The sequence below is a fragment of the Agromyces archimandritae genome, from assembly GCF_018024495.1.
GTDB lineage: Bacteria > Actinomycetota > Actinomycetes > Actinomycetales > Microbacteriaceae > Agromyces > Agromyces archimandritae.
In genome coordinates this window covers 1-455,348 of record NZ_CP071696.1, presented here as the reverse complement: position 1 = coordinate 455,348, position 455,348 = coordinate 1, and the positions used below count along the sequence as shown (strand labels likewise).

Annotated in this window: 424 protein-coding genes, 5 tRNA genes, 3 rRNA genes, 1 other RNA gene and 11 pseudogenes (1 of these 444 running past the window's edge); 288 read left to right on the top strand and 156 right to left on the bottom strand. The window is 70.9% G+C overall.

All coding sequences use genetic code 11. The features are described from left to right. The 4 genes from G127AT_RS02210 to G127AT_RS02195 form a co-directional block, all read left to right on the top strand. Nucleotides 1-603 carry the end of a PrsW family intramembrane metalloprotease gene (locus G127AT_RS02210; RefSeq protein WP_244857691.1) on the top strand. 609 nt of this gene lie to the left of the window's left edge, so the window shows 603 of its 1,212 coding nt (coding positions 610-1,212); its start codon lies beyond the left edge, outside the window; the stop codon is at nt 601-603. Nucleotides 604-796: 193 nt separating this feature from the next. Beyond that, nucleotides 797-1,168 carry an FKBP-type peptidyl-prolyl cis-trans isomerase gene (locus G127AT_RS02205; protein ID WP_210899343.1) on the top strand — a complete coding sequence of 124 codons (372 nt, stop codon included), beginning with the start codon at nt 797-799 and terminating at the stop codon, nt 1,166-1,168. Nucleotides 1,169-1,390: 222 nt separating this feature from the next. After that, complete coding sequence (locus G127AT_RS02200) at nt 1,391-2,137, top strand: lysoplasmalogenase (RefSeq protein WP_210899341.1); 747 nt, start codon at nt 1,391-1,393, stop codon at nt 2,135-2,137. Between the two features lie 71 nt (nt 2,138-2,208). After that, nucleotides 2,209-3,054 (top strand): CPBP family intramembrane glutamic endopeptidase, encoded by an 846-nt coding sequence (locus tag G127AT_RS02195; protein ID WP_244857690.1) that lies wholly within the window; start codon nt 2,209-2,211, stop codon nt 3,052-3,054. A 24-nt stretch (nt 3,055-3,078) separates the two neighbouring features. On the opposite strand, the gene G127AT_RS02190 is transcribed toward G127AT_RS02195, so the two are convergent. After that, the gene (locus G127AT_RS02190) at nt 3,079-3,450 is read right to left on the bottom strand and encodes a DUF488 domain-containing protein (RefSeq protein WP_210899339.1); all 372 of its coding nucleotides are present in this window, start codon (nt 3,448-3,450) and stop codon (nt 3,079-3,081) included. Between the two features lie 81 nt (nt 3,451-3,531). Then, complete coding sequence (locus G127AT_RS02185; protein WP_244857689.1) at nt 3,532-3,882, bottom strand: type 2 periplasmic-binding domain-containing protein; 351 nt, start codon at nt 3,880-3,882, stop codon at nt 3,532-3,534. A gap of 9 nt (nt 3,883-3,891) precedes the next feature. Here G127AT_RS02185 and G127AT_RS02180 point away from each other — a divergent pair, with 9 nt between their 5' ends. The 3 genes from G127AT_RS02180 (at nt 3,892) to rpsO (ending at nt 5,790) form a co-directional block, all read left to right on the top strand. Then, nucleotides 3,892-5,052 (top strand): M4 family metallopeptidase, encoded by a 1,161-nt coding sequence (locus G127AT_RS02180; protein ID WP_210899335.1) that lies wholly within the window; start codon nt 3,892-3,894, stop codon nt 5,050-5,052. Next, nucleotides 5,049-5,357 (top strand): protealysin inhibitor emfourin, encoded by a 309-nt coding sequence (locus tag G127AT_RS02175; protein WP_210899333.1) that lies wholly within the window; start codon nt 5,049-5,051, stop codon nt 5,355-5,357. Before G127AT_RS02180 ends, G127AT_RS02175 begins: the two co-directional genes overlap by 4 nt. 163 nt (nt 5,358-5,520) lie before the next feature. Further along, nucleotides 5,521-5,790, top strand: a complete 270-nt coding sequence (rpsO, locus tag G127AT_RS02170) for a 30S ribosomal protein S15 (protein WP_210899331.1) — start codon at nt 5,521-5,523, stop codon at nt 5,788-5,790. Between the two features lie 126 nt (nt 5,791-5,916). Here rpsO and G127AT_RS02165 read toward each other — a convergent pair whose 3' ends face one another. Next, nucleotides 5,917-7,626: an LPXTG cell wall anchor domain-containing protein gene (locus G127AT_RS02165; RefSeq protein ID WP_210899329.1), complete on the bottom strand. Its 1,710-nt coding sequence runs from the start codon at nt 7,624-7,626 to the stop codon at nt 5,917-5,919. A gap of 252 nt (nt 7,627-7,878) precedes the next feature. Between G127AT_RS02165 and G127AT_RS02160 the strand changes: the two genes are divergently transcribed. The 3 genes from G127AT_RS02160 (at nt 7,879) to G127AT_RS02150 (ending at nt 10,088) form a co-directional block, all read left to right on the top strand. Then, nucleotides 7,879-8,883, top strand: a complete 1,005-nt coding sequence (locus tag G127AT_RS02160; RefSeq protein WP_210899327.1) for an EamA family transporter — start codon at nt 7,879-7,881, stop codon at nt 8,881-8,883. Between the two features lie 28 nt (nt 8,884-8,911). After that, entirely contained in the window at nt 8,912-9,373 is a 462-nt protein-coding gene (locus G127AT_RS02155; RefSeq protein WP_210899325.1) for a hypothetical protein, read from the top strand. Nucleotides 9,374-9,446: 73 nt separating this feature from the next. Then, nucleotides 9,447-10,088 carry a hypothetical protein gene (locus G127AT_RS02150; RefSeq protein WP_210899323.1) on the top strand — a complete coding sequence of 214 codons (642 nt, stop codon included), beginning with the start codon at nt 9,447-9,449 and terminating at the stop codon, nt 10,086-10,088. A gap of 14 nt (nt 10,089-10,102) precedes the next feature. On the opposite strand, the gene G127AT_RS02145 is transcribed toward G127AT_RS02150, so the two are convergent. Beyond that, nucleotides 10,103-10,504 (bottom strand): thioredoxin family protein, encoded by a 402-nt coding sequence (locus tag G127AT_RS02145; RefSeq protein WP_210899321.1) that lies wholly within the window; start codon nt 10,502-10,504, stop codon nt 10,103-10,105. Between the two features lie 39 nt (nt 10,505-10,543). Between G127AT_RS02145 and G127AT_RS02140 the strand changes: the two genes are divergently transcribed. Continuing rightward, entirely contained in the window at nt 10,544-11,512 is a 969-nt protein-coding gene (locus tag G127AT_RS02140; protein WP_244857688.1) for an alpha/beta fold hydrolase, read from the top strand. A gap of 19 nt (nt 11,513-11,531) precedes the next feature. Here the strand turns inward: G127AT_RS02140 and G127AT_RS02135 are convergent, their stop codons facing one another. Further along, nucleotides 11,532-12,863, bottom strand: a complete 1,332-nt coding sequence (locus G127AT_RS02135) for an MFS transporter (RefSeq protein ID WP_210899319.1) — start codon at nt 12,861-12,863, stop codon at nt 11,532-11,534. An 80-nt stretch (nt 12,864-12,943) separates the two neighbouring features. On the opposite strand from G127AT_RS02135, the gene G127AT_RS02130 reads away from it, so the two are divergent. After that, entirely contained in the window at nt 12,944-13,525 is a 582-nt protein-coding gene (locus tag G127AT_RS02130; RefSeq protein WP_210899317.1) for a winged helix-turn-helix domain-containing protein, read from the top strand. Nucleotides 13,526-13,532: 7 nt separating this feature from the next. Here G127AT_RS02130 and G127AT_RS02125 read toward each other — a convergent pair whose 3' ends face one another. Further along, entirely contained in the window at nt 13,533-14,351 is an 819-nt protein-coding gene (locus tag G127AT_RS02125; protein WP_210899315.1) for a glycosyltransferase family 2 protein, read from the bottom strand. Nucleotides 14,352-14,502: 151 nt separating this feature from the next. On the opposite strand from G127AT_RS02125, the gene G127AT_RS02120 reads away from it, so the two are divergent. The 3 genes from G127AT_RS02120 to G127AT_RS02110 all read left to right on the top strand — a co-directional run bounded on the left by G127AT_RS02120 (nt 14,503) and on the right by G127AT_RS02110 (nt 17,367). Continuing rightward, nucleotides 14,503-15,426: an NADP-dependent oxidoreductase gene (locus tag G127AT_RS02120; RefSeq protein WP_210899313.1), complete on the top strand. Its 924-nt coding sequence runs from the start codon at nt 14,503-14,505 to the stop codon at nt 15,424-15,426. Nucleotides 15,427-15,535: 109 nt separating this feature from the next. After that, nucleotides 15,536-16,762: an LLM class flavin-dependent oxidoreductase gene (locus G127AT_RS02115; RefSeq protein ID WP_210899311.1), complete on the top strand. Its 1,227-nt coding sequence runs from the start codon at nt 15,536-15,538 to the stop codon at nt 16,760-16,762. Continuing rightward, entirely contained in the window at nt 16,759-17,367 is a 609-nt protein-coding gene (locus tag G127AT_RS02110) for an FMN reductase (protein WP_210899309.1), read from the top strand. The genes G127AT_RS02115 and G127AT_RS02110 overlap by 4 nt, the downstream gene beginning before the upstream one ends. 87 nt (nt 17,368-17,454) lie before the next feature. Here G127AT_RS02110 and G127AT_RS02105 read toward each other — a convergent pair whose 3' ends face one another. From G127AT_RS02105 to G127AT_RS02090, 4 genes are all read right to left on the bottom strand, one after another. Continuing rightward, a complete protein-coding gene (locus tag G127AT_RS02105; RefSeq protein ID WP_210899307.1) occupies nt 17,455-17,853 on the bottom strand; it encodes a DUF779 domain-containing protein in 399 nt (132 codons plus the stop codon). 11 nt (nt 17,854-17,864) lie between these two features. Next, the gene (exaC, locus tag G127AT_RS02100; protein ID WP_210899298.1) at nt 17,865-19,439 is read right to left on the bottom strand and encodes an acetaldehyde dehydrogenase ExaC; all 1,575 of its coding nucleotides are present in this window, start codon (nt 19,437-19,439) and stop codon (nt 17,865-17,867) included. A 51-nt stretch (nt 19,440-19,490) separates the two neighbouring features. Next, nucleotides 19,491-20,840: a GAF domain-containing protein gene (locus G127AT_RS02095; protein WP_210899296.1), complete on the bottom strand. Its 1,350-nt coding sequence runs from the start codon at nt 20,838-20,840 to the stop codon at nt 19,491-19,493. Between the two features lie 65 nt (nt 20,841-20,905). Beyond that, nucleotides 20,906-21,097, bottom strand: a complete 192-nt coding sequence (locus G127AT_RS02090; RefSeq protein ID WP_210899294.1) for a DUF5302 domain-containing protein — start codon at nt 21,095-21,097, stop codon at nt 20,906-20,908. Nucleotides 21,098-21,440: 343 nt separating this feature from the next. Between G127AT_RS02090 and G127AT_RS02085 the strand changes: the two genes are divergently transcribed. Further along, the gene (locus G127AT_RS02085; RefSeq protein WP_210899292.1) at nt 21,441-23,723 is read left to right on the top strand and encodes a polyribonucleotide nucleotidyltransferase; all 2,283 of its coding nucleotides are present in this window, start codon (nt 21,441-21,443) and stop codon (nt 23,721-23,723) included. A gap of 311 nt (nt 23,724-24,034) precedes the next feature. On the opposite strand, the gene G127AT_RS02080 is transcribed toward G127AT_RS02085, so the two are convergent. Continuing rightward, entirely contained in the window at nt 24,035-24,226 is a 192-nt protein-coding gene (locus G127AT_RS02080) for a hypothetical protein (RefSeq protein WP_210899290.1), read from the bottom strand. Here G127AT_RS02080 and G127AT_RS02075 point away from each other — a divergent pair, their 5' ends adjacent. Continuing rightward, nucleotides 24,227-24,610 (top strand): TetR-like C-terminal domain-containing protein, encoded by a 384-nt coding sequence (locus G127AT_RS02075; RefSeq protein WP_210899288.1) that lies wholly within the window; start codon nt 24,227-24,229, stop codon nt 24,608-24,610. On the opposite strand, the gene G127AT_RS02070 is transcribed toward G127AT_RS02075, so the two are convergent. Further along, on the bottom strand, nt 24,565-25,038 hold the full coding sequence (locus G127AT_RS02070; RefSeq protein WP_210899287.1) for an Lrp/AsnC family transcriptional regulator: 474 nt from the start codon (nt 25,036-25,038) through the stop codon (nt 24,565-24,567). The two genes, G127AT_RS02075 and G127AT_RS02070, sit on opposite strands and share 46 nt — an antisense overlap. A 170-nt stretch (nt 25,039-25,208) precedes the next feature. Between G127AT_RS02070 and pdhA (G127AT_RS02065) the strand changes: the two genes are divergently transcribed. The 4 genes from pdhA (G127AT_RS02065) to G127AT_RS02050 are packed head-to-tail and all read left to right on the top strand — an operon-like array spanning nt 25,209 to nt 29,184. Continuing rightward, nucleotides 25,209-26,360 carry a pyruvate dehydrogenase (acetyl-transferring) E1 component subunit alpha gene (pdhA, locus tag G127AT_RS02065; protein WP_210899285.1) on the top strand — a complete coding sequence of 384 codons (1,152 nt, stop codon included), beginning with the start codon at nt 25,209-25,211 and terminating at the stop codon, nt 26,358-26,360. Next, entirely contained in the window at nt 26,357-27,376 is a 1,020-nt protein-coding gene (locus G127AT_RS02060) for an alpha-ketoacid dehydrogenase subunit beta (protein ID WP_210899283.1), read from the top strand. Before pdhA (G127AT_RS02065) ends, G127AT_RS02060 begins: the two co-directional genes overlap by 4 nt. Beyond that, nucleotides 27,373-28,833, top strand: a complete 1,461-nt coding sequence (locus G127AT_RS02055) for a dihydrolipoamide acetyltransferase family protein (protein WP_210899281.1) — start codon at nt 27,373-27,375, stop codon at nt 28,831-28,833. The genes G127AT_RS02060 and G127AT_RS02055 overlap by 4 nt, the downstream gene beginning before the upstream one ends. 45 nt (nt 28,834-28,878) lie before the next feature. After that, nucleotides 28,879-29,184, top strand: a complete 306-nt coding sequence (locus G127AT_RS02050) for a 4a-hydroxytetrahydrobiopterin dehydratase (protein WP_210899279.1) — start codon at nt 28,879-28,881, stop codon at nt 29,182-29,184. A gap of 21 nt (nt 29,185-29,205) precedes the next feature. Here G127AT_RS02050 and G127AT_RS02045 read toward each other — a convergent pair whose 3' ends face one another. Continuing rightward, nucleotides 29,206-29,796: a TetR/AcrR family transcriptional regulator gene (locus G127AT_RS02045; protein WP_210899277.1), complete on the bottom strand. Its 591-nt coding sequence runs from the start codon at nt 29,794-29,796 to the stop codon at nt 29,206-29,208. Between the two features lie 140 nt (nt 29,797-29,936). On the opposite strand from G127AT_RS02045, the gene G127AT_RS02040 reads away from it, so the two are divergent. The 8 genes and pseudogenes from G127AT_RS02040 (at nt 29,937) to G127AT_RS02005 (ending at nt 39,508) form a co-directional block, all read left to right on the top strand. Continuing rightward, a complete protein-coding gene (locus G127AT_RS02040) occupies nt 29,937-31,535 on the top strand; it encodes a carboxyl transferase domain-containing protein (RefSeq protein ID WP_210899275.1) in 1,599 nt (532 codons plus the stop codon). A gap of 5 nt (nt 31,536-31,540) precedes the next feature. Beyond that, nucleotides 31,541-33,538 (top strand): ATP-binding protein, encoded by a 1,998-nt coding sequence (locus G127AT_RS02035; RefSeq protein WP_210899273.1) that lies wholly within the window; start codon nt 31,541-31,543, stop codon nt 33,536-33,538. Nucleotides 33,539-33,548: 10 nt separating this feature from the next. Then, complete coding sequence (locus G127AT_RS02030; protein WP_210899271.1) at nt 33,549-34,754, top strand: acyl-CoA dehydrogenase family protein; 1,206 nt, start codon at nt 33,549-33,551, stop codon at nt 34,752-34,754. 20 nt (nt 34,755-34,774) lie between these two features. Continuing rightward, a complete protein-coding gene (locus tag G127AT_RS02025) occupies nt 34,775-35,287 on the top strand; it encodes a MaoC family dehydratase (RefSeq protein ID WP_210901736.1) in 513 nt (170 codons plus the stop codon). Further along, nucleotides 35,284-36,102: an HpcH/HpaI aldolase/citrate lyase family protein gene (locus G127AT_RS02020; protein ID WP_210899269.1), complete on the top strand. Its 819-nt coding sequence runs from the start codon at nt 35,284-35,286 to the stop codon at nt 36,100-36,102. The genes G127AT_RS02025 and G127AT_RS02020 overlap by 4 nt, the downstream gene beginning before the upstream one ends. A 276-nt stretch (nt 36,103-36,378) precedes the next feature. Next, on the top strand, nt 36,379-37,353 hold the full coding sequence (locus tag G127AT_RS02015; protein WP_210899267.1) for an aldo/keto reductase: 975 nt from the start codon (nt 36,379-36,381) through the stop codon (nt 37,351-37,353). Nucleotides 37,354-37,460: 107 nt separating this feature from the next. Continuing rightward, a pseudogene (locus G127AT_RS02010) lies at nt 37,461-38,810 on the top strand (M16 family metallopeptidase); the annotation flags it as partial. A 95-nt stretch (nt 38,811-38,905) separates the two neighbouring features. Further along, entirely contained in the window at nt 38,906-39,508 is a 603-nt protein-coding gene (locus G127AT_RS02005) for a histidine phosphatase family protein (RefSeq protein ID WP_210899265.1), read from the top strand. 58 nt (nt 39,509-39,566) lie between these two features. Here G127AT_RS02005 and G127AT_RS02000 read toward each other — a convergent pair whose 3' ends face one another. Beyond that, nucleotides 39,567-40,094 carry a GNAT family N-acetyltransferase gene (locus tag G127AT_RS02000; RefSeq protein ID WP_244857687.1) on the bottom strand — a complete coding sequence of 176 codons (528 nt, stop codon included), beginning with the start codon at nt 40,092-40,094 and terminating at the stop codon, nt 39,567-39,569. Between the two features lie 73 nt (nt 40,095-40,167). Here G127AT_RS02000 and G127AT_RS01995 point away from each other — a divergent pair, with 73 nt between their 5' ends. Next, entirely contained in the window at nt 40,168-40,926 is a 759-nt protein-coding gene (locus G127AT_RS01995) for a 4-hydroxy-tetrahydrodipicolinate reductase (protein WP_210899263.1), read from the top strand. Next, a complete protein-coding gene (locus G127AT_RS01990) occupies nt 40,923-41,375 on the top strand; it encodes a hypothetical protein (RefSeq protein ID WP_210899261.1) in 453 nt (150 codons plus the stop codon). Before G127AT_RS01995 ends, G127AT_RS01990 begins: the two co-directional genes overlap by 4 nt. Here the strand turns inward: G127AT_RS01990 and G127AT_RS01985 are convergent. The 6 genes from G127AT_RS01985 to G127AT_RS01960 all read right to left on the bottom strand — a co-directional run bounded on the left by G127AT_RS01985 (nt 41,338) and on the right by G127AT_RS01960 (nt 45,164). Further along, on the bottom strand, nt 41,338-42,255 hold the full coding sequence (locus tag G127AT_RS01985; protein WP_210899259.1) for a TIGR01777 family oxidoreductase: 918 nt from the start codon (nt 42,253-42,255) through the stop codon (nt 41,338-41,340). The two genes, G127AT_RS01990 and G127AT_RS01985, sit on opposite strands and share 38 nt — an antisense overlap. Nucleotide 42,256: 1 nt before the next feature. Next, nucleotides 42,257-42,682, bottom strand: a complete 426-nt coding sequence (locus tag G127AT_RS01980; RefSeq protein ID WP_210899257.1) for an OsmC family peroxiredoxin — start codon at nt 42,680-42,682, stop codon at nt 42,257-42,259. Between the two features lie 102 nt (nt 42,683-42,784). Beyond that, complete coding sequence (locus tag G127AT_RS01975) at nt 42,785-43,237, bottom strand: DUF4395 domain-containing protein (RefSeq protein WP_210899255.1); 453 nt, start codon at nt 43,235-43,237, stop codon at nt 42,785-42,787. Continuing rightward, nucleotides 43,230-43,676, bottom strand: coding sequence for a TlpA family protein disulfide reductase (locus G127AT_RS01970; RefSeq protein ID WP_210899254.1), 447 nt, complete (start codon nt 43,674-43,676; stop codon nt 43,230-43,232). The genes G127AT_RS01975 and G127AT_RS01970 overlap by 8 nt, the downstream gene beginning before the upstream one ends. A 76-nt stretch (nt 43,677-43,752) precedes the next feature. After that, the gene (locus G127AT_RS01965) at nt 43,753-44,358 is read right to left on the bottom strand and encodes a dihydrofolate reductase (RefSeq protein WP_210899252.1); all 606 of its coding nucleotides are present in this window, start codon (nt 44,356-44,358) and stop codon (nt 43,753-43,755) included. Then, entirely contained in the window at nt 44,355-45,164 is an 810-nt protein-coding gene (locus G127AT_RS01960) for a thymidylate synthase (RefSeq protein ID WP_244857686.1), read from the bottom strand. Before G127AT_RS01960 ends, G127AT_RS01965 begins: the two co-directional genes overlap by 4 nt. Before the next feature lie 119 nt (nt 45,165-45,283). On the opposite strand from G127AT_RS01960, the gene dapA reads away from it, so the two are divergent. From dapA to dapF, 15 genes are all read left to right on the top strand, one after another. Further along, the gene (gene dapA, locus G127AT_RS01955) at nt 45,284-46,258 is read left to right on the top strand and encodes a 4-hydroxy-tetrahydrodipicolinate synthase (RefSeq protein ID WP_210899247.1); all 975 of its coding nucleotides are present in this window, start codon (nt 45,284-45,286) and stop codon (nt 46,256-46,258) included. 98 nt (nt 46,259-46,356) lie between these two features. Continuing rightward, nucleotides 46,357-48,033, top strand: coding sequence for a ribonuclease J (locus G127AT_RS01950; protein WP_210899245.1), 1,677 nt, complete (start codon nt 46,357-46,359; stop codon nt 48,031-48,033). Between the two features lie 163 nt (nt 48,034-48,196). Further along, nucleotides 48,197-49,252: a permuted SH3 domain-containing protein gene (locus G127AT_RS01945; protein ID WP_210899243.1), complete on the top strand. Its 1,056-nt coding sequence runs from the start codon at nt 48,197-48,199 to the stop codon at nt 49,250-49,252. Further along, a complete protein-coding gene (locus G127AT_RS01940; RefSeq protein WP_210901732.1) occupies nt 49,252-50,046 on the top strand; it encodes an ABC transporter ATP-binding protein in 795 nt (264 codons plus the stop codon). The genes G127AT_RS01945 and G127AT_RS01940 overlap by 1 nt, the downstream gene beginning before the upstream one ends. Beyond that, nucleotides 50,043-51,281, top strand: coding sequence for an ABC transporter permease (locus tag G127AT_RS01935; RefSeq protein ID WP_210899241.1), 1,239 nt, complete (start codon nt 50,043-50,045; stop codon nt 51,279-51,281). The genes G127AT_RS01940 and G127AT_RS01935 overlap by 4 nt, the downstream gene beginning before the upstream one ends. A 53-nt stretch (nt 51,282-51,334) precedes the next feature. Further along, entirely contained in the window at nt 51,335-54,172 is a 2,838-nt protein-coding gene (locus G127AT_RS01930) for an FtsK/SpoIIIE family DNA translocase (protein WP_210899239.1), read from the top strand. 92 nt (nt 54,173-54,264) lie between these two features. After that, nucleotides 54,265-54,855, top strand: coding sequence for a CDP-diacylglycerol--glycerol-3-phosphate 3-phosphatidyltransferase (gene pgsA, locus G127AT_RS01925; RefSeq protein WP_210899237.1), 591 nt, complete (start codon nt 54,265-54,267; stop codon nt 54,853-54,855). Further along, complete coding sequence (locus G127AT_RS01920) at nt 54,852-55,370, top strand: CinA family protein (RefSeq protein ID WP_210899234.1); 519 nt, start codon at nt 54,852-54,854, stop codon at nt 55,368-55,370. The genes pgsA and G127AT_RS01920 overlap by 4 nt, the downstream gene beginning before the upstream one ends. 146 nt (nt 55,371-55,516) lie before the next feature. After that, nucleotides 55,517-55,825 carry a helix-turn-helix domain-containing protein gene (locus G127AT_RS01915; RefSeq protein ID WP_210899232.1) on the top strand — a complete coding sequence of 103 codons (309 nt, stop codon included), beginning with the start codon at nt 55,517-55,519 and terminating at the stop codon, nt 55,823-55,825. Between the two features lie 95 nt (nt 55,826-55,920). Further along, the gene (locus G127AT_RS01910) at nt 55,921-56,145 is read left to right on the top strand and encodes a DUF3046 domain-containing protein (RefSeq protein ID WP_210899230.1); all 225 of its coding nucleotides are present in this window, start codon (nt 55,921-55,923) and stop codon (nt 56,143-56,145) included. A gap of 291 nt (nt 56,146-56,436) precedes the next feature. Then, the gene (gene recA / locus G127AT_RS01905) at nt 56,437-57,510 is read left to right on the top strand and encodes a recombinase RecA (RefSeq protein WP_210899228.1); all 1,074 of its coding nucleotides are present in this window, start codon (nt 56,437-56,439) and stop codon (nt 57,508-57,510) included. A 3-nt stretch (nt 57,511-57,513) separates the two neighbouring features. Beyond that, nucleotides 57,514-58,251, top strand: a complete 738-nt coding sequence (locus tag G127AT_RS01900; RefSeq protein WP_210899226.1) for a regulatory protein RecX — start codon at nt 57,514-57,516, stop codon at nt 58,249-58,251. 13 nt (nt 58,252-58,264) lie between these two features. Next, nucleotides 58,265-59,890, top strand: a complete 1,626-nt coding sequence (miaB, locus tag G127AT_RS01895) for a tRNA (N6-isopentenyl adenosine(37)-C2)-methylthiotransferase MiaB (RefSeq protein WP_210899224.1) — start codon at nt 58,265-58,267, stop codon at nt 59,888-59,890. A 4-nt stretch (nt 59,891-59,894) separates the two neighbouring features. After that, a complete protein-coding gene (gene miaA / locus G127AT_RS01890) occupies nt 59,895-60,842 on the top strand; it encodes a tRNA (adenosine(37)-N6)-dimethylallyltransferase MiaA (protein ID WP_210899222.1) in 948 nt (315 codons plus the stop codon). A 10-nt stretch (nt 60,843-60,852) separates the two neighbouring features. Beyond that, on the top strand, nt 60,853-61,734 hold the full coding sequence (dapF, locus tag G127AT_RS01885; protein WP_210899219.1) for a diaminopimelate epimerase: 882 nt from the start codon (nt 60,853-60,855) through the stop codon (nt 61,732-61,734). Between the two features lie 56 nt (nt 61,735-61,790). Here dapF and G127AT_RS01880 read toward each other — a convergent pair whose 3' ends face one another. Beyond that, the gene (locus G127AT_RS01880; protein WP_210899217.1) at nt 61,791-62,390 is read right to left on the bottom strand and encodes a class I SAM-dependent methyltransferase; all 600 of its coding nucleotides are present in this window, start codon (nt 62,388-62,390) and stop codon (nt 61,791-61,793) included. 46 nt (nt 62,391-62,436) lie between these two features. Here G127AT_RS01880 and hflX point away from each other — a divergent pair, with 46 nt between their 5' ends. The 4 genes from hflX to G127AT_RS01860 all read left to right on the top strand — a co-directional run bounded on the left by hflX (nt 62,437) and on the right by G127AT_RS01860 (nt 68,406). Beyond that, nucleotides 62,437-63,972 (top strand): GTPase HflX, encoded by a 1,536-nt coding sequence (gene hflX / locus G127AT_RS01875; RefSeq protein WP_210899215.1) that lies wholly within the window; start codon nt 62,437-62,439, stop codon nt 63,970-63,972. Nucleotides 63,973-64,220: 248 nt separating this feature from the next. Then, nucleotides 64,221-65,207, top strand: coding sequence for a methylenetetrahydrofolate reductase (locus tag G127AT_RS01870; protein ID WP_210899213.1), 987 nt, complete (start codon nt 64,221-64,223; stop codon nt 65,205-65,207). Beyond that, nucleotides 65,204-67,531: a 5-methyltetrahydropteroyltriglutamate--homocysteine S-methyltransferase gene (gene metE / locus G127AT_RS01865; protein ID WP_210899211.1), complete on the top strand. Its 2,328-nt coding sequence runs from the start codon at nt 65,204-65,206 to the stop codon at nt 67,529-67,531. Before G127AT_RS01870 ends, metE begins: the two co-directional genes overlap by 4 nt. An 80-nt stretch (nt 67,532-67,611) precedes the next feature. Beyond that, nucleotides 67,612-68,406 (top strand): alpha/beta fold hydrolase, encoded by a 795-nt coding sequence (locus tag G127AT_RS01860; RefSeq protein ID WP_425305878.1) that lies wholly within the window; start codon nt 67,612-67,614, stop codon nt 68,404-68,406. 50 nt (nt 68,407-68,456) lie between these two features. Here the strand turns inward: G127AT_RS01860 and lexA are convergent, their stop codons facing one another. Next, nucleotides 68,457-69,146: a transcriptional repressor LexA gene (gene lexA, locus G127AT_RS01855; RefSeq protein WP_210901730.1), complete on the bottom strand. Its 690-nt coding sequence runs from the start codon at nt 69,144-69,146 to the stop codon at nt 68,457-68,459. 275 nt (nt 69,147-69,421) lie between these two features. Between lexA and G127AT_RS01850 the strand changes: the two genes are divergently transcribed. The 7 genes from G127AT_RS01850 to G127AT_RS01820 all read left to right on the top strand — a co-directional run bounded on the left by G127AT_RS01850 (nt 69,422) and on the right by G127AT_RS01820 (nt 78,417). Then, nucleotides 69,422-69,793 carry a LysM peptidoglycan-binding domain-containing protein gene (locus G127AT_RS01850; RefSeq protein WP_210899207.1) on the top strand — a complete coding sequence of 124 codons (372 nt, stop codon included), beginning with the start codon at nt 69,422-69,424 and terminating at the stop codon, nt 69,791-69,793. A 53-nt stretch (nt 69,794-69,846) separates the two neighbouring features. Continuing rightward, nucleotides 69,847-70,926, top strand: coding sequence for a histidinol-phosphate transaminase (locus G127AT_RS01845; protein ID WP_210899206.1), 1,080 nt, complete (start codon nt 69,847-69,849; stop codon nt 70,924-70,926). 25 nt (nt 70,927-70,951) lie between these two features. Continuing rightward, nucleotides 70,952-71,560: an imidazoleglycerol-phosphate dehydratase HisB gene (hisB, locus tag G127AT_RS01840; RefSeq protein ID WP_210899204.1), complete on the top strand. Its 609-nt coding sequence runs from the start codon at nt 70,952-70,954 to the stop codon at nt 71,558-71,560. Then, entirely contained in the window at nt 71,557-72,189 is a 633-nt protein-coding gene (gene hisH / locus G127AT_RS01835; protein ID WP_210899203.1) for an imidazole glycerol phosphate synthase subunit HisH, read from the top strand. Before hisB ends, hisH begins: the two co-directional genes overlap by 4 nt. 101 nt (nt 72,190-72,290) lie before the next feature. Continuing rightward, entirely contained in the window at nt 72,291-73,037 is a 747-nt protein-coding gene (priA, locus tag G127AT_RS01830; protein ID WP_210899202.1) for a bifunctional 1-(5-phosphoribosyl)-5-((5-phosphoribosylamino)methylideneamino)imidazole-4-carboxamide isomerase/phosphoribosylanthranilate isomerase PriA, read from the top strand. Further along, a complete protein-coding gene (locus G127AT_RS01825; RefSeq protein WP_210899200.1) occupies nt 73,021-73,809 on the top strand; it encodes an SseB family protein in 789 nt (262 codons plus the stop codon). The genes priA and G127AT_RS01825 overlap by 17 nt, the downstream gene beginning before the upstream one ends. A 42-nt stretch (nt 73,810-73,851) precedes the next feature. Then, nucleotides 73,852-78,417, top strand: a complete 4,566-nt coding sequence (locus G127AT_RS01820) for an ATP-dependent helicase (protein WP_210899199.1) — start codon at nt 73,852-73,854, stop codon at nt 78,415-78,417. 66 nt (nt 78,418-78,483) lie between these two features. Here the strand turns inward: G127AT_RS01820 and G127AT_RS01815 are convergent, their stop codons facing one another. Continuing rightward, nucleotides 78,484-78,879, bottom strand: coding sequence for a DUF1844 domain-containing protein (locus G127AT_RS01815; RefSeq protein ID WP_425305877.1), 396 nt, complete (start codon nt 78,877-78,879; stop codon nt 78,484-78,486). 261 nt (nt 78,880-79,140) lie between these two features. On the opposite strand from G127AT_RS01815, the gene infC reads away from it, so the two are divergent. The 11 genes from infC (at nt 79,141) to pheT (ending at nt 90,988) form a co-directional block, all read left to right on the top strand. Next, nucleotides 79,141-79,755, top strand: a complete 615-nt coding sequence (infC, locus tag G127AT_RS01810; RefSeq protein WP_210901726.1) for a translation initiation factor IF-3 — start codon at nt 79,141-79,143, stop codon at nt 79,753-79,755. Between the two features lie 52 nt (nt 79,756-79,807). Further along, nucleotides 79,808-80,002 carry a 50S ribosomal protein L35 gene (gene rpmI / locus G127AT_RS01805; RefSeq protein WP_210899198.1) on the top strand — a complete coding sequence of 65 codons (195 nt, stop codon included), beginning with the start codon at nt 79,808-79,810 and terminating at the stop codon, nt 80,000-80,002. A 31-nt stretch (nt 80,003-80,033) separates the two neighbouring features. Continuing rightward, nucleotides 80,034-80,420, top strand: coding sequence for a 50S ribosomal protein L20 (gene rplT, locus G127AT_RS01800; protein ID WP_210899197.1), 387 nt, complete (start codon nt 80,034-80,036; stop codon nt 80,418-80,420). Nucleotides 80,421-80,491: 71 nt separating this feature from the next. Then, nucleotides 80,492-81,292, top strand: coding sequence for a TrmH family RNA methyltransferase (locus G127AT_RS01795; protein ID WP_210899194.1), 801 nt, complete (start codon nt 80,492-80,494; stop codon nt 81,290-81,292). A 79-nt stretch (nt 81,293-81,371) separates the two neighbouring features. Continuing rightward, nucleotides 81,372-82,160, top strand: a complete 789-nt coding sequence (locus G127AT_RS01790; protein ID WP_210899191.1) for an amino acid ABC transporter ATP-binding protein — start codon at nt 81,372-81,374, stop codon at nt 82,158-82,160. A 58-nt stretch (nt 82,161-82,218) separates the two neighbouring features. Further along, on the top strand, nt 82,219-83,091 hold the full coding sequence (locus G127AT_RS01785; RefSeq protein ID WP_210899189.1) for a glutamate ABC transporter substrate-binding protein: 873 nt from the start codon (nt 82,219-82,221) through the stop codon (nt 83,089-83,091). A gap of 74 nt (nt 83,092-83,165) precedes the next feature. Next, complete coding sequence (locus tag G127AT_RS01780; protein WP_210899187.1) at nt 83,166-83,813, top strand: amino acid ABC transporter permease; 648 nt, start codon at nt 83,166-83,168, stop codon at nt 83,811-83,813. Next, nucleotides 83,810-84,757 carry an amino acid ABC transporter permease gene (locus tag G127AT_RS01775; RefSeq protein WP_210899185.1) on the top strand — a complete coding sequence of 316 codons (948 nt, stop codon included), beginning with the start codon at nt 83,810-83,812 and terminating at the stop codon, nt 84,755-84,757. Before G127AT_RS01780 ends, G127AT_RS01775 begins: the two co-directional genes overlap by 4 nt. Before the next feature lie 747 nt (nt 84,758-85,504). Further along, nucleotides 85,505-86,860, top strand: coding sequence for an ISL3 family transposase (locus G127AT_RS01770; protein ID WP_425305876.1), 1,356 nt, complete (start codon nt 85,505-85,507; stop codon nt 86,858-86,860). A 571-nt stretch (nt 86,861-87,431) separates the two neighbouring features. After that, complete coding sequence (gene pheS / locus G127AT_RS01765) at nt 87,432-88,472, top strand: phenylalanine--tRNA ligase subunit alpha (RefSeq protein ID WP_210899183.1); 1,041 nt, start codon at nt 87,432-87,434, stop codon at nt 88,470-88,472. After that, nucleotides 88,472-90,988 (top strand): phenylalanine--tRNA ligase subunit beta, encoded by a 2,517-nt coding sequence (pheT, locus tag G127AT_RS01760; protein WP_210899181.1) that lies wholly within the window; start codon nt 88,472-88,474, stop codon nt 90,986-90,988. Before pheS ends, pheT begins: the two co-directional genes overlap by 1 nt. Here pheT and G127AT_RS01755 read toward each other — a convergent pair. Next, nucleotides 90,963-91,673 (bottom strand): DedA family protein, encoded by a 711-nt coding sequence (locus G127AT_RS01755; protein ID WP_210899178.1) that lies wholly within the window; start codon nt 91,671-91,673, stop codon nt 90,963-90,965. The two genes, pheT and G127AT_RS01755, sit on opposite strands and share 26 nt — an antisense overlap. Nucleotides 91,674-91,963: 290 nt before the next feature. Here G127AT_RS01755 and argC point away from each other — a divergent pair, with 290 nt between their 5' ends. The 7 genes from argC to G127AT_RS01720 are packed head-to-tail and all read left to right on the top strand — an operon-like array spanning nt 91,964 to nt 99,255. Further along, nucleotides 91,964-93,007 carry an N-acetyl-gamma-glutamyl-phosphate reductase gene (gene argC / locus G127AT_RS01750; RefSeq protein ID WP_210899176.1) on the top strand — a complete coding sequence of 348 codons (1,044 nt, stop codon included), beginning with the start codon at nt 91,964-91,966 and terminating at the stop codon, nt 93,005-93,007. Next, nucleotides 93,004-94,155, top strand: a complete 1,152-nt coding sequence (gene argJ, locus G127AT_RS01745; RefSeq protein ID WP_210899175.1) for a bifunctional glutamate N-acetyltransferase/amino-acid acetyltransferase ArgJ — start codon at nt 93,004-93,006, stop codon at nt 94,153-94,155. Before argC ends, argJ begins: the two co-directional genes overlap by 4 nt. 7 nt (nt 94,156-94,162) lie before the next feature. Continuing rightward, nucleotides 94,163-95,083: an acetylglutamate kinase gene (gene argB / locus G127AT_RS01740; protein ID WP_210899173.1), complete on the top strand. Its 921-nt coding sequence runs from the start codon at nt 94,163-94,165 to the stop codon at nt 95,081-95,083. Nucleotides 95,084-95,112: 29 nt separating this feature from the next. After that, nucleotides 95,113-96,273 carry an acetylornithine transaminase gene (locus G127AT_RS01735; RefSeq protein ID WP_244857863.1) on the top strand — a complete coding sequence of 387 codons (1,161 nt, stop codon included), beginning with the start codon at nt 95,113-95,115 and terminating at the stop codon, nt 96,271-96,273. Further along, the gene (gene argF, locus G127AT_RS01730) at nt 96,270-97,208 is read left to right on the top strand and encodes an ornithine carbamoyltransferase (RefSeq protein WP_210899170.1); all 939 of its coding nucleotides are present in this window, start codon (nt 96,270-96,272) and stop codon (nt 97,206-97,208) included. Before G127AT_RS01735 ends, argF begins: the two co-directional genes overlap by 4 nt. Next, the gene (gene argH / locus G127AT_RS01725; RefSeq protein WP_210899168.1) at nt 97,205-98,638 is read left to right on the top strand and encodes an argininosuccinate lyase; all 1,434 of its coding nucleotides are present in this window, start codon (nt 97,205-97,207) and stop codon (nt 98,636-98,638) included. The genes argF and argH overlap by 4 nt, the downstream gene beginning before the upstream one ends. Nucleotides 98,639-98,649: 11 nt before the next feature. Continuing rightward, nucleotides 98,650-99,255, top strand: a complete 606-nt coding sequence (locus G127AT_RS01720; protein WP_210899167.1) for a DNA-3-methyladenine glycosylase — start codon at nt 98,650-98,652, stop codon at nt 99,253-99,255. 23 nt (nt 99,256-99,278) lie between these two features. Here G127AT_RS01720 and G127AT_RS15960 read toward each other — a convergent pair whose 3' ends face one another. Together G127AT_RS15960 and G127AT_RS01710 are read right to left on the bottom strand one after the other, a co-directional pair. After that, nucleotides 99,279-99,896, bottom strand: coding sequence for a hypothetical protein (locus G127AT_RS15960; RefSeq protein WP_244857684.1), 618 nt, complete (start codon nt 99,894-99,896; stop codon nt 99,279-99,281). 44 nt (nt 99,897-99,940) lie between these two features. Continuing rightward, complete coding sequence (locus tag G127AT_RS01710) at nt 99,941-100,672, bottom strand: DNA-binding protein (protein ID WP_210899165.1); 732 nt, start codon at nt 100,670-100,672, stop codon at nt 99,941-99,943. A gap of 126 nt (nt 100,673-100,798) precedes the next feature. Here G127AT_RS01710 and tyrS point away from each other — a divergent pair, with 126 nt between their 5' ends. The 32 genes from tyrS (at nt 100,799) to G127AT_RS01550 (ending at nt 135,176) form a co-directional block, all read left to right on the top strand. After that, nucleotides 100,799-102,103 carry a tyrosine--tRNA ligase gene (tyrS, locus tag G127AT_RS01705; protein ID WP_210899161.1) on the top strand — a complete coding sequence of 435 codons (1,305 nt, stop codon included), beginning with the start codon at nt 100,799-100,801 and terminating at the stop codon, nt 102,101-102,103. Between the two features lie 544 nt (nt 102,104-102,647). Beyond that, a 16S ribosomal RNA gene (locus G127AT_RS01700) occupies nt 102,648-104,174 on the top strand. Between the two features lie 451 nt (nt 104,175-104,625). Continuing rightward, nucleotides 104,626-107,731: ribosomal RNA gene (locus G127AT_RS01695) — 23S ribosomal RNA — on the top strand. A gap of 203 nt (nt 107,732-107,934) precedes the next feature. After that, nucleotides 107,935-108,051: ribosomal RNA gene (gene rrf / locus G127AT_RS01690) — 5S ribosomal RNA — on the top strand. Together the 16S, 23S and 5S rRNA genes form the textbook arrangement of a ribosomal RNA operon. Before the next feature lie 404 nt (nt 108,052-108,455). Beyond that, nucleotides 108,456-108,929 (top strand): hypothetical protein, encoded by a 474-nt coding sequence (locus G127AT_RS01685; protein WP_210899159.1) that lies wholly within the window; start codon nt 108,456-108,458, stop codon nt 108,927-108,929. After that, nucleotides 108,848-109,678: a tetratricopeptide repeat protein gene (locus G127AT_RS01680; RefSeq protein WP_210899157.1), complete on the top strand. Its 831-nt coding sequence runs from the start codon at nt 108,848-108,850 to the stop codon at nt 109,676-109,678. Before G127AT_RS01685 ends, G127AT_RS01680 begins: the two co-directional genes overlap by 82 nt. Beyond that, nucleotides 109,653-110,684 carry an HAD-IIA family hydrolase gene (locus G127AT_RS01675; RefSeq protein WP_210899152.1) on the top strand — a complete coding sequence of 344 codons (1,032 nt, stop codon included), beginning with the start codon at nt 109,653-109,655 and terminating at the stop codon, nt 110,682-110,684. The genes G127AT_RS01680 and G127AT_RS01675 overlap by 26 nt, the downstream gene beginning before the upstream one ends. 38 nt (nt 110,685-110,722) lie before the next feature. Continuing rightward, nucleotides 110,723-110,974: a hypothetical protein gene (locus G127AT_RS01670; RefSeq protein ID WP_210899150.1), complete on the top strand. Its 252-nt coding sequence runs from the start codon at nt 110,723-110,725 to the stop codon at nt 110,972-110,974. Continuing rightward, nucleotides 110,971-111,786, top strand: a complete 816-nt coding sequence (locus G127AT_RS01665) for a TlyA family RNA methyltransferase (RefSeq protein ID WP_210899148.1) — start codon at nt 110,971-110,973, stop codon at nt 111,784-111,786. Before G127AT_RS01670 ends, G127AT_RS01665 begins: the two co-directional genes overlap by 4 nt. Further along, nucleotides 111,741-112,697 (top strand): NAD kinase, encoded by a 957-nt coding sequence (locus G127AT_RS01660; protein WP_210899146.1) that lies wholly within the window; start codon nt 111,741-111,743, stop codon nt 112,695-112,697. Before G127AT_RS01665 ends, G127AT_RS01660 begins: the two co-directional genes overlap by 46 nt. After that, the gene (gene recN, locus G127AT_RS01655; RefSeq protein ID WP_210899144.1) at nt 112,690-114,384 is read left to right on the top strand and encodes a DNA repair protein RecN; all 1,695 of its coding nucleotides are present in this window, start codon (nt 112,690-112,692) and stop codon (nt 114,382-114,384) included. The genes G127AT_RS01660 and recN overlap by 8 nt, the downstream gene beginning before the upstream one ends. A 233-nt stretch (nt 114,385-114,617) precedes the next feature. Next, nucleotides 114,618-116,309 carry a CTP synthase gene (locus G127AT_RS01650; protein WP_425305875.1) on the top strand — a complete coding sequence of 564 codons (1,692 nt, stop codon included), beginning with the start codon at nt 114,618-114,620 and terminating at the stop codon, nt 116,307-116,309. Continuing rightward, nucleotides 116,302-116,940, top strand: coding sequence for an NUDIX domain-containing protein (locus G127AT_RS01645; RefSeq protein ID WP_210899142.1), 639 nt, complete (start codon nt 116,302-116,304; stop codon nt 116,938-116,940). The genes G127AT_RS01650 and G127AT_RS01645 overlap by 8 nt, the downstream gene beginning before the upstream one ends. Beyond that, nucleotides 116,937-117,836 (top strand): site-specific tyrosine recombinase XerD, encoded by a 900-nt coding sequence (gene xerD / locus G127AT_RS01640; protein WP_210899140.1) that lies wholly within the window; start codon nt 116,937-116,939, stop codon nt 117,834-117,836. The genes G127AT_RS01645 and xerD overlap by 4 nt, the downstream gene beginning before the upstream one ends. Nucleotides 117,837-117,938: 102 nt before the next feature. Continuing rightward, nucleotides 117,939-118,826 (top strand): ParA family protein, encoded by an 888-nt coding sequence (locus tag G127AT_RS01635; protein ID WP_210899138.1) that lies wholly within the window; start codon nt 117,939-117,941, stop codon nt 118,824-118,826. Then, complete coding sequence (locus G127AT_RS01630) at nt 118,810-119,664, top strand: segregation and condensation protein A (protein WP_210899137.1); 855 nt, start codon at nt 118,810-118,812, stop codon at nt 119,662-119,664. The genes G127AT_RS01635 and G127AT_RS01630 overlap by 17 nt, the downstream gene beginning before the upstream one ends. Then, nucleotides 119,654-120,358: an SMC-Scp complex subunit ScpB gene (scpB, locus tag G127AT_RS01625; RefSeq protein WP_210899135.1), complete on the top strand. Its 705-nt coding sequence runs from the start codon at nt 119,654-119,656 to the stop codon at nt 120,356-120,358. Before G127AT_RS01630 ends, scpB begins: the two co-directional genes overlap by 11 nt. Next, nucleotides 120,348-121,124, top strand: a complete 777-nt coding sequence (locus tag G127AT_RS01620; RefSeq protein ID WP_210899134.1) for a pseudouridine synthase — start codon at nt 120,348-120,350, stop codon at nt 121,122-121,124. The genes scpB and G127AT_RS01620 overlap by 11 nt, the downstream gene beginning before the upstream one ends. After that, nucleotides 121,125-122,207, top strand: a complete 1,083-nt coding sequence (locus G127AT_RS01615; RefSeq protein WP_210899132.1) for a prephenate dehydrogenase — start codon at nt 121,125-121,127, stop codon at nt 122,205-122,207. 2 nt (nt 122,208-122,209) lie between these two features. Then, nucleotides 122,210-122,920, top strand: coding sequence for a (d)CMP kinase (cmk, locus tag G127AT_RS01610; protein WP_210901719.1), 711 nt, complete (start codon nt 122,210-122,212; stop codon nt 122,918-122,920). Beyond that, nucleotides 122,917-124,422 (top strand): ribosome biogenesis GTPase Der, encoded by a 1,506-nt coding sequence (gene der / locus G127AT_RS01605; protein ID WP_210899129.1) that lies wholly within the window; start codon nt 122,917-122,919, stop codon nt 124,420-124,422. The genes cmk and der overlap by 4 nt, the downstream gene beginning before the upstream one ends. 1 nt (nt 124,423) lies before the next feature. After that, nucleotides 124,424-124,663, top strand: a complete 240-nt coding sequence (locus G127AT_RS01600) for a DUF167 domain-containing protein (protein ID WP_210899127.1) — start codon at nt 124,424-124,426, stop codon at nt 124,661-124,663. A 25-nt stretch (nt 124,664-124,688) separates the two neighbouring features. Continuing rightward, nucleotides 124,689-125,579, top strand: coding sequence for a non-homologous end-joining DNA ligase (gene ligD / locus G127AT_RS01595; RefSeq protein ID WP_210899126.1), 891 nt, complete (start codon nt 124,689-124,691; stop codon nt 125,577-125,579). 248 nt (nt 125,580-125,827) lie between these two features. Then, nucleotides 125,828-126,859 (top strand): zinc-dependent alcohol dehydrogenase family protein, encoded by a 1,032-nt coding sequence (locus G127AT_RS01590; protein WP_210899124.1) that lies wholly within the window; start codon nt 125,828-125,830, stop codon nt 126,857-126,859. Continuing rightward, complete coding sequence (locus G127AT_RS01585; RefSeq protein WP_244857682.1) at nt 126,856-127,515, top strand: DUF2291 domain-containing protein; 660 nt, start codon at nt 126,856-126,858, stop codon at nt 127,513-127,515. Before G127AT_RS01590 ends, G127AT_RS01585 begins: the two co-directional genes overlap by 4 nt. Then, nucleotides 127,512-129,035: a sugar ABC transporter ATP-binding protein gene (locus G127AT_RS01580; protein WP_210899122.1), complete on the top strand. Its 1,524-nt coding sequence runs from the start codon at nt 127,512-127,514 to the stop codon at nt 129,033-129,035. Before G127AT_RS01585 ends, G127AT_RS01580 begins: the two co-directional genes overlap by 4 nt. A 22-nt stretch (nt 129,036-129,057) precedes the next feature. Beyond that, nucleotides 129,058-130,194 carry an ABC transporter permease gene (locus tag G127AT_RS01575; RefSeq protein WP_210899119.1) on the top strand — a complete coding sequence of 379 codons (1,137 nt, stop codon included), beginning with the start codon at nt 129,058-129,060 and terminating at the stop codon, nt 130,192-130,194. A gap of 50 nt (nt 130,195-130,244) precedes the next feature. Then, entirely contained in the window at nt 130,245-131,228 is a 984-nt protein-coding gene (locus G127AT_RS01570) for a D-ribose ABC transporter substrate-binding protein (protein WP_244857681.1), read from the top strand. Nucleotides 131,229-131,295: 67 nt separating this feature from the next. Then, the gene (locus G127AT_RS01565; RefSeq protein WP_210899117.1) at nt 131,296-133,068 is read left to right on the top strand and encodes a dihydroxyacetone kinase family protein; all 1,773 of its coding nucleotides are present in this window, start codon (nt 131,296-131,298) and stop codon (nt 133,066-133,068) included. After that, nucleotides 133,065-133,538, top strand: a complete 474-nt coding sequence (locus tag G127AT_RS01560; protein ID WP_210899115.1) for a ribose-5-phosphate isomerase — start codon at nt 133,065-133,067, stop codon at nt 133,536-133,538. Before G127AT_RS01565 ends, G127AT_RS01560 begins: the two co-directional genes overlap by 4 nt. Continuing rightward, nucleotides 133,531-134,325: a triose-phosphate isomerase family protein gene (locus G127AT_RS01555; RefSeq protein WP_210899113.1), complete on the top strand. Its 795-nt coding sequence runs from the start codon at nt 133,531-133,533 to the stop codon at nt 134,323-134,325. Before G127AT_RS01560 ends, G127AT_RS01555 begins: the two co-directional genes overlap by 8 nt. Before the next feature lie 17 nt (nt 134,326-134,342). Beyond that, nucleotides 134,343-135,176, top strand: a complete 834-nt coding sequence (locus G127AT_RS01550) for a DeoR/GlpR family DNA-binding transcription regulator (RefSeq protein ID WP_210899111.1) — start codon at nt 134,343-134,345, stop codon at nt 135,174-135,176. On the opposite strand, the gene G127AT_RS01545 is transcribed toward G127AT_RS01550, so the two are convergent. The 3 genes from G127AT_RS01545 to G127AT_RS01535 form a co-directional block, all read right to left on the bottom strand. Continuing rightward, nucleotides 135,173-135,778, bottom strand: a complete 606-nt coding sequence (locus tag G127AT_RS01545) for a GNAT family N-acetyltransferase (protein WP_210899110.1) — start codon at nt 135,776-135,778, stop codon at nt 135,173-135,175. The genes G127AT_RS01550 and G127AT_RS01545 overlap by 4 nt on opposite strands. 61 nt (nt 135,779-135,839) lie before the next feature. Next, a complete protein-coding gene (locus tag G127AT_RS01540) occupies nt 135,840-137,228 on the bottom strand; it encodes an MFS transporter (RefSeq protein WP_210901713.1) in 1,389 nt (462 codons plus the stop codon). Between the two features lie 107 nt (nt 137,229-137,335). Beyond that, nucleotides 137,336-139,090, bottom strand: a complete 1,755-nt coding sequence (locus G127AT_RS01535; protein ID WP_210899108.1) for a pyruvate dehydrogenase — start codon at nt 139,088-139,090, stop codon at nt 137,336-137,338. Between the two features lie 148 nt (nt 139,091-139,238). Here G127AT_RS01535 and G127AT_RS01530 point away from each other — a divergent pair. After that, nucleotides 139,239-139,315, top strand: a tRNA-Pro gene (locus tag G127AT_RS01530). 125 nt (nt 139,316-139,440) lie between these two features. Here the strand turns inward: G127AT_RS01530 and G127AT_RS01525 are convergent. After that, nucleotides 139,441-140,232 carry an oxidoreductase gene (locus tag G127AT_RS01525; protein ID WP_210899106.1) on the bottom strand — a complete coding sequence of 264 codons (792 nt, stop codon included), beginning with the start codon at nt 140,230-140,232 and terminating at the stop codon, nt 139,441-139,443. Here G127AT_RS01525 and G127AT_RS01520 point away from each other — a divergent pair. From G127AT_RS01520 to G127AT_RS01500, 5 genes are all read left to right on the top strand, one after another. Next, nucleotides 140,231-140,440, top strand: coding sequence for a winged helix-turn-helix transcriptional regulator (locus G127AT_RS01520; protein ID WP_244857680.1), 210 nt, complete (start codon nt 140,231-140,233; stop codon nt 140,438-140,440). The two genes, G127AT_RS01525 and G127AT_RS01520, sit on opposite strands and share 2 nt — an antisense overlap. 337 nt (nt 140,441-140,777) lie before the next feature. Continuing rightward, nucleotides 140,778-142,208 (top strand): DUF3375 domain-containing protein, encoded by a 1,431-nt coding sequence (locus G127AT_RS01515; protein WP_210899104.1) that lies wholly within the window; start codon nt 140,778-140,780, stop codon nt 142,206-142,208. Beyond that, entirely contained in the window at nt 142,205-142,822 is a 618-nt protein-coding gene (locus tag G127AT_RS01510) for a DUF4194 domain-containing protein (RefSeq protein WP_210899102.1), read from the top strand. The genes G127AT_RS01515 and G127AT_RS01510 overlap by 4 nt, the downstream gene beginning before the upstream one ends. Further along, nucleotides 142,815-146,189: an ATP-binding protein gene (locus G127AT_RS01505; protein WP_210899101.1), complete on the top strand. Its 3,375-nt coding sequence runs from the start codon at nt 142,815-142,817 to the stop codon at nt 146,187-146,189. Before G127AT_RS01510 ends, G127AT_RS01505 begins: the two co-directional genes overlap by 8 nt. Then, nucleotides 146,186-147,343: a Wadjet anti-phage system protein JetD domain-containing protein gene (locus G127AT_RS01500; RefSeq protein ID WP_210899099.1), complete on the top strand. Its 1,158-nt coding sequence runs from the start codon at nt 146,186-146,188 to the stop codon at nt 147,341-147,343. Before G127AT_RS01505 ends, G127AT_RS01500 begins: the two co-directional genes overlap by 4 nt. Here the strand turns inward: G127AT_RS01500 and G127AT_RS01495 are convergent. From G127AT_RS01495 to G127AT_RS01480, 4 genes are all read right to left on the bottom strand, one after another. Continuing rightward, nucleotides 147,297-148,004 carry a DUF6226 family protein gene (locus tag G127AT_RS01495; protein ID WP_210899097.1) on the bottom strand — a complete coding sequence of 236 codons (708 nt, stop codon included), beginning with the start codon at nt 148,002-148,004 and terminating at the stop codon, nt 147,297-147,299. The two genes, G127AT_RS01500 and G127AT_RS01495, sit on opposite strands and share 47 nt — an antisense overlap. Nucleotides 148,005-148,160: 156 nt before the next feature. Then, nucleotides 148,161-148,955, bottom strand: coding sequence for an ABC transporter permease (locus G127AT_RS01490; RefSeq protein WP_210899095.1), 795 nt, complete (start codon nt 148,953-148,955; stop codon nt 148,161-148,163). Continuing rightward, on the bottom strand, nt 148,952-149,668 hold the full coding sequence (locus G127AT_RS01485; protein ID WP_210899093.1) for an ABC transporter ATP-binding protein: 717 nt from the start codon (nt 149,666-149,668) through the stop codon (nt 148,952-148,954). The genes G127AT_RS01490 and G127AT_RS01485 overlap by 4 nt, the downstream gene beginning before the upstream one ends. Continuing rightward, nucleotides 149,665-150,024, bottom strand: coding sequence for a hypothetical protein (locus G127AT_RS01480; protein WP_210899091.1), 360 nt, complete (start codon nt 150,022-150,024; stop codon nt 149,665-149,667). The genes G127AT_RS01485 and G127AT_RS01480 overlap by 4 nt, the downstream gene beginning before the upstream one ends. A 73-nt stretch (nt 150,025-150,097) precedes the next feature. Here G127AT_RS01480 and G127AT_RS01475 point away from each other — a divergent pair, with 73 nt between their 5' ends. After that, entirely contained in the window at nt 150,098-150,655 is a 558-nt protein-coding gene (locus G127AT_RS01475; protein ID WP_210899089.1) for a helix-turn-helix domain-containing protein, read from the top strand. Here G127AT_RS01475 and G127AT_RS01470 read toward each other — a convergent pair. The 4 genes from G127AT_RS01470 to chvE all read right to left on the bottom strand — a co-directional run bounded on the left by G127AT_RS01470 (nt 150,623) and on the right by chvE (nt 155,783). Continuing rightward, nucleotides 150,623-151,834 (bottom strand): ROK family protein, encoded by a 1,212-nt coding sequence (locus G127AT_RS01470; protein ID WP_210899087.1) that lies wholly within the window; start codon nt 151,832-151,834, stop codon nt 150,623-150,625. The genes G127AT_RS01475 and G127AT_RS01470 overlap by 33 nt on opposite strands. A 7-nt stretch (nt 151,835-151,841) precedes the next feature. Continuing rightward, nucleotides 151,842-153,059 (bottom strand): multiple monosaccharide ABC transporter permease, encoded by a 1,218-nt coding sequence (mmsB, locus tag G127AT_RS01465; protein WP_210899085.1) that lies wholly within the window; start codon nt 153,057-153,059, stop codon nt 151,842-151,844. Nucleotides 153,060-153,065: 6 nt separating this feature from the next. After that, the gene (gene mmsA, locus G127AT_RS01460) at nt 153,066-154,595 is read right to left on the bottom strand and encodes a multiple monosaccharide ABC transporter ATP-binding protein (protein WP_210899083.1); all 1,530 of its coding nucleotides are present in this window, start codon (nt 154,593-154,595) and stop codon (nt 153,066-153,068) included. A 78-nt stretch (nt 154,596-154,673) separates the two neighbouring features. Continuing rightward, nucleotides 154,674-155,783 (bottom strand): multiple monosaccharide ABC transporter substrate-binding protein, encoded by a 1,110-nt coding sequence (gene chvE / locus G127AT_RS01455; protein WP_210899081.1) that lies wholly within the window; start codon nt 155,781-155,783, stop codon nt 154,674-154,676. 279 nt (nt 155,784-156,062) lie between these two features. Between chvE and G127AT_RS01450 the strand changes: the two genes are divergently transcribed. The 4 genes from G127AT_RS01450 (at nt 156,063) to G127AT_RS01435 (ending at nt 161,043) form a co-directional block, all read left to right on the top strand. Further along, on the top strand, nt 156,063-156,911 hold the full coding sequence (locus G127AT_RS01450) for an ABC transporter ATP-binding protein (RefSeq protein ID WP_244857679.1): 849 nt from the start codon (nt 156,063-156,065) through the stop codon (nt 156,909-156,911). A 51-nt stretch (nt 156,912-156,962) separates the two neighbouring features. Continuing rightward, nucleotides 156,963-157,994 carry an ABC transporter substrate-binding protein gene (locus G127AT_RS01445; protein WP_210899077.1) on the top strand — a complete coding sequence of 344 codons (1,032 nt, stop codon included), beginning with the start codon at nt 156,963-156,965 and terminating at the stop codon, nt 157,992-157,994. Between the two features lie 13 nt (nt 157,995-158,007). Next, a complete protein-coding gene (locus G127AT_RS01440; RefSeq protein ID WP_342344051.1) occupies nt 158,008-160,059 on the top strand; it encodes an iron ABC transporter permease in 2,052 nt (683 codons plus the stop codon). Nucleotides 160,060-160,188: 129 nt separating this feature from the next. Then, nucleotides 160,189-161,043 (top strand): ABC transporter ATP-binding protein, encoded by an 855-nt coding sequence (locus G127AT_RS01435; protein WP_210899075.1) that lies wholly within the window; start codon nt 160,189-160,191, stop codon nt 161,041-161,043. A gap of 307 nt (nt 161,044-161,350) precedes the next feature. Here G127AT_RS01435 and G127AT_RS01430 read toward each other — a convergent pair whose 3' ends face one another. The 5 genes from G127AT_RS01430 to fepB all read right to left on the bottom strand — a co-directional run bounded on the left by G127AT_RS01430 (nt 161,351) and on the right by fepB (nt 166,633). Further along, the gene (locus G127AT_RS01430) at nt 161,351-162,457 is read right to left on the bottom strand and encodes an LLM class flavin-dependent oxidoreductase (RefSeq protein WP_210899073.1); all 1,107 of its coding nucleotides are present in this window, start codon (nt 162,455-162,457) and stop codon (nt 161,351-161,353) included. Further along, on the bottom strand, nt 162,454-163,371 hold the full coding sequence (locus G127AT_RS01425; RefSeq protein WP_210899071.1) for an ABC transporter ATP-binding protein: 918 nt from the start codon (nt 163,369-163,371) through the stop codon (nt 162,454-162,456). Before G127AT_RS01425 ends, G127AT_RS01430 begins: the two co-directional genes overlap by 4 nt. Nucleotides 163,372-163,433: 62 nt before the next feature. Then, entirely contained in the window at nt 163,434-164,543 is a 1,110-nt protein-coding gene (locus G127AT_RS01420) for a FecCD family ABC transporter permease (protein ID WP_210899069.1), read from the bottom strand. After that, nucleotides 164,540-165,628: a FecCD family ABC transporter permease gene (locus G127AT_RS01415; RefSeq protein WP_210899067.1), complete on the bottom strand. Its 1,089-nt coding sequence runs from the start codon at nt 165,626-165,628 to the stop codon at nt 164,540-164,542. The genes G127AT_RS01420 and G127AT_RS01415 overlap by 4 nt, the downstream gene beginning before the upstream one ends. A gap of 3 nt (nt 165,629-165,631) precedes the next feature. Continuing rightward, nucleotides 165,632-166,633 carry a Fe2+-enterobactin ABC transporter substrate-binding protein gene (gene fepB / locus G127AT_RS01410; protein WP_210899065.1) on the bottom strand — a complete coding sequence of 334 codons (1,002 nt, stop codon included), beginning with the start codon at nt 166,631-166,633 and terminating at the stop codon, nt 165,632-165,634. A gap of 281 nt (nt 166,634-166,914) precedes the next feature. Between fepB and G127AT_RS01405 the strand changes: the two genes are divergently transcribed. Next, nucleotides 166,915-168,405 (top strand): APC family permease, encoded by a 1,491-nt coding sequence (locus G127AT_RS01405; RefSeq protein ID WP_425305874.1) that lies wholly within the window; start codon nt 166,915-166,917, stop codon nt 168,403-168,405. Nucleotides 168,406-168,423: 18 nt separating this feature from the next. On the opposite strand, the gene G127AT_RS01400 is transcribed toward G127AT_RS01405, so the two are convergent. From G127AT_RS01400 to G127AT_RS01380, 5 genes are all read right to left on the bottom strand, one after another. Next, nucleotides 168,424-168,921, bottom strand: coding sequence for a flavin reductase family protein (locus tag G127AT_RS01400; RefSeq protein ID WP_210901705.1), 498 nt, complete (start codon nt 168,919-168,921; stop codon nt 168,424-168,426). 29 nt (nt 168,922-168,950) lie between these two features. Continuing rightward, complete coding sequence (gene fdxA / locus G127AT_RS01395; RefSeq protein ID WP_210899063.1) at nt 168,951-169,277, bottom strand: ferredoxin; 327 nt, start codon at nt 169,275-169,277, stop codon at nt 168,951-168,953. A gap of 93 nt (nt 169,278-169,370) precedes the next feature. Further along, nucleotides 169,371-170,033, bottom strand: coding sequence for a M23 family metallopeptidase (locus G127AT_RS01390; RefSeq protein ID WP_210899061.1), 663 nt, complete (start codon nt 170,031-170,033; stop codon nt 169,371-169,373). 28 nt (nt 170,034-170,061) lie between these two features. Then, the gene (locus G127AT_RS01385; RefSeq protein ID WP_210899059.1) at nt 170,062-170,478 is read right to left on the bottom strand and encodes a globin family protein; all 417 of its coding nucleotides are present in this window, start codon (nt 170,476-170,478) and stop codon (nt 170,062-170,064) included. 70 nt (nt 170,479-170,548) lie between these two features. Next, nucleotides 170,549-171,202, bottom strand: coding sequence for a DedA family protein (locus tag G127AT_RS01380; protein WP_210899057.1), 654 nt, complete (start codon nt 171,200-171,202; stop codon nt 170,549-170,551). Nucleotides 171,203-171,434: 232 nt separating this feature from the next. On the opposite strand from G127AT_RS01380, the gene G127AT_RS01375 reads away from it, so the two are divergent. Together G127AT_RS01375 and G127AT_RS01370 are read left to right on the top strand one after the other, a co-directional pair. Further along, the gene (locus G127AT_RS01375; RefSeq protein ID WP_244857678.1) at nt 171,435-172,367 is read left to right on the top strand and encodes an aggregation-promoting factor C-terminal-like domain-containing protein; all 933 of its coding nucleotides are present in this window, start codon (nt 171,435-171,437) and stop codon (nt 172,365-172,367) included. Between the two features lie 121 nt (nt 172,368-172,488). Continuing rightward, a pseudogene (locus tag G127AT_RS01370) lies at nt 172,489-173,500 on the top strand (ATP-dependent DNA ligase); the annotation flags it as partial. 18 nt (nt 173,501-173,518) lie between these two features. Here the strand turns inward: G127AT_RS01370 and G127AT_RS01365 are convergent. After that, nucleotides 173,519-173,986 carry a VOC family protein gene (locus G127AT_RS01365; RefSeq protein ID WP_210899055.1) on the bottom strand — a complete coding sequence of 156 codons (468 nt, stop codon included), beginning with the start codon at nt 173,984-173,986 and terminating at the stop codon, nt 173,519-173,521. Nucleotides 173,987-174,143: 157 nt separating this feature from the next. On the opposite strand from G127AT_RS01365, the gene G127AT_RS01360 reads away from it, so the two are divergent. Then, on the top strand, nt 174,144-176,780 hold the full coding sequence (locus G127AT_RS01360) for an ATP-dependent Clp protease ATP-binding subunit (protein WP_280527585.1): 2,637 nt from the start codon (nt 174,144-174,146) through the stop codon (nt 176,778-176,780). A 111-nt stretch (nt 176,781-176,891) separates the two neighbouring features. Further along, nucleotides 176,892-177,932, top strand: coding sequence for a YihY/virulence factor BrkB family protein (locus tag G127AT_RS01355; protein ID WP_210899053.1), 1,041 nt, complete (start codon nt 176,892-176,894; stop codon nt 177,930-177,932). A 3-nt stretch (nt 177,933-177,935) separates the two neighbouring features. On the opposite strand, the gene G127AT_RS01350 is transcribed toward G127AT_RS01355, so the two are convergent. Both G127AT_RS01350 and G127AT_RS01345 read right to left on the bottom strand, forming a co-directional pair. Continuing rightward, nucleotides 177,936-178,091 (bottom strand): hypothetical protein, encoded by a 156-nt coding sequence (locus tag G127AT_RS01350; RefSeq protein ID WP_210899051.1) that lies wholly within the window; start codon nt 178,089-178,091, stop codon nt 177,936-177,938. 54 nt (nt 178,092-178,145) lie between these two features. Beyond that, complete coding sequence (locus G127AT_RS01345; protein ID WP_210901699.1) at nt 178,146-178,757, bottom strand: GTP pyrophosphokinase; 612 nt, start codon at nt 178,755-178,757, stop codon at nt 178,146-178,148. Between the two features lie 247 nt (nt 178,758-179,004). Between G127AT_RS01345 and G127AT_RS01340 the strand changes: the two genes are divergently transcribed. Both G127AT_RS01340 and G127AT_RS01335 read left to right on the top strand, forming a co-directional pair. Further along, nucleotides 179,005-179,943: a DNA-methyltransferase gene (locus tag G127AT_RS01340; RefSeq protein WP_244857677.1), complete on the top strand. Its 939-nt coding sequence runs from the start codon at nt 179,005-179,007 to the stop codon at nt 179,941-179,943. A gap of 198 nt (nt 179,944-180,141) precedes the next feature. Next, nucleotides 180,142-180,981 (top strand): aggregation-promoting factor C-terminal-like domain-containing protein, encoded by an 840-nt coding sequence (locus tag G127AT_RS01335; RefSeq protein ID WP_244857676.1) that lies wholly within the window; start codon nt 180,142-180,144, stop codon nt 180,979-180,981. A gap of 37 nt (nt 180,982-181,018) precedes the next feature. Here the strand turns inward: G127AT_RS01335 and G127AT_RS01330 are convergent, their stop codons facing one another. From G127AT_RS01330 to G127AT_RS01320, 3 genes are read right to left on the bottom strand one after another with little or no spacing between them, the layout of a single operon-like run. Beyond that, nucleotides 181,019-181,693: an NAD(P)H-hydrate epimerase gene (locus tag G127AT_RS01330; RefSeq protein WP_210899047.1), complete on the bottom strand. Its 675-nt coding sequence runs from the start codon at nt 181,691-181,693 to the stop codon at nt 181,019-181,021. Beyond that, nucleotides 181,693-181,986 carry a GNAT family N-acetyltransferase gene (locus G127AT_RS01325; protein WP_210899045.1) on the bottom strand — a complete coding sequence of 98 codons (294 nt, stop codon included), beginning with the start codon at nt 181,984-181,986 and terminating at the stop codon, nt 181,693-181,695. The genes G127AT_RS01330 and G127AT_RS01325 overlap by 1 nt, the downstream gene beginning before the upstream one ends. 9 nt (nt 181,987-181,995) lie before the next feature. Beyond that, nucleotides 181,996-182,367 carry an RNA-binding S4 domain-containing protein gene (locus G127AT_RS01320; RefSeq protein ID WP_210899043.1) on the bottom strand — a complete coding sequence of 124 codons (372 nt, stop codon included), beginning with the start codon at nt 182,365-182,367 and terminating at the stop codon, nt 181,996-181,998. 54 nt (nt 182,368-182,421) lie between these two features. On the opposite strand from G127AT_RS01320, the gene G127AT_RS01315 reads away from it, so the two are divergent. Then, nucleotides 182,422-182,886 (top strand): NUDIX domain-containing protein, encoded by a 465-nt coding sequence (locus G127AT_RS01315; RefSeq protein ID WP_342344050.1) that lies wholly within the window; start codon nt 182,422-182,424, stop codon nt 182,884-182,886. Here G127AT_RS01315 and G127AT_RS01310 read toward each other — a convergent pair. Then, nucleotides 182,873-183,700 carry a DUF1295 domain-containing protein gene (locus tag G127AT_RS01310; RefSeq protein WP_210899039.1) on the bottom strand — a complete coding sequence of 276 codons (828 nt, stop codon included), beginning with the start codon at nt 183,698-183,700 and terminating at the stop codon, nt 182,873-182,875. The genes G127AT_RS01315 and G127AT_RS01310 overlap by 14 nt on opposite strands. A 34-nt stretch (nt 183,701-183,734) precedes the next feature. Between G127AT_RS01310 and G127AT_RS01305 the strand changes: the two genes are divergently transcribed. From G127AT_RS01305 to G127AT_RS01290, 4 genes are all read left to right on the top strand, one after another. Next, the gene (locus G127AT_RS01305; protein WP_342344049.1) at nt 183,735-184,352 is read left to right on the top strand and encodes a CDP-alcohol phosphatidyltransferase family protein; all 618 of its coding nucleotides are present in this window, start codon (nt 183,735-183,737) and stop codon (nt 184,350-184,352) included. Nucleotides 184,353-184,474: 122 nt separating this feature from the next. Continuing rightward, on the top strand, nt 184,475-184,888 hold the full coding sequence (locus G127AT_RS01300; RefSeq protein WP_210901692.1) for an FHA domain-containing protein: 414 nt from the start codon (nt 184,475-184,477) through the stop codon (nt 184,886-184,888). Then, nucleotides 184,888-185,565: a transcriptional regulator FtsR gene (ftsR, locus tag G127AT_RS01295; protein ID WP_210899037.1), complete on the top strand. Its 678-nt coding sequence runs from the start codon at nt 184,888-184,890 to the stop codon at nt 185,563-185,565. The genes G127AT_RS01300 and ftsR overlap by 1 nt, the downstream gene beginning before the upstream one ends. A gap of 100 nt (nt 185,566-185,665) precedes the next feature. Continuing rightward, nucleotides 185,666-186,220, top strand: a complete 555-nt coding sequence (locus G127AT_RS01290; protein ID WP_210899035.1) for a MerR family transcriptional regulator — start codon at nt 185,666-185,668, stop codon at nt 186,218-186,220. A 28-nt stretch (nt 186,221-186,248) separates the two neighbouring features. Here G127AT_RS01290 and G127AT_RS01285 read toward each other — a convergent pair whose 3' ends face one another. Continuing rightward, entirely contained in the window at nt 186,249-187,079 is an 831-nt protein-coding gene (locus G127AT_RS01285) for a ParA family protein (RefSeq protein ID WP_210899033.1), read from the bottom strand. Between the two features lie 76 nt (nt 187,080-187,155). Here G127AT_RS01285 and G127AT_RS01280 point away from each other — a divergent pair, with 76 nt between their 5' ends. From G127AT_RS01280 to def (G127AT_RS01270), 3 genes are read left to right on the top strand one after another with little or no spacing between them, the layout of a single operon-like run. Continuing rightward, on the top strand, nt 187,156-190,560 hold the full coding sequence (locus G127AT_RS01280; protein WP_210899032.1) for a pyruvate carboxylase: 3,405 nt from the start codon (nt 187,156-187,158) through the stop codon (nt 190,558-190,560). Nucleotides 190,561-190,596: 36 nt separating this feature from the next. Next, nucleotides 190,597-191,952, top strand: a complete 1,356-nt coding sequence (locus tag G127AT_RS01275; RefSeq protein ID WP_342344048.1) for a MinD/ParA family ATP-binding protein — start codon at nt 190,597-190,599, stop codon at nt 191,950-191,952. 12 nt (nt 191,953-191,964) lie between these two features. Further along, a complete protein-coding gene (gene def / locus G127AT_RS01270; RefSeq protein ID WP_210899030.1) occupies nt 191,965-192,456 on the top strand; it encodes a peptide deformylase in 492 nt (163 codons plus the stop codon). Between the two features lie 26 nt (nt 192,457-192,482). On the opposite strand, the gene G127AT_RS01265 is transcribed toward def (G127AT_RS01270), so the two are convergent. Further along, nucleotides 192,483-194,315 carry an AMP-dependent synthetase/ligase gene (locus G127AT_RS01265; RefSeq protein WP_210899028.1) on the bottom strand — a complete coding sequence of 611 codons (1,833 nt, stop codon included), beginning with the start codon at nt 194,313-194,315 and terminating at the stop codon, nt 192,483-192,485. Nucleotides 194,316-194,461: 146 nt separating this feature from the next. Between G127AT_RS01265 and G127AT_RS01260 the strand changes: the two genes are divergently transcribed. The 3 genes from G127AT_RS01260 (at nt 194,462) to G127AT_RS01250 (ending at nt 197,607) form a co-directional block, all read left to right on the top strand. Beyond that, a complete protein-coding gene (locus G127AT_RS01260) occupies nt 194,462-195,415 on the top strand; it encodes an ROK family glucokinase (RefSeq protein WP_210901688.1) in 954 nt (317 codons plus the stop codon). Between the two features lie 70 nt (nt 195,416-195,485). Then, nucleotides 195,486-196,160 carry a lysophospholipid acyltransferase family protein gene (locus tag G127AT_RS01255; RefSeq protein ID WP_210901686.1) on the top strand — a complete coding sequence of 225 codons (675 nt, stop codon included), beginning with the start codon at nt 195,486-195,488 and terminating at the stop codon, nt 196,158-196,160. Nucleotides 196,161-196,281: 121 nt separating this feature from the next. Then, complete coding sequence (locus G127AT_RS01250; protein WP_425305893.1) at nt 196,282-197,607, top strand: class II 3-deoxy-7-phosphoheptulonate synthase; 1,326 nt, start codon at nt 196,282-196,284, stop codon at nt 197,605-197,607. 36 nt (nt 197,608-197,643) lie between these two features. Here G127AT_RS01250 and pknB read toward each other — a convergent pair whose 3' ends face one another. Continuing rightward, on the bottom strand, nt 197,644-199,560 hold the full coding sequence (pknB, locus tag G127AT_RS01245; RefSeq protein ID WP_210899024.1) for a Stk1 family PASTA domain-containing Ser/Thr kinase: 1,917 nt from the start codon (nt 199,558-199,560) through the stop codon (nt 197,644-197,646). A gap of 80 nt (nt 199,561-199,640) precedes the next feature. Next, a complete protein-coding gene (locus G127AT_RS01240) occupies nt 199,641-200,864 on the bottom strand; it encodes a muramidase family protein (RefSeq protein WP_210899022.1) in 1,224 nt (407 codons plus the stop codon). A 146-nt stretch (nt 200,865-201,010) separates the two neighbouring features. Between G127AT_RS01240 and G127AT_RS01235 the strand changes: the two genes are divergently transcribed. Beyond that, nucleotides 201,011-201,352 (top strand): Rv2175c family DNA-binding protein, encoded by a 342-nt coding sequence (locus G127AT_RS01235; protein WP_244857675.1) that lies wholly within the window; start codon nt 201,011-201,013, stop codon nt 201,350-201,352. A gap of 11 nt (nt 201,353-201,363) precedes the next feature. Here the strand turns inward: G127AT_RS01235 and G127AT_RS01230 are convergent, their stop codons facing one another. Further along, nucleotides 201,364-202,467, bottom strand: a complete 1,104-nt coding sequence (locus tag G127AT_RS01230) for a polyprenyl synthetase family protein (protein ID WP_210899020.1) — start codon at nt 202,465-202,467, stop codon at nt 201,364-201,366. A 73-nt stretch (nt 202,468-202,540) separates the two neighbouring features. Here G127AT_RS01230 and G127AT_RS01225 point away from each other — a divergent pair, with 73 nt between their 5' ends. The 24 genes and pseudogenes from G127AT_RS01225 to G127AT_RS01110 all read left to right on the top strand — a co-directional run bounded on the left by G127AT_RS01225 (nt 202,541) and on the right by G127AT_RS01110 (nt 229,352). Next, on the top strand, nt 202,541-202,921 hold the full coding sequence (locus G127AT_RS01225) for a DUF3040 domain-containing protein (RefSeq protein WP_210899018.1): 381 nt from the start codon (nt 202,541-202,543) through the stop codon (nt 202,919-202,921). A 337-nt stretch (nt 202,922-203,258) separates the two neighbouring features. Next, nucleotides 203,259-203,690: a division/cell wall cluster transcriptional repressor MraZ gene (mraZ, locus tag G127AT_RS01220; RefSeq protein ID WP_210899016.1), complete on the top strand. Its 432-nt coding sequence runs from the start codon at nt 203,259-203,261 to the stop codon at nt 203,688-203,690. A gap of 96 nt (nt 203,691-203,786) precedes the next feature. Further along, on the top strand, nt 203,787-204,740 hold the full coding sequence (rsmH, locus tag G127AT_RS01215; RefSeq protein WP_210899013.1) for a 16S rRNA (cytosine(1402)-N(4))-methyltransferase RsmH: 954 nt from the start codon (nt 203,787-203,789) through the stop codon (nt 204,738-204,740). Next, entirely contained in the window at nt 204,737-205,372 is a 636-nt protein-coding gene (gene ftsL, locus G127AT_RS01210; RefSeq protein WP_210899011.1) for a cell division protein FtsL, read from the top strand. The genes rsmH and ftsL overlap by 4 nt, the downstream gene beginning before the upstream one ends. 33 nt (nt 205,373-205,405) lie before the next feature. After that, nucleotides 205,406-207,217 carry a peptidoglycan D,D-transpeptidase FtsI family protein gene (locus G127AT_RS01205; RefSeq protein ID WP_210899009.1) on the top strand — a complete coding sequence of 604 codons (1,812 nt, stop codon included), beginning with the start codon at nt 205,406-205,408 and terminating at the stop codon, nt 207,215-207,217. A gap of 13 nt (nt 207,218-207,230) precedes the next feature. Then, nucleotides 207,231-208,799 (top strand): Mur ligase family protein, encoded by a 1,569-nt coding sequence (locus G127AT_RS01200; protein WP_210899007.1) that lies wholly within the window; start codon nt 207,231-207,233, stop codon nt 208,797-208,799. Continuing rightward, nucleotides 208,796-210,208, top strand: coding sequence for a UDP-N-acetylmuramoyl-tripeptide--D-alanyl-D-alanine ligase (locus G127AT_RS01195; RefSeq protein ID WP_210899005.1), 1,413 nt, complete (start codon nt 208,796-208,798; stop codon nt 210,206-210,208). Before G127AT_RS01200 ends, G127AT_RS01195 begins: the two co-directional genes overlap by 4 nt. After that, a complete protein-coding gene (mraY, locus tag G127AT_RS01190) occupies nt 210,205-211,299 on the top strand; it encodes a phospho-N-acetylmuramoyl-pentapeptide-transferase (protein WP_210899003.1) in 1,095 nt (364 codons plus the stop codon). The genes G127AT_RS01195 and mraY overlap by 4 nt, the downstream gene beginning before the upstream one ends. Then, entirely contained in the window at nt 211,296-212,810 is a 1,515-nt protein-coding gene (gene murD / locus G127AT_RS01185) for a UDP-N-acetylmuramoyl-L-alanine--D-glutamate ligase (RefSeq protein ID WP_244857674.1), read from the top strand. The genes mraY and murD overlap by 4 nt, the downstream gene beginning before the upstream one ends. Next, nucleotides 212,770-213,978, top strand: a complete 1,209-nt coding sequence (locus tag G127AT_RS01180) for a peptidoglycan glycosyltransferase FtsW (protein WP_210898999.1) — start codon at nt 212,770-212,772, stop codon at nt 213,976-213,978. The genes murD and G127AT_RS01180 overlap by 41 nt, the downstream gene beginning before the upstream one ends. Next, a complete protein-coding gene (locus tag G127AT_RS01175) occupies nt 213,975-215,072 on the top strand; it encodes a UDP-N-acetylglucosamine--N-acetylmuramyl-(pentapeptide) pyrophosphoryl-undecaprenol N-acetylglucosamine transferase (protein WP_210898996.1) in 1,098 nt (365 codons plus the stop codon). Before G127AT_RS01180 ends, G127AT_RS01175 begins: the two co-directional genes overlap by 4 nt. Before the next feature lie 72 nt (nt 215,073-215,144). After that, nucleotides 215,145-216,584, top strand: coding sequence for a UDP-N-acetylmuramate--L-alanine ligase (murC, locus tag G127AT_RS01170; protein ID WP_210898994.1), 1,440 nt, complete (start codon nt 215,145-215,147; stop codon nt 216,582-216,584). Continuing rightward, on the top strand, nt 216,581-217,672 hold the full coding sequence (locus G127AT_RS01165) for a cell division protein FtsQ/DivIB (RefSeq protein WP_244857673.1): 1,092 nt from the start codon (nt 216,581-216,583) through the stop codon (nt 217,670-217,672). The genes murC and G127AT_RS01165 overlap by 4 nt, the downstream gene beginning before the upstream one ends. Before the next feature lie 172 nt (nt 217,673-217,844). Then, entirely contained in the window at nt 217,845-219,077 is a 1,233-nt protein-coding gene (gene ftsZ, locus G127AT_RS01160; protein WP_210898992.1) for a cell division protein FtsZ, read from the top strand. After that, nucleotides 219,074-219,754 carry a YggS family pyridoxal phosphate-dependent enzyme gene (locus G127AT_RS01155; protein ID WP_210898990.1) on the top strand — a complete coding sequence of 227 codons (681 nt, stop codon included), beginning with the start codon at nt 219,074-219,076 and terminating at the stop codon, nt 219,752-219,754. Before ftsZ ends, G127AT_RS01155 begins: the two co-directional genes overlap by 4 nt. Before the next feature lie 33 nt (nt 219,755-219,787). Next, entirely contained in the window at nt 219,788-220,249 is a 462-nt protein-coding gene (locus G127AT_RS01150; protein WP_210898988.1) for a cell division protein SepF, read from the top strand. A 6-nt stretch (nt 220,250-220,255) separates the two neighbouring features. Beyond that, on the top strand, nt 220,256-220,567 hold the full coding sequence (locus tag G127AT_RS01145) for a YggT family protein (protein WP_210898986.1): 312 nt from the start codon (nt 220,256-220,258) through the stop codon (nt 220,565-220,567). Nucleotides 220,568-220,688: 121 nt separating this feature from the next. Next, complete coding sequence (locus G127AT_RS01140; RefSeq protein ID WP_210898984.1) at nt 220,689-221,357, top strand: DivIVA domain-containing protein; 669 nt, start codon at nt 220,689-220,691, stop codon at nt 221,355-221,357. Beyond that, nucleotides 221,347-221,943, top strand: coding sequence for a signal peptidase II (gene lspA / locus G127AT_RS01135; RefSeq protein ID WP_244857672.1), 597 nt, complete (start codon nt 221,347-221,349; stop codon nt 221,941-221,943). The genes G127AT_RS01140 and lspA overlap by 11 nt, the downstream gene beginning before the upstream one ends. Nucleotides 221,944-221,947: 4 nt before the next feature. Beyond that, nucleotides 221,948-222,868 carry an RluA family pseudouridine synthase gene (locus G127AT_RS01130; protein ID WP_210898982.1) on the top strand — a complete coding sequence of 307 codons (921 nt, stop codon included), beginning with the start codon at nt 221,948-221,950 and terminating at the stop codon, nt 222,866-222,868. A 104-nt stretch (nt 222,869-222,972) separates the two neighbouring features. Further along, a complete protein-coding gene (gene dnaE, locus G127AT_RS01125) occupies nt 222,973-226,440 on the top strand; it encodes a DNA polymerase III subunit alpha (protein WP_244857849.1) in 3,468 nt (1,155 codons plus the stop codon). Nucleotides 226,441-226,496: 56 nt separating this feature from the next. Further along, nucleotides 226,497-227,825 (top strand): histidinol dehydrogenase, encoded by a 1,329-nt coding sequence (hisD, locus tag G127AT_RS01120; RefSeq protein WP_210898978.1) that lies wholly within the window; start codon nt 226,497-226,499, stop codon nt 227,823-227,825. Between the two features lie 20 nt (nt 227,826-227,845). Then, nucleotides 227,846-228,319 carry a transcriptional regulator NrdR gene (gene nrdR / locus G127AT_RS01115; protein ID WP_210898976.1) on the top strand — a complete coding sequence of 158 codons (474 nt, stop codon included), beginning with the start codon at nt 227,846-227,848 and terminating at the stop codon, nt 228,317-228,319. Beyond that, nucleotides 228,316-229,352 (top strand): annotated as a pseudogene (locus tag G127AT_RS01110) (quinone-dependent dihydroorotate dehydrogenase). The gene nrdR and the pseudogene G127AT_RS01110 overlap by 4 nt, the downstream one beginning before the upstream one ends. Before the next feature lie 67 nt (nt 229,353-229,419). Here the strand turns inward: G127AT_RS01110 and G127AT_RS01105 are convergent. Then, nucleotides 229,420-230,481: an App1 family protein phosphatidate phosphatase gene (locus tag G127AT_RS01105; RefSeq protein ID WP_210898973.1), complete on the bottom strand. Its 1,062-nt coding sequence runs from the start codon at nt 230,479-230,481 to the stop codon at nt 229,420-229,422. Nucleotides 230,482-230,686: 205 nt separating this feature from the next. Between G127AT_RS01105 and G127AT_RS01100 the strand changes: the two genes are divergently transcribed. The 5 genes from G127AT_RS01100 (at nt 230,687) to G127AT_RS01080 (ending at nt 234,794) form a co-directional block, all read left to right on the top strand. Then, the gene (locus G127AT_RS01100) at nt 230,687-231,343 is read left to right on the top strand and encodes a TetR/AcrR family transcriptional regulator (protein WP_210898971.1); all 657 of its coding nucleotides are present in this window, start codon (nt 230,687-230,689) and stop codon (nt 231,341-231,343) included. A 310-nt stretch (nt 231,344-231,653) separates the two neighbouring features. Beyond that, nucleotides 231,654-232,466 (top strand): ABC transporter ATP-binding protein, encoded by an 813-nt coding sequence (locus G127AT_RS01095; RefSeq protein ID WP_210898969.1) that lies wholly within the window; start codon nt 231,654-231,656, stop codon nt 232,464-232,466. After that, nucleotides 232,463-233,152, top strand: coding sequence for an ABC transporter permease (locus tag G127AT_RS01090; protein WP_210898967.1), 690 nt, complete (start codon nt 232,463-232,465; stop codon nt 233,150-233,152). The genes G127AT_RS01095 and G127AT_RS01090 overlap by 4 nt, the downstream gene beginning before the upstream one ends. Continuing rightward, nucleotides 233,149-233,883, top strand: coding sequence for an ABC transporter permease (locus G127AT_RS01085; protein WP_210898964.1), 735 nt, complete (start codon nt 233,149-233,151; stop codon nt 233,881-233,883). The genes G127AT_RS01090 and G127AT_RS01085 overlap by 4 nt, the downstream gene beginning before the upstream one ends. After that, on the top strand, nt 233,880-234,794 hold the full coding sequence (locus G127AT_RS01080) for an ABC transporter substrate-binding protein (RefSeq protein ID WP_210898962.1): 915 nt from the start codon (nt 233,880-233,882) through the stop codon (nt 234,792-234,794). Before G127AT_RS01085 ends, G127AT_RS01080 begins: the two co-directional genes overlap by 4 nt. A gap of 245 nt (nt 234,795-235,039) precedes the next feature. Here the strand turns inward: G127AT_RS01080 and G127AT_RS01075 are convergent, their stop codons facing one another. Genes G127AT_RS01075 through G127AT_RS01065 form a run of 3 tightly spaced genes read right to left on the bottom strand, consistent with a single transcriptional unit; the run spans nt 235,040 to nt 237,081 of the window. Further along, the gene (locus G127AT_RS01075; RefSeq protein WP_210898961.1) at nt 235,040-235,720 is read right to left on the bottom strand and encodes a DedA family protein; all 681 of its coding nucleotides are present in this window, start codon (nt 235,718-235,720) and stop codon (nt 235,040-235,042) included. A 58-nt stretch (nt 235,721-235,778) separates the two neighbouring features. After that, nucleotides 235,779-236,708 carry a M56 family metallopeptidase gene (locus G127AT_RS01070; protein ID WP_210898958.1) on the bottom strand — a complete coding sequence of 310 codons (930 nt, stop codon included), beginning with the start codon at nt 236,706-236,708 and terminating at the stop codon, nt 235,779-235,781. 1 nt (nt 236,709) lies between these two features. After that, nucleotides 236,710-237,081: a BlaI/MecI/CopY family transcriptional regulator gene (locus G127AT_RS01065; RefSeq protein ID WP_210898956.1), complete on the bottom strand. Its 372-nt coding sequence runs from the start codon at nt 237,079-237,081 to the stop codon at nt 236,710-236,712. A 76-nt stretch (nt 237,082-237,157) separates the two neighbouring features. On the opposite strand from G127AT_RS01065, the gene G127AT_RS01060 reads away from it, so the two are divergent. The 9 genes from G127AT_RS01060 to holA all read left to right on the top strand — a co-directional run bounded on the left by G127AT_RS01060 (nt 237,158) and on the right by holA (nt 251,528). Further along, a complete protein-coding gene (locus G127AT_RS01060) occupies nt 237,158-238,570 on the top strand; it encodes a cytochrome ubiquinol oxidase subunit I (protein WP_210898955.1) in 1,413 nt (470 codons plus the stop codon). A gap of 12 nt (nt 238,571-238,582) precedes the next feature. Further along, entirely contained in the window at nt 238,583-239,617 is a 1,035-nt protein-coding gene (cydB, locus tag G127AT_RS01055; protein WP_210898954.1) for a cytochrome d ubiquinol oxidase subunit II, read from the top strand. A 1-nt stretch (nt 239,618) separates the two neighbouring features. Continuing rightward, on the top strand, nt 239,619-241,295 hold the full coding sequence (cydD, locus tag G127AT_RS01050; protein WP_210898950.1) for a thiol reductant ABC exporter subunit CydD: 1,677 nt from the start codon (nt 239,619-239,621) through the stop codon (nt 241,293-241,295). Next, complete coding sequence (cydC, locus tag G127AT_RS01045; protein ID WP_210898949.1) at nt 241,288-242,976, top strand: thiol reductant ABC exporter subunit CydC; 1,689 nt, start codon at nt 241,288-241,290, stop codon at nt 242,974-242,976. The genes cydD and cydC overlap by 8 nt, the downstream gene beginning before the upstream one ends. Nucleotides 242,977-243,014: 38 nt before the next feature. Next, nucleotides 243,015-244,418, top strand: a complete 1,404-nt coding sequence (locus G127AT_RS01040; protein WP_244857671.1) for an anthranilate synthase component I family protein — start codon at nt 243,015-243,017, stop codon at nt 244,416-244,418. Between the two features lie 159 nt (nt 244,419-244,577). Beyond that, nucleotides 244,578-247,163 carry a leucine--tRNA ligase gene (gene leuS, locus G127AT_RS01035; protein ID WP_210898944.1) on the top strand — a complete coding sequence of 862 codons (2,586 nt, stop codon included), beginning with the start codon at nt 244,578-244,580 and terminating at the stop codon, nt 247,161-247,163. Nucleotides 247,164-247,255: 92 nt separating this feature from the next. After that, nucleotides 247,256-247,951 carry a ComEA family DNA-binding protein gene (locus G127AT_RS01030; protein ID WP_210898943.1) on the top strand — a complete coding sequence of 232 codons (696 nt, stop codon included), beginning with the start codon at nt 247,256-247,258 and terminating at the stop codon, nt 247,949-247,951. Further along, complete coding sequence (locus G127AT_RS01025) at nt 247,948-250,593, top strand: ComEC/Rec2 family competence protein (RefSeq protein ID WP_210898942.1); 2,646 nt, start codon at nt 247,948-247,950, stop codon at nt 250,591-250,593. Before G127AT_RS01030 ends, G127AT_RS01025 begins: the two co-directional genes overlap by 4 nt. Then, a complete protein-coding gene (gene holA, locus G127AT_RS01020; RefSeq protein ID WP_244857847.1) occupies nt 250,542-251,528 on the top strand; it encodes a DNA polymerase III subunit delta in 987 nt (328 codons plus the stop codon). The genes G127AT_RS01025 and holA overlap by 52 nt, the downstream gene beginning before the upstream one ends. A gap of 106 nt (nt 251,529-251,634) precedes the next feature. Here the strand turns inward: holA and rpsT are convergent, their stop codons facing one another. From rpsT to G127AT_RS01000, 4 genes are all read right to left on the bottom strand, one after another. Then, complete coding sequence (gene rpsT / locus G127AT_RS01015; RefSeq protein WP_210898941.1) at nt 251,635-251,895, bottom strand: 30S ribosomal protein S20; 261 nt, start codon at nt 251,893-251,895, stop codon at nt 251,635-251,637. 142 nt (nt 251,896-252,037) lie between these two features. Continuing rightward, nucleotides 252,038-252,775, bottom strand: a complete 738-nt coding sequence (locus G127AT_RS01010; protein WP_244857669.1) for an alpha/beta fold hydrolase — start codon at nt 252,773-252,775, stop codon at nt 252,038-252,040. Between the two features lie 3 nt (nt 252,776-252,778). Beyond that, nucleotides 252,779-253,396 carry a response regulator gene (locus tag G127AT_RS01005; protein ID WP_210898938.1) on the bottom strand — a complete coding sequence of 206 codons (618 nt, stop codon included), beginning with the start codon at nt 253,394-253,396 and terminating at the stop codon, nt 252,779-252,781. After that, on the bottom strand, nt 253,393-254,625 hold the full coding sequence (locus G127AT_RS01000; protein ID WP_210898937.1) for a sensor histidine kinase: 1,233 nt from the start codon (nt 254,623-254,625) through the stop codon (nt 253,393-253,395). The genes G127AT_RS01005 and G127AT_RS01000 overlap by 4 nt, the downstream gene beginning before the upstream one ends. A 90-nt stretch (nt 254,626-254,715) precedes the next feature. On the opposite strand from G127AT_RS01000, the gene lepA reads away from it, so the two are divergent. Genes lepA through hemW form a run of 3 tightly spaced genes read left to right on the top strand, consistent with a single transcriptional unit; the run spans nt 254,716 to nt 258,460 of the window. After that, a complete protein-coding gene (gene lepA / locus G127AT_RS00995; protein WP_210898934.1) occupies nt 254,716-256,572 on the top strand; it encodes a translation elongation factor 4 in 1,857 nt (618 codons plus the stop codon). A gap of 14 nt (nt 256,573-256,586) precedes the next feature. Then, on the top strand, nt 256,587-257,231 hold the full coding sequence (locus tag G127AT_RS00990; protein ID WP_210898931.1) for a DUF1990 domain-containing protein: 645 nt from the start codon (nt 256,587-256,589) through the stop codon (nt 257,229-257,231). Between the two features lie 2 nt (nt 257,232-257,233). Continuing rightward, nucleotides 257,234-258,460, top strand: coding sequence for a radical SAM family heme chaperone HemW (hemW, locus tag G127AT_RS00985; RefSeq protein ID WP_210898929.1), 1,227 nt, complete (start codon nt 257,234-257,236; stop codon nt 258,458-258,460). 70 nt (nt 258,461-258,530) lie between these two features. Here the strand turns inward: hemW and G127AT_RS00980 are convergent, their stop codons facing one another. Both G127AT_RS00980 and G127AT_RS00975 read right to left on the bottom strand, forming a co-directional pair. Continuing rightward, the gene (locus G127AT_RS00980; protein ID WP_210898927.1) at nt 258,531-258,935 is read right to left on the bottom strand and encodes a DUF4870 domain-containing protein; all 405 of its coding nucleotides are present in this window, start codon (nt 258,933-258,935) and stop codon (nt 258,531-258,533) included. A 93-nt stretch (nt 258,936-259,028) separates the two neighbouring features. Continuing rightward, nucleotides 259,029-259,412 (bottom strand): DUF4870 domain-containing protein, encoded by a 384-nt coding sequence (locus tag G127AT_RS00975; protein WP_210898926.1) that lies wholly within the window; start codon nt 259,410-259,412, stop codon nt 259,029-259,031. A gap of 134 nt (nt 259,413-259,546) precedes the next feature. Here G127AT_RS00975 and hrcA point away from each other — a divergent pair, with 134 nt between their 5' ends. The 14 genes and pseudogenes from hrcA (at nt 259,547) to leuA (ending at nt 275,517) form a co-directional block, all read left to right on the top strand. Then, complete coding sequence (gene hrcA / locus G127AT_RS00970) at nt 259,547-260,590, top strand: heat-inducible transcriptional repressor HrcA (RefSeq protein WP_210898924.1); 1,044 nt, start codon at nt 259,547-259,549, stop codon at nt 260,588-260,590. A 53-nt stretch (nt 260,591-260,643) separates the two neighbouring features. Then, nucleotides 260,644-261,743, top strand: a pseudogene (gene dnaJ / locus G127AT_RS00965) (molecular chaperone DnaJ). An 11-nt stretch (nt 261,744-261,754) separates the two neighbouring features. After that, on the top strand, nt 261,755-262,486 hold the full coding sequence (locus tag G127AT_RS00960) for a 16S rRNA (uracil(1498)-N(3))-methyltransferase (RefSeq protein WP_210898922.1): 732 nt from the start codon (nt 261,755-261,757) through the stop codon (nt 262,484-262,486). A gap of 29 nt (nt 262,487-262,515) precedes the next feature. Further along, entirely contained in the window at nt 262,516-262,866 is a 351-nt protein-coding gene (locus G127AT_RS00955) for an HIT domain-containing protein (RefSeq protein WP_210898920.1), read from the top strand. A 43-nt stretch (nt 262,867-262,909) separates the two neighbouring features. Continuing rightward, the gene (locus G127AT_RS00950) at nt 262,910-263,929 is read left to right on the top strand and encodes a PhoH family protein (RefSeq protein WP_244857845.1); all 1,020 of its coding nucleotides are present in this window, start codon (nt 262,910-262,912) and stop codon (nt 263,927-263,929) included. After that, nucleotides 263,926-264,387: an rRNA maturation RNase YbeY gene (gene ybeY, locus G127AT_RS00945; RefSeq protein WP_210898917.1), complete on the top strand. Its 462-nt coding sequence runs from the start codon at nt 263,926-263,928 to the stop codon at nt 264,385-264,387. The genes G127AT_RS00950 and ybeY overlap by 4 nt, the downstream gene beginning before the upstream one ends. After that, a complete protein-coding gene (locus G127AT_RS00940; RefSeq protein WP_210898916.1) occupies nt 264,387-265,733 on the top strand; it encodes a hemolysin family protein in 1,347 nt (448 codons plus the stop codon). Before ybeY ends, G127AT_RS00940 begins: the two co-directional genes overlap by 1 nt. Continuing rightward, on the top strand, nt 265,726-266,643 hold the full coding sequence (gene era / locus G127AT_RS00935; RefSeq protein WP_210898910.1) for a GTPase Era: 918 nt from the start codon (nt 265,726-265,728) through the stop codon (nt 266,641-266,643). The genes G127AT_RS00940 and era overlap by 8 nt, the downstream gene beginning before the upstream one ends. Before the next feature lie 106 nt (nt 266,644-266,749). Further along, nucleotides 266,750-267,958, top strand: a complete 1,209-nt coding sequence (locus G127AT_RS00930) for a sensor histidine kinase (RefSeq protein ID WP_244857668.1) — start codon at nt 266,750-266,752, stop codon at nt 267,956-267,958. Further along, nucleotides 267,955-268,620 (top strand): response regulator, encoded by a 666-nt coding sequence (locus tag G127AT_RS00925; protein ID WP_210898908.1) that lies wholly within the window; start codon nt 267,955-267,957, stop codon nt 268,618-268,620. Before G127AT_RS00930 ends, G127AT_RS00925 begins: the two co-directional genes overlap by 4 nt. Before the next feature lie 82 nt (nt 268,621-268,702). Next, a complete protein-coding gene (locus tag G127AT_RS00920) occupies nt 268,703-269,464 on the top strand; it encodes an ABC transporter ATP-binding protein (protein ID WP_210898906.1) in 762 nt (253 codons plus the stop codon). Continuing rightward, nucleotides 269,461-270,858, top strand: a complete 1,398-nt coding sequence (locus tag G127AT_RS00915; protein ID WP_244857667.1) for an ABC transporter permease — start codon at nt 269,461-269,463, stop codon at nt 270,856-270,858. Before G127AT_RS00920 ends, G127AT_RS00915 begins: the two co-directional genes overlap by 4 nt. Before the next feature lie 76 nt (nt 270,859-270,934). Beyond that, the gene (gene pepN / locus G127AT_RS00910; protein ID WP_210898903.1) at nt 270,935-273,559 is read left to right on the top strand and encodes an aminopeptidase N; all 2,625 of its coding nucleotides are present in this window, start codon (nt 270,935-270,937) and stop codon (nt 273,557-273,559) included. Between the two features lie 182 nt (nt 273,560-273,741). After that, the gene (gene leuA / locus G127AT_RS00905; protein WP_210898901.1) at nt 273,742-275,517 is read left to right on the top strand and encodes a 2-isopropylmalate synthase; all 1,776 of its coding nucleotides are present in this window, start codon (nt 273,742-273,744) and stop codon (nt 275,515-275,517) included. Between the two features lie 24 nt (nt 275,518-275,541). On the opposite strand, the gene G127AT_RS00900 is transcribed toward leuA, so the two are convergent. Further along, complete coding sequence (locus G127AT_RS00900) at nt 275,542-276,243, bottom strand: trimeric intracellular cation channel family protein (protein WP_210898898.1); 702 nt, start codon at nt 276,241-276,243, stop codon at nt 275,542-275,544. 32 nt (nt 276,244-276,275) lie between these two features. On the opposite strand from G127AT_RS00900, the gene recO reads away from it, so the two are divergent. Next, on the top strand, nt 276,276-277,010 hold the full coding sequence (gene recO / locus G127AT_RS00895; protein WP_210898896.1) for a DNA repair protein RecO: 735 nt from the start codon (nt 276,276-276,278) through the stop codon (nt 277,008-277,010). After that, nucleotides 277,007-277,804 (top strand): isoprenyl transferase, encoded by a 798-nt coding sequence (locus G127AT_RS00890; protein ID WP_210898893.1) that lies wholly within the window; start codon nt 277,007-277,009, stop codon nt 277,802-277,804. Before recO ends, G127AT_RS00890 begins: the two co-directional genes overlap by 4 nt. Before the next feature lie 279 nt (nt 277,805-278,083). Here the strand turns inward: G127AT_RS00890 and G127AT_RS00885 are convergent, their stop codons facing one another. After that, nucleotides 278,084-278,287 (bottom strand): hypothetical protein, encoded by a 204-nt coding sequence (locus G127AT_RS00885; RefSeq protein ID WP_210898891.1) that lies wholly within the window; start codon nt 278,285-278,287, stop codon nt 278,084-278,086. Between the two features lie 339 nt (nt 278,288-278,626). Here G127AT_RS00885 and G127AT_RS00880 point away from each other — a divergent pair, with 339 nt between their 5' ends. The 3 genes from G127AT_RS00880 (at nt 278,627) to G127AT_RS00870 (ending at nt 279,834) form a co-directional block, all read left to right on the top strand. Continuing rightward, nucleotides 278,627-278,926, top strand: coding sequence for a hypothetical protein (locus G127AT_RS00880; RefSeq protein ID WP_210898890.1), 300 nt, complete (start codon nt 278,627-278,629; stop codon nt 278,924-278,926). 78 nt (nt 278,927-279,004) lie between these two features. Continuing rightward, nucleotides 279,005-279,670 (top strand): DsbA family oxidoreductase, encoded by a 666-nt coding sequence (locus tag G127AT_RS00875; protein ID WP_210898888.1) that lies wholly within the window; start codon nt 279,005-279,007, stop codon nt 279,668-279,670. Continuing rightward, on the top strand, nt 279,667-279,834 hold the full coding sequence (locus tag G127AT_RS00870; RefSeq protein WP_210898886.1) for a hypothetical protein: 168 nt from the start codon (nt 279,667-279,669) through the stop codon (nt 279,832-279,834). The genes G127AT_RS00875 and G127AT_RS00870 overlap by 4 nt, the downstream gene beginning before the upstream one ends. On the opposite strand, the gene G127AT_RS00865 is transcribed toward G127AT_RS00870, so the two are convergent. Beyond that, nucleotides 279,818-280,300, bottom strand: coding sequence for an aminoacyl-tRNA deacylase (locus G127AT_RS00865; protein ID WP_210898884.1), 483 nt, complete (start codon nt 280,298-280,300; stop codon nt 279,818-279,820). The two genes, G127AT_RS00870 and G127AT_RS00865, sit on opposite strands and share 17 nt — an antisense overlap. Before the next feature lie 88 nt (nt 280,301-280,388). Between G127AT_RS00865 and dusB the strand changes: the two genes are divergently transcribed. From dusB to G127AT_RS00815, 10 genes are all read left to right on the top strand, one after another. Continuing rightward, nucleotides 280,389-281,534, top strand: coding sequence for a tRNA dihydrouridine synthase DusB (gene dusB / locus G127AT_RS00860; RefSeq protein WP_210898882.1), 1,146 nt, complete (start codon nt 280,389-280,391; stop codon nt 281,532-281,534). Continuing rightward, nucleotides 281,524-282,783 (top strand): deoxyguanosinetriphosphate triphosphohydrolase, encoded by a 1,260-nt coding sequence (locus tag G127AT_RS00855; protein ID WP_210898880.1) that lies wholly within the window; start codon nt 281,524-281,526, stop codon nt 282,781-282,783. Before dusB ends, G127AT_RS00855 begins: the two co-directional genes overlap by 11 nt. A gap of 100 nt (nt 282,784-282,883) precedes the next feature. Continuing rightward, complete coding sequence (dnaG, locus tag G127AT_RS00850) at nt 282,884-284,740, top strand: DNA primase (RefSeq protein WP_210898878.1); 1,857 nt, start codon at nt 282,884-282,886, stop codon at nt 284,738-284,740. A 172-nt stretch (nt 284,741-284,912) separates the two neighbouring features. Then, a complete protein-coding gene (locus G127AT_RS00845) occupies nt 284,913-286,547 on the top strand; it encodes an ABC transporter substrate-binding protein (RefSeq protein ID WP_210898876.1) in 1,635 nt (544 codons plus the stop codon). Nucleotides 286,548-286,641: 94 nt separating this feature from the next. Next, nucleotides 286,642-287,736 carry an ABC transporter permease gene (locus G127AT_RS00840; RefSeq protein WP_210898874.1) on the top strand — a complete coding sequence of 365 codons (1,095 nt, stop codon included), beginning with the start codon at nt 286,642-286,644 and terminating at the stop codon, nt 287,734-287,736. 1 nt (nt 287,737) lies between these two features. Beyond that, the gene (locus tag G127AT_RS00835) at nt 287,738-288,805 is read left to right on the top strand and encodes an ABC transporter permease (protein ID WP_210898872.1); all 1,068 of its coding nucleotides are present in this window, start codon (nt 287,738-287,740) and stop codon (nt 288,803-288,805) included. Next, the gene (locus G127AT_RS00830) at nt 288,802-290,490 is read left to right on the top strand and encodes an ABC transporter ATP-binding protein (protein WP_210898870.1); all 1,689 of its coding nucleotides are present in this window, start codon (nt 288,802-288,804) and stop codon (nt 290,488-290,490) included. The genes G127AT_RS00835 and G127AT_RS00830 overlap by 4 nt, the downstream gene beginning before the upstream one ends. A gap of 1 nt (nt 290,491) precedes the next feature. Continuing rightward, nucleotides 290,492-291,352, top strand: coding sequence for an ATP-binding cassette domain-containing protein (locus G127AT_RS00825; RefSeq protein WP_210898868.1), 861 nt, complete (start codon nt 290,492-290,494; stop codon nt 291,350-291,352). After that, nucleotides 291,349-292,362: a D-isomer specific 2-hydroxyacid dehydrogenase family protein gene (locus G127AT_RS00820; RefSeq protein WP_210898866.1), complete on the top strand. Its 1,014-nt coding sequence runs from the start codon at nt 291,349-291,351 to the stop codon at nt 292,360-292,362. The genes G127AT_RS00825 and G127AT_RS00820 overlap by 4 nt, the downstream gene beginning before the upstream one ends. A 109-nt stretch (nt 292,363-292,471) precedes the next feature. Beyond that, nucleotides 292,472-292,544, top strand: a tRNA-Asn gene (locus G127AT_RS00815). 121 nt (nt 292,545-292,665) lie between these two features. Here G127AT_RS00815 and G127AT_RS00810 read toward each other — a convergent pair. After that, nucleotides 292,666-293,517, bottom strand: a complete 852-nt coding sequence (locus tag G127AT_RS00810) for a siderophore-interacting protein (RefSeq protein WP_210898864.1) — start codon at nt 293,515-293,517, stop codon at nt 292,666-292,668. 146 nt (nt 293,518-293,663) lie between these two features. After that, nucleotides 293,664-294,230: a peptide deformylase gene (def, locus tag G127AT_RS00805; RefSeq protein WP_210898862.1), complete on the bottom strand. Its 567-nt coding sequence runs from the start codon at nt 294,228-294,230 to the stop codon at nt 293,664-293,666. Nucleotides 294,231-294,270: 40 nt separating this feature from the next. Between def (G127AT_RS00805) and G127AT_RS00800 the strand changes: the two genes are divergently transcribed. From G127AT_RS00800 to G127AT_RS00770, 7 genes and pseudogenes are all read left to right on the top strand, one after another. Next, nucleotides 294,271-295,188, top strand: coding sequence for a DMT family transporter (locus G127AT_RS00800; protein WP_244857665.1), 918 nt, complete (start codon nt 294,271-294,273; stop codon nt 295,186-295,188). Nucleotides 295,189-295,381: 193 nt separating this feature from the next. After that, nucleotides 295,382-296,629, top strand: coding sequence for a glycosyltransferase (locus G127AT_RS00795; RefSeq protein WP_244857664.1), 1,248 nt, complete (start codon nt 295,382-295,384; stop codon nt 296,627-296,629). Nucleotides 296,630-296,636: 7 nt separating this feature from the next. Beyond that, nucleotides 296,637-296,710: transfer RNA gene (locus G127AT_RS00790), tRNA-Ile, on the top strand. A gap of 52 nt (nt 296,711-296,762) precedes the next feature. After that, nucleotides 296,763-297,113, top strand: a complete 351-nt coding sequence (locus tag G127AT_RS15955) for a helix-turn-helix domain-containing protein (RefSeq protein WP_244857663.1) — start codon at nt 296,763-296,765, stop codon at nt 297,111-297,113. Between the two features lie 317 nt (nt 297,114-297,430). Next, on the top strand, nt 297,431-298,285 hold the full coding sequence (locus G127AT_RS00780; RefSeq protein ID WP_210898856.1) for a Hachiman antiphage defense system protein HamA: 855 nt from the start codon (nt 297,431-297,433) through the stop codon (nt 298,283-298,285). Next, on the top strand, nt 298,275-300,737 hold the full coding sequence (locus tag G127AT_RS00775; protein WP_210898854.1) for a DEAD/DEAH box helicase: 2,463 nt from the start codon (nt 298,275-298,277) through the stop codon (nt 300,735-300,737). The genes G127AT_RS00780 and G127AT_RS00775 overlap by 11 nt, the downstream gene beginning before the upstream one ends. A 178-nt stretch (nt 300,738-300,915) precedes the next feature. Beyond that, a pseudogene (locus G127AT_RS00770) lies at nt 300,916-301,832 on the top strand (IS3 family transposase); the annotation flags it as partial. A 17-nt stretch (nt 301,833-301,849) separates the two neighbouring features. Here G127AT_RS00770 and G127AT_RS00765 read toward each other — a convergent pair. Next, on the bottom strand, nt 301,850-303,169 hold the full coding sequence (locus G127AT_RS00765; protein WP_425305851.1) for an ISL3 family transposase: 1,320 nt from the start codon (nt 303,167-303,169) through the stop codon (nt 301,850-301,852). 141 nt (nt 303,170-303,310) lie between these two features. On the opposite strand from G127AT_RS00765, the pseudogene G127AT_RS00760 reads away from it, so the two are divergent. The 3 genes and pseudogenes from G127AT_RS00760 to G127AT_RS00750 all read left to right on the top strand — a co-directional run. Beyond that, nucleotides 303,311-303,559: pseudogene (locus tag G127AT_RS00760) on the top strand (integrase core domain-containing protein); the annotation flags it as partial. Nucleotides 303,560-303,825: 266 nt separating this feature from the next. Beyond that, nucleotides 303,826-305,190: an MFS transporter gene (locus G127AT_RS00755; protein WP_210898852.1), complete on the top strand. Its 1,365-nt coding sequence runs from the start codon at nt 303,826-303,828 to the stop codon at nt 305,188-305,190. Continuing rightward, nucleotides 305,190-305,366, top strand: coding sequence for a hypothetical protein (locus G127AT_RS00750; protein WP_210898850.1), 177 nt, complete (start codon nt 305,190-305,192; stop codon nt 305,364-305,366). Before G127AT_RS00755 ends, G127AT_RS00750 begins: the two co-directional genes overlap by 1 nt. Before the next feature lie 45 nt (nt 305,367-305,411). Here G127AT_RS00750 and G127AT_RS00745 read toward each other — a convergent pair whose 3' ends face one another. Further along, the gene (locus G127AT_RS00745) at nt 305,412-306,170 is read right to left on the bottom strand and encodes a hypothetical protein (RefSeq protein WP_210898848.1); all 759 of its coding nucleotides are present in this window, start codon (nt 306,168-306,170) and stop codon (nt 305,412-305,414) included. A gap of 157 nt (nt 306,171-306,327) precedes the next feature. On the opposite strand from G127AT_RS00745, the gene G127AT_RS00740 reads away from it, so the two are divergent. Further along, nucleotides 306,328-308,019 (top strand): bifunctional 3'-5' exonuclease/DNA polymerase, encoded by a 1,692-nt coding sequence (locus G127AT_RS00740; protein ID WP_210901668.1) that lies wholly within the window; start codon nt 306,328-306,330, stop codon nt 308,017-308,019. Here G127AT_RS00740 and G127AT_RS00735 read toward each other — a convergent pair. After that, entirely contained in the window at nt 308,007-308,621 is a 615-nt protein-coding gene (locus tag G127AT_RS00735) for a PadR family transcriptional regulator (RefSeq protein ID WP_210898846.1), read from the bottom strand. The genes G127AT_RS00740 and G127AT_RS00735 overlap by 13 nt on opposite strands. 173 nt (nt 308,622-308,794) lie before the next feature. On the opposite strand from G127AT_RS00735, the gene G127AT_RS00730 reads away from it, so the two are divergent. Further along, complete coding sequence (locus G127AT_RS00730) at nt 308,795-309,316, top strand: DUF3145 domain-containing protein (protein WP_244857662.1); 522 nt, start codon at nt 308,795-308,797, stop codon at nt 309,314-309,316. A 28-nt stretch (nt 309,317-309,344) separates the two neighbouring features. On the opposite strand, the gene G127AT_RS00725 is transcribed toward G127AT_RS00730, so the two are convergent. From G127AT_RS00725 to aceE, 6 genes are all read right to left on the bottom strand, one after another. Further along, entirely contained in the window at nt 309,345-310,580 is a 1,236-nt protein-coding gene (locus G127AT_RS00725) for a beta-ketoacyl-[acyl-carrier-protein] synthase family protein (RefSeq protein WP_210898844.1), read from the bottom strand. A 67-nt stretch (nt 310,581-310,647) separates the two neighbouring features. After that, the gene (locus G127AT_RS00720; RefSeq protein WP_210898841.1) at nt 310,648-310,896 is read right to left on the bottom strand and encodes an acyl carrier protein; all 249 of its coding nucleotides are present in this window, start codon (nt 310,894-310,896) and stop codon (nt 310,648-310,650) included. 74 nt (nt 310,897-310,970) lie between these two features. Beyond that, nucleotides 310,971-311,978 (bottom strand): beta-ketoacyl-ACP synthase III, encoded by a 1,008-nt coding sequence (locus G127AT_RS00715; protein WP_210898839.1) that lies wholly within the window; start codon nt 311,976-311,978, stop codon nt 310,971-310,973. A gap of 17 nt (nt 311,979-311,995) precedes the next feature. After that, nucleotides 311,996-312,916, bottom strand: coding sequence for an ACP S-malonyltransferase (locus tag G127AT_RS00710; protein ID WP_210898837.1), 921 nt, complete (start codon nt 312,914-312,916; stop codon nt 311,996-311,998). 83 nt (nt 312,917-312,999) lie between these two features. Beyond that, a complete protein-coding gene (locus G127AT_RS00705) occupies nt 313,000-314,211 on the bottom strand; it encodes a PucR family transcriptional regulator (protein ID WP_244857661.1) in 1,212 nt (403 codons plus the stop codon). Nucleotides 314,212-314,217: 6 nt separating this feature from the next. After that, nucleotides 314,218-316,944, bottom strand: a complete 2,727-nt coding sequence (aceE, locus tag G127AT_RS00700) for a pyruvate dehydrogenase (acetyl-transferring), homodimeric type (RefSeq protein ID WP_210898835.1) — start codon at nt 316,942-316,944, stop codon at nt 314,218-314,220. A gap of 194 nt (nt 316,945-317,138) precedes the next feature. On the opposite strand from aceE, the gene G127AT_RS00695 reads away from it, so the two are divergent. After that, complete coding sequence (locus tag G127AT_RS00695) at nt 317,139-317,594, top strand: peroxiredoxin (RefSeq protein ID WP_210898832.1); 456 nt, start codon at nt 317,139-317,141, stop codon at nt 317,592-317,594. A gap of 55 nt (nt 317,595-317,649) precedes the next feature. Here G127AT_RS00695 and G127AT_RS00690 read toward each other — a convergent pair whose 3' ends face one another. Beyond that, nucleotides 317,650-318,354, bottom strand: a complete 705-nt coding sequence (locus tag G127AT_RS00690) for a hypothetical protein (protein ID WP_210898830.1) — start codon at nt 318,352-318,354, stop codon at nt 317,650-317,652. A 76-nt stretch (nt 318,355-318,430) separates the two neighbouring features. On the opposite strand from G127AT_RS00690, the gene G127AT_RS00685 reads away from it, so the two are divergent. The 4 genes from G127AT_RS00685 to rnpB all read left to right on the top strand — a co-directional run bounded on the left by G127AT_RS00685 (nt 318,431) and on the right by rnpB (nt 320,536). Then, nucleotides 318,431-318,503, top strand: a tRNA-Val gene (locus G127AT_RS00685). Between the two features lie 64 nt (nt 318,504-318,567). Continuing rightward, a complete protein-coding gene (locus G127AT_RS00680; RefSeq protein WP_210901662.1) occupies nt 318,568-319,362 on the top strand; it encodes a Nif3-like dinuclear metal center hexameric protein in 795 nt (264 codons plus the stop codon). 52 nt (nt 319,363-319,414) lie between these two features. Continuing rightward, a complete protein-coding gene (locus G127AT_RS00675; protein WP_210898828.1) occupies nt 319,415-320,152 on the top strand; it encodes a zinc ribbon domain-containing protein in 738 nt (245 codons plus the stop codon). Nucleotides 320,153-320,165: 13 nt separating this feature from the next. Further along, nucleotides 320,166-320,536: RNase P RNA component class A (gene rnpB, locus G127AT_RS00670), an RNA gene on the top strand. 39 nt (nt 320,537-320,575) lie between these two features. Here rnpB and ppgK read toward each other — a convergent pair. Together ppgK and map are read right to left on the bottom strand one after the other, a co-directional pair. Next, nucleotides 320,576-321,331, bottom strand: a complete 756-nt coding sequence (ppgK, locus tag G127AT_RS00665) for a polyphosphate--glucose phosphotransferase (RefSeq protein ID WP_210898826.1) — start codon at nt 321,329-321,331, stop codon at nt 320,576-320,578. 30 nt (nt 321,332-321,361) lie between these two features. Then, a complete protein-coding gene (gene map, locus G127AT_RS00660) occupies nt 321,362-322,228 on the bottom strand; it encodes a type I methionyl aminopeptidase (RefSeq protein WP_210898824.1) in 867 nt (288 codons plus the stop codon). Nucleotides 322,229-322,239: 11 nt separating this feature from the next. On the opposite strand from map, the gene G127AT_RS00655 reads away from it, so the two are divergent. Beyond that, nucleotides 322,240-322,425, top strand: a complete 186-nt coding sequence (locus G127AT_RS00655) for an SPOR domain-containing protein (protein WP_210898822.1) — start codon at nt 322,240-322,242, stop codon at nt 322,423-322,425. A gap of 23 nt (nt 322,426-322,448) precedes the next feature. Here the strand turns inward: G127AT_RS00655 and panB are convergent, their stop codons facing one another. Continuing rightward, entirely contained in the window at nt 322,449-323,285 is an 837-nt protein-coding gene (gene panB / locus G127AT_RS00650) for a 3-methyl-2-oxobutanoate hydroxymethyltransferase (protein ID WP_210898820.1), read from the bottom strand. 67 nt (nt 323,286-323,352) lie between these two features. Here panB and G127AT_RS00645 point away from each other — a divergent pair, with 67 nt between their 5' ends. Both G127AT_RS00645 and G127AT_RS00640 read left to right on the top strand, forming a co-directional pair. Further along, a complete protein-coding gene (locus G127AT_RS00645; RefSeq protein ID WP_210898818.1) occupies nt 323,353-324,690 on the top strand; it encodes a glutamine synthetase family protein in 1,338 nt (445 codons plus the stop codon). A 3-nt stretch (nt 324,691-324,693) separates the two neighbouring features. Further along, on the top strand, nt 324,694-327,699 hold the full coding sequence (locus tag G127AT_RS00640) for a bifunctional [glutamine synthetase] adenylyltransferase/[glutamine synthetase]-adenylyl-L-tyrosine phosphorylase (protein ID WP_210898816.1): 3,006 nt from the start codon (nt 324,694-324,696) through the stop codon (nt 327,697-327,699). Nucleotides 327,700-327,787: 88 nt separating this feature from the next. Here the strand turns inward: G127AT_RS00640 and glnA are convergent, their stop codons facing one another. Continuing rightward, nucleotides 327,788-329,212, bottom strand: a complete 1,425-nt coding sequence (glnA, locus tag G127AT_RS00635) for a type I glutamate--ammonia ligase (protein WP_210898814.1) — start codon at nt 329,210-329,212, stop codon at nt 327,788-327,790. 137 nt (nt 329,213-329,349) lie between these two features. On the opposite strand from glnA, the gene G127AT_RS00630 reads away from it, so the two are divergent. Beyond that, a complete protein-coding gene (locus G127AT_RS00630) occupies nt 329,350-329,784 on the top strand; it encodes an RDD family protein (protein ID WP_210898812.1) in 435 nt (144 codons plus the stop codon). A 55-nt stretch (nt 329,785-329,839) separates the two neighbouring features. Here the strand turns inward: G127AT_RS00630 and G127AT_RS00625 are convergent, their stop codons facing one another. Beyond that, nucleotides 329,840-330,550, bottom strand: coding sequence for a DUF4191 domain-containing protein (locus G127AT_RS00625; RefSeq protein ID WP_210898810.1), 711 nt, complete (start codon nt 330,548-330,550; stop codon nt 329,840-329,842). Nucleotides 330,551-330,688: 138 nt separating this feature from the next. Between G127AT_RS00625 and G127AT_RS00620 the strand changes: the two genes are divergently transcribed. After that, the gene (locus tag G127AT_RS00620; RefSeq protein ID WP_210898808.1) at nt 330,689-332,203 is read left to right on the top strand and encodes a hypothetical protein; all 1,515 of its coding nucleotides are present in this window, start codon (nt 330,689-330,691) and stop codon (nt 332,201-332,203) included. Nucleotides 332,204-332,275: 72 nt separating this feature from the next. Here G127AT_RS00620 and G127AT_RS00615 read toward each other — a convergent pair whose 3' ends face one another. The 3 genes from G127AT_RS00615 to G127AT_RS00605 all read right to left on the bottom strand — a co-directional run bounded on the left by G127AT_RS00615 (nt 332,276) and on the right by G127AT_RS00605 (nt 336,701). Continuing rightward, on the bottom strand, nt 332,276-333,703 hold the full coding sequence (locus tag G127AT_RS00615) for a 2-oxo acid dehydrogenase subunit E2 (protein ID WP_210898806.1): 1,428 nt from the start codon (nt 333,701-333,703) through the stop codon (nt 332,276-332,278). Nucleotides 333,704-333,758: 55 nt separating this feature from the next. Then, nucleotides 333,759-335,132, bottom strand: a complete 1,374-nt coding sequence (gene lpdA / locus G127AT_RS00610) for a dihydrolipoyl dehydrogenase (RefSeq protein WP_210898804.1) — start codon at nt 335,130-335,132, stop codon at nt 333,759-333,761. 96 nt (nt 335,133-335,228) lie between these two features. Further along, the gene (locus G127AT_RS00605) at nt 335,229-336,701 is read right to left on the bottom strand and encodes a leucyl aminopeptidase (RefSeq protein ID WP_210898802.1); all 1,473 of its coding nucleotides are present in this window, start codon (nt 336,699-336,701) and stop codon (nt 335,229-335,231) included. Nucleotides 336,702-336,799: 98 nt separating this feature from the next. On the opposite strand from G127AT_RS00605, the gene G127AT_RS00600 reads away from it, so the two are divergent. The 4 genes from G127AT_RS00600 (at nt 336,800) to G127AT_RS00585 (ending at nt 341,275) form a co-directional block, all read left to right on the top strand. Then, a complete protein-coding gene (locus G127AT_RS00600; protein ID WP_210898800.1) occupies nt 336,800-337,723 on the top strand; it encodes a proteasome assembly chaperone family protein in 924 nt (307 codons plus the stop codon). A 249-nt stretch (nt 337,724-337,972) separates the two neighbouring features. Next, complete coding sequence (locus G127AT_RS00595) at nt 337,973-339,286, top strand: RNA polymerase sigma factor (RefSeq protein WP_210898798.1); 1,314 nt, start codon at nt 337,973-337,975, stop codon at nt 339,284-339,286. A gap of 7 nt (nt 339,287-339,293) precedes the next feature. Further along, nucleotides 339,294-340,550 (top strand): Mur ligase family protein, encoded by a 1,257-nt coding sequence (locus tag G127AT_RS00590; protein ID WP_210898796.1) that lies wholly within the window; start codon nt 339,294-339,296, stop codon nt 340,548-340,550. Next, complete coding sequence (locus G127AT_RS00585) at nt 340,547-341,275, top strand: type 1 glutamine amidotransferase (protein WP_210898794.1); 729 nt, start codon at nt 340,547-340,549, stop codon at nt 341,273-341,275. Before G127AT_RS00590 ends, G127AT_RS00585 begins: the two co-directional genes overlap by 4 nt. 52 nt (nt 341,276-341,327) lie before the next feature. On the opposite strand, the gene G127AT_RS00580 is transcribed toward G127AT_RS00585, so the two are convergent. Beyond that, the gene (locus tag G127AT_RS00580) at nt 341,328-341,564 is read right to left on the bottom strand and encodes a DUF7455 domain-containing protein (RefSeq protein ID WP_210898792.1); all 237 of its coding nucleotides are present in this window, start codon (nt 341,562-341,564) and stop codon (nt 341,328-341,330) included. A gap of 138 nt (nt 341,565-341,702) precedes the next feature. Here G127AT_RS00580 and G127AT_RS00575 point away from each other — a divergent pair, with 138 nt between their 5' ends. After that, a complete protein-coding gene (locus G127AT_RS00575) occupies nt 341,703-343,781 on the top strand; it encodes a DNA gyrase/topoisomerase IV subunit B (protein WP_210898790.1) in 2,079 nt (692 codons plus the stop codon). A gap of 36 nt (nt 343,782-343,817) precedes the next feature. Here G127AT_RS00575 and G127AT_RS00570 read toward each other — a convergent pair whose 3' ends face one another. Beyond that, nucleotides 343,818-346,289 carry a DNA gyrase/topoisomerase IV subunit A gene (locus G127AT_RS00570; RefSeq protein WP_210898789.1) on the bottom strand — a complete coding sequence of 824 codons (2,472 nt, stop codon included), beginning with the start codon at nt 346,287-346,289 and terminating at the stop codon, nt 343,818-343,820. A gap of 84 nt (nt 346,290-346,373) precedes the next feature. On the opposite strand from G127AT_RS00570, the gene G127AT_RS00565 reads away from it, so the two are divergent. Next, nucleotides 346,374-347,522, top strand: coding sequence for an alkaline phosphatase family protein (locus G127AT_RS00565; protein WP_244857646.1), 1,149 nt, complete (start codon nt 346,374-346,376; stop codon nt 347,520-347,522). A 27-nt stretch (nt 347,523-347,549) separates the two neighbouring features. Here G127AT_RS00565 and G127AT_RS00560 read toward each other — a convergent pair whose 3' ends face one another. Then, nucleotides 347,550-348,134 (bottom strand): DUF3043 domain-containing protein, encoded by a 585-nt coding sequence (locus G127AT_RS00560; protein ID WP_210898786.1) that lies wholly within the window; start codon nt 348,132-348,134, stop codon nt 347,550-347,552. A gap of 39 nt (nt 348,135-348,173) precedes the next feature. Between G127AT_RS00560 and G127AT_RS00555 the strand changes: the two genes are divergently transcribed. The 5 genes from G127AT_RS00555 (at nt 348,174) to ctaF (ending at nt 353,301) form a co-directional block, all read left to right on the top strand. Continuing rightward, nucleotides 348,174-349,583 (top strand): dipeptidase, encoded by a 1,410-nt coding sequence (locus tag G127AT_RS00555; protein WP_210898784.1) that lies wholly within the window; start codon nt 348,174-348,176, stop codon nt 349,581-349,583. A 112-nt stretch (nt 349,584-349,695) separates the two neighbouring features. After that, a complete protein-coding gene (gene erpA / locus G127AT_RS00550) occupies nt 349,696-350,046 on the top strand; it encodes an iron-sulfur cluster insertion protein ErpA (protein WP_210898782.1) in 351 nt (116 codons plus the stop codon). Nucleotides 350,047-350,242: 196 nt separating this feature from the next. Continuing rightward, nucleotides 350,243-351,145, top strand: a complete 903-nt coding sequence (ctaC, locus tag G127AT_RS00545) for an aa3-type cytochrome oxidase subunit II (RefSeq protein ID WP_210898781.1) — start codon at nt 350,243-350,245, stop codon at nt 351,143-351,145. After that, nucleotides 351,142-352,875: an aa3-type cytochrome oxidase subunit I gene (gene ctaD, locus G127AT_RS00540; RefSeq protein ID WP_210898779.1), complete on the top strand. Its 1,734-nt coding sequence runs from the start codon at nt 351,142-351,144 to the stop codon at nt 352,873-352,875. Before ctaC ends, ctaD begins: the two co-directional genes overlap by 4 nt. Nucleotides 352,876-352,878: 3 nt before the next feature. Next, nucleotides 352,879-353,301, top strand: coding sequence for an aa3-type cytochrome oxidase subunit IV (ctaF, locus tag G127AT_RS00535; protein ID WP_210898777.1), 423 nt, complete (start codon nt 352,879-352,881; stop codon nt 353,299-353,301). 57 nt (nt 353,302-353,358) lie between these two features. Here the strand turns inward: ctaF and G127AT_RS00530 are convergent, their stop codons facing one another. From G127AT_RS00530 to ctaE, 6 genes and pseudogenes are all read right to left on the bottom strand, one after another. After that, a complete protein-coding gene (locus G127AT_RS00530; RefSeq protein WP_210898775.1) occupies nt 353,359-354,060 on the bottom strand; it encodes a class I SAM-dependent methyltransferase in 702 nt (233 codons plus the stop codon). 48 nt (nt 354,061-354,108) lie between these two features. After that, nucleotides 354,109-354,210, bottom strand: a pseudogene (locus G127AT_RS16350) (putative RNA methyltransferase); the annotation flags it as partial. Nucleotides 354,211-354,260: 50 nt separating this feature from the next. Continuing rightward, nucleotides 354,261-355,865, bottom strand: a complete 1,605-nt coding sequence (gene qcrB / locus G127AT_RS00525; RefSeq protein WP_210898773.1) for a cytochrome bc1 complex cytochrome b subunit — start codon at nt 355,863-355,865, stop codon at nt 354,261-354,263. Then, nucleotides 355,862-356,941 (bottom strand): cytochrome bc1 complex Rieske iron-sulfur subunit, encoded by a 1,080-nt coding sequence (gene qcrA / locus G127AT_RS00520; protein WP_210898771.1) that lies wholly within the window; start codon nt 356,939-356,941, stop codon nt 355,862-355,864. The genes qcrB and qcrA overlap by 4 nt, the downstream gene beginning before the upstream one ends. 41 nt (nt 356,942-356,982) lie before the next feature. Then, nucleotides 356,983-357,774, bottom strand: a complete 792-nt coding sequence (gene qcrC / locus G127AT_RS00515; protein WP_210898769.1) for a cytochrome bc1 complex diheme cytochrome c subunit — start codon at nt 357,772-357,774, stop codon at nt 356,983-356,985. Nucleotides 357,775-357,819: 45 nt separating this feature from the next. Continuing rightward, nucleotides 357,820-358,458 (bottom strand): aa3-type cytochrome oxidase subunit III, encoded by a 639-nt coding sequence (ctaE, locus tag G127AT_RS00510; RefSeq protein ID WP_210898768.1) that lies wholly within the window; start codon nt 358,456-358,458, stop codon nt 357,820-357,822. A 130-nt stretch (nt 358,459-358,588) separates the two neighbouring features. Here ctaE and trpD point away from each other — a divergent pair, with 130 nt between their 5' ends. Beyond that, complete coding sequence (gene trpD, locus G127AT_RS00505; protein WP_210898766.1) at nt 358,589-359,641, top strand: anthranilate phosphoribosyltransferase; 1,053 nt, start codon at nt 358,589-358,591, stop codon at nt 359,639-359,641. 133 nt (nt 359,642-359,774) lie between these two features. Here trpD and glpK read toward each other — a convergent pair whose 3' ends face one another. Beyond that, nucleotides 359,775-361,289, bottom strand: coding sequence for a glycerol kinase GlpK (glpK, locus tag G127AT_RS00500; RefSeq protein ID WP_210898764.1), 1,515 nt, complete (start codon nt 361,287-361,289; stop codon nt 359,775-359,777). Nucleotides 361,290-361,399: 110 nt separating this feature from the next. Then, on the bottom strand, nt 361,400-362,158 hold the full coding sequence (locus G127AT_RS00495) for an MIP/aquaporin family protein (RefSeq protein ID WP_425305873.1): 759 nt from the start codon (nt 362,156-362,158) through the stop codon (nt 361,400-361,402). A 234-nt stretch (nt 362,159-362,392) separates the two neighbouring features. On the opposite strand from G127AT_RS00495, the gene dhaK reads away from it, so the two are divergent. The 7 genes from dhaK to G127AT_RS00465 all read left to right on the top strand — a co-directional run bounded on the left by dhaK (nt 362,393) and on the right by G127AT_RS00465 (nt 366,763). Then, nucleotides 362,393-363,394: a dihydroxyacetone kinase subunit DhaK gene (gene dhaK, locus G127AT_RS00490; protein ID WP_210898760.1), complete on the top strand. Its 1,002-nt coding sequence runs from the start codon at nt 362,393-362,395 to the stop codon at nt 363,392-363,394. A gap of 12 nt (nt 363,395-363,406) precedes the next feature. Then, nucleotides 363,407-364,054, top strand: a complete 648-nt coding sequence (dhaL, locus tag G127AT_RS00485; protein WP_210898757.1) for a dihydroxyacetone kinase subunit DhaL — start codon at nt 363,407-363,409, stop codon at nt 364,052-364,054. Continuing rightward, nucleotides 364,051-364,584 carry a dihydroxyacetone kinase phosphoryl donor subunit DhaM gene (dhaM, locus tag G127AT_RS15950; protein ID WP_244857644.1) on the top strand — a complete coding sequence of 178 codons (534 nt, stop codon included), beginning with the start codon at nt 364,051-364,053 and terminating at the stop codon, nt 364,582-364,584. The genes dhaL and dhaM overlap by 4 nt, the downstream gene beginning before the upstream one ends. Next, a complete protein-coding gene (locus G127AT_RS15945) occupies nt 364,572-364,811 on the top strand; it encodes an HPr family phosphocarrier protein (RefSeq protein WP_244857643.1) in 240 nt (79 codons plus the stop codon). Before dhaM ends, G127AT_RS15945 begins: the two co-directional genes overlap by 13 nt. 54 nt (nt 364,812-364,865) lie before the next feature. After that, complete coding sequence (locus G127AT_RS00475) at nt 364,866-365,195, top strand: hypothetical protein (protein WP_210898755.1); 330 nt, start codon at nt 364,866-364,868, stop codon at nt 365,193-365,195. A 157-nt stretch (nt 365,196-365,352) separates the two neighbouring features. Continuing rightward, nucleotides 365,353-366,426, top strand: a complete 1,074-nt coding sequence (locus G127AT_RS00470; protein WP_210898752.1) for a YeeE/YedE family protein — start codon at nt 365,353-365,355, stop codon at nt 366,424-366,426. Between the two features lie 109 nt (nt 366,427-366,535). Continuing rightward, nucleotides 366,536-366,763, top strand: a complete 228-nt coding sequence (locus tag G127AT_RS00465; protein WP_210898750.1) for a sulfurtransferase TusA family protein — start codon at nt 366,536-366,538, stop codon at nt 366,761-366,763. Here G127AT_RS00465 and G127AT_RS00460 read toward each other — a convergent pair whose 3' ends face one another. Further along, nucleotides 366,764-367,018: a hypothetical protein gene (locus G127AT_RS00460; RefSeq protein WP_210898748.1), complete on the bottom strand. Its 255-nt coding sequence runs from the start codon at nt 367,016-367,018 to the stop codon at nt 366,764-366,766. It abuts the gene before it with no gap. Nucleotides 367,019-367,167: 149 nt separating this feature from the next. On the opposite strand from G127AT_RS00460, the gene G127AT_RS00455 reads away from it, so the two are divergent. Together G127AT_RS00455 and G127AT_RS00450 are read left to right on the top strand one after the other, a co-directional pair. Further along, nucleotides 367,168-367,608: an NUDIX hydrolase gene (locus G127AT_RS00455; protein ID WP_210898747.1), complete on the top strand. Its 441-nt coding sequence runs from the start codon at nt 367,168-367,170 to the stop codon at nt 367,606-367,608. Nucleotides 367,609-367,659: 51 nt separating this feature from the next. Beyond that, nucleotides 367,660-368,271 (top strand): GrpB family protein, encoded by a 612-nt coding sequence (locus tag G127AT_RS00450; RefSeq protein WP_210898745.1) that lies wholly within the window; start codon nt 367,660-367,662, stop codon nt 368,269-368,271. A gap of 30 nt (nt 368,272-368,301) precedes the next feature. Here the strand turns inward: G127AT_RS00450 and G127AT_RS00445 are convergent, their stop codons facing one another. Genes G127AT_RS00445 through G127AT_RS00435 form a run of 3 tightly spaced genes read right to left on the bottom strand, consistent with a single transcriptional unit; the run spans nt 368,302 to nt 371,012 of the window. Then, nucleotides 368,302-369,807, bottom strand: a complete 1,506-nt coding sequence (locus G127AT_RS00445; protein WP_210898743.1) for a DUF222 domain-containing protein — start codon at nt 369,805-369,807, stop codon at nt 368,302-368,304. 53 nt (nt 369,808-369,860) lie between these two features. Further along, nucleotides 369,861-370,253 (bottom strand): VOC family protein, encoded by a 393-nt coding sequence (locus tag G127AT_RS00440; protein ID WP_210898735.1) that lies wholly within the window; start codon nt 370,251-370,253, stop codon nt 369,861-369,863. A gap of 33 nt (nt 370,254-370,286) precedes the next feature. Further along, complete coding sequence (locus G127AT_RS00435) at nt 370,287-371,012, bottom strand: alpha/beta fold hydrolase (protein ID WP_210898731.1); 726 nt, start codon at nt 371,010-371,012, stop codon at nt 370,287-370,289. A gap of 411 nt (nt 371,013-371,423) precedes the next feature. Here G127AT_RS00435 and G127AT_RS00430 point away from each other — a divergent pair, with 411 nt between their 5' ends. After that, a complete protein-coding gene (locus tag G127AT_RS00430; protein ID WP_210898730.1) occupies nt 371,424-371,600 on the top strand; it encodes a hypothetical protein in 177 nt (58 codons plus the stop codon). Between the two features lie 381 nt (nt 371,601-371,981). On the opposite strand, the gene G127AT_RS00425 is transcribed toward G127AT_RS00430, so the two are convergent. Together G127AT_RS00425 and G127AT_RS00420 are read right to left on the bottom strand one after the other, a co-directional pair. Beyond that, complete coding sequence (locus G127AT_RS00425; protein WP_210898728.1) at nt 371,982-373,571, bottom strand: ABC transporter permease; 1,590 nt, start codon at nt 373,569-373,571, stop codon at nt 371,982-371,984. Next, nucleotides 373,568-374,473: an ABC transporter ATP-binding protein gene (locus G127AT_RS00420; protein ID WP_210898726.1), complete on the bottom strand. Its 906-nt coding sequence runs from the start codon at nt 374,471-374,473 to the stop codon at nt 373,568-373,570. The genes G127AT_RS00425 and G127AT_RS00420 overlap by 4 nt, the downstream gene beginning before the upstream one ends. 95 nt (nt 374,474-374,568) lie before the next feature. Here G127AT_RS00420 and G127AT_RS00415 point away from each other — a divergent pair, with 95 nt between their 5' ends. Next, nucleotides 374,569-375,042, top strand: a complete 474-nt coding sequence (locus tag G127AT_RS00415; protein WP_244857642.1) for an NUDIX domain-containing protein — start codon at nt 374,569-374,571, stop codon at nt 375,040-375,042. Nucleotides 375,043-375,354: 312 nt separating this feature from the next. Here G127AT_RS00415 and G127AT_RS00410 read toward each other — a convergent pair whose 3' ends face one another. The 6 genes from G127AT_RS00410 to G127AT_RS00385 form a co-directional block, all read right to left on the bottom strand. Further along, on the bottom strand, nt 375,355-375,843 hold the full coding sequence (locus G127AT_RS00410; protein ID WP_210898725.1) for an NUDIX domain-containing protein: 489 nt from the start codon (nt 375,841-375,843) through the stop codon (nt 375,355-375,357). 154 nt (nt 375,844-375,997) lie between these two features. After that, complete coding sequence (locus G127AT_RS00405; protein ID WP_244857641.1) at nt 375,998-376,432, bottom strand: GNAT family N-acetyltransferase; 435 nt, start codon at nt 376,430-376,432, stop codon at nt 375,998-376,000. A 66-nt stretch (nt 376,433-376,498) separates the two neighbouring features. Next, nucleotides 376,499-378,853, bottom strand: coding sequence for an ATP-binding cassette domain-containing protein (locus G127AT_RS00400; protein WP_210898723.1), 2,355 nt, complete (start codon nt 378,851-378,853; stop codon nt 376,499-376,501). 88 nt (nt 378,854-378,941) lie between these two features. Next, nucleotides 378,942-379,352 carry a VOC family protein gene (locus tag G127AT_RS00395; RefSeq protein ID WP_210898721.1) on the bottom strand — a complete coding sequence of 137 codons (411 nt, stop codon included), beginning with the start codon at nt 379,350-379,352 and terminating at the stop codon, nt 378,942-378,944. Nucleotides 379,353-379,362: 10 nt separating this feature from the next. Beyond that, nucleotides 379,363-379,806, bottom strand: coding sequence for a helix-turn-helix transcriptional regulator (locus G127AT_RS00390; RefSeq protein WP_244857640.1), 444 nt, complete (start codon nt 379,804-379,806; stop codon nt 379,363-379,365). A gap of 59 nt (nt 379,807-379,865) precedes the next feature. Further along, nucleotides 379,866-380,216 carry a YnfA family protein gene (locus G127AT_RS00385; protein ID WP_210898717.1) on the bottom strand — a complete coding sequence of 117 codons (351 nt, stop codon included), beginning with the start codon at nt 380,214-380,216 and terminating at the stop codon, nt 379,866-379,868. A 169-nt stretch (nt 380,217-380,385) separates the two neighbouring features. Between G127AT_RS00385 and G127AT_RS00380 the strand changes: the two genes are divergently transcribed. Next, a complete protein-coding gene (locus G127AT_RS00380) occupies nt 380,386-380,988 on the top strand; it encodes an HdeD family acid-resistance protein (RefSeq protein ID WP_210898715.1) in 603 nt (200 codons plus the stop codon). Between the two features lie 78 nt (nt 380,989-381,066). On the opposite strand, the gene G127AT_RS00375 is transcribed toward G127AT_RS00380, so the two are convergent. Further along, nucleotides 381,067-381,831 carry an SDR family oxidoreductase gene (locus G127AT_RS00375; RefSeq protein ID WP_210898713.1) on the bottom strand — a complete coding sequence of 255 codons (765 nt, stop codon included), beginning with the start codon at nt 381,829-381,831 and terminating at the stop codon, nt 381,067-381,069. A gap of 116 nt (nt 381,832-381,947) precedes the next feature. On the opposite strand from G127AT_RS00375, the gene G127AT_RS00370 reads away from it, so the two are divergent. The 4 genes from G127AT_RS00370 to G127AT_RS00355 all read left to right on the top strand — a co-directional run bounded on the left by G127AT_RS00370 (nt 381,948) and on the right by G127AT_RS00355 (nt 384,668). After that, nucleotides 381,948-382,418, top strand: a complete 471-nt coding sequence (locus G127AT_RS00370; protein ID WP_244857639.1) for an NfeD family protein — start codon at nt 381,948-381,950, stop codon at nt 382,416-382,418. Beyond that, on the top strand, nt 382,415-383,383 hold the full coding sequence (locus G127AT_RS00365; RefSeq protein ID WP_210898710.1) for an SPFH domain-containing protein: 969 nt from the start codon (nt 382,415-382,417) through the stop codon (nt 383,381-383,383). The genes G127AT_RS00370 and G127AT_RS00365 overlap by 4 nt, the downstream gene beginning before the upstream one ends. A 10-nt stretch (nt 383,384-383,393) precedes the next feature. Beyond that, a complete protein-coding gene (locus tag G127AT_RS00360) occupies nt 383,394-384,143 on the top strand; it encodes a glycerophosphodiester phosphodiesterase family protein (RefSeq protein ID WP_244857638.1) in 750 nt (249 codons plus the stop codon). Between the two features lie 129 nt (nt 384,144-384,272). Next, the gene (locus G127AT_RS00355) at nt 384,273-384,668 is read left to right on the top strand and encodes an RNA polymerase-binding protein RbpA (protein WP_210898706.1); all 396 of its coding nucleotides are present in this window, start codon (nt 384,273-384,275) and stop codon (nt 384,666-384,668) included. A gap of 94 nt (nt 384,669-384,762) precedes the next feature. Here the strand turns inward: G127AT_RS00355 and lnt are convergent, their stop codons facing one another. The 9 genes from lnt to G127AT_RS00310 all read right to left on the bottom strand — a co-directional run bounded on the left by lnt (nt 384,763) and on the right by G127AT_RS00310 (nt 394,796). Continuing rightward, nucleotides 384,763-386,397 (bottom strand): apolipoprotein N-acyltransferase, encoded by a 1,635-nt coding sequence (lnt, locus tag G127AT_RS00350; protein ID WP_210898704.1) that lies wholly within the window; start codon nt 386,395-386,397, stop codon nt 384,763-384,765. A 71-nt stretch (nt 386,398-386,468) separates the two neighbouring features. Then, a complete protein-coding gene (locus G127AT_RS00345; protein WP_210898702.1) occupies nt 386,469-388,898 on the bottom strand; it encodes a DEAD/DEAH box helicase in 2,430 nt (809 codons plus the stop codon). Between the two features lie 46 nt (nt 388,899-388,944). After that, nucleotides 388,945-389,712 carry a twin-arginine translocase subunit TatC gene (gene tatC, locus G127AT_RS00340; RefSeq protein ID WP_210901652.1) on the bottom strand — a complete coding sequence of 256 codons (768 nt, stop codon included), beginning with the start codon at nt 389,710-389,712 and terminating at the stop codon, nt 388,945-388,947. A gap of 49 nt (nt 389,713-389,761) precedes the next feature. Then, nucleotides 389,762-390,034: a twin-arginine translocase TatA/TatE family subunit gene (gene tatA / locus G127AT_RS00335; protein ID WP_210898700.1), complete on the bottom strand. Its 273-nt coding sequence runs from the start codon at nt 390,032-390,034 to the stop codon at nt 389,762-389,764. A gap of 36 nt (nt 390,035-390,070) precedes the next feature. Then, nucleotides 390,071-391,066, bottom strand: a complete 996-nt coding sequence (locus G127AT_RS00330) for a helix-turn-helix transcriptional regulator (protein WP_210898698.1) — start codon at nt 391,064-391,066, stop codon at nt 390,071-390,073. Then, a complete protein-coding gene (locus tag G127AT_RS00325) occupies nt 391,063-392,079 on the bottom strand; it encodes a helix-turn-helix transcriptional regulator (RefSeq protein WP_210898696.1) in 1,017 nt (338 codons plus the stop codon). Before G127AT_RS00325 ends, G127AT_RS00330 begins: the two co-directional genes overlap by 4 nt. Before the next feature lie 60 nt (nt 392,080-392,139). Next, nucleotides 392,140-393,063, bottom strand: a complete 924-nt coding sequence (locus G127AT_RS00320) for an FKBP-type peptidyl-prolyl cis-trans isomerase (protein ID WP_210898694.1) — start codon at nt 393,061-393,063, stop codon at nt 392,140-392,142. 48 nt (nt 393,064-393,111) lie between these two features. Continuing rightward, nucleotides 393,112-394,122 (bottom strand): tRNA (adenine-N1)-methyltransferase, encoded by a 1,011-nt coding sequence (locus tag G127AT_RS00315; protein ID WP_210898692.1) that lies wholly within the window; start codon nt 394,120-394,122, stop codon nt 393,112-393,114. Beyond that, nucleotides 394,119-394,796, bottom strand: coding sequence for an HAD family hydrolase (locus tag G127AT_RS00310; protein WP_244857637.1), 678 nt, complete (start codon nt 394,794-394,796; stop codon nt 394,119-394,121). The genes G127AT_RS00315 and G127AT_RS00310 overlap by 4 nt, the downstream gene beginning before the upstream one ends. A 52-nt stretch (nt 394,797-394,848) precedes the next feature. Here G127AT_RS00310 and G127AT_RS00305 point away from each other — a divergent pair, with 52 nt between their 5' ends. Further along, a complete protein-coding gene (locus G127AT_RS00305; RefSeq protein ID WP_210898690.1) occupies nt 394,849-395,793 on the top strand; it encodes a PAC2 family protein in 945 nt (314 codons plus the stop codon). Nucleotides 395,794-395,856: 63 nt separating this feature from the next. Here the strand turns inward: G127AT_RS00305 and G127AT_RS00300 are convergent, their stop codons facing one another. Beyond that, nucleotides 395,857-396,675 (bottom strand): undecaprenyl-diphosphate phosphatase, encoded by an 819-nt coding sequence (locus tag G127AT_RS00300; RefSeq protein ID WP_210898688.1) that lies wholly within the window; start codon nt 396,673-396,675, stop codon nt 395,857-395,859. A gap of 54 nt (nt 396,676-396,729) precedes the next feature. Beyond that, nucleotides 396,730-398,043, bottom strand: coding sequence for a M20/M25/M40 family metallo-hydrolase (locus G127AT_RS00295; protein ID WP_425305872.1), 1,314 nt, complete (start codon nt 398,041-398,043; stop codon nt 396,730-396,732). 129 nt (nt 398,044-398,172) lie between these two features. Here G127AT_RS00295 and G127AT_RS00290 point away from each other — a divergent pair. Continuing rightward, nucleotides 398,173-398,258, top strand: a tRNA-Leu gene (locus G127AT_RS00290). 49 nt (nt 398,259-398,307) lie between these two features. Here G127AT_RS00290 and G127AT_RS00285 read toward each other — a convergent pair. Beyond that, nucleotides 398,308-400,404 carry a BCCT family transporter gene (locus G127AT_RS00285; RefSeq protein ID WP_210898684.1) on the bottom strand — a complete coding sequence of 699 codons (2,097 nt, stop codon included), beginning with the start codon at nt 400,402-400,404 and terminating at the stop codon, nt 398,308-398,310. A gap of 206 nt (nt 400,405-400,610) precedes the next feature. Between G127AT_RS00285 and G127AT_RS00280 the strand changes: the two genes are divergently transcribed. Next, a complete protein-coding gene (locus G127AT_RS00280) occupies nt 400,611-401,867 on the top strand; it encodes a Fic family protein (RefSeq protein WP_210898682.1) in 1,257 nt (418 codons plus the stop codon). Here G127AT_RS00280 and G127AT_RS00275 read toward each other — a convergent pair. Further along, entirely contained in the window at nt 401,833-402,273 is a 441-nt protein-coding gene (locus G127AT_RS00275) for a hypothetical protein (protein WP_210898680.1), read from the bottom strand. The genes G127AT_RS00280 and G127AT_RS00275 overlap by 35 nt on opposite strands. 18 nt (nt 402,274-402,291) lie before the next feature. After that, entirely contained in the window at nt 402,292-403,272 is a 981-nt protein-coding gene (locus G127AT_RS00270; RefSeq protein WP_210898678.1) for a matrixin family metalloprotease, read from the bottom strand. A 207-nt stretch (nt 403,273-403,479) separates the two neighbouring features. Between G127AT_RS00270 and G127AT_RS00265 the strand changes: the two genes are divergently transcribed. The 4 genes from G127AT_RS00265 (at nt 403,480) to G127AT_RS00250 (ending at nt 410,273) form a co-directional block, all read left to right on the top strand. After that, nucleotides 403,480-404,310, top strand: coding sequence for a hypothetical protein (locus G127AT_RS00265; RefSeq protein ID WP_210898676.1), 831 nt, complete (start codon nt 403,480-403,482; stop codon nt 404,308-404,310). Next, on the top strand, nt 404,307-405,890 hold the full coding sequence (locus G127AT_RS00260) for a DNA polymerase Y family protein (RefSeq protein ID WP_210898674.1): 1,584 nt from the start codon (nt 404,307-404,309) through the stop codon (nt 405,888-405,890). The genes G127AT_RS00265 and G127AT_RS00260 overlap by 4 nt, the downstream gene beginning before the upstream one ends. 16 nt (nt 405,891-405,906) lie before the next feature. Continuing rightward, the gene (locus G127AT_RS00255; RefSeq protein WP_210898672.1) at nt 405,907-409,314 is read left to right on the top strand and encodes an error-prone DNA polymerase; all 3,408 of its coding nucleotides are present in this window, start codon (nt 405,907-405,909) and stop codon (nt 409,312-409,314) included. A gap of 110 nt (nt 409,315-409,424) precedes the next feature. Continuing rightward, entirely contained in the window at nt 409,425-410,273 is an 849-nt protein-coding gene (locus G127AT_RS00250) for a DUF3097 domain-containing protein (RefSeq protein WP_210898670.1), read from the top strand. Between the two features lie 37 nt (nt 410,274-410,310). On the opposite strand, the gene G127AT_RS00245 is transcribed toward G127AT_RS00250, so the two are convergent. The 3 genes from G127AT_RS00245 to G127AT_RS00235 form a co-directional block, all read right to left on the bottom strand. Then, nucleotides 410,311-410,970 (bottom strand): hypothetical protein, encoded by a 660-nt coding sequence (locus tag G127AT_RS00245; RefSeq protein ID WP_210898668.1) that lies wholly within the window; start codon nt 410,968-410,970, stop codon nt 410,311-410,313. A gap of 53 nt (nt 410,971-411,023) precedes the next feature. Continuing rightward, the gene (locus G127AT_RS00240; RefSeq protein ID WP_210898666.1) at nt 411,024-412,166 is read right to left on the bottom strand and encodes a VIT1/CCC1 transporter family protein; all 1,143 of its coding nucleotides are present in this window, start codon (nt 412,164-412,166) and stop codon (nt 411,024-411,026) included. Between the two features lie 135 nt (nt 412,167-412,301). After that, the gene (locus G127AT_RS00235) at nt 412,302-412,778 is read right to left on the bottom strand and encodes an Lrp/AsnC family transcriptional regulator (protein ID WP_210898664.1); all 477 of its coding nucleotides are present in this window, start codon (nt 412,776-412,778) and stop codon (nt 412,302-412,304) included. 109 nt (nt 412,779-412,887) lie between these two features. Between G127AT_RS00235 and G127AT_RS00230 the strand changes: the two genes are divergently transcribed. Continuing rightward, nucleotides 412,888-414,099, top strand: a complete 1,212-nt coding sequence (locus G127AT_RS00230; protein WP_210898662.1) for a trans-sulfuration enzyme family protein — start codon at nt 412,888-412,890, stop codon at nt 414,097-414,099. Here G127AT_RS00230 and G127AT_RS00225 read toward each other — a convergent pair. Continuing rightward, nucleotides 414,083-415,447: an MFS transporter gene (locus G127AT_RS00225; RefSeq protein ID WP_342344046.1), complete on the bottom strand. Its 1,365-nt coding sequence runs from the start codon at nt 415,445-415,447 to the stop codon at nt 414,083-414,085. The two genes, G127AT_RS00230 and G127AT_RS00225, sit on opposite strands and share 17 nt — an antisense overlap. 93 nt (nt 415,448-415,540) lie before the next feature. Beyond that, the gene (locus G127AT_RS00220) at nt 415,541-417,340 is read right to left on the bottom strand and encodes a DEAD/DEAH box helicase (protein WP_210898658.1); all 1,800 of its coding nucleotides are present in this window, start codon (nt 417,338-417,340) and stop codon (nt 415,541-415,543) included. Between the two features lie 90 nt (nt 417,341-417,430). Here G127AT_RS00220 and G127AT_RS00215 point away from each other — a divergent pair, with 90 nt between their 5' ends. Continuing rightward, entirely contained in the window at nt 417,431-418,240 is an 810-nt protein-coding gene (locus G127AT_RS00215) for an SGNH/GDSL hydrolase family protein (RefSeq protein WP_210898656.1), read from the top strand. Here G127AT_RS00215 and G127AT_RS00210 read toward each other — a convergent pair. Both G127AT_RS00210 and G127AT_RS00205 read right to left on the bottom strand, forming a co-directional pair. After that, nucleotides 418,212-419,459 (bottom strand): D-alanyl-D-alanine carboxypeptidase family protein, encoded by a 1,248-nt coding sequence (locus tag G127AT_RS00210; RefSeq protein ID WP_210898654.1) that lies wholly within the window; start codon nt 419,457-419,459, stop codon nt 418,212-418,214. The two genes, G127AT_RS00215 and G127AT_RS00210, sit on opposite strands and share 29 nt — an antisense overlap. Next, nucleotides 419,456-420,265, bottom strand: a complete 810-nt coding sequence (locus tag G127AT_RS00205) for a TrmH family RNA methyltransferase (RefSeq protein ID WP_210898652.1) — start codon at nt 420,263-420,265, stop codon at nt 419,456-419,458. Before G127AT_RS00205 ends, G127AT_RS00210 begins: the two co-directional genes overlap by 4 nt. An 89-nt stretch (nt 420,266-420,354) precedes the next feature. Between G127AT_RS00205 and G127AT_RS00200 the strand changes: the two genes are divergently transcribed. After that, complete coding sequence (locus G127AT_RS00200) at nt 420,355-421,185, top strand: Sir2 family NAD-dependent protein deacetylase (RefSeq protein WP_210898650.1); 831 nt, start codon at nt 420,355-420,357, stop codon at nt 421,183-421,185. Nucleotides 421,186-421,221: 36 nt separating this feature from the next. Here G127AT_RS00200 and G127AT_RS00195 read toward each other — a convergent pair whose 3' ends face one another. Both G127AT_RS00195 and G127AT_RS00190 read right to left on the bottom strand, forming a co-directional pair. Then, entirely contained in the window at nt 421,222-422,337 is a 1,116-nt protein-coding gene (locus tag G127AT_RS00195; RefSeq protein ID WP_210898648.1) for a glycosyltransferase family 4 protein, read from the bottom strand. After that, nucleotides 422,334-423,227, bottom strand: coding sequence for an alpha/beta fold hydrolase (locus G127AT_RS00190; RefSeq protein ID WP_210898646.1), 894 nt, complete (start codon nt 423,225-423,227; stop codon nt 422,334-422,336). The genes G127AT_RS00195 and G127AT_RS00190 overlap by 4 nt, the downstream gene beginning before the upstream one ends. A gap of 128 nt (nt 423,228-423,355) precedes the next feature. Here G127AT_RS00190 and G127AT_RS00185 point away from each other — a divergent pair, with 128 nt between their 5' ends. Next, entirely contained in the window at nt 423,356-424,057 is a 702-nt protein-coding gene (locus G127AT_RS00185; protein WP_210898644.1) for an exonuclease domain-containing protein, read from the top strand. Nucleotides 424,058-424,140: 83 nt separating this feature from the next. Here G127AT_RS00185 and G127AT_RS00180 read toward each other — a convergent pair whose 3' ends face one another. Both G127AT_RS00180 and G127AT_RS00175 read right to left on the bottom strand, forming a co-directional pair. Then, nucleotides 424,141-424,389: a type B 50S ribosomal protein L31 gene (locus G127AT_RS00180; RefSeq protein WP_210898642.1), complete on the bottom strand. Its 249-nt coding sequence runs from the start codon at nt 424,387-424,389 to the stop codon at nt 424,141-424,143. Nucleotides 424,390-424,527: 138 nt separating this feature from the next. Beyond that, nucleotides 424,528-425,319, bottom strand: coding sequence for an ABC transporter ATP-binding protein (locus tag G127AT_RS00175; protein ID WP_210898640.1), 792 nt, complete (start codon nt 425,317-425,319; stop codon nt 424,528-424,530). A gap of 67 nt (nt 425,320-425,386) precedes the next feature. Here G127AT_RS00175 and serB point away from each other — a divergent pair, with 67 nt between their 5' ends. Then, nucleotides 425,387-426,016: a phosphoserine phosphatase SerB gene (gene serB, locus G127AT_RS00170; RefSeq protein WP_210898638.1), complete on the top strand. Its 630-nt coding sequence runs from the start codon at nt 425,387-425,389 to the stop codon at nt 426,014-426,016. 19 nt (nt 426,017-426,035) lie between these two features. Here serB and G127AT_RS00165 read toward each other — a convergent pair whose 3' ends face one another. Next, nucleotides 426,036-426,746, bottom strand: a complete 711-nt coding sequence (locus tag G127AT_RS00165) for a beta-ketoacyl-ACP reductase (RefSeq protein ID WP_210898636.1) — start codon at nt 426,744-426,746, stop codon at nt 426,036-426,038. Nucleotides 426,747-426,886: 140 nt separating this feature from the next. On the opposite strand from G127AT_RS00165, the gene G127AT_RS00160 reads away from it, so the two are divergent. Genes G127AT_RS00160 through G127AT_RS00150 form a run of 3 tightly spaced genes read left to right on the top strand, consistent with a single transcriptional unit; the run spans nt 426,887 to nt 428,363 of the window. Next, nucleotides 426,887-427,231, top strand: coding sequence for a DUF3099 domain-containing protein (locus G127AT_RS00160; protein WP_210898634.1), 345 nt, complete (start codon nt 426,887-426,889; stop codon nt 427,229-427,231). Next, complete coding sequence (locus G127AT_RS00155) at nt 427,231-427,455, top strand: hypothetical protein (protein WP_210898632.1); 225 nt, start codon at nt 427,231-427,233, stop codon at nt 427,453-427,455. Before G127AT_RS00160 ends, G127AT_RS00155 begins: the two co-directional genes overlap by 1 nt. Beyond that, nucleotides 427,452-428,363, top strand: a complete 912-nt coding sequence (locus tag G127AT_RS00150; RefSeq protein ID WP_210898613.1) for an SURF1 family cytochrome oxidase biogenesis protein — start codon at nt 427,452-427,454, stop codon at nt 428,361-428,363. The genes G127AT_RS00155 and G127AT_RS00150 overlap by 4 nt, the downstream gene beginning before the upstream one ends. On the opposite strand, the gene G127AT_RS00145 is transcribed toward G127AT_RS00150, so the two are convergent. Beyond that, nucleotides 428,360-429,958 carry an ABC-F family ATP-binding cassette domain-containing protein gene (locus G127AT_RS00145; RefSeq protein ID WP_210898611.1) on the bottom strand — a complete coding sequence of 533 codons (1,599 nt, stop codon included), beginning with the start codon at nt 429,956-429,958 and terminating at the stop codon, nt 428,360-428,362. The two genes, G127AT_RS00150 and G127AT_RS00145, sit on opposite strands and share 4 nt — an antisense overlap. A 158-nt stretch (nt 429,959-430,116) precedes the next feature. Between G127AT_RS00145 and G127AT_RS00140 the strand changes: the two genes are divergently transcribed. Continuing rightward, entirely contained in the window at nt 430,117-431,193 is a 1,077-nt protein-coding gene (locus tag G127AT_RS00140) for a winged helix DNA-binding domain-containing protein (RefSeq protein ID WP_210898609.1), read from the top strand. Between the two features lie 74 nt (nt 431,194-431,267). Here G127AT_RS00140 and G127AT_RS00135 read toward each other — a convergent pair whose 3' ends face one another. Beyond that, nucleotides 431,268-431,831 carry a YceI family protein gene (locus tag G127AT_RS00135; protein ID WP_210898607.1) on the bottom strand — a complete coding sequence of 188 codons (564 nt, stop codon included), beginning with the start codon at nt 431,829-431,831 and terminating at the stop codon, nt 431,268-431,270. A gap of 110 nt (nt 431,832-431,941) precedes the next feature. Further along, nucleotides 431,942-433,096, bottom strand: coding sequence for a glycoside hydrolase family 3 N-terminal domain-containing protein (locus G127AT_RS00130; protein WP_210898605.1), 1,155 nt, complete (start codon nt 433,094-433,096; stop codon nt 431,942-431,944). Between the two features lie 74 nt (nt 433,097-433,170). Between G127AT_RS00130 and G127AT_RS00125 the strand changes: the two genes are divergently transcribed. The 5 genes from G127AT_RS00125 (at nt 433,171) to G127AT_RS00105 (ending at nt 438,560) form a co-directional block, all read left to right on the top strand. Continuing rightward, nucleotides 433,171-434,316 carry an aggregation-promoting factor C-terminal-like domain-containing protein gene (locus G127AT_RS00125; RefSeq protein ID WP_210898603.1) on the top strand — a complete coding sequence of 382 codons (1,146 nt, stop codon included), beginning with the start codon at nt 433,171-433,173 and terminating at the stop codon, nt 434,314-434,316. A 61-nt stretch (nt 434,317-434,377) separates the two neighbouring features. Beyond that, nucleotides 434,378-434,875: an Lrp/AsnC family transcriptional regulator gene (locus tag G127AT_RS00120; protein WP_210898601.1), complete on the top strand. Its 498-nt coding sequence runs from the start codon at nt 434,378-434,380 to the stop codon at nt 434,873-434,875. Between the two features lie 108 nt (nt 434,876-434,983). Beyond that, nucleotides 434,984-436,105 carry a pyruvate dehydrogenase (acetyl-transferring) E1 component subunit alpha gene (gene pdhA, locus G127AT_RS00115; RefSeq protein ID WP_210898599.1) on the top strand — a complete coding sequence of 374 codons (1,122 nt, stop codon included), beginning with the start codon at nt 434,984-434,986 and terminating at the stop codon, nt 436,103-436,105. Then, entirely contained in the window at nt 436,102-437,166 is a 1,065-nt protein-coding gene (locus G127AT_RS00110) for an alpha-ketoacid dehydrogenase subunit beta (protein WP_210898597.1), read from the top strand. Before pdhA (G127AT_RS00115) ends, G127AT_RS00110 begins: the two co-directional genes overlap by 4 nt. Further along, nucleotides 437,163-438,560: a dihydrolipoamide acetyltransferase family protein gene (locus G127AT_RS00105; RefSeq protein ID WP_210898595.1), complete on the top strand. Its 1,398-nt coding sequence runs from the start codon at nt 437,163-437,165 to the stop codon at nt 438,558-438,560. Before G127AT_RS00110 ends, G127AT_RS00105 begins: the two co-directional genes overlap by 4 nt. Nucleotides 438,561-438,695: 135 nt before the next feature. On the opposite strand, the gene G127AT_RS00100 is transcribed toward G127AT_RS00105, so the two are convergent. Both G127AT_RS00100 and G127AT_RS00095 read right to left on the bottom strand, forming a co-directional pair. Further along, on the bottom strand, nt 438,696-439,190 hold the full coding sequence (locus tag G127AT_RS00100) for a hypothetical protein (protein WP_210898593.1): 495 nt from the start codon (nt 439,188-439,190) through the stop codon (nt 438,696-438,698). 138 nt (nt 439,191-439,328) lie between these two features. Next, on the bottom strand, nt 439,329-440,303 hold the full coding sequence (locus G127AT_RS00095) for a D-2-hydroxyacid dehydrogenase family protein (RefSeq protein ID WP_210898591.1): 975 nt from the start codon (nt 440,301-440,303) through the stop codon (nt 439,329-439,331). A gap of 167 nt (nt 440,304-440,470) precedes the next feature. On the opposite strand from G127AT_RS00095, the gene G127AT_RS00090 reads away from it, so the two are divergent. The 4 genes from G127AT_RS00090 (at nt 440,471) to G127AT_RS00075 (ending at nt 443,156) form a co-directional block, all read left to right on the top strand. Further along, entirely contained in the window at nt 440,471-441,265 is a 795-nt protein-coding gene (locus G127AT_RS00090; RefSeq protein ID WP_210898589.1) for a metal-dependent hydrolase, read from the top strand. 124 nt (nt 441,266-441,389) lie between these two features. Continuing rightward, complete coding sequence (locus G127AT_RS00085) at nt 441,390-442,304, top strand: NAD-dependent epimerase/dehydratase family protein (RefSeq protein ID WP_210898587.1); 915 nt, start codon at nt 441,390-441,392, stop codon at nt 442,302-442,304. A gap of 49 nt (nt 442,305-442,353) precedes the next feature. Next, nucleotides 442,354-442,578 (top strand): hypervirulence associated TUDOR domain-containing protein, encoded by a 225-nt coding sequence (locus G127AT_RS00080; protein WP_210898585.1) that lies wholly within the window; start codon nt 442,354-442,356, stop codon nt 442,576-442,578. After that, nucleotides 442,575-443,156 carry a DUF488 domain-containing protein gene (locus G127AT_RS00075; protein WP_210898583.1) on the top strand — a complete coding sequence of 194 codons (582 nt, stop codon included), beginning with the start codon at nt 442,575-442,577 and terminating at the stop codon, nt 443,154-443,156. The genes G127AT_RS00080 and G127AT_RS00075 overlap by 4 nt, the downstream gene beginning before the upstream one ends. A gap of 10 nt (nt 443,157-443,166) precedes the next feature. Here G127AT_RS00075 and G127AT_RS00070 read toward each other — a convergent pair whose 3' ends face one another. Then, nucleotides 443,167-443,901 carry a hypothetical protein gene (locus tag G127AT_RS00070; protein ID WP_210898581.1) on the bottom strand — a complete coding sequence of 245 codons (735 nt, stop codon included), beginning with the start codon at nt 443,899-443,901 and terminating at the stop codon, nt 443,167-443,169. Then, nucleotides 443,898-444,278, bottom strand: a complete 381-nt coding sequence (locus G127AT_RS00065) for a PadR family transcriptional regulator (protein WP_425305871.1) — start codon at nt 444,276-444,278, stop codon at nt 443,898-443,900. The genes G127AT_RS00070 and G127AT_RS00065 overlap by 4 nt, the downstream gene beginning before the upstream one ends. Before the next feature lie 45 nt (nt 444,279-444,323). Here G127AT_RS00065 and G127AT_RS00060 point away from each other — a divergent pair, with 45 nt between their 5' ends. Beyond that, nucleotides 444,324-444,788, top strand: a complete 465-nt coding sequence (locus tag G127AT_RS00060; protein ID WP_210898579.1) for an SRPBCC domain-containing protein — start codon at nt 444,324-444,326, stop codon at nt 444,786-444,788. 6 nt (nt 444,789-444,794) lie between these two features. Here the strand turns inward: G127AT_RS00060 and G127AT_RS00055 are convergent, their stop codons facing one another. Continuing rightward, entirely contained in the window at nt 444,795-445,127 is a 333-nt protein-coding gene (locus G127AT_RS00055) for a VOC family protein (protein ID WP_210898577.1), read from the bottom strand. Nucleotides 445,128-445,176: 49 nt separating this feature from the next. On the opposite strand from G127AT_RS00055, the gene G127AT_RS00050 reads away from it, so the two are divergent. Next, nucleotides 445,177-445,950: a helix-turn-helix transcriptional regulator gene (locus G127AT_RS00050; RefSeq protein WP_210898575.1), complete on the top strand. Its 774-nt coding sequence runs from the start codon at nt 445,177-445,179 to the stop codon at nt 445,948-445,950. 116 nt (nt 445,951-446,066) lie between these two features. On the opposite strand, the pseudogene istB reads toward G127AT_RS00050, so the two are convergent. From istB to G127AT_RS00035, 4 genes and pseudogenes are all read right to left on the bottom strand, one after another. After that, nucleotides 446,067-446,884 (bottom strand): annotated as a pseudogene (gene istB, locus G127AT_RS00045) (IS21-like element helper ATPase IstB). Continuing rightward, nucleotides 446,881-447,576: a Mu transposase domain-containing protein gene (locus tag G127AT_RS15940; protein WP_244857634.1), complete on the bottom strand. Its 696-nt coding sequence runs from the start codon at nt 447,574-447,576 to the stop codon at nt 446,881-446,883. The pseudogene istB and the gene G127AT_RS15940 overlap by 4 nt, the downstream one beginning before the upstream one ends. Beyond that, entirely contained in the window at nt 447,512-448,189 is a 678-nt protein-coding gene (locus tag G127AT_RS15935; protein WP_244857633.1) for a hypothetical protein, read from the bottom strand. The genes G127AT_RS15940 and G127AT_RS15935 overlap by 65 nt, the downstream gene beginning before the upstream one ends. A 259-nt stretch (nt 448,190-448,448) precedes the next feature. Beyond that, nucleotides 448,449-449,626, bottom strand: a protein-coding gene (locus tag G127AT_RS00035) for an IS3 family transposase (protein WP_425305853.1) whose coding sequence is annotated in 2 segments (ribosomal slippage) — nt 448,449-449,368 and nt 449,368-449,626 — 1,179 coding nt in all. Because the reading frame shifts where the segments join, the coding sequence is not laid out codon by codon here. Between the two features lie 453 nt (nt 449,627-450,079). Here G127AT_RS00035 and G127AT_RS00030 point away from each other — a divergent pair. The 4 genes and pseudogenes from G127AT_RS00030 to G127AT_RS00015 all read left to right on the top strand — a co-directional run. Then, nucleotides 450,080-450,937: pseudogene (locus G127AT_RS00030) on the top strand (transposase); the annotation flags it as partial. Nucleotides 450,938-451,183: 246 nt separating this feature from the next. Next, entirely contained in the window at nt 451,184-451,981 is a 798-nt protein-coding gene (locus tag G127AT_RS00025) for a transposase (protein WP_210898573.1), read from the top strand. Between the two features lie 28 nt (nt 451,982-452,009). Beyond that, entirely contained in the window at nt 452,010-453,329 is a 1,320-nt protein-coding gene (locus G127AT_RS00020; protein ID WP_425305851.1) for an ISL3 family transposase, read from the top strand. A 25-nt stretch (nt 453,330-453,354) separates the two neighbouring features. Then, nucleotides 453,355-453,870: pseudogene (locus G127AT_RS00015) on the top strand (ISL3 family transposase); the annotation flags it as partial. A 45-nt stretch (nt 453,871-453,915) separates the two neighbouring features. On the opposite strand, the pseudogene G127AT_RS16345 reads toward G127AT_RS00015, so the two are convergent. Next, nucleotides 453,916-455,234: pseudogene (locus G127AT_RS16345) on the bottom strand (ISL3 family transposase). Nucleotides 455,235-455,348: the final 114 nt, after the last annotated feature.

Genomic DNA, 455,348 nt, shown 5'->3' with positions numbered 1-455,348 from the left:
AACATCGTCTACTTCGCCGTCGCGATCGCCGAAGGCGCCAACGGCGACCTCGGCTACACCTTCGTCGTCCGCGGCATCTTCTCGCCCTTCGCGCACGTCATGTTCACCGCAGCGACCGGTCTCGGCCTCGGCATCGCCGTCCGGCGCGACGCCGGCCTCGTCTGGCGGTTCCTGCTCGGACTCGGCATCGCCATAGCCCTGCACGCCCTCTGGAACGGAGCGCTGTTCCTCGTCGACGACGTCGTCTTCTACTACTTCACCGTGCAGCTGCCGCTGTTCGTCTTCGCGATCGTGCTCACCGTGCTGATTCGCAGGCAGGAGATCGAGCTGACCCGCGAGCGCCTCGAGGAGTATGCGGATGCCGGATGGTTCGCCGATTCCGAGGTCGTCATGCTCGCCACCCCGCAGGGTCGGCGCCGCGCCAGGGAGTGGGCAAAACGCGCCGGCAAACAGCGGGCCATGCGCGGATTCATCGCCGACGCGACGCATCTCGCCTTCACGAGGCAGCGCCTCGTGAGCGGCCGGCCGCGGCCCGGCGACCTCGCCGACGAGCGTGCGCTGCTGTCGTCGGTGACCCGATCGCGAGAGAAGCTCATGCAGTAGGTGCGGGCGGGATACGCGCCCGTCGACGTAGGCGGCTCACCGGGGCCGGGCATGAAGAAACTCGCCGTTCGCGGTGTGGCACTGCCGACAGCTCTCCGATACGGCGAGTTTCATGGATTCCAGGATCCGTCGCCCGCGGCCCCCGCACAAGGGCCGGGTGGACGCGCGTCCCGTCGTCCGCTTGGATGGAGGGATGAGCGAAGCGAACAGCAAGCCGGAGATCGAGGCCCCCGAGGGCCCGGCCCCGACCGATCTCGTCATCGAGGACCTCATCGTCGGCGACGGCCCCGAGGCCACGCCCGGTTCGACCGTCGACGTGCACTATCTCGGCGTCGAATACGACAGCGGCGAGGAGTTCGACTCCTCGTGGAGCCGCGGCCAGTCCATCAACTTCCCCCTGCAGGCGCTCATCGCCGGCTGGCAGGAGGGCATCCCGGGCATGAAGGTCGGCGGCCGGCGCAAGCTCACCGTGCCGCCCCAGAAGGCCTACGGCCCCGCCGGCGGCGGCCACCAGCTCTCCGGCAAGACCCTCATCTTCGTGATCGACCTGCTCGGCGTCAGCTGAGCCCGGCCGATCGGCGGGCGCCCCGGGCCTTCGGGCTCGGGGCGTTCGCGCATCCGTGCCCGGTGCGCGCGAGGCGTCCGAGCCGGGGTGCGGATGCCGGGCGGCCGCCCGATCGGGCCTTCGTCGCGCATGCGGGGGCTACCGCGCCGGCGCACCGCTCGCTACGCTGACGACAGCGCGCCGCCCGACGCGCGCCCCACCCCGAACCGGAGGCACGCCGTCGTGACCGCTGCCACCCGGGCCGCCGCCCGGCCCGACCGCGACCCCGCGAGCACCGCCGCCGGTGCCTTCGCGGCATTCGCCCCCTACCTCGTGATCTCCGCCGTGCACCTGGCGCTGCTCGCCGCCGAACTCGGCACGGCCGCCCGCATCTCGAAGCTCCTGCTGATGCCGGCGCTCGCGCTCGCCGTGCTCCTCTACCTGCGCGGACGGCGCGGCGGCACCGGTCCCGCCCCGCTCCTGCTCATCGCGGGCATCGCGTTCTCGTGGGGCGGGGATGCGCCCCTCAGCGTTCCGGGGGAGGGCTGGTTCCTCGTCGGGCTCGGCAGCTTCCTCATCGCCCACCTCTGCTACCTGGCGCTGTTCGCCCGCGGCGGCCTCGGTGTCCGCCGCCCGCGCGTCTGGGCGCTCGTCTACCCGCTCTGGCTCGTCGCGCTCATGGCGATCATGTGGCCGAACCTCGGCGGCCTCGTCGTGCCCGTGCTGGCCTACGGCATCGTGCTGTGCGCGATGGCGGCCGTCGGCAGCGGCCTGAACGCATCCATCGCCTGGGGCGGGGCGTTCTTCGTCGCCTCCGATTCGCTGCTGGCGATCGGCCGGTTCGTGCCCGCCTACGAGTTCGGCCTGCACGACGAGGCGGTCATGGCGACGTACCTCGTCGCGCAGGGCCTCATCGCCTGGGGTGCGGTGCGCATCATGACGCGAGCGGATGCCGTGGCCGCACCCGCGCCGCAGGCCGCGGCCGGATAGCGCGCGCCCGCGGCATCCGCACCCGGCACCGTCCCTCGCGCACCGTGAGGCGGCGCCGCTAGCCTGGCATCGTGCCCGCGACGACCCCCGCCCCGAGCCCCGCATCCACCCGCCGCACCGTGCTCGCGCTCGGCCCGGCGCTCCTCGTCTGCGGCGCGGCCGTGGCCCTGTTCGGGCTGCTGCAGCCGATCCCCGGGTATGCGATGCTCGCCGCCGGGGTGCTGCTCGCGTGGCTCGCCGAGCGCGCCGGCGCCTCCCGCGGGCTCGCGCGCGACCTCGCGCTCATCGCCGTCGGGCAGCTCATCATCTCGACGATCTCGCTCGAGGCCGATATCGGCGTCGGCAACATGCTGCTCATGGGCGGCGTGCTCGCGGCTGCCGTCGCCGTGCCGTATCTCGTGTCTCGTTTCGCGTTCGGGCAGACGACGATCCGCTTCCCGTGGCGGGGCTCCCGCTGGACGCCGCTGCAGTGGGCGTACCTCGTGCTCGTCGCCCTGGCGGGCTGGCTCATCCTGCCGTTCTATTTCATCACCTCGGGCGTCTACGAGAACTGGCCGACGGTCGTCGAATGGCACGAGATCGCCCGGCTCTTCGTCGGCGTGAACGCCGTCGGCATCTGGGACGAGCTGTTCTTCGTCTGCACGGTGTTCGCCCTCCTCCGGCGCCACTTCCCGACGTGGCTGGCGAACCTGCTGCAGGCGATCGTGTTCGTCTCGTTCCTGTGGGAGCTCGGCTACCAGTCGTGGGGGCCGCTGCTGACGATCCCGTTCGCCCTGCTGCAGGGCTACACGTTCCGGCTCACGAAGTCGCTCGGCTACGTGATCACCGTGCACCTGCTGTTCGATCTCGTGGTGTTCCTCGTGATCGTGTACGCGCACACGGGCGTGCCGGCGGTCTTCCTCGTGCCGCCGGCGTGACGGGCCCGGCGCCGGGCCCGGCCGCTACTCGGGGCGCCCGACGTCCGCGCCGTGGTCGGCGAGCCAGTCGAGCAGCACGACGGCCTGATTGTGGTGCTCGTCCTTCGCGCCGTACAGCAGCGTCACCGTGTCGTGCTCGCCGCCGAGGGCGAGCAGCTCCTTCGCGGCGGGGTTCGCGTCGAGCTCGGCCCGGTAGCGTTCGGCGAACGCATCCATCTTCGCCGGATCGTGGCCGAACCATTCGCGCAGCTCCCGCGACGGCGCCACATCCTTGTCCCATTCGGCGAGGTCGGCGCGGCTCTTGCTGACCCCGCGGGGCCACATCCGGTCGACGAGCACGCGGAACCCGTCGCCGGGGCCTTCCGGCTCGTACACGCGTTTCATGACGTAGACCATAGGGCCAGTCTGCCCCCGGCGGGCCGGGGAGTCGAGGGTGGATGCCGGTTCGGCGCGAGCCCGGCATCCACACCCGGCAGCTCAGCCCAGCCACTCCTCGATCACGGCGTCGAGGGTGCCGTTGTTGCGCTCCATCGTGAGCCACTGGTCGACGTACTCGCGGAACGCGGTGTCGTCGCGCGGCAGCATCATCGCCTTCTCGGTGCGGTTGAAGGGCTCGTCGGGGTGCACGGCGCCGAGCTCCGGATGCTGCTTGGCCGCCCAGCGGGTTTCGGTCGCATCCGTCGTCATGACGTCGGCGCGGCCGGCGACGATCTCGTCGAAGATCGTCGTGTTGTCGGGCCAGACGATGTGCTCGCCCTCCGGGTAGTGCTCCTCGGCGAAGACCTGGTTCGTGCCGCCCTCGGGCATGGTGTCGGTGGTGCGTGCCATCATCGCCGCATGACCCCGAACAGCGCGCTCCCGCATCCGCCCACCGCCGCCGGCCGCCGCGGCATCGTGCCGCCGTACCTGCTCGCCCGTCTCGCCGAGCTCGACGATCCGCGCTTCGAGCGCGCGAGCCTCGCCGCCAGGCGCTCGCTCGACGTGGGCCACGGGCACCTCGCGATGCCGCCGGCCCCGCCGTCGGTTCGCGCGACGACGGAACGGCCCGGCCCCGACCGGCGCGTGTCGGATGCGGGCGGATCGACCGCGCTGCCGGGCCGCCTCGTCCGCGCCGAGGGCGGAGCGGCGACGGGGGATCCGGCCGCCGACGAGGCCTACGACGGGCTCGGCGCGACGTATGCGCTGCTGTTGGAAGCCTTCGGGCGGCGCTCGATCGACGGCGCCGGCATGCCGCTGGAGGCGACCGTGCACTACGGGCACGAGTACGACAACGCGTTCTGGGACGGCGAACGGATGGTCTTCGGCGACGGCGACGGGGAGGTCTTCGGCCGCTTCACGGCATCCCTCGCCGTCATCGGCCACGAGCTCGCGCACGGCGTCACCGCCCACACCACGCCCCTCGTCTACGAGGGGCAGCCGGGGGCTCTGAACGAGCACGTCTCCGATGTGGTCGGCGCGCTCGTCGAGCAGCACGCGGCCGGCCATACCGCCCAGGAGGCGAGCTGGCTCATCGGCGAGGGCCTCTTCACCGCCGAGGTCGAGGGGCGCGCCCTGCGATCCATGCTGGGGCCCGGCACCGCCTACGACGACGATGTGCTCGGCCGCGACCCGCAGCCGGCGCACATGCGCGACTACATCGACACGGTCGACGACCACGGCGGCGTTCACCTGAACTCGGGGATCCCGAACCGGGCCTTCGCCCTCGCCGCCCGGGCGATCGGCGGCTTCGCGTGGGAGCACGCGGGGCGGGTCTGGCTCGACGTCATGACCGGCGGCTCGATCGGCGCGACGGCGACGTTCGCCGAGTTCGCGGCGGCGACGACGGATGCCGCCGCGCGCCGTTTCGGCGAGGGCTCCGCCGAGCACGGGGCCGTCGCGGACGGCTGGGCCGCGGTGGGTGTGGGCGTCGCGGGTGCGGATGCCGCTGATATGGATGCGGATGCCGCTGGCCCGGGTGCCGCGGTCGCCGCGGGTGCGGGCGGTAGCATCGCCACATGAGGCTCATCGTCACGAGGATGGGCGGCATCGCCGGGCTCCGCACGCAGTGGGACGTCGACGTCGACGCCCAGCCCGACTCCGCCGATTGGGAGATCCTCATCGACACCGTGCCGTGGGACGAAGTGCCGCCCGCGCCGCCCGAGCCGGACCGCTACGCGTACCGCATCCGCTGCGAACCGCACGAGGTCACCCTGCAGGAGCGGCAGGTGCGCGGCCCATGGCGCACCCTCGTCGATCGCGCGCAGGAGACGGGGGAGCGCCGCCGGCTGCCGCCGGCCGGGCCCGGGGCCCGGCGGCCGGAGTGAGCGCGCCGCGGCATCCGCACCCGAGATCGTCGCTCGCGCCGTCGGAGGAGGCGTCGCCCGCGCTCTGGTAGACTCATTCGGTTGCCGTCCAACGGCCGCGCATCAAGAGAGCCCAGGCATCCGGCCCCGGGCAGCGCGCAACGAACAGAAAGGGGATCCCTCTATGGCACTGGATGCAGAGACCAAGAAGGCGATCATCGAAGAGTACGCGACCCACCCCGGTGACACCGGATCCCCCGAGGTCCAGATCGCGATCCTCACCAAGCGGATCAAGGACCTCACCGAGCACCTGAAGGAGCACAAGCACGACCACCACTCGCGTCGTGGCCTGCTCCTCCTCGTCGGCCAGCGTCGGCGTCTCCTCGGCTACCTGTCCGAGGTCGACATCGCCCGCTACCGTGCGCTCATCGAGCGTCTCGGGCTGCGTCGCTGATCGGCTCTCGCTGACACCGCGAACTTCTTGCGGACGGGCCGTCGCCTTCGGGCGGCGGCCCGTTCTGCGTCTCCGCACGGAGTGACGTGCACCGGCCGCGCCCCTGCGCGGCCGGTGCACCCGGGCTCAGGCGCGCTCGCGGCGGCGGCGCGTGACGAACGCCCCGAGGCCGCCGAGCAGCAGCAGTGCCGCGGCCAGGCCGAGCGGCCACGCGGCATCCACACCCGTCGAGGCGAGGCCGGGACCGGGCGTCGGATCCGGCGTCGGGCCGGGGCCGGGCGTGGGGCCCGGGGTGGGGGTCGGGGTGGGAGTCGGCCCGGGCTCTTCGGCGAAGGCGAGGAACGGGTCGGCGTCCTCGACGGGCCAGGGCGGACCGACGAGCGGGGCGATCGCGTTCCGATCGGCGAGGGCGCCCTGCCGGAGGCCGGGTGGGATCGCCTCGGCCGTGGCGCTGACGAGTTCGTGATGCCTGTCGTCGGCGCCGAGCGTCAGCTCCGCCGTGCAGAACACGGAGGCGCCCGGGTCGATGAGTTCGGCCCACGGCCCGGACTCGGCGAAGTCGTACGCCTCCGGTCCGCCGATGGGGCTGAGATCGCATATCCAGCCTTCGGTGAGCGGCACGCCCGAGACGGTCTCGCCGACCACGTTCAGCCAGGTGAGGGTGCTCGGCCCGCTGTTCGTGATGACCGCACGCACCCGGTTCATCGACCCCGGCACGTACTCGGCGGCGTGCGCCTCGTCGTTCGCATCCTGGAACAGGTCCGACATCGGCTTCAGCGGCGTCACCCAGTCCGGTGCCGAGCCGACCCCGGGGTCGGCTTTGCGGCCGTCGTACGCGATCACCTGCAGTCCGCCTGAGAAGGCATGGTACGAGGCGGTGCCGGTCGTGGCCGCCTCGCCGGTGTCGGCGATCACGGCATCCACTCGCGCCCGGTCTGCATGCGTGCCGGCCGCCGCGTCCGCCCAGAGGGCGACGTCGGCGGTGCAGGTGATCGTCGTTTCGGGCAGCCAGAGCGCCGTGGGGTCTGTGCCCATGGATGCCGGCCATGTGGCTTCCCAGCCGGTGTCGGTGAAGGTCGCTTCGACCTCGTCGCCGTTCGGGAAGGCGCAGACGGTCGCGGTCGCGGCCACCCCCTCCAGAAGCCTGTCGCGGACGACGACCGAGGCGAGCGCCTCACTGCTCGTGTTCGTCGACTCGACGACGATGCGCCGCGACTCGCCGGGCGCCCACATCTCCGACTCTTCGAGAGTCGGGGCCTCATTGACGATCTCCGTGCCCTCGGGGCCGCCGGTATCGCCCTTCCGGATCTCGCCGATCTTGCGGGCGAGGTGGTTCTCGACCTCCACGTCGACGCCGTTCTCGCCGACCACGGCCACGATGGACGGGCCGTCGCTCACATGCACGCCGTCGACGAACCAGCTCGTGCCGAGCCACTCGTATCCGTCCGGCAGGCCGGTGACGCTCGTCTCGGTGAGGGTCACCTCCTGGCCGACGTTCAGACCGGCGAGCCAACCCTCGGCACTGCCCGCGCTGAGGCTGAAGTGGCCCTCGACGGTCTCCCCGAGGGGGTCGGTCCACGTGAAATCGATCTGCGCCGCCCAGTCGTCGCCGGCTGCAGCGGGCATGCGCTTCACGATGTCGAGTTGGCCGGGGCTTGCCAGGTTCTCCATTCCGGGTCCGTCCGTCTCGCTCTCCGCGAGATCCGGTTCCGCGCCATCGCTCCCCGTCTCGTCGGCAGCGACCGCGGCGGGCGGCGCATCCATCGCATTCACCGCGAGCAGGCCGACGCCGAGCAGCGCGGCGACCGGCCAGGCGATGATCTCGCGCCATCGCATGCGCGTTTCCGGTGGGGCCGTCCGCTTCATCTCGATCCCCCAGATCGTGGATGTGCTGCTCGGTATGCGTTCCCCCGACGTTGCGGCGGAGCACAGGCGTCCTTCGGAGGCTATCGGAGAACGTACACGGGACGGAAGGACGACGCACGGTCCGGCGCGCCCGCCCGCCGGTTTGCACCGGAGGGCCCGCCCGGAATACGGTCGCCCTGAACGCTCGGGCACGCGCACCGGCGCGATCCCGAACGGAGCACCATGCCGGCATCCACGCCCCGCCTCGCCGAGCCCGCGAACCGCGCACCGCGCAGCGGCCCGGGCATCGGCGGCGGCCTCGCCCTGGCCCTGCTGTCGGCGTTCGCGTTCGGGGCGGGCGGCGCGATCGTCAAACCCCTGCTCGAGGCCGGCTGGTCGCCCGGCGCCGCCGTGTTCGCCCGGGTCCTCACGGCGGCGATCGTGCTCGCCGTGCCGACCCTCCTCGTCCTCCGCTTCGACCTGCGGCCCGTGCTGCGAGCGTGGCGGATCGTGCTCGCCTACGGGCTCGTGAGCGTGGCGATCACGCAGTTCGCGTTCTACGCGGCGATCGAACGCATCCCGGTGAGCATCGGGCTGCTCGTCGAATACCTCGCCCCGGTCGTGCTCGTCGCCTGGGCGTGGGCCAGGACGCGGCGGATGCCGCAGTTCGTCGTCCTCGCCGGCGCCGTAGTCGCCGTGGCTGGCCTCGTGCTCGTGATCGGCCCGGGCGGCGGCGCCCTCGACCCGATCGGGCTCGCGCTCGCCGGGGTCGCGACCCTCGGCCTCGCCGTCTACTTCGTCATCGGGGAGCGGGCGGACGCCGGGCTGCCGCCGCTCGCGCTCGCCGGCTCCGGCTTCGTCGTCGGCGCCGCGGCCCTCGGGCTCATGGGGGCGAGCCGCCTGCTGCCGTTCCGTGCGGAGTTCGTCGACGTCGACTTCCTCGGCCTCGAGGTTCCGTGGTGGATGCCGGTGCTCGCCGTCGGTATCCTCTCGACGGCCTTCGCTTACTCGACGGGCATCGCCGCAATCCGCCGGCTCGGCACCCGGCTCGCGTCCTTCGTGGGGCTCTCCGAGGTCGTCTTCGCGGCGGTCGTCTCGTGGTGGCTGCTCGGCGAGGCGCTCGGCCTGGCGCAGCTGGCCGGCGGCGCCTTGATCGTCGCCGGCATCGTGCTCGTCCGGCTCGAACGCCCCCGGCCCGCCGTCGGGGCCGGCCCGGCCTCCGATGCGGTGCCGGCGCCCGGCCCGTGACGCCCCGGGCGAGGGGGAGAATGGACGCATGCGCGCCGTGCTCGCCCTCCGGGTCATCGTCCCCTCCGTCTGGCTCGGCGCTCTCGTGGCGCTCTCTTTCGTGGAGACGCCGCTGAAGTTCCTCGGGCCGGGCATCACGGTGCCCCTCGGGCTCGGGATCGGGCGCCTCGTCTTCAATGCCCTCGGCGTCATCGGCGCGGTCGCGCTCATCGCGACGACGCTGCTCGCGCTGCCGCGGCCGCGGGTCGGGCGGGCCGGCGGCATCCTCATCGGGGCGCTCTGGGTCGTGCTGGCGGCCGAGCAGTTCCTCGTCCGGCCGCCGCTGAACGCGCGCAGCGATATCGTCATCGCCGGCGGCGACCCTGGCGAGTCGATGCTGCACTACGTGTACATCGTCTGCGACGTCGCGATCCTCGGCCTGCTCATCGCCCTCATCGTGGTCGCTGCGCGTCGCGTGCTGCCCCGCACGGTGCCTGCCGACGCCTCGTGATACGGGCCGCGCTGGCGGGCGGTGCGCAGGCCTCCTGAGCGGATGCCGCAGGGCGCCCGATTACGCTTGACGGGTGCCGAACGACGCATCCACACCCCGACGCCGCTCGCTGCTCGCCTGGGAGCCGACGCCGTTCGCGGTCGCCGCAGCGGCCGTGGTCGCCGTGTCCGCGGTGCCGCCGACCCTGGCGCCGTGGTGGCTGTTCTGGCCGGTGTTCGCGGTCGCGGCCCTGGCGCTGGTCTGGCTCGTCGTGGCCGTCGTCATGCTGGGGCGACGTGCGAATCCCGATCGCTGGGGGGATCTGTCGAGCCTCGAGGGTTTGCGTCTCGTGCCGGCCGAGCCGCCGGCGCGAACGGTGCGCACGACCGCGCCGGTGGATGACGCGCACCGGCACCAGGCCGCGATCGAGCTCGCGGTCATCCACGGCGGGCATGCGCAGCGCGCGGTGCTCGTGCCGGGCGCCCGGCGCTGGCTCGGGCGCCGCTATCGCACCGGGGTGCAGTTGACGGGCGGCGGCATGCCGCGGCACGCCGGGTTCCTGCAGCCGGCGGCGGATGCTCGGTGGCGCGGACTGCTGGGCGCTCTCGCGCACGAGGGCGCCTACGCGGAGGTGCCGGCGACGGTGACGGGGCAGGCGCGGCCGTACCGGGTCGAGCTCGACCTCGGCGGCCTGTCGATGCTCGAGGCCGCGCGCGGCGACGCCGTTCGCGGGTGACGGCGGCCGGGCCGTCAGTCCTCGGTGACCTCGGAGGACTCGACGGCGTCGGCGGTCTCCTGCTCGGCGGCCATCTGCCGGCGCACCTCGTCCATGTCGAGGCCCTTGACCTGCTCGATGAGGTCGTCGAGCACGGGGCGCGGCAGGGCGCCGGCCTGCGCGAACACGCCGATGCCGTCCTTGAACGCCATGATCGTCGGGATCGAGGTGATGTTCATCGCGGCGGCCAGTTGCTGCTGGTCCTCGGTGTCGACCTTGGCGAAGACCGCATCGGGGTTGGCTTCGCTCGCGGCCTCGTAGTTCGGGGCGAACTGCACGCAGGGGCCGCACCACGACGCCCAGAAGTCGACGAATACGGTTCCGCCCTCGAGGATCGTCTGCTCGAAGTTCTCAAGGGTGAGTGCCACGGTTGCCATCCCTCCACCCTAGACACCCCGATTGGGTATCGTCGGAGCATGGTCGATTTCCGGGGGAGACGGCGGCCGCCGCGGGGGCGTGCGGCGCCGGATGCGGCGGCTGCGCATCCGACCCCGGCCCCCGACGAGGCCAGGGCGCTCGACGAGGCGATCGGCGATATCGATTGGCACGTGTTCGCACCGGGCACCGAGCGGACGACGGTGGATGCCCCGAGCGGCCCCCTTGCGCATGTCGCGGCCGGCCCGGCCGACGGGCCGCGGGTGCTCCTCATCCCGGGCGCGACGGGCTCGAAAGAGGATTTCGTGCTCATGATGCCGGTGTTCGTGGCCGCCGGGTACCGGGTGGAGTCGTACGATCTCGCCGGCCAGTACGAGTCGGACGGCGCCGGGCCCGAGCACCTCGTGCCGCCGCGCGAGCGCTACGACGAGCAGCTGTTCCTCGACGATCTCTTCGCGGTGCTGGGGCGCGGATCCGCACCGGCTCATGTCCTCGGCTACAGCTTCGCCGGCACTCTCGCGCAGCTGGCGATGGTGAGCCGGCCGGAGTTGTTCGCGAGCCTCACGCTGCTGAGCGCGCCGCCGGAGCCGGGCCAGGCGTTCCACGGGGTGAAGATCATCGGCCCGGTGTCGGATCTTGCGCCCGCCAAGGTCGGTGCGGGCCTCATGATCTGGGGCATCCGCCGCAACTTCAACCGGGTTCGGCCGGGGCGCATCGCCTTCGTGCGGGAGCGGTTCGCGCGCACGCGGCGGGCGAGCGTCGACGACATCATCGGCTTGATGATGGAGACGCCCGATCTCCGCGAGGCGGTGCGGGCCGTGCCCGTGCCGAAGCTCGTCGCCGTCGGCGAGCACGATCTGTGGCCGATCGAGTCGCATGCCGCGTTCGCGACGGCGATCGGCGCCGATCTCGCGGTGTACCCGACCGGCCACAGCCCCTGCGAGACGACGCCGCACCAGCTGACGCGCGACATGCTCGCGCTCTTCGTGCGCAGCGGCTACACCGCGTAGGCCCCGTCGGGGCGGCCGGTCAGTCGCGCGCGAAGCGCTGCGCGTGCGCCGCCCAGCCGGCCTCGGCGGGCAGCGAGCGCAGGCTCCGGCTCGCGAGTGCGATGGTGACGGCGACGAGGCAGATCGCGGCGCCGATCAGCAGGGTGGATGGGCGGCCGAGCGCCCCGAGGCCGACGCCGGCCACGAGCGGACCGAGCGGCATCGCGCCCATGGCGAGCACCGAGGAGGCGCTGTTCACCCGGCCGAGCAGCCGCGAGGGCACGGCGACCATCGTGTAGCCGCTGAGTGCGGCGTTCACGGCCGGGACGAGCAGGGCGGCGAGGCCGAGCACTACGGTGATCGCGAGCGGATGCTCGGCGAACGGCATGACGACGAAACCGAGCGTCGCGGTCGTCAGCCCGGTGCAGACGATGGCGCCGGCGCGGATGCGGGTGACGATGGCGGGCGCGACGAGCGCGCCGACGAGCATGAAGGCGCTGATGCCGGCGGAGACCCAGCCGATGACGGCGGGGGAGCGGCCGTCCTGCTGCAGGGCGTAGACGACGGTCGTCATGCCGATGCCGAACCCGAGGTTCACGATCGTGGCGATGAACATGGCTCCGCGGAGGTCTTCGCGGGCGAACAGCCAGGCGAGGCCTTCGCGGATCTCGCGGAGGGCCGAGCGCCCGCCGGTGGATGCCGGTCGCGCGGCGCCGGGGGCAGGGCTCGGGGCATCCGCTGCGGGCACGGGTGCGGATGCCGCCCCTCGCCGAGCCCGCAGCAGCGCCCACGAGGTGGCGCCGGCGACGAGCTGGCAGGCGGTCATGGCCGCGCCGATCAGCCAGCCGCCGGCGGCGAGCAGCACGCCGCCGAGCGGTCCGCCGACCAGGTCCAGCATGGCGTCGCGGGCCTGGTTGGCGGCCTGGGCGCGGCCCATCGCCTCGTCGGGCACGAGTTCTTTGACGGCGGCTTCGTCGGCGGGCCCGAAGATGCCGGCCCGGGCCGAGATGAGCGCGGAGACGATCATCAGCATGCCGAAGGTCAGGCCGTCGGCGGCGGCGAGGAGCATGAAGGCGGCGGCGAGCACGAGCCCGGCGAGGGCGCCGAGCAGCATGAGGACGAGGCGGCGGTGCCGGTCGGCGAGCAGCCCGCCGGTGAGGGTCGTGACGAGGCGGACGATGAGGCCGACGGCGCCGATGACGCCGGCCTGGGCGGGGTCGTCCGTGACGAAGAGGGCGAGGAGGGGCACGGCGAAGGAGGCGAGCGCGTTCGAGAGCCCGGTGGCGGTGTCGCTCGCGAGCCAGGTGAGGTAGGCGGTGTTGCGGCTGAGGCGGTGGATGCCGGGGGCCTCGGCCGGCGCGGGGGTCGTCATGGGCATGAGCTTAGATAGACAGCGAAAGTTGCGCAAGAATAATTATGCAACTTGTGCTGCGGGATCCGTACACTGGGCGCATGGCTGAGAAGCAGGAGCGCATGGAAGCCCCGGTCGCGTCGATCGCGGTGCTGAAGGCGATCGCGAACCCCGTGCGGCAGCGGATCTCCCGCGTGCTCTCCCGGCGCGGATTCGCGCGTGCCGCCGACCTCGCCGACGAACTCGAGCTGCCGGCGAATCAGATCAGCTTCCATCTGCGCGTGCTCGCCGACGCCGGCCTCATCGTCGAAGCCCCCGAGCTCGCCCGCGACCGCCGCGACCGCGTGTGGCGCGAGAATCCTCAGCCCATCCAGCTCGGCAACCCCGAGAACCCCGTCGCCGACGTGCACCTCGGCAACGTCGTGCTGCAGGCGATGGCCGAAGAGGTCACCGACACCCTCGGCCGAGCCGTCGTCTGGGGCGCCGACTATACGAGCGGCCGCACGACCGAGATCCACGGCGTACTGAACTCCTACACCCTGCATCTCGCCGAGGAGGAATTCGAGGAGCTCATGAGGGACCTCACCGAGGTCGCCCACAAGTGGCAGGAACGGAACACCGTCCCCGGCCCCGGCGTGCATACCTGGCAGCTCCACCTCATCGCCGCCGACAACGAGGCCTGAGCGACCGCTACGCCCCGGCCGGCTCTCCGGGCTCCGCTGCGGCCTCCGGGCCGTCGCCCACGGCATCCATCGCGGCACGCCGCTCGGCCCGCCACGCGCGCTGCGCGGCGATATGCGCCCGCCGCCGCTCGAGCGGCGCCCAGCCGCGGAACTCGATCGCCAGGGTGTGGAAGGCGATCCGCACCCGCCGCCCGAGGCCCGACCACGTGTCGAACGGCCGCGCGGAGACCGACACGACGAGCGCCGGGTCGCGCACGACCCGCATTCCCGGCTGCATCCACCACGACAGGTCGAGGTCGTCGTGCACGTCGCCGCGATCGCGGAACGTCCGCTCCCGCACGGCCCGCCACGCGTCGGCGCGGATCGCATAGTTCGAGCCGAAGATCGGCGGATGCCCGAGCAGCCACCCGATCACGAGGAAGTAGCCGCCGATGTACACGTTCCGGGCGATCCACCGCACCGCCGCCGTCCCGCCGTAGAACGATGCCCCGCCCGAGATCGCGTCGGGCCGGTCGGGCGCGGTCATCCGCCGCTCCACCTCGGCGAGCCAGCCGGGTGCCGGAACCGAATCCGCATCCAGGCGGGCGAGGATCTCGCCCGTCGCCGCATCGAGACCCGCGGCCGTCGCCGGCCACACCCCGCGCAGCGGTTCGTCCACGATCCGCGCCCCGAACGCGCGACCCACCTCGGCCGTGTCGTCGCTCGACCCGTTGTCGACGACGACGATCTCATCGGCGGGGCGGGTCTGCCTGGCCAGCGCAGCGAGGCAGTTCTCGAGGAACCTGGCGTCGTTCAGACTCGGAACGACGACGCTGATGGTGGTCATCGTCGTGAGTCTAGCGAGCGGCCCGCGTCCGGCGGCAGCGCGGCCCGTCCGCCGCGTGTCGGGAGGCGGGCGCCTGGCGCGCCCGCCCGCGGTCCCGGTAGCGTCGCCATGGGCGCCGATTCGCGGCCGTCCGGCGGTCGAGGGGAGCGATATGCGTGCGGTGCGGATCGAGCGGCTGGGCAGCGTGGCGGATCTCGTGGTGCGCGAGCTGCCGCGGCCCGAGCCCGGGCCCGGCGAGGTGCGGGTGCGGGTGCTCGCGGCCGGCCTGAATCCGGTCGACTGGAAGATCGTCGAGCGGCCGGGTTCGCTCGAGCACTACGGCCCGGGCCTTGCGCTGCCGCTCGGCAACGGCAACGACCTCGCCGGCATCGTGGATGCGGTCGGCCCGGGCGCCGAGCGCTGGCAGCCGGGTGACGAAGTGTTCGGCGGGCGGCGCTTCCACGCGCAGGCGGATTTCGCGATCGTGCCGGCCGACCGTCTGCTGTCGAAGCCGGCGGGGCTGACGTTCGAGCAGGCCGGGTCCCTCGACATCGCCGGCCGTACGGCGGTCGCCACGATGCGGGCGGTGCGGCCGCGGGCAGGCGAGACGGTGTTCGTCAGCGCGGCGGCCGGCGGCGTCGGGATGCTCTCGGCGCAGCTCGCCAGGCGCGCCGGGGCCAGGGTGATCGGCTCGGCGGGCGAGGCGAACGACGAGGCCCTGCGAGAGCTCGGCATCGAGCCCGTGCGATACGGGCCGGGCCTGGCCGATCGCGTCCGCGCGCTCGCGCCGTCGGGGGTGGATGCCGTGATCGACACCCACGGCCGCGAGACGATGGAGGCCGCCATCGAGCTCGGCGTCGATCCGGATCGCATCGACACGATCGCCGACAAGGCCTTCGCGGAGAAGATCGGGGCGCACGGGGCGGGCGGCGAGACGATCGGCGCGCTCGAGATCGCCGAGCTGGCCGAACTCATCGCGGCCGGCGAGGTGCGGCTCGAGATCGACGCCGTGTACCCGATCGAGCGGGTCGTCGAGGCGTACGCGCATCTGAAGGCTGGGCATCTGCGCGGCAAGGTCGTGCTCGTCACCGAATAACGGTCTCGCCTGCGCGCGGCGGATGCGGAATAGTTGAGCAGGGGCGGCCGTTGCTCACGACTGTATGCAAACGTATTGAGTTGCATCGGCCGAAGCCAGGAGGGCAATCATGCAGTTCGGACTCTTCTCCGTCAGCGACATCACGCGCGACCCGACCACCGGCGAGACGCCGAGCGAGCATCAGCGCATCACCGACACCATCACGATCGCGAAGCACGCCGAAGACGTCGGCCTCGACGTCTTCGCCCTCGGCGAGCACCACAACCCGCCCTTCTTCTCGTCCTCGCCGCCGACGACCCTCGCCTACATCGCCGCGCAGACCGAACGCCTCGTGCTCTCGACGGCGACCACGCTCATCACCACGAACGACCCGGTGAAGATCGCCGAGGACTTCGCGATGCTCCAGCACGTCTCGAACGGGCGGGTGGATGTCATGCTCGGCCGCGGCAACACGGGCCCCGTCTACCCGTGGTTCGGCAAGGACATCCGCCAGGGCCTGCCGCTCGCGATCGAGAACTACAACCTCCTGCACCGCCTCTGGCGCGAAGACGTCGTCGACTGGGAGGGGCGCTTCCGCACCCCGCTGCAGGGCTTCACCTCCACCCCGAGGCCGCTCGACGACGTGCCGCCGTTCGTGTGGCACGGATCCATCCGCACCCCTGAGATCGCTGAACAGGCCGCCTACTACGGCGATGGATTCTTCGCGAACCACATTTTCTGGCCCGCCTCGCACACGCAGCGCATGGTCGCCCTCTACCGGCAGCGCTTCGAGCACTACGGGCACGGCAGCGCCGCCCAGGCGATCGTCGGCCTCGGCGGGCAGGTGTTCATGGGTCGCACCTCGCAGGAGGCGAAGGCGGCCTTCCGCCCCTACTTCGACCAGGCGCCCGTCTACGGCAACGGCCCCACGATGGAGGACTTCACCGAGCAGACCCCGCTCACCGTCGGCAGCCCGCAGGAGGTCATCGACCGCGCCCTCGGGTTCCGCGAGTACGTCGGCGACTACCAGCGCCAGCTCTTCCTCATGGATCACGCCGGCCTGCCGCTGAAGACCGTGCTCGAGCAGCTCGACTTCCTCGGCGAGATCCTGCCGGCGCTGCGGGCCGGCTTCGAGGAGGGCCGCCCGGCCGAGGTGCCGGATGCCCCGACGCACGCCTCGCTCGTCCGCGCCAAGTACGGCGACGCCGCCCCGCGCCAGCCGCGCCCGAACCCGAACCGCGGCGACAACGTCACCGGCGGCTCGCCGTATCAGGACTCGGCACCGGCGTCCGGCTCCGCGTTCGGCCGCGCTGCGGAACGCCCCGCCGAAGGCCCCGCCGGCGAGGACGAGCGATGACGCCCAAGCGGATCGTCGTCGTCACCGCCGGGCTCAGCACGCCGAGCTCGACCCGCACGCTCGCCGACCGGCTGAGCCGCGACGTGTCGGCCGTGCTCGACGAGCGCGGAGTGGATGCCGAGCTCGCCGTGTTCGAGCTGCGCGACCTCGCCCACGACATCGCCAACCACCTGCTGCAGGGATTCGCCCCGCCGAAGCTCGAAGCGCTCCTCGACCGCCTCGACACGGCGGACGGACTCATCGCCGTCACCCCGATCTTCACGACGAGCTACGCGGGGCTCTTCAAGTCGTTCATCGACGTCGTCGACCCCGAGGCCCTCGACGGCCTGCCGGTGCTGCTCGGCGCGACCGGCGGCACGCCCAGGCACTCGCTCGCGATCGACTACGCCATGCGCCCCCTGTTCACCTACCTGCACGCCGTGCCCGTGCCGACGGGCGTCTACGCGGCGACCTCGGACTGGGGCGGCGACGGCGACGGGGTGCGCTCGCTCTCGGAGCGGATCCGGCGCGGCGCCGAGGAGTTCGCCGAACTCGTGGCCCGCACCGACCGCTCCGGGCGCGTCCGCGACCCCTTCGCCCTCGGCAGCCCCTTCGGCGACGCCTGAGCGCTTCCGGGGGTCGTATCCCGCCACGAAACCGCGGATTCCGCCGGAAACCTGGCGGGAAACGACCCCCGGAAGCAGGAGCGCCCCTCAGCGGGGGAGCAGGCCGAAGGCCTCCAGCTCGGTCTCGTCCAGCATCCGCGAGCGGATGAGGAACCGTTTGCCCTCCGGCGCCTCGACCGAGAAGCCCGAGCCGCGGCCGTCGACGACGTCGATCGTGAGATGCGTGTACTTCCAGTACTCGAACTGGAACGCCGACATGTACACCTCGATCGGGTCGAGGCCGTCGACGGCGAGCGCGCCGAGGTGCACATCCCCGGCGCCCGTGCGGAACATCCCGACGGGGTAGCACATCGGAGATGAGCCGTCGCAGCATCCGCCGGACTGGTGGAACATGAGCGGCCCGTGGGTCGCGGTGAGGCGGCGGAGGAGGCTTGCCGCCTCCGCCGTCACCGCGACCCGCGAGGCGCCGGGAGCCCCGGCATCCATCGCGGGGCCGATCAGAAGAAGCCCATGGGGCCGTCGGCGTACGACACCAGGAGGTTCTTCGTCTGCTGATAGTGGTCGAGCATCATCTTGTGGTTCTCGCGCCCGATGCCCGACTGCTTGTACCCGCCGAACGCGGCGTGCGCCGGGTACTGGTGGTAGGTGTTCGACCACACTCGGCCGGCCTCGATCGCGCGGCCCGCCCGGTAGAGCTGCGTGCCGTTGCGGCTCCAGACGCCCGCACCGAGGCCGTAGAGGGTGTCGTTGGCGATCGAGATCGCGTCGTCGTAGGTGTCGAAGGAGGTCAGCGCGAGCACCGGTCCGAAGATCTCCTCCTGGAAGATGCGCATCGAGTTCGCCCCCTCGAACACCGTCGGCTGCACGTAGTAGCCGCCGGCGAGGTCGCCGCCCAGGTCGGCGCGCTCGCCGCCCGTGAGCAGCTTCGCGCCCTCCGCCTTGCCGATCTCGAAGTAGCTGAGGATCTTCTCCAGCTGGTCGTTCGAGGCCTGCGCGCCGATCATCGTCGACACGTCGAGGGGGTCGCCCTGCTTGATCTGCGCGACCCGGTCGAGGCCGTCGGCGACGAAGCCGTCGTAGATCGAACGCTGCACGAGCGCCCGCGACGGGCAGGTGCACACCTCGCCCTGGTTCAGGGCGAAGAAGGTGAAGCCCTCGAGCGCCTTGTCGTAGAAGGAGTCCTTCTCGGCCGCGACGTCCTCGAAGAACACGTTCGGGCTCTTGCCGCCGAGCTCCAGCGTCACGGGGATCAGCCGTTCGCTCGCGTACTGCATGATGAGCCGGCCGGTCGTCGTCTCGCCGGTGAAGGCGATCTTGCGGATCCTCGGGTGCGAGGCGAGCGGCGCGCCGGCCTCGAAGCCGAAGCCGTTGACGACGTTCACGACGCCGGCCGGCAGCAGGTCGGCGATGAGGTCGAGCAGCACGTGGATGGATGCCGGCGTCTGCTCCGCCGGCTTCAGCACGACGCAGTTGCCGGCCGCGAGCGCGGGAGCGAGCTTCCACACGGCCATGAGGATGGGGAAGTTCCACGGGATGATCTGCCCGACGACGCCGAGCGGCTCGTGGAAGTGGTAGGCGACGGTGTCGTGGTCGAGCTCGGCCGCCCCGCCCTCCTGCGCGCGGATCGCGCCCGCGAAATAGCGGAAGTGGTCGATGGCGAGCGGGATGTCGGCGGCGAGCGTCTCGCGCACCGGCTTGCCGTTCTCCCACGTCTCGGCGACGGCGAGGGCCTCGAGGTTCGCCTCCATGCGGTCGGCGATCCGGTTCAGGATGACGGCGCGTTCGGCGACGCTCGTCTTGCCCCAGGTGTCGAAGGCGGCCCAGGCGGCTTCGACTGCGCGGTCGACGTCGGCGGCGGTGCCGCGGGCGATCTCGCAGAAGGGGCGGCCGGTGACGGGCGTGATGTCCTCGAAGTACTCTCCCGAGGCGGGCGGTTCGTACCGCCCGCCGATGAAGTGGTCGTAGCGGCTGCGGTAGGCGACGACCGAGCCGTCCTCGCCCGGTCGGGCGTACACGGTCGGCGCGGGCGTCGGCTCCTCGACGGCGGAACCGGGGTCGGCGGTGAGGGTCATGGAAGGCTCCTTCGGCTTCGCGGTGCGCACGGGCTGTGCGCGGCGCCGACGCTACCGGGCCGAAGGTTGCATCCGGTTGCGGGTGGATGCCGCAGGGCGCTGCATCGCGAGCTCGGCGTCGAGGCGTTCGAGCCGGGCGACGGCGGCGGCGCGCTTGGGGGAGCGGGGCGGCAGCGCGTGGAGGGCCGCCCGCCAGATCTCGGCGTCGCCGGCGCCGCGTTCGGTCTCGCCCCAGGCGAGGAGGAGTTCGGCCGACCCCGATTCGAGCAGCGCTTCGCGGAGCCGGCCGACGACGTCCTCGCGGAGCTCTTCGACGCCGGGGGCGGTGGATGCAGGCAGGGGGCCGCCCCCGTAGGCTTCGATCGCCGCTCGGTGGGCCCCGCGCCGCTGCAGTTCGACGACGCCGGCGAGGTCGAGTTCGAGGGGCGCGGCGAGCCGGTACGGCCGGGTGAGCGGCCCGAGATCGGCGGCGACGGCGGCGAGGACGCGCCGTAGCCGCACCATCTCGGCGCGGAGGGTCGGGGCCGAGCCGTCGTCGCCGTAGGCGAGCCGGGCGAGGCGTTCGGCGCCGAGGCCGGCGCGGTGCCAGGCGAGCAGTGCGAGCAGTTCGCTGTGACGGGCGCTCAGCACCGCGTCGCCGCCGGGGCCGCTGAGGCGCGCACGGTCGCGGCCGAGCACGGCGAGGCGGGCCGGCGCGGCGGGTGCCGCAGCGGATGCCGCAGTGGATGCCGGTGCGGTGCCGGCGCCCGCGGCGCGGCGAGGCCGGTGGGGCGCGGATCCGCGTTCCCGCAGGCGGCCGATGAGCAGCTCGCGCTCGACGGCGGCGACGGTCGCCTCGAGGAGGGTGAGCACGTGCGGGGCGACGACCTCGTCGCCGCCGGTGACGTCGAGCACGCCGATGAGTTCGCGCGACTCGGGGTCGTGCACGGGCACGGCCGTGCAGCTCCACGCCTTGACGGGGCGGGCGAAGTGCTCCTCGGCGTGGATCTGGATGCCGTGGCCGAGCGCGAGGGCCGTGCCCGGGGCCGCGGTGCCGACGTCGTGCTCGGTCCAGCCGGCACCCGGCACGAACATCATCGCCTCGGCGCGGGCACGCAGCACCGGGTCGCCCTCGACCCAGAGCAGTCGGCCGCGGGCGTCGCCGACGGCGACGAGCACGCCCGATCCGGCCTCGGCGTCCTGCACGAGGAGGCGCCGGATGACCGGCAGGGCCGGCGCGATCGCATGCGTCCGCCTGGCGTCGGCGAGTTCCGGGCCGTCGAGCAGCAGCGGGGCGACGACCGTGTCGGGGTCGAGGCGTTCGGCCGCGGCGCGGTGCCAGGAGGCTTCGACGAGCTCGCGCGTCCCGCCCCGCCCCGGCAGTGCCAGCCAGTCCGCGCGCATCGCCGCTCCGATCTGCATCGATCCGAATTGCGCGCCATGCTACCGGCCGCCGGGCGGCCGGTCGAGGGTCGGTGCGGCGGGGTTCAGCCGCTCTTGCGGCGGAACTCGCGGCGGTGGTCGGCCCGGCCGTGGGCGCCCTGCGCGCCGGAGGTGCCGTCGAGGTGCGACTCGCCCTCGCGCTTCTTCGCGGCGGACTTCTTGCGGTCGAGCGCCTCGCGGAACTTCTGCTTGAGCTCTTCGGGGGTCTCGTCCTGGTGGCCGTCGTCGGTGCTCATGATGCCGAGTGTACCGGGGACGGGGGGCGGCCGCGGCGGTGCGCCGGGGCATCCGCACCCGACGCGGGCCGGCCCTTCCTCGGCCGAATCGGGCCCGACTGCTACGATTGATGCGGTTGCCGTACGGCATCCGCACATGAAAGCACCGGGCCCTCGGGCCCGTTCGGAGCAGGCCGGCAGTGAGCTGGTCTCCTGTGGTGGCTTACCGATCGCACGCGAACGGTGAACTTCTACTGGTGGCCAGCGTGAGCGAATCGACTGACGCGCCGAATCTGCCTGTTCCCTGCTCCTCGAAGAGTCGCGCCCGCACGGGGTGCGACGTTAAACAAAGGAGAGAGACCTCTTGGAAGGTCCTGAGATCACGTTCGCCGAAACCGTCATCGACAACGGTCGCTTCGGCACCCGCACCATCCGCTTCGAAACCGGTCGCCTCGCCCAGCAGGCGCAGGGTTCCGCCGTCGCCTACATCGACGAGGAGACCATGCTGCTGTCGGCGACGAGCGTGTCGAAGCAGCCGAAGGAGCACTTCGACTTCTTCCCGCTCACCATCGACGTCGAGGAGCGGATGTACGCCGCCGGGCGCATCCCCGGCTCGTTCTTCCGCCGCGAGGGCCGCCCCTCGACCGACGCCATCCTCACCTGCCGCCTCATCGACCGGCCGCTGCGCCCCTCCTTCGTCGAGGGCCTCCGCAACGAGGTCCAGGTCGTCGTGACGGTGCTCGCGATCGAGCCCGACGAGCTGTACGACGTGCTCGCCATCAACGCGGCGTCCATGTCGACGCAGCTGTCGGGTCTGCCGTTCTCGGGCCCCATCGGCGGTGTGCGCGTCGCGCTCATCGACGGCCAGTGGGTCGCATTCCCGAAGCACACGCAGCTCGAGGACGCCGTGTTCAGCATGGTCGTCGCCGGCCGTGTCGTCACCGAGGCCGACGGCTCCGAAGACGTCGCGATCATGATGATCGAGGCCGAGGCCACCGACAACGCCTGGGGCCTCATCCAGGCCGGCGCCGTCAAGCCCGACGAGGCGGTCATCGCCCAGGGCATCGAGGCGTCCAAGCCCTTCATCAAGCAGCTCGTCGAGGCCCAGCAGAAGGTCGCGGCCACCGCGGCCAAGCCGACCGCCGACTACCCGACGTTCCCGCCGTACCAGCCGGCGACGCTCGAGCTCGTCAGCTCCCTCGCCAAGGAGGAGCTGAAGTCGGTCTACCAGATCGCCGAGAAGGTCGCCCGCCAGAACGCGGACGACGAGCTGAAGGCCCGCGTCAAGGGCACCGTCGCCGAGAAGGTCGAGGCCGGGGAACTGCCCGCGTCCGCCAACGACGAGGTCTCGGCCGCCTACAAGTCGGTCACGAAGGACGTCGTGCGCACCCGCGTGCTGCAGGAGGGCGTCCGCATCGACGGCCGCGGCCTCACCGACATCCGCCCGCTCGACGCCGAGGTCCAGGTCGTGCCGCGCGTGCACGGTTCGGCGATCTTCCAGCGCGGCGAGACGCAGATCCTCGGGGTCACGACGCTCAACATGCTGAAGATGGAGCAGCAGATCGACTCGCTGTCGCCCGTCACCAAGAAGCGCTACATGCACAACTACAACTTCCCGCCCTACTCGACCGGTGAGACCGGCCGTGTGGGGTCGCCGAAGCGTCGCGAGATCGGGCACGGCGCGCTCGCCGAGCGCGCGCTCGTGCCGGTGCTGCCCTCGCGCGACGAGTTCCCGTACGCGATCCGCCAGGTCTCCGAGGCCCTCGGCTCGAACGGCTCGACCTCGATGGGTTCGGTCTGCGCCTCGACGCTGTCGCTCCTGAACGCGGGCGTGCCGCTGCGCGCCCCCGTCGCGGGCATCGCGATGGGCCTCATCTCCGACACCGTCGACGGCGAGGCCCGCTACGCGGCCCTCACCGACATCCTCGGCGCCGAAGACGCCCTCGGCGACATGGACTTCAAGGTCGCCGGCACCAGCGAGTTCGTCACCGCGATCCAGCTCGACACGAAGCTCGACGGCATCCCCGCCTCGGTGCTCGCCGGCGCGCTGACGCAGGCGAAGGACGCCCGCACGACGATCCTCGCCGTGCTGAACGCCGCGATCGACGGCCCCGACGAGATGGCGCCGACCGCGCCGCGCGTCATCAGCGTGCAGATCCCGGTCGACAAGATCGGCGAGCTCATCGGCCCCAAGGGCAAGACGATCAACGGCATCCAGGACGAGACCGGCGCCGACATCTCCATCGAGGAGGACGGCACCGTCTACATCGGCGCGACCGACGGCCCCTCGGCCGAGGCCGCCCGCGCCCAGGTCAACGCGATCGCCAACCCCACCAACCCCGAGGTCGGCGAGCAGTTCCTCGGCACCGTCGTGAAGATCGCCGCCTTCGGCGCCTTCGTCTCGCTGCTGCCCGGCAAGGACGGCCTGCTGCACATCTCCGAGGTGCGCAAGCTCGCCGGCGGCAAGCGCGTCGAGAACGTCGAGGACGTGCTGAGCGTGGGTCAGAAGATCCTCGTCGAGATCACGAAGACCGACGACCGCGGCAAGCTCTCGCTCGCCCCGGTCATCGCCGAGGATGCCGACACCGACGGCCGCGACGCGGCCAACCCCGGCCCGGAAGAGCCGGCCGAAGGCGCCGACGCGTAACGCGCGAGCCTCGCATGCGGATGCCCCGCCCGACTCGATTCGGGCGGGGCATTCTGCTCTGGTCTCGATACGGCGCTGCGCGCCTACTCGACCGACGGGGAGTGCCGGTGCCGCCGCTGCCGGTTGAGTAGGCGCCTCGGCGCCGTATCGAAACCCCATGCGATGCCGCCGGTTGAGTAGGCGCCTCGGCGCCGTATCGAAACCCCATGCGATGCCGCCGGTTGAGTAGGCGCCTCGGCGCCGTATCGAAACCCCATGCGATGCCGCCGGTTGAGTAGGCGCCTCGGCGCCGTATCGAAACCCCGTGCGTTTCAGGCCCGGGCGGCGGCCTGTTCGACCGTGCGCACGGCCTCGGCGACCCCGCCGGACCAGGCGGGTCCGTGGCCGGGGATCACCCATGTCGCCTCGATGCCGTCGAGGCGACGGAGGGCCTCGAGCGCGGCCTCGGGGTCGTCGGTGAACGGTGCCGGCTGCGGCCCGCAGACGCGCTCACCACGCGCCATGTGCTCACCGGTGAGACCGTCGTCCGCATCGCCCGCGAGACCCGGGCCTTCGCCAGCGAACGACCGGCGTCCTTCGCCCTCGTGTTCGCGCCCGGCGTCGAGGTCGAGATCGACCCGGAGGCGCTCGGCGCGGCAAGCGCAGGCCTCATCGCCTTGACCGGGCGCCTGGCCGGGCCGGAGCATGCGCTCCAGGCGGCGCGCACCGTCACCGCCTGGGCGACCGGCTTCATCGGCATGGAGCGCACCGACGCGTTCCGACTCGGAAGCGGGGGGTCCGAAGGCCTCGACGAGGCGTTCGAGTACGGCATCCGAACCATCGTCGGCGCCCTGGGCGCACCTCACTCGGCGGCCGGCGCAGCCTCGAGCAGAGGCCGCAGCCGATAGGGGATGAGCTCGCCCATCGCGAGCGAGGTCTCGGTGCGCTCCACACCGTCGATCTGCAGGATCTCGGCGTCGATGCGGAAGAGCTCGTGGGCATCGCGGCAGACCACCCGCACGAGCACGTCGACCGCGCCCGAGAGGCCGTGGGCCTGGACGACCTCGGGAATCGCGCGCAGCTTCACGGCGACGTCGTTCAGGCGCTTCTGCCTGACATGCACGGCGATGAACGCCTCGAGCGGGTAGCCGAGCGCCGCCGGATCGATCGCGCGTTCGAAGGAGAGGAAGACGCCGGCGCCCTCGAGTTTCGCCATGCGCGCCTGCACGGTGTTGCGCGAGAGGCCGAGGCGGTCGGCGAGCGCGACGACGGTCGCCCGCGGATGCTCGGCGAGGGCGGCGAGAAGTGCACGATCCACGGCGTCGAAGCGGCTCATGTTCGGGACGATAGCACGGTCATACGCGTCGAAGCTGAGCAACATGCTCAAGCAATCGGCGAATGCTTGAGCTGTGTGCCCCGACGTCATACGCTCGCGGGAGAGCCCGGCAGAGCCGCCGGGTGCGCTGACGCCCACGAGGCCGAGGCGCCGCAGACGGAAGGATCGACATGACCCACGCCGACCGAGACGCCACCGGGCTCCTCGCCGAGCCCGATGCCGCCCGGCTCCTGGACGAGACCGGGCACCGCGTCGCCGACGCCGACCTCGACCCCTGGATCGCCGACGTCGACGAGGCCCTGCTCCGCAGCCTCTACGCCGACATGCTCCGGGCACGGCGCGTGGATGCCGAGGCGACGACCCTGCAGCGGCAGGGCGAACTGGGCCTTTGGCCCCCGCTGGCCGGTCAGGAGGCCGCACAGGTGGGTTCGGCCCATGCGCTCGGCGAACGCGACTTCGTCTTCTCCAGCTACCGCGAGCATGCGGTCGCCCTGCATCGCGGGGTCGGGCCCGCCGAACTGCTGACGATGTGGCGCGGCTCGGCCCCGGGAGGATGGAACCCCTACGACCACCATCTGGCCGCACCGCAGATCATCATCGGCGCCCAGACCCTGCACGCCACCGGCTACGCGATGGGGCTTGCGTGGAACAGGAAGACGGATGCGGCGATCACCTACTTCGGCGACGGCGCGACGAGCGAGGGCGACGTCTCCGAGGCGATGATCTGGGCGGCGAGCTTCCAGGCGCCTGTCGTCTTCTTCTGCCAGAACAACGGCTGGGCGATCTCGGAGCCGGTCGGCCTGCAATCGCGTCAGCCGCTCGTCAAGCGCGCCGACGGCGCCGGGATGCCGGGCGTGCGCGTCGACGGCAACGATGTGCTGGCCGTGCTGGCCGCCACTCGGCAGGCGCTCGCGCGCGCCCGCGCGGGCGAGGGGCCGAGCTTCATCGAGGCCGTCACCTATCGCATGGGTCCGCACACCACCGCCGACGATCCGACCCGATACCGGGGTGAGGAGGATCTCGCCGCCTGGCGCGAGCGCGACCCGATCGCCAGGCTCCGCTCCTATCTGGAGGCGGGGACGGACGCCGCCGCCCGCGGTGGCCTCGACGCCTTCTTCGTCGCGAGCGAGGAGGCCGCCACGGCCTCGGCAGCCGAGCTCCGGGCGGCCGTGCAGGGCATCGCCGATCCCGAGCCGCTCGCCGTCTTCGATCATGTCTACGCCGAACCCAACACGCATCTCGACGAGCAGCGGGAGCGCTACGCCCGGTATCTGGCGATGTTCGAGGAGCCCCGCACCGAGGCGACGGGGGAGGCCCGATGACCGCGCTCACCCTCGGCAAGGCCCTCGGCGAGGGCATGCGCCGCGCCCTCGCCGCCGACGACCGCGTCGTGCTCATGGGCGAGGACATCGGCACCCTCGGCGGCGTGTTCCGCGTGACCGACGGGCTGCAGGCCGAGTTCGGCCCGAACCGCGTCGTCGACACCCCGTTGTCGGAGGCCGGCATCCTCGGCACCGCCGTGGGGCTGTCCTACGGCGGCTTCCGCCCGGTCGTGGAGATCCAGTTCGACGGGTTCATCTATCCCGCCTTCGATCAGATCGTCGCGCAGGTCGCGAAGCTGCACTACCGCACGGGCGGTGCGGTGCGCGTGCCGATCACGATCCGGGTGCCGTTCGGCGGCGGCATCGGGGCGGCCGAGCACCATTCCGAGTCGCCCGAGGCGTACTTCGCGCACACGGCGGGCCTCAGGGTGGTGTCGTGCTCGAACCCGCAGGATGCGTTCACGATGATCCAGCAGGCGATCGCCAGCGACGACCCGGTCGTCTTCTTCGAGCCGAAGCGCCGCTACCACCAGAAGGGCGAGGTCGACCTGGAGGCGAGCCTCGCCGATGCGCGTCCGCTCGGCGTGGCGCGCCGGACCCGGGCCGGGGCGGACGTGACGGTCGTCGCGTACGGCGGAATGGTGCAGCCGGCCGAGGACGCCGCGGAGGCGGCATCCGCCGAGGGCATCGGCCTCGACGTGATCGACCTGCGATCCCTCGCCCCGATCGACTATCCGACGATCACGACGTCGGTGCGGAAGACCGGCCGGCTCGTCATCGTGCACGAGGCCGGCGAGCAGGGCGGCCTCGGCGCCGAGATCGCCGCGAGCGTCACGGAGCGCTGCTTCGAGTTCCTGGAGGCCGCGCCGGTGCGAGTGACGGGCCATGACATCCCGTACCCGCCGGCGAAGCTGGAGAAGCACCATCTGCCTGATCTGGACCGCATCCTCGACGGCGTGGATCGTGTACTCGGCCGGCCGAACTCGATGAGCGGCGTGAACGGGGGCGAGGCATGAGCGTGCGCGAGTTCCCGCTTCCGGATCTCGGGGAAGGCCTGACGGAGTCCGAGATCGTCGCCTGGCGGGTCGCGGTCGGCGACCGCATCGAGCTGAACCAGGTCGTGGCCGACGTCGAGACGGCCAAGGCGGTCGTGGAGATCCCCTCGCCGTTCGCGGGGGTCGTGACGGCCCTGCACGCCGAGCCGGGTGACACGGTCGACGTCGGTTCGCCGCTGTTCTCGTGCGAGACGGGGGAGGCGGGGGTGGATGCCGCCGCGCCGGCGCCGGCGAGCTCCGCCGAGCCGGCCGGCGCCGCCGGGCCGTCGGCACGCGAGGGTTCCGGCCCGGCGCTCGTGGGGTACGGGGCTGCCGCCGAGCATGGTTCGGCCAGGCGGGCCCGGCCCGGCCTCGGGCGGGCGGCACTGCTCGAGCCTGCGGCCGAGGCCGGCCGCGCGCCCGCGGCGCCCGCCGCACCCGCCGCCGCACCCGCCGCCGCACCCGCCGCCGCACCCGCCGCACCCGCGGCACCCGGCGAGCGCCCGGCGGAGCGGCCGCGCTCCACGCCTCCGGTGCGCAAGCTGGCCCGCGACCTCGGGGTCGACCTCGAGCGGCTCGCCGGAACGGGGGAGCGGGGCCTCATCACGCGCGACGACGTCGAGGCCGCCGCGGCGGCCGGCGGTGCCGGGCCGGCATCCGCACCCGCCGCATCCGCACCCGCCCCCGCGGGCGAGGCACCCGCGGCACCCGCACTCGCACGCCCCGCCGCCGAACCGCTCGGCGAGGAGCGCATCCCGATCCGAGGCGTCCGCAAGCACACCGCGGCGGCGATGGTCGAGAGCGCCTTCACCGCCCCGCACGTCACCGAGTTCCTCACCGTCGACGTCACGCGTTCGATGCGGGCGCTCGAGCGCTTCCGCGAGGCGCCCGAGTTCGAAGGCGTCCGCGTGACGCCGCTCGCGCTCGTCGCGAAGGCGGTGTGCCTGGCCGCGCGCCGCACGCCCGAGCTCAACTCCCGCTGGGATGAGCAGGCGCAGGAGATCGTGCGCTTTGACGGGGTGAACCTCGGCATCGCGGCGGCCACCGAGCGCGGCCTCGTCGTGCCGAACGTCAAGCGCGCCGACGCGCTCGGCCTGCCCGGGCTCGCACATGCCATCGGCGAGCTCGCGGCGACGGCCCGCGCGGGCCGTTCGACACCGGCCGATCTGGCCGGCGGCACGATGACGATCACGAACATCGGCGTCTTCGGCATCGACGCGGGCACCCCGATCCTGAACCCCGGCGAGGCGGCGATCCTCGCGATGGGTGCCGTCCGCCGCACCCCGTGGGAGCACCGCGGGCGCGTCGCGCTCCGCGAGGTCATGACGCTGTCGCTGTCGTTCGACCACCGTCTCGTCGACGGCGCGCAGGGCTCGCGCTTCCTCGCCGATGTGGGGCGGATGCTCGAGGACCCGGCCGCCGCGCTCGCGATGATGTGAGCGGCGGGGGTATCGGATGCCGGCGTTCGGCGCGAGGATGGAGGCATGAGCGAGACGATGACCCCGGATGAGATCGAGCAGGCGCTCGAGGGCACGTCGTTCGACCTGCTCGGCGATGTGCTGCTCGGCTCGTACGCGACCGGAGACTTCCAGGGCGCGGTGCGCGTGCTCGATGCGGCGGCGGTCGTCGCCGAGCAGGCGAACCACCACCCGGACGTGCGGCTCGGCTACGGGCGCATCGAGTTCGAGCTGAGTTCGCACGACGTCGACACCGTCACGAGGCGCGACGTCGACCTCGCGCTCCGCATCGAGCAGGTGGCGACGGGCCTCGGGGCCACGCCCGAGAACTGATCGGCGCCGGCGGCCTCAGGCCTACGCGGTGAGGGCGGCGAGCGTCATCGGCACGAGGATGCGGCGCACCTCGGCGGCCCGGGGGTGCACGCCGCCGGCGCGGGCGGAGTGCGGGGTCGAGTTCATGAGGCCGAACGCGGCATGGGCGCGCATGCGCCGTTCCCGCTCGCCGAGTTCGGGCCGGAGGCGGCCGAGGACGTCGACCCAGCGTTCGACGTAGGCGCGCTGCACGCGCCGCACCTCGTGCCGGTCGCCGGGCTCCAGGCGTTCGAGTTCGCGGTCCTGCACGAGGATGACGTCGGCGCTGGCGACGGCGAAGTCGACGTGGAAGGCGACGAGTTCGCGGAGGGCCGCGGCCGGGTCCGCGGCGGCGGCGACGACGCGTTCGGCCCCGTCGAGGAGGGCCCGGCTGGCGTCGTCGAGGATCGCGGCGAGCACGGCGGCCTTGCCGGGGAAGTGCCGGTAGACGGCCGGGCCCGAGACGCCGGCGGCCTGGCCGAGGTCTTCGATCGTGACGCCGGCGTAGCCGCGGTCGGCGAAGAGCGCGGTCGCGGCGTCCAGGATCGCGGCCCGGCGCCCGGCCTTGGCGCGTTCGCGGTCGGTGAGGGTCACGGTGCCTCCAGTCGGTGAGTACACGCTAACCGAAGCCTGCCGCCGGCCGCACGCGGCGCGCCCCTTGCCGATTTCGGTTAATGAGCGCTAACCTCGATTCCAGTTAGCGAAGACTCACTGAATACGTCGACGGAGACGAGATGGGCACCCTCACGACCGGCACGGCCGACGGCCGTGCCGCCAACGCGGCCGCGCACGCCGAGCTCGTGCGCGAACTCCGCGAGCGCCTCGCGCGATCCGCCCGGGGCGGCAGCGACGCGGCCCGCGAGCGGCACCTCGCCCGCGGCAAGCTCCTGCCGCGCGACCGCGTCCGGCGCCTGCTCGACGAGGGCAGCCCGTTCCTGGAATGCTCGCCGCTCGCCGGCGAGGCCCTCACCGGCGACGACACCCCGGGCGCCGGCCTCATCACCGGCATCGGCCTCGTGCACGGCCGGCCCGTCATGGTCATCTGCAACGACGCGACCGTCAAAGGCGGCACCTACTACCCGATGACGGTGAAGAAGCACCTCCGGGCGCAGGAGATCGCCCACGAGAACCGGCTGCCGTGCGTCGCCCTCGTCGACTCGGGCGGCGCCTTCCTGCCCCGGCAGGACGAGGTCTTCCCCGACCGCGAGCACTTCGGACGCATCTTCTACAACCAGGCGCGGCTGTCGGCGGCCGGCATCCCGCAGCTGGCGGCCGTCATGGGCTCCTGCACGGCCGGCGGCGCCTACGTGCCGGCGATGAGCGACGAGTCGGTCATCGTCCGCGAGCAGGGCACCATCTTCCTCGGCGGCCCGCCGCTCGTGAAGGCCGCGATCGGCGAGGTCGTGACCCCCGAGGAGCTCGGCGGCGGCGAGCTGCACGCACGCGTCTCCGGCGTCGTCGACCACCTCGCCGAGGACGACGAGCACGCCCTCGAGATCCTCCGCGACATCCTCGAGACCGTGCCGCAGCCCGGCCCACGGGCCTGGGCGGTTCGCGAGCCCCGACCGCCCCGGCTCGACCCGGCGAGCGTCAGCGAGGTCGTGCCCGTCGACGTGCAGCAGCCGTACCCGGTGCGCGAGGTCATCGCCCGGCTCGTCGACGACAGCGCCTTCACCGAGTTCAAGCCCGAGTACGGCGACACCCTCGTCACGGCCTTCGCGCATCTCGAGGGCCACCCCGTCGGCATCGTCGCCAACCAGGGGGTGCTCTTCGGCGAGTCGGCCGAGAAGGGCGCGCACTTCATCGAACTGTGCGATCAGCGCGGCATCCCGCTCGTGTTCCTGCAGAACATCTCGGGCTTCATGGTCGGCCGCGACGCCGAGGCCGGCGGCATCGCCAAGCACGGCGCGAAGATGGTCACCGCGGTCGCGACGACGCGGGTGCCGAAGTTCACGGTCGTCATCGGCGGATCCTTCGGTGCCGGCAACTATTCGATGTGCGGCCGGGCGTACTCGCCGCGCTTCCTCTGGCTCTGGCCGAACGCCCGCACGAGCGTCATGGGCGGCGAACAGGCCGCGAGCGTGCTCGCGACCGTCAAACGCGACGGCATCGAAGCGAGCGGCGGGCAGTGGCCGGCCGAGGAGGAGGCCGCCTTCCGCGCCCCGATCCGCGCACAGTACGAAGAGCAGGGTTCGCCCTGGTACTCGACCGCCCGCCTCTGGGACGACGGCGTCATCGACCCGGCCGACACCCGCACCGTCCTCGGCCTCGCCCTCGAACTGGCGAGCCGAACGCCCCTGCCCGAGCCCCGCTTCGGCCTGTTCCGGATGTGAGCGAGATGTTCGAGACCGTCCTCATCGCCAACCGCGGCGAGATCGCCTGCCGCATCATCCGCACCCTGCGGCGCCTCGGCATCCGCTCGGTCGCCGTGTACTCCGACGCGGATGCCGGCGCCCCGCACGTCCGCCTCGCCGACGACGCCGTGCGCCTCGGGCCGGCCCCGGCCGCCGAGAGCTACCTGCACGTGCCCCGCATCCTCGCCGCCGCCCGCGAGACCGGCGCGCAGGCGATCCACCCCGGCTACGGCTTCCTCAGCGAGGACGCCGGCTTCGCCCGCGCCGTCCGCGAAGCAGGCCTCGTCTTCATCGGCCCGGGCGAGGAGGCCTTGCACGTCATGGGCGACAAGATCCGGGCGAAGGACCGGGTCGCCGCAGCCGGCGTGCCGACCGTGCCCGGGTTCGCCGAGCCGGCGGGCGAGCGGATGCCGGACGCCGCCCTCGCCGCCCGCGCGGCCGAATCCGGCTTCCCGCTGCTCGTGAAGCCGAGCGCCGGCGGCGGCGGCAAGGGCATGCAGACCGCCGCCTCACTCGCCGAACTGGAGCAGGCGATCCCCGCCGCCCGCCGCATCGCCCGCGCGGCCTTCGGCGACGACGCGCTGCTCTTCGAACGCCTCGTCGAGCGGCCCCGGCACATCGAGATCCAGGTGCTCGCCGACGCCCACGGCACCGTCCGCCACCTCGGCGAACGCGAGTGCACCCTGCAGCGCCGCCACCAGAAGGTCGTCGAGGAGGCCCCTTCGCCCGCCGTCGATACCGCCCTCCGCGCCCGCCTCGGCGAGGCCGCGGTCGCCGCAGCAGCGAGCGTCGGCTACCGGGGCGCCGGCACCGTCGAGTTCCTCCTCGCGCCGGGCGGCGAGTTCTTCTTCATCGAGATGAACACGCGCCTGCAGGTCGAGCACCCCGTCACCGAGGCCGTGACGGGGGTGGATCTCGTCGAGCAGCAGCTCCGCATCGCCGCCGGCGAGCCCCTCGCCGAGCTCCCCGCAGAACCGGCCGGGCACGCCGTCGAGGTGCGGCTCTACGCCGAAGACCCTGCCCGCGGCTTCCTGCCGGCGACCGGACGCATCCTCGCGCTCGACTGGCCCGAGGGGGTGCGGGTGGATGCCGGGGTCGAGGCCGGCTCGGAGGTCACCGCCGACTACGACCCCATGCTCGCCAAGCTCATCGCGCACGGCGCCGACCGCGCCGAAGCCCTCGCACGCCTCCGCGCCGCCCTCGAGACGGCCGTCGTGCTCGGCGTCACGACGAACCTCGGCTTCCTCGGCGCCCTGCTCGCCGACCCGGCCGTCGCGGCCGGCGAGCTGGACACCGGGCTCATCGACCGCCTGCCCGAGCCGGGGGAGCCCGGCTCGGGCGACGCCCGGCTCGCACCGGCGCTCGTCGCCGCCGATGCGATGCTCGAACGCGCCGCCCGGGCCGAGGCGGCCGCCGCCGACGACGTGTGGGTCCGCGCCCGCGGCTTCGCGGTCGGCGGAGCGGCCCCGCCGCCGCGACGGCGCTTCGAGGTGCGCTCGGCGGCGTTCGCCGGCGCAACCGACCACGCCGTCGCCGCGCGGGCCGTCACCGCCCGCGCCGACGACGGCAGCGCCTGGGTGCACACCGGAGGCGTCACCGCCTGGCTCGCCCCCGAGCCCCGGCGCGCCGCCCTCGACGCCCGGCTCGCCGAGCTCGGCCGCGCCGGCGCCCCCGCCTCGCCCGAACTGCGCGCGCCCATGCCCGGCACCGTCACGAGCCTCGGTGCCGCCGACGGCGAGGCGGTCGAGGCCGGCCGGACGGTGCTCGCGATCGAGGCCATGAAGATGGAGCACCGCCTCGAAGCCCCCGTCGACGGCGTGCTCGAGCTCGCCGTCGCCGTCGGCGAGCTCGTCCAGCGCGATCAGCTCGTCGCCCGCATCCGGCCCGCCGAGGCGGCCGAACCCGAAGACCGACCCGGCGGGCCCGAGCGGCCGGCCGAGCCCGGCGCCGACCCGGCGCAGCACGCATCCCACGAGGAATGAGGAGACACCGATGGACTACCAGCTGACCGCGGAGGAACGCGAACTCTACGAACGCGCGAAGGCGTTCGCCGACACCGTCGTCGCCCCCGCGTCCTACGAGTACGACACGGCCCGCCGCGTGCCGGTCGAGATCATCGCGCAGATGGGCGAGGAGGGCTTCTTCGGCCTCCCCTTCCCCGTCGAATACGGCGGCCAGGGCAAGGACTACTTCCAGCTCTGCCTCGCCGTCGAGGCCATCGGGCGCGTCGACCAGTCCCTCGGTGTCACCCTCGAGGCCGGCGTCGGCCTCGGCGTGCTGTGCCTGTACGAGTACGGCACCGAGGAGCAGCGCCGCACCTGGCTGCCCGACCTCCTCGCCGGCCGCGCCCTCGCCGGTTTCGGCCTGACCGAGGCCGAGGCGGGCTCGGACGCCGGCGCGACGAAGACGACGGCGGTGCTCGACGGCGACGAATGGGTCGTCAACGGCTCGAAGCAGTTCATCACGAACTCCGGCAGCCCGATCACGAGCATCAACACGATCGTCGCCGTCACCGGCGAAGAGGCCCGCCCCGACGGTTCCGTCCGCAAGGAGCTCTCGACGATCATCGTGCCGAACGGCACCCCCGGCTTCACGATCGGCCCCGCCTACGACAAGGTCGGCTGGAACACGAGCGACACGCATCCGCTGTTCTTCGAGGACGTGCGCGTGCCGGCATCCAATCTGCTCGGCGAACGCGGCCGCGGCTACGCGAACTTCCTGAAGGCCCTCGACGGCGGCCGGGTCGCCTTCGCGGCGCTCGCGACGGGCGCCGCGCAGGGCTGCCTCGAGCAGGCCCTCGCCCGTGCGAAGACCCGCAACGTCTTCGGCACGAACATCGGCTCCTTCCAGCACATCGCCTTCACGATCGCCCGCATGCAGGCGCGCGTGCACCAGGCGCGCCTCACCTGGCACGACGCGGCCCGCAAGATGATCGCCGGGCAGCCGTTCAAGACGGAGGCCTCGATCGCCAAGCTCGTGGCGAGCGAGGCGGCGATGGACAACGCCCGAGACGCCGCGCAGATCTGGGGCGGCTACGGCTTCCTGAACGAGAACGTCGTCGCCAGGCACTACCGCGACTCGAAGATCCTCGAGATCGGCGAGGGCACGAGCGAGGTCCAGCTCATGATCCTCACCCGCCAGCTCGGTCTCACCGAGCAGAGCGGGGGTAGCGCGACGGTGACCGGCGAGAGAGGATGACGGTGGACGAGGGGGCGCGGATGCCGGAGGAAGCCGACGGGGCGCAGAGGGTCGTGCAGCGCGGCCTCTGGTACGAGGAGATCGAGGCTGGCGCGCGCTACCTGCACCGGCCGGGGCGCACCGTCACCGAGGCCGACAACGTGCTGTTCACGACGCTCACGATGAATCAGCAGGCCCTGCACCTCGACGCGGCGTTCGCGGCGACGCAGCCCTTCGGCCGCCCCCTCGTCAACTCGATGTTCACGCTCGCGACGATCGTCGGCGCATCCGTCGGCCAGCTCACGCAGGGCACGCTCGTGGCGAACCTCGGCTTCGGGGAGGTCGCCTTCCCGAAGCCGCTGTTCCCCGGCGACACCCTGTACTCCGAGACGCTCGTGACGGGCAAACGCCTCTCCTCCTCCCGGCCGGGCCAGGGGATCGTGACCCTCGAGCACACCGGCCGCAACCAGCACGGCGAGGTCGTGGCGCGGGCGAGCCGCTCGGCGCTCATGTGGTGCCGCGAGGCGGGGGAGCGGGCGGGGGCCGGCGCATGACCCACCCCGACTTCCCCTTCGGCCCGGCGCTGCTGTTCTGCCCCGCCGACCGCCCCGAACGCTACGCGAAGGCGCTCGAGCGCGCCGACGCCGTCATCATCGACCTCGAGGACGCGGTGGATGCCGCCGCGCGCCCCGCGGCCCGCGACGCCCTCATCGCGACCCCGGTCGACCCGGCCCGCGTCATCGTGCGCGTGAACCCGGCCGGATCGCCCGACTTCGCCGCCGACCTCGCGGCCGTCGCCCGCACCCGGTACCGCACCGTCATGCTCGCCAAATGCGACGGCACCGCCGACCTCGTCGAACTCGTCGAGCTCACCGTGATCGCCCTCTGCGAAACGGCGGCCGGCGTGCTCGCCGCGCCCGCGATCGCCGAGCTGCCGAACGTCGCCGCACTCATGTGGGGCGCCGAAGACCTCGTCGCCTCGCTCGGCGGGTCCTCGAGCCGGGGGCCGGACGGCGGCTACCGCGAGGTCGCCCGACACGCCCGCTCCCGGGTGCTGCTGGCCGCGGGCGCCCACGGCATCGCCGCGATCGACGCCGTGCACCTCGCGATCGACGACGCCGACGGGCTGCGGGCCGAGTCCGAGGACGCGGCGGCCGTCGGCTTCGCGGCGACCGCCTGCATCCACCCCTCGCAGGCGGCGATCGTGCGCGAGGCCTACCGGCCGGATGCGGCCGAGCTCGACGCGGCTCGGGCCCTGCTCGCGGCGGCGGCCGAGCACGGCACCGGGGCCTTCGCCTTCGAGGGGCGCATGGTCGACGCCCCCGTCCTCCGGCACGCCGAAGCGCTCGTGCGCCGCGCCGGCCGCTGAGCGCGCCGCGGCATCCACCGCCCGACGCCGGCCCGCCCTCGACCGTGCGCACCGCCCGGCACCGGCCGACGGCACCGCCCGCGACCGCCGACCGTGTCGCGACGGTGACGATTCGGCAACGTCCGTCAACCTCCCTGGTGCAATTCCGGCGGCTCCGGCATAGGATCGGAGCAATCCTTGGGGAGGGAGGATCGCATGACGCATGCGAACTTGGATACGGCGGTGGGTGCAGCGGGGGCTGTGCGGACCGCGACCGGTCGGCACACGGCACCGTCGATGGATGCCGTGGTCGAGCACATCGAGACGAACGTCTTCTCGGGGCCCATCACGGTGCCCAAACAGACGTCGATCGGCGACACCGCGCTGCGGGTGCACCCGCTCGCGCTCGGGGCGAGCACCTTCGGGTGGACCCTCGGGCCCGACGAATCGCACGACGTGCTCGACCGCCACGCCGCGGTCGGAGGCGACTTCATCGACACGGCCGACAGCTACGCGGCAGGCCGCAGCGAGCTCATCGTCGGCAGCTGGCTCGCATCCCGCCGCGTGCGCGACCGGATGACGATCGCGACGAAGATCGGGCGCCACCCCGATCACCCGGGGCTGCGCCCGGCATCCATCCTGGAGGCCGTCGACGCGTCGCTCGCCCGGCTCCGCACCGACCGGATCGACCTGCTGTACCTGCACGGCGAAGATCCCGAGGTACCGCTCGAGGAGACCCTCGGCACCATCGGATCGCTCATGGAGGCCGGCAAGGTCCTCGCCGTGGGCGCATCGGACTTCTCGCCCGAACGCCTCGTCGAGGCGCGCGTGCTGGCCGCCAACGGCCTGCCGCGGATCTCGGCGATCGCGACCCGCTACAACCTGATGGAACGGCGCGGATACGAAGGCGCCCTCGAACTCGTCGCCCACGCCCAGGGGCTGGCCGTCGTGCCGTACTTCGGCCTGGCGAACGGGTTCCTCGGCGGACACGTGCGCCGACGCTCCGAGGTTCGCCGGGACGCGCGCGGGGTACGACTGGCCAAGCACCTCGGCCGGCGCGGCAACCGGGTCCTCGCCGCGCTCGACGAGGTCGCCTTCGCCTACGGGGCGGAGCCGGCCACGGTCGCCCTGGCATGGCTGCTCGCCAAGCCCAACGTCGTCGCCCCGGCCGTCAGCGCCGACACGCCCGAGCAGGTCGACGCGCTCGTCGCGGCCGCCCTGCTGCCGCTCAGCCGTTCCGATCTCGTGGAACTCGATCGGGCCTCGGCCTGATCGGCACCGCATCCGGCCCCGGAGCGACCGTCGCCCCCCCTCCCCGCGACGGTCGCTCCGGCATGCCGCCGGGCGCGGGCGCTGCCGGCTGCCGTAGGGTGGAACGGATGAATGGCGCCGTCGACCTTCCTCTCGGCCAGGCCGAGCTCTCGTTCCGGGCGGCAGGCGACGCACTCGTCCGCCGCAGCGTGCTGCCGAGCGGGGTGCGCGTGCTCAGCGAACGCGTGCCGGGAGCCCGCAGCGCCACGATCGGCTTCTGGGTCGCCGTCGGCTCGCGCGACGAGCGCGGCCGCGAAGACGGCCACACCTCCAGCTTCGGCTCCACCCACTTCCTCGAGCATCTGCTGTTCAAGGGCACGCCCACGCGCACGGCCCTCGACATCGCCGTCTCCTTCGACGCCGTCGGCGGCGAGCACAACGCCCTGACCGCCAAGGAGTACACCTGCTACTACGCCAAGGTGCAGGATCGCGACCTCGGCATGGCCGTCGACGTGCTCGCCGACATGTTCACCTCCTCGCTCCTGGCCCCGGAGGAGTTCGAGAGCGAGCGCGGCGTCATCCTCGAAGAGCTCTCGATGACCGGCGACGACCCCGCCGAGGTCGCCAACGAGCGCTTCTTCGAAGCCGTGCTCGGCGACCATCCGCTCGGCCGTCCCATCGGCGGCCGCCCCGAGACGATCCGCGACGCCGCCCGCGACGCCGTCCTCGCCCACTACCGCGCCAACTACCGGCCGAACGACCTCGTCGTCACCGTCGCCGGTGCGCTCGACCACGACGTCGTCGTCCGCCGGCTCTCGGCAGCCCTCGAGACCGCCGGATGGGATCTCGGCGTCGCAGCCGACCCCGTCGCCCGGCGCGACACGACACCCGCGGAGATCAGTCGCCGCACCGCCGTCGTCGCCACCGAACGATCCAACGAACAGGTCAACCTCATCCTCGGCGTCCCAGGCCTCATCGCCACCGACCCGCGCCGATCGACGATGAGCGTGCTCTCGACCATCTTCGGCTCGGGGATGTCCAGCCGCCTGTTCCAGGAGATCCGAGAGCGCCGCGGCCTCGCCTACGCCGTCTACTGCTTCGCTCCCGGCTACTCCGATGCGGGCCTGTTCGGCATGTACGCCGGCTGCGCGCCCGGCAAGGCGCAGAGCGTCGCCGAGCTCATGCTCGCAGAACTCCGCCGGCTCGCCGATCACGGGGTGACCGAGGAGGAGATCGCCCGCGCCGCAGGGCAGCTCGCCGGGGCATCCGCCCTCGCCCTCGAAGACTCCGACACCCGCATGTCGCGCCTGGGCCGCGCCGAACTCACCCTCGGCGAATTCGTCGACCTCGACGAAGCGCTGCGCCGCATCGACGAGGTGACCCCGGAGGACGTGCGGGCGCTCGCCGAAGACCTCGCATCGCGCCCCCTGTCGATCTCCGCCGTCGGAGCCGTCGACGCGGAACTGTTCTCCGGCCTCGTCGACGCCCCGGCCCGGCCCGCAACGCCCCCACCACCCCGACCCCGGTCGTCGCATAGCGACTCCGGCGGCACGCACCTCAGGAATCGAACACCGTGGCACACCACCTGTACCTCGTCCGGCATGGCGAGCAGCTCGACGCCGAGCACGGCATGCCCGACGGGCCCCTCTCACCGCGCGGCCGCCGTCAGGCCGGCCTCCTCGCCGAACGCCTCGGCGGCATCCCCTTCGACCACGCCTGGCATTCGCCGCTGCAGCGGGCGACCGAGACGGCCGCGATCATCTCCGCGAAGATGCCGGCGCTGACGCCCGAGCCCTCGCCGCTGCTCTTCGACTGCGTGCCCTCCGGCCCGTCGGAGGAGACGCCGTCGGCCTACGACCCGTTCTTCGGCTCGGTCACCGAGGCCGAGATCGAGGCCGGCCGGGCGCAGATGGAGGATGCGGTGGGGGAGTTCCTGCGGGCGCACCGCGGCGAACGCCACGATCTGCTCATCACGCACAACTTCGTCATCGCCTGGTTCGTGCGCGAGGTGCTCGGCGCCCCCGACTGGCGCTGGGTGTCGATCAATCAGGCCAACTGCGGGCTCACGGTGCTCACGCAGAAACCCGGCCGCCCGTGGAGCCTCGTCACCCACAACGACCTCGCGCACCTGCCGCCGGAGATGCGCACGGGGCTGCCCGAGCCGTACCTCATCTGAGCCTGCGGCGCCTCGGTGGTGGATGCCGGTGCGCGCCGCACCGGCATGTGCGCCGGTGTCAGAGGCGCTTGCCGTACCAGTTCGTCGCGTTCGGGTTGTCGTTGTAGGGCTCGATCGTGACGAAGCCGCTCGAACGGTACAGGCCCCCGGCCGCCTCGAGGCTCGCGTTGGTGTCGAGGACGAGTTCGCCGGCGCCGAAGGCGCGGGCACGCCGCTCGAGCTCTTCGAGCATCGCACGCCCGAGGCGCCGGCCGCGGGCCTCCGGCCGAACCCAGAGGTGCTTGACCTCGAACGTCACCGGGGCGTCGGCATCGCGCTGGATGCGGCGGACGCCGCCGCATGCGAGGGGCTCCGCCGCGGCATCCATCGCGCCGGGCCCGGCCTCGCCGGGGGCCGTCTCGGCGACGTCGTCGTCTTCGGCGACGAGGAACACGCCCGCCGGCGGGGTGAAGAAGCGCTGGTCGGGGAACGTCGTGCGATAGACGCCCTGCTCGGCGGGGAACCCCTCGGCGCGCTCGCGGAAATAGGCCTCCAGCATCCGATGGGCGGTCGGGTCGTCGACCGAGGTCTCGCGGTAGTGCAGCACCCGTCAACCCTACGACCGCCCGGAGGCCACGGAGCGCGGGTGGGGCACCGATGCGCGCGGGTAGGCTTGACGGGTGACGATCCGGGTCGCCGTGGCGGGAGCCACCGGCAAAATGGGCAGACTGGCCGAACGGCTCATCGAGGGCGCCGACGACCTCGAACCGCATGCGAGCCTCGACTCCTCGACCCCGCTCGAAGGGATGCGCGGCGCCGACGTGCTCTTCGACGTCACGAGCCCGGCCGCCAGCCCCGACATCGTCCGATACGCGGTGGATGCCGGCATCCCCGTCGTCGTCGGAACCTCCGGCTGGACGTCCGAACGCATCGCCGGCATCCGGCGGCTCGTGACCGCCGAACTCGAAGCCGGCCGCCGCGGCGCGGTGCTCTTCGTGCCGAACTTCTCCCTCGGCAGCGTGCTCGGCACGGCCTTCGCCCGCATCGCCGCACCCTTCTACGCCTCCATCGAGATCATCGAAGCCCATCACGCCGGCAAAACCGACTCGCCGTCCGGCACCGCGACCCGCACCGCCGAACTCATCGGCGACGCGCGCCGCGAGGCCGGGCCGGTCGCCGCACCCCACGCCGATCAGCGCGCACGCGGCCAGCTCGTGGCCGGCGTCCCCGTGCACAGCCTGCGCATGGACGGTCTGCTCGCCCGGCAGGACGTCGTGCTCGGCGGCGCCGGCGAAACCCTGACCCTGACCCACACCACCCTCTCCGAAGACTCCTACGCGGCCGGCATCCTCCACGCCCTGCGCACCGCCCCCACCGCCGAGGGCGTCAGCGTCGGCCTCGACGCGATCCTCGACCTGGGCCTCGGCACCGGCGCATGACCACCAAACTCGCCGCGCTCCTCATGGCGGCCCTCCTCGCCCTCTACATCGCGCTCGTCGGATGGCGGGCCGTGCAGTTCCTCGGCACCGGCGAACCCGTCGGCGTGGCCATCGGCGTCGTGCTCATCGTGCTGCCGGTGATCGCCGCCTGGGCGCTCTGGCGCGAGATCGCCTTCGGCATCCACTCGCAGCGACTGCTGCGCCGCCTCGAAGAGGAAGGCGGACTCGACGACCTCGGCCTGCCGGCCCGCGCCAGCGGCCGCGCCGATCGCGAAGCCGCCGAGGCCGCCTTCCCGCGATTCCGCGAGGCCGCCGAGGCCGAACCGGAGTCGTGGCGGGCCTGGCTGAGGCTCGGGCTCGGCTACGACGCCGCAGGCGACCGCCGCCGCGGCCGAGGGGCCGTGCGCCGGGCTATCGAGCTGGAACGGGCCGAGACGCGCGGGCGCTGACCGCGGCATCCAGCGCCTGCTCGACCGTCTCGTGCCGGAAGCGGAACCCGTCCTGCACGAGCCGCACCGGCAGGGCCTTCTGGCTGGCCAGCAGCAGTTCGCGGCCGGCCGCCCCCGCCAGGGCGTCCAGGGCTCCGTCGGGCACCGCGATCCAGTAGGGGCGGTGCAGACGCTCCGCGAGGCCGCCGAGCACCCGGTCGGCCGTCGCCGGAACCGGACCCGTCAGATTGAACGGCCCCTGTTCGGCGGAGCGCTCGAGGAGGTGCATCACGGCATCCACCTCGTCGTCGAGGGAGATCCACGGCCAATGCTGGCCGCCCGTGCCGAGGCGCGTGCCGAGCCCGGCGCGCGTGAGCCCGCGCACCCTGCCGAGCACCCCGCCGTCGCCGAGCACGACGCCCGAACGCAGCTGCACCACACGGGTCTCCTCTGGGGCGAGCTCCGCGGTCGCCTCCCACCGGTCGGCGAGATCGGCGAGGAAGCCCTCGCCCTTCTCCGAGGCCTCCGTGAGGCGTTCGCCCGGTCGGTCCCCGTAGAACCCGACCGCCGAAGCGTTCACGAACACCGCCGGCGCCCGGCGGGCTTTGCGCATCGCATCCGTCAGGGTGCGGGTGGCATCCAGCCGTGACGCGACGAGCTCCCTCGGCACCGCCGCCGTCCACGGGATGCGGGCCAGGGACGCACCGGCGAGGTTCACGACGGCATCCGCCCGGTCCATCACCGCGAAATCGATGACGCCGGCCGCCGGCGCCCACGACGACTCGTCGTCGGCCTCCGCGCGTCGCCGCACGAGTCGCACGACCTCGTGACCCTCGGCGACGAGGCGGGCCGTGAGGGCTCGGCCGATGAAGCCGGACGCACCGGCGATGAGGACCCGCACCTCAGGCCAGAACGGCTTCGATCGTGATCGGGATGCCGGCGAGGGCCTGCGAGATCGGGCACCCCGACTTCGCCTCCTCGGCGAAACGCGCGAAAGCCTCCTCGTCGAGGCCGGGAACGCGGGCGCTGACGAGCAGGTGGCTGCCGAGCACCCCGCGGCCGGCCTCGAAGGTGACCGCCGCGGTCGTCTGGATGCTCTCGGCTGTGAAGCCGGCGCCGGCGAGCGCATGCGAGAGCGCCATCGAGAAGCACGCCGAATGGGCCGCACCGAGCAGCTCCTCGGGGTTCGTCGTGTTGCGTTCGCCCTCCGCACGCGCCTTCCAGTCGACGGGGAACGCGGCCGCCTTCGAAGAGTCGAGGCTCACGGTGCCCGACCCCTCCATCAGCGTGCCGTTCCAGACCGTCGTGGATTCACTCGTCACCGACATGGCATCCTCCTCGTCGTCGCGTGCAGCCAGCCTAGGGTCTCGCGGCTGCCGGCGGGAGCCCCGGCGGACGCGCGGCGCGCCCGGCAACCCCGCCGGCGTCGCTCAGGCGCGGGCGATGACCCGTGCACGCACGAGCAGCAGGTACAGCCAGCAGCCCAGGCAGAAGTCGAAGGCCGCGTTCAGGAACGCCGCCACGAAGGCGATGGATGCCGCGATCGGCACCGCCGGGGCCACGCCGAATGCGCCCACGAGCAGCCCGACCGCCGTCACCACGAAGCCGACGCCCTGCGCGAAGGTCGGCGGGCGCGGATCCTCGAGCTCGGCCGGTGCGCCGAGGCGCGGCCGGACGAGCTTCGCGAACAGCAGCCCGTAGGGGTGGCGGCGGATGCCGGCGAAGGCGCCCCAGGCGAAGAGCGCGGCGATCACGGCGAGCATCCACCAGGCGGCGAGGCTTGCGCCGGCGAAGCCGACGACGGCGGTCGCCAGAAGCAGCACGGAGGTGATGGATGCGCCGAAGCGCGGGCCGCGCGGGTCGATGCCGGCGGGGTCAGACATGGAGGCTCCCGGTGAGGTCGTCGAGGCCGGCGCGCACGGCGCCCGGCCGTGGAACGCCGCCGATGCGGCCGCGCTGCACGCCGTCCGCATCGAGGATGAGGGTGGTCGGGGTCTGCAGCACGTTGAAACGGGTGACGAGATCGGCGCGGTTCGTCAGATCGATCTCGACATGGCGGACGCCGTCGACTTCGCCGGCGAGGGCGCCGAGACTGCGGGCGACGCCGGGGCACTGGCCGCAGAACTCCGTGGAGAACTGCACGAGGGTGGCCCGTTCGCCGAGGTCGCCGGGGCCCAGGCCGAGGAGTTCGGCGGGAGCGGTCGCGCCGGGCTGTTCGGCGGTGTCGCGGATGCGCCCCGTGCGGTGCTTCAGGACGAAGCCGATGGCGCACGTCGCCGCGAGCAGGCCGAGGCCGATGAGGGTCGCGGGCAGCCAGTCCATGATCATCAATGCTAGGCGGGCCCCGGCTGGGATTCGCCTGCGTGACCCAGGGTTACAGGGAACCCTGGGGCGGCGTTCAGCCCGCGACCGTTCGGCCTCGCGTGAAGGTGCGGAAGCGGTAGCGGATGCCGGTGCGCGAGGTGAGCCAGCCGTCGGCCGGGTCGAGCGCGATCTCGCGCCAGGAAGCGTCGAGCTCGGGAGCGCGGGTGTCGCCGGCGACCTCGAGATCGAGCTCGGTGACTTCGACGACATCGGCACGGCCGATCGCCTGCCGGTAGACCTCGCCGCCGCCGATGACCCAGACGGCGGGTGCGGATGACCCTTCGGCGGTGTCTGCGGCCCCGGGGCCCGCCGCGTCGGTGTCGGTGCCCCCGGGCTTCGCCGAGCCCGAGCCGGCGAGCGCGAGGGCCGCGTCGATGGATGCGGCGTGCTCGGCGCCGGCCGCAGACCAGGCCGGGTCGCGGGTGACGACGATGTTGCGGCGGCCGGGCAACGGCCGGAACCGCGGGGAGAGCGACTCCCAGGTCTTGCGGCCCATGACGACGGGGGCGCCGAGGGTGAGCTCTTTGAAATGCGCGAGGTCTTCGGGAACGTGCCACGGCATCCGCCCGCCGGCCCCGATGATGCGGTCGGCGGTCTGCGCCCAGATCAGCCCGATGCGCGGCCGGCCCTCGCCCGTCATACGGCGACGGCGCCGCGGATGGCCGGGTGGTGCTCGTAGCCCTCGACGGCGAAGTCCTCGTACTCGTAGTCGAAGATCGAGTCGGGGGTTCGGAGCAGCCGGAGCGTCGGCGCCGGGTAGGGCTTGCGCGTGAGCTGTTCGCGCACCTGCTCGAGGTGGTTGTCGTAGATGTGGCAGTCGCCGCCGGTCCAGACGAAGTCGCCGACCTCGAGACCGGTCTGCGCCGCGACCATATGGGTGAGCAGGGCGTAGGAGGCGATGTTGAACGGCACGCCGAGGAAGAGGTCGGCGCTGCGCTGGTAGAGCTGGCACGACAGCTTGCCGTCGGCGACGTAGAACTGGAACAGCGCGTGACAGGGCGCCAGGGCCATGTCGGGGATGTCGGCCGGGTTCCAGGCCGAGACGATGAGGCGGCGCGAGTCGGGGTCGTCGCGGATCCGCTCGACGACCTCGGCGATCTGGTCGATCGTGTCACCGCCCGGGGTCGGCCATGAGCGCCACTGCACCCCGTACACCGGGCCGAGCTCGCCGTCGGCGTCGGCCCATTCGTCCCAGATCGTGACGCCGTGCTCGCGGAGCCAGGCGACGTTCGAGGAGCCGCGGAGGAACCACAGCAGCTCGTAGGCGATCGACTTGAAGTGCACGCGCTTCGTCGTGATCAGCGGGAACCCCGCCGACAGGTCGAACCGCAGCTGCCGGCCGAACACGCTGAGCGTGCCGGTGCCGGTGCGGTCGCCCTTCGGCGTGCCGTGCTCGAGCACGTCGCGGAGCAGGTCTTCGTACGGGGTCGGGATCTCGGCTGCCACGCCCTCGATGCTATCCGCGCCCGCCGACACCGCCGCCCGGCCGCGCCCGCGCACCGCAGGCGTAGCTCCGGCGACCAGCCCGTCGCCGCCCACGCGCCGCGACCCGATAGCCTGAGAACGTGACTTCAGAGAATCCATTCGGACAGGTGCTCGTCGCGCTCGTCACGCCGATGACGGCGGACGGCGAGGTCGATTGGCCCGCGGTGGAGAAGCACATCGACGATGTCGTCTCGGCCGGCGCCGACGGCATCGTCGTCACGGGCACCACGGGGGAGACGTCCACCCTCACCGACCCCGAGAAGATCCGCCTCGTCGAGGTCGGCAAAGACGTCGCGGCGGGGCGCGCGAAGATCATCACGGGCGGCGGCTCGAACGAGACGGCGCACGCGATCGAGCTGTACCAGAAGAGCGAGCAGGCCGGCGCCGACGGCATCATGATCGTCACGCCGTACTACAACAAGCCGACGCAGGCGGGCATCCTCACCCACTTCCGGCTCGTCGCCGACGCGACCGATCTGCCCGTCATCCTCTACGACATCCCGGGCCGCACGGGCGTGCCGATCAGATACGAGACGATCCTGCGCCTGGCCAAGCACCCGAACATCCTCGCCGTCAAGGACGCCAAGGGCGACTTCAGCGAGGTCAGCCGGGTGCTGAACCAGACCGACCTCATGTACTTCTCCGGCGACGACGCGAACGTGCTGCCGCATCTGGCGATCGGGGCGACGGGCCTCGTCGGCGTGACGGCGAACATCGCGCCGGCTCCGTACCGCACGATCGTGGATGCCGTCAATCGCGGCGACCTGCATGCGGCCACCGAGGCGCATCGCCGGCTCGAGCCGCTCGTGCGGGCGACGATGACCCATGTGCCGGGCACGGTCGCGGCCAAGTACATCCTGCACGGCCTCGGCCGCATCGGCAGCCCGCGCGTGCGCCTGCCGCTGGTCGGGCCGGAGGAGTGGGAGGCCGCGCTCATCGAGGACGAGATCGATCTCGTCTCCGGCATCGACGGCGTCGACTTCTCCAACTTCCGCCCCGACCGCAATGCGGCCGCCGGCGGCGCCCTGCCGAAGGTGGCCGGCACGACGCGCTGAGCGTGCGGATGCCGTGGCGCACGGCATCCGCCCACGAGACACCGCGGGAGCCGCTGGGCCCCGCACCGAACACGACAACCGAAGAGAATGGAGGGCTCATGCCCGACGTCGTCATCGATCCGCCGCAGCTCGAGCCGGGCACGCTCCGCGTGATCCCGATCGGGGGGCTCGGCGAGGTCGGCCGGAACATGACGAGCTTCGAGATCGACGGCAAGATCCTCATCGTCGACTGCGGTGTGCTGTTCCCCGAGGAGCATCAGCCGGGCGTCGACCTGATCCTGCCCGATTTCGGCTTCCTGCGTGACCGCGTCGACGACATCGTCGGCGTCGTGCTCACGCACGGTCACGAAGACCACATCGGCGGGGTGCCGTATCTGCTCCGCCTGAAGGGCGACATCCCGATCGTGGGTTCGCAGCTGACCCTCGCGCTGACCGAGGCGAAGCTGAAGGAGCACCGTATCAAGCCGTACAGCCTGACGGTGCGGGAGGGGCAGCGCGAGCAGCTGGGGCCGTTCGAGCTCGAGTTCGTCGCGGTGAACCATTCGATCCCCGATGCGCTGGCGGTCGCGGTGAAGACCGAGGCCGGCACGGTGCTGGCCACGGGCGATTTCAAGATGGATCAGCTTCCGCTGGACGGCCGGCTGACCGACCTGCGCGAGTTCGCCCGCCTCGGCGAGGAGGGCGTGGACCTCTTCCTCGTCGATTCGACGAACGCGGATGTTCCGGGCTTCACGCCGCTGGAGCGGTCGATCGGCCCGGTGCTGGACGAGGTCATCGCCCGGGCCCCGCGCCGGGTGATCGTGGCGAGCTTCTCGAGCCATGTGCACCGGGTGCAGCAGGTGCTGGACGCCGCGTACGCGAACGGCCGCCGGGTGGCCCTGCTCGGCCGCAGCATGGTGCGCAACATGGGCATCGCCGCCGATCTCGGCTACCTGAAGGTGCCGCCGGGGGTGCTGATCGACTACAAGAAGGCCGGCGACGTTCCCGACGACGAGATCGTCTTCATGTCGACGGGGTCGCAGGGTGAGCCGATGGCGGTGCTGAGCCGCATGGCCAACCGCGAGCACGATGTCGAGGTCGGCGATGGCGACACGGTGATCCTCGCTTCGAGCCTGATCCCGGGCAACGAGAACGCCGTGTACCGCGTGATCGACGGGCTCACGAAGCTCGGCGCGAACGTGGTGCACAAGGCGAACGCGAAGGTGCACGTCTCCGGGCATGCGGCGGCCGGCGAGCTGCTGTACGTGTACAACATCCTGAAGCCGGCGAACGTGCTGCCGGTGCACGGCGAGTACCGGCACCTGGTCGCCAACGCGAAGCTCGCCCGCGACACGGGCGTGCCGGAGGCGCGCACCTTCATCGGGGCGAACGGCGCCGTCTACGACCTGAAGGACGGCGAGGTGCGCGAGGCGGGCCAGCTCGATCTCGGGTTCGTCTACGTCGACGGCGCGACGGTCGGCGAGATCACCGATGCGGATCTGAAGGACCGCCGCATCCTCGGCGAGGAGGGCTTCATCTCGGTCATCGTGGTGGTGGATGCCTCGACGGGCAAGATCATCGTGGGCCCGGAGATCCATGCGCGCGGCTTCGCCGAGGACGATTCGGTCTTCGAGGAGGTCAAGCCGAAGATCTCGGCGGCGCTGCTGGAGGCGGCGCAGAACGGCGTACGCGACCAGCACGCCCTGCAGCAGGCCGTGCGCCGCACGGTCGGCACCTGGGTGAACCGTCGTCTGCGGCGCCGCCCGATGCTCGTGCCGCTCGTCATCGAGGCGTAGGCGGGGTGCGGATGCCGGGCGCGTCATCGCCCCGGCATCCGTCGTCGTCCCCCTCAGGGCGAACCCGGAGCGCACCCTGAGAGGGGCTACCGCGGCTCCCGCCCGGGCAATAGGCTCGGCGTGCCCCGGCGACCGGACCGGGCGACGAAGGAGTGCCCGGGGCATGTGGCGCAAGTGGATCTTCCCGACCTTGAAGACGGTGCTGGCGGTGGTGATCGCGGTCGCCTTGGTGAAGCTCGCGTTCTTCCCCGACCAGCCTGCGGTCGAGGCTTCGATCACTCCGGGCGGCACGGTCTCCGAGCCCGAGTTCGTCGTGGCCGAGGGGTCGATCGTGAACGACGTCGTGCTGACGGGCACGGTGAACGCCGATGCGGCGGTCGCAGTGAAGGCCGCGGGTACGGGCGTGGTCGACGAGGTGTTCATCGCGCAGGGTTCGCAGGTCGCCGCCGGCGACAAGATCTACGACATCAAGGTGGAGGATCCGGTCGAGGAGGCCGTGGTCGCCCCGGTCCAGCCGGGCCCCGACGGGCAGCTGCCGGCGGTGCAGGCGCCGGCCGGGCCGAGCTACCATTTCGAGCCGGTGCTGGCGCCGGCCGCCGGCGTCCTGACGGCGCTGGACGTGATCCCGGGCCAGCCCGTGTCGACGGGGGAGGTGTCGGGTCAGGTGGCGCCGCCGTCGTTCAACGTGTCGGCGTCGCTCAGCCCCGAGCAGCAGTACCGGCTGACGGATCGCCCGGGCGAGGCGAACGTCGTCATCGCCGGCGGCCCGGCGCCGTTCACCTGCACGGACCTGGCGATCTCGACGCCGCTCGCCGGTCAGGGCGGCGGAGCCGGCTCGGCGGACGGCGCGGCCGAGGCGGGCGGGGGAACGACGGTGAGCTGCCGGGTGCCGGCCGAGGTGCAGGTGTTCGCCGGTCTGTCGGCGCAGGTGACGATCGCGGCCGGCCGGGCCGAGGGGGTGCTCGTGGTGCCGACGACGGCCGTCGAGGGCGGGGCGGAGTCGGGGGTGGTCTGGCTGGTGGATGCCGCGGGCGGCGAGCCCGTCGAACAGCCCGTGAAGCTCGGCATCACCGACGGCGCACAGGTCGAGGTCGTCGAGGGGCTGGCGGCCGGGGACGCGGTCCTGCAGTTCGTTCCGGGCGCCTCGGCGGTGCCGCCGGGCATGGAGGGCTGCCAGGAGATGGGCGGCGGCGCGGTCATGTGCATGAGCGCGAAGTGATGCTCGTCGAGGCGAGGGGCGTCGGCCGCACGGTCGAGTTGCCGGGCGGGGAGCCGTTGACGATCCTCTCGGACGTGGATCTGACGGTCGCCGAACACGACCTGGTCTCGATCGTTGGGCGGTCGGGGTCCGGCAAGTCGACCCTGTTGAACCTGCTGGGGCTGCTCGATGCGCCGACGCACGGAGAGCTCCGGCTCTTCGGCGAGGACACGGCCCGGCTCGGCGGGCGGGCCCGCGACCGGCTGCGGGGCAGCGCGATCGGCTTCGTGTTCCAGCAGTTCAATCTGCTGCCCGGGCGCACGGCGCTCGAGAACGTGCAGACGCCGCTGCTGTATGCCGACGGCCGGGAGTTCTGGCAGCGGGAGCGCCTCGCTCGGGAGATGCTCGAGCGCGTCGGGCTCGGCGAACGTCTCAAGACCAGGCCCGAGCGGCTCTCCGGCGGCGAGCAGCAGCGCGTGGCGATCGCCCGTGCCCTCATCCGCCGCCCGCGGCTGATCCTCGCCGACGAGCCGACGGGCGCCCTCGATCTCGAGACGGGTGCGAGCGTCATGTCGCTGATCGAAGAGGTCGCCGCCGAGACGGGGGCGGCGCTCGTCACGATCACCCACGACCCGGCGATCGCGGCTCGATCGAAGCGGCACTTCCGGCTCGAGGCGGGCCGGCTGCTGCCGGCCGAGCATGCGGCGGGGCCGGATGCGGCGGCGGGTGCGGATGCCGGGGCGCGCCCCGATCCGGCCGGTCGCCCGCTGCACGTCGGCGTCCCGGCATCGGCCGCCGAGGAGGTGGTCGTGTGAACACGCTCGCGCGCCTCGCGACCCGTCTCGTCAGCACCGTCGTCGAGGCACTGGAGGAGCTGCGCATCCACCGCGGTCGCGTGCTGCTCTCGCTCGTCGGCGTCGCCGTGGCCGTCTGCGCCCTGGCGACCGTGGTCGGCGCCGCCGCGATCGCGGAGCAGGGCGGCCGCGAGACGCAGGAACGCGCCGGCGGCCGGCCGGCGACGATCCAGTTCAGCGTCGGAACGCCGGACGGCGCGCTCGACACCGCCTCGTTCGACGCCGCATGGGCGACGGTGCTCGACCGCTACGAGGTCGACTACTCCAGCCGGAACGTCGGCGGCACGGTGCGCACCCAGTTCGCCGACGGGGTCGTCGCCGTGCCGGTGCAGGCCGTCGACGCCGACTACGGGGTCATCCACCGTCTGCAGCTGCAGGAAGGCCGCTGGTTCGTCGACCGGGACGCGGACCGCCTCGCGCCGGCGATCGTCGTGAACTCGATCTTCTGGGACCGCATGGGCCGGCCGCCGCTCGCGACGCATCCCACGGTGGAACTGGCGACCGCACCGCGCGCGACGGCCGTCGTGATCGGCGTCCAGCCGCCGCAGCAGTGGGAGGAGGAACCGTCGGCGATCATGCTCTACGACGCATATGCGGCCGTCGCACCGCCCGCCGGGCCCGCCTCCGACATGATGGGCTTCGGCACCCCGAGCTACGAGGCGTGGGTGGGCGAGGAGATCGCCGACCCGTTCATGCAGCGCGTGAGCGAGGATCTGCAGGCCGAGACGGCCGGGGGAGTCACCGTCGACGGGTACCGCACGGATTACGCGGCGTGGGGCGAGGACCCGTATCTCATGCTGAAGCTCCTCGTCGGCGGCGTCGCCGCGGTCATCCTCCTGCTCGGCGCCCTCGGCCTGCTGAACATCGCCCTGGTCACCGTCCGCACCCGCATCCGCGAGATCGGGGTGCGACGCAGTTTCGGCGCGACCGGCGGGAGGGTGTTCTTCTCGGTGCTCATGGAGAGCGTCGTCGGCACCTTCCTCGCCGGCGTCGTCGGCGTCGGGGTGTCGATCCTGCTCGTGAAGAGCCCGCTCATGGACCTGGTCCTCGGCGGCACCGTCGAGGACCTGCCGGGCTTCCCCGTCGAGGCCGCCGTGCTCGGCATCGGCTCCGCGGTCGCCGTCGGGGCCCTGGCCGGGCTGCTGCCGGCGCTCGCCGCAGTGCGGGTCAAGGTGATCGACGCGATCCGCTTCTGAACACTCCCGGCGGCCCGCGAGGCGGTGTCGGCGGCTGGCAATACCCTGGAGGAATGGCTACGGGCACCAAGTCGAGCGGTCGCGGATCGAGCACGCGGAGCACCTCGTCGCGCTCGGGTCGCGGCACCACCTCGCGCACGGCGCCGACGAAGAAGCTGCCCGCCGCGCCGCGCGGACGGACGAAGGTCGACGACCGCCCGGGGCTCGCGATGCGGGCGTGGATGGGCCTGGCCCACCTCACCGGCGGTGCGGCGCGCGCCCTGGGCCCCGAGACGCTGCAGAAAGAGGAGCGGCGCGACGGCGGCCCCTTCTTCATCGTGCTGCTCGCGGTCGCCGGCGCGGTCGTGGAGTGGTTCTTCATCAACGATCCCGTCGCCCGAACGCTCGACGCGTGGAGCTTCGGCGGCCTCTTCGGCCGGCTCGCGTTCGCGCTGCCGGTGATCATGCTGTGCTTCGCCGTGTGGCTCTTCCGTCACCCGTCGAGCGTGCACGACAACACGCGGATCGGCATCGGCCTCGGAGTGCTGCTGCTGTCGATCGCGGGTCTCTCCCACCTCTTCGGCGGGCTGCCGCAGCCGAGCGCCGGAATGGAGGTGCTCGCGCGCGCCGGCGGCATCCTCGGGTGGATGCTCGCGCAGCCCCTCGTGTTCCTCACGACCGTCTACGGCGCGAGCGCGATCCTCATCGTCCTCCTCCTGCTCTCGCTCCTCATCATCACGAAGACACCGCCGAACCGCATTCCGGCGAGGTTCCGCGAGCTCTACGAATGGCTCTTCGGCGCGACGATCGATGAAGCGGACGAGCCGAAGGCCGAGAAGCCGGCCAAAGCGAAGAAGCCCCGCAAGAGCGAGCAGCCCGAACTCGACGGCATCGACGATCCGCCGGCCGCCGAGGGCATGCTGCCGTGGTGGCGTCGCAACGCGACCAAGCGCGAGGAGGAGCCCGAGTCCGACACCGACGCCATGACGGGCCTCACCGAGGTCTTCGGCGGCGACAGCGCGGCCGGCAGCTTCGAGAGCCCCATCGAGGGGGCGGGCGGCGCGTACGGCAGCGAGGTGCAGGGCGCCCTCGACCGGGCCGAAGCCGCCGTCGGGGCCTCGACGGGCGAGGCGCCGTCGGGGGCCACGGGCCTCCGCGACGACGGCGCCGAGCTTCCGGCCTTCCTGGGCGGGCCCGGCAGCGGCCCCGAGGGTGCGGATGCCGCGGGCGAGGCCGCCGAGCCCGAACCCGACCGCCCGTACCACCTGCCGGCCGCCTCGACCCTCGCCGCAGGCGCGCCGGGGAAGGCGCGCTCCTCGGTCAACGACGAGGTCGTCAGGCAGATCACCGGGGTGCTCGACCAGTTCGGCGTCGACGCGAAGGTCACGGGTTTCTCGCGCGGCCCGACGGTCACCCAGTACGAGATCGAGCTCGGCCCGGGGGTGAAGGTGGAGCGCGTCACGGCGCTCTCGAAGAACCTCGCCTACGCCGTGGCCTCGAACGAGGTGCGGATCCTCTCGCCGATCCCGGGCAAATCCGCCATCGGCGTCGAGATCCCCAACGCCGACCGCGAGATCGTCACGCTCGGCGACGTGCTGCGCTCGAATGCGATGGTCAGCGGCAAGCATCCGATGACGATCGGCGTCGGCAAGGACGTCGGCGGCGGCTACGTCGTGGCGAACCTCGCGAAGATGCCGCACCTGCTCGTGGCCGGCTCAACCGGATCGGGCAAGTCGAGCTTCGTGAACTCGATGATCACGAGCCTGCTCATGCGGGCCAAGCCCGCCGATGTGCGCATGGTCCTCATCGACCCCAAGCGCGTCGAACTCGCCCCGTACGCCGGGGTGCCTCACCTCATCACGCCCATCATCACGAACCCCAAGAAGGCCGCCGAGGCGCTGCAGTGGGTCGTGAAGGAGATGGACATGCGCTACGACGACCTCGCATCGTTCGGCTTCCGCCACATCGACGACTTCAACAAGGCCGTCGTCAACGACGAGATCGTGCTGCCGGCCGGCTCCGAGCGCAAGCTCAAGCCCTACCCGTACCTCCTCGTCGTCGTCGACGAGCTCGCCGACCTCATGATGGTCGCCCCGCGCGACGTCGAAGACTCGATCGTGCGCATCACCCAGCTCGCGCGGGCCTCCGGCATCCACCTGGTGCTGGCCACCCAGCGGCCCTCGGTCGACGTCGTCACCGGCCTCATCAAGGCGAACGTGCCGAGCCGGCTCGCCTTCGCGGTCACGAGCGTCACCGACTCCCGTGTCATCCTCGACCAGCCGGGCGCCGACAAGCTCATCGGGCAGGGCGACGGCCTCTTCCTGCCGATGGGCGCCTCCAAGCCGATCCGCGTGCAGGGAGCCTGGGTCACCGAGGCCGAGATCGAGAAGGTCGTCAAGCACGTCACCCGGCAGGCGCGGCCCGAGTATCGCAAGGACGTCGAGGCGGTCGTCGAGAAGAAGGAGATCGACTCCGACATCGGCGACGACCTCGAGCTGCTGCTCGCGGCCGCCGAACTCGTCGTCTCCACGCAGTTCGGCTCGACCTCGATGCTGCAGCGGAAGCTCCGCGTCGGCTTCGCGAAGGCCGGGCGGCTCATGGACCTCCTGGAGTCGCGCGAGATCGTCGGCCCCTCGGAGGGCTCGAAGGCCCGCGACGTGCTCGCGACGGCGGAGCAGCTGCCGGCGGTGCTCGCAGGCCTCCGCGGCGACCCCGTGCCCGGCGGGTCTTCGTCGGCGGCGGCCACGGCATCCACCGGACCGGCACCGACTGCCGGCCCGGCACCCGTGCCGGCTTCGAGCGGCGGCGACGACCGCTACGACGATGATCCCGTGGCCCGGCAGACGGCGGGCCTGCCCGAGGTCGAGGCCGAGTCCGACGAAGACGCCTGGGGCCTGACCGGCCGCGACTGAGCGGCCCCGCCGCCGCCCGCGACGGCAGCCCGCGGCCGCCGCGGGCGGCCGGACCGCCCCGAACCGGCTCGGCCCGCCGGTATCCTGGCTGCATGACGTCCCCCGCCGCCAGGTCGGCGAACTGGAATCTGCCCAACGCGATCACCGTCGTGCGCATTCTCGCTGCGCCCGTCTTCTTCTGGCTGCTGCTGGCCGATGCCGGCTCCGACGGCCCGATGCGGTGGATCGCCGCGGCGCTGTTCGTCGTCGCGATCGCCACCGACGGCATCGACGGGCACATCGCCAGGTCCCGGGGGCTCGTGACCGATCTCGGCAAGATCCTCGACCCGATCGCCGACAAGCTGCTGACGAGCGGTGCCCTCGTCTGCCTGTCGATCCTCGGCGAACTGTGGTGGTGGGTGACGATCGTCATCGTCGTGCGCGAGGTCGGGATCACGGTATGGCGTTTCGTGGAGCTCGGCCGCGGCACCGTCGTGCCCGCCTCCTCGGGCGGCAAGCTGAAGACCGTCGTGCAGGCCGTCGCGATCTCCTTCGCCCTCACGCCCCTGTGGGTGCTCGTCGGCGACTGGGTGCTGTGGGTGAACTGGGTGCTGATGGGTGCGGCCCTCGCACTGACGGTGTGGTCCGGCATCCGCTACCTCGTCGATGCCGGCCGTCTCGCACGCGAAGGAGGGGCGCGATGACCGACGTCACCGCCGAGCTCGTCCGGGCGCTCGCCGAGCGCGGCTGGCGCGCGGCCGTCGCCGAGTCCCTGACGGGCGGTGCGCTCGCCGCCGAGATCGTGCGCATCCCGGGGGCGTCCGAGGTGTTCAGCGGCGGCATCGTCGCCTACGCGACCGAGCTGAAGCACACCCTCCTCGGCGTGGATTTCGGCCTCCTCGCCGTGCACGGCCCGGTGGATGCCGAGGTCGCCCGCCGCATGGCCGACGGCGTGCGCCGGGCCGCGGCCCTCGACGGGCTGCCCGCCGAGCTCGGGATCGCGACGACGGGGGTGGCCGGGCCCGACCCGCAGGACGGGCATCCGCCCGGCACCGTATTCGTCGGGATCGCCTCGCCGGAGGGGGTCCGCTCGGTCGCCCTCGAGCTCGCCGGCGACCGGGACGCGATTCGGCGCGAGACGGTGCGCCGGGCGATCGAAGAGGCCCGTTCGGAGCTCGGCCCGAGCGTGTCGGAGTCGTCGGTGGAGCGGGCGGAATAGTCTTCGTGAACAGCGTGTTACAGGTGGCAGGTTCACACGAAAGGCCCAGTTCGCGCCACTAGTGTCGGAGCATGGGGGACGGGATAGGATTGTCCCCCCGCTACCGGTTCGAAACGGTCGCGGCTGGCGGAGATGAGGAGGTTCCGATGGTTCTGGTTCGTCAGGAAATCGGCGATGTGCTGAGGGACTTCCGCCTGCAGAAGGGGCGCACGCTCCGTCAGGTCGCCAGCAAGGCCAGCGTCGCCCTCGGGTATCTGAGCGAGGTCGAGCGCGGCCAGAAGGAAGCGTCGTCCGAGATCCTCGCATCGGTGGCCGAAGCCCTCGATACGCCGATCTCGGTCATCATGCACGAGGTGGGCGATCGCCTGGCGGTCGTCGAGGGCCTCAGTGCCGTGCCGGACAGCTTGCCCGACGAGCTCGTGGCCGAGTTCGACGCGGACATGATGGTGCGCTAACCCCGGAGAACGTGGATCGAAGGCCGGTCGGAAGACCGGCCTTCGTCATGCGCGGCATCGTCGTGGATGATGGATGCGCGCAGAAGGAGGCGCGGATGAAGCTCAGCGAGTTCCGGCAGGCGGTCGCCGACGAGTTCGGCGAGTCGTACGGCCGGGTCGTGCTCGGCGATCTCGTGCTGCCCGGTATCGGGTGCACGGCGGACGATGCGCTGGCCGCGGGGGTGCCGGCGCGCGAGGTGTGGCTGGCCCTCTGCGAGGCCACGGAGGTGCCCGAATCGCGCCGTTACGGTGTGGGCCGGCTGGATCCGAAGCGCCGCTGATCGGCTCCGGATGCCGTGGGTCGATCGAAGAAGGGTTCGACACGCCGCGGGCCCGGCCGAACATCTGTTCGGATGCTCCGATATGCTCCTCAACAGGGAGCGGCTCCGGCCACGTCATCCACCGATTTCCGAGAACGCGTTCGGGTGTCGGTGGTTCGGCCTAGCGTCGAAGACGAAACGGAATCGCACCGCAACCGCCTTGTCGCAAGGCGCATCGGGTCGGGCCTGAACCGGCCCGGCGCGCGGAACGACAGCCTAGAGGCAGCAGCATCGAGCATGAAGGAGCCCGCAATGCCATCACCCGCAGACCGCGAGAAAGCACTCGAAACGGCACTCGCCCAGATCGACCGGCAGTTCGGCAAGGGGTCGGTGATGCGCCTCGGCAGTGAGGAACGCGCACCGGTCGACGTCATCCCCACCGGGTCCATCGCCCTGGATGTGGCCCTCGGCGTCGGCGGCCTGCCGCGCGGGCGCATCATCGAGATCTACGGCCCGGAGTCCTCGGGCAAGACCACGCTCACGCTCCACGCCATCGCGAACGTGCAGCGCGCCGGCGGCATCGCGGCGTTCATCGACGCCGAGCACGCCCTCGACCCCGAGTACGCGAAGAAGCTCGGCGTCGACATCGACTCGCTCCTCGTCTCCCAGCCCGACACCGGTGAGCAGGCGCTCGAGATCGCCGACATGCTGATCCGCTCCGGCTCGATCGACCTCGTCGTCATCGACTCGGTCGCGGCCCTGGTGCCGCGCGCCGAGATCGAGGGCGAGATGGGCGACTCCCACGTGGGCCTCCAGGCCCGACTGATGTCGCAGGCGCTCCGCAAGCTCACGGGCGGTCTGAACCAGACGAAGACGACGGCGATCTTCATCAACCAGCTGCGCGAGAAGATCGGCGTGTTCTTCGGCAGCCCCGAGACGACCGCGGGCGGCAAGGCGCTGAAGTTCTACGCCTCGGTGCGTCTCGACATCCGCCGTATCGAGACCCTGAAAGACGGCACCGAGGCGGTCGGCAACCGCACCCGGGTGAAGGTCGTGAAGAACAAGATGGCCCCGCCTTTCAAGCAGGCGGAGTTCGACATCCTCTACGGCGTCGGCATCTCGCGCGAGGGCAGCCTCATCGACTACGGGGTGGAGCAGGCGATCGTCAAGAAGTCGGGCGCCTGGTACACCTACGACGGCGACCAGCTCGGGCAGGGCAAGGAGAACGCCCGCAACTTCCTGCTGCAGAACCCCGATATCGCCGCCGACATCGAGCAGAAGATCCTCGTGAAGCTCGGCATCGGCAAGAACGGCGCGGTCGCGGCGGAACCGGTCGCGAAGGTCGACTCGATCGAGGGCAAGCTGAGCGCGCGGAAGGGCGCATAACGCATGGCGACGGAACCGGAGTGGGGCGCCGGCCGGCGGCGCGGTGAGGCGCGCACCTCGGGTCTGGCTCCGGTTTCGTACCTGCCGGGCACCGGCCCGGCGGCCGATGCCCCTGCGGAGGGCTCTCCGGCAGTCGCGTCCGGGCGTCGTCGCGGCGTGCACCCGGCCGGAAGCGCCACGAGCCGGCGTACTCCGGCGCCGGTCGCGCGGTTCTCCCCGCGCGGTGGAACCGAAGGTGACGACGAGGAGACGCCCGGCCCCGAGCGCGACGACCGGCTCGACCGGCTCGTGCTGGGCAAGCTGCGCCGGGCCTCGCTGTCCGAGTTCGAGGTGCGCGCCGTGCTCGTCGAGCACGGACTGAGCGTCGACGAGGTCGAGGAGTGGCTGGACCGGTACCGCCGGCTCGGATATCTCGACGATGCGCGCATGGCCGAGCAGATCGTGCGCATCCAGCACGAACGGCGCGGGCGGGGCAGCGGCGCGATCCTGCAGGAGCTCGCTCGGCGCGGCGTCGAGGCGTCCGCCGCACGGGCGGCCGTCGAGGAGATCGACGAGGAATCCGAGCTCGCCCATGCGACCGAGGTCGCCGTGCGGCGTGCGGGGCAGTTGCGGGGGCTCGACGCCCGTACCGCCGAGCGACGGCTCAGCGCATTCCTGCAGCGTCGCGGGTTCGGGGGAGAGGTGGTGCGCCAGGCCGTGCGCACCGCGCTCGACGGCGAGGATCCGGGCGCCGACTCGTAGACTGGTGCTCACCATGAGCACCGTGCCTCCGATCACCGCGTCCCCGATCATCGCGGGTCAGGCTGCCGCGTTCGACGCGCCCGGCCGGCCGCGCACTTACGAAGTCCGCACTTTCGGGTGCCAGATGAACGTCCACGACTCCGAGCGGCTCTCCGGTTCGCTCGAAGCGGCCGGCTACGTTCCGGCCGGCGGGGCCGAGCCGGACGTCGTCGTCATCAACACCTGCGCGGTGCGCGAGAACGCCGACAACAAGCTCTACGGAAACCTCGGCCACCTCGCCGGGGTCAAGCGCCGACACGAGGGCATGCAGATCGCCGTCGGCGGGTGCCTCGCGCAGAAGGACAAGAACGTCATCCTCGAGAAGGCGCCCTGGGTCGACGTCGTCTTCGGCACGCACAACATGGGCTCCCTGCCGAGCCTGCTGGAGCGTGCGCGGCACAATGACGAGGCGCAGCTCGAGATCCTCGACGCCCTCGAGGTCTTCCCGTCGACCCTGCCGACCAAACGAGACTCGAGCTACTCGGGCTGGGTGTCGATCTCGGTCGGCTGCAACAACACCTGCACCTTCTGCATCGTCCCGAGCCTCCGCGGCAAGGAGAAGGACCGCCGCCCGGGCGAGATCCTCGCCGAGATCCAGGCGCTCGTCGACGACGGAGCCGTCGAGGTCACCCTGCTCGGGCAGAACGTGAACTCCTACGGCGTCGAGTTCGGCGACCGCCAGGCCTTCGGCAAGCTGCTCCGCGCCGCCGGCGAGATCGAGGGCCTCGAACGCATCCGCTTCACGAGCCCGCACCCGGCCGCCTTCACCGACGACGTCATCGACGCGATGGCCGAGACGCCGAGCGTCATGCCGCAGCTGCACATGCCGCTGCAATCGGGCTCCGACCGCATCCTGAAGTCGATGCGCCGCTCCTACCGTTCGGCGAAGTTCCTCGGCATCCTCGACCGGGTGCGCGCGAAGATCCCGCACGCGGCGATCTCGACCGACATCATCGTCGGCTTCCCCGGTGAGACCGAGGAGGACTTCCAGGAGACGCTGCGCGTCGTCGAGGCGGCCCGGTTCGCGAGCGCGTTCACCTTCCAATACTCCATCCGCCCCGGCACACCGGCGGCCACGATGGACGAGCAGGTGCCGAAAGAGGTCGTGCAGGAGCGCTACGAGCGCCTCATCGCCCTGCAGGAGCGGATCTCCTGGGAGGAGAACCAGCAGCTCGTCGGTCGCGAGGTCGAGGTGCTCGTCTCCACCGGCGAGGGCAAGAAGGATGCCGAGACGCACCGCCTCTCGGGCCGCGCCGAAGACAGCCGGCTCGTGCACTTCGAGGTGCCGGAGGGCTCGCCCCTGCCGCGGCCGGGCGATGTCGTGACCGTGACCATCACGCAGGCCGCACCGTTCCATCTGCTCGCCGACCGCATCGACGACGCACCCCTGCCGATCCGGCGCACGCGCGCCGGCGACGCCTGGGACCGGGAGCAGGCCGACAGCTGCGCGACCCCCGTCGGCGCGGCCGGCGTATCCGGTGCGGCGAAGGTCTCGCTCGGGCTCCCGTCGATCCGCGTGCTGCCGTCCACGCGCGAGCCGCTCACCTCGCCCGGCGTCGGCACGATGCCGATCTACGACCCGAGCGACGGCGAACGCTGACCGCGTGATCGTCGCGATCGTCGGTGCCACGGGCACGGGAAAGTCGGCGTTCGCGCTCGACCTCGCTCGGGCGATCGCCGAGCGCGGCGGCTTCGCCGAGGTCGTCAACGCCGACGCCATGCAGCTCTACCGCGGCATGGACATCGGTACCGCCAAGCTCGCGCCCGCAGAGCGCCAGGGCATCCCGCACCATCTGCTCGACGTGCTCGAGGTCACCGACGAAGCCTCCGTCGCCCGCTACCAGGCCGAAGCGCGACGTGCGATCGACGACATCGAGGCGCGCGGCGGGGTCGCGCTCCTCACGGGCGGTTCGGGCCTGTACGTGTCCGCAGTCATCCACACCCTCGAGTTCCCCGGCACCGACCCGGGCATCCGGCGCCGGCTCGAGGCGGAGCTCGCGGCTTCCGGGCCCGGAGCTCTGCACCTGCGGCTCCGCGAGCTCGACCCCGAGACGGCTGCGAGCGTGGATGCCGCCAACGGCCGCCGCCTCGTCCGCGCGCTCGAGGTCATCGAACTCACCGGTGAACCCAAGGCGGCACGGCTGCCGGCGGTGCCCGAGGCCTGGCGGCCGCACCGTATCGTCAGGCTCGTCACGCCACGGGCCGCACTCGTCGAACGGCTCGACGAACGGGTGCTGGGGATGTGGCGCGACGGTCTGCTCGACGAGGTGCGCGGCCTCATCCCGCAGGGCATCGAACGGGGGGTCACCGCTCGCAAGGCGATCGGCTACGCGCAGGCCCTCGCCGAGCTCGACGGCCGGATGAGCCGGGCGGAGGCGATCGCCGAGACGCAGCGGCTCACCCGCGTGTACGCCAGGCGCCAGGTCAGCTGGTTCAAACGTTACGACGCCCTCGACGTCGATTCGGGCGGCACGGGTGCGGGCGACGAAGCGGGGCGTGCCGAGGCGATCGCCGGTCTCGCGGCGGAATCTGCACCCGGCACGGCGCTTTAGACTGATCCGCATGCCGCACGACCTCCAGTTCACCAAAGGCCACGGCACGGGCAATGACTTCGTGCTCTTCCACGACCCCGACGACACGCACGATGTGACGCCGGAGCAGGTGCGGCTCATCTGCGACCGCCATATGGGCGTGGGCGCCGACGGGGTCATCCGGGCCGTGCGCAGCGCCGCCGTCGCCGACGGGGCCGCCTCGCTCGAGGAGGATGCCGCGGCCGCCTGGTTCATGGACTACCGCAACGCCGACGGCTCCGTCGCCGAGATGTGCGGCAACGGCGTGCGCGTGTTCGTGCAGTACCTCCTCGACCAGGGCCTGGCCTCCCTCGGGCCGGGCGAGACCCTCGCGATCGCCACCCGTGCCGGCGTGAAGCGCGTGAGCCGTTCCGCCGACGGCTTCCAGACCGATATGGGCCGCTGGTCCCTCGCCGGCGGCGAACCGCTCGTGCGCGCGAAGCAGCTGCCGGTCGCGCGCCCCGGCCTCGGCATCGACGTCGGCAACCCGCACGTCGTCGTCGCCGTCGCCGACGACGCGGAACTCGACGCCGTCGATCTCGCCTACATCCCGGTGCTCGACCCCGAACCGGCCGATGGGGCGAACGTCGAGTTCGTCGTGCCGGCCGAGCCGCTCGCCCGCGACGGCGTGGGCCGCATCCGCATGCGCGTGCACGAGCGCGGCTCGGGCGAGACGCTCTCCTGCGGCACGGGCGCGGTCGCCGCGGCCCTCGCGGTCCGGCACTGGGCCGGCGCGGCGGCACCCGACGATTGGCGCGTGCAGGTGCCCGGCGGCGTGCTCGGCGTGCGGATGTTCGATGCCGACGACGGCGAGCACGTCATGCTCTCGGGGCCGGCCGTGCTCGTCTACGACGGCGTCCTCGCTCTCGGCTGAACGCTCGGCGCGGCGCGGCCCGGCATCCACCGCGCCCGGCATCCACTGCGGAACGGTCAGCCCGGCGCGCGGACGCGCAGCACGCGGAAGCCCTTCTCCGAGGTGACCCGCTCGACGTCCCAGCCGGCGTCCGCCAGCCAGCGGTGCAGGGAGTCGGAGCCGAGATTGCGCTGCACGACGAGCCAGGCGTCGCCGCCGTCGGCCAGGCGCGGCAGCCACTGCTCGAGCATTCCGTGCAGCACCTCCTTGCCGACGCGGATCGGCGGATTCGAGCGGATCGAGGCGAACCGCACGTCGGCGGGAACATCCTCGGGGCGGCAGGCGTTCACATTCGTGAGGCCGAGCCGTTCGGCGTTGACCCGCACCAGGTCGATGGCCCGGTCGTTCACGTCGACGGCCCAGACGCGCGATCCCGGCGCCTGGAGCGCGAGCGAGAGGGCGATCGGCCCCCACCCGCATCCGAGGTCGAGCAGGTCTCCGGCAGGCGGGGCGGGCATCGCACCGAGCAGCACCCGGGTGCCCTGGTCGACGTGATCGGGGCTGAAGATGCCGGATGCCGTCACGAGCGAGACGTCGCGGCCCGCGAGATGCACCTCGAGCGGGCGCTGCTCCGCCGGACTCGAGGGCCGCTGCGAGAAGTAGTGATCCGACGGCATACAGGCGAAGGTACACCAGACATGGGGAGGAAGTAGGCTGGACGAGATGACTGAACCCGGCATGAATTCACGCGAACACGCCGATGTGGACCGCATTCTCCGGAACGCGGAGTCGCGCTCGGCGGGTTCGTCGCTGTTCGCCTCCTCGGCCGAGGCGCTCATGGCCGACGGCTCCGACGCATCCACCGCGAACGGCGGCTACGACGGCGAACAGCTCGACCGCGAGGAGCGCCAGGCGCTGCGCCGCGTCAGCGGCCTGTCGACGGAGCTCGAAGACGTCACCGAGGTCGAATACCGGCAGCTCCGGCTCGAGAACGTCGTGCTCATCGGCGTGTACCCGCAGGGCTCCCTCGACGATGCCGAGAACTCCCTCCGCGAGCTCTCCGCGCTCGCCGAGACGGCCGGCGCACGCGTGCTCGACGGCCTCCTGCAGCGCCGCCCGCACCCCGACCCCAGCACCTACCTCGGCCGCGGCAAGGCGGAGGAGCTCGCCGCCGTCGTGGCCTCGCTCGGCGCCGACACCGTCATCGCCGACTCCGAGCTCGCCCCGAGCCAGCGGCGAGCCCTCGAGGACATCGTGAAGGTCAAGGTCATCGACCGCACCGCGGTCATCCTCGACATCTTCAGCCAGCACGCCAAGAGCCGCGAGGGCAAGGCGCAGGTCGAACTGGCCCAGCTCGAGTACCTGCTTCCCCGCCTGCGCGGCTGGGGCGAGTCGATGTCGCGTCAGGCCGGCGGCCAGGTCGGCGGCGCGGGCGCCGGCATGGGATCCCGCGGCCCCGGCGAGACGAAGATCGAACTCGACCGCCGCCGCATCCACTCGCGGATGGCGAAGCTGCGCAAGCAGATCGCCGGCATGAAACCGGCCCGCGAGGCCAAGCGCGCCAACCGCAAGCGCAACGCGGTGCCCTCGGTCGCGATCGCCGGGTACACCAACGCGGGCAAGTCGAGCCTGCTGAACCGGATCACGGGCGCAGGCGTCCTCGTCGAGAACGCCCTCTTCGCGACCCTGGATGCGACGGTGCGCCGCAACACCACCGCCGACGGCCGCGTGTACACGATCGCCGACACCGTCGGCTTCGTGCGGAACCTGCCGCATCAGCTCGTCGAGGCGTTCCGGTCGACGCTCGAAGAGGTCGCCGACTCCGACCTCGTGGTGCATGTGGTGGATGCCTCGCATCCCGACCCGGCGAGCCAGATCGCGACCGTGCGCGATGTCATCGGCGAGGTCGGCGCACGCGACATCCCCGAGCTCGTCGTCTTCAACAAGTCCGATCTCGTCTCCGCGGACGAGCGCCTCGTGCTGGCCGGTCTCGTGCCCGATGCGGTCTTCGCGAGCGCGCGCACGGGCGAGGGGGTCGCCGAGATCCTCGAACGGATCGGGCGGATGCTGCCCGACCCGACGGTCGAGGTCGAACTGCTCGTACCGTATGACCGGGGCGACGTCGTCTCGACGTTGCACGAGGCGGGCCGCGTGCTGCACCTCGAATACCTGGAGGACGGCACGCAGGTGCGGGCGATGGTTTCGCCGGAGCTGGCCGGGCAGCTCGCGGAGTTCGAGGCGGCACCGGCGGCGCGCTGAGGCGGCCCTTCGGGGCGTAGCCGGCCGCGCGCCGAGCCGTTCCGACGAGGCCCGGTCCGCGTCACGCCGAGTCACATTCCTGGAGTTCCGGTCTCGGCCGTCGTATCTTCGGAGGAGATCGTAGCGAGCGGCCCGATGCCGCCCGCGAGGAGCGACCGCCGAGCCCGGCACCCGCCCGCGACCTCCACCGGCCTGGTGTGGAGCGCGGCATGCCGTGCCTGCGCCGGGCCCGTCGCAGGAGCCAGTGCATGACCGCGTCCGCTGATCCGGGGAGCGACTGTCGGGACGTTCCCGTCTCGTTCGAACTGTATCCGCCGCGCAGCGACGCGGCGGCGATCGCCCTCGGGCGGACGATCGACCGTCTCGCCGAGGCGGATCCCGAGTTCATCTCGGTGACCTTCGGCGCCGGCGGCACTTCCCGAGAACGCTCCTTGACGGTGCTGCGGTACATGCTCGCGAACACCCGGGTCGAGCCGATGGCGCATCTGACGTGCGTCGGCTCCTCTCACGAGGATGCGAACCGGCTCGTCCGCCAGTTCCTGGATGCCGGGGTCACGAGCTTCCTCGCGCTCCGCGGCGACCCGCCGAAGGGCACCCCTGAGGACGAGGTCGTGCTCGGCGACCTCGGCAGCGCCGCCGAGCTCGTCCAGCTCATCCACCGGGTGCAGGAGGAGCGCGAGCCGTTCGGCCAGCAGCTCATCCCGGGCATGCCGGGGGCGAGCGTGATCCGCTCGCGGCCGCGGCCGGAGCGCGTCGCGGTCGCCGCCTTCCCGGGCGGGCATCCGCGCGCGCGTACGATCGGCGACGAGGTGGACTCGCTGCTCGCCAAGGAGGTCGCGGGGGCGACGCTCGCGATCACGCAGCTGTTCTGGCGCCCCGAGGAGTACCTCGGTTTCGTCGAGCGAGCCCGTGCGGGCGGGGTGAGCATCCCGATCCTGCCGGGCATCATGCCCACGACCACGCCCGCGCGTCTCAGACGGCTCGCCGAGCTGACCGGCGTCGAACCGCCGGCCGAACTGTCGATCGATCTCGAGATCGAGCCGGATGCGTCCGGGCAGTTCGAGCTCGGCGTCGCCTGGGCCGCCGATCTCGCCCGCGCCGTCGTCGCAGGCGGCGCCCCCGGCATCCACCTGTACACGTACAACCGGCACGAGGCGGTGCTCGAGGTGCTTCGGCGCATCGATCGCTTCGCCCCGGCACCAGCCACCACCGAGAGGATCAGGAACCGACGATGACCACTCCAGCTTTCCCGAAGGGCACGATCCTCGGGTACCCGCGCATCGGCCGCCGCCGCGAGCTCAAGAAGGCCGTCGAGGCATTCTGGGCGGGCTCGATCGACGAGGCCGAACTCGAGCGCCGCGCGGCAGAGCTGCGTGCCGCGACCCGAGAGCGGCTCGCCGGCCTCGGCCGGGGCGACTCGGCCATCCCCGAATCGTTCTCGTACTACGACCAGGTGCTCGATGCGGCGCTCGCCGTGGGCGCCGTGCCCGAGCGCTTCGAGGCGCCGGCCGACGGCGAGATCGACCTCGCGACGGCGTTCCGCATCGCACGCGGCGAGGGCGAGGTCGCCCCGCTCGAGATGACGAAGTGGTTCGACTCGAACTACCACTACCTCGTGCCCGAGATCGGCCCGGAGACCTCGTTCCGCGTGGCGTGCCGACGCATCGTGCGCGAGTTCGTCGAGGCGCGGGATGCCGGCTTCCTCACCCGGCCGGTGATCGTCGGCCCGGTGACCTTCCTGCTGCTGGCCAAGGCGGCGGACGGGACGCCGGAGGGCTTCACGCCGCTCGATCGCCTGGCCGATCTCGTGCCGGTGTACGCGGAGCTCCTCGCCGAGCTGGCCGCAGCCGGCGCCGAATGGGTCCAGCTCGACGAGCCCGCGCTCGTCAGCGAGTCGATCGACATCGACCGTGCACGCACCCTCCAGGCGATCGGTGCGGCCTACGACGCGCTCGGCGCCGCCGAGGACCGACCGGCGATCTTCGTCGCCGCCCCGTACGCATCCCTCGGCGATGCCCTGCCGGCGCTTGCGGCGACACCGGTCGAAGCGATCGGCCTCGACCTCGTGCGCGGCACCCTCCCGGAGGGGCTCGATCCGGCGACCGAGGCCGCGCTCGCCGCGAAGACCCTCGTCGCGGGCGTCATCGACGGACACAACATCTGGCGCGGCGACCTGGCCGCGGCCTTCGCTCAGCTGGACGCCGTCGGCCGACTCACGGGCGAGGTCGCCGTGTCGACCTCGACGTCGCTCCTGCACGTTCCGCACGACGTCGACGACGAGACCGAACTCGACGAGCGGCTGCGCTCCTGGCTCGCCTTCGCCGACCAGAAGGTCGCACAGGTCGCGACCCTGGCCCGGGGCCTCGTCGAGGGCGAGGCTGCCGTCGCCGCCGAGCTCGCCGCCGCGACGGCCTCGCTCGCCGACCGCGCGGCCGCACCGGGGGTGCGGGTGCCGGAGGTGCGCGAGCGCATCGCAGCCCTGACGCCGGCGGATGCCGCCCGCATCGACTACGCCGCGCGCGTGGCCGCACAGGCGTCGCTCGGTCTGCCCGAGCTGCCGACGACGACGATCGGCTCCTTCCCGCAGACCGCCGACATCCGTCGCGCCCGCGCCCGGCTGCTCCGCGGCGAACTCGACGAGGCCGGCTACACGGCCCTCATGCGCGAGGAGATCGAGCGCGTGATCCGCCTGCAGGAGGAGCTCGGCCTCGACGTCCTCGTGCACGGAGAGCCCGAGCGCAACGACATGGTGCAGTACTTCGCCGAGCAGCTCGACGGCTTCGCGGTGACGCAGCACGGCTGGGTGCAGTCCTACGGTTCGCGCTGCACGCGCCCGTCGATCCTGTGGGGCGACGTGTCGCGGCCCGAGCCGATGACGGTCGCCTGGTCGGGTTTCGCGCAGTCCCTCACCGACAAGCCCGTCAAGGGCATGCTGACGGGGCCGGTGACGATCCTCGCGTGGTCGTTCGTCCGCGACGACCAGCCGCTGGCCGACACGGCGAAGCAGGTCGCCCTCGCTCTCCGCGACGAGGTCGCCGACCTCCAGGCCGCCGGCATCCGCGTCATCCAGGTCGACGAGCCGGCGTTGCGCGAACTGCTGCCGCTGAAGCGTGCCGACCAGCCCGCCTACCTCGACTGGTCGGTGGATGCGTTCCGTCTCGCGACGGCCGGTGCCGGCCCCGACACGCAGGTGCACACGCACCTCTGCTACTCGGAGTTCGGCCAGGTCATCGACGCGATCCGCGCCCTGGATGCCGACGTCACGTCGATCGAGGCGGCCCGCAGCCGCATGGAAGTCGTCGACGACATCAGCGCTTCCGGCTTCGACCACGGCATCGGGCCGGGGGTGTACGACATCCATTCGCCGCGCGTGCCGAGCGTCGAGGAGGTGCGCGGCCTGCTCGAGCGTGCCGCCGGCGGTGTTCCGCGCGAGCGGCTGTGGGTGAACCCGGACTGCGGGCTGAAGACCCGCGGCTACGAGGAGACCGTCGCGAGCCTGGAGCACATCGTCGAGGCCGCCCGTCAGGTGCGGGCCGGGCTCGTCGCCGCGGCCGACTGAGGCGCGTCCCGCCTCGCCCGGGCGGATGCCGTTGTGCGTCCTCCCGGGCGTCGCCGGGCACTCGCACAGATCGGCCGCGTATGGTCGTGGGCATGCAGCTAGCGGTACATGAGACGGGGCACGGGCCTCGCACGGCGATTCTGATCCACGGCATCATGTCGGATTCGCGTGCGTGGCACCGTGTGGTCGCCGAGCTCGTGGCCAAGGACGTGCGGGTGATCGCGGTGGATCTCGCCGGCCACGGCAAGAGCGCACGTTCCGCCCGGTACTCGCCGAAGGCGTGGGCCGATGACGTCGTCGAGACCGTCGAGCCGCTGTTGACCGGGGCGCCGGACGTGGTGATGGGGCATTCGCTCGGCGGGCTCGTCGCCTCGCTCGTCGCCGATCGTCTCGCGCCGCGTGCGGCGATCTACATCGACCCCGCGTTCTCGTTCCCGAAGGGCCCGTACGGCTGGCTCATGAAGCTCGCCTTCGCGCTCATGCCGCGGCCGAAGCGCTCGGCGCTGGTCCGGATGAATCCGAAGTGGCATGCGGACGACGTCGACATCGAGCTGGCGACCCTCCGCGACTGGGATAAGCGCACGATCCTCGGCCTGGCCGATTCGCGGGCGCTCGTGCCGCCGTCGCAGCCGGCGATGCCGAGCCTGGTGGTGCTCGCCGAGAAGAGCCTGCTCATCACGAAGAAGGTCGCGGCGCAGATGCGCGCCGATGGCCTCACGGTCGCGACGGTGCCCGGCACGGGCCACACCGTCTTCCGCGATGATCACGCCGGGTTCATGGAGACGATCCGAACGTGGGTCGCTTCGCTCGCCCTGCAGCCCGAGCCGGCGCTCGCGACGGTGCCGATCCGAGCGACGGTGCCGATCCGCGACTGACGCTCGGACCGCCGGCGCCCGCGAACCGCCGGGGAGGGGGCGGGGCCGCTTCAGACCGTGCGGAGCACCGCGACGACCTTGCCGAGCACCTCGGCCTCGTCGCCCATGATCGGCTCGAACGCCGAGTTGCGCGGCAGCAACCAGGTGTGACCGTCGCGCTGGCGGAAGACCTTCACGGTCGCCTCGCCGTCGAGCATGGCGGCGACGATCTCGCCGTTCTCGGCGGTCGGCTGCTGGCGGACGACGACCCAGTCGCCGTCGCAGATGGCGGCGTCGATCATCGAGTCGCCGATGACCTTCAGCATGAACAGTTCGCCCTTGCCGACGAGCTGGCGCGGCAGGGGGAAGATCTCCTCGATCTGCTGCTCGGCGGTGATCGGCACGCCGGCGGCGATGCGGCCGACGAGCGGCACCATGGTCGCGTCGCCGACGGGGGCCGGCACGGCCGCGGGCGCGGCGCTGTCGGGCGCCGTGCGCTCCCGGCCGGGCAGTTCGATGAGCACCTCGAGCGCCCGCGGACGGTTCGGGTCGCGGCGCAGGTAGCCGGCGAGTTCGAGCTGGCCGAGCTGGTGGGTCACGCTCGAGAGCGAGGAGAGCCCGACGGCGTCGCCGATCTCGCGCATGCTCGGCGGGTAGCCGCGGGTGGCGACCGAATCCTGGATGGCGGCGAGGATGGCCTGCTGTTTGGGGGTCAGCGAGCGCCGCCGCCGTGCCTTCGCCGGCTTCTGCGCCTCGTCGATCTCGGTGGTCACGTCGCTCGCCCCTTCAGGCCTGGCGGCCGGATGTCGGTGGTATCCGCTTGCATGGATTCGGATATTCGAAACTGTATCCGTACAGGCGGCTCGCGGCAAACATTCATTCGAGCGTGTTGCCCGATTCCCCGGGGAGACACGCCGGGGAGCGGGTGCTTGATCGAAAACCGAATCGAAGATATCTTCGGTACAGAGTTTCGCATCGGGTCCTCCCGGCCGAGGGCCCGATGCGACTCGGAACCCGAAGCGGAATGGAGACGAGCATGAGCACGATGGCATTCCCGGCCACGGCATCCGCCCGCATGCCGCGGCGCCCGGATCCGGCGCCGCGCACGAGGCTCAGGCTCACCAGGCGCGGTCGAGCGGTCTTCACGGGGCTCGCGGCGGCACCGCTCGCCGCGCTCGCCTTCGTCTGGATGATCGCCTCCGGCGGTGCGATCGCCGAGGTGCCGGGCGGGGCGCCCGAGGTCCGCTACGTCACGGTCGAACCCGGTGCGTCGCTCTGGGCCATCGCCGAAACCGCAGCCCCCGATGCCGACCCCCGGGTCGTGGTCGACGAGATCGTCCGCCTGAACGGCCTCGACGACGTCGTGCTGCAGGCCGGGCAGCTCCTGGCGCTCCCGCTCGGGCTCTGAGCGGCCGCGGTGCCCGCAGCCGGCGCCGCCGAGGCGGGCCGTAACATGGGGAGGTGACCCAGCTCGACGACCTCCCGATCCGCGACGATCTTCGCGGCAAGTCCGCCTACGGGGCCCCTCAGCAGCGCGTGCCCGTCGCGCTGAACGTCAACGAGAACACGCATCCCATCCCCGAGGATGTGGCGCACGACATCGTCGCCCGCGTGGCCGCCGCCGTCATCGGCCTGAACCGTTACCCCGACCGCGAATTCACCGAACTGCGCGAGGCCCTCGCCGGCTACCTCGGGCACGGCCTGTCGGCCGAGCAGATCTGGGCGGCGAACGGCTCGAACGAGGTGCTCCAGCAGATCCTGCAGGCCTTCGGCGGCCCGGGCCGTTCCCTCCTCGGCTTCGGCCCGACGTACTCGATGTACCGCATCCTGGCCGACGGCACGGGCACCCGGTGGATCGAGGCGACCCGCGACGAGGACTACGAGCTCGGCCCCGAGACGGCGCTCGCCGCGATCCGCGAGCACGACCCGGACGTCGTCTTCCTCTGCTCGCCGAATAATCCGACCGGCACGCCCCTGTCGATCGAGACGATCACGGCCGTCGCCGACGCGGCCCGCGGCATCGTCGTCGTCGACGAGGCCTACGCCGAGTTCGCCGAGCCCGGCACACCGAGCGCCCTGACGCTGCTACCCGGGCGCCCCCGCCTGATCGTGTCGCGCACGATGAGCAAGGCCTTCGCCTTCGCCGGGGCCCGCGTCGGCTACCTCGCCGCCGATCCGGCCGTCACCGACGCGCTCCGCCTCGTGCGGCTGCCGTACCACCTGTCGGCGATCACCCAGGCCGCAGCCCTGGGGGCCCTCGCGCACGCGCCGGAGATGCTCGCGACCGTCGGTGAGATCCGGCTGCAGCGCGAACGCATCGGCGTCGAACTCGCCCGCCTCGGGTACCGCCCCTACCGTTCGGGGTCGAACTTCGTGCTCTTCGGCGGGGTCGACGACCCGCAAGCCCTGTTCCGGGCGCTTCTGGAGCGCGGGGTGCTGATCCGCGACATCGGGCTGCCGGGCACGATGCGCGTCAGCGCCGGCACCGAGGCCGAGACGACGGCCTTCCTCGAGGCGCTCGCCGCGATCGGGGGGGCGTGATGCCCGTCGCCCGTAGAATCGAGGGATGACGAGCGCACACCGCACCGCCCGAGTGGTCCGCGAGACGAGCGAGTCGAGCATCGAGCTCGAACTCGACCTCGACGGCACCGGAGTCGCCGACGTGGCCACGACGGTCCCGTTCTTCGACCACATGCTCACGGCGTTCGCGAAGCATTCGCTGACCGACCTCCGGGTGCGCGCGAGCGGCGACACCGACATCGACGTGCATCACACGGTCGAGGACACGGGCATCTGCCTGGGGCAGGCGATCCGCGAGGCGCTCGGCGACAAGCACGGCATCTCCCGCTACGGTGACGCCCTCGTCCCGCTCGACGAGGCGCTCGCACAGGCCGTCGTCGACATCTCGGGGCGGCCGTACCTCGTGCACACGGGCGAGCCCGCCGGCTTCGAGTTCCACCTCGTCGGGGGGCACTTCACGGGCTCGATGGTGCGGCACGTCTTCGAGGCGATCGCCTTCAACGCGGGCCTCACTGTGCATGTCACCGTGCTCGGCGGCCGCGACCCGCACCACATCGCCGAGGCCGAGTTCAAGGCCTTCGCGCGCGCCTTCCGGCAGGCCAAGGCGCGAGATCCGCTCGTCACCGGCATCCCGTCGACGAAGGGCAGCCTGTGACCGCGCCGAAGGTCGTCGTCCTCGACTACGGCTCGGGCAACGTCCACTCGGCGGCCAAGGCGCTCGAGGCGGCCGGCGCCTCGGTGCGGGTCACCGACGACCGCGTCGCCGCCCTCGAGGCCGACGGGCTGCTGGTGCCCGGCGTCGGCGCGTTCAGCGCGGTCGTCGAACAGCTGAACGCCGTCCGCGGCGGCGAGATCATCGACAAGCGGCTGGCTGGCGGCCGGCCCGTGCTCGGGATCTGCGTCGGCATGCAGGTGCTCTTCGCACGCGGCGTCGAGCGCGGGGCCGAGGTCGAAGGGCTCGGCGAATGGCCGGGCACGGTACGCGGGCTTCCGGCCGAGATCCTGCCGCACATCGGCTGGAACACGGTCGACGCCCCCGAGGATTCCCGGCTGTTCGCGGGCATCCGCGACGAACGCTTCTATTTCGTGCACAGCTATGCCGCGCAGGAGTGGGAGCTCGACGCCGACGGGCCGCTTGCGGCCCCGAAGCTGACCTGGGCCGACTACGGCGGCCCCTTCCTCGCCGCCGTCGAGAACGGTCCGCTCTCGGCGACGCAGTTCCATCCGGAGAAGTCGGATCGTGCCGGTATCCGCCTGCTCGGCAACTGGCTCGGCACGTTCTGACGCCGCGTTGCGACGCCGGATCGGGGATCGGGCGCGCTCGGGGGTAGGATCCTGTGACTGTGCCGGTCGTCGGATGCGACGGCCACGACCCGAGGACAGTGATGAGTGAGTTCAGCAGTTCGCCGCGACTGGTGCTGCTTCCGGCAGTCGACGTCGCAGGCGGCAAGGCCGTCCGCCTGACGAAAGGCGAGGCCGGAACCGAGACGAGCTACGGCGACCCCGTGCAGGCCGCCGAGGAGTGGGCCGATCAGGGGGCGGAGTGGATCCACCTCGTGGATCTGGACGCGGCGTTCGGCCGCGGCAGCAACACCGGAGTCCTGAAGCGGGTCATCCGCCAGGTCCGCGGGGTGAGCGTCGAGCTCTCCGGCGGCATCCGCGACGACCGTTCCCTCGAACGGGCCCTCGAGCTCGGTGCGAAGCGCATCAACCTCGGCACCGCGGCCCTCGAGAACCCGGAATGGGCGGCGTCCGTCATCGCCCAGTACGGCGAGGCGATCGCGATCGGCCTCGACGTGCGCGGCACGACGCTGGCCGCGCGCGGCTGGACGGAGGACGGCGGCGACCTCTGGGAGGTGCTCGACCGTCTCGAGGATGCCGGGGCCGCCCGCTACGTCGTCACCGACGTCGCCAAGGACGGAACGCTCCAGGGCCCGAACGTGGATCTCCTGCGGGCCGTCACCGAACGCACCGAGCGTCCCGTGGTCGCCTCCGGCGGCATCTCGAGCCTCGACGACATCGCGGCGCTGCGCGAACTCGTGCCCTCGGGTCTCGAGGGTGCGATCGTCGGCAAGGCCCTGTACGCGGGAGCGTTCACCCTCCCCGAGGCGCTGGATGTCGCATCCCAGTAACGACGGCAACACCGCCGATTCCGCCGGCCGCCCGTGGGCGGGCCGCGCGTTCGAGGCGAACCCGTTCGCCGGCGACGACGGCCGCGCTCCCGAGGCGCTGAGACTCGCGCTCGAGGGCTTCGGGGCGGGCGAGGCGGGTGCGGATGCCGTCGTCGACGCGTTCCGCGAGGCGCGCCTGCTGATCCCGCTGATGGCCGAACTCGGCGACGGGGGCACGGAGACGGGCGTCGGCGGTCTCGCGGTCGACAAGAGCCAGGAGCTGTCGATCGTCACGGTCGACGGCCCCGACGGCCGGCGCGTGCTGCCGGTGTTCGCCTCGGTGGATGCCATGGGCCGCTGGAACCGGTCGGCCCGCCCCGTCCCGGCCGACGGGGTTCGGGTCGCGCTCGCCGCGGCCGACGACGGCACCGAGCTCGTCGTGCTCGATCCGGGTTCGCCGACGGAGTTCGTGCTGAGGCGCCCGGCGGTGTGGGCCGTGGCGCAGCAGAAGCCGTGGAAGCCGGCCTGGGCGGAGCCGGCCGTGCGCGAGGGCTTCTTGCGTTCGATCGCCTCGGAGCTCGCCGTGGTCGACGTGGAGCTCGCCGCCGGCGATCCGGGCGCTCGGCTGGCGGGGCCGGAGCTCGTCGTCCGGCTCCGCCTGATCGCGGGCCTGGGCCGCGAGGAGCTCGACGCCGTCCTCGCCCGTCTCGCCAAGCGCTGGGCGGCCGATGACGCCATCGCGACCCTGGTCGATTCGCTGACCGTCAAGCTCGTCCAGGCCGCCGCCGAATAGCCGGCCCGTGTGCGTGTCGCACGCATCGGGTTGAATGGAGGCATGGGGGAGGGGTTCGAGGGATTCTCCGAGTCGACGCGGCACTGGTTCGCCTCGGCGTTCGAGGCGCCGACGCCCGTGCAGCGCGAGGCGTGGGCGGCGATCGGCCGCGGCGAACATGCGCTCGTGATCGCGCCGACGGGCTCCGGCAAGACCCTCGCGGCCTTCCTCTCGGCCATCGACCGGCTGGCGAGCGAGCACGCCGAGCAGGCCCAGCGCACCCAGGGCGCCGAGCACGCCGAGAAGAACGCCGGGAAGCCGCGACGGGGCGTCCGCGTGCTCTACCTCTCCCCGCTGAAGGCCCTCGGCGTCGACGTCGAGCGGAACCTCCGGCGTCCGCTCGAGGGCATCGCGGCGGCCGCCCGCGAGCTCGGAGCCCCGGTGCCGGAGATCTCGGTCGGCGTCCGCACGGGCGACACGGGCCCGGCCGAGCGCCGGGCGCTCGTGAGCCGGCCACCCGAGATCCTCATCACGACCCCCGAGTCGCTCTTCCTCATGCTGACCTCGCGCGCCCGCGAGACCCTCGACACGGTCGAGACCGTCATCGTCGACGAGATCCACTCGCTCGCCGGCACGAAACGCGGCGCGCATCTCGCGGTGAGCCTCGAACGCCTCGACGCACGCCTGCCCGCCCCGGCGCAGCGAATCGGCCTGTCGGCGACGGTGCGGCCGCCGGAGGAGGTCGCGCGCTTCCTCGCCGGCGATCGCCCGGTGTCGATCGTGGCGCCGCCGGCCGGCAAACGCTTCGATCTGCGCGTCGTCGTCCCGCTCGAGGATCTCGGCGACCTCGCCGCAGAGGGCGGCACGATCTGGCCGCACGTCGAGGAGGCGATCGTCGACGAGGTGCTCGCGCACCGCTCCTCGATCGTGTTCGCGAACTCCCGACGCCTCGCCGAACGGCTGACGGCGCGCTTGAACGAGATCGTCGCCGAGCGCGAGGGTGTGGATGCCGGGCCGGCATCCACCACCCCCGAGGCGGGGCCTCCATCCACCCCCGGCGTCGGGCCTCCTTCCACCCCCGGCGGCATGCCGGCGCTCCTGGCATCCACCGCGAACAGCACGAGCGGCGCCGCGCCCGTGCTCGCCCGCGCCCACCACGGTTCGGTCAGCCGGGAGGAGCGGGCCGTCATCGAGGATCAGCTGAAGCACGGGGAGCTCCGCTGCGTGGTCGCGACCTCCAGCCTCGAACTCGGCATCGACATGGGCGCCGTCGACCTCGTCGTCCAGGTCGAGGCCCCGCCGTCGGTGGCGAGCGGCCTGCAGCGCGTGGGGCGCGCCGGCCACGGCGTCGGCGAGGTGAGCCGCGGCGTGCTCTTCCCGAAGCATCGCGCGGACCTCCTGCATGCCACGGTCGTCGCCGACCGCATGATCGCCGGGGCGATCGAGGCGACCCGGGTGCCGCAGAACCCGCTCGACCTGCTCGCCCAGCACACGATCGCCGCATCGGCGATGGAAGTGCTGGACGTCGAGGAGTGGTTCGCCCTGCTCCGCCGTTCGGCGCCGTTCGCCGAGCTGCCGCGCAGCGCCTACGAGGCGACCCTCGACCTCATCGCCGGCCGCTACCCCTCCGACCGTTTCGGGGAACTGCGCCCGCGGGTCGTCTGGGACCGGGAGGCGAACACCGTCACCGGCCGGCCGGGGGCGCAACGGCTGGCGGTCACGAGCGGCGGCACGATCCCCGACCGCGGCCTGTTCGGCGTCTTCATGGCGGGGGAGGGCGCGGGCCGCCGCGTCGGCGAGCTCGACGAGGAGATGGTGTACGAGTCGCGCGTCGGCGACGTCTTCGCCCTCGGCACGACGAGCTGGCGCATCCAGGAGATCGGCTACGACCGCGTCACCGTCACCCCCGCGTTCGGGCAGCCGGGGCGGATGCCGTTCTGGAAGGGCGACGGCATCGGCCGGCCCGCGGAGCTCGGGCGGGCCATCGGCGCCTTCACGCGCGAGCTCGGCGATGCGGACCCGGCGGATGCCGAGCGGCGGCTCCGTGACGGCGGGCTCGACGCGCTCGCCGCGGCGAACCTCATCGCGCTCCTCGCCGATCAGCGGCAGGCCACCGGCGTCGTCCCCGACGACCGGACGCTCCTCGTCGAACGCTTCCCCGACGAGCTCGGCGACTGGCGGGTGGTGCTGCATTCGCCGTACGGCATGCGCGTGCACGCGCCGTGGGCGCTCGCCGTCGGCGCACGGGTGCGCGAGGAGTTCGGCCTCGATGCGAACGCGGTGGCCGCCGACGACGGCATCGTGCTGCGGATCCCCGATACGGGCGCCGAGCCGCCCGGTGCCGAGCTGTTCGCCGTCGACCCGGGCGACCTGACCGCGCGGGTCACGGCGAGCCTGGCTGATTCCTCGCTCTTCGCCTCCCGCTTCCGGGAGTGCGCGGCGCGCGCCCTGCTGCTGCCGAAGCAGAACCCGGCCCGGCGTTCGCCGCTGTGGCAGCAGCGTCGCCGCGCCTCGCAGCTGCTGGACGTCGCCCGCGACTACCCGGACTTCCCGATCATCCTGGAGGCGGCCCGCGAGTGTCTGCAGGACGTCTACGACCTTGATGCCCTGCGGGAGCTCGCCGAACGCATCGACGCCCGCGAGGTGCGGATCGTGGAGACCCGCACGGCGACGGCGAGCCCGTACGCGCAGAGCCTGCTCTTCGGCTACGTCGGCGAGTTCATGTACGAGGGCGATCAGCCCCTCGCCGAGCGGCGCGCGGCGGCCCTCGCCCTGGATACGGGGATGCTCGCCGAGCTCCTCGGCACGGTGGAGCTCCGCGAGCTCCTCGACCCCGGGGTCCTCGCCGCCGCCGAACGCGAGCTGCAGCGCCTCGCGCCGGAGCGGCACGCCCGCGGCGTCGAGGGGGTGGCCGACCTCATCCGCGAGCTCGGTCCGCTCGACGACGAGGAGCTGGCCGACCGGGTGGATGCCGGGACCGACGTCGCCGGCGCGGCCGCCGAACTGGTGGCCGCCGGCCGCGCGATCCGCGTCCGGCTCGCGGGCACGCAGCGGCTCGCCGCCGTCGAGGATGCGGGCCGGCTGTCGGCGGCCCTCGGCATCCCGGTGCCGCCCGGTGTGCCGACCGTGTTTGCGGATCCCGTCGACGACCCGCTCGGCGATCTCGTCTCCCGCTACGCGCGCACCCACGGGCCGTTCAGCGCCGCCGAGGCGGCCGCCGGCTTCGGGCTGACCGCCGGCGATATCGCGGCGACCCTGCGGCGCCTCGCCCAGCAGCACCGGCTCGCCGAGGGCGAGTTCCGCCCCGACGGAACCGGGCTCGAGTGGTGCGACGCCGAGGTGCTCGCCCGCATCCGCCGTCGCTCGCTCGCCGCCCTCCGGCGCGAGGTCGAGCCGGTGCCGCAGCGCGGCTTCGCCCGTTTCCTGCCGGGTTGGCAGCATGTCGGCGGTCGGCTCCGCGGCGTGGACGGCGTCGCCTCGGTCGTGGAGCAGCTCGAGGGGGCGCGCGTACCGGCATCCGCTCTCGAATCGCTCGTGCTGCCCGCCCGCATCGCCGACTACCGGCCGGCGATGCTCGACGAGCTGACGTCGACGGGGGAGGTGCTGTGGGCCGGCGCCGGCGAGCTCGCCGGGGACGGCTGGGTGAGCCTGCACCCGGCCGACACGGCACCGCTCACCCTCGCGGCCGCCGAGCCGATCGAACTCTCGGCGCTGGAGCAGGACGTGCTGGCCACGCTCGGCACGGGCGGCGGCTACTTCTTCCGCCAGCTCGCCGGCGCGATCGGCAGCACCGACGACGACGCCCTGACCGCGGCGTTGTGGCGGCTCGTCTGGGCTGGGCTCGTCGGCGGCGACACCCTCGCGCCCGTGCGCGCACTCCTCGAGGGCGGGGCGCATCGGTCCAGGCGCCCGCCGCCCCGGGTCCGAAGCGGGGCGCGGCGGATGCCGCGGGCCCCGCTCCCGTCGCGCGGCGGTCCACCGAACGTCGCCGGCCGCTGGTCGGCGCTGCCGCTGCCCTCCGACGACGGCCCCGCCCGGGCGCAGGCGCTCGGCGAGACGCTCCTCGAACGCTACGGGGTCGTCACCCGCGGATCCGTCGCCGCCGAGGGCGTCCCGGGCGGCTTCGCCCTCGCCTACCGCACCCTCGCCGCGTTCGAGGACGCGGGCCGCGCTCGCCGGGGCTATTTCGTCGAGGGGCTCGGTGCCGCCCAGTTCGCGACCCCGGCGGTCGTGGACCGCCTCCGCGCGCAGCCGGAGACCGGGGCCGTCGCGCTCGCGGCGACCGACCCGGCGAATCCTTTCGGCGCGGCGCTGCCGTGGCCGGCCGGCGACGGCTCGCATCGCCCGGCGCGGAAGGCCGGGGCCATCGTCGTGATCTGCGACGGAGTGCTCGCCGCCTATCTGGAGCGCGGCGGCCGCAGCCTGCTCGTGTTCGACGATGACCCCGTGGTGCTCGGCCGGGCGGCCGAGGCGCTCGCGGTGCTCGTGCGGCGCGGGGGCATGGACCGGGTGCGCGTCGAGACGGTCAACGGCGACTTCGTGATCGGCACGGCGGCCGGGGCGGCGCTGGCCCGGGCGGGGTTCCGGGAGACGCCGCGGGGGCTCGCGCTGCGCCCCGTCCCGGCGTGAGCCGGGCATCCGCACCCGGGAAGGCGGTCGACTCGGGGGATCGCCCGGCTCAGGAGGCGGGCGGCCTCAGGAGACCGGCCCGGTCCACTTCTCGCCCGGGCCCTGGCCGATGGCGTCGGGAATGGCCGAGGCCTCGCGGAAGGCGAGCTGGAGGGAGCGCAGTCCGTCGCGCAGTGACCTGGCGTGCATGTCGCTGATCTCGGGGGCCCCGGCGGTGATGAGGCCGGCGAGGGCGTTGATGAGCTTGCGCGCCTCGTCGAGGTCGATCTGGCCTTCGGGGTCGTCGGCGAGGCCGGTTTTGACTGCGGCGGCGCTCATGAGGTGCACGGCGGCGGTCGTGATGACCTCGACGGCGGCGACGTCGGCGATGTCGCGCGTCGCCTGCGCGACCGCTTCGTGCTCGTCGTGCGACTCGGGGAGGTCGTCGGGGGTGGCGTCGGGCACGGATGAACTGTTGGTCACGGATTTCCTCTGGTAGACTACTGCAGGCTCCGGGGCCTGATCCCCGGTACGAAAGTGGAGATTCTCCCACCCGCGCATACCGCTTCATCAAGGTTACCGGGTCATTGCACTCCGCTTCGCCGCGCGAACGCGGCGGGGTAGACAGGGTGCCGTATGAAGAGGCCGCCGTACCGGCGGTCCGCATGCGTGGATCTCGCTCTCGTCGTCGGGCGGCATCCGCCTCCCGACGGGCACAGCACCGTTCGAGTAGAGGAGACACGCATCAGCGATCCGCGTACCAACGACCGTATCCGCGTCCCCGAGGTCCGCCTCGTGGGCCCCGGAGGAGAACAGGTCGGCGTCGTGAAGATCGAGGTGGCCATGCGGCTCGCGCAGGAGGCAGACCTCGACCTGGTCGAAGTCGCGCCGAACTCCCGTCCGCCGGTCGTCAAGATCATGGACTACGGCAAGTACAAGTACGAGGCTGCGCAGAAGGCGAAGGAAGCCCGGCGCAACCAGGCGAACACCATCCTCAAAGAGGTGCGGTTCCGTCTCAAGATCGACAAGCACGACTACGAGACCAAGATGAAGCGCGCCGTCGGCTTCCTGAAGGCCGGCGACAAGGTCAAGGCGATGATCCTCTTCCGCGGCCGCGAGCAGTCGCGGCCCGAGATGGGCGTGCGCCTGCTGCAGCGCTTCGCGGAGGACGTGGCCGAGTACGGCACGGTCGAGCACAACCCCACGATCGACGGCCGCAACATGGTCATGGTCATCGCCCCCCTCAAGAACAAGTCCGAGGCCAAGGCCGAGGCGAATGCACAGCGTGCTGCGGCGAAGGCGCGTCCGGCGGATGCCGACGACGCCGGGTCGCAGACGGCCGCCGCCGACGAGGCGTAGGCCAGCCCATCCGTCCGCCACCCGTGGCGGCAGAAGCAAGGAGAAACACGAGATGCCGAAGCAGAAGACCCACTCCGGGTCCAAGAAGCGCTTCAAGGTGACCGGCACCGGCAAGATCAAGAAGCAGCAGGCCGGCATGCGGCACAACCTCGAGGTCAAGTCCTCGACGCGCAAGGCCCGTCTGAACCAGGACAAGGTCGTGTCGGCCCCCGACGCCAAGGTCATCAAGAAGCTGCTCGGCCGCTGAGCCGCGCGACGCGTAAGGAAGAAACAGAGCAATGGCTAGAGTCAAGCGCGCGGTCAACGCGCACAAGAAGCGTCGGGTCATCCTCGAGCGCGCCGAGGGCTACCGCGGTCAGCGGTCGCGCCTCTACCGCAAGGCGAAGGAGCAGGTCACCCACTCCCTCGTCTACTCGTACCGCGACCGCCGCCAGAAGAAGGGCGACTTCCGTCGCCTCTGGATCCAGCGCATCAACGCGGCGTCCCGTCAGAACGGCCTCACCTACAACCGCTTCATCCAGGGCCTCGGCCTCGCGGGCATCGAGGTCGACCGTCGCATCCTCGCCGAGCTCGCGGTGAACGAGCCGGCGACCTTCGCGGCCCTCGTCGAGAGCGCCAAGCAGGCGCTTCCGGCCGACACCTCGGCTCCGAAGTCCGCGGCGTAATCTCCGCACTCCGAACGGCCCGGCATCCACGCGATGCCGGGCCGTTCTGCTGCCCGCCGTAGACTGGCGGCATGCTCGAGAACCCTCGCTCACCGCGTGTGCGTGCCGTCGCGAAGCTCGCCAAGAAGCCCTCGCGCGCCGAGACGGGCCTCTTCCTGCTCGAGGGCCCGCAGGCGGTCGCCGAGGCGCTGACCTTCCGGCCCGAACTCCTCGTCGAGCTCTATGCGACGCCGACGGCGCTCGAGCGCTACACCGACATCGCGCAGACGGCCGTGGATGCGGGGGTGGATGTCGAGTACGTCACCGAGGAGGTCCTCGAGTCGATGGCCGACACCGTGACCCCGCAGGGCTTCGTCGCGGTCTGCCATCAGTTCCCGACGGCGGTCAAGGACGTCTTCGCGTCCGGCCCCCGTCTCGTGGCGATCCTCGAAGAGGTGCGCGACCCGGGCAATGCGGGCACGATCGTGCGTGCGGCGGATGCCGCGGGTGCCGACGCCGTGGTCTTCACCGGCCGTGCGGTCGATCTCTACAACCCCAAGGTCGTGCGCGCTTCGACCGGGTCGATCTTCCACCTCCCGGTCGCCGTCGGCGCGAACCTGGAGGACGTCCTCGCTCGCGCCCGCGCCGCCGGCCTCGCCGTCCTCGCCGCGGATGTGAAGGGGGAGGACCTGCTCGCCGCACGCCGCGACGGGCAGCTGGCCGCCCCGACCGCGTGGGTCTTCGGCAACGAGGCGCGCGGGCTCGCCGACGAGGATCTCGCGCTCGTCGACCGGGTGCTGACGGTGCCGATCTACGGGCACGCCGAATCGATGAACCTGGCCACGGCGGCTTCCGTCTGCCTGTACGAGAGCGCGTTCGCGCACCGCGGCTGAGGCGCGCTTCATCCCGATCCGATAACCGATTCGGCTCCCGGTTCCGGTGAGGGGCCCGGCGTCCCCTATTCTGGTGTGCATGCAGCCCACCTTCTCGGCGCCTTCCACGTCGAACATCTCCGTTCGTCGCGGTGAGCCGCTCGTCGTCATCGACCACGTCGAAAAGCACTACGGCGACCTGCACGTGCTGAACGACATCAACACCGTCGTCAACCGCGGCGAGGTCGTCGTCGTCATCGGTCCCTCCGGGTCCGGCAAGTCGACGCTGTGCCGCGCGATCAACCGGCTCGAGACCATCGACTCGGGCACGATCGCGATCGACGGCGAGGTGCTCCCCGAGGAGGGCAAGGAGCTCGCGCAGCTCCGTGCCGACGTCGGCATGGTCTTCCAGTCCTTCAACCTGTTCGCCCACAAGACGGTGCTCGAGAACGTCACGCTCGCACCGATCAAGGTCAAGGGCATGAAGAAGGCCGAGGCCGAGCGCCTTGCGATGGAGCTGCTCGACCGCGTCGGCGTCGCCAATCAGGCGCAGAAGATGCCCGCACAGCTCTCGGGCGGCCAGCAGCAGCGCGTCGCGATCGCCCGTTCGCTCGCGATGAACCCGAAGCTCATCCTCATGGACGAGCCGACCTCGGCGCTCGACCCCGAGATGATCAACGAGGTGCTGGACGTCATGGTCGGCCTCGCCGAGCAGGGCATGACCATGATCGTCGTCACCCACGAGATGGGCTTCGCCCGCAAGGCCGCCGACCGGGTGCTCTTCATGGCCGACGGCCAGATCGTCGAAGAGGCGACCCCGGCCGAGTTCTTCAGCCGCCCGAAGTCGCACCGCGCGCAGGACTTCCTCTCGAAGATCCTCGCCCACTAGACCGCGTCGCCGTCCCCCACGGCGATCGGGTATCACCTACACCAAGAGGAGAATCACTATGAAGCGCAGGAAGTACGCGCTCGCTGCGGTCGCCGCGGCGGCTGCGCTCGTGCTCGCCGGCTGTGCGAGCGACGGCGGAGACGGCGGCTCGGGCGACGGCGGCGAGAAGCCGTCCTTCGAGGCCGGTTCGACGATGGCGAAGCTGCAGGAGGCCGGCAAGATCACCGTCGGCACCAAGTTCGACCAGGCGCTCTTCGGGCTCATGGGCCCGTCGGGCACGCCGGAGGGCTTCGACGTCGAGGTCGCGAAGATCATCGCCGAGCACCTCGGTCTCGACCCCGAGGAAGACATCGAGTGGAAGGAGACGGTTTCCGCGAACCGCGAGCCCTTCATCGAGAACGGCACCGTCGACATCGTCGTCGCGACGTACACGATCAACGACGAGCGCAAGGAAGTCGTCTCGTTCGCCGGCCCGTACTACATGGCCGGTCAGTCGATCCTGACGCTCGCCGACGACGACTCGATCAAGAGCGAGGAAGACCTCGTCGGCAAGAAGGTTTGCTCGGTCACGGGCTCGACCCCGGCCGACAACCTCGAAGCCATCGGCGCCGAGCCGGTGCTCACCGACGCCTACTCGAAGTGCCTCGACCCCCTGCGTTCGGGCCAGGTCGTCGCGGTCTCGACCGACAACGTCATCCTCGCGGGCCTCGCCGCCCAAAACGAGGGAGAGTTCAAGGTCGTCGGCAAGCCCTTCACCGAGGAGCCCTACGGCATCGGCCTCGCCAAGGACGACACCGACTTCCGCAACTGGATCAACGACGTCCTCGAGGAGTCGTACGAAGACGGCAGCTATAAGGAGGCGTGGGACGCCACGGCGGGAACGGTTCTGCCCTTCGTCGAGCCGCCGGCTCCCGACCGCTACGAGAACTGATCATCCAGGCTCGACCCGGGCCGGAGTGATCCGGCCCGGGTCGAGCCTGTCCCCATCCTGAGAAGGGATTCGGCGTGGACGTCATCATCGCCAATCTGCCGCTCTACCTGCAGGGCTTCGGGCAGACGCTGTTCCTGCTCGTCGTGAGCGGCGTAGCTGCGCTCGTGCTCGGCACGGTCGTCGCGGCCATGCGTATTTCGCCCGTGGCGACGCTACGTGTGATCGGTACGGTGTACACCGAGATCGTGCGGAATACCCCGCTGACGATCGTGCTGTTCTTCTGTGCGCTCGTATTGCCGTTGCTCGGCTCGAAGCTGCCGTACATGGTTGCTGCCCTCATCGGGCTCGCGGTGTACACCTCGCCGTTCGTCGCAGAGGCGCTGCGCAGCGGCATCAACGGCGTGGCGATCGGGCAGGCCGAGGCTGCCCGCAGCCTCGGCCTCGGCTTCCGCCAGTCGGTGACGCTCGTCATCCTGCCGCAGGCCTTCCGCATGACGATCCCGCCGCTCATCAACGTCTTCATCGCGCTCACGAAGAACACCTCAGTTGCGAGCGCATTCTTCGTCGTCGAGCTATTCGCGATCGGAAGCAAACTCGCGAATAACAATGGCAGCGCAGTAATACCGATTCTGCTAGGTATCGCTTTCTTCTATCTTGTGATCACGGTGCCGCTCGGCCTGATCGCGAACCAGCTCGAGCGCAAGTGGGTGGTGCAGCGATGACCAGCGTGCTCTTCGATGCTCCCGGGCCGCGCGCCCGGGTCTTTTCCCGGGTGCTCTCAGTCATCACCGGGGCAGCGGTCATCGGCCTGCTGTTCTGGATGTTCATCACCCTGAACGCGCCCCGCGAGTCCGGCGGTATCACGCTTCCGGGGATGTTCGACGAGGCTCGGTGGGATATCTTCGCGGACCCCGAGGTTTGGAGTTTCATCGGGCAGGGCGTGATTAACACCCTGCGGGCGGCGGCAATGGCAGCCGTTCTCGCGGTCGCTCTCGGCGTGGTGTTCTCGCTCTTGCGCAGTGCAGAGTCGCGCTGGGTGCGGATCCCGACCACGGTCGTCATCGAGTTCTTCCGTGGCATGCCCGTGCTGCTCATGATGCTCTTCATCCTGCTGGTCTTTTCGACCGGGGAGTATTGGGCGGTTGTCGCAGCTCTCGCGGTTTACAACGGCGCGCTCATCGGCGAGGCTCTTCGTGCGGGCCTCGCTGCCCTTCCAAAGGGGCAGCGCGAGGCGGGGCTCAGCCTCGGCATGCGCTCGCTGCAGTCGAAGCTGCTCGTCGAATTCCCACAGGCGTTCCGGCAGATGCTGCCGATCATCGTCGCCCAGCTCGTCGTGCTCCTGAAGGACACCTCGCTCGGCTACATCGTCGGGTACCCGGAGCTGCTGCGAGCGACGCTCAACAACTTGTCGGCGTTCTACGGCAACCGGTATCAGTTCTCGTTCTGGCTCGTCACGTTCGTGATCTACCTCGCCATGAATCTGCTCCTGTCCTGGTTGGCGCGCTGGCTCGCCCGCCGCGGCCAGTCTCGGTCCGGTGCTGCCGGCGCTCCAAGCCTGAACGATCCGAACCAGATGATGATCGTCGCGCAGGCGAACGCCGCAGCCCACCAGGCCGACACCACGGGTGGCGGGAGTTACCTCCCCGGCGGCGGGACGCAGCGCTGAGGGCTCTCGAGCGCCGAGCAAACGGGTTCGGCCCAATGTCAGAGGGCGATTGTGGCTTGGCGGGGCGATGCGCATGGCTACCGGCGCCTATGTCACGTTGAGTGCGCGATTGCAGTGTCATGCTGGCTTCGGGCAATGAAGCAGTATCGGCACTGCCGGTCACGTACAGCTAGGGTGATCCGTCCGGGTGTTCGTGGAATCCACCGACACGGACCAGTTGAGTGCTTCGACCGCATCGGTCCGAATCGTCAACACGTCCAGGACTGGATCCCTGGGCATAGCCGGCTATCCGGCTATGCCCACGCCATACCGTCTGCCACGGGTCGGAGGCAGATTCGGCAGGCGGCTCCGCATGGATACAGGAAGCTGATGCCCGTCACTCTCGTCTGAGCATCCGCGAACAGTTGCCGTGGGTCCGGGACACGCTTTGAAGTGTGGCACCGCCGATTCTGAGGACCCCCTGCAGCTACGTGCCCGACCGAGAGCGACGGGTCCCGCGGCGGATAGCAGGAAGATCATGGGAAGCGGCTTTGGCTCACCGTGTTGTCGGCTACTCGCCAAGTTGGCCACATCTGGTGTCGGTGTTGATACGAATCAGGGATGCTTCATAGATTTGCGTTATCAGGCTCTGCGCAGTCTGGGTGGGGGCGGGTGAGTTTGGCGGGCGTGTTGTGGCGTGGTGAGGCGGGTCGAGGTCCGGAGGATCGGTAGCGACCAAACTGCCTGTCTGTCCGGAGACCTCGACCCGTGCCCGATGCTACCCACTGCGCTGATGCGCGCCCAGGTTCCTCTGCTGCTTACTGTGATCGTTGCGACCTGCTCGTCGGGCTCGACGGGCTCCGCGTCACCGGGGTCGAGCACCGCAGTGACGGTGTACTCGTCATCGATGTCGAGTCGCCGCCGGGGCCGGTGGGCTGCCCGGGGTGCGGGGTGGTCGCGGAATCGGCGGGACGGAAGGCACTTGTTCTGAAGGACGCCCCGATGGGCACTCGGCCGGTGCGGGTGAGGTGGCGAAAGCGCCGCTGGCGGTGTCGCCAGGACGGATGCGAGGTGCGCGCGTTCACGGAGCAGAACCCGGCTGTTGCCGCCCCGAACGCGATCTTGACGGCCCGCGCGGTGGCCTGGGCGGTGACGCAGATGCGACGTGAGAACGCGTCGGTGCGCGGTGTCGCTCGGCAGCTGCGGGTCGCGTGGGGCACCGTCTGGACGCACGTGGAAGCCGAGTTGCAGCGGCGCGAGAAAGACCCGGGCCGGTTCGATGGCGTCGAGGTGCTCGGCGTGGACGAGCACCTCTGGCACCACGTCTCCACCAAGCCCGTCGCCGAGGGCGGCCGAGGCCCGAAAGAACTGACCGGGATGGTCGATCTCACCCGCGACGCGTCCGGTCACGTCAGGGCGCGGCTGCTCGATCTGGTGCCGGGCCGGTCCTCGAAGGCATACGCCGACTGGATCAAGGAACGCACGCCGGAGTTCCGGACCGGCGTCAAGATCGCCGCTCTTGACCCGTTCGCCGGATACAAGAAGGCCCTCGACGACGAGCTCGACGATGCCACCGCTGTGCTGGATGCGTTCCACGTCGTCAAGCTCGGCACCGCTGCGGTTGACGAGGTCCGCCGCCGAGTCCAGCAGGACACCCTCGGACACCGCGGCCGCAAGGGCGACCCGCTCTACGGGATCCGCAACATCCTCCGCGCCGGAAGAGACCGACTCACCGACAAGCAAAGGAGCCGACTCGAAACCGCGTTCGCCCGACAGGAAGAGCACATCGAGGTCGAAGTCGCCTGGCACGCCGCTCAGCAACTCCGCGACGCCTACAAGCACCCAGACCTCACGGAGGGACGCAAGATCGCGCTGGCCGTTCTCGGATCATTCCCCTCGTGCCCGATCCCGGAGATCGCCCGGCTCGGGAAGACACTGAACCAGTGGCGTGACGCATTCCTCGCGTACTGGGCGACGAACCGGTCATCCAACGGTGGCACCGAAGCCGTGAACGGACTCATCGAGCTCGCCCGCCGGGTCGCCCGCGGATTCCGCAACTACGACAACTACAGACTCAGAATGCTCCTCATCGCCGGCGGCCTCGATACCCCCGCCCCCACCTAAAATCCGAAGAGCCCGTTATCAAGCAACTCAACGAAGAGGAGAACACGATGAGAACTTTCCGACGCACGATGACTGCATCTTGGGCTGCGGCGGTCGCTATCCTCGCGCTTTCTGTCGCTCCCGCCTCCGCAGAAGAGATCTCCGTCGCTCCCACCTCCGCAGTAGCTGCAGACCTCTCCGTCGGCCCGATCTCCGCGGAGCAAGAGGCTATCGCGGTCGCTGCGTCATGCTGGTCTCAGAAGGTTGATGACTACAGGGCGGAAAGCATCTGTGGCATCAACGAGTTCGGTATCGAGCACAGAGTGGTGATTCAGTGCCGCCGCTCCGACTCGGTGGTTCGTGTCGAGGGGCCTTGGGTTGGCGCTCGGACGGTATCCTCAGCCTTCTGTCTGTCAGGGTCGTTGACGAATCACCTGAGTGAATGGCATGTGCAGAATCTTCCGCAGCCCTGAGATGAGCCTCACTGTTCATGCCTATGCGCCGTGTGACTCAGCGTTGGCCATAGGCTCCATCGGCCCGGGCGCACCGGTCGTGCCGCTTACCGAAACCCACCCGGGTAGACTCGTTCTTCGTGTCCGAGCCCTCTGAAATCTCCGAATCCGCGGTCGAGGCGGCCGTCACGGCGGCCCTCGCCGCGATCGACGCCGCCGGCGACTCCGCGGCCCTCAAGCAGGTCCGCACCGAGCACACGGGCGAGAAGTCGCCCCTCGCCAGGTTGAACGGCCTGCTGCGCTCGGTGCCGAACGAGCAGAAGGCCGCGCTCGGCAAGCTCGTCGGCGGTGCACGCGGCCGGGTGAACCAGGCGTTCGCCGCCCGCGAGGCGGAGATCGTCGCCGCCGAGGCCGAGGCGCGCCTCGAAGCCGAACGGGTCGACGTCACCGAGCTCGGCACCGTGCGCCGGCCGGGCTCCCGGCATCCGCTCTCGGTCCTGCAGGAGGAGATCGCGGACATCTTCGTCGGGATGGGCTGGGAGATCGCCGACGGCCCCGAGCTCGAGCACGAGTGGATGAACTTCGATGCCCTGAACTTCGACGAGGACCATCCGGCCCGTGCGATGCAGGACACCTTCTTCGTCGACCCGCCCGAGCGTCACCTCGTGATGCGCACGCACACGAGCCCCGTGCAGGTGCGTTCGATGCTCGGCCGCGACGTGCCGATCTACATCCTCGCGCCGGGCAAGACGTACCGCACCGATGAGCTCGACGCGACGCACACGCCCGTGTTCAGCCAGTTCGAGGGCCTCGTCGTGGATAAGGGCATCACGATGGCGCATCTGCGCGGCACCCTGGAGCACGTCGCCCGCATCATGTTCGGCGAGGGCACGAAGATCCGCCTGCGCCCGAACTACTTCCCGTTCACCGAGCCGAGCGCCGAGTTCGATATCTGGCACCCCACCTTCCGCGGCGGGGCGCGCTGGATCGAGTGGGGCGGCTGCGGCATGGTCAACCCGAACGTGCTGCGTTCGGCGGGCATCGACCCCGAGGTGTACTCGGGCTTCGCGTTCGGCATGGGCTTCGAGCGGACCCTCATGTTTCGCAACGACGTCGCCGACATGCGCGACATGATCGAGGGCGATATCCGCTTCAGCGAGCAGTTCGGGATGGTGGTCTGATGCGCGCGCCGCTCAGCTGGATCGACGAGTTCACGCCCCTCGAGGGCGCCACGCCGGAGGGGGTGCACGCCGCCCTCGTCTCGGTCGGGCTCGAGGAGGAGGATCTGCACCGCTTCGAACTGTCCGGCCCGATCGTGGTCGGCCAGGTGCTCGAGTTCGTCGAGGAGCCGCAGAAGAACGGCAAGACGATCCGCTGGTGCCAGGTTCAGGTCGCGCCCGAGGGCGAGACCGCGGCCGACGGCGGGCCCGCCGTGCACGGGGTCGTGTGCGGCGCCGGCAACTTCTTCGCCGGCGACAAAGTCGTGGTGACGTTGCCGGGCGCCGTGCTGCCCGGGCCGTTCCCGATCGCCGCCCGCAAGACCTACGGGCACCTCTCCGACGGCATGATCGCCTCCGTGCGCGAGCTCGGCCTCGGCGACGAGCACGACGGCATCCTGCGCCTGGCGAGCCTCGGCCTCGACCCGGAGGTCGGCAGCGACGCGATCGCGCTCCTCGGCCTCGATGACGCCGCCGTCGAGGTGAACGTCACGCCCGACCGCGGCTACGCCTTCTCGATCCGCGGCATCGCGCGCGAGTACTCGCACGCCACCGGCCGCGCCTTCGCCGATCCCGCGGGCCGCGTCCCGGCATACGAGGCGGAGGGCTTCCGTGTCGAGATCGCCGACGAGCGCCCGATCCGGGGCAACATCGGCGCGCCCGGGTTCGTCACGCGCGTCGTCCGGGGTGTGGATGCCGCCCGTCCGACGCCGCCGTGGATGACCGCACGGCTGAAGCTCGCCGGCGTCCGTTCGATCTCGCTCCTCGTCGACATCACGAACTACGTCATGTTCGAGCTGGGGCAGCCGATCCACGGCTACGACCTCGACAAGCTCGCCGGCGGCATCACCGTGCGACGCGCGAACCCCGGCGAGACCCTCGAAACCCTCGACGGCGTCACCCGCACGCTCGACCCCGAAGACCTGCTCATCACCGACGACTCCGGCCCCATCGGCCTCGCCGGCGTCATGGGCGGCGGCCCCACCGAGCTGTCGGGCGAAACCCGCAACGTGCTCATCGAGGCGGCGACCTTCGACCCGGTGTCGATCGCGCGCACGGCGCGCCGGCACAAGCTGCCGAGCGAGGCGTCCAAGCGTTTCGAGCGCGGCGTCGACCCGCATGTCGCGATCGCCGCGGCCAACCGGGTCGCCGAGCTCATGGTCGAACTCGCCGGCGGCACGGTGGATGCCCTCGGCTCGACCCTCGTGACGGCCGCCCGGCCCGAGCCGATCCTCTTGCCCGCCGGGTTCGCCGAGCGCGTCGTCGGCATCGCCTACACGCCCGAGGAGGAGCGCAACGCCCTCGAGATGATCGGGGCGCAGGTGGCGGATGCCGCGGGCGCCCTGAGCGTGACGCCGCCGAGCTGGCGGTCCGACCTCACCGACAAGTGGACGCTCGTCGAAGAGATCGCGCGCATCGTCGGCTACGACCGCATCCCCTCCGAGTTGCCGGTCGCACCCCCGCAGCGGGGCCTGACGCGCGCGCAGCGCCTGCGTCGCGGAACCTCGAACGCGCTCGCGGCGAGCGGTTTCGTCGAGACCATCTCGTACCCGTTCTTCACCGAGGCGGTCAACGCCCGGTTCGGGTCGCCGGACGGCTCGCCGATCGGCCAGGTGAAGCTCGCCAACGCGCTCGACGCGCAGGCGGCGTGGCTGCGCACCTCCCTGCTGCCGGGGCTCATCGAGGTCGCACGCCGCAACCGTTCGCGCGGCTTCACGGACCTGGCGATCTTCGAGACCGGCCTCGTGTTCCGGCCCGAGGCCGGCCGCGAGTACGGCACGGCGACCGTGCCGCCGGCCGCCGTCCGCCCCTCCGACGAGACGATCGCCGAGCTCGAGGCGTCGATCCCGCCGCAGCCGCGCCGCATCGGCGTGCTGCTCACGGGCGAGCGGACGCCGAAGCAGCCCGGCATCGCCGCCGTTCCGGCCGGCATCGCCGACGCCCTCGAGGCCGTGCGCACCATCGGCCGTGCCGTCGGCGCCGAGATCGAGATCGTGCAAGGCGGCCACCGGGCCATGCACCCGGGCCGCACCGCGGAACTCCGGGTCGCAGACGTCCCCGTCGGCTTCGCCGGCGAGCTCCTGCCGGAACTCGCCGAGGAGGCCGACCTCCCGCGCGTCGTCGCGGTCGCCGAACTCGACCTCGATCGGGTCATCGAGCTCGCGGCCCGCACGATCGAGGCCGCCGCCTTGTCGACGTACCCTGCGGCGACGCAGGACCTGTCGATGCTCGTCGACGAGACGGTGCCGGCCGCAGACGTCGCCGAGGCCGTCCGCACGGGCGCCGGGCCCCTGCTCGAAGAGCTGCGGCTCGTCGACGTCTACCGCGGCGCCGGCATCCCCGAGGGCAAGAAGTCGGTGCTGTTCGCACTGCGCTTCCGTGCTGCCGACCGCACCCTGACCGCGGCGGAGGCGAGCGAGGCGAAGATCGCCGGTGCGACCCTCGCCGAGACGCTCACGGGCGCGACGATCCGCGACTGAGCGCCGACAGGGGGCTCGCCGCCGCGGCGGCCCCCTGGCCGGTGACTCCCTGCCCGGCTGCTCCGTGCCGCTCGGCGAGACGCCCGGCAGCGCGGCGTCGGGCGTTGCGGCCCCGGACCGCGCGTGCTGCGGCATCCACCGCCCAGCCGATGCCGGCGGCGATGACGATCGCGACGACGACGGCCACGAGCGGCTGCCCGGCGAAGAGGCGACCGACGGCGACGCCGATGAACGTCGAGTACAGGGCCCAGCTGACCCCGGCGAGGATGCTGAGCGGCAGGAAGCGCCGGTACGGGTACCGGGTCGCACCGGCCGTCGCGTTGACGGCGATCCGCCCGACCGGGATGTAGCGGGCCGTGAAGATCGCCAGCGCTCCCCGGCGGCGGAGCGAACGGGCCGCCCGGACGACCGCCCGGCGCACCCGCGGCCGCTGCATCCAGGCGAATCGTGCCCGCCCTATCCGGCGCCCGATCGCATAGGCGATGCTGTCGCCGACGATCGCACCGAGCGCCGCCGCGACGACGACGATCCACGTGCCGCCGCCGGCGATGGCCGCCACCCCGACGACGACCGATTCGCTCGGCACGGGCGGGAAGAAGGCGTCGACGAGGCAGACGGCGAAGACCACGAGGGGCACCCACGGCGAGGCCGCGAGGGAGACGAGCAGATCGGCGAGAGCGTCCATGTTCGTCACGGTAGACGGGCGGCATCCGCCGGGGCATCGGCCTGCGGTACGGTCCGGGGTCGTCCGTTCGGGGGATCCCGGTTTGCGCCGGCCCGTACCGCGGGGATACGGTCGTTGCATGTCCCCGCGCCGCCAGATCACCGATGCACGCCTCCGCCGTGCCGTGGTCCGCGTGCGCCGAGGCCTCGCGCAGCGCCGAAGCTAGGCGACCCTGCGTTCGAGCGGCCCGGGGCCGTTCCGCGGGTGTCGCCGCCTCCGTTCCTGGCAGCTTCGACCCTTAAGGTGGATCCATGACGTATTCGGTCGCGATCGCCGGTGCATCCGGCTACGCGGGCGGCGAACTCCTTCGCCTCCTGGCCGATCATCCCGAATTCGAGGTGCGCACCGTCACCGCGCACGCGAACGCGGGGCAGGCCCTCATCGCGGTGCAACCGCATCTGCGCGGCTACGCGCACCTCACCCTGCAGGAGACGACCCCCGAGATCCTCTCGGGGCACGACATCGTCTTCCTCGCCCTGCCGCACGGCGCGTCCGGCGCGATCGCCGCGGCTCTGCCGGACGACGTCCTGGTCGTCGACTGCGGCGCCGATCACCGCCTCGAGGGTGCGGATGACTGGGCGGCGTTCTACGGCGGCGACTTCCACGGCGCCTGGAGCTACGGAGTGCCCGAACTGCCCCGCGCCGACGGCCGGCAGCGGGACCGCCTCGTCGGCACGCGGCGCATCGCCGCACCCGGCTGCAACGCCTCGACGGTCTCCCTCTCGCTGGCCCCCGGTATCCGCGCCGGCGTCATCGGCGCCGGCGACCTCGTCTCCGTGCTCGCCGTCGGCCCGTCCGGCGCCGGCAAGAGCCTGAAGGCGCACCTGCTCGCCTCCGAGATCCTCGGCTCGGCGAACCCGTATGCCGTCGGCGGCACGCACCGCCACCTGCCCGAGATCGCCCAGGCGCTCCGCTGGGCCGGCGCCGAGGACCCGCGGCTGTCGTTCACCCCTGTGCTCGTGCCCATGTCGCGCGGCATCCTCGCGACCTCCAGCGCGAAACTCGCCCCCGGCGCGACGCCTGAGAGCGTCCGCGCCGCCTGGGAGGACGCGTACGCGGGGGAGACGTTCGTGCAGCTGCTGCCCGAGGGGCAGTTCCCGCGCACCGCCGACGTGCTCGGCGCCAACACGGCCCTCATGGGGCTCGCCGTCGACCTGCACGCCGGCCGCGTCGTCGTCGTCACTGCCGTCGACAACCTCGCCAAGGGCACCGCCGGCGCCGCCGTGCAGTCCGCGAACATCGCCCTCGGCCTGCCCGAGGGTCTCGGCCTTCCCGTGAACGGAGTCGCCCCGTGACCGTCACCGCACCCGCCGGGTTCGAAGCGGCCGGCGTCGCAGCCGGCATCAAGGCATCCGGCGCCGCCGACCTCGCCCTCGTCGTCAACCGCGGCCCGAAGCAGGCCGCCGCGGCCGTCTTCACGAGCAACCGCGCCAAGGCCAACCCGATCCTGTGGTCGGAGCAGGCGATCGTCGACGGCACGGTCGCCGCGGTCGTCCTGAACTCCGGGGGAGCGAACTGCTTCACCGGCCCCGCCGGCTTCCAGGTCGTCCACCGCACCGCCGAGGCCGCGGGCGCCGTGCTCGGCGTCTCCGCCGGCGACGTGCTCGTCTGCTCGACCGGTCTCATCGGCGAGCAGCTCGACGGCGACGTCCTCGAGGCCGGCGTGCGCCTGGCCGCGTCGGGGCTCGCGGCCGACGGCGGAGCGGATGCCGCCCGCGCCATCATGACGACCGACACCCGCCCCAAGACGGTCGTCGTCGACGGCGCCGGCTGGCGCATCGGCGGCATCGCCAAGGGCGCCGGGATGCTCGCGCCGGGCCTGGCGACGATGCTCGTCGTCCTCACCACCGACGCCGAACTCCCGGCCGAGGTGCTGGATGCCGCGCTCCGCCGGGCGACGCGGGTCACCTTCGACCGGCTCGACTCCGACGGCTGCATGTCGACCAACGATCAGGTCACCCTGCTGGCATCCGGCGCCAGCGGCATCCACCCGGACCACGAGGACTTCGCCGACGCCCTCACGCGCGCCTGCGCCGATCTCGCCCGTCAGCTGCAGGACGACGCCGAGGGCGCCGGCCACGCGATCGCGGTCGAGGTGCAGGGGGCCGTCAGCGAGGACGAGGCGGTCGAGGTCGGCCGCGCCGTCGCCCGCAGCACCCTGTTCAAGACCGCCGTGTTCGGCAACGACCCGAACTGGGGCCGCGTGCTGGCCGCGATCGGCACCACCCGGGCCGCATTCGACCCCTACGAGGTCGACGTCACGATGAACGGCGTCCGCATCTGCCATGCCGGCCAGCCCGACCGGCCCCGCGAAGAGGTCGACCTGACCCCTCGCGACACGCATGTGCTCATCGAGCTGCATGCGGGCGATGCGACGGCGACGATCCTCACGAACGATCTCACGCACGACTACGTGCACGAGAACAGCGCGTACTCGAGCTGAGGCGGCGATGGACGACACGATCTCCTCCGATGCGGCCGCGAAGGCGGCCGTCCTCATCGAGTCCATGCCCTGGCTGAAGCGCTTCCACGGCGAGACCATCGTCGTGAAGTTCGGCGGCAACGCGATGGTGAGCCCCGAACTGCAGCGCTCCTTCGCCGAAGACATGGTCTACCTCCGCTACGCCGGCATCAAACCGGTCGTCGTGCACGGCGGCGGCCCGCAGATCTCCGCGATGCTCGGCCGGCTCGGCATCGAGAGCGAGTTCCGCGGCGGATACCGCGTCACCACGGCCGAGACGATGGACGTCGTTCGGATGGTGCTGTCGGGTCAGGTGAGCCGCGAGCTCGTCTCCCTCATCAACGAGCACGGACCGCTCGCCTCGGCCGTCTCGGGGGAGGACGCGGGCCTGTTCACGGGCCGTCGCCGCGGTGCGCTCGTCGACGGAGCCGAGGTGGACCTCGGCCAGGTCGGCGACGTCGTGCGCGTCGATCCGAGCGCGGTGCTCGCCGAACTCGCGGCCGAACGCATCCCCGTGGTGTCCTCGATCGCGCCCGACGGCGACCGGCCCGGCCAGTCCCTGAACGTCAACGCGGACTCGGCTGCGGCGGCGCTGGCCGTCGCACTCGGCGCCGCGAAGCTCGTCATCCTCACCGATGTCGCCGGCCTCTACCGCGACTGGCCGAACCGCGAGTCGCTCGTCTCGGTCATCGACGTGCCCGAGCTCATCGAACTGCTGCCGAGCCTCGAATCGGGCATGATCCCGAAGATGACCGCCTGCCTCGAGGCCGTCGAGGGCGGCGTCGCGAAGGCGGCGATCATCGACGGCCGGGTGCCGCATTCCATCCTGCTCGAGGTCTTCACGACGCAGGGCATCGGCACCGAGGTCGTCCCCGGCCCCGGAGCCCGACTCGAGGGAGGTGCCGCGTGAGCTGGCAGGAACGCTTCGACCGCGACATCATGCACGCCCTGGCGATGCCGCTCGCCGAGCTCGAGCGCGGCCAGGGGTGTCGGGTCCGGGATGCCGAGGGGCGCTGGTACCTCGACTTCCTCGCCGGCATCGCGGTGAACTCGCTCGGGCATGCGCATCCGGTGTTCGTCGAGGCCGTGAGCACCCAGGCCGCCAGGCTCGCCCACGTGTCGAACTACTTCGCCACGGCCCCGCAGCTCGAGCTCGCCGAACGCCTCCTGCGCCTGGCGGGCGCCGGCAGCGGACGCGTGCTGTTCGGCAACTCCGGCACCGAGGCCAACGAGGCCGCGTTCAAACTCGCCCGCCTGAACGGCGGCGAGGCCAGGCCCCGCATCCTCGCCCTCGAGAACGCGTTCCACGGCCGCACGATGGGGGCGCTCGCCCTCACCGGCAAACCCGCGATGCGCACGCCCTTCGAACCCATGCCGGGCGGGGTCGAGCACATCCCCGCGACGATCGAGGCCCTCGAGGCGGCGATCGACGAGCGGGTCGCCGCGCTCTTCGTCGAACCCGTGCAGGGCGAGGCCGGCGTCGTCGACCTGCCCGCGGGCTACCTCGCCCGTGCCCGAGAGCTCACCGAGCAGCACGGCGCCCTGCTCATCGTCGACGAGATCCAGACCGGCGCCGGCCGCACCGGCGAATGGTTCGGCTTCCAGCACGCCGGCATCCGCCCCGACGCGATCACCGTCGCCAAGGGCATGGGCGGCGGCTTCCCGATCGGCGCCCTCGTCGCCTTCGGCGACGCGGCCGAGCTCTTCACCGCCGGTCAGCACGGCACGACCTACGGCGGCAATCCGCTCGCCACGGCCGTCTCGAACGCCGTCCTCGGCGAGATCGAACGCGCCGGCCTCGTCGAACATGCGGCGCGCACCGGCATCCGCCTGCGCGAGATCGTCGCCGGTCTCGACTCGCCGCTCGTGACGGGCACCAGCGGCCTCGGCCTCCTCGTCGGCGTCGGCCTCGCCGAGCCGCGCGCCGTCGAACTCATGCACGCCGCCCTCGCCGAGGGCCTCATCGTGAACGCCGCGAACCCGTCGACCATCCGCCTCGCGCCGCCGCTCATCGCAGGCGACGCCGAACTCGAGGAGTTCGCCGACCGCTTCGGCCGTGCCCTCCACCGGCTCGCATCCACCAGAACGGACACCGTATGACCCGCCACTTCCTCCGCGACGACGACCTCACCGCCGCCGAACAGGCCGAGATCCTCGACCTCGCCGTCCGCCTCAAGCAGGAGCGCTGGGCCGCCCAGCCCCTCGCCGGCCCGCAGACCGTCGCCGTCATCTTCGACAAGTCCTCCACGCGCACCCGGGTCTCCTTCGCCGTCGGCATCGCCGACCTCGGCGGCAGCCCGCTCATCATCTCCACGGCCAACAGCCAGCTCGGCGGCAAGGAGACCCCCGCCGACACGGCCCGCGTCCTCGAGCGCATGGTCTCGGCGATCGTGTGGCGCACCTACGCCCAGTCCGGTCTCGAGGAGATGGCCGCCGGCACCACGGTGCCCGTCGTCAACGCCCTCTCCGACGACTTCCACCCCTGCCAGCTGCTCGCCGACCTCCTCACGATCCGCGAGCACAAGGGCGAACTGGCCGGCCTCACCGTCGCCTTCCTCGGCGACGGCGCGAGCAACATGGCACAGTCCTATGTGCTCGCCGGGGCCCTGGCGGGCATGCACGTGCGGATCGCCTCACCCGAGGAATTCGCGCCCGACGCCGCCGTCGTCGCCGACGGGCAGGCGCTCGGCGCATCCACCGGCGGCAGCGTGACGCTCTTCACCGACGCGCAGGCGGCCGTCGCCGGCGCCGACGTCGTCGTCACCGACACCTGGGTCTCGATGGGCAAGGAGGACGAGAAGGCGCACCGCGTCGCGACGTTCGGCTCCTACCGGGTGGATGCCGCGCTCATGGCCCTCGCGGCGCCCGACGCCGTCTTCATGCACTGCCTGCCCGCCGACCGCGGCTACGAGGTCACCGCCGACGTCATCGACGGGGCGCAGTCGATCATCTGGGACGAGGCGGAGAACCGCCTGCACGCCCAGAAGGCGCTGCTCGTCTGGCTGCTCGCGCAGAACGCGGGGGCGGCGGCATGAGCGGCGGCGGCACGACCAACGAGGGCTCGCTCTGGGGAGCTCGCTTCGCCTCCGGGCCCTCGCCCGAGCTCGCGGCCCTCAGCCGCTCGACCCACTTCGACTGGCAGCTCGCCCCCTACGACCTCGACGGCTCCGCGGCGCACGCCCGGGCGCTCGCCGCGGCCGGGTACCTGAGCGATGAGGAGCTGGCCGCCATGCTCGCCGGCCTCGAACGGCTCCGCGCCGACGTCGCCGAGGGGCGCCTCGTGCCCGCCGACTCCGACGAGGACGTGCACGGCGCCCTCGAGGCGGCACTCATCGCCGCCGTCGGGCCCGAGCTCGGCGGCAAGCTCCGTGCCGGCCGCAGCCGCAACGACCAGATCGCGACTCTCGGGCGCATGTATCTCCGCGACCACGCCCGTGCGATCGGCGCGCAGCTCGTCCACCTCATCGACGCGATCGCCGCGCAGGCCGACGCGCACCGCACCGCGATCATGCCGGGGCGCACGCATCTGCAGCACGCCCAGCCCGTCCTCCTCGCCCACCACCTCCTCGCCCACGCCTGGGCGCTCTCGCGCGACCTCGACCGGCTCGCCGACTGGTGGCGGCGCACCGACGCCTCCCCGTACGGGTCGGGGGCGCTCGCCGGCTCGACGCTCGGACTCGACGCCCACCTCGTGGCCCGCGAGCTCGGCTTCGCGGCGGTCACCGAGAATTCGATCGACGGCACCGCGAGCCGCGACCAGACCGCGGAGTTCGCGTTCGTGGCGGCCCAGATCGGCGTCGACGTCTCGCGTCTGGCGGAGGAGGTCATCCTCTGGAATACGCGCGAGTTCGGTTTCGTCACCCTCGACGACGCGTACTCGACGGGGTCGTCGATCATGCCGCAGAAGAAGAACCCCGATATCGCCGAGCTCGCACGCGGCAAGTCGGGCCGGCTGATCGGCAACCTCTCCGGGCTCCTGGCGACCCTGAAGGGCCTGCCGCTGGCCTACAACCGCGATCTTCAGGAGGACAAGGAGCCCGTCTTCGACTCGGTCGAGACGCTCGAAGTGCTGCTGCCCGCCTTCACGGGCATGATCGCGACGCTGACCTTCCACACCGAGCGGATGGCCGAGCTCGCCCCGCAGGGCTTCTCGCTCGCGACCGATGTGGCCGAGTGGCTGGTGAAGCGGCGCGTGCCGTTCCGCGACGCCCACGAGATCACGGGCGCCCTCGTCCGCTATGCGGAGGAGCGGGGTCTCGGCCTCGAGGAGGTCGACGATGCGGCCCTCGCGGCGATCTCGCCGGAGCTCACCCCCGAGGTGCGCGAGGTGCTCACGGTCGAGGGCTCGGTCGCGAGCCGTCGCAGCGCCGGAGGCACCGCACCCGAGCAGGTCGAGCTGCAGTTCGGCCGCCTCGCCGAGCGCGTGCGCGCCTCGCTGGCCGGCCTGAACGGGGAGCCGGTCTGAACGACGAGCTCGTGGCACCGGGGCGCGGATTCTTCGACCGCGACCCGGTGCTGCTGGCCCCGCTCCTGCTCGGCGCGGTGCTCGTCTACGACGCCCCGGACGGCCGCGTCGCCGTCCGCCTGTCGGAGCTCGAGGCCTACCGTGGCCCGGGGGAGGACCCGGGCTCGCATACCTTCCGGGGGCCGACGCCGCGCAACATCACCATGTTCGGCGACCCGGCGCACCTGTACGCGTACTTCTCGTACGGCATGCACACCTGCCTGAACATCGTGACGCGGCCGAAGGGCACTGCGTCCGGCATCCTGATGCGCGGTGCGACGGTCGTCGAGGGCATCGAGCTCGCGCGCTCACGGCGGCCGGGCGCGAAGGACCGCGATCTGGCGCGCGGCCCGGGGCGCCTCTCGAAGGCGCTCGGGGTGCCGCTCTCGGCGAAGGGATCCGATCTGCTCGCCCCGCCCTTCGACCTCCGCGTCCCGGTGCGGCCGGTGCCGCATGCCGCCGGTCCGCGCACGGGGGTGAGCGGACCGGGCGGCGGTACGGCGTTCCCGTGGCGGTTCTGGATCCCGGGCGACCCGGGCGTCTCGCCGTACAAACGGCACGCGAACGCCGACGACTGAGGGCGGCCTCGACGCGGCTGCGGTCAGCGGATCGCGAGATGCACGACGAGCCCGGCGACGGTCGCCCAGATGAGGCTCGCGAAGGTGCCGATGATGAAGCGCTCGCGGGCTTCGGGGGCTTCGAGCTCGGTGAAGCGGCCGACGCCCTTGACGGCGATGACGAGGGCGAGGCCTTCGGGGAGGCCGGCGGCGATGCTGCCGGCGGCCGCGAAGCGTTCGAGCACGCCGATCGTGATCCCGCCGCGCAGCACTTCGCGCCGGCGGGGTTCCGCGGGCGCCCCGCCGGCGGCGTCGGCGCGGGCCTCGGCGCGGGTGGCGGGCCCCTCGACGAGGATGCCGCCGTGCAGGCCGGGAACGCTCGAGGCGCCCATCGCGAGGTCGAGCGCCGTGATCGCGGCGGGGCTGCCGCCGAAGACGGCGACGACGAGGCCGAGGAGGGCGATGAGGGTCGCACCGCCGACCGGGTCCGGCGCGGGCACGGCGGCGGCCGCGACGACGGCGATGCCGAGGGTGCCTGCGGCGAACCAGATGAGGTGCGATTTCGGCTTCAGGAAGGCGAGCACGGAGAGCACCGCCGCAGCGACGAGCGAGAGCACGAGCGCGGCCCAGACGAGGAGGGAAGCGATACCGAACTCGTACACCGTGCACCTTTCCGGGCCCGCCGGGTGCGGGCGCCACGTGCAGCCTATGGGGTGGCGCCGGCCTTCGCACCCGTCGTGGTCTCCGGATCGCCGCCGGGGGAGGCGGATGCGCCGCCCGCGGCCCGGTCGAGGGCGTCGAGGATGCGCACGAGCGCCTCGCGTGCGGCACGGTCGGTGCGCCATGCGGCTGTTGCGAGGCGCATGCTCACGGCAGAGGGGGTGATGCCGAGGGCGGCGGCGGCGTCCTTCTGGCTGATGCCGGTCTCCATGAGGTCGACGACCTCCCAGCCCTGCGCGGTGCGCCGCTCGCGCAGCACGAGGAGGACCCGGACGAGCGCTTCGGCGTCCGCCGCCGCGATGCCGGTGTCGGTGTCGGGTGCGGCGCCGTCCGCGTCCGGCTCGGCTGCGGCAGCGCCGGACGCTGGCCCCGGTTCGGCGCGGAGGGCGAACCGCCCGTCCGCGCGCTTGGCCTCGCCGACGGCTTCTCGCGCGGCGATGAACGCCCCGCCGGTCGCTTTGCGGGTGGCGTCCGGCAGCGGCGTGCGGATGCCGCCGACGCCGAGGCCCGTGCTCCATCGGCCGGTCCGGGCGAGCTCGAGCACCGCGTCGAGTGCGGCCCCGGGGTCGGCGAGGGCGAACTGCACCTCGTCGCCGGCCGTCTGATCGGCGGGGAGCAGCAGGGCGCCGGCGAAGCGGGCGTCGAGGCGTTCGACGAGGGCTCGACCGAGGTCGTCCCCGGTGCGGCTGCCGACCTGGTCGGCGGTGATGACGAACATGATCCTCCTTCAGCCGTCAAGCTGGATTCGATCTACATAAGATCCTATCCTGAAGTTCTAGAACATCAAGCGTCAAGCTGAATCGAGCCATGCAGGCCCTCGCGCGCCCGCTGCTAGCCTGAGTGCGTGTCAGAATCCGAGATCCTCAGCACGCAGCGGAACGATCCGTCGTTCGACGATGTCTGGGAAGAGCTCAACTGGCGCGGGCTCGTGCACGTCTCGACGGACGCAGCTGCGCTGAAGGAGCTCCTCGCAGGGCCCCCGGTCACCTATTACTGCGGCTTCGACCCGACGGCGCCGAGCCTGCACCTCGGCAACCTCGTCCAACTGCTGACGCTCCGGCGCATCCAGCTGGCCGGGCATCGCCCCCTCGGACTCGTCGGCGGGTCCACGGGCCTCATCGGCGACCCCCGCCCCACGGCCGAGCGCACCCTGAACACCAAGGAGACCGTCGCCGAGTGGGTCGCACGGCTGCAACGGCAGGTCTCCCGTTTCCTCTCGGACGAGGGCGAGAACGCGGTGCGCCTCGTCAACAACCTCGACTGGACGGCCGGGCTCAGCGCGATCGACTTCCTCCGCGACGTCGGCAAGCACTTCCGCGTCGGCACGATGCTGAAGAAGGATGCGGTCGCCAGCCGGCTGAACTCCGATGCCGGGATCTCGTACACCGAGTTCAGCTACCAGATCCTGCAGGGCTTCGACTACCTCGAGCTGTACCGCCAGTACGACTGCGTGCTGCAGACGGGCGGCAGCGACCAGTGGGGCAACCTCACGAGCGGCACCGACCTGATCCATCGCGTCGAGGGCGCCTCGCTCCATGCCATCGGCACCCCGCTCATCACGAACAGCGACGGCTCGAAGTTCGGCAAGAGCGAGGGCAATGCGATCTGGCTCGACGCCGAGATGTGCAGCCCGTACGCGTTCTACCAGTTCTGGCTCAACACCGACGATGCCGACGTCGTCTCGCGCCTGAAGATCTTCACCTTCCTCTCGCGCGCCGAGATCGAGGAGTACGGGCGCAAGGTCGAGAGCGAGCCCTTCCGACGGGAGGCGCAGAAGCGCCTCGCCGTCGAGGTCACCGAACTCGTGCACGGCGAGGAGGCCGCACGCGCCGTCATCGCGGCGAGCGAAGCGCTCTTCGGTCAAGGCGACCTGTCGGCCCTCGACCCCGGCACCCTGCGGCAGGCGCTGCAGGAGCTGCCGAACACGACCGCGGCGGTGGATGCCCCGCTCGCCCAGCTCCTCGTCGACACCGGGCTCGTCGTGAGCCTCTCCGAAGGCCGGCGCGCGATCAAGCAGGGCGGGGTGTCGCTCGACAACGCCCGCATCGATGACGAGTACGCGACCCTCGAAGGCCGGGTCGCCGCCGGCGGTCTCGCCGTGCTCCGGCGCGGCAAGAAGACCCTCGCGGGCATCTTCGTCGAAGGGTGATCGGGTTGCGAATCGGCAGTGGTCTGCGGCTGGGGACGACGCGGCGCGACGCGTTGCGTCGCGCCGCTCCTACGGCCGCCTTGTCGCAGGAAGCGCGTCGCGAAGCGCCGCGCTGACCTGCGACACGCCCGGGATGCAGGGCCGGTTTGCACGGCCCCAGGATCCGACGTAGAGTATCTACTCGTTGCCCCACAGGAACGGAAGAGCGAAACGCTCACCGGCCTCAAGCGGAAACATCTCCCGGATCTCGAAGCGATCTCGCTCCGATCGATCCGAAGCACTCGGACACGTCCTCTCGCAGGATGACCGGGTGAGAACGAAGCCCCACCGACATGCAACCTCTGACGAGGCTGCACCGGAAGCGTCCGTTTCTTGAGAACTCAACAGCGTGCACTATGTTCAATGCCAATTTTTTGAACCCTGACCAGCCTTTTTGGTTGGTGGGATTCCTTTGATTGATGGACAATTTGATTTTTTAGTCAGTTGTTTCTCTGTCGGAGATTGAACTCCTGGATGCCTCTTCGGGGGTGTCTGGAACCATTTTTTTTTGGAGAGTTTGATCCTGGCTCAGGACGAACGCTGGCGGCGTGCTTAACACATGCAAGTCGAACGATGATCCCGGGTGCTTGCACTTGGGGGATTAGTGGCGAACGGGTGAGTAACACGTGAGTAACCTGCCCTGGACTCTGGGATAAGCGTTGGAAACGACGTCTAATACCGGATAGGACCTTGCACCGCATGGTGCGGGGTGGAAAGTTTTTTCGGTTTGGGATGGACTCGCGGCCTATCAGCTTGTTGGTGAGGTAATGGCTCACCAAGGCGTCGACGGGTAGCCGGCCTGAGAGGGTGACCGGCCACACTGGGACTGAGACACGGCCCAGACTCCTACGGGAGGCAGCAGTGGGGAATATTGCACAATGGGCGCAAGCCTGATGCAGCAACGCCGCGTGCGGGATGACGGCCTTCGGGTTGTAAACCGCTTTTGTCAGGGAAGAAGCCGCAAGGTGACGGTACCTGGAGAAAAAGGACCGGCTAACTACGTGCCAGCAGCCGCGGTAATACGTAGGGTCCGAGCGTTGTCCGGAATTATTGGGCGTAAAGAGCTCGTAGGCGGTTTGTCGCGTCTGCTGTGAAAACGCGAGGCTCAACCTCGCGCCTGCAGTGGGTACGGGCAGACTTGAGTGGTGTAGGGGAGACTGGAATTCCTGGTGTAGCGGTGGAATGCGCAGATATCAGGAGGAACACCGATGGCGAAGGCAGGTCTCTGGGCACTTACTGACGCTGAGGAGCGAAAGCGTGGGGAGCGAACAGGATTAGATACCCTGGTAGTCCACGCCGTAAACGTTGGGCGCTAGATGTGGGGACCTTTCCACGGTTTCCGTGTCGTAGCTAACGCATTAAGCGCCCCGCCTGGGGAGTACGGCCGCAAGGCTAAAACTCAAAGGAATTGACGGGGGCCCGCACAAGCGGCGGAGCATGCGGATTAATTCGATGCAACGCGAAGAACCTTACCAAGGCTTGACATGACCGAGAACACTCTGGAAACAGGGGACTCTTTGGACACTCGGTTACAGGTGGTGCATGGTTGTCGTCAGCTCGTGTCGTGAGATGTTGGGTTAAGTCCCGCAACGAGCGCAACCCTCGTCGCATGTTGCCAGCACGTTATGGTGGGAACTCATGTGAGACTGCCGGGGTCAACTCGGAGGAAGGTGGGGATGACGTCAAATCATCATGCCCCTTATGTCTTGGGCTTCACGCATGCTACAATGGCCGGTACAAAGGGCTGCGATGTCGTAAGGCGGAGCGAATCCCAAAAAGCCGGTCTCAGTTCGGATTGAGGTCTGCAACTCGACCTCATGAAGTCGGAGTCGCTAGTAATCGCAGATCAGCAACGCTGCGGTGAATACGTTCCCGGGCCTTGTACACACCGCCCGTCAAGTCATGAAAGTCGGTAACACCCGAAGCCGGTGGCCCAACCTTTTGGAGGGAGCCGTCGAAGGTGGGATCGGTGATTAGGACTAAGTCGTAACAAGGTAGCCGTACCGGAAGGTGCGGCTGGATCACCTCCTTTCTAAGGAGCACTGGAGATCTTCGGGTCTTCCAGGAGTGCCGGGTCAGACCGAACGTGTCTGCCGGTGGCTCATGGGTGGAACATTGACATAGGCATCGTCTTCGAGGGACAGCATTTAGTACGCCGGGAACGGTTGGAACGGTGGGGTTCTGCGGGGGTGGTGCGTGCACGCTGTTGGGTCCTGAGGGACCGGACGCCGCATCTTCGGGTGTGGGTTGGTTTCTTGCAGGCCTTCGTGGTGCTGACTGGTTTGGTTGGTGGTGCGGGGGTGCTGTTCGTCTGTTGAGAACTACATAGTGGACGCGAGCATCTTAGATTGACGCCCTTTTTTGGGGTGTTGGTCACAAGATTTGTTCTTGGATGCCTGAGCCTTTCGGGGTTTGGGTGTCTGGACTAATCATTGGTCACCGCCGGCCCTTCGGGGTTGGTGGTTTCTGAAAACTCATGTGATTTTCAAGTTTCTAAGAGCAAACGGTGGATGCCTTGGCATCTGGAGCCGAAGAAGGACGTCGTAATCTGCGATAAGCCTCGGGGAGTTGATAAACGAGCTGTGATCCGAGGATTTCCGAATGGGGAAACCCCGCCAGGCCTTTCGAGTGACCTGGTGACTCCCGCCTGAATATATAGGGCGGGTAGAGGGAACGTGGGGAAGTGAAACATCTCAGTACCCACAGGAAGAGAAAACAACCGTGATTCCGTGAGTAGTGGCGAGCGAAAGCGGATGAGGCTAAACCGGTCATGTGTGATACCCGGCAGGGGTTGCATGGTCGGGGTTGTGGGACCTTTCGGGCTGTTCTGCCGGACAGCCACGGTGACGCGTCGGGTATAGACGAATCGGATTGAAAGCCGAACCGGAGTGGGTGTGAGTCCCGTAGTCGAAATGCCTGGCGGCCCGGAGAGGTATCCCAAGTAGCACGGGGCCCGAGAAATCCCGTGTGAATCTGTCAGGACCACCTGATAAGCCTAAATACTCCCAGATGACCGATAGCGGACAAGTACCGTGAGGGAAAGGTGAAAAGTACCCCGGGAGGGGAGTGAAATAGTACCTGAAACCGTTTGCTTACAAACCGTTGGAGCCTCCTTGTTGGGGTGACAGCGTGCCTTTTGAAGAATGAGCCTGCGAGTTAGTGATCTGTGGCGAGGTTAACCCGTGTGGGGGAGCCGGAGCGAAAGCGAGTCTGAATAGGGCGATTCAGTCGCAGGTCCTAGACCCGAAGCGAAGTGATCTATCCATGGCCAGGTTGAAGCGACGGTAAGACGTCGTGGAGGACCGAACCCACTTCAGTTGAAAATGGAGGGGATGAGCTGTGGATAGGGGTGAAAGGCCAATCAAACTTCGTGATAGCTGGTTCTCTCCGAAATGCATTTAGGTGCAGCGTTGCGTGTTTCTTGCCGGAGGTAGAGCTACTGGATGGCCGATGGGCCTCAACAGGTTACTGACGTCAGCCAAACTCCGAATGCCGGTAAGTGAGAGCGCAGCAGTGAGACGGTGGGGGATAAGCTTCATCGTCGAGAGGGAAACAACCCAGACCACCGACTAAGGTCCCTAAGCGCGTGCTAAGTGGGAAAGGATGTGGAGTTGCACAGACAACCAGGAGGTTGGCTTAGAAGCAGCCACCCTTGAAAGAGTGCGTAATAGCTCACTGGTCAAGTGATTCCGCGCCGACAATGTAACGGGGCTCAAGCACGCCACCGAAGTCGTGGCATTACCATTATCGATAGGCCTTCGTGGTCCAGTCGTGGTGATGGGTAGGAGAGCGTCGTGTGCCGGGTGAAGCGGCGGAGTGATCCAGCCGTGGACGGCACACGAGTGAGAATGCAGGCATGAGTAGCGAAAGACGGGTGAGAAACCCGTCCTCCGGAAGACCAAGGGTTCCAGGGTCAAGCTCATCTTCCCTGGGTAAGTCGGGACCTAAGGCGAGGCCGACAGGCGTAGTCGATGGACAACGGGTTGATATTCCCGTACCGGCGAAGAACCGCCCACATGAATCCAGCAATGCTAACCATCCGAACCATGCACCGTTCTCCTTCGGGAGGGCACCGTGTGGGGAGCGTGGGACCCGAGTCTGGTGGAGTGAGCGTATTAACAGGTGTGACGCAGGAAGGTAGCCCAGCCCGGGCGATGGTTGTCCCGGGGCAAGCGTGTAGGCCGAGTCGTAGGCAAATCCGCGACTCATACAGGCTGAGACGTGACGCGGATGAAAAGTGGGTGATCCTATGCTGCCGAGAAAAGCATCGACGCGAGGTTCTAGCCGCCCGTACCCCAAACCGACTCAGGTGGTCAGGTAGAGAATACCGAGGAGATCGAGAGAATCGTGGTTAAGGAACTCGGCAAAATGCCCCCGTAACTTCGGGAGAAGGGGGGCCGGATCGTTGTAGGCACTTGCTGCCGAAGGCGTGAAGGCCGCAGAGACCAGTGGGAAGCGACTGTTTACTAAAAACACAGGTCCGTGCGAAGTCGCAAGACGATGTATACGGACTGACGCCTGCCCGGTGCTGGAAGGTTAAGCGGAACGGTTAGCTCTTCGGAGCGAAGCTGAGAAGTTAAGCCCCAGTAAACGGCGGTGGTAACTATAACCATCCTAAGGTAGCGAAATTCCTTGTCGGGTAAGTTCCGACCTGCACGAATGGCGTAACGACTTCCCAGCTGTCTCAACCGCGAACTCGGCGAAATTGCATTACGAGTAAAGATGCTCGTTACGCGCAGCAGGACGGAAAGACCCCGTGACCTTTACTACAGCTTGGTATTGGTGTTCGGTGTGGCTTGTGTAGGATAGGTGGGAGACTGTGAAGTCGGCACGCTAGTGTCGGTGGAGTCATTGTTGAAATACCACTCTGGTCACTCTGGATATCTAACTTCGAACCGTGATCCGGTTCAGGGACAGTGCCTGGTGGGTAGTTTAACTGGGGCGGTTGCCTCCTAAAGAGTAACGGAGGCGCCCAAAGGTTCCCTCAACCTGGTTGGCAATCAGGTGGCGAGTGTAAGTGCACAAGGGAGCTTGACTGTGAGACTGACAGGTCGAGCAGGGACGAAAGTCGGGACTAGTGATCCGGCAGTGGCTTGTGGAAGCGCTGTCGCTCAACGGATAAAAGGTACCTCGGGGATAACAGGCTGATCTTGCCCAAGAGTCCATATCGACGGCATGGTTTGGCACCTCGATGTCGGCTCGTCGCATCCTGGGGCTGGAGTAGGTCCCAAGGGTTGGGCTGTTCGCCCATTAAAGCGGTACGCGAGCTGGGTTTAGAACGTCGTGAGACAGTTCGGTCCCTATCCGCTGCGCGCGTAGGAAATTTGAGAGGATCTGACCCTAGTACGAGAGGACCGGGTTGGACGAACCTCTGGTGTGCCAGTTGTTCCGCCAGGAGCACCGCTGGTTAGCTACGTTCGGGATGGATAACCGCTGAAAGCATCTAAGCGGGAAGCCGGCCTCGAGATGAGATTTCCATACCCTTCGGGGTGAGAGGCTCCCAGCCAGACGACTGGGTTGATAGGCCAGATGTGGAAGCACCGCAAGGTGTGCAGCTGACTGGTACTAATATGCCGATAACTTGATAATCATTACATTCATCAGTGTTTGCAAAAGGCTTGATGGGTGGCATTGGTTGCTCGCGTCCACTCTGTGGTTCCCGATAGACGAACAGGGAACAACACAATAGTGTTGAATACAAGAGAACAGTGAAACACTCATACCGGACCAGGTCCGGGTGGGTGTGGTAACGAAAGTTTCACCCTACACACACGTGTGGTGGTGGCAAGAGTTACGGCGGTCATAGCGTGAGGGAAACGCCCGGTCACATTCCGAACCCGGAAGCTAAGACTCACAGCGCCGATGGTACTGCAGGGGGGACCCTGTGGGAGAGTAGGACACCGCCGGACAACCATTCAGTGTCGAGGTCACCCGAAGACGGGTGGCCTCGACGCATTTAACAGCTCCGTTACGTGTCGCCCTCCAGGCCCGTGTCGTACGGTTGAGTTCGGAGGGTCCGGAGATGGCAGGAACACCGTGAGCGAACGCGACACCCCCGACGAGGCCCGACGAGGCGAGGGCAGGAATCGCGGTGACGATGCCCGGCCCCGCCGAGGGAGCGATCCCGCTCAGACGGGCGGCCGCCGTGACGACCGAGGCGGCCGGAAGGCGTACGGGGACCGCGACCGCAAGCCATATGGTGAGCGTGATCGCAAGCCCTATGGTGATCGCAGTCCCGCCGGCGATCGTGACCGCAGGCCGTACGGTGACCGGGATCGGAAGCCGTACGGCGATCGGGACCGGAAGCCCTACGGTGACCGCGACCGTGATCGCCGTCCTGCGGGCGACCGTGATCGCAAGCCGTACGGAGACCGTGATCGGAAGCCCTACGGTGATCGCGACCGTGATCGTCGTCCTACGGGCGACCGTGACCGGAAGCCGTATGGCGATCGGGACCGAAAGCCCTCTGGTGATCGAGACCGTGATCGTCGGCCTGCGGGAGACCGTGATCGCAAGCCGTACGGTGACCGCGATCGTGACCGTCGGCCCGCGGGCGACCGTGACCGGAAGCCGTATAGCGGCGACCGTGACCGCGGTGCCTCCGGGGGCCGGAGCGGGGCCGGCCAGCGCGCCGGGTATCGCGGCGGCCAGTCCGGGCGCGACGAGCGCGCACGGCGCTTCGAGCACAGCGACGCGCCTCGCGCGGTGCGGCCGCGTCACGACGACCCGGAGATCCCGGCATCCATTCAGGCGAAAGACCTCGATCGGGCCGCTCGCGCCGAACTGAAGACCCTGAGCAAGGACAATGCCGACGATGTCGCCCGGCACCTCGTGGCGGCCGCGCGCTTCCTCGAGGACGACCCCGAGCTCGCCCACCGGCATGCGCTTTCGGCCTCGCGTCGTGCCGGCCGCGTCGGCGTCGTACGCGAAACGCTCGCGATCACCGCCTACACGAACGGCGACTTCCCGCTCGCGCTCCGCGAGCTGCGGACCTACCGGAGGATCTCCGGTCGCGACGACCAGCTGCCGCTCATGGTCGACAGCGAACGCGGCATCGGCCGCCCGGACCGCGCCCTCGAACTCGGGCGTTCCGTGGACCGTGCGACGCTCCCGGCGTCCGTCCAGGTCGACCTCGCGATCGCCATGTCCGGCGCTCGTCTCGACCTGGGGCAGGCCGAGGAAGCCCTGGCAGAACTCGAGATCCCGCAGCTGGACCCCGATCGCGCGTTCTCGTACAGCCCCGCCCTCTTCTCGGCCTACGCCGAAGTGCTCGAAGAGCTCGGGCGCGATCGGGCGGCGGAGGAGTGGCGAGCCCGGGCGCTCCGCGCCGAGGCCGCGCTCGAGGCTCCCTACGCCGAGTCCGAGCTCATCACGGTCATCGAGATCGCCGAAGAGGAGCCCGAGCTCGGCGCAGAGCCCGAGGACGAGGCGGACCCGGAGCCCGAGCTCGCGAGCGAGAGCGGCGAGGAGTCCGAGGGCGCGACCGAAGCCGCAGGCGAGGGGGAGGCCGATGGCCCTCTTCCGGACGAAGACTGAGGGCGAGGCGCCCATCGCGGGCGCCGACGCGATCCTCGCCGACCTCGACGGAGTCGTCTACCGCGGTGCCGGTGCCATCCCCTTCGCGGTGGCGAGCCTGAACCGGGCCGCGGCCGCCATGCCCGTCGGCTACCTCACGAACAATGCGGCCAGAAGCGACGCCTCCGTCGCGGCCCACCTCGTCGAACTCGGGCTCCGCACCGAACCCCGCGACGTCGTGACCTCGCCGCAGGCGGCCATGCGATTGCTGCGGGCCGCCGTTCCGGAAGGAGCGACGGTGCTCGTCGTCGGCGGCGAAGGCATCGTCGTCGAGCTCGAGCGGGCCGGCTACCGGCCGACGCGATCCGCCGACGACGGCCCGGCAGCGGTCGTACAGGGCTTCGCACCCGACGTCGCCTGGACGCAACTCGCCGAAGCGTCGTTCGCCCTGCGGCCCGGATCCGAGAACGGCACCGGAATCCCGTGGATCGCGACGAACATGGACTGGACGATCCCCGTCGCCCGCGGCATCGCACCGGGCAACGGCACCCTCGTCTCGGCCGTGCACACCGCCGTCGGCCGTTTTCCGGAGGTCGCCGGCAAGCCCGAAACGCCGATCTTCGCTGAGGCCGCCGAACGGTTCGGCGCGCGTACCCCGCTCATGATCGGCGACCGCCTCGACACCGACATCCTCGGCGCGTCGCGCGCCGGCATCCGCTCGGCCGTCGTGCTCACCGGTATCGACCGCGCCAAACAGCTCCTCGCCGCCGAGGCCGGCATGCGGCCCGACTTCATCCTCGCCGACCTGCGCGGCTTGCACGAGCCGTACCCGCTCGCGCGTGCCGGACGGAACGGCGAGGTCCGCGTCGGCGACGCACGAGTCCGCCTCGAGGGATCCCGGATCGCCGTCGTGGCAGACGGGGATCCGCTCGACCGTCTGCGCGCGGCCTGCACCGTGATCTGGGAATCGGGTCGGCCGATCCACACGCTCGAGGTGCCGCCGGAACTCTACGGGAGCGGGACCTGACCACGGCGGATGTCGGTCGTGCGCGATAGCGTGGTGCGATGACCGACGCCCAACCCGCCTCGACCGAGCCCGCCCCGACCGAGCCCGCTGCGACCGACGGCGCCATGTCGACCGAAGGCACCGTGTTGTCCGAAGGCACCGCAACCGATGCCGAGGGCGAGTTCGACGCCATGACCGCGCGGGTCGCCGGGATCGAAGCGAGACCGCTCGAGGAGCGTGCCGCTGCGTACGGCGGCGTCGCCGAGGAACTACGCGCCGCCCTCGAAGGCGCGGACCCAGAGGGCTCGTGAGCGGCTCCGGCGAGCGGCTCGACAGCGCGTTGGCCGCGCGCGGGCTCGCACGCTCCCGCACGCACGCGGCACGGCTCATCGCCGACGGTGCGGTCGCCGTCGACGGGGCGATCGTGCTGAAGCCCTCCGTGCGCGTCGCCGAGGGGCAGCGGCTCGACGTGCACGCCGCCGACCACTATGTGAGCCGCGCTGCCCACAAGCTCATCGCCGCCCTCGACGCCTTCGGCGTGGACCCGGCCGGCCGGGTCGTGCTCGACGCCGGCGCATCCACCGGCGGATTCACGCAGGTGCTCCTCGAACGCGGCGCTCGCACGGTGCTCGCCGTCGACGTCGGGCACGGCCAGCTTTCCCCGGATCTCGCCGGCGCGGACGGGCTCGTGCTCGTCGAGGGCTGCAACGTGCGCGAGCTCGACGCGGCGCGCCTGGCCGAACTCACGGGAGTGGCCGAAGGCCCGACCCTCGTCGTCGCCGACCTGTCGTTCATCTCGCTGACGACCGTGCTGCCCGCCCTCCGCGCGAGCGCAGCGGACGACGCCGACTTCGTGCTCCTCGTGAAGCCGCAGTTCGAGGTCGGTCGGGGCGGCGTTCGCGAGGGGATCGTGACCGATCCCGACCTCCGCGCCGACGCCGTCGAACGCGTGCTGTGGGCCGGCTTCGACCAGGGGCTCGGCACCGCCGGCGTCATCTCCTCCCCAATGCCCGGATCGCACGGGAATCTCGAGGTTCTCGTGCATCTGGTGCCGGGCGGCGCGGCGGATCCGTCAGAATGGACGGGTCGGATCCGAGACATTTCACGAGGAGGCGCAGGGTGAACGACCGCCGGTTCCTCGTCGTCTCGCATGGCACGCGCCGTGCCGCGCTCGAGGCCACGATCGAGGTGTGCACGCAGCTGACGGCCGCCGGCGCCACCCCCGTCATCGCCGGCGAACAATGGGATGAGCTGCACGAGGTCGAACCGGAGCTGAACGGCAACGCCCGCCGGCTCGAAGAGGTCGACCCCTCCGGCATCGAGCTCGTCATCGTCCTCGGCGGGGACGGCACGATCCTCCGCGCCGCAGAGCTGATGCGCGACCACCCCTCGGTGCCGCTGTTCGGGGTGAACCTCGGCCACGTCGGTTTCCTCGCCGAGAGCGAGCGGGACGACCTCGGATACACGGTGCAGCGGGCTCTCGCGCGCGACTACCGCGTCGAAGAGCGCATGACGATCGAGGTGCGCGTCTTCCAGCACGCCGCCGTCGTCTACGAGGGCTGGGCGTTGAACGACGTCACCGTCGAGAAGGCCGAGCGGGAGCGCATGCTCGAGGTCGTCATCGAGGTCGACCGCCGGCCCCTGTCGTCGTTCGGCTGCGACGGGGTCGTCATGTCGACGCCGACCGGGTCGACCGCCTACTCCTTCTCCGCCGGCGGGCCCGTGGTGTGGCCGAGCGTCGAGGCGCTCCTGCTCGTGCCGCTCAGCGCCCACGCGCTCTTCGCCCGGCCGATCGTCGTCGGCCCCGAGTCGAGCCTCGTCGTCGAGATCGTGCCGCGCACCGAAGCAGCAGCGGTGATCTGGTGCGACGGACGGCGGGCCTTCGACCTCGAGCCGGGCGCGCGGGTCGTCGTGCGGCGCTCGCCCGTGCCGGTGCGGCTCGCGCGACTGCACGAGGCGCCGTTCACGGATCGGCTCGTCAACAAGTTCCAGCTGCCGGTGACGGGATGGAGGGGGCCGATCGCTCGTGATTGAAGAACTCGGAATCCGCGATCTCGGCGTCATCGCCGACGCCACGCTTCCGCTCGGGCCGGGGTTCACGGCCGTGACGGGCGAGACCGGCGCCGGCAAGACGATGGTCGTCACCGCGCTCGGCCTGCTGCTCGGGGAGCGGGCGGATGCCGGTGGGGTGCGATCCGGCGCCTCGCAGGCGTGGGTCGAGGGTCGGTGGATCGTGCCCGAGCATGGCGCGGTCGCCGACCGTGTCGCTGAGGCCGGCGGCCAGCTCGACGGACCCGAACTGCTGCTCGGCCGCTCGGTGTCCTCCGAAGGGCGCAGCCGGGCCGTCGTCGGCGGGCGCAGCGCCCCCGTGGGCGTGCTCGCCGAGCTCGGCGCCGAACTCGTCGTCGTGCACGGGCAGGCCGATCAGCAACGGCTGCGTTCCCAGACCGCACAGCGCGATGCCCTCGACCGCTTCGCAGGGGCCGAGCTCTCCGAGGCGCTCACCGCATACCGCGAGGTCTACGGCAGCTGGCGCGAGGAGACCGCAGAACTCGTACGCCTGCGCGATGAGCACGAACGGCGCGCGCAGGAGGCCGAGGAGCTCCGTGCGGCCCTCGAGGAGATCGAAACGGCCGATCCGCAGCCCGGCGAAGACGTCGAACTGCAGGAGCGTGCCGAACGCCTCTCGAACCTCGAAGAACTGCGGCTCGCAGCGGCCTCGGCACGCGAGCTCGTCTCGGCGGAGGAGGGTGAGGACGTGCCCGACGCCGTCGCCCTCGTCGAGGGCGCCAGACGCCACCTCGAGCGGATGGCCGCCCACGATCCGGCGCTCACACCCATCGCCGAGACGCTCGGGAACGCCGGATTCCAGCTGAACGACGCCGCTGCGGAACTCTCCAGCTACCTCGCCGGCCTCGACGCCGACGGCGCCCGCGAACTCGAACTCGTGCAGGAACGGCGTGCGGTGCTCGGCGGGCTCGTGCGGCAGCGCGGAGGCGACCTCGGTGCGGTGCTCGCGTTCCGCGAGCAGGGCGGGCTGCGGCTCCTCGAGCTCGACGGCGACGACGAGCGGATCGACGCCCTCGATGCCTCGGTGGCGGCTGCCGCCGCGGAGCTGGAGGCGCTCGGCGGGCGCGTCACCGAGCTTCGGCGCGCGGCCGCCGTCCGCCTCGCCGAGGAGGTCACCGCCGAGCTCGCCGCCCTGGCGATGCCCGACGCCCGGCTCGAGGTCGGCGTCGAAGAGCTCGCCGACTACACGGCCGACGGCCGAGACGGCGTGCAGATCCTGCTCGCCCCGCACCCCGGGGCGGCGCCGCGATCCGTCTCGAAGGGCGCGTCGGGCGGTGAACTGTCTCGCGTCATGCTCGCGATCGAGGTCGTCATCGCCGGTACCGACCCCGTGCCGACCTTCGTCTTCGACGAGGTCGACGCAGGCGTCGGCGGCGCCGCCGCGATCGAGATCGGCCGCCGGCTCGCGCGCCTGGCCGAACGATCCCAGGTCATCGTCGTCACCCACCTCGCCCAGGTGGCCGCATTCGCGACGAACCACCTGAACGTCGTGAAGGACACCGACGGGAGCGTCACCGAGTCGAGCGTTCGGCAACTCTCCGGCGGCGAGCGCGAGGCCGAGATGGCCCGGCTGCTCTCCGGACTCCCCGACTCCGAGTCCGGGCTCGCGCACGCCCGCGAGCTGCTCGGACTCGCCTCGGTCGCCGCCTGAGCACGCCGCCTGTCATGCCGCCTGCGCACGGCGCCCGAGCACGGCGCGGCGGGGCGCCGCCGGCGGGCGGCACCGCGATGCGAGGATGAGGCACGGCATCCATCGCCGGGCGGCGGCGATGCGCTCGGGCATCCGCCCGCACCGGCGGTCTTCGCCGGGAATCCGCCGAGAAGAAGGAGGGGCTGGACGGGATGACGGGGGATCCGCAGTGAAGTGGGATAGGCTGTAAGCCCGTGGTGGAAGAGCGCGGGAACACGGACAATTCGAACGACACGACCAAGCACATTTTCGTGACCGGTGGTGTCGTTTCCTCATTGGGGAAGGGCCTGACGGCGGCGAGCCTCGGCAACCTCCTCACGGCGCGGGGTCTGCGCGTCGTCATGCAAAAGCTGGACCCGTACCTGAACGTCGATCCCGGAACGATGAACCCGTTCCAGCACGGCGAGGTCTTCGTCACCGACGACGGCGCCGAGACCGACCTCGACATCGGGCACTACGAGCGGTTCCTCGACATCAATCTGAGCCAGGCGGCCAACGTCACCACGGGCCAGATCTACTCGAGCGTCATCGCCAAGGAACGCCGCGGCGAATACCTCGGCGACACGGTGCAGGTCATCCCGCACATCACCGACGAGATCAAGCGGCGCATGCGGCTGCAGGCCCATGAGGACCCGAAGCCCGACGTCATCATCACCGAGATCGGCGGCACGGTCGGCGACATCGAGTCGCAGCCCTTCCTCGAGTCGGCCCGCCAGGTGCGCCACGAGCTCGGCCGCGACAACGTGTTCTTCGTGCACGTCTCCCTCGTGCCCTACATGGGCGCGTCGGGGGAGCAGAAGACGAAGCCGACCCAGCACTCGGTCGCGACCCTGCGCTCCATCGGCATCCAGCCCGACGCGCTCGTGCTCCGCAGCGACCGGCCCGTCACCGAATCGAACAAGCGCAAGATCGCCCTCATGTGCGACGTCGACGAACGGGCCGTCGTGAACGCCGTCGACGTGCCGTCGATCTACGACATCCCGACGATGCTGCACGAGCAGGGCCTCGACTCGTACCTCATCAAGGAGCTCGGCCTCGACGCCGCACAGGTCGACTGGTCGAACTGGAGCGGGCTGCTGGACGCCGTGCACGACCCCGAGCACGAGGTCACGATCGGCCTCGTCGGCAAGTACATCGACCTGCCCGACGCCTACCTCTCGGTCACGGAGGCGCTGCGGGCCGGCGGCTTCGCGCACAACACGCGCGTGCACATCCAGTGGATCCCCTCCGACGACTGCGAGACGCCGGAGGGGGCGGCCACGCACCTCTCCTCGCTCGACGCGATCTGCGTGCCCGGCGGCTTCGGCGTGCGCGGCATCGAAGGCAAGCTCGGCGCGCTCCGCTTCGCGCGCGAGAACGGCATCCCGACCCTCGGCCTCTGCCTCGGCCTGCAGTGCATGGTCATCGAGTACTCGCGCGACGTCGCCGGCCTGCCCGGCGCCTCCTCGACCGAGTTCGACCCCGACACCGCGTTCCCCGTCATCGCGACGATGGAGGAGCAGGTCGAGATCATCGCCGGCGGCGACCTCGGCGGCACCATGCGCCTCGGCCTCTACCCGGCACGCCTCGAGCAGGGCTCGCTGGCCGCCGAACTCTACGGCTCCGAAGAGGTCTCCGAGCGCCACCGTCACCGCTACGAGGTCAACAACGCCTACCGTGAGCAGATCGCCGACGCCGGCCTCGTGTTCTCGGGCGTCTCGCCCGACCGTCAGCTCGTCGAGTACGTCGAACTGCCCCGCGAGGTGCACCCGTTCTACATCGGCACCCAGGCGCACCCCGAACTGCGCAGCCGGCCGACGGCGGCCCACCCGCTCTTCCGCGGGCTCGTGGGCGCGGCCCTCGAACGGCAGCGCACGAGCCTGCTCTTCGACGTCAACCATGACTGAACAGGCTGCGGCGCCCCTCGCCGACGAGCCCGCCGAGGTGACGATCGCCTCGAGCGAACGCGTCTTCACCGGGCGGATCTGGGACGTGCGCCGCGAGGCGTTCGACTACGGCGGCGAGACCCTCGTGCGCGAGTTCGTCGACCACACCGGCGCCGTGGCGATCCTCGCCCTCGACGACGAAGAGCGCGTCCAGCTCGTCAAGCAGTACCGGCACCCCGTCCGCATGCGCGAATGGGAGATCCCGGCCGGACTGCTCGACGTGGCCGGGGAGGATCCGCTCGCCGCCGCGAAGCGCGAGCTCGCCGAGGAGGTCGACCTCGCGGCATCCACCTGGCAGGTGCTCGCCGACTACGCGACCACTCCCGGCGGCAGCGACGAGACCATCCGCATCTACCTCGCCAGGGGGCTCAGCCCCCTGCCCGCCTTCGCGCGCGAGGGCGAAGAGGCCGACATGGAGCGCCGGTCCGTCGCCCTCGACGACTGCGTCGATGCGGTGCTCGCACGGCGCGTGCACAATCCCTCGCTCTGCCTCGGCGTGCTGGCCGCACATGCGGCGCGAAGCCGCGGCTGGGACGGCCTCGCACCCGGCGACGCGCCATGGCCGGGCCGCACGGAGCGCGGGCGGGGATGAACGACCGGGCCGCCGCCGAGTCGTACCTCAGGCATCTCGCGATCGAGCGAGGACTGGCCCGGAACACGACGGCCGCCTATCGCCGCGACCTCGAGCGCTACCTCGGCTGGCTCGACGGCTCCGGGCCGGGCTCGCTCGCGGCCGTGCGGGAGGCGGACGTCGCGGCCTTCTCACGGTGGATGTCGGGGGAGGCCGGGCTCGCGCCGAGCTCCGTCGCCCGGATCCTGTCGGCCGTGCGCGGCCTGCACCGATTCCTCGTCGAGGAGGGCGAACTCGACGATGACGCGGCTCGCGGCATCCGCCCCCCGAAACCGCCGTCGCGCCTGCCCAAGGCGATCCCGATCGAAGACGTGCAGCGCCTGCTCGCCGCCACCGACGGCGATGAGCCCGAGCGTGTGCGCGACAAGGCCCTCCTCGAACTGCTCTACGCGACCGGGGCGCGCGTCTCGGAGGCGGTCGCCCTGAACGTCGACGACCTCATCGACGGCGAGGTCGTACGACTCCTCGGCAAGGGCGGCAAGCAGCGGATCGTGCCCGTCGGCAGCTACGCCAGGCGTGCGATCGACGCCTACCTCGTGCGTGCGCGACCCGTGTTCTCGGCGCGAGGGAAAGCGACGCCCGCGCTCTTCCTCGGGGTGCGCGGTGCGCGCCTCTCGCGGCAGAGCGCCTGGTGGGTCATCCAGGACGCCGCCGAACGCGCCGGCCTCGCCGCGCACGTCTCCCCGCACACCCTGCGCCACTCCTTCGCGACGCACCTGCTCGCCGGCGGTGCCGACGTCCGCGTCGTCCAGGAGCTGCTCGGGCACGCATCCGTCGCCACGACGCAGATCTACACGATGGTCACCGTCGACACCCTGCGGGACATGTACACGGCCGCGCACCCGCGTGCCCGCTGAGCTGCGGCGGGCCGCCACGCGCCGGGGCTCCGCGCGGACGCCCGCAACACGCCCTAGAATGCTCGGAGCAACGCACCCGGCGGAATCAGGAAGAGACCTCTCGTGACCACTCCCCAGCACGACCAGGCGGACGGCACCGTCACCCTCGAGTCGGAGCTCGGGCCCACGGGCAGACCCCGGCGCGACTTCCCCGAGCCCGAGCCGCTGGCCTCGCACGGCCCCGCCCGCATCATCGCGCTCTGCAACCAGAAGGGCGGCGTCGGCAAGACGACGACGACCATCAACCTCGGCGCGACGCTCGCCGACTACGGCCGGCGCGTGCTCGCCATCGACTTCGACCCGCAGGGCGCCCTCTCGGCGGGCCTGGCCGTGCGCACCCACGACGTGCCGACGATCTACGACCTGCTGCTGTCGAACAAGATGCCCGTCGCCGACGCCATCCAGCACACCAATGTGGCCGGCCTCGACGTGATCCCGGCGAACATCGACCTGTCGGCGGCCGAGGTGCACCTGGTCAGCGAGGTCGCGCGCGAGCAGATCCTCGCCGGGGTGCTGCGCCGAGTCGCCGGCGACTACGACGTCATCCTCATCGACTGCCAGCCCTCGCTCGGCCTGCTCACCGTGAACGCGCTGACGGCCAGCCACGGCGTGCTCATCCCGCTCGAATGCGAATACTTCGCACTGCGCGGCGTCGCCCTGCTCATCGAGACGATCGACAAGGTGCGCGACCGGCTGAACCCGGCGATCAAGCTCGACGGGATCCTGGCGACCATGTTCGACTCGCGCACCCTGCACTCGCGGGAGGTGCTGGAGCGCGTCGTCGAGGCCTTCGGCGACACCGTGCTCGAGACGGTGATCTCGCGCACCGTGAAGTTCCCCGACGCCACCGTCAGCGGCACCCCGATCACCGAATTCGCCCCCGAGCACCCGGCGGCGAACGCGTACCGGCAGCTCGCCAGGGAGCTGGTCTTCCGTGGCGCCGCCGCCTGAGGCCGTCGCGACGGTCACCCCGACCGAGCCGGTGACCGAGTCGGCGGGGGAGGATCGTTCGTTCCGCGTCGCCCTCTCGAACTTCGAGGGCCCGTTCGATCTGCTGCTCTCGCTCATCACGAAACGCGAACTCGACGTCACCGAGGTCTCGCTCTCGCAGGTGACCGACGAGTTCATCGCCTACCTGCGCGGGCTCGACGATGCGGGGCCGGCCGAGCTCGACCAGGCCAGCGAGTTCCTCGTCGTCGCCGCGACGCTGCTCGACCTGAAGGTCGCAGGACTCCTGCCGCAGGGCGAGCTCGTCGACGCCGAAGACGTCGCCCTGCTCGAGGCCCGCGACCTGCTGTTCGCCAGGCTCCTGCAGTACCGCGCCTTCAAGGAGGCCTCGGGATGGTTCGCGTCGCGGCTCGAGGCGGAGGGCTCGCGGCACGCACGCAGCGTGCGACTGGAGGAACGCTTCCGCAAGCAGCCCGTCGAGCTGCGCTGGACGACGAGCCTCGCCGATTTCGCCGCCATCGCCACCCTCGCCTTCGCCCCGCGCGAGATCCCCGTCGTCGGCCTCGACCACCTGCATGCGCCGCTCGTGTCGATCCGCGAGCAGGCCGCGCACGTCGTCGCGGTGCTGCGGCGAGGCGAGACGAGCTTCCGGCAGCTGATCGCCGGCGTCGACCGGCCGGGTATCGTCGTAGCGAGGTTCCTCGCCGTGCTCGAGCTCTACCGCCACGCGGCGATCGCCTTCGAGCAGCTCGAGCCGCTCGGCGAGCTGACCCTGCGCTGGACCGCCGAGGAGTGGTCGGATGCGAAGCTGGCGACCCTGGGAGCGGACTATGACGAATGACGTGGAGGCGGTGATCGAGCTCGGCGCGGACGGCGAGGAGCCGGAGTCGCCCGAGATCTCGATCGCGACGCCGCTCGACGTGCCCGGGCAGCCGCGCCTCGACCTCGACCGCGCCCTCGAGGCGATCCTCTTCATCGCCGACGAACCGCAGTCGTACGTGAGCCTGGCCACGGCGGTCGCGCGGCCCATCGCCGAGGTGCGGGCATCCGTCGCCCGGCTCGTCCGCGACTACGACGGCCAGGGCACTTCGGGCGAGCCGCGCACCGATGCCCCGGTGGATGCCGCGGGCGCCGGCATCCGCCGCGCCTTCGAACTGCGCGAGGTCGGCGGCGGCTGGCGCTTCTACGTGCGCGGCGAGTACGACCGACTCGTCGGCGCCTTCGTGCAGTCGCAGACGCCCCCGAAGCTCTCGCAGGCGGCCCTCGAGACGCTCTCGGTGATCGCCTACAAGCAGCCCGTCTCGCGCGGGCAGGTGGCCTCGATCCGCGCCGTGAACGTCGACTCGGTGGTGCGCACCCTGCTCGGGCGCGGACTCGTCACCGAGGTCGGCACCGACGCCGAGACGGGCGCCATCCTCTACGGCACGACCGAGCAGCTGCTCGTGAACCTCGGCATCACCTCGCTCGACGAGCTGCCGCCGATCTCGCCGCTGCTCGACGACGGACAGGACGGATTCGAACTCGATGTCCGCTGAACCTGCAGCCGAGGGCGTGCGCCTGCAGAAGGTGCTCGCCGCCGCCGGCGTCGCCTCGCGCCGCGCCTCGGAGGAGCTCATCGTCGCCGGCCGCGTGCGCGTCAACGGCCGCGTCGTCACCGAACTCGGCACCCGCATCGACCCGGAGCACGATCTCGTCGACGTCGACGGCACGGCCGTGCAGCTGGATGCCGGCAAGCGCTACTACATGCTGAACAAGCCGCGCGGCGTCGTCTCGTCGATGCGCGATGAGCACGGCCGGCCCGACCTCTCGGGCTTCACCGCCGAGCTCGAGGAACGCGTCTTCAACGTCGGCCGTCTCGACGCCGAGACGAGCGGCCTGCTCGTGCTCACGAACGACGGCGAACTCGCGCATGTGCTGGCCCATCCCTCCTTCGGCGTCGAGAAGACGTACATCGCGAAGGTGCGCGGGCGGATGAGCCCGCAGGCGTTGCAGAGTCTGAAGCACGGCATCGAGCTCGAGGACGGCCCGATCGCGATCGACTCGGGCCGCATCCTGCAGCAGCGGGGTGCGGATGCCGGGCATTCGCTCGTCGAGGTCACCCTGCACTCCGGTCGCAACCGCATCGTGCGGCGGATGCTCGCCGCGGCCGGCTACCCCGTCGTCGACCTCGTGCGCCGCAGCTTCGGGCCGTTGCACCTGGGAACCCTCCGGTCGGGGGCGATGCGGGAGTTGACTAAGGTTGAACTCGGCCGTTTGCTCACGATCTCGCGTCGGGCGGGGGCCGATCGAGAGGGGAACTGAGTGGTCGAATCGCGGCTTGCGGGCCCGGTGCGCATCGTCGGCGTCGGACTGCTGGGAGCGAGCATCGGCCTCGGTCTGCGCGCGCGCGGCATCGAGGTGGTGCTCGACGACGCTTCGCCGACGAACCTCGGCATCGCCGTCGACTACGGCGCCGGCCGGGCGACCGCCGACGACGACCGCCCGGAACTCGTCGTCGTGTGCACGCCGCCGGATGTGACCGCCGATGTGGTCGCCGCCGAACTGGCCCGCTACCCCGAGGCGATCGTCACCGACGTCGCGAGCGTGAAACTGCAGATCCTGCACGAGCTCATCGAGCGCGGCGCCGACGTCACCCGCTACATCGGCTCGCACCCCATGGCCGGCCGGGAACGCGGCGGCCCCATGGCGGGGCGCGCGGATCTCTTCGCCGGGCGGCCGTGGGTCGTCGCGGCCCACGAGGCGATCACGTACCGCAAGGGCGGCATCGTCGACGACCTCATCCTCGACCTCGGCGGCATCCTCGTCGAGATGACCCCCGAACAGCACGACCGCGCCGTCGCGCTCGTCTCGCATGTGCCGCAGGTCGTCTCCTCGGTGCTCGCCAGACGGCTGACCGACGCCCCGCATGCGGCGCTGAACCTCGCCGGCCAGGGACTGCGCGATATGACGCGGGTGGCGGCGAGCGATCCGGAACTGTGGGTGCAGATCCTCGGCGCGAACGCTGCACCCGTCGCCCAGGTGCTGCGCGCCTTCCGCGAAGACCTCGACCGCTTCATCCGCGCCCTCGACGACATCGAGGCCCCCGGTGCGCGCCGCCGCATCGCCGAAGAGCTCGCCGGCGGCAACACCGGCGAGAGCCGCATCCCCGGCAAGCACGGCGTCGACCGTCGCTACACGAGCCTCATCGTCATGGTCGACGACCGGCCTGGGCAGCTCGCTCGCCTCTTCCAGGACGTCGGCGAGGCCGGCGTCAACATCGAGGACCTGCGCCTCGAGCACTCGCCCGAGGCCCAGATCGGCCTCGCCGAGATCTCCACCGTCCCCGAGGCGCAGGAACGCCTCACCGAAGAGCTGACCGCCCGCGGTTGGCGGATCGCCGGGTGAACATGACCATCGAGCTGCCATTCATCGTCGCCGTCGACGGCCCCGCCGGAAGCGGGAAGTCGAGCGTGTCGAAGGCCGCAGCCCGCCGACTCGGCTTCGCCTACCTCGACACGGGAGCCGCCTACCGCGCCCTCGCCTGGCATGCACTGGCGAGCGGGCTCGACCTGTCGGCCGACGCCCCCGAGGATGTGAGCGCCTCGATCGTGGAACTCCTGCCGAGCTTCGCCTACGAGATCGGCACCGATCCCGACGAGGTGCGGGTTCGCGTCGGCGACGAGGAGGTGACGGACGCCATCCGCGAGCCCGTCGTCTCGGCCGCCGTCAGCCGCGTCGCCCGCGTGCCCGAGGTGCGCGCCCGCCTCACCGAACTGTTCCGTTCGATCATGCTCGCGACCGAACGCCCCGGCATCATCGTCGAGGGCCGCGACATCACCACCGTCGTCGCCCCCGATGCGCCGGTGCGGATCCTGCTCACCGCGAGCGAGGAGGCGCGCATCGCCCGCCGCACCGCCGAACTCGGCGACGCGGCGGCCGGCGCCGGCGCGTCGCTCAAGCGACGCGACCGCGCCGACGGCAAGGTCGTCGATTTCATGAACGCCGCAGCGGGCGTCACCACCGTCGACTCCACCGAGCTCGACTTCGGCGAGACCGTCGACGCCGTGGTGGGCGTCATCGACGACGGCCGCGCACAGACCACGAGGAGCACCTCATGACCGACCGCGAGTTCGATCCGGCCGAAGACGACAACCTCGCCGAGCGCCTCGCCGGCGTCGACGACGAGCTCGCCGAGCAGCGGGCCGCCGTGCTCCGGCGCGGCCTCGACGACTACGAGCTCGAGGGCGACGACCTCGAGATGCTCGAGGGCGCCGGCGACGGCGAGGAGGGCGTGCGCTACGAACCGGCGCTGCCCGTCATCGCGATCGTCGGCCGGCCGAACGTCGGCAAATCGGCACTCGTCAACCGCATCCTCGGCCGCCGCGAGGCGGTCGTCGAAGACACCCCGGGCGTCACCCGCGACCGCGTTTCGTACCGCGGCGAATGGCTCGGCCGCCGCTTCACGCTCGTCGACACGGGCGGCTGGGAGCCGGACGCGAAAGGCATCGACGCTTCGGTCGCCGCGCAGGCGGAGGTCGCCATCGACCTCGCCGACGTCGTGCTGTTCGTCGTGGATGCCGTCGTGGGCGCCACGTCGACCGACGAGCACGTCGTCCGGCTGCTCCGCAAGACGAAGAAGCCCGTGTTCCTGCTCGCCAACAAGATCGACGACACCCGGCAGGAGCCTGAGGCGGCCGCGCTCTGGAACCTCGGCCTCGGCGAACCGTACCCCGTCTCCGCCCTGCACGGCCGCGGCGTCGCCGACATGCTCGACGAGGTCTTCAAAGTGCTGCCGGAGGTCTCGGCCGTCGCCAAGCAGGAGGTCGGCGGCCCCCGCCGCGTCGCGATCGTCGGACGGCCGAACGTCGGCAAGTCGAGCCTGCTGAACAAGGCCGCTCGCGAGGAGCGGGTCGTCGTCAACGAGCTCGCCGGCACCACCCGCGACCCCGTCGACGAACAGATCGAGCTCGGCGGCAAGGTGTGGCGCTTCGTCGACACCGCCGGCATCCGCCGCCGCGTGCACCTGCAGCAGGGCGCCGACTTCTACGCGTCGCTGCGCACCCAGGCCGCGCTCGAGAAAGCAGAGGTCGCCGTCGTCGTCATCGACGTCAGCCAGCCGATCTCTGAGCAGGACGTGCGCATCATCGACCTCGTGCTCGAATCGGGCCGGGCGCTCGTGATCGCCTACAACAAGTGGGACCTGCTCGACGATGATCGCCGACGGTACCTCGAACGGGAGATCGAGCAGGACCTCGCCCACGTCGCCTGGGCGCCGCGCGTGAACATCTCCGCGCGCACCGGCCGGCACCTCGAGAAGCTCGTGCCCGCCCTCGAGCTCGCCCTCGAGTCGTGGGACACCCGCATCCCGACGGGCAAGTTCAACGCCTTCCTCACGGAGCTCACCCAGGAGCATCCGCACCCCGTCCGCGGCGGCAAGCAGCCGCGCATCCTGTTCGGCACGCAGGCGGCGACCCGGCCGCCGACCTTCGTGCTGTTCACGACCGGGTTCCTCGACCCCGGGTACCGCCGATACATCCAGCGGCGCCTGCGCGAACTGTACGGCTTCGCGGGCACGCCGATCGTCGTGAACATGCGCGTGCGCGAGCGGCGGCAGCGCTGAGGTGGACTTCACCGTCCGCGTGAAGCCCGGCAGCCGGAAGGGGCCGGCCGTCGAGGAGGCACCGGACGACCCGTCCGTCGACTTCGTGGTGTTCGTGCGCGAGCGTGCCGTCGACGGCGCCGCCAACGCGGGGACGCTGCGTGCGATCGCCGCCCACTTCGGCATCGCACCGTCGAACGTGCACCTGCTGCGCGGGGCGGGTTCGCGCATCAAACGGATCCGCGTCGACGGGATCGCGTAGGGGGCCTGCGCGGTAGCGTGGAGGCATGGCCGCGAACGGGGGAGCGGGGCGCACGGGCGCCGCCGCGCGTGTGCGCATCACCAGGCCCGACAAGGCGCTCTTCGAGGACGGCTTCGCCAAACGCGACCTCGCCGACTACTACGCGGCCGTCGCGCCCGTCATCCTCCGGCAGCTCGCGAACCGGCCGGTGACCCGCATCCGCTTCCCCGACGGCGTCGGCGGCACCCGATTCTTCGAGAAGAACACCCCGCGATACGCCCCCGAATGGCTGCGGCGGTTGCCGCTGACGGCGAACCCCGGCAGCGACAAGCCCGCCAAGACCGTCGTCTACCCGTTCATCGACGACCTCGACGGCCTCATGTGGATGGCGAACCAGGCGGCGATCGAGCTGCATACGCCGCAGTGGCGCACGGGGCCGCGCGGCGGCATCCACCGCCCCGACCGGCTCGTCATCGACCTCGACCCCGGCGAAGGCGCCGGCCTCGCCGAATGCGCGGCCGCCGCGCACCTGATTCGTGCGCGCCTGGCCGAGGAGGGCTTCGAGACCACGCCGGTGACGAGCGGCGGCAAGGGTCTGCACCTGTACGCGCCGCTGCCGGGGCGGGCGACGGGCCGCAGCGTGCACGCGTTCGTCGGGCGCATCGCGCGTGAGCTGGCCGCAGCCCACCCGGGCGAGCTGGTCGCGCAGGTCGGCAAGGAGCATCGGGTGGGGCGGGTGTTCCTCGACTGGAGCCAGAACCACCCCGCGCGTTCGACCGCGACCCCGTACACGCTGCGCGGCAAGGGGGCTTCGCCGACCGCGGCGGCCCCGCGCGAGTGGGAGGAACTCGAGCCCGGCATCCGGCAGCTCGGGCCCGCCGAGGTGCTCGCTCGGCTCGGCGCCGACGGGGATCTGCTGGAGCGGGCCGGGCTCTGAGGCGGCGCCGCGACGGCTCGGGATCCGCGGTCGACGTCGACTTCTGCGAGCCGTTTGACATTCCCTGCCGCCCGAACCTATGGTGAAATCTAACGTGATCGAGTTACAAGATCACATGAATCTAACATGGGGTCTCGACCCCGACCGCGGCCGATCCGATCGCCGACATCGCAGTGGATGCCGGCGACGGCCGCGACGGGATGATGCGGGACCCGCGGGGCGACCGGCCCCGGCTGACGGGAGCGAAGATGCGCGCAGTGGTATTCGAATCGGAAGGCCGCCTGGCCCTGCAGGAGCGGCCGATGCCGGAACCGGGGTACAAGGAGATCCTGATCGAGACGGCGGCCGTCGGCATCTGCGGAACCGACACCCACGTCTTCGACGGCGAGTTCGAGGGCACCGTCTACCCGCTGGTGCCCGGCCACGAAGCAACCGGCACGATCGTCGCCCTCGGCGAGGGCGTCAACGACGGCTCCTACGACTTCGAGGTCGGCGACCACGTCGCCGTCAACCCCTCGACGACCTGCGGCGAATGCGAGTTCTGCATCAACGGCCACCAGAACCTCTGCCCGCAGTGGAACGGCCTCGGCGTCGTCGCCTCCGACGGCGCATCGCAGCAGTACTTCACGGCCCCCTCGCGGAACGTCTACAAGCTCCGCCCCGACACCGACCTCTACGAGGCCGCACTCATCGAACCCCTGGCGTGCGCCATCCGCGGCTGGGACATGCTGCCGCGCCGCATCGGCGACCACGTGCTCGTCTTCGGCGCCGGCACCATGGGCCTGCTCATGGCCCAGCTCGCCACGCGGGCCGGGGCCGTCAGCGTCACGATCGTCGACCTGAACGCCGACCGCCTGCAGACCGCCGCCGAGTGCGGCATCGAGCTGCGCTACACGAGCGCCGACGACGCCGACCGTGAGAAGTGGGACGTCGTCATCGACTGCACCGGCAACATCAACGCGATCGAAGACGCGGTCACCCGCGTCAAGCCCGCCGGCTACTTCCAGGACTTCGGGGTCGCCCCGGCCGACCGCACCGCGAAGTTCTCGCCGTTCCGCGTGTACCGCGACGAGATCACCTTCGTCGGCACCATGGCCGTGCTGAACTCCTTCGGCCGCGCCGTCGAACTCTTCGAGGCCGGCGCCATCAACGCGAAAGCCATGATCAGCCACTCCTTCACCCTCGACGACTACGCCGAGGCCCTCGAGCTGTTCCGCCGGGGCGAGGGCCGCAAGCTCCAGATCCGACCGAACGACACCGAATCCCGGGTGCTGCGGTGACGGCGACCGCCGCCCGCGCACCGCGGCGCGGGACGAGCCCCGCGGTACGGCGCGGCATCCGGATCGGTATCCTCGTGCTCGTGGTGGCCGGCGTCGTCCTCGGCACCAAGGTCGTGCCCGACGGGGATGCGCGGGCATCCGCCGGTGCGGACGCCTTCGACCCGGCGACCTTCGGCGCCGAGACCTTCCCGAAGGTGCAGGCCGCAGTCGCCGAACGCGCCGAGGACGCCGCGAGCCTCGCCGAGGCCATCGCCGCCGACCCCGACGCCGCCGCCGAGGAGTTCGCCGTCGAGAGCTCCGGCGGCCCGGTCTACAGTGTGACCTTCACCGGCGTCGTCGGCGAGGGAGCCTCCGGCATCTACGATGTCGCCGTCGATGGGCTGCCCGCCGGCCTCACCGTCCGCATGCAGACCGGGCCCGCCATCAACGGCACCGAGCTGCGCGACGCCACCGGCGACATCGCCTTCGGCCAGTTCACGAACCAGATCGAGTACCAGAACGCTGCGAGCGCCCTGAACGAAGAACTCAAGACGGCCGTGCTCGCCGGCATCGACACGGCATCCCTCACCGGGCGGACCGTCGAGGTCACCGGCGCGTTCACCCTCGTGAACCCGGATGCGTGGCTCGTCACCCCGACGGAACTCGAGCAGGGATGAGCGCCGAGCACGAGGCCCCGGTGCTCGAGGGCCGCGACATCGTGAAGGACTACGGCGGCACGCGCGCCCTGAAAGGCGTCACCTTCGCCATCCGGCCCGGCACCGTCACGACCCTGTTCGGCGAGAACGGCGCCGGCAAGTCGACGCTCATGAAGATCCTCTCCGGCGTCGAACAGCCGAGCTCGGGCGAGATCCTCCTCGACGGCGAACCCGTCGTGCTCGCCAGCACGAGCGAGGCACGCGATCGCGGGATCTCGATCATCCACCAGGAGCTGAGCCTCGCCCCCAACCTCACCGTGCGGGACAACATCTTCATGGGGCGCGAGATCGGAGGCCCGTTCGGCATCGACTACGCCGAGGAGACCCGGCAGGCCGAGGCGCTGCTCGCCGAGATGCGACTGCCGATCCCCGCCGACGCACTCGTCTCCGACCTCCGCGTCGGCCAGCAGCAGATCGTCGAGATCGCTCGCGCGCTCTCGGTCGACTCCCGCATCCTCATCATGGACGAGCCGACCTCCGCCCTCGCCGCGGTCGAGGTCGAGGTGCTCTTCGGCATCATCCGCGAGCTGCTGGCTCGCGGAGTCGCGATCGTCTACATCTCGCACCACCTCGAGGAAGCCCTCGAGATCACCGACCACGCCGTGGTGCTGCGCGACGGCACCATGACCGCCCGCGGCGAACGCGCCGACATCGACCTCGAATGGATCGTGCGGAACATGGTCGGCGACGATTTCGACCTCGGCTCGCCGCCGACCGGCTACGCGTTCGGCGAGCCGGTGCTGAGCGTCGAGGGCGTCACCGTGCTCGACCGCGAGAACCCCGAACGCGCCGTCGTCGACGGCCTCGACCTCGAGGTTCGCGCCGGGGAGATCGTCTGCATCTACGGGCTCATGGGCGCCGGCCGCACCGAACTGCTCGAGGCGATCGCCGGGCGCGAAGCCGTCGCCGGCGGAAGCATCCGGCTCGACGGCCGCTCGATCCTCGGCGACACGATCGCCGAACGCCTCGCCGCCGGCGTCGGCCTCGTGCCCGAGGACCGTCAGCAGGACGGCCTCGTGCAGACCTTCGATGTCGGCACCAACCTGACCCTCGCGAGCCTCGACGACGACCTCGAACACGGCATGGTCTCCCGCCGCCGCGAACGCGGGCGCGCCCGGGAACTCATCACCGCCGTCACCGTCAAGACGCCCGGGCCGGAGCTGCCCGTCGGCGCCCTTTCGGGCGGCAACCAGCAGAAGGTCGTCATCGGCAAGATCGTCGGCACCTCGCCGCGGGTCATGCTGCTGGACGAACCCAGCCGCGGCATCGACGTCGGTGCGAAGGCGGAGGTCTTCCGCCTGCTCGCCGCCCGTGCCCGGCAGGGCCTCGCCGTCGTCTACTCCACCTCGGAGGTCGGCGAGTGCCTGAGCATCGCCCACCGGATCATCGTGATGCGACGCGGTCGGATCTCGGCCGAGTTCACGCCCGAGGCGAGCAAGGACATGATCATGGCGGCCTCCGGCGAGGCCGTGGCGGCCTGAGCCCAGAACGGATCCGACGACAATGACGACAACGACGACGACGACGACGACCACCGTCATCGAACGCAAGAAGCGGTTCTCGGCCGCGAAACTCCTCGTCGAAGGCCGCGCCTTCCTCGCACTCATCCTCATCATCGTGGTGTTCTCGATCCTCTCCCCGAACTACCTGACGGTCGAGAACCTCCTCATCATGGCCTCGCATGTGGCCATCTACGCCATGCTCGGCATGGGGATGCTGCTGGTGATCCTGAACGGCGGCATCGACCTCTCGGTCGGCTCGACGCTCGGCTTCTCGGCGATCATCGCCGGCTTCCTGCTGCAGGGAGTGCCCATCCACCTCCTCGGGATCACGCTCGTGCCGAGCGTGCCGGTCGTCGTGCTGCTCTCGGTCGGCATCGGCGCCCTTGTCGGCCTCGTCAACGGCATCCTCGTCGCCCGGTTCAAGGTGGCGCCCTTCGTCGCGACGCTCGGGATGCTCTACGCCGTCCGCGGGCTCGCCCTGCTCATGACCGACGGGCTGACCATCAACGACCTCGCCGGCGAGGAGGCCCTCGGCAACACGGGCTTCGAATGGCTCGGCTTCAACCGCATCCTGAACATCCCGATCGGCGTCATCATCATGATCGTCGTCGCGCTCGTGCTCGGCTTCGTGCTCGGCCGCACCAAATGGGGCCGCTGGCTGTACGCCTCCGGCGGCAACGAACGGGCCGCCGAGCTTTCGGGCGTGCCCGTGAAGCGGGTCAAGGTGTGGGTCTACGTCGGCTCCGGGATCTGCGCCGCGATCGCCGGGCTCATCCTCGCCTCGACGCTGACGAGCGCAAGCCCCACCGCCGGCGACAGCTACGAACTCACCGCGATCGCCGCCGTCGTCATCGGCGGCGCGGCCCTCACCGGTGGCCGCGGCAACGTGCGCGGCACCCTGCTCGGCGCCTTCGTCATCGGCTTCCTCTCCGACGGGCTCGTGATCGTCGGCGTCTCCGCCTACTGGCAGATGGTGTTCATGGGTGCCGTGATCGTCGTCGCCGTGCTGCTGAACACCCTGCAGTACGGCCGCCGCAAGCGCCCGGCCGCACCGCCGGCGCCGCCCGCGCCGGGCGGGCCGGCATCCACCGACCCCACCCCGGTTCAGGAGGCCCCGGCGCCCGCCGAGACCCGCTGACCACATCGGCATCGAAGACCGCTGCCGAACCACGCAGAAAGGATCCAACCATGATGCGCAACAAGGCGTTCGCGACGCTCGCCGCGGCCGGCGCGCTCGTCCTCGGCCTCACCGCCTGCTCCGGTGGGAGCGCCGACGGGAGCGACGCAGGCGACGGCGAGGCCGGCGGCCTCATCACGATCATCGTCAACGACCCGTCGAACCCGTACTGGAAGACCGAGGGCGACGTTGCGGCGGCCGCCGCGAAGGACCTCGGCTACGAGACGAAGGTCGCCGCCCACAAGGGCGACGCCAACACCGAGAACACCCTCATCGACACCGCGATCTCCAGCAAGTCGAAGGCCATCATCCTCGACCCGGCCAACGCCGACGGCTCGATCGCGGCCGTCAAGAAGGCCGATGCCGCCGGCATCCCGGTGTTCCTCGTGAACGCCGAGATCAACGAGGCAGGCCTCGCGAAGGCGCAGCTCGTCTCCAACAACGCCCAGGGCGCCGCGATCGGCGCGCAGGAATGGGTCACGCAGATGGGCGAGGCCGGCAACTACGTCGAGCTCTTCGGCGCTCCGTCCGACAACAACGCGCAGACCCGCTCGAACGGCTTCACCACCGTGCTCGGCCAGTACCCCGAGCTGCAACAGGTCGGCAAGGAGGTCGCCGACTGGGATCGCACCAAGGGCCACGACAAGATGCAGTCGCTGCTGCAGGCCAACGCCGACATCGCCGGCGTCATGTCCGGCAACGACGAGATGGCCCTCGGCGCGATCGCCGCGCTCAAGGAGTCGAAGAAGCTCGACGGCGTCGTCGTCGGCGGCTTCGACGGCTCGCCCGACGCGGTCGAGGCCGTCAGATCGGGCGAGCTCGCATACACGGTGCTGCAGCCCGTCGCCGTGTTCTCGGAGGAAGCCGTCAAGCTCGCCGACGAGTTCATCCGCACCGGCACGGCGCCCGAAACCGAGAAGCAGTCCTTCGACTGCGTGCTCATCACGAAGGACAACGTCGACGGGATGACGGCGGACTTCACCTTCTCCGGCTGAGCCGGCCCGCCGCACGGGCGGGCGGGTGCCCGGCATCCGCCCGCCCGACCATCCCCCAGGAGAGATCATGAGTTACGTCATCAACGACCCGACGGACTTCGCCGAGGAGGCCGCGGCCGGCTTCGTCGCCGCGCACCGTTCGCTCGTGCGCCGGGTACCCGGCGGCGTCGCCCGGGCCGGCGCGACGCCGGCCGGCCAGGTCGCGGTCGTCATCGGCGGCGGATCGGGCCACTATCCGGCCTTCGCGGGCCTCGTCGGCCCCGGCCTCGCGCACGGCGCCGCGATGGGCGACGTCTTCGCCTCACCGAGCGCCCACCGCGTGCACGGCGTCGCACGGGCCGTCGCATCCGACGCGGGCGTACTGCTGAGCTACGGCAACTACGCCGGCGACGTGCTGAACTTCGATGCGGCGGAGGCGCAACTGCATGCCGAGGGCATCCCATGCCGCACCGTGCGTGTCACGGACGACATCTTCAGCGCCGGTCGCGAGGAGCGCGAGAAGCGCCGGGGCATCGCCGGTGATCTCACCGTGTTCCGTGCCGCGTCCTGGGCGGCGGAGGCCGGCCACGATCTCGATGGCGTCTTCGACCTCGCCTCGCACGCCAACGAACGCACCCGCTCGCTCGGCGTCGCCTTCTCAGGCTGCACCCTGCCGGGCGCTGGCGAACCGCTCTTCACCGTTCCGGCCGGGCAGATGGGCGTCGGCATGGGCATCCACGGCGAACCCGGCATCGACATCCGGCCGCGGCCGAGCGCCGACGAGCTCGGCCGCATGTTCGTCGCAGAGCTCCTCGCCGAACGGCCCGATGACGTGCCGGATGCCCGCGGTGCCCGCGTCGCGGTCGTGCTGAACGGTCTCGGCGCCGTGAAGTCGGAGGAACTGTTCGTCATCTACGGCACCGTGGCGCGCGAACTCGAGGCCGCCGGCGTCGTGATCGTCGACCCCGAGGTGGGGGAGTATGCGACGAGCTTCGAGATGGCCGGCGTCTCGCTCACCCTATTCTGGCTCGACGACGAACTCGAACGGGCCTGGTCGTCGCCCGCGTACGCGCCTGCATACCGGAAGGGGGTCGTGGATGCCGCGGCCGCCGCGGCCACCGAGGCCCTCGACGCGGACACCGCCGAGGCCCTCGACGAGGACGAGCCGCTCATCGTCGCAGCCGGAAGCGAGGCATCCATCGCCGCAGCCGGCACCGTGCGCCGCATTCTCGACGCGCTCCGCGAGACCCTCGACGCCGAAGCCGACGCCCTCGGGCGCCTCGACGCGATCGCCGGCGACGGCGACCACGGCATCGGCATGCAGCGCGGTTCGCGCGCCGCCGCGGCCGCCGCAGGGCACGGGCAGCTCGCGATCGCCGGCGCCGGCACGGTGCTCGCCCGTGCGGGCGACGCATGGGCCGACCAGGGCGGCGGCACCTCCGGTGCGCTCTGGGGCGCAGGCCTCCGTGCCGCAGGGCTGCGTATCGGCGATGCGGAGGCGCCCGACGCATCCGCCGTCGCCGCCGCCGTCGATGCCGCCCGCGCCGTCGTGCAGAGCGCCGGCAAGGCCGAGCCCGGCGACAAGACCCTCGTCGACGCGCTCGTGCCCTTCGCGGAATCGCTCCGCCGCCGCATCGACGCCGGCGAGACCCTCGCCGCCGCCTGGGACGGCGCCGCGCAGGACGCGCAGACCGCCGCCGACGCCACCGCCCTGCTCGTACCGCGCCTCGGGCGGGCACGGCCCCACGCCGCCAAGAGCGTCGGCACCCCGGACCCGGGCGCGATCTCGTTCGCGCTCGCGATGAACGCCGCAGCTCGCGTGCTCGCCGCCCGTGTGCTCGCCGACAAGGAGGAAACATGAGCCTCGCATGGAGGATCGCCGTCGGATCCGACGACGCCGGATACGCCTACAAGGAGGCCCTGAAGGCCGACCTGGAAGGCGACGACCGCGTCGTCGAGCTCATCGACGTCGGCGTCGACGCGGACGGCCACGCACCATACCCGCGCGTCGCGATCGCGGCCGCCGAACTCATCCGCGACGGCAAAGCCGACCGGGCGCTGCTCGTCTGCGGCACCGGGCTCGGGGTGGCGATCTCCGCGAACAAGGTGCCCGGCATCCGTGCCGTCACCGCGCACGACAGCTACAGCGTCGAACGCGCCGTGATGAGCAACGACGCCCAAGTGCTCACCTTCGGCCAGCGGGTCATCGGCCTCGAACTCGCACGGCGCCTGGCGGGGGAGTGGCTCGGCTACGAGTTCGACGACGGATCGGCCTCGGCGGGCAAGGTCGCGGTGCTCACGCAATACGAACAGACCGGTCGCAGTGAGTGATCTTCGCCCCACCACTGCACCGAACCGGCCGACCCTCCTCGGCGTCAGCCTGAAGCTCTATCTCGACCTCGACCGCAGCGCCGCATGGGCCAGGGGCGTCGCCGACGTCGCCCGCCGGCATCCCGCCGTCGCCGACGGCCGCGTGCGTCTCTTCGCACTGCCGTCGCTGCCGGCCCTTCCGGCGGTGCGCGAAGCCCTCGCGGGCACCCGTGTCGAACTCGGTGCGCAAGACCTCTCGATGCATGACCGGGGAGCCTACACGGGCGAGATCAGCGGTGCCGACCTCGCCGCCGCCGGCTGCCGCCTCGTGGAGGTCGGACACGTCGAACGACGCCTCGGCTTCGGCGAGGACGAGGACACGGTGCGCGCCAAGCTGCAGGCCGCCGTGCGCAACGGCCTGACCCCCGTGCTGTGCGTCGGCGAACACGAGCGGGTCTCGCCGGTGGATGCCGCCGCGGCATCCACCGCGCAACTCGCCTCCGCGCTCGACGGCCTCCGCGCCTCCGAACCGGCCGAGCTCATCGTCGCCTACGAGCCGGTATGGGCGATCGGGATGCCCGATCCGGCCCCCGCCGAACACATCGCGGAGGTCGTGGCCGCCCTGCGGCACGGACTCGACGGAGACCGCCGCTTCGCATCGGTCTCGGTACTCTATGGAGGAAGCGCGCAGCACGGTTCGCTGAGCGCCCTCGGGGGGATCGTCGACGGGCTGTTCCTCGGCCGCTTCGCGCACGATCCGGCCGAGCTTGCGCGCATCGTCGACGAAGCGACGACGCCTGGAAACTGACGAGGAAGGAACGGCGGATGGAAGTCTCGTCGAAGATCGACCCGGCGGGCACCGCCGGTTCTCGTCAGAGCCGGCAGGCGTCGCGGCAGCGGGCCATCACCGAGGCCGTGATGGCCGAGGGCGCGGTACGCATCGAGGACCTCGCCGAACGGTTCGGCATCAGCATCATGACCGTGCATCGCGACCTCGACGAGCTCGAGGGCCGCGGTCTGCTGCGCAAGAGCCGCGGGGTCGCGACGGCGCTCTCCTCTGCGCTCGTCGAGTCGAGCGACGTGTACCGTTCGAGTCGGCAGCTCGCCGAGAAGGAGGCGATCGCGCAGGCCGCGGCCGACTTCATCGAACCCGGCCAGGCGATCATCCTCGACGACTCGACGACGACCCTGCAGCTCGTACCCCATCTGCAGGCCAAGAAACCGCTGACGGTCATCACCAACACGCTCACGATCATGGCCGAGCTGCGCGCCACGAACGGCATCACCCTGCTCGGCCTCGGCGGCCAGTATTACAACTGGTGCAGCGCCTTCATGGGCCGGATCACGACGACGACGCTCGCGAAACTGCGCGCGGACGTGCTGCTGATGTCGACCTCGGCGATCTCCGACGACATCGCCTTCCACCAGACGCAGGAAACGGTGGATGTGAAACGGGCGATGTTCGAGGCGGCGGGAACCCGCATCCTGCTCGCCGACCACACGAAATTCGACAAGCGGGCGCTGCACGCCATGCTCCCCCTCGCCGACTTCGACGCCGTCGTCGTGGACGCCGGCACCAGCGCTCGGCATGTCGAACGGCTGAAGGAGGCCGGCGTGCGGGTCGTCGTCGCGCGCCGTGCCACCGCCCCGGCTCGCTAGAGCACGAGCTGCATGATCGCCCGGTCGGGTTTCGGGCGGGCGACCTCCTCGTAGCCGGCGCCGGCGAACATCGACACGCTGCCGTGGAACAGCTCCGCCGCCGAGGTCTTCGCCCGCGCGCCGGGATCGACCGCGTAGCCCTCGATCACGCGGGCGCCGCGCTCGCGGGCGTAGTCGCCGGCCGCGCGGGCGAGGGCGGCGCCGATGCCGCGGCGGCGATGCTCGCGCGGCACGACGAAGCAGCTGAGCACCCACACGCCCTCGTCGGCGAAGTCGGGGTTCGCGGTGCCCGCCTTCACGATGCGGGTACGAGCGGCGCTCGGCAGCTGCGGGCGCGGCTCGATCGCGCACCAGCCGACCGGGGTGCCGCCGTCGTAGGCGATGAGGCCCGGGCCGTGATCGCCGCCGCTCCGGATCTGGGCTTCGAGGGCGCCGCGGAGTTCGGCGACGGGCGTGGCATCCATCGCCGCACCCGTGAGCTTGAACCACTGGCACCAGCACCCCGCCGGGTCGCCGCGCGTGCCGAACACCGCCTCGACATCGGAGAACGGCACCTCCACTGCCGAGACGATGCGGAGGGCGGGGGCGTCGACGCTGCTCATGCCCACACGCTAACGCCGCCCGCCGACACGACGGCCCGCACGCGCCGGGGGGAGCCCGCGGTTACGCCGGGTCGCCGGCCGGGGCGCCCGCGGCATCCACTCGGGGATGCTCGGCGACCGGGCCCCGCGGCATCCACGCCCCCGACGCCAGCAGCAGCACGCCCGTCACGGCCGCCGCGATGAACACCGACCCGGACGCGTGGATCATCGTCGCCGGGTCGTGGTCGCCGGCGCCGGCCGCGATGACGTTGTTCGCGATCGCCCCGTAGACGGCGACGCCGATCGCCGAACCCGCCGAACGGGCGAACACGTTCGCGCCCGTCACCACGCCCCGTTCGCCCCAGCCGACCGAGGCCTGCACGGCGATGAGGCTCGGCGCGGCCACCCAGCCGAGGCCGAAACCGATGACGAACGCGATCGCCGTGACCGTCCACGGGTTCGGGAACGGCGCGCTGGCCGCGAGCGCCGCCGCCCCCGCGAGCGCGATGAGCGAGCCGATCAGCACCGTCGAACGGAAACCGATCCGCAGGTAGAGGCGGCCGGCCAGCGATGCGGAGATCGGCCAGCCGAGCGTGAGACCGGCCACCGCGAGCCCAGACAGGAGCGGCACGACCCCGATCGAGACCTCAAGATACGTCGGCACGAAACTCGTCACGCCCGTCAGCAGCGCACCGATCGCGAACGAAACCAGCGTCGTGGACGCCACCAGTCGGCGGCGGAAGATGCCGAGGTCAAGCACCGGTTCGGCCGCACGCCGCTCCACGGCCGCGAAGCCGGCGAGCGCCGCGGCGCCGATCCCGAAGCAGAGCACGCTCGGCAGCGACCACCACGCCCAGGCGTTGCCGCCTTCCAGGACGCCGAGGATGACCGCCGCGAGCCCGATCGTCAGCAGCACCGCACCCGCATAGTCGATGCGGTGCCGGCGCGGTTCGAGATGCTCGTGGTAGCGGCGGGTGAGCGCCCACGCCGCGATGAGGCACAGCGGGATGTTCACGAAGAAGATCCACCGCCAGTCCGCGAACTGCGAGAAGACGCCGCCGAGCGCAGGCCCTACGACCGAGGAGATCGCCCATACGCTCGCGATGTACCCCTGCACCTTCGCACGTTCGGCGACCGTGTAGATGTCGCCGACGATCGTCATGCTCATCGGCGCGATCGCCCCGGCCCCCAAGCCCTGCACGAGGCGGAACAGGATGAGGCTCGTCATGCTCCACGCGAACCCGCAGAGGATCGACCCGAGCAGGAACAGGCCGACGCCTGCGAGGATCACCGGCTTGCGGCCGAAGGTGTCGGCGAGCTTCGAATAGATCGGCACCGACACGGCCTGGGCGAGCAGGTAGATCGAGAACAGCCACGGGAACTGCTCGAACGCGCCGAGATCCCTGACGACCGCCGGCACCGCGGTGGCGAGGATCGTCGCATCGATCGCGATGAGCCCGGTCGCGAGCATGAGGGCGATGAGCACGGGCCCGCGCTCGGAGCGGAAACCGACGGCGGTGTTCTCAGTCACGAAGAAGACAAGCCCGGCGGGGGCTGATCCATTCCCGCCCGGGGGTCTCAGCGGCCGCGGAGATGCCGGATGTTGGATCGGGCGAGCTTCACCGCCTCGCCCGCGCCGCCCGTCAGCACGATCTTCGACATCGCCAGGGCGAACCCGGCCACCTGCCCGCCCGTGATCGCCGGCGGCAAGGAAAGCGCGTGCGGGTCGGTGACGATGTCGACGAGCGCCGGGCCGGGGGCGGCGAGGGCGGCATCCACCGCGGCCTGCAGCTTCGCCGGCTCTTCGACCCGCTCCGCATGGAAGCCGATCGCGGCCGCGATCGCCGCATAGTCGACCGGCGGCACATCGGTGCCGAAATCGGGCAGTCCGTCGACGAGCATCTCGAGCTTGACCATGCCGAGCGTCGAATTGTTGAACACCATGACCTTCACCGGCAGCTCGTACATGACCGCCGTGATGAGGTCGCCGAGCAGCATCGACAGCCCGCCGTCGCCGGCGATCGCGACGACCTGCCGGCCCGGATACGCGTACTGGGCGCCGAGGGCTTGCGGCACGGCGTTCGCCATCGACCCGTGCAGGTACGAACCGATGATGCGCCGCCGCCCGTTCGGGGTGACGTAGCGGGCCTGCCACACGTCGCCCATGCCGGTGTCGGCGGTGAACACGGCGTCGTCGGCGGCCGCGTCGTCGATCGTGCTGATCGCGAATTCCGGGTGGATCGGCGGCTCGTGCCCGACGTCGGTGTACGTGCCGACGACCGAATCGAGGAGTTTGCGGTGACGCTGCAGGGTGCGATCCAGGAACCCCTTATCGGTCTTCGCACGCGTGCGGGCTACGAGGGCCTCGACCACCGGTCGCACATCGCCGTGCACCGGAAGGGTCACGCCGGCGCGCCGTCCGAGCTTGGCCGCATCCCGGTCGACCTGCGCGATCCGCACCTTGCGGTCGTCGGGCAGGAACTGCTCGTACGGGAAGTCCGTGCCGAGCATCAGCAGCAGATCCGCGTCGTGGATGCCGGCATGCGCCGCCCCGTAGCCGAGCAGCCCCGTCATGCCGACGTCGAAGGGGTTGTCGTACTGGATCCACTCCTTGCCGCGCAGGCTGTGCCCGACCGGCGCCGACAGGTGTTCGGCGAGCGCGACGACCTCGTCGTGGGCTCCGGCGACGCCCGCCCCGGCGAAGATCGCGACCGTGCCCGCCTCGTCGATCGCCTGTGCGAGCCGGGCGAGATCCGCCTCGGCCGGCACCAGGGACGGCGTCTCGGTGCGCACGAACGGGGGAGCGGATGCCGTGGCATCCAGTTCGGCGATATCGCCCGGGATCACGACGACCGCGACGCCGGGGCCGGCCACCGCATGCCGGAGGGCCGAGTTCACGACCCGCGGCGCCTGCTCGGCCGTCGAGACGAGCTCGCAATACTCCGAGCATTCGACGAACAGCCGCTCCGGATGCGTCTCCTGGAAATAGGAGGAACCGATCTGCTTCGACGGGACGTGGCTCGCGATCGCCAGCACCGGCGCACCCGTGCGATGCGCGTCGTAGAGCCCGTTGATGAGATGCAGGTTGCCGGGGCCGCAACTGCCTGCGCACACCGCGAGCTCGCCCGTCAGCTGCGCCTCGGCGCCCGCCATGAACGCCGCAGCCTCCTCATGCCGCACGTGGACCCAGTCGATGCCGCCGGCTTTCGACCCGCCCGAGCGGCGCACGGCATCCACGATCGGATTCAGCGAGTCGCCCACGATGCCGTAGATGTGCCGCACGCCCGCGTCGATGAGCTGCTCGACGAGCTGTTCCGCGATGGTCTTGGCCACGATGCCCCCCTCGGTCCGTGTGATTCCAGTCTGGCGGGGTTCGCCGCCGCGTCAAGGGCGGGCGCGCCGCAGGCGGGGGCGAGCGTGGTCTGAGCGGGCCCCGCGAGCCGCTATGATGGTCGAGTTGCCTTCGCGAACGCGGAGGTATCGGGCTGTGGCGCAGCTTGGTAGCGCACTTGACTGGGGGTCAAGGGGTCGCAGGTTCAAATCCTGTCAGCCCGACCATGTGAAAGAGTCCCGGTGAGAAGCTATTTCTCGCCGGGCTCTTCTGTTTTGTGCGATCGGTGTGAGGCGCCCGCCGCGGACGGGCTGCGGGCGGCGTGATGTTGGCCCGCAACCCGATCAGGTGATCAGACGCCGATGCTGTCGAGGACTGCGACGTCGTGCTCCGTGAGAGAGATGGCTGCGCCGGCGATGTTCTCACGCAGGTGGGCGACTCGGGAGGTGCCGGGGATCAGGAGGATGTTGTCGGAGCGTTGCAGGAGCCACGCGAGGGCGACAGCCATCGGGGTGGCTGCCAGCCGGGTTGCCACAGCGGTGAGGGCATCGGCCTGGAGCGGCGTGAACCCGCCGAGGGGGAAGAACGGTACGTAGGCGATGCCGTCGGCGGCCAGCTCGTCGATCAGGGCGTCGTCCCAACGGTTGGCAAGGTTGTACAGGTTCTGCACGCAGACGATCGGGGCGGCCTTGCGGGCTTCGGTGACCTGCTCGGCGGTGACGTTGCTGACCCCGAGCTGCGCGATCAGTCCTTCCCGCTGCAGGTCGACGAGCGTCTCCATCGCTTCGGTGATCGAGCCGGGCTGCGGCCCGGTGGCGTCTCCCATCCGCATGTTCACCAGATCGAGGCGCTCGACTCCGAGAGATTCGAGGTTGCTGTGGACCTGCCGGCGCAGATCGTCGGGGGTGCGGGCGGTCGGCCAGCCGCCCTCGGCGTCGCGGTTCGCGCCGACCTTGGTCGCGACCTGTACCGACTCGGGATGCGGGTGCAGCGCCTCGCGAATCAGCTCGTTGGTGACCCGTGGGCCGTATGCCTCGCTGGTGTCGATGTGGGTGATGCCCCGTGAGACGGCCTCACGCAGCACCGCGATCGCACCATCCCGGTCGGCAGGGGGCCCCATGACCCAGGGGCCGGCGAGCTGCATGGACCCGTATCCGAAGCGGGTCAGGTCGCTGCAACGCGACGGGCTGATCGCCCGCACCGTCACTCCGACCGTGCCGGTCACCGTCGACTACGCGCTCACCGACCTCGGTCTCTCGCTCCATCGCACCACGCGCCAGCTCAGAGCCTGGGCGCAAGACCACATGGAGGCTGTCCAGACCCATCGCGATCGCTACGCCACGGAGGACTGACACCACGAGGCACCACGGTCGACAGAAACCATCCTCAGGTTGACATTGAGGCAGGCGAATCCGCCGCACAAGATGTCGACCGGAGAAACGTCGCTCCAGTCAGATCCCTGCTTGAGACCGGCGGCTTCACGCCGCAACTGCACCCTCGATGGGGATGAGCGAAAAAGTCCCGGCGAGAAGGTGTTTCTCGCTGGGGTGTTTTCGTTCTCCTGGGTCCCGGCGGCGCACGGATGAATGGCCGCGGTGAACCGGAGTCGGCGCGCGCGGCGTCGTGCGAGCGGTCCGCGATGCCCCGGCACTCCTGAGCGTCGGCGGAACTGCCTACGCTGGTACCCACATGGATCTTCACGAACTCGAACGGCTGCGGGAGCGGCATCCTGCTTGGCGCCTGGTGCGCATGCGGAACGCGCCGCTCGTGCTGTCCTTCCTCGGCGCCCACTTCATCGAGGCCAATCGTGGGGCGACGCCCGCGAGCGAACTCGTCGCCGAACTCGATGACGTGCTCTACGCGGTGCGCCGAAGCGAGCCCAACCGCTACCCGAGCACGCCCGGCGAGTATCTCGACGAATGGTCGGCGCCGGAACGCGGCATCCTGCGCCGGTTCTACCCGGTCGGTTCCGAAGAGGTGCACTACGATGCGACGCCGGCGTTCGAGAAGGCGTACCGGTGGGTCGAAGGACTGCAGGCGCGCGCGTTCGTCGGCACCGAGTCGCGACTGCAGACGCTCGTCGAACTGCTGCGGCAGCTCGTGCACGGTTCCGAGACCGACCCCGAAGCGCGCATCGCCGAACTCGAACGGCGCCGCGAGGCGATCGAGGCCGAACTCGCCGAGGCCCGCGTGGGCCGGTTCCCGGTGCTCGACGCGACGGCGCGTCGCGAGCGCTACCAGCAGTTCTCGGGCACGGCGCGCGAACTGCTCTCCGACTTCCGCGAGGTCGAAGACAACTTCCGGAGGCTCGATCGCTCCGCGCGGGAACGCATCGCCCGGTGGGAGGGCGGCAAGGGCGAACTGCTCGACGAACTGGTCGGCGGCCGAAGCGACATCGCCTCGTCCGACCAGGGGCGCAGCTTCCAGGCATTCAGCGATTTCCTGCGCTCGGAGGCGCGCCAGGACGAACTGGTCGACCTGCTCGCCGAGGTGCAGTCGATGGCCGACGTCGGCGCCGACCGGCGCATCGGGCGGGTGCATCACGACTGGGCCGAGGCCGCCGAGCGCACACAGGCGACGGTGCGCAGCCTCTCCGAGCAGTTCCGGCGCTTCCTCGACGAGCAGGTCTGGGTCGAGAATCGTCGGGTGCTCGACCTGGTGCGCGGCATCGAGGCATCCGCGATCGCGGTCCGTGCCGATCCGCCGCGGGGCGAGGTTATCGGCCTCGACGTCGACGAGGCGGGACTGCCGATCGCCCTGCCGTTCGAGCGGCCGCTGTACGACGCGAAGCCCGCCGTCGAGGTCGACAGCCTGATCGGGCCCGCCGATGCGCACGAACTCGAACTCGACGCGCTGCTCTCGCAGCACATCGTCGACACGGGCCGACTGGCCGAGAACATCCGGGCGATCGTGCCGCGCCGATCGAGCGTCGCGCTCGAGGCGGTGATCGAGTTCTACCCGATCGAGCAGGGCGTCGCCGAGGTGCTCGGCTACCTCTCCCTCGATCTCGACGACATCGAGGTCGGCACGGGCGAGGGCGAGTCGGTCATCGACTACCGCGACGCGGCCGGCGTCGCCCGACGAGTGAGGATGCCGAAAGTGACGGTCACCCGCCGATGAGAACCCCCGAGCAGCACGCGGTCGCCGCGGCGATCATCGTGCTCATGCGCGAGGTCGTCTACCGGGACCAGCCGTCGCACGAAACGGTGTGGGAGAGCCTGCAACGACACCGGGCCGACGTCGCCGACCACTTCGAGACGATCGGCATCGACCTCGTCGTCGACGAGACCGAGGGCTACGCGTACCTCCGCACCCGCGACGCCGTCGACGGCGAAGCGGAGCTGCCGCGCCTCATCCGGCGCCGCACCCTCACCTACAACGTCAGCCTGCTGCTCGTGCTGCTGCGCAAGCGTCTCGTCGAGTTCGAAGCCGGCGGCGGCGAGGGCAAGCTCGTGCTCGGCCGCGACCAGATCGTGGAACTGCTGCGCGTGTTCCAGGCCGACACGACCAACGAGGCGCGGCTCGTCGACCAGGTCGACGCGACGATCAAACAGGCGGCCGCACTCGGGTTCCTGCGGGAGCTCCGCGGGCAGGCCGGCGGTTGGGAGGTGCGGCGCATCCTCAAGGCGTACGTGGATGCGCAGACGCTCGCCGATTTCTCCGCCCGTCTGGCGGTTTACGCGGGCGGACCGTCCGCCGGGGCGGGCTCCGAAGCGAAGGATGCCGATGACTGACACGCTCTTCTCCGCCCTCGAGGTCGACGACGGCGCGTCACGTCGAACCGGCTACCGGCTGCGCCGCGTCGAGGTGCTCAACTGGGGCACATTCGACGGGCAGGTCTGGACGATCACTCCGGACGGCAGCACGTCGCTGCTCACGGGCGACATCGGCAGCGGCAAGTCGACGCTCGTCGACGCGATCTCGACGCTGCTGCTGCCGGCGCATCGGATCGCCTACAACAAGGCCGCCGGCGCCGACTCGAAGGAGCGTACGCTGCGCAGTTACGTCGAGGGCCACTACCGTTCCGAACGCAACGAGACGACGGGCGCATCGCGGCCGGTCGGACTGCGCGACCACCGCAGCTACTCGGTCATCCTCGGCGTGTTCGGCAACGACGGTTTCGACGAGACGGTCTCGGTCGCCCAGGTCTTTCACCAGCAGGACCGGGCCGGCCAGCCCGATCGCTTCTTCGTGACCGCCGCGCATGAGCTGACGATCGCCGGCGACTTCAGCGATTTCGGCAGCGACCTGAAGGCGCTCCGGGCGAAGCTGCGCGGCACGGGCGCCGACCTGGACACCACCTTCCCCGAGTATCAGCGCAAGATGCGGCGCCTGCTCGGCATCCGTTCCGAACAGGCGATGGAGCTCTTCCACCAGACGGTCTCGATGAAGTCGGTCGGCAACCTCAACGACTTCGTGCGCGACCACATGCTCGAACCGGCCGACGCCGCCGCCAAGATCGAGGGCGTCGTCGCCCACTTCGACGACCTGGTGGCCTCGCACGAGTCGGTACGGCGGGCCGGCCAGCAGCTCGAGCTGCTCGGCCCGCTGATCGCCGCGGCCGACCGCTTCGACGACGCAGCGGCGCGACACGGCGAGCACCTGCTCGATCGCGACAGCGTGGTGCCCTACGTGTCGGAGCGACTCGTCGACCTGCTCACGTCGGCGATCGACGAAGAGACGGCCGCACTCGACGAGCTCGACGTGCGCCGAAGCGAGTCCGTCGCGGCGCGCGAGGCACTCGTCCCCGAACGCACCCGGCTCACGCTGGCCCGAGTCGGCGTCGGCGGGGACCGCCTGCGGGAACTCGAACGCGACATCCCGCGCGCCGCCGACCTCCACGACGAGCGCGTCGAACGCCGACGGATCTTCGCGCTGCGGCTGACGGACGCAGGCCTCGCACCGGTCGAGACGGGCGAGGAGTTCCGGGAACGTCGGGCGGATGCAGCCCGCGCCGAGGACGACGCTGCGGCCGCAGCCGCTTCGCTCAAGCAGCGGCGCGACCCGCTCTTCGAGCAGCGCGCCGAGCTGCGTCGAGGCAGGAAGTCGCTCGCCGACGAACGCGACGGCCTGGAGCTTCGCCGTAACAACCTCCCCGCCGAACTCGACGCCGTGCGGCGGCGGATGACCGAGGCGCTCGGACTCGACGGCGACGACCTGCCGTTCGCCGGAGAACTGCTCGACGTGGCCGACGCGCACGCGGGGTGGCGCGGTGCGGCCGAGCGCGTACTGCGCGGCTTCGCCCTTACGATGCTCGTCGCCGATGAGCACTACGGCGCGGTCTCGCAGTGGGTCAACGACCACCGCCTGGATGCGCACCTCGTCTACCTGCGCGTGCCCGAGCGTCGCATCCGCACCATCGAGACCGACACCGGGGCCGGCCTGCGGCTGCGAGACATCCTGGAGGTCGAATCGGGCCGTTTCACGGACTACCTGCGCTCCGAGCTCGCCCGGCGCGCCGACCACCGGCTGGTCGACTCGGTCGCTGAGCTCCGCCGCGAAGACCGGGCGGTCACCCGTGAGGGGCTCGTGCGCGACCGCGACCGGCACGAGAAGGACGACCGGCGCGCCTCGACGGGGCCCCGTGCATGGGTGCTCGGGCGCGGCAGCGAAGCGAAGATCGCCGCACTCGACGCCGCGATCGCGGAGTTCGAGCACGACCTCGACCAGGTGGAAGCGGCCCTCACCGCACTCGATCAGGAGGACGATCGACTCCGGGCGCTGCAGCAGGCCCTCGCGGCGCTGGCAGCGTACTCCGCCTGGGCGGAGGTCGATTCGGCGGCCGCCGAGCAGACCCTGCACGCGCTCGAGCGAGAGCGCGACGCGCTGGTCGCCGGCTCGTCCGAACTCGCCGAGATCGATCGGCAGCTCGAGGCGCTCGAGCGCCGCGATGCCGAGCTGGGCATCGAGTTTGAGCGGATCATCGGACAGCGCAGCGCGGTCGAGGTGGGCCGTACATCGCACGAACGGCGACTCGAGCAGGAACGCGCCACCCTCGCGTTGCTCGGCGACGTCGTCCTCGCACGGGCCCGCGAGCGCGGCTCCGCCCTCGACGCCCGCACGGCCGGCGCCGCGCTGCGGACGGTGGAGGAGTGCGATGCCCTGCGGCAGCGGCTCGTCGCCGACCTCACCGCCGCCGTCGAGCAGGCGCAGAAGGAGATGAACGGCTATACGACCAGCATCCAGAGCCAGATGGGGGAGGTGCTGCGGACCTGGCCGGTCCTGCGCACCGACCTGGATGCGAGCATCCAGTCGATCGGGGCGTTCCGCGAGTTCCACGCCCGGGTGCTCCGCGACGACCTGCCCCGTTTCGAGGCGGAGTTCCGCACCCAGCTCAACACCAACGCGGTCGGCGAGCTCGCGCAGTTCTCGTCGTGGCTGCGCCGGCAGGCCGAGGAGATCCACGCCCGCGTCGATCGCATCAACGAGGCGCTCGCCGCGATCGACTACAACCCGGGCCGGATCATCGTGCTGATGGCCGAACCCACCGTCAACCAGGAGGTACGGCAGTTCCGTGCCGACCTGCGGGAGGCGACGACCGACGTGCTCGACGGGTCCGACCTCGACCTCGAGGCCAGATTCGAGCAGGTGCGAGCGATCGTCGAACGGCTCAAGGGGCGTGTAGGCCACGCCGATGCGGATCGCGCCTGGACGAAACGCGTGACCGACGTACGCGTCTGGTTCACCTTCGCCGCGAGCGAACAGGACCGGCAGACCCACGCCGAGTTCGAGCACTATACCGACTCCGACGGCAAGTCGGGCGGCCAGAAGGAGAAACTCGCCTACACGATCCTTGCGGCCTCGCTCGCCTACCAGTTCGGGCTGGAGTGGGGCGTGTCGAAGTCCCGCGACTTCCGCTTCGCGGTGATCGACGAAGCGTTCGGGCGCGGATCCGACGCCTCGACGAGGTATGCCCTCGAACTGTTCGCCAAGCTCGGGCTGCAACTGCTCGTCGTCACCCCGTTGCAGAAGGTGCACATCATCGAGCCGTACGTCGACTCGATCGGATTCGTCGACAACCCGACCGGCTCGGCCTCGCGCGTGCGTTCGCTGACGATCGAGGAGTACCGGCAGCGCCAGAGCGCGCCGGTCTCCGCATGAGCGCGAAGCGGTGGAGCACCCCGACCGACGTCGTGGCCGCGGTCCGTCGCCGCTGGAACGACGGCACGCTGCTGTGCGCCTACGCCGCCGATGCCCCGTTTCCCGAGATCGACCTGCCGCTTTCCGGCCCCACCGCCCGCACCCTCGGCGACGACGTCGAACGGGCGCGGGAGTGGGCGGCGGCCCTAGAACGGGCGGCTCGCGGCGGCCGCGCCTTCGAGCTCGTCACCGGAACCGTCGGCGGACGGGAGATCGCGCGCACCCGGTTGCCCGTTCGTGCACGCGTCGTCTCGTACGCCCAGGCGTTCGCGCTGCTCGGCACGGCTGCCGATTCGGAGCGCTACCGGTCACTCGTGGAAGAGGCGGGGGCCGGCTCCCGTGCGCAGCAGTGGGCGCTCGAGCATCCGCTGCGCGCCCTAGCCGTCGCCGACGACTGGGCGGCCATCCTCGTCGCCGTCGCACGACTCGACTCGGCCCGCGGTTCGGGGGCCTTCCTCCGCCAACTCGGCGGGCCCGGCGTGCACACGAAGCTCATCGAGTCGCGGCGCGCCGTGATCGGCGCGATCCTCGGGGTGACGACCTCGGCGAACGGGTTCCTCGACGATCTGGGGCTCGCACCCAAGCCGACGTTCGTGCGACTGCGCATCTGCGACGGCGCCTTCGGCTTCCCTGCGGGCCTCACCGACCTCTCGCTGCGCACGGGCGAGCTCGACCGGCTCGACCTCGCACCCGAACGGGCGCTCATCATCGAGAACGAGGTCACGTTCCTGAGCATGCCCGTTCCGCCGGGCGGCGTGGTGCTCTGGGGCAAGGGGTACGACGTGCACGAGCCTGCGAGCCTCGGCTGGCTGCGGCGGACGCCCGTCTCCTACTGGGGTGACCTCGACACCCACGGTTTCGCGATCCTGAACCGGGTGCGCACGCACCTGCCGCAGACGACGTCGCTCCTCATGGACCGCGGGACGCTGCTGACCCACGAGGACCGGTGGGGGCGGGAACCTGCACCCATCACTGCGGCACTCCCGACCCTGACCGACGCCGAGTCGGCACTCTACGAGGACCTTGTGACCGACCGGTTCGGTGCAGCTGTCAGGCTCGAGCAGGAACTCATCGACTGGAAGTGGGTGGATGCGGCGCTCGTGGTCGAGCAATGAAGGTGCCGGGCCCTCCACGCTGACGGCGCTGGACCGGCCACGGAACCCACCGGCCGCCTTTCGGGAGCCGCTTCTTGGCCGCGCGCAACCGTTCGCTCGGGAGGTCGTTCGCGCGACTGCGGCCGGACCGCATGCCGACGCCGGGTTCCTCGACTCGGTATTCGATCCATCGAGAGAAGCTGTCGACGTGCTCGGAGTACCCGCCGCTGACCACCATCCGTACCGTCCACTCCAGCTCTTCGGCGAGCCCCGCGACATCCTCGTCGCAGGCATCGCACGCACACACCGGGAAGGAGAAGTCGTGAAGCACGCCGGCGTGCAGGTACGTACCCGGGTATGCGGTCAGCACGAACGTCAGCGGCGCAGCGTCGGGGCAGCGCGGCATCAGCCGCACCGTCCGGGTCGCTTCCCCGGGATCGAGGCGCATGTCCGAGGCGGCTTCGACGTCGTCGAGGATGTCGACGTCGAAGGTCTCCTGCAGCCACGCGATGAGTGCCGTTGCGATCGAGTGGAGCGGCTCGAAGCGGTCGAGATTGCTGGTGCGCGAGTATGCGTCCTCCGGCGGAGACCCGCCATGCCAACGGCTGCCGTACGGAATGGGCTCGCCGTGCTCGTCGCGATAGTCGAGCTCGGGGAGGATCGGACGACGGTACCCGGTCATCGCTCGACCCGCAGGCTCTCACCGCACGAGCCATGTGACCGCGGCAGTATCGTAGGCACGCAACGAGCCTACGGCGAGGTCGGTGTCCGTGTGGTCGGGCGGTATCGGCAGGAGTTGGATCTCCCGCCCGCCGGCCGGGCGACCGCCCTGAAGCCGTCACGTGAGATCCCGCCGCAGTGGTGCGAACACGGCGACGAGCGCCGCGGCCGCCGCATACCCCACGAGGATCGCGGCGCCCAGCGCCGGCGAGGCCATCGGTGCCTGTGCCAGGGCGGTCTGGTGTGCGATCGCATCCGTGAGGAAGTCGAACCTCGTCAGCGAGGCCGTTGCCCCGCCGGGCAGGAACGGATAGAACGCATTGACCCCGGGGATCAGCATCAGGAGGTATTCCGCGAACAGGAAGTAGCCGACCACGACTCCGATCGCGACGAGCGGCGAGCGCGCCAGCGCGCCGATGCCGACGCCGAGCAGCATGTAGGCGGTCGCGGCGAGCGCGAGCTGGGCGAGTGCCGGTGCCAGATCGGCCGGGGCGACTCCCAACGGCACCCCGCGCATCCATGTTGCGACGGTCAGGGCGAGCAGGGCGGATGACGAGAGCACCGCCCCGTATACGAGTCCCAGCATGGTGTAGACGGCGAGCTTGGCGGTGAGGACTCGGCCGCGGCGCGGCACGGCCAGGAACGTCGTGCCGATCGTGCGGTGCCGGTACTCGCTCGTGATCGCGACGGTGCCGATCAGGGCGGGGACGAAGAGCAGGACGGTTCCGATGCCGAGCACGAATCCGACGCCTTCGGGGGTGTCGATGTCCGGCATCGGCGGTTGGGCGTTCTGCGGTCCGGTGAGCGCGAGGAGGAGGGTCGTTCCTCCTCCGCAGGCGAGTGCGATGAGCGTCGACCACAGCAGCACGCCGGTGGCGCGCAATCGTATGAATTCTCCGCGGATGACGTTCACGGGCGGCCTCCGTTCTGCGTCAGACGCAGGAAGGCGTCCTCGAGGGGTGCGTCATGCGTCACGAGGTCTTCGAGCCGGCCCGCCCAGACGGTGCGGCCGCGGTCGATGAGGGTGACGTCGTCGACCGTGTGCTGGACGTCGTGGAGCACATGGCTGGAGAGCAGCACCGCGCCGCCGGCGTCCGCGAACCCGCGGAGGAACGAGCGAAGCCAGGCGATGCCGCCCGGGTCGAGGCCGTTCGACGGTTCATCGAGGACGAGGATGTCGGGGTCGCCGAGCATGGCCGTGGCGAGTGCAAGGCGCTGGCGCATTCCGGTGGAGAACGTGCCGATCCGTCGATCGGCATAGGGTTCTGCTCCCACGAGCGCGAGCACGTCGTCGACTCGGGATCGTGCCGCCCCGCCGAGCGCCGCATTGGTGCACAGGTGAGCGCGTGCGGTCATGCGCGGGTGCGCCGAGGCGATGTCCAGCACGGCACCGACCCTCGTTCCGGGTGCGTAGAGACGCGCGTAGGGCCGGCCGGCGATGAGCGCCTCGCCGGCGTCCGGGCGGATCAGGCCGAGCAGCGCGCGCATCAGGGTGGATTTGCCGGCTCCGTTCGGGCCGAGGAAGCCGACGACGCGCCCGAACTCGACCCGCACGCCCACATCCTCCAGGGCGACGACCGTGCCGAAGCGCTTGGACAGGCCTCTGACCTCGATCGCCGCGCTCACGGGCGCACCTCGGATCGCAGCGTGGCCGCGATGGTTTCCGCATCGCGGGTGCTCAGCAGGATCTCGTCGAAGCCGACCATGGCCCGGTCGACGGCGATCCGCAGCAGCGGGTGCCCGCGTTCCATCGACACGAGGCGCCGCATTCCCGAGGGGTGCGTGAAGGTTCCCAGCTTGCGGTATCCGGAGACGACGAGGCCGGATCGGATGCCGAGGATCTCCGAGGTCCAGCCCGGCCCGATCGAGACCTGGCGGATCGCCGCCCTCGGGATCATGAACTCGCGCCGGCCCGTCATGAGCGCTTCCCAGCCGGGGAACTGCACGTGCACTCCCGCTCGGTCGCATGCGACGTTCGTCATCGTGCTCTCCTCGGTCGCTAGGATTGGAATCGTATTGAGAACATTATCAGTGTGAGAACAATAAGGAGTCAAGGTGTCGGACGAACCCGCGCTGGCGGATGTCGTGCTGCACCCGGTTCGGCTGCGGATCATCCAGCAGCTCGGCGGGCGCGACCGCACGACCGCGCAGCTGCGCGACGCGCTCCCGGATATCGCGCAGGCCACGCTCTATCGCCACGTCGCCGCGCTGCTGGATGCCGGCGTCGTCACCGTCGTCGATGAGCGCCGCTCCCGAGGCGGCGTCGAACGAACCCTGGCGCTGGGGGAGCGCATGGCCGCCGTCGACCAGGCCGAACTGCTCGCCATGGGCGGCGCTCAGCTCCGCACGGCCTTTCTGAACTTCCTGGGGGACATCACCGGCGACTTCGACCGATTCCTCGGCGCCGATACCGAGCAGTCGCGCGAACTGGTGGGCTTCGCCAGAACGCCGCTCTACGTGAACACCGAGGATCTCGCCGCCATCCAGGCAGGCCTCGCAGAGCTCCTCGCCCCCTACCTGACGGAACGGGCCGACGGCAGGAGGCGCGTGAACCTCGCCACGATCCTCCTTCCCGAACCGTCAGACCCGAACTCCCGCAGGGTCGGCGAGTAGTTCTCCGAAGGCGAGCTCGGCGGGGCCGACGAGCATGAGGCGCGAGCGCAGGTGGGCGCGTTCGAGCCGGATGGTGCGGCCCTCGGCGCCGAGGGGGTGCACGCGTACCGCCTCGGCGAGCCGCTCGCGGCTGACCGAGAGCAGGACGCCGAGGTAGCCGGCGAGCACGACCGTCTCGGGGCTGAACGCGTTCACGAAGTTCGTCAGCGCGGTCGAGAGCACCTCGACCTGCCGGGCGACCTCGCGCAGCACGGCCGGGTCGCGGACGACGCCGAGCTCGACGTCCAGCTCGTCCTCGTCGAGTTTGCGGCGGCCGAGGAGCGGCTCCAGCAGGTCGGGGGTGACCTCGGCTTCCAGGCATCCGCGCCGGCCGCAGAGGCAGGTGCGCCCGCGCGGGTCGATCACGGTGTGCCCGAGCTCGCCGGCATACCCCGAGGTGCCGCGGAGCATGGTGCCGTCCATGATGAGCCCCCCGCCGATGCCGCGCAGCGCCCCGCCGAGGTAGAGCAGGTTGCGGGCGCCGCGCGCGACCCCGAACCGTGATTCGGCCAGGGCGCCGATGCTGGCGTCGTTGCCGGCGACGACCGGCAGGCCCAGTTCGTCGCTCAGACGTGCTGCGACGGGATCGCGTTTCCATCCCATGGTCGGCGCCACGAGCACGGAGCCGTTGGCGTTGACGAGCCCGGGCACCGCGAGCCCGGCGCCGACGACGCGGTAGTGGCGATCCATGTCGGCGCGCATGGCATCCACCGACGAGGCGGCGATCTGCACGGCGCGGCGGGGGCCCGGCGGCTTGGCGATATCGTGCCGGCGCCTGGCGTGCACCGTGCCGCCGAGCCCCACCAGGGCGACGGTGACCGCCTGCGGTTCGATGCGGATGCCGAGGGCGGCGACCCGGTCGTCGACCTGCAGCTCGACGGTGGGGCGGCCGACGCGGCCGGTCGGGGCGCCGGCGGGCAGTTCCCGAACCAGACCGAGTTCCATGAGGTCGGCGACGAGGTTGGTGATGGTCGAGCGGTTCAGCCGCGTGGCCGTGCCCAGCTGCGCTCGCGAGTGGGTTCCCTCCGAGTGGAGCAGCGTGAGCACGGCCGAGAGATTCTGCCGCCGGATGACGTCGTTCGTCGTGCGCGCCGCCTGCGGCGTGCCGGGGCTCGCCGTGTCGAAGGCGGTCGGTGGCATGCGTTCCTCAGAGACCGCCGTTGCGGCGCTTGTTGAAGATGTCGAACGCGACCGCGAGCAGCAGCACGATGCCCTTGATCGCCATCTGCCAGGCGGCGTCGACGCTGAGGATCGACAGGCCCATGTTCAGCACGCCCATGACGAGACCGCCGATGACGGCGCCGACGACGGTGCCGATGCCGCCCTGCACCGCCGCGCCGCCGATGAAGACGGCGGCGATCGCGTCGAGTTCGTAGTTCTGGCCGGCCGAGGCGACGGCGCTGCCGGCGCGGGCGGTGCTCACCACGGCGGCCAGGCCCGCGAGCACGCCCATGTTCACGAAGACGAAGAAGTTGACCCACTTGGTCTTCACCCCGCTCATCACGGCGGCGAACATGTTGCCGCCCATGGCGTACACGTGGCGGCCGAACACGGTGCGGTTCAGCACGAAGGTGTACGCCAGCACGAGCACGGCGAGGATGATGAGCACGATCGGGGTGCCGTTGTAGCCGGCGAGGGTCCACGCCGTGGCCATGATCGCCACGACGGCGATCGCGTTCTTCAGCCAGAACGAGCCGGCGACCTCGCGGGGCAGCTCGAGGCGGCGCAGCTGGGAGCGGGTGCGCAGCTGCTGGGCGAGGAGCGCGACGCTTGCGAGCAGGCCGATCACGAGGGTCAGGGCGTCGCGGTCCACGATGTAGCCGAAGACGGCGGGCAGCCAGCCGGCGCCGATCGCGGTGAACCCGTCGGGCAGGCCGCTGATGGTGCCGCCCGTGAGCAGCACCAGGGTGAGGCCGCGGAAGAGCAGCATGCCGGCGAGGGTGACGATGAACGCGGGGATGCCGATGAAGGCGACCCAGAAGCCCTGCCAGGCGCCGACGGCGGCGCCCACGACGAGGGCGAGCACGACGGCCGCCCACCAGGGCAGGCCCCAGTCGTTCATCGAGATCGCCGCGATCGCGCCGACCATGGCGACCACGGAACCGACCGACAGGTCGATGTGGCCGGCGATGATGACCATGACCATGCCGATCGCGAGGATCAGCACGTAGGCGTTCTGCTGGATGAGGTTGTTGACGTTGCCGGGCAGGAGCAGCCGGCCGCCGGTGAGCACCTGGAACAGCACGATGATGATGACGAGGGCCGCGAGGATGCCGTACTGCCGGAAGTTGATGCGGGAGAGGAGGCTGCGCTTCTTCTTCGCCGGCGGCGGCGTGTCCACGGTCTGGGTGGATGCGGTGGTCATGGGACTTCAGCTCCTTCCGGCGGTCATGTACCGCATGAGCGTTTCCTGGGTCGCGTCTTCGCGGCTCACTTCGCGGGTGATGCGTCCCTCCGAGATGGTGTAGATGCGGTCGGAGAGCCCGATGACCTCGGGCAGCTCCGACGAGATGACGATGACGGCTTTGCCCTGGGCGGCGAGCTCGTTGATGATGCCGTAGATCTCGTACTTCGCGCCGACGTCGATGCCGCGGGTGGGTTCGTCGAGGATCAGGATGTCGGGCCCGGTGAACATCCACTTCGAGAGCACGACCTTCTGCTGGTTGCCGCCGGAGAGTTTTCCGGTGATCGCGGCGACGCTGGGGGCTTTGACGTTCATTTTGTAGCGGTACGAGTCGGCGACCTTGTACTCCCGGAACCGGTCGACGACGCCGAGCCGTGCGAGCCGGGCCAGAGCGGCGGCCGACACGTTCATCTGGATGTCGCCGATGAGGTTCAGGCCGTAGCGTTTGCGGTCTTCGGTGGCGTAGGCGATGCCGTTCCGGACCGCCGAGTCGACGGTGCGCACGTCGATCGCCTCGCCGTTCTTGTAGGCGGTGCCGGAGATGCCCGTGCCGTACATGCGGCCGAAGATGCTCATGGCGAGTTCGGTGCGCCCGGCGCCCATGAGGCCGGCGAAGCCGACGATCTCTCCGGCGCGTACCGAGAAGCTCGCGTCGTCGATGACGATTCGCTCGGTGTCGACCGGGTGGTGCACCGTCCAGTGCTCGACGCGGAACAGTTCCTCGCCGATGTCGGGTTCGCGCGGCGGGAACAGGCTGTTCAGGTCGCGCCCGACCATGGCGCGGATGATGCGGCCCTCGTCGGTGGCCGGGTCGTCGCGATCCATCGTCTCGATGGTGCGCCCGTCGCGGATGACCGTGATCCGGTCGGCGATCCGCAGCACCTCCTTGAGCTTGTGGGAGATGATGATGCTCGTGATGCCCTGCTCGCGCAGCTGCGCGATGAGGTCGAGCAGGTGGGCGGAGTCGCCGTCGTTCAGAGCCGCGGTCGGTTCGTCGAGGATCAGCAGCTTCACGTCTTTGGCGAGGGCCTTGGCGATCTCGACGAGCTGCTGCTTGCCGACGCCGAGTTCGTAGATCTTCGTCGCCGGGTTCTCGTCGAGGCCGACGCGTTTCAGGAGTTCGGCGGCGCGGCTGTTGGTGCGGTTCCAGTCGACGATGCCGCGGGTGGCGACCTCGTTGCCGAGGAAGATGTTCTCGGCGATCGACAGGTAGGGGCTGAGGGCCAGCTCCTGGTGGATGATGACGACGCCGGCCGCTTCGCTGTCGTTGATCGAACGGAAGGCGACCTCTTCGCCCTCCAGTTCGATGCTGCCCTCGAAGTCGCCTGCGGGGTAGACCCCCGAGAGCACTTTCATGAGGGTGGATTTGCCGGCGCCGTTCTCGCCGCAGATCGCGTGCACTTCGCCGGGCTGCACCGCGATCGAGACGTTCGAGAGCGCGGGGATACCGTTGAACGACTTCGAGATCCCGTTCATCCGAAGGATCGGTTCGGTCATTGCTGCCTCTTCTCGTCGCGGTCCGCGACGGTCGAGCGGCGGGCGGGCGCGATCCCGTGCCCACCCGCCGCGATCGGATCAGAGCCCGACGTCGGATGCCTTGAGGAACCCGGAGTCGATCAGCTTCTCCTGCACGGTGTCCGCGGTCACGACCTCGGGCGTCAGCAGGTAGGAGGGCACGACCTTCTTGCCGTTGTCGTAGCTCTCGGTGTCGTTGACCTCGACCTCCTCGCCGGCGGTGATCGACTGGATCATCTCGAAGACCCGCTCGCCGAGCGCACGGGTGTCCTTCCAGACGGTCATGGCCTGCAGGCCGTCGAGGATGGCCTTGACGTTGGCCTTGTCCGCGTCCTGACCGGTGATGATCGGGTACCCGTCGCCGGCGGCGTAGCCGGCCGACTTCAGCGAGGCCTCGATGCCGATGGCGAGGCTGTCGTTGGGGGAGAGGACGACGTCGACCTTCGTGCCGTCGCCGTAGAAGGAGGACAGGCGGTTGTCCATCTCGGCCTGCGACTTGTCGGAGGCCCAGCCCTGGATGCCGATGCTCGCCCAGTCGTCGTCGTTCGCCGGTGCCTTGCCGCTGGGCACGACGAGCTTGCCGCCTTCGATGTAGGGCTGGAGCACGTCCCAGGCGCCGGCGAAGAAGAACTTCGCGTTGTTGTCGTCGGGGCTGCCGGCGAAGGGCTCGAGGTTGAACGGGCCGGCGCCGTCGGCGAGACCGAGCTGCTCCTCGATGAACTGGCCTTGGAGCTGGCCGACCTCGTAGTTGTCGAAGGTGGCGTAGTAGTCGACGTTCTCGCTGCCGTTGATGAGGCGGTCGTAGGCGATGACGGTCGCGTCCTGCGCCTTGGCCTCTTCGAGGACCGGGCCGAGGGTCGAGCCGTCGATGGCGGCGATCACGAGGATCTTGGCCCCGCCGGCGATCTGGTTCTGGATCTGGCTGATCTGCTGGTCGGTCTTGTTGTCGGCGTACTGCAGGTCGACCGTGCAGCCGGCCTCCTTCAGCTCGGCCTGGAGCTGCTCGCCGTCGTTGATCCAGCGCTCGAGGCTGCGGGTGGGCATCGTGATGCCGACGTTGCAGTCGGCGCTGCCGGCTTCGCTGCCGCCGCCGCTCTTGGTGGACGAACAAGCGGCGAGGCTCAGGGCCATCGCCGTCACGGCGACGGCCGTGATGAGCTTCTTCTTCATCGTGATCTGCGTTTCCTCTCTGAATCGCAGGGACTGTGCCCGAGGGGCCCGGCGGCCGATGCCGGCGCCGGCGGTCGGGTTCGTCGTCGTCCCGGCTCCTGTGTGCGGTGCCGCCCGCAATTATGACGGCTCCGACAACATATAGCGATTCGGGATGTTTGTCTATCACTGCAACATATTCGTGATGTCCGCTCCGCGATGCCGACGGCGGCACGCGATCTGCCGCACGTGCCGGATGGTGATGGCCCAACCGTCGAATGTAGGTTAGGCTCTCCTAACGTGACCACTGCCACCGCCCTCGCCGACGAACTGCACGGCGAATCCCTCGCGCTGAGCTACGGCCGCACCCGTGTCGTCCACGAGGTCTCGCTGCACCTGCGCCCCGGCGTGGTCACCGCCCTCGTCGGGCCGAACGGCAGCGGCAAATCCACCGCGCTTCGAGCCCTCGCCCGCCTGCACCGGATCGACGCCGGAACCGTCCGCGTCGGCGGCTCCGACGCCCAGCGGGATGCGGCATCCCTCACGGCGAAGGAGTTCGCCCGCACCGTGGCGATGCTCTCGCAGTCCCGCCCGCACCCGTCGGGGCTCGAAGTCCGCGACGTCGTCGCATACGGCCGCCACCCGCACCGCGGGCGCTTCGCCGGCCTCAGCGACACGGATCGCACCGCCATCGACGACGCCCTCGAGCTCACCGGCCTCGTCGACATGGCCCACCGCGCCGTCGACGAGCTGTCGGGCGGCGAGCTGCAACGCGTGTGGCTGGCCACCGCCCTGGCCCAGAGCACGGGCATCCTGCTGCTCGACGAACCCACCAACCACCTCGACCTCCGATATCAGGTCGAAACGCTCGACCTCGTCTGCGATCTCGCCGATCGCGGCACCGCGGTCGGAGTCGTCCTGCACGACCTCGACCACGCCGCATCCATCGCCGACGAAGTCGTGCTCATGCATCACGGTCGTGTGCGCGCAGCCGGCAACCCCGCCGACGTGCTCACCACCTCGCACCTGACCGAGGTGTACGGCCTGCCGATCGACGTCGCCTCCGACCCTGACACGGGTCGCGTGCGCGTCGCCCCGCGAGGCCGGCACCACGAGCGCGCACGCCTCCGGCACGCCGCGACCGTCTGACCCCCCCATGTCGCCGGGCGAACCCGGCGACCCGAACCCTGGAGCCCCCCGATGAAGAAGCCCCTCGCCTCCCTCGCCGCCTGCGGCGCCCTCGCGCTCGCCCTCACGGCGTGCGGCACCACGCAGACCTCCTCATCCGAGTCCGCCGCCCCGGCGCCCGGGTCGCCGAGCGCCGGCTGCGCGGACGACACGACCGCGACCTCTACCGGCCCGGTCGTGCTCGAAGACGACTTCGGCCGCACCGTCGAACTCGACGAGCCGGCCGCGAAGGTCGCCGTCCTCGAATGGCAGCAGATCGAAGACGTCCTCACTCTCTGCCTCACCCCGGTGGCCGTCGCCGACGCCGACGGGTACCGCACCTGGGACACGGCCGAGGAACTCCCTGCGAGCGTGAAGGACGTCGGCACCCGGCAGGAGCCGAACCTCGACGCCCTGTTCGCAGCCGAGCCCGACCTGGTGATCGTCGAGGCGGGCACCCGCGACGACGCGATCATCGGGCAGCTGGAGGAGTACGGGGTGCCCGTGATGGCGACCATCGGCGCCGACGCCGAAGACCCCATCGCGCAGATGCTCGGCACCTTCGACCTGATCGCCCAGGCGACGGGACGCGAAGAGCGCGCCGCGGTCGTCACGGACGAATTCGAGCAGTACCTCGCCGACGCCAAGGCCGCCGTCGCCGACGCGAACCCCGAGGTGACCGAGTTCGTCTTCTTCGACGGCTGGGTCGACGGCGGGAACGTCTCGCTCCGGCCGTTCGGCCAGGGATCCCTGATCGGCGAACTCGGCGAGGAGCTCGGCCTGACCAACGCCTGGACCGGCGAGGTCGATGCCGCATACGGCCTCGGCCAGACCGACATCGAAGGCATGACCACCATCGGCGACGCGAACCTCTACTACACCGGGACGGCGGATCCCGATTCCGAGAGCTTCGTCGACGCCGCCGCGAAGAACCCCGCGTGGGCCTCGATCCCGGCCGTTTCGGAGGGGCGGATCAAGCCGTTCCCGCCCGGGATCTGGACCTTCGGCGGCCCGCGTTCCGCGGAGCAGATCATCGACGCCTACGTCGACGTCATCACGAAGTGACGCGGAGGAGTCGGTGATCGGGCAAGATGCGGTCGCGCCCCCGGCATCCACCGGCCCCGCCCGCGACGCGCGCGGCGGCACCGCCTCCGCCGTCGGCGTGCTCGGCGCCCTGCTCGTCGTGCTCGTCGCATCCGGTGCCTGGCATCTGACCCAGGGCACGAGCGGTGCGCTGCTCGCCGACCCCGAGATCCTCTTCGGCTCCCGCCTGCCCCGGCTCGCGGCCGGCGTCGCCGTCGGCATCGGGCTCGGGGTCGCCGGGCTCGTCATGCAGTCGCTCTCCCGGAACCCGCTCGCCTCGCCCGACACGCTCGGCGTGACCGCCGGATCGTACTTCGCCGTCACCGCGATCACCGCGTTCGGGGCGACCGTGCCGTTCTGGGCGTCGGGGCTCGTGGCGTTCCTCGGCGGGCTGTTCGCCGCGGCCCTCGTCCTCGGCCTGGCCGGCGGGGCGGCCTCGTCCACGACACGGCTCGTGCTCGCCGGCTCCGCACTGGCCATGGCGCTGCAGGCCGGCACATCCACCCTGCTCGTGCTGTTCGACGAGGAGACGAAGGGCCTCTTCGCCTGGGGGAGCGGCAGCCTCTCCCAGCTCGGGATCGAAAGCTTTCTGCGGGCGGCGCCGGTCGTGCTCGTCGCCGTGGTGCTCGTCATCCTCCTCGCCCGCCGCTTCGACGTCCTCGCGCTCGGCGACGACACGGCGGCCTCGCTCGGCGTGCCGATCCGCTCGACCCGCATCCTCGGCATCCTCCTGTCCGTGCTGCTCACCGCCGCCGCCGTGACCCTCGCCGGCCCGGTGGGATTCGTCGGCCTCTGCGCGCCCGTGCTCACGCGACTGCTCTCGCGCGTGGTGCCCGCGCTCGGCCGGCACGCGCTGCTGATCCCCGCATCGGGGCTCGTGGGCGCCGTCGTCGTGATCCTCTCCGATGCCGTGCTGCGTGCCGTCATCGGGCCCGAGGGGGCGCTTTCGGTGCCGACGGGCGTGGCCACGACGATCCTCGGGGCGATCGTGCTGATCGCGATGGCCAGACGCCTGCGGGACGCGGGCCCGACCCGGCGCCCGCCGACCATCCGCTTCGGGGTGCGCAGCACCCGCCGCTTCGTGATCGTGCTCGTCGCCGGGGCTGCGGCCGTCGTCGCCGTCGTGATCGTCGGCCTGCTGGTCGGCAGCACCCCGCTGCTGACCGGCGACATCCTGCTGTGGATGCGGCACGAGGCACCGCCGCTGGTGGCGTTCGCCCTCGACGAGCGCAGCCCCCGGGTGATCGCGGCCGTGCTGGCGGGCGCCGCGCTCGCCCTGGCCGGCACCGTCACCCAGGCGGTCAGCCGCAATCCGCTCGCCGAACCGGGCCTCCTCGGCATCACCGGCGGGGCCGGTCTCGGCGCGGTGCTCGTTGTCACGAGCGCGGCGGCCAGCACCTTCGGCATGGTGGTCGCCGCCATCGTCGGCGCGCTGGCCTCCTTCGTCCTCGTGTACGGTCTGGCGTGGCGCGGCGGGCTCAGCGCCGATCGCTTCATCCTGATCGGCATCGGCGTCTCGTACGGCGCCACGGCGCTGACCACGTTCGTGCTGCTGCGCTCCAACCCCTGGGACACGCCGAAGATCTACACCTGGCTGTCGGGCACGACCTACGGTCGCATCTGGGAGCAGGTCATCCCCGTGGCGATCGTGCTGCTCATCGTGCTCCCGTTCGTGATCTCGCGGCGCCGCGAACTCGACATCGTCGCCATGGACGAGGACACGCCGCGTCTCGTCGGCATCCGGCTGGAACGCACCAGGCTCGCCCTGCTCACCGGTGCGGCGCTCCTCGCGGCCCTCAGCGTCGCGGCCGTCGGCGTGATCGGGTTCGTCGGCCTGGTCGCCCCGCACGCCGCGCGAGCCCTCGTCGGGGCGAGGCATGCCCGCGTCGTTCCGGTGGCGGTGCTGCTCGGCGCAGCGCTCGTCGGCGTCGCGGATGCCGTCGGGCGGACCGTCCTCGCTCCGGCGCAGTTGCCGGCGGGCCTCGTCGTCGCCATGCTCGGCGCGCCCTACTTCGTCTGGTTGCTCTGGCGGTCGCGGGACGCGTGAGCCCGCGTCGCGGTCGCTGAGCCGCGCGAGAGAGGCGAATCCGGAACGCGGAAACGCACTACGATCGTCGCGCGGGCCGGGGCACGAACCACCCCTGCGGCACGGCCGCCGGCCGCGGAGAGGAGCGCCGTGAGCGCCGGAGAGATTCTGCGCCTGAACGCTGTCGACGTCGTGCGGAACGGGCGGGCGATACTCTCCGGCGTCGAACTCGCCGTGCATGCGGGGGAGCATTGGGCCCTCATCGGCCCGAACGGCGCCGGCAAGAGCACGATCCTCAGCCTGTGCGGCGCCGTACAGCACCCCACCCGGGGAACGGTCGCCGTGCTCGGCCACCGGCTCGGCCGCGTCGACATCCGCACCCTCCGCGAATCCATCGGGCACGTCGATCCGCGCCACGCCGTGCGTTCGGCGCTCACCGCCCGCGACGTCGTCCTCACCGGCGCGACCGGCACGAGCGAACGCATGCTCCGCTGGGAGCCGGATGCCGCGCTCATCGCCCGGGCCGACGAGCTCCTCGAACGCCTCGGGCTCGGCGCGCTCGCCGATGCCGCCTGGCCGACGATGTCGCAGGGGGAGCGCGGCCGCACGCTCATCGCCCGCGCCCTGCTCGCCGATCCGCCCCTGCTGTTGCTCGACGAACCTTCCACCGGGCTCGATGTCGCCGCCCGCGAGCAGCTTCTGGACACCGTCGACGGCCTGCACCGTGCCGAACCCGAACTCGCGAGCATCCTCGTCACGCACCACCTCGAAGAGCTGCCGGAGACGACGACGCACGCGGTGCTCGTCTCCGGCGGGCGGATCCTCGCCGCCGGGCCCGCGCAGGAGGTGCTGACGACCGAGCTGGTGAGCGGATGCTTCGCCTCCCCGATCCGCATCACGCACGAGGACGGCCGTTGGCGGGCCCGTGCAGACCGGCCGAGGCGTCCGAAGGACGCCGGCGGCGCTGGGACCGAGGCCGTCGCTTCGTCCGCTCCGCGACGATGAACCCCTGCCTGCGGGCCCCCGGATCGGTGCGTGCGTCGGCGTGCGTCACCGCGAAACCGGCCGCTTCGACCCGCGCGGCCAGGGCGCCCAGCGGCCAGAAACCGGCGGTGGCGACGGCATGGTCGAACGGTACGAGCTCGAGCCCTTCGAAGAAGCCGAGCGCGACGCTGCCGCCGGGCCGGAGGGCCCGCGCGAATTCCGCGAGCGCGGTCGAGGCGTTCGGCGAGATCGGCGCGGCCGCACCGGCCGACCGCGACGCGACCCTCGTTCGCATACGGCGAGGCTAGAGCATGCCTCGTCGCCGGTGTCAGTCAGCGGCCGGTGCGACGAGTCCGCGTGCCGCGAGCAGCGGCATCACGCGCTCGCAGACGAGACGGACCGAGGTCGTGTCGCCGGGGAAGGCGACGAAGCCGTCGATCGCGCCGGCCTCGACGCGTTCGGCGATCGAGGCCGCGGCGTCGTCGGGCGTGCCGACGACGCTCCAGTGCAGCTCGGGCGGGGCGGCGGATGCGAGTCGTTCGCGACGACGGGCCCCGTCGAACGGCGAGCGGATGCCGCGGGCGGCCTCCACGGCATCGCGGCGCGACTCGGCGAGCACGAGGCTGAGACCGGCGAGGACGCGCACGGCGCCCGCCCGGCCGGCGGCGGTGGCGAGTTCGCGGAGCCGGGACCGTTCGGCGACGGCCGCGTCCGCATCCGGGGCGGCCGTGAACACGTAGTCTGCCCGCTCGGCCGCGAAGGCGAGCCCGGCGGGAGAGGCGCCGGCCTGCAGCAGCGGCAGCCGCCCCGGCTGCACGCTCGGCGTCGGCAGCGGCCCGGCGACGCGGAAGAACTCGCCCTCGTGGTCGATCGGCCGCATCCGCTCGGGGTCGACGAAGACGCCCGCCTCGCGATCCGCGACGACGGCGTCGGCGGGGAAGGACGCCCGTAGGGCTTCGACGACGTCGACGAACTCGGCTGCGCGCCGCCATCGCCCCTCGGAGTCGGCCGTGCGCGGGGTGTGGAAGTTGCCGTCGCCGTCGAGCGAGGTCACGATGTTCCAGCCGACGCGGCCGCCGGTCAGCTGCTCGAGCGAGACGAGCCTGCGGGCGGCATCGAAGGGCTCGGCGAAGGTCGCCGACACGGTGGGCACGAAGCGGATGCGCGTCGTCGCCGCCGCGAGCGAGGCGGCCTGCACGACGGGGTCGAGGCCGAGCCGGTCGGGTGCGGTCGCCGCCCGCACCGGGTCGACGGCGAGCGCGTCGGGCCGGAAGGCGAGATCGAAACCCGCGGCGTCTGCGGCCCGGACGGCGTCGGCGACGGCGCCTCCGGCGAAGAGCTCCTCGACGCCGCTGCCGGGCCGCCGCCAGGCGTGCCCGCGCAGCCATGTCGGGGCGAGGCCGAAGGCGGTCGTGAGGGGTGCGGATGCCGTCATGCGGCGCCCCGGCCGGCATCCGCCGCGGCCGCAGCCGCGGTCCCGGAAGCGGCCCCGGCAGCGGCCCCGGCCGCCTCGTCGAGGCTCGCGATCGGGACGATGAGCGGCGTGCCCGTGACGGGGTTCTCCTGCACGAGGGCGCGCACGCCGAAGGCCCGGGCGATGAGCTCCTCGGTCATGATCTCGCGGGGTGCGCCGGCTGCGAGCACGGTGCCGTCGCGCATGACGACGAGGTGGTCGGCGTAGCGGCAGGCCTGCTCGAGGTCGTGCAGCACGAGGGCGACCGTGCGGCCCTGCTCGCGGTTCAGGCGGTGGCAGAGTTCGAGCACTTCGAGCTGGTGGGCGATGTCGAGGTAGGTGGTCGGCTCGTCGAGGAGGAGCACGGGGGTGTCCTGTGCGAGCAGGAGCGCGAGCCAGGCCCGCTGCCGCTGCCCGCCGGAGAGTTCGGCGAGGGGCCGGTCGGCCAGTTCGGCGGTCGAGGTGGCGGCGAGGGCGCGGTCGACGGCTGCGGCGTCTTCGGCCGACCATTGCTGGAGCATCCGCTGGTGGGGGTGCCGGCCGCGGGCGACGAGTTCGGCGACGGTGAGGCCGCCGGGGGCCGTCGAGCTCTGCGGCAGCAGGCCGACGCGTTTGGCGAGCTCCTTCGGCGAGAGGCGGCGCACATCCCGGTCGTCGAGCAGCACCCGGCCGGCTTTCGGGGCGAGGAGGCGGGCCATCGCCCGCAGCAGCGTGGACTTGCCGCAGGCGTTCGGGCCGACGATCGCGGTGACCTTGCCGGCCGGGAGGGCGACGCTGAGATCCGTGGCGACGGTGCGCTGTTCGTAGCGCAGTTCGAGGGACTCGGCGGTGAGGGCGAGCCCGGGCCGTGCGTGCACGGCTTGCGCGTCGGTGGATGCGGTATCGGCGGTGGGCATGGCGTCCTTTCGGGATGCGCGTGGCGCGTGGGAGGCGCGTCGGGCGCGGGCGGCGGTGCGGCTCATACCTTCGCCCGATTCCGCCCGGGCAGCAGCAGCCAGATGAGGTAGAGGCCGCCGACGATGCCCGTCATGCGCCCGATGGGCACCTGGAAGGCGACCGGCAGCAGCCGGGTCACGACGTCGGCGATCGTCAGCAGCAGGGCGCCCATCGCCGCGGACCCCCAGACGGGCACGCCCGCCGAACGGTTCAGGCGCCGGACGAGTTGCGGGGCGGCGAGGGCGACGAAGGCGATGGGGCCGACGGCGGCGGTCGCGGCGGCGGTCAGGAGCACGGCGAGGGCGACGAGGAGCAGGCGGGTGCGTTCGACGGGCACGCCGAGCTGGCTGGCGAGGTCGTCGCCGAGCTCCATGAGGTTCGCGCGGCGGATCAGCGCGGCGATCGCCGGCAGCAGCACGATGACGGCGATGAGCACGGGCACGGCGTGCTCCCAGGTGCGGGCGTCGAGGGATCCGGAACGCCACAGGTTCGCTTCGACGGCCCGTTCGAGGTCGCCCTTGACGAGGAGGAGGTCGTTCACGGCAGCCATGATCGCGCCCACGCCGATGCCGACGAGCACGAGGCGGCTGCCGCCCATGCTGCCGCCGCGGCTGGAGAGCAGCACGACGACGCCGGCGGTGGCGATGCCGCCGACGGCGGCGCCGAGGGCGACCTGCACGGCGTCGCCGTCGAAGAGGACGATCTGGGCGATGGCGCCGGTGGCGGCGCCGGTGGTGAAGCCGATGACGTCGGGGGAGCCGAGGGCGTTGCGCGAGAGCGACTGGAAGACGGCGCCGGCGACGCCGAGTGCGGCTCCGGCGGCGAGGGCGGTGACCGCTCGCGGCAGGCGGATGCCCTGGGCGACGCGCACCTGGCGGGCGTCGTCGGCGAAGCCGAGGACGGCGGCCGGCACCTCGGCGAGCGGGATGCCGAGGGTGCCGACGGCGAGGCCTGCGGCGGCGGCGAGGATCGCGGCGGCGGCGAGGGCGGCCGTCACGATCGCCGAGCGGGGGTGGACGAGGATCGCGGCGCGGCCGATGCGGACGACGATACGGCCGCCGGGGGCGCGGCGGGGCCGGGCGGCCGGGGAATCGGCGGCCGGGGATGCGGGCCGGGTACCTGCGGTGCTCATCCGAGCACCAGCTTCCGCCGGCGCACGAGGGCGATGAAGAAGGGCCCGCCGAGGATGGCGGCCATGATGCCGACGCCGACTTCGCCGGGGAGGGCGACGACTCGGCCGAGGACGTCGGCGACGAGCAGGAAGAGGGCGGCGATGAGCGCGGCGGCCGGCAGCATCCGCCGGTGGCCGGACCCGACGAGGGCGCGGGCGACGTGCGGGGCGGTGAGCCCGATGAAGGCGACGGGGCCGGCGGCGGCGGTGGCCCCGCCGGCCAGCAGCACGATGCCGAGGCCGGCGGCCGTCCACAGCAGGCCGGGGCGGACGCCGAGGGCGCGGGCGACGTCGGGCCCGAGAGCGGCGGCGTCGAGCGAGCGGGCCAGGATCACGGCGATCACGAGGCCGGCGGCCACGAGCAGCCCGGCCGGCACGAGGACGTCGAGGTCGCGGCCCTGCAGCGATCCGATCATCCAATTGCGGTAGCGGTCGAAGAGGTGTTCGTCGGCGTTGACGACGATGATGTGCATGAGGGCGCCGAGGACGACGCTGGTCGCGGCGCCGGCGAGGACGAGGCGGATGGGATCCATGCCGCGCCTCGCGCCGCCGAGCACGAGCACGGCCGCGCCGGCGACGGCCGCGCCGGCGACGGCGAAGACGAGGTAGCCGGCCGGTGCCGTGACGCCGAAGGCGGTGATGGCGATCGCGACGGCCGCCGCGGCGCCGGCGTTCACGCCGAGCAGCCCGGGTTCGGCGAGGGCGTTGCGGGTGATCGACTGCATGAGGACGCCGGCGGCGCCGAGCGCGGCGCCGACGATGAGGGCGAGGAAGGCGCGGGGCAGGCGCCGGAGGACGATGAGCAGGTGCGCGTCGTCGGTGGGGTCGAAGGCCATGATGGCCTGCCAGACGGTGGCGGGGGAGTAGAGGGTGGTACCGACGGTGGTGCTGAGCACCGCGAGGGCGATGCTGGCGGCGACGGCGAGCACGCCGACGCCGATCGCGATGGCGGCCGCCCCGGGCCGCGCGAGCGGCCGGGGCGGTGCCGGGGCGGCGGGCGGCGCATCGGGTGCGGCCGCCGCCGTCGCGATCGGCGTCGACGTCACGGCTCAGCCTTCCGAGGAGAAGGAGGCGGCGATGCCCTCGACGATCTCGGCGGCGCTGAAGCTGTCCATGCGGAACGAGTTCGCACCGAGGCCGTAGACCTGGCCGGCTGCGACCGACGGCACGTTGGCGAGGACCGGGTCGGCCGCGAAGCCCGCACGGGCGGTCTCGTCGTCGGCGCTCAGGATGAAGGTCGTCTCGCCGGCGAGCTCGGTGAGCTTCTCGTAGGGGGCGAAGACGAAGTCGGCGCGCTCCTGGGGCTGCGTGTGCCAGGCCACGTCCGGGTCCTCGATCTCGAAGCCGAGGGCGGAGAGGAGGTCGGCGTGCGCGCCGCCGATGCGCGCGATCGGGTTGTCCTGGCCCGGGCCGTTGAAGGAGACGATGTTCGCGGTGCCCGCCGGGATCTCGATGGCGTCGGCGGTCTCGGACACGAGCGCGTCGAAGTCGGCGACGGCCGCCTCGGCCTCGGCCTCGAGGCCGGTCGCTTCGCCGAGCCGGGCGGCGAGTTCCTGCCATGTCTGCCCGCCGTAGTCGACGACGATGGTCGGCGCGATGTCCTGCAGCGCTTCGAGCCGGTCGACGACGGAGTCGGCGCCGGTCGTGGAGACGACGATGAGGTCGGGGTCTTCGGCGATGACCGATTCGGGGTCGAAGCTGCCGGCGCCCCAGAGGGGTGCGACGCCGCGCTCGTCGGCGATGTCGGCCCACTGCGCGAAGAAGGCGCCGTTCGCGGCCCCGGAGCTCGCGACGACGGGGGCATCGATGGTGAGCAGGGTGCCGGTGACGGAGACGGAGGTGGAGAGGATGCGCTCGGGCTGGGCGGGGATCTCGGTCTCGGTGCCGTCGGCGTTCTCGAAGGTGCGGGGCCAGCCGGCGGATGCGGTGGTGTCGTCGTCGGCCTTCGGCTCGGCGGCGGAGGAGGAGCAGCCCGCAAGGGCGACGATGCCGGCGACGGCGAGCGCGGCGATGCCGGCCAGCCGTGTGCGGGTGAGGGATGAGGCGGTCATGGTTCCTTCCAGGACGTGGTGCCGCTGCGGCACGCTCGGCGGCCTACGCGGGGCTGCGGTGGCACGGGCGACTCGTCGCCGCCCGCCGCTTAGGTTAGCCTAACCTGCGCTGCGTCGGCGAATCGTTCGCCGGGCGACGAGGGGCGACGGGTGGGTGTGGATGCCGCGACTCCCGGCATCCACACGACGCGCCGTGCCCGCACCCGCTCGCCGGCGCACGGCGGCCGTACGCTGCCGGCACCGCCGTATGCAGAACCGCGGCGCTGTGGAGGGGGACATCCATGACACCCGAACCGGGGCGCGCCGCGCAGGGGCCCGCCGAACCGCCCGCCGACACCGGTGAGGTGCAGATCGACCCGAACCCCACCGGGTCGCCCGCGCTGCGACGGGTCATGGGGCCCCGGCTCCTGCTCCTCTTCGTCGTCGGCGACATCCTCGGCACCGGCGTCTACGCCCTCACCGGGCAGGTCGCCGGCGAGGTCGGCGGCGCCGCCTGGCTGCCGTTCCTCATCGCCTTCGCGGTCGCGATGCTCACCGCCTTCTCCTACCTCGAACTCGTCACGAAGTACCCCGAGGCCGCCGGCGCCGCCCTCTACGTGCACAAGGCCTTCGGCATCCACTTCGTGACCTTCATGGTGATGTTCGCCGTCATGTGCTCGGGCATCACCTCGGCATCCACCGCCGCCCGCGCCTTCGCCGTGAACATGGTGCGCGCCTTCAGCGGCGCCGCACCCGACCCGGCCGATCCCTTGCTGCTCGTGCTGGCGATCGTGTTCATGGTCGTGCTCATGCTGATCAACCTCCGCGGCGTCGCCGCCGGCGTGCGCACGAACGTCGTGCTCACCCTCATCGAGGTGTCCGGCCTGCTCCTGGTCATCTTCATCGCCCTGTGGGCCGTCGTCGGCGGGCAGGGCGACTGGTCGCGCGTCGTCGCCTTCGAATCGACCGACGAACGCGGGGCCTTCGTCGCCGTGACCGCGGCGACCTCGCTCGCCTTCTTCGCGATGGTCGGCTTCGAAGACGCGGTCAACATGGCCGAGGAGACCAGGCATCCCACCCGCGTGTTCCCGAAGATCATGATCACCGGCCTGTCGATCACGGGCGTCGTCTACGTCGCGATCGCCGTGCTGTCGGTCGCGATCGTGCCCGTCGGCGAACTGGCCGCCAGCGAGGCGCCGCTCGTGGTCGTCGTCGAGACCGCCGCCCCCGGCTTCCCGATCAACGAGCTCCTGCCGTGGATCTCGATGTTCGCCGTCGCCAACTCGGCCCTCATCAACATGCTCATGGCCTCTCGGCTCATCTACGGCATGGCCAAGCAGCAAGTCGTGCCGGACGTGCTCGCGCTCGTGCTGAAGCGGCGCCGCACCCCGTGGCTGGCCGTGCTCTTCACCACCGCGATCGCGATCGGCCTCATCGCCTACGTCTCGCTCGCGCAGGGCACCACCGTCGTCGCCCTGCTCGGGGGCACGACCTCGCTGCTGCTGCTCGCGGTCTTCTGCATCGTGAACCTCGCCGTCCTCGTGCTGCGGAAGAACCCCGTGAAGCACCGCCATTTCCGCACGAATCGCGTCATCGCCGTCATCGCCTCACTGGCGTGCCTGTACCTCGTGCTGCCGTTCTCGGGCCGGAACCCGGGGGAGTACCGGATCGCGCTCGTGCTGCTCGCGATCGGCGTCGTGCTCTGGATCGTGACGTGGATCGTGAACCGGCGCGTGGGCCGGGCGACCGACTTCGAGGCGCCCGAGAAGGTGCCGCCGGGCAAGATGCCCTGACGCACTTCGGCCGTGGTCTCACTCGAGGGGCACGAAGCGCCGATCGTGGTAGACGACCGCCGCGCCGGCCTCGCCCGGCAGTACCTCGAGCACCTCGGCGAGCACGAGGGACGAGGAGCCGACGGGGGTGACCGCGAGGCTCCGGCAACGGAAGGCGACACGGGCGCCCGGCAGATGCGGTTCGCCCGTCGGCAGGCGCCGCCAGCCCTGCTCGGGCGTGAAGCGTTCGGTGCCGGAGCGGGCGAAGGTCTCGGCCAGGGCGATGTGGTCGGCGCCGAGGAGGTGCACGACGAATCCCGGGGCGCGGAGGATGCCGCCGGCGCTGCCGGTGGCGCGGGTGACCGAGAACGCGAGCGCGAGCGGGTCGACGGCGACCGAGGCGACGCTGGATGCCGTGAGGCCGACCGGCCCGTCATCGCCCTCGGCGGTGATGAGCGCGATGCCGGCGGGGTGGGCGCGGAAGGCGAGTTTGAAGGCGTCGACGGCTTCGGGGGTGCCGGCCGGCGCGGCCGGCACCCGCACCCCGGATGCCGCGGCACTGCCGCTCACGAGGCGTCGCCCTGGGGCGGAAGAGCGGCGACGAGCGGGTGGTCCTTCGGCACGACCCCGAGCTTCGCGGCGCCGCCGGGCGAGCCGATCTCGTCGAAGAACTCGACGTTGGCCTTGTAGTAGTCGGCCCATTCCTCGGGCAGGTCGTCCTCGTAGGAGATCGCCTCGACCGGGCAGACCGGCTCGCATGCGCCGCAGTCGACGCATTCGTCGGGGTGGATGTAGAGCGAACGCTCGCCCTCGTAGATGCAGTCCACGGGGCATTCATCGACGCACGCACGGTCTTTGACGTCGACACAGGGAAGAGCGATGACGTAGGTCATCGGGCGGTCTCGGGGTGGAGCATGCTGCGACCCTACGACCTCAAGCCAGGTTGAGGTCAAATCCGGTCGGCGGATGCGGGCGGCGCACCCGGCTCAGACGGCCTCGACGACCTCCCGCTCGCCGGGCATCCCGCCCCGGATCACGGCGCCGCCGGCATCACGGTACCGCCGGAACGCGAACGGCACCCCGCGGGCTCTCGCCCAGTCGTCCGTGTCGCTCAGCTGCACGTGCACGTGCGGCTCGGTGCTGTTGCCCGAATTGCCGCATTCGCCGATCGCATCGCCGGCCGCGATCGTCTCCCCGATCCCGACCCGCAGCGTGCCGCGGCGCAGATGCGCGATCAGCGCGAACGGGCCGGCCGGGCCGAGCGCGACGACCACGTGGTTGCCGGCGAGCCCGGTGATGCCCTCGCGAACGCGCTCGGCCTGCGTGAGCGCGTACGGCACGAGCACGAACGGCGAACGGCGCGCCTCGTGATCGGCTTCGGCGTCGTGGGCGGCGACGACGGAGCCGGCCGCAGGGGCGAGCACCGGCATCCCGAACCCGAGGAAGCGTTCGGGCGGTTCGAGCGCGACGAGGCTGCGGACGTCGCGGGGCGCGGATCGCCCGTGTTCGTCGACGGGGACGAGGTCGACGGCGTGGCTCGTGCCGAACAGGGTCGTGCCGTGGCTCGGGATGCGCCGGGCCGGGCTGTTCTGCACGAGCATGCGGCCGCGGAGCGGGAGGTCGAAGAGGATCGGCGTCGCCTCGTCCATGCGGCCTCCCGGTCTCCGCGGGCGGGCGTCAGGCCGCCTGCGACTCCATTCCGGCCTGCATCTCCGCGGCGATGATCCCGAACGCCGTCGTCCACGCCTCGCGCACCTCGGGGGTGAAGTCGTCGCCGAGGCCCTTCTCGAGGGTGGCGAGCAGCGACGCGCCGACCGCGGCGAAGTGGGCCGGCTCGGCCCCGTAGGAGGAGTGACGGGCGCCGAGCTCGCGGACGGCCGGCACGGCCTGCTCCCAGTCGCTGAGGCCGGCGACGGCGAAACCGAGCATCTGCATGAGCTTGCGGCGCTGCTCGGTGAGGTCCTCGGAGAACAGCGGGCGCACGCCCGGGGCCCGCTCGAAGAGGTCGTCGTAGAACAGGGCCGAGGCGGTGTCGGCGATCGGGGCGACTTTCGCGAAGCTCGTCTGCACGAGGTCGATCTGCTGCTGGTCCATGGGGGCTCCTCTCATCGGCGTCCGGGGTGACGCCGCCCCCAAAGTTAGCGCTTCGCGGGGCGTGCCCGCATCATCGGCCGGTGGGTGCCGTGTCGCGTCGTTCGCGGCGGATGCGCCGCACCCGCAGCGCGATCCAGACGGCGACGGCGATGACGACGACGGCGATGACGATCTTCTGGAAGACGCCGGCGTAGTCCTCGACGATGTGCCAGTGCTCGCCGAGCTGGAAGCCGGCGACGACGAAGACGGTGTTCCAAATGGCGCTGCCGGCTGCGCTGAGCAGCAGGAAGCGCCATACCGGCATCCGCTCGAGGCCGGCCGGGATCGAGATGAGGCTGCGGAAGATGGGGATCATACGGCCGAAGAAGACGGCTTTGCCGCCGTGCTTGGCGAACCAGGCCTCGGCTCGATCGACGTCGGAGACCTGCACGAGCGGCATCCGGTCGGCGATGCGCTTCAGGCGTTCGGCGCCGAGCCAGCGGCCAAGGCCGTAGAGGGCGAGGGCGCCGACGATCGAGCCGATCGTCGTCCAGATGATGACCTCGACGAGGCCGAGGCTGCCGCGGCTGGCGGCGAACCCGGCGAGCGGGAGGATGATCTCGCTCGGCAGGGGCGGGAAGAGGTTCTCGGCGGCGATGGCGATCGCCGCGCCGGGGGCGCCGAGGGCGTCCATGAGATCGACCGCCCACTGGGCGATCCCGCCGAGGGTCTCGCTCGTTTCCATCCGACCAAGGATACGGGGCTCGCCGAGTGCCGCCTGAACGTCGCCCGTGAGCGGATGTCGGGGCTCCCGCGGGTCCCCCTTTTTGAGGACTTTGCCAGGCAGACGTGAGGATTCATGCAGAACCCGCGCGCAGACTGGGGCCTTCGTCCGCGCAGAACCCGAGTGCGGGCGCAACCCGAGAATCGTAATCGCCTCTGCGTGCGCGCACCGGTGGTTCACAACACGAACAACTATGCAGAACCCGATTGATCTCATCTCCCCCAAGAAGTCCAGTTCAGAAACCCCGCGCGCAAACGAACGCCGCCGCAAGACGGCGCGCAAGCGCAGCCTCATGATCGGGGCCGCCGTGGCCGTCGCCGCGAGCGTCGGCACCGGATTCGTCGTGCAGTCCTCCGTCGCCGCGCAGCGCGACAGCATCGCCCAGACGGCGGCGCTGACGAGCGCGACCGAGATGCGCGGCGCGGCCGAGTTCGGCGCGTACGGCAACGTGCTCGCCGCCCACGCCGAACGCGGCGCCAAGGCCGCGATCGACGCCGGCACGAAGGCGGTCGCCGCCGCGAAGGGCAAGGCCGACGCCGCGAAGCTGCAGGGCCTCGTCGACAAGCTCGGCGGGTACCAGAAGCTCGACGCACGCGACACCATCGACCTCACGGCCGACACCAAGGCCGAGACGAAGAAGGTGACGGATGCCGTCGCCGCCTTCGACAAGGCCGCCGCCGAGAAGAAGGCCGCCGAGGAGGCCGCCAAGAAGGCCGCCGAAGAGCAGGCCGCCGCCGAGCGCGCCGCCGCCGAACAGGCCGCGGCCGAAGAGGCCGCAGCCGCCGAGGAGGCCGCCGTCTCCTACCCGTCGGCTCCGACCGACCCGAGCGGCGCCCAGGCCATCGCCCAGGGCATGCTCGCCTCCTACGGCTGGGGCGACGACCAGTTCGGCTGCCTCGTCGCCCTGTGGGACAAGGAGTCCGGCTGGAACGTCAACGCCTACAACGCCTCCAGCGGTGCCACCGGCATCCCGCAGGCGCTGCCCGGCAGCAAGATGGCCTCCGCCGGCGCCGACTGGCAGACCAACCCGGCCACCCAGATCGCCTGGGGCCTCGGCTACATCGCGGACCGCTACGGTTCGCCGTGCGCGGCCTGGGACCACTCCGGCGCCACCGGCTGGTACTGACCCGGCCGAACCATCGCCGAACGCCCGGCTCCATACCCGAAGGAGTCGGGCGTTCGGCGTCCCCGGGCCCGGCACGGCCGGTGTCGGAGGCCGGTGGCAGACTGGGAACGTGCTACTGGGCCTCGCCGCCGCAGGCGGACCGGGGTCCGCGGCAGCACGCAGCCGCCTCGTCGCAGAGCTCACCGGCCGCGCCACCGCCGGCGAACAGGGCTTCCTCGCCCGCGCGATCCTCGGCGAGGTGCGCACCGGCGCCCTCGAAGGCGTCCTCCTCGACGCGCTCGCCCGCGCCGCCGACCGGCCGGGCGACCTCGTGCGACGGGCCGCGATGCTCTCCGGCGACCTCGGCGAGACCGCGGTGATCGCCCTGAGCGGCCCGCCCGCGGCCCTCGAAGAGGTCGGCCTCCTCGTCGGCCGCCCCGAGACCCTTCCAGGACACGATGTCGCGGTTCGGAGCGGATGCCGCACGCGAGGCCCGGCTCGCGCCGCGCTTCTTCGACCTCCTCCACCTCGACGGCCGCGACCTCATCGACCTGCCGCTGGCCGAACGCCTGGCAGCCCTCGAACGCCTCGCGCCCGGCCTCCGCGTGCCGGGCGAGGTCACCGCCGACCCGGCCGCAGCCGAACGCGTCTCCGAGGCGGCGCTGGCCGCCGGCCATGAGGGCGTCGTCGTCAAGGCGATCGGCTCGCCCTATGCGGCGGGCCGTCGCGGCGGCGCATGGGTGAAGGTGAAACCCGTGCACACCTTCGACCTCGTCGTGCTCGCCGCCGAGCGGGGCTACGGCCGTCGCACGGGCACCCTGTCGAACCTGCACCTCGGGGCGCGGGATCCGGCAGGCGAGTTCGGCGAGCCCGGAGGATTCGCGATGGTCGGCAAGACCTTCAAGGGCCTCACCGATGCGATGCTCGCGTGGCAGACGCAGCGGTTCGGCGAGATCGAGACGTCGCGCACGGCATCCACCGTCTTCGTCGAACCCGTCACCGTCGCAGAGATCGCCATCGACGGCGTGCAGCGCTCGACGCGATACCCGGGCGGCGTCGCCCTGCGCTTCGCGCGCGTCAAACGCTACCGCGACGACAAGCCGCCGGCGGATGCCGACACCATCGGCGCCCTGCGGGCGATGCTTCCCGGCTGACCCCGTGCCTGCCGTTCGTCAGGCGTTCTCGAGTTCGGCGATGACGATCTTCTTCTGCGCCATCATCACCTGGATCTGCGCCGGCGTCTGCAGCAGTTCGCCCATGCGCGCCGGCACGATCTGCCAGCTGACGCCGAAGCGATCCTTGCACCAGCCGCACTGCTCCGACTCGGGCACATGCGACAGCGCCGCCCAGTACCGGTCGATCTCGGCCTGATCGTCGCAGCTCACCACGAACGAGACCGCCTCGGTCATCGTGAACTCCGGTCCGCCGTCGAGGCAGACGAAATCCACCCCGTTCAGCGTGAACTCGCCGTTCAGCACCTTGCCCGACATGCCTGCGAAATGCTCGTCGAGCGATTCGTCGGGGTAGTCCTGGATCGCGGTGATGCGGGAATCGGGGAACACCCCGACGTAGTACTCCATCGCCTCGCGCGCCCGATCGTGGAACCACAGGCACGGCTGGATGGGTGAGAGCCCGGCCATGACGACCTCCTCGTCCGTTCCCTCCCACGCTAGGCGCACGGGCTCGCGCCGGTCGCGGTTGCAGGACGCACGGCCACCGGGAATACTCCGACGCCCCACGCGTTGAACTTGAGCGTACCCAACTCAAGTTTCACCAATAGACCAATAGGAGGACTTGGTGCCTGAAGACTTCACCCCCCAGGACGGCCAGAATTCGTTCGACGAGTTCCTCAGCCGATACCTCGAGGGCGAGCGGGCGCGTCAGGCGCGTTCGATCGACCTCAGCCGATTCCTGACCGCCCGCACGCAGGGCATCCTGCAGCGCGCCGGCAAATTCGCGCTCGACCGCGGCCAGACCGAACTCGACGCCCTGCACATCCTGCGCGTCATCGTCGAAGACGACAGCGTGAAACAGGCCGTCGCACGCACCGGCGCGAGCCACGAACGCATCATCACCGCCACCGAGGCCCGCCTGCCCGCAGCCGGCGACAAGGCCGACATCAATGCGGCGACGATCACCCCGAGCGCCTCCCGCGCGCTCTTCCACGCCTACCAGGTCGCCCGCTCCAGCGGCTCGACCTACATCGACCCCGAACACCTCTTCTTCGCGCTCGTCCTCGGGCAGGACGCACCCGCCGGCCAGGTCCTCGCCCGCGCCGGCGTCACCGCCGAAGCCCTCACTCAGGGCGTCCGCGAAACCGTGACCGCCGCAGGCGGCGAAGAGACCCCGGCCGAGCCCGAGGCGGCATCCGCCACCCCCATGCTCGACAAGTTCGGCACCGACCTCACCGCGCTGGCCGAAGCCGGCGAACTCGACCCCGTCATCGGCCGCGCCGACGAGATCGAGCAGACCATCGAGATCCTCAGCCGCCGCACGAAGAACAACCCCGTGCTCATCGGCGAAGCCGGCGTCGGCAAGACCGCCATCGTCGAAGGCCTCGCAAGCGCCATCATCGAACAGCACGTGCCCGAGCAGCTGCTCGGCAAACGCGTCATCGCCCTCGACCTGCCCGCCATGCTCGCCGGCACCCGCTACCGCGGCGACTTCGAAGAGCGCCTCACGAAGACCATGGACGAGATCGCCGAACACCGCGGCGAACTCATCGTCTTCATCGACGAGGTGCACACCGTCGTCGGTGCCGGCGGCGCCGGAGACGGCGGCATGGACGCCGGCAACATCCTGAAACCGCGCCTGGCCCGCGGCGAACTCCACCTCGTCGGCGCGACGACCCTGAAGGAGTACCGGCAGATCGAGAAGGATCCGGCCCTGGAACGCCGCTTCCAGCCCGTCAAGGTCGGCGAGCCCTCCATCGAAGACGCCGTCCTCATCCTCCAGGGCCTGAAGCCCGCCTACGAGGCGCACCACGGCATCCACTACACGGACGCCGCCATCCGCGCCTCCGTCGAGCTCAGCGCCCGCTACCTCACCGACCGGGTCCTGCCCGACAAGGCGATCGACCTCATCGACCAGGCCGGCGCACGCCTGCGCCTGAAGCTCGGCGCCGCCGTCGACGTCTCCGCGCTCATCGAACGCCTCGCCACCCTCGAGGCCGACAAGAACGCCGCCGTCTCGGCCGAACGCTACGAAGAGGCCTCCCGCATCCGCGACGAGATCCGCAAGGTGCAGACCAAGCTCGACGACGCGACCGCCCCCGCCGGTCGAGGAGCGACCGACGCGACCCTCTCCGCCGGTCGAGGAGCTCCGCAGGAGCGTCTCGAGACCCCCACCGCCGGCGAAGGCTCCGACACCCCGGCGGCCGTCGTCGGCGAAGCCGAGATCGCCGCCGTGATCTCGCGCGCCACCGGCATCCCGGCCAGCCGCCTCACCGAGACCGAACGCGAACGCCTCGCCGACCTCGAACAGGAACTGCACGCCCGCGTCATCGCCCAGGACGACGCCGTCACCGCCGTCGCCAAGGCGGTGCGCCGCAGCCGCACCGGCATGGGCGACGCGAACCGGCCCGTCGGCTCCTTCCTCTTCCTCGGCCCCACCGGCGTCGGCAAGACCGAAACGGCCCGGGCCCTGGCCGAACGCCTGTTCGACGACGAAGGCGCCATCATCCGCTTCGACATGTCGGAGTTCGGCGAACGCCACACCGTCTCCCGTCTCGTCGGCGCCCCTCCCGGGTACGTCGGCTACGACGAGGCCGGCCAGCTCACCGAACGCGTACGCCGCAACCCGTACTCGATCGTGCTGTTCGACGAGATCGAGAAGGCCCACCCCGACGTCTTCAACCTGCTCCTGCAGGTCCTCGACGACGGGCGCCTCACCGACGGCCAGGGCCGCACGGTCGACTTCCGCAACACCGTCGTCATCATGACCTCGAACCTCGGCAGCGAGTTCCTCGCGTCCCGCTCGGGCGCGATGGGCTTCGTCGCCGGGGCGGATGCCTCGGGCTTCGGCTCCGACGAGGTGCGCGCCCGCGTCATGGGCAAGCTCCGCGAGGCCATGCGCCCCGAGTTCCTGAACCGGATCGACGAGATCGTCCTGTTCCAGAAGCTCGGCGAAGACGAACTCGGCCGCATCGTGCATCTCATGCTCGGCGCCACCGAAGCGCGCCTGGCCGCCCGCGAGGTCGCCTTCGAGGTCACCGATGCCGCCATCGAGCTCCTGGCCGAACTCGGCTACGAGCCCGAATACGGCGCCCGACCCCTCCGCCGCGTCATCCAGCGCGAAGTCGACGACCGCATCGCCGACCTCTTCGTCGGCGGCGGCCTCGGCGACGGCGAAGGCGTGCGAGTGGATGCCGAAGACGGCCGCATCACCGTGCACCCCGTGCCCCGGGCGACCGTGACCGTCCCGCAGGCGGCCTGACCGGCACGGGCGCACGCCCGCACCACGCCGCGAACGGCCCGGCTCCCAGCGGAAGCCGGGCCGTTCGCCGTCCCCCTCCCACCGCACCGCCGCCCGGGTTAGCCTGAGCACATGGGGGAGAGGCAGCCGAACGCGCTCGCACGCGGCATCCGCACCGCGACACGCTGGCTGCTGGCCCGCAAACCCGTCCGCGCCTACCTCCTCTACCAGGAGCACCACGGCGCCATGCTCGCCGACAGCGTCGCCTACCGCGCCCTGTTCTCCGTGTTCGCCGGCGTCTTCCTCGGCTTCGCGATCGCCGGCGTCTGGCTCGCCGGCAACCCCGGCGCCATGCGTGCCCTCACCGACGCGCTCGACGCCGCCGTCCCCGGCCTCGTCGGCGGCGACGGACTCCTCGACCCCGACTCCCTCGTCCGCCCGATCAGCCTGAGCATCGCCGGCGCCATCGCCCTCGCCGGCCTCATCGGCACCGCCATCGGCGCCGTCTCCTCCCTCCGCACCGCGCTGCGCACCATCGCCGACCAGCCCGATCCGAAGGGCTTCTTCCTCTGGACGATGCTCCGCGACCTCCTCCTCGCCGTCGGGTTCGGGGCGGCGCTCGCCGTGGCCGCGCTGGTCACGGTCGCGGGCACCGCCGCGCTCGGCATCGTCTTCGACTGGCTCGGGATGTCGACGCGCAGCGGCTTGTTCGACACGGGCACGCGGGCGATCTCGATCCTCGTGACCTTCGCGATCGACACCCTCGTCGTCGCGGTCATGTTCCGCGTCCTCGCGGGGCTGCGGCCGCGGGCACGGTCGCTCTGGGCCGGCGCCCTGCTCGGCGGCCTCGGCCTGACGGTGCTGCAGGTGCTCTCGGGGCTCTTCGTCGGCGGGGCGACGAGCAATCCGCTGCTGGCCTCCTTCGCCTCGCTCGTCGCGCTGCTCATCTGGTTCGACTTCTCGTGCCAGGTGATCCTCATCGCCGGCGCCTACATCGTCACGGGCGTCGAAGAGGAGCACGACCGCGTGGCCGCCCGTTACGGGGCGTCGACGCTCGAACTGCGCCGGCTGCAGCGGGCCGAACGCCGGGCGACCTCGGCGGCCGGCGAGCTCGCGGCCGCCCGCGAGGCGTTCGACCGCGCCGAGGGGCGCGCGGGCGAACCCCGCGAGTGACCCCTACCGCTCCTCGTCGGGGATGTCGAGGTCGCTCTCATCGCCGTCGATCTCGACGATGTCGACCTCGATCTCCTCGTCGTCGGTGTCGTGGTTCTTGGATTCCTCGGCGCTCTCCGGCAGCTCGGAATCCGTGTACTCTCCGGGATGGTCCGTCATGATTCCCCCTGATGGACGGCGGCACCGCGGGCTGCGGCGCCCTGCCCTTCCACGCTACGACGCGTGCTCGGCGGGCGGAAGGGGCATCTCGGGCCGCGGGTGCAACTGCCGGTGCAGCCGCTCCATGCGGGCGTCGAGCTCCGAAGCGGTCCGCGCCGCGCTGGTGAGCTCCTCGAGCATCCCGGCGGGCACCTGACGGTCGTACTTGTAGTAGATCTTGTGCTCGAGGCTCGCCCAGAAATCCATCGCGATCGTACGGAACTGCACCTCGACGACGACGGGGTGGGTGCCGGTCGACAGGAACACGGGCACCTGGACGATCGCATGCAGGCTCTGGTAGCCGTTGGGCTTCGGATCGGCGATATAGTCCTTGACCTGCAGGACGGTGAGGTCCTCCTGTGCGGTGAGCAGCTCGAAGATCCGATACGCGTCCGAGACGAAGCTGCAGGTCACACGCACCCCGGCGATATCGGTGATGGTCTCGCCGATGGCGTCGAAGGTCGGAGTGACGCCCTTGCGCTCCATCTTCTCGAGCACGCTGTCCATGGACTTCAGCCGGCTCGAGATGTGCTCGATCGGGTTGTAGTCGTGGGCCTGGCTGAACTCCTCGCGCAGGATCGAGAGTTTCGTCGTGACCTCGTCCATGCCGAACTTGTACCGCTGCATGAAGCGTTCCGTCTCGGTGCGCAACGCGCGCACCTCGTCGAGGGCCGCGCCGTCGAGGGTCTCGAGGGCGCGTTGCGTATGCGCGGTGATGAGCGGGCGTCCCGCAGTGGATGCCGGCTGCGCGGTCTTCTGGTCGGTCACGCGGGCAGACTATCCGGGCAAGCTCGGCGCGGCCTCCGTTCCGGCCGCGTTCCGGCCGTGCGTTCGCTGCCGGCCGAACCCGGCACGGGCGATAGGCTCGAACGCTGTGACGCCCGCCCTCCGACCGACTACGCCCGATGGGCTCTGGCAGCCAGACGGCGACGACCTGGTCGTCCACGGCGACGCCCTCGAAGCGCTCCGCGGCATCCCCGACGGCGTGTTCCGCCTCGCGTACCTCGACCCCCCGTTCAACTCCGGCCGCCGGCAGACCCGACAGTCGGTGAAGGCGATCCGCTCGGCCTCCGGCGGCCGCATCGGCTTCCAGGGCCGCAGCTACGAGACCGTCAAGGGCCGAGCCCTCAGCTATGCCGACCGCTTCGAGGACTACTGGGCCTTCCTCGAACCGCGCCTGGCCGAGACCCGCCGGGTGCTCGCCGACGACGGGGCCCTGTTCCTGCACCTGGACGCCGGCGAGGTGCACTACGCGCGGGTCGCGCTCGACGCCCTCTTCGGGGCGGACGCCTTCGTGAACGAACTCGTCTGGGCCTACGACTACGGCGCGAGGTCGCGCCGGCGGTGGCCCGCGAAGCACGACAACATCCTCGTGTACGCGAAGGATCCGTCGCGGTTGCGCTTCGACGTGCGCGCGCTCGCCGGGGAGGCCGGCACGGTTCCCGGCGCGTCGCCGGCCGAACGCGAGGCCGCGGGGCTGCCGAGCGATGTGTGGTGGCACACGATCGTCTCGACGACGGGGCGGGAGAAGACGGGCTATCCGACGCAGAAGCCGGTCGGGGTGCTGCGCCGCATCGTGCAGGCGGCCAGCGAGCCGGGCGACTGGGTGCTGGATGCCTTCGCCGGCAGTGGCACGACGGCCGCGGTGGCGCAGGCGATGGATCGCCGCTTCGTGATGGTGGATTCGAACGAGGCGGCCGTCGAGGTCATGCACCGGCGGCTGGGGGCGGGGATACTGGGGGCTTCGACGGCGTTCGCGAGGCTCGTCGAGGGTGGATCCGAGGAGTTTCCTGGGAGCGCGACCACCGCGTGATTCCGGGGATCGGCGGGGGTCGGGCCGATCGGTGTCCAGCATGAACTGAGGAAGTTTTCAGGGCGGGGAGTCAGGCTGGTTGTTCGTGCCGACGTCTGGAGGCACGGATCGCCCGATCATCCCGAGCTCGCCGGCGACAGACCCGAAGTCGGTGGCGTGCCCGGAAACCCGAATCAACCCGAAGCCCAGGCGCACACTATGCAGAACGAATCCATTCGCACGCCCGAAATCCCCGATCCACCCGTTTCCCGCCGCGAACGTCGCGGCATCCGCGACCGCAAGCGCCTCCTCATCGGCGCCGCGGCGGTCGCCGCCGTCGGCGCCCTCGTCGGCACCGGTTTCACCGTCCAGGCGTCCGTCGCCACGGCCGAGTCGGTCGCGATGACCGAGTCGCTCGCCGACCTCGGCGGCCGCGACGCGAGCCAGCTCGGCGCCTACGGCGCCATCGGCGCGGCCCATGCCAAGAAGGCCGCCGCCGACACGCTGACGGTCGCGAACGACACCCTCTCCTCGGTCGACGGCAAGGTCGACGCAGGCGAGCTGAAGGCCTCCGTCGCCTCCCTCGGCGACTACAAGACGCTGCCGATCGGCGAGGTGACCGAGCTCACCGCGAAGGCCAAGGCCGCCGTCGCATCCGCTCGGGCCGGTGCCGCCGAGTTCGACCGCAAGAAGGCCGAAGAGGCCGCTGCCGCCGCGCAGGCCGCCGCCGAGGCGCAGGCCGCGCTGAACACGCCCGACGGCGCACGTGCGTACGCCGCCGAGCTCGCCGCCTCCCAATACGGCTGGGGCGCCGACCAGTTCTCCTGCCTCGACAGCCTCTGGAACAAGGAATCGGGCTGGAACTACCAGGCCGTGAACGCCTCCTCCGGTGCCTGGGGCATCCCGCAGTCGCTTCCGGGCGACAAGATGGCCACCGTCGGTGCCGACTGGCAGACGAACGCCGGCACGCAGGTCGCCTGGGGCCTCGGCTACATCCAGGCCGCCTACGGCACGCCGTGCGCCGCGTGGTCGCACTCGCAGGCCGTCGACTGGTACTGATCGACCCGCGACATCCAGACGCCCCGGCCGTCGGACGCTACCCGCGTTCGACGGCCGGCGTGTATACGGCCAGCTCGGGCGCGAGTCCGAGGTCCACGACGCGCAGCCGGCCGACGTAGTCGGAGCCGGGCTCGATGAGCAGGCCCGCTTTGGCGGCGCCGAACGTGACCGTCGTGTCGGCGCGGAGCACTTCGGGCGCGTCGACCCGGCCGTCGTCGGGGTCGATGCCGCTCGGCAGGTCGCAGGCGACGACGCGCGGGCGGGCGCCCGCTTCCAGCAGGGGGCGGATGCCGGCGACGATCTCCTTCGCGGTGCCGCGCAGGGCACCGCTCGCGCCGGTGCCGAGGATGCCGTCGACGACGACGGCGGCCGCGAGCACGGCGGCCCGCACGCCGTCGGGGTCGGGGTGCCAGGCGCGTTCGCTCGCGCCGGCTTCGAGGGCGGCCCGTCGGCCGGTCTCGTGCATCGTGGATGCCGTGGGCACGATCACGACCGGCACGCCCTCGGCGGCCAGTTCGGCGCCGGCGAACAGCGCATCGCCGCCGTTGTCGCCCGAGCCGACGAGGAGCACCACGCCGCCGGTCTGCCCGACGAGTTCCTCGCGCACCGCTTCCGCGAGCGCGGCGGCGGCCATCGCCATGAGCGGCTCGCCGCGTTCGAGGTGCGGCGCCTCGGCGGCGCGCACCTGAGCGGCGGTGTAGCCGGCGACCATCACACGGTCCGGGGGTCGAGCAGTTCGCGCCGGTCGGGGTGGCGGTCGAACCATTCGGCGACGTACCAGCAGCTGGGCACGATGCGCCGCTCGCTCGTGTTCTCCACGTCGTCGACGGCGTAGGCGACGAGCTCGCCGGCGAGGCCGCCGCCGCGGTACGGCGGGGTCGTGAAGGTGCGGGTGAAGGCGATCGCATCGCCGAGCACGCGGTAGTCGAGCACGCTCGCGAGCGCGCCGTCGACGCGCAGGGTGTACCGCTGCGCGTCCGGTTCGTGGGCGAGTTCGGTGGTCACGCCTCCAGGCTACGCCGAGCGGCCCCGCAAGTGTTCGAGCTCGCGGCGCTCGCGTTTGGTCGGCCTCCCGGCGCCGCGGTCGCGCACCGGCACGGCCGCGACGAGCTCCCGCGGCGGGCGTGCGGGGGAGCGGTCGACGACGGCTTCGGCGGCGATCTGGGCGCCGACGCGTTTGACGAGCAGGCGCTTGACCTCCAGCACCTGGTCGAACCCGTCGACGCGCACCCGCAGTTCGTCGCCGACCCGCACCGGCTGGGCGGCCTTGGCCCGTTCGCCGTTCACGCGCACGTGGCCGGCGCGGCAGGCCGCGGTCGCCGCCGACCGGGTCTTGAAGCGGCGCACGGCCCACAGCCACGCATCCACCCGAACGCTCTCGCCCATGCGCCAAGCCTAGGCGGCCGGGCGGCGGGTGCCCGCATGCGGCATGCTGGATGGATGAGCGGGCGAAGCGGCGACGGCTGGGTGTTCGGACCGGGCGGGGAACGGTACTGGGGCCGTTTCGGAGCCGCGGGCCTGCTGCTCATGGACGCCGAGCGGAGCGTGCTCATGCAGCACCGGGTCGCCTGGAGCCACTTCGGCGGCACCTGGGCGCTTCCCGGCGGCGCCCGGCACGAGGGCGAGAGCGCCGTCGAGGCAGCCGTGCGCGAGGCCGGCGAGGAGGCGGGTGTCGCCGCCGGCGCCGTCGAGGTGCGTTTCGAGCACGTCCTCGACCTCGGTTACTGGTCGTACACGACGGTCGGCGCGGTCGCCCGCGGCGAGGTGCGCGCGGCCGTCACCGACCCGGAGAGCATCGAGGTCGCCTGGGTCCCGATCGACGAGGTCGCCGCACTGCCGTTGCATCCGCGCTTCGCCGAGGCATGGCCGGGGCTCAAGGCGCGGCTGGACGTCACGGCTGCGTGATGGCCCGCCCGCGTTCCGGGAACCACGGCACCATCGCCGAGGTCGCGGCCTGATAGTCGGCGTACTCGGGGTAGCGCGAGCGCGAGATCGACTCGGTGAAGGCGGTCGACCCGATGAAGAGGACGGTCAGCAGCACCGCGCCGCCGAGGGTCCAGTGCAGCCAGACGCCCGTCGCGGTGATCGCGAAGCCGTAAAAGATCCACCATTGGGCCTGCTCGAAGAAGAAGTTGGGGTGCCGCGAGTAGCGGAACAGGCCCTTCTGCAGGAAGCGCGGGCTCGGTGTGCGGCCCGAGGCGATCTCGCGCGCCTTCCAGCGATGGAACTCCCACTGCTGCTGATCGGCGATGGTCTCCCCGGCGAGGAAGGCGAGGAAGACGAGCGCGATCACGACGTCGGCGATGCCGATGGGGGAGCGGCCGGCCTCGTACACCGTGAACGCCGGCAGGCAGATCGCCAGGATCAGCAGGTTCTGGTAGATCGAGATGAACAGCAGGTTGAACACCTCGAACTGCCAGCGCTTCATCCGACCGCGCAGGATCGCCCAGCGGTAGTCCTCGCCGCTGCGCATCCGGTAGCCGCCCTTCCGGGCGAAGTTGAAGGTCAGCCGCACCCCCCAGAGGAAGACCAGCACCGTCATGAGGTTCAGTCGCGGATCGGCCAGCCCGGCATACCCCGCGAAGATTCCGACGTAGGCGATCGGGGCGATCGACCAGATGCGATCCACCCACGAATGCTCGTTCGTGATGAGCGACAGCACCCAGGTCGCCGCGGTGATCGCGGCGCACACGAGCAGACACACGATGAGCGCACCCATGTTCCGCATTGTACGGCTCGCTAGACTCGAACGCGTGGCAGGGGCTGGCGGCGGGGCGCTCGAATCGAGGGTGTGGACGATTCCGAACGTCCTCAGCATGCTGCGGCTGGCGCTCGTCCCGGTCTTCCTGATCCTCATCGTCGCCGGCGAGTACGTGTGGGCCCTCGGCGTGCTCGTGGTCGCGAGCCTCAGCGACCTGCTCGACGGCTACCTCGCCCGTCGGCTGAACCAGGTGACGCGCCTCGGCAAGCTCCTGGATCCCGCCGCCGACCGGCTCTACATCTTCGCGGCGCTCGTCGGCCTGGCCGCGCAGGGGCTCGTGCCGTGGTGGATCGTCGTCGTGATCGTCTCGCGCGACGTCTTCCTGCTCGTGCTCGGGGTGATCCTCGCCAATCACGGCTACGGGCCGTTGCCGGTGCACATGCTCGGCAAGATCGCGACCTTCGCCCTCTTCTTCGGGCTGCCGGTCATCCTGCTCGGCCTCGCGTTCCCCGAGACCTCGGCGGCCGCCGAACCGCTCGGCTGGGCGATCACGATCTGGGGCGCCTTCCTGTACTGGTGGGCCGGGATCATCTATGCCATAGAAACTGCGCGTGTCATCCGCATTCCCCGGGTGGATCCGGGGCCCGGATCGGATACGCTGGAGAACTAGGGAGGTTTGCCGTGGCGGAATCCGACAAGATCCAACCCGACCGGCCCCGTGCATGGCCCGCGGAGCCGGACACGAGCGCGCCGGCGACGGCAGCGGTCCAGCAGGGGGGCACCGACTCCACCATGGGCTTCAGCCGGGATACGGCTTCGCAACTCGCCGTGACGGGCAACGCCGTCTCGGCCGAGGAGCAAGAGGCGATCGCGGCGCTGCCGAGCGGCTCGGCGTTGCTCATCGTGCGCCGCGGGCCGAACACGGGTGCGAGGTTCCTGCTCGACAGCGATGTGACGACCGTCGGCCGGCATCCCGACGCCGAGATCTTCCTCGACGATGTGACCGTCTCGCGAAAGCACGCCGAATTCCTTCGGCATCGCACGGCGTTCGAGGTCAAAGACCTCGGATCGTTGAACGGCACCTACTTCGACGGCGTGCGCATCGAGACCGCACTCCTCTCCGATGGCGCGGAGGTGCAGGTCGGCAAGTACCGGCTCACCTTCTACGCGTCGCGACGCGACCTGGCTCCGCTGGCGAGCGCCTAGTGCCCCAGACCGCGGCACGTGCCACCGGGCAGCTCTCGCTGCTCAGCATCGGGCAGGTGCTCGCGCGGCTGCAGCCCGAGTTCCCCGAACTCACCCCGTCGAAGCTGCGCTTCCTCGAGGAGCAGGGGCTCATCTCGCCGGCCAGATCCGAGTCGGGCTATCGAAAGTTCAGCACGGCCGATGTCGAGCGCATCACCTTCATCCTCTCGATGCAGCGCGACCACTATCTTCCGCTGAAGGTCATCCGGGCCCACCTCGATGCGCTCGACGCCGGCGACACGCCGGCGCTGCCGGGCGCGACCACGGCACCGGCGCCCCGGCGCCTCCACCGCGATCAGCTCATCGAGGAGGCCGGCGCGAGCCCGGCGCTGCTCGACGACGCGGTCGCCGCATCCGTCATCCCGGCCGGCGAGCACTACGGCGAAGAGGCGCTCGCGATGCTCCGTGCGCTCGTCGGGCTGCGTTCGGTGGGCATCGAGCCGCGACACCTGCGCGGTCTCCGGAGCGCCGCCGAACGCGAGGCGACCCTCATCCAGAACGCGATCGCACCCATGTCGCGGCGCAACGACGCCGCCGACCAGGCGCGCACCGCCGAGCGCGCCCTCGGGCTCGCCGGGCACATCGAGGTGATCCATGCGGGGCTGCTGCGCAGCGCGCTCGGGCGCCGGGCGAGGTGAACGGGCGACACGCCGTGACGATCGGCTCGATGTGTTTGGCCGTGCCCGCCCGGCTCGGTAGCGTTGAGAGGTACGACACCGGCAACACGAGGGGGACCGCATGAGCGAGCTCGATGAGCGCGATCGATCCCGGTACGACCTCGGTCTGCTCTTCACCGACGGGCTCCCGATGCACGACGAGGCCAGCGGCTATCGCGGCGCCGTCGCGGCGCGTGCCGCCGGCATCAGCTACCGGCAGCTCGACTACTGGGCCCGCACCGGCCTCGTCGAGCCCACGGTGCGCGGCGCCGCCGGCAGCGGCTCGCAGCGGCTCTACGGCTTCCGCGACATCCTCGTGCTGAAGCTCGTCAAGCGCCTGCTCGATACGGGCATCTCGCTCCAGCAGATCCGCATCGCCGTCAATCAGCTCCGCGAGGCCGGCATCGACGACCTCGCGCAGACGACGCTCATGAGCGACGGCGCGAGCGTGTACCTGTGCACCTCGGACGACGAGGTCATCGATCTCGTCGGGCGCGGCCAGGGCGTCTTCGGCATCGCCGTCGGCAAGGTGCTGCGGGAGGTCGAGTCGACGCTCGTGCAGCTCGACATCGAACCGGCGGACCCGATGGACGAGCTCGCAGCCCGTCGCGCCGCGAAGTCCCGCAAGATCTCCTGACGCGGCCGGGCCGCCCCGGCGGCCGGAATCAGCGGCGGGCGCCCTCGATCTCGGGCATGTCGGCGTAGTCGCCGAGACGGGCCGTGCGCAGCACGCGCTCGAGCAGCTGGTCGAAGTTGCGCGCCATCTCCTGCGCGCTCTCGCCGGGCCACATGTGCAGCGGCTTGGCGGCACCCTGCGCCTGCTGCAGCGAGGTGCGCTCGGGCAGCTGCGGCGAGAGCACGAGCGGGCCGAACATGTCGCGCAGCTCCTTGATGCGGAACTGGTGCTCGAGCGACTGCACGCGTGCACGGTTCACGATGATGCCGAGCGGCTGGAGGCGGGGGGAGAGACCGCGGCGGATCTCCTCGATCGCGCGCAGGGCGCGGTCGGCGGCGGCGACCGAGAACAGGCCGGGCTCGGTGACGACGGCGACCCGGTCGCTCGCCGCCCACGCCGTGCGGGTCAGGGCGTTCAGCGACGGCGCGCAGTCGATGAGGACGAGTTCGTAGTCGGCCTCGACGTTGGCCAGGGCCTCCTCGAGCTTCCAGATGTCGCGGATCGAGGGGTGCGGGCCGTCGTAGTTGATCGCCGACGGGCTGCCGATCATGACGTCGATCGTCGACTGCGGCGTCGAACGGGCCCAGCCGCTCGGGGCGATCGCCGAACGGACGATCTTCTCCTTCGGCGAGGCGAGGACGTCCGCCACGTTCAGATGGCCGCCGACCTGGATGTCCATGCCCGTCGAGACGTCGGACTGCGGGTCGAGGTCCACGACGAGCGTCCGGATGCCGCGGGCGAAGGCGGCGGATGCCAGACCGAGGGTGACCGTGGTCTTGCCGACCCCGCCCTTGAGGGAACTGACGCTCAATACGTGCACGAGTAGATACGTTACCGTTAGTGCTCTGTCCCTAGCTCCACATTCGCTGTGCGGAAAGCCGACCCGAAAGGCCTGCATGTTCACGAAGATCCTGGTCGCCAATCGCGGAGAGATCGCCATCCGGGCCTTCCGGGCGGCAAACGAGGTGGGGGCCGCGACCGTCGCCGTCTACCCCTACGAAGACCGCAACTCCCTGCATCGGCTGAAGGCCGACGAGGCGTACCAGATCGGCGAGCCCGGGCATCCCGTCCGCGCATACCTCGACATCGACGAGATCATCCGCGTCGCCGTCGAATCCGGAGCCGACGCGATCTACCCGGGCTACGGCTTCCTCTCCGAGAACCCCGAGCTCGCCCGCGCCGCCGAGGCCGCCGGAATCACCTTCATCGGCCCGAAGGCCGAAGTGCTCGAGATGGCCGGCAACAAGGTCACCGCCAAGGAGCACGCGATCGCCGCCGGCGTGCCCGTGCTGAAGTCCACGCCGCCCTCGCGCGACATCGACGAACTCCTCTCCGGCGCCGAAGCGATCGGCTTCCCGATCTTCGCGAAGGCCGTCGCCGGCGGCGGCGGCCGCGGCATGCGGCGCGTCAACACCTTCGAGGAGCTCCGTCCGGCGCTCGAAGAGGCGATGCGCGAGGCCGACAGCGCCTTCGGCGACCCGACGATGTTCCTCGAGCAGGCCGTCCTCCGCCCGCGCCACATCGAGGTGCAGGTGCTCGCCGACGCCACGGGTGAGACCGTCCACCTCTTCGAACGCGACTGCTCGGTGCAGCGCCGCCACCAGAAGGTCATCGAGATCGCTCCGGCGCCGAACCTCTCCGACGAGACCCGGCAGGCGCTCTACCGCGACGCGATCGCCTTCGCGAAGTCGATCGGCTACGTCAACGCCGGCACGGTCGAGTTCCTGCTCGACACCGCCGGCGAGCGCGCGGGCCAGCACGTCTTCATCGAGATGAACCCGCGTATCCAGGTCGAGCACACCGTCACCGAAGAGGTCACCGACGTCGACCTCGTCGTCTCGCAGATGCGCATCGCCGCCGGCGAGACCCTCGCCGAGCTCGGCCTGCGGCAGGACGCGATCCGCCTGCGCGGCGCGGCTCTGCAGTGCCGCATCACGACCGAGGACCCGACCGCCGGTTTCCGTCCCGACACGGGCAAGATCACCACCTACCGCTCGCCCGGCGGCGCCGGCATCCGCCTCGACGGCGGCACCATCAACCCCGGTGCCCAGATCAGCCCGCACTTCGACTCGATGCTCGCCAAGCTCACCTGCCGCGGGCGCGACTTCGCGGCCGCCGTCTCCCGAGCCAAGCGCGCCCTGGCCGAGTTCCGCATCCGCGGCGTCTCGACGAACATCCCGTTCCTGCAGGCGGTGCTCGACGACCCGTCGTTCGAGGCCGGCGATCTCAGCACCTCGTTCATCGAGGAGCGCCCGGGCCTCTTCCGCGGCCGCGTCTCGAAAGACCGCGGCACGAAGATCCTGAACTGGCTCGCCGACGTCACCGTCAACCAGCCGAACGGCGCCCGCCCGGCCGGGCCCGACCCCATCGAGAAGCTCCCCGAGATCGACCTGTCGGCGCCCGCGCCGGCCGGTTCCCGGCAGCGCCTGCTGGAACTCGGGCCCGTCGGCTTCGCTGCGGCGCTCCGCGAGCAGACCCCCCTGGCCGTCACCGAGACCACCTTCCGCGACGCGCACCAGTCGCTGCTGGCGACCCGCGTGCGTACGAAGGATCTGCTGGCCGTCGCGCCGTACGTGGCCCGGATGACCCCGGAGCTGCTCTCGGTCGAGGCGTGGGGCGGCGCGACCTACGACGTCGCGCTCCGCTTCCTCGGCGAAGACCCGTGGGACCGCCTCGCCGCGCTCCGCGAAGCCCTGCCGAACATCAACATCCAGATGCTGCTGCGCGGCCGCAACACCGTCGGGTACACCCCGTACCCGACCGAGGTCACCGACGCGTTCGTGCGCGAGGCGGCATCCACCGGCGTCGACGTCTTCCGCATCTTCGACGCGCTGAACGACGTCTCGCAGATGCGCCCGGCGATCGACGCCGTGCTGGAGACCGGCAACGCCGTCGCCGAGGTCGCCCTCTGCTACACGGCCGACCTCCTCGATCCCGCCGAAAAGCTCTACACGCTCGACTACTACCTGCGGCTGGCCGAGCAGATCGTCGACGCCGGCGCCCACATCATCGCGGTCAAGGACATGGCCGGGCTCCTGCGGCCGGCCGCCGCCGAGCGGCTCGTGGGCGCCCTTCGCGATCGCTTCGACCTGCCGGTGCATCTGCACACGCACGACACCGCCGGCGGGCAGCTGGCGACGCTGCTCGCCGCCAGCCGTGCGGGCGTCGACGCCGTCGACGTCGCGAGCGCGCCGATGGCCGGCACCACGAGCCAGCCCTCGGCATCCGCCCTCGTCGCAGCCCTCGCCCACACCGAGCGCGACACCGGCATCTCCCTCGAGGCCGTCAGCGACCTCGAGCCCTACTGGGAGGCGGTGCGGCACCTCTACCGCCCCTTCGAGTCCGGGCTGCCCGGCCCCACGGGCCGCGTCTACAAGCACGAGATCCCCGGCGGTCAGCTCTCCAACCTGCGCCAGCAGGCCATCGCGCTCGGCCTCGCCGACGACTTCGAGCTCATCGAGGACATGTACGCCGCCGCGAACGACATCCTCGGCCGCGTGCCGAAGGTGACCCCTTCGTCGAAGGTCGTCGGCGACCTCGCGCTGCACCTGGCCGCGGTGAAGGCCGACCCGGCCGACTTCGCCGCCAACCCCGAGCGATACGACGTGCCCGACTCGGTCATCGGCTTCCTCGCGGGCGAGCTCGGCGAGCTGCCCGGCGGATGGCCCGAGCCGTTCCGGTCGAAGGTGCTCGCCGGCAGGAACGTGCGCACCGGCGTCACCGAACTGGCCCCTGAGGAGCGTGAGGCCCTCGAAGCCGACAGCGCGACCCGACGGCACACCCTCAACACGCTGCTCTTCCCGGCGCCCACGCGGCAGTTCGAGCAGATGCGCGAGCTCTTCGGCGATCTCTCGGTGCTCGACACCGCCGACTACCTCTACGGCATGGGCGCGGCGTCCGAGCACGTCATCGAGATCGACAAGGGCGTCCGGCTCTACGCCGGACTCGAGGCGATCAGCGAGGCAGACACCAAGGGCATCCGCACCGTCATGACCGTGCTGAACGGCCAGCTGCGGCCCGTCTACGTGCGCGACCGCTCGATCGAGGTCGAGGCCAAGGCCGCCGAGAAGGCCGACGCCTCGCAGCCGGGTCACGTGCCGGCGCCGTTCTCAGGCGTGGTGACCCTGCAGCTCGAGGTCGGCGACGAGGTCCGGCCGGGCCATGCCGTCGCCTCGATCGAGGCCATGAAGATGGAGGCGGCCATCACGACGCCGGTCGGCGGGGTCATCGAACGACTCGCGATCCCGAAGACCCAGCAGGTCGAGGCGGGGGACCTCCTCGTGGTGGTCCGGCCACGCTAAGCTACATGCAATTCGCACAGGCCAGGAGGGGTGATCGTGGCTGAGAAGCAGATCGGGGAACGGCTTCGGAGGGACGCGGCTCGGGATGCCGAGGCGCCACGCGGTGAACGGACGGCGCTGCAATCGGCCTCGGCCGCAGACCGGCTGAAGCTCCGGGTTGACCTGCCGCCGGCACCCGTCCGTGAGGCGCCCGACGACGAGGTCGCCGTCGCGATCGACGACGTCGCCGTCGATCCGGGCGGCTTCGAGTCCTCCGGGCCGTCGACGACGTCCGTCGAGGTGGTCGGTCCGGCGATCGGTCGTGCCTACCGCCGCGACCCGTCGCCGTACAGCGCGTTGCTCGCCGCCGACCGCACCCAGCAGTTGCGCCGCGACCGGCTCCGCGCCGACACCGGCCAGATCGCCGTGCCCGAGCAGGCCGGCGACGAGCTGGTGCCCGCCGAGATGCCCGAGCCGAGCGAATCGCTCACGGCCGACCGCCTCATCGACGTCAACCGCACGACCCGCCGGGCGCCGCGGGGTGGACTGCAGCGTTTCGTCTACGAGGCCTCGCTCCACCTCGTGAACCTCGGCGATTCGGCGAAGGCGCGCGCGTATCAGGCGCTGAACGAGCGCATCGGCAAGCGCTTCGAGGGCGGGGCGCGCTTCGTGCCGGTGCTCACCCGCAAGGGCGGCGTCGGCAAGACGACGGTGACGGCCCTGCTCGGCATGGCCCTGGCCGATGCCCGCGACGACCGGGTGATCGCCATCGACGCCAACCCCGACCGCGGCACCCTCGCCGAGCGCGTCGAGCGCCAGACCCGCGAGACCGTGCGCGACGTCGTCGAGCGCGCGTCCTCCATCGGCGGCTACACCGACTTCTCGCGCTACGTCTCCCGTGACACGACGAGGCTGGACATCCTCGCCTCCGACACCGACCCGATGCTCTCCGAGGCCTTCGACGCCGACGACTACAACGTCGTCGCCCAGCTCGCGGCCCGCTACTACTCGCTCGTGCTCACCGACTGCGGCACCGGCATCGTCCACTCCGTGATGCGGGCGACCCTGCAACGGGCCGACTCGATCGTGATCGTCTCGGGCGGCAGCGTCGACGAGGCCCGGCTCGCCTCGGAGACCCTCACGTGGCTCGAGGCCAACGGCTACGGCGAGCTCGTCCGCAACGCGGTCGTCGCGATCAACCTCGCCACCCAGGGCACGCATCTCGTCAAGGTCGAGGAGATCGAGGCGCACTTCCAGTCCCGTGTCCGCGAGATCGTCAGGATCCCGTACGACCCGCAGCTGGCCGCCGGTTCCGTGGTGAACTGGAAGGAGCTTCGGCCCGTCACGCGCGAATCGGCGCGTGAACTGGCCGCGCTCGTCGTCGAAGGCATCCCCGCAGAGCGCGGGCACTGAGCTGGAGCTGGATTGACCGATCGCCCCATTCGCCTGTTCGGCGACCCCGTCCTGAAGTCCGTCTCGGCTCCCATCGAGCAGGTCGACGGCCGCATCCGCTCGCTCGTCGAGGACCTCGTCGACAGCGTGCGCCTTCCCGGGCGCGCGGGGGTCGCGGCCTCGCAGATCGGCGTCGCACTGCGCGCATTCAGCTACAACGTCGACGGCGAGGTCGGGTATCTCTTGAACCCCGAGATCCTCGAGCGGAGCGGCGAGCCCGTGAAGATCGACGAGGGATGCCTCTCGGTGCCGGGCCTCTGGTTTCCGACGCCTCGCTACCCGAAGGTGACCGCGCGCGGCACCGATCTCGACGGCAATGAGATCGTGATCGAGGGGGAGAGGCTCATGGCGCAGGCGCTGCAGCACGAGTGCGATCACCTCGACGGGATGCTCTACATCGACCGCCTCGACAAGCCCGAGCGACGTGAGGCGATGAAGCAGATCCGCGAGTCGGACTGGTTCTGAGCCGCGGGCCCGCCCGCACGTGAGGATCAGCGCACGACCGTGTGGCCCTCGGTCATCGGCGCGCCGGAGTACATGCCCTCGACGACCTCGGCGAAGTCTTCGAGGATGACCTTGCGCTTAATCGACAGCTTCGGCGTGAGGTGGCCTCCGTCCTCGGTGAGGTCGTGGTCGAGGATGGTGAACTTGCGGATCGACTCGGCGCGCGAGACGAGCTCGTTGGCCTGGTCGATCGCCCGCTGCACCTCGGCGAGCACGCGGGGGTGCACCGCCGCCTCGGCGACGCTCATGCCGGCGTCTTCGCCGTTGTTGCCCAGCCACGTCGGCAGCATCTCCTCGTCGAGGGTGACGAGGGCGGCGATGAAGGGCTTCTGGTCCCCGACGACGACGACCTGGCTGATGAGCGGGTTCGCGCGGATCGGGTCTTCGAGTGCGGCCGGCGAGACGTTCTTGCCGCCGGCGGTGACGATGATCTCCTTCTTGCGGCCGGTGATGGTGAGGTAGCCGTCGGCGTCGAGGGAGCCGAGGTCGCCGGTCTTGAACCAGTCGCCGTCGAAGGCGGCCGCGGTCGCCTCGGGGTTGTTCCAGTACTCCTTGAACACGTTGACGCCGCGGATCTCGATCTCGCCGTCGTCGGCCAGACGGAAGCCGATGCCCGGGAGGGCCGGGCCGACGGTGCCGATCTTCGACTTCTGCGGCAGGTTGACGCTGGCGGGGGCGGTCGTCTCGGTCAGGCCGTAGCCCTCGAGGATGTTCACGCCGAGGGCGCGGTAGAAGTGGCCGAGGCGCGTACCGAGCGGTGCGGACCCCGAGACGGCGTACTTGACGCGACCGCCCATGGCTTCGCGGAGCTGTGCGAAGACGAGGGCGTCGAAGAGCTTGAACTTGAGCTTCAGGCCGAGCGGCACACGGCCGGAGTCGAGCGCCGAGGAGTAGGCGACGGCCGTCTCGGCGGCCTTGCGGAAGATCTTGCCCTTGCCGCCGCTCTCGGCCTTCTGCTCGGCGACGTTGTAGACCTTCTCGAAGACGCGCGGCACGGCGAGGAGGAACGTCGGCTTGAACGACTGCATGGCCGGCATCAGGTTCTTCGTGTCGGGCTGGTGGCCGACGCGAACGCCGCCGTGCACGCAGAGCACCGAGATGAAGCGGGCGAAGACGTGCCCGAGGGTGATGAAGAGCAGCGTCGAGGCGCCGCCGCGGTCGAGGATGACCTCGTCGAGGGCGATCGCGGTGTTGCGCGAGAGCTCCACGAAGTTCGAGTGGGTGAGCACGCAGCCCTTGGGCCGGCCCATGGAGCCCGAGGTGTAGATGAGGGTCGCCATGTCGGAGCCGACCGCGATCTTGCGGCGGCGCTCGATCTCGGCGTCGTCGATGTCGGTGCCGCCGGCGACGATCTTGTCGAGGTCGCCGAGGTCGATCTGCCACACGTTGCGGATGCCGGGCAGTTCGGGGTGCACCTCGTCGAAACGCGCGAAGTGGTCGGCGGTCTCGAGGATGACGGCGGTGGCGCCCGAGTCGCTCATGCTCCAGCGCACCTGGGCGGGGGAGTTGGTCTCGTAGATCGGGACGAGGATCGCGCCGGCGTACCAGGCGGCGAAGTCGATGAGCGTCCACTCGTAGCGGGTGCGGCACATGAGGCCGATCTTGTCGCCGGGCTGGATGCCGGCCGCGGCGAAGCCCTTGGCGAGGGCGACGACCTGATCGCGGAACTCGCGGGCGGTGACGGGGCTCCAGCCGCCGTCGGGGGTGGGGATCGCGAAGAGCTCGGTGTCCGGAGTCGCCGCGACGCGGGCCTCCAGGAGATCTGCGGTGTTCGCATCGGGGTCGGGTTCCACGATGCGAGGGGTTTCGAATTCGATCACGGTAGCTCCTTCGGCACCGGTCCAGCGGGCGCACGCCGGCGTGCACGGCCGATGCTCGATTGGTGGTGGGGTTCATTACACTCTAGTCGTTGCTCGAGATGCCCCGGCCGCCCGGCCGGCGCCGGGCAGCCGGAGAGGACGGGCGCGTGCACGCGATCGGCATCGACATCGGCGGGACGAAGATCGCCGGCGCGGTCGTGGATGAGCTCGGCGGGATCGTGCGGCGCAACCGCCGCCCCTCGCCGGCCGGGGACGGCGAGCGCATCGTCGAGACCGTCGCCGAGATGATCGAGGAGCTCGCCGGCGACGAGCCGGTGATCGCCGCGGGCGTCGCGGCGGCCGGCTTCGTGGATTCGGCGCAGTCGACGGTGTATTACGCCCCGAACCTCGACTGGCGCAACGAACCGTTGCGGGAGCGGCTCGAGGCCAGGCTCGGCCTGCCGATCGTGGTCGACAACGACGCGAACGCGGCCGGATGGGCCGAGTTCCGGTTCGGTGCCGGCCGGCTCGTCAGCGACATGTGCATGCTCACGATCGGCACGGGCGTCGGCGGGGCGATCGTCAGCGGCGACCGGCTCTTCCGCGGCGGCTTCGGCTCGGGCGGCGAGCTCGGCCACCTCCGCCTCGTGCCGGACGGGCTGCCGTGCGGTTGCGGGCAGCGCGGTTGCATCGAGCAGTACGGATCGGGTCGTGCGCTGCTGCGCATCGCCGGCGGGATCGCCGACGAGGAGGCTGCCGGCATCGGCCGGGCGCTGGCCGCCGCGCGGGCGGAGCGGCCGCTCGACGGCGAATCGGTCGGCGCGCTCATCCAGGCGGGCGATCCGGGCGCGCTCGAGGCGCTGGGCCGCCTCGGCCGAAACCTCGGCGAGGCCTGCGCGACGCTCTCGGCCGTGCTCGATCCGCAGCGCTTCGTCTTCGGCGGCGGCGTCTCGATCGCCGGGGAGCTGCTGCTAGCCCCGATCCGCGAAGCGTTCGCCGCGCATCTGCCGGCCCGCGGCTTCCACCCCGAGCCCGACTTCGTGATCGCGGAGTTCGTGAACGACGCCGGGATCGTCGGCGCCGCCGACCTCGCGCGCGTCTGGGTCGCAGAGCGTGCATGAGCCTCGGCGTAGGGTTGGACGGGTGAGCGAGAAGAGGAGCACCGGCGGGTCCGCCGTCTTCTACTGGATCATGAAGCACATCGTGGTCGGCCCGATCGTGCTCGCCCTCTTCCGCCCGTGGGTGACGGGCCTGGAGAACATTCCGAAGTCCGGGGGAGCGATCCTCGCCTCGAACCACCTGTCGTTCATCGACTCGATCTTCCTGCCGCTCGTCGTCGACCGCCCGGTCGCCTTCCTCGCCAAGAGCGAGTACTTCACGGGCAAGGGGCTGAAGGGCTGGGCGACGCGCCTGTTCTTCCAGGCGTCCGGCCAGCTGCCGATCGACCGCTCGGGCGGCAAGGCCTCGGAGGCCTCGCTGAACACGGGGCTCCGAGTGCTCGGCGAGCAGCGTCTGCTCGGGATCTACCCCGAGGGCACCCGCAGCCCCGACGGCAAGCTCTACCGCGGGCGCACGGGCGTGGCGCGCATGGTGCTCGAATCGGGCGTGCCCGTCGTGCCGGTCGCGATGATCGGCACCGAGAAGGTCATGCCGATCGGCAAGCGGATGCCGCGCATCCGTCGCATCGGGGTCGTCGTCGGCGAGCCCGTCGACTTCTCGCGCTTCGACGGATTCGAGCAGGATCGCTTCGTGTTGCGTTCCGTGACGGACGAACTCGTCTACCGTCTCCGGGCCCTGAGCGGCCAGGAATACGTGGACGTCTATGCGAGCTCCGTGAAGGAGCAGCGCGCCTCGCTTTCGCGCTAGGCTGGAACGTCGGCGCCGCGATTCGCGGCGCCGCGTCCGTATCCGCATGCGCACCAGCGCTCGAACCTCAGGACATCCAGTGGTCATTCCGGTCGAACCCGTCGTCAACGCAGATCCCGCTGTGCTCGCCGGTCTCGACTATTGGCGCACGCTGCCGATCAAGCAGCAGCCCGCCTGGCCCGATCCCGAGCTCGCCCAGGCAGCCGCGGCAGAACTCGCGACGCTGCCGCCGCTCGTCTTCGCCGGCGAAGTGGATCGACTGCGCGAGCGCCTCGCGGAGGTCGCCGCCGGTCGCGCCTTCGCCCTGCAGGGCGGCGACTGCGCCGAGACCTTCGCCGGCGCCACCGCCGACAAGATCCGCAACCGCGTGAAGACCGTGCTGCAGATGGCCGTCGTGCTCACCTATGGCGCCTCGCTGCCCGTCGTGAAGATGGGGCGGATGGCCGGTCAGTTCGCCAAGCCCCGTTCCTCCGACACCGAGACGCGGGGCGAGGCGACCCTGCCGGCCTACCGCGGCGACATCGTCAACGGCTACGACTTCACCCCCGAGTCCCGTGCGGCCGATCCGTCGCGGCTCATCCGCGGCTACCACACGGCCGCCTCGACCCTGAACCTCATCCGCGCCTTCACCCAGGGCGGCTTCGCCGACCTCCGTCAGGTGCACGCCTGGAACAAGGGCTTCGCTCAGAACCCGGCGAACCACCGGTACGAGGCGATGGCGCGCGAGATCGACCGCGCGGTGCGCTTCATGGACGCCTGTGGCGCAGACTTCGAGGCGCTGAAGCACACCGAGTTCTACACCGCCCATGAGGGTCTGCTCATGGACTACGAGCGGCCGATGACCCGCATCGACTCGCGCACGGGCACCCCGTACGACACCTCGAGCCACTTCATCTGGATCGGCGAGCGCACCCGCGATCTCGACGGTGCGCACGTCGACTTCCTCTCGCGCGTGCGCAACCCGATCGGCGTCAAGCTCGGGCCGACGACCACGCCCGAGACGATGCTCGAACTCGTCGAGAAGCTCGACCCCGAACGCGAGCCCGGCCGGCTGACGTTCATCACGCGGATGGGCTCCGGGCGCATCCGCGAGGCGCTGCCGCCCCTGCTCGAGGCGATCAAGGCCTCCGACGCGAATCCGGTGTGGATCACCGACCCGATGCACGGCAACGGCATCACGACGCCGACCGGCTACAAGACGCGCCGTTTCGACGACGTCGTCGACGAGGTCAAGGGCTTCTTCGAGGCGCATCGGGCCGCCGGCACGCATCCCGGCGGTATCCACGTGGAGCTCACGGGCGACGACGTCACCGAGTGCCTCGGCGGCTCGGAGCACATCGATGAGGAGACGCTCGCGACGCGCTACGAGTCGCTGTGCGATCCGCGCCTGAACCACGTCCAGTCGCTCGAGCTGGCCTTCCTCGTCGCCGAGGAGCTCTCGGCCTGAGCGCCGCACGGTCGGCGGCGGCCTCGCGGGCCTCGTTCAGAGGTCGAGCGTGCCCACGAGCGTCACATCGCTGCCTTCGACGGCGGTCTGGTCGCCGCCGCCGGCCGGGTCCATCGATTTGACGTTGGCGATGCCGAGGAGGGCGTCGGGGAACTGGTAGACGGGGTTGAACCCGGCCTCGCGGAGCTCGGCGACCGCGTCCTGCATCTTCTTGCCGACGACATCGGGCAGCGGCACGAGGTTCTGGCCCTTCGAGAGGCGCAGGTCGATCGTGTCGCCGGGGCGTACGACGCCGTCGTTCTCGGGCCACCATTCGAGCACGGCGCCCGCTGCGACCTTGCCGGAGTTGTCGAAGACCTCGTCGACGACGGCGCTCTTCAGGCCGGCCTCGTCGAGGATCGCTGCGGCGGAGTCGGCGCTCTCGTTCCAGGTGTCGGGGATGGGGCCGGCCGAGACGGCGAGGGTGATCGCCCCGAGTTCGGGGTATTCGGCGCCGAGCGGCTCGCCGTTCTCGTCGAGCACGGCAATGACGTTGCCCGCTTCGACATCGTCGGTGAACCGCCGGTCGGGCTTCTCGGCGACGGCGAAGTCGGAGAGGGTGTCGCGCGCCTGTTCCTCGGTCATGCCGACGGCGTCGGGCACGGGCAGGATGCGCGCGCCGAGCGAGACGAACAGCTGCACGGTTCCGCCGCGGCGGGCCTGCTCGCCAGCGGCCGGATCGGTGCCGGACACCTGCCCTTCGGGCACCTTGGGGTCGTGGCGTTCGCCATTCTGCACGACGAATCCGGCATCTACGAGCTGCTGTTCGGCGTTCGCGGGCAGCCCCGTGACCTTCGGGACTTCTGCGAAGGCGCCCGGTCCGGCGCCGAAGTACCAGCCGGTGCCGCCGGCCAGGGCGATGAGCAGCACGACGAGCGCGAAGATCCAGGTGCCGCGGCGCGTGCGGCGTTCGGCGGTGCGGGTGAGCCGGGCGGCGTCGTCTTCGGGTTCGGCGGCCGGCGCCGCGCTGCGGGTGCCGAGCACGGCGGTCTCGGCGATGGATGCCGTGGGCGCGGCCGCCCCCTCGGGAAGCCGCTCGAGCACACGGGTCGAGCCGGCGGGCTCGCCGCCGCGGACGGAGCCTTCGATCTCGCGCAGCCGCTCGAGCAGTTGTCGGGCGTCGGCCGGGCGGTCCTCCGGGTCGCGTGCGGTGGCCCACAGCACGAGTTCGTCGAACTCGATCGGCAGCGACGGGTCTTTCGCGCTCGGCGGCGGCACCTGCTCGTTCGCGTGCTGGTAGGCGATCTGCATGGGAGCTTCGCCCACGAAGGGCTGCTCGCCGGTGAGCATCTCGTACATCATGATGCCGACGGCGTAGAGGTCGCTGCGGGCGTCGGCGACGCCGCGGGTGACGAGCTCGGGGGAGAGGTAGGCGATGGTGCCGAGCAGGGCCTGGCCGGTCGCGGTGTTGGCGGAGGCGGCCCGGGCGAGGCCGAAGTCGCCGAGCTTGATGCGGCCGTCGTCGGCGAGCAGCACGTTCTCGGGCTTCACGTCGCGGTGGACGATGCCGGACTGGTGCGCGGCGGCCAGGCCGGCGAGCACGGCGTCCATGATGTCGGTCGTCTGCTCGGGGGTGAGCTTCTGGTAGTCCTTCAGGAGTTCGCGGAGCGTGATGCCCGGCAGGTACTCCATCACGAGGTAGGCGGAGTCGGCGTCCTGCCCCTGGTCGTAGACGTTCACGACGTTGGGATGGGCCAGGCGGGCAGCCGAACGGGCCTCCTGCACGAAGCGGGTCTTGAAGGTGTTGTCGTCGGCCAGGTGCCCGTGCATGATCTTGATCGCGACACGGCGCTCGAGGCGGAGGTCGGTGGCGAGGTAGACGGTCGCCATGCCGCCGCGGGCGATCCGCGAGCGCACCTGATAGCGGCCGTCGATGAGACGGCCGATCATGGGATCTGCGGGCGCGTTGGTCACGGTCCGAGTCTACGAACGGCCATATGCCCGAGTCTGGCCACACGCTGAAGGCGCGCCGATCGAGACCGCATCGTGACGGTTCAGCCGAGCTCGGCGAGCCACTGCCTGGCGGCCTGCTCCCATTTCGCGTAGTGGTTGGGGAACGCGGAGTTCTGCACGGCCTGGGCGGCCTGGGCGACGGTCATCTCCTGCCAGCGGGGGATGTCGAGGAGGCCTCGCGTCCGCCCCGGATTGGGGTTGGCGTCGCCGCCGTAGAAGGCGGTCGCGGCGCGCACGGGGTCCAGCACCTCGGCTGCCGTGCCCCAGCCCTGGCTCGGTCGCTGCTGGAACAGGCCGAGCGAGTCGCGGTCGCCGTGGACGACGTTCTTCAGCCCGGACTCCTGGGCGGCTGCCGTGATCGCGACGACGATGCCGTCGTCGGGCACGCCGAGGGAACGGCCGACGTCGATGATGAGGCGGGCGTTGCCCCGCATCTCCTCGGTGAGGGCCGGCCGCACGGAGGCGGCCGTCTCGATCGCGACGGGCCTGGGGATGCTGAGGCGTTCGCCCGGGCGGATGACGGCGCTGCCGCCGAGGCCGTTGGCGTCGAGGAGCGATTGCACCGAGACGCCGTGCTCGGCGGCGAGATCCCAGACGGTGTCGCCGTCGCGGACGACGATGCTGTCCGCCGCGGCCGGCGCCGCGGGCGGGGCGGGCGGCTGGGCGGGCGGCGGCGCGGGTGCGTCCGCCGGCGCTGCGGTGCCGGCCGGGCCCGGGATGATGATCGCCTGGCCGGGGAAGATCAGGCTGTCGCGGCCGAGCCCGTTCGCCCGCAGCACGGCGTCGGTGCTCGCGCCGTACTGCGCGGCGATGCCGCCGATGGTATCGCCGGCGGCGACGGTGTGACGGCGGATGTCGTCGGTCGTCCGCGCCGCAGCGGCGGGGACCGGGGCGGCGCCGGTGCGCAGGCGCAGCTCTTGCCCGGGGAAGATGAGCGTCGACCAGCCGAGGCCGTTGAGGGCGAGGACTTCGGCGGTGGGCAGGCCGAATCGTTCGGCGATGCCGCTGACGGTGTCGCCGTCGGCGACGCGATACACGGTGGGCGCCGGCGCGGCAGCGGGCACCGCGACGGTCGCCGGAGCCGGCGGTGCCGCCGTCGGGGGCTTCGGCAGGGGCTGGCGCTTCGGCGGTTCCGGCGCGGCCGCCTGGGCGGGCGTGGCGATGCCCAGGGCGACGGCGAGGGCCGAGACCAGGCCGATCGGCGCCGCGAGGATGCCGCGCCGCCGTACGGGCTCTTCGTCGTGCTCGGGCGTGTGCTTCGACATCCGCGTTCCCCCATCCGACCCGCGGCGGGTCGCTCGCTTCGGGGCCACCGTCGCACAGGGCCGGAGTCGAGTCAATCACCGCGTCCCGTGTGTGCGATTCCCGGGTTCCGACCCGGGGAGGGCCTCGGGCATGGCAGGCTTGAGGGGTGAACGACGCGCGCGAAGCGATTGACTGGCTGACCGTTCCCGAGCTCGTCGAGCTGCTCGGCGAGAGTCCGGGCCGCATCCGGCGCCTCATCGAGGACCGTCAGCTGCTCGGCGTCCGCATCGACGGCGTGCTGAAGGTGCCGGCGGCCTTCGTGCGCGACGGCGCGCCGTTGCCGGAACTCCGCGGCACGATCATGGTGCTCGGCGACAACGGCTTCGGCGACGAAGAGGCCCTCGATTGGCTGATCGCCGAAGAGGAGAGCCTCGGGGCCTCGCCGATCGAGGCCTTGCTGGCCGGTCGCAAGGCCGAGGTCAGACGGGTCGCCCAGGCCCTCGCCTGACCGGCGCCGTCTCAGCGGCTGCGGCGCGAGACGGAGGTCGCGAGCGCGTCGAGCGACGCGGCGGCGGATGCCGCGACGGGCGCCCCGTCGAGGGCTCCGCGCGCTTCGTCGACGCGCTCGGCGATCATCTGCTCGAGCTCGTCGACCGCGCCCGAGTCGGCGATGGTGCGCTGCAGCATGGCGATCTGCTCGGTATCGAGGCCGGGGTCTCCGAGGAGTTCGTCGAGGAGGCGGCGTGCGCTCTCGGGCAGGCGCTCGCGCGCGGCGGCGATGAGCAGGGTCCGCTTGCCCTCGCGCAGATCGTCGCCGGCCGGCTTTCCGGTCACGGCCGGGTCGCCGAAGACGCCGAGCAGGTCGTCGCGCAGCTGATAGGCGATCCCGAGCGGCAGGCCGTAGCCGCGGAGGGCCGCGAGCTGCTCGGGCGTCGCGCCGCCGATGGCCGCGCCGATCGCGAGCGGGGCCTCGACGGAGTATTTCGCCGACTTGTAGACGACGACGCGCAGGGCGACGTCGCGGCGTTCGGCCTCGTTTCGCACGGGCCAGGCCTGTTCTTCGAGGATGTCGAGGTATTGCCCGGCGGTGACCTCGGTGCGCATCGTCGTGAAGGCGGCGCGTGCGGCGCGGGCCCGCTCGGGATCGCCGAGGGCGGTCAGGCCCTCGTCGAGCAGTTCGTCGCTCCAGCCGAGCAGCAGGTCGCCGAGCAGGATCGCCGCGGAGCGGCCGAAGGCACCGGCATCGCCCGCCCAGTCGGATGCGGTGTGCTCCGACTCGAAGAGGCGGTGGGCGCTCGGGGCGCCCCGGCGCGTGTCCGAATTGTCGATGAGGTCGTCGTGCACGAGGGCCGCGGCGTGGAAGAGCTCGAGGGCGGCGGCGGCCGAGACGATGGCCTCGCGCGAGCCGCGGGGCATGGATGCCGCCTCGCCGTCGATCACGGCCTCCCAGCCGCGATAGCAGAACTGCGCCCGGAAGCGCTTGCCGCCGCTGAGAAAGCGCCGGGAGAACCCGATGAGGGCATCCAGATCCCCGCTGACGGGGAGGAGAATCGAAGCACGTTCGGCGAGGAAGCCCTCGATGCGCTCCTGCACGAGGTCGACCAGGCGGAAGGGGTGGGCCACTCGCCTAGCCTACCGGCGGTGCCGAGCGCTAGAATGACGTTGATGCGTCGGTCCTGAGCCTGAGGGGAATGAGATGCCGCTTTCAGAACAGGAACAGCGCCTTCTCGATGAGATGGAGCGAAGCCTCTATCGGAACGATGCCGATTTCGTGCAGGCCGTCCGCGGTCGCCGGGGTCGGGTCGACTACCGGGCGATCGTGCTCGGGATCCTGCTCGCCGTCGTCGGCATCGGCGTGCTCATCGCAGGCGTCGCCCTGCAGCTGCTCATCGTCGGGATCGTGGGCTTCGCGCTCATGTTCGGCGGGGTGCTGCTCGCGATCACGCCGTCGCGCCGCTCGACGGCCGCCGCTGCCGCGGCCGAGCCGCGTGCGACCGGATCGCGCCGTGCCGCCTCGGGCGGCTTCATGGATCGTCTGAACGACCGGTGGGACCGTCGCCAGGAGGGGCGCGACTGAGCATCCCGCGCGGGCGGCCGCGCGGAACTCGATGAACGGACCGGCGAGACCGGTCCGTTTTTCTGTGCCCTGAGGGCATTCCTCCACCTTCCTCCCCGCGACTCGATCCACACGTATCGAACGGGTCGGAATGTCACCCGAACGGGGTGGGAATGCGCCCCGGCGCGCCCGTAGGGGCGACATGGGGAATCCTCCCCTCCACCACGATCTCCCGCGGAATTCCGCGGATCTCGATCCGACACTCGCGAAAAGGCGAGCGAATGTCGTTGTTCGGTGGTGGGGAGTGGAGTAAAGTGGAGACACCTGGAATCCGGGCCGGAGGAAAAGGGGGTGTGCGATGTTCCTCGGGACGTATGAGCCGAAGCTGGACGAGAAGGGTCGCATCATTCTTCCGGCCAAATTCCGGGACGAACTCGCCCACGGACTCGTCATGACGCGCGGTCAGGAGCGCTGCGTCTACGTGTTCGCGAACGCCGAGTTCGAGGACATGCACGACAAGATCCGCCAAGCCCCCGTCACGAGCAAGCAAGCGCGCGACTATCTGCGCGTCTTCCTGTCGGGGGCCACCGCGGAGACCCCCGACAAACAGCACCGCGTCACCATCCCGCCCGCGCTCCGCGCGTATGCGGGGCTCGACCGCGACCTCGCCGTCATCGGCGCCGGATCGCGCGTGGAGATCTGGGACGCGACGGCCTGGCAGACGTACCTCGCCGAGCAGGAGGCGGCCTTCGCGGAAACGGCGGAGGAGGTGATCCCGGGCCTCTTCTGACCGCTGGCTCCGACTCCCAGCCGGCTCCTGACCTCACTTCCCCGAGGTCAGGCCACCGGATGGGGATCGGAACCCGAGGTCAGGGCCCGAAGGAACATGGACATCGAACGCATCCACACCCCCGTCATGCTCGAACGCACCGTCGAGCTGCTCGCCCCCGCCGTCGAACGCGAGGGGGCGGTCCTCGTCGACGGCACCCTCGGCATGGGCGGGCACAGTGCCGCGCTCCTCGAACGATTCCCGGGGCTCACGATCATCGGCCTCGACCGAGACACCGAGGCCCTCGCGATCGCCCGGGAGCGCCTCGCGCCCTTCGGCGACCGTGCGCGCTTCGTGCACACCGTCTACGACGGCATCGCCGACGCCGTCGCCGGCGAGGGCTTCGACGAGGTGCAGGGCGTGCTGCTCGACCTCGGCGTCTCCTCCATGCAGCTCGACCGCGCCGAACGCGGCTTCGCCTACGCGAAGGACGCGCCGCTCGACATGCGGATGGACCCGACCACCGGGCCGACCGCCGCCGACGTCGTCCGCGACGCGAGCGAGGCCGAGCTCCGGCGGATCTTCGCCGAATACGGCGAGGAGAAGCTCGCCGGCCGTTACGCACGGGCGATCGTGAAGGCGCGGGATGCCGCGCCGATCCTCCGCTCCGGGCAGCTCGTCGACGTGCTGCAGGAGGCCACGCCCGTCGCCGTGCAACGCCAGGGGCACCCGGCCAAACGCGTCTTCCAGGCGCTGCGCATCGAGGTCAACGAAGAGCTGTCCGTGCTGGAACGCACGATGCCCGCCGCCCTCGGGGCGCTCGGCGTCGGCGGCCGCATCGTCGTGCTGGCCTACCAGTCGCTGGAAGACCGCATCGTCAAGCGCTCCCTGGCCCGCGCCACGAGTTCGAGCGCCCCGGCCGGGCTGCCCATGGAATTGCCGGAGCACAAACCGGAGTTCCGCCTGCTCGTCCGCGGCGCCGAACTCGCTAGCGAGGCCGAGCAGGCCGAGAACCCCAGAGCCAAACCGGTGCGCTTGCGCGCCGCCGAACGTGTGAGGAGGCCGTCATGAGCGCGATCCACGCCCAGACCGCCCCGAGGGGCGGCACCCGCGGCGGGAGCCCGCGTCTCAGGCCCGCGCCGCGCCCGCACGACCGGACGAAGCCGTCGCTCGGGTACGCGGTCATCGCCGTCGTCGTCTTCCTCGGGATCATCGCGGCGCAGCTCGTGCTGAGCATCGGCCTGGCGCAGGGAGCGTACGAACTCGACGCGCTGCGCGCCGAGCATGCCGACCTCGACCGGCAGAGCCAGAGCCTGCAGGAGGACCTCGAGCGCGTGCAGTCGCCCCAGTACCTGGCGGCCAACGCCGAGGCGCTCGGCATGGTGCCGAACACGAACCCGGTCTACCTCCGGCTCTCGGACGGCGCCGTGCTCGGCGAGCCGACGCCGGCCGGGCCGGCCGCCGCCACCGGCGCCGACGTCTCCAACGCGCTCATCGCCGGCGTGCCGCTCGTCACCGCAGAGGGGGCGAAGGGCGACGCCGCGCGGCAGCCGATCGTGCCTCCGGCGGGCGGAGGGGACGCAGCCGGCGGGAGCGAGACGGGCGAGGGCGGCGCCGGGGGAGCCGGCGACCCGGCATCCACCGGGGCGAGGCCCGAGGCGCCCGCCGCGCCCGACGGTCTGCCCACGCCGGCCACGCACTGATCCACCGCCGACCGCCGACCCGGGAGGAACCGCATGAGCAACCGACGTGGCATCCGCCGGGTCTTCGTCTTCGGCCTCGTCCTCATCGCCTTCGTCGCCGTCTTCGTGGTGCGCCTCGTCGACATCCAGGTCGTCCGCGCCGAGGAGCTCAGCCGGGCCGCCGACGAGGTGCGCTCGAGCGAACGGGTCGTGCCCGGCACCCGCGGCGAGATCCTCGACGCGAACGGCGAGGTGCTCGCCGGCTCGGTCATGCGCTGGGACGTCGCGCTCTCGCCGTCGAAGGCGGTCACCCGCCAAACCCCGGATCCGGACGACCCGGCCGGCTCGAAGCCGACGAGACTCGCCGCCGGAACCGTCGACGAGGAGCTCGACCGCGACGCCGCCGCGATCGCCGAGGCCGTCGGTAAGAAGAAGGCCGAGATCCTCGAGCTGATCCGCACCGCGCTCGAGGACGACCCCGACTCCGACTGGGCGCAGGTCGCCAAACGGGTCGACAACGACGCCCGCGACCGGGTGCGGGCCCTCGAACTGCCCTGGCTCACCGTCAGCCAGCACCCGATGCGGGTGTACCCGAACGGCGCGGTCGCCGGCAACCTGCTCGGCTTCACCGACGTCGACGGCAACCCGCTGGCGGGTCTCGAACTCGGCGCCGACCGATGCATCGCCGGCGAGGACGGCCTCGAGCGCTACCTCGCCTCGCGCAACGACTGGGTCGAGATCCCCGGCAGCGCCACGACCATCGAGCCGGCGCGCGAGGGCGGCAGCCTGCACCTGACGGTCGAGACCGATCTGCAGTGGTTCGTGCAGTCCGTCGCCGCCCAGCGCGTGCAGGAGACCGGCGCGAAGTGGGCGACGGTGACGGTCATGGAGGCCAAGACCGGCCGTCTCCTCGCCGTCGCCGACGTGCCGACGGTCGACCCGAACGACCCGGCAGCGACCGACTCCGAAGACCGCGGTTCGCGCACCTTCACGGCGCCCTTCGAACCCGGCTCGACCTTCAAGGCCGTCACCGCGGCATCCGTGCTCGACGCCGGCAAGGCGACCCCGCTCGATCAGATCGTCGCGCCCTTCCGCTACCTCCCGCCGAACGGCGCCGACATCAACGACAGCTCCGGGCATGAGGACATGCGGCTGACGCTGACGGGCGTGCTCATCGAGTCCTCGAACACGGGCATGTCGCAGTTCGGCGAGCGGATGAGCGACGCGCAGCGTTACGAGGACATGCGGAAGTTCGGCTTCGGGCAGGAGACCGAGGTCGGCTTCCCCGGCGAGGAGCCCGGCGATCTGCACGGCGATCCCGGCGACTGGGATCCGCAGACGAAGTACGCCACCATGTTCGGCCAGGGCCTGACGACCACGGCCGTGCAGGTCGCCAGCGCCTACCAGGCGATCGCCAACGGCGGGGTGCGGATGCCGGTGACGCTCTCGGACGGCTGCGAGCTGCCCGACGGCACCATGACCGAGGTGCCCGAGCGGTCGGGCACCCGCGTGGTGTCGGAGCAGGCCGCCGAGCAGACGAGCCTCATGCTCGAGCAGGTCTACGAGCACGGCTGGCTCGCCGGCGACTGGGAGATCCCCGGATACCGGGTCGCCGCGAAGACCGGCACCGCGCAGGTGCCGGGCCCCGACGGGCACTACCTACCCGGATACCTGGTATCGGTATCGGGGTTCGCGCCGGTCGACGACCCCGAGTTCGTCGTTTCCGTGAGCATCATGGATCCCGTTAAGATGAATTCGTCCGCCGCGTCGGCGCCCGTGTTCCAGCAAGTGATGAGCCAGGTGCTGAAGACGCATCGGACCGTTCCATCCGGCGCCGAGGCGCCCGAGCTGCCAGGCACCTGGTGAGAAAGTTGGCGCTGTGACCGGTTCGGCTCGACAAGCCCTCCGACCCCAGCATCCGAGTCCCAGATCCCTCGGCGGGCTCGCCGAGGCCTTCGGCTTCGACGCCCGCGGCGACGTCGCCGGACTGGAGATCACGGGTGCCTCCCTGGCATCGGGCCAGGTCGAACCCGGAGACCTGTACGTCGGCGTGCCCGGCCGCCGCGTCCACGGCGCCGCCTACGCCGCAGACGCGGCCGAGCACGGCGCGGTCGCGGTGCTCACCGATCCGGCCGGCGCCGAACTCGCCGCCGGCTCCCTCGCCGCCGCAGGGTACGAGCTGCCCGTCCTCGTCACCCCCGACGCGCGGGCCGCCCTCGGCGACGTGGCCGCGTGGATCCACCGCACCGGGGAGAACCCGGCCACGCTCTTCGCCGTGACCGGCACCAACGGCAAGACGAGCGTCGTCTACCTGCTCGATGCGCTGCTGCGCAGGCTCGGCGTCGTCTCGGGCCTCAGCTCCACGGCCGAGCGCCGCATCGGCGACGAAGCCGTCACGAGCTCGCTGACGACGCCGGAGGCCAGCGAACTGCACGCCCTGCTGGCCCGCATGCGCGAGGCCGGCGTCCGCGCCGTCGGCGTCGAGGTCTCCGCCCAGGCGCTCAGCCGCCACCGCGTCGACGGCCTCGTCTTCGACGTCGTCGGCTTCACGAACCTCAGCCACGACCACTTCGACGACTACCGCGATTTCGACGAGTACTTCCGTGCGAAGCTCGAGCTCTTCCAGCCCGAACGCGCCAAGCGCGGCGTCGTCACGGTCGACTCGGAGTGGGGCCGCCGCCTCGTCGACGAATCCCGCATCCCGGTCACGACGCTCGCGACCGAGGACGCCGCAGGCGACGCCGACTGGCGCATGACGCTCGTCGAGGAATCGGCGCACTTCACGGCCTTCCGCCTCGACGGGCCCGGCGGGCGCACGCTCGAGGCCAGGGTGCCGCTGCTCGGCCGGTACATGGCCGCCAACGCAGCCCTCGCGATCGTCATGCTCGTGGAAAGCGGATTCGACCTCGGCCAGATCGAGCACGCCCTCGGCGAGCACGGCACCATCGATGCGTACATCCCCGGCCGCGCCGAGCGGATCTCGGGCGAGCGGGGCCCGGTCGTCTACATCGACTACGGTCACACGCCGGACGCCTTCGTGCAGACCCTCGGCGCGATCCGCCGGACGACCGAGGGGCGGATCGTCATGCTCTTCGGCGCCGACGGCGACCGCGACACGACCAAACGCGCCGAGATGGGCGCGATCGCCGCCCGTGAGGCCGACGTCGTCGTCATCACCGATTTCCACCCCCGCTTCGAAGACCCGGCGGCCATCCGCGCCCAGCTCATCGCGGGCGCCCGCGCAGCGGTGCCCGGCGTCGAGCTGTACGAGGTCGCCGACCCGCGGGCCGCGTTCCGCCGGGCGCTGGAGCTCGCCCGCGAGGGCGACGCGATCCTCTACGCCGGCCCCGGCCACGAGGACTACCAGGAGGTCGCCGGGCAGAAGATCCCGTACTCGGCCCGGGAAGACGCCAAGAACGCCCTGCGCGAAGCGGGGTGGCTCGCATGATCGCCCTCACCCTCGAAGAGATCGCCCGCATCGTCGGCGGCCGGCTCGTGCTGCCGGCCGGCACCGGCGCCGATGCCGCGGTGAGCGGCGCGGTCACCACCGACTCGCGCGAGATCGAGCGGGGCGGCATCTTCGTCGCCAAGCCCGGCGAGTTCGACGACGGCCACCGCTTCGCCCCGAAGGCCGTCGAGCGAGGCGCCGCGCTGCTCGTCGTCGAGCACGAGGTCGAGACCGACCCCGCCGTCGCCCAGATCGTCGTGCCCGACTCGGTCGAGGCGCTCGGAGCGCTGGCGACCGAGGTCGTCGCCCGCGTGCGCGCGCTCGGGCGGCTGAAGATCGTCGGGGTGACCGGATCCAACGGCAAGACCACGACGAAGAACCTGCTGCGCACGATCCTCGGCCACGTCGGCCCGACCGTCGCCGCCCGCGCCTCGTACAACAACGAGGTCGGCGCGCCGGTGACGATGCTCGAGCTCACCGAGGACACCGAGTTCCTGGTGGCCGAGATGGGCGCATCCGGCATCGGCGAGATCGCCCGGCTCGTGCGCATGGCCCGGCCCGACGTCGGCATCGTGCTGAAGGTCGGCCTCGCCCACGCCGGCGAGTTCGGCGGCATCGAGCAGACCGTGCGCGCGAAGTCGGAGATGGTCACCGACCTCCTGCCCGGCGACGTGGCCGTGCTGAACGCCGACGACCCGCGCGTGGCGGGGATGGCTCCGCTCACGAAGGCGCGGGTGGTCCGGTTCGGCCTCGGCCCCGGCGCCGAGGTGCGCGCGAGCGGCATCCACGCCCACGCCCGCGGCACCGACTTCACGATCGAAGCGGGCGGCGAAACCGCCGAGGTGCACTTCGGCGTGCTCGGCGAGCACCACGTCATGAACGCGCTTGCGGCCGCCGCGGCCGCCCTCGAACTCGGCGTGCCCCTCGAGCGCATCGCCGCCGCCCTCGGCGAGGTCGCCCTCGCCGAACGGTGGCGCATGCAGCTCATGGGCGGCCGCGACGACATCACCGTCATCAACGACGCCTACAACGCGAGCCCCGACTCGATGGCGGCGGCGCTGAAGACGCTCGCCCAGGTCAAGCGGCCCGGGGCGCGCACGATCGCCGTGCTCGGAGAGATGAGCGAACTCGGCGAGTTCTCGGGCGAGGAGCACGACCGGATCGGCCTCATGGCCGTGCGGCTCGGGATCTCCCAGCTCGTCGTCGTGGGGGAGGGGGCGCGGAGATTGCACATCTCCGCGATCAACGAAGGCTCGTGGGACGGCGAGTCGGCCTACGTCGAGGACGCCGAGGAGGCGTTCCGGCTCGTCGTGGCATCCGCCCGCCCGGGTGACACGGTGCTCGTGAAATCGTCGAATGCGGCGGGTCTTCGCCTGCTCGGCGACCGACTGGGAGAATGGTTCGCGTGATTGCACTGCTCACCGCAGGAGGGCTGTCGCTGGCCTTCACCCTGTTCCTGACGCCGCTGTTCATCCGGCTCTTCCGGAGGCTCGGCTGGGGGCAGTTCATCCGCGAGGACGGGCCCGAGAGCCACCACCTGAAGCGCGGAACGCCGACCATGGGCGGCATCATCTTCATCCTCGGCACGCTGTTCGGCTATTTCGTCGCGACGCTGCTCGTCTCGCGCGAACGGCCGACGGCGACGGGTCTGCTCGTGCTGTTCATGATGGTCGGCCTCGGCGTCGTCGGCTTCGTCGACGACTTCCTGAAGACCCGCAAGAAGCAGAACCTCGGCCTCGGCGGGTGGGCGAAGATCGCCGGGCAGGTGATCGTCGCGGCCGCCTTCGGCATCATGGCCCTGCAGTTCCCGAACCGGGCCGGTGTCACCCCGGCATCCACGAGCATCTCGTTCATCCGCGACCTGCCGCTGGACTTCATGGTCTTCGGCGGATTCGGCATCGTGCTCGTCGTCGTCTGGATCAGCCTCATCACGACCGCGACCTCGAACGCGGTGAACGTCACCGACGGCCTCGACGGTCTCGCCTCGGGCGCCTCGGTCGTCGCGATCGGCTCCTTCGTGATCATGGGCTTCTGGCAGTTCAACCAGTCGTGCTTCGGCGCGAGCCTGAACCCGGCCGATGCGTATCGCTGCTACGAGGTGCGCGACCCGCTGGACCTCGCGATCGTCGCGACGGCGATCGTGGGCGCCGTGCTCGGCTTCCTGTGGTGGAACACGAACCCGGCGAAGATCATCATGGGCGACACGGGCTCCCTCGCGCTCGGCGGCGCCCTCGCCGCGCTGGCGATCCTCAGCCGCACCGAGCTGCTCCTCCTGCTCGTCGGCGGCCTGTTCGTCATCGAGGCGGGCTCGGTCATCGTGCAGCGGGCCTACTTCAAGATCACGCGCGGCCGGCGCATCTTCCTCATGAGCCCGATCCATCACCACTTCGAGCTCAAAGGCTGGGCCGAGGTGACGATCGTGGTGCGTTTCTGGATCATCGCGGGCCTGCTCGCGGCGGTCGGCGTCGGGTCCTTCTACTTCCAGTGGATCTCGCAGTGAGCGAGCGGCTCGACGCGCTGACGAGCTGGCATGCCGACTGGTCGGGCCTCAGGGTCGCCGTCCTCGGGCTCGGGATGACGGGCTTCTCGGTCGCCGATACGCTCGCCGAGCTCGGCGCGCGGGTCACCGTGTACGCGGCCGGCACCGACGAGGACCGGGAGCGGATCCTCGAGGTCATCGGGGCGGGGTTCGTGCGGCATCCGCTCGACGTGGTGCCCGAGGCCCTGGCGGCCGATCCGCCCGAGCTCGTCGTCGTCTCGCCCGGCTTCCACCCCGACCACCCCGTGATCGCGTGGGCCGAGGCCCGGGGCATCGAGGTCTGGGGCGACATCGAGCTCGCCTGGCGCGTGCGCGACAAGGTGAACCCGGCCGAGTGGATCGTGGTCACCGGCACGAACGGCAAGACGACGACGGTGCAGCTGACCGCGGCCCTGCTCGCCGCCGGCGGCACGCGCGTCGCCCCGGCCGGCAACATCGGCATCCCGGTGCTGGACGCCGTGCGCGATCCGGCCGGCTTCGACGTCCTGGTCGTGGAGCTCTCGAGCTATCAGCTGCAGCGGATCCGCCGCGTGGGGCCGGGCCGGCTGGAGCCCTGGGCGAGCGTCTGCCTGAACCTCGCCGACGACCACCTCGACTGGCACGGTTCGGCCGAGGCGTACCGCGACGCGAAGGCGACCGTCTACTGGAACACCCGCACGGCGTGCGTCTACAACCGCGCCGACGAGGCGACCCGTCGCATGGTCGAGGACGCCGAGGTCGCCGAGGGCGCCCGTGCGATCGGCTTCGGCCTCGACGTGCCGGGGCCGAGCGATTTCGGCATCGTCGACGGCATCCTCTGCGACCGCGCCTTCCTCGAGGAGCGCCGCACGGCGGCCCTGGAGATCACGACGCTCGAGGATCTCGCCGCACGCGGCCTCGACGCGCCGCACGTCGTGCAGAACGTGCTGGCGGCAAGCGCACTTGCCCGTTCGTTCGGCACGCCCGTCGAGGCGATCCGCAGCGCCCTGACCGGCTTCCGCCTCGACGAGCATCGCATCGAACTGGTCTCCAGCGCGGGCGGCATCCGCTGGATCGACGACTCGAAGGCGACGAATCCGCACGCCGCCGAGGCGTCGCTCGCGGCCTTCGCGCCGGTGGTCTGGATCGTCGGCGGCCTGCTGAAGGGCGTCGACGTCGACGAGCTCGTCGGCCGGCACGTCTCCCGGCTGCGCGCGGCCGTCGTGATCGGCGAGGATCGTGCCGCGCTGCTGGCCGCCTTCGCCCGACACGCACCCGGGCTGCCGGTGGCGGAGGTCACCGCGGACGACACTGAGAGGGTGATGCCGGACGCGGTCGCCCTCGCAGCCTCGCTCGCCCGGCCGGGGGACACGGTGCTGCTCGCGCCGGCGGCGGCATCCATGGATCAGTTCGCGAGCTATGCGGACCGCGGGCAGCGGTTCCATCGGGCGGTCGACGAATTGGGGGGCGCGGGTGGCGGCAAGCTCGCGGACGACGCGCAACCGGGCGACTGAGCCCGCGCAGGCGGCGCGCATCAAACTCGGCAAGGCGCTGCGCGCCGAGTCGATGAACTATTTCCTGCTGCTCGGCACGACGCTCTTCCTCGTCGCCTTCGGCGTCATCATGGTGTTCTCTTCGCTCGCCGCGGATGCGACGGGCGCCGACTTCCTGACCCGCGGAGCGTATGCGGCCATCGGCGTCGTGCTGATGCTCATCGCCAGCCGGTTCCCCGAACGGTTCTGGATGCGCCTGGCGTGGCCGCTGCTCGTCTTCGCGTGCGTGCTGCAGCTGCTCGTGGTCGCCACGCCGCTCGGCAAGGAGGTCGGGGGCAATCAGAACTGGCTCGTCGTCGGCGGGTTCCAGTTCCAGCCGTCCGAGCTCGTCAAGCTCGCGCTGGTGCTGTGGCTCGGAGTGGTCGTCACGAAGAAGCAGGCGGTGCTCGACGACTTCCGCCGCGGGGTGCTGCCGATCATCCTCGTGGGCGGCGCCGCGATCGGTCTCGTGCTCGTCGGCGACGACCTGGGCACCGTGATGGTGATGGGCCTGTCGCTGATCGGCGCGCTCTTCCTCATCGGCGTGCGCCTGCGGTTGCTCATGCTGCCGGTGCTGGCCGCAGCGGTGCTCTTCGTGCTGTTCGCGATCTCGAGCGAGAACCGGTTGAAACGCCTGACCTCGTTCTTCGAGCAGCACTGCACCTCCTACGACCTCGAGTCGTGCTTCCAACCGCAGCAGGCGTTGTTCTCCCTCGCCAACGGCGGCGTCTTCGGCGTCGGCCTCGGCAACTCGCAGGGCAAGTGGTCGTGGCTGCCGGCGGCCGAGAGCGACTACATCTTCGCGATCATCGGCGAGGAGATGGGTCTCATCGGCGCCGTCGTGGTGCTGCTGCTCATCGTCGTGCTCGCCTACGCCTTCGTGCGGGTGCTCCGGCAGGCCTCGACGCCGTTCGCGCGGGGGGCCACCGCGTTCGTGCTGGTGTGGGTCATCGGCCAGGCATGTGTCAACATCGGTGTCGTGCTCGGAATCCTCCCCGTCCTCGGCGTCCCCCTTCCACTCGTCTCGGCGGGCGGATCCGCCCTCATCACGACGCTCGTCGCGATCGGCATCGTGCTCTCCTTCGCGCGCGAGTCGGGGGCGTGGTTCGCCCCGGCGAAGACCCGCAAGCGGAAGGCGGCGGCCCGATGACGGTGTACCTGCTCGCCGGCGGCGGAACGGCCGGCCATGTGAACCCGCTGCTGGCCGTCGCCGACGGCCTGCGCGATCGCGATCCGGGCGCCGAGGTGCTCGTGCTCGGCACGCGCGAGGGCCTCGAGGCACGCCTCGTGCCGGCCCGCGGCTACGAGCTGCTCACGATCGACAAGGTGCCCTTCCCGCGCCGCCCGAACCGGGCCGCCGTCGCCTTCCCCGGCCGCTTCGCGCGATCCATCGGCGAGACGGCCGAGATCATCCGGAGCCGGGGCGTGGATGTCGTCGTCGGCTTCGGCGGCTACGTCGCCACCCCCGCGTATCTGGCCGCACGTCGCACCGGCACGCCCGTCGTGATCCACGAGGCGAACGCGCGGCCGGGCCTGGCGAACCGGCTCGGCGCACGGTTCGCGGCGCGCGTCGGCGTCGCCTTCGCGGGCACGCCGCTGCCGGCCGCCCAGCTCGTCGGCATGCCGCTGCGCCGCGAGATCGAGACCCTCGATCGCACGAGCGGCCGGGAGGAGGCCGCCGCGTTCTTCGGCCTCGACGCCGGCCGGCCGGTGCTGCTGGCCACGGGCGGCTCGCTCGGCGCGCGCCGCATCAACCGCACGATGGTCGACAGCGCCGAGCGCATCCTCTCGACCGGCTGGCAGGTGCTGCACGTCACGGGGGAGCGCTCCGAGGTCGAGGATCCCGGCCTTCCCGGCTACCGCATGGTCGCCTACGCCGACCGGATGGATCTCGCCCTCCGTCTCGCGGACTTCGCCGTCTCGCGGGCCGGGGCGTCGACGGTCAGCGAACTGACCGCGCTCGGCATCCCCGCGATCTACGTGCCGTACGCCGTCGGCAACGGCGAGCAGCGCTTCAACGCGGCCGGGGTCGTGGATGCCGGCGGCGGCATCCTCATCGACGACGACGCCTTCCTGCCCGACGCCGTCGCCGATCGGCTCGCGCCGATCCTCGCCGACCGCGCCGCCGTGGAGCGGATGGCCGCCGCGGCCGCCTCGGTCGGCGTGCTCGACGGCACCGAACGCATGATCGGGCTGATCGACGAGGCGCTCGCCCTCCCGGGGAACACGGGCGGGGGCGCGTAACGTTGCACTGAGGACGCGCCGCACACCCGCATCCGCCCCCCGAACACCCGACCAGAGGAAACCGACCGCACCGTGACCATCAAACCGGACCCGTCAGCCCAGATCCCCGCCGAGCTCGGCGCCGTGCATTTCGTCGGCATCGGCGGTTCGGGCATGAGCGGCATCGCCCGGCTCTTCCTCGGCGCCGGCCACCGGGTGACGGGCTCGGACGTGCGCGAGTCGGCCAATATCGACGCCCTCCGCGAGCTCGGTGCCGAGGTCGCGATCGGGCATGATGCCGGCAACGTCGGCGATGCCGACACGCTGGTCGTGACCGGCGCGCTGTGGGACGACAACCCCGAGTACCGGTACGCGCTCGAGCACGGCATCCCGGTGCTGCACCGTTCGCAGGCGCTGGCCTGGCTGACCGCCGGCTCACGCCTCGTGGCGGTGGCCGGCGCTCACGGCAAGACCACCTCGACGGGCATGATCGTCACCGCCCTGCAGCGCCTCGGCGCCGACCCGAGCTTCGTGAACGGCGGCGTCATCGAAGAGCTCGGCGTGAGCGCCGGCGCCGGCGACGGCGAGCTCTACGTCGTCGAGGCCGACGAGTCGGACGGCTCCTTCCTGCTCTACGACACGGCCGTCGCCCTCATCACGAACGTCGACGCCGACCATCTCGACCACTACGGCTCCCTCGAGGCCTTCGAGGACGCCTTCGTGACCTTCGCCGAGCGCGCGCGCGAGCTCGTCGTGATCTCCGCCGACGATCCGGGTGCGAAGCAGGTGACGGCCCGGCTCGAGCACGAGCGGGTCGTGACGTTCGGCGAGGCCGCGGATGCGGCGGTGCGGGTCACCGATATCCGCACCGAGGGTCCCGTCTCCTTCGCCGTCTCGTACCAGGGGCAGGAGTACCGCACGACCCTCCGCATCCCGGGCCGGCACAACGCGATCAACGCCGCCGGCGCCTTCGCCGTGCTCACGGGTCTCGGCTTCGACCCGGCCGCGTCGCTCGAGGCGATCTCGCACTTCGCCGGCACCGGCAGGCGCTTCGAACTGCACGGCACGGTCGGCGGCGTGAGCGTCTACGACGACTACGCGCATCACCCGACCGAGGTCGCCGCGGCGCTTTCAGCGGCGCGCACCGTCGTCGGCGACGGCCGCATCATCGCCGTGCACCAGCCCCACCTCTACAGCCGCACGCGCCTGTTCGCGAAGGAGTTCGCGGACGTGCTGGAGACCTATGCCGACGAGACCGTCGTGCTCGACGTGTACGGGGCGCGGGAGGACCCGGAGCCGGGGGTGACCGGCGCCCTCGTCTCGGAGCGTTTCGCGCATCCGGAGCATGTGGCGTTCATCGCCGACTGGGCGGCGGCCGCTCGGCACACCGCGGAGATCTCCCGCCCGGGCGACTTCGTCATCACGCTCGGCTGCGGGGATGTGTACCGGATCGTGCCGCAGCTGCTCGGTGCGCTCGAGGAGCGCCCGGGCGTGCAGGCGGGCGACGGGGCCGGCGGTCCGGACCGCTCGTGAAGCGGCCCCAGGGCTTCGACCGGCGACCCGAGGCGGCCGCCGCGAAGACCCCTGCGGCGAAGACCGCGCCTGCGGCCAAGCCGTCGGCCGCCAAGGCATCGGCGGCGAAGATATCCGCGGCCAAGGGACCGGCGGCGAAGGCATCCGCCGGGAAGGCGTCCGCGGGCGGGCCCGGTTCCCGGACCGCGAAGGGCGCTTCCGGCACGACCGCGGCCGAACCGGCCGCCGCGAGGGCCGCGGCCGCCCCGGCGAAGAGCCGTCCGGCCGCCGCGTCGGCGAGGCAGAGGGCCGCGGCAGCATCGGCCGGCGACGCATCGGGGTCGCGGGATGCGGCCGAACGGGATCTCCGTCGTGCCGAACGCGCCCGCCGCGCGTACGAGCGGGCCGAGGTGCGCCGCTTCACGAAACGGAGCCGGCGCCGGCGGACCCTGCTCATCACGGCGTTCGGCTCGGTCGCGCTGCTGGCCGGGCTCGTCGCCGCGATCGCGTATTCGCCGATCATGGCGCTTCGCGACATCCGCGTCGAGGGGGCGTCGCGCCTGGACGCCGGAGCGATCGTCGAGGCGATCGACGGGGAGCTCGGCACTCCGCTGCCGCTCGTCGACGGTGCCGAGGTGCATCGGGCGCTGTCGGGCTTCAGCCTCATCGAGCGGTACACGACCGAGTCGATCCCGCCGGGCACCCTCGTCGTGCGCATCGTCGAACGGCAGCCGGTGGGCGTGCTCGAGGGTTCGGGCGGCTACGACGTGGTGGATGCCGCGGGCGTCGTCATCGAGCACCTCGATGCACGGCCCGAGGGCATGCCGTTGCTCGTCGCGCCGGGCGGCATCGCCGACGACGGATTCCTGGCGGCGACCGCGGTGGTGCGCGCGCTTCCCGAGGATGTGCGTGCGGCGCTCGTGCAGGCGAGCGCGGAGACCGCCGACGATGTGCGGCTGGAGCTCGGCGGCGGTGCGGAGGTCGTCTGGGGCTCGCCGGAGGACTCGGAGGTGAAGGCGGAGGTGCTCGCGGCCCTCATGCGCGCGGCTCCGCCCGACACGGTCTCGAGCTACGACGTCTCCTCGCCGTCGAGTCCGGTGACGGGCTGAGGCGTCGCACGGCGACATCCGTACCCGGATGGGGGAGTCGGGATCGCGACACGCGGGTATCCTTTCGACCCGTGCGCCCGCGCGGCGCTTAGCGTCTTCACCAGGAATTGCATACTCAGCAAAACTTTAACCTTCGACTTGAGGTTTAGAGTTCGCGACGGAGGCCGGAATCATGTCGACAAACCAGAACTACCTCGCCGTCATCAAGGTCGTCGGAATCGGCGGGGGCGGCGTCAACGCCGTCAACCGCATGATCGAGCTCGGCCTCCGCGGCGTGGAGTTCATCGCCATCAACACCGACGCGCAGGCCCTCCTCATGTCGGATGCCGATGTGAAGCTCGACGTCGGCCGCGACCTCACGCGCGGCCTCGGCGCCGGCGCGGATCCCGAGGTCGGCCGCCGTGCCGCCGAAGATCACGCGGAAGAGATCGAAGAAGCCCTCGCGGGCGCCGACATGGTCTTCGTCACGGCCGGCGAGGGCGGCGGCACCGGCACGGGCGGCGCCCCCGTCGTCGCGCGCATCGCGAAGTCGATCGGCGCGCTGACCATCGGTGTCGTCACGAAGCCGTTCAGCTTCGAGGGCAAGCGCCGCCAGACCCAGGCCGAGCAGGGCGTCGCACGCCTGAAGGAAGAGGTCGACACCCTCATCGTCGTGCCGAACGACCGGCTGCTGGAGATCAGCGACCGCGGCATCTCGATGCTCGAGGCCTTCTCGACCGCCGACCAGGTGCTGCTGGCCGGTGTGCAGGGCATCACCGACCTGATCACCACCCCCGGTCTCATCAACCTCGACTTCGCCGACGTCAAGTCGGTCATGCAGGGCGCGGGCTCCGCGCTCATGGGCATCGGCTCCTCGCGTGGGGCGGATCGCGCGATCAAGGCGGCCGAGCTCGCCGTGGCGAGCCCTCTTCTGGAAGCCTCGATCGACGGCGCGCACGGCGTGCTGCTGTCGATCCAGGGCGGCTCGAACCTCGGCATCTTCGAGATCAACGACGCCGCCCGGCTCGTGCAGGAGGCCGTGCACCCCGAGGCGAACATCATCTTCGGCGCGGTCATCGACGACACCCTCGGCGACGAGGTGCGCGTGACGGTCATCGCGGCCGGCTTCGACGGCGGCGAGCCGACGTCGACGAGTGCGGATGCCGAGGCGCGCCGCCCGAGCTTCGCCGCGGCCGCCCCGGTGCCCGAGCCCGTCGGCGTCGGCGCGCTGGGCGGATCGGCGTCGCTCTCGGCGTCCGCCTCCGCTCCGCGCGAGGACGCCCCGCAGCCCTCGCTCGGCCTCGACGAGGTGCTCGGCGGTGCCGATTGGGGCCAGGTCGAGGCCACCCCGAAGGACCCGACCGTCGGCGACCCCGCGTTCGACGACGACGGCGAGGACCTCGACATCCCCGACTTCCTGAAGTGAGCGACGAGACGCTCGCCGGCCGCCTCGCGGCCGTCCGGGCGGGCATCGCCGAGGCGGCGGATGCGGCCGGCCGAGACCCGGAAGGCGTCGAGCTCATCGTCGTGACGAAGTTCCACCCGGCCTCCCTCGTGCGCGGCCTCGCCGAGGCCGGCGTGCAGGACGTCGGCGAGAACCGCCACCAGGAGGCGCGCGCCAAGGCCGTCGAGCTCGCCGAGCTCGGCCTGCGCTGGCACTTCGTCGGTCAGCTGCAGTCCAAGAAGGCCCGGCAGGTCCGCGAGTACGCCCACGCGGTGCACTCCATCGACCGGGTATCGCTCGTGACCGCGCTCGGCGTGGACGACGGCCGCACGATCGACGGCTTCATCCAGGTGAACCTCACCGAGGACCCGGGCCGCGGCGGCGTGCAGCCGGAGGAGCTGGATCCGCTCGCCGAAGCCGTTCTGGCAGCCGAGGGCATCCGCCTGCGCGGCCTCATGGCCGTCGCCCCGCTCGGCGAGCCGGCGCGGCCGGCCTTCGCCCGCGTGCGCGCCCTCTCCGAGCGCCTGCAGCGGCTTGCACCGGATGCCCGCGCCCTGTCCATGGGTATGAGCCACGATTATCCCGATGCGATCCTGGAGGGTGCGACACACCTCAGAATCGGAACCGCAATCACGGGGAATCGCCCCGGGGCCGGTTAGCCTCGGTGTGAAGGAACACGGACGGAGGCAGCGATGTCGAACCCGCTGAAGAAGACGATGGTCTATCTCGGCCTCGCCGACGAAGAGCTCGAGGAGGAGACGCCGAAGCCGGCTCCCGCGCCCGTCGTGCACGCCGCCCCGGCCCCCAAGGCCGGCGCGCCCGTCACGCCGCTGCGCCGGCAGCCCGTGCAAGCGGTGCCGCAAGCAGATATGAACGAGATCCTCACCGTGCACCCGCGGCAGTACCGCGACGCCCAGGTCATCGCCGAGTCGTTCCGCGAGGGCGTGCCGGTCATCATCAACCTCTCGCAGATGTCCGACTCCGACGCGCGTCGGCTGATCGACTTCGCGAGCGGCCTGTCTCAGGGCCTGTACGGCAAGATCGAGCGCGTCACGAGCAAGGTCTTCCTGCTCTCGCCCGCGCACGTGGCCATCTCGGGGGAGTCCGGCGCCGACGACGGGGACGTCGACGCATCGTTCTTCGCGCGCTCGTAGTCCGCTGTGGGAGTCTTCGCCGTCGTCTGGGGCATCCTCTACACGCTGCTGCTGCTGTACTTCTTCATCATGTGGGCGAGGTTCATCATCGACCTCGTCCGAACCTTCAACCGCTCCTGGCGCCCCAGGGGCGGTTGGCTCGTGGCGGTCGAGGCCGTCTACACGGTGACCGATCCCCTCGTGAAGCTCTTCCGGCGGATCGTGCCGCCCATCCGCATCGGCCAGGTCTCGCTCGATCTCGGCTGGACGCTCGCCATGCTCGTCGTCATCGTCGCGATGACCATCGTGCAGGCGCTCTCCGCCGGCGCGCAGGGGTGAGCGCGGCCGTCGTCGTCACCCGGCGTCGCCGGGTGACGATCTCTCAGGTGGTGCGTGGCCGCCTTTGGTACCGTAACGTGAACGTGATCAACCAGTTCGACAGATTCGAGGGTGAGAAGCCATGGCGCTAACTCCGGAAGACGTGGTCAATAAGCGCTTTCAGGCGACGAAGTTCCGAGAGGGGTACGACCAGGACGAGGTCGACGACTTCCTCGATGAAGTCGTGGTCGAACTGCGCCGGTTGAACCAGGAGAACGACGAGCTGCGCCAGCGCGTCCAGGCCGCCGAGGCCCGCGCGAACGAGGCGCAGCAGTCCGCCGCGCAGGCCACCGCGTACGAGGCTCCGGCTTCGCCTCCGCCCACGGTCGCCGTCGCGATGCCCGCACCGACGCCGGCACCGGCGCCCGTCTCCGACCTCGACGAGCAGACGAGCACCACGAACCTCCTGCAGCTGGCCCGCCGCCTCCACGAGGAGCATGTCCGCGAGGGCATCGAGAAGCGCGACGCGCTGATCGCCGAAGGGCACGCGACCGCGGCCCGCGTCGTCGCCGAGGCCGAGGCCAAGCAGCGCCAGCAGATCGGCATCCTCGACCAGGAGCGCGTCGCCCTCGAGAAGCGCATCGACGAACTGCGCGACTTCGAGCGCGACTACCGCCAGAAGCTCAAGAGCTACATCGAGGGCCACCTGCGTGAGCTCGACACCTCCGCTCCCGTGAGCTCGGGCTCCGGATACGCCGTGGGCTCGGGCGTCGAGCAGCAGACGCCGAGCTACCAGGGCTTTGGAGCCTGATCGCCCCGAGGCCCGATCCCGGTCGAAGGTCAGCGCGACGGCCATCGCCGTCATCGTGCTCATCGCCGCGGGCGCGTACGGCCTCGACCAGCTGACGAAGCACCTCGTCGTCACGAATCTCACCGAGGGGGAGGTCGTCCCGGTCATCGACGGCGTGCTGCAGTGGCAGTTCGTCCGCAACTCCGGGGCGGCCTTCTCGCTCGCGAGCGGCATGACGTGGATCTTCACGATCCTCGCGACCGTGGTGCTCACGGTCATCGTCTGGTTCGCGCGGCGCATCCGCTCGATATGGTGGGCCGTCGTCTTCGGCCTGCTGCTCGGCGGCGTCCTCGGCAACCTCACCGACCGTCTCTTCCGCGAACCGAGCTTCGGACTCGGGCACGTGATCGACTTCATCTCGACCCCGTGGATGATCCCGGCGATCTACAACGTCGCCGACATCTGCATCGTGTCGAGCATGGTGCTCTTCCTGCTCCTGACGATCCTCGGGATCGGACTCGACGGCGTGCGCCTCGGCAAGGACGGCGAACCGATCGGCGCCAAGCGCGCCGAGGGGGACGAACCCCACCCGAACCCGGAGCCGTAGCCGAATGCCCAGCCGCGCCCTCCCCGTGCCGGACGGCCTCGACGGCACACGCATCGACGCCGGGCTCGCGAAGCTCCTCGGCTTCTCGCGCACCCTCGCGGCCGACATCGCCGAGTCCGGCGGCGTGCTGCTCGACGGTCGTGAGGCCGGCAAGTCCGACCGCCTGCGGGCCGGCGCCTGGCTCGAGGTGAGCTGGGAGGAGCCGCGCGGGCCGGTCGTCGAGGCCATCCCCGTGCCCGAGCTCGGCATCGTCCACGACGACGACGATCTCGTCGTCGTCGACAAGCCCGCCGGCGTCGCCGCCCATCCCTCGATCGGGTGGAGCGGGCCGACGGTCGTCGGGGCCCTCGCGGCGGCCGGCTACCGGATCTCGACCTCCGGTGCGCCCGAACGCCAGGGCGTCGTGCACCGCCTCGACGCGGGCACCTCGGGCCTCATGGTCGTCGCGAAATCGGAGCGGGCCTACACCGAGCTGAAGCGGCAGTTCCACGACCGGGAGGTCGGCAAGATCTACCACACGGTCGTGCAGGGCCACCCCGATCCGCTCGCTGGCACGATCGACGCCCCGATCGGCCGGCACCCGCGCTCGGAGTGGAAGTTCGCGGTCACCGCCGGCGGCAAGCACGCCGTCACCCACTACGAGACGATCGAGGCGTTCCCGTACGCCTCCCTCCTCGAGATCCGTCTCGAGACGGGCCGGACGCATCAGATCCGCGTGCACATGGCGGCGCAGCGGCATCCGTGCGCGGGCGACGCGATGTACGGGGCCGACCCGAGCCTCTCGTCACGGCTCGGCCTCGGCCGGCAGTGGCTGCACGCCGTGCGGCTCTCGTTCGCTCACCCGGCCGACGGGCGCGCGGTCGTCTTCGAGTCCGCCTACCCGGCCGAGCTCGCCCACGCGCTCGAGATCCTCCGAGAGGACTGAACGTCGGCGGTCGCCCGTAGACTGAAACCCCCGAACGAACCTGGTGAGGAGCCTGCGTGTCCGGCGATTCCTTCGTCCATCTGCACGTCCACAGCGAGTACTCGATGCTCGACGGCGCGGCCCGGATCGGGGAGCTCGTCCAGGCCGCCAAGGGCGAGGGGATGCCGGCGGTCGCCGTCACGGACCACGGCAACGTCTTCGGGGCGTTCGACTTCTGGAAGCAGGCGACCGACCAGGGCGTGAAGCCCATCATCGGCACCGAGGCGTACCTGACGCCCCGCACCCACCGCAGCGACAAGACCCGGGTGCGCTGGGGCAACGGCGGCGGCGACGACGTCTCGGGGTCCGGCGCGTACACGCATATGACCCTGCTGGCCGAGACGACCGAGGGTATGCACAACCTGTTCCGCCTCTCGAGCCTCGCCTCGATCGAGGGCTACTACTTCAAGCCGCGCATGGACCGCGAGATCCTGCAGACGTACGCCAAAGGGCTCATCGCGACGACCGGATGCCCCTCCGGCGAGGTGCAGACGCGCCTACGGCTCGGTCAGTACGACGAGGCCGTGAAGGCGGCCGCTGAGTTCCGCGACATCTTCGGCGCCGAGAACTTCTTCTGCGAGATCATGGACCACGGGCTCGGGATCGAGAAGCGGATCATGACGGATCTGCTGCGCCTGGCCGAGGAGCTCTCGCTCCCGCTCGTCGCGACGAACGACCTGCACTACACGCATGCGGCCGATGCCAAGAGCCACGCCGCGCTGCTCTGCGTGCAGTCCGGCTCCACCCTCGACGATCCGAACCGCTTCAAGTTCGACTCCGAGGACTTCTACCTGAAGTCGGCCGAGGAGATGCGCCACCTCTTCCGCGACCACCCCGACGCCTGCGACAACACGCTCGCGATCGCCGAGCGCTGCAACGTCGAGTTCAACACCAAGGCGAACTACATGCCGCGCTACCCGGTGCCCGCCGGGGAGAACGAGGAGAGCTGGTTCGTCAAGGAGGTCGAGAAAGGGCTGCACCTGCGCTACCCCGAGGGGATCCCGCAGCGCGTGCGCGAGCAGGCCGACTACGAGGTCGGCGTCATCAGCCAGATGGGCTTCCCGGGATACTTCCTCGTCGTCTCCGACTTCATCAACTGGTCGAAGGAGAACGGCATCCGGGTCGGCCCGGGCCGCGGCTCGGGCGCCGGGTCGATGGCGGCGTACGCCATGAAGATCACCGACCTCGACCCGCTCGAGCACGGGCTCATCTTCGAGCGCTTCCTGAACCCCGACCGCGTCTCGATGCCCGACTTCGACGTGGACTTCGACGAACGTCGTCGGGGCGAGGTCATCAAGTACGTGACCGCCAAGTACGGCGCCGAGCGCGTCGCCCAGATCGTCACCTACGGCACGATCAAGGCCAAGCAGGCCCTCAAGGACTCGAGCCGCGTGCTCGGCTTCCCGTTCGGGATGGGCGAGAAGCTCACGAAGGCGATGCCGCAGGCCGTCATGGGCAAGGACATCCCGCTCTCGGGAATCTTCGACAAGGACCACCCGCGCTACAAAGAGGCCGGGGACATCCGCGCGGTCATCGAGACCGACCCCGAGGCGCGCACCGTCTTCGAGACGGCGACGGGGCTGGAGAACCTGAAGCGGCAGTGGGGCGTGCACGCGGCCGGCGTCATCATGTCGAGCGAGCCGCTCATCGACATCATCCCGATCATGAAGCGGGAGCAGGACGGGCAGATCGTCACGCAGTTCGACTACCCGGCGTGCGAATCGCTCGGGCTCATCAAGATGGACTTCCTGGGGCTGCGCAACCTCACCATCATCGACGACGCCCTCGACAACATCGAATTGAACCGGGGCTTCCGACCCGTGCTCGAAGACCTCGCCCTCGACGACGCCGACGCCTACCGCCTGCTCGGCTCGGGCGAGACGCTCGGCGTGTTCCAGCTCGACGGCGGGCCGATGCGCGGGCTGCTCCGGCAGATGAAGCCCGACAACTTCGAGGACATCTCGGCCGTCATCGCCCTGTACCGCCCCGGCCCGATGGGCGCCAACTCGCATATCAACTACGCGCTCCGCAAGAACGGCCTGCAGGAGATCACGCCGATCCACCCGGAGTTCACCGAGTCGCTCGCCGACATCCTCGACACCACCTACGGCCTCATCATCTACCAGGAGCAGGTGATGGCCATCGCCCAGCGCGTCGCCGGCTTCTCGCTCGGCCAGGCGGACATCCTCCGCCGCGCGATGGGCAAGAAGAAGAAGTCGGAGCTCGACAAGCAGTACGCCGGCTTCGAAGCCGGTATGAAGGCCAACGGCTACTCCGATGCGGCGATCAAGACCCTGTGGGACATCCTGCTGCCCTTCTCCGACTACGCCTTCAACAAGGCCCACTCGGCCGCGTACGGGGTGCTGAGCTACTGGACGGCCTATCTGAAGGCGCACTACCCGGCCGAGTACATGGCCGCCCTGCTCACGAGCGTCGGCGACGCCCGCGACAAGCTCGCGCTGTACCTGAACGAGTGCCGCCGTATGGGCATCACGGTGCTCGCGCCCGATGTGAACGAGTCGATCGGCTTCTTCTCGGCCGTCGGCGACGACATCCGCTTCGGCCTCGGCGCGGTGCGCAACGTCGGCTTCAACGTCGTCGAGGCCATCCGCGGCGCCCGCGAGGAGAAGGGCCGCTTCGAGCACTTCCACGACTTCCTGAAGAAGGTGCCGATCCAGGTCGCCAACAAGCGCACCGTCGAATCGCTCGTGAAGGCCGGTGCCTTCGATTCGCTCGGCCATACCCGGCGCTCGCTCGTCGAGATCCACGAGGGCGCCGTCGAATCGGCCGTCTCGGAGAAGCGCGTCGAGGCGACCGGTCAGGCCGGCTTCGACTTCGACAGCCTCTTCGCCGAGGACGCGCAGGAGCCCGTGTCGGCGGTGCCGGATCGCCCGGAATGGTCGAAGAAGGACAAGCTCGCCTTCGAACGCGAGATGCTCGGGCTCTACGTCTCCGACCATCCGCTCGCCGGCCTCGAGGTTCCGCTCGCCAAGCACGCCTCGACCTCCATCACCGAGCTCCTCTCATCCGAGTCGACCCAGGACGGCGACACGGTCACCATCGCCGGGCTCGTCACGAGCGTGCAGCACCGCGTCGCCAGACAGTCGGGCAACCAGTACGGCATGATCCAGGTCGAGGACTTCGCCGGCGAGATCACCGTGATGTTCATGGGCAAGGCGTACCAGGAATTCGCCCCGACCCTGCAGGCCGACTCGATCGTCGTCGTGCGCGGCCGCGTCAGCATGCGCGACGACGGCATGAACCTGCACGCGTTCAGCGTCTTCCAGCCCGAGCTCGGCCAGGGCGACGATCACGGTCCGGTGATGATCAGCATGCCCGAGCAACGGGCGACGACCGACACCGTCACCGCGCTCGGCGATGTGCTGACGCGCCACGTCGGCGACACCGAGGTGCGCCTGAAACTCGTGCGCGGCGGCATCGCCCGCGTCTTCGAACTGCCGTACCCGGTGCGCGTGACGGCCGACTTCTACGGGGAGCTGAAGAGCCTGCTCGGGCCCAACTGCCTCACCTGACCCCGTCGGCGGCCCGCGCGCGACCGGCCCGCCGCACGGCATATGCTGAACGGGCCATGCTGCGAACGATCGACCTGCGCGGAACGCGCCCCACCCAGACCGAACTGCTCGCCCTCGTGCCGCGCGCCGGCACCGATGTGTCCGGTGCCCTCGGCACCGTCACCGGCCTCATCGAGGAGGTGCGAGAGCATGGCGAAGCCGCGCTCCTCGAACAGGCCGAGCGTTTCGACGGCATCCGCCCGGCCGCCGTCCGCGTGCCCGAGACCGAGCTCGACGCCGCACTGGCGGCGCTCGCACCCGAACTCCGCGCGGCGATCGAAGGCACCGTCGAGCGGGTGCGCGCCGCGAGCCGGGCTCAGGTGCCCGAGCCGCGCGAGACCGTGCTCGCCCCCGGCGCCGTCGTGCGACAGCGCTGGCAGCCGGTCGGCCGCGTCGGCCTGTACGTGCCCGGCGGCAAAGCGGTCTACCCGTCCAGCGTCGTGATGAACGTCGTGCCGGCCCAGGTCGCCGGCGTCGCCTCGATCGCCCTGGCCTCGCCGGCGCAGCGCGAACACGGCGGCCGCATCCACCCGACCATCGCGGCCGTGGCCCGCTTGCTCGGCGTCACCGAGGTGTACGCCATGGGCGGGGCCGGCGCGATCGGCGCCTTCGCCTACGGAGTGCCCGGGATCGCGCTGGAGCCCGTCCAGCTCGTCACGGGGCCCGGCAACGTCTACGTCGCCGCCGCCAAGCGCGCCGTGCAGGGTGTCGTCGGCATCGACGCCGAGGCCGGGCCGACCGACATCCTCGTGATCGCCGACGACGGCGCCGACGCAGACCTCGTCGCCGCCGACCTGGTGAGCCAGGCCGAGCACGACGAGCTGGCCGCCGCCGTGCTCGTGACCGACTCCGCCGCGTTCGGCGAGGCCGTGCTCGCGCGGGTGCGCGCCAGGGCGGATGCCACCCCTCACCGCGAGCGCGTGGCGGCATCCATCGGCGGGGCGCAGTCCGCCCTCGTGCTCGTCGACGATCTCGCGCAGGCCGCCGCGTTCGCGAACGCCTTCGGGCCCGAGCACCTCGAGATCCAGACCCGCGACGACGAAGCCGTGCTCGCGGGCATCGAGAACGCCGGGGCGATCTTCCTCGGAGCGTATTCGCCGGTGAGCCTCGGCGACTACGCGGCCGGCTCCAACCACGTGCTGCCGACGGGCGGCACCGCGCGCTCCTCGGCGGGGCTGTCGGCGGCGACCTTCCTCCGGCCCCAGCAGATCGTCCGCTACGAACGCGACGCCCTCGAACAGGTCGCGCCGGTCGTGGCCGCGCTCTCGGCCGAAGAAGACCTGCCGGCGCACGGCGAGGCGGTGCGCGCGCGGTTCGCCGACGATGCGCACGGCACGGGCCGCTGACTCGCTAGGCTTGACGAGCCATGTTCTGCCCTTTCTGCCGCCACCCGGACTCGAGGGTCATCGATTCGCGCACGAGCGACGACGGCCTGTCCATCCGCCGACGCCGGCAATGCCCCGCATGCGGTCGCCGCTTCTCGACGACCGAGACGGCGAGCCTGGTCGTCATCAAACGCTCGGGCGTCGTCGAGCCGTTCAGCCGTGAGAAGGTCGTCTCGGGCGTACGGAAGGCCTGCCAGGGGCGACCGGTGACCGACTCGGATCTCGCGGTGCTCGCCCAGAAGGTCGAGGAGACGATCCGCTCGACCGGCGCCTCGCAGATCGAGGCGAACGACATCGGCCTGGCCATCCTGCCGCCGCTGCGCGAACTCGACGAGGTCGCCTATCTGCGCTTCGCGAGCGTCTATCAGGCCTTCGAATCGCTCGACGACTTCGAGTCGGCCATCGCACAGCTCCGCGCCGAACACGGGCGTCTGCCCGCGCGGTCGGCCGAATGAGCCGGCTCTACGGCCTCGCGTTCAGGCTCGTCTTCACGCGGATGGATGCCGAGGCTGCCCACCATCTCGCGTTCCGCGCGATCCGGGCGGTCGGGGCATCCGGCGGCCTCGTGCGCCGGTTCACACGCCCCGATCCGCGCCTGGCCGTCGACACGCTCGGACTCCGCTTCCCCTCGCCGTTCGGCATCGCGGCCGGCTTCGACAAGGACGCCCTCGGCGTCGCCGGTCTCGGCGATCTCGGTTTCGGACATGTCGAGGTCGGCACCCTCACACCGCTTCCGCAACCGGGCAACGACAAGCCGCGGCTGGCCAGGCTCATCCCCGACCGTGCGCTCGTGAACCGGATGGGCTTCAACAACGGGGGAGCGGATGCCGCCGCCGGCCGCCTCTCGCGCCTCCGCCGTCGCCGGCATCGGCCGGTGATCGGCGTGAACATCGGCAAGAACCGCATCACGCCGGTCGAGCAAGCCGCCGACGACTATGTGCGCGCTGCCCGCGTGCTCGGCCCCTACGCCGACTACCTGGCCGTCAACGTGAGCTCGCCGAACACGCCGGGCCTGCGCGGCCTGCAGGAGCTCGAACAGCTCACGCCGCTGCTGGCCGAGACGAAGGCCGCGGCCGGGCGCACCCCGTTGCTCGTGAAGATCGCCCCCGATCTCGCCGACGAGGAGGTGCGCCGCATCGCCGGACTCGTCGCCGAGCTCGGCCTCGACGGCATCATCGCGACCAATACGACGATCTCGCGCGCAGGGCTCGCCTCGAGCCCGAAGCTCGTGGAGGCGGCCGGGGGCGGTGGGCTCTCGGGGCGCCGCTCGCGGCCAGATCGCTCGAGGTGCTCCGTCTCATCCGCGAGGTCGTGCCGGCCGAACTGTGTGTGATCTCGGTCGGCGGGGTCGAGACGGCCGCCGATGTGCGGGGGCGGCTGGATGCCGGGGCGACGCTCGTGCAGGGCTACTCGGCGTTCATCTATCGCGGCCCGGGCTGGGCGCGCGAGATCAACCGGGGGCTGGCGGCCGCGCTCGACGGGCGCTGACGCGGCCTGCCGCACCGGCACGTCCACTCGGGGCGGCATCGGCGCCGGGCGGCGGCCGGGCACGCGGTCAGAGCAGCCCGACGTCGGCGAGGCGGTCGGCGATGGTCGACCCGTCGCTCGCGGAGACCCATGGCACCTCGTCGCCGTGGGGCGCGTTCGCGCGGCCGCCGGCGAGCACGGCCTCACCGGGGGAGAGGCGGCGGATGGCGACGGCGGCGACGGATGCGGGGCGCTCTGCGGCGAAGTCGGCGTAGAGCTCCTCGTCATGCTGGCCGTCGTCGCCGATGAGCAGCCAGCGGATGTTCGGGAACTCGTCGGCGAGGCGGCGGAGATTGTCCTCCTTGTGCTCTCGGCCGCTGCGGAACCAGCGGTCATGCGTCGGCCCCCAGTCGGTCAGCAGGAGCGGGCCGTCGGGGAACATATTGCGCGAGAGGAAGCGCCTGAGGGCCGGCGCGACGTTCCACGCCCCGGTGGAGAGGTAGATGACCGGGGCGCCGGGGTGGGCCCGCACGAGGCGTTCGAAGAGCACGCCCATGCCGGGGGTGGGGATGCGCGCGTGCTCGTCGAGCACGAAGGTGTTCCATGCGGCGACGAGGGGGCGAGGCAGGGCGGTGACCATGACGGTGTCGTCGACGTCGGAGATGACGCCGAAGGTCTCGTCGGGGGAGATGATGTGCAAGGGGGCTTCGACGTCGGCGCCGCCGGGGGTGGAGAGCTTCGCGCGATGCCAGCCGGGGCCGAGCTCGGCGGGGATGCGGGTGTCGACGACGCCGCCGCGGTCGGCCCGGACGTCGTAGCGGCGACCCTCGATCTCCACGGTGACGGGGACATCGCCGACCGGGACGCTGAGGAAGCTGCGCCAGCCCCGGAGGACGGCTTCGCGTTCGGGCCGGCCGTCGCGGCGACGCCGTGTGCGGCGAGCGAGCTCGGGCTTCACCAGGAGGACCCGGCAGAAGACGCGCACCCAGTCAGTGGATCCATAGCCGGTGTACGGAACGATGGTGGGCACCTGGCCGCGTGCGCGCGCCCAGCGTGCCCGGAGCCCGTGGAACCAGTCCTCGATGCGCGCCGCCCGGTGCCGGGCAGCCCGATTCGGCGGCTCGGGCGTGGCAGGAGGCGTCGCCGGCATCCCTCAATTCTGGCATGGAACCGGCGACTCGCCGGGCTTGGGGTTCGCGTGCGGTCCTCGCACCGAACCCCGTAAAGCTGAGTCTCAGCTGAAGATATGTATAATGCACGCTGACTGAACGCTGAACTACTCTCGTGTTCCTCGAGTGGCTCGAAGCACCCTCCGGCCGCCGCTAGAGTGGGGACGGTGTTTGCGAGGAGGTACCGTGCCGAGAGGTGACCTGATCCTAGGATCGGCGGATGGTCGCCGGTCGATCGTCCGGACCGAGCCGGCGCAGCGGCGCAGCGCCCAGCGCCTCGATGCGCTGCTCGACGCCGCCGCGGCGGTGATCGACGAGATCGGCTCGGAGCGACTCACGACGCAGCTCGTGGCCGAGCGCGCCGGAGCATCCATCGGCACCGTCTACCGCTACTTCCCCGACCGGGTCGCCGTGCTCGACGGGCTCCGCGACCGCAGCGTCCGCCGCTACCGCGAACGCCTCGCGGACGCCGTCGGCGATGCCGAGCTCGCGAACTGGTGGGACGTCATCGATCTCGCGATCCTCACGAGCATCGAGTGCTACCGGCGCGAGCCCGGCTTCCGCATCGTCCGCACGACGGTCCGTGAACGCGGCGAGGCCGGCACGGCCGTCATCGCCGACCGGCTCGCGCAGCTCATCGAGACCGAGTTCGACGTCGCCGAGGTCGACCCCGACGAGCTGCGGCTGCGGCTCGACGTCGTCGTCGAGGTCGTCGACGGCCTCGTCGCGCGCGCCGTCGACGGCGACATCGTCGACGACCGAGTGCTCGACGAATGCCGCCGCATCGCCCACGACACCCTCGCCGACTCCCTGGGGCAGACAAGGCGCGCCTCGGCCGCCTAGGGTGTGTTGCGGAACTCCGCACGCGCTGCGGCGTGCGACGGGCGGCCGTTTGCTGCGTTGTCGTCGTCGGCCTCGCCTCCAGTGAGGCCCTCCTCCTCCGCCTTGCATCCGGTCGCCCGTCGCACGTCCTCGCCGCGCACGGAGTTCCGCAACACTCCCTAGACGGCCGGGCGGAGCCGCCACGGCATCCCTCGCCGGACAACCCGCGCGCCACCGTTGCCAGGCGGCTCGAAGCGTGTTTGGCTGGGACCCGGCGCGAACGCGCCGGAATGGCCGGGATCCGGCGCGCAGGCGGCGAGGGGCGGGGAGCATGATCGAGTTCCGTGCGGTGACGAAGGAGTTCCCCGACGGCACCGTCGCGGTCCGCGACGTCTCCTTCGAGGTGCCCTCGCATCGTACGACCGTGCTCGTCGGCTCCTCGGGCTCCGGCAAGACGACGCTGCTGCGCATGGTCAATCGCATGGTCGACCCGAGCTCGGGCAGCGTCCTCATCGACGGCGAAGACGTCGCCGCCGCCGACCCGGTGCGGCTTCGCCGCGGCATCGGCTACGTCATGCAGAACTCAGGGCTGCTGCCGCATCGCACCGTCATCGACAACGTCGCGACGGTGCCGATGCTCCGAGGCGAATCCAAGCGCGCCGCACGGGCGCGCGCCCTCGAGCTCCTCGATACCGTCGGGCTCGACCGCGAGCTGGCCGGCAGGTACCCGGGCCAGCTCTCCGGCGGGCAGCAGCAGCGCGTCGGCGTCGCCCGCGGCCTGGCCGTCGACCCGAACATCCTGCTGATGGACGAACCCTTCGGCGCCGTCGACCCGCTCGTGCGCGCCGAACTCCAGCAAGAGCTCCTGCGCCTGCAGCGGCAGCTCGGCAAGACCGTCCTCTTCGTCACCCACGACGTCGACGAGGCCTTCCTCCTCGGCGATCAGGTCGTGATCCTCCGCACCGGCGGCGAGGTCGTGCAGATCGGCTCGCCCGAGGAGATCCTCGCCGCACCGGCCGACGCCTTCGTCGAAGGATTCGTCGGTGCCGATCGCGGCCGGCGCGCCCTGCACCTCGAAGAGCGCGACGGCCGCGAGATCGTCGTCGACGGCGACGGCCGCCCGGCGGGAGTGCTCGTCACGTGAACTGGATCCAGTCGAACCTCGACCTCGTCTGGGAGCTCACGCTCGTGCACCTCGCGCTGAGCGTGCCGGCGATCGTGCTCGCCTTCGCGATCTCGGTGCCGATCGGGTGGATCGCCCACCGCTACCGCTGGTCGCGCGGCGTGCTGCTCGGCCTCTGCGGACTGCTCTATGCCATCCCGTCGCTCGCGGTGTTCGTCATCCTGCCGCCCATCACCGGCATCCCGCTGCGCTCACCCGTGAACCTCGTCATCGCCCTCACGCTGTACGGCATCGCGGTGATCGTGCGCACCGCCACCGACGCCTTCGACTCGGTCGACCGCGATGTGCGGCAGTCGGCCGTCGCGATGGGCTTCGCTCCGGCGGGCCGCTTCTGGCAGGTGGATCTGCCGCTGGCCGGCCCCGTCCTCCTCTCGGGCCTGCGCGTGGTCATCGTGAGCACTGTGAGCCTCGCGACCGTCGGCGCCGTCATCGGCGTGCAGAGCCTCGGCAGCCTCTTCACCGACGGACTGCAGCGCAGCATCCCGGCGGAGATCATCGCGGGCATCGTCATGACGGTCGCCGTCGCGCTCGTGCTCGACGGGCTCGCCGTCGCCGGCGGCCGCCTGCTCATGCCCTGGGCGGCGCCCGCCGGCCGCACGCGCCGCCCCGACGCGCGCACCGAGGCCCGCGCGGCGGGGGCGGCATGAACGCCTTCCTGGAGGCCATCGCCTGGCTCGCCGACGCCGCCAACTGGTCGGGGCCGGGATCCATCCCCGAACGCCTCGTGCAGCACCTCGTGCTCTCGGTCGTCGTGCTCGTCATCGCCGCCGTCATCGCCCTGCCGATCGGTGCCTTCATCGGCCACACCGGCCGCGGCAAAGCCATCGCGATCGGCGTGAGCGGCGGCCTGCGCGCACTGCCGACGCTCGGTCTGCTCTCGATCGTCGGCCTCTGGATCGGCATCGGCGTCGGTGCCCCCGTCATCGCCCTCGTCGTGCTCGCCCTCCCACCGCTGCTCGCGGGAGCGTACGCGGGTTTCGAGTCGGTCTCGCGCACCACGATCGACGCCGCCCGGGCCATGGGGATGACCGGCTGGCAGCTCGCCGGGCGCGTCGAACTGCCGCTCGGACTGCCGATCCTCGTCGGCGGGATCCGCTCCGCGACGCTGCAGATCATCGCGACGGCGACGCTGGCCGCCTACCTCTCCGACGTCGGCCTCGGCCGATTCATCTTCCTGGGCCTGCGTACCGCCAGCTACGACGAGATCCTGGGCGGGGCGATCCTCGTGATCGTGCTCGCCCTCGTGATCGACGGGCTTTTCGCGCTCCTGCAACGCCTCGTCGTGCCGGCCGGGGTGCGCGAGACCCGGGGGATGCGGGCGCGCAACCGCACGCACACGAACGTGGGATCACCCACCGATGAAGGGAACCGGACATGACCACAGCGAAGCAGCGACTCACGGCCCTCGCGGTCTCGGCCGCGGCGGCCCTCGCCCTCGCCGGCTGCGGCACGGGCGATCCGCTCGACGGAGGTTCGACCGAGAGCGGCGGCGGATCCATCGTCATCGGCTCGCAGGACTACTACTCGAACGAGATCATCGCCGAGCTCTACGCCCAGGCGCTCGAGGCGAAGGGCTTCGAGGTCGACCGCCAGCTGCGCATCGGCCAGCGCGAGGTCTATCTGCCGGAGATCGAGGCCGGCAACATCGACCTGTTCCCCGAGTACACGGGCAATCTGTTGCAGGCCCTCGACGCCGAGGCGACGGCGACGAAGTCCGACGAGGTGTACGAGGCGCTCACCGAGGCGCTGCCAGACGGCGTGCGCGTGCTCGACCAGTCGGAGGCGAGCGACCAGGACTCGTACAACGTCACAGCCGAGTTCGCGAAGGAGCACGGCCTCACCGAGATCGGCGACCTCGCCGACGCCGGTGTGCCGCTCGTGCTCGGCGGCAACTCCGAGCTCGAGACGCGGCCCTACGGTCCGGAGGGGCTGAAGTCGGTGTACGGCGTGGAGGTCTCCTTCACCCCGATCGAGGACAGCGGCGGGCCGCTCACCGTCAAGGCGCTCGTCGACGGGCAGGTGCAGCTCGCCGACATCTACAGCGCGGACCCGTCGATCGCGGCGAACGACTTCGTCACGCTCGAGGACCCGGAGGGGCTCTTCCTCTCCTCGAACGTCGTGCCGATCGCTTCGGACCGCATCACGGACGAGATGGCCGAGGTCATCGATGCGGTGAGCGCCGCGCTCACCGCCGACGATCTGATCGCCCTGAACGCCAGGAGCGTGGACGATCAGGAGTCGGCGGCGGATATCGCCGCGGCCTGGCTCGAGGAACAGGGCCTGGTCTGACGTCGGTCCGGGGTCTCGATACGGCCGCAAGCGGCCTACTCGACCGGCGGGGGCATCGGTCGAGTAGCGAGCGCAGCGAGCGTATCGAGACCTCGGGGGAGCGGGTACGGGTCTCGATACGGCCGCAAGCGGCCTACTCGACCGGCGGGGGCGTCGGTCGATTAGCGAGCGCAGCGAGCGTATCGAGACCTCGGGCGCTGGGTCTCGATACGGCCGCAAGCGGCCTACTCGACCGGCGGGGCGGCCTACTCGACCGGCGGGGCGGACTCGGCCTCGGAGGATGAGCGGGCGGCCGCGAGGTACTTGCGCTCGGAGCGGAACACGAGGCGCTTGACGAGCCAGACGAGGCCGAGGAAGACGACGATCGCGGCGACGAAGAGGTAGCCGGCCCAGTGCAGCTCGCGGGAGAGCTCGCGGTATCCGTCGGCGGCGAGCCAGCCGACCGTGACGTAGCCGGAGGCCCAGATGATGCACGCCGGCACCGTCCAGGCGAGGAAGCGGCGGTAGCTCATGCGGCTCATGCCGACGGTGAGCGGGATGAGCGAGTGCAGCACGGGCAGGAAGCGGGAGAGGAAGACGGCCGGACCGCCGCGGCGGTCGAGGTAGGCTTCGGCGCGTTCCCAGTTCGCCTCGCCGAGGCGGCGCCCGAGGCGCGAGGCGCGGATCCGGGGGCCGAAGAGGCGGCCGAGGGCGAAGCCGATCGACTCGCCGGCGAGGGCGCCTGCGATGACGACGAGGGCGGTCGCCGCGTACTGCACGACGTTCTCGATGCCCGTCGAGGCGACGAGCACGATGGTGTCGCCCGGGACGATGAGGCCGATGAGCACGGAGGTCTCGAGCATGATGCCGAGGCCGGCGAGCAGGATGCGGAGCACGGGGTCGACGCCCTGCACGGCGTCGAGGATCCAGTCGACGACCTCGTTCACCCGATCGACACTACGGGGCGCGGGGCGGCCGCGGCTGGGAAGGGCGTGGCAATCGCCCTCAGATGACGCTGAGCGCGATGAGGAAGGTCGGGACGGCGACGAGCAGGAGCGAGCCGGCGAAGATCGCCCCTCTGGCGCCGGCGTCGAGCTCGGTCCGGGGTTCGTCGCCGAGGCGGGCGAGCCGGCGGCCGAGCATCTCGGTGTCGAGGGCGACGCCGCCGTGCTCGGAGTAGGCGCCGGGTTCGCCGTCGGCACCGACGCGGGCGAGAGCCTGCCGGATGGTGGCGGCGCCGACGCGACGGGCGGCCGCGTCGTCGGCGAGGTATTCCGTGAGGAGGGTCACGGCCCGCTCGGCGCGGTTGGCGATGGGGAACCACGGCAGCGCACCGTGCCAGGCGCGGAACGCGAGCAGGATGAGGTGGTGCAGCCCGGTCAGGTGCATGCGCTCGTGCGCGATGACGGCGGCCAGTTCGCGGGGTTCGAGGAGGGCGACGAGCCCGTCGGTGAGCACGGTCGCGGTGCGCATGCCGGGCACGCAGTAGGCCACGGGGGCCGGATGCGCCAGCACCCGCGCGCGGCCGGGCCCGGGCAGCGGGTCGGAGAGCAGGCCGAGGAGGCGGTGCTGGCGGCGGCGCTGGCGTTCGGCGGCGACGGCCGTGGTCGCGAGGTTCAGCAGCAGGTGGCCGCCGAGGACGACGGCGAGGGTGAGGGCGGCGAGGTGGAAGACGCCGAAGCCCTCGGGGATGGGGCCGGCCCAGAGTTCGGGGCCGAGGGTGAGGAGGCCGCCGAGGCCGGTGCCGGCGGCGGAGAGGGCGAAGGCCAGGAGCGAGCCGAGCATCGAGAGCCCGCCGGCGACGGCGATCGCCTGCCAGAGGGCGAGGGCGGTCGCCGGCGCGCGTGCGGGCCATTCGGCGCGGGCGAGCAGGATCGGCGCCGGCCAGGCCAGCGCGATGGCGATCACGCCGAGGACGGCGGCGATCTGGGTCATCTCACGCGAGCCGGCGCTCGTCGAGCAGGCGGCGGAGGGTGGCGGCTTCGCCGGTGCTCACGGTGCCGACGAAGCGGGCGAGCGCGGCGTCGCGGTCGCTGGAGGTGTCGAGCACCTCGAGCATGAGGTCGGCGGTGTGCTCGGCGCGGCTGAGGCTCGCCTCGTAGAGGTGGGGGCGCTGGTGCCGCGAGCGCAGCACGAAACCCTTCGCCTCGAGGCGGGAGAGCACCGTGAGGACGGTGGTGGCGGCGACGTTCTTGCCGCCGGCGCTGCGCTCGACGAGCCGGGCGCGCAGTTCGGAGGCGCTCATGGGCGCGCCAGCGGACCAGAGGAGGTCCATCACCGATCGCTCAAGTGCTCCGAGTGTCGCCATAAAAGCAGAATACCGCTCTGGGACAATATGTTCTACGCTCTGTAGAAAAGACCAAACGGAGCCTCGAGGGGGACTCGTGAACGAATGGCTCGACCCGCTGTTGCTCGCACGCTGGCAATTCGGGCTCACCACCGTCTACCACTTTCTGTTCGTGCCGATCACGATCGGCCTGGCGACCACCGTCGCGATCTTCCAGACGGTGTGGACGAAGAGCGGCAACGTCGCGTGGTTGCAGCTCACCCGGTTCTTCGGCACGATCTTCCTCATCAACTTCGCGATGGGCGTGGTCACCGGCATCGTGCAGGAGTTCCAGTTCGGCATGAACTGGTCGGAGTACTCGCGCTTCGTCGGCGACGTCTTCGGCGCCCCGCTCGCCCTCGAGGGACTGCTCGCCTTCTTCCTCGAGGCCACGTTCATCGGCCTGTGGATCTTCGGCTGGAACCGGCTGCCGAAGGGTCTGCACCTCGCCACGATCTGGGCGACCGCGGTCGGATCCGTCCTCTCGGCGTACTTCATCATCGCCGCGAACGCGTTCATGCAGAACCCGGTCGCGTTCCAGATGAACCAGGAGCGCGGCCGCGCCGAACTCGTCGACATCTGGGAGCTGCTGGCCAACCCGGTCGCCCTCGCCGCCTTCCCGCACACGATCGCCGCGGCCTTCATGGTGAGCTCCGGTCTCGTCATCGCCGCCGCCGCATGGCACCTGAAGCGGGGCCAGCACCTCTATGCGATGCGCCGGGCGCTGAAGTTCGGCCTGTGGGGCATGATCGTCTCCGGCATCGCGACGACCTTCTTCGGCGATCAGCTCACGCTCGCGATGGTCGCCGCCCAGCCGATGAAGATGGCCGCCGCCGAGGCGACCTACGTCACCGTCTGCGGGGCGGATGCGAGCTTCTCGCTCTTCACGCTCGGCACACCCGACGGCAAGACCGAACTGTTCTCGATCCGCGTGCCGTACCTGCTCTCGCTGCTCTCAACGCACAGCTTCGACGGCTGCGTCGAGGGCCTGAACGACCTGCAGCACGAGTACGAGGCGCTCTTCGGCCCCGGTGACTACATGCCCGTCATCTGGGTGACGTACTGGGCGTTCCGCTGGATGATCGGCCTCGGCGTCCTGCACATCGTCATCGCCGTCGTCGGCCTCTGGGTGACCCGCAAGGGCCGCCACCCGAAGCAGAAGTGGGTGTGGGGCGTCGCGATCTGGTCGTTCCCGCTCTCGCTGGCCGCGATGATCGTCGGCTGGATCTTCACCGAGATGGGCCGCCAGCCCTGGATCGTCTTCAGCCTGCTGAAGACCGAGGCGGCGGTCTCGCCGAATGTGAGCGGGCTCGACGTGCTCATCTCGCTCGTCGCGTTCACGCTGATCTACGGCATCCTCGCCGTCGTCGAGGTGCGCCTCGTCGTCCGCGCGATCAAGAAGGGCCCGCCCGAGATCGCTCCCCCCGACCCCGAGACCGGCCGCGTCGAGACCCACTCGACGGTGTATTAGGAGGACCGACACATGGATCTCGCTCAGCTCTGGTTCTGGATCGTCGCCTTCCTGTTCGTCGGCTACTTCGTGCTCGACGGCTTCGACTTCGGCGTCGGGATGTCGTTGCCGTTCCTCGGCAAGGACGACGTCGACAAGCGCGTGCTCATCAACACGATCGGCCCCGTCTGGGATCTCAACGAGACATGGGTGATCGTGGCCGGCGCATCCCTGTTCGCCGCGTTCCCCGAGTGGTACGCGACGCTGTTCAGCGGCTTCTATCTGGCCCTCCTCGTGATCCTGCTCGCCCTGATCGCCCGCGGCGTCTCGTTCGAGTACCGGCATCAGCGGCCCGACGATCAACGGTGGAAGCGCAGCTTCGACTGGATGATCGTGATCGGCTCGGCCGTGCCGGCGCTGCTCTGGGGCGTCGCGTTCGCGAACATCGTGCAGGGGGTGCCGCTCGACGAGGGGCACAACTACATCGGCACCTTCTTCGAGCTGCTGAACCCGTACGCCCTGCTCGGCGGGTTGACGACCCTCCTGCTGTTCTTCACGCACGGCGTCGTGTTCGTCTCGCTGAAGACGGAGGGCGAGATCCGCGAACGCGCCCGTCGTCTCGCGGTGCGCAGCGGCATCCTCACCATCGTCGTCGCCGCTTCCTTCCTCGTCTGGACGGGTCTGGCGTTCGGCGACCTCTGGTTCTGGATCCTCGCCGTCGTCGCCGCCCTCGCCCTGATCGGCTCGTGGCTGGCGAACTTCCGCGGCGCGGAGGGCGTCTCGTTCACCCTCGGGGCGATCACGATCGGCACTGCGGTGTTCGCGCTCTTCGCAGCGCTGTTCCCGGCGGTCATGCCGGCCTCGAACGATCCGGCCAACAGCCTCACAATCGAGAATGCGTCGAGCTCGCCGTACACGCTCGAGGTGATGAGCTGGACGGCGCTGATCTTCCTGCCGCTCGTGCTCGCCTACCAGGGGTGGACGTACTGGACGTTCCGGAAGCGCGTCTCGCGCAGCCACATCGAGGGCACCGAGCCGGCCGAGCCCGCGCCGGCATCCGGGACCTGAGGTGCGCCCGCTCGACCCGCGCCTGCTGAAGCGGTCGCGAGCCGCCCGCGCGGCCCTCTGGCAGGGCGGGTGCCTCGCGCTCGTGCAGGCAGGCGCCATGCTCGCCTTCGCCTGGGCGCTCGCGGAGCTCGTGACGGGCTTCCTCGCCGAGGCCGGCGGCTCGGGTGCCGGGGGTGCGGATGCGCCGGGTGCGGATGCCGGCTTCGCCCTCGCCCCGGCGGCCCTCCTCGCGGTGCTCGCCGGTGCGGCCCTCGTGCGTGCGGCGGCGTCCTGGGCGTGGGAGGCGGTCGGTTCGGCCGGCGCGATGCGCGTGAAGGCCGAGCTCCGCGCCGAGCTGCTCGCCGCCGTCGACCGGGCCGGTCCCGGCGGTCTCGGCCGGCGCTCCTCGGCGGAACTCGCGACGATCGCCGGCCCCGGCCTCGACGCCCTCGACGAGTACTTCGGCCGGTACCTGCCGCAGCTCGTATCGACGGCGATCGTGACGCCGGTGCTCGTCGCGATGATCTGGGTCGCCGATCCGCTCTCGGGGCTCATCCTCGTGATCGTGCTGCCGCTCGTGCCCGTGTTCATGGCGCTCATCGGCATGGCCACCGAGCGCGTGCAGCGCCGGCAGTGGGAGAGCCTGCAGTCGCTCTCGCGCGGCTTCGTGGAGGTCGTCGGCGGGCTGTCGACGCTCGTGGCCTACGGCCGCGCCGAACGGCAGATCGGCCGCATCGGTGCGGTGACCGAGGAGTACCGGGCCCGCACGATGCGGGTGCTCCGGGTGACGTTCCTGTCCGGCTTCACGCTCGAGATCGCCGCGAGCCTCTCGGTCGCGCTGGTCGCGGTCGCGATCGGGCTCCGGCTCGTGGCCGGCGACATGGAGCTCGGCGTCGGGCTGTTCGTGCTCGTGCTCGCACCGGAGGTGTTCCTGCCGGTGCGGAACGTCGGGGCCGCCTTCCACGCCTCCGCGGAGGGCATGACGGCCTCGGGCGAGGCCTTCGCCGTGCTCGAGGAGGCCGAGGCGGCGGATGCCGGCGGGGCGCGCGAGCCCGACGCATCCACCGCCGCACACGGCCCGGGCGACGGGCTCGAGATCTCGGGGCTCGCCGTGCGCCGCGGCGACCGCGAGGTCGTGGCGGGCCTGGACCTCGCGGCGCGGCCCGGCGAGATCGTCGCCCTGGCCGGTGAGAGCGGCGCCGGCAAATCGAGCGTGCTCGCCGCGATCCTCGGCTTCGCACCCGCCGAGGGCCTCGTGCGCCTGGGCGGGCGGCCCCTCGGCCGCGACCGGCTCGCCTGGGCGGGCCAGACGCCCGGCCTCATCGCCGGAACCGTCGCCGGCAACATCCGCCTCGGCGACGAGGGCGCAGGCCCGGCCGTCCTCGAACGCGCCATGCGCCTCGCAGGCGTCGACCTGGAGCCCGGCCGCAGCGTCGGCACCGGCGGGCAGGGGCTCTCCGGCGGCCAGGCGCAGCGCGTCGCGACCGCGCGCGCCATCCACCGTCTGCTCGCCCGCGGGCTCGGCCTGCTGCTCCTCGACGAACCGAGTTCCGCGCTCGACGAGGCGTACGAGGCCCGGCTGGCCGCATCCCTCGCCGAGCTCGCCGCAGGCGGCACCGTCGTCCTCGTCGCCACGCACCGGCCGGCGCTCCTGGCCGCCGCAGACCGCATCGTCACCCTGGAGCACGCGCATGCCTGAGCGGAGCGCGTCGATGCGCGCGGCCGTCCCCGGCATCCGGCGCCTGCTGCCGTCGGTGCTCTTCGGCATCCTCTCCGCCGGCAGCACCGTCGCCCTCCTCGCCGCGAGCGCGTGGCTCATCACCCGGGCGGCCGAGCAGCCGCCGATCATGTACCTGAACATCGCCGTCGTCGGGGTGCGGGCGTTCGCGCTCGGCCGCGGCGTGTTCCGCTACCTCGAACGGCTGAGCGGGCACGACGCCTCGTTCCGGCAGCTCGCCGGCATCCGCACCGGGGTGTTCCGGCGGATGCTGCCGCTCGCGCCCGACGGGCTGGCCGCGAGCCGCCGCGGGGATCTGCTCGCGCGGTTCACGCGCGACGTCGACGAACTGCAGAACGTGCCGCTGAAGGCCGTGCAGCCCGTGGTGAGCGCCGTCGTGGTGGTCGCGGCCGCCGTCGCCGGCATCGCCCTCATCGCCCCGGCCGCCGCCGGAGGCCTGGCCGTCGTGCTCGTCGCGGGCATCGCCCTCGCCCTCGTCGCCCAGGCGTGGATCGGCGCCCGCGCCGATCGTCGCATCGGCCCGCTGCGGGGCCGGCTGCAGGCGGCGGTGCTCGACCATGTGCAGGCCCTCGACGTGCTCATCGCCTTCGATGCGGCCGACGCCGACCGTGGCCGGATCGCCGGCATCGACCGCGAGCTCGCGCGGGCCGCCCGCCGTCGCGCCGTCGCCGGCGGGCTCGTGCAGGCCGCGTCCACCGCCCTCGGAGGGCTCGGCGCGGCGGCGGCGATCGCCCTGGCCGCACCGCTCGTCGTCGACGGCCGTATCGACGGGCCGGCGTTCGCCGTCGTCTGCCTGGTGCCGCTCGCGATCGCCGAGGTCGCCGGGGCGATCCCGGCGGCCGCATCGGCCTGGCGCACGGCGCGCGCGAGCGCCCGTCGTGTCGACCGGGCGGTGCCGGCCGAGCCGCCCGCGGGCGTTCCCGCCGAGCCGGCCGAACCCATCGCCGCCCCGCCGGCCGCACCTGCGCCGGCCCTCGAACTCGAGGGGGTGTCGGCGTCCTGGCCGGAGCTCGGCGACGGGGCGGGCGCGCCGGCGGCATCCATCGCCGGGTTCGACCTCGCCATCGCACCCGGCGAACGCGTGCTCGTGCGCGGGGCCTCGGGCGCGGGCAAGACGACGCTCGCGCATGTGCTCGTCCGCTTCCTCGACTACGACGGCTCGTACCGCATCGGCGGGGCCCAGGCGAAGCGCCTCGCGATCGGCGACGTGCACCGCCTCGTCGGCATCGTCGAGCAGCGCCCGTGGCTCTTCGACGAATCGATCCGCCAGAACCTGCTGTTCGCGCGCGAGGGCGCCGGCGACGCCGAACTGCTCGACGTGCTGGGCCGTGTGGGCCTGGCCGGCTGGGTCGCCGAACGCGGCGGGCTGGATGCGCCGGTCGGCGAGCGCGGATCCCTCGTCTCGGGCGGGCAGGCGCAGCGCATCGCGCTGGCCCGGGCGATGCTCGCCGGCTTCCCCGTGCTCGTCCTCGACGAACCGACCGCGAACGTCGACCGGGCCCGCGCCGACGCCCTCGTGGACGAGCTGCTGACCGCCGCGGAGGCGCCCGGCCGCACCCTCGTGCTGATCGCCCATGCCGAGGTCGACGAGTCCCGCTTCGACCGCGTGGTGCGGATCGAGGGCGGGCGCCTCCTCGCGTGAGCGGGGTCCGCGCGGCAGGGTCTGGCTATGCTGACCGGGTGACGTCGACCGGCCGGCTCGCGGCCCCCGCGCCCCTCGACCCCGAGACCGTGTTCCTCCGCTGCTTCGGCGACGCCCCGTATGCGGTGTGGCTCGACGGCGGCTGGGGCGGGGCGGGGCGCGACACGCTGGGCGGGCGCAGCATCATGGCCGCGGCGGATGCCGGGAGCATCCTCCTCACCGCCGATGCCGCCGCGGGCACGATCACGAGGTCCCGGCCCCTCGACCCCGCCCGCCGCCCCGAGACGAGCCCGGGGTCGATCTTCGACGTGCCGGAGTTCGGTGCGGCAGGCGGCGTCGAGGCGTCGCCGCTCGGGTGGATCGGCTGGTTCGGCTACGAGGCCGGCGCCCGGCACATGGGGGTGCCGTTCCGCCCGTCCGGCGTGCCCGATGCCGCCTTCCTCAGGGTGGATCGCGCGCTCGTCTTCGACCACGCCACCGGGGCGGTTGAGGCGCACTGGCGCGACGAGCCGGGCGAGGAAGGCCGGGAGGCGGGGGAGGCGTGGGCACGGCGCACCCTCGCGGAGGCGATGCGTGCGGCATCCGCACCCGCACCCGAAGCCGCCCGGCCCGCGAGCGCGCGCATCCACGACGACGAGGCGGGCTACGCGGAGATGATCGACGCATGCCTGGCCCGCATCGCCGCCGGCGACGCGTACCAGCTCTGCCTCACGACCCGCATCGAGGTGCCCGGCGCGTTCGACCCGGTCGCCGTGCACCGGCGCCTGCGGCGCACGAGCCCGAGCCACCACGGCGGTCTGCTGCGCTTCGGCGGCACGGCGCTCGTCAGCGCCTCGCCCGAACGCTTCCTCGCGGTCGACGGCGGCCGGCGCATCCGCACGACGCCGATGAAGGGCACCCGGCCCCGCTCCGCCGACCCCGGCGAGGACGCACGGCTGGCCGCCGAACTCCTCGCGAGCGAGAAGGAGCGGGCCGAGAACATCATGATCGTCGACCTCATGCGCAACGACCTCGGCCGCATCGCGGCCCTCGGCACGGTGCACGTGCCCGAACTGCACCTCGTCGAGTCGTACCCGCAGGTCCACCAGCTCGTCTCCACCGTCGCCGCCCGCCTCGGCAACGGCATCGGCCTGGGCGAGGCGATCGCGGCCTGCTTCCCGGCCGGGTCGATGACGGGCGCGCCGAAGCGTTCGGCGATGACGATCCTGCACGGCCTCGAATCCTCCCCGCGCGGGCCGTACGCCGGCGCGTTCGGCGTGCTCGGCTTCGACGGCACGGCCGATCTCGCGATGGGCATCCGCTCCATCGTGCTCACCCCGGCGGGCGCGACGATCGGCACCGGCGGCGGCATCACCGCCCTCTCGGTCGCCGCGGAGGAGATCGAGGAGACCCGGGTGAAGGCCAGGGCGCTGCTGGCGGCGCTCGGCGCCGCGCCGGCGTGAGCGGATGCCTGGACGCCGCTGCCGGCCGCGTTCAGTAAGCTGGAGGCTTGAGCCCCGCGCGTGCCATGCTGTGCGCGCACCTCCGAGCGCGGATGCCGCGGCATCCGCCCGCGCACGCTCCGCGGCCCCGCCCGAGGCCGCCCCCGATCCCAGACGACGATGGAGAACCCGTTGGCGAACGAGCACGACCCCCACACGACGGCCGACGCCGTCTACGACTTCGCGGCCATCCAGGCGAAGTGGCTTCCGGTGTGGGACGAGCTCCAGCCGTTCCGCGCCGGCCTGCCGGGCGACACCCGCCCCCGCAAGTACGTGCTCGACATGTTCCCCTACCCCTCCGGCGACCTGCACATGGGCCACGCGGAGGCGTTCGGCTTCGGCGATATCGTCGCCCGCTACTGGCGCCAGCAGGGCTTCGACGTGCTGCACCCCATCGGCTGGGACAGCTTCGGCCTGCCCGCCGAGAACGCGGCGATCAAGCGCGGCACCGACCCACGCGAGTGGACCTACGCGAACATCGCCCAGCAGAAGGCCTCGTTCCGGCAGTACGCGCCGTCGTTCGACTGGTCGCGCGAACTGCACACCAGCGACCCCGAGTACTACAAGTGGAACCAGTGGCTGTTCCTGGAGCTCTACAAGCGCGGCCTCGCATACCGCAAGGCCGGCCAGGTCAACTGGTGCCCGAACGACCAGACCGTGCTCGCCAACGAGCAGGTCGTCGACGGGCACTGCGAACGCTGCGGCGCCCTCGTCACGAAGAAGGCCCTCACGCAGTGGTTCTTCAAGGTCACCGACTACGCCGACCGCCTGCTCGACGACCTGAACCAGCTCGAGGGCCACTGGCCGCAGCGGGTGCTGTCGATGCAGCGCAACTGGATCGGCCGCTCCTCGGGCGCCGACGTCGAGTTCGAGATCGAGGGGCGCGAAGAGCGCATCTCGGTCTTCACGACGCGCCCCGACACGCTCTTCGGCGCGACGTTCATGGTCGTCGCCCCCGACTCCGACCTCGCCGCCGAACTCGCGTCCGGCGCCGGGCCGGATGTGCGGATGCGCTTCCAGGACTACCTGGACACGGTGCGCGGCACGACCGAGATGGATCGCCTGAACCAGGAGCGGCCGAAGACCGGCGTGTTCCTCGAGCGCTATGCGGTGAACCCGGTCAGCGGTGAACGGCTGCCGATCTGGGCGAGCGACTACGTGCTCGCCGACTACGGCCACGGCGCGATCATGGCCGTGCCCGCGCACGACCAGCGCGACCTCGACTTCGCCCGCGCCTTCGACCTGCCGATCCGCGTCGTCGTCGACACGAACGCGCCCGTCACCGGCGTCATCCCCGTCATCCAGCTCGACGAGCAGGGTGTGCCGATCCTGCCCGAGGAGCCGCCGGCCTTGGACCCCGCCTCGACGGGCGTCGCCCTCGCCGGCGAGGGCCGCATGGTCAACTCCGGCCCCCTCGACGGGCTCAGCAAGGTCAACGCGATCAAGCGGATGATCGAGCTGCTCGAGTCGCGCGGCACCGGCCGAGCCGCCAAGAACTTCCGTCTGCGCGACTGGCTCATCTCCCGGCAGCGCTACTGGGGCACCCCGATCCCGATCATCCACTGCCCGGCCTGCGGCGAGGTGCCCGTGCCCCAGGAGCAGCTGCCCGTGCGGCTGCCCGATGCCGAAGGCCTCGACCTGCGGCCGAAGGGCAAGAGCCCGCTCGCCGCCGCCGAGGAGTGGTCGACCGTCTCCTGCCCGCAGTGCGGCGGCGAGGCCCGGCGCGACTCCGACACGATGGACACCTTCGTCGACAGCTCGTGGTACCCGCTGCGCTTCCTGAACCCGAACGACGACACGCGTGCCTTCGACCCGGCCGAGGCCGAGAAGTGGGCGCCCGTCGACCAGTACGTCGGCGGCGTCGAGCACGCGATCCTGCACCTGCTGTACTCGCGGTTCATCACGAAGGTGCTCTTCGACCTCGGCTACATCAGCTTCACCGAGCCCTTCACGAGCCTCCTGAACCAGGGGCAGGTGCTCATGGACGGTTCGGCGATGAGCAAGAGCAAGGGCAACCTCGTCGAGTTCGCCGACCAGCTGCGCGAGCACGGCGCGGATGCGCTGCGGGTCACGATGGCCTTCGCCGGCCCGCCCGAGGACGATGTGGACTGGGCGGATGTCTCGCAGGCCGGTGCGGCGAAGTTCCTCGCCCGCGCGTGGCGCATCTCGGGCGAGGTGACCTCGAGCCCGGACGTCGAGTGGAAGACGGGCGATCCCGCCCTCCGGCGCGTCACGCATCGCCTGCTCGCCGACGCGCCCGGTCTCGTCGAGGCGTACAAGTTCAACGTCGTCATCGCGCGCCTCATGGAGCTCGTGAACGCCACCCGCAAGACCATCGACCAGGGCCCGGGGGCGGCGGATGCGGCCGTCCGCGAGTCCGCCGAGGTCATCGCGATGATCCTGAACCTGTTCGCGCCGTACACGGCGGAGGACATGTGGCAGCGCCTCGGCTACGAACCGACCGTGGCCCTCGCGCAGTGGCGCAAGGCCGACCCGGCGCTCCTCGTCGAGGAGTCGGTGACGGCCGTCTTCCAGGTCGACGGCAAGGTGCGCGACCGCGCCGACGTCGCCCCGAAGATCGCACCCGAGGAGCTCGAGGCCCTCGCGAAGGGTTCGGCGGCCGTCGTCCGCTCGATCGACGGGCGCGAGATCGCGAACGTCGTCGTGCGCGCGCCGAAGCTCGTGAACATCGTCACGCGGCGCTGACCGTTCCTCCACAGGCCGGTCGGCGGCCCTCGCATCCCACGGATCCGCTTCGGCGGCCGGGCGGGGCGGAGGCCGCGCCGTAGCCTGCCGGAATGCCGCTTCACGATCCGCCGCCCGCAGCCGACGAGCCCCTTGAGGCAGAGCCCGACGTCTTCGAACGACTCGCGCCGTCGGCCCGGCGGGCGTCGCCGCGGGTGCGGCTCGGCATCGGCGCCGCGATCGTCCTGTGCCTGGCGGCCCTCGGCGTCTCGGCGGTCGTGTCGGCGACGGCGAGCGGCGGGGGTACGCAGCATCTGCCGGGTGTGGATGCCGTGGGCTCACCGCCTGCCGAGACCGCGCCCGAGACGGACTCACCCGCCCTGCTCGTGCACGTCACGGGCGCGGTGCGCGCGCCCGGCATCGTCGAGCTCGCACCGGGCTCGCGGGTCGTGGATGCCGTCGCCGCCGCCGGCGGGCTCGCCGACGACGCCGATGCGGAGGCGGTGAACCTCGCCGGCCCCGTCGCGGACGGCGAGCAGCTGCGGGTGCCGGTCGTCGGCGAGGCCCCGGCGGCCGGCGGTGCGGGTGCCGGAGGCGCGGGTGCCGGGGGCGCCGACGGCGTCGTCGACCTGAACCGGGCGGATGCCGCCGCACTCGAGACCCTGCCGCGCATCGGCCCCGCGCTCGCTGAACGCATCATCGCCTGGCGGGAGGCGAACGGCCCCTTCACGAGCGTCGACCAGCTCGACGAGGTCTCCGGGATCGGCGAGGCCGTGCTCGCCGGCCTCGAGGGCCTCGTGCGGGTGTGACGACGGGGGAGCGGGCCGCCCCGGAGCAGGCGGCCGAACGCGCGCGCCCCGGCTTGCCGCGTCAGCGCGCCGGCCTGGCGCCGCCCGCGGTCGCCGCTTGGGCGGCCGCCTGGGCGGCGACGGGGCTTGCAGCGGGGGCAGCGTGGGTGGTGGCGCTCGGCTGCTGGCTGCTCGTGGCCGTGCTGCTCGCCATCGGCGTCGTCGCGCGGGTGCGGGCGCGCGGCGGGCACCCGCACGGCGGGCTCGAGCGCGGCGGGTCACCGCGAGACGGGTGGGCGCGCGCCGCCCGGCACCCGCATGGCGGGCAGTCGCCCCTCGTGCGCCTTGCGGCCGTGCTCGCCGTCGCCGTCGCCGGGGCCGCGCTCACCGCGAGTGCGGCGGCCGCCGGCCTCGCCGCACGCGAGGCCTCCCCGCTGGCCGGTGCCGATCGCGCCGAGCTCCTCGTCGAGCTCGACGGCGCCCCGTCGACGTTCGCCGGCTTCGGCGGCGAGACGACGGTGCGCGCCGAGGGCCGCGCGGTCGCCGTCGACGGCCGGCCGATCGCCCCGGTCCCGGTCGTCGCGATGGGCGGGCTTTCTGGCGCGCCGCGTCTGGGCCTCGGCGATCGCATCGCCGTCGAGGGCCGGGTGAGCGCCGAGGAGCCGGGGGAGCGGGCCGCGTACCGTGTTTCGGGGGTGGTTCGGCAGGCGGCATCCGCACCGCTCTGGATCGCCTGGGCCGCACCCCTCCGGGCCGGGCTGCACGACGCCGCCGCGACGCTCGCCGGCGACGGCGGCGCCCTCGTGCCGGGCCTCGCGATCGGAGACACTTCGCTGGTCTCCGATTCCCTCGATCAGGCGATGAAGCAGTCCTCGCTCAGTCACCTCACCGCAGTTTCGGGCGCGAACTGCACAATTGTGACCGCCGCCGCCTTCGCTTTCGGCGCCCTGCTCCGGCTGCCGCGCGGCGCCAGGGTCGTGTTCGCGCTTGCGGCGCTCGGCGCGTTCGTGGTGCTCGTCACCCCCGAGGCGAGCGTCGTGCGTGCCGCGGTCATGGCCGCGATCGTGCTCGTCGGGCTTGCGAGCGGGCGCGGCGCCGGTGGGCTCGCGGCCCTCGCCCTGGCCGTGGTCGGCTTGCTGGCCGTCGATCCGTGGCTGTCGCGCGACTACGGCTTCGCCCTCTCGGTGCTCGCGACGGGCGGGTTGCTGCTGCTCGCGACCCCGCTGGCCGAGCGCCTCGCGCGGTGGATGCCGGTGCCGCTCGCCGCCGCCCTCGCGATCCCCGCGGCGGCCCAGCTCGCCTGCCAGCCCGTGCTCGTGCTGCTCGCACCCGAGCTCGCGCTCGTCGGCGTCGCTGCGAACCTCCTCGCCGCACCGGCCGCGCCCATCGGCACGGTCGTCGGGCTCGTCGCGGCGCTCCTCCTGCCGCTGCCGGGTCATCTCGGGGCGTGGCTGCTGCAGCTCGCGTGGGTTCCGGCGGCGTGGATCGCGGCGATCGCGAGATACACGGCCGAGTTGCCGGGCGCGCGGATGCCGTGGCTGCCGGGTCCGGCCGGCGCGATCCTCGCGGGGGTCGCGGCCCTCGCGCTCGGCTGGGTGCTCGCCGGGGCGCGGAGCCGGCGGGCGACGATCGCCGCGGCGACCGCGGGCGCCCTGGCCCTCGCGGTGCCGCTCGGCGGCGCCTGGCTCGGCCCCATCGTCGTCGGCGCGTCGCGGCCGGCGGACTGGTCGGTGGCGATGTGCGACGTCGGGCAGGGCGATGCCGTCGTGCTCCGCGCCGACGCCGTCGTGATGGTCGACACCGGCCCCGATCCGGCCGCCCTCGACCGTTGCCGGCGGCTGCTCGGCATCGACCGCGTCGACGTCCTCGTCCTCACCCATTGGGATCACGACCATGTCGGCGGCACGAGCGCGCTCGCGGGCGATGTCGGGGTCGTGCTCGCCGGGCCGCCGGACGGTTCGCGGTCCGCCGATGCCCTCGAGCCGCTCGAACGCGGCGGCGCGCGCGTCGAGCATGCCGTGCGCGGCGATCAGGGTGCGGCCGGCGGCGTGACCTGGCGGGTGCTCTGGCCGGCCGATGCCGGTGCGGAGCCGGGCAACGATGCGAGCATCGTCCTCGCCGCGGACGTCGCCGGCATCCGCATGCTGCTGCTCGGCGACCTCGGCGAGCAGGCGCAACGGCGGCTGCTCCGCGAGGGCGTCGGCGGCCCGTACGACATCGTGAAGGTCGCCCATCACGGCTCGGCCGATCAGTCCGCCGAACTGTACCGTGAGGCGGGCGCCGGCATCGGGCTCGTCGGGGTCGGCGCCGACAACGGGTACGGGCACCCCACGGCATCCGCCCTCGGGATGCTCGCCGACGCGGGCACGCGCGTGCTCCGCACGGACCGCTCCGGCACGATCGCCCTCGCCGCCGCCGCCGACACCGGTTTCGAGGTGTGGACGGAGCGGGCATCGCAGGAGGGCCCGGCCGGGTCGGCGGTCGCTCGTACACTTGATGCGGCGGATCGCATGCGGCGGCCCGCGAGGAGGGAGGCGCCGTGGCGGGACGGACGAGCGGCAGGGGTGGTGCACGCGGCGGGGCGAAGACCGGGGCCAAGAGCGCCGCGAAGATCCCGCAGCTCACCTGGAACGAGGTGCGCCCGGCCCCCGTCGTACTCGTGAGCGGCCCCGAATCGTTCCTGGCCGAGCAGGCCATCGGGCGGCTGCGCGACTTCCTCCGCAGCGAGGATGCGTCCCTGGAGGTCAGCGACCTCGAGGCCGACGGCTACGGTCGCGGCGAGCTGCTGACCCTCGCGAGCCCATCCCTGTTCGGCGAGCCGCGTCTCATCCGGGTGGCCCGGGTGGAGAAAGCGAGCGACGACTTCCTCGAAGACGCCCTCGCCTACCTCGAGGCGCCCGACGATTCGACGACGCTCGTGCTGCGGCATGGCGGCGGGCAGCGCGGCAAGAAGCTGCTGGATGCGATCCGCGGCGGTGCCGGCGGCGGCATCGAGATCGTTTGCGCCGAACTGAAGAAGGACGCCGAGAAGCAGGATTTCGTGCGCGCCGAGTTCCGCGGCGAGAACCGGCGGGCGACGCCGGGCGCCGTGCGGGCACTCGTCTCGGCGTTCGGCGACGATCTGGCCGAACTGTCGTCGGCGTGCCGGCAGCTCGTGGCCGACACGAGCGGTGAGATCACCGAGGCGATCGTCGATCGCTACTACGCGGGCCGGGTCGAGACGACGGCGTTCACGGTGGCGGATGCGGCGATCGCCGGCCGACGCGGCGACGCGCTCATCGCGCTCCGCCAGGCGCTGGATACGGGTGCCGAGCCGGTGCCGATCGTCGCGGCGTTCGCGATGAAGATCCGCACGATGGCGAAGGTGTCGGGCTCGCGGGGCCCCTCGGGTCAGATCGCTTCGAGCCTCGGGCTCGCCCCGTGGCAGGTGGATCGCGCCAAGCGCGACCTGTCGGGCTGGACAGATCGGGGCCTCGCCGCCGCCGTCGAGGCCCTCGCGGAGGCGGACGCGCAGGTGAAGGGCGCCGGCCGCGACCCCGTGTTCGCCGTGGAGCGCCTCATCGGCGTGATCGCCGCCAAGGGCACGACCCGCGCCTAATCGGCGTCTTCGCCGGGCCGGCCGTCCAAGCATCCACCCCGCTCATCCGCCCCGGGAACGTGAAACGGCCCCGTCCGAGGACGGGGCCGTTCGACGGTGCTGCGCGTCAGAGCGCGGCGGCCTGCTTCGCGATCGCCGACTTGCGGTTCGCGGCCTGGTTCTGGTGGATGACGCCCTTGCTCACGGCCTTGTCGAGCTTGCGGGAGGCGACGCGCACGGCGGCGGTTGCCTTCTCCTTGTCGCCCGAGGCGATGGCCTCGCGAGCCGAGCGGACGACCGTCTTGAGCTCGCTCTTGACGGCCTTGTTGCGCTCCTGCGCCTTCTGGTTGGTGCGGATGCGCTTGATCTGCGACTTGATGTTTGCCACGTGGTGTTCTTTCGTTCTCGTGCGGGTACCGGTCTGCCGGCCGACGGTAGAGGGGCGCCGGGCCGGCGTTTCGTGCGGGGTGGGACCCACACGCAAGCCAACAGGCAACGATACCAGGCCCCGGCCCGCCTCGCCAGCGCGGCTATCGCAGCGCCGCGCGCCGCTCGACCTCGGCGACGGCGCCGAGGACGGTGTCGGTGAACGCCTCGGGGTGGGTGAGGCTGACGAGGTGGGTGGCGCCGGGCACGATGACGAGGCGGGCGTCGGCGGCGGCGCGGAGCAGGGTGCGTTCGTCGGCGCGGAAGTGGTCGAGGGCGCCGTTCACGAACCACACCGGTCCGGGGTAGCGGGCGAGGGAGGCGAGCGGGTCGAGGCCGCCGACGGCGGTGAGGGCTGGTGACATGACCTCGAGGGCGACGCCGCCGGCTTCGATGTCGACGGCGGCCGCGGGCGGCAGGAAGAGTCCGGCCATGCGGCGGTTCAGGGCGAGGCCGTGGTCGGGCAGCCGGTGCACGAGGCCGGCGGCGGCCCGGTAGGCGGCGAGGCCGCCGCCGCGGGGCAGGGTTCCGCAGGCGGCGGCGACGAGGCCGTCGATCGATGCCGGTTCGCGCCCTGCGTACTCCATCGCGAGGTAGCCGCCGAGCGAGAGCCCGACGAGCAGCACGGGTGCGCGGTCGTCGCCGTGCGCGGCCGAGACGGCGGCGCCCACGGCATCCATCGCGGCATCGATCGTGAACTCCTCGCCGAGGCGTGCGCCGTGGCCGGGCAGGTCAACGGCGCGTGCGTCGACGCCGTGCCGGTCGAGGGCGGCGAGCTGGCCGCGCCACATCGTCGCGGAGGTGCGGATGCCGTGGACGAACACGACGCGGGTGCGGATCACGCCTCAGCCTCCCCGGATCGCGCCGAGTTCGCGGCCGCGCGCGACGGCGGCGGTGCGCGAGCCGACGCCGAGCTTCGTGAAGGTGTGCACGAGATGCGACTTCACGGTCGCCTCGCTGAGGAAGAGGACACGGCCGATGTCACGGTTGCTGCGGCCCTCGGCGACGAGGGCGAGCACCTCCGCTTCCCGTGCCGTGAGCCGCGGTTCGGCGGCCGAGGCGCCGAGGCGCGAGGCGATGCCGGGGGCGAGGGCCGACTCGCCGGCCGCGGCGGCGCGCACGGCCGCGGCGAGTTCGCCGGGCGGGGCGTCCTTCAGCAGGTAGCCGCTCGCGCCGGCCTCGATGGCGCCGAGGATGTCGGCGTCGGTGTCGTAGTTCGTGAGCACGAGCACGCGTGCCGACCCGTCGCGGCGGATGCGGCGGGTCGCCTCGGCGCCCTGCATCGCGCCCGGGAACTGCAGATCCATGAGCACGAGGTCGATGCCGCCGGCTGCGGCACGCGCGACGGCGTCTTCGGCGGTCGCCGCCTCGCCGACGACCTGGACGTCGGTCTCGGTTTCGAGCATGGCGCGGATACCGGCGCGCACCACCGGGTGGTCGTCGGCGAGCAGGATGCGGATCACGGCCGCCCCCCGAGCGGGATACGGACCGAGACGGCGGTGCCCTCGCCGGGTGCCGTCTCGAGGGCGAAGCGGCCGCCGAGGGCTTCGGCGCGCTGCCGGATGGCGCGGAGCCCGAACGACGGGCCCGCACCGGCATCCGCCCGCGAACCGTCGAAGCCGGCCCCGTCGTCGCGCACGTCGAGCGCCACCGCATCGTCCTCGTACCCGAGGGTGACGACGGCCCGGCCCGCCTCGGCATGCTGCACGACGTTCGCCAGCGATCCCTGTGCGATCCGCAGCAGCGTCGCCTCGATCGTCATCGGCAGCGCGACCGGTTCGCCGTCGGTGCGGAAGACGACGAGCGCCCCGCCGCCCGACTGCTCCGACTGCTCGTTCGTGACCCGCACGAGCCGCGCGAGCGCATTCGGCAGCGTGTGCTCGTCGAGCGAGGGCGGGGTGAGCTCGGCGATGAAACGGCGCGTCTCGGCGAGGTTCACGGCCGCTTGCTCGCGGGCGAGTGCGAGACGCTGGCGGGTGGATGCGTCGGCGACGTCGCGTTCGGCGGCGTGCAGCAGCATCTGGATGCTCGACAGGCCCTGCGCGACGGTGTCGTGGATCTCGCGGGCCAGGCGCTCCCGTTCGGCGAGGCTGCCGGCCTCCCGCGACGCCGCCTGCAGCTCCTCGCGGGTGGCGACGAGGTCGAGGATGAGGGCCTGGCGTTCGGCGGCCTCGCGCGACATCGCCCGATACCCGAGGCCGATGACGATCGCGACGCCCGCGCTGATGAGGGGGCCGAGGACGCTGCCGGGTTCGTAGCCGAGGTGGTGGCCGGAGCTCCAGATCGACAGCAGGAACGTCAGCAGCACGAGCGGCACGCCCGCCCGCACCGGCAGCACGTGCAGTTCGAGGAAGAAGAGGGGGAAGGCCAGGAACGCCGCATCGGGCGTGAGGAGGCCGAGCGCGGCCCACAGGGCGAGGAGCACGAGCATCCACCCCGCCCGAACCCACGCCGGCCTGGCCCGCCTGGCGACCTGCACTCCCACGAGGTACCAGGCGAGGAACGCCGCAGAGAACCCCACAATCGCCCACATCTCCGGCCCGCGGCCGAGCACGGCGCGCACGACGACGAAGACCGCGAGGCCGACGAGCAGCAGGTGCAGACCCGCCCGCATCGACACGAACACGGGATGCAGGGCTGAGCGGCCGGTGTGCCCGCTCGCCGGGGCCGGCGCGGCGTCGAAGGCGGCCATGATCCCGAGCGTAGCCCGGCGGTCCGGCGCGGGGCATCCGAAGGATGGACGGGAGTGGACGCCGCCGCGCTTCATGGGAGAATCGACGGGATGTCTCCGAGAGCCGCCAATCCGCCGGTGCCAGCCGCCACCGACCCTGCGCTGATCCGCAACTTCTGCATCATCGCGCACATCGACCACGGCAAGTCGACGCTCGCCGACCGCATGCTCGGCGTCACGGGCGTCGTCGCCGATCGCGACATGCGCGCCCAGTACCTCGATCGCATGGACATCGAGCGCGAGCGCGGCATCACGATCAAGAGCCAGGCGGTGCGGATGCCGTGGCAGCTGGACGGCACCGCGTACGCCCTGAACATGATCGACACCCCCGGGCACGTCGACTTCTCCTACGAGGTCTCCCGCTCGCTCGCCGCGTGCGAGGGAGCGATCCTGCTCGTGGATGCCGCGCAGGGCATCGAGGCGCAGACCCTCGCGAACCTCTACCTCGCCCTCGAGAACGACCTCGAGATCATCCCGGTGCTGAACAAGATCGACCTGCCCGCCGCCGACCCCGACAAGTACGCGCGCGAGCTCGCCGACCTCATCGGCGGCAGCCCCGACGACGTGCTGCGCGTCTCCGGCAAGACGGGCATCGGCGTCGAAGAGCTGCTCGACCGCGTCGTCGAGCGGATCCCGGCACCGACCGGCGACGCCGGTGCACCCGCCCGGGCGATGATCTTCGACTCCGTCTACGACGCCTACCGCGGCGTCGTCACCTACGTGCGCATGGTCGACGGCGCCCTCGGCCCGCGCGAACGCATCCAGATGATGTCGACCAAGGCCACCCACGAGATCCTCGAGATCGGCGTCTCCTCGCCGGAACCGACCCCGTCGAAGGGGCTCGGCGTCGGCGAGGTCGGCTACCTCATCACCGGGGTGAAGGACGTGCGTCAGTCCAAGGTCGGCGACACCGTGACGACCGCGGCGAAGCCGGCGGACGAGGCGCTGCCGGGCTACACCGAACCGTTGCCGATGGTGTTCTCCGGCATCTATCCGATCGACGCGAGCGACTACCCGGAGCTCCGCGAGGCCCTCGACAAGCTGAAGCTCTCGGATGCGGCGCTCGTCTACGAGCCGGAGACCTCCGTCGCCCTCGGCTTCGGCTTCCGCTGCGGCTTCCTCGGCCTGCTGCACCTCGAGATCGTCACCGAGCGCCTGCAGCGCGAGTTCGGCCTCGACATCATCGCGACGGCACCGAGCGTGCCCTACGAGGTCACCACCGAGGACGGCAAGCAGGTCACCGTCACCAACCCGAGCGAGTTCCCGACGGGCGCGAAGATCGTCGAGGTGAGCGAGCCCGTCGTGAAGGCGGCGATCCTCGCCCCGAAGGATTACGTCGGCACGATCATGGAACTCTGCCAGTCGCGCCGCGGCACCCTGCTCGGCATGGAGTACCTCGGCGAGGACCGGGTCGAGATCCGCTACACGATCCCGCTCGGCGAGATCGTCTTCGACTTCTTCGACCAGCTGAAGTCGAAGACGGCCGGCTATGCGAGCCTCGATTACGAGCCCGCCGGCGAGCAGGCCAGCGACCTCGTCAAGGTCGACATCCTGCTGCAGGGCGAGCAGGTCGACGCGTTCAGCGCGATCGTGCACCGCGACAAGGCGTACGCGTACGGCACGATGATGGCCGAGCGGCTCCGCAAGCTCATCCCGCGCCAGCAGTTCGAAGTGCCCATCCAGGCGGCGATCGGCGCCCGCATCATCGCTCGCGAGAACATCCGCGCGATGCGGAAGGACGTCCTGGCCAAGTGCTACGGCGGCGACATCACCCGCAAGCGCAAGCTGCTCGAGAAGCAGAAGGAGGGCAAGAAGCGCATGAAGATGGTCGGTCGCGTCGAGGTGCCGCAAGAGGCCTTCATCGCCGCCCTGAGCGGCGAGACCGAAACGAAGAAAGAGAAGAAGTAGACAGGAGGCGGCACGTGCGACGCAGCACCTTCACCGATCAGTCCGTGAACTACGGGGCCATCGGGGCGACCCTCGACCCCGATCTGCTGCGCTACCCGCCGGCCGGCTTCCGCCCCAACGAGCAGTCCGTGCGCATCGGCAGCGGCCGGGAGCGGTTCGAGCGCACCTCCGAAGCGCTCATGACGTGGGGGGTGCAGGAGGGCGCGGGCCTGCTCATCACCGACATCTCCGAGGGCAGCGGCACCGAGTACGTCGGCGTCGCCTACGCGGCCGACGGCACGCCGTCCATGGAACGGCCCGACCGCTCCGGGCCGCGCTACGACGCCCGGGGTGTTCCGTTCATCGCCCCCGGCATGACGGCGAAGCTGCGGCATCCGCGCCAGGGCCTGCACCGTCGTCACCAGGTGCCGGTGCTCGTCGTCTACGTCGTCGACGAGCCCGACCGCGTCGGCTACGCCTACGGCACGATGGCCGGCCCCGAGCGCGGCGAGGAGTCCTTCGTGCTCGAGCATCGCGAAGACGACACGGTGTGGCTCACGATCCGGTCGATCTACCGTCGGGCCGGGGGCCGCGGCGGACTCGGCCCGGTGCTCCGCCGCCGCCGCGAGGAGCTCACGAAACGCCAGCTGCGCGCCCTGCATCCGGCCGGCGGGCTCTAGGCATGGCCGGGCCCCTGCCGCTCGGCGACCCGGCGCCCGCGGACGGCCTGCTGCCCGGCCAGGCGGCCGAGGGTGCCGCCGATCGCGCCTTCGGCGTGTACCTGCACGTGCCGTTCTGCATCGTGCGCTGCGGATACTGCGACTTCAACACGTACACGGCGAGCGAACTGCGCGGGGCGCGGCAGGCCGATTACGCCGACCACGCGATCTCCGAGGTGCGGATGTCGGCGGGCGTGCTGGAGCGTTCGGGTCTGCCCGCCCGGGCCGCGTCGACGGTGTTCTTCGGCGGCGGTACGCCGACCCTGCTGCCGGCCGGCGACCTCGTGCGGATGCTCGGGGCGGTGCGGGACGAGTTCGGCCTCGCCGACGGCGCCGAGGTCACGACCGAGGCGAACCCCGACTCCGTCGGCCCGGACGACCTCGTGCGTCTGCGCGAGGGCGGCTTCACCCGTGTCTCGTTCGGGATGCAGTCGGCGGTGCCGAGGGTGCTGGCCACCCTCGACCGCACGCACGACCCCGAGCGCGTGCCCGAGGTCGTCCGCTGGGCGCGGGATGCCGGCCTCGACGTCAGCCTCGACCTCATCTACGGCACCCCCGGCGAGACGCTGGAGGACTGGCGGGCGAGCCTCGACGCGGCACTCGCGGCCGAACCCGATCACCTGAGCGCCTACGCCCTGATCGTCGAAGACGGCACGAAGCTCGCCCGGCAGATCCGCCGCGGCGAGGTCGCCACCCCCGATGACGACCTCGAGGCCGACATGTACGAGCTCGCCGACGAACGTCTCGACGGTGCCGGCTACGACTGGTACGAGGTCAGCAACTGGGCGCGCGGGCGAGAGCACCGCTCGCGGCACAACCTCGGCTACTGGCGCGGCGACGACTGGTGGGGCGTCGGCCCGGGCGCCCACAGCCACGTCGGCGGCGTTCGGTGGTGGAACGCGAAGCATCCCGCCGCCTACGCCGAACGGCTCGCCGCAGGCGTGTCGCCGGCCGTGGGGCGCGAGACGCTCGACGTGGCGACCCGCGAGACGGAGCGGGTGCTGCTGCAGAGCCGGATCCGCGAGGGGCTGGAGATCGCCTCGCTCGCCGAGGCGGGCCGGCATGCGGTGGCCGGCCTCATCGCCGACGGGCTCGTCGACGCCCGCCCCGCCCTCGGCGGGCGGCTCACCCTGACGCTCCGCGGCCGGCTGCTCGCCGACGCGGTCGTACGGCGCCTGCTCGGCGACTGAACGGCCGCCTTGCACGACGAAGCCCGCCGGCCCTGCTGGGCGGCGGGCTTCGACCCGATCGGCCGTTCGCTCAGCTCACGAACCGGATCGCGATGGGGTAGACGTATGGCTGGCCCTGGTTGGCCTTGACGGCGGCGATGATGCCGAACACGATCGAGCACACCCAGGCCGCGGCCAGGATGATGAACCCGATGACGATGAACGTGGTGATCCACCCGACCACGTATGCGATGAGCAGCGTGATCTGGAAGTTCAGGGCCGTCGCGGAGTGGCCGCGGATGAACGGCCCCCGATCCTTCAGCACGAGGTAGCCGATGAGCGCCGGCAGGAATCCGAAGAGGATGCCGCCGATGTGGATGAGCGTCGCCCACAGCTTCTCGTCGGCCGGGCTGAGCGGCTGGCTCTGCTGATAGGGGTTCTGCGGCGGAGGCGGCGGTGCCGACGGCGGCGGGGGAGGAGGCGGTGTGTTCGACATGTCGATCTCTCCTATCGGCTCGCCGGTGCGGCGAGTGCTCCTCCGTTCATGCTGGCACAGCACCCCGCCCCGCCGCGAGGGGTGGTGTGCGCGTCAGCGGATGAAGCGGAACGCGAACGGGTAGCGGTAGGGAGCGCCGTCGCGGGTGCGCATGAACGCGAGGATCGAGAAGACGACGCCGATCGCCCACGGGATCCACGTCAGGAAGCCGAGGAAGCCGAGGATCCCGAAGCTCACGACGGTGAGGATGCCGACGGCGATGTTCAGCACGATCATGGCGATGAGGAGGGTGATCTGGAAGTTCAGGGCCTCTTTCGCCTCCCGGTCGGTGAAGGGGCCGCGATCCTTGAAGACGAGCCAGATGATGAGGCTCGGCAGGAAGCTGAGGATGCCGCCGAGGTGCGCGAGCGAGCCCCACTGCACATCCTGCTCGCGCGTGAGCGGGGCGCCGGATGCCGGTTGGCCGTGATCGGACATGGAGGAGTACCTTTCGAAAACGCGAAGGATGGCGCACGACGCGGCGCGAGTGTCGAGCGTAGCCCGCGCGGCCCGCCGGACGCGATAGGATTGGCACTCAGTCGTGCGGAGTGCTAACGGAGGGAGCCTGGGCGATGGTCTCGGAACGTCGGCTCGCCGTGCTTCGCGCGATCGTGCAGGACTACGTCGCCTCCCGCGAACCGGTCGGCTCGAAGACGATCGTCGACCGCCACTCCTTCGGGGTCTCGGCGGCGACGATCCGCAACGACATGGCGCTGCTCGAAGAAGAGGCGCTCATCGAGGCGCCGCACACCTCCTCCGGCCGCATCCCCACCGACAAGGGCTACCGCCTCTTCGTCGACCGGCTCGCCGACGTCCGCCCGCTGAGCCCGGTGCAGCGGCACGCGATCGAGGCCTTCCTCGGCGGCTCTGCCGACCTCGACGAGCTCCTCGCCCGCACCGTGCGGCTCATGTCGCAGCTGACCCGTCAGCTCGCGGTCGTGCAGGTGCCGCTCTTCGGCGTCTCGCATGTGCGCCACGTCGAGCTCATCGACCTCGGCGGCGGCCGGCTGCTCGTCATGCTGATCACCGATGCCGGGCATGTCGACCAGCGCATCGTCGACCTCGCCGAGCCGGAGGCGACGGATGACGCGACGGTGGATGCCGAGGCGCTCGGCCGCATCCGCGAACGCCTGAACCGCCTGCTCGGCGGCCTCGAGGTCCGCGACGCTGAACGCGCCCTCGGCGCCGACGACGACCTCGGCCTCCCCGAGCACGCCGGGCTCATCGCACGCGTGCGGGCCTCCCTCGCCGTCCAGGCCCGCGGCCAGCGAGCCGAGAAGCTCGTCGTGGCCGGTGCGGCGAACCTCGTGCGCACCGAACAGGACTTCGGCGGCAGCATCCTCGACATCCTCGAGGCCATCGAGGAGCAGGCGGTCGTGCTGCGCCTCTTCGGCGAGATGGCCGAGGAGCAGGGCGGCGTGACCGTCTCGATCGGCCGCGAGAACGCGCCGTTCGGGCTCGGCGAGACCTCCGTCGTCGCGAGCAGTTTCGCCGCGCCGGGTCGCGAGCTCGCACGCCTCGGCGTGCTCGGGCCGACCCGCATGGACTACTCGACCAACATGGCCGCCGTCCGGGCCGTCGCCCGGTATCTGTCCCGGCTGCTCGGCGACAGCTGACGCGGGCCCGCGAAGCGCCCGCACGCACCACCCCATGAAAGGACTTGCCGCTCTTGGCTGACCACTACGAGGTCCTCGGCGTCTCCCGCGAGGCCACCCCCGACGAGATCAAGAAGGCCTACCGCCGGCTTGCGCGCGAACTGCACCCCGATGTGAACCCGGGGGCGGATGCGGCCGAACGCTTCAAGCTCGTCACCCACGCCTACGACGTGCTCTCGGACCCGCGTCAGCGCGAGCAGTACGACCTGGGCGGCCAGGGCGGGTTCAGCCAGGGCGGCTTCGGCGGCTTCGGCGACATCTTCGAGACCTTCTTCGGCGGGGGCGGGGGCAGACGCGGGGGCCGAAGAGCCGGCGCGAACGCGGACAGGATGCGCTGCTGCGCGTCGAGGTCGACCTCGACGAGGTGATCTTCGGCACCCACCGCGACCTGGAGGTCGACACGGCGATCGTGTGCGACACCTGCCACGGCTCCTGCTGCCAACCCGGCACCGCGCCCGTCACCTGCGACATCTGCCACGGCACCGGCTCCATCCAGCGTTCGGTGCGTTCGCTGCTCGGCAATGTGATGACGTCGAGCCCGTGCGGCACCTGCCGCGGCTACGGCACGATCATCGCCACCCCGTGCGTCACCTGCCAGGGTCAGGGCCGCGTGCGTGCGCGTCGCACGGTGCCCGTCGACATCCCCGCGGGCGTCGACACGGGCAACCGCATCCAGATGCCCGGTTCGGGCGAGGCGGGCCCGGCCGGCGGCCCGAACGGCGACCTGTACCTGGAGATCAAGGTGCGCGGCCACGAGGTCTTCAGTCGCAACGGCGACGACCTCCTCGCCACCCTCGAGGTCTCGATGCCGGATGCGGTGCTCGGCGCCACGGCGACGATCGAGGCCCTCGACGGCGACGTCGAGGTCGAGGTGAAGCCGGGCGTGCAGTCGGGCGAGATCATCACGGTGCGCGATCGCGGCATCACCAAGCTCCGCGGCTCCGGCCGCGGCGACCTCCGCATCGGCGTGCACGTCGTCACGCCGTCGAAGCTGTCGGGCAAGGAGCGCGAGCTCATCGAGCAGTTCCGCCGTGCGCAGAAGGCGCCCGCGCCGAAGCTCGCGCATTTCCAGCAGGGGCTGTTCGCCAAGCTCCGCGACAAGTTCCGGGCCTGAACGGGGCGCGCATGGCGAACCTCTACCTCGACGAATCGCTCGGCGACGGCATCCGCCCGGGCGACGCGGTCGAGCTCGCCGGCGACGAGGCGCGGCATGCGGCGACCGTCGCGCGCATCCGCGTCGGCGAGCAGGTCGCGATCGGCGACGGCCGGGGCACCATCGTGGACGGCGTCGTCGAATCCGTCGAGCCGAAACGCCTCACGGTCCGCGTCGTCTCGGTGCGGCGGGTGGATGCCCCGGGCACCCGCATCGTGCTCGTGCAGGCCCTGGCCAAGGGCGGCCGCGACGAGCTCGCCGTGCAGGCGGCCACCGAGCTCGGCGTCGACGAGATCGTGCCGTGGGCGGCCAGGCGCTCCGTCTCGCGCTGGGAGGGGCCGAAGGCCGCCAAGGGCCGGGAGCGCTGGGCATCCATCGCCCGCGAGGCGACGAAGCAGTCGATGCGGGCGTGGATGCCGGAGGTGCACCCGGTCGCCTCGACGCACGAACTGCCCGCGCTCCTCGCCGGCCGCCGCGTGCTGCTGCTCGAACCGACCGCATCCGCCCCCCTGGCGGGGCTCGAGCCCGACGGGCGCGAGCTCGTCCTCGTCGTCGGCCCCGAGGGAGGCATCGACCCGGGCGAGCTCGAGGCGCTCGGCGCGGCCGGCGCCGAAGCGGTGCGGCTCGGGCCGGAGGTGCTGCGCACCTCCACGGCCGGGCCGGCCGCGATCGCGGTGCTCGCCGCGCGGCTCGGCCGCTGGTGAGGCGGGCCCCCGGCCATAGGATGGAAGGCATGTCAGAACCCTCGGTGTTCAGCCGCATCATCGCCCGCGAGATCCCAGCCGACATCGTCTTCGAGGACGAGCGGTTGATCGCGTTCCGCGACATCGCGCCGAAGGCTCCCGTGCACATCGTCGTGACGCCGAAGACCGAGGCGTACCGCGACGTCGTCGAACTCGCCGCCGCCGACCCGGCGCTGCTGGCCGAGATGGTCGCCGCGGCGAAGCGGATCGCCGACGAGCAGGCCGACGGCGACTTCCGGCTCGTGTTCAACTCCGGCGCCGGCGCCGGCCAGACGGTGTTCCACGTGCACGCGCATGTGCTCGCCGGCGGGCTCGAGGAGGCCTCGCTTGGCGGAGTCTGAGATTCCGGGGTCCGAGGTCCGCCTGCACGTCGACGGCGTGCAGATGGTGCGGCTGCTCGGGCCGCAGGACCGGCTGCTGACCACGATCGAACGCGAGCACCCCGGCGTCGAGGTGCACGTGCGCGGCAACGAGATCGCCCTGCGCGGCGAGGCCGGCGAAGTGGAACGGGTGCGCCGGCTCGTCGAGGAGCTGCTCGAGCTCGTCCGCAGCGGGCAGGATCCGACGCCGACCGAGGTCGTCTCCAGCGACCGCATCCTCGACGCCGACCCCCGGGCGAAGCCGTCCGAGGTGCTCGGGCAGGTCATCCTCTCCAGCCGCGGCAAGAGCATCCGACCGCAGACCGCCGGGCAGCGCGACTACGTCGACGCGATCGACGAGCACACCATCGTCTTCGGCATCGGCCCGGCCGGCACCGGCAAGACCTACCTGGCGATGGCCAAGGCCGTGCAGGCGCTGCAGCGCAAAGAGGTCACCCGCATCATCCTCACCCGCCCGGCGGTCGAGGCCGGCGAACGCCTCGGCTTCCTGCCCGGCACCCTCACCGACAAGATCGACCCCTATCTCAGGCCGCTCTACGACGCCCTCAACGAGATGATGGATCCCGAGCTCGTCCCGAAGCTCCTGGCCACCGGCACCGTCGAGGTCGCGCCCCTGGCCTATATGCGCGGGCGCACCATCAACGACGCCTTCGTCATCCTCGACGAAGCGCAGAACACGACGCCAGAACAGATGAAGATGTTCCTCACCCGCCTCGGCTTCGGCTCGAAGATGGTCGTCACCGGCGATGTGACCCAGATCGACCTGCCCGGCGGGGCGTCCGGCCTCCGGCTCGTGACGCGCATCCTCGACCATGTCGACGACATCCACTTCGCCCGGCTCACGAGCGAGGACGTCGTCCGGCACAGCCTCGTCGGCCGCATCGTCGACGCCTACACCGACTACGACCAGCGCCAGCAGGCGGTGCGCTACGAACGCGAACAGGCGCGCGAGTTCGCCAACCGCGCCGAACGGCGCGGCAAGGGCACGCGCGACCACCTGCCGAGAAGAGGGACGAGCTCGTGAGCATCGAGATCAACAACGAATCGTCGATGGAGGTCGACGAGGCCGCCCTGCAGCGTCTCGCCGTCTACGCCCTCGACGCCATGCACGTCCACCCCGACGCCGAGCTGGCGATCGTGCTCGTCGACGAGGGTGCGATGGAGCAGCTGCACGTGCAGTGGATGGACGAGCCGGGCCCGACCGACGTGCTGAGCTTCCCGATGGACGAACTGCGCCCCGGCACCGAGGAGGAGCCGGCCCCGGCAGGCCTCCTCGGCGACATCGTGCTGTGCCCGCAGGTCGCCCAGAGCCAGGCCGAGACCGCCAAGCACTCCCTCACCGAGGAGCTGCTGCTGCTCACCACGCACGGCATCCTGCACCTGCTCGGCTTCGACCACGCCGAACCCGCCGAGGAGAAGGAGATGTTCGGCATCCAGCGCGACATCCTCGTCGGCTTCGCCATGCAGGAGCGACGACGCTGATGCTCGCCTGGTGGTTCTTCGGGGTCGCCTTCGTGCTCGTCGCGTTCGGCGGCCTCATGGCTGCCGTGGATTCGGCGATCGGGCAGGCCAGCCGTGCCGACCTCGTCGAGCTCGCCGAGCGATCCCGGGCCAAACGCTCCCTCCGCATGATCGCCGAAGACGCCGGCGCGCATGTGAACGCCGTGAACTTCGTGCGCATCGTCGTCGAGACGACCGCCGCCGTGCTCGTCACGATCGCGTTCTCCTCGCTCATCGAGAACGTCTGGCTCGTGCTGCTGGCCTCCGCCCTCATCATGACGGCCGTCTCCTTCGTGCTCGTCGGCGCGAGCCCGCGCAGCGTCGGCCGGGCGCACGCCGCGACCGTGCTCCGGCTCTCGGCGCCCGTTGTGCACTTCCTCCGTGTCATCATCGGCCCGCTCGCCAACGCGCTCGTCGCCCTCGGCAACCGGGTCACGCCCGGCCGGATCCGCTTCGCCGGCGTCTCGAGCGAGGCGCAGCTGCTCAGCATGGTCGACGAGGCGACCGAGCTCGAGGTGCTCGAGGAGGACGACCGCGAACTCATCCACTCGATCTTCGAATTCAACGAGACCGTCGTGCGCGAGGTGATGGTGCCGCGCACCGACATGATCACCATCGACCGCACCGAAGGGCTCGTGCCGGCGATGGCGCTGTTCCTGAAGGAGGGCTTCTCACGCATCCCCGTCATCGACGACGGCGACGCCGACGAGATCGCCGGCATCCTCTACCTGCGCGACCTCGCCAAACTCGGGTTCGAGCGGCCCCTCGCCGCCGAGACCATCACCGTCGGCGACCTCGTGCGCGAGGCCGTGTTCGTGCCCGAGTCGATGAAGGCCGACGCCCTGCTCCGGCAGATGCAGCAGCAGTCCAACCATCTCGCGATGGTCGTCGACGAATACGGCGGCATCGCCGGTCTCGTCACCCTCGAAGACCTCATCGAGGAGCTCGTCGGCGACATCTCCGACGAGTACGACCGCGAGGCGCCCGAGATCGAGGCCCTCGGCGACGGCCGGTACCGGGTCAGCGCCCGGCTCGCGATCGACGAGCTCGGAGAGCTCTTCGGCATCGAACTCGACGACGAGGACGTCGATTCGGTCGGCGGACTCGTCGCCAAGGAGCTCGGCCGGCTGCCGCAGAGCGGCGACCGGGTCCCAGCGAGCGGCCTCGTGCTCGAAGCCGAACGCACCGAGGGCCGCCGCAAACGCCTGTCGACCGTGATCGCCTGGCGCGACCAGGCGCTCATCGACGTGCAGCGCGCCTTCGCCGCCGAAACGCCCGACGACCCCGAAGATCGACCCGCCCGTCGCGAGGAGCGCCGCCATGCCTGAATCCCCCGAATCGTCCGTGCCCGAGTACCGTGCCGGATTCGCCTCGTTCGTGGGCCGCCCGAACGTCGGCAAATCGACCCTGACCAACGCCCTCGTGGGCGAGAAGGTCGCGATCACGAGCTCGAAACCGCAGACGACCCGACGGGCGATCCGCGGCATCGTCCACCGCCCGCAGGGCCAGCTCATCCTCGTCGACACCCCCGGCATCCACCGCCCCCGCACGCTGCTCGGCGAACGGCTGAACACCCTCGTGCAGTCCACCCTCGGCGACGTCGACGTCATCGCGCTCTGCGTGCCCGCCGACGAGAAGATCGGCCCCGGCGACCGCTTCATCAACGAGCAGCTCGACGATTTCCCGCGGGCCAAGAAGGTCGCCGTCGTCACGAAGACCGACCTGGCCGGCAAAGCCCGCGTCGCCGAGCAGCTGCTCGCCGTCTCCGAGCTGCGGGAGTGGGATGCGATCATCCCCGTGTCGGCGCCGCGCGGCGAGCAGCTCGACGTGCTCGCCGACGAGCTCATCGCGCTGCTGCCCCCGTCCGAGCAGCCGCTGTACCCGGCCGAGACCCTGACGGACGAGCAGACCGAGGAACGCATCGCCGAACTCGTGCGCGAGGCCGCCCTCGAAGGCGTCTCCGACGAACTGCCGCACTCGATCGCCGTCACGATCGACGACCTCGTCGAGCGCGAGGACAAGGACCTGCTGGAGGTGTACGCGAACCTCTTCGTCGAACGCGACAGCCAGAAGGGCATCATCATCGGCAAGGGCGGTGTGCGCCTCCGCGAGGTCGGCAGCGCGGCGCGCGCCCAGATCGAGGCGCTGCTCGGCCGGAAGGTCTTCCTCTCGATCCGCGTGAAGGTCGCCAAAGACTGGCAGCGCGACCCGAAGCAGCTCGGCCGGCTCGGGTTCTGAGACGGGCCCGGGCGGCCGGCAGGGGCGGCGGATCCCGCATACGACCGGAGGATGATTCCCGGGCCGGAGCGGCCGCCGCGCAGGAGCGGCCGCGTACGGTGGGAGGGTGAGCGTGCCTTCGGAGCCGGCCGGGCGGATCCCGCGATCGCAGCTCGTGGTCGACCTCGTCCTCGCGGGCGTGTTCGCGCTCGTCTGCCTGCCGTTCTCGCTGCACGCCTCGGCCGCGGGCCTGCTGCCCCTGGTCGCCTATACGGCCGCCCTCGGCGTCCGCCGCCTGCGGCCGGACCTCTCGCTCGCCCTGGCCTGGGCCGGAGCGCTGCTCACGATGGGGCTCATGCTGCCGCCGGCCCTCGCCGATTCCGCCGTGCTCGGCGTGCTGTACGCCAGTTCGGCGCACGGATCCCGCCGCGTGCGCTGGGCGGGCCTCGCCTCGGCGGTGCTCGGCGCCGTCGCCGCCGCCGTGTACCTCGGCGTCGTCCAGCTCGGCCTCGTCACCGACGGCGCCCCGCAGTCGGGGCTCGGGATGCTCATGTGGGGCACCCTCGTCTTCATCGCCTCGGTCTCCCTCTTCGCCCTGGCCTGGACGGCGGGCCTCGTGGTGCGCACCGTCCGCGCCTCGCGCGCCGCCAAACGCAACGAGGAACTGGCGCGCCGCGACCGGACCCTCGCCGAATACCGCATGGTCGTCGAACAGGAGCGTTCGCGCATCGCACGCGACATGCACGATGTCGTGGCCCATTCGCTCGCCGTCGTCATCGCCCAGGCCGACGGGGCCCGCTTCGCGGCGGCGGCCAAACCCGAAGCAGCCGTCGACGCCCTCGGCACGATCGCCGGTGTCGCCCGCGGCGCCCTCGGCGACGTGCGGATGCTGCTCGCCGAACTCCGCCACGACGAAGGGGGTGCACCGCAGCCCGTCATCGAGGACCTCGAGCTCCTGCTCGACCAGCTGCGCGCCGCCGGCCTCGACGTGCGGGCCGAAACGCACGGCGATCCCGTGGAACTGCCGACCGGCCACCAGATCGCCGTCTACCGCATCGTGCAGGAGGCCCTCACGAACGCGCTCCGCCACGGCGACACCGAGGAACCGGTCGAACTCCGCTTCGACTGGGACGGCGCAGGGGTGTCGGTGACCGTGGCGAGCGCGCTGAAGGAGGACGGACGGCAGCCGGGACCGCCGGGGGCGTTGCGCCACGGCATCCCGGGCATGCGAGAACGAGCGCAGCTGACCGGCGGCACCCTGCACGCCGAACCCGCCGGCGGGCGTTTCGTCGTCCGCGCCCGCATCCCCGCCAGATCCGGAAGGCAGCCCGCATGATCCGCGTCGCCCTCGTCGACGACCAGGCGCTCTTCCGCGCCGGTGTCCGCATGCTCGTCGAGTCGCAGCCCGACCTCGAGTTCGCCGGTGAGGCCGGCGACGGTCAGGAGGCGATCGGCCTGGCCGTACGCGGCCGGCCCGACGTCATGCTCATGGACGTGCGGATGCCGGTGCGCGACGGCATCCAGGCGACCGAGGCGATCCTGGCGGACGCCGCCGCAGCCGGCCGGACCCCGCCGCGGATCCTCGTGCTCACGACCTTCGACCTGGACGAGAACGCGGCGCGCGCGATCCGCGCCGGCGCGAGCGGTTTCGTGCTGAAGGACGCCGACCCCGAGTTCCTGCTCGCCGCGATCCGCACCGTGCACCGCGGCAACGCGGTCATCGCCGCGAACGCGACGCGCGAGCTCATCGCGCACGCCTCGCGCGGCTCGGGCCGGGCACCCGCGCCGGCATCGTGGGCGGATCTCACGCCCCGCGAGCGCGAGATCTTCCGCCTCGCGGCGCGCGGTCTCTCCAACGGCGAGATCGCCGCCACCGAGTTCCTGAGCGAAGCGACCGTGAAGACGCATGTGAGCCGCATCCTCGCCAAGCTCGGGCTCCGCGACCGTGTGCAGCTCGTCGTCTTCGCCTACGAGCACGAGCTGCCGGCCGCCGACTGAGCGCGGGTCATCCTGCAGGATGACGCGGATGCCGCCTCGCGGCCGACGCGCGACGCCGGACGAGCCGCATACCGTCGGAAGCATGCAGATCCAACCCTCCGACCTCGGCCTCATCGCCCGCGCCGTCGGCCTCACGAAGCGCTACGGCACCGCCGCGAACCCCGTCACCGCCCTCGACGACGTCTCCCTCGGTCTCCGCCGCGGCGAGTTCACCGCGATCATGGGCCCGTCGGGCTCCGGCAAGTCGACGCTCATGCACCTGCTCGCCGGCCTCGACCAGGCCACCGCGGGCGAGGTCTGGCTCGGCGACACCGACATCACCCGGCTCTCCGACAGCGCGCTGACGGTGCTGCGCCGCCGTCGCATCGGCTTCGTCTTCCAGTCGTTCAACCTCGTGCCCACCCTCGACATCGCCGGCAACATCCGGCTGCCGTTCGAGCTCGACGGCCGCAAACCCTCCGGCATCGAGCGGGCGTGGATCGACGAGCTCGTCGACACCCTCGGCCTGCGGGAGCGCCTCGGACACCGCCCGCACGAGCTCTCCGGCGGCCAGCAGCAGCGCGTGGCGATCGCCCGGGCCCTCGCGACCAAGCCCGACCTCGTCTTCGCCGACGAGCCGACGGGCAACCTCGATTCGCGCACGGGCCGCGAGGTCCTCGCGCTGCTCGCCTCGGCGGCGAGCCTGCACGGGCAGTCGATCGCGATGGTCACCCACGACCCCATCGCCGCCAGCCACGCCGACCGCATCCTGTACCTCTCCGACGGGCGGATCGTGCGCGATGCGCCCCGCTCTGCGCCCGAGGAGATCTCGGCGTACATGCTCGCGATGGAGGCGGCGGCGTGAAGACCCGGCTGCAGGACCACGGCCCCACCTTCCTCGTCGCGACCCTCTCGGCGGGCTTCGGCGTCGCGCTGCTGCAGGTGACCGGCATCCTCGCGGCCATCATGGCCGCCGACGATGTCACCGGTTCGAGCGCGACGGTGGCGACCATGCTGAACGTCATCGCCTTCGTGTTCATCGCCATCGCCGTCTACGTCGCCGCCGTCACCACCGCGAACACGGTCGCGACGGTCGTGGCCGGCCGCACCCGCGTGATCGCGTTGCTGCGCCTCATCGGGTCGAGCGCACGCGACCAGCGCAACGTGCTGGCCCGCGAGGGGCTCATCGTCGGCGTCGCCGGGGCGGTCGCCGGCGCGCTGATCGGCACGGCGGCGGCGTGGGGGATCGGGCAGGCGGGGGTGGCCGCCGAGGCGATCCCGGCCTACGAGTACGCCTATCTGCAGCCGATCCTCGTCGTGCCGATGGTCGCCGTCGCGGCGACGACGTGGCTGGCGGCGTGGACGGGGTCGCGTCGGGTGCTGGCCGTGCGGCCCGCGGAGGCGCTCGGCAACGCGACCGAGGCCTCGGGGGAGGAGCTCGGCCGCCGCACCGGCCGCACGGCCACCGGCATCGCGCTCATCGTCCTCGGCGTCCTCGCGCTGGCCGGCGGCGTGCTCGCCGGCCTCCTGCACCCGGGTGGCGTGCTCATCGGCGTCGTCGGCGGCATCCTCTCGTTCACCGGCATCGTCCTCGTCGCCGACCGCATCATGCCGCCCGTGCTGCGCGCGGTCGGCCGCTGGTTCGGCCGTTCGCCGTCGGCCAGGCTCGCCGCCGAGAACGCGGTGCGCCACCCCGAGCGGGCCACGCGCATGACGATCGGCCTCGTGATCGGCGTCACCCTCGTCACGATGTTCGGCGTCACGATGGAGTCGTACCGGCAGGCTCTGTACCTCGCGATGGACGACCAGGAGATCCTGCGCGAGGCGATCGGCCCCATGATCGACGGCACCGTCGCGGTCTTCTCGGCCCTCATCGGCTTCAGCGCGGTCATCGCCGCCGTCGGCCTCGTGAACACCCTCTCCGTCAGCGTCCTGCAGCGCACCCGCGAGATCGGGCTGCTGCGCGCCCTCGGCTTCGACCGGGCGCAGGTGCGGCTGATGATCCTCGCCGAGGCGGCCGCACTCACCGTCGCGGCCACGGCGACGGGCCTCGTGCTCGGGTTCGTCTACGGCTGGGCCGGTGCGCAGGCGATGCTCGGGTCGATGAACGGATCCCCCGAGCTCATCGCCCCGGGCATCCCATGGCCCATCATCTGGGTCGTGGTCGGCGCGGCGGTCGTGCTCACCGCCGTCGCCTCGCTCGCGCCGGCGCGCCGGGCCGGCCGCGTCTCGCCGGTCGTGGCGCTCGCCGTCGACTGACGGGCGTGCGGGGTGCGGATGCCGGTGCGCTCCGGCATCCGCACCCCGCACCCGCCGTCGGTGATTGACTGTGTGGATGACCGAGCTCCCGCGCCCGTACAACGAGAACCTGCGCCGCGATGAGGCCGCCGCCCGGGCGCGCATCGTGCGCACCCGCGACTACGACATCGACGTCGACTTCTCGGCCGCCGCAGACCCCGCGGTCGACACCTTCCCGGTGCGCACGCGCGTGCGTTTCGATGCGGAGACGGGCGCAAGCACCTTCCTCGACTACCTCGGCGCGCGCGTCGACTCCGTGACCCTGAACGGGGTCGAGCAGGATGTCGCGTCGATCCTCGACGGGGCGCGGATCGTGATCGGCCCGCTCGCGGAGCACAACGAGGTCGACATCGTCTCCGCGTCGATCTATTCGCGTTCGGGGGAGGGCGTGCACCGCTTCGTCGACCCGGCCGACGGGGCCGTCTACCTGTACTCGCAGAACGAGCCCGTCGACTGCCGGCGGATCTATCCGTGCTTCGACCAGCCCGATCTGAAGGCCCGGTTCCGGGTCGCGATCACCGCCGATACGTCCTGGCATGTCGCTGCGAACGGCGCGCTGGCCTCCGAGGAGCCTGCAGGGGCGGGCGCTTCCCGGCGCGTGTTCGCCGAGACCCTGCCGATGTCGACGTACATCACGACCTTCCTCGCCGGCCCGTACGCGGTGTGGCACGACGAGTACACCGGCCGTACCGCCTCCGGCGAGGAGGTGAGCGTGCCGCTGCGCATCTCGACGCGCGCGTCGCTGGCGCCGAGCATGGACGCCGACGAGGTGTTCGAGATCACCAGGCAGGGCCTGGACTGGTTCCACGACCGTTTCGACTCCGCATACCCCTGGGGCAAGTACGACCAGGTGTTCGTGCCCGAGTACAACCTCGGTGCGATGGAGAACCCGGGGCTGGTGACGTTCACGGAGAACTACGTGTTCACCTCGCCGGCGACGCAGTCGCAGCACGAGCAGCGCGCCAACACGATCCTGCACGAGATGTGCCACATGTGGTTCGGCGACCTCGTCACGATGCGCTGGTGGGACGACCTGTGGCTGAAGGAATCGTTCGCCGACTACGTGGGCACGCTCGCCGTCGACGAGGCGACCCGCTTCACGACGGCATGGACGGCGTTCGCCTCGAAGCGCAAGGCGTGGGCGTACCGGCAGGACCAGTATCCGACGACGCATCCCATCGTCGCCGACATCGTCGACCTCGAAGCGGCCGACCAGAACTTCGACGGCATCACCTATGCGAAGGGCGCGTCGGTGCTGCGGCAGCTGTCGGCCTTCGTCGGCGCCGAGGCGTTCTTCGCCGCAGCGCGCACGTACTTCGCGCGGCATGCGTGGGGCAACACGACGCTCGACGACTTCCTCGCGGCGCTCAGCGAGGCATCCGGGCGCGACATGCAGGGCTGGGCGGATGCCTGGCTCACCACCGCGGGCGTGAACCGGCTGCGCGTCGAGACGGTGCGCGAGGGCGGCGTCATCGCTTCGGCGCTGCTGCGGCAGGACGGCGTCGATCCGCGCACCGGTGAGACGGTGCTGCGCCCGCACGTGCTCCGCATCGGCGTCTACCGGCCGGAGGGGGAGGCGCCGGCCGGCTTCGAGGTCGCGATCGACGCCCGCATCGAGGGCGCCGAACTCGCCCTGCCCGCCCTTTCGGGCCTGCCGGTCGACCGGGTGCTGCTGCCGAACGACGGCGACCTGAGCTACGCGAAGATCGTGCCCGATACGCACGCCCTTGAGGTCGTGCTCACGGCGGGCCTCGAGGGCGAACTGGCGCGCGCCACGGCGTTCGCCGGGGTCTGGAACATGGTGCGCGACGGGGAGCTGGCCGTCGAGCGCTTCGCGGACGGGGTGATCGCCACCGGGCACCTCGTGACCGATCCCGGGGTGTTCGCGCAGCTGCTGCAGCAGGCCGGATCCGGCCTGGCCGCATACACCCCCGCTGAGACGCGGCAGGGCCGGCTCGAACACCTGGCCGGCTTCCTCGCCGATGCCGTGGCCGAGCGCCCGGAGCCCTCCGACCGGCGCACGGTGCTGCTGCGCACCCTGTTCGACGTGCTCGGGGAGGTGCGAACCCCGTCCGCGTCCCTGCTCGACCGTGTCGAACGTCGGCTCGAGGACCCGGGCTTCGGGCTCGGGGAGGAGCTCGCCTGGAGCGCCCGCGTCGTCCTCAGCGCCCACGGGCGCCTCGGCGAGGCCGCCCTGCGCGAGGCGCAGGCGTCAGCACCCACCGCGGTTTCGACCGTGGAGCTCACGCGGGCCCTGGCCGCACGCCCCGACGCCGCCGTGAAGGATGCCGCCCGCGAGGCCGCGTACACAGGGCGCGCGGCCGACGGCTCGGTCCTCTCGAACGACGGGCTGCAGGCGACGATCGACGGTCTCCGCATCGATCCGGGCGGAGTCGGCGCCGGCCACGAGGCCGAGTACTGGCAGCGCATCGAGGGGGTGTGGGCCGCGCAGAGCCAGGGTCAGGCGACGCGGGTGGTCACGGGCCTCTTCCCGGCGGATGCCGAACTCGCCGACGGCGATGCGGCGACGCATCCATTCGCCGTCGCCGCGCGGGGCTGGCTGGCCGCGAGCCGCGAGGCGCCCCGGGCGCTCCGCCGGATCGTGATCGAGCGGCTGGACGATCTCGAGCGCCGGCTGCGGGCCCAGGCCGTGCCGCGCTGAGCGGCCGCGGGCCGCACGGCGGTGCCGGCCGGCGTCGGCATCCCGGCCGATGGTGGTAGCCTGACCTCGTGCTTCACGGCCTGCTTCTCCTTCGCTGCCGCAGCGAGTCCTCGTTCTAAGGCCTCCCTCGCTGCGGAGTTCCGCCGTCGGCTGACATTTTTCGACTGAAGCGAGAAGAGCACATGCAGAACACCCAGAAGCCGTCCCCGATGCCCGTGCACCGGTACCGTCCGTTCCACGAGCAGATCCGCGTCGAGCTGCCGGACCGCACCTGGCCCGACCGCCGCATCGAGGTCGCCCCGCGCTGGTGCGCCGTCGACCTCCGAGACGGCAACCAGGCCCTCATCGACCCGATGAGCCCCGAGCGCAAGCGCATCATGTTCGAACTGCTCGTGAAGATGGGCTACAAGGAGATCGAGGTCGGCTTCCCGAGCGCGAGCCAGACCGACTTCGACTTCGTCCGCACCCTCATCGACGACGGGCTGATCCCCGACGACGTCACCATCCAGGTGCTCACTCAGGCCCGCGACCACCTCATCGAGCGCACCTACGAGGCGATCCGCGGCGCCAAGCAGGCGATCGTGCATCTCTACAACTCGACGAGCATCCTGCAGCGGGAGGTCGTCTTCCGCAGCGATCGGCAGGGCATCGTCGACATCGCCCTGCACGGCGCCCGGAAGTGCCGCGAGATGGAGGCGAGCGTGCCCGGCACGACCGTCTACTACGAGTACTCGCCCGAGAGCTATACGGGCACCGAGCTCGAGTTCGCCGTCGACATCTGCAACCAGGTGCTCGAGGTCTTCGAGCCCACTCCCGAACGCAAGGTCATCATCAACCTGCCGGCCACCGTCGAGATGGCCACGCCGAACGTGTACGCCGACTCCATCGAGTGGATGAACCGTCATCTCGCCCACCGCGAGAACGTCATCCTCTCGCTGCACCCGCACAACGACCGCGGCACGGCGGTCGCGGCAGCCGAGCTCGGCTACCAGGCCGGGGCCGACCGCATCGAGGGGTGCCTCTTCGGCAACGGCGAGCGCACCGGCAACGTCGACCTCGTCGCGCTCGGCATCAACCTGTTCACGCAGGGCATCGACCCGCAGATCGACTTCTCGAACCTCGACGAAATCAAGCGCACCGCCGAGTACTGCAATCAGCTGCCGGTGCCCGAGCGGAGCCCCTGGGCCGGCGACCTCGTCTACACGGCGTTCTCGGGATCGCATCAGGATGCGATCAAGAAGGGCTTCGAGGCGATGGAGGCCCGTGCGGCCGAGACGGGCGTGCCCGTCGACCAGGCCGAGTGGGCGGTGCCGTACCTGCCCGTCGACCCGAAGGATCTGGGGCGCAGCTACGAGGCCGTCATCCGGGTCAACTCGCAGTCCGGCAAGGGCGGCGTCGCCTACCTGCTGAAGGCCGATCACGCCCTCGAGCTGCCGCGGCGTCTGCAGATCGAGTTCTCGGGCGTCGTGCAGGCCAAGACCGACGCGGAGGGCGGCGAGGTCACGAGCGAGGAGATCTGGCGCGTCTTCACCGACGAGTACCTGCCGGCTCCCGCCGAGCGCCCCGACGAGAAGTGGGGCCGCTTCGAACTGTTGTCGCTGAAGACCGAGAACGAGCTGACCGGCGAGGTGCGCGTCGACGTGGGCCTGCGCGACGGGGAGGTCTCGGTGGATGCCGTGGGCACCGGCAACGGGCCGATCGCCGCCTTCGTGGCGGTGCTGAACGGGGCCGGGGTGGATGTGCGCGTGCTCGACTACGCCGAGCACGCGCTCTCGGCCGGAGGCGACGCGGTCGCCGCCGCCTACGTCGAATGCCAGGTCGAGGGCCGCACCCTCTGGGGTGTGGGGGTGGATGCCGACATCGCGACCGCATCGCTGAAGGCGATCGTGTCGGCCGTCAATCGCGCCCGCCGCACGGCGCGGGGCGCCGAGCCGGCGTTCGAGGCCGTCGGCGCCTGAGGCGCCGGCCCGGACGACGGGCGGTCACGCGCGGCGCCACACGCGCCACCCCGAGATCGCCCGTTGTTCGGGCAGGCTCCACCCCCAGCGCACCGAACCGAGCCGGATGAGCGTGGTCACGACGACGCAGGCGATGCCGGCGATGAGCATCGGCACGCCGAAGGCGACGAGCACGACGATGAGGATCGTGCCGACGGCGGCCGCGACGGCGTAGAGCGAGCCGACGTGCATGAGCGCGATCGGCAGGTTCAGCGCGATGTCGCGCAGGATGGATCCGCCGACTGCGGAGGCGACGCCGACGAACACGGCCGGCACCACGGGCACGCCCCAGGCGAGCGCTTTCGTCGTGCCGATCGCGCCGAAGGCGCCGATCGTGAGCGCGTCGAGCACGATGATGAGGCCGTTCAGCCGGTTGAAGATCCGGAACAGGAGCATGCCGAAGAGGGCGGCGCCGGTCGCCGTCGGCAGGTACCAGTTGTTCTGCACCATCGCCGGCAGCTGGTTGATGAGGAGGTCGCGCAGCAGGCCGCCGCCGAGGGCGACGAGCACGCCGATGAGGCCGATGCCGAGCAGGTCGATCTGCCGTTCCGTGAGCCGTGCGGCGAACATGGCGCCCTGGATGCCGCCGACGGCGACCGCGGTGAGCTCGAGCCACAGCGGGATCGTGAAGAGCGCGGAGGATTCCACGGCACCAGTGAACCACGCGGGGCGGGCGCGGCCCGGCATCCACACCCGGATGCCGGTGGGAGAATCGAAGGGTGCCCGTGTACCGAGATGAAGCCGTCGTGCTGCGCACCCACAAGCTGGGCGAAGCCGATCGCATCCTCACGCTCCTCACCCGGCGCCACGGCAAGGTGCGCGCGGTGGCCAAGGGGGTGCGCCGCACGGGCTCGAAGTTCGGCGCGAGGCTCGAACCGTTCATGGTCGCCGACCTGCAGCTGTACGAGGGCCGCAGCCTCGACGTGGTGACGCAGGCCGAGTCGCTCGGCTCCTACGGGGCGGCGATCACGCAGGACTACGCGGCGTATGCGGCCGCGAACGCGATGGTCGAGGCCGCCGACCGCGTCACCGAGGCGGAAGGTTCGCTGCAGCAGTATCTGCTGCTCGTCGGCGCCCTGCGTTCCCTCGCGCGCGGCGAGCACGGGCCGACGCTCACCCTCGACTCCTATCTGCTGCGCTCCCTCGCCCTCGCCGGCTGGGCGCCGTCGTTCCAGGACTGCGCCCGCTGCGGCCGGCCGGGGGAGCACGAGGCGGTCGTCGTGCAGCTCGGCGGCATCGTCTGCGCCGAGTGCGCCCCGCCCGGCTCGCCCCGCATCGACCGCGGAACGGTCGCCCTGCTGGGGGCGCTGCTCGCCGGCGACTGGGGCTTCGCCGAGGCGGCCGCGAAGCGCGACCGCGACCAGGCGTCGGGCATCGTCGCCGCCTACACCCAGTGGCACCTCGAGCGGGGCCTCCGCTCGCTGCCGCACGTTCCGAGAGAGACCCCTGCGTGAGCCCCTACACCCACCCGGATGCGGTGCCGTTCCGCCCCCTCGACTGGACGGGCATCCACCCCCCGAAGCTTCCGAAAGGCGCCGTACCCCAGCATGTCGCCGTCGTCATGGACGGCAACGGGCGCTGGGCGAACCGCAAGGGCCTGACCCGCATCGAAGGGCACAAGGCGGGCGAGGCGGCCCTGCTCGACGTCGTCGCCGGCGCGATCCAGATCGGCGTGAAGCATCTGTCGGTGTACGCGTTCTCGACCGAGAACTGGAAGCGCAGCCCCGAGGAGGTGCGCTTCCTCATGGGCTACAACCGCGACGTGCTGCACCGCCGCCGCGATCAGCTGAACGAGTGGGGGGTGCGGATCCGCTGGGCCGGGCGGCGCCCCAGGCTCTGGAAGTCGGTGATCGACGAGCTGCGCTTCGCCGAACGCCTGACGGCCGGCAACAGCACCCTGACCCTCACGATGTGCGTGAACTACGGCGGCCGGAACGAGATCACGGACGCGGTGCGCTCGATCGCCGACGACGTCGCCGCCGGGCGCCTGAAGCCCTCGGCGGTCTCGGAGAAGCTCATCGCGCGCCGCCTGTACGTGCCGGAGCTGCCGGATGTGGATCTCTTCGTGCGCAGCTCGGGCGAGCAGCGCACCTCGAACTTCATGCTGTGGCAGTCGGCGTACGCCGAGATGGTCTTCCTCGACACCCTCTGGCCCGATTTCACCCGCGAGGACCTGTGGGAGGCGATCGGCGTGTACGCCTCGCGCAACCGCCGCTTCGGGGGAGCGGTGGACGCCCCGGCGGTGTGACGCATCCGCGTCGCGTGACGTAAACGCGTCGCTGTCGGAATACCGGTTGACACCTTCGGGCCAGGGGGGGAGTATTGCTTCGCCGATCAGAAGATCGATTCATGCAACTCCAAGAGCGGCAATCATGCTTTCAGGTTCACGGGCGAGTCGGGCCGGCATGAAGGTGTCTGCGATCATCCTTGCGGGAGGACTGCTCTCGCTCACGGCACTCATTGTCGGACCGAGCCGTGCACATGCCGAAGATATGTCGCCATTGGGAGCCTGCGATACCAGCGGCATCTATCGAGAAGTCACTTCAAGTTCGAGTGCGTGGAAAGGGCTGAGCCCGACGTACCATTCGATCAACAATACAAATGTGCCCAACACGGTAACCTTCAAGGCATCGGCCGGTGGATCGATGTCGGCAAGCGTGTCAGGTCCGGTTGAGGGCGGCGTGAGCGGTGCACTCATCACCGCCAAGGCTTCCGTCTCATCCTCGATCACGACGAGCGTCTCCTACAGCACGTCCTTCTCCACTACCTATACGGTTGCCGCTGGCCGGACAGGGTATGCGCAGATCGGGACGAACGCCTATACCGTGCGCTTCAAGAACACGCGGTACAACGCGAACTGTGTGAAGCAAACGCTCTCCACGGGGACACTCACGGCACCTACATCGGTTGGCTGGAAGACTTGGCTCGGATGAATTCTCGAGCCTGGGGGTGCGTAGCAGCGGTGATGGCCGGTTCGGTACTATTGGTCGGATGCACATCGCCGTCGCAAGAACCTCAGGAATCGCGTGATTCGGGACGCCTTTCGGCGGCACCGAGTTCAGTTGGAGGCGTGACCCATTACCAGCCGGATCTCGAAGGGCAGCGCGTTCGCGGCTTTCTGGATGATGTCGTTGGAAGTGCGATAGTAGGCCAGTACCCCGTCCAAAAAGACATCGTCCATGTCTATCTGACATGTGTGGGCGAAGGTGAGATCCGGATCGAGATAGACCCTATTGGAGTCTTCCCGCTCGACTGCGCTGCAACGGGTGTAGCGTCCGCGAACCAGTTCGAAGTTTCTTCGATCCCCGAGTTCACACTTCGTGTCGAAGGGAGTCCGGAGCAGCGGTGGGCCGTGACGATCGCCGAGTAGCGGAAAGCGAGTCGACCTCGATCGCGGCCGTTGGATGAGCCGGGAATACGTTCGCATGGATCGCCGTTGGACACAGGCGTGACTGACCCCATCAAGATCGACATCTGGTCCGATATCGCCTGCCCGTGGTGCTACATCGGCAAGCGCCACCTCGAGGCGGGCATCGCCGGCCTCGGCGAGAACGCCCCCGACATCGAGATCGAGTACCACTCCTTCGAGCTCGCCCCCGACACCCCGGTGGACTTCGAGGGCAGCGAGATCGACTTCCTCGCCGCGCACAAGGGCATGCCCGAGGAGCAGGTGCGCCAGATGCTCGGTCATGTGTCGGGCGTCGCGAAGGCCGCCGGCCTCGACTACGACTTCGATGCGCTGAAGCACACGAAGACGCTGAAGGCCCACGAACTGCTGCACTTCGCGAAGGAGCACGGCGCCCAGCTCGCGCTGAAGGAGCGGCTGCTCAGCGCCTACTTCACCGAGGGCGGTCACGTCGGCCGCATCGACGAGCTCGTCGGCTTCGCGGCCGAGGTCGGGCTCGATGCGGATGCCGCACGCGAGGCCCTCGAATCCGGTCGTTACGCCGCCGCCGTGCAGGCCGATATCGCCCAGGCCGGCGCGTACGGCATCCAGGGTGTGCCGTTCTTCGTCTTCGACGGCAAGTACGGCGTCTCGGGCGCCCAGCCGGCCGAGGTCTTCGGCCAGGTCATCACGCAGGTCGGCGCCGAGCGCAGCGGTGAGGCCGCGTGAGCGCCGAGCAGGGCCCCGCGGTGGATGCCGCAGCGCCGGCCGCGGCCCCCGCACCGTTCACGGTGCTCGCCGGCGACCCGCAGGCGATGGTCTGCGAGGGCGACGTCTGCTTCATCCCGGAGCCGCCCGCCGGGCGGTCGGGGGCCGCTACTCCGGCTCGCTGATGTCGGCGACGGTCGCTTCGAGCGCGGCGATCAGCCGGCCTGCGTCGACGAACGCGCTGTAGCCGTGGGCGCCTGCGCCCATCGAGACGCGACGGCCGGCGATCGACACGTCGGCGACGACGGGCCAGGCGGTCGTCGAACCGAGCGGGGTGATCGTGCCGCGTTCGTAGCCGGTGGCGGCCAGCGCGAGGGCGGCGTCGGGCAGCTGCAGCTTGTTGACGCCGAGCAGGGTTCGCAGCTTCGGCCAGCTGATCTTCCGCCCGCCGGGCACGAGGGCGAACACGAAGGTGTCGTCGCTGCGTTTCAGCACGAGGGACTTCACGATGTCGGCCGGTTCGATGCCGAGCAGGGCCGCCGCTTCGGCGAGGCTTCCCGCTGCCGGCCGTTCGACGATTTCGATCTCGAGGCCGCGCGAGGCGGCATCCGCCCGCACCCGTTCGACGCCGCTCGGCTGCTCCTCGGCCATCCACGCCTCCTTCGACAGGGAAAGACTAACCGCGCACGGCCCGCACTCGGCCGGAATCTGGGAGAATCGAGGGGATATGCCAGAGACCATGACCCGACCCGTGAGCCCGATCTCGATCGGCGGGCTCTCCCTCGACGTGCCCGTCGTGCTCGCCCCGATGGCGGGGATCACGAACACGGCGTTCCGGCGCCTGTGCCGCGAGTACGGCGCGGGCCTGTACGTGAGCGAGATGATCACGAGCCGGGCCCTCGTCGAGCGCACCCCGGAGTCGATGCGGCTGATCACGCATCACGAGTCGGAGACGCCGCGTTCGATCCAGTTGTACGGGGTCGACCCGAAGACGGTGGCCGATGCGGTGACGCTGCTCGTCGCCGAGGATCGCGCCGATCATATCGATCTGAACTTCGGGTGCCCGGTGCCGAAGGTGACGCGCAAGGGCGGGGGAGCGGCCCTGCCGTGGAAGACGGAGCTGTTCCGCGGCATCGTCGAGGGCGCCGTGCGTGCCGCCGGCGACATTCCGCTCACGGTGAAGATGCGCAAGGGCATCGACGCCGACCATCTGACGTATCTGGAGGCGGGCCGCATCGCCGAGGGCGCCGGGGCCGCCGCAGTCGCGCTGCACGCGCGCACGGCGAGCGAGTTCTATTCGGGCCAGGCCGACTGGTCGGCGATCCGGGCGCTCAAGGAGACGGTCACGAGCATCCCGGTGCTCGGCAACGGCGACATCTGGTCGGCCGACGACGCCTTGCGCATGCTGGCCGAGACGGGCGCCGACGGGGTCGTGGTGGGGCGTGGATGCCTCGGGCGGCCGTGGCTGTTCGGCGATCTCGCGGGGGCGTTCACGGGCGAGCCGCGGAAGGCGGAGCCGACGCTCGGCGAGGTCGCCGATGCGTTCCGGCGGCATGCGGAGCTGCTCGTGGAGTTCTTCGATTCGGAGATCCGCGGGTGTCGCGACATCCGCAAGCACGTCGCCTGGTATTTCAAGGGCTATCCGGTCGGCGGCGAGCTGCGGGCCCGGCTCGCCACGGTCGAGTCGCTCGCCGAGCTCGACGAGCTGCTCGGTACGCTCGACCGTTCGACGCCGTACCCGGGGGAGGGTGCCGAGGGCCCGCGCGGTCGCGCGGGCACCCCGAAGACGCCGGCGCTGCCGGAGGGCTGGCTCGCCTCCCGCGAACTCGCCGGCGGCGACCGGACGACGCTCGTCGACGCGGAGCTGGACACCAGTGGCGGCTGAAGCGCGCGCGTCGGCCTACACGGGCTTCGACGCCGAGCGCCGGCTGCCCGAGGAGCACTTCACACCCCGGAGCGACTTCGCGCGCGACCGCGGCCGCCTGCTGCATTCGAGCGCCCTCCGGCGTCTCGCGGCGAAGACGCAGGTGCTGAGCCCGACCGCGGGCCTCGATTTCGCCCGCAACCGGCTCACGCACTCGCTCGAGGTCGCTCAGGTGGGCCGTGAGCTCGGCGAGAGCCTCGGCCTCGACCCGGACGTGGTCGATACTGCCTGCCTCGCGCACGACCTCGGGCATCCGCCGTTCGGGCACAACGGCGAGCGGGCGCTGAACGAGTGGGCCGCCGATATCGGCGGCTTCGAGGGCAATGCGCAGACGCTCCGCCTCCTCACCCGCCTCGAACCGAAGGTCTTCGGGCCCGACGGCACGAGCTACGGCCTGAACCTCACCCGGGCGAGCCTCGACGCCAGCTGCAAGTACCCGTGGCCGGCCGATTCGTCGGTGGCCGACCCGAGCGGGCGCGCCAAGTACGGCTTCTTCCGCGACGACGTCGAGGTATTCGAGTGGATGCGGCGGGGCGCCCCGCCCCGGGTGCGCTGCATCGAGGCGCAGGTCATGGACCTCTCCGACGACATCGCCTACTCGGTGCACGACTTCGAGGACGCGATCGTGAACGGCTACATCGACCCGGCGGCGCTGACGGCGCGCAGCGACCACGACGCCCTCGTTCGCGGCATGCTCGACTGGATCGGCGACGAGGTGCCCGAGGACGAGCTGCTGGCCGCCTTCGACCGCCTCGACGGACTCGACGGCTGGCTCGGCGGCTGGTCGGGGTCGCGCGAGGAGCTCGCCGCGCTGAAGAACCTGACGAGCCAGCTGATCGGCCGCTTCGTGCACGGCGCCGAGGCCGCGACCCGCGAGGCGTATCCGCAGACGCAGCTGGCCCGCTTCGGCGCGTCGATCGTCGTTCCGCCCGAGGTCTCCGCCGAGATCGCCGTGCTGAAGGGGATCGTCGCCACGCATGTGATGTCGCGCAACACCCGCCAGCCGATCTACGCCGAGCAGCGCGTGGTGCTGGCGGGCCTGGCCGAGGTGCTCTCCGAGACCGGCGCCGCGCACCTCGACCCCGGTTTCGCGGCCGACTGGCGTGCCGCCGCCGACGATGCCGCCCGCACACGCGTCATCGTCGATCAGGTCGCCAGCCTCACCGACCAGTCGGCGCTCGCCTGGTACGAACGCCTCGTCCGGCACTGAGCCTCGTCCGGCACTGAGCCTCGTCCGGCACGGGGTTTCGTCCGGCACCGAGCCGCGGCGCGCGGCATCCCGACCCCCGCGCGAGGATAGGATGAACGCCATGGCAGGCCGGATTCGACAGAGCGATGTCGAAGAGGTCAAAGCCCGCACGAACATCGCCGATATCGTCGGCGAGCATGTGGCCCTGAAATCGGCGGGCGTCGGTTCCATGAAGGGCCTGTGCCCCTTCCACGACGAGCGCAGCCCCAGCTTCCACGTCCGCCCTCAGCTCGGCTACTACCACTGCTTCGGCTGCGGGGAGTCCGGCGACGTCTACACCTTCCTGCAGCGGATGGATCACGTCACCTTCTCCGAAGCCGTCGAGCGCCTGGCGGGGCGGATCGCCTTCGAGCTCCACTACGAGGACGGCGGTCCGGGCAAGAACCTCGGCAACCGGGCACGCATCCTCGCGGCCAATCAGGCGGCAGCGGAGTTCTTCGTCGAGCGGCTTGCGGCCCCCGACGCCGAACCGGCCCGCCGCTTCCTCGGCGAGCGCGGCTTCGATCCGGCCGCCGCCGACCGTTTCGGCGTCGGCTTCGCCCCGAAGAGCTGGGATGCGCTGACCAAGCACCTCACCGCGCGCGGCTTCGTCACCGAGGAGCTCGCCGCCGCGGGCCTCGTCTCGCAGGGCGACCGCGGCGTCTACGACCGTTTCCGCGGCCGGCTGGTGTGGCCGATCCGCGACGTCACCGGGCAGACCGTCGGCTTCGGCGCCAGGCGTCTGCTGGACGACGATCAGGGCCCGAAATACCTGAACACGCCCGAAACGGCGGTGTATCACAAGGCCCAGGTGCTGTACGGGCTGGATCTGGCCAAACGGGAGATCTCCAAGCAGCGTCGCGTCGTCGTCGTCGAGGGCTACACGGACGTCATGGCGTGCCATCTCGCGGGCGTGACGACGGCGATCGCGACGTGCGGCACCGCGTTCGGCGCCGAGCACATCAAGCTGCTGCGCCGGGTGCTCGGCGACGACTCGGGCGTCGGCGAGGTCGTGTTCACCTTCGACGGCGATGCGGCCGGCCAGCAGGCGGCGATGCGCGCCTTCGGCGAGGAGCAGCGCTTCGCGGCGCAGACCTTCGTCGCGGTCGCCCCCGACGGCCTCGACCCGTGCGATCTGCGCCTGGCGAAGGGGGATGCGGCGGTGCGCCGCCTCGTCGAGACGAAGACGCCGATGTTCGAGTTCGCGATCCGCCAGACGATCTCGCGCTTCGACCTCGAGACGGTCGAGGGCCGGGTGGGGGCGCTGCGCGCGGCCGCTCCGGTCGTCGCAGACATCCGTGATCCGGCGCTTCGGCCCGGGTACACGCGCGAGCTCGCGCGGATGCTCGGGGTCGAGCTCGGCGATGTGACGCGAGCCGTCCGTGCGGCCGGCGGCCGTGGCAGGCCGGTCGAGCAGCCGCGCCCGCCCGGCCGGCCCGCCGACGCATCCGCCGAGCCGGCCGAACGACCGTTCTCGCTCGCTGACCTGCCGAACGATCCGGCTGCAAGACTCGAGCGCGACGCGCTGCAGGCGCTGCTCCAGTATCCGGACGCCGCCGGCGACGACCTCGTGCGGCAGGCGCTCGACGCCCGCTTCGGGCAGGCGTCGCTGGCCGTCGTGCGCGACGGGATCGCCTCGCTGACGGCATCCGGGGCCCCCGTCACCGTCGACCGGGTCATCGCCGAGGTGCCGCAGCCCTTCGCAGGGCTCGTCACCCAACTGGCCGTGGCGCCCATCCCGCAGCGCGGCGAGGCCGACCCCGCCGGCTACGTGCGGGGCGTGCTCACCTCGGTCGTGGACCGGGAGCTGCTTCGGCAGAAGCAGGAGCTGCTCGGCCGCCTGCAGCGCAGCGATCGGAGCGATGCGGAGGCCTTCCGGGCGCTGCAGCAGGCGCTCGTGGGCATCGAGAGGGATCGCCGGGCGCTGCGGCCCGAATAGGGGGTCGTGGGCCGCCCGAATGGGATGCAACGTTGCAGAACGATAAACTTTCCCCACGTCCTGAAACACCGGCCGGTCGATTCGCCGACCCGTGTGCTAGGTCTGGATGTATACCCGCGCACGATGTCCCAATAGTCGTGCGCGCGACCCCCTAAGGAAGAGGTAGACGGATATGTCATCCGCATCCAAGTACCGCCGCCGCGGTCTCCTCGCGGTCGCCGGCCTGTCGGCCACGGCGCTCGCCCTCGTCGGTTGTTCAGCCGGCGGCGACGGAAACGGCGACGCCTCGGGCGAGCTGATCGTCGGCACGACCGACAAGATCACCTCGCTCGACCCGGCCGGTTCGTACGACAACGGTTCGTTCGCCGTCATGAACCAGGTCTTCCCGTTCCTCATGAACACCCCGTACGGCAGCCCCGACGTCGAGCCCGACATCGCGGAGTCCGCCGAGTTCACGGCGCCGACCGAATACACGGTCAAGCTGAAGCCGGGTCTGAAGTGGGCCAACGGCAACGACCTGACCTCCTCGGACGTCAAGTTCACCTTCGACCGCCAGCTCGCGATCAAAGACCCCAACGGGCCGTGGCCGCTGCTGTACAACCTCGAGTCGGTCGAGGCCGTCGACGATGAGACCGTCGTCTTCCACCTCCTCACCGAGAACGACCAGATCTTCCCGCTCATCCTCTCGAGCCCCGCCGGCCCGATCGTGGACGAGGACGTGTTCTCGGCCGACTCCCTCACCGCCGATGAGGACATCGTCGACGGCAACGCCTTCGCCGGCCAGTACACGATCACGAGCTACGACTTCAACACGCTGATCGCCTACAAGGCCAATCCCGACTACCAGGGCATGCTCGGCGCGGCGAAGACCGACGTCATCAACACGAAGTACTACTCCGAATCGTCGAACCTGAAGCTCGACGTGCAGGAGGGCAACATCGACGTGGCGTTCCGCAGTCTGTCCGCGACCGACATCGACGATCTGCGCGAGCAGACCGACAAGGTGACGGTCGTCGACGGCCCCGGCGGCGAGATCCGCTACATCGTGTTCAATTTCGACACGCAGCCGTACGGTGCCCAGGCCGAGGGCGCAGACCCGGCCAAGGCGCTCGCCGTCCGCCAGGCGGTGGCCGACCTGATCGACCGCGAGGCGATCGCCTCGCAGGTCTACAAGGACACCTACACGCCGCTGTACTCGTTCATCCCCGAGGGTCTGACCGGCGCCACCACGGTGCTGAAGGACCTCTACGGCGACGGCGAGGGCGGCCCCGACGCCGACAAGGCCGCCGACCGTCTGAAGAAGGCGGGCGTCGAGGTGCCGGTCAAGCTCGACCTGCAGTACTCGAACGACCACTACGGCCCGTCCTCGGCCGAGGAGTACGCGCTCATCAAGGACCAGCTCGAGGAGTCGGGCCTGTTCACGGTGAACCTGCAGACGACCGAATGGGTCCAGTACTCCGAGGACCGCTCCTCCGACGTCTACCCGGCCTACCAGCTCGGCTGGTTCCCCGACTACTCGGACGCGGACAACTACCTGACGCCGTTCTTCCTCACGGACAACTTCCTGTTGAACCACTACTCGAACCAGGAGGTCGACGACCTCATCCTCGAGCAGGCCACCACGGCCGACGCCGACGAGCGCACCGCGCTCATCGAGCAGATCCAGGAGAAGGTCGCCGCCGACCTGTCGACGGTGCCTTACCTGCAGGGCGCCCAGGTCGCCGTCACCGGCACGGACGTCACCGGCACTGAGGACACGCTCGACGCGTCCTTCAAGTTCCGTTACGGCGCCCTCGCCAAGGGCTGATCCGTCTGGAATGATCTGATCACCCAGCACTGAACACATCGACCGGGCGGCCCGCTCCACGGAGGGGGCCGCCCGGATCGTCAGGAATGCGAGCATGACGACCACAGCAGCCGCGCCCCCCGTGCCCGACGGGTCCAACGCGAAGAAACCGGCACGACGCCCCTCCGGCGGCGGCCTCGGGCGCTACATCCTGGTCAGGTTCCTCCTGATCATCCCGACGGTGTTCATCCTCGTCACCCTCGTCTTCCTGCTCATGCGGGCCACGGGCGACCCGATCACGGCGGCCCGCGGCGACAAGCTCACCGCGGCCCAGCTCGCGGAACTGCGCACGGAGTACGGGTACGACCGGCCGCTCATCGTGCAGTACTTCGAATACCTCGGGCAGATCTTCACGGGCGACTTCGGCACGACGTTCTCCGACCACCGCCCGGTCACCCAGATCCTCCTCACTTACGGCGGGGCCACCCTGGAGCTGGCCTTCTACGCCCTGATCGTCGCCTTCATCGTCGGCATCCCGCTCGGCATGCTCGCCGCGCGCTTCCGCGACCGCGGCCAGGATGCGGCGCTGCGCGTCTTCGCGATCCTCTGCTACGCGACGCCCGTGTTCTTCGCGGGCCTGCTGCTGAAGCTCGTCTTCTCGGTGTGGCTGAAGGTCCTGCCGGTGGCCGGCCGGGCATCCACCGGCTCCGAACTGCAGATGCAGGTGCTGCCGAACAAGACGGGCATCTACACGATCGACGCGATCATGACGGGCAATCCGAACGTGCTCGCCGACGTGCTCGAGCACGCCGTGCTGCCGGCGGTCGCGCTCGGTCTGCTGACGGCCGGCGTCTTCCTGCGGCTCGTGCGGACGAACATGATCGGCACCCTCTCGACCGACTACGTGGATGCGGCCCGCTCCCGCGGGGTCAGCGAGTTCCGGCTCGTGAGCAAACACGCCTATCGGCCGGCGCTCATCCCGATCATCACCGTCATCGGCCTGCAGATCGCGCTGCTGCTCGGCGGCGCCGTGCTCACCGAGACGACCTTCGAGTGGAAGGGCCTCGGCTTCATGCTCTCCGAGTACCTGCAGGCGCGCGACTTCGTCGCCGTGCAGGGCATCGTCGCCCTCCTGGCGGTGATCGTCGCCGTGACCAACTTCATCGTCGACATCATCGCGGCGCTCATCGACCCGAGGGTGAGGTACTGACATGAGCGAGACCCTCGCCCTCCGCAAGCCGTCGCTGTGGTCGCGGCTGCCCGTCGTCCACCAGCTGCGCCAGTCCATGGGTCTGCAGCGCGGGATGCTCGTCACGGGCCTCGTGATCACCGGCGTTTTCATCCTCGTCGCCGTCCTCGCACCCGTCCTCGCCCCGTACGGCTACAACCAGCTCCGCGCCGACGGGGTGGCCTTCGGCGCGCAGCAGCCGCCCGGCGGCGAGCACCTCCTCGGAACCACGGTCGGCGGCTTCGACGTGCTCTCGCGCGTGATCTGGGGCGCCCAGACGGCGCTCTTCGTGATCGTCATCGCCGTCGTGCTCTCGATCTTCCTCGGTGTGTTCCTCGGGCTCGTCTCGGGGTACCTCGGCGGGTGGATCGACCGGGTGCTCGTCGTCGTCTGCGACGCGATCTACGCCTTCCCGAGCCTGCTGCTCGCGATCGTCATGTCGATCGTGATCTCCGGCGGCCAGTCGAGCCTGTGGGCCGGCATCTTCGCCGCCGCGATCTCGATCACGGTCGTCTTCATCCCGCAGTACTTCCGCGTCATCCGCGCCGAGACGGTCCGCATCAAGGCCGAGGCGTACGTGGAGGCCGCGAAGGTGCTCGGCGCCTCGAACGGGCGAATCATGTTCCGGCACGTGCTGCGGAACGCGACCCGCACCCTTCCGCTCATCTTCACGCTGAACTCCTCGGAGGCGATCCTCACCCTGGCCGGCCTCGGCTTCCTCGGCTTCGGCATCGAGCCGACCGCGGCCGCCGAATGGGGCTACGACCTGAACAAGGCGCTTTCCGACGTGTCGAGCGGCATCTGGTGGACGGCGGTCTTCCCCGGCGTGGCGATCGTGCTCGTCGTCCTCGGCATCACCCTCGTCGGCGAGAGCCTGAACGACCTGGCCGATCCGCGTCTCCGCAGCCGCCGCCGGGTGGCCCAGGCCTCCGGCACGGTCGCCGAGACCTCGGTCGTGCCCGGCGGCACGCTCGAGGCCGGCCCCGGCGGGGTCGACGGGCTCGAGAGCGGCGAGACGTTCGGCGACGATGGGATCGAGGTCAAGCGATGAGCAATGTGGTGGAGATCCGGAACCTCGGCGTCTCGTTCGCGACCGACGCCGGGCCGGTCAAGGCCGTCGACGGCGTGAGCCTGTCGGTCGCCCGCGGCGAGGTCCTCGCGATCGTCGGCGAGTCCGGCAGCGGCAAGACCGTGACGGCCAAGACCATCCTCGGGCTGCTGCCCGAGACGGCGACCGCCTCGGGCGCCGTGATCCTCAGCAACCGCGAGGGCACGGGCGAGCACGACATCGTGTCGCTTCCGAAGAAGCGTCTGCGGCAGGTGCGCGGCACCGACGTCGCGATGGTGTTCCAGGAGCCCTCGACGGCGCTGAACCCCGTCTACACGGTCGGCTGGCAGATTATGGAGGGCATCCGCGCCCACGGCAAGGTCTCCAAGAAGGAGGCCCGCGCCAAGGCGATCGAGATGCTCCGCAGGGTCGGCATCCCCGAGCCGGAGCGTCGCATCGACTACTACCCGCACCAGTTCTCGGGCGGGCAGAAGCAGCGCGTCGTCATCGCGATGGCGCTCGTGCTCGACCCGGGCCTCATCGTCGCCGACGAGCCGACGACGGCCCTCGACGTGACGGTGCAGGCCGAGATCCTCGACCTGCTCCGCCGCTGCCGCGACGAGTTCGGCACGGCGATCGTGCTCATCACCCACAACATGGGCGTCGTCGCCGACCTCGCCGATCGCGTCGCCGTCATGTACCAGGGCGAGCTCGTCGAGGAGGCCGATGTCGAGGCGCTCTTCAGTGCCCCGCAGGAGGAGTACACGAAGGCGCTTCTCGCAGCAGTGCCGTACGTCGGACACGGGCGGGCGAGCGCCGAGGCGCGAGCGTCGGGCCGCGGCGACGACTGGGCGGACACGACTCCGGTCGTCCGCGCGCAGGGTCTCTCCATCGAGTACCCTGGCCGGTTCGGCCGGGCGGGTTTCCGTGCGGTCGACGGCGTCGACTTCGCGATCCGCCCCGGGGAGGTCCTCGGCCTCGTCGGGGAGTCGGGTTCCGGCAAGACGACCATCGGCCGGGCCATCGCCGGGCTGACGAAGGTCACCGGAGGCTCGCTCGAGGTGCTCGGGATGGAGATGAACGGGGTCCGCGAGCGCGACTTCAAGCGCCTGCGGCACCGCATCGGATTCGTGTTCCAGGATCCGGCGTCGAGCTTCAACCCGCTGCTGTCGATCGCGGAATGCGTCGCCGAGCCCTTCGTCATCCACGGCCGTGCCGAAAGCGCCGCCGACGCCCGGCAGCGTGTGAACGAGCTGCTCGAAGCGGTGCAGCTGCCCCGCTCGTACGGCGACCGCTACCCGCACGAGCTCTCGGGCGGTCAGCGGCAGCGCGCGAGCCTCGCCCGCGCCCTCGCGCTGCAGCCGGAACTGCTCATCGCCGACGAGCCGACGAGCGCCCTGGACGTCTCGGTGCAGGCACGCGTGCTGGAGCTCTTCAGCGAACTGCAGCGGGAGTTCGGCTTCGCGGCGCTGTTCATCAGCCACGATCTGGCGGTGGTGGATCTGCTGTCCGATCGCATCGCGGTGCTGCATCGTGGCACACTCGTTGAAGAGGGCACAGGCGCGGAGGTGCTCGGTTCGCCGCGCGAACCGTACACGAAGCGCCTGCTGGCCTCGCTGCCGGTGCCCGACCCCGTCGAGCAGGAGAAGCGACGGGAGGAGCTCCGGCGACTTCGGGAGGGGAAGTGACATGACGCGTGCAGCCGCGCACGGCTACCCGATCATGCTGAGCGATCTGTCGCTCGAGTATCCGCCGCGGGGCGCGAGCGCTGCGGCCGTGGCGCTCAGGGGGGTGAGCCTGCGCGTCGCGCCCGGGGAGGTGCTCGGCCTGCTCGGCAGCGCCGGCAGCGGCAAGAGCACGCTCGCCCGGGTGCTCTCGGGCGACTTCCTCGACCCCGACTCGCCCTCGCCGCGCCCGGTGATCACGGGCGGCGAGGCGGTCGTCGAGGGCACCAGCCTGCGGCGGCTTCGGCGCCGACGGCTCGCCGAGTACACCTTCTCGGTCGGCTACCTGGAACAGGAGGCGGCGTCCAAGCTGCCGGCCGACCGCACGGTCGCCGAGATCGTCGCCGAACCGATCCTCCGGCGCGACCGCAAGTTCCCCGAGCGCCAGCTCGCGGGCCTCGTGGCGACGACGGTGGATGCCGTGAGCCTGCCGCTCCGGTTCCTGAACGCCTACCCGTACGAACTCTCGGGCGGGCAGCGGCAGCGCGTCGCCCTCGCCCGCTCGATCGTGCTCGGCCCGAAGCTGCTCATCGCCGACGAGCCGATGGCCGGCATCGACCTCACGGTGCGCGACTCGGTCGCGACCCTCATCAACGACATGCGCAAGCAGCTGACGTTCTCGGGCATCGTGATTTGCCACGATCTGCCGGTGCTGCGCCGCATCGCCGACCGCATCGCGGTGCTCGACCAGGGGCGGCTCGTGGCCATCGGTACGATGGACGAGGTGCTCGGCGACCCCCGGCATCCATTCGTGGCCAAACTGGCCGGCGCGCTCGACCGCGGCCACGCGATCACCGACGACCTCGAACGGAGACCCGCCACGTGACATCCGACGCCGCGAGCCCGACCGCCCAGCATGCCGCCGTGCTCGCCGTGCCGGCGTGGACCCCGCCCGAAGGCGCCCGCCCGGAGCCGGGCCCGATCGCGGTCCTGCCGGAGCCGGAGGAGGCGTTCGTGCGGGCGATCGAGTCGGCCGGCGGCACGGTCGCCCCGCTCGGCGATGACACGCGTGGGCTCGTGTGGCTCTCCTCGAAGCACCCGGACGAGCTGCAGCGGGTGCTCGACGGGCACCCCCGCATCGGGTGGGTGCAGCTGCCGTGGGCGGGTGTGGATGCCTTCGCCCCGCTGCTCGCGGCGAACGCCGGTGCGTCGCGGGTGTGGACGAGCGCGAAGGGCGCCTACGCGCAGCCGGTCGCCGAGCACGCCCTGATGCTCGCCCTCGCCTCGCTCCGGCTGCTGCCGCGCCGGCTCGCCGTCAAGCACTGGGAGGGTCGCGAAGACGGTCGCTCCCTCTTCGGCCTGCGTGTCGTGATCCTCGGTGCCGGCGGCATCGCCCTCGAACTGCTGCGCCTGCTCGAGCCCTTCGGCACGCATGCGACGATCGTCCGCCGCAGCCCCGAGCCCGTTCCGGGCGCCGAGCGCACGGTGACGAGCGACCGCCTGGGCGAGGTGCTGCCGGAGGCCGACGTCGTCTTCGTCGCCGCGGCCCTGACCTCGGGCACCTCGAAGCTCATCGGCGTCGAGGAGTTCCGTGCGATGCCGGCCGGTGCGGTGCTCGTGAACATCGCCCGCGGCGGACTGGTGGACACCGACGCGCTCGTGGATGCGCTGACCGCGGGCGAGATCGCCGGTGCCGGCGTCGACGTGACCGACCCGGAGCCGCTGCCGGACGGGCATCCGCTGTGGTCGGCCCCGAACGTCATCGTGACGCCGCACGTCGCCGACACCGAGGAGATGGTGCGTCCGCTGCTCGCGGCCCGCGTGGAGGCGAATGTACGCGCCTTCCTGGGGGAGGGCGGCTTCCTCGGCGTCGTGGATCCGGCGGCCGGCTACTGAGCCGCGCCGGGTAGCCGCGTCGCGGCGGGTAGCCGCGGCGAGAGCTGAGCCGACCTCGATTGGGAGAGCGCGCCGCAGTTTGCTAGAGTGGCCTCTGCTGCAAAAGCGATCCTCCATAGCTCAATTGGCAGAGCAGCCGGCTGTTAACCGGCAGGTTCTTGGTTCGAGTCCAAGTGGGGGAGCCGAGTTCCACGACGCGAACGCCCCGCTCCACGATGCTGGAGCGGGGCGTTCGCGTTGATTGCCAGGCCTATAGACCGATTGCCGTCGGCGTTGGTTGCGGGCCGATGGATCTGGCTGCGATCAGTGGTGCAGAGCCATGCGCACGCGCCGGATCATGCCCGCCTGGTCCTGCACCGAGTTGGTGCGCCCGAGCTTCCAGTAGCCGCCGATGTCGGATTGGGCCTTGCCGATCCCGTTCGAGCGCGCCCACCTGCGCACGGGCTTGATGCAGCCGGCCTCGGCGTAGGCGAAGACGTAGCTCCAGACGTCGTCGGGCAGGCGGATGCCCGCGACGAAGTCGCCGAGCAGGCTCGTCGACCCGGCCGGGCGGCCGTGCCGCGAAAGCCAGTGCAGTTCGACGCCGTCGGGCACGCGGACGTCCTGCCGCTCGTCGTCGTCGGCGATCTCGATAGCTGCGATGCCGCGGGCGTCGGCGGGCAGCTCTTCGAGCCTGCGGGCGATGGCCGGCAGTGCGGTCTCGTCGCCGAGGAGAACCTGGAAGCCGAACTCGGGCGTGATGACGGGCCCCGGCCGCGGCCCGGCGATCCAGATCGAGCTGCCGAGTTCGGCGGCCTGCGCCCACTCCGATGCGAGCCCGCCGTCGTGCACGACGAAGTCGAAGTCGACCTCGCCGGCGGCCTCGTCGAAGCGCCGCACCGTGTACTCGCGCGTCGGCGGGAACGGCCGCGGCCAGTCGAGGTGGTCGCCGTCGGGCTCTGGCGCCCGGGTCCGACCCGTCGCGGCGTCGGGGAAGACGATCTTGACGTGTTCGTCGGGCGTGTGCGACTCGAATCCGGCGATGCCGGGGCCGCCGAGCGTCAGCCGCACCATGCGGGGGGTGACGTAGCTGCGGCCGAGGATCTGCAGCTCGCGGATACGGATGGGAACGTGGGTGTGGCCCGCTACGGGCGCGGTGCCGGCGGCATGGGCCATCGGGACTCCTTCATCGGGCATGGCTGCCGCCGCCCGGGATGCGTGAGCGGGGCTGCGAGGGGATACCGCCACGGCTTCGAGACGGAAGTGAGGGTAGGCTAACATAACCGTCATGCTGTTGGGTGCCCGGAGCCGGACCGGCCCGCTCAGCCCTCCAGGCGATCCACCCCGGGCAGCCAGCTCTTGCCGGGCTTGCCCCATCCGGCCTTCTTCGCGATCTTGTGCACGAGGCGCTGATCGTCGTCGTCGAGGCGGTCGAGGTACAGCACGCCGTCGAGATGGTCGTACTCGTGCTGGAAGATGCGGGCGAGCCAGCCCTCGGCGACGATCTCGTAGCCGACCCCGTCGAGGCCCACGGCCCGCAGCGTTGCCCGCTCGGCGCGGCGCAGCCCGAACCGCTCGCCGGGGAACGACAGGCAGCCCTCCGACTCGGTGTCGGGATCGGGCAGCCCGGGCGGCACCGGTGTGATCCACAGCTCGGGGTTGATCGCGACGTCGCGCCATTCGCGGCCGTCGTCATCCGTCCAGCCGAACACGAAGAGACGCAGCGGCACCCCCACCTGCGGTCCGGCCAGGCCCACGCCGGGTGCGGCATCCATCGTCTCGAACATGTCGGCGACGAGGGTGCGGAGCTCGTCGTCGATCTCCTCGATATCCGAGGCGGGGGCGTGCAGCACGGGGTCTCCGCTGATGCGGATGGGGAGGACGGCCATTCGGCAAGGATATCGGGGGCGGAACGGGTACTGTCGGAAGGTGCATTCCGACCTCGCCGTCGCGACCGAGATCGCCCAGCTCGATCCCCGGCAGTTCATCGGCATTCCGATCGCGCTCGTGGGCGCGGTGTTCCTCTCGCTCGGCGCCCAGTTCCAGCACCGCGGCGTCGCGAAGGTCGAGGCGCGCACCGTCGACTCGATCGGCAAGGGTCTGAGCCCCAGGCAGCTGCTGCTGCTGCTCGCACGCCCTTCGTGGGTCGTGGGCACCCTCATGCTCGGTCTCGCGGTCGTGTTCCAGCTGTCGAGCCTGTACTTCTCGCCGATCATCGTCGTGCAGCCGCTCGGCGTCATCGCCCTCGTCATCACGGCGGTGCTGAACTCGCGGGTGAACCATGTGCGCCTGAACCGCCTCTCCGTCATCGCGATCGTGATGTGCGTCGGCGGCGTGTTCCTCTTCGTCGGCGTGGCCGCGTTCACGGCCACCGACCGGCCGGTCACCGACGACGACCTCGTGACGATCCTCATCGTCCTCGCCGTCGTCCTCGGCGTGCTCGGCATCGCCTTCGCCGCGCTTCGGCATCGCATGCGGGCCCTGTTCTACGTGCTCGGCGCCGGGGTCGTCTACGGCTTCGTCGCGACGCTCGCGAAGGTGGTGCTCGGCCGCGTGCAGCAGGGCGAGTTCGAATGGCTGACGATCGTCTGCGTCGTGGCGCTGCTGGCCGCAACGGGCCTCGGCGCGTACTTCGTGCAGAACGCCTACGCCTCCGGCCCGCCGGATCTCGTGATCGCCGGCCTCACCGTCGTCGACCCCATGGTCGCCGTCGCCATCGGCACGATCGTGCTCGGCGAGGCGGCGCAGGCGCCGGGCTGGGCGATCCCGGTGTTCATCGTCTCCGGCATCGTCGCGGTGTGGGGCGTCTTCATGCTGTCGCGGCACCACCCGCAGACGCGGCTCTGACGGCATCCATACCCCGCAGTGGATGCCGCGAGGCGCCCGGCGGCGGCCCGCGACGCGCCCGGGCACGCCCCTCGATCGCGGGACCAGGGCGGCTCGCTAGACTATGCGGCAGTGCTCGCACACCCGAATCCACCTGCGGCACGGCCCGGCGGAGCGAGCATCCGCCCCACGAACTGTGAGGAACCCACACCACGTGTCTGACTCTTCCGGTGTCAAGGCCGGCGATCCCGGCTCTGCCAAGCGGCCGCTGCGCGTCCTGATCGGCGCCGATACCTTCGCCCCGAACGTGAACGGAGCCGCCCGCTTCGCCGAACGCCTCGCAGCCGGCCTCGCCGAACGCGGCCACGACGTGCACGTCATCGCGCCGGCGGCCAGCGGCAAGCACGGCACCTGGAAGGAGGTGCACGAGGGGCAGGAGATCACCGCGCACCGCCTCTACAGCTGGCGCTGGTACCCGCACGACTGGCTGCGCTTCGCCCTGCCGTGGCGCATCAAGCAGAACTCGGCGCGCATCATCGACGAGGTGAAGCCCGACGTCGTGCACTTCCAGTCGCACATCGTCGTCGGCCGCGGCCTGTCGATCGAGGCCGAGAAGCGCGGGATCCGCGTCATCGGCACGAATCACTTCATGCCTGAGAACATGCTCGAGTTCACCCTCATCCCGAAGGCCTGGCAGGACTGGGCCGTGGGCCTCGCCTGGAAGGCCGCGCGCCGCACCTTCGGCCGCGCCGAGGCCGTGACGACGCCCACGAAGCGGGCCGCCGAGTTCCTCGAGAAGTACACGGGGCTGTCGGAGGTGCACGCGATCTCCTGCGGCATCGATGCGGCCAACTACCGGCCCGATTGGGAGCCGCGCACCGGCAACCGCATCATCTTCGTCGGCCGCGTCACGGGCGAGAAGCAGATCGACGTCCTCCTGAAGGCACTGAAACTGCTGCCGGCCTCGCTCCACGCCACCCTCGAGGTCGTCGGCGGCGGCGACCAGCTGAAGAACCTGCAGAACCTCGCGGCCGAACTCGGCATCGCCGACCGCGTGACCTTCACGGGCTACGTCACCGACGAGCAGCTGCGCGACGCCTACCACCGGGCCTCCGTGCTCGCGATGCCCTCGATCGCCGAACTGCAATCGATCGTCACGATGGAGGCCATGGCCTCCGCGCTGCCGGTCGTCGCCGCCGACGCCATGGCGTTGCCGCATCTCGTGCACGACGGCGAGAACGGCTTCCTCTTCGAACCGGGAAGCGCCGAAGACCTCGCCGCGAAGCTCCGCCGGGTCCTCGAAGCATCCCCGGAGGAGTACCGGGCGCTCAAAGAGGGCTCGATCCGTCTCATCGCCGCACACGACATCCAGCGCACGATTTCGACGTTCGAGAGCCTGTATCGTGGGGAACCGGTGGTCGACCCGGTCACCGACGCGGCCCCGGCATCCCTGCCGGAGTAGGCGTTCAGGGGCGGTAGCTCAGCCGGTCAGAGCAGTGGACTCATAATCCATCGGTCACGGGTTCAAGTCCCGTCCGCCCTACTGGAAATCGACCTGATCAGGATTTCTTGCCACAACCATTGGCAAGGACTTGATGTCGTTCACGTTTATTCAACGTTTATTCGTTCGTTCACGCCGTTTCGCGGAACTGCGGGGGATGGTGGTCGACCCGGTTGGGAGAAGCTGGGTTCCCCTCGAACACCTTCGTGGCATGAACAGCGAACACCTCTCCAGGCTCGGCCTCGAGCCGATGTTGACCAAGAGCGAGCTCGCCGAGTACCTCGGCGTGCACGTGCAGGCGATCTACGACCTGCGCACCGACGGGCGAGGGCCGACCGGCATGCGTGTCGGCCGCGAGATGCGGTACCGGGTTTCCGACGTCATCCGCTGGCTCGATAGCCTGCATGAACCCAAAGCCGTCACGGTCGGTGGGGGTGAAGGCTAATGGCTGGCAGACCTCGGCTGTCGATCGGCACGTACGGTGCCATCAACACGGTGGACCTCGGCAAGGGCCGGTTCCGCGCGCAGACCAGATCCCGTGACTGGGACGAGATGACAAGGCAGGTCCTCGCGACGGCGTCGAGCCGCAACGCCGCCATCACTGCGCTCAAGCTCGATTTGCCGAGCGGGCTCGACGACGCCCAAACGAGGGGCACTCACCGAACCGACGAAAGATCGAGGTTAGGCTCAGCGTGTGGAGAGTGCTGTGGCCATCGAGCTGGTCCTCGAGCAGGCCGAAGTGTTGGCGCGCGAGGAGACTGCGTGGGCCATGAATCGTTGCGGGAGCAGCGTCCGGGCTTGGGGGATCTCATGGACGGCGTGAGAGTTGTCGCCGTCGACGACGCCAGCATTTTGGTGCTCGAGAAAGTCACACAGGAGATAAAGGACACGCTCAACACGAGGATCGTCGAATACTGCTACGGACGCGCCAAGGCCGCTGAGGACTCCGACTATTACTCCCTCGAAACGACACTCGATGAGTTCTTCAAGCTCTATGACACCAAGGGTGAGCAGACCCAGCTCGGCATCGCTGGCGAACTGGTTGTGCACCTTCTCGTGCCGCACGGTCACGAGAAGCTCGTGTCCGCCGCGCTCTATCTCAACAAGGAGGAGCGTGCGATCAAGAAAGGGTTCGATCTCACCTTTTACGACGACCACGATGGCGGCCTCTGGTACGGCGAGGTCAAAGCGGGGAAAGTATCTGACAGCCAGACAGCGGACAGTAAGGTTCGCGATCTCATCGGCGTGGCCGAGCGGAGCCTCCACGAGATGTTTACGTCTGATGTCCGCAAGAAGCGCTGGGATGCGGCGTTGCTCGACGCAGACGCGACACTGCATAGCGCCCAAGCATCGAGCGTCAAGAAGCTACTTCGCGCGGACTTCAAGACTGTCCACGGCGGCGGAACCGCGAAGGTGCGCGCGCTCCTGTGCGGCGTCGTAATGCGTGACCTGATGCTCGACGAGATCGACTCAGAGACAGGCAAGGCACTCATCGAGAGCGTGAAGAGTCGCGGTCGCTTTGCAGACCTCCGGTTGCTGCTCATCCAACAATCGGATCTTGAAGATCTGATCAAAGAGTTGCGCACTCGATCGGAGCGCCCGTCTGATGGCCGTTGACATCACCTACCGGAAGTTGCGAAATCAGGCGAACCTCGACGACTCGCGCTTCCTCGAGCTTTACACGAGCATGTCCCTCGGACGGGAGATCTCGGACGACGAGTACCAGGAACTGCTTTCATATGCCGTGATTTTCCTGCGCCAAGGTGACACGACGGTCGAGCGGCTTGGTTATCGAATCGCACTGCAGTACTCACTGGACACCGCAGACTTCGAGCCGCTACTGGACATCGCGGATCACCGTGAGCTGATGCCCGTCATCGCCGCGATCCACACAGCCCATCCCGACGTGCTTGAAGACAACTCGTTGCACCGGGTGCTCGGAGTCGCTCATGGCAAGAACTTCACGTCGGACGGGATCACCCGTACGCGCGAACAGTTGGCGCTGCGCGCGTTTAACACGATCAATTCGCACGCGGCCATTATCGCGCCGACCTCGTACGGCAAATCGGAGATGATGACCGACCGCGCACTTGCGTCGTTGCCCGGCGCCGTTTGCATTGTGGTGCCGTCGAAGGCGCTCATCGCGCAGACGAAGGCTGAACTCGTTCGTCTTATGCGCCAGCGAGAAGTCTCCGCGCGCGTCATCTCGCATCCAGAGGCGTACAACGGCGAGTCATCTTTCATTGCGATCCTCACGCAGGAACGGCTGCATAAGCTCTTCGTCGATAATCCAGAACTCGAGATCAATCAGCTCCTGATTGACGAGGCCCAGAACGTCCTGTCAGACGATGCCCGTGCTATTGAGCTTTCTCAGGTGATCCTTGTTGCTCGTTCCCGCAAGGGCGACATGCAGGTCGCCTACTACACTCCGTTCCTCGAGAACCCGGAAGCTCTCCGACACGTCAACGGCGCGGATCGGCAGGTACGCGCCTGCACGGTGAATGAGCAGGTCAAGGTTGAGCAGTTCTTCGTGGGGGTGCCCGGGGAAGCCCTCCGGGTCTTCGACCAGTTCTTGGCTCGTTCGTTTGAGTCGTCACTGACGGTTCCGGACGATGATGCGGACGCGGTCATCGCGTTCGCTGGCCCCCGCACCATCGTCTACTTGAACAAGCCTCGCGATGCTCAGGACCTGGCACGTCGCATCGCAAGCAAGGTTGGCTCGTCGAACGACGCGATTGCTCCCGCGGCCGCCAAAGCGATCGAGGCAATCAGCGACCTCGTCGACAAGGACTACCTCCTCGTCGACGTGATCCGAAGCGGCGTCCTCTTCCATCACGGACAAATCCCCGAAGTGCTGCGGCAGTATGTCGAGAACCTCTTCCGGGAAGATCGGTCCTCGGACAATCGCTACCTAGTGACGACATCGACCTTGCTCGAAGGAGTAAACACTCCAGCGGACACGATGGTTCTGTTGTCGCCCGATCGGGGACGTGGCTACCTGGCACGTTCGGCCTTCAGGAATCTGGTTGGTCGCGCGGCGCGGTTCAGCCAGATCTTCTCGTCGGACACACCGAAGCTCGAGCTGCTGGTTCCGAAGATCTACGTCCTCAAGAGCTCCTACGCGCCGAAGCGCTGGAACCCGTTGAGCTGGCTCGAGGACCGAGCTGACCCTTCGAAGTCAGCGTCCGATCCGGTGGAGAATCCACTGCTTGAGTCTGGCCCAGTTGATCAGCCGCGCATCGAAGCGCTCGAGCGGCTTGAGAACATCGAGTCGGGTGCGTCCGGACTTGAGGGCGCTCGGCTTGCTCAGACCGAGCTCGGCCGTCTCTGCTTCCGGCACGGCGCCTACGACTTCGACGTGTTCCGTTACGAGCTACTGATGCAGGATCGGGCGACTGATCGCACCGGCAGCGCAGTCTCGACGGCTGACGACCTGATTGCATTGATCGTCGATATCTTCCTCGCGGGTGTCGAGCTTGGCCGCGACACTGATGACCTCGAACGCCTTCGAGACGAGCAGGGAGCGCGAAACTTCTACGCCATGTTCCTCAGCTGGCGGGCAGAAGGCGATCCCCTGAAACTCATGATCGGGCGCTACCTGACGCACTGGAGACGTCAGAAGGACGATCTGATTTGGGTGGGGTCGAAGTGGGGCGAGGTCAAGCGCTTCGCGACCGAACACACGAGCGCTTACGTGAGACGGTCGACGAAATCACGCGGTGCGCTCGTAAACCTCGCAATCGTGCGGATAAAGGCTGAGCTCGACTTCCTCGACTACAACCTCATGAAGTACCTGGAGATTCTGTTCTCGCTGGACTTGGTCGAAGAGACGTTCTACCTCAAGCTGAAATACGGCACTGCAGATCGCTACGTGATTGCGCTGCTGCGCAATGGCATGTCATTTGAACTTGCGCACCTCATCGCGGAGTCTTATCGCGAGTTCGTGGGCGCGGATATCGCCGCCAACACGATCGAGCTGCGTCCGGGACTACTTGAGGCGCTGGAGGCGGCGAGCATTAATGACATCTTGCTGTTTGAGGTGCGGGGACTGATTGGAGCACAGGCATGAGCGGCCACGGCAGGGGGCCCCGGCGGTGGTCGAATCTCGTCTCCGAAACGCAGTTCGCAGCGGACCTTGTGGGGCTCTTCGGACATCCGGTGGGGGTCATGGGGTGAGGCCGCCGGCGGCGAGGAGTGGGGTGTGACACTTTCTGTTGACGGTTGTTACCAGGAAGTAGTTTCACGAGATGTCGTCGAGTCGTAGGAAGTTCACGGATGAGTTCAAGGCCGACGCGGTCCAGCTCGTCGTGCAGGGCAAGCGTGCGGTGGCGCAGGTCGCCAGGGAGTTGGGTATCAACGAGTCCTCGCTGGGGTACTGGGTCAAGGCGTACCGGCAGCAGCATCCTGATCCGCAGACCGCGCCGATGCCGGTCGATGCAGCACGGATCGCTCGTCTGGAGGCTGAGAATCGCCGGTTGATCGAGGAGAACGCGTTCTTGAAAAAAGCCGCGGCCTTCTTCGCCCGGGAACAGCGGTGAGCGTGAAGTTCACGCTGATCCACGCGGAGAAGGCCAACCACACGGTCGAGTTCATGGCCTCGATGCTCGGCGTTACTCGCGCCGGCTACTACGCGTGGGCGCGGCGGCAGGGCACGGCCTCGCCGGCGGCGACGCGACGAGCGGCCCTGTCAGAACTGATCATGCAGATCCATCACGACTCGGCCCAGACCAGCGGGTTCCGGCGAGTAGTGGCCGAACTGGGCCGCCGCGGCATCCACGCGTCGGAAGGCCTGGTCCGGAAACTCATGCGTGAGGCGGGACTATTCGGCGTTCAGCCGCGTACGAGGAAGCGAACCACGATCCCCGCCGCTGACGCCGCCGAACGCCCCGATCTGCTCTGCCGCGACTTCACCGCCGATCACCCCGGGACCCGGTTGGTGGGCGATATCACCTACCTGCGTACCGGGCAGGGATGGCTGTACCTGGCCACCGTCATCGACTTGTTCAACCGTGAGGTCGTGGGTTGGTCGATGGCCGATCACATGCGCACCGAACTCGTCGCCGACGCCCTTCGCATGGCCCACGCGCACGGGCGTGTCGAGCACGGGGCGATCTTCCACAGCGACCGCGGCAGCGTCTACACCTCGCAGGCTTACGCGGCTCTTCGGACATCCGGTGGGGGTCATGGGGTGAGGCCGCCGGCGGCGAGGAGCATGCGGAGGCGGTAGTTGTGGCGGTTGCGGAAGCCTCTGGCGAGGCGGCGGTGGAGTTCGATGATGCCGTTCACGGCCTCGGTGCCGCCGTTGGATGAGCGGCCGGTGGTGAAGTAGGCCAGGAACGCGTCGCGCCACCGTCTCAGGGTGCGGCCCAAGCGGGCGATCTCGGGGATCGGGCAGGTGTGGAACGTGTCGACGACGGTGACGGCGATCCGTCGTCCTTGGGCCAGATCCTTCGCGTGGTAGGCGGCGCGGAGTTGCTGTGCACACTGCCAGGCGATGAAGACTTCCTCGTGGGCGGGGTCGGCGTTGATCGCGGCGACCAGACGTGCTCGTTGCTTGTCGGTGAGGTGCTCGGCCCCGGCGCGGAGGATGGTCTGGATCCCGTAGAGCGGGTCGCCCTTCCGGCCGCGATGGCCGAGGGTGTCCTGTTGGACCCGGCGGCGGACCTCGTCGACGGCGGCGGTAGCGAGCTTCACAACGTGGAACGCGTCCAGCACGGCGATCGCGTCGTGGAGCTTGTCGTCGATGGCGGCCTTGTAGCCGGCGAAGGGATCCAAGGCGGCCACTTTCACGTTCCGACGGAAGTCCTCGCCGCGTTGGTCCAGCCAGGCCTTGTAGACGCGCCCGGAACGGCCGGGCACGAGGTCCAGCAGCCTGGCGTGCGTCTTGCCGTGCTCGTCGCGGGTCAGGTCGACCATCCCGGTCAACTCCTTCGGGCCGCGCATGCGGGGATCGACGTGGTGCCAGATGTGTTCATCGACACCGAGGGTGCTGACCCCGTCGAACCGGGACTCGTCGGCGGCAAGCTGCTCGAGTTCGGGTTCGACGGCCCGCCAGAGCGTCTTCCACGACGTGTCGAGCTGACGAGCCAAGCCTTGGACGGTGGCGTGTTCGCGACGCAACTGCCCGATCGCCCAGACCACGGCACGGGCCGTGATCGATCCGCGTGGGGCGACCAACGACGGGAGCTGTTCCATGAACGTCTTCCGGCCGCAGTCGGTGTCCTCGCAGCGGAAGACGCGTTGCCGCCATACCAGGCGCACCCGGTCAGCGCCAGGCACGTCCCGCAGCACCCGGCGTCGGCGGCCACGACCGGTCGCGATCACCCCGCACGATGGGCACCCGGCAGGTCCCGGCGGGCTGGAGACCGTGACCGTCAGCAGGCCGTCACGGCGATCGACATGCTCGACGTGGACCCCGTCCAGGCCCAGCAGCAGGTCACAACGGTCACAGGGATCAGCAGCCGGACGCGCGTCAACGCGCCCCGAAGTAAGGTGAAGCACGTCGAGGTCCTCGGTCGGAATCAGGTGGTTAGCGCTTCTGATCCTCGGGGACCTCGACCCCTACACGCCAGTCACGCCCCGGACACCTCACCCCCACCAGATCTCCGAAGAGCCGCTTACGCCGACATCGCCGACAGTCTCGGAGTGCGCCTATCGGTCGGACGCACCGGGGTTTGCTGGGACAACGCCGTGGCCGAATCGTTCTTCAGCATGCTGAAGAACGAGATGTACCACCGGTACCACTTCACGACCCGAGCGCAGGCACGGTTCCACGTCATGCAGTACATCGAAGTGTTCTACAACCGTCGCAGATTGCACTCGAGCCTCGGATACCGCACCCCGGCCGAAGTCCGAGCCCAGCACGACCCTCAGACCGCGATCGCGGCCTGAACACCAAACAGACCGTCCACCGAACTTGACACAGCCCACTTATAGCGCGTGGCGAACAACGTCTCCTCGGTGGAGTACCCCGTTACGCGGGGCCGTTCCTGATAGTTCATCTGTACTCCGGTCTCTTCTGGATCGCTGACCAAGCATCGCGGCCCACTGGGCACGGGTCAACCACCAGCATGGATTTCTACCCCGTTGAACCGTGTTCTGGGGGCTCGGGCCCTCGCATGCTGAGGCAGGACGTCCTGTTCGATAAGGTTCACGAGATGTCTACTGTGTCTTACGGGGGCCGCGAGGTCGAGGCCGCGCGGGTGCAGCGTCGCACGCTGACGGTCGTCGTGGCGAGCCAGGTGCTCGGCGGGGCGGGGCTGGCCGCGGGCATCACGGTGGGGGCGCTGCTCGCGCAGGAGATGCTCGGCTCGGACGGGCTGGCGGGGCTGCCGACGGCGCTGTTCACGCTGGGTGCGGCGCTCACGGCATTCCTCGTGGGGCGTACTACCCAGCGCTTCGGGCGACGCACCGGCCTCGCGGCGGGCTTCCTGGCGGGCGCCGCGGGCGCGGCCGGCGTCGTCATGGCGGCGGTGACCGGCAGCATCCCGTTGCTGTTCGTCGCGCTCTTCGTCTACGGGGCGGGCTCGGCAACGAACCTGCAGGCCCGGTATGCCGGCACCGACCTCGCCCGCCCGGAGCGCCGCGGGCTCGCGGCGAGCACCGCGATGGTCTCGACGACGCTCGGCGCGGTCGCCGGCCCGAATCTCGTCGAGCCGCTCGGCGAGTTCGCGACGGGTCTCGGCATTCCCGCCCTCGCCGGCCCGTTCCTCCTCGCCGGCACCGCGTTCCTCGCCGCCGGGCTCGTGCTTGTCGTCTTCCTCCGCCCCGACCCGTTCCTGCTCGCGCGCCGTCTCGAGGCCGAGCGCGCGGCGGACGCGGCCGCACGCGAAACGCGGGACGAGACGAGCGAGACGAGCACGTCCGATGACGCCGCGGTGGATGCCGCGACCCCGGCTCCCGGCCCGAAACCCGCCCCGCGCACCGGCAGCGGTGCCTACGTCGGAGCGACGGTGATGGTGCTCACCCAGATCGCAATGGTCGCGATCATGACGATGACCCCCGTGCACATGCGCGCCCATCACCACGGGCTCGGCGAGGTCGGTCTCGTCATCGGCATCCACATCGGCGCCATGTACCTGCCGTCGCTGCTCACCGGCTGGCTCGTCGACCGCATCGGCCGCACGCCCATGGCCGTCGCCTCGGGCCTCACCCTGCTGGCGGCCGGTCTCACGGCGGCCTTCGCGCCGGGCGATTCGCTCGCGGGCCTCATCATCGCCCTCGCCCTGCTCGGCCTCGGCTGGAACTTCGGCCTCATCGCCGGCACCGCCCTCGTCGTCGACGCGACCGAGCCGGCCGGCCGGGCCAAGGTGCAGGGCACCATCGACGTCCTCGTCTCGCTCGCCGGCGCCGGCGGTGGCGCCATGTCGGGCGTCGTCGTCGCCGGATCCAGCTTCGCCGTGCTCGGCCTGTCGGGCGGGATCCTCTCGCTCCTGCTCATCCCGGTGCTGTTCTGGGCGCGCCGCGGCCGGCCGGGCGCGGGCCGGGACGAGATCGGAACCCAGGAGGAGCAGCGGACATGATGAGCGATGGTGTCGCGATGGTTCTGCTCGGTGTGCTCTCGGTGGCTTCGCTCATCGCGGTCATCGTGCTGTCGATCCGGCAGTACCGTTCGCTGGACGATGACGAACGGCGCCACGGCCATAACGACAAGCCTGATACGCGCGACGATCCGGGCGACGGCCCCGACCGGGACTGACTCGCGCTCGAAGCGCCACGAAGCGTCACGAGGCGTCTCGATGCATCACGAGACGGCTTCGGCCGTCACCGCGATCGCATCCACCGCCGTATCGCCGCGGATCCGCCGCATGAGCCCCACGACCTCGTCGACCGCTTCGATCGTGAGCCCCTTGCAGACGACGCTCGTCGGCCCGAGGGATTCGAGGCCGCCGGCACGGATGCGGATGACCTCCCAGCCGACCTCGCGCAGCGCTTCGTCCTTCTCGCGATCCGAGGCCTCCTTCAGCCCGCGGTGGGCACGCCGGCTGCGGCCGGGGTCGTCGTACTCGACCGCGATGCGCAGCTGGGGCACGATGATGTCGGGCCAGACCTCCTGCCGGCCGTAGAACATGCGGGCGATGCGGATCGCGTTCACCCGGTGGTGCAGGCGGATGCGTTCGCCGAGCAGCGTGCGCAGCCGCTGCTCGATCTGCGAGGTGCCGGTGCGGAGCCCCGGCTTCATGAACGGCACGCCGGCGTCGCGCACGGCGCCGGGGGCGAGGGCGTTGCGCCTGCATTTCTCGCACGAGGGCCCCGTGAGCACCTCGCGCACGCTCGCCTCGTAGCGGTCGTGCCCGCGCGTGCAGCGCCAGTCGTAGCGGGCGCCGACGCGCGTCTCGGCGGCGAGCGCGGCGCGCTGGGCCGGGGCGACCTTCGCGAGCAGTTCGCTGCGGGATCGCTGCGTCTCGTCGATGAGCATGCACAGCGGGCACACGCGCCGCAGCAGGTGCGCGCCGCGGGCGACGTCGCCGCCGTGGCCGCAGGCGAAGGCGATCTCGGGCATCTCGGGTTCCGTTCCGGCGCCGTCGTCCGGCGCCCGCATCCATGATGCGGCCACCCTCCGACATCGGTGAATCGCGCGTCCGGCGGGTGTCGGTGGGTCGGCCGAGAATGGATGCGTGCAGATCTTCGTCGGCGAGGCCCCCGGCGGGCGCGTCTCCATGCTGCGTGTGGATGCCGGCGGGGCGGTCGACGCGCTGCCCGAGCTCGACGCGGGCGCGCTGCCGGCGGCCGTCGCCGCGCTCGAGGCGGCGGAGTCGCCGCACTGGGTGTGGGCGGATGCGCGCCGCTGGTACCCTGGACTGCTCGGCGCCGGCGTGCGCATCGGCCGCGCCCACGATCTGCGCTTGTGCGCGGCGATCCTCGCTGGGTCTGCTGCGGCCGAGCTCGCCCGCCGGGTGCATCCGCCCGCGCCGGCGTGGGTGTCGGCGCCTCGCGGCGGCGCCGAACGCGTACCGGCTGCGGCTGCGCTCTTCGAGCTCGACGGCGAAGCCCCGGCCGAGCGGGCACCCGACGAACCGGCGACCGCCGCACGGGTGTTCACCGAGTTCGGCCGGCAGCAGGCGATCGTGCGCGACTCGGCTGCGCCGGGAGCGCTCCGGCTCCTGCTCGCCGCGGAGTCGGTCGGCGGGCTCATCGGCGTCGAGATGGAGTCGGCCGGGCTGCCCTGGGATCCCGGATTGCACGAACGCGTCCTCGAAGAGGCCCTCGGTCCACGCCCGGCGCACGGCGGCAAACCCGAGCGCATGGCCGAGCTCGCCGCCGAAGTCCGCACGGCGCTCGAGCAGCCCGGTGTGAACCTCGATTCGCAGGCCGATCTGCTGCGGGCCCTGCAGCGAGCCGGCATCGCCGTGGCCACGACGAGGCGCTGGGAGCTGCGCGAGCACGAGCACCCGGCGATCGAACCCCTGATCGCCTACAAGAAGCTCTCACGCCTGCTCACGGCCAACGGCTGGGCGTGGCTGGCCGAATGGGTGCAGGGCGGCCGGTTCAGGCCCGAGTACGTGCCGGGCGGTGCGGCGACCGGCCGATGGGCGACGAACGGCGGCGGCGCCCTGCAGCTGCCCAAGCAGGTGCGGCGCGCCCTCGTCGCCGACCCCGGCTGGCGTCTCGTCGTCGCCGACGCCGCACAGCTCGAACCCCGGGTGCTCTCGGCGATCGCGCGCGACCCGGCGATGGCCGCCGCCGGTCGCGGACGGGACTTCTACGCCGGCCTCGTCGATCGCGGTGTGGTCGAGCACCGCGACGCCGCGAAGGTCGCGATCCTCGGTGCGCTCTACGGTGCGACGAGCGGTGAGAGCGGCCGGCTCGTGCCTCGGCTCGCCCGCGCCTACCCGCGGGCGATGGCGCATGTGGATACCGCGGCTCGCGAGGGCGAGCGCGGCGGGGTCGTGACGACCTTCCTCGGGCGGTCCTCGCCGTCTCCGTCGGCGGGTTGGCGGGCATTGCAGTCCGCGGCGAGCCAGCCGGGCGCATCCGCCGCCGACGAACGCCGGGCGCGCAGCTCGGCGCGCGACTGGGGGCGTTTCACCCGCAACTTCGTCGTGCAGGGCTCGGCGGCCGAATGGGCGCTGTGCTGGATGGGGGAGTTGCGCAAGCGCCTCATGGCGATGGATGCCGGGGCGCCGTCGGCCAGGGCGGATGCATCGGGTCCGGCATTCGCCGGCGTTCCGCATCTCGTGTTCTTCCTGCATGACGAGATCATCGTGCACTCGCCGGCGGAGCTCGCCGACGAGGTTGCCGGGCATGTGCGCGAATCCGCCGCCGAGGCGGGGCGACTGCTGTTCGGCGACTTCCCGGTCGAGTTCCCGCTCGATCTCGCGATCGTCGAAAGCTACGATCAGGCCGGCTGAGACCCGCCGGCCGCGCGGGCCGCTGCAGGGCGGCCGCGCCTCGGCCGGTCGCTCCGGGGCGCGAGCTCGGCGCCGCCCGGGGCGTCGTCTTCGGCGGCGGCCATCGTCTCGAGCCAACGCAATGCGGCGCGGGCGCGCTCGGCGACGGCGACGGCGCCCGCCGTCGCCAACTGCAGCTCGGGACTCGCTCCGCCTGCCGGGGGCCCGGGAGCGCGGGCACCGCCCGCATCCAGGCGTTCCGTCCACCGGGCGCGTTCGGCGGCGATGACGCGTGCCGCGTCGCGCCCCGGCAGGGAACGGGCGAGCAGCACCCGGTCGACGGTTTCGTCCCACGGGTCGGCGCCTACGGCATCCACACCGCCGAGCCAGCGCTCGGCTGCCCGGCGACCCGCATCCGTCAGGCGGTGCAGGGGCAGTCCGTCATCGGTCGTGCCGGCGGCCTCCACGAGGCCCTGCCTCGCGAGGCGTTCGATCGTCGCATAGCTCTGGCCGACGTTCACGGCGCGCCGACCGCCCGTGCGCCGCGCGAGTTCGCCGTGCACCTGGAAACCGTATGCCGGGCCGAGGGAGAGGATCACGAGCATCGCATCTCGTACCGCCACCGCCACCTCCGATCGATTCACCGAGTATATGGTTTCGAGACCGACTCTTGCCAGCACCCCGGATCCGCGGCATAATCGGGCCTGCGGGCCAGCCCGCACAATCGAAGACGCCGCCAGGGCACCGTTCGTGAGGTCGTAGGGGAAGACGCACCTCGGGGAGAACGGAGAACATCATGGCGGAGCGAGCCACGCGGCCCATGCGCGCCGCGCGGGGAGTGCTGTATGTGCACTCCGCGCCGAAGGCGCTGTGCCCGCACGTCGAATGGGCGGTCGGCACGGCGCTCGGTGAAGCGGTCAACTTCGACTGGACCGAGCAGCCGGTGCTGCGGGGCGCCATGCGCACCGAATACACCTGGGAGGGCGCGACGGGCACGGGCGCGCGCATCGCCTCGGCCCTGCACGGCTGGGAGCAGCTGCGGTTCGAGGTGAGCGAAGACCCGTCGGCCGCCGCCGACGGTTCCCGGTGGTCGCACACTCCGCAGCTCGGGATCTTCCACGCCGTCATCGACTCCGCCGGCAACACGCTCGTGCCCGAGGACCGCATCCGCATGGCGATGGAGGTCGGCGGTGCCGACCCCCTCGAACTGCACCGCGAACTCCGCCTCGCCCTCGGGCAGGCGTGGGACGACGAACTGGAGCCGTTCCGGCACGCGAGCGACTTCGCCCCCGTCGTCTGGCTGCACCGGGTCGGCTGAGGCGCCGCCGGCCGAGGCGCCGCCGTGCTCAGACCGAGCGGAACGCCGCGACGGCGTTGTGCCCGCCGAACCCGAAGGAGTTCGACACGACGAGCTGCGCGCCGTCGCCGAGGGGCTGCGCCTCGCCCGAGACGCGCAGCGGGATCTCGGGATCCTGCGTCGTCAGGTTGATCGTCGGGGGAGCGATGCGGTCGCGGATCGCGAGGATCGAGAACACCGCCTCGAGCGCCCCGGTGCCGCCGAGCAGGTGCCCGGTCGAGGCCTTCGTCGCCGACACCGGGATCTCGGTGATGCGGTCGCCGAACACGGTCTTCAGGGCCGTGAACTCGGCGATGTCGCCGACCGGGGTGCTGGTCGCATGCGCGTTGATGTGGGTGACGTCGTCGGGCACCGCCCCGGCGGCCGCGAGGGCCTGCTGCACCGCCCGCGAGGCGCCGCGGCCCTCGGGGTCGTTCGCGGTGATGTGGTACGAGTCGGCGCTGACGCCGCCGCCGGCGAGCTCCGCGTAGATGCGGGCGCCGCGGGCGCGGGCGTGCTCCTCGGTCTCGAGCACGAGGCTCGCCGCCCCTTCGCCCATGACGAAGCCGTCGCGGTCGACGCTGTAGGGGCGCGATGCGGTCGCCGGGTCGTCGTTGCGGCGCGAGAGGGCCTGCATCGAGGAGAACGCGGCGACGGTGATGGGGTGGATCGCCGACTCGGTGCCCCCGGCGATGATGACGTCGGCGAGGCCCAGCTGCAGGTGCTCGTAGGCGGAGACGAGCGACTCGGTGCTCGAGGCGCACGCCGAGGCCACGGTCCGTGCGAAGGCGCGGGCGTGGAAGTGCATGGAGACCGCTGCCGCTGCCGCGTTCGGCATGAGCATCGGCACGGTCATGGGCATGACGCGGCGCGGCCCGCGCTCGCGCAGCGTGTCCCAGGCGTCCAGCAGCGTCCACACGCCGCCGATGCCGGTCGCGAAGTCGACGCCGAGCCGTTCCGGCGCCACTTCGGGGGCCCCGGCATCCGCCCAGGCCTCCATCGCCGAGATCAGGGCGAACTGGCTCGACGGGTCGAGGCGCTTGGCCACGGGGCGCTCGAGCACCTCTTCGGGGCGCACCTTCGCCTCGGCGGCGAAGGTGACCGGCAGCTCGTACTTCGACACCCATTCGTGCTCGAGGCTGCGGGCACCGGACTCGCCGGCGAGCAGTGCGGCCCAGCTTTCGGCGACGGTACCGCCGAGCGGCGAGGTGGCGCCGACGCCGGTGATGACGATCTTCTTGGTCATGCGAGAAACACTCCGGATGAATGGACACAGGCCGGGCAGGCCGGTTTCCCGGCCCGCCCGGAAACGGTCAGGCCTGAGCCTTGACGATGAACTCGACGGCGTCGCCGACGGACTTGAGGTTCTTGACCTCTTCGTCGGGGATCTTCACGTCGAACTTCTCCTCGGCGTTGACGACGATCGTCATCATGGAGATCGAGTCGATGTCGAGGTCGTCGGTGAACGACTTGTCCAGCTCGACCGTGTCGGTGGCGATGCCGGTCTCGTCGTTGATGAGCTCGGCCAGGCCGGCGAGGACTTCTTCGGTGGACTGGGCCATGTGTTCTTCTCCTTGCGGGTGGGGGTATGTCTCTCGTGACCGAGAGACAGTCTAGGGGGACGGGTATTCGCGGTTCAGGGAAGAACCACGACTTGGGCGCCGAAGACGAGGCCGGCGCCGAAGCCGATCTGGAGGGCGAGGCCTCCCGAGAGCTCGGGATGCTCGGCGAGCAGCCGGTGGGTGGCCAGCGGGATGGATGCCGCCGAGGTGTTGCCGGTCGTCTCGATGTCGCGGGCGATCGCGACGGTTTCCGGCAGCTTCAGCTGCTTCGCGAACTCGTCGACGATGCGCATATTGGCCTGGTGCGGGATGAACGCGGCCAGGTCGGATGCCGAGATCCCGGCGGCGTCGAGCGCCTGCTTGGCGACCTTGGCCATGTCCCACACCGCCCAGCGGAAGACCGTCTGGCCCTCCTGGCGAAGCGTGGGCCATTCGCCGCGGCCGTCGCGGTAGTCGACGAGAGTGCGGTTCATGCCGACGGCGCCGGCCTTCGAACCGTCGGAGCCCCAGATCGTCTTCGAGATGCCGGGGAACTCGCTCGGGCCGATCACGACGGCGCCGGCGCCGTCGCCGAGGAGGAACGAGATGGAGCGGTCGGTCGGGTCGACGACGTCGGAGAGCTTCTCGGCGCCGATGACGAGCGCGTAGTGGGCGAGCCCGGTGCGGATGAGCGAGTCGGCCTGCGCGACGGCATACGCGTAGCCGGCGCATGCGGCGTTCTCGTCGTAGGCGGCCGCGGGGTTCGCGCCGACGCGGTCGGCGACGACGGCCGCCATCGACGGGGTCTGCTGCACGTTCGAGATCGTCGCGATGATGACGAGGTCGATGAGCTCGGGGGAGACCCCGCTGCGCTCGATCGCCTCGCGGGCAGCCTCGGTCGCGAGGTCCACGGCGAGCACGCCGTCGCCCGCGCGGCTGCGGGTGACGATCCCGGTGCGCTGGCGGATCCACTCGTCGGACGAATCGATCGGGCCGATCAGATCCTCGTTCGGCACGCTCATCTCGCCGCGTGCGGCACCGATCGCGTAGATGCGCGTGTACGCGGGGCCGTGCGCCTGCTGGAGGGTGGGATGTGTCGTCATTCGTGGGTCTCCGGAGGTCAAGCGGCCTGCTCGATGAGCTGGATCGCGGCGGTCAGATCGTCGGGGGTCTTCACCGCCACGGCGGGCACGCCCTTCAGCGCGCGCTTCGCGAGGCCGACGAGGGCGCCGGCCGGGGCGAGTTCGATGATGCCGGTGACGCCTGCGGCCGCGAAGGACTCCATGCAGCGGTCCCACCGCACGGGGGAGGCGACCTGGCCGACGAGCAGCTCGACGAAGCGTTCGCCCGAGTCGACCTCGCTGCCGTCTCGGTTCGTCCAGAGGCGGATGCCGGGGTCGGCCGGTTCGAGATTCGCGGCGACCGCGGCGAGCCGCTCACGGGCGGGTGCCATGTAGCGGGTGTGGAACGCGCCGGCGACCTGCAGCGGCATGACGCGCGTGCCGGGCAGCGGATCGGCCTTCAGCGCGTCGAGCGCGTCGAGGGCGCCGGCGACGACGATCTGCCCACCGCCGTTGAAGTTCGCCGCCTCCAGGCCGAGCTCGGCCAGGCGTGGGGCGAGGGTCTCCTCGTCGGCGCCGAGCACGGCGCTCATGCCCGTGGGGGTCGCCGCTGCGGCCTCGGCCATCGCCCGGCCGCGTTCGGCGACGAAGCGCATCGCCTCGTCGCCGGCGAGCACGCCGGCGCCGGCCGCCGCGGTGATCTCGCCGACCGAGTGCCCGGCGATGCCGCCGATGCGTTCGGCGCGGCCGTCGGCCAGGAGGGCGTCGAGCGTGATGAGGCCGGCGGCCACGATGAGCGGCTGGGCGACGGCCGTATCCCGGATGGTGTCCGCATCGCTCAAGGTGCCGGCTTCGGCGAGGTCGATGCCGGCGGCTGCCGACAGCTCGGCGACGCGTTCGCGCGCCGCATCCGAGGCGAGCCAGGGGGTGAGGAAGCCGGGGGTTTGCGAGCCCTGTCCGGGGCAGACGACGACGATCACCGCTCCAGTCTGCCAATCCGACGGAACGGGGGAGTGTGCCGATCCGACAAGCTATTCGCAGAAGCTTTGTGCGTGTGCACCAGTCACTTGCTCGGGCGTCGCCGGGGCGGATGCTCGTGGTCGCTCATCGACCCGATGATGAGCGCCGACTGCAGGATGAGCGCCTCACGGGCGCCCGTCGCATCCCAGCCGATGACATCCGAGACGCGCTTCAGGCGGTAGCGCACCGTGTTCGGATGCACGAACAGTTCGCGGGCCGTCGCCTCCAGCGAGCGTCCGTTGTCGAGGTAGCTCCACAGCGTCGTCAGCAGCTCGGTCGAATGCGCCTGCAGCGGCCGGTAGATCCGGTGCACGAGCGTCGCACGGGCGAGCGGATCGCCGGCGAGTGCGCGCTCGGGCAGCAGATCGTCGGCGTGCACGGGCCGCGGCGCGTGCCGCCAGGAGCGCGCGACCGCGAATCCGGCGAGCGCGGCCTTGGCGCTCTTGGAGGCGTCCACGAGGTTCGGCACTTCGTGCCCGAGCACCAGATGCCCCGAACCGAAGAAGGGCTCCAGCTGCGTGGCGATGTCCATGAAGCTCATCGCCCCGGCCGTGCCGATGGTCTCCTCGCCCTCGGGGCCGCGCGCCTCGGCACGTCCGATGACGAGCACGAGGCGGTTGCCCTGCACCCCGATGAGCACATCGGCGCGCATGTGGCGAGCGGTGCGGCGCACCTGGTCGACGTCGAGCTGCTTGGGGGCGGTGCCCACGAGGACGGCCACCTCGCCGTGGCCGTGCCAGCCGAGGGCCGCGATCCGGCTCGGCAGCTCGTCGTCGTACTCGCCCGAGAGGATCGAGTCGACCACGAGCGCTTCGAGGCGTGCATCCCAGAGGCCGCGCGCCTCGGCCGCCCGGGCGTAGACGTCCGCCGCGGCGAAGGCGATTTCGCGCGAGTACAGCAGGATGGCCTCGCGCAGATCCTCTCCGCCGTCCTTGACGCGATCCTCGACGACCTCGACGGTCACGCGGATGAGCTGCAGCGTCTGCTGCAGGCTCACCGAACGCAGCAGCTCCCGGGGGGCGGCGCCGAACACGTCGGCGGCGATCCACGGCGTGGACCGCGGGTCGTCGAACCAGGCGATGAAGGAGGTGATGCCCGCCTGGGCGACCAGGCCGACGGCACTGCGTCGTCCAGGCGGCATCTCGCGATACCAGGGCAGGGTCTCTTCGAGCCGGTTCAGCGTCTGCGTCGCGAGCTCACCCGAGATGGTCCGCAACCACGCGAGCGTCTCTTCCTTCGTCCTGGATTTCGCCACCTCGGATCAGGCCTCGCCTCCGGCCGTGCCCGACGTGCCGGCATTGACGTCGTGCAGGCGGTACTTCTCGATCGCGGAGGCCGTGAGCGAGGCATCCACCTCACCGCGGGCGGCGAGGGAAGCGAGCGTACGCACGACGAGCGACGGGCCGTCGATCTTGAAGTAGCGCCGGGCGGCGGCGCGGGTGTCGGAGAACCCGAAGTCGTCGGCGCCGAGCGTCGCGAAGTCTCCCGGAACCCAGGCACGGATCTGGTCGGGCACCGCGTGCATGTAGTCCGAGACGGCCAAGACCGGGCCCGAGGTCTGCGAGAGGCGTTCGGTGACGTAGGGCACGAGGCGCTGGGCGCCCGGGTTCAGCAGGTTGTGCTCGTCGGCGGCGAGGCCGTCGCGGCGGAGTTCGCCCCAGCTGGTGACCGACCACACATCGGCCGACACGCCCCAGTCCTCGGCGAGGAGCTGCTGCGCTTCGAGCGCCCACGGCACACCGACGCCCGAGGCCAGCAGCTGCGCCTTCGGGCCGGCCGCGGCCGACTCCGAGATGCGGTGCATGCCGCGGAGGATGCCGTCGACGTCGGCCCCGTCGGGCTCGGCCGGCTGCACGAGGGGCTCGTTGTAGGCCGTCAGGTAGTACATGACGTTCGGGTCGGGGTGCTCGCCGCCGTACATCCGCTGCAGGCCTGCGCGGACGATGTGCCCGATCTCGTAGCCGTAGGCCGGGTCGTAGGCGACGACGGCCGGGTTCGTGGATGCCAGGAGCAGCGAGTGCCCGTCGGCGTGCTGCAGGCCCTCGCCGGTGAGCGTCGTGCGGCCGGCGGTCGCGCCGATGAGGAAGCCGCGCGCCATCTGGTCGCCGGCCGCCCACAGGGCGTCGCCGGTGCGCTGGAACCCGAACATCGAGTAGAAGACGTAGATCGGGATGAGCGGCTGGCCGTGCGTGGCGTACGAGGTGCCGACGGCGGTGAAGGCCGCCATGGCCCCGGCCTCGTTGATGCCGACGTGGAGGATGTGGCCCTGCGGGCTCTCCTTGTACGCCAGCAGCAACTCGCGGTCGACCGAGGTGTAGTGCTGGCCGTTCGGGTTGTAGATCTTCGCGTTCGGGAAGAAGGCGTCGATGCCGAAGGTGCGGGCCTCGTCCGGGATGATCGGCACGATCCGCCCGCCGATGTCCTCGGCGCGCATGAGGTCCTTCAGCAGTCGGACGAAGGCCATCGTCGTGGCGATCTCCTGCGTGCCCGAGCCCTTCTTCGCGATCGCGTAGGCCTTGTCGTCCGGCAGCTTGATGTCCACGTGCTTCGAACGGCGCTCGGGGATGTAGCCGCCGAGCGCACGGCGACGCTCGTGCAGGTACTGGATCGCCTCGTCCTGCTCGCCCGGGTGGTAGTACGGGGGCAGGTAGGGGTTCTCCTCGAGCTGCGCGTCGGTCACGGGGATGCGCATGGCATCCCGGAACGTCTTCAGGTTGTCGAGCGTGAGCTTCTTCATCTGGTGGGTCGCGTTGCGACCCTCGAAGCTCGGTCCGAGGCCGTAGCCCTTGATCGTCTTCGCGAGGATGACAGTCGGCTGCCCCTTGTGCGCCATCGCCGCCTTGAACGCCGCGTACACCTTGCGGTAGTCGTGGCCGCCGCGCTTCAGACCCCACACCTGGTCGTCGCTGTAGTCCTTGACGAGTTCGAGGGCGCGCGGGTCGCGGCCGAAGAAGTTCTCGCGCACGAAAGCGCCGTTCTCGGCCTTGTACGTCTGGTAGTCGCCGTCGGGCGTGACGTTCATGAGGTTGCGGAGCGCCCCGTCGTGGTCGCGGGCGAGCAGGTCGTCCCACTCGCGGCCCCAGACGACCTTGATGACGTTCCAGCCGGCGCCGCGGAAGAAGCTCTCGAGCTCCTGGATGATCTTGCCGTTGCCGCGCACGGGGCCGTCGAGGCGCTGCAGGTTGCAGTTGACGACGAAGGTCAGGTTGTCCAGGCCCTCGTTGGCGGCGACCTGCAACTGGCCGCGGCTCTCGACCTCGTCCATCTCGCCGTCGCCGAGGAAGGCCCAGACGTGCTGGTCGCTGGCATCCTTGATGCCGCGGTTGGTGAGGTACTTGTTCAGCTGCGCCTGGTAGATCGCGTTGATCGGGCCGAGGCCCATCGACACGGTCGGGAACTCCCAGAACTCGGGCATGAGCCGCGGGTGCGGGTAGGAGGACAGGCCGTGCGGGGCGTGCGACTTCTCCTGCCGGAACCCGTCGAGGTCGTCCTCGGAGAGGCGGCCCTCGAGGAAGGCGCGCGCGTACGGGCCGGGGGAGGCGTGCCCCTGGATGAAGATCTGGTCGCCGCCGCCGGGGTGGTCCTTGCCGCGGAAGAAGTGGTTGAAGCCGACCTCGTAGAGCGAGGCGCTCGAGGCGTAGGTGGAGATGTGGCCGCCGACGGCGATGCCGGGGCGCTGCGCCCGGTGCACCATGATCGCCGCGTTCCAGCGGATCCACGCCCGGTAGCGGCGCTCGATGTCCTCGTCGCCGGGGAAGTCGGGCTCGTTCTCGGGCGCGATGGTGTTCAGGTAGTCCGTCGTCGGCACCATGGGCACGCCGAGGTGCAGTTCCTTGGAACGCTTGAGCAGGCTCAGCATGATCTCCCGCCCGCGCTGGTGGCCCTTCTCGGCGACGAGCGCGTCGAGCGATTCACCCCATTCGGCGGTCTCCTCGGGGTCTGCGTCAAGCGCCTCGACGGAGTACGGATCCTGGTCGTTGACAGTCACAGTCGACCTTTCTCTCCTGCAGATCATGGCTGCATCGGGATGTGCGCACGACGAAGAGACCGGGTCTCGGTCTCGTGGCACGTCGCCATACTAGTGAGTCTATGCCCGGCTCCGCGCACGCGGGCGGCCGCCCCGGGCGGCATGCGGGAGTGGCTAGGATCGGGCCGGAAACCGCGAGCGATGAGGAGTCACCGATGACGATCAAGGCAGGCCTGCCGGCCCCCGATTTCGAGCTGTCCGACCAGTTCGGCGAACCCGTCCGTCTCTCGGAGCTGCGCGGGGCGCCGGTGACGCTCGTGTTCTTCCCGCTCGCCTTCTCGGGCCGGTGCACGGGCGAGCTCTGCGAGTTGCGCGACAACATCTCGCTGTTCCGGGATGCCGGGGTGCAGCTCATCGGCATCTCGGTCGACTCGAAGTGGGCGCTGCGCGCCTGGGCCGAGCAGGAGGGCTACGACTTCCGCCTCCTCGCCGACTTCTGGCCGCACGGGGCGGTCGCCCGGGAGTACGGCGTCTTCCTCGAAGAGGCCGGCATCGCCACGCGTGCCACGATCGTCATCGACGCCGAGGGCGTGGTGCGCGAGGTGTTCGAGACCTCGCCGGGCGAAACGCGGCCGCTGTCGGCCTACCGCGAGGCGATCGCCGCGCTCTGAGCGCGCCGACCCGGGCCGGCGCCGGACTCGGCCGCGACCGGCTCGCCGGCTCGGCTCACGCTCCGATGATGCCGACCGAGCGTGCGATCACGAGCGCGAGGATGACGAAACAGCCGAAGGCCTGCACCCCCATGAGCAGCTTCGCCCGGGGCGAGAGCGGCATGGCATCCGTCGCCGAAAAGGCCATCGAGTTCGACAGTGAGCTGTACAGGTAGTCGTTGAACCTCGGCGTCCAGTCGTGCACGGCCGAGGATCGCCTGGCGACCTCCTCGACGGCATCGTCGTCCTCGTCCTGCGGGAAGCGGAAGTCGGCGACCGGCAGCTTCGCGCGGGCGACGCTCGTGCGCACGACCGGCCCGCCGCGATCCAGCTCCCAGTAGAGCAGCGCGAAGCCGATGACGTTCGCGACCCACACCTGCAGGGCCGCCAGCAGCAGCCAGAGCGCCTCGGGCTGCGCCGAGATGAGCTGGAAGAGCAGGATGACGAGCGTGACCTGGTTGGCGATGACGAGCAGGAGCGCGAGGATGACCGAGAGCGCCCGCGACCACAGCGTCTCCTTCGTGAGGTGCCGCGGGTTGATGACGATGAGCGGCACGATGAGCGCGAGCCCGATGATCACGACGACGTAGCGCTGGATGCCGAGCAGCTCGTTCGGCAGGAACACGTAGAGCGCGAGCGCGCCGAGCAGGCCGGCGACCGCAGGCCAGCGGTGCTCGGGATGCGTGCGTCTCGTCTGGTCGCCTTCGCCCGGTTCCCCCATGGGCCGAGTCTGGCACGTCGTGGGTGCGGATGCTCCGGCGCCGCGCCCGGTAGACTCGCGGTGCGCTGCGGCGCGCGGGCCTGTAGCTCAGCTGGTAGAGCGCCACGTTTACACCGTGGATGTCGTCGGTTCGATCCCGGCCGGGCCCACCGGATCAGCTCGGCGCCCGGCCTGACCGGTAGGCTGGTCGGCGTGCCGAGCCTTGCCGACGTGATGCGCATCACCGAAGACCTCTGGCCCGCCGCGGGTGCCGAGGCCTGGGATGCGCCGGGGCTCGTGACGGGCGATCCCGGCGCCGGGGTCGAACGCATCATCCTCGCGGTGGATGCCGTGGGCGCCACCGTCGACGAGGCCCTCGCCGCAGGCGCCGACCTCCTCCTCACGCACCATCCGCTGCTGCTCCGCGGGGTGACGACCGTCGCCGAGGACCGCTACAAGGGGGCCCTCATCGCCCGCCTCATCCGCGGCGGCTGCGCGCTGCTGGCCGCGCACACGAACGCCGACGTGGTGGATGCCGGCACCTCGGCCGTGATCGCGGATCGCCTCGGCCTCCTGGAGCAGCGCCCGATCGTGCCGGATGCGGGCGGGGCCGCCGGCCTCGGCCGTGTGGGCCGTCTGTCGGAGCCGACGACGCTCGGCCGCCTCGCCCGCACCCTGGCCGCCATCCTGCCGCCGACGGCGAGCGGGGTGCGCGCCGCGGGCGACTACGACCGGCCGGTGTCGACCGTCGCGCTCTGCGCGGGCGCGGGCGATTCGCTGCTCGCGGATCCGGCCGTGCGCGCGGCCGATGCGTACGTCACGAGCGACCTGCGCCACCATCCGGCGTCCGAGGCCGTCGAGCAGGCGGCCGTCGCCGGCGGCCCGGCCCTCATCGACACCTCGCACTGGGCGAGCGAGTGGCTCTGGCTCGACACCGCGGCCGAGCAGCTGCGCGCCGCACTGCCGGGCGTCGACGTCCGCGTCTCCGAACTCCGCACCGACCCGTGGGACTTCCAGATCGTCCAATGAGCGCCCCGCGCCCGCCCCGAACCCGCACGAACACCGACCCGAGGAGCACCACGTGAAGGCCACCCCCGCCGAGCAGCAGGACCTTCTGCGGCTCCAGGCCGTCGACACCCGGCTGCAGCAGCTCGCCCATCGTCTCGGCGCGCTGCCGCAGACGGCCCGTATCGCCGAGCTCGACGCTGAGGATGCGGGCATCCGCCGCACACGCGTCGAGTCCCTCGGCACCCTCGAGGACGCCCGCACCGAGCTCGCTCGCGTCGAGTCCGATGTGCAGGTGGTCGAGGCGCGCATCCAGCGCGACGTCGATCGTCTGCAGGCGACGAGCTCGGTCAAGGACGTGCAGGCCCTCGAGGCGGAGCTCGTCTCGCTGCGCAATCGACTCGCCGAGCTCGAGGAGGCGGAGCTGATCGTCATGCAGCGCGTCGAGGATGCCGAGCGCGTCGTCGCTGGGCAGGACGCCGAGCGGGCTCGGATCGCCGAGTCGAAGGCCGGCCAGGAGCAGGAACGGGATGCGGCGGCCGGCGACCTCGCCGTCGAACGCGGACAGGCCGAGCGCGATCGCACGGCGGTCGCCGGGACGGTTCCGGCCGAGCTCCTCGCCCTTTACGGGCGCAAGCGCGTCGCCGGCGGCGGCGTCGGCGCGGCCCTCCTGCAGCAGCGCGCCTGCGGCGGATGCACGATGACCCTCACGGGCACCGACCTGGACGCGGTGCGCCGGGCGCCGGCCGATGAGGTGCTGTTCTGCCCCGAGTGCGATCGCATCCTCGTCCGCACCGACGAATCCGGCCTCTAGACTGGAGGGCGAACGGGCCGGCAAGACGGTCGCGTCACCCGGAGACGGGTGCCGAGGAACGTCCGGGCTCCGCAGGGCAGGACGGTGGGTAACACCCACCCGGGGCGACCCGCGAGACAGTGCCACAGAAAGCAAACCGCCGCAGGCGACTGCGGTAAGGGTGAAACGGTGGGGTAAGAGCCCACCAGCGGCCGCGGTGACGCGGTCGGCTCGGCAAACCTCGTCCGGAGCAAGGTCAGACAGGGAACCATGGGGCGGCCCGCCCCGTTCCCGGGTAGACCGCTGGAGCGGCACGGCAACGTGTCGCCGAGAGAGATGGCCGTCCAGCCGTCGCACCCCCGGGTGCACGGGGGACAGAACCCGGCGTATCAGCCGGCCCGTTCGCCACCTCCGGTGCCGCCGGTGGATGCCGGGGCGGCGCGCTCAGAACGTCGCGGCGAGGGAGGCGGCGCCGAGGATGCCCGCGTCGTTGCGGTGCGCGGCCGGCACGATCGGCGTGCCGAGGTCGAGCAGCGGCAGGAATTCCGCGTGGTGCTTCGAGACGCCCCCGCCGACGATGAAGAGGTCGGGGGAGAAGAGGAACTCGACCGCGCGGTAGAAGCGCTGCAGGCGGGCGGCCCATTCGGCCCAGCCGAGGCCTTCGCGCTTCATCGCCGAGTAGGCCGCGCGCTTCTCGGCCTGCGCCCCGTCGACCTCCAGATGCCCGAGCTCGGTGTTCGGCACGACGACGCCGTCGTAGATGAACGCCGAACCGATGCCGGTGCCGAGCGTCGTCAGGATCGACAGCCCCTCGGCATCCACCGCGGCACCGAAGCGCAGCTCCGCGTACCCGGCCGCGTCGGCGTCGTTCACGAAGTGGATCTCGCGCTCGAGGGCCTCTTCGAACATCGCCTCGGCGGGCAGGCCGATCCACTCGTCGGAGACGTTGGCGGCCGACATGGTGCGCCCGCGCTTGACGATGGTGGGAAAGCAGATGCCGAGCGGCAGGTTCCCGGCACCCGGCGGGGTGATCGCCTCGAGCAGCGCGCCGGTGGTGCGCAGGATGTCGCGGGGGCGGCCGCCCGGCGGGGTGGCGAGCTTCACGCGTTCGCCGGCGAGTCCGCCCGAACCCAGGTCGACGAGCGCCCCCTTGATGCCCGTGCCGCCGATGTCGATGCCGATGGCGAGATCGCTGACCACTCCGTCACCCTACCGTGCGCGAGGAGGCGCCTACGGCAGGGTGAGGATGTCCGCGCCGCGCTCGGTGACGACGAGGGTGTGCTCGAACTGCGCGGTCCGGCTGCGGTCGGCGGTGACGACCGTCCAGTCGTCGGCCCACAGCTCCCAGTCGGCGCCGCCGCCGGCCGTGAGCATGGGCTCGATCGTGAAGACCATGCCGGGCTCCATGACGGTGTCGGCGGCCGGCTCGTCGTAGTGGGGGATGACGAGGCCCGTGTGGAAGGCACGGCCGACCCCGTGGCCCGTGTAGTCGCGGACGACGCCGTAGCCGAAGCGTTTGGCGTAGGACTCGATCGCGCGGCCGATGACGTTGACCTGCCGGCCGGGGGCGACGGCCTTGATGCCGCGGGCGAGGGCTTCCTTCGTTCGCTCGACGAGCAGGCGCGTGGCCTCGTCGGCGTCGCCGACGAGGAACGTCGCGTTGAGATCGCCGTGGTAGCCGTCCTTGAACGCCGTCACGTCGAGGTTCACGAGGTCGCCGTCCTCGAGCACGGTGTCGTCGGGGATGCCGTGGCAGACGACCTCGTTGACCGAGGTGCAGCTCGACTTCGGGTAGCCCCGGTAGCCGAGCGTCGACGGGTAGGCGTCGTGGGCGAGGAGGTGCTCGTGCACGACGCGGTCGATCTCGTCGGTCGTGGTGCCGGGGCGGATGATGCCGGCGGCGGCTTCGATCGACTGCGCGGCGATGCGGCCGGCGGCACGGATCAGCTCGACCTCGCCGGGCGAATAGCGGTCGCCGCCCGTGTTCGGCGCCGGTGCGGACCGGCCCACGTATTCGGGGCGCGGGATGGATGCCGGCACGGGGCGGGCCGGCGACAGGCGGCCGGGGATCAGCAGGCCGGAGGAGTCCTTGGGCATAGGATCAGCCTATGTCTGACGATGTCGAGCGGATGTACTGGTACAACCTGCGCACCGGCGAGGTCGAGCAGGGTTTCCAATCGCCGGCCGTGGATCGGGTCGGCCCGTTCGAGACGCGGGCCGAGGCCGAGCGGGCGCTCGAGATCCTGCGTGCGAACAGCGCGAAGTGGGCCGAGGAGGACGAGGCGGAAGACTGAGCGGCGGCTCGGGGGATCCGGGTTCAATACGAGTGCTCGGGCCCCGGATACGCGCCTGAGGCGACATCGGCCTGCCAGGCTTTCGCTGCCGTGTCGAGGGTTCCGGCCAGGTCGGCGTACTGCTTCACGAACTTCGGGATCCGCCCGCTCGTGAGCCCGGCCCAGTCGGTCCAGACGAGCAGTTGCCCGTCGCAGTGCGGCCCGGCGCCGACCGAGATCGTCGGGATCCGGAGCCGCGCGGTGACCTGCGCCGCGGCATCCGCCGGCACCATCTCGAGCACGACGGCGAAGGCGCCGGCCTCCTGCACGGCCAGGGCGTCGGCGATGAGCTCGTCGACGGCGTCGCCGCGGCCCTGGATGAGGTGTCCGCCGAGGCCGTGCTCGCTCTGCGGCGTGAAGCCGATGTGCCCCATCACGGGCACGCCGGCCTGCACGATGCGGGCGATCTGCTCGCTGCTGCGCCGCCCGCCCTCGAGCTTCACGGCGTGCGCGCCGGTCTCCTTCATGAAGCGGATGGCGGTGTGCAGGGCCTCCTCGGCCCCGGCCTCGTAGGAGCCGAACGGCAGATCGGCGACGACGAAGGCGCGGCGGACGGATCGGGCGACGGCCCGCGTGAGGGGGATGAGCTCGTCGACCGTGACGGGCAGGGTCGTGTCGTAGCCGAAGACGGTGTTGCCGGCCGAGTCGCCGACGAGCAGGAAGTCGATCCCGGCCCGGTCGAAGATGCCCGCCGTGAGGGTGTCGTAGCTCGTGAGCCCGGTGATCTTCACGCCGTCGCGTTTGGCGTTGGCGAAGTGCCGGGTGCGCACGCGCTTGGGGCCGTCGCCGGCGCTCCGGCCGTAGGGTCGCTCCTCTGACATAGCGGGAGTCTAGGGCGTGTCGGTCGGGGCCGCTGCCGCTACGCTTGAGGGGCGAGAGAGGGAGTGGATGGATAAGCAGCGCGACTTCGTTCTCCGGACCATCGAGGAACGGGGAGTCAAGTTCATCAGGCTCTGGTTCACCGATGTGGTCGGCACCCTGAAATCGGTGGCGATCGCGCCGGCCGAGGTCGAGGGGGCCTTCGGCGAGGGGATCGGCTTCGACGGGTCGGCGATCGAGGGCCTCACCCGCACCTCGGAGTCGGATCTGCTGGCCTATCCCGATCCGACGACGTTCCAGCTGCTGCCGTGGCGCGGCGACGTCGATCCGACGGCGCGGATGTTCTGCGATATCACGACGCCCGACGGCGAGCCGGCCGTGGCCGATCCCCGCAACGTCCTGAAGCGCACCCTCGAGCACGCCGCCGACCGCGGGTTCACCTTCTACACGCATCCCGAGATCGAGTTCTATCTGCTGAAGTCCTCGAAGATCGGCAAGTCCGGCCCGCAGCCGGTGGATGCGGCCGGCTACTTCGACAACGTGCCCGGCGGCACGGCGCACGACTTCCGCCGCCGCTCGGTGCGGATGCTCGAGGACCTCGGCATCTCGGTCGAATTCAGCCACCACGAGGCGGGTCCGGGCCAGAACGAGATCGACCTGCGCTACGCCGATGCGCTGACGATGGCCGACAACGTCATGACGTTCCGCACCGTCGTCAAGGAGGTCGCGATCGAGCAGGGCGTGTACGCGACGTTCATGCCGAAGCCGTTCGCCGAGCATCCCGGCAGCGGCATGCACACCCACCTCTCGCTCTTCGAGGGCGAGGAGAACGCGTTCTACGAGCCCGGCGCCCAGTACCAGCTCTCCAAGATCGGCCGGCAGTTCATCGCGGGTCTGCTGCGGCACGCGAATGAGATCTCGGCGGTCACGAACCAGTTCGTGAACTCGTACAAGCGCATCTGGGGCGGCGGCGAGGCGCCGAGCTTCGTCTCCTGGGGCCACAACAACCGTTCGGCGCTCGTGCGCGTTCCGCTCTACAAGCCCACGAAGGGGCAGAGCGCGCGCGTCGAGTACCGCGGCATGGACTCGGCCGCGAATCCGTATCTCGCGTTCGCGCTGCTGCTGGCCGCCGGTATGAAGGGCATCGAGGAGGGCTACGAGTTGCCCGCGGAGGCCCAGGACGACGTCTGGGCCCTCACCGACGGCGAACGCCGCGCCCTCGGCTACGCGCCGCTGCCGACCAGCCTGGATCACGCGATCCAGTACATGGAGGAGTCCGAGCTCGTCGCCGAGACGCTCGGCGAGCAGGTCTTCTCCTACGTCCTCGCGAACAAGCGCGAGGAGTGGAGCGGGTACCGTTCCCAGGTCACGGCCTTCGAGCTCGAACGCAACCTCGAGATCCTCTGAGGCATGGCGGAGCGTTCGGCCGGCCTGTCGTCGCTCGCGCGCGCCGGTTTCGCGGAGCTGTCCGCCGCCCGGGAGCGGATCGCGGCGCTCGTCGCCGCGACCGGTGCCGACGAGGCGGGGCTCGTGGATGCCCTGGCGCACGCTGCCGATCCCGACGCCGCCCTCGACGCGCTCGAAGAGCTGCACCGGCGAGCGCCCGAGCGCGTATCCGTGCTCATCGCCCGCCCCGATGCCGCCGTCCGCCTCGCCCGCGTGCTCGGAGCCTCGCAGGGGCTCGGGGAGTTCTTCCTGCGGCACCCCGAGCAGCTCGAGCTCTTCGAGGTGCCCGGCTCGGCCCTGCGCGATGCGGGGCAGCTCCGCGAACTGCTGACGGCCGCGGCCGGGCCCGCTGAGGCCGGCGGCGACCCGGAGGTCGCGGCGGCCGGCATCCGCACCGCGTATCGGCGCGAACTCGCCCGCATCGCCGACTACGACCTCGCCCACGATGCCGTCGAGGTGCAGCCGGAGGTGTCCGCGGCCCTCGCCGACCTCGCCGGGGCCGCCCTCGACGCCGCCCTCACGGCGGCGCGGCGCGCGATCTCGACACCGGCGGGCGGGCCGGCCGTCTTCGGCCGCTTCCCGGCCGTCGAAGTCGAAGCCACCGGCCTCGCCGTCATCGGCATGGGCAAGGCCGGAGCCCGCGAGCTGAACTACGTCAGCGACGTCGACGTCATCTTCGTCGCACGCACCCTCGACCCCGAGGCGGTCGGCGCAGCCCGTGCGGTCGAGATCGGCACCCGCCTGGCGATGACCCTCATGCGGGTCATCCAGGAGCCGGGCATCGAACCGCCCCTGTGGGAGGTCGATCCGAACCTCCGGCCGGAGGGCAAGGACGGCGCCCTCGTGCGCACCCTCGAGTCGCATCTGCAGTATTACGAGCGCTGGGCGAAGGGCTGGGAGTTCCAGGCGCTGCTGAAGGCGCGCCCCCTCGCCGGCGACCGCGAGCTCGGCGACGCGTACCTCGCCGGGATCTCGCCGTTCGTGTGGGCGAGTTCCTCGCGTGAGGGCTTCGTCGAATCCGTGCAGCGGATGCGCGAGCGCGTCACCGAGAACATCCCCGCCGACGAGGTGGCCCGGCAGCTGAAGCTCGGGCCGGGGGGCCTGCGCGACATCGAGTTCACCGTGCAGTTGCTGCAGCTCGTGCACGGCGCCGGCGACGAGCGGATCCGTCAGCGCGGCACCCTCGACGCCCTCGAGGCGCTCGCCCGCGAGGGATACATCGGCCGCGAGGAGGCCGCCGAGTTCGGGCGGGACTACCAGGTGCTGCGTGTGCTCGAGCACCGCCTGCAGCTCGAGCGACTACGGCGCACGCACCTGATGCCCTCCGACGCCGCCGCGCTCAGGGTGCTCGCCCGCGCCTCGGGCCTGGCACGCGACGCCGACGAACTGACCGACGTATGGCAGCGCACCCGCCGGCGCGTCCGGGGTCTGCACGAGCGCCTCTTCTACCGGCCCCTGCTCGCCGCCGTCGCCGCCCTGCCCGAGGCCGGTCGGATGCTCTCCAGCAGCCAGGCGGAAGCACGCCTCGCCGCGATCGGCTTCCGGGACCCGGCCGGCGCGCTCGGCCACATCGGGGCCCTCACGAGCGGCCTGTCGCGACGCGCCAGCATCCAGCGGCACCTCATGCCCGTGCTCATCAGCTGGCTCGCCGAGGGCACGGATCCCGACTACGGGCTGCTCGCCTTCCGCCGCATCAGCGATGCGCTCGGCTCGACCCACTGGTATCTGGGGCTCCTGCGCGACTCCTCCGACGCCGCCCGGCATCTCACGCGAGTGCTCTCGGAATCCCGTTTCGTGGGCGAACTCGTCGAACGCCAGCCGGAGTCGGTCGCCTGGCTCGAGAGCGATGCGGACCTCCGACCGCGCAGCCTCGCCGAGCTCGCCGAAGAGCGCCGGGCGATCCTCGCCCGCTACCCGGACGCCGACGGCGCCGCCCGCGTCCTCCGCAGCATGCGCCGCCGCGAGGTGCTGCGACTCGCCCTCGGCGCGATCCTCGGCGTCTTCGGCGTCGAGGAGCTCGGCCGGGGCCTCTCCGACGTCACCGAGAACCACCTCGCCGGCCTCCTCGCCGCCATCCGGGGCCCGGAGGAGGACGGCATCGAGTTCGCGATCATCGGCATGGGCCGCTTCGGCGGCCAGGAGCTCGGCTTCGGATCCGATGCGGACGTCGTCTACGTCTCCCGCGCGATCGGCGCCGAACCCGAGGCCGCCCACCGCAGGGCCCTCCGGCTCGTCGCCGAACTCGTGCGCCTCAGCGAGGATCCGCGCCTGCCGCTCGAACTCGACGCCGATCTCCGCCCCGAGGGGCGCAACGGCGTCGTCGCCCGATCCCTCGACGCGTACCGCGCCTACTACGCGCGCTGGTCGCTCACCTGGGAGGCGCAGGCGTTGCTGCGGGCCCGCCCTGTGGCCGGCGACGCATCGCTGCAGGCGGACTTCACGGCCCTCGCCGACGAGATCCGCTACCCGGCCGAGATCTCCGACCGCGACGTGCGCGAGGTCAAACGCATCAAGGCGCGCGTCGAAGACGAACGACTGCCGCAGGGGGCCGATCCGTCCCGTCACCTGAAGCTCGGTCGCGGTTCGCTCTCCGACGTCGAATGGTTCGTGCAGCTCCTGCAGCTCGAACACGGCGCCCGGGTTCCGGCGCTCCGCACGACCTCGACCCTCGAGGCCCTCGCGGCCGCGGTGGATGCCAGGCTCGTCGATCCGGACGACGCCGACACCCTGCGCCAGGCCTGGATCATGGCCTCGCGGGCGCGTTCGGCGCTCACCCTCTGGCTCGACCGGACGACCGACGTGCTGCCCGTGGAGCGCACCCAGCTCGAAGGCGTGGCCCGCATCATGGGCTACCCGCGCGGGTCGGCGTCGGCGCTCGAGCACGACTATCTGCAGCTCACCCGGCGGGCACGCCGCGTCTTCGAGCAGGGTTTCTACGGCGAGGAGCCGAAGCACACGCCGCGCGCCTGACGAGCGCGCGGCGGCATCCGCCTGCGAACGCGAAACCGCCCGGCCCCGCATGTTCGCGGGAACCGGGCGGTTCCGATCGGCCGTCGGCTCAGACGCCGTAGTACAGCTCGAACTCGAAGGGGTGCGGTCGCTGAGCGAGCGGCTTCAGCTCCTTCTCGCGTTTGTAGTCGATCCAGGTCTCGATGAGCTCCTTGCTGAACACGCCGCCCTCGAGGAGGAAGTCGTGGTCGGCCTCGAGCGCCGCAAGCGCCTCGCCGAGCGAGCCCGGCACCTGCGGGATGCCCTTGGCCTCCTCGGGCGGCAGCTCGTAGAGGTCCTTGTCGACGGGCTCGTGCGGCTCGATGCGGTTGCGGATGCCGTCGATGCCGGCCATCAGCTGCGCGGCGAACGCGAGGTAGGGGTTGCCCGAGGCATCCGGTGCACGGAACTCGATGCGCTTGGCCTTCGGATTCGTGCCCGTGATCGGGATGCGGATCGAGGCCGAACGGTTGCCCGCCGAGTAGACGAGGTTCACCGGGGCTTCGAAGCCCGGCACGAGGCGGTGGTAGGAGTTCACCGTCGGGTTGGTGAACGCGAGGACGGCGGGGGCGTGCTTCAGGAGGCCCCCGATGTACCACCGGGCGACGTCGGAGAGGCCGCCGTAGCCGGCCTCGTCGTAGAACAGCGGCTTGCCGTCGCTCCAGAGCGACTGGTGGGTGTGCATGCCCGAACCGTTGTCGCCGAAGAGGGGCTTCGGCATGAAGGTCGCCGTCTTGCCCCACTCCTCGGCCGTGTTCTTGACGATGTACTTGAACTTCAGGATGTCGTCGGCGGCATGCACCATCGTGTCGAACTTGTAGTTGATCTCGGCCTGGCCCGCCGTGCCGACCTCGTGGTGGGCGCGCTCGAGCTCCAGGCCCGCGTCGATGAGCTTCAGCGAGATGTCGTCGCGCAGGTCGGCCTGCTTGTCGACGGGGCTGACCGGGAAGTAGCCGCCCTTGTACGGGGTCTTGTTGGCGAGGTTGCCGCCCTCTTCGGTGCGACCCGTGTTCCACGCGGCTTCCTCGGAGTCGACCGAGTAGAAGCTCGCGTTCTGCTTCACGTCGTAGCGCACGTCGTCGAAGATGTAGAACTCGGCCTCGGGGGCGAAGAACGCGGTGTCGGCGATGCCCGTGGAGGCGAGGTACTTCTCGGCCTTCTTGGCGACCTGACGCGGGTCCTTCGCGTAGATCTCGCCGTTGCGCGGGTTGTAGATGTCGAAGACCATGATGAGCGTGCGCTCGGCCCGGAACGGGTCGATGTACGCGGTCGACACATCGGGGATCAGCTGCATGTCGGACTCGTGGATCGACGCGAAGCCGCGGATCGAGGAGCCGTCGAAGAGCTGGCCGACGGTGAAGAACTCCTCGTCGACGGTCGAAGCCGGGATGTTGAAGTGCTGCTGCACACCCGGCAGGTCGGTGAACCGGATGTCGAGGAACTTGACATCCGTCTCCTTGATGAACGTGAGGACTTCGGAAGAATCACTGAACATGTGACGAGACTCCAAGGGGGCGGGGTGACCGGACGGACGTTCGCAGCCGTTGAAGACGGTACGCGTAGGCGGTTTCCCAGCCGTGACATGAATGTTTCGCCCATGTTACGCGCTTCGACGCCCGGTAGAATCAGCGGGTGCCTGATGCGAACCCCCGGACCTTCGGAGAACTCGAACCGAGCAAGTGGCCGGGGGAGCGGCTCGGCCTGCCGGATTCCGGCCCCTCGTCGGTCGGTCGGGTGGGCCGGCGCATCGCCGCGCTCTTCGTCGACTACGCCTTCGCCGTGCTCATCGCGCTGCTCTGGGCGCCCTACTCTTCGCCCACGCATTCGCTCGTGACGCTCGCGGTGTTCGCGGTCATGCAGATCGTGTTCATCCCCACCATCGGCGGCAGCATCGGCCATCGTCTGCTCGGGATGCAGCTGGTGCCGATCGCCGGGGGATGGGTGGGTCTCTGGCGCCCGGTCGTGCGGACGGTACTGCTCGTGATCGTCGTGCCGGCGCTCGTCTGGGATTCGGACCAGCGCGGCTTCCACGACAAGGTCGCCGGCACCGTCCTCATCCGCCGCTGAACGCGGGCGGCTCGGGCCCGGCGGGTCGAGCCTGCGGACCCGAGCCGGCGGAGGCTCAGCGCATCTTGCCGCGCTGCGGGCGGACCTTCATCGGGTCGACGCCCTTGGGGATCGGCAGCTGCGTCTGCAGCGAGTTCAGACGATTGTTGACCGCGGCGACCTCGGGCTTGGTGAGCGTGCGCTTGATCTGCTTGAGCGACTTCGCGAGCGAGTCGAGCGGCACCTCGCCCTCATCGCGGCCGACGGCGAGGATCGTGATCGGGACGTTCGGCAGCACGCGGGAGACCTTGCGGCGCTCGTCGTCGAGCATCCGCTTGGTGCGCGATGCGGGACCTTCGGAGACGAGGGCGACCCCGCCGCGGCCGACGGCGCGATACACGGCGTCCTGGGTCTTGGGGTTCACGGCCACCGGCATCTCGTTGCCGACCCATCCGCGGCGCAGGCCGCTTCGGAGCACCGCGCCGACGGCTCCTGGCTGGCCCTCGATCTGCTTGTAGGCGGCGTGCTCGGCGCGGCGGCCGAGGATGATCATCGCGAGCAGCACACCGAAGAGGACGCCGGCGAGCACCCACAGGATCAACGAGAGCCAGTGACCGCCCGAGACGAAGATCGCCAGCACGACCGCGACGGCGATCGGGGCGAGGAACCCGCCCAGCATGAGCCACTGCGCCGCTTTGTCGTAGCGGCGGGTCATCTGGAAGACCTGCCACATCTGCTTGAGCCGGCCCGGCTCCTTCTGAGCGGGGGCGTCCTTGCTGCGTGCCATGCCTCAAGGATACCGGCGACGGCGGGTGCGATTCGACGCGGTGCACTCCTCCTCCACAGGGGCGGGCGGCGAGGTCGTTCTGCACAGATCGGCGGCATCGCCCCGTGGATGCCGTGGGGGCGCGGCATCCTGTCGGGCATGGACCGCTCGACCGAACCATCACCCCCGCTGCACGAGACCAGACTGGCCGGCTACCGACTGCTGCGCCGGATCGCGAGCGGCGATCGCGCCGACGTCTACCTCGCCGCCGGAGAGCGCGAACCGGAGGGCGAACCCGGCCTCGTCGTCGTCCGCGTCTACGAGGCGGGCGTCTCACCTGCCTCGATCGGCGCGGAGATCGAGGCCATGAGCGAGGCAGGGGCGGCCACCCTGCCCCGCCTGTACGACGTCGCCGCGCTGGCCGACGGCCGGGTGTGCCTGGCCGTCGAGCGCCTCGGACCCGTCGGCCTCGCACGCATCCTCGGGGAGCGGCGTCTGGATGCCGGCGAAGCCGTCACGATCCTCGCCCCGCTCATCGACGGCATCGCTCGGCTCGCCCGTGCCGGCTTCGCCCATCCCGGGCTCCAGGCCGCCGACGTCGTCTTCGACGAACGCGGGATGCCGAGGATCCTCGGCCTCGGGTCCCTCGTCCGGCTGCCGGAGCACGCGGACCCGCGCAGGACGGAGCTGCTCCGCACCGGGTACGAACGCCTGCTCGCCGTCTTCCGCACAGTATTCGCCGCCGTGCCCGGCGCCGAGGATCCCGAGCCGGTGCGCTTCCTCGCGGCCCGGCTCGAGGCACGCCCGTTCACGGTGCCGGGCACCGAACTCGAACGGGCGCTCTTCGACTGGGCGGACCCGTTGCCCGTCGCCGGCGCCTCGGCGCCCGGGCGGCCGCGACGCACCGCATCCGCGCTGCCGGGGCGGATGCCCGTGCTGCCGGCCGAGCCGTCCGATGCGATCGCCGAGCCGGAGCCGCGCCCGACGCATCCGCTGCTCGCCCTGAACTTCGTGCCGGCCGGGCTCGCCGACCGCGTGCTCCGTGCCGTCGAGGAGGGCGGGCGGAGCGGCATCGCCGCTCGGTTCCGCGGGTTCATCGCCGCCAAGCGCCGACCGCTGCTCTTCGGCGGCGGACTCCTGGCCGCTCTGATCGCCGCCGTGCTCGCCTTCGCCCCGCCGCCGACGGACGCGGGCGGGGCGCGCGCGGACGAGCGCGCGGGAGAGGTGCGGGAGGCCGTGACGGCCGAGGGGGCCGCGGCGGGCGGAACCGCACCCGGCGACGTCGCAGCCGGTGACGGCTCCGTTCGACCGGCCGCGGCCGCCGGCGGAACCCTTGCGGCCGCCGCCGTCGAGGACCCGGCCGCCGCGACCGCGGTGCTCCTCGCGCGCCGCGCCGAGTGCTTCGAAGCGCTGCAGGCGTCGTGCCTCGCCGAGACCGATCAACCGGGGTCCGCACTCGAGGCCGACGACATCGCCGCGATCGCGGCCGCGCAGCAGGGGGCGGAGCGCCCGGTCGCCGGGCGCGATGCCGTCGCCGGACGGGTTTCGGGATCGATGGGCGACGCGGTGCTCGTCGGGCTCGTTTCGGCGGAGGGGGAGGCGCAGGGCAATGCCCTCGTCGTCCGCGGAGCGGACGGGCAGTGGCGGCTCCGCGAGATCTTCGGAGCGGCGTGAGCCGCGACGAGTGCTTCCGGGAATGAGGAAGGCCCCGCCGGTGGCGGGGCCTTCCTCATTCGCGTGAGCTGCTCAGATGCCGAGGTCCGACTCGAACGCGCCCTCCTCGAGGCGGGCCTTGACGGCAGTGAGGAAGCGGGCCGCGTCCGCGCCGTCGACGATGCGGTGATCGTACGAGAGGGCGAGGTAGACCATGGAGCGGATCGCGATCGCGTCGCTGCCGTCGGTGCCGACGACGACGGGGCGCTTCGCGACGATACCGGTTCCGAGGATCGCCGACTGCGGCAGGAACACGAGCGGCGTGTCGAAGAGCGCGCCGCGCGAGCCGGTGTTCGTGACGGTGAAGGTGCCGCCGGAGAGCTCGTCGGGCTTCAGCTGGTTGTTCCGCGTGCGCTCGGCGAGATCGGCGGTCTGCAGGGCGATGCCGGCGATGTCGAGCTCGCTCGCGTTCCGGATCACCGGCGTGAGCAGTCCGCGCTCGGTGTCGACGGCGATGCTGACGTTCTCGGTCGGCGGGTAGACGATCGCGTCGCCGTCCACGGTCGCGTTGATGACCGGGAAGGCGCGGAGCGCCTCGGCGGCCGCGAGGGTGAAGAACGGCAGGAAGGAGAGCTTCGTGCCGGTCTTGGCGAGGAAGTCGGCCTTCACACGGTCGCGCAGCTGCGCGACCTTCGTGACGTCGACCTCGACGACGGTGGTGAGCTGCGCGGTCGACTGCAGCGAGACGACGGCGCGCTCGGCGACGACCTTGCGCAGGCGCGTCATCTGGGCCGTGGTCCCGCGCAGCGGCGAGTCCTCGAGCGCGACGCGCGCCGGCGCCGCCGCGGTGCCGCCCTGGGCCGAGAGCACGTCCTGCTTGCGGATGCGGCCGCCGACGCCGGAGCCGGTCACCTTCGAAAGGTCGACGCCCTGCTCGTTGGCGAGCTTGCGGACGATCGGCGTGACATACCCGGAGCCGGCGTGGCTGCCGCGGCTCGGCGCAGCGGGCTGGACCGGAGCTGCGGGAGCCGCCGGTGCCGCCGGAGCGGGGGCCGGGGCCGCGGGTGCGGTCGGGGCGGCCGGGGCCGCAGGTGCGGCCGGGGCTGCAGGGGCGGGGGCAGCCGGAGCCGCGGGTGCAGGAGCAGGCGCGGCCGGGACCGCAGGCTCGGATGCCGGAGCCGCCGGGGCGGCAGGTGCGGGAGCCGGAGCAGCAGGTGCCTCGGGAGCCGGGGCGGCCGGGGCTTCCTGGGCCGGCGCTGCAGGCGCGGCGGCAGCGGCACCCGACCCGTCGCCGATGGTCACGAGCGCGGTGCCGACCTCGACGGTCTCGTCCTCGGGGACGAGGATCGCCTCGATGACCCCGGCGACCGGGGAGGGGATCTCGGTGTCGACCTTGTCGGTCGAGACCTCGAGCAGGGGCTCGTCGACCTCGACGCGGTCGCCGACGTTCTTGAGCCAGCGGGTGACCGTGCCCTCCGTGACACTCTCGCCGAGTGCCGGCAGGCTGACGGATTCGCTCATGGGCTTGTCTCCTTCGTGGAACGTGATCTGAGCTTGTGTGCGTTCGTGGGCCCGGTCAGATGGCGTGCAGCGGCTTGCCGGCGAGCTTCAGCATCGCCTCGCCGAACGCCTCGTTCTGCGTGGGGTGGGCGTGGATGAAGGGGGCGATGTCCTCGGGGTACGCCTCCCAGTTCACGGCGAGCTGCGCCTCCCCGATGAGCTCTCCGACACGGCCGCCGATCATGTGCACGCCGACGACAGGTCCGTCGGTCACGCGGACGACCTTGATCGAGCCGGAGGTGCCGAGGATGTGGCTCTTGCCGTTTCCGGCGAGGTTGAACTCGTAGCTCTCGACGCGGTCGGCGCCGTACTTCTCGCCGGCCTTGGCCTGCGTGTAGCCGATCGAGGCGACCTCGGGCTCGCAGTAGGTGACCTTGGGGATGTTGACGTCCTCGACGACGATCGGCTCGAGGCCTGCGATCTCCTCGGCGACGAAGATGCCCTGCTGGAATCCGCGGTGGGCAAGCTGCAGGCCGGGGACGATGTCGCCGACGGCGTACACGCCGGGGACGTTCGTGGCGAGGCGCTCGTCGGTGATGACGAATCCGCGATCCATCGTGATGCCGACTTCTTCGTAGCCGAGGCCCTGGGTGGCCGGGCCGCGACCGACGGCGACGAGCAGCAGCTCCGCCTCGACGGTGTCGCCGTTCTCGAGGGTGACGGTCACGCCCTCGTCGTTCTGCGTCACGCTCTGGAAGCGGATGCCGAGCTTGTAGTCGATGCCGCGCTTGCGGAACGCGCGCTCGAGCTGCTTGGAGACGGACTCCTCCTCGTTGGGCACGAGGTGGGGCAGGGCCTCGATGATCGTGACCTCGGCGCCGAAGGAGCGCCACACGCTCGCGAACTCGACGCCGATGACGCCGCCGCCGAGCACGGCGACCTTCTTCGGCACGAAGTCGAGCTGGAGGGCCTGCTCGCTCGTGATGACGCGGCCGCCGATCTCGAGGCCGGGCAGCGAGCGGGAGTAGGAACCCGTCGCGAGGATGACGTTCTTGCCGACGATGCGGTCGTCGCCGACCTGCACGGCGTTCGGCGCGACGAGGCGGCCCTCGCCCTGGATGACGGTGATGCCGCGGGCCTTGATGAGACCCTGCAGGCCCTTCCACTTGCTGGTGACGACCTCTTCGCGGTATGCGGTGACCGCGTTGATGTCGATGCCCTGGAACGCGGCCTGGACGCCGAACTTCGCCGACTCCTTGGCGGTGTCGGCGACCTCGGCGGCGTGCAGGAGCGCCTTCGTGGGGATGCAGCCGCGGTGCAGGCACGTGCCGCCGAGCTTGTCCTTCTCGATGAGGCCGACGGTGAAGCCGAGTTCGACGGCACGCAATGCCGCCGCGTACCCGCCGCTCCCGCCACCGAGGATGACAATGTCGAAGTTCTGCTCGGACAACCGGAATCTCCCTTGCGCGCTGGATCTGCGGCCGAGCCGCCCGCGAGGGTCTTCGGGGCAGGCTGTAGGGGCGAACGCTTCGCCCCTACGACCTTACTACCTGCCGGAGAGCTGCTGACTCAGTCGGATGAGGGTGCGTACGCCCGCGCCCGTGCCGCCCGAACCCGTGAACCCCCAGGCGCTCCCGCTGTTGAACGAGGGGCCGGCGATGTCGAGGTGGGCCCACGGGATGGGCTCGCCCTGGGCGGTGTCGCCGACGAACTCGCGGAGGAAGATCGCGGCCAAGAGCATCCCGCCGGCCGTGTTGCCGAGCTTCGCGTTGGCGAGATCGGCCACGTCCGAGTCGAGCAGCGGGCGGATCTCCTCGGGCATCGGCATGGGCCAGAACGGTTCTCCGGCGGCATCCGCCGCGTCGAGCACGACGCGCCCGAAGGCGGGGTCGCCCATGACGCCGCCCGTCCGGTTGCCGAGCGCGACGATCTGCGCTCCGGTGAGGGTCGCGATGTCGACGATGGCATCGGGCCGTTCCTCGCTCGCGGCGACGAGCCCGTCGGCGAGCACGAGACGCCCTTCGGCGTCGGTATTCAGCACTTCGACGGTTTTGCCGCCGTGGATGCGGAGCACGTCGTTCGGCCGCACGGCGGTTCCGGAGGGCAGGTTCTCGGCCATGCAGAGCCAGGCGGTGACGCGGATGGGCAGGCCGAGCCGCGCGACGGCGACGACGGCGGCCAGGGCGGCGGCCGCGCCGGCCATGTCGCTCTTCATGCCGGCCATCGAGATCATCGGCTTCAGCGAGAGCCCCCCGGAGTCGAAGGTGATGCCCTTGCCGACGATCGCGAGGTGGAATCCGCCGTCGGCGGGCGCGTAGTCGACCTTGACGAGGCGCGGAGGCCGGGAGGAGCCGCTGCCGACGCCGAGGATGCCGCCGAAGCCGTCTTCGGCGAGGGCGGCCTCGTCCCACACGGTGGCCTCGATCCCGAGTCCGGAGGTCTCGGCGAGCGCGCGCTCGGCGAACGCGGCCGGCGAGAGCTCGGCCGGCGGGGTGTTCACGAGGTCTTTGACCAGCGTGACCGCCTCGGCGACCGCGCGTACGCGGTCGACGTCGACGGCTTCGGCATCGAACGCGGTGAGGAGGGTGATGCCGGCCAGCGGGACCTTGCCGGGTGCGGATCGGAACTCCGAGAAGGCGTAGGCGCCGAGTGCGGCGCCTTCGAGGATCGCGGCAGCCTCCTCGGCGCTGTCGTGCGGCAGGGCGAACGCCGCGGAGGCGGTTCCGGCCAGCCGCCGGGCCGCGGTCCCGGCGCCGCGGCGCAGGGAGGCGGCGTCGATCCCGGATCCGAGGCCGACGACGGCGACGATGCGCGGCCCGCCGTTGCGTGCGGGCAGGCGCGTGAGTTCTTCTGCCGCACCGCTGGCGCCGACGGCGATGAGGTCGTCCTCGACCCACTCGTAGCCGTCGGGGGCTTCGACGGCGGGGCCGTCGGGGGCCTTCACTGCGGCGAGGACGAGGACGTCGGCTTCCGCCTCGTGGGCGGGTGCGTGCGACAGGGAGAGATCTGCGATGGCCATGCACAGGATCGTACGTGGCCCGGCGCTGTTCGCTCTGGGCGTCGAGCCGGGATGCTCGCACCGGCGGGGCCGCCGCGCCCGCTGATTAGCATGGAAGCATGCGCGATCCACGTGATCTGTACACCGTCGACGAGCAGGTCGAGGTGCCCGCCGGGCTGCCTCTCGTGGCCGGCATCACCGGCTTCGCCGACGCCGGATCGGCGGTCGCACAGTTCACCGAGTATCTGCGCACGACGATGGATGCCCGCACCGTCGTCGAGTTCGATGCGGACGAACTGCTCGATTATCGGGCCAGACGCCCGATCGTGCTCTTCGACGGCGACCACCTCGCCGAGTACAAGCCGGCGAAGCTGACGATCGATCTGGCCCGCGACGAGCTCGGCCGGCCGTTCCTGCTGCTGTCCGGCTTCGAGCCCGACTTCCAGTGGGAGCGCTTCGGGCGGGCGGTGCTCGACCTCATCGAGCGCTTCGAGGTGGCCTCGACGACCTGGCTGCACGCGATTCCGATGCCGGTGCCGCACACCAGGCCGATCAGCGTGACCGTCAGCGGCAACCGTTCGGAGCTCATCGATTCGATGTCGGTGTGGCGGCCGACGACGCAGGTGCCGGGCAATGCGCTGCATCTCGTCGAGTACCGGCTGCAGGAGAGCGAGCATCCCTCCACGGGCTTCGTCCTCCTGATCCCGCACTATCTGGCCGATACCGAGTATCCGCAGGCGGCGATCGCGGCTCTCGAGTGCGTGAGCGCGGCGACGGGGCTCATCTTCCCGACCGACGAACTGCGCGAGCAGGGGCGCGAGTTCATGGCGAAGATCGAAGAGCAGGTGGCCGGCAACGCCGAGTTGCAGAAGCTCGTCGGCACGCTCGAGGCCCGCCACGACGACTACATGGCCGGCACCTCGCTCCGCTCGCCGCTGACGGACGAGGACGGGGAACTGCCGAGCGCCGACGACATCGCGGCCGAACTCGAGAAGTTCCTCGCGTACCGGCGGGGCCAGGGCGAGCAGCCGCCCACGGGTTGAGCGGGAATTCTCGCGGCCGACCCGGCGTTTCACATTCGTGAAGACGACGGATCGCCCTGTTCCGCGCACGCCGGTGCGGCGTGTCGCGGTATAATTGGGGGACCGGACCCGTTCTCGTCGGCCAGGTCGATCGCATCGACCGGCGCTTCCGACTTGACATGGGTCCTTGCAATGTCCGAAAACGATCGGATCGACGGCCGCGGCGCGGTCGCGACAGCCGCCCGACGGCGGCGATGAGAGGGTGCAGCGATGGCGAGTCGGACGAGTACGAAGGCCGAAGAGACCAAGACCGAGGCGGCGAAGGGCACCGCGGCCGCGAAGTCGGCTGCCGCGAAGGCGGCGCCCGCGAAGTCGACCGCGAAGGCCGCCGCCAAGCCTGCGGCCAAGCCCGCCGCGAAGAAGACGGCCGGCACGGCGAAGGAGGGCGCCAAGCGCACCTCCACGAAGGCCAAGGGCAAGCAGGCCGACGAGGCTGCCGAGGAGGAAGAGGTCGAGGTCGACATCGACACGGACTCCGACGACGCGGCAGACTCGGGCGACGACGACAAGACGAAGCCGGCCGTCGAGCCGCATCCGACCGGTGCGCTCGTGCTGCGCGCGGTCGACGAGGACGACGACGTCCCCGTCTACTCGACGACGATCACGGGCGCCACGGCCGACCCCGTCAAGGACTACCTGAAGCAGATCGGCAAGGTCGCGCTGCTGAACGCGGCCGAAGAGGTCGAGCTCGCGATGCGTATCGAGGCGGGTCTCTTCGCCGAAGAGAAGCTCTCGCACATGGCCGACTCCGAGAAGCGGACGAAGCTCGGTCGCGAGCTGCAGTGGGTGGCCCGCGACGGCCAGCGCGCCAAGAGCCACCTGCTCGGTGCGAACCTCCGCCTCGTGGTGAGCCTCGCCAAGCGCTACACGGGTCGCGGCATGCAGTTCCTCGATCTCATCCAGGAGGGCAACCTCGGCCTCATCCGCGCGGTCGAGAAGTTCGACTACACCAAGGGCTTCAAGTTCTCCACGTACGCGACGTGGTGGATCCGCCAGGCGATCACGCGTGCGATGGCCGACCAGGCGCGCACGATCCGCATCCCCGTGCACATGGTCGAGGTCATCAACAAGCTCGCCCGCGTGCAGCGGCAGATGCTGCAGGACCTGGGCCGCGAGCCCACGCCCGAGGAGCTGTCGAAGGAACTCGACATGACGCCCGAGAAGGTCGTCGAAGTGCAGAAGTACGGCCGCGAGCCGATCTCGCTGCACACCCCGCTCGGCGAGGACGGCGACAGCGAGTTCGGCGATCTCATCGAGGACACCGAGGCGGTCGTGCCGGCCGACGCGGTCGGGTTCACGATGCTGCAGAAGCAACTCGAGAGCCTGCTCGACTCGCTCTCCGAGCGCGAGGCGGGCGTGATCCGCATGCGCTTCGGCCTCGGCGACGGGATGCCGAAGACCCTCGACCAGATCGGCGACACCTTCGGGGTGACGCGCGAGCGGATCCGCCAGATCGAGTCGAAGACGATGGCCAAGCTCCGCCACCCGTCCCGTTCGCAGTCGCTGCGCGACTACCTCGAGTAGGCCGCCGGTGCGCTACGCGCCGGCGATCGCCGTCGGCAGATTCGTCAGGTTCCTCGCCCGGCTCCGGAAGCCCGGCGGCGGTTCGGCCGTTCCGGGCCTCGTCGTGAACAAGATCGCGCCCGGATACCTGCGGAAGACCCTCTCCGGCTTCCCGCAGGGCCTGGTCGTGGTGTCGGGCTCGAGCGGCAAGTCGACGACGACGAAGATGCTCGTCGCGATCCTGCGCGCGCACGGCGTCGACGTCTTCACGAACCCGTCGACGGCGAACATCAGCCAGGGGCTCACCTCCGCGCTGCTCGAGCAGGCCGATTGGCGCGGCCGGGTGCCGGGCGACGTCGCCGTGCTCGAGATGGACGAGGGTCACGGCGCGCTCGTGATGCAGGGTGTGGATGCGCGCATCGTCTGTCTGACCAACGTCATGGTCGATCAGATCGACCGCTTCCACGATTCCGAGATGGTAGCCGGGATGCTGGCGAAGATCGCCGCCCGGGCCACCGAGAAGGTCATCGTGAACGCCGACGACGCGTATCTCGAGGAGCTCGCGGCCGGGCTGGCCGAGGGCGTCAGGACGGGTCGTTACGGCGTCTCCGAACAGGTGCTCGCCGCGGCGCCGCGAGGGCTCGGCTACGCGAGGACGGCCGCGACGCGTCTGCCCGAGCGCGAGGGGGTCCGCGTCGTCCGCACCGCCGGCCGCGATGCGGTGCTCGACGATCGCGGGACGCTCGTCGAGGTCGGTCTGCCGGCGCGCGGCATCCACTACGCGGTCGATGCCGCGGCCGCCTATGCGACGGCCCGGGCCGTGCTCGGCGACCGCTTCGACCGGCCGCGGGCCGCCGACGCCCTGAGCGCCATTCCGGCCGTGTTCGGCCGCGGCGAGCGGCGCACCGTGCGCGGCCACGAGGTCGAGTTCGTGCTCGTGCAGAACCCGGCGAGCTATCAGCTGAACATCGACGGCCTCGAGCCTGGAACCGAGCAGGTGCTCTTCGCGATCGGCTCCGACGTGCGCGACCCGAGCTATTTCTGGCCGGTGGATGCTTCCTCGCTCGGCCGAGTCGCGATCGTCACCGGATCCAAGTCGGCCGAGGCGGCCCTCATGCTCGCCTACGACGGCGTGCGCATCGACCGGGTTGAGCCGGATCTCGGGCGCGCGATCGATGACTTCCTCGCGCTGCCGGCGCCGTCGCGCGGCGTCAAGACGATCGTCTTCACCGCCGACTCCATGCGCCGCACGCGCGCCCACCTCGGATTGACGGGAGCGGAATGACCCTCGAGATCGTCTCGATCCTGCCGGAGCTGCTCGACGCGAACGGCGACGCGCAGAATGCGAAGGTCCTCGCGGCACGTGCACGCTGGGCCGGGCTCGACGCGGCCGTCGTGCGGGTGTCGGATGCGACCGCGCTGCCGGAGCATGCGGACGCGGTAGTGATCGGATCGGGCAGCGATGCATCGCTCGCCGCGTGCGCCGAAGTGCTGCACGGCATGCAGCAGCGACTCCGTGAGTGGTCGACCGTCGGCGTGCCGATCCTCGCGATCGGCACCGGCTGGGAACTGCTGTCGTGGGGCATCGAGCTCGCCGACGGCTCCGTCGTCGAGGGGCTGGGGATCCTTCCCGGGCGCGCGGTGCCTCGCAGCGCCCGCACGACGGGTGATCTCGTCGTGAAGAGCCCGCGCTTCGGCACCCTCGTCGGCTTCGAGAACCGGCACCGCGACTACGTTCAGGCCGAGGGCTCGCCGCTCGGCCGGGTGCTCGCCGGGGTCGGCAACGGCCGTGGATCGGCGCAGGAGGGCGTCGTCATGGGCGAAACGTTCGGCACGCATCTGCACGGGCCGGTGCTGGCCAAGAACCCTGCGTTCGCCGACGCCCTGCTCGGCACGATGGCGGCCCGGGCGGGTCTCGTCTACGAGCCGGGCGAGGAGGCCCTTCGGGCGGATATCCATGCACGGCAGGCTCGCGCCGCCATCCTGGCCGCCGAGTCGCTCGGCGAATAGCCGGGGCCGCATGCGAAACGCCCCGTCCCTTGCGGGGCAGGGCGTTCGGAGGTCAGCGCGCGGTATCGGCGAGCAGCCTGGCGGACTCGTCGTGCCAGCTGTGGGCGATCTGGGAGAGCTTCTCCTGGTGCTTCCGGCCGTGGTGGGCGCAGAACAGGAGTTCGCCGTTGGCGACCTGCACCCGGATGTACGCCTGCGCACCGCAGGCATCGCAGCGGTCGAGGGCGGTCAACTCGTAGGCGGTCTCGGTCTCGACTGCGGTTCCGGTGGTCTCGGCGAACTGGGTCATTGCTCCTCCTCCGTCGCGTGTGACTGTTCATCAATGTAAACACGGTGCGGGCCGGTCCTATGCCGTGCGGCGGAGCATTTCGCTCAGCGCGTAGCGCCGGGCCGCGGACGTCGCCGGTGCTCAGTAGGCTTGACCGACGTGAGCAGTGACTATTCCGCCCGGCATCTCTCCGTCCTCGAGGGGCTCGAGGCCGTCCGCAAACGACCCGGCATGTACATCGGCTCGACCGACTCGCGCGGGCTCATGCACTGCCTGTGGGAGATCATCGACAACTCCGTCGACGAGGCCCTCGCCGGCCACGGCTCGGAGATCGAGGTCGTGCTGCACGCCGACGGCAGCGTCGAGGTCCGCGACCACGCCCGCGGGATCCCGGTCGACGTCGAGCCGAAGACGGGCCTCAGCGGCGTGGAGGTCGTGTTCACGAAGCTGCACGCCGGCGGCAAGTTCGGCTCGGGCTCCTACGCGGCCTCCGGCGGCCTGCACGGCGTCGGCGCCTCGGTCGTCAATGCCCTCTCGGAGCGCCTCGACGTCGAGGTCGACCGGGGCGGCAAGACGTGGGCGATGTCGTTCCACCGGGGCGAGCCGGGCCGCTTCGCCGACGAGGGGGCTCCGAGCCCGGATGCCCCGTTCGCGCCCTTCGAACGCTCGAGCGAGCTCGCCGTCGCCGGCAAGGTCGCCAAGGGCGTCACCGGCACCCGCGTGCGCTACTGGGCCGACCGGCAGATCTTCACGAAGGGCGCCGAGTTCCAACTGGAGGAGCTCGTCGGGCGCGCCCGGCAGACGGCCTTCCTCGTGCCGGGGCTCGCGATCACGATCGTGGACGAGCGCGGCGACGAACCCGAGGAGCACCGCTTCCACTTCGAGGGCGGCATCTCCGAGTTCGTCGAGCATCTCTCGATGGACAGCCCGGTCACCGACGTCTGGCGCCTCACCGGCTCGGGCACCTTCACGGAGAACGTCCCCGTGCTCACCGAGGGCGGGGCGATGATCTCGACCGAGGTCGAGCGCACATGCGAGGTCGATATCGCCCTGCGCTGGGGCACGGGCTACGACACGATCGTGAAGAGCTTCGTGAACATCATCGCGACGCCGAAGGGCGGCACGCACCTCGCCGGCTTCGAGCAGGGCCTGCTGAAGTTCATGCGCGCCCAAGTCGAGCAGAACGCCCGGCGCCTGAAGGCCGGCACCGACAAGATCGACAAGGACGATGTGCTCGCCGGTCTCACCGCCGTGCTCACCGTCCGCCTGCCGGAGCCGCAGTTCGAAGGGCAGACGAAGGAGGTCCTCGGAACCCCGGCGGTGCGCGCGATCGTGACGAAGGTCGTCGCGAAGGCGCTCGGCGAGCGCTTCTCGTCGACGAAGCGCGACGACAAGGCCCAGACTTCGCTCGTCCTCGAGAAGATCGTCGCCGAGATGAAGGCGCGCATCTCCGCACGCACGCACAAGGAGACGCAGCGGCGCAAGAACGCCCTCGAGTCCTCGACCCTGCCCGCGAAGCTGGTCGACTGCCGGTCGAACGACGTCGCCGACTCCGAGCTGTTCATCGTGGAGGGCGACTCGGCGCTCGGCACGGCCAAGCTCGCCCGCGACAGCGAACACCAGGCGCTCCTGCCGATCCGCGGCAAGATCCTGAACGTGCAGAAGGCGAGTCTGCCCGACATGCTCGGCAACGCCGAGTGCGCCTCGATCATCCAGGTCGTCGGCGGCGGCTCCGGTCGCACCTTCGACTTGTCGACGGCTCGCTACGGCAAGGTCATCATCATGAGCGACGCCGATGTCGACGGCGCTCACATCCGCACGTTGCTGCTGACGCTCTTCTTCCGCTACATGCGTCCGATGATCGAGGACGGGCGGGTGTTCGCCGCGGTGCCCCCGCTGCACCGGGTCGTCGTCCAGCACCCGGGTTCGAAGCCGAACGAGACGATCTACACGTACTCGGAGGCGGAGCTGAACGCCGTGCTCGCCGATCTGAAGAAGCGCGGCCGCAAGTACCAGGATCCGATCCAGCGGTACAAGGGCCTCGGCGAGATGGATGCGGAACAGCTCGCGGTGACGACGATGGATCGACGGCATCGGACGCTGCGGCGCGTCAGGGTCGAGGACGCGGAGCAGGCCGGACGGGTCTTCGAGCTCCTCATGGGCAACGAGGTCGCCCCGCGCAAGGAGTTCATCGTCGAGAGCGCCGCCGGGCTCTCACGGGACCGCATCGACGCATAGCCGGATCTCCGGCCGGGCCCGGGCGGCCCGCCGGGCTCAGGCGACGCGTCGGCCGATCGTCGCGACCACGGCGTCGAGCGGCTGACCCGAGGCGTCGCGTTTCGCATCCGAGTCCGGCAGCGCCCGGGGCGTGCCGTCGGCTCCGAGGGCGAGCGCGGGGGCCGGGCCGGCCCAGGCGACGGCCAGGGCGTCCTCGCCCTTCAGGAAGCGCTGCGCGCGGACACCGCCCGTCGCGCGGCCCTTGGCCGGGAACTCGGCGAAGGCGGAGACCTTGCCGGTGCCCGGGTCGGTTCCGGCGAGCGTCGCCCCGCCGGATGCGATGGTCACCACGACCGCGCCGTCGACCGCGGACGCCGGGATCGCCGTGAACGAGACGACGCGCACCCCTGCGCCGAGCTTGATCCCGGCCATGCCGCCGGCCGAGCAGCCCTGCGGCCGCACCTGCGAGGCGGAGAAGTGGAGCAGCTGCGCGTCGCCGGCGATGAAGACGAGTTCGTCATCGTCCCCGCCCTGGGCGGCGCCGACGACCTCGTCCCCGGGTTTCAGGGAGATGACCTCGAAGTCGGGGCGGTTCGGGTAGCCGCCGGGCGCGACGCGCTTGACCACGCCCTGGGCGGTGCCGAGCACGATCGGGGCATCGGCGGTCAGCGAGACGAGGGCGAGGATCGCCTCTCCGCGGTCGCCGAGCGCCAGATAGTCGTGGATCCGCACGCCTGCGCCGAGCTGCACCGAGTTCGGCGGAAGCACGGGCAGATCGACGGGGGAGAAGCGGATCAGCCGGCCCCGGCTCGTGACGGCGCCGATCTCGCTGCGGCTCGTGGTGTCGAGCGAGGAGGCCACGGCGTCGTGTGTGCTGCGCCGCGACGGCACGGCGATCTGCAGCGCCTCCGCATCCGCGGGGCGGTCGACGCGGGCGATGCGGCCGCTCGTGCTGAGGAACACCCGGCAGGGGGTGTCGGCGTGCTCGAGGGAGATGGTCGCGATGGTCCGCTTCTTGGAGCCGGCCGGCAGCGCCTTGGCCTCGGTGAGCAGGGTGCGGCGCGGGGTGCCGTGGCGTTCGGCGACCGAGCCGAGTTCGTCGGAGACGAGTTCGCGGATCCGCTCGTCGCTGGCGAGGAGGGTCTCGAGGGCTGCGATGTCGGCGAGGAGCTCGTCGCGCTCGGTCTCGAGCTCGATGCGCGAGAACCTCGTGAGACGGCGCAGGCGCAGTTCGAGGATGTACTCGGCCTGCACGGTGCTGAGATCGAAGACGTCCTGCAGGCGCGTGCGCGCGGTCTCGGCGTCGTCGCTCGAGCGGATCACCTGGATGACCTCGTCGATGTCGAGGATGGCGATGAGGAGCCCCTCGACGAGGTGGAGGCGTTCGCGCTTGCGCTGCAGGCGGTAGGTGCTGCGACGGGTGACGACGCGCACCCGGTGGCCGATGTAGACCGAGAGCAGTTCGCGCAGCCCGAGGGTCTGCGGCTGGCCGTCGACGAGGGTGACATTGTTGATGTTGAAGGAGTCCTCGAGCGGGGTGAGCTTGTAGAGCTGCTCGAGCACGGCCTGCGGGTTGAAGCCGGTCTTGATGCCGATGACGAGGCGGAGGCCGTGCTTGCGGTCGGTGAGGTCGGTGACGTCGGAGATGCCCGTGATGCGCTTGGCCTGGACACCGTCCTTGATCTTCTCGATGATCTTCTCGGGGCCGACGAGGTAGGGCAGTTCGGTGACGACGAGGCCGGCCTTGCGGGCGGTGATCTGCTCGACGGAGACCTTGGCGCGGGTCTTGAAGGATCCGCGGCCGGTCGCGTAGGCGTCGCGCACGCCGGCCAGGCCGACGATGGTGCCGCCGGAGGGGAAGTCGGGGCCGGGCACGAACTCCATGAGCTCGTCGAGGGATGCGTCGGGGTGGTGGATCAGGTGGCGCGCCGCCTGCACGACCTCGATCAGGTTGTGCGGGGCCATGTTCGTGGCCATGCCGACGGCGATGCCGCTCGCGCCGTTGACGAGCAGGTTCGGGAACGCGGAGGGCAGCACCTCGGGCTGCTGGAAGGAGTTGTCGTAGTTCGGGACGAAGTCGACGACGTCCTCGTCCAGGCTCTCGGTCATCGCCAGGGCCGGCGGGGCGAGGCGCGCCTCGGTGTACCGGGATGCGGCCGGGCCGTCGTCGAGGGAGCCGAAGTTGCCGTGCCCGTCGACGAGGGGCACGCGCAGCGTGAAGGCCTGCGCCATGCGCACGAGCGCGTCGTAGATGGCGCTGTCGCCGTGCGGGTGGAACTTGCCCATGACCTCGCCGACGACGCGCGAGGACTTCACATGGCCGCGGTCGGGCCGAAGCCCCATCTCCGACATGCCGAAGAGGATGCGGCGCTGCACGGGCTTCAGCCCGTCGCGGGCGTCGGGGATCGCGCGCGAGTAGATCACCGAGTACGCGTATTCGAGGTATGACCCCTGCATCTCGGTCGAGACATCGACGTCTTCGATGCGCTCTGCGAAATCGTCGTCGGGCTGGGTGCGTGCTCGGGTCATCCGTCGTCTCTGTCGAAGGGATCGGGTCGTGCGGCGCGTGCCGCCGGGAGTCGAGTGCGCCCGGCCTGTGCGAGACTTGGCGCGATGTCTGCCATGCTACCCGTCGCCCCCGACGGCGCGGCGCGGCTCACCGAGGTGATGCCGTCGGCCCTCGCGGCCCTCTCCGGGGCGGCGAATCCGCTCGGGTTCCCGGCCGCGGCATCCGTCGTCGTCGTCCTCGTCGACGGCCTCGGATCCGCGAACCTCCGCGCGCGGGCCGGCCACGCCCGCACGCTTTCGGCAGCCCACGGTCGGCGCGACGTCGCGCTGACGACGTTCCCGTCGACGACGGCCGCGGCCCTCGCCTCGTTCACGACGGGGCGGATGCCCGGAGAGCACGGCCTCGTGGGCTACCGCGTCCTCGACGCGGCCCACGATCGCATGGTCAACCAGCTCTCGGGATGGGATGCCGGGATGCGGCCGGAGAGCTGGCAGCCCGTGCCGACGGTGTTCGAGGAGGCACGGGCGGCCGGCGTGCCCGTATACGCGATCGGGCAGGGCAAGTACGCGACGAGCGGCTTCACCCGCGCGGTGCTGCGCGGTGCGGAGTACGTGGCCGCCGATGCGATGGAGGCGCGCGTCGACGCCGCGCTCGAGCGGGTCTCGGCGAGCCCGTCGCTCTGCTACCTGTACATCCCGGAGCTCGATCAGGCCGCCCACAAGGACGGCTGGGAGTCGGATCGGTGGCTCGCCCGCCTCGAGGAGGCCGACCGGGCGATCGGCGAGCTGCGGCGGCGGATGCCGCGATCCACCGGCCTCGTCGTCACGGCCGACCACGGCGTCGTCGACGTGCCGGAGCACCGGCATGTGTTCCTCTCCGGCCGCCCGGAGCTGCGTTCCGGCGTGCGCCACGTCGGCGGCGAGCCGCGCTGCATCGCCCTCTATCTCGAACCCGGCCTCGGCCCGGCCGAGCGCGAGCGCCTGCTCGACGGCTGGCGGGAGGCGGAGGGGTCCCGGGCCTGGGTGCTCTCGCGCGCCGAGGCGATCGACGCCGGACTGTACGGCCCCGTCGTGACGCCTGCGGCCGAGGAGCGGATCGGCGACATCCTGATCGCCGTGCGCTCGGGCGTCGCGTACTACGAGAGCCCGGCGGTCGATCCGAAGGCGCAGGCCATGATCGGCCAGCACGGATCGCTCTCCGATGAGGAGCGACGCGTGCCCCTCATCCGGCTCGGCGCGTTCGCACGCGGCTGAGCGGCGCCGGCTCCTGCGGGTACTGCCTTACTGCGGGTATTGGCCGCGCTTGACCTGCGGCTTCGGCAGGCGGAGGAAGCGCATCTGCAGGGCGCGCATGGCCGCGTACCAGCGCACGCGCTCGACCTTGTCGGCGCCGTACTTCGCCGCCAGGCGGCGGCGGACGCTGAAGCCGAGGACGATGACGTCCACGACGGCGATGAGGAAGAAGGCCCAGAGCACGAGGATCGCCAGCGACTGCACCTCGTAGCTCGGCACGAGCGTCAGGATGATGACGAGGAACATGACCGGAACGAGGAACTCGCCGATGCCGAAGCGCGCGTCGACGTAATCGCGCACGTACTTCTTCTGCGGGCCGCGGTCGCGCACCGGCAGGTACTTCTCCTCGCCGTTGGCCATGCCGACCCGGGCGCGCTCCCGCGCGGTCTGCGCCTGCGCCCTGGCCTGCTTGGCCGCTTCCTTGCGGTCGTTCGGCACGAGCGGCCGCTTGCGGGCGGCCTCCTGGGCGGCCCGGCTCGGGGTCGGGGCGCCTTTGCCGGACTCCTTCAGTCGAGCCTGGGTCTCCTCGAGGGATTCGCCGCTCGGTTCGGTGTTGTTCGCGTTCTTGGCCACGGGGTTCCTTGCAGTCGGGATCCCCTTAAGATTACCCGCATGACCGACCCGACACCCGCCCCGGGGAGCGCATCCCTCGCCACCAGCGTCCGCTCCGCCGTCGACGAAGGGTTCCCGGCCGCCGTGGCCGAGCTCTCCCGGCTCGTGCGGATCCCGTCCGTCTCGTGGCCGGCCTTCGACCCGGCGCATGTCTCCGAGAGCGCCGAGGCCGTGGCGGCCCTGCTCCGCGAGACGGGCGTGTTCGAACTCGTCGACGTGCGCCGGGCGGCCGTCGAGGACGGCTCCGAGCTCGGTCAGCCGGCGGTCGTCGCCAAACGCGCCGCGCGCAACGGGCGGCCGACCGTGCTGCTGTATGCGCACCACGACGTGCAGCCCCCCGGCAAGGACGAGGACTGGGAGACGAACCCGTTCGAGCCGACGCAGCGCGGCGATCGGCTCTTCGGCCGCGGCGCCGCAGACGACAAGGCCGGCGTCATGGCCCACGTCGGGGCGATCCGCGCGTTCGCCGAGGCGGCCGGCGACTTCGATCTGGGGCTCGCCGTCTTCATCGAGGGGGAGGAGGAGTGGGCGTCGCGCTCGTTCGGCAACTTCCTCCGCGAGAACCGCGACGTGCTGGAGGCCGACGCCATCATCGTCGCCGATTCCCACAACTGGGATGTGGAGACCCCGGCGATCACCGTCGCCCTGCGCGGCGCGGTCGCCTTCAACCTCCGCATCGACACCCTCGACCACGCCTCGCATTCGGGCGCATACGGCGGTGTCGTGCCCGACGCGATGCTCGCGGCCGTGCGTCTGCTCGGCACGATGTGGGACGAGGCGGGCACCGTGGCCGTCGCCGGTCTCGAGACGGCCGCCCTCGACACCCCCGACTACGACACGGCCCGTATGCGCGAGGAAGCCGGCGTGCTCGACGGCGTCGGCCTCATCGGGCGGGGCAGCCTGCTCTCCCGCGTGTGGGCGCAGCCGTCGATCACCGTGACCGGCATCGACGCCCCCGACGTCGCCAACGCCTCCAACACCCTGCTGCCGAGCGTCCGCGTGCGCATCAGCGCGCGCATCGCGCCCGGCCAGGACGCCGGCGAGGCGTTCGAGGCACTGCGCGCGCATCTCGAGGCGAATGCCCCGTTCGGGGCGCACCTGGGCTTCGAAGGAGTGGATCTCGGCCAGCCGTTCCTCGTGGACACGAGCGGCTGGGCGGTCGCCGAGACGCGTGCGGCCATGGCCGAGGCCTGGGGTGTGGATCCCGTCGACACCGGGGTGGGCGGGTCGATCCCGTTCATCGCCGAGCTCGTCGAGGAGTTCCCCGGCGCCCAGATCCTTGTGACCGGCGTCGAGGACCCCGACACGCGGGCGCACAGCCCGAACGAGTCGCTGCACCTCGGCGTCTTCAAGAAGGCACTGCTGGCCGAGGCACTGCTCTTCGCGCGCCTCGAGGCCCGCGGGGCCTGATCCGCCCCGCCCGCCGTTCTCCGAGCAACCGCCCGGGGAACGGGGTTAGACTCGGCCAAGACGGTGCCATCGGCGACCGTCCATACCGATTTCGATCGCATCGAGGAGTGAGATGACCCAGACGATCAGCGAAGCCACCCATGGCGTGCTCCTGAGCGACACGGCGGCCGCGAAGGTGAAGAGCCTGCTCGACCAGGAGGGTCGCGACGACCTGCGCCTGCGCGTGGCCGTGCAGCCCGGCGGATGCTCGGGTCTCATCTACCAGCTGTACTTCGACGAGCGGCTGCTCGACGGCGACGCGGTCGCGGACTTCGACGGCGTCGAGGTCGTGGTCGACAAGATGAGCGTGCCCTACCTCGACGGCGCCGCGATCGACTTCGAGGACACCATCCAGAAGCAGGGTTTCACGATCGACAACCCCAACGCGCAGGGTTCGTGCGCGTGCGGCGACTCGTTCCACTGAGCCGAGAACCCGTCGACGGGGGGCCTGCAACATGCAGGCTCCCCGTTTTCTTTCCCCAGATGACGGCGCGGATCCGTCGTCGAACGGGGACGAAGCGCGTGCCCGTTGCACATCCCGGCGGGGGAGTGGGAGTAGGCTAAGTGACGATCAACGCGCTTCTCCGTGAAGCGTCTTCGAGTCTCCCGAAAGGTCACCGGTGCGCCACAATCGCCGTCTCCGATGGGCTGCTATTCCGATTGCAGCGACACTCAGCCTCGTCCTCGCAGGCTGCACTCAGGCTCAGCTGAACGGATTCCTTCCGGGATTCGTCGAAGGCGAGTCCCCGGTGACGAACCACACGGAGCGCATCTCCGGCCTGTGGGTCACCTCCTGGATCGTGCTCCTCGTCGTCGGCGTCATCACCTGGGGGCTGACGATCTGGGCTGTCATCGCCTACCGCCGTCGCAAGGGCCAGACCGGCCTGCCGGTTCAGCTGCGGTACAACATGCCGATCGAGATCTTCTACACGGTCGTGCCCCTCATCCTCGTCCTCGGTTTCTTCGCCTTCACAGCGCGCGACCAGGCCGCGATCGAGGAGCGCTTCGCCGCCGACGAGGTCGACGTGCACGTCGAGGTCATCGCCAAACAGTGGGCGTGGGACTTCAACTACGTCGATGAGGACGTCTACGAGCCGGGCATCCAGGGCCAGCTCGACGAGGGCGGCGAGCCGGGTGCCGTCGACCAGTCGCAGCTGCCGACCCTCGTCCTCCCGGTGGGCGCGAACGTCGAGCTCGAGCTGAAGTCGCGCGATGTGATCCACTCCTTCTGGGTCGTCGACTTCCTGTACAAGAAGGACATGTACCCGGGCAAGGACAACTACATGTCGTTCGTGCCCGAGCGCGAAGGCACCTACGCCGGCAAGTGCGCCGAGCTCTGCGGCGAGTACCACTCGCTCATGCTTTTCAACGTCGAGGTCGTCTCGCAGGCCGAGTACGAGGACTACATCGAGTCGCTGCGCGCCGCCGGTCAGGAGGGCCAGCTCTCCGACGAGTTCGACCGCAACCAGAACCTGCCCGGCACCGGCGAGCCGGAACTGAAAGAGGAGCACGAAGCCGAATGAGCACCACGACCGCACCAGCTCGGCCGCCCCGCACTTCGCCGCTCGGCTCCTCGAAGGTGGAGCGCAAGGGCAACATCCTGGTCAAGTGGATCACCTCCACCGACCACAAGGTCATCGGGTACATGTACCTGATCACCTCGTTCATCTACTTCTGCATCGCGGGCGTGATGGCGCTCGTCATCCGCGCCCAGCTCTTCGAGCCCGGGCTGGAGATCGTGCAGACGCGTGAGCAGTACAACCAGCTGTTCACCATGCACGGCACGATCATGCTGCTCATGTTCGCGACGCCGCTCTTCTTCGGCTTCGCGAACACGCTCATGCCGCTGCAGATCGGCGCGCCCGACGTCGCATTCCCGCGACTGAACGCGTTCTCCTACTGGCTGTTCAACTTCGGTTCGCTCATGGCCGTCGCCGGCTTCCTCACGCCGCAGGGTGCAGCCTCGTTCGGCTGGTTCGCCTATCAACCGCTTGCGTCTACGACCTTCTCACCGGGCGTCGGCGGCAATCTGTGGATGCTCGGACTCGGTCTCTCGGGCTTCGGCACGATCCTCGGCGGCGTGAACTTCATCACGACGATCATCACGATGCGTGCGCCCGGCATGACGATGTTCCGCATGCCGATCTTCACGTGGAACACCCTCGTGACGTCGATCCTCGTGCTGATGGCGTTCCCCGTGCTGGCGGCCGCGATGCTCGCCGCGGCTGCCGACCGCGTCTTCGGCGCGCACATCTACGATCCCGCCAATGGCGGAGTGATCCTCTGGCAGCACCTCTTCTGGTTCTTCGGCCACCCCGAGGTCTACATCCTCGCCCTGCCGTTCTTCGGCGTCGTCTCCGAGATCTTCCCCGTCTTCAGCCGCAAGCCGATCTTCGGGTACAAGACCCTCATTTACGCGACGATCGCGATCGCGGCCCTGTCGGTCACGGTGTGGGCGCACCACATGTACGTGACCGGTTCGGTGCTGTTGCCGTTCTTCGCGCTCATGACGATGCTCATCGCCGTTCCGACGGGTGTGAAGATCTTCAACTGGATCGGCACCATGTGGCGCGGCTCGCTGACCTTCGAGACACCGCTGGTGTGGTCGCTCGGCTTCCTCATCACCTTCGTCTTCGGCGGCCTCACCGGCGTCATCCTCGCCTCCCCTCCGCTCGACTTCCACGTCTCCGACACGTACTTCGTCGTCGCGCACTTCCATTACGTGGTCTTCGGCACGGTCGTCTTCGCGATGTTCGCCGGCTTCTATTTCTGGTGGCCGAAGTGGACGGGCAAGATGCTGAACGAGAAGCTCGGCATGTGGCACTTCTGGCTGTTGTTCATCGGGTTCCACATGACCTTCCTCATCCAGCACTGGATCGGCGTCGTCGGCATGCCCCGCCGCTACTACTCGTACCTGCCCGAAGACGGCGTGACCTGGATGAATCAGCTCTCGACGATCGGTGCGGCGATCCTCGCCGTCTCGCTCATCCCGTTCTTCCTGAACGTGTACATCACGGCCCGCAAGGCGCCGAAGGTCACGGTCAACGACCCGTGGGGCTACGGCGGATCGCTGGAGTGGGCGACGAGCTGCCCGCCGCCGCGGCACAACTTCACGTCGATCCCGCGCATCCGCTCGGAGCGCCCGGCGTTCGACCTGAACCATCCCGAGGCCGGGATGCCGGTCGGCGTCGGCCCGGTCAAGGACGCGCCCGATGCCCTCACCTACGACGCGTCGACGGAAGAGGTCAAGTAAGCCATGCGCGCCAATGTCGTTATCTTCTGGATCATTGCGGTCTTCATGGCAGCGGTCGCCGTTGTATATGCGGTGTGGACCCTGGCCGAGAACAACTGGACGCACCCTGAGTGGGCGGGCTCGCTCGCAGTTGCGCTGAGTGCGGTTCTCTGTGGATTCATCGCCTTCTACCTGGGGCGAGTTCACCGGGCGCAAGGCGCTGAACTGCCTGAGGACCGCCTCGATGCGAACATCGATGACGGGGACCCCGAGCTCGGCTTCTTCAGCCCGTGGAGCTGGTGGCCGATTGCGCTCGCCGGTGCTGCCGCTCTCCTGATGCTCGGTCTCGCGGTCGGCGTTTGGATCGCCTTCATCGGTGCCGTCCTCGGGATCATCTGCCTCGTCGGCTGGGTGTACGAGTACTACCGCGGCAACTTCGCGCGCTGAGCGAATACCGCACGCAGGCACAGGGCCGGCTCCTTCGGGAGCCGGCCTTCTGCGTTCTTACCGTGCGACGAACGTCAGGACGTCTACGGAGACGGTGATGCCATCGACGGTGCGGGCGGTACCGTTCGCGTGATCGGTGCCGTTCGTGTCGTCGGCTCCGGAATGGCCGTCTTCGGGGCTGCCGTGATGCGCTGACGGGCCCATGTCGTGCAGGGCGGCCGCCTGCGCGGGCGTGGGCCGGACGATGGCATGGATGTGGCGGGGCTCGAGGGCGTGCAGAAGACCCGAGAACTGCTCGAGCACGGCCGTGGCCTTGCCGCCGGGGACATCGAGCATCCTGCCGCCCGTGCGGAGCTCCCGGAGGTGCTCAGGGCGGGGGACGACGACGATGAGCCTGCCGCCGGGGCGGAGGATTCGGGCGAACTCGGGCGGGTTCCGCGGTGCGAAGACGTCGAGGACGACGTCGGCGACCGCATCCCGGATCGGAAGCGGTGCCCAGGTGTCGAGGACGACACCGTCGGAGCCGCGCTCGGCGAGCATGCTCCAGCGCACTGCGGCGGGGGATCGGTCGGCCATGAGCATGCGCGGCCGCGAGCGGGCGTGTGCGGCGACGACTCCCGAATAATGCCCCGTACCCGACCCGAGGTCTATGAGCGCCGCAGAGGGGCCGTGGAGCGCCGGGGAGGCGGCCTCCGCCACCGCATCCGCGATCGGAGCGTAGAGCCCGGACGCGAGGACGGCGTCGCGGGCGACGAGCATGTCACGGGTGTCACCGCGATGCGCGGGTGCCCGTGGCGGGAGCAGCGTGGCGTATCCGTGGCGATGGAGATCGAAGCGGTGCCCGTTCGCGCATCCGAGGGTGCGTTCGCCCAGCGGCTCGAGATCCAGGAAGCAGTTCGGGCACCGCACCCATTCCGAGAGGTCGGAGAGGGTGCGGTGCCCGGATTCGGCTGCGTCGATCAGTGGTGCCCGTGCTCGCCTTGCTCGAGTTCGCCGCGGCTGACCGGGGCGATGCGGTCCTCGAAGAACCAGCGGGTGAGTGCTGCGCGGAAACGCATGCGACCGGTGATCTTGCCCTGCTCGTTGGGGCGGAGCATGACGGGCTGGTGATCCACGTAGCTCACCAGGCGCCAGCGGTCGTACTCGTCAAGCGGCTGGTGCACTTCGATGAACTCGCCGCCGGGCAGACGCACGATGCGACCCGACTCGTACCCGTGGAGCACGATCTCGCGATCCTTCTTCTGCAGCGCGATGGCGACGCGTTTCGTGACGAAGTACGCGATGATCGGGCCGAGGATGAGCAGCGCCTGCAGGGAGTGGATGACCCCCTCCATCGTGAGGCGGAAGTGCGTCGCGATGAGGTCGGAGCTCGCAGCGGCCCACAGCACGGCGTAGAACGTGACGCCGGCGGCGCCGATCGCGGTGCGCGTCGGGGCGTTGCGGGGGCGGTCGGCGATGTGGTGCTCGCGCTTGTCGCCGGTGATCCACGCCTCGATGAAGGGGTACAGGAGCACGGTGACGATGAACCCGCCGAGCACCAGGATCGGCGCGATGATGTTGAACGACCAAGTGCGGTCCAGCCACACGAACTCCCAGCCCGGGGGCACGAGGCGCAGCGCACCGTCGGCGAAGCCGATGTACCAGTCCGGCTGCGTACCGGCCGACACGGGGGAGGGGTCGTACGGTCCGTAGTTCCAGATCGGGTTGATCGTGAACAGGGACGCGATCAGCGCGATGACGCCGAAGACGATGAAGAAGAAGCCACCGGCCTTGGCCGCGTATACGGGCAGGACGGGCGGGCCGACCGCGTTCTTCTCGGTCTTGCCGGGCCCGGCGTACTGCGTGTGCTTGTGCACGACGACGAACAGCAGGTGCAGCGCGATGAGCGCGACGATGATGGCGGGCAGCAGCAGGATGTGCAGCGAGTAGAGGCGGCCGACGATCGCCGTGCCCGGGAACTCGCCGCCGAAGAGCAGGAACGAGGTCCAGGTGCCGATGAGCGGGATGCCCTTGACCATGCCGTCGATGATGCGAAGGCCGTTGCCCGAGAGCAGGTCGTCGGGGAGCGAATAGCCCGTGAAACCCTCGGCCATGGCCAGGATGAAGAGCGTGAAGCCGATCACCCAGTTCAGCTCGCGCGGCTTCCGGAACGCACCCGTGAAGAAGATGCGCAGCATGTGCAGGCCGATGGAGGCCACGAACAGCAGGGCGGCCCAGTGGTGCATCTGACGGACGAAGAGGCCGCCGCGGATGTCGAAGGAGATGTCGAGGGTCGAGGCCATGGCCGCCGACATCTCGACGCCCTTGAGCGGGACGTACGAGCCTTCGTAGTGGACTTCGGCCATGGAGGCCTGGAAGAAGAAGGTCAGGAACGTGCCCGAGATGAGGATGACGACGAAGCTGTAGAGCGCGACCTCGCCGAGCAGGAACGACCAGTGATCGGGGAAGGCCTTACGGCCGAGCTCCTTGACGAAGGTCGAGACGCTCGTGCGTTCGTCGATGTAGCTCGACGCCGCCGCGGTGAACGAGCGCTTCTTCGGCGCAGTGGACGTTGCGGTGCTCAATGGCGCTCCCAGAAGCTCGGGCCGACGGGTTCGGTGAAGTCGCTCTGCGCGACGAGGTAACCCTCGTCGTCGACGGTGATGGGCAGCTGCGGCAGCGGCCGCTTCGCCGGGCCGAAGATGACCTCGCAGTGGTTCGTGACGTCGAACTGCGACTGGTGGCAGGGGCAGAGCAGGTGGTGCGTGTGCTGCTCGTACAGGGCGACCGGGCAGCCGACGTGGGTGCAGATCTTCGAGTAGGCGACGATGCCGTTGTAGGACCAGTCCTTGCGGTCGGCCTGCTCCGTGAGGTCCTCGGGGTTCAGACGCATGAGGAGGACTGCGGCCTTGGCCTTCTCCTCGAGGTAGCCGTGCGAGTGGCTGACGTCCTTCAGCTCTTCGGGGATGACGTGGAAGGCGCTGCCGATCGTGACATCGGAGGCCTTGATCGGCACGCCGGACGGGTCGAGGGCGAGCCTCGAACCCTTCTTCCACATGGTGTGGCTGAGCAGTTCGGCCGGCAGCTGGTCCTGCGGGGCGAACCCGCGGAAGAGCACGAGGGCCGGCAGCGGGAAGACCACGAGTGCGCCGATGAGGCTGTTGCGGATGACCGAACGCCGGGTGAAGCCCGACTCCTCGTCGGCATCCTTGAACACCTTGATCGCGGCCTCGCGGTTGTCGACGTTGCCGCCGACCGGGTGGCGCTCGTCGACGACTTCGACGTCCTTCATGACGGCCTTGCCCCAGTGCACGATGCCGAAGCCGAGCGCGAGGAGGGCCAGGGCCGAACCGATGCCGATGAAGAGGTTGTTCAGCCGGACGGCGCCGACGTCGTTCGACTCGATCGGGAACAGCATGTATGCCGCGATCGCCCACACGCTGCCGAGGATCGACAGGTAGAAGAGCGTGTAGACGGTGCGCTGCGCGCGCTTCTCGCGCTTCGGGTTCTCGTCCGTGACGCGGGGGCGGTGCGGCGGGAAGCCGGGGTTCTCGAACGCATCCGGATCGATGACCGCGGTCCCGGACGGGACGAGTTCGTTCGCGGCGTGCGACGGGTCGACGGCGGCGAGTTCAGCGCCGCTGTTGTCGTCCTGTGCCATGGTTCTCCTCTGTTAGAGCTGCTGCTTCGGTGCGGACGCGGTCAGTTCGACTTCGCCGTGATCCACACGGTGATCGCCACGATGGCGCCGAGACCGAAGATCCAGATGAACAGACCCTCCGCGACCGGGCCGAGCGAACCGAGCTCGAACCCGCCGGGGGAGCGGTTGTCCTGCACGTACTTCAGGTACGTGATGATGTCGCGCTTGTCTTCCGGGCTGATGTTCAGGTCGTTGAAGACCGGCATGTTCTGCGGGCCGGTGACCATGGCCTCGTAGATGTGCACGCCCGAGACGTCGGTGAGGGCCGGCGCGTACTTGCCCTCGGTCAGGGCACCGCCGGCACCGGCGACGTTGTGGCACATGGCGCAGTTGATGCGGAAGAGCTCGGCGCCGTTCGCGGCATCGCCGCCGCCGTTGACGAGGTGCTCCTCGGGGATCTCGGGGCCGGGGCCGAGCGAGGCGACGTAGGCGGCCAGCTGCTTGACCTGGTCGTCGGTGAACTGCACCGGCTTCTGCTCGGCCTGAGGTCCCTGCATCTGCATCGGCATGCGGCCGGTGCCGACCTGGAAGTCGACGGATGCGGCGCCGACGCCGACGAGGCTCGGGCCGTCGCCGGTGCCCTGGGCCTCGAGCCCGTGGCAGGTCGCACAGTTCGCCTGGAAGAGCTTCTTGCCCTCTTCGATCGTCTGCTGGGAGCTGAGGTCGGCCTCGGCCTGAGCGGTGCCGGTGCTGAAGGCGGCGTACGCGCCGCCCGTGAAGACGAGCCCGAGCGCGAGGAGCGCGACGGTGGCGAGCGGATGCCGGCGTCCGGTGCGGCGCTTCGAGCGGGTCATAGATCTCTTCCTGTTCGCAGTCATGCTGTGTTGCTCGCTCCCGGGTTATCTGAGGATGTAGATGACGACGAACAGGCCGATCCACACGACGTCGACGAAGTGCCAGTAGTACGAGACGACGATCGCGCTCGTCGCCTCCTTGTGGCCGAAGGTCTTGACGGCGAAGGCGCGGCCGATGACGAAGAGGAACGCGAGCAGACCGCCTGTGACGTGCAGGCCGTGGAAGCCGGTCGTCAGGTAGAACGCGGAGCCGTAGCTGTTGGAGTCGATCGCGATGCCCTCGCCGACGAGCTGCGCGTACTCCATGACCTGGCCGGCGACGAAGACGGCGCCCATCGCGAAGCTCAGGAAGAACCACTCGACCATGCCCCACTGGGTCGGCTTCCAGCCCGAGGCGTACGGCTTCATCTTCTCCGCCGCGAAGACGCCGAACTGCGCGGTGAAGGAGGAGAGCACCAGGACCGTGGTGTTGATCGCCGCGAACGTGACGTTCAGACGGTTGGCCTCGAAGGTCCAGAGCTCCGGCGACATGGCGCGCAGGGTGAAGTAGATCGCGAACAGACCGGCGAAGAACATCACCTCGCTGCCGAGCCAGACGATCGTTCCCACCGCGACGGTGTTCGGTCGATTGATCAGGGGCGCACTCGCCTGATGAGTGATTGAGGTGCTCGTCACGTTTCCCATTATGGCCGAAACTCCCAGCGGTTTTTGATCAGGCGGAACGTGTGCCGCCACTGCGGATGCTGATGCAAGCCTAATCGCCGCCGAGTTTCGCCCGCGAATCCACCGTGAATCCAACGACTAGGATCGATCCATGCCCGAGCAGACCCGTTGGCCGACCCTCATCTCCGCGCTCATGGACGGCGAAGACCTCTCCGTCGCCGATGCCGCCTGGGCCATGGAACGGGTCATGACGGGCGAGGCCGGCGACGCCGAACTGGCCGGATTCCTCGTGGCCTTGCGGATGAAGGGCGAGACCGTCGATGAGATCGTCGGCTTCCGCGACGCGGTGCTGGACCACGCCGTCGCGCTGCCGGTGGATCCCATGGCGCTCGACATCGTCGGCACCGGCGGCGACCGCTTCGGCACCGTCAACGTCTCCACCATGGCCTCGGTGATCGCCGCGGCCTCGGGCGTGCCGGTCGTCAAGCACGGCAACCGCGCCGCAAGTTCGGCCAGCGGCTCCTCCGACGTGCTCGCCGCGCTCGGGATCGACCTCGCGCTGCCCCCCGAGCGCGTCGCGGGCGTGCTCGACGAGACCGGCATCACCTTCGCGTTCGCCGGCGCGTTCCACCCGGGATTCCGCCACGCGGCCGGCGTCCGATCCGCCCTCGGCGTGCCGACGGTCTTCAACTTCCTCGGCCCGCTCTGCAACCCGGCCCGCCCCGAAGCCTCCGCGGTCGGCGTCGCGCACCTGGATCGCGTGCCCCTCATCGTGGGCGTCTTCCAGACCCGTGGCGCCACGGCGCTCGTCTTCCGCGGCGACGACGGCCTCGACGAGCTGTCGACGACCGGCCACAGCCACATGTGGGAGGTCTCGGGCGGCACCGTGCGCGAGCACGACCTCGATCCGCGCGATCTCGGTCTCGCCCGCGCGAAGATCGACGATCTCATCGGCGGCGATGCCCCCCACAACGCCGAGATCGTGCACCGCACCCTGGCCGGCGAACCGGGGCCGGTGCGCGACATCGTCGTCCTGAACGCCGCCGCCGGACTCGTCTCCTACGCCCTCGCCGAGGATCCCGAGGAGTTCCAGCGGAACATCCTCGAGCGCTTCCGCGAGAAGATGGCCGTCGCCGCCGAGGCGATCGACAGCGGCGCCGCCGCCGCCAAGCTCGCCGAATGGATCTCGGCCACGAAGCGCTGATCCCCGACGTCCGCGCTCCGGTCCGCGAAGCGCCGGCCGTCGCCGACGGCCGAGCTCGCAGCCACGAAGGCCTGAGCGCACGGATGCCCCGCACCGCCTGCCGGCGCGGGGCATCCACTCGCGGATGACGCGATCACCGCACGTCGTCGTCGACCCAGTCGAAGGTCTTCGTGACCGCCTTCTTCCAAAGGCGCAGCTGACGCGCCCGCTCGGCCTCGTCCATCTCCGGCTCCCAGCGGGAATCCTCCTGCCAGTTGCGACGGAGCTCTTCGAGGTCCGACCAGAATCCGACCGCGAGCCCGGCCGCGTAGGCGGCGCCGAGGGCCGTCGTCTCGGCGACGACCGGCCGGACGACCGGCACGCCGAGGATGTCGGCCTGGAACTGCATGAGCGTGTTGTTGGCGATCATGCCGCCGTCGACCTTGAGCTCGGTGAGATCCACCCCCGAGTCGGCGTTGACGGCATCCAGCACCTCGCGGGTCTGGAACGCGGTCGCCTCGAGCACCGCACGGGCGATGTGCCCCTTGTTCACGTAGCGGGTGAGGCCGACGAGCGCCCCGCGCGCGTCCGGTCGCCAGTACGGCGCGAAGAGGCCCGAGAACGCCGGCACGAAGTATGCGCCGCCGTTGTCGTCGACGGTTTTGGCGAGCGTCTCGATCTCGGGGGCGGAGGAGATCAGCCCGAGATTGTCGCGGATCCACTGCACGAGCGAACCGGTGACCGCGATCGAACCCTCGAGGGCGTAGTGCGGTTTCGCATCGCCGAGCTTGTAGCCGAGGGTCGTGAGCAGCCCGTTCTTCGAGTGGATGATCTCCTCGCCCGTGTTGAAGATCAGGAAGTTGCCGGTGCCGTACGTGTTCTTCGACTCGCCGGTCTCGAACGCGGCCTGCCCGAAGGTGGCGGCCTGCTGGTCGCCGAGGATGCCGGCCACGGGCGTCTCGCGCAGCAGGCTGGACGGTTCGACGGTGCCGTACACCTCGGACGAGGAGCGGATCTCGGGCAGCATCGATTTGGGAACGCCGAAGGCCTCGAGGATGTCGTCGCGCCACGTGAGGGTCTCGAGATCCATGAACATGGTGCGGCTGGCGTTCGTGACGTCGGTGACGTGCACGCCGCCCTCCGGGCCGCCGGTGAGGTTCCAGAGCACCCAGGTGTCGGTCGTGCCGAACAGCAGTTCGCCGGCCTCGGCCTTCTCGCGCGCGCCCGGGACGTTCTCGAGGATCCACACGATCTTCGTGCCGGAGAAGTACGTGGCCAGCGGCAGCCCGACGATGTCCTTGAACCGCTCGACGCCTCCGTCGGCGGCGAGGCGGTCGACGATCGGCTGGGTGCGCGTGTCCTGCCAGACGATCGCGTTGTAGACGGGCTCGCCCGTCGTCTTGTCCCAGACGACGGCGGTCTCGCGCTGATTCGTGATGCCGACCGCGGCGATCTCGTGGCGGGTCAGGTTCGCCCGCCCCAGCGCGAGGCCGATGACCTCCCGCGTGTTCCGCCAGATCTCGGCGGGGTCGTGCTCGACCCAGCCGGCCTTGGGGAAGATCTGCTCGTGCTCCATCTGCCCGGTCGCGACGATCGAGCCGGCCTTGTCGAAGATGATGGAGCGGGTGGATGTGGTGCCCTGGTCGATCGCCAGGATGTAGTCGGCCATGTCGTCCTCTCACGGAGTGGATGCCGACGTCCACGTCGGCGTGGTGGTGGATGATGGTACGCCGGGATGCCGGAAGCGCCGTGGGCGGCGACCCCCGGCATCCACCGGCGTCAGGCGAGGATCGGCAGCAGCGGCACGGCTGCCAGGCCCGCGAGGAGGCCGCCCGCGACCGGCCCGAAGACCGGCACCCACGAGTAGGCCCAGTCGCTGGACCCCTTGCCGTGGATCGGCAGGAATGCGTGCGCGATGCGCGGACCCAGGTCGCGGGCCGGGTTGATCGCATAGCCGGTCGGCCCGCCGAGGGACGTGCCGATGACGAGCACGAGGAAGGCGACCGGGATCGCACCGAGCTCGGCCGGCGTGCCGCCGTTCGTGAAGCCGATGATGACGAACACGAGGACGAAGGTGCCGATGACCTCGGTGACGAAGTTCCAGCCGTAGGAGCGGATCGCGGGGCCCGTCGAGAACACGCCGAGCTTGGCGCCCGGGTCGGGCTCCTGGTCGAAGTGCTGCTTGTAGGCGAGCCAGACGAAGACGGCGCCGAGGATCGCGCCGATCATCTGCGCGAGGATGTACACGAGGATCGACAGGAAATCGATCGGGATCCCGGGCACGAACTCGGTGTTGCCGGCGACGCCGCCGTTCAGCGCGAGGCCGAGGGTGACGGCCGGGTTGATGTGGGCGCCGGAGGCGTACGACACGATCACACCGGCGAAGACCGCGAGGCCCCAGCCGACGTTGACCATGAGGAAGCCGCCCTCGTAGCCCTTGGTCTTGATGAGCGCGACGTTCGCCACGACCCCGCACCCGAGGAGCACGAGCATCGCCGTGCCCACGAGCTCGGAAACGAACACGGTACCGAGATTCACTTGGACTACCCCCTTCGCCATGCCCGACGGGCCGCGCCCCCCGGGCGGATCATTGCTCACGATACCGACCAACGGCCTCGCGGGAAATGGGCGCGCGGGCAATCGTCCGACGCGAAAGCCGCCGTGCCCCCTTACCTTCGGCCGTGCCGAGGGCGTAGCTTGGGCGGGGGTGCTGCGTCGGAGCGGACGCGCATGGGGCGCACGGCTCTCGCAGCTCGAGGGGAAGGGGAAGTCGTGAAGAAGATCATCAACGATCCCAAAGACGTCGTCGGCGAGTCCGTCGACGGCTTCGGCCGGGCGCATGCGGATCTCGTGCGGGTGGAGACGGATCCGCTGTACGTGGTGCGGGCGGATGCGCCGATCGCAGGCAAGGTCGGGCTCGTCTCCGGCGGCGGGTCGGGGCACGAACCGCTGCACGCCGGCTACGTCGGCTTCGGGATGCTCGACGCTGCCGTGCCCGGGGCCGTGTTCACCTCGCCCACGCCCGATCCGATCCTCGCAGCGACCAAAGCCGTCGACGGCGGTGCCGGCGTGCTGCACATCGTGAAGAACTACACGGGCGACGTGCTGAACTTCGAGACCGCCGCCGAACTCGCCGCCGCCGACGGCATAGAGGTCAAGGCGGTCGTCACGAACGACGACGTCGCCGTGAAGGACTCGCTCTACACCGCCGGCCGCCGCGGCGTCGGCGGAACGGTCATCGTCGAGAAGATCGCCGGTGCGGCCGCCGAACGCGGCGATTCGCTCGACGAGGTCGCCGCGATCGCGGAGCGTGTGAACGCGAACGCCCGCTCGATGGGCCTGGCCCTCACCCCGTGCACCGTCCCCCATGCGGGGGAGCCGAGTTTCGAGCTCGCCGACGACGAGGTCGAGATCGGCATCGGCATCCACGGCGAACCCGGCCGCGAACGCATCAAACTCGAGCCGGCCGACGCGCTCGTGGAGCGCCTGCTCGACCCGATCCTCGAAGACCTGCCGTACGCATCCGGCGACCGCGTGCTGCTCTTCGTCAACGGCATGGGCGGCACCCCGCTCATGGAGCTCTACATCGCCTATCGGCACGCCGCCGCCGTGCTCGACGGGCGCGGCATCGCGGTCGAACGCGACCTCGTCGGCAACTACATCACCTCGCTCGAGATGCAGGGCATGTCGATCACGCTCGTGAAGCTCGACGACGAGATGATCGAGCTGTGGGACGCACCCGTGCAGACGCCGTCGCTGCGCTGGGGCCGGTAGGGAGGGGCAACGGTGGGATTGGACATCACCTGGGCCGTCGACTGGGTGCGTCGGAGCGCGCAGGTCATCGCCGAGCACCGGATGGAGCTCATCGAGCTCGACCGTGCGATCGGCGACGGAGACCACGGCGAGAACATGGACCGCGGTTTCCAGGCGGTGCTGCCGAAGCTCGACGACCTGCCGGCGGGGTCGACTCCCGGCGACGTGCTGAAGCTCGTGGCGACGACCCTCATCTCCACCGTCGGCGGTGCGGCGGGCCCGCTGTACGGCACCGCGTACCTGCGTGCGGCGACGGCGGCGGGCCCGGCGGTCTCGCTCGGGCCGGAGGAGCTGGCCGACGTGCTCGCGGCCGCCCGCGACGGCATCGTCGCCCGCGGCAAGGCGGAGCCCGGCGACAAGACGATGGTGGATGCGTGGACGCCGGCGGTGGATGCCGCCCGCGACGCCGCCGAGGCCGGCGAGGACGCCGCGACGGTGCTCGACGCCGCCGCCGACGCGGCCGAGCGCGGTGCGGTCGCGACCGAACCGCTCGTGGCCCGGAAGGGGCGGGCGAGCTACCTCGGTGAGCGTGCGGTCGGGCATCGCGACCCGGGCGCCGAGTCGAGTGCGCTGCTGCTGCGGGCCGCCGCCGATTCCGCCGCAGCGGCGACCGGATCGTGAGCGGCGCTGCCGGCGGGGCCCGGGTGGGCCTCGTCTTCGTCTCGCACTCGGCGAAGATCGCCGAGGGGCTCGTGGAACTCGCCGGGCAGATGGCCGGGAACACGACACTGGTGGCCGCCGGCGGCACCGACGATGGCCGGATCGGCACGAGTTTCGAGCTGGTCAGCGCGGGGATCGCGAAGGCGGACGCCGGCGCCGGCGTCGTGGTGTGCTGCGACCTGGGGTCCGCGATCCTCACAGCGGAGACGGCGCTCGACTTCCTCGACGACGAGGTGCGCGCGCGGGTGCGGATCGCGGACGCTCCGCTCGTGGAGGGCGGGGTGGCCGGCGCGGTCGCCGCGGAGTCGGGGGCCCCGCTCGAGGAGGTGCTCGCGGCGGCCGAGTCGGCGCGGGGCGCGGCCCGGGACGAAGGCAGCGGGGACGGCGGCGGCGGGGACGCGGTCGCGGGCGGCTCGGGGGCGGCGGCGACCGCCGGGGGCAGGGCGCCGGGGCATCCACTGCGGGATACTCGCGCACCGTGCGGCTCGTGAACCCGGCCGGCCTGCACGCGCGGCCCGCCGCGGACTTCGTGAAGCTCGCGAGCACGTTCACGCCGAAGGTGACCGTCAACGGCAAGGATGCGAAGAGCCTGCTCGGGATCATGTCGCTCGGGCTCACGAAGGGGGCCGAGGTCACGATCGCGAGCGAGGATCCGGAGGGGCGGGCGGCGGTGGATGCGCTGGCCGAGCTCACCGAGTCGGGCTTCGGCGAAACATGAGCGGTCGTCACTGAATGCTGGCGCGGGCGGAAGACCCGCGGTAGCGTGACGAACATGGCACGTCAGAGCGCGGGCCGGGCCGCGGACCACAACGCATTCGTCAGATTCTTCGACCGGATCGACCGGGCGCTCGAGCCCGTGTTCGGCCCGCCGCCGATCACCGAAGGGGAGGGGCGGAGCGGCCCCATCGACGCCGCGCCCTGCCCCGTCTGCGGGCGCCCCATGTTCGAGCACAGCGTGCAACGCACGAGCTCCGACTCCGTGCTCGTCTGCCCCGTTCCCGACCGGCTCGCCGAACGCAGCGAGGTCGGGCCCCTCAACGAGCTCGGGATGCCCGCCTCCGGCCGCCGCCTCGAACGCTACGAGGCGGCGCGGGCGCGCTGAGCAGCAGCCTGCCCGTCGGCACCGCCACAGGCACGGCGCCGTCACACGGCGTCGCACGGTGACCATGTGCGTCATACGGCTGCGGGCGGCATCCACCGTCCCCTAGCGTGGCGGGCGGCCCCTGAACGGGGCCGTCCTACGCGACGGAGGTTCCCCCATGCTCGTGTCCGGTCTCGTGATCGGCGTCATCCTCGGCTACCTGTTCCAGCGCGGGCGGTTCTGCGTGACCGGCGCGTTCCGCGACGTGTGGTTGTCGGGCAGCACGCGGATGCTGTCGGCCCTCGTCGTCGTCATCGCCGTGCACGCCGTCGGGCTGTTCGCCCTGCAGTCGGCCGGGGTCATCCAGCTCGGCACCGGGCCGTTCCCGTGGCTCGCATCGATCGTCGGCGGGCTCGTGTTCGGGTTCGCGATCATCCTCGCCGGCGGCTGCGCGACCGGCACCTACTACCGTGCCGGCGAGGGGCTCGTCGGCAGCTGGTTCGCGCTCGTCTTCTACGCCTTGTTCGCTGCGATCTCCAAGACCGGCCCGCTCGCCGAGTTCACCGCCGGCATCCGTGGCGTCACGATCCCCGACGGCACCGTCTACGAGACGCTGAACGTGTCGCCCTGGGTGCTCGTCGCCGTGCTGGCCGCCGTCGCCGTCTGGCTGATCGTGCGCGACCGGCGGAGGCTGAAGGCGCCCGTCGCGACCCTGCCGGCACGCCGCACGGGCCTCGCGCACGTGCTCTTCGAGAAGCGCCTGAACCCGTTCCTCGTCGCCGCCCTCATCGGCGTCGTCGGCGTCATCGCCTGGCCGCTGTCGGCGGCGACCGGCCGGAACGCCGGCCTCGGCATCACCACCCCGTCGGCCAACATCGCGAGCTACCTCGTCACGGGCGACGTCGAACTCGTCGACTGGGGCGTGTTCCTCGTGCTCGGGATCCTCCTCGGCTCGTTCCTCTCCGCCCTCGCCTCCCACGAGTTCCGGGTCCGCGTGCCCGACGCGGCCACGATCCTGAAGTCGATCGCCGGCGGCGCCCTCATGGGCGTCGGCGCGGCCATCGCCGGCGGCTGCACCGTCGGCAACAGCATGGTCGCCACTGCCCAGTTCAGCTACCAGGGCTGGGTATCGACCGCGTTCATGCTCCTCGGCGCCGGCATCGCGGTGAAACTCACCATCCGCACCGGCGGCCGCAGGCTCGCCGCCGCGGCCGCAGCGGGCGCCCCGGGCGCGCGAAGCACCGTCGGCTGAGTCGCCGCGCCGCCGCGCCGCCGCGAGGCGTGCGCGCGATGTCGGCGCCCCGCGGCATCCGCACCCGAACCGATCCCCACCCCCTCACCCCCGAACGAAGGAGATCAGCATGGCCACGAAGGTGCTCGAGACCGAGGGCCAGGTGTGCCCGTTCCCGCTCGTCGAGGCGAAGGCCGCGATGGACGGACTCGCGCCCGGCGACGAACTCGTCATCGGATTCGACTGCACGCAGGCGACCGAATCGCTGCCGCTCTGGGCGGCCGAACAGGGCTATCCGGTGACCCATTTCGATCGCGTCGGCGACGCATCCTGGACCATCACGGTGCAGAAGGCCTGATCAGGCGGCATCCTCCGGCGAGGGGTCGGGGATCTCCTCCGGCCGGTACGCGGGCAGCCGCGTCGCCGGAAGGATCGCGATCGCGCTCACGCCGGCGAGGATCAGAAGCCAGATCTTCAGGGCGCCGAGGCGGGTGTCGGTGTTGATCCGCACCGCCGCCTCGGCCTCGGTCGGGCTCGGTCGGGCTCGCGCCGGCCTCGTCGAGAGGCAGCCGGTCGGCGTGCCGGGCGACGTCGGCGACCCCGAGTTCCACATCCGCCCCCGTGCCGGCTGCCGTTCCCCGGGCTCCCTTCGAACCTGCCACCGCTGGCGGTGACGGGGCGCCCGCGTCCTCGGCGCGCCTCGAGCCGCGCGTCTCGACCGGCGCCTTGACCGGCGCCCGCCATGCGCGCGAGGATTCCGGGGTGGATGTCCTGCTTCGCCGTGCCGCACGTGTGCTCGTGATCGATGAGGCGGGGCGGGTGCTGCTGTTCCGCGGCGGCGACCCGGCCCGACCCGAGGCGGGCACATGGTGGTTCACACCCGGCGGCGGGATCGAGGGCGACGAGTCGCCGGTGGATGCCGCGCGCCGCGAACTGCGCGAGGAGACGGGGCTCGTGCCGACCGAGCTCGCCGGGCCCGTGTACGAGCAGGACATCGAGTTCAGTTTCGGCGGGGTGCTGCACCGGCAGCACGAGCATTTCTTCGTGGTGCGGACGAGCACGTTCGCCGTCGTCGACGACGGCTGGACCGAGTTGGAGCGCGAGGTCATGGTCGAATCGCGGTGGTGGTCGATCGAGGAGCTGCGGACCTCGGCGGAGCCGTTCTACCCGGAGTCGCTCGTCGAGCTCATCGTCCGCGGGTGAGGGGGCGGCGTCGGTGCTGTCCGGCGCCGTGCCCGCCGGTATCCTGACCGCATGCCGACGGCCCATGACATCATGAGCTTCTCGGACGCGCCGCCGGCGGGGGCGTCGCCGTGGGTGGTCCGCCCGCGGGTGCAAGCGATCGAGGTCGTGCCCGCCGACGAGCGTTGGCCGACGACGGCCGCGGCGATCACGGGGATGGTGCAGGACGTGCTCGGTACTCGCGCCTTGCAGCTGGAGCATGTGGGTTCGACCTCGGTGCCGGGCCTGCCGGCGAAACCCGTCATCGACCTCGATCTGATCGTCGCCGATCCCGCCGATGAGGCGGGATGGCTGCCGCCGCTCGAGCAGGCCGGATTCGTGCTGACGGTGCGGGAATCCTGGTGGCACGAGCATCGCTGTCTGCAACTGGCCTCGCCGCGCGCGAACCTGCACGTCTTCGGGCCGGACCGCCCCGAGCCGTGGCGGCACCGGATCTTCCGAGACCGCCTGCGGGCCGATCGGGCGGATCGCGAACGCTACGCGGAGCTGAAACGAGAAGCGGCGGCTGCCGCGACCGAGCGGGGTGAAACGGTCATGCAGTACAACGCCCGCAAGGAAGCCCTGATCCGGGAGATCTACGGTCGGGCGTTCCGCGCCGCCGGGCTCGTGGGCGGGGCGGAGTAGCGAAGGCCGGTCACCACGGTCACCACGCGGTCACCAGGGCGGCGGATCGTCGTCGTGGAGATGACCGGGTGAGACGGCCGCACGCGCCGAGGCCTCGGGGTGCTGCATCGCGCGGGCGGGCGTGGTGCGGTGGATGCGGCCGGTCGGCGACGTCCAGCTGAGTTCGCCGTCGCGGTGGGCGCGGACGCGCCAGGTGCTCTCGTGCTTGAGCGTGTGGTGCTTGCGGCAGAGGTGCGCGAGGTTGTCGAAAGAGGTCGTGCCACCGTCCGCGAAGGCGCGGGTGTGATCGAGGTCGCAGCCGGAGGCGCGGCGGTTGCAGCCGGGGAACCGGCATGTCTCATCGCGAACGCGGAGCCAGGCGGTGAGATCGGCCGGCGGGCGGTACACGGTGCGATCGACATCGAGCACCGTACCGGACACCGGGTGCGTGAGGAGACGGGTGAACGACGGCGCGTGCGCGGCGAGTCGGCGAGCCGTCGCGGCGGGGATCGGGCCATATCCGTCGAGTTCGCCAGGTTCCTCGCGCGACCCTTCATCGTGCCCGAGCAGGGTGAGCACTGGGACGGTCACATGCACGGTCGGCCGGATGGATGCCGCGGCGCCGTCGGTCGTCGTGCCCTCGAGGAGCAGGTCGCGCGCAGCATCCGCACGTCGCTGCGCCGGCGTGCGGATGCCGATGTCGGTGCCAGTGCCGGAGTCGGTGCCGTCGGATTCGGCGCGCCCGGTGTGTTCGAGTTCGGTGCGTTCGAGATCGGTACGTTCGAGATCGGTACGTTCGAGATCGGTACGTTCGAGATCGGTACGTTCGAGATCGGTGCGTTCGAGATCGGTGCGCGCGGCGCAGGCGCCCTGGGCGTCGGCACGAGCGATGCCGCTGAGACGATCGTGGATGAGCAGGGCGTCGGATGCTTCGAGGTAGAGGTGGAGCCATGCCATGCCGTCTTCGGCGGGTTCCAGTTCGACGCGCCGTTCGGCCAGAGCGCGCGCGTGTCGTTCGGCGAGGGTTTCGGCACGCGTCTCCTCGCGGAGGCGGTGTGCGACCCGACGCAGTCGGGCGGGGCTCAGCTCCCGGGCGCGTTCTGCGAGCTTCTCGTCGAGGGAAGCCAGGGTCTCGGGCTCATCGCCGAGGTCGACGGTGGCCGAGACGATGACGCGAACGTGCGCCTCGTCGATCTCCCCGTCGCGGAGCGCTGCCAGAGTCGCCGGGAGGACCGTGCAGAGCATCTCGGCCTCATCGATGAGACGCGACATCGTCTGCTCGGCGATCCGAAGCGTCGTTCCGAGTTCGGCCGTCACCGTGCGGCGGGCCATTTCGTGGCGCCGCTCCGGCGACAGCGTCGGTGACGTGAACGCATCCGCGTTCTGCACCGTGAACGCGACGGCGGTGTGCACCATCAGGACCTCGATCGAGTACTGCATGGCCTTCATCCGACGCGACCGCGCCACGGCATCCACCAGCACTCCGAGATCGTCGTGCGCCATCGCATACGGCGACGGCATCTCTGCGACGGCGAGCTCGGCATCGGTGGGGGACATGCCTCGATCCTAGCATGAGATTCGAATGTATGTTCTAATGAACCATGCCCACTTCACCCTTCGGCGACCAGCTCGACCTTGAAGCGCTCCGCGTTCTCGAGGAAGGCTGCGTAGTGCTCCTCGCCGCCGGCGAAGGGGTGGCGATCGGAGTAGAGCTGCGACCAGCCGTGAGCGGGTGCAGCCTGCCAGAGGCGGTCGACCTCGGCGCGGGTGCCGGCGTGGAACGCGAGGTGGCTGAGCCCCGGCATCCGGCGGTCGTGGCCACCGCCGAGGGGTGTGGACTCGACGACGAGGTAGCTCGGGCCGAGCCGCCAACTCCGGCCGTCGGGCCACTCCTGGAACGGTTCGTAGCCGAGCTCGCCGAGCAGCCACCCCCAATCCTCGACGGCGGCCGCGAGGTCGCGCACGCGCAGTTCGACATGATGCAGGGTCCCGGGTTCGCTCACCCGTCCATCCTGGTGCCGATCCCGGGGCGCTGCTCATGCGCGGGCGGATGCCGGGGCGAACACCTCCGGCAACGCGGCGACGAATCCGTCGAAATGGCTGTACCAGACCGAATGCGCCGCACCCGGGATGCTGCGCACCTCGACCCCCCGGCGCACGAGCGCGGCTGCCTGCTCGTCATCGACGAACGCGCTCGGATCCGCCCGGAGCACGATCGCCCCCGGGGCCGGCAGCCATGTCCCGCCCGGCCCGGCGGCGAGCGCCGCCGCGGTCGCCGGGTCGAATCGCTCGGCCGCGGTCGCCTCCGCCACGAGATCCCGCTCGCCGTAGTGCGGGCGCGAGACGCGCAACCCCTCGACGGTGCGCGCGGCGCTGCCGGAGGCGTACTCGGCGAGCGCCGGCTCACGATCCTCCCCGCCCTCGATCGTGAACGGCGGGTCGACGAAGACCGCGAGCCCGGGCTCGATGCGGCCGGCCGCGGCGGCCAGCACGGTGCCGCCGAACGAATGGCCCATCGCGACCGCCGGCCGCATGGCCGACGCCGCCTCGAGGGTGCGCGCGACGGCATCCGCCGCACGCTCGACGGTCAGCCCGTGGTCGGGGCCAGAGCGGCCGTGACCCGGCAGATCGAGGGCCAGCACCCGGCATCCACGTTCCGCGAGCAGCGACGCGACCCGCCACCAGCCCTCGGCCGAGCCCATCATGCCGTGCAGCAGCACCACGGTTTCCGGGCCGTCGCCGGTCTGTTCGATATGCAGCACCCGGCCATCGAACCACACGCCGTGCGCCGACCGCAGCCGGGATGTGCCAGGCTCGCAGGTGTGCAGGGCTCCGAGTGCGGACGCACGGCAGCCGATCCGAAGGACCGCGAGGAGCAGGCGGACGAGGATGCATTCCTCTCCCGGTACGGGGCGTGGGCGCCGCTCACCCCCCCCCGACGAGATGCGGGGCTTCGAGCGGCCGTGGTGGATCGTCGGCGGCTGGGCTGTCGAAGCGGCCACCGGCCTCAGACGCGAGCACGAGGACACGGACATGTCGATCCTCACCCGCGACGTGCCCGCCTTCGTCGGGTTCATGCGCGGCCGGTCGCACCCGGACATCACTGCATCGCCGGGCTCTGAAGCCTGGACAGGCTGTCGACGCCGGGCTAACGTGACGCTCGGAGGTGTGCCATGTCGAACGGGAACGGCGTCGAAGAAGAGGTGGATCTCACGATCCAGCGCGCGCTCGAGGCGGCACAGCTGCGCGCCGGCGATGCGCTCGGCGGCACGAGTGCCGTCATCTTGGAGGACTGCGAACCCTCCGCGGTGGAAGCGGGCGACGCGGACGGGTCCGGCGACGGGGACTGACGGGGCGGTGCGCAGGTGACCGAACGCCTGACGCTGCGACCGCAACGCATCGACGAAGCCGGCGTCTTCCGTCGGGGGCCGGTCGAGGCGCGATGCACAAACCCGGCGTGTCCCACGTGAGCCGGAGGATCTCGGCGATGTGCGGGGGAGCGCGACCCGCCGAGGAACACGCGCAGCCGCACCGGCGGCGAGCCGGCGGTCCCGGGGACCTCGACGTTCCGGATGCTCATGCCCTCCGGAGCACGACTGCCGGTGATGGATGCGCTGCATCAGACGCGCGTACCAGTTCGTATACCGGACGTTGGGCATGAATCTCGCGAGCTTCAACTCACGGTGGAACTCGTGCGTCGGTGGTCTCCCCGGAACGCAGTCGGCACTGCGCTACCGCGCGAGATCGCGGCGGCGGAAGCCGACGAAGCCGAGGGCGACGAAGAACAGGGCGACCAATCCGATCCACACCAGGCCCATCCAGTCCGGGTCGGCCACGCCGACGTCGGGGACGTGCCAGAACGGACTGATCGCGAGGATCCACTCCCAGAGCTTGAACGTCGGCCCGAGGATGGTGAGCGCGAAGGAGATCAACACCCCCGCCCAGGCGGCGAGGCTCACGAGGGGCCGGGCGCCGACGACGAAGACGGCGAGCGCCACCACCGTCCACACCGCCGGAACCGTCACCACGGCCTGCAGCAGGGTGTCGCCGAACGAGACGCCGATGTCGGCGGCAGCGGCCAGGGCGGCGATGAGCGTGCCGGCGATGAGGACGGAGACGGCGGATGCGAGGAGCGCGATGACGACGGAGCTCGCGAAGGTGCGCGGACGCGTCGCGGCGGTGGCGATGACGGGTTCCAGGCGGTCCTCCAGCTCCTCGGCGCGCAGCTTCAGCATGACCTGCACGCCCGGAACGGATGCGAGGATGCCGACGAGGGAGAGGATCGTGACGATGAACGCCGCGACGAGGTCGTCGGCGGATGTCGCCCCGGCGGCCAGGACCTGCTGCACGCCAGAGTCGCCGGCGAGGAGGTCCTTCACGGAGGTCGCGAAGTATCCGAAGACGAAACCGAGCACGACGAACGCGAGCGCCCAGGTGATGAGCGGCGCACGGTTCACGCGGACCGCCAGCCGCCAGACCGAACGGTCGCGGCCGCGGGCCGGCCCGGGCCGCGGGGCGATCGCGCCGACGCCGAAGTCCCGCCGGGCCTGCAGCAGGAAGGCGACGACGAGCAGCACGATCGTGAGGGCGACGGCGAGCAGGAGCGGCCACCAGTCGTCATCGACGGCCGGACGCGTCTCGGTCATCCACCCGAGCGGATTGATCCACACCAGCCATGCGGGCGCTTCCATGGCGAACGCGACCCCGCGCAGCAGGTACAGCACGCCGAGCGTGCCGATCGCGATCGAGTTCGCCGTGCGGGCCTCCGAGCCGAGCTGGGCGGTGATCGCGGCGATGCCCGTGAACATCCACCCCGTCGCCGTCATCGTCGCCGCCAACAGCATCGACGCGATCCACTCGCCGCCGCAGAGCGCGGTCGCGACGCCGACGACGATGCCGAGCAGTACGGAGAGCGCGAGCCCCATCCACACCGCGACCATGAGGCGTGCGGCACGGCCCATGACGCCGGATGCGAGGAGTTCGGCCTGCCCCGAGTCCTCCTGCGCGCGGGTCGCGCGGGTCACGAGGAAGACGACGCCGAGGGCGGTGAGGAAGCCGCCGAGCGCGAGTGAACGCCACGCGTTGAAACCGTCGACCGTCGACAGGTCGTATGCGGGCCCGAAGATGAGGCCGAGGGCGGGGTTCGCGCCGATGGCCGCGGCGAGCGCCAGGCGATCCTCTTCACTGGGGAAGATCCACGGGTACACCAGCACCGAAGACGTCGACAGGGCCGCCGTAATGAGGATCCAGGGCGCGAAGCGGCGCCCGTCGTGCCTGACGGTCGCGCGCAACAGGGGAGGGGCGCCGGTGATCGCGCTCACGCCGCGGGCTCCCCATCGGAGCCATACAGTCGCAGGAAGAGGGACTCGAGTGAAGGCGGTTCGACGGTGAGGGACGTGATGCCGTGCGGCGTCAGCAGGCCCATCGCCTCGCCGATGTGGGACGACTCGACGGTCGCGGTGAGCCGGGCGCCGTCGAGATGCACGTCGTGGAACGCCGTCAGCGATTCGGCTGCCGGCGGGGTCGCGAACGTGGCGTGGACGGCGGTTCGGGCCTCCCCGCGTAGTTCGATCAGGCTGCCGGTCTGCACGATTCGACCGTCGCGGATGATCGAAAGCCGGTCGGCGAGAGTCTCGAGCTCGGCGAGGATGTGACTGGAGAGCAGCACCGAGGTTCCGCGGGCCTGCGCTTCGCCGATCACCTCCTGGAACACGTTCTCCATGAGCGGATCCAGGCCGCTCGTCGGCTCGTCGAGCACCAGCAGCTCGACGTCGGAGGAGAGCGCGGCGACGATGGCGACCTTCTGACGATTGCCCTTCGAATACTGCCGGCCCCGCTTGGTGGGGTCGAGCTCGAACCGTTCGACGAGTTCGGCCCGGCGCCGCTCGTCGAGTCCGCCGCGCAGCGAACCCAGCAGGTCGATGGCTTCGCCGCCCGTCATGCCCGGCCAGAGGGAGACGTCGCCCGGCACGTACGCGAGCCGCCGGTGCAGTTCGACGACGTCCTTCCACGGATCGGCGCCGAGCACCGTCGCCGTGCCGCCGTCCGCTCGGAGGAGGCCGAGCAGCACTCGGATCGCGGTCGACTTGCCAGCGCCGTTCGGACCGAGGAAGCCGTGCACATGGCCGCGTTCGACCGTGAGATCCAGCCCTTTCAACGCGTGGAACCGGCCGTACGACTTCTTCAGCCCCTCGACCCGGATCACCGCATCGCCCGCATCCATACCGGCCTCCTTCGCCCGCCTGCGGTCAGACTAGACCCCGGAAGCGGCAGAACGGATCGCCCGCGCGGGCGCGATCGCCACGTACGCTGGTGCGCATGCCGATGTCGCCGTACCTCACCTCCCTGCGCGAGCGCATCGGTCACGACCTGCTGCTGCTCCCCGCCGTCTCCGCCGTGATCCGCGACGAGAATGGGCGGATCCTGCTCGCGCGATCCCAGGACGACGAGCAGTGGGCGCTCATCGGCGGCGGACTCGAGCCGGGGGAGGAGCCGGCATCCGCGATCGCCCGCGAGATCCGCGAGGAACTCGGTGTCGAGGCGGATATCGGTCGCATCATCGGCGCATACGGCGGCGAAGGGATGTTGATCACCTACCCGAACGGCGACCGCTGCGCCTACGTGACGGTGGCCTACGAGTGCCGGCTCGCGCCTGGCGCCTTCGCCCTCGAAGCGGAGGAACTGCGCGAAGCGGCGTGGTTCACCGCGGCCGAGATCGCGGCGCTCGACACCCAGCCGTACGTCGCACGCATCCTGGCCGATGCCGATGCGATTCCGGCAGCCGGGGAATGAACGTAGGGGTCCGCGGATGAAATGGCGGGGCCGCAGAATGGGCCGCGCCCCCCGAGGGGAGTCGTACCCACGGGTCCGCGCTTCTCATATTGACATAATGCGCATTATCGGCCAAGTAGGAAATGGCTGATGCGGAGGCATTTTCACCGCGCAGTTTGGCGTTCGTGCAGTCACGCCGTTGCCCTTCGTCGAGTGTCGCAGTGGATGCCGGTTGCGACGTCCTGATGTTCGCAGTGGTACCGGTGGTCGAAGAATTCGTTCGGCAATATCGGGCCGCTCCTGTCGCTTCTCAACGCAGCGAACCTCGTATTGTCATAATGCTGCGCCCGGTGAAGGCTCAACCGCCGACGGCGCAGTCGCGAGTCGGCGGATCCAGTCGTTCGCAGCCGACGGATAGAGCGGCACGTCGAGATGAGCATCGTCGAACGGGCGCCAGACGACGGGCACGACGGTACCGTTCGACTCGATGAGCGTTCCTCCCCCGCGTCCGGGTGCAGGATCCGGGCGTCCCGTGTACAGGGCGACGATCTCGTGCCCGAGCCCCCCGTCGAAGCGGAAGATGCTCTCGACGATCCCGAGGTGCGCGAGGTCGTGGATGTGCGCGCCGAGCTCCTCGTCGATCTCGCGGACGATGGCCTCCCGGTGCGTCTCCCCCAGTTCGACGCCGCCGCCGATCAGACGATGGAAACCGTGCGGATTCTCGCGGCTCGGCGCGTTCACGCTGACCAGATGATGCGAGCGATCCTCGTTCGGGGCGATCAGCATGGCTTTGACGCGGATGTACGAGCGATCGATCGGCATCCACCCATCATGTCGGCTCCGCGGCCCGTCGCCGGCCCGCATCCACCTCTCCCCCGCGTTCAGCGCCGATCTGAGCCGTGGAGCCGTCGCTCCGCGATGCTTAAAAGCGCTAGATCGATAAAAAGTGCTCTGATCAGGAAATTTCAAGAGCTGGTCAGGGGGTGAATCGCAGCACGTTGGTGTCCCTGCGGACGAAACCGACCGACTCGTAGAGTCGCAGCGCCGCCTCGCGGGACGGCCGCGATGTCAGCTCCAACGAGCGGAAGCCGCGTGCCACGGCGATATCGATCATCGCCGTCAGCAGGCCTCGCCCGACGCCCTGTCCGCGAACCGATTCGTGCGAGACCACATCCTCGACGAATCCGCGGAGCCCCGTGGGCAGCGGAAACGAAACCAGGGTCGCCATCCCCACGATCCGCCCGTTCAGACGTGACACCAGCAGCTCGGTCGCATCGTGGCGGAGCATCAGCTCGATCCGGGCCCGATCGTAGACGGCCGATGAAGACAGCTGCCCGAGCAGATGCTCGATCGCTGCGGCGTCGGCGTCGGTGAGTACGTCGAGTGTCTCGATTCGAGGAGTATCGGCCACGTCACCGAGGCTACCCCGAGCCGGATCGACGTCGAACGAGCGACCCGACCGGGCCGCTGCAGGCCCTCACCCCCGCACGTACTCCGCCAGGTGCTGCCCGGTGAGGGTGGACGCGGCATCCACGAGCTCGGCCGGGGTGCCCTCGAACACGACCCGGCCGCCGTCGTGGCCGGCGCCGGGCCCGAGGTCGATGATCCGGTCGGCGTGGGCCATCACGGCCTGGTGGTGCTCGATGACGATCACCGATTTTCCCGCGTCCACCAGGCGATCCAGAAGCCCGAGAAGGTGCTCGACATCCGCCAGGTGCAGGCCCGTCGTGGGCTCGTCGAGCACGTACACCTCCCCGTCCTCCCCCATCGCGATCGCGAGCTTCAGGCGCTGACGTTCACCGCCCGACAGGGTCGAAAGCGGCTGCCCGAGCGTGAGATAGCCGAGCCCGACGTCCTCCAGCCTGCCGAGGATCTCCGCAGCCGCCGGGATGCTCGCCTCGCCCTCGGAGAAGAACCCGCGCGCACGGGCCACCGGCAACTCGAGCACCTCCGTGATATCGAGGCCGGCCAGCTTGTACTCCAGCACCGCCGCCTGGAACCGTTTGCCGCCGCAGTCCTCGCACGGCGTCTCGATCGTGTCCATGAAACCGAGCTCGGTGACGATCACCCCCGAACCCTTGCACGTCGGGCACGCGCCCTCGGAATTCGCGCTGAACAGGGCCGGCTTCACCCCGTTCGCCTTCGCGAACGCCTTGCGGATCGGCTCCAGCAGGCCCGTGTACGTCGCCGGGTTGCTGCGCCGCGACCCCTTGATCGCCCCCTGATCGATCGCCACGACACCCTCGCGCGGGGCGACCGACCCGTGGATGAGGGAGCTCTTGCCCGAGCCGGCGACCCCCGTGACGACCGTCAGCACCCCGAGCGGGATGTCGACATCCACATCCTGCAGATTGTGCGCCGACGCCCCGCGCACCTCGATCGCGCCGGTCGGCTCGCGCAGCGTCTCCTTGAGCCGGGCACGGTCCCCGAGGTGACGCCCCGTGAGCGTGTCGCTCTTCCGCAGCCCCTCGACGGTGCCCTCGAAGGTGATCTCCCCGCCGCCCTGCCCGGCGCCCGGTCCGAGATCCACGACATGGTCGGCGATCTCGATCGTCTCGGGCTTGTGCTCGACGACGAGGACCGTATTGCCCTTGTCGCGCAGCTGTTCGAGCAGCGTGTTCATGCGCTGGATGTCGTGCGGGTGCAGGCCGATCGTCGGCTCGTCGAAGACGTAGGTGACGTCGGTGAGCGAGGAGCCGAGATGGCGGAGCATCTTGATGCGCTGCGCCTCCCCGCCCGACAGGGTGCCCGACGGGCGTTCCAGCGAGAGGTACCCGAGGCCGAGCGTGACGAAGGCGTCGAGATTCGCACCGAGGGCCGCCAGCAGCGGGCCGGCTTCGGGCCGGTCGAGGGTGTGGATCCACTCGGCGAGATCCGTGACCTGCATGCGGCAGGCGTCCGCGATGCCGACGCCGCCGATCTTCGACGAACGCGCGCCCTCGGTGAGACGGGTGCCGTCGCATTCGGGGCACGTCGCGAAGGTCGCGACGCGTTCGACGAAGGCGCGGATGTGCGGCTGCAACGCCGCCGGATCCTTCGAGAGCATCGCCTTCGTGATCTTCGGGATGAGCCCCTCGTACGTCATGTTGATGCCGGAGATCTTGACCTTCGTGACCTCGCCGTACAGGAACATGTGCCGCTGCTTCTCGGTGAACGAGGCGATCGGCCGGTCGGCCGGGTAGAAGCCGGATGCCGAGAAGCCCTTCACCATCCAGCCGTCGGCCGTGTACCCGGGCACCATGATCGCGCCCTCCTCGAGCGACTTCGACTCGTCGACGATCTGCGCGAGGTCGAGTTCGGAGACCGTGCCCCGCCCCTCGCAGCGCGGGCACATGCCGCCGAGGTAGATCGCATCCTTCACGATCTTCTTCTCGCCCTTCGGGCCCGTCATCACCCCGCTCGCCTTCTGGGTCGGGATGTTGAACGAGAACGCCGTCGGCCCGCCGATGTAGGGCTCCCCGAGCTTCGAGAACAGGATGCGCAGCATTGCGTTCGCATCCGTGACGGTGCCGACCGTCGACCGCGGATTCGCCCCCAGCCGCTCCTGGTCGACGATGATCGCCGTCGTCAGCCCCTCGAGCACGTCGACGTCGGGCCGCGGCACCGACGGCATGAACCCCTGCACGAACGCGCTGTAGGTCTCGTCGATGAGGCGGCGCGACTCGGCGGCGATCGTGTCGAACACGAGCGAACTCTTGCCCGACCCCGACACCCCCGTGAACACCGTCAGCCGCCGCTTCGGCAGATCCGCGTCGACGTTCTTCAGATTGTTCTCGCGGGCGCCGCGCACCCGGATCAGCTCGTGGGCGTCGGCGGCGTGCGGGGTGCTCATCGTGGCTCCGATTCTCGGGGTTCGGGTTCGGGTTCGGGTGTGGATGCCGCGGGGCGCCCGGCCGGTTCGGCGCCCCCACGGCATCCGCTCAGCGCTGCTGCTGGATGCGGACCATGTTGCCCGCCGGGTCGCGGAAGGCGCAGTCGCGCACCCCGTACGGCTGATCGATGGGTTCCTGCACGACCTCGACGTCGCCGCCCTGCAGCGCCGCGAACGCGCCGTCGACATCCTCGGTGGCGAGGACGATGCCCGCATAGGTGCCCTTCGCCATCATCTCGGAGACCGTGCGCCGTTCGCCCTCGGTGATGCCCGGGTCGGCGAACGGCGGCGTCAGCACCACCGCGGTGTCGGGCTGGCCGGCCGGGCCGATGGTCAGCCAGCGCATCTCGCCCTGGCCGACGTCGTTGCGCAGCTCGAAGCCGAGGCGGTCGCGGTAGAACGCGAGCGAGGCCTCGGGGTCGGTGTGCGGAAGGAAGGTGTACTGAATCGTGATGTCCATGCCGCCCACGCTATTGGCCCCGCCGACCGGTGGCTTCTCGATTCCTGACCGGTCTCGTGGCGTACTTCCACAGCGCCGTCGGCACACCCGCCGTGGGGTCGTCGGGCAGCTCGCGGTAAGCGCTCGGCGGCATCCCGACGAGCTCGGTGAAGCGCGTGCTGAAGGTGCCGAGCGAGGAGCAGCCGACCTCGAAGCACACCTCCGTGACGCTCAGGTCGCCGCGGCGCAGCAACGCCATCGCCCGTTCGATGCGACGCGTCATCAGATAGGAGTACGGCGACTCGCCGAACGCCTGCCGGAACTGCCGACTGAGGTGCCCCGACGACATGTTCGCCCCGCGCGCGAGCGCCTCGACATCGAGCGGCTGCGCGTACTCCCGGTCGATCCGGTCGCGGACCCGGCGCAGCACCGCGAGATCGCGCAGGCGCCGCTCGTCCGCTGAAGCACTCCCCACGCCGCGATCGTGCCACGGCCGCGCGGTCGCTGTCCAGCGGCCTCCGCCCGGGCCCCGGCTCACGCCGGGTCGGAGGCACCGCCGCCCGGCGCGAGGATGATGATCGCCGCGCCGACGAGCGCGACCGACGCGCCCACCACGTCCCATGTCGTCGGCGTGAAGCCGTCGACGATCACGCCCCAGGCGAGCGAGCCGGCGATGAACACGCCGCCGTACGCGGCAAGCACGCGACCGAAGTTCGCATCGGGCTGCATCGCGGCGAGGAAGCCGTACGCGCCGAGCGCGAGCACGCCGAGGCCCGCGATCCACCATGGCCGCGCTTCGCGCACCGCCTGCCAGACGAGCCAGGCGCCGCCGATCTCGGCGATCGCGGCGAGGACGAAGAGGATCGCGATGCGTGCGGTGGTCATGCCCCCAGCATGGCAGCGCGCGCGCCTCCGGCCGTGCCCGTCGACACGCCGGAGCCCGCGGCCCTTGCCCCCGGCCCAGGACCGGGCCAGAATCGGAGCAAGCGGTGCAGGGGGCGCCGCGGTTGAGACACGGGTGGGGCGTGCTCGCCGGCCCGGTGAGGAGACGGCAATGTCCGACACACCCTCGGGCGGCGGATTCGCCGCGTTCACGCTCGATTCCCGCGGGCTCGCGAAGTCGACGATCAACAGCATCCGGGTCGGCCTCGGGCTCTCGGGTGCGGCCGCGCTGATCTTCGGGATCCTGATCTCGTTCTGGCCGCGCGAATCCGCGCAGGTCATCGTGATCCTGCTCGGGATCTACTTCATCATCGCGGGCATCGCGTATGTCGGGATCGGCATCTTCGCGAAGGGCATCGGCGGCGGGGCCAGGGCGCTGGACATCATCCTCGGCATCCTGTTCGTCATCGCCGGCGTGATCGTGTTCATGGATCCGCGCGCCTCGGCCCTCGTGCTCGGCATCTTCCTCGGCGTGTTCATCGGCATCCTGTGGATCGTCGAGGGCATCGTCGCGCTCGTCCAGTCCGGCGACTCGGGGTCGAAGGGGTGGACGATCTTCTTCGGCATCCTGAGCCTCATCGCCGGCATCATCCTGCTGTTCTCGCCGCTGTGGGGGGCCGTCGTGCTCTTCCTCGTCGCGGGGATCTCGCTGATCGTGCTCGGCATCGTGCAGATCGTGCGCGCCTTCACCTTCGGGCGGGGCGTCACGGCCTGACGGCCTCGCGCGCCGGCCGCGGCCGAACGCACGAGCGGGGTGGGATGGATGCCATCCCGCCCCGCTCCGTGCGTGCGCCTACTCGGCGGCGAAGCCGGTGACGTCGCCGACGTAGCGGGTGCGGTCGGCCGGGATCGGGTCGACGGCGGCGCGGGCGACCTCGGCGGCGAACTCGGCGACGTTGTAGAGCTTGCCCGCCTCCTCCTTGCGCTGGGCGATGGCGCCGGGGTTCGCCCGCTCGAGCAGGGTCGCGGTGATGGTGCCCTCGATCATGTCGCCCGAGACGACGACGAAGCCGATGCCGGCGGCGTCGAACTCGGGCACGAGCGCCCGCAACGCGTCCTCGCCGGCCCGCTTGGAGAGGGCGACGGGCTCGTACTCGGGCATGGTCGGGGTGGTGCGGATGAAGTGTGCCTGGTGGCTCGTGACGAAGACGATGCGCGCCCCCTCGGCGAGGTGCGGAAGCGCGCGTTCGACGACGTTCAGCTGCGCGTCGCGGTTCAGCCGCATCGCGTAGTCCTCGCCCATGCCGGTCTCCATGCCGCCCGAGGCGTTCAGCACGAGGATGTCGATCTTGTCGAAGGCGGCCTCGGCGCCGATGAACATGGCCTCGACCGAGTCGGGGTTCGTGAGGTCGGCACCGACGGCGATCGCGCTGCCGCCGGCCTCGGTGATCTCGGCGACGACCTTGTCGGCGCGGGGCGCCTTGCTGCGGTAGTTCACGACGACGTTCGCGCCGGCCGCGGCGAGGGAGCGGGCCGTGTCGGCGCCGATGCCGCGGGAGGACCCGGTGACGAGGGCGGTGCGGCCGGCGAGCGAGGACGGGGCGAGGGGGGTGGTCACGTGGTTCGGCTCCTCGGGGGTGCGGATGGCGCGCGGTCGCGCGCACCGAGACTATCAACCAGTCCCGACGCCCGCGCGTTCCTGCTAGTTTTCAAGGGACGAACGAGGGAGTGCCCGTGGATGTGCTGACGCAGTACGCGTGGATCGGCTGGATCGTGCTCATCCTCCTGTTCGCGACGATCGAGATCTTCACGCTCGAGATGACCTTCCTGATGCTCGCGCTCGGAAGCGTCGGCGGCCTGCTTTCGGGGCTCTTCGGCATCCCGTGGTGGGCGCAGTTCATCGTCGCCGCCGTCATCGCCGTCGCCCTCATCATGACCCTCCGGCCGCCGCTGCTGAAAGCCCTCCGCAAAGGCGGCGATCCGACGCGCAGCAATATCGACGCCCTGATCGGCGCCGACGGCAGCGTGGTGCGCACGGTCTCCTCCGTCGGCGGCCAGGTACGCCTGAGCAACGGCGAGGTCTGGACCGCGCGATTGTCCCCCATCACCGAACAGCGCGACGTGCCGGTCGGCGAGGCCGTGCTCGTCACCGGTATCGACGGAGCCACCGCCGTCGTCGTCCCCCTCGAGAGGAAGCCCGAATGAACGTCGATATCGGCGCCATCGTCCTGACGATCGTGATCATCGCGATCGTCATCTTCGTGATCGTGGTGATCGCGAGGTCGATCCGCATCATCCCGCAGGCCTATGCGGGCATCGTGGAACGCCTCGGCCGCTACCACAAGACCCTCTCGCCGGGGCTGAACATCCTGGTGCCGTTCATCGACCGGCTGCGCCCCCTCGTCGACATGCGCGAGCAGGTCGTCTCGTTCCCGCCGCAGCCGGTGATCACCGAGGACAACCTCGTCGTCTCGATCGACACGGTCGTCTACTTCCAGGTGACGGATGCCCGTGCGGCCACCTACGAGATCGCGAACTACCTGGGCGCCGTCGAGCAGCTGACGACGACGACCCTCCGCAACGTGGTCGGCGGCATGAACCTCGAAGAGGCCCTCACGAGCCGCGACAACATCAATGGGCAGCTCCGCATCGTCCTCGACGAGGCGACCGGCAAATGGGGCATCCGCGTGAGCCGCGTCGAGCTGAAGGCGATCGACCCGCCCGTGTCCATCCAGGACTCGATGGAGAAGCAGATGCGCGCCGAGCGTGACCGTCGCGCGCTCATCCTCACCGCCGAGGGCACGAAGCAGTCCGCGATCCTCACCGCCGAGGGCGCCCGGCAGGCGGCGATCCTCGAGGCCGAGGGCGATGCGAAGGCCGCGGTGCTCCGCGCCCAGGGCGAGGCGGAGGCGATCCTCACGGTCTTCGACGCCATCCACAAGGGCGATGCGGACCCGAAGCTGCTCGGCTACCAGTACCTGCAGATGCTGCCGAAGCTCGCCGACGGCCAGGCCAACAAGCTCTGGATCGTGCCGAGCGAGCTCACCGAGGCCCTGAAGGGCATCGGCCGGGCTTTCACGCCGGGCCAGGCGGGTGCGCATACGGCCGTCGTTCCGGGTGCGGATGCCGCGGGCAGCGCCGGCGGTTCGGCACCCACCCCGGCGAGCTGACCCGGACCCGGTGAGCGTCTCGGCATACTTCGACGCGCCGCGGCCGCGTGTGCTCGCGCACCGCGGCCTCGCGCTCGAAGCCCCCGAGAACACGATGCTCGCGTTCGTGCATGCGATCGCCGCCGGCGCCGACTACATCGAGACCGATGTGCACGCCTCGCGCGACGGCGTCGCGATCGTGAGCCATGACGAGGAGCTCGACCGCGTCGCCGGCCTCGCGGGTCGGGTCGGCGATTTCACCCGGGATGAGCTGGCGCGCGTCGACCTCGGCGCCGGGCAGTCGTTCCCGACGCTCGCGGAGGCGCTCGACGCCTTCGGCGAGACGCGGTTCAACATCGACGTCAAGCACGAGGCTGCCCTCGGGCCCGCCGTGGATGCCGTGCGCGCCGTCCGTGCCGAGGAACGGGTGCTGCTCACCTCCTTCTCCGATGCGCGCCGGCGCCGGATCGCGGCGGCATTGCCGGGCGTGGCCACTTCGGCCGGACGCGCCGGCGTGATCGGGTCGATCCTCGCCGCCCCGTTCGGCGGCCGGGCCCTCCGCCGGGCGGTGCGCGGGGCATCCGCCCTGCAGGTGCCGGAGCACGCCGGCTCCCTGCGCGTCGTCACGCCCCGTCTCATCCGTGCCGCGCATGCCGCCGGCGTGGAGGTCCACGTCTGGACGGTGAACGAGCCGGCCGACATGCGCCGCCTGCTTGGCCTCGGGGTCGACGGGCTCGTGACGGATCGCGCGGATCTCGCCCTCCCCCTCGTGCGCGGCTGAGCACCGCGCCGCCTCCGGTCGGAGCACGCCCGAGCGAAACTGAGAATCCCCCGACAACAACCGAGGCGCCGGCAAGGGAATGCCCAGCTTGATCGTTTATACATGAGGACGAGTCGAGAGGAGAAGGCCATGGCAGATCGGAGCCTTCGGGGCATGCGGATCGGTGCGCAGAGCCTGCAGAGTGAAGAGGGCGTGGTATTCGCCGAACGCGCCGAATACACCTACCGCTGCGAGGTCTGCGGGCGCGACACCTCGATGGTCTTCTCGAGCGAAGCCGAGATCCCCGAGACCTGGGAATGCCGCCACTGCGGCGGCACCGCATCGCTCATCGTCGACTCGAAGCCGCTGGCCGTCGACCACTCCGGCGACAAGATCGCCCGCACCCACTGGGACATGCTGCTCGAGCGCCGCACGATCCCCGAGCTCGAAGAACTCCTCGAAGAGCGCCTGCAGTACCTGCGGGCCCGCCGCGGTCAGAAGCCCGCGAAGAAGAGTTCGAACGGGCGCGAGAAGATCGGCGCCTGACACCGAGACCCCCCCGAAGCCGGACGGTTGCGAAGGCACCGCCCGGCTTCGTCGTGTCGGCGGAGGCTTCCGGCGCCTTCGGCGGCGCCCCGTGTCAGCGGGAGCCCCGCTCCGCGCCGGGGTTCCGCCGCAGCATGACGATGAGGGCGCCGGCGAGGGCGAAGAACGAGACGAGCTGCTCGATCTGACGGCCGAGCAGGCTCGCCGGCGTCACGGTGGTCGCCAACGGAACCGCCTCGATCATGGTGCCCGGCTGCCACGTCGGCAGATCCGCCATCGTCGACCCGTCGGGGCGGATGATCGCGCTCGTGCCGACCGTCGAGATGTTCACGACCGAACGACCGGTCTCGATCGCCCGCATGCGCGCGATCGCCAGCTGCTGCAGGCTCTCGTCCGTGTGCCCGAAATCGGCGTTGTTCGTCTGCGCGAGGATGAGTTCCGCGCCGTCGTCGATCATCGTGTGCACGAGGTGGTCGTCTGCGATATCGAAGCAGATCGCGACGCCGGCGACGATGCCGGCGACGTCGAAGACGTTGTCGCGCGTGCCCTTCGTGTAGTCGCGCGTGACCATGTCGATGAGCTCGGGCGCGAAGGGCCGCCAGAATGCCCGATCCGGCATATATTCCGCGAACGGCACGGGATGCGCCTTGTCGTAGCGGTCCGTGAGGCCCGCGCCCTCCTCCCACAGCAGCGAGGTGTTGAAGAACTCGCCGTCGCGCTCCTGGATGGTGCCGCCCGTGAACGCGGCGCCGTAGCGCTCGGTGAGCGAGTCGAGCACCTCGGCGGATGCCGGCACGCGTTCGGGGTCGAGGGCGACGCCGTTCTCGGGCCACACGACGAGCTCGACGTCCTCGTCGACGCCGCGCACGGTCTCATCGATGTGCGCCTGCATGATCTCGTTCGACGGCGTCGCGCTGAACAGCGAGGCGTCGACGCCGCCCTGCACGGCGGCGAGCTTCAGGGTGCCCTCGGTCGGCGCAGGCCACGCCGGGAACACCGCGAGCACGGCCACCGCCGCGGTGAGCCCCGTGAGACGCACCAGCAGTCGCCCACGGGTGCCGGGAGTGCCCGTGAACGGATGCCGGCCGCGCAACGCCCCGGCCGGCGCTTCGGTCGCAGCGAGCGACGGCATCCGCTCGCGGATCGTCTCGCGGCCGAGCTGCACCGCGAACGCCGCGACCCAGGCGAGCACGAAGCCCGTACCGGCCGGGCCGATCCACCCGAGGAGCGAGGCGAACGCCCCCTCGGTCTGCGAGGCGGCCACCCGGCCCCATGCGAAGCCGTCGTACGGCCAGACCGCCGTGAGCCCCTCGATGCCCGTCCAGAGCCCGGCGACGAGCACCGGCAGGAGCAGCAGCCGGCCGCCGCGGCCCGAGAACACGAGCTGCCCGCGCGTGAGCAGCAGGGCGATCAGGCCGAAGCCGACCGCGTAGAAGAGGGTCTGCACGACGGCCAGGGCCAGCCACGGCACGAGCCCGAGGTACAGGGTCAGCCACTCGATGTGCACGAGCCAGAAGGCCCCGGCGCCGACGAGACCGGTCAGCGCCCCCGACCAGAAACCGCGACCCGTGAGCGCGACGAAGAACCCCACGAGCGCGAGGGGCGCGAGCGCCCACCAGGCCCGATCGGGGAAGGCCGCGTCGAAGGCGACGCCGGAGCCTGCGGCGAGCACGAGGGCGACCCAGAGCGGCAGCCGCGGGCCGGGGAACGGGGAGGGGGTGAGGGGCACGGATCCAGCGTAGACGGGGAACGCTGTGCGTCGGATCGGGCACCTACCGGGTGGATCCGGAGCGGTCGCCGTCAGCTTGCGACGAGGTCGACGACGACGCCGCGCCGCACCGCGTCGATCACGGCGCGGGCGGTCGCACCGAGCTCGGCATCGGCGACGATCGAGATCTGATCGAGCAGGTCGATGACCTGTTTCGTCCAGCGCACGAAGTCTCCGGCCGCCAGTTCGGCCTCGTCGAGCACGGCGCCGAGCCCGGCTCCGCTCGCCCACGAGTGCATCGGGCCCGCCAGCGCCGGCGAGGGCTGCTCGGTGCCCGGCAGCCGGTGCGCATGCTCGACGTCGTCGAGCTCGACCCAGGCGTCGAGGGTGCGGTCGAACGCCTCGCGGAAGCGGCCGCGCGGCAGGCTCCGGGGGTCGACATGGGCGTCTTCGCGGCGCGGTTCGTAGACGAGTGCGGCGGCCATGGCGGCGACGGATGCCGTGTCGAGCCCGTTCCAGATGCCGCGGCGCAGGCATTCGGCCACGAGCAGGTCGCGGTCGCCGTAGATACGTCGCAGGGTGCGGCCGGCCGCCGTCGGCGCGAGGGCGCCGTCGTCGGCGCGCTGCAGGTAGCCGAGCTCCTGCAGCACCTCGGTGACGCGGTCGAAGACCTTCGCGACCTGGCCGGTGCGCGAACGGATCTGCCCGGCGAGGGCATCGTGCTCCTGCTTCAGGCGCCACCACCGTTCGGCCCAGCGGGCATGCGCCTCGCGTTCGGCGCAGCCGTGGCACGGGTGGGCCCGCATGCGTTTGCGCTCGGCGCCGAGCTCGCGCTGCAGACGCTCCCGCTTGGCGTGGCTCGTGTTCCCCTTCGAATGCTCGCGTTCGAGCGAGCCGATGCGGCGGCGGATCGCGGCGTACTCGCCGAAGTCGCCGAGATGGCACTGCATAGCCTGCTCGTAGCCGGCGAGCGAATCCTCCTGCTTGCGGAGGGTTCGGGCCAGGTCGACGACGGCCCGGTCGGCCTGGAACTGCGCGAAGGACTGTTCGAGGACCTGCCGGGTGCGTTCGCGCCCGAACTGCTCGATGAGGTTCACGGCCATGTTGTACGTCGGCCGGAAGCTCGAGTTCATCGGGTAGCTGCGCCGCGAGGCGAGGGCGGCGACGGCCTCGGGGTCGAGCCCGTCGACCCACTGGATGACCGAGTGCCCCTCGACATCGATGCCGCGCCGACCGGCGCGGCCGGTCAGCTGCGTGTACTCCCCCGGCGTGATCGGCACCCGCGCCTCGCCGTTGAACTTCTCGAGCTTTTCGAGCATGACGCTGCGCGCCGGCATGTTGACGCCGAGGGCGAGCGTCTCGGTCGCGAAGACCACCTTCAAGAGCTTCTTCTGGAAGAGCTCCTCGACGACCTCCTTGAACGCCGGCAGCATACCGGCGTGATGGGCGGCGACGCCGCGCATGAGCGCTTCGAGCCAGTCCCAGTACCCGAGGACGGCGAGATCCTCATCGCGGAGCAGGCGCGCCCGTTCCTCGACGATGCCGCGGATCTCCTCCCGCTCGGCGGTGTCGGTGAGGCGGATGCCGCTGCGCAGCACCTGGCGCACGGCCTGATCGCATCCGGCCCGCGAGAAGATGAACACGATCGCCGGCAGCAGGTTCTTGCCCTGCAGCAGGGCGACGACCTCCGGCCGGTCGATGCGGCGCCGGCCCTCGACGCGGTGCGAACGCCCGCGGTCGCTGCCGCGGCGGCCGCGCTGGGAACGCTGGCCGAGGGAGCGCGTGGTGCGCGCCAGGCGCTGCAGTTCGGGATTCACCCGGTTCGCGGCATTCGCACCCGAGCCGTCGAAGAGGTCCAGCAGCTTCTCCTGCACGAGCACGTGCTGCTCGAGCGGCACCGGGCGATCCTCGGAGACGATGACGTCGGTGTCGCCGCGGACGGCCTGCAGCCAGTCGCCGAACTCCTCCGCGTTGGAGACGGTCGCCGACAGGGAGACGAGCCGCACCGCCTCGGGGAGGTGGATGATGACCTCCTCCCACACCGCACCGCGGAAGCGGTCGGCGAGGTAATGCACCTCGTCCATGACGACGTAGGCGAGGCGGTCGAGCAGCGGCGAATCGGCGTAGAGCATGTTGCGCAGCACCTCGGTCGTCATGACGACGATGCGGGCACCCGAGTTGATGTTCGTGTCGCCCGTGAGGAGCCCCACGGCATCCGCCCCCCACGCCTCGACGAACTCCTGGTACTTCTGGTTCGACAGGGCCTTGATGGGCGTCGTGTAGAAGACCTTGTCGTTCGTCGTCTGCATCGCGAGGTACACGGAGAACTCGGCCACGATCGTCTTGCCGGCGCCCGTCGGGGCGGCGACGAGGACGCTGCGGCCCTCGTCGAGCGCGGTGCACGCCGCTCGCTGGAAGGGGTCCAGGTCGAAGCGGAGGCCGGCCGCGAAGTCCTGCACGCGCGGTTGCCGCGACCGCTGCTTCGATAGGGCGTACCGTTCGGCCGGCGAAAGGCTCGTCACGCCTCCAGCCTACGGGGCATGCGCCGCGATGCGGCGCCCGCCGCGGTCATCCCTCGGCGAAGGCGGTGCCGAATTCGGCGCGCTGGCGTTTGGCGACCCGGCGGTCGTGCAACCAGGCGATGAACCAGGCCGCGAAGTACAGCACCACCATGGGCACGGCCAGCAGGAACATCGACATCACATCGGCGGCGGGCGTCGCGATCGCGGTGAAGAGCGTGATCGTGAGCACCGCGACGCGCCAGCCCTTGATGATCGCGGCCGCGCTCAGGATGCCGGCGAAGTTCAGCAGCACGATGAACACCGGCACGACGAAGGCGATGCCGACGGCCAGCACGAGCTTCAGCACGAAGTCGTAGTAGAGCTTGGCGTCGAGCAGCGGGATGTCTTGGGCCGGCACGAAGCCGAGCATGAGCCGCACGATGTTCGGAAGCACGAACCAGCCGGCCGCGCATCCGGCGATGAACAACGGGACCGCCGAGATGAAGAAGGCGAGCGTGAAGCGACGCTCCCGCCGCTTCAGCCCGGGGACGAGGAAGGCGAAGACCTGGTAGAGCCAGACGGGGCTCGTGATGACGACGCCGACGGTCAGGCCGACCTGCATGCGCAGGTCGAAGGATCCGGTGATCGTGCCGTAGAACAGCGAGAAGTCGACGTCGGCGTCGGGATGGGTCGCCGCGATCCTCTCGAGCGGTGCGCGGATCGCATCGAGGATGAGATCGGCCTGCCAGATGCCGACGCCGGCACCGACGAGGATCGCGGCCGCGGCGATGAACAGCCGCTTGCGGAGTTCGCGCAGGTGGTCGCCGAGCGACATCCGCCGCTCGGGATTCTTCGCCCCGCGCGCACGCGTGGCCGTCACGGGGTCAGGCGTTCGAGCCCGGCTCGCCGCCGGGCTTCTTCGCGTCGGTCGCCGATGCGGACCCGTTCGCGAGCTTCTTCGAGCCGGTGCCGGCCTCGGCGCCGGGCTCGCCCTCCGCGGCCGCGTCGTCGCCGCCGTCGGAGCGCACCTCGTTCTTCAGGATCTTCATCGATTGCCCGAGGCTGCGGGCGAGCGCGGGGAGCTTCGGCGCGCCGAAGAGCAGCAGGATCACCACGAGGATGATCAGCGCATGCAAACCGGTAAAGCCTTGCAACATGAGGTCCGTCCAATGCTCGGGGAGGTTTGGGCCAGTCTACCCGCTCGACCCGTGCGAGGCACCGGGCAAGCCGTAGCGCTCGAGTCCGGCCCGCGCCCACTCCGCGACGGCTCGCCGCGCCTCCTCGGGCGCGACCACCGTCACGAGCCCCGGCAGCCCCGCCACCAGCCGCTTCAGCCCGTGGTAGTGGGCGACGCGGAGCGTGACGCGGGTGAGGCCGTCGACCTGTTCGGCGCTGCGATCCGCCCGATAATCCGACAAGAGCGTGAGCGCCCCCGGCGCGACGTCCACCACGACCCGGAGGTCGCTGTCGGAGCCCCGGAAGATCGCCTCCGGCAGCGGCGGGCGATCCGTATGGTCGCCGATCGGCTCGTCGGTGAGCGCCAGACCGCTCATCCGATCGAGCCGGAAGACCCGGAAGTCCTCGCGCAGATGGCAGTACGCCTGCACGTACCAGTCCTGCCCCAGCGAGGCGATGTGCACGGGATCGGCGCGCCGCCGCATCCGCTCGCCGACGCCGTTGACGTAGTCGAACTCGATCTGCCGGCCGCGCCCGACCGCCTCGCGGATGATCCCGAGCCCCGCATCCGACGCGGTCTCGGCGACCGCGAGGCGCGACGGGGCCGCAGAAGCCCCCTCGGTGAGCTTCGCCATGAGCGAGCCGAGCCCGGCATGCCCCACGTTCTCCGGCAGCGCCGACAGGTACTGCAGGCCCGCGATGAGCGCCGCCGCCTCGCGCGCCGACAGCCGCGGCGTGTCGTCGATCGCGACATGGTGCACGATCACGATCACATCGTCGTCGAGGAAGGAATCCCAGTCGATGTCGAAGAGGTCGTTCGGCAGGTAGGTGCTCGTCTCCCCCGGCAGCCCCGAGGTCGCGATCAGGCGCACGGCGTCGCGGATCTCCTCCTCGGCGACGCCGAAATGCTCGGCGGCCTCGGCGACGTCGACCACCCCTTGCTCGAGGAGGTACGGCACGAGGGAGAGCACGAAGACGAGCTTGTCGGCCGCCTTCGCCGGCCGCCGGTTCATACGCCGCCCCCGTCCGCGGCGGTCGCGACCGCACGCAGCCGCTCCACGACCGCATCCCGCAGGCTCGCCGGCGACACCACCCGCACCTCGGGGCCGAAGCCGGCGAGCTCGTCGGCGAGGATCGCCTCGTCCGTGTAGTGCAGGCTGATCGCATCCGCCCCGGCATCCGCCCCCGCACGCTTGCCGAGGCGCACGGCCGCATCGCTGCCCGCCTCCACCTCGAGCTCGGCGACGTTGCCGAGGCGGATCTCCTCGAGCTCGTCGATCACGCGGCGCTCGACGCCGGCCGGCGGGGCGTCGAACCCGGCCGCCTGACCGGGCACCGGATGGACGGCATCCACGATGCGGGACAGGAGGAAGGTGCGCGGCGCCTTCGCCTCGCGGTCCAGACCGTGCAGGTGCCAGCGACCCTCGTGCAGCACCAGCGCATGCGGCTCCACCGTGCGGCGGCGCGGCTGAGCCTCCCCCGGCTTCAGATAGTCGAAGCGCACCGCCTGGCGACGGTCGAGGGCCTGCCGCAACGGTTCGAACGACGCCTCGCGCACCCGCAGGCGCGGCGCGTAGCCGATCACGGGCTCGCGCGGCTCGACGCCGAGCGAACGCAGCTTGGTCAGGGCGCGCTGCGAGTCCGCCGAGAGGGAGGCCTCGCGCCACACTTCGGCGGCCAGGCCGAGCAGGGCGAACTCCTCGGGGGTGAACGTCAGCGACTCGGGCAGATCGTAGAGGCGCTTCGGGATGCGGTACCTGAGCGCCTGGTTGTCGCCCGGCCGGTCGGGAGCCTCGACCGTCTCGAGGGGGATGCCGAGCTCGCGCAGATCGTCCTTGTCGCGCTCGAACTGCCGCTCGAGGCTCTCATTGCGGCCGCGCTCGTCGTAACGCTCCGCGTAGCCGCGCACGGTGCGGAGGATCTCGGACTTCACGAGCCCCGACTCGGTCGCGAGCAGCGCGAGCACGAGGCTGAAGAGCCGATCCTCGACGGCGATGCGAGGCTCGGCGGACCTGGACTCCGACACAGCAGCGATCCTACTGAACCGCGGCCGTCTGCGGCCCGAAAGCCCCGGGCGAGGTGGGAATCAGGCGATGCCGAGGATGTCGATGACGAAGACGAGCGTCGAGCCGGCCGGGATGGATCCGGCGACCTGATCGCCGTAGCCGTCTTCGGGCGGGATGATCGCCACGACCTGCGAACCGACCTGCTGCCCGACGATCGCCTTCGAGAACCCCGGGACGACCTCGCCGTTCTCGCCGACCTGGAACGCGACCGGCGCACCGTCCTCCCACGAGGAGTCGAAGACCGTGTTGTCGTCCCACAGCACACCCGTGTAGTGCACGACGACGCGGTCGCCGTCCTGCACGGTCTCGCCGTCGCCGGCCTTCAGCACCTCGGAGTCGAACTCCTCCGGCGCATCCTTCTTCGGCACCGTGATGCCCGGGCGCCCGTCGGGCGCGAGCACGACCGCCGGGAAGCCGTCCTTCGAAAGCTGCACGGCGCCGTCGGCCCGCGGCGGGAACGCCTGGACGATGTCGACGACGAGGACGAGGCGATCCTCCGTGTCGAGGCCGAGCTGCATGCCCTGCGGGCCGTAGCCCTCGTCCGGCGGGATCACGATCGCGACGCGGCCGCCCTCGCTGCCGCAGGAGATGCCGTCGGCGACTCCGGGCGGGAACTGCCCGAGCGGCAGCTCGACCGGGGCGTCGTCGTAGCCGGCGGCCTGGATGACCTGCCCCGTCGCACCGTTCAGGAACGTCACCGCGCCCTGCACGTACTGCGTGCCCGTGATCGGCTCCCCGTCGCCCTCGATGAGGACGCTGCACTCGGTGCGGCTCGACATGAGCGGCGTCGGGAACTCGACCTCGGGCGCGGTGCCGAACTCGCCGGTGGCCGTGACGGCCTCGGACGAGGAACCCGGCGCGGAGTCTGCGGAAGCGGTCGCACACCCCGTGAGAGCGGCGGCGATCAGGCCGATGCCGGCGAGCGCGGCGATCTTCGAGCGCACAGATCCTCGATTCTTCGTTCGGACGGATGGGAACGGACCCAGCACAGCCTAACGCGCCTCATCGGAGGGCGACGCCTCGTCCCGGCCGTGCTCGACCTGTGCGGCGGCCGCGGAGGCGGCCCGGGCGCGCTTGCGGAGGCTCTTCGCGCTCACCTGGCGTTCGCCGAGGGCCCCCGGCGTCCAGATCTCGACGTCCTCATCGCTGAACTCGCCCTTCGAGGGGCGCCGCTTCAACTGCGGCAGCTCGGTTCCCGGCGCGAGCCGCCGGGCTGTGATGAGGAAGCCCGTGTGGGCGATCATGCGGTGGTCGGGGCGGACGGCCAGGCCCTCGACGTGCCACCCGCGAACGAGGGTCTCGGTGGAGACGGGATCGGTGAAGCAGCCGGCATCCCGGATCGTCTCGGCCACGCGCGAGAGCTGCGTCACGGTCGCTACGTAGCAGAGCAGCACGCCGCCCGGCTTCAGGGCCGTCGCGACCTCGTCGATGCACTCCCAGGGGGCGAGCATGTCGAGCACGACCCGGTCGACCGAGGCCCGCCCGGTCTGCTCCGGCAGGGCCTCGGCGAGGTCGCCGAGGGTGATCGACCAGTTCTCGGGCACCTCGCCGTGGAAGGTCGCGACGTTGCCGCGGGCGACGTCGGCGAACTCCTCGCGCCGCTCGAACGACATGAGTCGGCCCTCGGGACCGATCGCGCGCAGCAGCCAGAGCGACAGGGCCCCCGAGCCGACGCCGGCTTCGACGACCGTGGCGCCCGGGAAGACGTCGGCCTGCGCGAGGATCTGCGCCGCATCCTTCGGGTACACGATCGCCGCACCCCGCGGCATCGACATGACGAAGTCGCTGAGCAGCGGGCGCAGCGCGAGGTACTTGACGCCGGCGGCGTTCTCGACGACGGAGCCGTCGGGCAGCCCGATGATGTCGTCGTGGCGGATCGGGCCGCGGTGCGAATGGAAGACCGCGCCCGGCTCGAGGCCGATCGTGTGCATGCGCCCCTTCGGGCCGGTCAGCTGCACGCGGTCGCCCGCGCGGAACGGGCCGCCGTGCTCGCGGGCGCTCATGCGCGAGCCCCCGCACGATCGGCGAGGAGGGCGGCGAGGTCTTCGACGCCGCGGCCGGCGAGGGTCGGCCACAGGGCGTGCGCACCCGAGCCGTCGAGCGGCACGATGTTCGGCACGCCGAGCGTGAGCGCCCCGGATGCGACGCCGGAGGCCACCCCGTGCCGCGAGTCCTCGATCGCCACGCAGGCGGCGATGTCGACGCCCAGCAGACGCGCGCCCTCGAGATAGGGGTCGGGGAAGGGCTTCGGACGCTCGACGGCATCGCCGGTGACGATCGCGTCGAACGCGTCGAAGCCGATCGCGGAGACGACGTCGTCGGCCATCGAACGGATCGACATCGTCACGAGCGCCGTCGGCACACCGGCCGCGCGCAGGGCCTCGAGGAGCTCGCGGGCGCCCGGCCGCCACGGGGCGCCGTGCCGGGCGAACTGAGCGCGGACGCCGGCCGTCAGCCGTTCGACGATCGCATCGTCGTCGAGGGCGACGCCGAGATCCCGGAACACCGCGGCCGACTCCCAGAGGCCCGAGCCAATCAGGCCGAGCGCGTCCTCATGGCCCCAGGTGCCGCCGAACGACTCCACGAGCTCGGTTTCGGCGGCGAACCAGTACGGCTCGGTGTCGACGAGGGTGCCGTCCATGTCCCACAGGACCGCGGCGGGAAGGCTGGTGCTCACAACGTGCAAGTCTACGGGCCGCGCCCACGGGCGGCGGGCCTATTCTGGAGGGATGCCCGGGACGACCGGGCCGGGAAAGGACCCAGGAGTGGATCAGAGCGGCGGGTTCGGAGGCGGGCGGCTGCTCGTCGTCGCCTTCGAAGGCTGGAACGACGCCGGCGAGGCGGCCAGCGGCGCCGCACGCGCCCTCATCGAACGCCTGGATCTCGACGAGGTCGCCTCGATCGACCCCGAGCTCTACTTCGACTACCAGTTCACCCGGCCCATGGTCGAGACCGTCGACGGGCGGCGGCGCCTGAACTGGCCCGGTGCCAAACTCCTCGGGCCGAAGCCCGCATCCGGCGAGACTCCGCAGGCCGTCACCGGTCCCGGTGCCGAGGAGCTGCACATCCTCGTCGGCCAGGAGCCGGCGCGCAGCTGGAAGGCCTTCGCCCAGGAGCTCGTCGACGCCGCCCTGACCGCCGGCATCGACGGCATGATCATGCTCGGCGCGATGCTCGCCGACGCCCCGCACACCCGGCCCCTGACGGTGTTCGCCTCGAGCGACAACGACGAGGTGCGCCAGAGCCTCGGGCTCGAACGCAGCACCTACGAGGGCCCCGTCGGCATCCTCACCGTGCTTTCCGATGCCGCCGAAGAGGCCGGCATCCCCACGGTCACGCTCTGGGGGTCGGTGCCCCACTACATCCACCAGTCCCCCAGCCCGAAGGCCGTGCTCGCCCTGCTCGGCAAGCTCGAGCAGCTGACCGGCCTGACGATCTCGCGCGGCGACCTCGAAGAGGAGGCCGCCGGCTGGGAGGCGGGGGTGGATGCCATCGCCGCCGACGACGAGGAGATGGGCGACTACATCCGCCAGCTCGAGCAGGCCCGGGACACGGCCGACTCGCCGCAGGCCAGCGGCGACGCCATCGCGCAGGAATTCGAGCAGTACCTGCGGCGCCGCGGCGACGGCGGTACTGCCGGCGAACCGTGGCGGGGGCCGCAGCCCGGCAGCTGAAGGCCGTGCGCAGGCGACGCAGCGGTGCGGATGCCGTGACGCACCGGCATCCGCACCCGAAGGCTACGGCTGCAGCACGCCCGTCGACAGCAGCACGATGAGGGTGCCGCCGAGGAGGATGCGGTAGATCACGAACGGCAGGAAGCTGCGCTTGGAGATGTAGCTCATGAAGAACGCGATGACGACGATCGCGACGCCGAAGGCGACGACCGTGGCGACCGCCGTCTCGACCGGCCCGTAGACCGAGGGCTGCCCCCAGCTCTTGAACAGCTGGAAGAAGCCCGAACCGAACACCGCGGGGATCGCGAGCAGGAAGGCGTAGCGTGCGGCATCCGCCCGCTTGTAGCCCATGAGCAGCCCCGCCGTGATCGTGCCGCCCGAACGCGAAACGCCCGGGATGAGGGCAAGGGCCTGCGCGAAACCGTAGATCACGCCGTGACCGACCGTGAGGTCCTTCAGCTCGCGCCGCTTCGCGCCGATGTAGTCGGCCACGCCGAGGAGGACGCCGAATGCGATGAGCATGATCGCGACGATCCACAGCGATCTGAGCGTCGTCTCGATCTGATCCTGGAAGAGGAGGCCGAGCACCACGATCGGGATCGAGCCGATGATGATCAGCCAGCCCATGCGGGCATCGGGGTCGTTCCGCGGGGCGCGGCCCCACAGCGCGAGCCACCAGCGGGAGACGATCCGCACGATATCGCGCCAGAAGAAGACGACGACGGCCGCCTCGGTGCCGATCTGCACGATCGCCGTGAACGCCGCGCCCGGGTCGGCGGCGCTCGGGAACAGCTCCCCGACGATGCGCAGATGCGCACTCGAGGAGATCGGCAGGAACTCGGTGAGGCCTTGGACGAGGCCGAGGATGAATGCTTCGAACACGGGTGGGGATCCGCGCCTTCCGGTCGGGTCGTACGTGCGGTACGCGAGGGTGTGTCAGTACTCCAGGAGCAGGTCGCGGAGGACCTGCCTTCCGAAGACTAGTGCGTCCAGCGGCACCCGCTCGTCGACGCCGTGGAACATGCCCGGGAAGTCGAGTTCGGCCGGCAGCCGCAACGGCGCGAAGCCGTAGCCGGCGATGCCGAGGCGGCTCAGGGCCTTGTTGTCGGTGCCGCCGCTCATCAGATACGGGAAGACGGGCGCACCGGGGTCGTGCACGGCCAGGGCGGCGCGGGCGGCATCCACCAGCGGACCCGACGTCGGCGACTCGAGGCCGACGTCGCGGTGCACGACCTCGATCCGGATCTCGTCGCCGACGATGCCGCGGAGCTCGGCGAGCACCGCCTCCTCCTCGCCCGGCAGGGTGCGGACGTCGATGAGGGCCTCGGCGCGGTCGGGGATGACGTTGTGCTTGTAGCCTGCGGCCAGGCCCGTCGGGTTGCTCGTGGTGCGCAGGGTCGCGGTGATGAACCCCGACGCCGACGTCGCCAGGGCCAGCTCGTCGGCCGAGACCCGCACGGGATCGACCCCGAGCACCCCGGCGATGCCCGCGAGGAGCTCGCGCGTGGTGCCCGTCAGACGCACCGGCCACTCCGTGCGGCCGATGCGCGCGACCGCCTCCGCAAGGCGCGTGATCGCGTTGTCGTGGATCAGGCGCGAGCCGTGCGCCGCCTCCCCCGTCGCGACGAGGCGCAGCCACAGCAGCGACTTCTCCCCCGTCTGCAGCAGGTAGGCGCGGCGCCCGCCGACCGTGATCGAATAGCCGCCGACCTCGCTGATCGCCTCGGCGGCGCCGTCGAAGACCTCCGGATGGTGATCGACGAGCCAGTGGGCACCGAGCAGCCCGCCGGCCTCCTCGTCCGCGAAGAAGCCGACGATCACGTCGCGGGCGGGCTGCCGACCGGAGCCGAGGATGTCGCCGAGCGCGGTGAGGATCATGGCGTCCATGTCCTTCATGTCGACCGCGCCGCGGCCCCACAGCATTCCGTCTCGGATCTCGCCGGCGAAGGGGTCGACGCTCCAGTTCGCCGGGTCGGCCGGCACGACGTCGAGGTGGCCGTGCAGCACGAGCGCGGGCTTGGCCGGATCCGCGCCCGGCACCCGGGCCAGAACGCTCGCCCGGCCCGGCTCCGACTCGAACATGCGCGTGGCGAGGCCGAGCTTCTGCAGCTCGGCCTCGACGTAGCCGGCCGCCTCGGCCTCGCCGTTGGAGCGGCCGCCGCCCCAGTTCGTCGTATCGAAGCGGATGAGGTCGCGTGCGATGCGGGCCGTGGCCTCGAGTTCGGGGGTCTCGTCGCTGCGTTCGGGCATGCCCATCACGCTATCGGCTGCCGCCGGCCGGCGGGGTGGATGCCGGGGCCCGCCCGTGGTCGGAGGCGCCCGGAATCCGTGGTAGTGTCTTCTCTCGGGCCTGAGGGAAACCGAAGGGCCCGAAACCACGCGCGGGTGGCGGAATTGGCAGACGCGCTAGCTTGAGGTGCTAGTGCCCGTATTAGGGCGTGGGGGTTCAAGTCCCCCCTCGCGCACGTGGAGAAGAGCCGGACCTTCGGGTCCGGCTCTTCTGCTTTCCGGAGGTCACTCCTCGCGGTCCGTGCCGTCGCCCGTGCCGCCGGCTTCGCCGTCGCCGGTGCCGTCTTCGGGCACGTCTTCGCCGGGCACGTCTTCGCCGGGCGCCGCGTCGCCGGGCTTCCGGCGCTTCTTGCGGTGCTCGCCGACGACCTGCGACGCCTCGCCCGATGCGGCGCGCTCCGGCACATCCACACCCCGCGGCTGGATGTGACCGGGCTCCAGCGTCCGCTGCACGTCCTCGGGCGTGACCGTCTCGATGGCGCCGGTCGTGGCATCCACATACCATTCGGTCAGCGCAGGGTCCTCGCTGTCGAAACCGGCACCGGCACCCTCGTCGGCCGGCACCTCGCTCGCACCGAACACGAAGTCGTCGCCGTACTCGTCGATGCCGCGGCGCACGCCCTGCGCGATCGCCGCACGCGCGTACTTGCGACGGATGATGTACGGGTCGGTGCGCAGATCCTTCGCCCAGGAGAACATCATCCCGATGATGATGATCGCGAACGGCAGCGCCGAGACCACCATGAGCGCCTGCAGCCCCGACAGCGTCGACTGTCCGCCGGCCAGGAGCAGGGCGATCGCGATGAGGCCGAGCAGCCCGCCCCAGGTGATCGTCACCCACTTCGCCGGCTCGGGCCGCCCGCCCTGCGACATCGACCCCATCACGATCGAGGCCGAATCGGCGGCCGTGACGAAGAAGATGACGACGGCGACCATGGCGACCACCGAGGTGATCATGCCCACCGGCAGCCGTTGCAGGATCTGGAACAGCACCTCCTCGCTCGTGCCGCCGCTCTGCAGGTCCTCACCCTGCATCGTCATCCAGATCGCGGTGCCGCCGTAGACGACGAACCACGCGATCACGATCGCGGAAGGGACGAGCACGACGGTCGTGACGAACTCGCGGAGCGTACGCCCGCGCGAGATCTTCGCGATGAACATGCCGACGAACGGCGCCCACGACACCCACCACGCCCAGTAGTACGTCGTCCACGAGCCGAGGAAGGCCACGGCCTCCTCCCCGTCGTTCGCGTTCAGGGTGAGCATCCGCCCCAGCTGATCCACGAACTCGACGAGGCTGCCCGGCATGATGTTCAGGAGGAACACCGTCGGCCCCACGACGAGGAGGAACAGGCCGAGGAGGCCGGTCAGGATCATGTTCGTGTTCGACAGCAGGCGGATGCCGCGCTTCACGCCCGAGACGGCCGACCCCACGAACAGGGCCGTCAGCACGGCGATCGTGCCGACGAGGAAGGCGTTGCCGAGCGGCCCGATGCCGGTGACGATCACGAACCCGCTCTGGATCTGCAGCGCGCCGATGCCGAGCGAGACCGCGGTGCCGAACAGGGTGACGATGATCGCGAAGAAGTCGATGATGCGCCCGAGCACCCGATGCGTCGCCCCCGGGAAGACCGGCTCGAAGAGCGCGGAGATCAGCGGCGCGCGCCCGCGACGGTAGGCGTTGTAGGCGATGGCGCCGCCGACGAGGGCGTAGAAGGCCCACGCCATCGGGCCCCAGTGCAGCACGGTCTGCGCCATCGCCGGCAGGACCGCCTCGCTCGTCCCGCCGTCGACGCTCTGACTCGGCGACGGGCTCAAGAAGTACGTCAGGGGTTCCAACGGCCCGTAGAACAGCAGGCCGATGCCGAGGCCGGCGGCGAACAGCATCGCGACCCAGGACCCCGTGGAGAACTCGGGTTTCTCGTCGTCGGCGCCGAGGCGGATGCCGCCGGTGCGGCCGTAGCCGACGACGAGCATGAAGAGCCCGATCGCGATCGCCAGGGCGGTGAACAGCCAGCCGAAGTTGACCGTCACCCAGTCGAGGGAGACCGCACCGACCGCGGCGAGGTTGTCGGGCCAGATGAACGCCCAGGCGATGACGCCGAGGGTGACGACCACCGCCCCGATGAACACCGCCGTGTTCGTGGGGAACGTCGTGCCGGTCTGCTCGACGCCGATCCCGGGGATGAGCCCCGGGTGCGGGGTGACCGGGGCATCCACCGCACGCTTCAGCGCCTTCTTCACCCGGCCTTCGGATCGCGCCGGGGTCTCGGAGGCGTGTCGTGCCGAATGCCGGGGCCGCTGCTCGTCCGCCACGTCCATCCCCTGTCCGGGCGCTTCCGTGCCGCCCTGTCGATGAGGTGCAACCGGCTCCACGCTAGCCACGGTCGGCGCGGTGCACGGTGAAGACCGGCCGCTATTCGCCGGATCGCGCCTCGGCCTCCGCTCCCCTCGTCCGAGGGATGCGGGACCTCGCTATTTCACTGTTAGATGGTCTAAAGTGGAAATGTCGGTGAGAGGAGGGGCGCATGGGCGACTACGTCGAACGGCTCTGGCATCCCGAGGACGCCGGCGGGCTCAGTCGCCGCGACCGCGCCCCGGGCCGATACCGCGCCTACGTTCCGCGCGAACTCGGCACCCGGCTGCCGGCCCTCGGCGCCGAAGCGCAGGAGGCGGCCGAGGACGCCCTGGCCGTGCTCGCCCGCGCAGACGAACGGGTCGGGGCGCGCGGCAGCTACCTGAACCACCTGCTGATCCGATCCGAATCCATCTCCTCCTCGTGGATCGAAGGCAATCGCATCACGCCCAAGCGGCTCGCCATCGCCGAGGTGCTCCGGCAGGGCTCGCGTCAGGCGCTCGACGTCGTCGCGAACGTGCGGGCGACCGAAGAAGCCATCGCCGGCCTCGCCGACCGCGCACGCCCGATCACCGCAGGCGACATCGTCGACCTCCAGCACGTCATCGAACCCCGCCTCGCACGCGGCCTCCGGCAGGAGCAGAACTGGGTCGGCGGGCCCGGCTGGTCGCCGCTGCGCGCCGCGTTCGTGCCGCCGCCCGAGACCGAGGTGCCGAGGCTCGTCGACGACCTCGCCGGCTTCGTCACCGACACCGGCGGCAATCCCGTCGTGCGGGCCGCGATCGCACACGCCCAATTCGAGACGATCCACCCCTTCATCGACGGCAACGGGCGCACCGGCCGCGCGCTCATCCACACGATCCTGCGCCGCGCCGACGCCGTGCGGAACACGCTCATCCCGATCAGCACCGTCTTCGCCGGCGACACCGATTCCTACCTCGCCGGGCTCACCGGCTACCGCGCCGCGCCGCCCGCGATCGACGACTGGGTCATCGGCTTCGCCCGCGCCGCAGAACGGGCCGCCGGCAACGCCGCCGAGCTCGCCGAAGACATCACCGCCCTCGACCGCGATACCTTCGAGCGGCTCGTGGAGGTGCGGCGCGCGCGCGGCGCGAACCCGGCCGAACCGAGGCGGGATGCCGTCGTGCGCCGCATCCTCGGCACCCTCGCCGCAGAGCCCGTGCTCACCGCCGAATCCGTCAGCTCGCGGCTGGCCGTCTCACCGCAGGCCGCCCACCGGGCCCTCGTCGAACTCGCCGAGGCCGGCATCCTCGGGCGCACGAAAGACCAGCGGGGCCGGCTGATCTGCTGGACGGCCGACCGCTACCTCGCCCTCGTCGCCCTCGCCGAACGCAGCAACCGCGTCGGCGGCGGGCGCGTCAATATTGCAGGATTCAGGGGACGAGAGATTCATAGAGAGATGAGTTGAAAGAAAGGATCCCTTGAGTCGGATTGATGGGTCTCCACTCTCCATCACGAGTCGGCACAAGCAGAAGAATCACTTCCCCACCTGGGATACTAGGCATTTTCATGGTTGAAGACTGGGTGCAGTCGTCCTTCAAATGAATCGAAACACTCATCCCAATAACCTGTGGTGAGCCCTTCCTCACATCTTCGACTACGACTTGAATGACATTGTCCTGTCTGTCATCATCGTTTGCGGGAATAGTGGCGCGGCCGATGAGTTCAGATTCTCTGGCAGCGTCTTGAATCGTCTCGTAGTGCACATAAGCGAAGCAAGCGGCGCTGCGGTCGCCTCTCCCGTCACTACAGCCAACCATTCCAGTCAATAGGCAGAGCGCTCCGATTACTACTGCCGTGATGCTGTGTTTCACCGCGTCTTTCTCATCTCGTCAGTACAGCGTGATTATCCCGAGTTGATCACCTCTGCCTAGAGTGCGCTGAGCGACGTCGCATGTACTCGAGGCGGGCTTCATGACCAACGCAGTGCTTTGCGCTACGTGTCCAAGACCAAAAACGTGCCCAAATTCGTGCGTTCCGACTCCTCGCACGTCATAGTTTGATCCTGAACAGCTCGACGCTGAGGACCACGAGTATGAGGTATTGTAGCGCTGGTCGGATTCAAGCGCGTCGCCATAGCTGTTGTACCAAGTGCAGGTGACGGCAAGTGTTCCGGATGGCAGCTCCCCCCAACCGACAACGTTTCGAGTGCTTCGAGTGGAACATCCACCGTCCTTGGTTAGATTCGGAGCTTCTGTCGTAGCTCCTACATAGTATTCGCCTGCGCTCGACAACTCAGTGTAATTGCATACGGATATTGTTCCGGTCCATGCGGTTGCTGCCGCTTGGAAGGCGGCAAGACTGGACGCACGAGCATCGCTAGAATTGTAGTACCAGTTGTAATCGTTCGGCCATCGCCAGCCGCCGATTTCGTAATCGGAGCTCGAGCAGCTTGCAAGAGTTTCGTACTTGAGAGGGTCTGTTGTAAACCATGACTGAATGGTATCCGTGCGAGATTCCATCCAGGCCTTCTGCTCTACGATCGCGTCGTCTGAGCCGTACCATTCATCATTGTAAAGAATGGCAATTCCACTGGTGATGGTGTTGGTGATCTGAACCTCAGATACTGCTATGGCTTCGTGAGTAGTTGATGCTTGAGCCACCACGGTCTCACCAACGGCAGGAACTGCAATCAATCGGCCATCTGGAAGGCTGATGTGCATCCCAGACTGAACGGTGCAACTATCTTCGATCTGGTCCAATGTGATGGAACCGTTCCCGCAGTCCGAGACTGTAGCAAGCACCGGCGTGGCTGTCGCTATGCTTCCCATGAGAATGGGAACAGCTATATAGATTCCGATGCTGAATTTCACGACTCACCTTTGCGATAGTCCGGTTTGTCTTTCAGGTATTTGACAGCCGATGGTAAGGGAACATGCACTGCGCGCTCGTCTATCGTTATAGTTTTGTTATTAATCTCCTGATGCATCGAGGGGCTGCGTTGCGGCGCGCTGCGTGAGGTGTTCGAGGTGACGAGCGCGGCGACTTGCAAGCATCGAACAAGTGTTCGAAACTGGAGTATGACCGTGATCGCTCCGCTCCGCACCATCGACCCCGCCCCGCGGGGCGATGCGGCGCGCGCGGCCGGTGCCAGGGTCGCCGAGCTGCAGTCGCGCATCCGCGGCATGGAGGCCCGCAAGCTCGAAGGGCGCGCCGTGCCGACACCGGCCGCCCTCGCCCCCGTGCTGCCCGGCGGAAGCCTGCGCGAGGGCTCGGTCTACGTCGTGGAGGGCTCGGTCGCGCTGCTCATGACGGCGCTCTCGGCGGCATCCGCCGCAGGAAGCTGGGCCGCGATCGTCGGCCTGCCCGAATTCGGCGTCGAAGCCGCCGAACAGGCCGGGCTCGCCCTCGACCGGCTCGTGCTCGTGCCCGAACCCGGGCGGCACTGGTTCCAGGCGACCGCCGCGCTCGCCGACGTCATCCCGCTCGTCGCCGTGCGACCCGCCGCACGCATCGCCCCGGCCGACGCCGCGAGATTCGCCGCCAGGCTCCGCCAGCGCGGCACGGTCCTCTTCTCCACCGGGGACTGGCCGCAGGCCGACGCGCGGCTGCGGCTCGAACGCAGCGACTGGTCGGGGCTCGGCGCCGGGCGCGGGCGGATCGCCGGACGCGACGCCGTCGTCACCGGCATCGGCCGCGACGCCCGGGTGCGGCGGACGACCGTGGCGATGCCCGGGATGCCGCTGCCCGGGTCGGGCGGCCGCGATGCGCCGGAAGCGGGGATGCCGGAAGCAGGGATGCCGGAGGCGGGGATGCCGGAGGCCGGGGCGCGGCTCGCGCTCATCGACGGGGGCGGCCCGGCATCCGCCGCCGGCGGCGCCCCGACCGCGGATCGGCGGGCGGCCGGATGAGCGGCGAACGCACGATCGTGCTCTGGTGCCCCGACTGGCCCGTGCACGCCGCGAGCAGTCAGGCCGGCCTCGACGCGGACGCCGCCGTCGCCCTCATCGACCGCGGCCTCGTCTACGCGTGCTCGGCCGCCGCCCGCAGTGAAGGCGTGCGCCGCGGGCTGAAGCTCCGCGAAGCGCAGCTCCGCTCCCCCGCACTCACCGTGCTCGACTACGACGCCGCCCTCGACGCCCGCGTCTTCGAACCCGTCATCCGACTCGTCGAGGCCACCGTGCCCGGCGTGCAGATCATCCGCCCCGGCACGCTCGCGATGCGCGCCCGCGGGCCGGCCCGCTATTACGGCGGTGAGGAGGCCGCCGCCGAAGCCCTGCTCGCGACCGCGGAACGCGCCGGCGTCCAGGGCTCCCGCATCGGCATCGCCGACGGCGCCTTCGCCGCCGAGCAGGCGGCGCGGGCGAGCGGCGCAGCGGGCCGCACCGGCATCGTGCCCGCCGGGGAGGCCGCCGCCTTCATCGCCCCGCTGCCCGTCGGCCTCCTCGTCGACGAGCGCACCGCGACCCTGCTGCACCGCCTCGGCATCCGCACCCTCGGCGAACTCGCCGCCCTGCCCGAAGCCGATGTGCGACGCCGCTTCGGCGCGGCCGGCGCGTTCGCCCACGCCCGCGCATCCGCTCGCGAAGACGCCCGTGTGCGGGCACGCACCCCGCCGCCCGACCATGAGGTCGAAGCCCGCTACGAACCCCCGCTCGACCGCATCGACGCCCTCGCCTTCGCCTTCCGCACCCGGGCCGAGGAATTCGAGAACCGGCTGCGGGCGGCGAAACTCGTCTGCACCGCCCTGCGCGTCGAGATCGTCGACGACCGCGGCGGCCGATCCGAACGCGAATGGCTGCACCCCCGCTGGTTCACCGCCGCCGACGTCGTCGACCGGGTGCGCTGGCAGCTGCAGGGCGGCGGCAGCGCCGACCGGGGCCTCGCCGCACCCATCGCGCACGTGCGCATCGCCCCCGCCCGCGTCGACGACGCCGCCGCGCACGAGACCGGGCTCTGGGGCGGCGGCCCCGACGAACGCGTGCACCACGGCCTCACCCGTGTGCAGAGCATGCTCGGCCACGACGCCGTCGTCACCGGCTCCGTCGGCGGCGGCCGCATGCTCGCCGACCGGCAGGTGTTCGTGCCGTGGGGCGACCGGCTGCCGCCCTCCACACGCGAGCGCCCCTGGCCCGGAAGCCTGCCCGGGCAGGCGCCGTCGAGCGTGTTCCGCGACCGCGCCCCGGTGCTGGTCCTCGACGCCGCCGGCGAACCCGTGCGCGTCGACGAGCGCGGCGCCATCAGCGCGCCGCCCGAACGCTTCGCCCCGCCGGCATCCGCCGGGAAGCACGGGCCGAAGGGGGCGCACGAGGCGCACGGCGGCGAGCGCCGCGTGCAGGCCTGGGCGGGGCCGTGGCCCGTCGTCGAACGCTGGTGGGACGCCGAGGCGGCCAGGCGCCTGTACCGCTTCCAGCTCGTCGACGACGCCGGACAGGCATGGCTGCTCGTGCTCGACGAGACCGGGTGGCGGGCCGAAGCGAGGTACGACTGATGGCGGGAGGCATCTGATGGGCTGGAACAATCCGCCGATCCCCTGGTCGGAACTCGAACGCACCCTCTCGGAGCGGCGGCGCCCGGGCGGGCCGGCGGTGCCCGCCGACGGCGGCGACTCGCCCGCGTGGAGCCGGACCCGGCATCCATACCGCCCGCCCGAGGAGCCGCCGGCCGCGGTCGCCGGGCCCGTCGTGCCCTATGCGGAACTGCACGCGCACACGAACTTCAGCTTCCTCGACGGGGCCTCCCCGCCCGAGCGGCTCGTGGAGGAGGCGAACCGGTTGGGCCTCACCGGCCTCGCCGCGACCGATCACGACGGCTTCTACGGGGTCGTGCGCTTCGCCGAGGCCGCCGAGTCGTATCCGGAGTTGCAGACGGTCTTCGGCGCCGAACTCTCGCTCGGGCTGAGCGGCCCGCAGAACGGCGCGGCCGACCCCGAGGGCACGCATCTGCTCGTGCTCGCCCGCGGCGAAGAGGGCTACCACCGGCTGGCGTCGGCGATCACGGCCGCTCAGCTCGCCGGCGGCGAGAAGGGGCGGCCCGTCTACGACGTCGAGGAGCTCGGCGAACGCGCCGGCGGCGCCTGGACGGTGCTGACGGGGTGCCGCAAGGGCAGCGTCCGCGCCGCGCTCGCCGAGGCCGGGCCGGCGGCGGCGCGGCTCGAACTCGACCGGCTCGCCGCGGTCTTCGGGCGCGAGCACGTCGTCGTCGAACTCTTCGACCACGGGCATCCGGGCGATCAGGATGCGAATGACGCGCTCGCCGGGCTCGCCCGCGACGCCGGCCTGCCGATCGTCGCGACGAACGCGGTGCACTATGCGACGCCCGGCGAATACCGGCTCGCGTCGGCGCTCGCGGCCGTACGGGCCCGCCGCAGCCTCGACGAACTCGACGGCTGGCTGCCGGCGGCGAACAGCGCCCATCTGCGCTCGGGGGCCGAGATGGCCGAGCGCTTCCGCGACCACCCCGGTGCGGTGGCGTTCTCGGTCGAGGTGGCCGCCTCGCACGCGTTCACTCTGCGGAGCGCCCGGCCGCATCTGCCGAAGCAGGAGGTGCCCGCGGGGCATACGCCGATGTCGTGGCTGGCCGAGCTCACCCGGCGGGGCGCCGCCGAACGGTACGGGGATCCGCTGCCGGCGGGCCATCGGGATCGTCTGGAGCAGGAGCTGCGGGTCATCGAGCAGCTCGACTTCCCCGGCTACTTCCTCATCGTGCACGACATCGTGCAGGAGGCGAAGCGCCGCGGCATCCTCTGCCAGGGCCGAGGCTCCGCGGCCGGCAGCGCCGTGTGCTTCGTGCTCGGCATCACCGCGGTCGACTCGATCCGCTACCGGTTGCCGTTCGAACGGTTCCTGTCGAGCCTGCGCGACGAACCGCCCGATATCGACGTCGACTTCGACTCCGACCGGCGCGAGGAGATCATCCAGTACGTCTACGAGAAGTACGGGAGGCAGAACGCCGCGCAGGTCGCCAACGTCATCAGCTACCGGCCGAAGGGTGCCGTACGCGATATGGCCAAGGCGCTCGGCTATTCGACCGGGCAGCAGGATGCGTGGACGAAGCAGGTCGAACGCTGGGGCGCCGAGATCGCCAGCGACGACCACGACATCCCCGCGCCGGTCGTCGAACTCGCCGAACGGGTGCTGAGCTTCCCGCGCCACCTCGGCATCCACTCCGGCGGCATGGTGCTCACCGACCGGCCCGTCGGCGAGGTGTGCCCCATCGAGCACGCCCGCATGGACGGCCGCACGGTGCTGCAGTGGGACAAAGACGATTGCAAGTGGATGGGGCTCGTCAAGTTCGACCTGCTCGGGCTCGGGATGCTCGGGGCGCTGCAGCACACCTTCGACCTCGTGCGCGAGTCGACGGGCGAGGTGTGGGAGCTCGCGACGATCCCCGCCGAGGAGCCCGGCGTGTACGACATGCTCGCCCGCGGCGATTCGGTGGGCGTGTTCCAGGTCGAGTCGCGGGCGCAGATGGCGACGCTGCCGAGGCTGCGGCCGCGCGACTTCTACGAGCTCGCCGTCGAGATCGCCCTCATCCGCCCCGGCCCGGTGCAGGGCGGTGCCGTGCACCCGTACATCCGCCGCCGCACGGGTGAGGAGAAGATCACCTACCTGCATCCGAAACTGGAGCCGGTGCTGGAGCGCACCCTCGGCGTTCCGCTGTTCCAGGAGCAGCTCATGCAGATGGCCGTGGCCGTCGGCGGCTTCGACGCCGAGCAGGCCGACCGGCTGCGGCGGGCGATGGGATCCAAACGCGGCGTCGAACGCATCGACCGGTTGAAGGGCGATCTGTATGCGGGCATGGCCGCCAACGGCATCACGGGCGCGGATGCCGATTCGATCTACGAGAAGATCAACGCCTTCGCGAACTTCGGCTTCGCCGAGAGCCATGCGATCGCGTTCGCGCTGCTCGTGTACGCCAGCTCGTGGCTGAAGCTGCACTACCCGGCGGCGTTCCTCGCCGGTCTGCTGCGGGCCCAGCCGATGGGCTTCTATTCGCCGCGCACCCTCGTCGCCGATGCGCGCCGGCACGGGGTGCGGGTGCTCAGGCCGAACCTGGCGTGTTCGGGGGTGGATGCCGGGCTGGAAGCCCTCGCGCCGGATCGCACCGCCGCGACCGGGCTCGATGCGTGCCTCGGCGAGCAGCCGCCCGTCGGACCCTTCGACCAGGACGCCCCGGATCGCGGCCGCGAGCATCGCCGCGACGGCGCCTTCGCCGTGCGGCAGGGGCTGTCGGGGGTCGCGAAGATCGGGCGGAAGGCCGCCGAACGCATCGTCTCCGAACGGGAGCGGGGCGGCCCGTACCGCGATCTGCACGATCTGTCGCGCCGGGCCGGGCTGAACGCCGAGCAGCTCGAGGCGCTCGCCGCGGCCGGCGCCTTCGAGGACTTCGGGCTCGAGCGCCGCGAGGCGCTGTGGATCGCCGGCGAGGCGGCTGCGGACCGCGAGGAGTTCCTGCCGGGCACGGTCGTCGCGGTGCAGCCGCCGTTGCTGCCGCTGCTGAGCCCGCAGGAGCAGCTCGTGTACGACCTGTGGACGACGGGCCTCTCCCCCGACGACCATCCGATCCGCTACGCCCGGTCGGGCCTCGATGCCCGCGGAGCGCTGCGGATCGACCTGCTGCGAGAGGCCGAATCGGGGCGGCGGATCGAGGTCGGCGGGGTCGTCACGCACCGGCAGCGGCCGGCGACGGCCGGCGGGGTGACGTTCCTGAACCTCGAGGACGAGTCGGGCATCCTGAACGTCATCGCGAGCCAGGGGGTGTGGCAGCGTTTCCGGCGCACGGCCCGGGAAGCGCCGGCGCTCGTCGTGCGCGGCATCCTGGAGCGCACCCGGGAGGGGGTGATCAATCTCGTCGCCGATCGGTTCGAGCGTCTGGAGCTCGGTGCGCCGGTGCGTTCGCGGGACTTCCGGTGAGGCGGCCGCGCGGGCCGCGTCGAGGCGATCTCCGGTCATCCCGGTGACGCATCGACGGCACGCGCGATCCGCGGCCACGGTGGGCACGGGAATCCGTTAGCGTCGAGCGGGTGACGAACACGCTCGACGCCTGGGACCGATACGGAAGCGATGTGCTCGCAGGCGACTGGCGGAGTGCCGGTCGCAAGGCGACACCGCGGGTCGAAGCCGAGCCGGGCCTCGTCGTCGAACTCGTCGGCGACGGATTCTGCGGTGCCGTCGTCGGCATCGAGCAGCAGGCCGTGGTGCTCGAAGACCGGCATCGCAGGCGCCGAATGTTCCCCCTCGGCACGGGCTTCCTGCTGGACGGCGAACCGGTGACCCTCATCAGGCCCACACCGAAGCCGGCCGGGCGGCTTCGGACCGCATCCGGGTCGTTCGCGGCACCGGCGGGCCCGGCGAAGACGGCCCTGCCGAGCCGCATCTTCGTCGAGGGCCGCCACGACGCCGAACTCGTCGAGAAGATCTGGGGCGCCGACCTGCGCGCCGAGGGCGTCGTCGTCGAGTACCTCGAGGGTGTGGACGTACTCGGGCCCATGCTGGACGACTTCCGGCCGGGGCCGGGCCGCAAGGCCGGGGTGCTCGTCGACCACCTCGTGCCGGGGTCGAAGGAGGCCCGCATCGCGGATGCCGTGGCCCGCGGCCCCCACGGCGCATCCACCCTCGTCGTCGGCCACCCGTTCATCGACATCTGGCAGGCGGTCAAGCCCGTCCGCCTCGGCCGGGAGGCGTGGCCGGTGGTGCCGCGCGGCATCGACTGGAAGCACGGCGTGTGCGAGGCCTTCGGCTGGCCGCACGAGGAGCAGGCCGATATCGCCCGGGCCTGGCAGCGGATCCTCGGCCGGGTCCGCGGGTACGGGGACCTGGAGCCGGCCCTCCTCGGCCGCGTCGAGGAGCTCATCGACTTCGTCACGGCGTAGGGCGCCGCGGCACCGGCCGGCCCGTCGGGCGGCGCCTTCAGCCTGCCCGGCCGCCGACGAGGGGCGCCGGCCGTGCGGCGGCCAGCCGGTCGGCGAGGACGATCGCGAGCACGCCGAGGAACACGGCCGCCGACGTCCTCGCCAGCACGTCGAGGCCGACCATCCACGCGGCGAGCACCGGTGCCGCGGAGAGGGCGCTGCCGGCCGCACCGAGGAGCGCTTCGATGAGACCGAGGCCGGCGAGTCCCAGGACGACGATGAACGGCGCCCGGTGCCAGGGGGCCGGAAGCATGCCGGCGCGGAGGATCTGCACGGATGCGATGAGCGCCAGCGCGAGGGCGACGAGGTCGCCGGCGAGTGAGAGCGCCGTGACGAGCCCGGACTGCCCGCTCGAGACGAGCGCTTCGGTGAGCACGGGGTCGAGGATCATCCGGGCGAGCACCAGGACGCCGAGCGCGATGAGCGCACCGGTGCCGAGCGGCCGGTTCGCGCTCACGCTGCCGGCACCGCGGATGCCGAGTGCGAAGAGGAGGAACGCCGCGGCCAGGCACACCGCGCCGACGACCCCTGAACCGGGGAGGGCGTACGCGAGTGCCGGCGGGATCGCGACGGCGGCGACGAGCAGGCCGCCGCCGACGGTCCAGGCCAGGCGGGCATCGGAACGAGCGGTGCGGACGGCGGCATCGGCGTCGGTCATGCCGCCGAGTGTACGGGGTGCCCGGTGCCGACGACAGCCCCGGCTGCGGACGGCTACCCGATCGTCGTGCCGAAGGCGAGGCCGAGCAGGTAGGTGACGGCGGCGGCCCCGAGGCCGATCGCCAGCTGGCGCAGGGCGCGTTTCAGCGGTGAGGCCCCCGAGAGCAGCCCGACGATCGCGCCGGTGACGAGCAGGGCGATGCCGACGAGCACGCTCGCAAGGACGACGGCGCCGATCCCGCTCATGCCGAACAGGTACGGCAGTACGGGGATGAGTGCGCCCGAGGCGAAGAAGCAGAAGCTCGACAGTGCGGCCGTCATGCCCTGCCCGACGGCCTCGTCGGGGTCTTCGACGGCGGCGAGGGAGCCGGTCGCCGGGGTGCGGGCGCGCATGCGGGCGATGACGCGGCCGGCATGCGCGGCGGCATCGGTTTCGCTCATGCCGCGGGCGCGGTAGACGAGGGCGAGCTCGTTCGCGTCGACGTCGAGGTCGTGCACGGCGCGGTCGGCGTCTGGGTCGGGTGCGGATGCCGCCAGGAGCTCCCGCTGCGAGCGCACCGAGACGTATTCGCCGGCGCCCATCGACAGGGCGCCGGCCAGGAGCCCGGCGATGCCGGTGAAGAGGACGACGGGGGCCGGCACCCCGGTCGCGCCGATGCCGAGGACGAGGGCGAGGTTGGAGACGAGGCCGTCGTTGGCGCCGAAGACGGCGGCACGGAAGGTGCCCGACAGGCGTCTTCGGCCGCGGGAGGCGAGCCCTCGCACGACCTCGCCGTGGATGCGTTCGTCGGCGGCCATCGCGGGCGTCGCGTCGGGGTCGTCGGCGTAGGGCGAACGGGCTTCGGCGCGCTGGGCGAGGGCGAGGACGAAGATGGAGCCGAAGCGGCGGGCGAGGCCCCCGAGCATCCGGGTACGGATGTCGGCCTTCGGCAGCCGGGTGTCGTCGCCGCCGAGGAGCGCGAGCCAGTGCGCTTCGTGGCGTCCCTCGGCGGAGGCGAGGGCGAGGAGGATCTCGCGTTCCTCGCCGCCGCGGCGTTCGGCGAGTTCGCGGTAGACGGCAGCCTCGGCGCGTTCGTCGGCGAGGTAGCGGCGCCACCTGGCGCGGTCGGCGCCGCTCGCGGCTTCGCCGGGCCTGCTGTTTCCGGGTTCCTGTGGCACCGGCTTCCCTTCGCGGGCGCGTGCGCGGGCCCGCCGCATCGCGTTCGCCCCGTTCGGGGCGCAGGCCAGCGTAGCGCCCGCGGCGGCCGGCCGGCCCGGCCCGGGCGGGGATTGGCAGCATTTCGGAGTGCCGAAGCGGATGTCGGGCGGGCTCGGGCATCCGCTCGGCGACGTTCAGGTGACGAGCCCGTACCAGCCGTCGCCGGAGGCGTATTCGAAGATGAGGTTGGTCTCGGTGTGCGCGACGGCGGGATGCCCGGTGAGGTGGGTGACGACGAACTCGCGGAGCTCCTCGGAGTCGCGGGCGGCGACGTGGAGCAGGTAGTCGTCGGCGCCGGCCATGTGGAAGAGGCCGAGGACGCCGGGCAGGTGCGGGGCGGCGGCGCGGAATGCGTCGATCTCGCTGCGGTCGTGTTTGACGAGGCGCACGGCGATGAGCGCCTGGATGGTGACGCCGAGGGCCGGCAGGTCGACCTCGACGTTGAAGCCCTTGATGAAGCCGCTGGCCTGCAGGCGGCGCAGCCGCAGCGAGACCGTAGATTCGGCGACGTTGACCTCTGCGGCCAGGGCCGCCCCCGAGGCCCGGGCGTTCACCGAGAGCGCTTTGAGCAGCGCCCGGTCGATCCGGTCGAGGTCGGACTTCTTCGGCATGACTGGGGCCTCCCCGGGGGTGGATGCAGGATATTCGACCATTCACGACGAATCCGTCGTTCGTACGACGCTACTTGAGCATATGCGGAGGATCTGCTTGCGTCGAGGGATGCAGACATCGTCGTCCCGTCTCGAGACCCGCGCCGTGCACGGCGGCACCGCAGGCCTGCGCGCATCCGGGTCCCATGTGCCGCCCATCGACCTGTCCACGACGTTCCCGCTGCCGGACGTCGAGAACGGCGGCCTCGCCTACGAGGAACTCGCCGGCGGGGCCGACCTCGGCGAGGACCGCTCGGCGGTCTACCAGCGACTCTGGCAGCCCGGCGCCGCCCGCTTCGAAGAGGCCCTCGCCGGGCTCGAAGGCACGAGCGGCGCCGTCTCCTTCGCCTCCGGGATGGCGGCCCTGACCGCCGTGCTCATCGCCGTCGTGCAGTCCGGGCGCCCGCACGTGGTCGCCGTGCGCCCGCTGTACGGCGGCACCGACCACGTACTCGACTCCGGGATGCTCGGCACCCGCGTCACCTGGGCCGAAGCCGATGCCGTCGGCGAGGCGATCCGCCCCGACACGGGCCTCGTCGTCGTCGAGACCCCGGCGAACCCGAGCCTCGAACTCCTCGATCTCCGCCAGCTCGCCCGGCAGGCCGGCGACGTGCCGGTCCTCGTCGACAACACCTTCGCGACGCCCGTGCTGCAACGCCCCGTCGAGCACGGCGCGACCCTCGTGCTGCATAGTGCCACGAAGTACCTCGGCGGGCACGGCGACGTGCTCGGCGGCGTCGTCGCCGCGGACGCGGACTGGGTCGGCCGCCTGCGGCGGGTGCGGGCGCTGACGGGTGCCGTGCTGCATCCGCTCGGCTCGTATCTGCTGCACCGGGGCCTACGCACCCTGCCGATCCGGGTCCGGGCGCAGCAGGAGACCGCCGGCGTCATCGCCGCCGGCCTCGAGGGCCGCCCCGAGATCGCACGCGTCCGCTACCCCGGGCTCCCCGGGCAGGACCCGGCCGGCCTCATTCCCCGCCAGCTCGCCGGCCCCGGATCGATCGTCTCGCTCGAACTGGCCGGCGGCGAAGCCGCCGCGATCCGCTTCATCGAGTCGTGCCGGCTCATCACCCACGCCGTCTCGCTCGGCGGCGTCGACACGCTCGTGCAGCATCCGACCTCCCTCACGCACCGCCCGGTCGCCGGCGACGCGAAACCCGATGCCGGGCTCGTGCGCCTCTCGATCGGGCTCGAGCACGTCGACGACCTGCTCGACGATCTGTTCGGCGCGCTGGATGCCGCCGGCTCGGAGCGGCCCGTCGCGCTCAGCCGGGCTCGCTGAGTCGCTCCCGCGGAGGATTGCGGATCCCGATCCCCGAGACGATGCCCCCGATCGTGAGGAGCACCGCCGTCGCGACGGCCGTGCGCTGGTACCCGCCGACGTCGAGGCCCGTGCCGGCGACGAGGCCGATGCCGGCGATCGCCAGGAGCCCCGCGATCCGCGAGATCGCGTTGTTCACCGCTGAGCCGATGCCCGCACGTGCCGGGTCGACGGCGCCGAGGATCGCCGCGGTCAGCGGTGCGACCGTCACCGACATCCCGAGCCCGAAGAGCACGATGCCCGGGAGGAACTGCACCCAGTAGTCGACGGGTTCGTGCACCTGCAGCGTCCACAGGAACCCGGCGGCGAACAGCAACGGCCCGGCGAACATGAACAGGCGCGGACCGATGCGCCCGGCCCAGGAGCCGAACACCGAACCGAGGAGCACCATCAGCACCGTCGGCGGCAGCGTCGCAAGCCCCGCAGCAGTCGCCGAGAACCCGGCGACCTCCTGCAGGAAGATCGTGATCGCGAACGGCCCGAGCGAGAAACCCGCGTACACGAAGAAGGTCGACAGGTTTCCGACGACGAAGTTGCGGGCACGGAAGAGCGAGAGCGGCAGCATCGGCGCCGGGCTGCGCGCCTCCCACCATAGGAACGCGGCGAGACCGGCGACGCCGACCACGAGCGGCACCCAGACACCCGGTGAAGCCCAGCCCCAGCGGCCTTGCTCGATGAGGGCGAACACGGTGCCGCCGAGCCCGACCACCCCGAGCACGGCGCCCACCCAGTCGATGCGAGCGCGCGCTTCGGGCCGTGCCTCGGCATCCAGGCCCCGGACGAGCCAGAACGCCGCGGCGATCGGCAGCACGTTGATCCAGAACACGAGCCGCCACGACACGAGGTCGACGAGGACGCCGCCGAGCAGCGGCCCGATGAGGAACGCGGCCGTCGTCCACGCCGTCCACCGCCCGATCGCCCGAGACTGCTCGGCCTGCGGGAACGTCGAGATGATGAGCGCCAGCGAACTCGGCACGAGCAGTGCCCCGCCGATGCCCTGCACGCCGCGGGCGAGGACGAACAGCACCCCGTCGGGGGCGAGCGCTGCCGCCACGGAGGCGATGCCGAACACGGCGAGACCGGCGACGATGATGCGCACACGTCCGAACGAGTCGGAGAGGCTGCCGGCCAGCAGGATCAGCGAGCCGAGCGTCAGCAGATAGGCGTCGACCGCCCACTGCTGCAGGGTGAGGCCGCCGCCGAGCTCGCGTTCGATCGCGGGGAGTGCGACGTTGATGACGGCGCCGTCGAGGAACGCGATGAACGAGACGACGATCGCGACGACGAGCACACGCGTGCGCTGGCGCATATCCGCCATGCTACGCGGGGTGGATGCCGCGGGGTGGATGCCACAGCGTCGCTGCGGCCCGCCGGGCGCCCCACGGCATCCGCTCACCGGACGTCAGTGCTGCGCGAGCCGTTTCCGCAGCAGCTCGATGCGCGACTGCAGCTGCGTGACCGTCGCCTGCCCCACCGCCGGCCCGCCGCACGCGCGGCGCAGTTCGGCGTGCACGAGCGAGTGCGGTTCGCCCGACATGCGCGCCCAGAGGCCGACGAGGCTGTTCAGCAGCGTGCGCTGCTCCTTCAGCGTGCGGTAGAGGGCGACGGGCTCCTCGGGCGGATGCTCGACATCGTGCTTGCGGCGCTCGCCGGCCCGGCGCGCCTGTCTGGCCTGCCGGTGCCTGAGGAGCTCGGAGACCTGTTCGGGCTCCAGCAGCCCGGGGATGCCGATGAAGTCGAGCTCCTCGTCGCTGCCGGGCTCGGCGAGGGTGCCGAACTCGGTGCCGTCGTAGAGCACTCGGTCGAATGAGGCGTCGGAGCCGATCGCCTCCCAGGTGCCGAGTCCCTCCTCGGAGGCGCGTTCTTCGCGGTTGGCCGCCGCGAGCGCCTCGTCGTCGAGAAGCCCGTCGCCGTCGTCGTCGTCGCCCCCGCGCCGGTCGAGGGCATGGTCTCGTTCGAGTTCGAGCTGGGCGGCGAGGTTCATCAGCACCGGCACGTTCGGCAGGAACACCGAGGCCGTCTCGCCACGGCGCCGTGCACGCACGAAGCGCCCGACTGCCTGGGCGAAGAACAGCGGGGTCGACGCGCTCGTCGCATACACCCCGACCGCGAGGCGCGGCACGTCCACACCCTCGGAAACCATCCGCACCGCGACCATCCACCGCCTGGTGTTCTCGGAGAACTCCTCGATGCGGGCGCTGGCCTCCTTCTCGTCCGAGAGGACGACGGTGACCGGCTCGCGGCAGATCGACTCGAGGATCCTCGCGTACTCGCGCGCGACGGTCTGGTCGGTGGCGATGACGAGGCCGCCGGCGTCGGGGATCGACTGGCGCACCTCGCCGAGACGCCGGTCGGCGGCGCGCAGCACCGCCGGGATCCATTCGCCGCTCGGTTCGAGGGCCGTGCGCCAGGCCGAGGACGTGATGTCCTTCGTGTTGTCCTCGCCGAGCTTGGCCTCCATCTCGTCGCCGGCCTTCGTGCGCCAGCGCATGTGGCCGGCGTAGACCATGAACAGCACGGGCCGCACGACTCCGTCGGCCAGGGCCCGGCCGTAGCCGTAGTCGTAGTCGGTCTTGGAGACGCGGATGCCCTGCGCATCGGGCTCGTAGTGCACGAACGGGATGGGCGCCGTGTCGCTGCGGAACGGGGTGCCGGTCAGCGAGAGGCGTTTGGCCGCGTGCTCGAATGCCTCGCGGATCGCATCGCCCCACGAGAGCGTGTCGCCGCCGTGGTGCACCTCGTCGAGGATGACGAGGCTTCGGCCCGAGAGGGTGAGCTCGCGGTGCAGCGCGGGGCGCATCGCGACCTGCGCGTAAGTGACGGCGACGCCGTGGTAGTGGCGGGCGGTGCGGCCGTGCGCGTTGCGGAACCCCGGGTCGAGGCGGATGCCGGCGCGCGCCGCGGCATCCGCCCACTGCCGTTTCAGGTGGTCGGTCGGGGCGACGACGGTGATGCGGTCGATCTCGTGGCGAGCTCGGAGCTCGGCGGCCAGGCGCAGCGCGAAGGTCGTCTTGCCGGCGCCCGGGGTCGCCGCGGCGAGGAAGTCTCGCGGCATGGTGCGCAGGTACAGTTCGAGGGCTTCGGCCTGCCACGCTCGCAGCTTGCCGGCGGTGCCCCAGGCGGCACGCTCGGGGAAGGACGGCGAGAGGTGTTCGGCCGCTGACGTGCCCGGCAGGCTTCCGGGTGGGATCGCGGTACTCACTCTGCAGCACTGTACCCGCTCCCTCCGACACGGTCGGGCAGGTCGTGCGGGCGACCCCGACCACCCCCGTCACGGGGGCAGAATGGGGGGATGTCCACCGAGCATGCCCATCCCTGGTCCCGCTACGTCGCACTCGGCGACTCGTTCACGGAGGGCATCGGCGACCCCGAGCCCGGCGTGCCCGGCGGCCACCGCGGCTGGGCCGACCGTGCGGCCGAGGTGCTCGCCCGAGGCGATCACGATTTCGCGTACGCGAACCTCGCCGTCCGCGGCAAGCTCATCCAGCAGATCATCGACGAGCAGATCGAACCGGCGCTCGAGCTCCGCCCCGACCTCATCACGATCTCGGCCGGCGGCAACGACGTCATCCGGCCCGGCACCGACCCCGACGAGATCGGCGCGCGCTTCGAGTACATGATCGAGCGGCTCTCGCGCGACCGGGCGACGATCGTCGTGTTCACCGGAGTGGATGTCGGCTTCTCGCCCGTGTTCCGCGGCATCCGCGGCAAGGTCGCGATCTACAACGAGAACGTGCGGCGGGTCGCGCAGAAGCACGACTGCATCGTGGCCGACCAGTGGGCCCTCACCGAGATCCAGGACCAGCGCATGTGGGCCCCCGACCGTCTGCACCTGAACCCGCTCGGCCACCACACCGTTGCCCGCATGGTGCTCGCCGCCCTGAACGTCGACAACGATCTGCAACCGCTGCGGCCCGAACCGCTGCCGCACACCAGCTGGCGGCAGGCCCGCGCCGAAGACCTTTCCTGGGCGCGCGAATACCTCGTGCCGTGGGTGCTGCGGCGCATCCGCCACCAGTCCTCCGGCGACCATGTGACGCCCAAGCGCCCCGAGGCCGGGCCGTTCGAGGACGCTACTCCCCCAGCGCCCCGGGATTCGTGAGGCGCCACCAGAAGCCGGGGTCGTCGATCGTCGCATCGATCGTGATCGGCACCTCGACGCGCTGATCGCCGGCGGTCACCGTCGCCGTGCCGGCCGGCTCGCCGCGGGCGGCGAGCCCGAGCGGATCCGCCTCGACGGCGACCTCGACGGGCGTGTCGCCCCAGACGAGCATCGTGGCCGTCTTCGAGGCTCGCGCGCGGGCGGTGTCGCCCCACGGCGTGTCGTACTCGGCGAGCACATCGCCGGCGGTGACGGCGGTGACCTCGTGGAAGCCGGGGGCGACGCTGTCGAGGAGGGCCGCGACGGCATCCCGGAGCACCTCGTGGTCGGCGGCGCCGAGGAGCACGCCGACGAGCGTGATGGTCCGCGAGCCCACCTCGAGGTCGGCCGAGAACAGCAGGTTCGCCGCGAAGTCGGTCGTACCCGTCTTGATACCGTCGACGCCGTGCCTGCCGAGGAGCTTGTTCGAGTTCTCGAGGGTGCCGAGCTCGGGGACGTCGACGCGCTGCGTGGCGACGATCTTCGCCAGCACCGGGTTGTCGAGGGCGAGCTCGCCGAGCCTGACCAGCTCGGTCGCCGTGCTCGTGTTTCCGGCGTCCAGACCGCTCGAGTCGGTGATCGTCGTGTGTTCGAAGCCCTGCTCGGCCAGCCACGCCCGCGCCCGCTCGAGGAAGGCGCCGGGCGAACCGAAGGCCCAGTTCGTGATGGAGATCGCGTAGTTGTTGCCGGATGGCAGCAGCATCGCTTCGAGGCTTTCGACGAGGCTCAGGCTCGAACCGGCTGCGACCGGGGCGACTGAGCCGTTCTGCGCGATCATGTCCCAGTAGATGTCGACGTCTGCGTCCGTGTACTGGATCGACGGACCGGCCTCGCCCTCGGCGACGGGCTCGGCCTCCAGCACGACGAGCGCGGTGATGACCTTCGTGATCGAGGCGGTCTCCAACGGGGCGGGCGCCTCCTTGACGAGCAATGGCTCGTCGAAGCCGACGGCACCGACCGCGTACGCGCCGAAGCCGGGTTCGGCCAGGGCTGCCGGTTCGCCGACGTGCGCTGCGGGCGCCTGGAGGACGGCGGCGTAGTCGGGCACTTCGGCGCCGAGCGCGTTGCCCGTGTACACCCCGGCGGTCGTGGCCAGTGCGACGACGGCGGCCGCCGCGGTGCCGACGACGATGCGGCGCCGGCGGTAGATCGCATCGCGGTCCTGTCTCGGATCGGTCATGGTTCCTCCCCCGTCAGAGCGTAGAGGACGACGGCCGCCGCGGCCGCGACGTTCAGCGAGTCGACGCCGTGTCGCATGGGGATCGTGACGACGCGATCGGCGGATGCCAGGGCGCGCCGGCTCAGCCCGTCGCCCTCGGTGCCGAAGACGACCGCGAGACGCTCGGGGGCGTTCGCCGCCAGTTCGCGCAGGCTCACCGCGTCGTCGGCGAGGGCGAGGGCGGCGATCTCGAAGCCGGCGCCGTGCAGGATGCCGCCGAGCTCTCCCCATTCCGGGGCCCGGGTCCAGGGCACCTGGAAGACGGTGCCCATGCTGACGCGGATGCTGCGCCGGTAGAGCGGATCGGCGCAGCGGGGCGTGACGAGCACCGCATCGGCGCCGAGTGCTGCGACGCTGCGGAAGATCGCGCCGACGTTGGTGTGGTCGACGATGTCTTCGAGCACGACGACGCGGCGGGCGTCGGCGAGGAGCTCGGCCGGCTCCGGCAGCACCGGCCGGTGCATCGCCGCGAGTGCGCCGCGGTGCACCCGGTAGCCGGTGATCGCTTCGAGCTCGGCGGGGTCGGCGAGGTGCACGACGACGTCGTGGGCTTCGAGGTCCTCGGCCAGGCCCGGCAGCCACTTCTCCTCCATGAGGAGCGAGCGCGGTTCGTGGCCGGCGGCGAGGGCGCGCCGGATGACCTTGGCCGACTCGGCGATGTACAGGCCGCGCTCGGGCTCGAGCGTCTGACGGAGCGCGACGTCGGTCAGCCGCGCGTAGTCGGCGACCTCCTCGCCCGCCGTGTCGCGGACTCGTTCGATGCGCATCCGTGCTCCCTTCCCTCCAAGTGTGGCCCGCTCGGAAACAAACCGGAAAACGAGCGCGTTTACACTCGGGAGCAGTGAGGGGATCCGCCATGAACATCCTGACCCAGACCGCCGGCATCGACGAGGCGCGCGCGCTCATGACGGGCGCGCGCACCGCGGTGCTGACCGGCGCGGGCGTCTCGACCGACTCGGGCATCCCCGATTACCGCGGCGAGGGTGCCCCGGTGCGCACGCCGATGACCTTCCAGACCTTCCGCTCCTCGGATGCCGCGAGGCGCCGCTACTGGGCCGGCAGCCACCTCGGCTGGCGGAGCTTCGGCAGCGCCCGCCCGAACGCGGGGCACGAGGCCCTCGCGCGCCTCGAGTCGGCCGGCGCCGTCACCGGCGTCGTCACGCAGAACGTCGACGGCCTGCACCGACGCGCCGGCAGCCGGCACGTCGTCGAACTGCACGGCAGCATGGACCGGGTCGTATGCCTCGCCTGCGGGCAGTCCTTCGCCAGGCAGTCGGTCGCGACCCGCCTCGAAGACCTGAACCCCTGGTTCGACCTGGACCAGGAGGTGCGGCAGCGCCCCGACGGCGACGTCGAGGTCGACCGCATCGACGAGATGATCGTGCCCGACTGCACCGTGTGCGGCGGCATGCTGAAGCCCGATGTGGTCTTCTTCGGCGAGTTCGTGCCCGTCGAGGTCTTCCGCACGGCGGCCTCGCTCGTCTCCGCGAGCGATGTGCTGCTCGTGGCCGGCTCCTCGCTCGTCGTGAACTCCGGCATCCGCCTGCTCGAGCAGGCCAGGCGCCGGCGGATGCCGATCGTCATCGTGAACCGCGGCGAGACCCGCGGCGACGCGCGCGCGAGCGTGAAGATCGACGCGGGCACGACCGAGACGCTCCTGGCCCTCGCCGACGCGCTCGCCGGGTGAGCTCTCCGCCTCGGTCCGCCGGCACAGTCCGTTCGCTCAGTCCGTTCGCTTCGCCGGCCGGCGCTTCGGCAGCGGCATCCCGGGCGGCATCGTCATCGTGCGGCCGATGACCTCGAGCAGCCGGTCGGCCGAGGCCGCCCAGGTGAAGCGTTCGGATTCGGCCAGGCCCGCCTCGCTCGCCGCCTCCCACTGCCCCGGTTCCTCGAGTTCGCGGATTCGGGCGACGAGCGCCTCGGGCGAGTCGGCGTCGAAGTAGCGGGCGGCCTCGCCGCCGATCTCTCGGAAGATCGGGGTGTCGCTGACGACGACGGGGGTGCCCAGGCGCATCGCTTCGACGAGCGGGATGCCGAAGCCCTCGGCCTTGGAGGCATGCACGAGCGCGGTCGCGTTCGCGAGCATCGACCCGTAGTCGGCGTCGCTCACCCCGTTGTGGAACACCACGTACCCCTGCGGGCCGAGCGCGTGCAGGCGTCGACGGTCGGCGTCGCCGACCTTGCCGAGCAGGTGCAGCTCGTAGTCGGGCATGAGCGCTGCGGCGCGCACGAGGGTCTCGACGTTCTTGTACGGCATGTACGAGCCCATGTAGACGAGGCGTTTGCGGGTCGGCCGGGTGCGCGGCAGGGTGACGGGCGCCAGGGCATCCGCCGCGTTCGGCACGACCGAGACCTCTCGGCGCGTCAACTCGTGCTCGCTGATGAGCCCTGCGGTCGTCTCCGAGACCGTGACGACGGCGTCGGCCCGGTTCAGCAGCAGCCGCTGCGGCCACCATGCGAGGTGGTATAGGCGCCACAGCAGGCGGATCGGCGCCGGCAGGTCGCGCGGCGGCGTGCGGTGCTCGTAGTAGATGAGGTCGTGCAGGGTGAGGATGAGCCGGTACGTGCGACCCCAGGATCCCATCGTCTGCATGGGCGAGAACACGACATCGGGCTTCAGCCGGCGCACGCGGAAGCCGACGAACGGTTCGAGGATGCTCGTGGGGGCGCCGACCAGCTGCCACGGCAGCTGCGGCAGCAGTTCGAGCTGGCGGTGGTCGCTGATCAGCATGGTGACCGGGTGCCGTTCGGCCAGGGCCTCGACGATGCCCGCCGTGAAGCGGCTGATGCCGTCGTGCCGGCCGATCCGGGTGTAGCGGCAGTCGACGACGATCTTCACGCGGGATCTTCCTCCAGGAACGTGCGGACGGCGCGGGCCGCCCGCTCGGGGGCTTCGTAGTGGATCAGGTGGCCGACCTCGGGCACGACCTCGAGGCGGGCGTCGGCGAAGCGGCGCTGCAGGGCGTGCTGGGCGGCGATGGGGGTGATGTCGTCGCGTGCGGCGGCGACGAGCAGCACGGGCGTGCGGATGTCGGCGGCGTACTCGCGCACATCGTGCGAGACCGAGGCGCGGAAGGCCTGCAGCACGACGTCGCGGTCGCGGAAGGCGGAGAAGTACCGGTCGTGCTGGTCGTGGATCCAGCGCCGCAGCGCGGGGTCGCGGGTCTTGGCCATCACCATGCTCATGATGCGCACGACGATGCGATTGCGCAGCAGCCCGAACCCGGCCCGCTCCGGAAGCGCGGCCCCGGCCCGGTAATAGAGCACCGCGAGCCGCGTCATGATGCCGCGCGGACCCTCCAACGCGGGGGCGCCGATCGGGTTGACGAGCACGACGCGCGAAACCGGCATGCCGGCCGAGACGGCGGCCGAGACGATGATCGAGCCGAAGGAGTGGCCGAGGACGACGGGCGGTTCGGCCAGGCCGAGGCCGGCGACGAACGCCGCGAGCCACGCGGAGTAGCCGGTGATGCCGTGGCCGCCCTCCGGCAGCGGGCCGGAACGGCCGAAGCCCGGCAGGTCCGGCATCAGCACGCGCACGCCCGGCAGGCCGGCCACGATCGGCTCGAGGCCGTGGTGGTCGCCGCGGAAGCCGTGCACGAAGACCATCGTCGTCGGCGCATCCGAATCGCCGTACTCCCACCACCAGGTGTCGGAACCGAGCACGTCCGCCGAATGGGAGCGCACGGGGATGCGACCGAGGGCGTCGGCGTAGGGGGAGGCGATCATCGGCTCCAGTGTACGGGCAGCAGCCTGACCGGCCCCTGCGCCCGCCCGACGATTCGCCGGGGCGATGCCGGCCGCCGCGCCGCCTCCGTGGAACGACCGTGTCGCCGGGCCCCGGTACAGTCGCCGGCATGGATCTCATCGTCACCGCCCCCTGGGCCGCGAGTCTCGCCGTCTTCGATCTCGAGACCACCGGCATCGACCACGAGACCAGCCGTATCGTCACCGCCCACGTGGGCGTGCTCGATGCCGCCGGCCGCGTCGCGCATCAGCACGGCTGGCTGATCGACCCGGGCGTGGAGATCCCGCCGGGAGCAACCGCCGTGCACGGCATCACGACCGAGCGCGCGCGGGCCGAAGGCATGCCGCCGCCGGCCGCCGTCGCCGAGATCCTCGGTGTGCTCGGGCAGGCGCGGGCCGACGGGGCGGCGATCACGGCCTACAACGCCGCCTACGACCTCACGATCCTCGACCGGGAGGCCGCTCGCTACGGCCTTGCGGGCCTCGGCGACCCGGCTCCGGTCGTCGACCCCTACATCATCGACAAGGCCGTCGACCGTTATCGTCGCGGCAAGCGCACCCTCGCGGCGACGTCGGCCCACTACGGGGTCGAACTCGAGACGGCCCACGACGCCGGGGCGGATGCCCTGGCCGCCGGTCTCGTGGCGCAGGCGATCGCGCGCGCCTTCCCCGAGCTCGCCGAGCTGGACGCTGCCGCCATGCACGCCCGGCAGATCGCGTGGAGCCGCGAGCAGGCCGAGAGCTACCAGGCGTGGCGGCGGGCGAACGGCAGCCCGGACTTCACGGCCTCGGGCGTCTGGCCGGTTCGCTGAGCCGGTGCAGGGCTCGCCCGCGCGCCGGTCCGCATGCACGACGAAGGCGGGCGCCCCTCGGGACGCCCGCCTGCCGGAACGGCTTACTTGCCGAAGGCCTTGAAGCGCTGGTTGAACTTCTCGACTCGGCCGGCCGAGTCGAGGATGCGCTGCTTGCCCGTGTAGAACGGGTGCGAGGCCGAGGAGATCTCGACGTCGATGACGGGGTAGGTGGTGCCGTCGAGGTCGATCGTCTTCTCGCTCGTCGCGGTCGAGCGGGTGAGGAAGGTTTCGCCCGAGGCGAGGTCGCGGAAGACGACGGGAGCGTATGCGGGGTGGATGTCGGTCTTCATGAAGACTTCCTTGCTGGTTCGTGGCTGGATGGGGATCGCCGGGCCGGATCGGAATCGCTGCTCGGCGCACGCATGTCGGCACCGCAGCCGGAAGGCCGGGGGCCAGCTGTCGAGTCTAGCAGATCAGCGGCCGGATGCTCAGGCGGAGGCGGCGCGAGCGGCATACCGCCCGTCGGCCTCGGTGAGCTCGATCGGAATGCCGAACGCGTCGCTCAGGGTATCTGAGGTCAGGGCCTCCGCGAAGGGGCCTTCGGCGACGATCCGGCCCTCGCGGAGCAGGAGGGCGTGCGTGAAGCCCCTCGGGATCTCTTCGACATGGTGGGTGACCATGACGATCGCCGGCGACGACGGGGAGGACGCGTAGCCGCCGAGCAGGCCGACGAGTTCTTCGCGGGCGCCGAGGTCGAGGCTCGCGGCCGGCTCGTCGAGCAGCAGCAGCTCCGGGTCGGTCATGACGGCGCGTGCGATCTGCACGCGCTTCTGCTCGCCGTCGGAGAGGTTGCCGAATCGGCGGTCGGCGAGGGCTTCGAGCCCCCACTCCTCGAGCACGCGCTTGGCGCGGCGGTCGTCGATGCCCTCGTACTCCTCGTTCCAGCGGCCGGTCACCGAGTACGCGGCGGTCAGCACCGCGTCCTTCACGGTCTCGTTCGCGGGAATGCGGCGGGCCATCGCGGTCGAGGCGAAGCCGATCATGGGGCGCAGTTCGAACACGTCGACCTTGCCGAGGCGCTCCTGCAGCACCTCCACCGTGCCCTTCGTGGGGTGCATGGCGGCCGCGGCGAGCTGGAGCATCGTCGTCTTGCCGGCTCCGTTGGGGCCGAGGATCGCCCAGCGCTCATCGGATGCGACGGTCCAGCTCACCGAGTCGAGGATCGTGTTGCCGTCGCGCACCACTGAGACGTCATCGAACTGCAGAACCGTGCTCGCCATGCCCACCATGCTAGCCGTCTCGGAGAGGGCGCTCAGACACGCTCCGGCCACTCGCTACCCTGGGTGGATGCCCGGTCCCCTCCTCGTCTTCGACGCCGACTCCACGCTCATCGACCAGGAGGCCATCGAGCTCCTCGCCGAGCGGGCCGGAAGCCTCGAACGCGTCGCCGAGGTCACCGGACGCGCCATGCGCGGCGAGCTCGATTTCGCCGCGAGCCTGCGCGAACGCGTCGCGACCCTCGCCGGCCTGCCCGTCGAGGTCTTCGCCGAGGTTCGCGAGCGGATGACGCCGACCCGCGGCGCGCGCGAGCTCATCGCGGCCGTGCGATCGCGGGGCGGCCGCACCGGGGTCGTCTCCGGAGGCTTCCACGAACTCCTGGACCCCCTGGCCGCCGAACTCGGGCTCGACCATGTGCGCGCGAACCGGCTCGAAGTCGCAGACGGGCGCCTCACCGGCCTGGTCGACGGGCCGATCATCGACGCCGCGGCCAAGCGCGAGGCGCTGGCCGAATGGGCGGCGGCCTCCGGCATCCACCCGCGGAACACGATCGCCGTCGGCGACGGCGCCAATGACCTGCTCATGCTCGAGGCGGCCGGCCTCGGCGTCGCCTTCTGCGCGAAGCCCGTCGTGCGCGAACGCGCCGACCTCGCGATCGTCGACCGCGACCTGTCGAACGCGATCGCCCTGCTCGGTTGAGCCTCAGTTCGGTCGAGCCTCAGTGCCCCATGCCGAGCCCGCCGTCGACGGGGATGACGGCGCCCGAGATGTAGCCGGCGTCGTCGCCGGCGACCCAGGCGACCACGCGTGCGACCTCGGAGGGCTCGGCGAAACGGCCGGCCGGGATCGAGCGCAGGTATTCGGCCTGCTGCGCCTCGGGCAGGGCGTCGGTCATATCGGTGCGGATGAAGCCGGGGGCGACGACGTTCGCCGTGATGCCGCGGGCACCGAGCTCGCGGGTGATCGAACGCGCCATGCCGACGAGCCCGGCCTTCGAGGCGGCGTAGTTGACCTGCCCGGGCGAGCCGTAGAGGCCCACGACGCTCGAGATGAACACGATCCGGCCGAACCTCGCCTTCAGCATGCCCTTCGAGGCGCGCTTGGCGACGCGGAAGGCACCGGCGAGGTTCGTGTCGACGACGCTCGTGAAGTCCTCGTCGCTCATCCGCATGAGCAGGGTGTCTTTCGTGACGCCCGCGTTCGCGACGACGACCTCGACCGGCCCGAGCGCGGCCTCGACCTCGGCGAAGGCCCGGTCGACCGATCCGGCGTCCGTCACGTCGGCCCGCACCGTGAGCGCGCCGTCGGGCCCCTCGCCCGAGCGCGCCGTGACGGCCACCCGGTGTCCGGCACGGAGGAACTCCTCCGCGATGGCGCGTCCGATCCCCCGGTTTCCGCCGGTGACCAGAACAGTGCGTGCCTCGGGCATTCGATCGTCCTCTCGCGGGTCGCGTCGGCCTGCCCCGGCGGGCGGCCCGTCCCAGCATACGGGGGCCGCGGATGGGGCCCGAGCCCGCTCGGGCGACGTAGGCTTAAGGGAAGAGGAGCGCCGCGAACGGCGGCGACGGAATGAACGCACACCAGTCGATCACGGCCCTGCCGCCCTCCCCCGAGGACGAGCGGCGCAGCCGCATGATCAAGTACACCGTCATGATGTCGGTGCGCGTCGCCTGCATCTTCGCGATGATGTTCGTGCAGGGCTGGTGGATCCTGCTGTTCGCCCTCGGCGCCGTGTTCCTGCCCTACTTCGCCGTCGTCGTCGCCAACGTCACGGGCGGCAAGCAAAGCGCGGTGCTGCGGCCGGGCAACGTGCTGCACGTTCCGCGCGACGGGGCGACCGGGAACGACGGAGCCTCCGGGAATGACGGGGCATCCGGGCGAGACGGTGCATCCACCGGCGAGGACGGACGTTGATGCTCGGACTCGGCAGCGGCCCGGCCGCCGACGCATGCTCCCGCGCCGGATGCGGCGAACCCGCCGCCTGGCGCATCGACTGGCGCAACCCCAAGATCCACGAGGAGACGCGTGTGAAGACCTGGCTCGCCTGCGACGAGCACCTCGGCTTCCTCCGCGAGTTCCTCGCCGCCCGCGACTTCCCGCTCGAGGTGCGCGCCTTCGGCGACGGGGCGGCATCGTGAACCCGGGGTGGCGCTTCCTCGTGAGCGGCCGCTGGGCCGGCTATCTCGCGCTCGTCATCGTCTTCGCGATCGTGTGTTCGGGGCTCGGCACCTGGCAGCTGAATCGTCGTGCCGAAGCCCTCACCGAGGTCGCCCGCATCGATGCGAACTACGATGCCGACCCCGTCCCGGTCGCCGAAGCGCTCCCCGACCCCGACGGCTTCGACGCCGACGACAAGTGGCTGCCCGTCGAGCTCACCGGCCGGTACCTCACGGACGAGGAGGTCCTCGTGCGCAACCGCCCCTACGGCGGCTCGGTCGGCTATGAGATCCTCACCCCGTTCCGCACCGACGACGGTCTCGTCTTCGCCGTGGATCGCGGATGGGTCCCGCCGGCCTCCGACGGCGGCATCGGCGAGGTGCCGGCCGCCCCCGACGGCCATGTGACGGTCGCCGCGCGGCTGAAGGCCGGCGAAGGCACCATCGACGGGCGCACCTCGACCGCCGAGGTGCTCGCGACCATCAACCTCGACGAACTCGCCGAGCGCGTCGGCGAACCGACGTACACCGGCGCATACGGACTCCTCGTCTCCCAGGCGGACGGCGAACTCCCCTACCCGTCCGCACGGCCCGAACGCGACGAAGGCCCGCACCTCTCCTATGCGCTGCAGTGGTACGTGTTCGCGCTGCTCGCCTTCATCGGCCTCGTCTGGGCCGCCAGGCAGGAGAAGCGCGGCATCGAAGAGGCGGCCGAAGGCCGACAGGGCGCGGCGGATGCCGGTGCCGGCCCCGATGGGCGCGACCCGGCATCCGCACCCGCCGCCTTCGACGCGGAGACGCGCTACGCCCGCCGCCCGAAGGCCTCCAAGCGGGCCCGCACGAAACCGAACGACGCCGACGTCGAGGACGAGATCCTGGATCGGCGCTAAGCCAGCTCGATGAGCTCCTGGTACTCGCGGCTCCAGTGGTCCTCGACGCCGTCGGGCATGATGAGGACCCGCTCCGGGTTCAGCGCCTCGACCGCGCCCGGATCGTGCGAGACGAGCACGACGGAACCCTCGTAGTGCGCGAGCGCGTCGAGGATCTCGGCGCGGCTGGCCGGGTCGAGGTTGTTCGTCGGCTCGTCCAGCAGCAGCACGTTCGCCCCGCTGACGACGATCATCGCAAGCGCCAGGCGCGTCTTCTCGCCGCCGGAGAGCACCCCGGCCGGCTTGTGCACGTCGTCGCCGGTGAAGAGGAAGGAGCCGAGGACCTTGCGGGCCTCGGTCTCGGTGAGATTCGGCGAAGCGCTCACCATGTTGTCCAGCACCGAACGGGCCACGTCGATCGTCTCGTGCTCCTGGGCGTAGTAGCCGATGCGGAGGCCGTGGCCGGCCTCGACGGAGCCGGTGTCGGGGGCATCCACTCCCGCGAGGATCCGCAGCAGCGTCGTCTTGCCGGCGCCGTTCAGGCCGATGATGACGACCTTCGAGCCGCGGTCGATCGCGAGGTCGACGGCCGTGAAGATCTCCAGCGAACCGTACGACTTCGACAGACCGCTCGCGGTGATCGGGGTGCGTCCGCACGGTGCGGGCGTCGGGAAGCGGAGCTTGGCGACCCGATCGACGGCCCGCACCTCCTCCAGGCCCGACAGCAGCTTCTCGGCGCGTGCGACCATCTGGTGGGCTGCGGCGGCCTTCGTGGCCTTCGCGCCGAACTTCGCGGCCTGGGTGCGCAGGGCGTCGGCCTTCTTCTCGGCGTTGACGCGTTCCTTCTTGCGGCGTTCCTCGTCGGCGGCGCGCTGGCGCTGGTAATGCTTCCAGCCCATGTTGTAGATGTCGATGAGCGAACGGTTCGCGTCGAGGTAGAAGACGCGGTTGACGACCTCGCCGACGAGTTCCTCGTCGTGCGTGATGACGATGACGCCGCCCTGGTACGCCTTCAGGAATTCGCGGAGCCACACGACCGAGTCGGCATCGAGGTGGTTCGTGGGCTCGTCGAGGATCATCGTGTCGGCGTCCGAGAACAGGATGCGCGCGAGCTCGATGCGGCGTCGCTGCCCGCCCGAGAGCGTCTTCAGCGGCTGGTCGAGGATGCGGTCGGGCAGGTTCAGGTTCGAGGCGATGGATGCCGCCTCGGCCTCGGCCGCATAGCCGCCGAGGGCCTGGAAACGGTCGGTGAGCGTTCCGTAGCGTTTCATGGCCTTCTCGGCAACGGCCGGATCGTCGCTGGCCATGAGCTCGGAGGCCTCGCGCATGCCGAGGGCGATGGATCCGAGTCCGCGGGCGTCGAGGATGCGCGTGCGCGCGAGCATCTCGGGGTCGCCGGAGCGCGGATCCTGCGGCAGGTAGCCGATCTCGCCGGAGCGGTCGATGCGGCCGTCGGTCGGCAGGGTCTCGCCGGCGAGGGTCTTCGTGAGGGTCGTCTTGCCGGCGCCGTTGCGGCCGACGAGGCCGATCTTGTCGCCGGGCGCGACCCGGAACGAGACGTGCTCCATGAGCAGGCGCGCACCGACGCGGATCTCGAGGTCGTGGACGGCGAGCACGGGGCATCATCCTTCGCAGGTCGGAAGTCGGGGGTCGGCGCCGAACGGCACAGCTTTCCACTCTAACGCCCGCTTCGTGCATGCTCGCCGCGCGGGGTCGTGTCGGGCGGGCCGCGCCGGGCGGGCCCCGTGTCGGCGGTATCCGGGAGGATGACGGTATGACGACCACCGCGCTCAGGTCCGCACGTCTCGCCTCGCACGGCTTGAGCCGGCCGGTCGGCGGCGCGGCCGACGTCGTCGGGCGTCTCGGCGCTGTGCAGGGGCAGGATTTCGGGGCGTTGCGCTGGGCGATCGGGGCGCGGATGCCGCGGGGCGCCCGTGCCGCAGACATCGACCGGGCCCTCGAGGCGCGCCTGATCGTCCGCGGGTGGCCGATGCGCGGCACCCTGCACGCGGTCGATCCGGCGCTCTTCCACCCCCTCGTCTCGCTCACCGGCGAACGGGTGCTGCGGCAGATGGCCGGCCGGCGCCGAGCCCTCGGCATCGACGACGGGTTGGAGCACCGGGCGCGCGCGGTGCTCGAGCACGAGCTGGCCGGCGGCTCGCGTTCGCGCGAGGAGATCCGGGAGGCGTGGCGGGCGGCCGGCCTCGAAGCGGAACGCGAGCGCGGCTCGCACCTGCTGTACGGCTTCGCCGTCACGGGGCTGATCTGCCTCGGCCCGGTCAGCGGCAACCGGCAGCGCTACGTGCTCACCGAGGAGTGGATGCCGAAGGCGCCGCCTCGTTCGCACGACGAGGCGCTCGCCCTCGCCCTCACGAGTTACGTGCGCGGCCACGCACCGGCATCCGTCGAGGACTTCGCCTGGTGGGCCGGTCTCACGAAGCACGACGCACGGCGCGCTCGCGAGATCGCCGGCGCGGCCCTCGTCGAGGAGGCGGGGCTGCTCTCCCCCGCCGACGGTCCCGAGGCCTCCGCCCGCCCGGGCGGGTCGTATGCGCTCGCCGGCTTCGACGAGTACTACCTGGGCTATTCGGCGCGGGATCGGGTCGCGCCGGCCGGGGCGATGGATCTCATCGTGCCGGGGCGGAACGGCATGTTCCTGCCGATCCTCGTGCACGGCGGACGGGTCGTCGGCACCTGGCGACGCGTGCCGCGCGGCAAGGCCGGCACCGATGTCGAGGTGCGTGCGTTCGACGGCGATGGGGCGGCCATGCCCGAGCGCTTCGCCCCGTCGCTGGCCCGGTGGGCGGCCTTCGCCGGCACCCAGCTCGGCGAGGTGCGCCCGGCCGCATAGTCGCCGGATGGAACGGCGGAGGCGGGGCGGAACCGGTTCGGTGGTTCCGCCCCGCCTCCGGGCGCATCGAATGCTTACTGCTGGAGCGCGGCCTGCAGTTCGATCGTGATCGTGACGGTGTCGCCGAGGAGCACGCCGCCGGTCTCGAGGGCCGCGTTGTAGCTCAGCCCGAAGTCCTCGCGGTTGATCCGGGTCTTGGCGGTGGCGCCGGCCTTGTAGTTGCCGTACGGGTCGCCGCCGAAACCGCCGAACTCGAAGTCGAAGGTGACGGGCTTGGTGATGCCGCGGATCGTGAGGTCGCCGTCGACCTTGAAGTCGCCGTCCTCGACGCGCACGCCGGTGGAGACGAAGTCGATCGTCGGGTAGGTCTCGGCCTCGAAGAAGTCGCCGGTGCGCAGGTGCGCGTCGCGGTTCGGCTCGTTCGTGTCGACCGAGGCGACCTCGGCGGATGCCGTGACGCTCGAGTCGAGCGGGTCCTCGGCGGTGGTGAACGTCGCGGTGAAGCGCTCGAACTTGCCCTTGACCTTGCTGATCATGAGGTGGCGGATGCTGAAGCCGACCTCGCTGTGGGTGGGGTCGATGTTCCAGGTGCCGACGCGGTAGCCGGGGATCTCGATGCTCGAAGAGGTCGTCGTCATGGGTGTTGTCTCCTGATGGTCGAACGGATGGGCCGGTCATGCCCATGACGATTCAAACGCATCCACCGGTGAGGTCTATTCCCCTGCATGAAGATATGTGACGAAGCCGCTCAACGATCTGCCAGGGCCAGGCGCAGGGTCAGCACGTGCCGAGCCGCGTCCTCGAGCCGCTCGGGCGGGATCCGGCCCTCCTCGACCGCCGTGACGAGACCGGAGATGAGCGCCGCCGGGTCGATGCCGACGTCGGCAGGGTCGGCCGGCAGCACGTACAGCAGCAGGTCCCCGCCGGCGACGACGGCGCGAACCGCATTCTCGACGGGATCCTGATACTCGGGCAGGCCGCTGTTCTGCAGCATGGTCATGTCGTCGGTGACGACGACGCCGTCGAACCCGAGCTCGTCGCGGAGCATCTCGTGCCACGCCCGCGACAACGTCGCCGGCTCCTCGTCCACCGCCGGGTAGGCGAGATGCCCCGTCATGACGAGTTCCGCACCGGCGTCGATACCGGCCGCGAACGGCAGCGCGGGCCCCGCACGCCATTCCTCGAGGCTCAGATCGGCGGCGGGGATGCTCGTGTGCGAGTCGCCCGGCGCGGCACCGTGGCCCGGGAAGTGCTTGAGCGTCGATGCGACGACGCCGTGCTCTCCCTCGACGGCCGCCGCCGCCCGCTCGGCCGCAGCCCGGGGATCGGTGCCGAGCACCCGGTCGAAGATGAAGGAGTCCGGGTCGGCCGTGACATCGGCGATGATGCCGAAGTTCACCGAGACGCCGGCCTCGGCCAGCAGGGAGGCCCTGCGGGCGAAGGCCTCCTCCGTCGCCTCCGGCGGCGCATCCCGCAGTGTCGGGGCCGCGGCCGCATCGTCCCACGGAAGCCGTTGCACATCGCCGCCCTCCTCGTCGATGCCGATGAGCAGCGGGAAATCGGGGTCGCCGTCGACGGCGTCGACGAGCGCGGCGAGCTCGGCCGGGGTCGCCGGCACGTTGTCGCCCATGAGGATGAGTCCGCCGATGCCGAGATCGGCCAGCGCGGCCAGCGGCGCCGGATCGGTGCCCGGGGCGTGCAGCATGAAGAGTTGCGCGGCGCGCTGCTCGATCGACATGTCAGACAGGCGCTCCTCGACCTCCGCAGCGATGGGATCGAGCGTCGGCGTCGGCGTTTCGGTCGGAGTCGGCGCGGCCGCCGGGGCACCGCCCGACGGGGCGCACGCGGCCAGCAGCATCAGGGTCGCAGCGGCGATGAGGACCGAAGCGGAGGACCGTCGCATCGCTCCAGCCTACGCGTGTCCCCCGAACGGCCGGGGCGCCGCACGGCTAGACTCGCGGCGCGTATGAAGGGGGGATGCTCGTGCGAGGACGCGTCGTCGCGCTCGCGGCCGGCCTGCTGCTGACCGCCCTGCTCGCGGTGCCGACCCCCGCGGCCTCCGCCGACGAAGACGCCCCGAGCTGGGACGAGGTCGAGGCCGCGAAGCAGGACGCCGATGCCCGCGCCGCCGAGGTCGTGCGGATCGAATCGCTGCTCTCGGAGCTGACGGATCGCGCGGCCGAACTCGGCGAACGCGCCGTCGCCGCGGCCGGGGCGGCCGAGGAGACCAGGCGGGCGCATGACGAAGCCGCCGCCCGGGCGTCGGCGCTCGGCACCCGGGCGGATGCCGCGGCCGCCGCCGCACGCGAAGACCGCGAACGGCTCTCGCGCGTCGTCGCCCGACTCGCCCGCTCGGGCAGCGTCGACCCTTCGATGCGGCTCCTGCTCGGCACCGGGGCCGGCGAGGATGCCGCCGAGCTGCTGGACGGGCTCACCTCGGCATCCCGGATCGCCGAACGCCTCAGCGGGATGAGCGAACGCGCCCGGGCGCAGGCGGCCGAGGCCGACTCGCTGCGCGCGCAGGCCGATATCGCCGCCGCCGAACGCGAACGCCTGGCCGGAGAGGCCGAGGCCCGTGCCGCCGACGCCGAGCGCGAGCGCGCCGCCGCCGAAGCCGACGCGGCACGCACGGGAGAGCAGGCCGACACGCTCGTCGCACAGCTCGCCTCGCTTCGCGACCGCAGCGTCGATCTGGAACGCCGCTACCGGGCCGGCGTCGCCGCGGCCGAAGCCGCCGCCGAACGCGAGCGCGCCGCGCCCGCAGCGGCGGGCCGGGAGCCGGAGACCTGGGCATCCGCACCGGCCGGGGTGCTCGTCGACCCCGACGGGGCGCGTGCCTACGCGGCGGCGGCGATCGGGAGCTACGGATGGGGAGAGAACGAGTACACGTGTCTGGTGCTGCTGTGGAATCGCGAATCGAGCTGGCGGGCCGACGCCCTGAACCCGGAGAGCGGCGCCTACGGCATCCCGCAATCCCTGCCGGCCGGCAAGATGGCCTCGGCCGGGCCCGACTGGCTCACCAACCCCGAGACCCAGATCGACTGGGGCCTCGCGTACATCTCCGGCCGCTACGGGGCGCCGTGCGGAGCGTGGGCGCATTCCGAAGCCGTCAACTGGTACTGAACCGGCTCCCCCGCTCGCGGGCCGTGCTCCAGTACGCTGGAGATGACCACCGAGGACGGCCATGACGCACGATTCGCCAGCACATCCGCACGAGGCGCTCGACAGCATCGACCGCAAGATCGTCGCCGAACTGAGCCGCGACGGGCGGCTCAGCGTGCGCACGCTCGCCGAGCGCGTGCACGTGTCGCGCACCGCCGCGCACAACCGGGTGCAAGCGCTCGTGCGGCGCGGGGTGATCACCGGCTTCGGTGCGCAGATCGACCGCAAGGCGATCGGGCTGAACATCTCGGCACTCGTCGTCGTGCGCATCGCCGAGGTGTCGTGGGAGGCCATCGCCGCCAAGCTCGCCACCCTGCCGTTCGTCGAGAAGGTGCAGGCCGTCTCGGGCGATATCGACATCATCCTCACCGTCAGCGCCCCCGACCACGAGCAGCTGAGCCAGGCGATCCTCCGCGACATCCACGAGATGCCCGGGGTCGTCTCGACGCGCTCGCACCTGATCCTGGCCGAGATCCCCGGCCGCCCGCCCGCGCAGGCCCTGGACATCTGGCGTCACTGAGGCGCTCCGCGGCGGACGCACGGCACGCCTTCCGGCGGCCCGGGGCCGTTCGTTCACGATTGCCGAAAGCGCCCCACGCGGCGGCCGGCGGTGCTCCAGCATGGCCCTATGAGCCTCAACGTCGAGCCGGGAACGCTACGCGCGCTCCCCTCCGAGAAACCGCTCCGCCTTCTCGACAACGCCGGTCACGCCCTCGAGGGCGAGGTCACCGGCGGCTTCGAGCTGCCGGATGCCGACACCCTCCTCGAGCTGTACCGCCGCATGGTCGTCGCCCGGCGATTCGACGTGCAGGTCACGGCCCTGACCCGCCAGGGACGCCTGGCGACCTACCCCTCCGCGCTCGGCGAGGAGGCCTGCGAGATCGGCGCGGTCAGCGCGATCCGCCCCGAGGACTGGTTCTTCCCGACGTACCGCGACAGCGTCGCACTGCTGACCCGCGGCATCCGCCCGGCCGACATCCTCGCCTCCTTCCGCGGCGAATGGCACAACGGCTACGACCAGCGCGAGCACCGCACCGCGGCCCAGGCGACGCCGCTGGCGACCCAGACGCTGCACGCCGTCGGCCTCGCGCACGCCGCACGCCTCCGCGGCGAGCCGATCGTCGCCCTCACCTTCCTCGGCGACGGCGCCACGAGCGAGGGGGACGCGCACGAGGCGTTCAACTTCGGCGCCGTCTGGCAGACGCCGACCGTGTTCGTCGTGCTGAACAACCAGTACGCGATCAGCGTGCCACTCGAACGGCAGACGAACGCGGCGACCCTCGCCGACAAGGCCGTCGGCTACGGCATGCCCGGCTACTTCGTCGACGGCAACGACGTCGCCGCGATGTACGCCGTCACCAAGGCCGCCGTGGAGCGCGCACGCACCGGCGGCGGGCCGACCCTCATCGAAGGCTTCACCTACCGCATCGAGGCCCACACGAACTCCGACGACCCGAGCCGCTACCGCGACCAGCGCGAAGTCGAGCACTGGCGCCGGCGCGACCCGATCGAACGGCTCGAGAAGTACCTCGTCTCGGAGGGGGTGCTCACCGAGTCGATCCGCGAGGAGATCGCCGCTGCCGCCGAGGCCCTCGCCGCCGCCACCCGCGAGGCCATGAACGAGGAGGCCGAGCTCGACCCGCTCGAACTCTTCGACCACGTCTACGCCGCCGAACGGCCGGCGCTCCGCGAGCAGCGCGACGCCCTGGCGGCCGAGCTCGCCGCCCGCAGCGAAGGAGGCGAGCGATGACCACCGCTCACGAGACCGAGACGAAGACCGAGGCCGCAGTGGATGCCGCGCCCGCCGCATCCGCCGGCGCCACGGCATCCGCCGCCCCCGTCACGATGGCCGGCGCCCTGAACCGGGCTCTGCACGATGCGATGGCCGACGACGACACGGTCGTCGTCTTCGGCGAGGACATCGGCCCGCTCGGCGGCGTGTTCCGCGTCACCGACGGGCTGCAGGCCGCGTTCGGCGCCGACCGCGCCTGGGACGCGCCGCTGGCCGAATCCGGCATCGTCGGCACGGCGATCGGCATGGCCGTGTACGGGCTGCGCCCGGTCGTCGAGATGCAGTTCGACGCCTTCAGCTATCCGGCCTTCGAGCAGATCGTCTCGCACGTCGCCAAGATGCGGAACCGCACGAAGGGGCGCCTCAGCCTGCCGATGGTCATCCGCATCCCCTGCGCCGGCGCGATCGGCGGCGTCGAGCACCACTCCGATTCCTCCGAGTCGTATTGGGCGTCGACGCCGGGCCTGACGGTCATGATGCCCTCGAACCCCGCCGACGCCTACTCGATGCTCCGCGAGGCGATCGCCGGCGACGACCCGGTGATCTTCATGGAGCCCAAGAGCCGCTACTGGGCGAAGGACGAACTCGTCCTGCCGGTGCGCACGGCGCCCGCCGACCGCGCCGTCGTGGTCCGCGAGGGCACCGACGTCACCCTGATCGGCTACGGCCCGACCGTGCGCACCGCGCTCGAGGCCGCAGACGCCGCCGTCGACGAGGGCCTCTCGGTCGAGGTGATCGACCTGCGCAGCCTCTCGCCCTTCGACGATGCGACGCTCGACGCCTCGGTGCGGAAGACCGGCCGGGCCGCCGTCATCCACGAGGCCGCGAAGTTCGGCGGCTACGGCGCCGAGGTCGCCGCCCGCATCACCGAACGGAACTTCTTCCATCTGGCCGCACCGGTGCTCCGCATCACCGGCTTCGACATCCCCTACCCGTCGCCGAAGCTCGAGGAACACCATCTGCCGACGCCCGACCGGGTGCTCGAGGCGCTCGCGAGCTGGGAATGGGAGCTGGCATGACGCACGAATTCATCCTCCCCGATCTCGGCGAGGGCCTCACCGAGGCCGAGATCGTCGCCTGGCTCGTCGCCCCCGGCGACGAGGTCGCCGTCGACCAGCCCGTCGTCGAGCTCGAATCCGCGAAGTCGGTCGTGCAGCTGCCGACGCCGCATGCCGGCACGGTCGTCTCCCTCGGCGGCGAGGTCGGCGAGGTGCTGCACGCCGGTGCGGTGCTGCTGACGCTCTCGGGTGCGGATGCCGCGCCCGCCGCCCCCGACGACGCCGCAGGAGCGGATGCCGGCCGTGCGTCCACGGAGTCGCAGCCCGGCGAAGAGTCGGGCGCGGTGCTGATCGGCTACGGCACGCGCGCCTCACGGGCGACGAAGCGCGCCGCGGGGGCCGGTTCGCGGTTCGGCCGCACCGCGACGACGGCGTCCGCATCGGAGCCTGCCGCTTCGGGGCCCGCCGCATCGGCTGCCGCACCGGCATCCACCGGCGAGGCCGCCCCGAGCCTCGACCCCGCGCGCCGCTCACCCGTCGTCTCCCCGATCGTCCGCCGTCTCGCACGCGAGAACGGCTTCGATGCGAGCCGGCTCATCGGCAGCGGCCCCGACCGGCTCGTCGTGCGCCGGGACGTCGAGGCGTACATCCGCTCGGGTCGCGGCTCGCACGTCGGCGCCGAGGCTCCGGCCGCCGCCCCCGCCGCGCCGGCCGTCGCATCCGGCGGTGTCCGCCGGCAGCCGCTCGGCCCGGCCGCCCGTGCCGCCGCCGCGCAGTTCACCCGTTCCCGCCGCGAGATCCCCGAGGCGACGGTTTGGGTCGACGTCGATGCGAGCGGCCTCGTCGCCGCCCGCCGCGAACTGCAGGAGGCGACGGGCGAGCGCTTCGGCTTCACCGCGCTGCTCGCGCGTTTCGCGATCGCCGGCCTGGCCCGCCACCCCGCGCTGAACGCGAGCTTCGACGCCGAACGCTCCGAACTCGTCCTCCACGACGAGGTGCACCTCGGCCTCGCCGCCCAGACCCCGCGCGGCCTCATGGTCCCCGTCGTGCACGGCGCCGGCGGCCTCGACCTCCGGGGCCTGCGCGATGCGATCGCCGACCGCACCCATCAGGCCGGCGAGGGCGCCTTCCCGCCCGATGCGCTGGCCGGCGGCACCTTCACGCTGAACAACTACGGCACGCTCGGCGTCGACGGGTCGGCGGCGATCATCAACCATCCCGAGGTCGCCATGCTCGGCGTCGGCCGGTTCATCGAGCGGCCCTGGGTCGTCGACGGCCGCATCGAAGCGCGCACGGTCACCGAGCTCACCCTCTCCTTCGACCACCGGGTCTGCGACGGCGCCGAGGCGGCGGCGTTCCTCACCTTCGTCGCCGGGTGCATCGAACGCCCGATGCGGCTGCTCGCCGAACTCTGAGGCGACGACTGCGGGGGTGGATGCCGTCTCGATACGCTCGCTGGCGCTCGCTCCTCGACCGGCGGCACCCCGGCGGTCGAGGAGGCCGCTTGCGGCCGTATCGAGACCGCATCCACCCCGCAGTCGTTTCGTCGATCAGAAGAAGTCGCCCGGGGTGCCCGCGGCGCGTTCCACGTCGGTTGTGTCGATGTTCGCCCCGCGCAGACGCGCAACGGCGACCCGCAGGCCGGATTCCATCTGCGCGGCCCAGTTGTCCGACTCCCGCACGGCGGTCTCGGCCGCACGCGCACGCGCCTCGGCGGTCGCGGCGGCCGTGCGCGCCTCGCGCACCTGCCGCACCGCGAGGGTGAGCCCGTAGTAGGCGACGACGACCGTCGCGATCGGGGCCGCGATCACGGCGAGGGCACTGATCGCCGCCCCGGTCGGGCTGAAGGCGATGAGCAGCCCGAAGGCGAGGAAGAGCGCGAGGATCGCGGCGAGCACGACGATCATGAACCGGAAGTCGGTGGTGTGCCGGTTCCGGTCGGGAGCGGCGATGCTGGCGGCGTCCTCGTCGCCGAGCGGCTCGACCGCGCGGTCGATGGGGTCGGCGTCTTCGTTCGGCGTCGCTCGGTATCCTGCGTCTGTCATTGGCTCGATCACTCGCTTCCGTTGCTCGGCTCGCGCACGTGGTCTCATTCAACGCTGCCCCCGCTCGGGGGGTCAAGACGCCGCGCGGGGTGTCGAGATCCCGCCCTCGCGGATGCCGTCCGGCATCCGCACACGGCCTCAGCCTTCCATGACCCGGATCGGCCGGCCCGCCGCCCACGCCGCGATGCCCTCGACGGCGTCTCGGTAGAAGACCTCGTACTGCTCGCGCGTGACATAGCCGATGTGGGGGGTCAGCACGGTGCGCGGCGCCAGCCGCAGGGGGTGGCCGGCCGGAAGCGGTTCGGTGTCGAACACGTCGAGTGCGGCCATGCCGATGCGGTCCTCCTCGAGCGCGGCGATGAGGGCGTGCTCGTCGGCGATCGGCCCCCGCGAGGTGTTCACGAAGATCGCGTCGGGTTTCATGAGCGCGAACTCCCGTTCGCCGACGAGGCCGCGGGTGCGGCGTGAGAGCACGAGGTGGACGGTGAGGATGTCGGCGGCGGCGAACAGTTCCTCCTTCTCGACGCGGCGCACGCCGTGCTCGGATGCGCGCTCTGCGGTGAGGTGCTCGCTCCAGGCGATGACGTCCATGCCGAAGGCGAGGCCGACGCGGGCGACGCGCGCGCCGAGGTTGCCGAGGCCGAGCACGCCGAGGGTGCGGCCCTCGAGGCCGCGGCCGACGGTGCGCTGCCAGCCGGCATCCGCCGTCCAGCCGCGCCCCGCCGAGCCGAGCTCGACGTCGAGGCGGCGGACGGCCGCGAGGATGAGCGCCCAGGTGTGCTCGGCGGCCGGCGACGGCAGGTAGCCCGTGTGGCTCACGACGACGCCGTGCTCGTGCGCCGCGGCGAGGTCGATGGATGCGTTCCGTCGCCCGGTCGAGACGATGAGGCCGAGCTTCGGCAGGCGTGCGAGCCGGGCTGCGGTGAACGGGGTACGCTCGCGCATCGCGACGACGGCGTCGAAGCCGTCGAGCGCGGCGACCACCTCGTCGTCGCCGGCCCCCAGGTATTCGTCGAACACGGTGATCTCGGCGCCGTGGTCGCGTTCGAGCCGGTCCCAGTCGGCGAATCCGCGTGCGGCGTTCTGGTAGTCGTCGAGGATCGCGATGCGCATGCCTGCATCCTAGGCGCGCGGCCGCGAAGCGGCTTCGGGCGGCAGCGCCTCGCAGGCCGCTGGCGCCGCCCGCCCGCGTCGGTGGATGCCGGTATCGTCGTCACGCCGCCCGCACTCCTCACCGGCGCGCGGCATCCCGAACCCGAACCGAGGAGCCTCCACCGCCGATGATGGGCGTCAACCACGCGACGAGCGGCGCAGCCGTCTGGATCGCCGCGACCACCGCCATGCCGTATGCCGCCACCGGCATGTTCCCCCTCGAGGCCACGGGCGTGCTCGTCGGTGCCGCCGTCTGCGCCGGCGCCGCACTCCTGCCCGACGCCGATCACCACAGTGCGACGATCTCGCAGTCGGTGCCCGTGCTCGGCCGTATGCTCACCGGCTTCATCGGCGAGGTCACCGGAGGCCACCGGCAGGGTGCGCATTCGCTGCTGGCCGTCATCGTGGTCGCGGTCGCCGCATACGTGCTCGGGCAGTTCACCGTCGCCACCGAGTGGGTCGGCGAGCTCGCCCCGGGGCCGGCGATCGCGACCGTCGCCCTCGTCGCGTTCGCCGTCAAGGCACGCGAACTCGTGCCGTCGTGGCCGCTCGCGTGGCTCGTCGGGCTCGTCGCCGGGGTGCTCGTCGTCTTCTTCGCCCCGGAGTCCTTCGACTGGTTCCCGCTGGCGATCGTCCTCGGCTACGTCACCCACCTCGCCGGCGACTTCCTGACCTCGGCGGGGCTGCCCGGCGCCCTGTGGCCCTGGGTGCCGAAGCCGCCGCGGTTCTGGCGGCGCCTGCCGATCGTGAGCGCGATCTGGCTGCCGAACGGCTATTTCGCCCTCCCGCTCCTGGGCGATGCCGGGTCGGCGCGCGAGAAGCTCCTCGGCACCGCCCTCGCCGTCTACTGCACGATCGGCATCGGCTACGAGGTGCTGCGCGGGTTCGGCTACGACCCCGCGCAGCTGCTCGCCGGGTTCTGAATCGGCGCCGCCGGCCGCATCCCGGGTGCGATGCGGTCGCCCGCACACCGTAGGCTCGATCGGGTCGCCCCGAACGGGGCGCATCCACACTGCGCGCCGCCCGAGGCGCCGGGAAGGAGCCGGGATGAGGGTCGCCGTCACGGGTGCGAGCGGGTTCATCGGAGGAGCCGTCGCCACCGCTCTCGCCGACGACGGACACCGCGTGACCGGCTACGGTCGCCGGGTCGGCGGGTGGTCGCATCCGCGCGGCACGTACCGGGTGTGGAACATCGGGCGGGGCCCCCTGCGAGACCCCGAGCGGGTGGATGCCGTGGTGCACTGCGCGGCCCTGAGCGACGACTGGGCGCGCTACGAAGACGCCCTGCGGGTCAACCGCGACGGCACGCGCGCGGTCATCCGCACCTTCCCGGGCGCACGCATCGTCCAGGTGTCGACGTCGAGCGTCTACGACGCCTTCGGGCCGAACGTCGACGAACGCGAGGACGCCCGGCCGCCCCGCCGATACCTGAGCGCGTATGCGGCGACCATGGCGCTCGCCGAGGCCGAACTCGGCGGGCGGGACGCCGCGGTGCTCCGCCCGCACGCCGTCTACGGTCCGGGCGATCCGCTGTTCCTGCCGAGCCTCGTCGACGCGGTGCGCGCCGGCCGCCTGGTGCTGCCGGATGCCGGGGCGGTGCAGCACTCCCTGACCCATATCGACAACCTCGTGGATGCCGTGCGCCTCGGCATCCACGCGCACGGGCCCCGCGGGGTCTTCAACGTGACCGACGCCGAACCCGTTCGCCTTTCGCACGCCGTCGCCGAACTGCTCGAACGGCGCGGCACGAAGGTGCGGATCTCCGGGGTGCCGACGGCCGCCGCGATGCGCGGGGCGCACGCCCTCGAACGGGCCGCTCGCATCTCCGGGCGCCGCCCGCCCGTCACCCGGCACGCCGTGAGCCGCCTCGGCTACGAGCGCACCTTCGACCTCACCGCGGCGCGCGAACGACTCGGCTACCGGCCCCGCGAGACGAACTTCGAGGGCGCCGAAGCCTGGTGATCGGCGGCTCCCGCCGCGGACCGCGCGATAGCGTGGAAGCGGGGCCATCATGACGAACCGCGAACCAGCGTTCCGGGTCGGCGATCACGTCGGCTGGAACTCCGAGGCCGGCCACGTCGCCGGCACGATCATCGCCGTGCACACGAGCGACGTCGACTTCCACGGCTACACGCATCACTGTACGCCGGAGCATCCGCAGTACGAGATCCGGAGCGACACGACCACCCATATCGCCCTGCACAAGGGCACCGCCCTGCACCTCCTCGGCGGATGACGGGCTCCGAAAACCGGGGCACGCCGACCGGCGGCGCCCGGGTCGTCTACACGATCGGCCACTCGACCCGTTCCCTCGAGGAGGTCGTCGCCATGCTCCGTGCGCACGACGTCACGGATCTCGTCGACGTGCGGTCGTTCCCGAGCTCGCGGAAGCACCCGCAGTGGAACCGCTCCGAGATCGAGACCTCACTGCCGTCCGACGTCCGCTACCACTGGATCCGCGAGCTCGGCGGGCGTCGCCACACGCCTGCGGGGACCCCCTCACCGAACGACGGATGGCGGGTCAAGGCCTTCCGCGACTACGCCGACTACATGGCCGGCGATGCGTTCCGGCACGGACTCCGGGAGCTGCTCGCGATCGCCGCCGAGGGTACGCCGGCGATCATGTGCAGCGAGGCCGTCCCGTGGCGTTGCCACCGGCGCCTCATCACCGACGCGCTGCTCGTGCGCGGCGTGCGTGTCCGCCACATCATCTCCCCCATCCGCACGACGACGGCCGACCTCACCCCCTTCGCCCGCGTCGACGGCGACCGCATCACCTACCCGGCCGACGCGGACCCCGAAGTGGGGGCCTGAGGCCCCGCGCTCAGCCGGCGAACGCGTCGAGGAGCCAGATCATCCCGAACATGAGGGCGGCGAAGATCGGGAAGATCCACGCGGTCGCGATGAGGAACAGCAGCCGGCGCGGGTTCGCCGGAGCGGCGCCGCGAATCGGGTCGACGATCGCATCGCTGTGCCGGCTCCGCACGTTCTGCACGGTGCCGATCACGGCGATCAGCACGAGCACGGCGGCCGTGACCACGACGACCGGCACCGCGGAGAACACGAGCCAGGCATCCGCGTCTGAGGCGGGCGCCAACAGCGCCGACACCGCGCCGGAGACCGCCGCGATCGCCACCACGACCGCGGGCATCCAGCGCAGTCGTGCCATGGAGCGGATGTAGAGGGGCCAGATGAACATCAGGGTCAGGACGACCGGGATCGCAAGCACCGCAGCCTGCAGCGCGGAGAGCATGATCGGCTCGCCCTCGATCATGGCGGTGCTCGCCAGCGCGAAGGTGATGAACGCGATCAGGCCGATCACCGGCTGCACGACGGTGCGCACGGCCTGCCGGCGGCCTCCCTCTGCGGGAAGGTCGAGCGAGTCCGCGTACTCCCGCGGGGCGCCGAAAGCCTCTTCGGCGCTCTGGCCGCTGTCGGCGAGCAGCTCCGTCACGCTCGCGAGCGCGTCGCCGATCACGGGACCGGGCACCCGGCGCATGCGGAGTTCGACGGTGAAGAGCTCGATCCAAAGCTCGTCGGTCATGGTGGTCGTGTTCATCCGAGGTCCTTCCCGGCCGTTCCGGTCAAATAGTCGTCGGCGTTCGACGCGAACAGCCGCCAGGATCCACGCAGGCGCTCGAGCGCCTCGCGCCCGCTCTCGGTGAGCGAGAAGTATTTGCGCCCTGGGCCGCCGTCGCCCGCACGCCATTCGGCGGTGACGTACCCGGCGCGTTCGTACCGGGTGAGGAGCGGGTACAGGGTGCCGCCCTTGACCGTGCCGAGCCCGTGGGCGGCGAGGTCGGAGATGATCGCATAGCCGTACGACGGCCCGGCCTCGAGGGCGCGAAGGACGAGGATGCCGAGAGCCGCGCGCATCCAGTCTTTCGGCCATTCCCCCTCGGGAGCGGCCGCGGCGGGATCACTATTCTCGTGCACGACTAGATTGTGTCCCTACATAGTCGAACATGTCAAGGTTGAGCCATGGCCAGAACGGACCGCGCATCGCTTCTCATCCATGCCGACCCCGAGCTCCTCTTCGAGGCGCTCACGACTCCCGAAGCACTGCTCGCCTGGCTGCCGCCGGCCGGGATGCACGGCCGCTTCGAGCACGTCGATCTGCGCGAGGGCGGCTCGTACCGGCTGATCCTGAGCTACGAGGACGCCGCCGGCGCACCGGGCAAGACGACCGACGATTCCGATGCCTCGGATGTCCGCATCGTGCGGATCGTCCCGGGCCGTCTCGTCGAGCAGGAGATCGTCTTCGACGCCGAGGACCCGGCGTTCCAGGGCACGATGCGGATGACGTGGACGGTCGATCCCGCCGACGGCGGAGCCGAAGTGCAGATCGAGGCGCGCGGCGTGCCGGACGGGGTCCTCGCCCGCGACCACGCGGCCGGCCTCACCTCGTCGCTGGCGAATCTGGCGGCCTACCTCGATCGCCGGTGATCGCGCTCAGCTCTCGAAGCGCGCCGCGGCTTCCGCGGACGTCGGCGTGAAGAAGCGGACTAGATTGCCGTCGGGGTCGCAGAACAGCAGCGACCGGTTGCCCCAAGGCATGTCGGTCGGTTCGTTCACGAAGCTCTCGATGGAGCCGGCGAGCTGTTCGTAGCTCGTATCGACGTCGTCGACCAGGAAGTCGAGGGCGACCGAACGGTTCGACACGGACTCGGCCGCCCCGTCTCCGAGCATCGGGACGGTCTTCGTGCTCGCGATCGCCAGGGTGTCCCCCGGCGTGCGCAGCTCGGCGAACAGCGGGTGGACGCGGACGGCGGTCAGGCCCGTCAAGTCGCTCCGCGGCCGCTACGGCGGGTACCGCCTCGCCTCGGGGATCCGCATGCCGCCGCTCATGCTCTCGAGCGAGGAAGCCCTCGCCGTGGTCCTCGGACTCCTCAACGCCCGCGCAGCGCCGGGTGTCTCGCACGCCGCGATGCTCACGGCGACGTCGAAAACACGACGGGTGCTGCCGGAGGAAACCGCGCGACGACTGGGCGCGCTGCTCGACACCGCAGCGATCGACACCGTCGACGACCGGACGGTGCCGGACGCCGACATCCTGCTCACCGTCGCCGATGCGGTCGCGAGGCGATACCCGCTCGCCCTCCGATACCGCGGGACTCGCGGCACGGGTCCGGCGAGATCGGTCGAGCCGGAGGACCTCGTCTCGTACGCCGGGCGCTGGTATCTGGTCGCGCACGATGTCGACGCCGCGGCCGGCCGGACCTTCCGGGTGGATCGGATCCAGGAGGCACGACGAATACCCGGAGAGCTCCCGCCGGCCGATCGGAGCGATGCCGCCCGGGCGGTCGCCGAACTGGTCGACGGGTTCGCACGCGCCGAACGGCGATGGCGCATCACGCTCCGCGCACAGGCCGACGAGGCGACGATCCGTGCGGGGTTCCCGGCGAGCGTCGCCGTGATCTCCGCGCTCGACGGGGACGAGGCCGGCTGGCATCGCGTCGAGATCCAGGCCGAGCGCCTCGAGTGGATCCCGCCGGTGATCGCCGCACTGCCGTGCGCGGTGCACGTCGACGAACCCGCCGAACTCCGGAGGCTGCTGCAGCATACCGCGGCGCGTCTTGCGGCGATCGCACGCCGCTCCCCCGTGTGAGCGGCGCATCGCGAGGCGTCCGGCACGTCCGGAAACGAAGAACGGGAACCCGTTGATTGCGCTCGCCGGTTTTCCCCAGAGTTGCTCACCGAAGTTCCCCAGGTCGCGAGGTCAGGTTAGTGCAGGTTTGTGCCGGTCGTGGCGCGGCGGAGTTCGTCGGCTGCGGTGGCGTGGTGGCGGAGCCGGTAGGAGGGCCCGTCGAGTGTGACGACGACGGATCGGTGTAGGAGTCGGTCGAGCATGGCTGCGGCCACGGTGGTGTCGCCGAGGACCTCGCCCCAGGCGCCGACGGGCCGGTTCGTGGTGATCACGATCGAGGTCTTCAGGTAGCGCTGGTTGATGACTTGGAACAGGGCGGACGCGGCTTCTGCGGGCACTGGCAAGTAGCCGAGCTCGTCGATGATGAGGAGCGTGGGTCCGGCGAAGAACCGCATCATCGTGGACCATTTCCCTCGATCGCGGCGCGGTGGCAGCGGGCGGCGAGGTCTGCGGCGGAGGTGAAGTAGACGCGGTAGCCGGCGGTGACGGCGGCGTGCCCGAGGCCGGTCGCGATGTGCGTCTTCCCGACTCCGGGCGGGCCGATCAACAACACGTTCGTGGCGGTATCGATGAATCGGCAGGTGCCGAGCTCGGCGAGTAGGGACTTGTCGATGCCGGAGGCGTGGTCGTGGTCGAAGTCGTCGAGGGTGGCGCCGGTGGGCAGGTTCGCGAAGCGGAACCGGCCGGTGAGGCGGCGGGCTTCGGTCGCGGTGACCTCGATCTGCAGGAGCCGTTCGAGCGCATGGGTGAGCGACCAGCCCTCCGCGGCGGCCTGGTCGAGGACCGTGGGGAGCGCGTCAGCGGCGTCGGCGAGTTTCAGTTCGGCGAGGTGGCCGCGCAGCTGCTGATAGACGGACGCGTCCGTCTTGGTCGGGGCGGGTGTGGTGGTGGTCATCGGAGGGTGTTCCTGTTCTTCGCGGCCTGCTCGTAAGCGGCCAGATCGATCACGGTCGAGACGGGCGCGGCAGGCCCGGTGAGGAGGGCTGCAGCGCGGAGTGCTGCCGTGCCGGGTGGGATGCGTTCCTTGCGTCGGTGCGGGCGGCCCGGTGGCGCCGAGGCCAGAGCGACGGCCTCGAGCGCGGTGACGTGCCCGGTGTCGCGGACGGTGACTCCGAGTCCGGGCTCAGCGACCCGGTGACGGGCGATGACCGCGCCCGAGAGGGTGGCAATGTCGATGATGTCGGCGCCGAGGCGCTGGGAGACGGTCACCTTCGCGGCGGCGAGTTCGGGTGGGACGGAGTAGCGGTTCCCGCGCCAGTCGATCAGCGCCTGCCGTGTCGCGGTGCGCTCCTCGGTCACGATCACCGGGAACGCTGCTGTGGGCAGCGGTCTGAGTCGCTCGTTCGCGAACATGGCCACCGCGGTGCTCGACCCCTGCTCGCCCTCACGGCGCCGGGCATCCTGACCGACCGCGAAGGCGTTCAGGCTGGCCTGCGCCTGCTCGAGGGTGAGGTCGTCGGGCAGTGTGCGCCACCAGCGTTGCGCGGCGGTGTGGTTGTTCTTCTCGACGACGCCCTTGCGGTTACCTGACCGTGGTCGGCAGACCACCGCGGTGACGCCATGGTGCTTCGCGAACCCCGCGAACATCGCCGTGAGATCCCCGGTCCCCGGGTCCAGGACGGTGCGCATCCGATCGAAGCGCCAGACTCCGGGTCAGCCCGCCCAACAGGCCGAGCAGTGCTGTCATCGCGGCGAGCAGGTGCGGGGTGTCCATCGACGGCGAGATCACCGCCCGCCAAACACCGGAGTGCGCGAGAGAGCCGACGAGGACGTATGCGGTCTTGCGACCGAATCCCCAATGGGCGGGCGGGTCGGGCATCTCGACCCAGTCGAACTGAGTCTCCTCCCCGGGCGGGTGCTCGATCACGGCGTTCGCGCGTTTCGTGACATGCGCGCACGCGACGCATGCCGGCCGCAGCCCACGGTCGCGGATCTGCCGGGTCAGCGTCGGATACGACCCGTCGTAGCCGAGTGGACGCAGCTCGTCCAGCAGTGTCACCGCCCACAGATGCGGATCCTCTACCAGCCGTGCGGTGACATAGTCGACGAACACGTCGAACCCGTCTGGCGCCGCGCGTTTACGGACCCCAGGTTTGCGTTCACCGGCCAGGTATGCGCGGATCGTCTTGCGGTCGTGGTGGGTGCGGCGGGCGATCTCGCTGATCGTGAACCCCTGCCGTTTCAGAGCGTGGATGTCCACGCTGCTCCTCTCTGAGAGCATGAGAAACAGGGCCTTCCTCGGGCTGGTGCGTGGTCAGAGACCTCCAGCATCGAGGAAGGCCCGCCTCATGCGACGGAGCGACCCAGGGTGGGGAATATCGATGAGCAGAACCGAGGAATTTCAGTGAGCGCCGTCACCGTGACACCTTCGTGTCGCGTGTTCCCGTTCGACTATTCGGTGGGGCTCCTAAATACTTACTGTGGGCTGTGTCAAGTTCGGTGGACGGTCTGTTTGGTGTTCAGGCCGCGATCGCGGTCTGAGGGTCGTGCTGGGCTCGGACTTCGGCCGGGGTGCGGTATCCGAGGCTCGAGTGCAATCTGCGACGGTTGTAGAACACTTCGATGTACTGCATGACGTGGAACCGTGCCTGCGCTCGGGTCGTGAAGTGGTACCGGTGGTACATCTCGTTCTTCAGCATGCTGAAGAACGATTCGGCCACGGCGTTGTCCCAGCAAACCCCGGTGCGTCCGACCGATAGGCGCACTCCGAGACTGTCGGCGATGTCGGCGTAAGCCTGCGAGGTGTAGACGCTGCCGCGGTCGCTGTGGAAGATCGCCCCGTGCTCGACACGCCCGTGCGCGTGGGCCATGCGAAGGGCGTCGGCGACGAGTTCGGTGCGCATGTGATCGGCCATCGACCAACCCACGACCTCACGGTTGAACAAGTCGATGACGGTGGCCAGGTACAGCCATCCCTGCCCGGTACGCAGGTAGGTGATATCGCCCACCAACCGGGTCCCGGGGTGATCGGCGGTGAAGTCGCGGCAGAGCAGATCGGGGCGTTCGGCGGCGTCAGCGGCGGGGATCGTGGTTCGCTTCCTCGTACGCGGCTGAACGCCGAATAGTCCCGCCTCACGCATGAGTTTCCGGACCAGGCCTTCCGACGCGTGGATGCCGCGGCGGCCCAGTTCGGCCACTACTCGCCGGAACCCGCTGGTCTGGGCCGAGTCGTGATGGATCTGCATGATCAGTTCTGACAGGGCCGCTCGTCGCGTCGCCGCCGGCGAGGCCGTGCCCTGCCGCCGCGCCCACGCGTAGTAGCCGGCGCGAGTAACGCCGAGCATCGAGGCCATGAACTCGACCGTGTGGTTGGCCTTCTCCGCGTGGATCAGCGTGAACTTCACGCTCACCGCTGTTCCCGGGCGAAGAAGGCCGCGGCTTTTTTCAAGAACGCGTTCTCCTCGATCAACCGGCGATTCTCAGCCTCCAGACGAGCGATCCGTGCTGCATCGACCGGCATCGGCGCGGTCTGCGGATCAGGATGCTGCTGCCGGTATGCCTTGACCCAGTACCCCAGCGAGGACTCGTTGATACCCAACTCCCTGGCGACCTGCGCCACCGCACGCTTGCCCTGCACGACGAGCTGGACCGCGTCGGCCTTGAACTCATCCGTGAACTTCCTACGACTCGACGACATCTCGTGAAACTACTTCCTGGTAACAACCGTCAACAGAAAGTGTCACACCCCACTGCAATCGAAACGAGACAACCCGTCAAATCGATGGACTGATGGCAGAAGCCCGAGGTCAGATCAGGGGTGTAGCGCCCCTACGCGCGTTGCGGCCCCCGCGATCGGCGCGCAAAGGGAAGCACTTGCCTACTGAAACGGAGCGGGCCATTGTGGCCGAGTACCAGGCCGGGCAGACGATGAGAGCGATCGCGACGAAGCACGGTATTCATCGTGTCACGGTCAGCGAGGTACTCGATAGGACGGGCACGCCGAAACGGGCTCTTCGGACATCTGTGGGGTGAGGGTCGCCGGGTGATGGTTGGCGGGTAGGGGTCGAGGTCCCCGAGGATCAGAAGCGCTAACTCTCCGATCGACCACGAGGACCTCGACGTGCTTCACCCTACTTCGGCGCGCTCTGCCGTGCTCCCTGCCGCCTGTCCGTGCCCGCGCTGCGACCTGCTGGTCGGTCTCAACGGCGTGCATGTCGAGCACGTCGATCGCCGCGACGGGCTGCTGGTCGTGACGGTCTCGAGCCCGCCGGCACCGACCGGATGCCCGGGATGCGGGGTCGTCGCCATCGGTCGTGGGCGTCGCCGCCGGGTGCTGCATGACGTGCCCGGCATCACACGGGTTCGGATCGTGTGGCGGCAACGCGTGTTCCGCTGCGGCGATGCCGACTGCGCCAGGAAGACGTTCGTCGAGCAACTCCCGGGCCTGGTCGCGCCGCGCGGGTCGATCACGACCCGCGCCATCGCTTGGGCGATCGGGCAGCTGCGACGCGAGCACGCGACCATCGCGGGGCTCGCCCGTCAGCTCGGGACATCGTGGAAGACGGTGTGGCGGGCCGTCGAACCCGAACTGATCAAGCTCGCCGAGGACGAGTCCCGGTTCGAGGGCGTCACGATCCTCGGTATCGATGAGCATGTCTGGCATCACGTCGACCCGCGCCGGCGGGGACCGAAGGAGCTGACCGGGATGGTCGACCTCACCCGCGACAGCAGCGGAAACACACGGGCCAGGCTCCTGGATCTGGTACCCGGCCGGTCCGGGAAGGCGTACGCGGGCTGGCTCGGTGAACGCGGCGACGCATTCCGGAAGCAGGTGAAGATCGCCGCGCTGGATCCGTTCGCCGGATACAAGACCGCGATCGAGGACACGCTCGACGACGCCGTCGCGGTGCTGGACGCGTTCCATGTTGTCAAGCTCGGCACCGCCGCCGTCGACGAGGTCCGCCGTCGTGTTCAGCAGGACACCCTCGGGCATCGGGGCCGCAAAGGGGCTCTTCTGACTTTGGGTGGGGGTCGGGGTGACACGCCGGGCGATGGCGTGGTGGTGTGAGGTGGGTCGAGGCCCCGAGGATCGGTAGCGACCAAGCAACCCTTCCCCAGGAGTCCTCGACCCGTGCCCGATGTTACGGGGTGCGCTTGCGCGCGCCCATCCTCTGCCAGCTACTGCGACCGTTGTGACGTGCTCGTCGGCCTTGGCGGGCTGCGCGTGACAGGCGCCTGCCGCCACGCTGACGGCGTGCTCGTCATCGACCTCGAGTCACCTCCGGGGCCTGCCGGGTGCCCGCGGTGCGGGCGGGTAGCCGAGTCCCGGGGCCGTAAGCAGATCTCGTTGATCGATGCGCCGATGGGCGCCGCCCCGGTGCGTGTCCGGTGGCGCAAGCGCCGGTTCCGGTGCGTCGATGACGCGTGCGCGCAGAAGTCGTTCACCGAGCAGGACACCGCCGTGGCCGCCCCGCGTGCGCAGCTCACGGTCCGAGCCATCTCGTGGGCGGTCGCTCAGATGCGTCGTGAGAACGCGTCGGTGCAGGGCATCGCTCGGCAGCTCGGGGTGTCGTGGAAGACGGTGTGGCGGCACCTCAAACCGGTGCTGGAGCGCCTGGCGGCGGACGAGTCCCGCTTCGCCGGGGTCACCACCCTGGGCGTCGACGAGCACCTGTGGCACCACGTTTCCACCAAGCCCGTCGAAGACGGCGGACGCGGGCCGAAGGAGCTGACCGGGATGGTCGACCTGACCCGCGACGCGTCCGGGCGTGTGCGTGCCAGGCTGCTCGACCTCGTGCCCGGCCGGTCCGCGAGAGCCTATGCCGACTGGTTGCACGAGCGCGGCGAGCAGTTCCGTGACCAGGTGCAGATCGCGACGTTGGCCCCGTTCGCCGGATACAAGAAGGCCCTCGATGACGAACTCGACGACGCGACAGCGGTGCTCGACGCGTTCCACGTCATAAAGCGGCTCTTCGGAGATCTGGTGGGGGTGAGGTGTCCGGGGCGTGACTGGCGTGTAGGGGTCGAGGTCCCCGAGGATCAGAAGCGCTAACCACCTGATTCCGACCGAGGACCTCGACGTGCTTCACCTTACTTCGGGGCGCGTTGACGCGCGTCCGGCTGCTGATCCCTGTGACCGTTGTGACCTGCTGCTGGGCCTGGACGGGGTCCACGTCGAGCATGTCGATCGCCGTGACGGCCTGCTGACGGTCACGGTCTCCAGCCCGCCGGGACCTGCCGGGTGCCCATCGTGCGGGGTGATCGCGACCGGTCGTGGCCGCCGACGCCGGGTGCTGCGGGACGTGCCTGGCGCTGACCGGGTGCGCCTGGTATGGCGGCAACGCGTCTTCCGCTGCGAGGACACCGACTGCGGCCGGAAGACGTTCATGGAACAGCTCCCGTCGTTGGTCGCCCCACGCGGATCGATCACGGCCCGTGCCGTGGTCTGGGCGATCGGGCAGTTGCGTCGCGAACACGCCACCGTCCAAGGCTTGGCTCGTCAGCTCGACACGTCGTGGAAGACGCTCTGGCGGGCCGTCGAACCCGAACTCGAGCAGCTTGCCGCCGACGAGTCCCGGTTCGACGGGGTCAGCACCCTCGGTGTCGATGAACACATCTGGCACCACGTCGATCCCCGCATGCGCGGCCCGAAGGAGTTGACCGGGATGGTCGACCTGACCCGCGACGAGCACGGCAAGACGCACGCCAGGCTGCTGGACCTCGTGCCCGGCCGTTCCGGGCGCGTCTACAAGGCCTGGCTGGACCAACGCGGCGAGGACTTCCGTCGGAACGTGAAAGTGGCCGCCTTGGATCCCTTCGCCGGCTACAAGGCCGCCATCGACGACAAGCTCCACGACGCGATCGCCGTGCTGGACGCGTTCCACGTTGTGAAGCTCGCTACCGCCGCCGTCGACGAGGTCCGCCGCCGGGTCCAACAGGACACCCTCGGCCATCGCGGCCGGAAGGGCGACCCGCTCTACGGGATCCAGACCATCCTCCGCGCCGGGGCCGAGCACCTCACCGACAAGCAACGAGCACGTCTGGTCGCCGCGATCAACGCCGACCCCGCCCACGAGGAAGTCTTCATCGCCTGGCAGTGTGCACAGCAACTCCGCGCCGCCTACCACGCGAAGGATCTGGCCCAAGGACGACGGATCGCCGTCACCGTCGTCGACACGTTCCACACCTGCCCGATCCCCGAGATCGCCCGCTTGGGCCGCACCCTGAGACGGTGGCGCGACGCGTTCCTGGCCTACTTCACCACCGGCCGCTCATCCAACGGCGGCACCGAGGCCGTGAACGGCATCATCGAACTCCACCGCCGCCTCGCCAGAGGCTTCCGCAACCGCCACAACTACCGCCTCCGCATGCTCCTCGCCGCCGGCGGCCTCACCCCATGACCCCCACCGGATGTCCGAAGAGCCCATAAAGCTCGGCACAGCCGCAGTCGATGAGGTCCGTCGTCGCGTTCAGCAGGCCACCCTCGGCCACCGCGGTCGCAGGGGCGACCCGCTCTACGGGATCCGCAACACCCTCCGCGCCGGACGGGAGAACCTCACCGACCGGCAGAAGCAACGCCTCACGGACGCGTTCACGCAGCGGGAGGAGCACGTCGAGGTCGAAGTCGCCTGGCAGTGCGCACAGCAACTCCGCGACGCCTACCGGGACCCCGACCTGACCGCCGGTCGAAAGATCGCCGAACAGGTCCTCGACTCATTCCCCTCGTGCCCGATCCCCGAGATCGCCCGCCTGGGTCGCACCCTGACCCAGTGGCGCGACGCGTTCCTGGCCTACTGGTCCACGGACCGCTCATCCAACGGCGGCACCGAAGCCGTGAACGGCCTCATCGAACTCGCCCGCCGCATCGCGCGCGGGTTCCGCAACTACGACAACTACAGACTCAGAATGCTCCTCATCGCTGGCGGACTCGACCCCACCTAAAGTCAGAAGAGCCCGCAAAGGGGCTCTTCGGACATCCGGTGGGGGTCATGGGGTGAGGCCGCCGGCGGCGAGGAGCATGCGGAGGCGGTAGTTGTGGCGGTTGCGGAAGCCTCTGGCGAGGCGGCGGTGGAGTTCGATGATGCCGTTCACGGCCTCGGTGCCGCCGTTGGATGAGCGGCCGGTGGTGAAGTAGGCCAGGAACGCGTCGCGCCACCGTCTCAGGGTGCGGCCCAAGCGGGCGATCTCGGGGATCGGGCAGGTGTGGAACGTGTCGACGACGGTGACGGCGATCCGTCGTCCTTGGGCCAGATCCTTCGCGTGGTAGGCGGCGCGGAGTTGCTGTGCACACTGCCAGGCGATGAAGACTTCCTCGTGGGCGGGGTCGGCGTTGATCGCGGCGACCAGACGTGCTCGTTGCTTGTCGGTGAGGTGCTCGGCCCCGGCGCGGAGGATGGTCTGGATCCCGTAGAGCGGGTCGCCCTTCCGGCCGCGATGGCCGAGGGTGTCCTGTTGGACCCGGCGGCGGACCTCGTCGACGGCGGCGGTAGCGAGCTTCACAACGTGGAACGCGTCCAGCACGGCGATCGCGTCGTGGAGCTTGTCGTCGATGGCGGCCTTGTAGCCGGCGAAGGGATCCAAGGCGGCCACTTTCACGTTCCGACGGAAGTCCTCGCCGCGTTGGTCCAGCCAGGCCTTGTAGACGCGCCCGGAACGGCCGGGCACGAGGTCCAGCAGCCTGGCGTGCGTCTTGCCGTGCTCGTCGCGGGTCAGGTCGACCATCCCGGTCAACTCCTTCGGGCCGCGCATGCGGGATCGACGTGGTGCCAGATGTGTTCATCGACACCGAGGGTGCTGACCCCGTCGAACCGGGACTCGTCGGCGGCAAGCTGCTCGAGTTCGGGTTCGACGGCCCGCCAGAGCGTCTTCCACGACGTGTCGAGCTGACGAGCCAAGCCTTGGACGGTGGCGTGTTCGCGACGCAACTGCCCGATCGCCCAGACCACGGCACGGGCCGTGATCGATCCGCGTGGGGCGACCAACGACGGGAGCTGTTCCATGAACGTCTTCCGGCCGCAGTCGGTGTCCTCGCAGCGGAAGACGCGTTGCCGCCATACCAGGCGCACCCGGTCAGCGCCAGGCACGTCCCGCAGCACCCGGCGTCGGCGGCCACGACCGGTCGCGATCACCCCGCACGATGGGCACCCGGCAGGTCCCGGCGGGCTGGAGACCGTGACCGTCAGCAGGCCGTCACGGCGATCGACATGCTCGACGTGGACCCCGTCCAGGCCCAGCAGCAGGTCACAACGGTCACAGGGATCAGCAGCCGGACGCGCGTCAACGCGCCCCGAAGTAAGGTGAAGCACGTCGAGGTCCTCGGTCGGAATCAGGTGGTTAGCGCTTCTGATCCTCGGGGACCTCGACCCCTACACGCCAGTCACGCCCCGGACACCTCACCCCCACCAGATCTCCGAAGAGCC

Excerpts from the sequence above, each read along its gene's own strand:
- G127AT_RS01525 (WP_210899106.1), bottom strand. The coding sequence starts at position 140,232 with ATGCAGCTCGCCGGCCCCTGGGTCATGGGGCCCCCTGCCGACCGGGAT.
- G127AT_RS02105 (WP_210899307.1), bottom strand. The coding sequence starts at position 17,853 with ATGGATGCCGGGGCTCCCGGCGCCTCGCGGGTCGCGGTGACGGCGGAG.
- qcrC (WP_210898769.1), bottom strand. The coding sequence starts at position 357,774 with ATGACCCGCTCGAAGCGCCGCACCGGACGCCGGCATCCGCTCGCCACC.
- G127AT_RS00845 (WP_210898876.1), top strand. The coding sequence starts at position 284,913 with ATGTCATCCGCATCCAAGTACCGCCGCCGCGGTCTCCTCGCGGTCGCC.
- G127AT_RS00305 (WP_210898690.1), top strand. The coding sequence starts at position 394,849 with ATGCCCGGGACGACCGGGCCGGGAAAGGACCCAGGAGTGGATCAGAGC.
- G127AT_RS01540 (WP_210901713.1), bottom strand. The coding sequence starts at position 137,228 with ATGCTCGCGACCGGGCTCATCGCGATCGATGCGACGATCCTCGCCACC.
- G127AT_RS02040 (WP_210899275.1), top strand. The coding sequence starts at position 29,937 with ATGGGCACCCTCACGACCGGCACGGCCGACGGCCGTGCCGCCAACGCG.
- G127AT_RS01335 (WP_244857676.1), top strand. The coding sequence starts at position 180,142 with ATGCAGAACGAATCCATTCGCACGCCCGAAATCCCCGATCCACCCGTT.
- G127AT_RS00695 (WP_210898832.1), top strand. The coding sequence starts at position 317,139 with ATGACGATCAAGGCAGGCCTGCCGGCCCCCGATTTCGAGCTGTCCGAC.
- G127AT_RS01820 (WP_210899199.1), top strand. The coding sequence starts at position 73,852 with ATGGGGGAGGGGTTCGAGGGATTCTCCGAGTCGACGCGGCACTGGTTC.
- G127AT_RS00110 (WP_210898597.1), top strand. The coding sequence starts at position 436,102 with ATGACCACCGCTCACGAGACCGAGACGAAGACCGAGGCCGCAGTGGAT.
- G127AT_RS02185 (WP_244857689.1), bottom strand. The coding sequence starts at position 3,882 with ATGGCACGCACCACCGACACCATGCCCGAGGGCGGCACGAACCAGGTC.
- rpmI (WP_210899198.1), top strand. The coding sequence starts at position 79,808 with ATGCCGAAGCAGAAGACCCACTCCGGGTCCAAGAAGCGCTTCAAGGTG.
- nrdR (WP_210898976.1), top strand. The coding sequence starts at position 227,846 with ATGTTCTGCCCTTTCTGCCGCCACCCGGACTCGAGGGTCATCGATTCG.
- G127AT_RS00135 (WP_210898607.1), bottom strand. The coding sequence starts at position 431,831 with ATGACGACGACCTCTTCGAGCATCGAGATCCCCGGCTACCGCGTCGGC.
- G127AT_RS01065 (WP_210898956.1), bottom strand. The coding sequence starts at position 237,081 with ATGGCGACACTCGGAGCACTTGAGCGATCGGTGATGGACCTCCTCTGG.
- G127AT_RS00075 (WP_210898583.1), top strand. The coding sequence starts at position 442,575 with ATGACGGGCTCCGAAAACCGGGGCACGCCGACCGGCGGCGCCCGGGTC.
- G127AT_RS15955 (WP_244857663.1), top strand. The coding sequence starts at position 296,763 with ATGTCGTTCACGTTTATTCAACGTTTATTCGTTCGTTCACGCCGTTTC.
- G127AT_RS02145 (WP_210899321.1), bottom strand. The coding sequence starts at position 10,504 with ATGGCAACCGTGGCACTCACCCTTGAGAACTTCGAGCAGACGATCCTC.
- G127AT_RS01300 (WP_210901692.1), top strand. The coding sequence starts at position 184,475 with ATGGGCTTCAGCCGGGATACGGCTTCGCAACTCGCCGTGACGGGCAAC.
- argB (WP_210899173.1), top strand. The coding sequence starts at position 94,163 with ATGGACGACACGATCTCCTCCGATGCGGCCGCGAAGGCGGCCGTCCTC.
- G127AT_RS00415 (WP_244857642.1), top strand. The coding sequence starts at position 374,569 with ATGCCGATGTCGCCGTACCTCACCTCCCTGCGCGAGCGCATCGGTCAC.
- G127AT_RS02035 (WP_210899273.1), top strand. The coding sequence starts at position 31,541 with ATGTTCGAGACCGTCCTCATCGCCAACCGCGGCGAGATCGCCTGCCGC.
- G127AT_RS00445 (WP_210898743.1), bottom strand. The coding sequence starts at position 369,807 with ATGTCCCCCACCGATGCCGAGCTCGCCGTCGCAGAGATGCCGTCGCCG.
- G127AT_RS01710 (WP_210899165.1), bottom strand. The coding sequence starts at position 100,672 with ATGTTCGTCATCACCGCCGACCAGGTCGGCAGCCGCACCGGGGACGAC.
- G127AT_RS00205 (WP_210898652.1), bottom strand. The coding sequence starts at position 420,265 with ATGCGCATCGAACGAGTCCGCGACACGGCGGGCGAGGAGGTCGCCGAC.
- rplT (WP_210899197.1), top strand. The coding sequence starts at position 80,034 with ATGGCTAGAGTCAAGCGCGCGGTCAACGCGCACAAGAAGCGTCGGGTC.
- G127AT_RS01900 (WP_210899226.1), top strand. The coding sequence starts at position 57,514 with ATGGCGACGGAACCGGAGTGGGGCGCCGGCCGGCGGCGCGGTGAGGCG.
- G127AT_RS00950 (WP_244857845.1), top strand. The coding sequence starts at position 262,910 with ATGGTGCGGCTGCTCGGGCCGCAGGACCGGCTGCTGACCACGATCGAA.
- tatC (WP_210901652.1), bottom strand. The coding sequence starts at position 389,712 with ATGTCGCTCGGCGACCACCTGCGCGAACTCCGCAAGCGGCTGTTCATC.
- serB (WP_210898638.1), top strand. The coding sequence starts at position 425,387 with ATGCCCGGTCCCCTCCTCGTCTTCGACGCCGACTCCACGCTCATCGAC.
- G127AT_RS01545 (WP_210899110.1), bottom strand. The coding sequence starts at position 135,778 with ATGAGCAGCGTCGACGCCCCCGCCCTCCGCATCGTCTCGGCAGTGGAG.
- G127AT_RS02090 (WP_210899294.1), bottom strand. The coding sequence starts at position 21,097 with ATGAGCACCGACGACGGCCACCAGGACGAGACCCCCGAAGAGCTCAAG.
- G127AT_RS00605 (WP_210898802.1), bottom strand. The coding sequence starts at position 336,701 with ATGGCCATCGCAGATCTCTCCCTGTCGCACGCACCCGCCCACGAGGCG.
- G127AT_RS00175 (WP_210898640.1), bottom strand. The coding sequence starts at position 425,319 with ATGGCGAGCACGGTTCTGCAGTTCGATGACGTCTCAGTGGTGCGCGAC.
- G127AT_RS01150 (WP_210898988.1), top strand. The coding sequence starts at position 219,788 with ATGTCGAACCCGCTGAAGAAGACGATGGTCTATCTCGGCCTCGCCGAC.
- G127AT_RS00395 (WP_210898721.1), bottom strand. The coding sequence starts at position 379,352 with ATGGACATCACGATTCAGTACACCTTCCTTCCGCACACCGACCCCGAG.
- G127AT_RS01500 (WP_210899099.1), top strand. The coding sequence starts at position 146,186 with ATGAGCGCGAAGCGGTGGAGCACCCCGACCGACGTCGTGGCCGCGGTC.
- G127AT_RS02140 (WP_244857688.1), top strand. The coding sequence starts at position 10,544 with ATGGTCGATTTCCGGGGGAGACGGCGGCCGCCGCGGGGGCGTGCGGCG.
- G127AT_RS00080 (WP_210898585.1), top strand. The coding sequence starts at position 442,354 with ATGACGAACCGCGAACCAGCGTTCCGGGTCGGCGATCACGTCGGCTGG.
- G127AT_RS00385 (WP_210898717.1), bottom strand. The coding sequence starts at position 380,216 with ATGACCACCGCACGCATCGCGATCCTCTTCGTCCTCGCCGCGATCGCC.
- dnaG (WP_210898878.1), top strand. The coding sequence starts at position 282,884 with ATGGCAGGCCGGATTCGACAGAGCGATGTCGAAGAGGTCAAAGCCCGC.
- G127AT_RS01380 (WP_210899057.1), bottom strand. The coding sequence starts at position 171,202 with ATGGAAACGAGCGAGACCCTCGGCGGGATCGCCCAGTGGGCGGTCGAT.
- G127AT_RS00730 (WP_244857662.1), top strand. The coding sequence starts at position 308,795 with ATGGCGGAGCGAGCCACGCGGCCCATGCGCGCCGCGCGGGGAGTGCTG.
- G127AT_RS02155 (WP_210899325.1), top strand. The coding sequence starts at position 8,912 with ATGCGCGCCGTGCTCGCCCTCCGGGTCATCGTCCCCTCCGTCTGGCTC.
- G127AT_RS01130 (WP_210898982.1), top strand. The coding sequence starts at position 221,948 with ATGCCCAGCCGCGCCCTCCCCGTGCCGGACGGCCTCGACGGCACACGC.
- scpB (WP_210899135.1), top strand. The coding sequence starts at position 119,654 with ATGACGAATGACGTGGAGGCGGTGATCGAGCTCGGCGCGGACGGCGAG.
- G127AT_RS00365 (WP_210898710.1), top strand. The coding sequence starts at position 382,415 with ATGAACGTCGATATCGGCGCCATCGTCCTGACGATCGTGATCATCGCG.
- G127AT_RS01480 (WP_210899091.1), bottom strand. The coding sequence starts at position 150,024 with ATGACGAACGTCGCATGCGACCGAGCGGGAGTGCACGTGCAGTTCCCC.
- G127AT_RS01225 (WP_210899018.1), top strand. The coding sequence starts at position 202,541 with ATGCCGCTTTCAGAACAGGAACAGCGCCTTCTCGATGAGATGGAGCGA.
- xerD (WP_210899140.1), top strand. The coding sequence starts at position 116,937 with ATGAACGACCGGGCCGCCGCCGAGTCGTACCTCAGGCATCTCGCGATC.
- G127AT_RS02190 (WP_210899339.1), bottom strand. The coding sequence starts at position 3,450 with ATGGTCTACGTCATGAAACGCGTGTACGAGCCGGAAGGCCCCGGCGAC.
- G127AT_RS00165 (WP_210898636.1), bottom strand. The coding sequence starts at position 426,746 with ATGCCCGAGGCACGCACTGTTCTGGTCACCGGCGGAAACCGGGGGATC.
- fdxA (WP_210899063.1), bottom strand. The coding sequence starts at position 169,277 with ATGACCTACGTCATCGCTCTTCCCTGTGTCGACGTCAAAGACCGTGCG.
- G127AT_RS00060 (WP_210898579.1), top strand. The coding sequence starts at position 444,324 with ATGGCCAGAACGGACCGCGCATCGCTTCTCATCCATGCCGACCCCGAG.
- hrcA (WP_210898924.1), top strand. The coding sequence starts at position 259,547 with ATGGTCTCGGAACGTCGGCTCGCCGTGCTTCGCGCGATCGTGCAGGAC.
- G127AT_RS00955 (WP_210898920.1), top strand. The coding sequence starts at position 262,516 with ATGTCAGAACCCTCGGTGTTCAGCCGCATCATCGCCCGCGAGATCCCA.
- pdhA (WP_210898599.1), top strand. The coding sequence starts at position 434,984 with ATGAGCCTCAACGTCGAGCCGGGAACGCTACGCGCGCTCCCCTCCGAG.
- tatA (WP_210898700.1), bottom strand. The coding sequence starts at position 390,034 with ATGTTGCAAGGCTTTACCGGTTTGCATGCGCTGATCATCCTCGTGGTG.
- G127AT_RS01310 (WP_210899039.1), bottom strand. The coding sequence starts at position 183,700 with ATGGGTGCGCTCATCGTGTGTCTGCTCGTGTGCGCCGCGATCACCGCG.
- glnA (WP_210898814.1), bottom strand. The coding sequence starts at position 329,212 with ATGTTCAGTGATTCTTCCGAAGTCCTCACGTTCATCAAGGAGACGGAT.
- erpA (WP_210898782.1), top strand. The coding sequence starts at position 349,696 with ATGACCCAGACGATCAGCGAAGCCACCCATGGCGTGCTCCTGAGCGAC.
- G127AT_RS00085 (WP_210898587.1), top strand. The coding sequence starts at position 441,390 with ATGAGGGTCGCCGTCACGGGTGCGAGCGGGTTCATCGGAGGAGCCGTC.
- ctaD (WP_210898779.1), top strand. The coding sequence starts at position 351,142 with ATGAGCACCACGACCGCACCAGCTCGGCCGCCCCGCACTTCGCCGCTC.
- G127AT_RS00980 (WP_210898927.1), bottom strand. The coding sequence starts at position 258,935 with ATGTCGAACACACCGCCTCCTCCCCCGCCGCCGTCGGCACCGCCGCCT.
- G127AT_RS00265 (WP_210898676.1), top strand. The coding sequence starts at position 403,480 with ATGACCGTGATCGCTCCGCTCCGCACCATCGACCCCGCCCCGCGGGGC.
- G127AT_RS01940 (WP_210901732.1), top strand. The coding sequence starts at position 49,252 with ATGCTCGTCGAGGCGAGGGGCGTCGGCCGCACGGTCGAGTTGCCGGGC.
- G127AT_RS00715 (WP_210898839.1), bottom strand. The coding sequence starts at position 311,978 with ATGACGACACATCCCACCCTCCAGCAGGCGCACGGCCCCGCGTACACG.
- G127AT_RS01195 (WP_210899005.1), top strand. The coding sequence starts at position 208,796 with ATGATCGCCCTCACCCTCGAAGAGATCGCCCGCATCGTCGGCGGCCGG.
- G127AT_RS01565 (WP_210899117.1), top strand. The coding sequence starts at position 131,296 with ATGAGTTACGTCATCAACGACCCGACGGACTTCGCCGAGGAGGCCGCG.
- G127AT_RS01980 (WP_210899257.1), bottom strand. The coding sequence starts at position 42,682 with ATGTCGGTGACGAGTGAATCCACGACGGTCTGGAACGGCACGCTGATG.
- G127AT_RS02030 (WP_210899271.1), top strand. The coding sequence starts at position 33,549 with ATGGACTACCAGCTGACCGCGGAGGAACGCGAACTCTACGAACGCGCG.
- G127AT_RS01785 (WP_210899189.1), top strand. The coding sequence starts at position 82,219 with ATGAAGCGCAGGAAGTACGCGCTCGCTGCGGTCGCCGCGGCGGCTGCG.
- G127AT_RS01505 (WP_210899101.1), top strand. The coding sequence starts at position 142,815 with ATGACTGACACGCTCTTCTCCGCCCTCGAGGTCGACGACGGCGCGTCA.
- G127AT_RS01660 (WP_210899146.1), top strand. The coding sequence starts at position 111,741 with ATGGACGGGTCGGATCCGAGACATTTCACGAGGAGGCGCAGGGTGAAC.
- miaB (WP_210899224.1), top strand. The coding sequence starts at position 58,265 with ATGAGCACCGTGCCTCCGATCACCGCGTCCCCGATCATCGCGGGTCAG.
- G127AT_RS01550 (WP_210899111.1), top strand. The coding sequence starts at position 134,343 with ATGGAAGTCTCGTCGAAGATCGACCCGGCGGGCACCGCCGGTTCTCGT.
- hisB (WP_210899204.1), top strand. The coding sequence starts at position 70,952 with ATGACGAGCGCACACCGCACCGCCCGAGTGGTCCGCGAGACGAGCGAG.
- G127AT_RS02080 (WP_210899290.1), bottom strand. The coding sequence starts at position 24,226 with ATGGCGCGTGGTGAGCGCGTCTGCGGGCCGCAGCCGGCACCGTTCACC.
- G127AT_RS02050 (WP_210899279.1), top strand. The coding sequence starts at position 28,879 with ATGAGCGAGACGATGACCCCGGATGAGATCGAGCAGGCGCTCGAGGGC.
- G127AT_RS01070 (WP_210898958.1), bottom strand. The coding sequence starts at position 236,708 with ATGACCCAGATCGCCGCCGTCCTCGGCGTGATCGCCATCGCGCTGGCC.
- dnaE (WP_244857849.1), top strand. The coding sequence starts at position 222,973 with ATGCTCGACGGCGCGGCCCGGATCGGGGAGCTCGTCCAGGCCGCCAAG.
- G127AT_RS00185 (WP_210898644.1), top strand. The coding sequence starts at position 423,356 with ATGGATCTCATCGTCACCGCCCCCTGGGCCGCGAGTCTCGCCGTCTTC.
- G127AT_RS00960 (WP_210898922.1), top strand. The coding sequence starts at position 261,755 with ATGGCGAACCTCTACCTCGACGAATCGCTCGGCGACGGCATCCGCCCG.
- G127AT_RS00140 (WP_210898609.1), top strand. The coding sequence starts at position 430,117 with ATGACGACCACCGCGCTCAGGTCCGCACGTCTCGCCTCGCACGGCTTG.
- G127AT_RS00865 (WP_210898884.1), bottom strand. The coding sequence starts at position 280,300 with ATGGCCGAGGAGCAGCCGAGCGGCGTCGAACGGGTGCGGGCGGATGCC.
- panB (WP_210898820.1), bottom strand. The coding sequence starts at position 323,285 with ATGTCAGAGGAGCGACCCTACGGCCGGAGCGCCGGCGACGGCCCCAAG.
- G127AT_RS02070 (WP_210899287.1), bottom strand. The coding sequence starts at position 25,038 with ATGAGCCGCTTCGACGCCGTGGATCGTGCACTTCTCGCCGCCCTCGCC.
- G127AT_RS00460 (WP_210898748.1), bottom strand. The coding sequence starts at position 367,018 with ATGTGGAACTCGGGGTCGCCGACGTCGCCCGGCACGCCGACCGGCTGC.
- G127AT_RS00530 (WP_210898775.1), bottom strand. The coding sequence starts at position 354,060 with ATGCTCGTCGCCCGCGACGCCGTCCTCGCGTCCGGGCTCTACGCTCCG.
- G127AT_RS00380 (WP_210898715.1), top strand. The coding sequence starts at position 380,386 with ATGTCCGACACACCCTCGGGCGGCGGATTCGCCGCGTTCACGCTCGAT.
- pepN (WP_210898903.1), top strand. The coding sequence starts at position 270,935 with ATGACCGAGCTCCCGCGCCCGTACAACGAGAACCTGCGCCGCGATGAG.
- G127AT_RS01945 (WP_210899243.1), top strand. The coding sequence starts at position 48,197 with ATGTGGCGCAAGTGGATCTTCCCGACCTTGAAGACGGTGCTGGCGGTG.
- ligD (WP_210899126.1), top strand. The coding sequence starts at position 124,689 with ATGGCCGCGAACGGGGGAGCGGGGCGCACGGGCGCCGCCGCGCGTGTG.
- G127AT_RS00260 (WP_210898674.1), top strand. The coding sequence starts at position 404,307 with ATGAGCGGCGAACGCACGATCGTGCTCTGGTGCCCCGACTGGCCCGTG.
- G127AT_RS01290 (WP_210899035.1), top strand. The coding sequence starts at position 185,666 with ATGAGCGAGCTCGATGAGCGCGATCGATCCCGGTACGACCTCGGTCTG.
- G127AT_RS00640 (WP_210898816.1), top strand. The coding sequence starts at position 324,694 with ATGGCGGAGCGTTCGGCCGGCCTGTCGTCGCTCGCGCGCGCCGGTTTC.
- G127AT_RS01570 (WP_244857681.1), top strand. The coding sequence starts at position 130,245 with ATGATGCGCAACAAGGCGTTCGCGACGCTCGCCGCGGCCGGCGCGCTC.
- cydB (WP_210898954.1), top strand. The coding sequence starts at position 238,583 with ATGGATCTCGCTCAGCTCTGGTTCTGGATCGTCGCCTTCCTGTTCGTC.
- G127AT_RS02125 (WP_210899315.1), bottom strand. The coding sequence starts at position 14,351 with ATGACCACCATCAGCGTCGTCGTTCCGAGTCTGAACGACGCCAGGTTC.
- G127AT_RS02025 (WP_210901736.1), top strand. The coding sequence starts at position 34,775 with ATGCCGGAGGAAGCCGACGGGGCGCAGAGGGTCGTGCAGCGCGGCCTC.
- G127AT_RS00725 (WP_210898844.1), bottom strand. The coding sequence starts at position 310,580 with ATGACCAAGAAGATCGTCATCACCGGCGTCGGCGCCACCTCGCCGCTC.
- G127AT_RS00470 (WP_210898752.1), top strand. The coding sequence starts at position 365,353 with ATGCTCGTGTCCGGTCTCGTGATCGGCGTCATCCTCGGCTACCTGTTC.
- G127AT_RS01965 (WP_210899252.1), bottom strand. The coding sequence starts at position 44,358 with ATGACGGGCGAGGGCCGGCCGCGCATCGGGCTGATCTGGGCGCAGACC.
- metE (WP_210899211.1), top strand. The coding sequence starts at position 65,204 with ATGACCACTCCAGCTTTCCCGAAGGGCACGATCCTCGGGTACCCGCGC.
- G127AT_RS00585 (WP_210898794.1), top strand. The coding sequence starts at position 340,547 with ATGACCCTCGAGATCGTCTCGATCCTGCCGGAGCTGCTCGACGCGAAC.
- G127AT_RS01860 (WP_425305878.1), top strand. The coding sequence starts at position 67,612 with ATGGTCGTGGGCATGCAGCTAGCGGTACATGAGACGGGGCACGGGCCT.
- ctaE (WP_210898768.1), bottom strand. The coding sequence starts at position 358,458 with ATGGGAAACGTGACGAGCACCTCAATCACTCATCAGGCGAGTGCGCCC.
- G127AT_RS01355 (WP_210899053.1), top strand. The coding sequence starts at position 176,892 with ATGGGGGAGAGGCAGCCGAACGCGCTCGCACGCGGCATCCGCACCGCG.
- G127AT_RS02165 (WP_210899329.1), bottom strand. The coding sequence starts at position 7,626 with ATGCGATGGCGCGAGATCATCGCCTGGCCGGTCGCCGCGCTGCTCGGC.
- lepA (WP_210898934.1), top strand. The coding sequence starts at position 254,716 with ATGTCTCCGAGAGCCGCCAATCCGCCGGTGCCAGCCGCCACCGACCCT.
- G127AT_RS00830 (WP_210898870.1), top strand. The coding sequence starts at position 288,802 with ATGAGCAATGTGGTGGAGATCCGGAACCTCGGCGTCTCGTTCGCGACC.
- G127AT_RS01240 (WP_210899022.1), bottom strand. The coding sequence starts at position 200,864 with ATGTCGAAGCACACGCCCGAGCACGACGAAGAGCCCGTACGGCGGCGC.
- G127AT_RS00235 (WP_210898664.1), bottom strand. The coding sequence starts at position 412,778 with ATGCCGAAGAAGTCCGACCTCGACCGGATCGACCGGGCGCTGCTCAAA.
- ctaF (WP_210898777.1), top strand. The coding sequence starts at position 352,879 with ATGCGCGCCAATGTCGTTATCTTCTGGATCATTGCGGTCTTCATGGCA.
- G127AT_RS01755 (WP_210899178.1), bottom strand. The coding sequence starts at position 91,673 with ATGGACGCTCTCGCCGATCTGCTCGTCTCCCTCGCGGCCTCGCCGTGG.
- ftsZ (WP_210898992.1), top strand. The coding sequence starts at position 217,845 with ATGTCGACAAACCAGAACTACCTCGCCGTCATCAAGGTCGTCGGAATC.
- G127AT_RS00940 (WP_210898916.1), top strand. The coding sequence starts at position 264,387 with ATGCTCGCCTGGTGGTTCTTCGGGGTCGCCTTCGTGCTCGTCGCGTTC.
- recA (WP_210899228.1), top strand. The coding sequence starts at position 56,437 with ATGCCATCACCCGCAGACCGCGAGAAAGCACTCGAAACGGCACTCGCC.
- G127AT_RS01095 (WP_210898969.1), top strand. The coding sequence starts at position 231,654 with ATGATCGAGTTCCGTGCGGTGACGAAGGAGTTCCCCGACGGCACCGTC.
- G127AT_RS00655 (WP_210898822.1), top strand. The coding sequence starts at position 322,240 with ATGTCTGACGATGTCGAGCGGATGTACTGGTACAACCTGCGCACCGGC.
- G127AT_RS01970 (WP_210899254.1), bottom strand. The coding sequence starts at position 43,676 with ATGGACTGGCTGCCCGCGACCCTCATCGGCCTCGGCCTGCTCGCGGCG.
- G127AT_RS00745 (WP_210898848.1), bottom strand. The coding sequence starts at position 306,170 with ATGCCCGAGATCGCCTTCGCCTGCGGCCACGGCGGCGACGTCGCCCGC.
- G127AT_RS01425 (WP_210899071.1), bottom strand. The coding sequence starts at position 163,371 with ATGCCCACCGCCGATACCGCATCCACCGACGCGCAAGCCGTGCACGCA.
- G127AT_RS00615 (WP_210898806.1), bottom strand. The coding sequence starts at position 333,703 with ATGAGCGAATCCGTCAGCCTGCCGGCACTCGGCGAGAGTGTCACGGAG.
- G127AT_RS00100 (WP_210898593.1), bottom strand. The coding sequence starts at position 439,190 with ATGACAGACGCAGGATACCGAGCGACGCCGAACGAAGACGCCGACCCC.
- G127AT_RS01205 (WP_210899009.1), top strand. The coding sequence starts at position 205,406 with ATGAGCAACCGACGTGGCATCCGCCGGGTCTTCGTCTTCGGCCTCGTC.
- G127AT_RS01430 (WP_210899073.1), bottom strand. The coding sequence starts at position 162,457 with ATGACGGCATCCGCACCCCTCACGACCGCCTTCGGCCTCGCCCCGACA.
- G127AT_RS01950 (WP_210899245.1), top strand. The coding sequence starts at position 46,357 with ATGCCCGACGTCGTCATCGATCCGCCGCAGCTCGAGCCGGGCACGCTC.
- G127AT_RS00720 (WP_210898841.1), bottom strand. The coding sequence starts at position 310,896 with ATGGCCCAGTCCACCGAAGAAGTCCTCGCCGGCCTGGCCGAGCTCATC.
- G127AT_RS01670 (WP_210899150.1), top strand. The coding sequence starts at position 110,723 with ATGACCGACGCCCAACCCGCCTCGACCGAGCCCGCCCCGACCGAGCCC.
- map (WP_210898824.1), bottom strand. The coding sequence starts at position 322,228 with ATGCCCAAGGACTCCTCCGGCCTGCTGATCCCCGGCCGCCTGTCGCCG.
- G127AT_RS00215 (WP_210898656.1), top strand. The coding sequence starts at position 417,431 with ATGTCCACCGAGCATGCCCATCCCTGGTCCCGCTACGTCGCACTCGGC.
- mraZ (WP_210899016.1), top strand. The coding sequence starts at position 203,259 with ATGTTCCTCGGGACGTATGAGCCGAAGCTGGACGAGAAGGGTCGCATC.
- G127AT_RS00755 (WP_210898852.1), top strand. The coding sequence starts at position 303,826 with ATGTCTACTGTGTCTTACGGGGGCCGCGAGGTCGAGGCCGCGCGGGTG.
- era (WP_210898910.1), top strand. The coding sequence starts at position 265,726 with ATGCCTGAATCCCCCGAATCGTCCGTGCCCGAGTACCGTGCCGGATTC.
- G127AT_RS01825 (WP_210899200.1), top strand. The coding sequence starts at position 73,021 with ATGTCGCATCCCAGTAACGACGGCAACACCGCCGATTCCGCCGGCCGC.
- G127AT_RS00565 (WP_244857646.1), top strand. The coding sequence starts at position 346,374 with ATGTCTGCCATGCTACCCGTCGCCCCCGACGGCGCGGCGCGGCTCACC.
- G127AT_RS01445 (WP_210899077.1), top strand. The coding sequence starts at position 156,963 with ATGAAGAAGCCCCTCGCCTCCCTCGCCGCCTGCGGCGCCCTCGCGCTC.
- G127AT_RS02115 (WP_210899311.1), top strand. The coding sequence starts at position 15,536 with ATGCAGTTCGGACTCTTCTCCGTCAGCGACATCACGCGCGACCCGACC.
- G127AT_RS01390 (WP_210899061.1), bottom strand. The coding sequence starts at position 170,033 with ATGGACGAGGCGACGCCGATCCTCTTCGACCTCCCGCTCCGCGGCCGC.
- priA (WP_210899202.1), top strand. The coding sequence starts at position 72,291 with ATGAGTGAGTTCAGCAGTTCGCCGCGACTGGTGCTGCTTCCGGCAGTC.
- G127AT_RS01320 (WP_210899043.1), bottom strand. The coding sequence starts at position 182,367 with ATGGGCGAGAGCGTTCGGGTGGATGCGTGGCTGTGGGCCGTGCGCCGC.
- hflX (WP_210899215.1), top strand. The coding sequence starts at position 62,437 with ATGACTGAACCCGGCATGAATTCACGCGAACACGCCGATGTGGACCGC.
- hemW (WP_210898929.1), top strand. The coding sequence starts at position 257,234 with ATGGCCGGGCCCCTGCCGCTCGGCGACCCGGCGCCCGCGGACGGCCTG.
- G127AT_RS00475 (WP_210898755.1), top strand. The coding sequence starts at position 364,866 with ATGGCACGTCAGAGCGCGGGCCGGGCCGCGGACCACAACGCATTCGTC.
- G127AT_RS00330 (WP_210898698.1), bottom strand. The coding sequence starts at position 391,066 with ATGAACCGGCGGCCGGCGAAGGCGGCCGACAAGCTCGTCTTCGTGCTC.
- G127AT_RS00160 (WP_210898634.1), top strand. The coding sequence starts at position 426,887 with ATGAACGCACACCAGTCGATCACGGCCCTGCCGCCCTCCCCCGAGGAC.
- G127AT_RS02160 (WP_210899327.1), top strand. The coding sequence starts at position 7,879 with ATGCCGGCATCCACGCCCCGCCTCGCCGAGCCCGCGAACCGCGCACCG.
- qcrA (WP_210898771.1), bottom strand. The coding sequence starts at position 356,941 with ATGGCACAGGACGACAACAGCGGCGCTGAACTCGCCGCCGTCGACCCG.
- def (WP_210898862.1), bottom strand. The coding sequence starts at position 294,230 with ATGGCCGTCCTCCCCATCCGCATCAGCGGAGACCCCGTGCTGCACGCC.
- G127AT_RS01105 (WP_210898973.1), bottom strand. The coding sequence starts at position 230,481 with ATGCCGGCGACGCCTCCTGCCACGCCCGAGCCGCCGAATCGGGCTGCC.
- G127AT_RS00680 (WP_210901662.1), top strand. The coding sequence starts at position 318,568 with ATGCGCATCACCGAAGACCTCTGGCCCGCCGCGGGTGCCGAGGCCTGG.
- pdhA (WP_210899285.1), top strand. The coding sequence starts at position 25,209 with ATGACCCACGCCGACCGAGACGCCACCGGGCTCCTCGCCGAGCCCGAT.
- G127AT_RS00410 (WP_210898725.1), bottom strand. The coding sequence starts at position 375,843 with ATGCCGATCGATCGCTCGTACATCCGCGTCAAAGCCATGCTGATCGCC.
- G127AT_RS00595 (WP_210898798.1), top strand. The coding sequence starts at position 337,973 with ATGGCGAGTCGGACGAGTACGAAGGCCGAAGAGACCAAGACCGAGGCG.
- exaC (WP_210899298.1), bottom strand. The coding sequence starts at position 19,439 with ATGACCCTCACCGCCGACCCCGGTTCCGCCGTCGAGGAGCCGACGCCC.
- G127AT_RS00155 (WP_210898632.1), top strand. The coding sequence starts at position 427,231 with ATGCTCGGACTCGGCAGCGGCCCGGCCGCCGACGCATGCTCCCGCGCC.
- G127AT_RS02135 (WP_210899319.1), bottom strand. The coding sequence starts at position 12,863 with ATGACGACCCCCGCGCCGGCCGAGGCCCCCGGCATCCACCGCCTCAGC.
- G127AT_RS01910 (WP_210899230.1), top strand. The coding sequence starts at position 55,921 with ATGAAGCTCAGCGAGTTCCGGCAGGCGGTCGCCGACGAGTTCGGCGAG.
- G127AT_RS00825 (WP_210898868.1), top strand. The coding sequence starts at position 290,492 with ATGACGCGTGCAGCCGCGCACGGCTACCCGATCATGCTGAGCGATCTG.
- chvE (WP_210899081.1), bottom strand. The coding sequence starts at position 155,783 with ATGAAGAAGAAGCTCATCACGGCCGTCGCCGTGACGGCGATGGCCCTG.
- G127AT_RS00465 (WP_210898750.1), top strand. The coding sequence starts at position 366,536 with ATGGCCACGAAGGTGCTCGAGACCGAGGGCCAGGTGTGCCCGTTCCCG.
- G127AT_RS00240 (WP_210898666.1), bottom strand. The coding sequence starts at position 412,166 with ATGCGGCGGGCCCGCGCACGCGCCCGCGAAGGGAAGCCGGTGCCACAG.
- G127AT_RS01080 (WP_210898962.1), top strand. The coding sequence starts at position 233,880 with ATGACCACAGCGAAGCAGCGACTCACGGCCCTCGCGGTCTCGGCCGCG.
- G127AT_RS01315 (WP_342344050.1), top strand. The coding sequence starts at position 182,422 with ATGAGCGGGCGAAGCGGCGACGGCTGGGTGTTCGGACCGGGCGGGGAA.
- G127AT_RS01675 (WP_210899152.1), top strand. The coding sequence starts at position 109,653 with ATGGCCCTCTTCCGGACGAAGACTGAGGGCGAGGCGCCCATCGCGGGC.
- G127AT_RS00555 (WP_210898784.1), top strand. The coding sequence starts at position 348,174 with ATGACCGACCCGACACCCGCCCCGGGGAGCGCATCCCTCGCCACCAGC.
- G127AT_RS00600 (WP_210898800.1), top strand. The coding sequence starts at position 336,800 with ATGCGCGATCCACGTGATCTGTACACCGTCGACGAGCAGGTCGAGGTG.
- G127AT_RS00750 (WP_210898850.1), top strand. The coding sequence starts at position 305,190 with ATGAGCGATGGTGTCGCGATGGTTCTGCTCGGTGTGCTCTCGGTGGCT.
- hisD (WP_210898978.1), top strand. The coding sequence starts at position 226,497 with ATGCTGCGAACGATCGACCTGCGCGGAACGCGCCCCACCCAGACCGAA.
- G127AT_RS01850 (WP_210899207.1), top strand. The coding sequence starts at position 69,422 with ATGAGCACGATGGCATTCCCGGCCACGGCATCCGCCCGCATGCCGCGG.
- G127AT_RS01990 (WP_210899261.1), top strand. The coding sequence starts at position 40,923 with ATGACCACCAAACTCGCCGCGCTCCTCATGGCGGCCCTCCTCGCCCTC.
- leuS (WP_210898944.1), top strand. The coding sequence starts at position 244,578 with ATGGAGAACCCGTTGGCGAACGAGCACGACCCCCACACGACGGCCGAC.
- G127AT_RS01350 (WP_210899051.1), bottom strand. The coding sequence starts at position 178,091 with ATGACGGACCATCCCGGAGAGTACACGGATTCCGAGCTGCCGGAGAGC.
- G127AT_RS01330 (WP_210899047.1), bottom strand. The coding sequence starts at position 181,693 with ATGGTCGCCGGCTACACCGCCGCTCAGGTGCGCGCCGCCGAGGCGCCG.
- G127AT_RS00070 (WP_210898581.1), bottom strand. The coding sequence starts at position 443,901 with ATGAACACGACCACCATGACCGACGAGCTTTGGATCGAGCTCTTCACC.
- G127AT_RS00835 (WP_210898872.1), top strand. The coding sequence starts at position 287,738 with ATGAGCGAGACCCTCGCCCTCCGCAAGCCGTCGCTGTGGTCGCGGCTG.
- cmk (WP_210901719.1), top strand. The coding sequence starts at position 122,210 with ATGACCATCGAGCTGCCATTCATCGTCGCCGTCGACGGCCCCGCCGGA.
- ftsL (WP_210899011.1), top strand. The coding sequence starts at position 204,737 with ATGAGCGCGATCCACGCCCAGACCGCCCCGAGGGGCGGCACCCGCGGC.
- G127AT_RS00920 (WP_210898906.1), top strand. The coding sequence starts at position 268,703 with ATGCAGATCCAACCCTCCGACCTCGGCCTCATCGCCCGCGCCGTCGGC.
- G127AT_RS00580 (WP_210898792.1), bottom strand. The coding sequence starts at position 341,564 with ATGACCCAGTTCGCCGAGACCACCGGAACCGCAGTCGAGACCGAGACC.
- G127AT_RS01280 (WP_210899032.1), top strand. The coding sequence starts at position 187,156 with ATGTTCACGAAGATCCTGGTCGCCAATCGCGGAGAGATCGCCATCCGG.
- G127AT_RS01515 (WP_210899104.1), top strand. The coding sequence starts at position 140,778 with ATGGATCTTCACGAACTCGAACGGCTGCGGGAGCGGCATCCTGCTTGG.
- G127AT_RS00105 (WP_210898595.1), top strand. The coding sequence starts at position 437,163 with ATGACGCACGAATTCATCCTCCCCGATCTCGGCGAGGGCCTCACCGAG.
- G127AT_RS01590 (WP_210899124.1), top strand. The coding sequence starts at position 125,828 with ATGCGCGCAGTGGTATTCGAATCGGAAGGCCGCCTGGCCCTGCAGGAG.
- G127AT_RS00925 (WP_210898908.1), top strand. The coding sequence starts at position 267,955 with ATGATCCGCGTCGCCCTCGTCGACGACCAGGCGCTCTTCCGCGCCGGT.
- G127AT_RS00095 (WP_210898591.1), bottom strand. The coding sequence starts at position 440,303 with ATGCGCATCGCGATCCTCGACGACTACCAGAACGCCGCACGCGGATTC.
- trpD (WP_210898766.1), top strand. The coding sequence starts at position 358,589 with ATGCCCGAGCAGACCCGTTGGCCGACCCTCATCTCCGCGCTCATGGAC.
- G127AT_RS00690 (WP_210898830.1), bottom strand. The coding sequence starts at position 318,354 with ATGGGGGAACCGGGCGAAGGCGACCAGACGAGACGCACGCATCCCGAG.
- G127AT_RS02020 (WP_210899269.1), top strand. The coding sequence starts at position 35,284 with ATGACCCACCCCGACTTCCCCTTCGGCCCGGCGCTGCTGTTCTGCCCC.
- G127AT_RS01560 (WP_210899115.1), top strand. The coding sequence starts at position 133,065 with ATGAGCCTCGCATGGAGGATCGCCGTCGGATCCGACGACGCCGGATAC.
- G127AT_RS01790 (WP_210899191.1), top strand. The coding sequence starts at position 81,372 with ATGCAGCCCACCTTCTCGGCGCCTTCCACGTCGAACATCTCCGTTCGT.
- G127AT_RS00245 (WP_210898668.1), bottom strand. The coding sequence starts at position 410,970 with ATGACCGACGCCGATGCCGCCGTCCGCACCGCTCGTTCCGATGCCCGC.
- G127AT_RS01365 (WP_210899055.1), bottom strand. The coding sequence starts at position 173,986 with ATGGCCGGGCTCTCACCCATCCAGCCGTGCCTGTGGTTCCACGATCGG.
- G127AT_RS02175 (WP_210899333.1), top strand. The coding sequence starts at position 5,049 with ATGAGGCTCATCGTCACGAGGATGGGCGGCATCGCCGGGCTCCGCACG.
- G127AT_RS01255 (WP_210901686.1), top strand. The coding sequence starts at position 195,486 with ATGAAGCACATCGTGGTCGGCCCGATCGTGCTCGCCCTCTTCCGCCCG.
- G127AT_RS00230 (WP_210898662.1), top strand. The coding sequence starts at position 412,888 with ATGCAGACATCGTCGTCCCGTCTCGAGACCCGCGCCGTGCACGGCGGC.
- G127AT_RS02110 (WP_210899309.1), top strand. The coding sequence starts at position 16,759 with ATGACGCCCAAGCGGATCGTCGTCGTCACCGCCGGGCTCAGCACGCCG.
- G127AT_RS00430 (WP_210898730.1), top strand. The coding sequence starts at position 371,424 with ATGTCGAACGGGAACGGCGTCGAAGAAGAGGTGGATCTCACGATCCAG.
- G127AT_RS00125 (WP_210898603.1), top strand. The coding sequence starts at position 433,171 with ATGCTCGTGCGAGGACGCGTCGTCGCGCTCGCGGCCGGCCTGCTGCTG.
- G127AT_RS01930 (WP_210899239.1), top strand. The coding sequence starts at position 51,335 with ATGGCTACGGGCACCAAGTCGAGCGGTCGCGGATCGAGCACGCGGAGC.
- G127AT_RS02015 (WP_210899267.1), top strand. The coding sequence starts at position 36,379 with ATGGATGCCGTGGTCGAGCACATCGAGACGAACGTCTTCTCGGGGCCC.
- G127AT_RS01620 (WP_210899134.1), top strand. The coding sequence starts at position 120,348 with ATGTCCGCTGAACCTGCAGCCGAGGGCGTGCGCCTGCAGAAGGTGCTC.
- G127AT_RS00295 (WP_425305872.1), bottom strand. The coding sequence starts at position 398,043 with ATGCCCGAACGCAGCGACGAGACCCCCGAACTCGAGGCCACGGCCCGC.
- G127AT_RS00255 (WP_210898672.1), top strand. The coding sequence starts at position 405,907 with ATGGGCTGGAACAATCCGCCGATCCCCTGGTCGGAACTCGAACGCACC.
- G127AT_RS00620 (WP_210898808.1), top strand. The coding sequence starts at position 330,689 with ATGGACCGCTCGACCGAACCATCACCCCCGCTGCACGAGACCAGACTG.
- G127AT_RS00625 (WP_210898810.1), bottom strand. The coding sequence starts at position 330,550 with ATGGCACGCAGCAAGGACGCCCCCGCTCAGAAGGAGCCGGGCCGGCTC.
- G127AT_RS01345 (WP_210901699.1), bottom strand. The coding sequence starts at position 178,757 with ATGCAGCGGTACAAGTTCGGCATGGACGAGGTCACGACGAAACTCTCG.
- rpsO (WP_210899331.1), top strand. The coding sequence starts at position 5,521 with ATGGCACTGGATGCAGAGACCAAGAAGGCGATCATCGAAGAGTACGCG.
- G127AT_RS00280 (WP_210898682.1), top strand. The coding sequence starts at position 400,611 with ATGGGCGACTACGTCGAACGGCTCTGGCATCCCGAGGACGCCGGCGGG.
- G127AT_RS01175 (WP_210898996.1), top strand. The coding sequence starts at position 213,975 with ATGACGGTGTACCTGCTCGCCGGCGGCGGAACGGCCGGCCATGTGAAC.
- G127AT_RS00810 (WP_210898864.1), bottom strand. The coding sequence starts at position 293,517 with ATGGCCCATGCCGCCGGCACCGCGCCCGTAGCGGGCCACACCCACGTT.
- G127AT_RS00570 (WP_210898789.1), bottom strand. The coding sequence starts at position 346,289 with ATGACCCGAGCACGCACCCAGCCCGACGACGATTTCGCAGAGCGCATC.
- G127AT_RS01140 (WP_210898984.1), top strand. The coding sequence starts at position 220,689 with ATGGCGCTAACTCCGGAAGACGTGGTCAATAAGCGCTTTCAGGCGACG.
- rsmH (WP_210899013.1), top strand. The coding sequence starts at position 203,787 with ATGGACATCGAACGCATCCACACCCCCGTCATGCTCGAACGCACCGTC.
- mmsB (WP_210899085.1), bottom strand. The coding sequence starts at position 153,059 with ATGACCACCGCATCCACCCAGACCGTGGACACGCCGCCGCCGGCGAAG.
- G127AT_RS00130 (WP_210898605.1), bottom strand. The coding sequence starts at position 433,096 with ATGCGACGGTCCTCCGCTTCGGTCCTCATCGCCGCTGCGACCCTGATG.
- glpK (WP_210898764.1), bottom strand. The coding sequence starts at position 361,289 with ATGGCCGACTACATCCTGGCGATCGACCAGGGCACCACATCCACCCGC.
- G127AT_RS00420 (WP_210898726.1), bottom strand. The coding sequence starts at position 374,473 with ATGGATGCGGGCGATGCGGTGATCCGGGTCGAGGGGCTGAAGAAGTCG.
- argH (WP_210899168.1), top strand. The coding sequence starts at position 97,205 with ATGAGCGGCGGCGGCACGACCAACGAGGGCTCGCTCTGGGGAGCTCGC.
- G127AT_RS00090 (WP_210898589.1), top strand. The coding sequence starts at position 440,471 with ATGATGGGCGTCAACCACGCGACGAGCGGCGCAGCCGTCTGGATCGCC.
- G127AT_RS01030 (WP_210898943.1), top strand. The coding sequence starts at position 247,256 with ATGCCGCTTCACGATCCGCCGCCCGCAGCCGACGAGCCCCTTGAGGCA.
- der (WP_210899129.1), top strand. The coding sequence starts at position 122,917 with ATGACCGACCGCGAGTTCGATCCGGCCGAAGACGACAACCTCGCCGAG.
- G127AT_RS02120 (WP_210899313.1), top strand. The coding sequence starts at position 14,503 with ATGCGTGCGGTGCGGATCGAGCGGCTGGGCAGCGTGGCGGATCTCGTG.
- dusB (WP_210898882.1), top strand. The coding sequence starts at position 280,389 with ATGACCCGACCCGTGAGCCCGATCTCGATCGGCGGGCTCTCCCTCGAC.
- fepB (WP_210899065.1), bottom strand. The coding sequence starts at position 166,633 with ATGACCGCCTCATCCCTCACCCGCACACGGCTGGCCGGCATCGCCGCG.
- G127AT_RS01085 (WP_210898964.1), top strand. The coding sequence starts at position 233,149 with ATGAACGCCTTCCTGGAGGCCATCGCCTGGCTCGCCGACGCCGCCAAC.
- G127AT_RS00740 (WP_210901668.1), top strand. The coding sequence starts at position 306,328 with ATGCTGCGTGTGGATGCCGGCGGGGCGGTCGACGCGCTGCCCGAGCTC.
- G127AT_RS02130 (WP_210899317.1), top strand. The coding sequence starts at position 12,944 with ATGGCTGAGAAGCAGGAGCGCATGGAAGCCCCGGTCGCGTCGATCGCG.
- G127AT_RS01975 (WP_210899255.1), bottom strand. The coding sequence starts at position 43,237 with ATGTCTGACCCCGCCGGCATCGACCCGCGCGGCCCGCGCTTCGGCGCA.
- G127AT_RS00120 (WP_210898601.1), top strand. The coding sequence starts at position 434,378 with ATGACGCACGATTCGCCAGCACATCCGCACGAGGCGCTCGACAGCATC.
- pgsA (WP_210899237.1), top strand. The coding sequence starts at position 54,265 with ATGACGTCCCCCGCCGCCAGGTCGGCGAACTGGAATCTGCCCAACGCG.
- G127AT_RS01775 (WP_210899185.1), top strand. The coding sequence starts at position 83,810 with ATGACCAGCGTGCTCTTCGATGCTCCCGGGCCGCGCGCCCGGGTCTTT.
- G127AT_RS15940 (WP_244857634.1), bottom strand. The coding sequence starts at position 447,576 with ATGTTCGCGGGGTTCGCGAAGCACCATGGCGTCACCGCGGTGGTCTGC.
- G127AT_RS01915 (WP_210899232.1), top strand. The coding sequence starts at position 55,517 with ATGGTTCTGGTTCGTCAGGAAATCGGCGATGTGCTGAGGGACTTCCGC.
- G127AT_RS00450 (WP_210898745.1), top strand. The coding sequence starts at position 367,660 with ATGCCGACGGCCCATGACATCATGAGCTTCTCGGACGCGCCGCCGGCG.
- pheT (WP_210899181.1), top strand. The coding sequence starts at position 88,472 with ATGCGCGCGCCGCTCAGCTGGATCGACGAGTTCACGCCCCTCGAGGGC.
- argC (WP_210899176.1), top strand. The coding sequence starts at position 91,964 with ATGACGTATTCGGTCGCGATCGCCGGTGCATCCGGCTACGCGGGCGGC.
- G127AT_RS00180 (WP_210898642.1), bottom strand. The coding sequence starts at position 424,389 with ATGAAGACCGACATCCACCCCGCATACGCTCCCGTCGTCTTCCGCGAC.
- G127AT_RS01795 (WP_210899194.1), top strand. The coding sequence starts at position 80,492 with ATGCTCGAGAACCCTCGCTCACCGCGTGTGCGTGCCGTCGCGAAGCTC.
- G127AT_RS01405 (WP_425305874.1), top strand. The coding sequence starts at position 166,915 with ATGACACCCGAACCGGGGCGCGCCGCGCAGGGGCCCGCCGAACCGCCC.
- G127AT_RS02095 (WP_210899296.1), bottom strand. The coding sequence starts at position 20,840 with ATGCAGATCGGAGCGGCGATGCGCGCGGACTGGCTGGCACTGCCGGGG.
- G127AT_RS01580 (WP_210899122.1), top strand. The coding sequence starts at position 127,512 with ATGAGCGCCGAGCACGAGGCCCCGGTGCTCGAGGGCCGCGACATCGTG.
- G127AT_RS01510 (WP_210899102.1), top strand. The coding sequence starts at position 142,205 with ATGAGAACCCCCGAGCAGCACGCGGTCGCCGCGGCGATCATCGTGCTC.
- G127AT_RS00190 (WP_210898646.1), bottom strand. The coding sequence starts at position 423,227 with ATGATCGCCTCCCCCTACGCCGACGCCCTCGGTCGCATCCCCGTGCGC.
- mmsA (WP_210899083.1), bottom strand. The coding sequence starts at position 154,595 with ATGACCGAACCGATCCTTCGGATGAACGGGATCTCGAAGTCGTTCAAC.
- G127AT_RS01575 (WP_210899119.1), top strand. The coding sequence starts at position 129,058 with ATGACGACAACGACGACGACGACGACGACCACCGTCATCGAACGCAAG.
- G127AT_RS01920 (WP_210899234.1), top strand. The coding sequence starts at position 54,852 with ATGACCGACGTCACCGCCGAGCTCGTCCGGGCGCTCGCCGAGCGCGGC.
- G127AT_RS01375 (WP_244857678.1), top strand. The coding sequence starts at position 171,435 with ATGCAGAACCCGATTGATCTCATCTCCCCCAAGAAGTCCAGTTCAGAA.
- G127AT_RS01470 (WP_210899087.1), bottom strand. The coding sequence starts at position 151,834 with ATGCCACCGACCGCCTTCGACACGGCGAGCCCCGGCACGCCGCAGGCG.
- G127AT_RS00975 (WP_210898926.1), bottom strand. The coding sequence starts at position 259,412 with ATGTCCGATCACGGCCAACCGGCATCCGGCGCCCCGCTCACGCGCGAG.
- G127AT_RS00225 (WP_342344046.1), bottom strand. The coding sequence starts at position 415,447 with ATGCGCCAGCGCACGCGTGTGCTCGTCGTCGCGATCGTCGTCTCGTTC.
- G127AT_RS00050 (WP_210898575.1), top strand. The coding sequence starts at position 445,177 with ATGCCGCCGCTCATGCTCTCGAGCGAGGAAGCCCTCGCCGTGGTCCTC.
- G127AT_RS01385 (WP_210899059.1), bottom strand. The coding sequence starts at position 170,478 with ATGGACCAGCAGCAGATCGACCTCGTGCAGACGAGCTTCGCGAAAGTC.
- G127AT_RS01520 (WP_244857680.1), top strand. The coding sequence starts at position 140,231 with ATGGACCCGTATCCGAAGCGGGTCAGGTCGCTGCAACGCGACGGGCTG.
- G127AT_RS01880 (WP_210899217.1), bottom strand. The coding sequence starts at position 62,390 with ATGCCGTCGGATCACTACTTCTCGCAGCGGCCCTCGAGTCCGGCGGAG.
- G127AT_RS00200 (WP_210898650.1), top strand. The coding sequence starts at position 420,355 with ATGAACATCCTGACCCAGACCGCCGGCATCGACGAGGCGCGCGCGCTC.
- G127AT_RS00400 (WP_210898723.1), bottom strand. The coding sequence starts at position 378,853 with ATGAGCACCCCGCACGCCGCCGACGCCCACGAGCTGATCCGGGTGCGC.
- G127AT_RS01735 (WP_244857863.1), top strand. The coding sequence starts at position 95,113 with ATGCACGCCCTGGCGATGCCGCTCGCCGAGCTCGAGCGCGGCCAGGGG.
- G127AT_RS02060 (WP_210899283.1), top strand. The coding sequence starts at position 26,357 with ATGACCGCGCTCACCCTCGGCAAGGCCCTCGGCGAGGGCATGCGCCGC.
- G127AT_RS00210 (WP_210898654.1), bottom strand. The coding sequence starts at position 419,459 with ATGACCGATCCGAGACAGGACCGCGATGCGATCTACCGCCGGCGCCGC.
- G127AT_RS02180 (WP_210899335.1), top strand. The coding sequence starts at position 3,892 with ATGACCCCGAACAGCGCGCTCCCGCATCCGCCCACCGCCGCCGGCCGC.
- G127AT_RS00315 (WP_210898692.1), bottom strand. The coding sequence starts at position 394,122 with ATGAGCGCCCGCGAGCACGGCGGCCCGTTCCGCGCGGGCGACCGCGTG.
- G127AT_RS00840 (WP_210898874.1), top strand. The coding sequence starts at position 286,642 with ATGACGACCACAGCAGCCGCGCCCCCCGTGCCCGACGGGTCCAACGCG.
- leuA (WP_210898901.1), top strand. The coding sequence starts at position 273,742 with ATGCAGAACACCCAGAAGCCGTCCCCGATGCCCGTGCACCGGTACCGT.
- G127AT_RS00775 (WP_210898854.1), top strand. The coding sequence starts at position 298,275 with ATGGCCGTTGACATCACCTACCGGAAGTTGCGAAATCAGGCGAACCTC.
- G127AT_RS01420 (WP_210899069.1), bottom strand. The coding sequence starts at position 164,543 with ATGAGCACCGCAGGTACCCGGCCCGCATCCCCGGCCGCCGATTCCCCG.
- dapF (WP_210899219.1), top strand. The coding sequence starts at position 60,853 with ATGCCGCACGACCTCCAGTTCACCAAAGGCCACGGCACGGGCAATGAC.
- G127AT_RS01645 (WP_210899142.1), top strand. The coding sequence starts at position 116,302 with ATGACTGAACAGGCTGCGGCGCCCCTCGCCGACGAGCCCGCCGAGGTG.
- G127AT_RS00355 (WP_210898706.1), top strand. The coding sequence starts at position 384,273 with ATGGCAGATCGGAGCCTTCGGGGCATGCGGATCGGTGCGCAGAGCCTG.
- G127AT_RS01000 (WP_210898937.1), bottom strand. The coding sequence starts at position 254,625 with ATGGCCGCCTTCGACGCCGCGCCGGCCCCGGCGAGCGGGCACACCGGC.
- G127AT_RS00285 (WP_210898684.1), bottom strand. The coding sequence starts at position 400,404 with ATGGACGTGGCGGACGAGCAGCGGCCCCGGCATTCGGCACGACACGCC.
- argF (WP_210899170.1), top strand. The coding sequence starts at position 96,270 with ATGACCCGCCACTTCCTCCGCGACGACGACCTCACCGCCGCCGAACAG.
- G127AT_RS00900 (WP_210898898.1), bottom strand. The coding sequence starts at position 276,243 with ATGCCGGGCCGCGCCCGCCCCGCGTGGTTCACTGGTGCCGTGGAATCC.
- G127AT_RS01495 (WP_210899097.1), bottom strand. The coding sequence starts at position 148,004 with ATGACCGGGTACCGTCGTCCGATCCTCCCCGAGCTCGACTATCGCGAC.
- cydC (WP_210898949.1), top strand. The coding sequence starts at position 241,288 with ATGCCTGAGCGGAGCGCGTCGATGCGCGCGGCCGTCCCCGGCATCCGG.
- G127AT_RS02205 (WP_210899343.1), top strand. The coding sequence starts at position 797 with ATGAGCGAAGCGAACAGCAAGCCGGAGATCGAGGCCCCCGAGGGCCCG.
- G127AT_RS00645 (WP_210898818.1), top strand. The coding sequence starts at position 323,353 with ATGGATAAGCAGCGCGACTTCGTTCTCCGGACCATCGAGGAACGGGGA.
- G127AT_RS01870 (WP_210899213.1), top strand. The coding sequence starts at position 64,221 with ATGACCGCGTCCGCTGATCCGGGGAGCGACTGTCGGGACGTTCCCGTC.
- G127AT_RS02055 (WP_210899281.1), top strand. The coding sequence starts at position 27,373 with ATGAGCGTGCGCGAGTTCCCGCTTCCGGATCTCGGGGAAGGCCTGACG.